The 461,373-nt window shown below is 49.9% G+C and carries 426 protein-coding genes, 1 tRNA gene, 5 pseudogenes, 4 riboswitches and 1 other annotated feature (1 of these 437 only partly in view); of the genes and pseudogenes, 314 read left to right on the top strand and 118 right to left on the bottom strand.

Translation table 11 applies throughout. The features are described from left to right. Positions 1-582 precede the first annotated feature (582 nt). From B1728_RS00005 to B1728_RS00030, 6 genes are all read left to right on the top strand, one after another. Entirely contained in the window at positions 583-5,025 is a 4,443-nt protein-coding gene (locus tag B1728_RS00005; RefSeq protein ID WP_079908131.1) for a hypothetical protein, read from the top strand. A 9-nt stretch (positions 5,026-5,034) separates the two neighbouring features. Further along, positions 5,035-5,580, top strand: coding sequence for a CvpA family protein (locus tag B1728_RS00010; protein ID WP_144027716.1), 546 nt, complete (start codon positions 5,035-5,037; stop codon positions 5,578-5,580). 236 nt (positions 5,581-5,816) lie between these two features. Then, a complete protein-coding gene (locus B1728_RS00015; protein ID WP_179135815.1) occupies positions 5,817-7,124 on the top strand; it encodes a spore germination protein in 1,308 nt (435 codons plus the stop codon). A gap of 73 nt (positions 7,125-7,197) precedes the next feature. Continuing rightward, the gene (locus B1728_RS00020; RefSeq protein ID WP_079908133.1) at positions 7,198-8,286 is read left to right on the top strand and encodes a hypothetical protein; all 1,089 of its coding nucleotides are present in this window, start codon (positions 7,198-7,200) and stop codon (positions 8,284-8,286) included. An 18-nt stretch (positions 8,287-8,304) separates the two neighbouring features. Further along, positions 8,305-9,384: a Ger(x)C family spore germination protein gene (locus B1728_RS00025; protein ID WP_079908134.1), complete on the top strand. Its 1,080-nt coding sequence runs from the start codon at positions 8,305-8,307 to the stop codon at positions 9,382-9,384. Between the two features lie 27 nt (positions 9,385-9,411). Beyond that, positions 9,412-9,999 carry a uracil-DNA glycosylase gene (locus B1728_RS00030; RefSeq protein ID WP_483310959.1) on the top strand — a complete coding sequence of 196 codons (588 nt, stop codon included), beginning with the start codon at positions 9,412-9,414 and terminating at the stop codon, positions 9,997-9,999. Between the two features lie 92 nt (positions 10,000-10,091). On the opposite strand, the gene B1728_RS00035 is transcribed toward B1728_RS00030, so the two are convergent. Together B1728_RS00035 and B1728_RS00040 are read right to left on the bottom strand one after the other, a co-directional pair. After that, positions 10,092-10,490, bottom strand: a complete 399-nt coding sequence (locus tag B1728_RS00035) for a cupredoxin domain-containing protein (RefSeq protein WP_079908135.1) — start codon at positions 10,488-10,490, stop codon at positions 10,092-10,094. Between the two features lie 196 nt (positions 10,491-10,686). Next, complete coding sequence (locus B1728_RS00040; RefSeq protein WP_079908136.1) at positions 10,687-11,046, bottom strand: phage holin family protein; 360 nt, start codon at positions 11,044-11,046, stop codon at positions 10,687-10,689. Positions 11,047-11,276: 230 nt separating this feature from the next. On the opposite strand from B1728_RS00040, the gene B1728_RS00045 reads away from it, so the two are divergent. The 37 genes from B1728_RS00045 to B1728_RS00225 all read left to right on the top strand — a co-directional run bounded on the left by B1728_RS00045 (position 11,277) and on the right by B1728_RS00225 (position 50,170). Further along, positions 11,277-13,640, top strand: a complete 2,364-nt coding sequence (locus B1728_RS00045; RefSeq protein ID WP_368665231.1) for an endonuclease MutS2 — start codon at positions 11,277-11,279, stop codon at positions 13,638-13,640. A 133-nt stretch (positions 13,641-13,773) separates the two neighbouring features. Beyond that, entirely contained in the window at positions 13,774-14,451 is a 678-nt protein-coding gene (locus tag B1728_RS00050; protein WP_079908138.1) for a PspA/IM30 family protein, read from the top strand. Positions 14,452-14,660: 209 nt separating this feature from the next. After that, complete coding sequence (locus tag B1728_RS00055; RefSeq protein WP_377739962.1) at positions 14,661-15,059, top strand: DUF350 domain-containing protein; 399 nt, start codon at positions 14,661-14,663, stop codon at positions 15,057-15,059. Between the two features lie 138 nt (positions 15,060-15,197). Continuing rightward, positions 15,198-15,713, top strand: coding sequence for a hypothetical protein (locus B1728_RS00060; protein WP_079908140.1), 516 nt, complete (start codon positions 15,198-15,200; stop codon positions 15,711-15,713). 125 nt (positions 15,714-15,838) lie between these two features. After that, positions 15,839-17,149: an MFS transporter gene (locus tag B1728_RS00065; protein ID WP_079908141.1), complete on the top strand. Its 1,311-nt coding sequence runs from the start codon at positions 15,839-15,841 to the stop codon at positions 17,147-17,149. A 124-nt stretch (positions 17,150-17,273) separates the two neighbouring features. Beyond that, positions 17,274-18,203 (top strand): cysteine synthase A, encoded by a 930-nt coding sequence (gene cysK, locus B1728_RS00070; protein ID WP_079908142.1) that lies wholly within the window; start codon positions 17,274-17,276, stop codon positions 18,201-18,203. Between the two features lie 415 nt (positions 18,204-18,618). Continuing rightward, entirely contained in the window at positions 18,619-18,897 is a 279-nt protein-coding gene (locus B1728_RS00075) for a hypothetical protein (RefSeq protein ID WP_079908143.1), read from the top strand. Positions 18,898-19,173: 276 nt separating this feature from the next. Next, positions 19,174-19,665 carry an Lrp/AsnC family transcriptional regulator gene (locus B1728_RS00080; RefSeq protein WP_079908144.1) on the top strand — a complete coding sequence of 164 codons (492 nt, stop codon included), beginning with the start codon at positions 19,174-19,176 and terminating at the stop codon, positions 19,663-19,665. A 13-nt stretch (positions 19,666-19,678) separates the two neighbouring features. Next, positions 19,679-20,869, top strand: coding sequence for an aminotransferase class I/II-fold pyridoxal phosphate-dependent enzyme (locus B1728_RS00085; protein ID WP_079908145.1), 1,191 nt, complete (start codon positions 19,679-19,681; stop codon positions 20,867-20,869). 123 nt (positions 20,870-20,992) lie between these two features. Beyond that, entirely contained in the window at positions 20,993-21,259 is a 267-nt protein-coding gene (locus B1728_RS00090) for an aspartyl-phosphate phosphatase Spo0E family protein (RefSeq protein ID WP_079908146.1), read from the top strand. 131 nt (positions 21,260-21,390) lie between these two features. Next, positions 21,391-21,933: a hypothetical protein gene (locus B1728_RS00095; RefSeq protein ID WP_079908147.1), complete on the top strand. Its 543-nt coding sequence runs from the start codon at positions 21,391-21,393 to the stop codon at positions 21,931-21,933. Positions 21,934-21,978: 45 nt separating this feature from the next. Next, a riboswitch (cobalamin riboswitch) is annotated at positions 21,979-22,177 on the top strand. A gap of 189 nt (positions 22,178-22,366) precedes the next feature. Beyond that, complete coding sequence (locus B1728_RS00100; protein ID WP_079908148.1) at positions 22,367-23,395, top strand: ABC transporter substrate-binding protein; 1,029 nt, start codon at positions 22,367-22,369, stop codon at positions 23,393-23,395. Position 23,396: 1 nt separating this feature from the next. Next, positions 23,397-24,434 carry a FecCD family ABC transporter permease gene (locus B1728_RS00105; RefSeq protein ID WP_079908149.1) on the top strand — a complete coding sequence of 346 codons (1,038 nt, stop codon included), beginning with the start codon at positions 23,397-23,399 and terminating at the stop codon, positions 24,432-24,434. Between the two features lie 41 nt (positions 24,435-24,475). Next, positions 24,476-25,297 carry an ABC transporter ATP-binding protein gene (locus tag B1728_RS00110; RefSeq protein ID WP_079908150.1) on the top strand — a complete coding sequence of 274 codons (822 nt, stop codon included), beginning with the start codon at positions 24,476-24,478 and terminating at the stop codon, positions 25,295-25,297. A gap of 42 nt (positions 25,298-25,339) precedes the next feature. After that, entirely contained in the window at positions 25,340-26,404 is a 1,065-nt protein-coding gene (cobT, locus tag B1728_RS00115; RefSeq protein ID WP_079908151.1) for a nicotinate-nucleotide--dimethylbenzimidazole phosphoribosyltransferase, read from the top strand. 19 nt (positions 26,405-26,423) lie between these two features. Then, complete coding sequence (locus tag B1728_RS00120) at positions 26,424-27,041, top strand: bifunctional adenosylcobinamide kinase/adenosylcobinamide-phosphate guanylyltransferase (RefSeq protein WP_144027717.1); 618 nt, start codon at positions 26,424-26,426, stop codon at positions 27,039-27,041. Between the two features lie 142 nt (positions 27,042-27,183). Next, a complete protein-coding gene (gene cbiB / locus B1728_RS00125) occupies positions 27,184-28,167 on the top strand; it encodes an adenosylcobinamide-phosphate synthase CbiB (RefSeq protein ID WP_079908153.1) in 984 nt (327 codons plus the stop codon). Beyond that, positions 28,140-28,964, top strand: coding sequence for an adenosylcobinamide-GDP ribazoletransferase (gene cobS / locus B1728_RS00130; protein WP_256865180.1), 825 nt, complete (start codon positions 28,140-28,142; stop codon positions 28,962-28,964). The genes cbiB and cobS overlap by 28 nt, the downstream gene beginning before the upstream one ends. 56 nt (positions 28,965-29,020) lie before the next feature. After that, entirely contained in the window at positions 29,021-31,870 is a 2,850-nt protein-coding gene (locus B1728_RS00135; RefSeq protein ID WP_079908154.1) for a cobyric acid synthase, read from the top strand. Beyond that, complete coding sequence (locus B1728_RS00140) at positions 31,867-32,433, top strand: cob(I)yrinic acid a,c-diamide adenosyltransferase (protein WP_079908155.1); 567 nt, start codon at positions 31,867-31,869, stop codon at positions 32,431-32,433. The genes B1728_RS00135 and B1728_RS00140 overlap by 4 nt, the downstream gene beginning before the upstream one ends. Then, on the top strand, positions 32,430-33,383 hold the full coding sequence (locus B1728_RS00145; RefSeq protein WP_079908156.1) for an RluA family pseudouridine synthase: 954 nt from the start codon (positions 32,430-32,432) through the stop codon (positions 33,381-33,383). The genes B1728_RS00140 and B1728_RS00145 overlap by 4 nt, the downstream gene beginning before the upstream one ends. A gap of 142 nt (positions 33,384-33,525) precedes the next feature. Then, positions 33,526-33,891, top strand: coding sequence for an arsenate reductase family protein (locus B1728_RS00150; RefSeq protein WP_079908157.1), 366 nt, complete (start codon positions 33,526-33,528; stop codon positions 33,889-33,891). 7 nt (positions 33,892-33,898) lie between these two features. Then, positions 33,899-34,993, top strand: coding sequence for a site-2 protease family protein (locus B1728_RS00155; RefSeq protein WP_144027718.1), 1,095 nt, complete (start codon positions 33,899-33,901; stop codon positions 34,991-34,993). A gap of 25 nt (positions 34,994-35,018) precedes the next feature. Further along, positions 35,019-36,209, top strand: coding sequence for an aminotransferase class I/II-fold pyridoxal phosphate-dependent enzyme (locus B1728_RS00160; RefSeq protein WP_079908159.1), 1,191 nt, complete (start codon positions 35,019-35,021; stop codon positions 36,207-36,209). A gap of 248 nt (positions 36,210-36,457) precedes the next feature. Beyond that, the gene (locus B1728_RS00165; RefSeq protein WP_079908160.1) at positions 36,458-36,991 is read left to right on the top strand and encodes an RNA polymerase sigma factor; all 534 of its coding nucleotides are present in this window, start codon (positions 36,458-36,460) and stop codon (positions 36,989-36,991) included. Next, the gene (locus tag B1728_RS00170; RefSeq protein ID WP_079908161.1) at positions 36,988-38,361 is read left to right on the top strand and encodes a DUF4179 domain-containing protein; all 1,374 of its coding nucleotides are present in this window, start codon (positions 36,988-36,990) and stop codon (positions 38,359-38,361) included. Before B1728_RS00165 ends, B1728_RS00170 begins: the two co-directional genes overlap by 4 nt. Positions 38,362-38,545: 184 nt before the next feature. After that, the gene (locus tag B1728_RS00175; protein ID WP_079908162.1) at positions 38,546-39,628 is read left to right on the top strand and encodes a Gfo/Idh/MocA family protein; all 1,083 of its coding nucleotides are present in this window, start codon (positions 38,546-38,548) and stop codon (positions 39,626-39,628) included. A gap of 89 nt (positions 39,629-39,717) precedes the next feature. Beyond that, complete coding sequence (locus tag B1728_RS00180; protein ID WP_079908163.1) at positions 39,718-40,734, top strand: Gfo/Idh/MocA family protein; 1,017 nt, start codon at positions 39,718-39,720, stop codon at positions 40,732-40,734. A gap of 216 nt (positions 40,735-40,950) precedes the next feature. Then, on the top strand, positions 40,951-41,886 hold the full coding sequence (locus tag B1728_RS00185) for an AraC family transcriptional regulator (protein ID WP_079908933.1): 936 nt from the start codon (positions 40,951-40,953) through the stop codon (positions 41,884-41,886). Between the two features lie 172 nt (positions 41,887-42,058). After that, positions 42,059-42,940: a 5'-3' exonuclease gene (locus B1728_RS00190; protein WP_377739795.1), complete on the top strand. Its 882-nt coding sequence runs from the start codon at positions 42,059-42,061 to the stop codon at positions 42,938-42,940. Between the two features lie 751 nt (positions 42,941-43,691). After that, entirely contained in the window at positions 43,692-44,453 is a 762-nt protein-coding gene (locus B1728_RS00195) for a DeoR/GlpR family DNA-binding transcription regulator (RefSeq protein ID WP_079908164.1), read from the top strand. An 83-nt stretch (positions 44,454-44,536) separates the two neighbouring features. Beyond that, a complete protein-coding gene (locus B1728_RS00200) occupies positions 44,537-45,628 on the top strand; it encodes an alcohol dehydrogenase catalytic domain-containing protein (RefSeq protein ID WP_079908165.1) in 1,092 nt (363 codons plus the stop codon). A gap of 209 nt (positions 45,629-45,837) precedes the next feature. Next, on the top strand, positions 45,838-46,716 hold the full coding sequence (locus B1728_RS00205) for a carbohydrate ABC transporter permease (RefSeq protein ID WP_079908166.1): 879 nt from the start codon (positions 45,838-45,840) through the stop codon (positions 46,714-46,716). A 151-nt stretch (positions 46,717-46,867) separates the two neighbouring features. Next, positions 46,868-47,641 carry a carbohydrate ABC transporter permease gene (locus B1728_RS00210; protein ID WP_079908935.1) on the top strand — a complete coding sequence of 258 codons (774 nt, stop codon included), beginning with the start codon at positions 46,868-46,870 and terminating at the stop codon, positions 47,639-47,641. Between the two features lie 26 nt (positions 47,642-47,667). Continuing rightward, a complete protein-coding gene (locus B1728_RS00215; RefSeq protein ID WP_079908167.1) occupies positions 47,668-48,960 on the top strand; it encodes an ABC transporter substrate-binding protein in 1,293 nt (430 codons plus the stop codon). 33 nt (positions 48,961-48,993) lie between these two features. After that, a complete protein-coding gene (locus B1728_RS00220; RefSeq protein ID WP_079908168.1) occupies positions 48,994-49,755 on the top strand; it encodes a glycerophosphodiester phosphodiesterase family protein in 762 nt (253 codons plus the stop codon). A 97-nt stretch (positions 49,756-49,852) separates the two neighbouring features. Beyond that, complete coding sequence (locus tag B1728_RS00225) at positions 49,853-50,170, top strand: cupin domain-containing protein (RefSeq protein WP_079908169.1); 318 nt, start codon at positions 49,853-49,855, stop codon at positions 50,168-50,170. A 93-nt stretch (positions 50,171-50,263) separates the two neighbouring features. Here the strand turns inward: B1728_RS00225 and B1728_RS00230 are convergent, their stop codons facing one another. Next, positions 50,264-50,557: a DUF3055 domain-containing protein gene (locus B1728_RS00230; protein ID WP_079908170.1), complete on the bottom strand. Its 294-nt coding sequence runs from the start codon at positions 50,555-50,557 to the stop codon at positions 50,264-50,266. 206 nt (positions 50,558-50,763) lie between these two features. On the opposite strand from B1728_RS00230, the gene ilvD reads away from it, so the two are divergent. Beyond that, positions 50,764-52,449, top strand: coding sequence for a dihydroxy-acid dehydratase (gene ilvD / locus B1728_RS00235; RefSeq protein WP_079908171.1), 1,686 nt, complete (start codon positions 50,764-50,766; stop codon positions 52,447-52,449). A 153-nt stretch (positions 52,450-52,602) separates the two neighbouring features. Here ilvD and B1728_RS00240 read toward each other — a convergent pair whose 3' ends face one another. Continuing rightward, a complete protein-coding gene (locus B1728_RS00240; protein ID WP_079908172.1) occupies positions 52,603-52,914 on the bottom strand; it encodes a hypothetical protein in 312 nt (103 codons plus the stop codon). Positions 52,915-53,115: 201 nt separating this feature from the next. Between B1728_RS00240 and B1728_RS00245 the strand changes: the two genes are divergently transcribed. Beyond that, on the top strand, positions 53,116-54,126 hold the full coding sequence (locus tag B1728_RS00245; protein WP_079908173.1) for an HRDC domain-containing protein: 1,011 nt from the start codon (positions 53,116-53,118) through the stop codon (positions 54,124-54,126). A 150-nt stretch (positions 54,127-54,276) separates the two neighbouring features. Here the strand turns inward: B1728_RS00245 and B1728_RS00250 are convergent, their stop codons facing one another. Beyond that, entirely contained in the window at positions 54,277-54,708 is a 432-nt protein-coding gene (locus tag B1728_RS00250; protein WP_179135816.1) for a universal stress protein, read from the bottom strand. A 189-nt stretch (positions 54,709-54,897) separates the two neighbouring features. Next, positions 54,898-55,833: a magnesium/cobalt transporter CorA gene (gene corA, locus B1728_RS00255; RefSeq protein WP_079908936.1), complete on the bottom strand. Its 936-nt coding sequence runs from the start codon at positions 55,831-55,833 to the stop codon at positions 54,898-54,900. A gap of 545 nt (positions 55,834-56,378) precedes the next feature. Next, positions 56,379-56,521, top strand: a riboswitch (SAM riboswitch). Positions 56,522-56,645: 124 nt separating this feature from the next. On the opposite strand from corA, the gene metA reads away from it, so the two are divergent. The 10 genes from metA to B1728_RS00300 all read left to right on the top strand — a co-directional run bounded on the left by metA (position 56,646) and on the right by B1728_RS00300 (position 67,638). Continuing rightward, positions 56,646-57,572: a homoserine O-acetyltransferase MetA gene (gene metA, locus B1728_RS00260; protein ID WP_079908175.1), complete on the top strand. Its 927-nt coding sequence runs from the start codon at positions 56,646-56,648 to the stop codon at positions 57,570-57,572. Beyond that, positions 57,569-58,750 carry an aminotransferase class I/II-fold pyridoxal phosphate-dependent enzyme gene (locus B1728_RS00265; RefSeq protein ID WP_079908176.1) on the top strand — a complete coding sequence of 394 codons (1,182 nt, stop codon included), beginning with the start codon at positions 57,569-57,571 and terminating at the stop codon, positions 58,748-58,750. The genes metA and B1728_RS00265 overlap by 4 nt, the downstream gene beginning before the upstream one ends. A gap of 233 nt (positions 58,751-58,983) precedes the next feature. After that, entirely contained in the window at positions 58,984-60,357 is a 1,374-nt protein-coding gene (locus B1728_RS00270) for an EAL domain-containing protein (protein WP_179135817.1), read from the top strand. A 161-nt stretch (positions 60,358-60,518) separates the two neighbouring features. After that, positions 60,519-61,655 (top strand): cyclic dehypoxanthinyl futalosine synthase, encoded by a 1,137-nt coding sequence (gene mqnC, locus B1728_RS00275; RefSeq protein ID WP_079908178.1) that lies wholly within the window; start codon positions 60,519-60,521, stop codon positions 61,653-61,655. Between the two features lie 226 nt (positions 61,656-61,881). Next, a complete protein-coding gene (gene ytxC / locus B1728_RS00280) occupies positions 61,882-62,811 on the top strand; it encodes a putative sporulation protein YtxC (RefSeq protein WP_079908179.1) in 930 nt (309 codons plus the stop codon). 307 nt (positions 62,812-63,118) lie between these two features. After that, a complete protein-coding gene (gene thrS / locus B1728_RS00285; RefSeq protein ID WP_079908180.1) occupies positions 63,119-65,059 on the top strand; it encodes a threonine--tRNA ligase in 1,941 nt (646 codons plus the stop codon). 377 nt (positions 65,060-65,436) lie between these two features. After that, positions 65,437-66,141 (top strand): 3D domain-containing protein, encoded by a 705-nt coding sequence (locus B1728_RS37150; protein ID WP_079908181.1) that lies wholly within the window; start codon positions 65,437-65,439, stop codon positions 66,139-66,141. Positions 66,142-66,206: 65 nt separating this feature from the next. Then, positions 66,207-66,335, top strand: coding sequence for a hypothetical protein (locus B1728_RS36615; protein ID WP_256865182.1), 129 nt, complete (start codon positions 66,207-66,209; stop codon positions 66,333-66,335). 221 nt (positions 66,336-66,556) lie between these two features. Then, a complete protein-coding gene (locus B1728_RS00295) occupies positions 66,557-66,907 on the top strand; it encodes a hypothetical protein (RefSeq protein WP_079908937.1) in 351 nt (116 codons plus the stop codon). Between the two features lie 242 nt (positions 66,908-67,149). After that, positions 67,150-67,638 (top strand): hypothetical protein, encoded by a 489-nt coding sequence (locus B1728_RS00300; RefSeq protein ID WP_079908182.1) that lies wholly within the window; start codon positions 67,150-67,152, stop codon positions 67,636-67,638. A 104-nt stretch (positions 67,639-67,742) separates the two neighbouring features. On the opposite strand, the gene B1728_RS00305 is transcribed toward B1728_RS00300, so the two are convergent. Beyond that, positions 67,743-69,035, bottom strand: coding sequence for an ammonium transporter (locus B1728_RS00305; RefSeq protein WP_079908183.1), 1,293 nt, complete (start codon positions 69,033-69,035; stop codon positions 67,743-67,745). 190 nt (positions 69,036-69,225) lie between these two features. Here B1728_RS00305 and B1728_RS00310 point away from each other — a divergent pair, with 190 nt between their 5' ends. The 8 genes from B1728_RS00310 to glnA all read left to right on the top strand — a co-directional run bounded on the left by B1728_RS00310 (position 69,226) and on the right by glnA (position 78,597). Then, complete coding sequence (locus B1728_RS00310) at positions 69,226-69,642, top strand: YugN family protein (protein WP_079908184.1); 417 nt, start codon at positions 69,226-69,228, stop codon at positions 69,640-69,642. A gap of 639 nt (positions 69,643-70,281) precedes the next feature. Next, the gene (locus B1728_RS00315; protein ID WP_079908185.1) at positions 70,282-71,841 is read left to right on the top strand and encodes a S1C family serine protease; all 1,560 of its coding nucleotides are present in this window, start codon (positions 70,282-70,284) and stop codon (positions 71,839-71,841) included. A 121-nt stretch (positions 71,842-71,962) separates the two neighbouring features. Continuing rightward, on the top strand, positions 71,963-72,655 hold the full coding sequence (locus tag B1728_RS00320; protein ID WP_079908186.1) for a response regulator transcription factor: 693 nt from the start codon (positions 71,963-71,965) through the stop codon (positions 72,653-72,655). A 1-nt stretch (position 72,656) separates the two neighbouring features. Continuing rightward, positions 72,657-74,180 (top strand): sensor histidine kinase, encoded by a 1,524-nt coding sequence (locus B1728_RS00325; RefSeq protein WP_079908187.1) that lies wholly within the window; start codon positions 72,657-72,659, stop codon positions 74,178-74,180. A 24-nt stretch (positions 74,181-74,204) separates the two neighbouring features. Next, positions 74,205-75,161, top strand: coding sequence for a 4-hydroxy-3-methylbut-2-enyl diphosphate reductase (locus tag B1728_RS00330; RefSeq protein WP_079908188.1), 957 nt, complete (start codon positions 74,205-74,207; stop codon positions 75,159-75,161). 22 nt (positions 75,162-75,183) lie between these two features. Next, positions 75,184-75,720, top strand: coding sequence for a DUF2062 domain-containing protein (locus B1728_RS00335; RefSeq protein ID WP_079908189.1), 537 nt, complete (start codon positions 75,184-75,186; stop codon positions 75,718-75,720). Positions 75,721-75,876: 156 nt separating this feature from the next. Continuing rightward, a complete protein-coding gene (gene aroF / locus B1728_RS00340) occupies positions 75,877-76,920 on the top strand; it encodes a 3-deoxy-7-phosphoheptulonate synthase (protein ID WP_079908190.1) in 1,044 nt (347 codons plus the stop codon). Positions 76,921-77,172: 252 nt separating this feature from the next. Further along, positions 77,173-78,597, top strand: coding sequence for a type I glutamate--ammonia ligase (glnA, locus tag B1728_RS00345; protein ID WP_079908191.1), 1,425 nt, complete (start codon positions 77,173-77,175; stop codon positions 78,595-78,597). Positions 78,598-78,683: 86 nt separating this feature from the next. Here glnA and B1728_RS00350 read toward each other — a convergent pair whose 3' ends face one another. Then, on the bottom strand, positions 78,684-79,169 hold the full coding sequence (locus tag B1728_RS00350; protein WP_179135818.1) for a GNAT family N-acetyltransferase: 486 nt from the start codon (positions 79,167-79,169) through the stop codon (positions 78,684-78,686). A gap of 294 nt (positions 79,170-79,463) precedes the next feature. Here B1728_RS00350 and B1728_RS00355 point away from each other — a divergent pair, with 294 nt between their 5' ends. Together B1728_RS00355 and B1728_RS00360 are read left to right on the top strand one after the other, a co-directional pair. After that, complete coding sequence (locus tag B1728_RS00355; protein WP_079908193.1) at positions 79,464-80,780, top strand: DUF1800 domain-containing protein; 1,317 nt, start codon at positions 79,464-79,466, stop codon at positions 80,778-80,780. A gap of 17 nt (positions 80,781-80,797) precedes the next feature. Then, positions 80,798-82,039, top strand: coding sequence for a DUF1501 domain-containing protein (locus B1728_RS00360; protein WP_079908194.1), 1,242 nt, complete (start codon positions 80,798-80,800; stop codon positions 82,037-82,039). A gap of 68 nt (positions 82,040-82,107) precedes the next feature. Here B1728_RS00360 and thpR read toward each other — a convergent pair whose 3' ends face one another. Then, a complete protein-coding gene (gene thpR, locus B1728_RS00365; protein WP_079908195.1) occupies positions 82,108-82,683 on the bottom strand; it encodes an RNA 2',3'-cyclic phosphodiesterase in 576 nt (191 codons plus the stop codon). Positions 82,684-82,860: 177 nt separating this feature from the next. Between thpR and serC the strand changes: the two genes are divergently transcribed. Continuing rightward, on the top strand, positions 82,861-83,949 hold the full coding sequence (serC, locus tag B1728_RS00370; RefSeq protein WP_079908196.1) for a 3-phosphoserine/phosphohydroxythreonine transaminase: 1,089 nt from the start codon (positions 82,861-82,863) through the stop codon (positions 83,947-83,949). A gap of 129 nt (positions 83,950-84,078) precedes the next feature. Here serC and B1728_RS00375 read toward each other — a convergent pair whose 3' ends face one another. Further along, entirely contained in the window at positions 84,079-84,792 is a 714-nt protein-coding gene (locus B1728_RS00375) for a response regulator transcription factor (RefSeq protein ID WP_079908197.1), read from the bottom strand. A 151-nt stretch (positions 84,793-84,943) separates the two neighbouring features. Here B1728_RS00375 and trmL point away from each other — a divergent pair, with 151 nt between their 5' ends. Continuing rightward, complete coding sequence (gene trmL / locus B1728_RS00380; protein WP_079908198.1) at positions 84,944-85,408, top strand: tRNA (uridine(34)/cytosine(34)/5-carboxymethylaminomethyluridine(34)-2'-O)-methyltransferase TrmL; 465 nt, start codon at positions 84,944-84,946, stop codon at positions 85,406-85,408. 131 nt (positions 85,409-85,539) lie between these two features. Continuing rightward, positions 85,540-85,785, top strand: a complete 246-nt coding sequence (locus B1728_RS00385; RefSeq protein WP_028551173.1) for an AbrB/MazE/SpoVT family DNA-binding domain-containing protein — start codon at positions 85,540-85,542, stop codon at positions 85,783-85,785. A gap of 301 nt (positions 85,786-86,086) precedes the next feature. Here the strand turns inward: B1728_RS00385 and B1728_RS00390 are convergent, their stop codons facing one another. The 4 genes from B1728_RS00390 to B1728_RS00405 are packed head-to-tail and all read right to left on the bottom strand — an operon-like array spanning position 86,087 to position 91,044. Beyond that, complete coding sequence (locus B1728_RS00390; protein WP_079908199.1) at positions 86,087-87,163, bottom strand: phosphodiester glycosidase family protein; 1,077 nt, start codon at positions 87,161-87,163, stop codon at positions 86,087-86,089. Between the two features lie 14 nt (positions 87,164-87,177). Continuing rightward, a complete protein-coding gene (locus B1728_RS00395) occupies positions 87,178-87,609 on the bottom strand; it encodes a hypothetical protein (RefSeq protein ID WP_079908200.1) in 432 nt (143 codons plus the stop codon). Next, entirely contained in the window at positions 87,606-89,222 is a 1,617-nt protein-coding gene (locus B1728_RS00400) for a response regulator (RefSeq protein WP_079908201.1), read from the bottom strand. The genes B1728_RS00395 and B1728_RS00400 overlap by 4 nt, the downstream gene beginning before the upstream one ends. A 40-nt stretch (positions 89,223-89,262) precedes the next feature. Further along, on the bottom strand, positions 89,263-91,044 hold the full coding sequence (locus B1728_RS00405; protein WP_079908202.1) for a cache domain-containing sensor histidine kinase: 1,782 nt from the start codon (positions 91,042-91,044) through the stop codon (positions 89,263-89,265). A gap of 151 nt (positions 91,045-91,195) precedes the next feature. On the opposite strand from B1728_RS00405, the gene B1728_RS00410 reads away from it, so the two are divergent. The 3 genes from B1728_RS00410 (at position 91,196) to B1728_RS00420 (ending at position 94,385) form a co-directional block, all read left to right on the top strand. Next, positions 91,196-92,080 carry a carbohydrate ABC transporter permease gene (locus B1728_RS00410; RefSeq protein WP_079908203.1) on the top strand — a complete coding sequence of 295 codons (885 nt, stop codon included), beginning with the start codon at positions 91,196-91,198 and terminating at the stop codon, positions 92,078-92,080. Further along, positions 92,080-92,916, top strand: a complete 837-nt coding sequence (locus B1728_RS00415) for a carbohydrate ABC transporter permease (RefSeq protein ID WP_079908204.1) — start codon at positions 92,080-92,082, stop codon at positions 92,914-92,916. The genes B1728_RS00410 and B1728_RS00415 overlap by 1 nt, the downstream gene beginning before the upstream one ends. A 167-nt stretch (positions 92,917-93,083) precedes the next feature. Beyond that, positions 93,084-94,385: an ABC transporter substrate-binding protein gene (locus tag B1728_RS00420; protein WP_079908205.1), complete on the top strand. Its 1,302-nt coding sequence runs from the start codon at positions 93,084-93,086 to the stop codon at positions 94,383-94,385. Between the two features lie 90 nt (positions 94,386-94,475). Here the strand turns inward: B1728_RS00420 and B1728_RS00425 are convergent, their stop codons facing one another. Continuing rightward, the gene (locus tag B1728_RS00425; RefSeq protein WP_079908206.1) at positions 94,476-94,850 is read right to left on the bottom strand and encodes a nuclear transport factor 2 family protein; all 375 of its coding nucleotides are present in this window, start codon (positions 94,848-94,850) and stop codon (positions 94,476-94,478) included. Positions 94,851-95,297: 447 nt separating this feature from the next. On the opposite strand from B1728_RS00425, the gene B1728_RS00430 reads away from it, so the two are divergent. After that, positions 95,298-96,584, top strand: coding sequence for an MFS transporter (locus B1728_RS00430; protein ID WP_079908207.1), 1,287 nt, complete (start codon positions 95,298-95,300; stop codon positions 96,582-96,584). A gap of 267 nt (positions 96,585-96,851) precedes the next feature. On the opposite strand, the gene B1728_RS00435 is transcribed toward B1728_RS00430, so the two are convergent. Continuing rightward, complete coding sequence (locus B1728_RS00435; RefSeq protein ID WP_079908208.1) at positions 96,852-98,006, bottom strand: hypothetical protein; 1,155 nt, start codon at positions 98,004-98,006, stop codon at positions 96,852-96,854. 165 nt (positions 98,007-98,171) lie between these two features. Here B1728_RS00435 and B1728_RS00440 point away from each other — a divergent pair, with 165 nt between their 5' ends. Next, complete coding sequence (locus tag B1728_RS00440) at positions 98,172-99,119, top strand: NAD(P)/FAD-dependent oxidoreductase (protein WP_079908209.1); 948 nt, start codon at positions 98,172-98,174, stop codon at positions 99,117-99,119. Here the strand turns inward: B1728_RS00440 and B1728_RS00445 are convergent. After that, the gene (locus B1728_RS00445) at positions 99,116-99,985 is read right to left on the bottom strand and encodes a polysaccharide deacetylase family protein (protein ID WP_225947895.1); all 870 of its coding nucleotides are present in this window, start codon (positions 99,983-99,985) and stop codon (positions 99,116-99,118) included. The two genes, B1728_RS00440 and B1728_RS00445, sit on opposite strands and share 4 nt — an antisense overlap. 164 nt (positions 99,986-100,149) lie before the next feature. Then, positions 100,150-100,989, bottom strand: a complete 840-nt coding sequence (locus tag B1728_RS00450) for a DUF2161 domain-containing phosphodiesterase (protein ID WP_079908210.1) — start codon at positions 100,987-100,989, stop codon at positions 100,150-100,152. 166 nt (positions 100,990-101,155) lie between these two features. On the opposite strand from B1728_RS00450, the pseudogene B1728_RS37455 reads away from it, so the two are divergent. From B1728_RS37455 to B1728_RS36020, 4 genes and pseudogenes are all read left to right on the top strand, one after another. Further along, positions 101,156-101,599 (top strand): annotated as a pseudogene (locus tag B1728_RS37455) (iron-containing alcohol dehydrogenase); the annotation flags it as partial. A gap of 174 nt (positions 101,600-101,773) precedes the next feature. Continuing rightward, on the top strand, positions 101,774-102,436 hold the full coding sequence (locus B1728_RS37460; RefSeq protein ID WP_483310965.1) for a dehydroquinate synthase/iron-containing alcohol dehydrogenase family protein: 663 nt from the start codon (positions 101,774-101,776) through the stop codon (positions 102,434-102,436). A gap of 195 nt (positions 102,437-102,631) precedes the next feature. Beyond that, on the top strand, positions 102,632-104,527 hold the full coding sequence (locus tag B1728_RS00460; protein ID WP_079908212.1) for a PrkA family serine protein kinase: 1,896 nt from the start codon (positions 102,632-102,634) through the stop codon (positions 104,525-104,527). Positions 104,528-104,802: 275 nt separating this feature from the next. Beyond that, positions 104,803-104,973: a hypothetical protein gene (locus B1728_RS36020; RefSeq protein ID WP_179135819.1), complete on the top strand. Its 171-nt coding sequence runs from the start codon at positions 104,803-104,805 to the stop codon at positions 104,971-104,973. 178 nt (positions 104,974-105,151) lie between these two features. Here the strand turns inward: B1728_RS36020 and B1728_RS00470 are convergent, their stop codons facing one another. From B1728_RS00470 to B1728_RS00480, 4 genes are all read right to left on the bottom strand, one after another. After that, positions 105,152-106,696 carry an ATP-binding protein gene (locus B1728_RS00470; protein ID WP_079908214.1) on the bottom strand — a complete coding sequence of 515 codons (1,545 nt, stop codon included), beginning with the start codon at positions 106,694-106,696 and terminating at the stop codon, positions 105,152-105,154. Between the two features lie 56 nt (positions 106,697-106,752). Next, positions 106,753-108,045: an arsenic transporter gene (locus B1728_RS00475; RefSeq protein WP_306293504.1), complete on the bottom strand. Its 1,293-nt coding sequence runs from the start codon at positions 108,043-108,045 to the stop codon at positions 106,753-106,755. 264 nt (positions 108,046-108,309) lie between these two features. After that, positions 108,310-108,480, bottom strand: a complete 171-nt coding sequence (locus B1728_RS36025; protein WP_179135820.1) for a hypothetical protein — start codon at positions 108,478-108,480, stop codon at positions 108,310-108,312. A 45-nt stretch (positions 108,481-108,525) separates the two neighbouring features. Continuing rightward, entirely contained in the window at positions 108,526-109,287 is a 762-nt protein-coding gene (locus B1728_RS00480) for a YwaF family protein (protein ID WP_079908216.1), read from the bottom strand. 202 nt (positions 109,288-109,489) lie between these two features. Between B1728_RS00480 and B1728_RS00485 the strand changes: the two genes are divergently transcribed. The 15 genes from B1728_RS00485 (at position 109,490) to B1728_RS00555 (ending at position 129,617) form a co-directional block, all read left to right on the top strand. Next, the gene (locus B1728_RS00485) at positions 109,490-110,257 is read left to right on the top strand and encodes a class I SAM-dependent methyltransferase (RefSeq protein ID WP_079908217.1); all 768 of its coding nucleotides are present in this window, start codon (positions 109,490-109,492) and stop codon (positions 110,255-110,257) included. A gap of 239 nt (positions 110,258-110,496) precedes the next feature. Continuing rightward, positions 110,497-112,434 carry a DUF2334 domain-containing protein gene (locus B1728_RS00490; RefSeq protein ID WP_079908218.1) on the top strand — a complete coding sequence of 646 codons (1,938 nt, stop codon included), beginning with the start codon at positions 110,497-110,499 and terminating at the stop codon, positions 112,432-112,434. A gap of 122 nt (positions 112,435-112,556) precedes the next feature. Then, positions 112,557-113,249, top strand: a complete 693-nt coding sequence (locus B1728_RS00495) for a response regulator transcription factor (RefSeq protein WP_306293505.1) — start codon at positions 112,557-112,559, stop codon at positions 113,247-113,249. A 186-nt stretch (positions 113,250-113,435) separates the two neighbouring features. Beyond that, positions 113,436-114,731 (top strand): Gfo/Idh/MocA family oxidoreductase, encoded by a 1,296-nt coding sequence (locus tag B1728_RS00500; protein ID WP_079908220.1) that lies wholly within the window; start codon positions 113,436-113,438, stop codon positions 114,729-114,731. Between the two features lie 192 nt (positions 114,732-114,923). Continuing rightward, positions 114,924-116,729, top strand: a complete 1,806-nt coding sequence (locus B1728_RS00505; RefSeq protein WP_179135821.1) for a sensor histidine kinase — start codon at positions 114,924-114,926, stop codon at positions 116,727-116,729. Then, positions 116,716-118,266, top strand: coding sequence for a response regulator transcription factor (locus B1728_RS00510; RefSeq protein WP_079908222.1), 1,551 nt, complete (start codon positions 116,716-116,718; stop codon positions 118,264-118,266). The genes B1728_RS00505 and B1728_RS00510 overlap by 14 nt, the downstream gene beginning before the upstream one ends. Before the next feature lie 150 nt (positions 118,267-118,416). Then, complete coding sequence (locus B1728_RS00515; protein ID WP_079908223.1) at positions 118,417-119,517, top strand: Gfo/Idh/MocA family protein; 1,101 nt, start codon at positions 118,417-118,419, stop codon at positions 119,515-119,517. After that, entirely contained in the window at positions 119,514-120,560 is a 1,047-nt protein-coding gene (locus B1728_RS00520) for a Gfo/Idh/MocA family protein (RefSeq protein ID WP_079908224.1), read from the top strand. Before B1728_RS00515 ends, B1728_RS00520 begins: the two co-directional genes overlap by 4 nt. Then, a complete protein-coding gene (locus B1728_RS00525; protein ID WP_079908225.1) occupies positions 120,550-121,509 on the top strand; it encodes a sugar phosphate isomerase/epimerase family protein in 960 nt (319 codons plus the stop codon). Before B1728_RS00520 ends, B1728_RS00525 begins: the two co-directional genes overlap by 11 nt. Positions 121,510-121,525: 16 nt before the next feature. Next, positions 121,526-123,280, top strand: coding sequence for a hypothetical protein (locus tag B1728_RS00530; RefSeq protein WP_306293497.1), 1,755 nt, complete (start codon positions 121,526-121,528; stop codon positions 123,278-123,280). Positions 123,281-123,587: 307 nt separating this feature from the next. Next, a complete protein-coding gene (locus B1728_RS00535; protein ID WP_079908226.1) occupies positions 123,588-124,553 on the top strand; it encodes an ABC transporter permease in 966 nt (321 codons plus the stop codon). A gap of 21 nt (positions 124,554-124,574) precedes the next feature. Further along, entirely contained in the window at positions 124,575-125,447 is an 873-nt protein-coding gene (locus B1728_RS00540; RefSeq protein WP_079908227.1) for a carbohydrate ABC transporter permease, read from the top strand. An 82-nt stretch (positions 125,448-125,529) separates the two neighbouring features. Further along, complete coding sequence (locus tag B1728_RS00545; RefSeq protein WP_079908228.1) at positions 125,530-127,200, top strand: extracellular solute-binding protein; 1,671 nt, start codon at positions 125,530-125,532, stop codon at positions 127,198-127,200. A 236-nt stretch (positions 127,201-127,436) separates the two neighbouring features. Next, positions 127,437-128,777, top strand: coding sequence for a jacalin-like lectin (locus tag B1728_RS00550; RefSeq protein WP_079908229.1), 1,341 nt, complete (start codon positions 127,437-127,439; stop codon positions 128,775-128,777). 261 nt (positions 128,778-129,038) lie between these two features. After that, positions 129,039-129,617: an LOG family protein gene (locus B1728_RS00555; protein ID WP_079908940.1), complete on the top strand. Its 579-nt coding sequence runs from the start codon at positions 129,039-129,041 to the stop codon at positions 129,615-129,617. A gap of 174 nt (positions 129,618-129,791) precedes the next feature. Here the strand turns inward: B1728_RS00555 and glsA are convergent, their stop codons facing one another. Beyond that, a complete protein-coding gene (glsA, locus tag B1728_RS00560; protein WP_079908230.1) occupies positions 129,792-130,730 on the bottom strand; it encodes a glutaminase A in 939 nt (312 codons plus the stop codon). A gap of 380 nt (positions 130,731-131,110) precedes the next feature. Here glsA and B1728_RS00565 point away from each other — a divergent pair, with 380 nt between their 5' ends. The 4 genes from B1728_RS00565 to B1728_RS00580 all read left to right on the top strand — a co-directional run bounded on the left by B1728_RS00565 (position 131,111) and on the right by B1728_RS00580 (position 136,084). Beyond that, entirely contained in the window at positions 131,111-132,532 is a 1,422-nt protein-coding gene (locus B1728_RS00565; protein ID WP_179135822.1) for a pectate lyase family protein, read from the top strand. A gap of 17 nt (positions 132,533-132,549) precedes the next feature. Continuing rightward, positions 132,550-134,097 (top strand): pectinesterase family protein, encoded by a 1,548-nt coding sequence (locus tag B1728_RS37155; RefSeq protein ID WP_306293498.1) that lies wholly within the window; start codon positions 132,550-132,552, stop codon positions 134,095-134,097. Positions 134,098-134,319: 222 nt separating this feature from the next. Further along, positions 134,320-135,252: a manganese-dependent inorganic pyrophosphatase gene (locus tag B1728_RS00575; RefSeq protein ID WP_079908232.1), complete on the top strand. Its 933-nt coding sequence runs from the start codon at positions 134,320-134,322 to the stop codon at positions 135,250-135,252. Between the two features lie 112 nt (positions 135,253-135,364). After that, on the top strand, positions 135,365-136,084 hold the full coding sequence (locus B1728_RS00580; protein WP_079908233.1) for an NAD-dependent deacylase: 720 nt from the start codon (positions 135,365-135,367) through the stop codon (positions 136,082-136,084). A 130-nt stretch (positions 136,085-136,214) separates the two neighbouring features. Here the strand turns inward: B1728_RS00580 and B1728_RS00585 are convergent, their stop codons facing one another. The 6 genes from B1728_RS00585 to B1728_RS00610 form a co-directional block, all read right to left on the bottom strand. Beyond that, positions 136,215-137,450 carry a SpoVR family protein gene (locus tag B1728_RS00585; RefSeq protein WP_483310960.1) on the bottom strand — a complete coding sequence of 412 codons (1,236 nt, stop codon included), beginning with the start codon at positions 137,448-137,450 and terminating at the stop codon, positions 136,215-136,217. 41 nt (positions 137,451-137,491) lie between these two features. Then, complete coding sequence (locus B1728_RS00590) at positions 137,492-138,937, bottom strand: recombinase family protein (protein WP_079908234.1); 1,446 nt, start codon at positions 138,935-138,937, stop codon at positions 137,492-137,494. A 105-nt stretch (positions 138,938-139,042) separates the two neighbouring features. Then, the gene (locus tag B1728_RS00595) at positions 139,043-139,933 is read right to left on the bottom strand and encodes a BRCT domain-containing protein (protein ID WP_079908235.1); all 891 of its coding nucleotides are present in this window, start codon (positions 139,931-139,933) and stop codon (positions 139,043-139,045) included. 97 nt (positions 139,934-140,030) lie between these two features. Next, positions 140,031-141,182 carry an ImmA/IrrE family metallo-endopeptidase gene (locus tag B1728_RS00600; protein ID WP_079908236.1) on the bottom strand — a complete coding sequence of 384 codons (1,152 nt, stop codon included), beginning with the start codon at positions 141,180-141,182 and terminating at the stop codon, positions 140,031-140,033. Continuing rightward, positions 141,145-141,516, bottom strand: coding sequence for a helix-turn-helix transcriptional regulator (locus tag B1728_RS00605; RefSeq protein ID WP_079908237.1), 372 nt, complete (start codon positions 141,514-141,516; stop codon positions 141,145-141,147). The genes B1728_RS00600 and B1728_RS00605 overlap by 38 nt, the downstream gene beginning before the upstream one ends. A gap of 10 nt (positions 141,517-141,526) precedes the next feature. Further along, a complete protein-coding gene (locus B1728_RS00610; RefSeq protein ID WP_079908238.1) occupies positions 141,527-141,919 on the bottom strand; it encodes a helix-turn-helix domain-containing protein in 393 nt (130 codons plus the stop codon). Between the two features lie 144 nt (positions 141,920-142,063). On the opposite strand from B1728_RS00610, the gene B1728_RS00615 reads away from it, so the two are divergent. The 22 genes from B1728_RS00615 (at position 142,064) to B1728_RS00715 (ending at position 152,138) form a co-directional block, all read left to right on the top strand. Beyond that, on the top strand, positions 142,064-142,288 hold the full coding sequence (locus B1728_RS00615; RefSeq protein ID WP_218672282.1) for a helix-turn-helix transcriptional regulator: 225 nt from the start codon (positions 142,064-142,066) through the stop codon (positions 142,286-142,288). Between the two features lie 12 nt (positions 142,289-142,300). Beyond that, positions 142,301-142,531 (top strand): hypothetical protein, encoded by a 231-nt coding sequence (locus B1728_RS00620; protein WP_079908239.1) that lies wholly within the window; start codon positions 142,301-142,303, stop codon positions 142,529-142,531. A 65-nt stretch (positions 142,532-142,596) separates the two neighbouring features. Further along, positions 142,597-142,782 (top strand): hypothetical protein, encoded by a 186-nt coding sequence (locus B1728_RS00625; RefSeq protein WP_079908240.1) that lies wholly within the window; start codon positions 142,597-142,599, stop codon positions 142,780-142,782. A 259-nt stretch (positions 142,783-143,041) separates the two neighbouring features. Continuing rightward, positions 143,042-143,293, top strand: coding sequence for a helix-turn-helix domain-containing protein (locus B1728_RS00630; protein WP_256865183.1), 252 nt, complete (start codon positions 143,042-143,044; stop codon positions 143,291-143,293). A 16-nt stretch (positions 143,294-143,309) separates the two neighbouring features. Then, a complete protein-coding gene (locus tag B1728_RS00635; protein WP_079908241.1) occupies positions 143,310-143,579 on the top strand; it encodes a hypothetical protein in 270 nt (89 codons plus the stop codon). Further along, the gene (locus tag B1728_RS00640) at positions 143,572-143,925 is read left to right on the top strand and encodes a hypothetical protein (protein WP_079908242.1); all 354 of its coding nucleotides are present in this window, start codon (positions 143,572-143,574) and stop codon (positions 143,923-143,925) included. Before B1728_RS00635 ends, B1728_RS00640 begins: the two co-directional genes overlap by 8 nt. A gap of 73 nt (positions 143,926-143,998) precedes the next feature. Next, positions 143,999-144,337 carry a hypothetical protein gene (locus B1728_RS00645; RefSeq protein ID WP_079908243.1) on the top strand — a complete coding sequence of 113 codons (339 nt, stop codon included), beginning with the start codon at positions 143,999-144,001 and terminating at the stop codon, positions 144,335-144,337. Positions 144,338-144,800: 463 nt separating this feature from the next. After that, a complete protein-coding gene (locus B1728_RS00650; RefSeq protein WP_179135823.1) occupies positions 144,801-145,682 on the top strand; it encodes a DnaD domain-containing protein in 882 nt (293 codons plus the stop codon). Between the two features lie 71 nt (positions 145,683-145,753). Continuing rightward, positions 145,754-146,170, top strand: coding sequence for a hypothetical protein (locus B1728_RS00655; RefSeq protein WP_079908245.1), 417 nt, complete (start codon positions 145,754-145,756; stop codon positions 146,168-146,170). Continuing rightward, the gene (locus tag B1728_RS00660) at positions 146,170-146,760 is read left to right on the top strand and encodes an HNH endonuclease (RefSeq protein WP_079908246.1); all 591 of its coding nucleotides are present in this window, start codon (positions 146,170-146,172) and stop codon (positions 146,758-146,760) included. Before B1728_RS00655 ends, B1728_RS00660 begins: the two co-directional genes overlap by 1 nt. Further along, positions 146,753-147,031: a hypothetical protein gene (locus B1728_RS35630; RefSeq protein WP_144027720.1), complete on the top strand. Its 279-nt coding sequence runs from the start codon at positions 146,753-146,755 to the stop codon at positions 147,029-147,031. Before B1728_RS00660 ends, B1728_RS35630 begins: the two co-directional genes overlap by 8 nt. Continuing rightward, positions 147,009-148,136: a DNA polymerase III subunit beta gene (gene dnaN / locus B1728_RS00665; RefSeq protein ID WP_179135824.1), complete on the top strand. Its 1,128-nt coding sequence runs from the start codon at positions 147,009-147,011 to the stop codon at positions 148,134-148,136. The genes B1728_RS35630 and dnaN overlap by 23 nt, the downstream gene beginning before the upstream one ends. Continuing rightward, entirely contained in the window at positions 148,136-148,291 is a 156-nt protein-coding gene (locus tag B1728_RS36030) for a hypothetical protein (protein ID WP_179135825.1), read from the top strand. Before dnaN ends, B1728_RS36030 begins: the two co-directional genes overlap by 1 nt. A gap of 23 nt (positions 148,292-148,314) precedes the next feature. Next, the gene (locus B1728_RS00670; protein ID WP_144027721.1) at positions 148,315-148,620 is read left to right on the top strand and encodes a hypothetical protein; all 306 of its coding nucleotides are present in this window, start codon (positions 148,315-148,317) and stop codon (positions 148,618-148,620) included. A gap of 205 nt (positions 148,621-148,825) precedes the next feature. Next, positions 148,826-149,110, top strand: coding sequence for a hypothetical protein (locus tag B1728_RS00675; protein ID WP_079908249.1), 285 nt, complete (start codon positions 148,826-148,828; stop codon positions 149,108-149,110). A 238-nt stretch (positions 149,111-149,348) separates the two neighbouring features. After that, positions 149,349-149,555 (top strand): hypothetical protein, encoded by a 207-nt coding sequence (locus tag B1728_RS00685; RefSeq protein ID WP_144027722.1) that lies wholly within the window; start codon positions 149,349-149,351, stop codon positions 149,553-149,555. 25 nt (positions 149,556-149,580) lie between these two features. After that, positions 149,581-149,793, top strand: a complete 213-nt coding sequence (locus B1728_RS00690; RefSeq protein WP_079908252.1) for a hypothetical protein — start codon at positions 149,581-149,583, stop codon at positions 149,791-149,793. Positions 149,794-149,832: 39 nt separating this feature from the next. Then, complete coding sequence (locus tag B1728_RS36035; protein ID WP_179135826.1) at positions 149,833-150,009, top strand: hypothetical protein; 177 nt, start codon at positions 149,833-149,835, stop codon at positions 150,007-150,009. Positions 150,010-150,050: 41 nt separating this feature from the next. Beyond that, a complete protein-coding gene (locus B1728_RS00695) occupies positions 150,051-150,482 on the top strand; it encodes a hypothetical protein (protein ID WP_079908253.1) in 432 nt (143 codons plus the stop codon). A gap of 16 nt (positions 150,483-150,498) precedes the next feature. Continuing rightward, complete coding sequence (locus B1728_RS00700; protein WP_079908254.1) at positions 150,499-150,996, top strand: hypothetical protein; 498 nt, start codon at positions 150,499-150,501, stop codon at positions 150,994-150,996. Positions 150,997-151,027: 31 nt separating this feature from the next. Further along, the gene (locus B1728_RS00705) at positions 151,028-151,495 is read left to right on the top strand and encodes a nucleoside triphosphate pyrophosphohydrolase family protein (RefSeq protein ID WP_079908255.1); all 468 of its coding nucleotides are present in this window, start codon (positions 151,028-151,030) and stop codon (positions 151,493-151,495) included. A 280-nt stretch (positions 151,496-151,775) separates the two neighbouring features. Next, the gene (locus B1728_RS00715) at positions 151,776-152,138 is read left to right on the top strand and encodes a hypothetical protein (RefSeq protein WP_256865184.1); all 363 of its coding nucleotides are present in this window, start codon (positions 151,776-151,778) and stop codon (positions 152,136-152,138) included. A gap of 4 nt (positions 152,139-152,142) precedes the next feature. Here the strand turns inward: B1728_RS00715 and B1728_RS00720 are convergent, their stop codons facing one another. Continuing rightward, positions 152,143-153,111 (bottom strand): putative phage abortive infection protein, encoded by a 969-nt coding sequence (locus B1728_RS00720; RefSeq protein WP_079908258.1) that lies wholly within the window; start codon positions 153,109-153,111, stop codon positions 152,143-152,145. Between the two features lie 597 nt (positions 153,112-153,708). On the opposite strand from B1728_RS00720, the gene B1728_RS00725 reads away from it, so the two are divergent. The 35 genes from B1728_RS00725 (at position 153,709) to B1728_RS00885 (ending at position 175,258) form a co-directional block, all read left to right on the top strand. Beyond that, a complete protein-coding gene (locus B1728_RS00725; RefSeq protein ID WP_079908259.1) occupies positions 153,709-154,095 on the top strand; it encodes an HNH endonuclease signature motif containing protein in 387 nt (128 codons plus the stop codon). 87 nt (positions 154,096-154,182) lie between these two features. Further along, entirely contained in the window at positions 154,183-154,554 is a 372-nt protein-coding gene (locus tag B1728_RS00730) for a hypothetical protein (RefSeq protein ID WP_079908260.1), read from the top strand. After that, positions 154,554-154,823, top strand: a complete 270-nt coding sequence (locus B1728_RS00735) for a hypothetical protein (RefSeq protein WP_179135827.1) — start codon at positions 154,554-154,556, stop codon at positions 154,821-154,823. The genes B1728_RS00730 and B1728_RS00735 overlap by 1 nt, the downstream gene beginning before the upstream one ends. Before the next feature lie 194 nt (positions 154,824-155,017). Next, on the top strand, positions 155,018-155,548 hold the full coding sequence (locus B1728_RS00740) for a phage terminase small subunit P27 family (RefSeq protein ID WP_079908261.1): 531 nt from the start codon (positions 155,018-155,020) through the stop codon (positions 155,546-155,548). After that, positions 155,548-157,263 carry a terminase large subunit gene (locus B1728_RS00745; protein WP_079908262.1) on the top strand — a complete coding sequence of 572 codons (1,716 nt, stop codon included), beginning with the start codon at positions 155,548-155,550 and terminating at the stop codon, positions 157,261-157,263. Before B1728_RS00740 ends, B1728_RS00745 begins: the two co-directional genes overlap by 1 nt. 25 nt (positions 157,264-157,288) lie before the next feature. Further along, positions 157,289-157,480: a hypothetical protein gene (locus B1728_RS00750; RefSeq protein ID WP_079908263.1), complete on the top strand. Its 192-nt coding sequence runs from the start codon at positions 157,289-157,291 to the stop codon at positions 157,478-157,480. Positions 157,481-157,483: 3 nt separating this feature from the next. Next, a complete protein-coding gene (locus B1728_RS00755; RefSeq protein ID WP_079908264.1) occupies positions 157,484-158,746 on the top strand; it encodes a phage portal protein in 1,263 nt (420 codons plus the stop codon). Then, positions 158,743-159,342 (top strand): HK97 family phage prohead protease, encoded by a 600-nt coding sequence (locus tag B1728_RS00760; protein WP_079908265.1) that lies wholly within the window; start codon positions 158,743-158,745, stop codon positions 159,340-159,342. Before B1728_RS00755 ends, B1728_RS00760 begins: the two co-directional genes overlap by 4 nt. A gap of 46 nt (positions 159,343-159,388) precedes the next feature. Next, complete coding sequence (locus tag B1728_RS00765) at positions 159,389-160,546, top strand: phage major capsid protein (RefSeq protein ID WP_079908266.1); 1,158 nt, start codon at positions 159,389-159,391, stop codon at positions 160,544-160,546. Between the two features lie 17 nt (positions 160,547-160,563). Further along, complete coding sequence (locus B1728_RS00770) at positions 160,564-161,109, top strand: phage gp6-like head-tail connector protein (RefSeq protein ID WP_256865185.1); 546 nt, start codon at positions 160,564-160,566, stop codon at positions 161,107-161,109. Further along, positions 161,109-161,594 carry a phage virion morphogenesis protein gene (locus B1728_RS00775; protein WP_079908268.1) on the top strand — a complete coding sequence of 162 codons (486 nt, stop codon included), beginning with the start codon at positions 161,109-161,111 and terminating at the stop codon, positions 161,592-161,594. The genes B1728_RS00770 and B1728_RS00775 overlap by 1 nt, the downstream gene beginning before the upstream one ends. After that, the gene (locus tag B1728_RS00780; protein ID WP_079908269.1) at positions 161,591-161,935 is read left to right on the top strand and encodes a hypothetical protein; all 345 of its coding nucleotides are present in this window, start codon (positions 161,591-161,593) and stop codon (positions 161,933-161,935) included. Before B1728_RS00775 ends, B1728_RS00780 begins: the two co-directional genes overlap by 4 nt. Then, on the top strand, positions 161,922-162,425 hold the full coding sequence (locus B1728_RS00785) for a phage neck terminator protein (RefSeq protein ID WP_079908270.1): 504 nt from the start codon (positions 161,922-161,924) through the stop codon (positions 162,423-162,425). The genes B1728_RS00780 and B1728_RS00785 overlap by 14 nt, the downstream gene beginning before the upstream one ends. Next, a complete protein-coding gene (locus B1728_RS00790) occupies positions 162,418-163,425 on the top strand; it encodes a DUF3383 family protein (protein WP_079908271.1) in 1,008 nt (335 codons plus the stop codon). The genes B1728_RS00785 and B1728_RS00790 overlap by 8 nt, the downstream gene beginning before the upstream one ends. A gap of 13 nt (positions 163,426-163,438) precedes the next feature. After that, positions 163,439-163,831, top strand: coding sequence for a phage structural protein (locus B1728_RS00795; protein WP_079908272.1), 393 nt, complete (start codon positions 163,439-163,441; stop codon positions 163,829-163,831). Between the two features lie 34 nt (positions 163,832-163,865). Next, positions 163,866-164,162 carry a hypothetical protein gene (locus B1728_RS00800; RefSeq protein WP_079908273.1) on the top strand — a complete coding sequence of 99 codons (297 nt, stop codon included), beginning with the start codon at positions 163,866-163,868 and terminating at the stop codon, positions 164,160-164,162. Then, positions 164,137-164,322, top strand: a complete 186-nt coding sequence (locus B1728_RS00805; RefSeq protein ID WP_079908274.1) for a hypothetical protein — start codon at positions 164,137-164,139, stop codon at positions 164,320-164,322. The genes B1728_RS00800 and B1728_RS00805 overlap by 26 nt, the downstream gene beginning before the upstream one ends. Before the next feature lie 21 nt (positions 164,323-164,343). Then, the gene (locus B1728_RS00810) at positions 164,344-165,087 is read left to right on the top strand and encodes a phage tail tape measure protein (protein WP_079908275.1); all 744 of its coding nucleotides are present in this window, start codon (positions 164,344-164,346) and stop codon (positions 165,085-165,087) included. Between the two features lie 270 nt (positions 165,088-165,357). Continuing rightward, positions 165,358-166,839, top strand: a complete 1,482-nt coding sequence (locus tag B1728_RS00815) for a hypothetical protein (RefSeq protein ID WP_079908276.1) — start codon at positions 165,358-165,360, stop codon at positions 166,837-166,839. Then, positions 166,839-167,330 carry a phage baseplate protein gene (locus B1728_RS00820; RefSeq protein ID WP_079908277.1) on the top strand — a complete coding sequence of 164 codons (492 nt, stop codon included), beginning with the start codon at positions 166,839-166,841 and terminating at the stop codon, positions 167,328-167,330. Before B1728_RS00815 ends, B1728_RS00820 begins: the two co-directional genes overlap by 1 nt. A 3-nt stretch (positions 167,331-167,333) precedes the next feature. After that, complete coding sequence (locus B1728_RS00825; protein WP_079908278.1) at positions 167,334-167,651, top strand: phage baseplate plug family protein; 318 nt, start codon at positions 167,334-167,336, stop codon at positions 167,649-167,651. Then, positions 167,644-168,441, top strand: coding sequence for a phage protein (locus tag B1728_RS00830; protein ID WP_079908279.1), 798 nt, complete (start codon positions 167,644-167,646; stop codon positions 168,439-168,441). The genes B1728_RS00825 and B1728_RS00830 overlap by 8 nt, the downstream gene beginning before the upstream one ends. Continuing rightward, positions 168,438-168,842 (top strand): Gp138 family membrane-puncturing spike protein, encoded by a 405-nt coding sequence (locus B1728_RS00835; RefSeq protein ID WP_079908280.1) that lies wholly within the window; start codon positions 168,438-168,440, stop codon positions 168,840-168,842. Before B1728_RS00830 ends, B1728_RS00835 begins: the two co-directional genes overlap by 4 nt. Then, complete coding sequence (locus B1728_RS00840) at positions 168,821-169,168, top strand: DUF2634 domain-containing protein (RefSeq protein WP_079908281.1); 348 nt, start codon at positions 168,821-168,823, stop codon at positions 169,166-169,168. The genes B1728_RS00835 and B1728_RS00840 overlap by 22 nt, the downstream gene beginning before the upstream one ends. Then, entirely contained in the window at positions 169,155-170,330 is a 1,176-nt protein-coding gene (locus B1728_RS00845) for a baseplate J/gp47 family protein (RefSeq protein ID WP_079908282.1), read from the top strand. The genes B1728_RS00840 and B1728_RS00845 overlap by 14 nt, the downstream gene beginning before the upstream one ends. After that, positions 170,327-170,971, top strand: a complete 645-nt coding sequence (locus tag B1728_RS00850; RefSeq protein WP_079908283.1) for a DUF2612 domain-containing protein — start codon at positions 170,327-170,329, stop codon at positions 170,969-170,971. The genes B1728_RS00845 and B1728_RS00850 overlap by 4 nt, the downstream gene beginning before the upstream one ends. A 12-nt stretch (positions 170,972-170,983) precedes the next feature. After that, positions 170,984-172,549, top strand: a complete 1,566-nt coding sequence (locus B1728_RS00855; protein WP_079908284.1) for a hypothetical protein — start codon at positions 170,984-170,986, stop codon at positions 172,547-172,549. 17 nt (positions 172,550-172,566) lie between these two features. After that, positions 172,567-172,809, top strand: a complete 243-nt coding sequence (locus tag B1728_RS00860) for a hypothetical protein (RefSeq protein ID WP_079908285.1) — start codon at positions 172,567-172,569, stop codon at positions 172,807-172,809. Positions 172,810-172,821: 12 nt separating this feature from the next. After that, positions 172,822-173,214, top strand: a complete 393-nt coding sequence (locus B1728_RS00865) for a hypothetical protein (protein WP_079908286.1) — start codon at positions 172,822-172,824, stop codon at positions 173,212-173,214. 1 nt (position 173,215) lies between these two features. Next, complete coding sequence (locus B1728_RS00870; protein WP_079908287.1) at positions 173,216-173,356, top strand: XkdX family protein; 141 nt, start codon at positions 173,216-173,218, stop codon at positions 173,354-173,356. Positions 173,357-173,370: 14 nt separating this feature from the next. Beyond that, a complete protein-coding gene (locus B1728_RS35635; protein ID WP_144027723.1) occupies positions 173,371-173,550 on the top strand; it encodes a hypothetical protein in 180 nt (59 codons plus the stop codon). Between the two features lie 63 nt (positions 173,551-173,613). Next, positions 173,614-173,772 carry a hypothetical protein gene (locus B1728_RS36040; protein ID WP_179135828.1) on the top strand — a complete coding sequence of 53 codons (159 nt, stop codon included), beginning with the start codon at positions 173,614-173,616 and terminating at the stop codon, positions 173,770-173,772. Positions 173,773-173,853: 81 nt separating this feature from the next. Continuing rightward, positions 173,854-174,168: a hypothetical protein gene (locus B1728_RS00875; RefSeq protein ID WP_079908288.1), complete on the top strand. Its 315-nt coding sequence runs from the start codon at positions 173,854-173,856 to the stop codon at positions 174,166-174,168. A gap of 2 nt (positions 174,169-174,170) precedes the next feature. After that, positions 174,171-174,491: a hypothetical protein gene (locus tag B1728_RS00880; protein ID WP_256865186.1), complete on the top strand. Its 321-nt coding sequence runs from the start codon at positions 174,171-174,173 to the stop codon at positions 174,489-174,491. Further along, on the top strand, positions 174,488-175,258 hold the full coding sequence (locus tag B1728_RS00885; RefSeq protein ID WP_079908289.1) for a peptidoglycan recognition protein family protein: 771 nt from the start codon (positions 174,488-174,490) through the stop codon (positions 175,256-175,258). Before B1728_RS00880 ends, B1728_RS00885 begins: the two co-directional genes overlap by 4 nt. Before the next feature lie 57 nt (positions 175,259-175,315). On the opposite strand, the gene B1728_RS00890 is transcribed toward B1728_RS00885, so the two are convergent. The 4 genes from B1728_RS00890 to B1728_RS00905 form a co-directional block, all read right to left on the bottom strand. Then, positions 175,316-175,504: a hypothetical protein gene (locus tag B1728_RS00890; RefSeq protein WP_079908290.1), complete on the bottom strand. Its 189-nt coding sequence runs from the start codon at positions 175,502-175,504 to the stop codon at positions 175,316-175,318. A 34-nt stretch (positions 175,505-175,538) separates the two neighbouring features. Then, positions 175,539-175,739 carry a hypothetical protein gene (locus B1728_RS00895; protein WP_144027724.1) on the bottom strand — a complete coding sequence of 67 codons (201 nt, stop codon included), beginning with the start codon at positions 175,737-175,739 and terminating at the stop codon, positions 175,539-175,541. A gap of 76 nt (positions 175,740-175,815) precedes the next feature. Further along, positions 175,816-176,202, bottom strand: a complete 387-nt coding sequence (locus B1728_RS00900; protein WP_179135829.1) for a type II toxin-antitoxin system HicB family antitoxin — start codon at positions 176,200-176,202, stop codon at positions 175,816-175,818. A gap of 50 nt (positions 176,203-176,252) precedes the next feature. After that, a complete protein-coding gene (locus B1728_RS00905) occupies positions 176,253-176,459 on the bottom strand; it encodes a type II toxin-antitoxin system HicA family toxin (protein WP_306293499.1) in 207 nt (68 codons plus the stop codon). Between the two features lie 123 nt (positions 176,460-176,582). Here B1728_RS00905 and B1728_RS00910 point away from each other — a divergent pair, with 123 nt between their 5' ends. Further along, entirely contained in the window at positions 176,583-176,939 is a 357-nt protein-coding gene (locus B1728_RS00910) for a YolD-like family protein (RefSeq protein ID WP_079908294.1), read from the top strand. A gap of 290 nt (positions 176,940-177,229) precedes the next feature. Here the strand turns inward: B1728_RS00910 and B1728_RS00920 are convergent. The 8 genes and pseudogenes from B1728_RS00920 to B1728_RS00955 all read right to left on the bottom strand — a co-directional run. Continuing rightward, positions 177,230-177,406 (bottom strand): annotated as a pseudogene (locus tag B1728_RS00920) (SpoVR family protein); the annotation flags it as partial. After that, on the bottom strand, positions 177,403-178,560 hold the full coding sequence (yhbH, locus tag B1728_RS00925; protein WP_079908296.1) for a sporulation protein YhbH: 1,158 nt from the start codon (positions 178,558-178,560) through the stop codon (positions 177,403-177,405). The gene yhbH and the pseudogene B1728_RS00920, both read right to left, overlap by 4 nt. Before the next feature lie 286 nt (positions 178,561-178,846). Then, on the bottom strand, positions 178,847-179,887 hold the full coding sequence (locus tag B1728_RS00930; RefSeq protein ID WP_079908297.1) for a copper amine oxidase N-terminal domain-containing protein: 1,041 nt from the start codon (positions 179,885-179,887) through the stop codon (positions 178,847-178,849). 160 nt (positions 179,888-180,047) lie between these two features. Beyond that, positions 180,048-180,374, bottom strand: a complete 327-nt coding sequence (gene cyoD, locus B1728_RS00935; RefSeq protein WP_079908298.1) for a cytochrome o ubiquinol oxidase subunit IV — start codon at positions 180,372-180,374, stop codon at positions 180,048-180,050. Position 180,375: 1 nt separating this feature from the next. Continuing rightward, complete coding sequence (gene cyoC, locus B1728_RS00940; RefSeq protein WP_079908299.1) at positions 180,376-180,990, bottom strand: cytochrome o ubiquinol oxidase subunit III; 615 nt, start codon at positions 180,988-180,990, stop codon at positions 180,376-180,378. Next, entirely contained in the window at positions 180,990-182,963 is a 1,974-nt protein-coding gene (locus B1728_RS00945; RefSeq protein WP_079908300.1) for a cbb3-type cytochrome c oxidase subunit I, read from the bottom strand. The genes cyoC and B1728_RS00945 overlap by 1 nt, the downstream gene beginning before the upstream one ends. Before the next feature lie 23 nt (positions 182,964-182,986). Next, positions 182,987-183,949, bottom strand: coding sequence for a ubiquinol oxidase subunit II (gene cyoA / locus B1728_RS00950; RefSeq protein WP_079908301.1), 963 nt, complete (start codon positions 183,947-183,949; stop codon positions 182,987-182,989). 257 nt (positions 183,950-184,206) lie between these two features. Continuing rightward, complete coding sequence (locus B1728_RS00955) at positions 184,207-184,482, bottom strand: hypothetical protein (RefSeq protein WP_079908302.1); 276 nt, start codon at positions 184,480-184,482, stop codon at positions 184,207-184,209. Between the two features lie 419 nt (positions 184,483-184,901). Between B1728_RS00955 and B1728_RS00960 the strand changes: the two genes are divergently transcribed. From B1728_RS00960 to B1728_RS01020, 13 genes are all read left to right on the top strand, one after another. Then, positions 184,902-185,705 carry a heparin lyase I family protein gene (locus tag B1728_RS00960; RefSeq protein ID WP_079908303.1) on the top strand — a complete coding sequence of 268 codons (804 nt, stop codon included), beginning with the start codon at positions 184,902-184,904 and terminating at the stop codon, positions 185,703-185,705. Between the two features lie 189 nt (positions 185,706-185,894). After that, positions 185,895-187,082: a glucuronate isomerase gene (locus B1728_RS00965; RefSeq protein WP_079908304.1), complete on the top strand. Its 1,188-nt coding sequence runs from the start codon at positions 185,895-185,897 to the stop codon at positions 187,080-187,082. Positions 187,083-187,125: 43 nt separating this feature from the next. After that, positions 187,126-188,085 carry a Gfo/Idh/MocA family protein gene (locus B1728_RS00970; RefSeq protein ID WP_079908305.1) on the top strand — a complete coding sequence of 320 codons (960 nt, stop codon included), beginning with the start codon at positions 187,126-187,128 and terminating at the stop codon, positions 188,083-188,085. A 180-nt stretch (positions 188,086-188,265) separates the two neighbouring features. Next, complete coding sequence (locus tag B1728_RS00975) at positions 188,266-189,825, top strand: extracellular solute-binding protein (RefSeq protein ID WP_079908306.1); 1,560 nt, start codon at positions 188,266-188,268, stop codon at positions 189,823-189,825. 70 nt (positions 189,826-189,895) lie between these two features. Beyond that, a complete protein-coding gene (locus B1728_RS00980) occupies positions 189,896-190,915 on the top strand; it encodes a response regulator transcription factor (RefSeq protein WP_079908307.1) in 1,020 nt (339 codons plus the stop codon). Then, complete coding sequence (locus B1728_RS00985; RefSeq protein ID WP_079908308.1) at positions 190,912-192,720, top strand: cache domain-containing sensor histidine kinase; 1,809 nt, start codon at positions 190,912-190,914, stop codon at positions 192,718-192,720. Before B1728_RS00980 ends, B1728_RS00985 begins: the two co-directional genes overlap by 4 nt. 243 nt (positions 192,721-192,963) lie before the next feature. After that, complete coding sequence (locus tag B1728_RS00990; protein ID WP_079908309.1) at positions 192,964-194,562, top strand: glycoside hydrolase family 28 protein; 1,599 nt, start codon at positions 192,964-192,966, stop codon at positions 194,560-194,562. A 19-nt stretch (positions 194,563-194,581) separates the two neighbouring features. Further along, complete coding sequence (locus B1728_RS00995) at positions 194,582-195,601, top strand: NAD-dependent epimerase/dehydratase family protein (protein ID WP_079908310.1); 1,020 nt, start codon at positions 194,582-194,584, stop codon at positions 195,599-195,601. Between the two features lie 176 nt (positions 195,602-195,777). Then, entirely contained in the window at positions 195,778-196,071 is a 294-nt protein-coding gene (locus B1728_RS01000; RefSeq protein WP_079908311.1) for a DUF3817 domain-containing protein, read from the top strand. 198 nt (positions 196,072-196,269) lie between these two features. After that, a complete protein-coding gene (locus tag B1728_RS01005) occupies positions 196,270-198,585 on the top strand; it encodes a glycoside hydrolase family 95 protein (protein ID WP_079908312.1) in 2,316 nt (771 codons plus the stop codon). 164 nt (positions 198,586-198,749) lie between these two features. Then, entirely contained in the window at positions 198,750-199,052 is a 303-nt protein-coding gene (locus tag B1728_RS01010; RefSeq protein ID WP_079908313.1) for a hypothetical protein, read from the top strand. A 116-nt stretch (positions 199,053-199,168) separates the two neighbouring features. Next, entirely contained in the window at positions 199,169-199,549 is a 381-nt protein-coding gene (locus B1728_RS01015) for a DUF423 domain-containing protein (RefSeq protein ID WP_079908314.1), read from the top strand. A gap of 269 nt (positions 199,550-199,818) precedes the next feature. Further along, complete coding sequence (locus B1728_RS01020) at positions 199,819-201,750, top strand: EAL domain-containing protein (protein WP_079908315.1); 1,932 nt, start codon at positions 199,819-199,821, stop codon at positions 201,748-201,750. A 126-nt stretch (positions 201,751-201,876) separates the two neighbouring features. On the opposite strand, the gene B1728_RS01025 is transcribed toward B1728_RS01020, so the two are convergent. Then, positions 201,877-202,380, bottom strand: coding sequence for a hypothetical protein (locus B1728_RS01025; RefSeq protein WP_079908316.1), 504 nt, complete (start codon positions 202,378-202,380; stop codon positions 201,877-201,879). 183 nt (positions 202,381-202,563) lie between these two features. On the opposite strand from B1728_RS01025, the gene B1728_RS01030 reads away from it, so the two are divergent. The 6 genes from B1728_RS01030 to B1728_RS01055 all read left to right on the top strand — a co-directional run bounded on the left by B1728_RS01030 (position 202,564) and on the right by B1728_RS01055 (position 208,582). Continuing rightward, on the top strand, positions 202,564-202,866 hold the full coding sequence (locus tag B1728_RS01030; RefSeq protein WP_079908317.1) for a YunC family protein: 303 nt from the start codon (positions 202,564-202,566) through the stop codon (positions 202,864-202,866). A 166-nt stretch (positions 202,867-203,032) separates the two neighbouring features. Further along, complete coding sequence (locus B1728_RS01035; RefSeq protein ID WP_079908318.1) at positions 203,033-203,557, top strand: hypothetical protein; 525 nt, start codon at positions 203,033-203,035, stop codon at positions 203,555-203,557. A 252-nt stretch (positions 203,558-203,809) separates the two neighbouring features. After that, positions 203,810-205,432 (top strand): LytS/YhcK type 5TM receptor domain-containing protein, encoded by a 1,623-nt coding sequence (locus B1728_RS01040; protein ID WP_079908319.1) that lies wholly within the window; start codon positions 203,810-203,812, stop codon positions 205,430-205,432. Then, positions 205,417-206,166, top strand: coding sequence for a LytR/AlgR family response regulator transcription factor (locus B1728_RS01045; protein WP_079908320.1), 750 nt, complete (start codon positions 205,417-205,419; stop codon positions 206,164-206,166). The genes B1728_RS01040 and B1728_RS01045 overlap by 16 nt, the downstream gene beginning before the upstream one ends. 132 nt (positions 206,167-206,298) lie before the next feature. Further along, positions 206,299-208,386 (top strand): carbon starvation CstA family protein, encoded by a 2,088-nt coding sequence (locus B1728_RS01050; protein WP_079908321.1) that lies wholly within the window; start codon positions 206,299-206,301, stop codon positions 208,384-208,386. Beyond that, positions 208,379-208,582, top strand: coding sequence for a YbdD/YjiX family protein (locus tag B1728_RS01055; protein ID WP_079908322.1), 204 nt, complete (start codon positions 208,379-208,381; stop codon positions 208,580-208,582). Before B1728_RS01050 ends, B1728_RS01055 begins: the two co-directional genes overlap by 8 nt. 74 nt (positions 208,583-208,656) lie before the next feature. Here B1728_RS01055 and B1728_RS01060 read toward each other — a convergent pair whose 3' ends face one another. Beyond that, the gene (locus B1728_RS01060) at positions 208,657-209,139 is read right to left on the bottom strand and encodes a dihydrofolate reductase (protein WP_256865187.1); all 483 of its coding nucleotides are present in this window, start codon (positions 209,137-209,139) and stop codon (positions 208,657-208,659) included. A 123-nt stretch (positions 209,140-209,262) separates the two neighbouring features. Between B1728_RS01060 and B1728_RS01065 the strand changes: the two genes are divergently transcribed. Further along, positions 209,263-211,032 carry a glycoside hydrolase family 36 protein gene (locus tag B1728_RS01065; RefSeq protein WP_079908323.1) on the top strand — a complete coding sequence of 590 codons (1,770 nt, stop codon included), beginning with the start codon at positions 209,263-209,265 and terminating at the stop codon, positions 211,030-211,032. 56 nt (positions 211,033-211,088) lie between these two features. Here B1728_RS01065 and B1728_RS01070 read toward each other — a convergent pair whose 3' ends face one another. Further along, positions 211,089-212,393 carry an ABC transporter substrate-binding protein gene (locus B1728_RS01070; protein ID WP_179135830.1) on the bottom strand — a complete coding sequence of 435 codons (1,305 nt, stop codon included), beginning with the start codon at positions 212,391-212,393 and terminating at the stop codon, positions 211,089-211,091. A 144-nt stretch (positions 212,394-212,537) separates the two neighbouring features. Between B1728_RS01070 and B1728_RS01075 the strand changes: the two genes are divergently transcribed. Both B1728_RS01075 and B1728_RS01080 read left to right on the top strand, forming a co-directional pair. Beyond that, the gene (locus B1728_RS01075) at positions 212,538-213,392 is read left to right on the top strand and encodes an AraC family transcriptional regulator (RefSeq protein WP_144027725.1); all 855 of its coding nucleotides are present in this window, start codon (positions 212,538-212,540) and stop codon (positions 213,390-213,392) included. 75 nt (positions 213,393-213,467) lie between these two features. Then, the gene (locus B1728_RS01080) at positions 213,468-215,006 is read left to right on the top strand and encodes an FAD-dependent oxidoreductase (RefSeq protein WP_079908326.1); all 1,539 of its coding nucleotides are present in this window, start codon (positions 213,468-213,470) and stop codon (positions 215,004-215,006) included. A 66-nt stretch (positions 215,007-215,072) separates the two neighbouring features. Here the strand turns inward: B1728_RS01080 and B1728_RS01085 are convergent, their stop codons facing one another. Next, positions 215,073-217,043 carry a beta-galactosidase trimerization domain-containing protein gene (locus tag B1728_RS01085; protein WP_079908327.1) on the bottom strand — a complete coding sequence of 657 codons (1,971 nt, stop codon included), beginning with the start codon at positions 217,041-217,043 and terminating at the stop codon, positions 215,073-215,075. A gap of 219 nt (positions 217,044-217,262) precedes the next feature. Between B1728_RS01085 and B1728_RS01090 the strand changes: the two genes are divergently transcribed. The 15 genes from B1728_RS01090 (at position 217,263) to B1728_RS01160 (ending at position 232,880) form a co-directional block, all read left to right on the top strand. Beyond that, on the top strand, positions 217,263-218,135 hold the full coding sequence (locus B1728_RS01090) for a helix-turn-helix transcriptional regulator (RefSeq protein WP_079908328.1): 873 nt from the start codon (positions 217,263-217,265) through the stop codon (positions 218,133-218,135). Positions 218,136-218,332: 197 nt separating this feature from the next. After that, on the top strand, positions 218,333-219,046 hold the full coding sequence (locus B1728_RS01095) for a FadR/GntR family transcriptional regulator (protein ID WP_079908329.1): 714 nt from the start codon (positions 218,333-218,335) through the stop codon (positions 219,044-219,046). 174 nt (positions 219,047-219,220) lie between these two features. Next, positions 219,221-220,321 carry a GerAB/ArcD/ProY family transporter gene (locus B1728_RS01100; protein ID WP_179135831.1) on the top strand — a complete coding sequence of 367 codons (1,101 nt, stop codon included), beginning with the start codon at positions 219,221-219,223 and terminating at the stop codon, positions 220,319-220,321. Continuing rightward, positions 220,318-221,754 (top strand): spore germination protein, encoded by a 1,437-nt coding sequence (locus B1728_RS01105; protein ID WP_179135832.1) that lies wholly within the window; start codon positions 220,318-220,320, stop codon positions 221,752-221,754. The genes B1728_RS01100 and B1728_RS01105 overlap by 4 nt, the downstream gene beginning before the upstream one ends. Then, positions 221,751-222,932, top strand: a complete 1,182-nt coding sequence (locus tag B1728_RS01110) for a Ger(x)C family spore germination protein (RefSeq protein WP_179135833.1) — start codon at positions 221,751-221,753, stop codon at positions 222,930-222,932. The genes B1728_RS01105 and B1728_RS01110 overlap by 4 nt, the downstream gene beginning before the upstream one ends. Positions 222,933-223,311: 379 nt before the next feature. Further along, complete coding sequence (locus tag B1728_RS01115; protein ID WP_079908333.1) at positions 223,312-224,055, top strand: (Fe-S)-binding protein; 744 nt, start codon at positions 223,312-223,314, stop codon at positions 224,053-224,055. Next, a complete protein-coding gene (locus B1728_RS01120; protein ID WP_079908334.1) occupies positions 224,039-225,541 on the top strand; it encodes a LutB/LldF family L-lactate oxidation iron-sulfur protein in 1,503 nt (500 codons plus the stop codon). Before B1728_RS01115 ends, B1728_RS01120 begins: the two co-directional genes overlap by 17 nt. After that, positions 225,531-226,307 carry a LutC/YkgG family protein gene (locus B1728_RS01125; protein ID WP_079908335.1) on the top strand — a complete coding sequence of 259 codons (777 nt, stop codon included), beginning with the start codon at positions 225,531-225,533 and terminating at the stop codon, positions 226,305-226,307. Before B1728_RS01120 ends, B1728_RS01125 begins: the two co-directional genes overlap by 11 nt. A gap of 376 nt (positions 226,308-226,683) precedes the next feature. Continuing rightward, entirely contained in the window at positions 226,684-227,442 is a 759-nt protein-coding gene (locus B1728_RS01130; protein ID WP_079908336.1) for an IclR family transcriptional regulator, read from the top strand. 27 nt (positions 227,443-227,469) lie between these two features. Continuing rightward, positions 227,470-228,243: an SDR family NAD(P)-dependent oxidoreductase gene (locus B1728_RS01135; RefSeq protein WP_079908337.1), complete on the top strand. Its 774-nt coding sequence runs from the start codon at positions 227,470-227,472 to the stop codon at positions 228,241-228,243. A gap of 53 nt (positions 228,244-228,296) precedes the next feature. After that, complete coding sequence (locus B1728_RS01140; protein WP_079908338.1) at positions 228,297-229,217, top strand: fumarylacetoacetate hydrolase family protein; 921 nt, start codon at positions 228,297-228,299, stop codon at positions 229,215-229,217. Between the two features lie 243 nt (positions 229,218-229,460). Beyond that, positions 229,461-229,781 carry a UxaA family hydrolase gene (locus tag B1728_RS01145; protein WP_079908339.1) on the top strand — a complete coding sequence of 107 codons (321 nt, stop codon included), beginning with the start codon at positions 229,461-229,463 and terminating at the stop codon, positions 229,779-229,781. Positions 229,782-229,846: 65 nt separating this feature from the next. Further along, a complete protein-coding gene (locus B1728_RS01150) occupies positions 229,847-231,007 on the top strand; it encodes a UxaA family hydrolase (protein WP_079908340.1) in 1,161 nt (386 codons plus the stop codon). Positions 231,008-231,043: 36 nt separating this feature from the next. Further along, a complete protein-coding gene (locus tag B1728_RS01155) occupies positions 231,044-231,838 on the top strand; it encodes an SDR family NAD(P)-dependent oxidoreductase (RefSeq protein WP_079908341.1) in 795 nt (264 codons plus the stop codon). A 448-nt stretch (positions 231,839-232,286) separates the two neighbouring features. Next, entirely contained in the window at positions 232,287-232,880 is a 594-nt protein-coding gene (locus B1728_RS01160) for a PilZ domain-containing protein (RefSeq protein WP_079908342.1), read from the top strand. A gap of 50 nt (positions 232,881-232,930) precedes the next feature. On the opposite strand, the gene B1728_RS01165 is transcribed toward B1728_RS01160, so the two are convergent. Further along, the gene (locus B1728_RS01165) at positions 232,931-233,731 is read right to left on the bottom strand and encodes a hypothetical protein (RefSeq protein WP_079908343.1); all 801 of its coding nucleotides are present in this window, start codon (positions 233,729-233,731) and stop codon (positions 232,931-232,933) included. 168 nt (positions 233,732-233,899) lie between these two features. On the opposite strand from B1728_RS01165, the gene B1728_RS01170 reads away from it, so the two are divergent. Both B1728_RS01170 and B1728_RS01175 read left to right on the top strand, forming a co-directional pair. After that, positions 233,900-234,934, top strand: a complete 1,035-nt coding sequence (locus B1728_RS01170; protein WP_079908344.1) for a LacI family DNA-binding transcriptional regulator — start codon at positions 233,900-233,902, stop codon at positions 234,932-234,934. A gap of 57 nt (positions 234,935-234,991) precedes the next feature. Next, positions 234,992-238,153 (top strand): alpha-mannosidase, encoded by a 3,162-nt coding sequence (locus B1728_RS01175; protein ID WP_079908345.1) that lies wholly within the window; start codon positions 234,992-234,994, stop codon positions 238,151-238,153. 138 nt (positions 238,154-238,291) lie between these two features. Here the strand turns inward: B1728_RS01175 and B1728_RS01180 are convergent, their stop codons facing one another. The 6 genes from B1728_RS01180 to mtnK form a co-directional block, all read right to left on the bottom strand. Continuing rightward, entirely contained in the window at positions 238,292-240,583 is a 2,292-nt protein-coding gene (locus B1728_RS01180) for a hypothetical protein (protein WP_079908346.1), read from the bottom strand. A 39-nt stretch (positions 240,584-240,622) separates the two neighbouring features. Next, positions 240,623-241,804 (bottom strand): ABC transporter permease, encoded by a 1,182-nt coding sequence (locus B1728_RS01185; protein WP_079908347.1) that lies wholly within the window; start codon positions 241,802-241,804, stop codon positions 240,623-240,625. Further along, the gene (locus tag B1728_RS01190; RefSeq protein ID WP_079908348.1) at positions 241,801-242,538 is read right to left on the bottom strand and encodes an ABC transporter ATP-binding protein; all 738 of its coding nucleotides are present in this window, start codon (positions 242,536-242,538) and stop codon (positions 241,801-241,803) included. Before B1728_RS01190 ends, B1728_RS01185 begins: the two co-directional genes overlap by 4 nt. Positions 242,539-242,566: 28 nt before the next feature. After that, positions 242,567-244,267 (bottom strand): efflux RND transporter periplasmic adaptor subunit, encoded by a 1,701-nt coding sequence (locus B1728_RS01195; RefSeq protein ID WP_079908349.1) that lies wholly within the window; start codon positions 244,265-244,267, stop codon positions 242,567-242,569. Positions 244,268-244,478: 211 nt separating this feature from the next. Then, the gene (gene mtnA / locus B1728_RS01200; protein ID WP_079908350.1) at positions 244,479-245,555 is read right to left on the bottom strand and encodes an S-methyl-5-thioribose-1-phosphate isomerase; all 1,077 of its coding nucleotides are present in this window, start codon (positions 245,553-245,555) and stop codon (positions 244,479-244,481) included. Between the two features lie 33 nt (positions 245,556-245,588). Next, a complete protein-coding gene (mtnK, locus tag B1728_RS01205) occupies positions 245,589-246,794 on the bottom strand; it encodes an S-methyl-5-thioribose kinase (protein ID WP_079908351.1) in 1,206 nt (401 codons plus the stop codon). Between the two features lie 357 nt (positions 246,795-247,151). Here mtnK and B1728_RS36045 point away from each other — a divergent pair, with 357 nt between their 5' ends. Both B1728_RS36045 and B1728_RS01210 read left to right on the top strand, forming a co-directional pair. Then, a complete protein-coding gene (locus B1728_RS36045; protein WP_179135834.1) occupies positions 247,152-247,325 on the top strand; it encodes a hypothetical protein in 174 nt (57 codons plus the stop codon). Between the two features lie 178 nt (positions 247,326-247,503). Continuing rightward, complete coding sequence (locus tag B1728_RS01210; RefSeq protein ID WP_179135835.1) at positions 247,504-249,141, top strand: S-layer homology domain-containing protein; 1,638 nt, start codon at positions 247,504-247,506, stop codon at positions 249,139-249,141. A 61-nt stretch (positions 249,142-249,202) separates the two neighbouring features. On the opposite strand, the gene B1728_RS01215 is transcribed toward B1728_RS01210, so the two are convergent. Further along, positions 249,203-249,373 (bottom strand): asparagine synthase, encoded by a 171-nt coding sequence (locus B1728_RS01215; protein ID WP_079908353.1) that lies wholly within the window; start codon positions 249,371-249,373, stop codon positions 249,203-249,205. A 194-nt stretch (positions 249,374-249,567) separates the two neighbouring features. Between B1728_RS01215 and B1728_RS01220 the strand changes: the two genes are divergently transcribed. The 6 genes from B1728_RS01220 to sufB all read left to right on the top strand — a co-directional run bounded on the left by B1728_RS01220 (position 249,568) and on the right by sufB (position 255,558). Continuing rightward, positions 249,568-250,140 (top strand): DUF1802 family protein, encoded by a 573-nt coding sequence (locus B1728_RS01220; RefSeq protein ID WP_079908354.1) that lies wholly within the window; start codon positions 249,568-249,570, stop codon positions 250,138-250,140. 182 nt (positions 250,141-250,322) lie between these two features. Then, positions 250,323-251,153: a Fe-S cluster assembly ATPase SufC gene (gene sufC, locus B1728_RS01225; protein WP_079908355.1), complete on the top strand. Its 831-nt coding sequence runs from the start codon at positions 250,323-250,325 to the stop codon at positions 251,151-251,153. 28 nt (positions 251,154-251,181) lie between these two features. After that, positions 251,182-252,486, top strand: a complete 1,305-nt coding sequence (sufD, locus tag B1728_RS01230) for a Fe-S cluster assembly protein SufD (RefSeq protein ID WP_079908356.1) — start codon at positions 251,182-251,184, stop codon at positions 252,484-252,486. After that, a complete protein-coding gene (locus B1728_RS01235; protein WP_079908357.1) occupies positions 252,483-253,709 on the top strand; it encodes a cysteine desulfurase in 1,227 nt (408 codons plus the stop codon). Before sufD ends, B1728_RS01235 begins: the two co-directional genes overlap by 4 nt. After that, positions 253,696-254,124 carry a Fe-S cluster assembly sulfur transfer protein SufU gene (gene sufU, locus B1728_RS01240; RefSeq protein WP_079908358.1) on the top strand — a complete coding sequence of 143 codons (429 nt, stop codon included), beginning with the start codon at positions 253,696-253,698 and terminating at the stop codon, positions 254,122-254,124. Before B1728_RS01235 ends, sufU begins: the two co-directional genes overlap by 14 nt. A gap of 36 nt (positions 254,125-254,160) precedes the next feature. Next, entirely contained in the window at positions 254,161-255,558 is a 1,398-nt protein-coding gene (sufB, locus tag B1728_RS01245; RefSeq protein WP_079908359.1) for a Fe-S cluster assembly protein SufB, read from the top strand. A 152-nt stretch (positions 255,559-255,710) separates the two neighbouring features. Here the strand turns inward: sufB and B1728_RS01250 are convergent, their stop codons facing one another. The 5 genes from B1728_RS01250 to B1728_RS37160 all read right to left on the bottom strand — a co-directional run bounded on the left by B1728_RS01250 (position 255,711) and on the right by B1728_RS37160 (position 259,935). Beyond that, the gene (locus B1728_RS01250; RefSeq protein WP_079908360.1) at positions 255,711-256,034 is read right to left on the bottom strand and encodes a DUF2642 domain-containing protein; all 324 of its coding nucleotides are present in this window, start codon (positions 256,032-256,034) and stop codon (positions 255,711-255,713) included. A 118-nt stretch (positions 256,035-256,152) separates the two neighbouring features. Then, a complete protein-coding gene (locus B1728_RS01255) occupies positions 256,153-256,611 on the bottom strand; it encodes an AraC family transcriptional regulator (RefSeq protein WP_079908361.1) in 459 nt (152 codons plus the stop codon). 355 nt (positions 256,612-256,966) lie between these two features. Beyond that, positions 256,967-258,025 (bottom strand): HD-GYP domain-containing protein, encoded by a 1,059-nt coding sequence (locus tag B1728_RS01260; RefSeq protein ID WP_079908362.1) that lies wholly within the window; start codon positions 258,023-258,025, stop codon positions 256,967-256,969. Positions 258,026-258,159: 134 nt separating this feature from the next. After that, the gene (locus tag B1728_RS01265; RefSeq protein ID WP_079908363.1) at positions 258,160-259,230 is read right to left on the bottom strand and encodes a ThiF family adenylyltransferase; all 1,071 of its coding nucleotides are present in this window, start codon (positions 259,228-259,230) and stop codon (positions 258,160-258,162) included. Between the two features lie 15 nt (positions 259,231-259,245). Then, positions 259,246-259,935: a molybdenum cofactor biosynthesis protein gene (locus tag B1728_RS37160; protein ID WP_079908364.1), complete on the bottom strand. Its 690-nt coding sequence runs from the start codon at positions 259,933-259,935 to the stop codon at positions 259,246-259,248. Between the two features lie 113 nt (positions 259,936-260,048). Here B1728_RS37160 and B1728_RS01275 point away from each other — a divergent pair, with 113 nt between their 5' ends. Beyond that, positions 260,049-260,501: a molybdopterin-binding protein gene (locus B1728_RS01275; protein WP_079908365.1), complete on the top strand. Its 453-nt coding sequence runs from the start codon at positions 260,049-260,051 to the stop codon at positions 260,499-260,501. Positions 260,502-260,542: 41 nt separating this feature from the next. Next, a complete protein-coding gene (locus tag B1728_RS01280) occupies positions 260,543-262,003 on the top strand; it encodes a bifunctional metallophosphatase/5'-nucleotidase (RefSeq protein WP_079908366.1) in 1,461 nt (486 codons plus the stop codon). A gap of 39 nt (positions 262,004-262,042) precedes the next feature. Here the strand turns inward: B1728_RS01280 and B1728_RS01285 are convergent, their stop codons facing one another. After that, positions 262,043-262,858 carry an undecaprenyl-diphosphate phosphatase gene (locus B1728_RS01285; protein ID WP_079908367.1) on the bottom strand — a complete coding sequence of 272 codons (816 nt, stop codon included), beginning with the start codon at positions 262,856-262,858 and terminating at the stop codon, positions 262,043-262,045. Between the two features lie 243 nt (positions 262,859-263,101). On the opposite strand from B1728_RS01285, the gene B1728_RS01290 reads away from it, so the two are divergent. From B1728_RS01290 to ytvI, 4 genes are all read left to right on the top strand, one after another. Further along, positions 263,102-264,196 carry an HD-GYP domain-containing protein gene (locus B1728_RS01290; protein ID WP_079908368.1) on the top strand — a complete coding sequence of 365 codons (1,095 nt, stop codon included), beginning with the start codon at positions 263,102-263,104 and terminating at the stop codon, positions 264,194-264,196. Between the two features lie 195 nt (positions 264,197-264,391). Continuing rightward, the gene (gene yfkAB / locus B1728_RS01295; RefSeq protein ID WP_079908369.1) at positions 264,392-265,519 is read left to right on the top strand and encodes a radical SAM/CxCxxxxC motif protein YfkAB; all 1,128 of its coding nucleotides are present in this window, start codon (positions 264,392-264,394) and stop codon (positions 265,517-265,519) included. A 74-nt stretch (positions 265,520-265,593) separates the two neighbouring features. Further along, positions 265,594-266,931 carry a hemolysin family protein gene (locus B1728_RS01300; protein ID WP_079908370.1) on the top strand — a complete coding sequence of 446 codons (1,338 nt, stop codon included), beginning with the start codon at positions 265,594-265,596 and terminating at the stop codon, positions 266,929-266,931. 30 nt (positions 266,932-266,961) lie between these two features. Beyond that, positions 266,962-268,008, top strand: a complete 1,047-nt coding sequence (ytvI, locus tag B1728_RS01305) for a sporulation integral membrane protein YtvI (protein WP_079908371.1) — start codon at positions 266,962-266,964, stop codon at positions 268,006-268,008. Positions 268,009-268,288: 280 nt separating this feature from the next. Here the strand turns inward: ytvI and B1728_RS01310 are convergent, their stop codons facing one another. Further along, on the bottom strand, positions 268,289-268,978 hold the full coding sequence (locus B1728_RS01310; RefSeq protein ID WP_256865188.1) for a C40 family peptidase: 690 nt from the start codon (positions 268,976-268,978) through the stop codon (positions 268,289-268,291). Between the two features lie 131 nt (positions 268,979-269,109). Here B1728_RS01310 and B1728_RS01315 point away from each other — a divergent pair, with 131 nt between their 5' ends. From B1728_RS01315 to B1728_RS01325, 3 genes are read left to right on the top strand one after another with little or no spacing between them, the layout of a single operon-like run. After that, the gene (locus B1728_RS01315; protein ID WP_079908372.1) at positions 269,110-269,319 is read left to right on the top strand and encodes a spore coat associated protein CotJA; all 210 of its coding nucleotides are present in this window, start codon (positions 269,110-269,112) and stop codon (positions 269,317-269,319) included. A gap of 23 nt (positions 269,320-269,342) precedes the next feature. Then, on the top strand, positions 269,343-269,609 hold the full coding sequence (locus B1728_RS01320; protein WP_079908373.1) for a spore coat protein CotJB: 267 nt from the start codon (positions 269,343-269,345) through the stop codon (positions 269,607-269,609). A 39-nt stretch (positions 269,610-269,648) separates the two neighbouring features. Then, entirely contained in the window at positions 269,649-270,218 is a 570-nt protein-coding gene (locus B1728_RS01325) for a manganese catalase family protein (RefSeq protein WP_079908374.1), read from the top strand. 113 nt (positions 270,219-270,331) lie between these two features. Here B1728_RS01325 and B1728_RS36050 read toward each other — a convergent pair whose 3' ends face one another. Further along, positions 270,332-270,730, bottom strand: coding sequence for a hypothetical protein (locus B1728_RS36050; RefSeq protein ID WP_179135814.1), 399 nt, complete (start codon positions 270,728-270,730; stop codon positions 270,332-270,334). A gap of 136 nt (positions 270,731-270,866) precedes the next feature. After that, positions 270,867-271,073 carry a zinc-ribbon domain-containing protein gene (locus tag B1728_RS37295; protein ID WP_079908375.1) on the bottom strand — a complete coding sequence of 69 codons (207 nt, stop codon included), beginning with the start codon at positions 271,071-271,073 and terminating at the stop codon, positions 270,867-270,869. Between the two features lie 289 nt (positions 271,074-271,362). On the opposite strand from B1728_RS37295, the gene B1728_RS01340 reads away from it, so the two are divergent. Together B1728_RS01340 and B1728_RS01345 are read left to right on the top strand one after the other, a co-directional pair. Continuing rightward, a complete protein-coding gene (locus B1728_RS01340) occupies positions 271,363-272,055 on the top strand; it encodes an HAD family hydrolase (RefSeq protein WP_079908376.1) in 693 nt (230 codons plus the stop codon). A gap of 285 nt (positions 272,056-272,340) precedes the next feature. Continuing rightward, positions 272,341-272,471, top strand: a riboswitch (cyclic di-AMP (ydaO/yuaA leader). 5 nt (positions 272,472-272,476) lie between these two features. Beyond that, positions 272,477-273,028 carry a C40 family peptidase gene (locus B1728_RS01345; protein WP_079908377.1) on the top strand — a complete coding sequence of 184 codons (552 nt, stop codon included), beginning with the start codon at positions 272,477-272,479 and terminating at the stop codon, positions 273,026-273,028. Positions 273,029-273,208: 180 nt separating this feature from the next. On the opposite strand, the gene B1728_RS01350 is transcribed toward B1728_RS01345, so the two are convergent. Next, positions 273,209-274,291, bottom strand: a complete 1,083-nt coding sequence (locus B1728_RS01350; RefSeq protein ID WP_079908378.1) for a CapA family protein — start codon at positions 274,289-274,291, stop codon at positions 273,209-273,211. Between the two features lie 253 nt (positions 274,292-274,544). On the opposite strand from B1728_RS01350, the gene B1728_RS01355 reads away from it, so the two are divergent. Both B1728_RS01355 and B1728_RS01360 read left to right on the top strand, forming a co-directional pair. Continuing rightward, entirely contained in the window at positions 274,545-275,330 is a 786-nt protein-coding gene (locus B1728_RS01355) for a YheC/YheD family protein (protein ID WP_179135837.1), read from the top strand. 155 nt (positions 275,331-275,485) lie between these two features. Further along, complete coding sequence (locus B1728_RS01360; RefSeq protein ID WP_079908380.1) at positions 275,486-276,184, top strand: M14 family metallopeptidase; 699 nt, start codon at positions 275,486-275,488, stop codon at positions 276,182-276,184. Between the two features lie 84 nt (positions 276,185-276,268). Here the strand turns inward: B1728_RS01360 and B1728_RS01365 are convergent, their stop codons facing one another. Further along, positions 276,269-277,312, bottom strand: a complete 1,044-nt coding sequence (locus B1728_RS01365) for a C40 family peptidase (RefSeq protein ID WP_079908381.1) — start codon at positions 277,310-277,312, stop codon at positions 276,269-276,271. 511 nt (positions 277,313-277,823) lie between these two features. Here B1728_RS01365 and B1728_RS01370 point away from each other — a divergent pair. Then, positions 277,824-279,191 (top strand): YheC/YheD family endospore coat-associated protein, encoded by a 1,368-nt coding sequence (locus tag B1728_RS01370; protein WP_079908382.1) that lies wholly within the window; start codon positions 277,824-277,826, stop codon positions 279,189-279,191. 347 nt (positions 279,192-279,538) lie between these two features. Here B1728_RS01370 and B1728_RS01375 read toward each other — a convergent pair whose 3' ends face one another. The 4 genes from B1728_RS01375 to B1728_RS01390 all read right to left on the bottom strand — a co-directional run bounded on the left by B1728_RS01375 (position 279,539) and on the right by B1728_RS01390 (position 284,998). Then, positions 279,539-280,723, bottom strand: a complete 1,185-nt coding sequence (locus B1728_RS01375) for a YheC/YheD family endospore coat-associated protein (protein ID WP_079908947.1) — start codon at positions 280,721-280,723, stop codon at positions 279,539-279,541. Positions 280,724-280,729: 6 nt separating this feature from the next. Beyond that, positions 280,730-282,094, bottom strand: coding sequence for a YheC/YheD family endospore coat-associated protein (locus B1728_RS01380; RefSeq protein ID WP_079908383.1), 1,365 nt, complete (start codon positions 282,092-282,094; stop codon positions 280,730-280,732). A gap of 248 nt (positions 282,095-282,342) precedes the next feature. Further along, positions 282,343-283,608 (bottom strand): YheC/YheD family endospore coat-associated protein, encoded by a 1,266-nt coding sequence (locus B1728_RS01385; protein ID WP_079908384.1) that lies wholly within the window; start codon positions 283,606-283,608, stop codon positions 282,343-282,345. A 19-nt stretch (positions 283,609-283,627) separates the two neighbouring features. Further along, complete coding sequence (locus tag B1728_RS01390) at positions 283,628-284,998, bottom strand: YheC/YheD family endospore coat-associated protein (protein ID WP_079908385.1); 1,371 nt, start codon at positions 284,996-284,998, stop codon at positions 283,628-283,630. 470 nt (positions 284,999-285,468) lie between these two features. On the opposite strand from B1728_RS01390, the gene B1728_RS01395 reads away from it, so the two are divergent. After that, on the top strand, positions 285,469-286,758 hold the full coding sequence (locus tag B1728_RS01395) for a WD40/YVTN/BNR-like repeat-containing protein (RefSeq protein ID WP_079908386.1): 1,290 nt from the start codon (positions 285,469-285,471) through the stop codon (positions 286,756-286,758). A 110-nt stretch (positions 286,759-286,868) separates the two neighbouring features. On the opposite strand, the gene def is transcribed toward B1728_RS01395, so the two are convergent. The 5 genes from def to B1728_RS01420 form a co-directional block, all read right to left on the bottom strand. Continuing rightward, positions 286,869-287,387, bottom strand: a complete 519-nt coding sequence (gene def, locus B1728_RS01400) for a peptide deformylase (RefSeq protein ID WP_079908387.1) — start codon at positions 287,385-287,387, stop codon at positions 286,869-286,871. A gap of 2 nt (positions 287,388-287,389) precedes the next feature. After that, complete coding sequence (locus tag B1728_RS01405; RefSeq protein WP_079908388.1) at positions 287,390-287,638, bottom strand: helix-turn-helix domain-containing protein; 249 nt, start codon at positions 287,636-287,638, stop codon at positions 287,390-287,392. 382 nt (positions 287,639-288,020) lie between these two features. Further along, entirely contained in the window at positions 288,021-289,223 is a 1,203-nt protein-coding gene (locus tag B1728_RS01410) for an MFS transporter (RefSeq protein ID WP_179135838.1), read from the bottom strand. Continuing rightward, a complete protein-coding gene (locus tag B1728_RS01415; RefSeq protein WP_079908390.1) occupies positions 289,220-290,038 on the bottom strand; it encodes an HAD family hydrolase in 819 nt (272 codons plus the stop codon). The genes B1728_RS01410 and B1728_RS01415 overlap by 4 nt, the downstream gene beginning before the upstream one ends. Continuing rightward, positions 290,031-290,813, bottom strand: coding sequence for a DeoR/GlpR family DNA-binding transcription regulator (locus B1728_RS01420; RefSeq protein ID WP_079908391.1), 783 nt, complete (start codon positions 290,811-290,813; stop codon positions 290,031-290,033). Before B1728_RS01420 ends, B1728_RS01415 begins: the two co-directional genes overlap by 8 nt. Before the next feature lie 228 nt (positions 290,814-291,041). Here B1728_RS01420 and B1728_RS01425 point away from each other — a divergent pair, with 228 nt between their 5' ends. Next, on the top strand, positions 291,042-292,136 hold the full coding sequence (locus tag B1728_RS01425; RefSeq protein ID WP_225947887.1) for an acyltransferase: 1,095 nt from the start codon (positions 291,042-291,044) through the stop codon (positions 292,134-292,136). A 148-nt stretch (positions 292,137-292,284) separates the two neighbouring features. Further along, positions 292,285-292,563 (top strand): hypothetical protein, encoded by a 279-nt coding sequence (locus B1728_RS01430; protein WP_079908948.1) that lies wholly within the window; start codon positions 292,285-292,287, stop codon positions 292,561-292,563. A 58-nt stretch (positions 292,564-292,621) separates the two neighbouring features. Here B1728_RS01430 and B1728_RS01435 read toward each other — a convergent pair whose 3' ends face one another. Together B1728_RS01435 and B1728_RS01440 are read right to left on the bottom strand one after the other, a co-directional pair. Beyond that, entirely contained in the window at positions 292,622-293,371 is a 750-nt protein-coding gene (locus B1728_RS01435; protein ID WP_079908393.1) for an SDR family NAD(P)-dependent oxidoreductase, read from the bottom strand. A gap of 346 nt (positions 293,372-293,717) precedes the next feature. Further along, entirely contained in the window at positions 293,718-294,029 is a 312-nt protein-coding gene (locus B1728_RS01440) for an acetyl-CoA acetyltransferase (protein ID WP_225947885.1), read from the bottom strand. 148 nt (positions 294,030-294,177) lie between these two features. Here B1728_RS01440 and B1728_RS01445 point away from each other — a divergent pair, with 148 nt between their 5' ends. Continuing rightward, complete coding sequence (locus B1728_RS01445; protein WP_079908395.1) at positions 294,178-295,515, top strand: DRTGG domain-containing protein; 1,338 nt, start codon at positions 294,178-294,180, stop codon at positions 295,513-295,515. A 23-nt stretch (positions 295,516-295,538) separates the two neighbouring features. Here the strand turns inward: B1728_RS01445 and B1728_RS01450 are convergent, their stop codons facing one another. From B1728_RS01450 to B1728_RS01460, 3 genes are all read right to left on the bottom strand, one after another. Beyond that, positions 295,539-295,829, bottom strand: coding sequence for a YtpI family protein (locus B1728_RS01450; RefSeq protein ID WP_079908396.1), 291 nt, complete (start codon positions 295,827-295,829; stop codon positions 295,539-295,541). A 121-nt stretch (positions 295,830-295,950) separates the two neighbouring features. Next, positions 295,951-296,445 carry a sporulation membrane protein YtrI gene (locus B1728_RS01455; RefSeq protein ID WP_465263662.1) on the bottom strand — a complete coding sequence of 165 codons (495 nt, stop codon included), beginning with the start codon at positions 296,443-296,445 and terminating at the stop codon, positions 295,951-295,953. A gap of 2 nt (positions 296,446-296,447) precedes the next feature. Next, complete coding sequence (locus tag B1728_RS01460) at positions 296,448-296,780, bottom strand: YtrH family sporulation protein (RefSeq protein WP_079908398.1); 333 nt, start codon at positions 296,778-296,780, stop codon at positions 296,448-296,450. A gap of 208 nt (positions 296,781-296,988) precedes the next feature. On the opposite strand from B1728_RS01460, the gene B1728_RS01465 reads away from it, so the two are divergent. The 8 genes and pseudogenes from B1728_RS01465 (at position 296,989) to B1728_RS01500 (ending at position 308,410) form a co-directional block, all read left to right on the top strand. Beyond that, complete coding sequence (locus tag B1728_RS01465) at positions 296,989-300,648, top strand: DNA polymerase III subunit alpha (protein WP_079908399.1); 3,660 nt, start codon at positions 296,989-296,991, stop codon at positions 300,646-300,648. A 217-nt stretch (positions 300,649-300,865) separates the two neighbouring features. Next, positions 300,866-301,330, top strand: a pseudogene (locus B1728_RS01470) (phosphatidylglycerophosphatase A family protein); the annotation flags it as partial. Between the two features lie 305 nt (positions 301,331-301,635). Continuing rightward, positions 301,636-301,827: a hypothetical protein gene (locus B1728_RS01475; RefSeq protein ID WP_028548091.1), complete on the top strand. Its 192-nt coding sequence runs from the start codon at positions 301,636-301,638 to the stop codon at positions 301,825-301,827. Between the two features lie 46 nt (positions 301,828-301,873). Next, positions 301,874-302,797 carry an acetyl-CoA carboxylase, carboxyltransferase subunit beta gene (gene accD / locus B1728_RS01480; protein ID WP_079908401.1) on the top strand — a complete coding sequence of 308 codons (924 nt, stop codon included), beginning with the start codon at positions 301,874-301,876 and terminating at the stop codon, positions 302,795-302,797. Further along, positions 302,787-303,767 carry an acetyl-CoA carboxylase carboxyl transferase subunit alpha gene (gene accA / locus B1728_RS01485; protein ID WP_079908402.1) on the top strand — a complete coding sequence of 327 codons (981 nt, stop codon included), beginning with the start codon at positions 302,787-302,789 and terminating at the stop codon, positions 303,765-303,767. Before accD ends, accA begins: the two co-directional genes overlap by 11 nt. Beyond that, complete coding sequence (pyk, locus tag B1728_RS01490) at positions 303,760-305,517, top strand: pyruvate kinase (protein ID WP_079908403.1); 1,758 nt, start codon at positions 303,760-303,762, stop codon at positions 305,515-305,517. The genes accA and pyk overlap by 8 nt, the downstream gene beginning before the upstream one ends. 210 nt (positions 305,518-305,727) lie before the next feature. Continuing rightward, positions 305,728-306,144: an acyl-CoA thioesterase gene (locus B1728_RS01495; RefSeq protein ID WP_079908404.1), complete on the top strand. Its 417-nt coding sequence runs from the start codon at positions 305,728-305,730 to the stop codon at positions 306,142-306,144. A gap of 166 nt (positions 306,145-306,310) precedes the next feature. Next, positions 306,311-308,410 (top strand): RNA degradosome polyphosphate kinase, encoded by a 2,100-nt coding sequence (locus B1728_RS01500; protein WP_079908405.1) that lies wholly within the window; start codon positions 306,311-306,313, stop codon positions 308,408-308,410. Here the strand turns inward: B1728_RS01500 and B1728_RS01505 are convergent. Next, on the bottom strand, positions 308,370-309,914 hold the full coding sequence (locus B1728_RS01505) for a Ppx/GppA phosphatase family protein (RefSeq protein ID WP_079908406.1): 1,545 nt from the start codon (positions 309,912-309,914) through the stop codon (positions 308,370-308,372). The genes B1728_RS01500 and B1728_RS01505 overlap by 41 nt on opposite strands. Positions 309,915-310,278: 364 nt before the next feature. Continuing rightward, positions 310,279-310,830: a hypothetical protein gene (locus B1728_RS36055; protein WP_179135839.1), complete on the bottom strand. Its 552-nt coding sequence runs from the start codon at positions 310,828-310,830 to the stop codon at positions 310,279-310,281. 943 nt (positions 310,831-311,773) lie between these two features. Between B1728_RS36055 and citZ the strand changes: the two genes are divergently transcribed. The 6 genes from citZ to B1728_RS01545 all read left to right on the top strand — a co-directional run bounded on the left by citZ (position 311,774) and on the right by B1728_RS01545 (position 320,290). Then, positions 311,774-312,889, top strand: a complete 1,116-nt coding sequence (gene citZ / locus B1728_RS01520) for a citrate synthase (RefSeq protein ID WP_079908408.1) — start codon at positions 311,774-311,776, stop codon at positions 312,887-312,889. A gap of 143 nt (positions 312,890-313,032) precedes the next feature. Continuing rightward, entirely contained in the window at positions 313,033-314,331 is a 1,299-nt protein-coding gene (icd, locus tag B1728_RS01525) for an NADP-dependent isocitrate dehydrogenase (RefSeq protein WP_079908409.1), read from the top strand. A 629-nt stretch (positions 314,332-314,960) separates the two neighbouring features. Next, positions 314,961-315,902 carry a malate dehydrogenase gene (gene mdh, locus B1728_RS01530; RefSeq protein ID WP_079908410.1) on the top strand — a complete coding sequence of 314 codons (942 nt, stop codon included), beginning with the start codon at positions 314,961-314,963 and terminating at the stop codon, positions 315,900-315,902. 184 nt (positions 315,903-316,086) lie between these two features. Next, positions 316,087-316,680 carry a TetR/AcrR family transcriptional regulator gene (locus tag B1728_RS01535; protein WP_079908411.1) on the top strand — a complete coding sequence of 198 codons (594 nt, stop codon included), beginning with the start codon at positions 316,087-316,089 and terminating at the stop codon, positions 316,678-316,680. Continuing rightward, on the top strand, positions 316,677-319,766 hold the full coding sequence (locus B1728_RS01540; protein WP_079908412.1) for an efflux RND transporter permease subunit: 3,090 nt from the start codon (positions 316,677-316,679) through the stop codon (positions 319,764-319,766). Before B1728_RS01535 ends, B1728_RS01540 begins: the two co-directional genes overlap by 4 nt. A 98-nt stretch (positions 319,767-319,864) precedes the next feature. Next, positions 319,865-320,290 carry a hypothetical protein gene (locus B1728_RS01545; RefSeq protein ID WP_079908413.1) on the top strand — a complete coding sequence of 142 codons (426 nt, stop codon included), beginning with the start codon at positions 319,865-319,867 and terminating at the stop codon, positions 320,288-320,290. Between the two features lie 153 nt (positions 320,291-320,443). Here the strand turns inward: B1728_RS01545 and B1728_RS36060 are convergent, their stop codons facing one another. The 3 genes from B1728_RS36060 to B1728_RS01555 form a co-directional block, all read right to left on the bottom strand. Then, positions 320,444-320,605, bottom strand: coding sequence for a hypothetical protein (locus B1728_RS36060; RefSeq protein ID WP_179135840.1), 162 nt, complete (start codon positions 320,603-320,605; stop codon positions 320,444-320,446). A gap of 148 nt (positions 320,606-320,753) precedes the next feature. Further along, positions 320,754-321,347, bottom strand: coding sequence for a 5'-deoxynucleotidase (gene yfbR, locus B1728_RS01550; RefSeq protein WP_079908414.1), 594 nt, complete (start codon positions 321,345-321,347; stop codon positions 320,754-320,756). Positions 321,348-321,369: 22 nt separating this feature from the next. Further along, positions 321,370-322,533: a polysaccharide deacetylase family protein gene (locus B1728_RS01555; RefSeq protein ID WP_079908415.1), complete on the bottom strand. Its 1,164-nt coding sequence runs from the start codon at positions 322,531-322,533 to the stop codon at positions 321,370-321,372. A 261-nt stretch (positions 322,534-322,794) separates the two neighbouring features. On the opposite strand from B1728_RS01555, the gene B1728_RS01560 reads away from it, so the two are divergent. The 5 genes from B1728_RS01560 (at position 322,795) to B1728_RS01580 (ending at position 329,652) form a co-directional block, all read left to right on the top strand. After that, on the top strand, positions 322,795-324,327 hold the full coding sequence (locus B1728_RS01560) for a fumarate hydratase (protein WP_079908949.1): 1,533 nt from the start codon (positions 322,795-322,797) through the stop codon (positions 324,325-324,327). Between the two features lie 130 nt (positions 324,328-324,457). Continuing rightward, a complete protein-coding gene (locus B1728_RS01565) occupies positions 324,458-325,324 on the top strand; it encodes a bile acid:sodium symporter family protein (protein ID WP_256865189.1) in 867 nt (288 codons plus the stop codon). A 119-nt stretch (positions 325,325-325,443) separates the two neighbouring features. Next, entirely contained in the window at positions 325,444-327,237 is a 1,794-nt protein-coding gene (pnpS, locus tag B1728_RS01570) for a two-component system histidine kinase PnpS (RefSeq protein WP_079908417.1), read from the top strand. Between the two features lie 255 nt (positions 327,238-327,492). After that, positions 327,493-328,212 carry a response regulator transcription factor gene (locus tag B1728_RS01575; protein ID WP_079908418.1) on the top strand — a complete coding sequence of 240 codons (720 nt, stop codon included), beginning with the start codon at positions 327,493-327,495 and terminating at the stop codon, positions 328,210-328,212. Between the two features lie 357 nt (positions 328,213-328,569). Then, a complete protein-coding gene (locus B1728_RS01580; protein WP_079908419.1) occupies positions 328,570-329,652 on the top strand; it encodes a Gfo/Idh/MocA family protein in 1,083 nt (360 codons plus the stop codon). A 141-nt stretch (positions 329,653-329,793) separates the two neighbouring features. Here B1728_RS01580 and B1728_RS01585 read toward each other — a convergent pair whose 3' ends face one another. Together B1728_RS01585 and B1728_RS01590 are read right to left on the bottom strand one after the other, a co-directional pair. Further along, a complete protein-coding gene (locus B1728_RS01585; protein WP_079908420.1) occupies positions 329,794-330,813 on the bottom strand; it encodes a cytochrome d ubiquinol oxidase subunit II in 1,020 nt (339 codons plus the stop codon). Beyond that, the gene (locus B1728_RS01590) at positions 330,810-332,165 is read right to left on the bottom strand and encodes a cytochrome ubiquinol oxidase subunit I (RefSeq protein ID WP_079908421.1); all 1,356 of its coding nucleotides are present in this window, start codon (positions 332,163-332,165) and stop codon (positions 330,810-330,812) included. The genes B1728_RS01585 and B1728_RS01590 overlap by 4 nt, the downstream gene beginning before the upstream one ends. 216 nt (positions 332,166-332,381) lie before the next feature. Between B1728_RS01590 and B1728_RS01595 the strand changes: the two genes are divergently transcribed. The 9 genes from B1728_RS01595 to B1728_RS01640 all read left to right on the top strand — a co-directional run bounded on the left by B1728_RS01595 (position 332,382) and on the right by B1728_RS01640 (position 344,530). Next, complete coding sequence (locus B1728_RS01595) at positions 332,382-333,953, top strand: response regulator transcription factor (RefSeq protein WP_079908422.1); 1,572 nt, start codon at positions 332,382-332,384, stop codon at positions 333,951-333,953. Positions 333,954-333,972: 19 nt separating this feature from the next. Beyond that, positions 333,973-335,715 carry a sensor histidine kinase gene (locus tag B1728_RS01600; RefSeq protein WP_079908423.1) on the top strand — a complete coding sequence of 581 codons (1,743 nt, stop codon included), beginning with the start codon at positions 333,973-333,975 and terminating at the stop codon, positions 335,713-335,715. Between the two features lie 212 nt (positions 335,716-335,927). Beyond that, positions 335,928-337,589, top strand: a complete 1,662-nt coding sequence (locus tag B1728_RS01605; protein ID WP_079908424.1) for an ABC transporter substrate-binding protein — start codon at positions 335,928-335,930, stop codon at positions 337,587-337,589. A gap of 183 nt (positions 337,590-337,772) precedes the next feature. Further along, a complete protein-coding gene (locus tag B1728_RS01610; RefSeq protein WP_079908950.1) occupies positions 337,773-338,657 on the top strand; it encodes an ABC transporter permease in 885 nt (294 codons plus the stop codon). A gap of 15 nt (positions 338,658-338,672) precedes the next feature. Then, positions 338,673-339,599: a carbohydrate ABC transporter permease gene (locus B1728_RS01615; RefSeq protein ID WP_079908425.1), complete on the top strand. Its 927-nt coding sequence runs from the start codon at positions 338,673-338,675 to the stop codon at positions 339,597-339,599. Between the two features lie 96 nt (positions 339,600-339,695). Then, a complete protein-coding gene (locus tag B1728_RS01620) occupies positions 339,696-341,768 on the top strand; it encodes an alpha-glucuronidase family glycosyl hydrolase (protein WP_483310963.1) in 2,073 nt (690 codons plus the stop codon). 12 nt (positions 341,769-341,780) lie between these two features. After that, positions 341,781-342,797 carry an endo-1,4-beta-xylanase gene (locus B1728_RS01625; protein WP_079908427.1) on the top strand — a complete coding sequence of 339 codons (1,017 nt, stop codon included), beginning with the start codon at positions 341,781-341,783 and terminating at the stop codon, positions 342,795-342,797. A gap of 14 nt (positions 342,798-342,811) precedes the next feature. Then, the gene (locus B1728_RS01630; protein ID WP_079908428.1) at positions 342,812-343,792 is read left to right on the top strand and encodes a glycoside hydrolase family 43 protein; all 981 of its coding nucleotides are present in this window, start codon (positions 342,812-342,814) and stop codon (positions 343,790-343,792) included. Positions 343,793-344,200: 408 nt separating this feature from the next. Next, complete coding sequence (locus B1728_RS01640) at positions 344,201-344,530, top strand: hypothetical protein (RefSeq protein ID WP_079908430.1); 330 nt, start codon at positions 344,201-344,203, stop codon at positions 344,528-344,530. 47 nt (positions 344,531-344,577) lie between these two features. On the opposite strand, the gene B1728_RS01645 is transcribed toward B1728_RS01640, so the two are convergent. Both B1728_RS01645 and B1728_RS01650 read right to left on the bottom strand, forming a co-directional pair. Beyond that, entirely contained in the window at positions 344,578-345,294 is a 717-nt protein-coding gene (locus B1728_RS01645; RefSeq protein WP_079908431.1) for a response regulator, read from the bottom strand. Continuing rightward, positions 345,291-346,901, bottom strand: coding sequence for an ATP-binding protein (locus B1728_RS01650; protein ID WP_079908432.1), 1,611 nt, complete (start codon positions 346,899-346,901; stop codon positions 345,291-345,293). Before B1728_RS01650 ends, B1728_RS01645 begins: the two co-directional genes overlap by 4 nt. 320 nt (positions 346,902-347,221) lie before the next feature. Here B1728_RS01650 and B1728_RS01655 point away from each other — a divergent pair, with 320 nt between their 5' ends. From B1728_RS01655 to B1728_RS01670, 4 genes are all read left to right on the top strand, one after another. Then, positions 347,222-348,283 (top strand): Bug family tripartite tricarboxylate transporter substrate binding protein, encoded by a 1,062-nt coding sequence (locus B1728_RS01655; protein WP_079908433.1) that lies wholly within the window; start codon positions 347,222-347,224, stop codon positions 348,281-348,283. Between the two features lie 13 nt (positions 348,284-348,296). Next, positions 348,297-348,758, top strand: coding sequence for a tripartite tricarboxylate transporter TctB family protein (locus tag B1728_RS01660; protein WP_079908434.1), 462 nt, complete (start codon positions 348,297-348,299; stop codon positions 348,756-348,758). Between the two features lie 60 nt (positions 348,759-348,818). After that, entirely contained in the window at positions 348,819-350,345 is a 1,527-nt protein-coding gene (locus B1728_RS01665) for a tripartite tricarboxylate transporter permease (protein WP_079908435.1), read from the top strand. A gap of 186 nt (positions 350,346-350,531) precedes the next feature. Next, positions 350,532-351,251, top strand: coding sequence for a TerC family protein (locus tag B1728_RS01670; protein WP_079908436.1), 720 nt, complete (start codon positions 350,532-350,534; stop codon positions 351,249-351,251). A gap of 88 nt (positions 351,252-351,339) precedes the next feature. Here the strand turns inward: B1728_RS01670 and B1728_RS01675 are convergent, their stop codons facing one another. Both B1728_RS01675 and B1728_RS01680 read right to left on the bottom strand, forming a co-directional pair. Then, positions 351,340-353,448: an LTA synthase family protein gene (locus tag B1728_RS01675; protein WP_079908437.1), complete on the bottom strand. Its 2,109-nt coding sequence runs from the start codon at positions 353,446-353,448 to the stop codon at positions 351,340-351,342. A 230-nt stretch (positions 353,449-353,678) separates the two neighbouring features. Continuing rightward, positions 353,679-354,479: a polysaccharide deacetylase family protein gene (locus tag B1728_RS01680; protein ID WP_256865190.1), complete on the bottom strand. Its 801-nt coding sequence runs from the start codon at positions 354,477-354,479 to the stop codon at positions 353,679-353,681. A gap of 215 nt (positions 354,480-354,694) precedes the next feature. Between B1728_RS01680 and B1728_RS01685 the strand changes: the two genes are divergently transcribed. Then, the gene (locus B1728_RS01685) at positions 354,695-355,717 is read left to right on the top strand and encodes a Gfo/Idh/MocA family protein (RefSeq protein ID WP_079908438.1); all 1,023 of its coding nucleotides are present in this window, start codon (positions 354,695-354,697) and stop codon (positions 355,715-355,717) included. Between the two features lie 96 nt (positions 355,718-355,813). On the opposite strand, the gene B1728_RS01690 is transcribed toward B1728_RS01685, so the two are convergent. After that, the gene (locus B1728_RS01690) at positions 355,814-356,335 is read right to left on the bottom strand and encodes a MerR family transcriptional regulator (protein WP_079908439.1); all 522 of its coding nucleotides are present in this window, start codon (positions 356,333-356,335) and stop codon (positions 355,814-355,816) included. Between the two features lie 256 nt (positions 356,336-356,591). Next, a complete protein-coding gene (locus tag B1728_RS01695) occupies positions 356,592-358,532 on the bottom strand; it encodes a methyl-accepting chemotaxis protein (RefSeq protein WP_079908440.1) in 1,941 nt (646 codons plus the stop codon). A 245-nt stretch (positions 358,533-358,777) separates the two neighbouring features. Between B1728_RS01695 and B1728_RS01700 the strand changes: the two genes are divergently transcribed. From B1728_RS01700 to phoU, 5 genes are all read left to right on the top strand, one after another. Then, the gene (locus tag B1728_RS01700; RefSeq protein ID WP_079908441.1) at positions 358,778-359,692 is read left to right on the top strand and encodes a phosphate ABC transporter substrate-binding protein; all 915 of its coding nucleotides are present in this window, start codon (positions 358,778-358,780) and stop codon (positions 359,690-359,692) included. A gap of 231 nt (positions 359,693-359,923) precedes the next feature. Then, complete coding sequence (pstC, locus tag B1728_RS01705; protein WP_079908442.1) at positions 359,924-360,853, top strand: phosphate ABC transporter permease subunit PstC; 930 nt, start codon at positions 359,924-359,926, stop codon at positions 360,851-360,853. Beyond that, complete coding sequence (gene pstA, locus B1728_RS01710) at positions 360,850-361,707, top strand: phosphate ABC transporter permease PstA (RefSeq protein WP_079908443.1); 858 nt, start codon at positions 360,850-360,852, stop codon at positions 361,705-361,707. Before pstC ends, pstA begins: the two co-directional genes overlap by 4 nt. Before the next feature lie 5 nt (positions 361,708-361,712). Then, a complete protein-coding gene (gene pstB / locus B1728_RS01715; RefSeq protein ID WP_079908952.1) occupies positions 361,713-362,471 on the top strand; it encodes a phosphate ABC transporter ATP-binding protein PstB in 759 nt (252 codons plus the stop codon). Between the two features lie 24 nt (positions 362,472-362,495). Then, on the top strand, positions 362,496-363,155 hold the full coding sequence (phoU, locus tag B1728_RS01720; protein ID WP_079908444.1) for a phosphate signaling complex protein PhoU: 660 nt from the start codon (positions 362,496-362,498) through the stop codon (positions 363,153-363,155). A 202-nt stretch (positions 363,156-363,357) separates the two neighbouring features. On the opposite strand, the gene B1728_RS01725 is transcribed toward phoU, so the two are convergent. Further along, positions 363,358-363,555 (bottom strand): hypothetical protein, encoded by a 198-nt coding sequence (locus B1728_RS01725; protein ID WP_079908445.1) that lies wholly within the window; start codon positions 363,553-363,555, stop codon positions 363,358-363,360. 225 nt (positions 363,556-363,780) lie between these two features. Here B1728_RS01725 and B1728_RS01730 point away from each other — a divergent pair, with 225 nt between their 5' ends. After that, on the top strand, positions 363,781-365,592 hold the full coding sequence (locus B1728_RS01730) for a bifunctional diguanylate cyclase/phosphodiesterase (RefSeq protein ID WP_179135841.1): 1,812 nt from the start codon (positions 363,781-363,783) through the stop codon (positions 365,590-365,592). Here the strand turns inward: B1728_RS01730 and B1728_RS01735 are convergent. Continuing rightward, complete coding sequence (locus B1728_RS01735; protein ID WP_079908447.1) at positions 365,571-366,320, bottom strand: HAD family hydrolase; 750 nt, start codon at positions 366,318-366,320, stop codon at positions 365,571-365,573. The genes B1728_RS01730 and B1728_RS01735 overlap by 22 nt on opposite strands. A gap of 165 nt (positions 366,321-366,485) precedes the next feature. Here B1728_RS01735 and polA point away from each other — a divergent pair, with 165 nt between their 5' ends. From polA to B1728_RS01760, 5 genes are all read left to right on the top strand, one after another. After that, the gene (gene polA / locus B1728_RS01740; protein ID WP_079908448.1) at positions 366,486-369,152 is read left to right on the top strand and encodes a DNA polymerase I; all 2,667 of its coding nucleotides are present in this window, start codon (positions 366,486-366,488) and stop codon (positions 369,150-369,152) included. A gap of 171 nt (positions 369,153-369,323) precedes the next feature. Further along, the gene (mutM, locus tag B1728_RS01745; protein WP_079908449.1) at positions 369,324-370,181 is read left to right on the top strand and encodes a DNA-formamidopyrimidine glycosylase; all 858 of its coding nucleotides are present in this window, start codon (positions 369,324-369,326) and stop codon (positions 370,179-370,181) included. A gap of 88 nt (positions 370,182-370,269) precedes the next feature. Then, positions 370,270-370,962, top strand: a complete 693-nt coding sequence (gene ytaF / locus B1728_RS01750; protein ID WP_079908450.1) for a sporulation membrane protein YtaF — start codon at positions 370,270-370,272, stop codon at positions 370,960-370,962. 54 nt (positions 370,963-371,016) lie between these two features. Next, entirely contained in the window at positions 371,017-371,613 is a 597-nt protein-coding gene (gene coaE / locus B1728_RS01755) for a dephospho-CoA kinase (RefSeq protein ID WP_079908451.1), read from the top strand. Positions 371,614-371,615: 2 nt separating this feature from the next. Continuing rightward, positions 371,616-372,200, top strand: a complete 585-nt coding sequence (locus B1728_RS01760) for a lytic transglycosylase domain-containing protein (RefSeq protein WP_144027753.1) — start codon at positions 371,616-371,618, stop codon at positions 372,198-372,200. Between the two features lie 59 nt (positions 372,201-372,259). On the opposite strand, the gene B1728_RS01765 is transcribed toward B1728_RS01760, so the two are convergent. Beyond that, positions 372,260-372,484, bottom strand: coding sequence for an alpha/beta-type small acid-soluble spore protein (locus tag B1728_RS01765; protein ID WP_079908453.1), 225 nt, complete (start codon positions 372,482-372,484; stop codon positions 372,260-372,262). Positions 372,485-372,604: 120 nt separating this feature from the next. Here B1728_RS01765 and nrdR point away from each other — a divergent pair, with 120 nt between their 5' ends. Together nrdR and B1728_RS01775 are read left to right on the top strand one after the other, a co-directional pair. Beyond that, positions 372,605-373,081: a transcriptional regulator NrdR gene (gene nrdR, locus B1728_RS01770; RefSeq protein ID WP_079908454.1), complete on the top strand. Its 477-nt coding sequence runs from the start codon at positions 372,605-372,607 to the stop codon at positions 373,079-373,081. 156 nt (positions 373,082-373,237) lie between these two features. Further along, positions 373,238-373,310, top strand: a tRNA-Ala gene (locus B1728_RS01775). A 650-nt stretch (positions 373,311-373,960) separates the two neighbouring features. Here the strand turns inward: B1728_RS01775 and B1728_RS01780 are convergent. Continuing rightward, positions 373,961-374,800, bottom strand: a complete 840-nt coding sequence (locus B1728_RS01780) for a MerR family transcriptional regulator (protein ID WP_179135842.1) — start codon at positions 374,798-374,800, stop codon at positions 373,961-373,963. A 128-nt stretch (positions 374,801-374,928) separates the two neighbouring features. Between B1728_RS01780 and B1728_RS01785 the strand changes: the two genes are divergently transcribed. From B1728_RS01785 to B1728_RS01815, 7 genes are all read left to right on the top strand, one after another. After that, entirely contained in the window at positions 374,929-376,665 is a 1,737-nt protein-coding gene (locus B1728_RS01785) for an ABC transporter ATP-binding protein (protein ID WP_079908456.1), read from the top strand. Continuing rightward, complete coding sequence (locus B1728_RS01790; protein WP_079908457.1) at positions 376,658-378,475, top strand: ABC transporter ATP-binding protein; 1,818 nt, start codon at positions 376,658-376,660, stop codon at positions 378,473-378,475. Before B1728_RS01785 ends, B1728_RS01790 begins: the two co-directional genes overlap by 8 nt. Before the next feature lie 565 nt (positions 378,476-379,040). Continuing rightward, the gene (locus B1728_RS01795; RefSeq protein WP_256865222.1) at positions 379,041-379,628 is read left to right on the top strand and encodes a TetR/AcrR family transcriptional regulator; all 588 of its coding nucleotides are present in this window, start codon (positions 379,041-379,043) and stop codon (positions 379,626-379,628) included. A gap of 69 nt (positions 379,629-379,697) precedes the next feature. Next, positions 379,698-381,539 carry an alpha/beta fold hydrolase gene (locus B1728_RS01800; protein WP_256865192.1) on the top strand — a complete coding sequence of 614 codons (1,842 nt, stop codon included), beginning with the start codon at positions 379,698-379,700 and terminating at the stop codon, positions 381,537-381,539. A gap of 349 nt (positions 381,540-381,888) precedes the next feature. Next, positions 381,889-382,902: a hypothetical protein gene (locus B1728_RS01805; RefSeq protein WP_079908459.1), complete on the top strand. Its 1,014-nt coding sequence runs from the start codon at positions 381,889-381,891 to the stop codon at positions 382,900-382,902. 281 nt (positions 382,903-383,183) lie between these two features. Next, the gene (locus B1728_RS01810; protein ID WP_079908460.1) at positions 383,184-388,802 is read left to right on the top strand and encodes an S-layer homology domain-containing protein; all 5,619 of its coding nucleotides are present in this window, start codon (positions 383,184-383,186) and stop codon (positions 388,800-388,802) included. A 415-nt stretch (positions 388,803-389,217) separates the two neighbouring features. Next, positions 389,218-390,105: a fructose bisphosphate aldolase gene (locus B1728_RS01815; RefSeq protein ID WP_079908461.1), complete on the top strand. Its 888-nt coding sequence runs from the start codon at positions 389,218-389,220 to the stop codon at positions 390,103-390,105. Between the two features lie 101 nt (positions 390,106-390,206). Here B1728_RS01815 and B1728_RS01820 read toward each other — a convergent pair whose 3' ends face one another. Beyond that, entirely contained in the window at positions 390,207-390,785 is a 579-nt protein-coding gene (locus B1728_RS01820) for a TetR/AcrR family transcriptional regulator (protein ID WP_079908462.1), read from the bottom strand. A gap of 296 nt (positions 390,786-391,081) precedes the next feature. Here B1728_RS01820 and B1728_RS01825 point away from each other — a divergent pair, with 296 nt between their 5' ends. Then, positions 391,082-392,347, top strand: coding sequence for an MFS transporter (locus B1728_RS01825; protein ID WP_256865193.1), 1,266 nt, complete (start codon positions 391,082-391,084; stop codon positions 392,345-392,347). Between the two features lie 48 nt (positions 392,348-392,395). Here the strand turns inward: B1728_RS01825 and B1728_RS01830 are convergent, their stop codons facing one another. The 4 genes from B1728_RS01830 to B1728_RS01845 all read right to left on the bottom strand — a co-directional run bounded on the left by B1728_RS01830 (position 392,396) and on the right by B1728_RS01845 (position 397,143). Next, a complete protein-coding gene (locus tag B1728_RS01830) occupies positions 392,396-393,547 on the bottom strand; it encodes a Ger(x)C family spore germination protein (protein WP_079908463.1) in 1,152 nt (383 codons plus the stop codon). Continuing rightward, on the bottom strand, positions 393,544-394,737 hold the full coding sequence (locus B1728_RS01835; protein WP_079908464.1) for a GerAB/ArcD/ProY family transporter: 1,194 nt from the start codon (positions 394,735-394,737) through the stop codon (positions 393,544-393,546). The genes B1728_RS01830 and B1728_RS01835 overlap by 4 nt, the downstream gene beginning before the upstream one ends. Beyond that, positions 394,734-396,338, bottom strand: coding sequence for a spore germination protein (locus B1728_RS01840; RefSeq protein ID WP_256865194.1), 1,605 nt, complete (start codon positions 396,336-396,338; stop codon positions 394,734-394,736). The genes B1728_RS01835 and B1728_RS01840 overlap by 4 nt, the downstream gene beginning before the upstream one ends. A gap of 310 nt (positions 396,339-396,648) precedes the next feature. Beyond that, positions 396,649-397,143, bottom strand: coding sequence for a MarR family transcriptional regulator (locus tag B1728_RS01845; RefSeq protein ID WP_079908465.1), 495 nt, complete (start codon positions 397,141-397,143; stop codon positions 396,649-396,651). Between the two features lie 231 nt (positions 397,144-397,374). Here B1728_RS01845 and B1728_RS01850 point away from each other — a divergent pair, with 231 nt between their 5' ends. The 15 genes and pseudogenes from B1728_RS01850 to B1728_RS01920 all read left to right on the top strand — a co-directional run bounded on the left by B1728_RS01850 (position 397,375) and on the right by B1728_RS01920 (position 413,120). After that, a complete protein-coding gene (locus B1728_RS01850) occupies positions 397,375-397,818 on the top strand; it encodes an SgcJ/EcaC family oxidoreductase (protein ID WP_079908466.1) in 444 nt (147 codons plus the stop codon). A 329-nt stretch (positions 397,819-398,147) separates the two neighbouring features. Beyond that, positions 398,148-398,573 carry a MarR family winged helix-turn-helix transcriptional regulator gene (locus B1728_RS01855; protein WP_079908467.1) on the top strand — a complete coding sequence of 142 codons (426 nt, stop codon included), beginning with the start codon at positions 398,148-398,150 and terminating at the stop codon, positions 398,571-398,573. Between the two features lie 148 nt (positions 398,574-398,721). After that, positions 398,722-398,940: pseudogene (locus B1728_RS01860) on the top strand (MFS transporter); the annotation flags it as partial. Between the two features lie 185 nt (positions 398,941-399,125). Next, positions 399,126-403,880, top strand: coding sequence for an S-layer homology domain-containing protein (locus B1728_RS01865; RefSeq protein WP_079908468.1), 4,755 nt, complete (start codon positions 399,126-399,128; stop codon positions 403,878-403,880). A gap of 234 nt (positions 403,881-404,114) precedes the next feature. Continuing rightward, a complete protein-coding gene (locus B1728_RS01870) occupies positions 404,115-404,672 on the top strand; it encodes a TetR/AcrR family transcriptional regulator (RefSeq protein WP_306293500.1) in 558 nt (185 codons plus the stop codon). Between the two features lie 84 nt (positions 404,673-404,756). Then, entirely contained in the window at positions 404,757-406,133 is a 1,377-nt protein-coding gene (locus B1728_RS01875) for an MFS transporter (RefSeq protein WP_079908470.1), read from the top strand. A gap of 163 nt (positions 406,134-406,296) precedes the next feature. Further along, the gene (locus B1728_RS01880) at positions 406,297-407,052 is read left to right on the top strand and encodes a DUF4184 family protein (RefSeq protein WP_079908471.1); all 756 of its coding nucleotides are present in this window, start codon (positions 406,297-406,299) and stop codon (positions 407,050-407,052) included. A 260-nt stretch (positions 407,053-407,312) separates the two neighbouring features. Next, the gene (locus B1728_RS01885; protein WP_079908956.1) at positions 407,313-407,804 is read left to right on the top strand and encodes an HXXEE domain-containing protein; all 492 of its coding nucleotides are present in this window, start codon (positions 407,313-407,315) and stop codon (positions 407,802-407,804) included. Positions 407,805-407,909: 105 nt separating this feature from the next. Next, positions 407,910-408,833 (top strand): DUF7638 domain-containing protein, encoded by a 924-nt coding sequence (locus B1728_RS01890; RefSeq protein ID WP_079908472.1) that lies wholly within the window; start codon positions 407,910-407,912, stop codon positions 408,831-408,833. A 77-nt stretch (positions 408,834-408,910) separates the two neighbouring features. After that, positions 408,911-409,441 carry a hypothetical protein gene (locus B1728_RS36520; RefSeq protein WP_218672283.1) on the top strand — a complete coding sequence of 177 codons (531 nt, stop codon included), beginning with the start codon at positions 408,911-408,913 and terminating at the stop codon, positions 409,439-409,441. Positions 409,442-409,595: 154 nt separating this feature from the next. Beyond that, positions 409,596-410,396, top strand: a complete 801-nt coding sequence (locus B1728_RS01900) for a DUF5984 family protein (RefSeq protein ID WP_144027728.1) — start codon at positions 409,596-409,598, stop codon at positions 410,394-410,396. Between the two features lie 29 nt (positions 410,397-410,425). Then, positions 410,426-411,004 (top strand): hypothetical protein, encoded by a 579-nt coding sequence (locus B1728_RS01905; protein WP_079908474.1) that lies wholly within the window; start codon positions 410,426-410,428, stop codon positions 411,002-411,004. A 41-nt stretch (positions 411,005-411,045) separates the two neighbouring features. Further along, positions 411,046-411,414, top strand: a complete 369-nt coding sequence (locus tag B1728_RS01910; RefSeq protein ID WP_079908475.1) for a hypothetical protein — start codon at positions 411,046-411,048, stop codon at positions 411,412-411,414. Positions 411,415-411,589: 175 nt separating this feature from the next. Then, positions 411,590-412,636: an alpha/beta fold hydrolase gene (locus B1728_RS01915; protein ID WP_079908958.1), complete on the top strand. Its 1,047-nt coding sequence runs from the start codon at positions 411,590-411,592 to the stop codon at positions 412,634-412,636. A 154-nt stretch (positions 412,637-412,790) separates the two neighbouring features. After that, positions 412,791-413,120, top strand: coding sequence for a winged helix-turn-helix transcriptional regulator (locus B1728_RS01920; protein WP_079908476.1), 330 nt, complete (start codon positions 412,791-412,793; stop codon positions 413,118-413,120). A 74-nt stretch (positions 413,121-413,194) separates the two neighbouring features. On the opposite strand, the gene B1728_RS01925 is transcribed toward B1728_RS01920, so the two are convergent. After that, the gene (locus B1728_RS01925) at positions 413,195-413,908 is read right to left on the bottom strand and encodes a TetR/AcrR family transcriptional regulator C-terminal domain-containing protein (protein WP_079908477.1); all 714 of its coding nucleotides are present in this window, start codon (positions 413,906-413,908) and stop codon (positions 413,195-413,197) included. Between the two features lie 107 nt (positions 413,909-414,015). Here B1728_RS01925 and B1728_RS01930 point away from each other — a divergent pair, with 107 nt between their 5' ends. Next, positions 414,016-414,693, top strand: coding sequence for a DUF6022 family protein (locus B1728_RS01930; RefSeq protein WP_079908478.1), 678 nt, complete (start codon positions 414,016-414,018; stop codon positions 414,691-414,693). A gap of 62 nt (positions 414,694-414,755) precedes the next feature. Here B1728_RS01930 and B1728_RS01935 read toward each other — a convergent pair whose 3' ends face one another. Both B1728_RS01935 and B1728_RS01940 read right to left on the bottom strand, forming a co-directional pair. Next, entirely contained in the window at positions 414,756-415,313 is a 558-nt protein-coding gene (locus tag B1728_RS01935; RefSeq protein WP_079908479.1) for a peroxiredoxin-like family protein, read from the bottom strand. An 82-nt stretch (positions 415,314-415,395) separates the two neighbouring features. Next, positions 415,396-416,067 carry a Crp/Fnr family transcriptional regulator gene (locus tag B1728_RS01940; protein WP_079908480.1) on the bottom strand — a complete coding sequence of 224 codons (672 nt, stop codon included), beginning with the start codon at positions 416,065-416,067 and terminating at the stop codon, positions 415,396-415,398. Between the two features lie 271 nt (positions 416,068-416,338). Here B1728_RS01940 and B1728_RS01945 point away from each other — a divergent pair, with 271 nt between their 5' ends. The 4 genes from B1728_RS01945 (at position 416,339) to B1728_RS01960 (ending at position 421,789) form a co-directional block, all read left to right on the top strand. Further along, positions 416,339-418,201, top strand: a complete 1,863-nt coding sequence (locus B1728_RS01945; protein ID WP_079908481.1) for an assimilatory sulfite reductase (NADPH) flavoprotein subunit — start codon at positions 416,339-416,341, stop codon at positions 418,199-418,201. 81 nt (positions 418,202-418,282) lie between these two features. Continuing rightward, complete coding sequence (gene cysI, locus B1728_RS01950) at positions 418,283-420,016, top strand: assimilatory sulfite reductase (NADPH) hemoprotein subunit (RefSeq protein ID WP_079908482.1); 1,734 nt, start codon at positions 418,283-418,285, stop codon at positions 420,014-420,016. Positions 420,017-420,353: 337 nt separating this feature from the next. Next, the gene (locus B1728_RS01955) at positions 420,354-420,647 is read left to right on the top strand and encodes an ArsR/SmtB family transcription factor (protein WP_079908483.1); all 294 of its coding nucleotides are present in this window, start codon (positions 420,354-420,356) and stop codon (positions 420,645-420,647) included. Positions 420,648-420,781: 134 nt separating this feature from the next. Then, a complete protein-coding gene (locus B1728_RS01960) occupies positions 420,782-421,789 on the top strand; it encodes an NADP-dependent oxidoreductase (RefSeq protein WP_144027754.1) in 1,008 nt (335 codons plus the stop codon). A gap of 149 nt (positions 421,790-421,938) precedes the next feature. On the opposite strand, the gene B1728_RS01965 is transcribed toward B1728_RS01960, so the two are convergent. Next, complete coding sequence (locus tag B1728_RS01965; protein ID WP_079908485.1) at positions 421,939-422,841, bottom strand: LysR family transcriptional regulator; 903 nt, start codon at positions 422,839-422,841, stop codon at positions 421,939-421,941. A 134-nt stretch (positions 422,842-422,975) separates the two neighbouring features. Here B1728_RS01965 and B1728_RS01970 point away from each other — a divergent pair, with 134 nt between their 5' ends. The 4 genes from B1728_RS01970 to B1728_RS01985 all read left to right on the top strand — a co-directional run bounded on the left by B1728_RS01970 (position 422,976) and on the right by B1728_RS01985 (position 426,573). After that, positions 422,976-423,644 (top strand): O-methyltransferase, encoded by a 669-nt coding sequence (locus B1728_RS01970; protein WP_079908486.1) that lies wholly within the window; start codon positions 422,976-422,978, stop codon positions 423,642-423,644. A 59-nt stretch (positions 423,645-423,703) separates the two neighbouring features. Beyond that, on the top strand, positions 423,704-424,459 hold the full coding sequence (locus B1728_RS01975) for a MerR family transcriptional regulator (RefSeq protein WP_079908487.1): 756 nt from the start codon (positions 423,704-423,706) through the stop codon (positions 424,457-424,459). 180 nt (positions 424,460-424,639) lie between these two features. After that, positions 424,640-425,251, top strand: a complete 612-nt coding sequence (locus B1728_RS01980) for a TetR/AcrR family transcriptional regulator (RefSeq protein WP_079908488.1) — start codon at positions 424,640-424,642, stop codon at positions 425,249-425,251. Between the two features lie 122 nt (positions 425,252-425,373). Beyond that, on the top strand, positions 425,374-426,573 hold the full coding sequence (locus B1728_RS01985) for an MFS transporter (RefSeq protein WP_079908489.1): 1,200 nt from the start codon (positions 425,374-425,376) through the stop codon (positions 426,571-426,573). Positions 426,574-426,666: 93 nt separating this feature from the next. On the opposite strand, the gene B1728_RS01990 is transcribed toward B1728_RS01985, so the two are convergent. Next, complete coding sequence (locus B1728_RS01990; protein WP_079908490.1) at positions 426,667-427,551, bottom strand: LysR family transcriptional regulator; 885 nt, start codon at positions 427,549-427,551, stop codon at positions 426,667-426,669. A gap of 108 nt (positions 427,552-427,659) precedes the next feature. Between B1728_RS01990 and B1728_RS01995 the strand changes: the two genes are divergently transcribed. Beyond that, positions 427,660-428,046, top strand: a complete 387-nt coding sequence (locus tag B1728_RS01995) for a tautomerase family protein (protein WP_079908491.1) — start codon at positions 427,660-427,662, stop codon at positions 428,044-428,046. A gap of 40 nt (positions 428,047-428,086) precedes the next feature. Beyond that, positions 428,087-428,409 (top strand): annotated as a pseudogene (locus tag B1728_RS02000) (carboxymuconolactone decarboxylase family protein). A gap of 95 nt (positions 428,410-428,504) precedes the next feature. On the opposite strand, the gene B1728_RS02005 reads toward B1728_RS02000, so the two are convergent. After that, on the bottom strand, positions 428,505-429,272 hold the full coding sequence (locus B1728_RS02005) for a cupin domain-containing protein (RefSeq protein WP_079908492.1): 768 nt from the start codon (positions 429,270-429,272) through the stop codon (positions 428,505-428,507). A 157-nt stretch (positions 429,273-429,429) separates the two neighbouring features. Continuing rightward, positions 429,430-429,660 (top strand) — a binding site (T-box leader). A 99-nt stretch (positions 429,661-429,759) separates the two neighbouring features. Here B1728_RS02005 and B1728_RS02010 point away from each other — a divergent pair. The 3 genes from B1728_RS02010 to B1728_RS02020 all read left to right on the top strand — a co-directional run bounded on the left by B1728_RS02010 (position 429,760) and on the right by B1728_RS02020 (position 432,803). Continuing rightward, complete coding sequence (locus tag B1728_RS02010) at positions 429,760-431,307, top strand: 2-isopropylmalate synthase (protein WP_079908493.1); 1,548 nt, start codon at positions 429,760-429,762, stop codon at positions 431,305-431,307. An 80-nt stretch (positions 431,308-431,387) separates the two neighbouring features. Continuing rightward, positions 431,388-431,864, top strand: coding sequence for a YbaK/EbsC family protein (locus B1728_RS02015; RefSeq protein WP_079908494.1), 477 nt, complete (start codon positions 431,388-431,390; stop codon positions 431,862-431,864). Between the two features lie 33 nt (positions 431,865-431,897). Beyond that, positions 431,898-432,803 carry a LysR family transcriptional regulator gene (locus B1728_RS02020; RefSeq protein ID WP_079908495.1) on the top strand — a complete coding sequence of 302 codons (906 nt, stop codon included), beginning with the start codon at positions 431,898-431,900 and terminating at the stop codon, positions 432,801-432,803. Positions 432,804-433,158: 355 nt separating this feature from the next. On the opposite strand, the gene B1728_RS02025 is transcribed toward B1728_RS02020, so the two are convergent. Next, positions 433,159-434,988 (bottom strand): adenine deaminase, encoded by a 1,830-nt coding sequence (locus tag B1728_RS02025; RefSeq protein ID WP_079908496.1) that lies wholly within the window; start codon positions 434,986-434,988, stop codon positions 433,159-433,161. A 115-nt stretch (positions 434,989-435,103) separates the two neighbouring features. Next, complete coding sequence (locus B1728_RS02030) at positions 435,104-435,538, bottom strand: DUF2935 domain-containing protein (RefSeq protein WP_079908497.1); 435 nt, start codon at positions 435,536-435,538, stop codon at positions 435,104-435,106. Positions 435,539-435,928: 390 nt separating this feature from the next. Between B1728_RS02030 and B1728_RS02035 the strand changes: the two genes are divergently transcribed. After that, a complete protein-coding gene (locus B1728_RS02035) occupies positions 435,929-436,510 on the top strand; it encodes a 50S ribosomal protein L25 (RefSeq protein WP_079908498.1) in 582 nt (193 codons plus the stop codon). 63 nt (positions 436,511-436,573) lie between these two features. Here the strand turns inward: B1728_RS02035 and B1728_RS36630 are convergent, their stop codons facing one another. Continuing rightward, positions 436,574-436,699 (bottom strand): hypothetical protein, encoded by a 126-nt coding sequence (locus B1728_RS36630; protein WP_256865195.1) that lies wholly within the window; start codon positions 436,697-436,699, stop codon positions 436,574-436,576. A gap of 208 nt (positions 436,700-436,907) precedes the next feature. Between B1728_RS36630 and B1728_RS02040 the strand changes: the two genes are divergently transcribed. Together B1728_RS02040 and B1728_RS02045 are read left to right on the top strand one after the other, a co-directional pair. Beyond that, positions 436,908-437,219, top strand: a complete 312-nt coding sequence (locus tag B1728_RS02040; RefSeq protein ID WP_079908499.1) for a hypothetical protein — start codon at positions 436,908-436,910, stop codon at positions 437,217-437,219. An 897-nt stretch (positions 437,220-438,116) separates the two neighbouring features. Then, entirely contained in the window at positions 438,117-445,130 is a 7,014-nt protein-coding gene (locus B1728_RS02045) for an S-layer homology domain-containing protein (protein ID WP_079908500.1), read from the top strand. A 389-nt stretch (positions 445,131-445,519) separates the two neighbouring features. Here the strand turns inward: B1728_RS02045 and B1728_RS02050 are convergent, their stop codons facing one another. Beyond that, positions 445,520-445,756, bottom strand: a complete 237-nt coding sequence (locus tag B1728_RS02050; RefSeq protein ID WP_079908501.1) for an alpha/beta-type small acid-soluble spore protein — start codon at positions 445,754-445,756, stop codon at positions 445,520-445,522. A gap of 94 nt (positions 445,757-445,850) precedes the next feature. On the opposite strand from B1728_RS02050, the gene B1728_RS02055 reads away from it, so the two are divergent. Further along, the gene (locus B1728_RS02055; protein ID WP_079908502.1) at positions 445,851-446,726 is read left to right on the top strand and encodes an ATP-dependent DNA ligase; all 876 of its coding nucleotides are present in this window, start codon (positions 445,851-445,853) and stop codon (positions 446,724-446,726) included. A gap of 41 nt (positions 446,727-446,767) precedes the next feature. On the opposite strand, the gene B1728_RS02060 is transcribed toward B1728_RS02055, so the two are convergent. From B1728_RS02060 to B1728_RS02070, 3 genes are read right to left on the bottom strand one after another with little or no spacing between them, the layout of a single operon-like run. After that, a complete protein-coding gene (locus B1728_RS02060) occupies positions 446,768-447,268 on the bottom strand; it encodes a YhjD family protein (RefSeq protein ID WP_079908503.1) in 501 nt (166 codons plus the stop codon). Continuing rightward, the gene (locus B1728_RS02065; RefSeq protein ID WP_079908504.1) at positions 447,265-448,533 is read right to left on the bottom strand and encodes a DNA polymerase IV; all 1,269 of its coding nucleotides are present in this window, start codon (positions 448,531-448,533) and stop codon (positions 447,265-447,267) included. Before B1728_RS02065 ends, B1728_RS02060 begins: the two co-directional genes overlap by 4 nt. Next, entirely contained in the window at positions 448,530-448,901 is a 372-nt protein-coding gene (locus B1728_RS02070) for a YhjD family protein (RefSeq protein ID WP_079908505.1), read from the bottom strand. Before B1728_RS02070 ends, B1728_RS02065 begins: the two co-directional genes overlap by 4 nt. A gap of 233 nt (positions 448,902-449,134) precedes the next feature. Between B1728_RS02070 and B1728_RS02075 the strand changes: the two genes are divergently transcribed. The 4 genes from B1728_RS02075 (at position 449,135) to B1728_RS02090 (ending at position 452,131) form a co-directional block, all read left to right on the top strand. After that, positions 449,135-450,184, top strand: a complete 1,050-nt coding sequence (locus tag B1728_RS02075; RefSeq protein ID WP_079908506.1) for a TIR domain-containing protein — start codon at positions 449,135-449,137, stop codon at positions 450,182-450,184. After that, positions 450,162-450,374, top strand: coding sequence for a hypothetical protein (locus tag B1728_RS02080; protein ID WP_079908507.1), 213 nt, complete (start codon positions 450,162-450,164; stop codon positions 450,372-450,374). Before B1728_RS02075 ends, B1728_RS02080 begins: the two co-directional genes overlap by 23 nt. Before the next feature lie 162 nt (positions 450,375-450,536). Next, complete coding sequence (locus B1728_RS02085; protein ID WP_079908959.1) at positions 450,537-451,406, top strand: YitT family protein; 870 nt, start codon at positions 450,537-450,539, stop codon at positions 451,404-451,406. Between the two features lie 116 nt (positions 451,407-451,522). After that, on the top strand, positions 451,523-452,131 hold the full coding sequence (locus B1728_RS02090; RefSeq protein ID WP_179135843.1) for an undecaprenyl-diphosphatase: 609 nt from the start codon (positions 451,523-451,525) through the stop codon (positions 452,129-452,131). A 365-nt stretch (positions 452,132-452,496) separates the two neighbouring features. On the opposite strand, the gene B1728_RS02095 is transcribed toward B1728_RS02090, so the two are convergent. From B1728_RS02095 to B1728_RS02110, 4 genes are all read right to left on the bottom strand, one after another. Beyond that, positions 452,497-453,870 (bottom strand): YcdB/YcdC domain-containing protein, encoded by a 1,374-nt coding sequence (locus tag B1728_RS02095; RefSeq protein WP_079908509.1) that lies wholly within the window; start codon positions 453,868-453,870, stop codon positions 452,497-452,499. A gap of 205 nt (positions 453,871-454,075) precedes the next feature. Next, positions 454,076-454,609 (bottom strand): DUF1572 family protein, encoded by a 534-nt coding sequence (locus tag B1728_RS02100; RefSeq protein WP_079908510.1) that lies wholly within the window; start codon positions 454,607-454,609, stop codon positions 454,076-454,078. A 104-nt stretch (positions 454,610-454,713) separates the two neighbouring features. Beyond that, positions 454,714-455,031, bottom strand: coding sequence for an SPW repeat domain-containing protein (locus B1728_RS02105; RefSeq protein WP_079908511.1), 318 nt, complete (start codon positions 455,029-455,031; stop codon positions 454,714-454,716). A 170-nt stretch (positions 455,032-455,201) separates the two neighbouring features. Continuing rightward, positions 455,202-456,089: a CAP domain-containing protein gene (locus B1728_RS02110; RefSeq protein WP_144027755.1), complete on the bottom strand. Its 888-nt coding sequence runs from the start codon at positions 456,087-456,089 to the stop codon at positions 455,202-455,204. A gap of 8 nt (positions 456,090-456,097) precedes the next feature. Beyond that, positions 456,098-456,232: riboswitch (cyclic di-AMP (ydaO/yuaA leader) on the bottom strand. A 377-nt stretch (positions 456,233-456,609) separates the two neighbouring features. On the opposite strand from B1728_RS02110, the gene B1728_RS02115 reads away from it, so the two are divergent. The 4 genes from B1728_RS02115 to B1728_RS02130 form a co-directional block, all read left to right on the top strand. After that, positions 456,610-458,202 carry a response regulator gene (locus tag B1728_RS02115; RefSeq protein ID WP_079908512.1) on the top strand — a complete coding sequence of 531 codons (1,593 nt, stop codon included), beginning with the start codon at positions 456,610-456,612 and terminating at the stop codon, positions 458,200-458,202. Then, entirely contained in the window at positions 458,199-459,977 is a 1,779-nt protein-coding gene (locus tag B1728_RS02120; protein ID WP_079908513.1) for a cache domain-containing sensor histidine kinase, read from the top strand. The genes B1728_RS02115 and B1728_RS02120 overlap by 4 nt, the downstream gene beginning before the upstream one ends. A gap of 222 nt (positions 459,978-460,199) precedes the next feature. Continuing rightward, positions 460,200-461,060: an ABC transporter permease gene (locus B1728_RS02125; protein ID WP_377741466.1), complete on the top strand. Its 861-nt coding sequence runs from the start codon at positions 460,200-460,202 to the stop codon at positions 461,058-461,060. Next, positions 461,054-461,373: the 5' end (the start) of a carbohydrate ABC transporter permease gene (locus B1728_RS02130; RefSeq protein WP_079908515.1), read on the top strand. 541 nt of this gene lie beyond the right edge of the window; 320 of the gene's 861 nt are visible here — the first part of the coding sequence; its start codon is at positions 461,054-461,056; its stop codon lies off the right edge, out of view. The genes B1728_RS02125 and B1728_RS02130 overlap by 7 nt, the downstream gene beginning before the upstream one ends.

Genomic DNA, 461,373 nt, shown 5'->3' on the forward strand with positions numbered 1-461,373 from the left:
TGAGTCTGTCGAGAAACCTAGTTTTGCGAGAACTTTGCTAAATATGGAGGTGGGGTATTCCTCGGAAGAGTTTACGTCCGCCTTTGAAACCCGTGAAAATACCACTAAATCTGATCCCTTTCACGGGTTTCAACAGCGGCTGGAGGGGCATACCCCACCGTAGTATATTAGCAATAGTTCAAGCCTTATAGGTTTCTCGACAATCTGGCCCCACTTTGTGGGGTTATTTTGCGGATTTCAACATTGGCTGTATAGGGATATCCCACCTTCGTATATTGGCAATAGTTCAAGCTCTATAGGTGTTTCAACAGACTCTCCTTACTTTGCAGGTCTATCCCCGTCAAAAGGCTCGCAATTTGTCATAAAGTATGCCTGCTACAGCAGGAAAACACGTTCCGCTTATCGAAATATATTGGGAAACGAGGAACTTGATTTAGATTTCCAAGTGTTTACAAATGTCTGCCGTTCCATGGAATGAATCGCGGCCTTTGAAGGCGCACGCCGGGTTCTTATTTTTCCGGCACATTCCGCGCGGAGACTTTATAAACCTCCTCTGTGAAGGTAAGAAAGGAGAGTTTACTTGTGAGCAATGAAGAGAAAATCCGAATGACGGTAGATATATTCGGCACCCCTTATAAGCTGGTTGCCAAAACAAGCGCGACGAACATGAAACGGGTTGTGGCGCAGGTGAACGATCAAATGCATAAAATCGCCGAGGGTTCGCCGCGTCTCGATACGCCTAAAATAGCCGTTTTGGCGGCAGTAAATATATCAGATGATTACTATAAAATGCAGGATGAGCTGGAAGAGCTGCTGGAGAAGCAAAAGCAGCTGGAGAAATCCAAGGAGGAGCTGGGCCACCTTAAAGAGCGCCATGCGGTGGTGCTTCAGGAATTAGAGGTAGAACGCGAGCGGCTGCAAGAGCTGGAGTCCGAGCGCAATAAGCTTGAAGAAGAACGGACCCGATTCGAAGCGGAGGCTTCCAGGCTGCAGAATGCATTAAACCTGTCGGGGCAAGAGCGTGAACGGTTGGAGGCTAAGCTCAAAAGCGAGTCGGAGCGGAGCCGGAGCCTGGAAAAGCAGCTGGAGGAGCAGCGTAAGGCCGTAGCGGATTTGGAAGAGCTGAGCGCTTTGCAGGAGTCGGAGCTGACCGCGCAAATCGAGCAGCTGGAATCCGAAGCGGCAAGACTTCGGTCGGAGCTGGAGCAGCTGGATCAGGAGCGCGAACAGCAGCTGGAGGAGCTGCGGGGCCTGCAGGCCAAGCTGGAGGAACAGCTGAAGAATGAGCAGGAACGCAGCACCGTTCTGGAGCGGCTCAAGCATGAACGGGAGCAGGAGCTGGAGCAGCAGCGCGCTGGGCTGTCAGAGCTGGAGGAGCAGCTAAAGCTCGCCAAGGAACGCAGCAGCGACCTTGAGCAGGAGCTGGCGAAGGAGCGCGAGACGGCGGCAGAGCTGGAAGAGCTGAGCCGGATGCAGGAGGCCGAGCTGACGGAGCAGCTGGAGCAGGCGAAGAGCGAAGCGTCCCAGCTGCAGACGGAGCTTGCGGCGCAATCGGAGCAAGCGCAAGTGGAGCTGGCGAAGCTGCAGCAGCGTCTGGAGCAGCTGAAGCGCGAGCGGGAGCAGGAAGCGGAGCAGCAGCGCGCCGTGCAGTCGGAGCTGGAAGCCCGTCTGAAGGCGGAGCAGGAGCGAGGCAGTGAGCTCGAACAGGAGCTGGCGAAGGAACGCGAGACGGCGGTGGAGCTGGAGGAGCTGAGCCGGATGCAGGAGGCCGAGCTGACGGAGCAGCTGGAGCAGGCGAAGAGCGAAGCTTCACGGCTGCAGACGGAGCTGTCTGCGCAGTCGGAGCAAGCGCAGGTGGAGATAGCGAAGCTGCAGCAGCGTCTGGAGCAGCTGAAGCGCGAGAGGGAGCAGGAGGCGGAGCAGCAGCGCAGCGCGCAGTCGGAGCTGGAAGCCCGTCTGAAGGCGGAACAAGAGCGCGGCAGCAGCCTTGAGCAGGAGCTGGCGAAGGAACGCGAGACGGCGGCGGAGCTGGAAGAGCTGAGCCGGATGCAGGAGGCCGAGCTGACAGAGCAGCTGGAGCAGGCGAAGAGCGAAGCGTCCCAGCTGCAGACGGAGCTTGCGGCGCAATCGGAGCAAGCACAGGTGGAGCTGGCGAAGCTGCAGCAGCGTCTGGAGCAGCTGAAGCGCGAGCGGGAGCAGGAAGCCGAGCAGCAGCGCAGCGCGCAGATGGACCTGGAAGCCCGTCTGAAGGCGGAGCAGGAGCGAGGCAGTGAGCTAGAGCAGGAGCTGGTGAAGGAGCGTGAATCGGCGGCGGAGCTGGAAGAGCTGAGCCGGATGCAGGAGGCCGAGCTGGCAGAGCAGCTGGAGCAGGCGCGCAGGGAAGCGGAGCAGCTGCAAACGGAACTGGCAGCACAATTGGCGCTCTGGGAGTCGGAATCGGCAGGGCTGCGCGAGAAGCTTGAGGTGCAGGCCAACCGGATGCAGGCGGAGCTGTCGCAGCTAAGGCTGGAGCACGAACAGAAGCTGGAGCAGCAGCGAAGCGTACAGACGGAGCTGGAGGCACGGCTGAGAAGTGAGCAGGAGCGCGGCAGCAGCCTGGAGCAGGAGCTGGCGAAGGAGCGCGAATCGGCGGCGGAGCTGGAAGAGCTGAGCCGGATGCAGGAAGCGGAGCTGACAGAGCAGCTGGAGCTAGCCCGCAGGGAAGCAGAGCGGCTGCAAGCGGAACTGGCGGCGCAAGCGGAGCGCTCACAGTCGGAATCGGCAAGGCTGCATGGGGAGCTTGAAGCGCAGGTCAGCCAAATGCAGGCGGAGCTGTCGCAGCTAAGGCTGGAGCATGAGCAGAAGCTGGAGCAGCTAAGGTTCGAGCAAGAGCGCAAGCTGGAACAGGAGCGCAGCGTGCAAGCGGAGCTGGAGGCGCGGCTGAGAAGCGAGCAGGAGCGCGGCGTCAGCCTGGAGCAGGAACTGGCAAAGGAACGCGAATCGGCGGCGGAGCTGGAGGAGCTGAGCCGGATGCAGGAAGCGGAGCTGACGGAGCATCTGGAGCAAGCGAAGAGCGAAGCGTCGAAGCTGCAAACGGAGCTGGCTGCCCAAGCGGAGCGTTCGCAGTCGGAATCGGCGAGGCTGCGTGAGGAGCTCTCGGAGCAGGTAAGCCGCCTGACTGCGGAGCTGTCGCAGCTAAGGCTTGAGCAAGAGCGCAAGCTGGAGCAGGAGCGGGGCTTGCAAGCGGAGCTGGAGGCGCGGCTGAGAAGCGAGCAGGAGCGAGGCAGCAGCCTGGAGCAGGAGCTGGCGAAGGAACGCGAATCGGCGGCAGAGCTGGAGGAGATGAGCCGGATGCAGGAAGCAGAGCTGAGCGAGCAGCTGGAGCAAGCGAGGAGCGAAGCGTCGAAGCTGCAGACGGAGCTTGCCGCTCAAGCGGAGCGTTTGCAGTCCGAGGCGGCCAAGCTGCGTGATGAGCACGAGGCGCAGACCGGCCGCTTGCAAGCGGAGCTGGATCGGATGCGCAGCGAAGCAGAGCAGCTGCAAACAGAGCTGACTGCCCAAGCGGAGCGTTCGCAGCTGGAAGCAGCAAGGCTGCGTGAGGAGCTCGTGCAGCAGGCTGCCCGTCTGACTGCGGAGCTGGAACAGCTGAAGCTGGATCACGAGCAGAAGCTTCGTGACCTGCAAGAGCAGCTGCAGCGTCAACAAGACGAAGCACTGGAGCTGCAGCGGCAAAGCGAGGAGCAGCTCCGGCGCTATGAAGAGCTAGGCTTGCTGAACGAGCAGCTGAATGAGCAAATTCAGCTTCAGCAGAAGGAATACGAACAGCTGCTGGAACGGAATCAGGAGCAGCAGAAGCAGGCGCGTACCGAGCAGTGGCAAATTCAGGCATTGGCTAACCAGCTTCAGGAGCAGCTGGTGGAAGCAATGGAGCAGCAGCAGCAGCTTCAGCTGCAGCTGAACGAGCAAGCGGAAGAGAGCAGAGCGGCCCTGGAGCGCCTGGAGAATCATCAGCAGCATAGCGAAGCTCTGCAATCCGAGCTTGAGGCACAGCGTGAGCTGGCTGCAGAGCTCCAGCGCAAGCTGGACCTTCAGCTCGAAGAGACGCAGCTCCAGGAGGAGATGTACGAGGAACTGCAGTCCTTGCATAGCGCAGCGGAGCGCCGCTTGCAGGAGCAGGCGGAGAGCAGCGCCGAGGCGCTTCGCGAAAGCGAGCAGCAGCTCGCCTCCTTGCGCGAGCAGCTTGGCCAGCGGGAAGCTCAGCTTGCGGATCAGCAGCAGCAGCTGGCCACGATGCAGGAGGAGCTCCGCGCATTGATGGCGCAATTCCGTGAGCAGCAGACGTACCAGCTGCAGCTGCAAGAGAGCGCGAGCCAGTGGCAGCGTCGCTGTGAGGAGCTAACCGCGCAGACGGATGAACTTCGCAAGCTCGGCGGAGAGCAGCGGGAGGAGCTGCAGCTGCAAGAAGAGCTGTATCAGGAGCTGGAGGGCCAGCTAGCTGAGCCGCAGGCCCGCATGAAGCAGCAGGAGACGGAAAGCCGAGCTGCCAATCAGCAGCTGGAATCGGAGCGAGCCGCCTTGCAGGAACAGCTGTATGGCCAGCGGGAAGCCGCTGCCGCTCTGGAAACTCAGCTGCTTCATGGAAATGAGCGTTTGGCGGAGCTGGAGCAGCTGTACCGGCAGCAGCAGGAACGTAATCAAAGCCTGCTGCAGGAGCAGGGGCAGCAGGCCGCGCGAATCGAGGAGCTCGAGCGTCAATATCGCGAGGGGCAGCAGCTCCAAAGCGAGCTGTCCGCTCAGATTGAGCAATCGCGGATTCAATTCTCCACCCAACAGGAAGAGCTTCAGCTTCAAATCGAGCTGTATAACGAGCTTCAGGAGCAGTTTAACGAGCAAGCCGCTCGCAACAAGGCTTTGCAGGAGGAATATAACGATCATCGCGAACGGGCTCAACAGGTATATACCGAATTGCAGGAGTTGAAGTCCGAATATGAGAAGCTGCAAATTGAATATAACGAATGGATTGAACTGGTTGTCGAAAATGAGTGACGACTCCCGATGAACGGATTGGATTGGGCGGCGGCAGTGATCGCGTTAACGGGTACGGTGTTAGGCTATTACCGGGGATTGGTTAGCCAAATCGTATCCGTGGCCGGCCTCTTTATTGCTTATCTGGTGGCGTTTGCTTTGTATCCGTATATGGCGCCATTGGTTGCGGGTGTGCTTGCCCTGCCGGATAATGAAACGTTCCGGCAATATGAGCAGATGATGAAGGGGCTCCATCTCGATACATATATTTACAATGCTATAGCGTTTGCTGTGTTGCTTTTCGGAGTGAAATTCGCATTAAGCCTCGCAGGGCGCATCCTGAACTGGATCGTGCTCACGCCAGGGCTCAAGACGATCAATCAATGGAGCGGCGCTCTGTTGGGCCTTGCTGAAGCGGCATTGATCATTGTTATCGCGGTGCAGGTCATGTCCGTTATTCCTAATGAAACGGTGCGGCATTTATTGGACGGCTCGAAGTCCGCGCCTTATATTTACAATGCATTACCTTCGGTTACCGATAAGCTGCATGAGCTATGGAACAAAAAAACAGTCTAATCGTACTGCCATAGCTGTTTCAAATAAAAGAACCACGGAATAAAGTCGCTGGTTTCCGCCTCATGCGGGATCAGCGGCTTTTTTGATATTTTCGAGACTTATTCAACAACTACGCTCCCTGCAGCGAGCTATTTTTGTCGTTGTACATGCTGTACAAACCGGCAGGAACCGGATGCTGCCGCGGCATAGTTTTCCTTCTTCCAGGGTAATCTATGCCAGATAAGGAGTGGATTGCTATGCTGGAGCAAATCAAAAAGCTGCTTGGTTCTCCCGCCGATTTGCTGGCACAGACATTAGATAATGGAGAGGCAAGAATGGAAATGTGCCTGTTCCCCAGCATGACCGATATCAATCATGTGAAGGACATGCTCATGGTTCCTTTCTCTTATCGATACCGTCCCGACGAATTCAGAAGGATGCTGCGGAGCAACCCGTGCTTCAAGCAAGTGGACGACCCCGCCGAATGGACGGCGCTATTGCTGAAAGGCTGTACGCTGTTTGAATACGAGGGACATGTTCATTCGCTGGAGTCGGTCCGGAAGATGCAGGACCAGCCCGAGAACACGGAGGTGGAGGCGTCCCTGCAGGGTCCCCAGTCCGCGTTCACCGAGGATCTGGACATGAATACAAATCTGGTGCGCTTGCGGTATAATTTGCCGACGTTATCGGTGGAGAAGATGGAGAAGGGAGATGACTCGAAGACCAGAATCATGATTTTGTACGATCGGGACAAGGTAGACCACAAACCGTTGAAGGAGCTGTCCCAAAGGCTGGAGGATATCCAGATAAAGCTATTACAGGCGGCCGGTCAGCTCGCGATGTATATGGGCAACTCCCGGTTCAGCATGTTCCCCGTCACGATGCAGACCGAACGGCCCGACCGCGTAGCGCAGTTTCTGTCGAGAGGGAAGATTGCTATTCTGGTAGACGGCAGCCGCTTCGCCATTACGCTTCCGGTACGTTTCTTCGACTTTATGCATGCGATGGACGATGATTACGAGCCGTTCTGGATGGGGAGAGTCATCATTTTGTTCCGTTATGTCGGTATGCTGCTCTCCATGACGCTGCCTGCTCTCTACATCGCCGTATCGGAGTATAATCCGGAATTTTTCCGGGTGCAGCTGGCTTTCTCCATTGACGGCAGCCGGGCGGCGGTACCGTATCCGGCTTTCATTGAGGTCTTCATTATGCTTTTTATGATTGAGGCGCTTATTGAGGCCAGTATCCGTCTTCCCCGATTTGTCGGCTCTACCGCCGCAACCGTAGGAGGTCTTATTCTGGGGCAAGCCGCCCAGCAGGCAGGACTGGTTAGCAGCATCATGATCATAGTGACATCCGTCGTTGCGATCTCTAATTTTGTTATCCCGAGCAGCTCGTTCAGTTACTCCATTCGGGCTTTGAAGTACGTCTTCGTCGTCGCGTCCATCTTTTACGGCATGGTCGGTGTTATTGTGACGATGTTTCTCGTTATTGTCTACTTGTGCCATTTGCGCAGCTTTGGCCAGCCGTATCTATCGATATTTACGACGAATAAAAATCGTTGAATCATAATCGGGGGGATCTATTCTGATCCGTTACTTTTACTATCATTTCATCTATGTCGGGTTCATGAACGTCATGCTGTTTGTGCCGCACATTTTGATTAAAGAGCGGTTTAACGGTGCGGTAATGAGCATCCTGATCGCCATTGTTTGCGGGACAGTGGTCTCCATCGTGACGACCAGCTGCTTTCTGCGGTTCCCAGGCATGGGACTGCCGGAAATTCTTCATCAATATCTTCCACCCGCTGTCGCTATTCCCTTGATCGTCCTCGCGGGCTTGACCTGGATAACGGGAGGCATTCTTGTCATATACAACTTTACCCGGACGATGGGGATGTTTTTTAATCCGGAGATGAATGAATTTTCATTTTTGCTTCTCATTGTTGCCGCCTGTATTTTTGCCGGCTCCAGATCCTCCAGATCCGTACAGTTTTCCCTCGAGATGCTGCTGCTGCTAGTAGCTCCAATATGCGTATTCATCCTGTACAAGTCGGTTACCGACGATCAGCTCAGCTGGGATGCGATGAGAGTAGTGGCCGGTTATGTGGATCGGGCGCCAACCTTTGAATCGATCGCCGCGGCGTCATTTTTGTTCAGCGGATATTTGAATATTCAACTATTCAATCGTTTAAACACAAAGCCGATTAAATTCAAGTATCGTTGGATCATCCCTGTTTTGGGAACCGGCTTTGCATTTTCCTCGTTCTTTATCCCTATCGGCTTTCACGGAACGATGGCGGCAGAACAGTATATCTTCGTATGGAGCGTGACAGCCGATTCCATGATCATGAAATACGGTTTCATCCAACGGGTGCTGTTCATCTTCTTGGTTATCTTTACGATTCTTTCCTTGATGTTCGTCATGAACACCTTTCATTGCGCCATGGAATTTTTCAAGGGCTGTTCTCCCCGCCATAAACCCAAAGCAGAAGAAATGCCGGTTCCTCTATCCAATTGGATATTATGCACTGTTTTCGGAGGGCTGTCGTTCGTTTATTCCTTGTGGGCCAATGAGCAGAGGAATCAATGGGCAACGGGGTGGTGGCTTATAGCCCGGTTTTGTGTCGAGGTGTTTGCTATGTTCGTCATGATTTTTATCGTATTCTTGGCGAGAAAAAATTCAACCGGGCGCGATACCGCGGAGAGCCGTCCCAAATCATCGTGAACAGAGGAGGCATTCAGCATGATCAGGGCATTCACGGTCTTCCTGCTTTGCCTGCTTCTCGCAGGCTGCGGGATGAAGGATATCGACAAACGCTTCTATGTGGTGGCCATGGGAATCGATTGGAGCGGAAACCCGGAGAAGCCCTTTCGGGTCTCGATCCGGTTGGCCATCACATCGGCAAAGGTCGAAAGCGGGTCGTCCAAGACCCAAATCCAAACCATCGACGCTCCATCGATCGCCGAAGGCGTGCGACATTTGAAGTCGTTTGTGGACAAGGAGCTTGATTTCGGCCACTGCCGTATATTTGTGATGGGCAAATCGCTGTTCGATCATAACGATCCCAGCAGCATGAGCTGGTTCGCCCGAAGGCGGGACATTCAAGCGGTCAGCTACGTAGGTGTGGGTGAACCGGATGCCTTGTCCGTGCTCAAAGTTGTGCCGAAATCGGAACGGTACCCTGGCAATGCGCTGACTCTGACCTTCGGCAATGAGGGCTCGGAATCTCCCTATACGGTGACGACGTACTTATTTGATCTGACCCGTCGCCATTTTGAAAGAGGCCTTGATCCGGCGCTTCCTATTATCCGAGGCAAAGAGAGCACCTACGAGATCGATCGTGTCCTGATTATGGGCAAAAGACGGCCTCATCTCATTCTGGACCCGGAAGAAACCATGCTGTTTAATATGACGGCCAAGCAATTTCCGAAGTCCGAGCTCAAGATGCCTTACGGAAAAAAAAGGATTGTCTTAACCGTCAATCAGATTCGATCCAAGATTAATGTCAGCAAAGATGATATTCCGAAAGTCACTTTGAACGTCATGATCACCGGCATTCTGGAGGAAAGCCCTCCCTTTGTTCTGGAGAAGGATTGGCAAGGCATTGAGCGCAAGCTCGGCGAACGCTTCTCCCGTCAAGTCGAGAGGCTGCTCTATAAAATTCGGGATTCCGGAACGGATCCCTATGGCTTCGGGCTTCACTACCTGGCCGCTTACTTCGGTGATGAACAGGATTACAAGCATTGGGAATCGGTGTATCCGCAAGTCAAGTTTAAGGTGAACACACGGGTGAAGATCTCGGGACCGGGAGTCGTACGCTAAGGATAGACAACAATACGAGAAAGGAATTTGCGAAAAAGAATGTCGGACTTTACTCCAGTGATGTTAGAGGAAGAAGCCCCTCCGGCGCATGCGGTTCATTGCCAGAATTGCGAGCTATGCAGCCATCGTCAGCGAGTAATTTGGGGAGAAGGAAACCCTGATGCACCCATTATTGTTTTGCTGGATAACCCGGGGCTGAGGGAGGACCGGGAAGGGAATCCTTTCGTTTGCGGCACCCGGGAGACGCTCCAACGCGGTATGAGAGATGCGGGGCTGGCGCTTGAGATGGTTTATGTCACTTTTCTTTTAAAATGCCGTCCCAAACGGGCCTATAATAAACCGCTCGCGAGGGCGGCTTGTTCTGCTTATTTACAGGAGCAGCTTGGGGACAAAGAACCTGCCATAATTCTTGGTTTGGGGAACACAGTCGTACAATCTTTATTTCCGGATGAAGAGGCTGACGTAAAAAGCTTCAGAGGAGCCTGGCACAGCTATCAGGGGATCCCGGTTACCTTCTCCTACCATCCCTTAGCCGTGAGGCGAAGACCGGTGCTGATGAAATATTTCGTTGAGGATATTAAGCTGGTCGTTTCTACAATCAAAGAAGAAAAATAAATGATCGGCCTGGCCTTGAAAAAAGCCTGTGTACCTGGCTATGGACAAAATAAAGAGGCACCCCTATCGGGCGTGCCTCCGGTTATGAGCCCTTAAGATTCAACGATCAGCTTCGATTTCATATTGATATGGCCTTGGCCGCATGGAACCGAGCAAATGATATCATAAGTGCCTTCTTTGTCTGCCTTGAAGGTTTTTGTTTTGGTGCTGCCGTCCAGCTTGACGTTCAAGCCCTTAATCTCTACACCGTGCATGCCTTCTTTATTTTCCAATGTGACGGTAATGTCTTGTCCTTTTTTCACTTTATATTCCGCCTGATCGAACTTGAAGTTCGAAGCGACAAGCTTCAGTTCGTTGGAAGCTCCGGCGGATGCGGAACCCGATGCAGCATTTGAAGTAGGCGCCGGCGCACTGGCCTCCTCTTTTTTACCGCAAGCGGACAATGCCAATACAAGACAGACGGCTACTGCCAACATAATAAGTTTTTTCATCCGTTACCCCTCCATTTTATGGTTGCTCACTGATCATGATACACGAGCGGCGTACCATTTGCAGTGACAAACCGGTGAATAATGGAAGGCAGATTTGTAACAATCAAAGAAAATCAGCCTTGCGGAAATCCGCAGACTGATTTTTGTCCCCTTTGACGGCAAACGTTCGAAGACCGCTTGCTTCGTGGGGAGAAGCTTACTTTCGATCCCGGGTTCCTTGCTCAAACGGTGTTTTGACCGGAATGAACAAGTCGATAATGCCGATGACCAATGCAGCAAGAATGGCGCCGATAAAGCTCGTTGTAACTCCACTTACAACAAATTGGGCCAGCCAAATGATTACGGCGCTGGTGATGAACCCTACGATCCCTCGACCGAACGGTGTGATCTTTTTGCCGAAGATGCCTTCAATGACCCATGCCGCAATCGCAATGACCAAAGCCAGGAAAAAAGCGCTCCAGAACCCGCCGACCTTAAATGCGGGAACGATGAAGCTGACGAACATCAAGACCAAAGCAGATACGATAAACCTGACGAGATGTCCAAGCAAATGCATCGGCTTTAAACCTCCCTCTCTAGTAGCATTTTGGATCTGACACGGTGAACGGCGTACCTTTGACGATTTTTCTCGCTGCACATAGTATTATGGCCTGTGCCATGGGGTTTATGTAAACCATATTTTAGAATGGCGGAGAGAACGGCTATAGCAGAAAATTAGCTTATCCCCAAGGCATCGGATATAATATAATGAATAGATGGGTAACGGAAAAGAAAGGTAGGATGGAATTGAACAGCAAAATTTTAAAGACATTGGATTACGCCTCCATATTAGATAAATGCACCAATCACGCGGAAACCAGTCTGGGAAAGGAACGTGTGGAGCAGCTGCTTCCGAGCGGAGATTTTGAAGAAGTCAAGCGGCGTTTAAAGGCTACGGACGAAGCGGTTAACGTGAACCGGCTCAAAGGAAGCGCTCCATTCGGTGGCATTCGTGATATCAAGACGGCGGTTCATCGTGCGAGGATCGGCGGTGTGCTGAGCCCTTCGGAGCTGTATGATACTGCCAATACGATCTATGGCGGCCGAAGGCTCAAGCGGTTTTTGAATGAGGTGCATGAGGATTATCCAATTCCTTCTTTGGTCATGCTTACGGAGCAAATAGAGGATCTGAAGCCGACGGAAGACAGAATCAAGCAGTGTATCGACGAGAATGCGCAGGTGGTGGATTCGGCCAGTCCGGAGCTGGCTCGTATCCGTCAGGAGCTGCGAACCAGCGAAACGCGTGCAAGGGATCGTCTGGAGCAGATGGTGCGTACCCCTTCCATCCAAAAGATGCTGCAGGATAACCTCGTTACCATCCGTAACGACCGTTATGTTATTCCTGTGAAGCAGGAGTACCGCGGCCATTTCGGCGGGATGATACACGACCAATCCGCTTCCGGCGCTACGTTGTTCATCGAGCCTGAAGCCGTCGTTCAATTGAATAACCGCGTCCGGGAGCTGAAGCTCAAGGAAGAGACGGAGATTGAGAAAATATTGCGTATGCTGACTGAGCTGGTAGCCGAGTCTGCCGACTTCCTGTTAGGCAATCTCGATGCGCTGGCCGAGCTGGATTTTACCTTCGCCAAAGCAGGGCTGTCCCACGAGATGAAAGCAACGCTGCCGATATTAAATGACCGCGGATTTATAAAGATCAAGCGCGGACGGCATCCTCTCATTCCTGCGGATAAGGTTGTGCCGCTCGATATCGAGCTTGGGAACCGGTATACAACAATCATTGTAACGGGACCCAATACCGGCGGTAAAACGGTATCGCTCAAGACGATCGGCCTGCTGTCCTTAATGGCGATGTCGGGGTTGTTCGTTCCTGCGGAGGAAGGCAGCCAGCTATGTGTCTTCGACGCAATCTATGCCGATATCGGAGATGAGCAATCCATCGAACAAAGCTTGAGTACGTTCTCAAGCCATATGACCAACATCATTCGGATTCTTCGCGATATGACGCCCAAAAGCCTGGTGCTTCTTGACGAGCTGGGTGCGGGTACCGACCCGGCGGAAGGCTCGGCTCTGGCCATATCGCTCCTGGAATATATTCATAAAATGGGCTGCCGTATCGTCGCCACGACCCACTACAGCGAGCTGAAGGCTTATGCCTTTGACCGCCAGGGGATCATCAACGCCAGCATGGAGTTCGATATTCAGACGCTCAGCCCGACGTATCGTCTGCTGGTCGGCGTTCCTGGCCGAAGCAACGCATTCGCCATCGCCCAGCGGCTGGGCCTTGCCAAGTCGATTATCGAGCATGCCCGCGGGCAGGTCGGCGAAGAGGATCAGCGCGTGGAATCGATGATTGCCACGCTGGAAGAAAACCGTTTGACAGCCGAAGCGGAGCGTCAAACGGCCGAACAGCTCCGCCGTGAGGTGGAGAGCCTGCGCGCAAAGCTGGAAGCCCAGCAGCAGCGCTTTGAAGAGCAGCGTGACCGGATGTTCGAGAAAGCGGAGCGCGAAGCTCAGGAGGCTGTCGCCAAAGCCCGGCGCGAGGCGGACGAGATCATCGCCGATCTGCGGCGCATGCAGCGGGAAGCCCATCTGGTGAAGGATCACCAGTTAAGCGACGCCAAGCGCAGATTGGATCAGGCCGTGCCGGAGCTTCGGCAGAAAAAGACGGCGCAGCCTTCCAAGAAGAAGCAGGATAAGCTGGAAGCCGGAGACGAGGTGCTTGTAACCAACCTGCGTCAGAAGGGCCATATCGTTGAAGTGGTCAGCGATACCGAAGCGATGGTACAGCTCGGCATCATGAAGATGAAGGTTCAGCTGGCCGATCTGGAGCTTGTTAAGGCTGCATCCGCCGCGGAGAAGAAACCGCAGCAAGCCGCAGCAAGCCTGAAGCGGACACGGGATGAGAACGCCAGAATGGAGCTGGACCTGCGGGGACTTAATCTGGAGGAATCGCTGATTGAGGTCGACCGTTTTCTGGATGAATCGTATTTGGCCAATTTCGGCCAGGTCTATATTATTCATGGTAAAGGCACCGGAATTTTGCGGACGGGGATTCAGGAGTTTTTGCGCAAGCATAAGCACGTCAAGAGCTATCGTATCGGCAATTATAATGAAGGCGGTACTGGGGTCACCGTAGCCGAGCTGAAGTGACAAATTTTTTTTGCAGCGCGATGAAACTCCGAGCAGGGTTGCCTCGTATGTATAGTGTAAACATCGATGTTACTGTAAGATAAGAACTAAAGCTTTTCCAATACAATAGAACATTCATGGGAGGAATTTGGGTATGGGAATCTTCAAAAGATTGCGTGACTTAACAATGGCTTCGATTAACGATTTGTTAGATAAAGCGGAAGATCCGGTGAAAATGCTGAACCAATTCTTGCGCGACATGGAAGAGGACATCAACGAAGCCGAAGTGGCTGTAGCGAAGCAAATTGCGGTTGAGAAGAAATTCAAGCAGCAATACGAAGAAGCGTTCGAAATGGTGCAAAAGCGTGAAGAGCAGGCTCTGAAGGCTCTGGAGCAAGGCAATGAAGATTTGGCCCGCCGTGCGCTGCAGGATAAGAAAGAGCATCAAACCCGTTATGAAGAAATGAAAAAGCAATACGATATCGCCAGAGGCAATGCAGATCGTCTGCGCGATCAGCTGCAAGAGATGAAAGACGAGTTTACCAAAATGAAAAACAAAAAGGATTTGCTCGTAGCTCGTGCGGAAGCGGCAAAAGCGCAAAAGCAAATCAACCAGGCGATGTCCGGCTTTGGAACGGATAATGCGGCTAAAGGCTTTGATCGTATGTCGGAAAAAGTATTGCAAATGGAAGCGGAGGCGGAAGCAAGCAACGAGCTTCGTTCCAAAAACCGCAGTCTGGATGATGAATTGGATCAATTGGGCAAGAGCGATGGCGTTGACGATGAGCTTGCCGCTTTGAGAGCCAAGCTGGCGGCAAAGAAGGAATCCTAATCCACCCCGAACAATAGTATCGACCAAGCAAGAGACTGCGGCTTCGGCCACAGTCTCTTCAAGCGTTAAAGCCGTTTCATATTCAATCCCGTACCCGAATATGTTTTTCTTATCCGGGGAATTCCCCGAAATGCAACGAAACAATCAGGATTCGCTACTTTTGAGGTTTTGTAGGGAGGTGTCGATACTTGAATGAAGAGGTGGATGTCATGCTAAATAATCCTTATATAGAGACGCTGGCTTTTTTCTCCGTTGCCGTCGTAGCTCTCATTGTGTTCCTCGCCATCTTTGAGCTAGTGACCCGATATAAGGACTGGGAAGAAATCAAGAATGGAAACCTGTCAGTAGCTATGGCTACCGGAGGCAAAATATTCGGGATTTGCAACCTGTTCCGCTTTGCTATTTTAAATAACGATTCCGTGCTCCATTCGCTGATTTGGGCCGGCTACGGCTTTATTTTGCTTCTGGTCGCCTATTTTATATTTGAATTTTTGACGCCATACTTTAAAATAGATGAGCAGATTCAAAAGGATAACAAGGCGGTTGGATTCCTGTCGATGGTGATTTCCATCTCCATGTCGTATGTTATCGGTGCGAGTGTAACTTAAGATGGCAGGGCTAGATCCGGAGGGCATGAAATGAAATATTTATGGGGCAGTTTACTGGCCCTGGCGCTTGTGTTTTTCGTCTGGGGCACGTATTATTTTATTAAACACGGCTAGTAAGTTGAATCGGAGGAATGTACGGTGCCGCAATCGCATGATCAAGTATGTCCATGGTGCCAAACCGAGATTGTATGGGACCCCGAAATCGGTCCGGAGGAAACCTGTCCGCACTGCTTTAATGAGCTCGGCGATTACCGCAGCATTAATTTGAAGGTAGGGCAGGACGAGCAAGAGGTGGATTTGGACGAAGAGGAAGCTGACGATCCTGAGGATGATGAGGACCTCGAGGAATATGAGGACTACGAGGAGTTTGAAGGGATCGAAGACTACGAGGAAGGCGTACAGCGTGTACTGGACACGCAGGAGGATACGCCGGAATGTCCTGTCTGCCACAGCTTTATGCTGCTAACAGGTACGCAGACCATGCAGCAAGGCTTCGTTCCTGTCATCCCGCCGCGACTGAACCAGCCTTTGGTTAAGGCGGCTCACAGCACGAAGGTCTTCGTCTGCCCTTCCTGCTTCAGAGTGGAGCAGGTATTGTCCGAGGAAGACCGTCTGGCGATGATCGAGCTGTTAAAGCAGCACGGCCATCAATAAGCTCGGCTCTCAAAAAGGAAATTCCCACTAGGATGGGGATTTCCTTTTTTTTCATTCCCTCATGTTTTTCATAGAGAGGGGAAGGTTAACAAGGACGTCATAATCCTACATAACAGGTGAGCACAATGCATTCTGGAACCAAACAATTTCCGCACAAATGGGTGCGGAGCAAAGAGCAGCGCACAGGGTGGCGCTACGACGGCGACGAGAGTGAGACTTCCTCCGGGAAGGGAGGCAGGCTGACAGCACAATCCAGGCTGCTTCTGACCGTTCAAGGCTTGGTGGCTGCGGCCAACGCTTTGTCAGGTACGTTTGTCAACGTCTATCTGTGGAAGGCGCGGCAGGACTTTGCTCTTATCGGCTGGTTTACGCTGATTAACCATGTGGCGATGGCTCTGACCTTTTGGCTTGCGGGAAAATGGGTCAAGGAGCATAACAAGATGAACTGTTTACGGGCCGGAGTGGCGGTATCCGCCTTGTTTTATACGCTGGTGCTGTGGTTCGGAACCAACGCGGTTCATTTCTACCTGCTCTTGGGGGTTATTCTCGGGATGGCTTCCGGTTTATTTTGGCTAGCCTTCAACGTAGTATATTTTGAGGTGACGAATCCAGGGAATCGGGATCGTTTTAACGGATGGGCCGGGTTGTTAGGGTCCGGGGCAGGGATGATCGCTCCGTGGATCTCCGGCTTTTTAATCATTCATTTGAAGCAGACGAACGGATATCGCGTGATCTTTACACTGTCTCTTGTCATTTTCGTGATTGGTGTCATATTCAGTTTTTTTCTGAAAAAAAGAAAGTCCCAAGGACATTACGAATGGTTCCTTACCCTGCGCTGTCTGAGTCAAAAGGAGACGCTGTGGCGTACGGTGTCACTCGGCTTAGTGGCTCAAGGCGCAAGGGAAGGCGTGTTTGGTTTCATGATCGGTCTGCTTGTTTATGTTCATACCGGCAATGAGATGAAGCTGGGGAACTTTGCCCTGATTACCTCGGCTGTTTCTTTGGTCAGCTTTATGATTACAGGAAGGCTGCTGAAGCCGAAATACAGGAAGAAAGCGATGCTGATCGGAGCGGTCATGATCGTCCTTGTCATTCTGCCCTTTTTCTGGAAGGTCAATTTTTTGACTTTGCTCATTTTTGGGGCCGGCGTCGGACTTTTTTTCCCGATGTACTCGATTCCTATGACCTCCTCCGTATTTGATTTGATCGGCAAGCATGAGGATAGCGTAAAGCATCGGGAGGAGTATATCGTGATGCGCGAGCTTGCTTTGAATGCGGGCCGTATTACGGGGACGGCCGTTTTTATTGCTGTGGTGGCTATGACTTCCTCTCCTGCCGCGATGAACTGGCTGCTCCTGGGCATCGGCTGCACTCCGATTGCATCCTGGTTTTTCATGCGAAAGGTTCCGATGGATAAACCGGTTAAGGCGTCGTAATCATCCTGCTATGGAGCCTTCCGGCAGTATCCAGGCTGTTGACAAAATAAGGAGCGCCGTTACAATTAGGACGAAGGTGTGGAGCATAGAGCGACGAGTCCTGTGCGGAAAGGAGTGGCTTTAGATGAGCAAAAACAATCGAATGGTCAACAGCGTTACGGAACTTATTGGGGATACGCCGGCGGTACGCTTGAACCGGTTAACGGGGGAGAACGACGCCGAGGTATACGTCAAGCTGGAATATTTCAATCCGAGCGGAAGCGTGAAGGATCGGGCGGCCATGAACCTGATAGCCCAGGCGGAAAAAGACGGGATCTTGAAGCCGGGCGCTACGATTATCGAGCCGACCAGCGGCAATACCGGAATCGGGCTTGCCATGAATGCGGCGGCCAAGGGCTATAAGGCGATCCTGGTCATGCCGGATAACATGACGAAAGAGCGTATTAACATATTGAAGGCGTACGGAGCTCATGTAGAGCTGACCCCTGCCGATCAAAGAATGCCGGGAGCGATCCGCCGCGCGCTGGAGCTTCGGGATGAAATACCGGACAGCTTCATTCCGCAGCAATTCGAAAATCCGGCGAATCCGGATATTCACAGAACGACTACGGCATTGGAAATTATCGAGCAGACGGAGGGCAGGCTGGATGCTTTCGTGGCTTCATCGGGAACGGGAGGCACGATTACCGGCACAGGCGAGGTGCTTCGCGAACGCATTCCGGGCATTCAAATTTATGTCGTCGAGCCTAAAGGCTCCCCGGTATTGTCCGGCGGCAAGCCGGGCCCGCACAAATTGGTAGGAACCAGTCCCGGCTTTGTTCCGGCTATCCTTAATACGGAGGTGTACGACGAGATCGTACAGGTGGCCGATGAGGACGCGCTTCGCACGACCCGGGAGCTGGGGAGCAAGGAAGGGATTCTGGTCGGTCCATCCGCCGGCGCTACGGTGTGGACTGCGCTGCAGGTAGCCAAGAAGCTCGGTAAAGGGAAGCGGGTATTGTGTATAGCTCCGGATACGGGAGAACGGTATTTGAGCATGGGCATCTTTGTTTAAGTAGGGACGAGCACCTCGCGAGAGGTGCTTAAGTTTGTTGAAGAACCTGAGAATCCGAAAAACGGCTATGGTACCCGGTAGGGTATCCCCTTCCGGTCGCTGTTGTTCTCGGAAAACTCGATCATATTGCTTCATAGCAGTGATTTTCCGAGAACAAAGGCGAACGCTATCGCTCCTGCAGGGGACACCCTACCTATCACCTTTTGCATTTTTCTCAAAGATAGGATTCTCAACAACCTGGAGCACCTCGTGAGAGGTGCTTTTTTGTTTTGGTTAGGAACTAGGGGAAGCTCGCTCGGAAGAAGCAGCAAGCATTCAAAATTAGGCAGGAATAATTGAAAAATAAGTTGAATAAAAATGCATATAGATGTATAATTATAAGTGTAGAACAATACAAGGTAGGATGGTGATTGACTTGATTATAGCATTAGAAAATGAGCCTCCTGCACAAGGACAGTTTGAGCAATTGCTGGCATCCGTCGAGGATCATGCAGCCGATGCGGAACTTCTGTACAAAACGTACTGCCAGAGCCCTTATGTGATCGCCGCTTATGACAAAGGCCGGCTGGTGGGCATCGGAAGAGTGACAGGAGAGTCGGACGGGCAAGGCGGGCTGCAAATTACCGTGCTTGAGGATTACCGCTGCCACGAGATTGAAGCGAACATACGCAGGCTGTTATCGATTCACCGTTAGTAGCATTTTTACAGCAGCCTATTATTTCTTATATAGATTTTATGCAAGCCCGAGGCTATTGTGCCCTGCGGGCTATTTTTGCGTTGAAGGGATGGCATGCAGACTTGGCTCAGCCCAAGCAAGAGCAATTTTATTTTGCAAAAAGCCGCCGGTTGGGTGTAATATGGAGTAATAATTTATCTATCCATGACATGTAAGCGGAAGACAGGTTTTGTCTAACGCAAAACCTGGAAGGAAGCTAATGTAAGGCACAACTCTTGGGAGGGTTAACCACCGATGGAACAGTTTAAAATGCGAATTATTGAGCTGCTTAAGGAAGACGCGAGAAGAACCCCGGCGTTAATAGCAACTATGCTGGGTGCGCCGGAGGCGGAAGTGGCGGAAGCGATCAAGCAATTGGAGGATGCGCACGTCATTATCAAATACGCGCCGATTGTGAACTGGGCGAAGGTGGACAACGAGAAGGTAACCGCATTGATTGAAGTTCAGATCACCCCGGAACGCGGCCGCGGCTTCGATGCGATCGCCGAGCGCATTTACTTGTATCCGGAAGTCAAATCCGTATATTTGATGTCCGGAGCCTATGATTTGCTGGTAGAGATCGAAGGGAAAACGCTGAAGGAAGTCGCTTCTTTCGTATCCAATAAGCTGTCGCCGATAGACCGCGTTTTATCGACCAAAACACATTTCATACTTAAAAAATATAAGCAGGACGGCATCACCTTTGAAGATCATGAGGATGACCGCCGTATGTTAATCTCCCCGTGAAGGATGATGAGTGATGATCAAACAACATGAGCCTTCTACAAAGTCGATGTCGGGTTATTTGGCTCCCTTGGTGAGAGAAATCCCCCCATCAGGGATCCGCAAATTTTTTGATCTGGTCAGCGCCAGCAAGGATATCATTTCTCTTGGTGTCGGCGAGCCGGATTTTTGCACGCCTTGGCACGTGCGTGAAGCCTGCGTGTATTCCCTTGAACGCGGCAATACGAAGTATACGCCGAATGCAGGAATGCCGGAGCTAAGGGAAGCGATCGCCGAGTATTTGTACGATTCGTTCCATGTGCCGTACGAGCCTTCTGACGAAATCCTGGTTACGGTGGGCGGCAGTGAAGCCATTGACTTGGCCTTGCGTGCCTTGATCGTCCCGGGGGATGAAGTGCTTGTTCCGGAGCCTTGCTATATCTCCTATTCTCCGATTACGAAGATCGGCGGGGGGATTCCTGTCGGGATCGAGACGTTCGCGAAGGATAATTTCAAGCTGACTCCCGAAGCCTTGAAGGCGAGCATTACACCTAAGTCTAAAGTACTGATTCTGTGCTATCCGAGCAACCCGACGGGCGGCATCATGACGTACGAGGATTGGCTCCCGATTGCAAAAATTGTTGAGGAAAACGACCTTATTGTCATTTCCGACGAAATCTATGCAGAATTGACTTACGAGCAGAAGCATGTCAGCTTCGCTTCCTTGCCAGGCATGAAGGACCGCACCATCCTGGTCAGCGGCTTCTCCAAAGCCTTCGCGATGACCGGCTGGAGGATGGGCTATGCTTGCGGACATAGGGATCTAATTTCAGCGATGCTCAAAATTCACCAATACACCGTCATGTGCGCACCTGCTATGGGGCAAGTCGCAGCTCTCGAGGCTTTGAAAAACGGTATGGATGAAAAGGATCGCATGGTAGAGTCCTATAACCAACGGCGCCGGCTTGTCGTTCAAGGCTTCCGGGACATCGGGCTCGAGTGCCATGAGCCGCAGGGAGCGTTCTATGCCTTCCCTTCGATTGCCTCTACGGGACTAAGCTCGGAGGAGTTTGCCCAGCGTTTGCTTCTTGAAGCGAAGGTCGCTGCGGTGCCGGGATATGTGTTCGGCTTGGGCGGAGAAGGCTTCGTGCGCTGCTCCTACGCGACTTCCGTCAATCAATTGCTGGAAGCGATCGAAAGGATCGGAAATTTTATACGTAAATTATAGTTTCGACAAAAGTAGTCATTTCCATCCCCGACAAAAACTGTTATCTTTAATAGTATAGAAGTTTCATATCCTTTGGGGTTATGGGACTTCCGAATCTAAAGATATGCCAGGGGGGGATGAAGAATGGCTTTTCCGGAATATCAGCTTAGGCATTACCCGCAAATCGGTTGGATTCGAGAGAATAATCAGCAAGCCAAGTGGTTTTTTGGGAAAAAGAAGCGGTCATCTTCTGACGTATCTTTGGAAGAAGAGATTTATAGGTTGCGTCAGGAGCTCGAACGACTGGTTCAGAGCGAGCAATGCTTGACCTCACCGGAAGTTGTGAAGATCAGCATGATCCTGGACAAAAAGATAAATGAGTATATGAATCGAAATAAGAGGAGCCGGTAACGGTTCCTTTTTTTACATTTCAGCCTGCGGCCATCTCCTTTTTTATCTCTAGTTTTGAAAGAAACGAGACATTTATGATATGATTGGGGGTAATAGCAATCCAAGAAAGCGCATCTATAAGGAGAGGGAACATGAAAGGGAAATTCATGCTCATCATCATGCTGCTGCTGGTGCTAGCCGGCTGCGGCGGGGGACCCAAGGCTGATGTATTGATTTTTATGACAGGCCCCAATGGAATTCCGAACGAAGTGGGAGATAAGCTGCAGGCTGCGCTGCAAACGAAGCTTGGCGAAGCTCCGACCGTAAAGATTCAGACCACGCCGATGTTTTCTATGGATAAATTGGTCGTTGAAATTGCGGCGGGAGATAACAGCATCATTATTGTGCCGACGGAGCAGTTTAAAACGATAGGCCAGCAGGGCGGCTATGTCAGTCTGGATGATGTGGCGAAGCAGGAGGATTTTCCCGGAGGCGTGCTGGAGCTCCCGGTAGATTCCAAGGATAAGAATGCAGCGCCGAAGAAAGAGAAGCATTTGTACGGTATTCCTTTGGAACAAACCAAATGGTTTACAGAGCTTAATCTGAATGGCAAAGATTTGGTAGCCTTCATTCCGGCCAATGCCAAAAATCTGGAAAAAGGCTTGCAGGTGATGAAGGTCATCGCGCAAAAATAGACCTAATGGACGTTCCTGCTGCATAGGCAGGTCTGACTTTAATTTCATAGAGTTATCCGACTAGGTGCCTGTCTGCTTAACAAGCCGGCAGGTTAAAAGGGAAGCCGGTGTGAATCCGGAGCGGTCCCGCCACTGTATTTTGGAGGGAGAGTCTCATAATGCCACTGTTCTGAACCGGAATGGGAAGGCGAGGCCTCCGTACAACTCCATAAGCCAGGAAACCTGCCTAATCGGGAATAGACCGGGCCTTTTCGAGGAAAAAGGAGCGTCGTTTGCACGCGCTGCGTTCTGAATAACGGACAGCGTCTGCAATCGCATGCCCTCTGCTTCCTAATTGCAGCGATCAGGATCAGAGGGTTTTTGACGTGCATGCAAACCGGGACATGGAACAGGAACGATACAATGGGATGGAAGGACAAAGGGAGGTACCACAATGTGGAGTGAAATGAAACGAAGCGGCAGAAAAAAATGGCTGGCGGCTGTACTGGGTCTGGCGCTTGTGTTCAGCGCAGCCGGCTGCGCGCCGAAGGAGACGAAGCCCTCGGGCACGGCAGATCTGAAGGAGCCGGCTAAAGCGAGCAGCGGAGAACAGACAAGCCCTCCAGCCGCGAACGCAAAGGCTACAGTATATCCGTTGAAAGTGAAGGATGCAACAGGCAAGGAGTTTACCTTTGAAAAGGCGCCGGCCAAGATTGTGTCGGTGTCTCCCAGCGAGACGGAGACTCTGTTCGCTCTGGGCTTGGGCGACAAAGTCGTCGGCGTATCCGACTTTTGCGATTATCCGGAGGAAGCGAAGAAAAAGCCTAAGATGGGCAGCATCGTGAAGCCGAATGAGGAAGCGCTGATTGCGGCTAACGCGGATGTCGTGCTATCGGGCGTATCGCTCAAAACAGCAGCCGTCGAGCAGCTCAGAGGCTTGAATGTGAACGTGTTTAAGGTAGAGCCCAAGACGATTGACGACGTCATGAACAATATTTTGAAATTCGGGCAAATTTTTGACAAGCAGGAGCAGGCGGAGAAGCTGGTAGCTTCTATGAAGGCGGATCGTCAGAAGGTTACGGATGCCGTCAAGGATCTGAAGCCGGAGCAAAAGAAAAGGGTGCTCATGGAATTTTCTCCGGGCTGGACGGTAGGGAAGGGAGAATTCATGGACGAGCTGATCACCTTGGCTGGCGGTATTAATGTTTCTTCCGACATTACCGGGTACGCGAAGCTGAATGAAGAAAAGGTGATCGCGGATAATCCTCAAGTGATTTTGTACCCGAAAAATCTGATCGATGAAAATTCCAAGAAGTCCATGGATCAAATCATTAGAGAGCGTACTAGCTGGGCTAATGTCGATGCGATCAAAAACAACAAGCTGGCGGGGTTGGATAAGGACTCGATCAGCCGTCCGGGACCGCGGATTACAGCAGCGCTGGTAGATGTAGCCAAAGGCATTTATCCGGAATTGGTGAAATAAAATGAAGCGGAAGCTAATGGCATGGGGAGGAGCGGGAGTGCTGCTCCTTCTTCTTTCCGTGACGATCAGTTTATCCATCGGTACGGTTCATGTGCCGCTCCTGCATGTATGGGGCATTCTGGCGCATCATCTGCCCGGAATCGGAGGCTCGGTTCCCGTGGACTGGCAGCCGGCCTCCGAGCAGATTATTTGGCGCGTCCGGCTGCCCCGCGTACTGCTGGGGGTGCTGGTAGGCGCCTCCTTAGGCATTGCGGGAGCGGCCTTCCAGGGAGTGCTGCGCAATCCGCTGGCGGACCCCTATACGTTGGGGGTTTCTTCCGGCGCCTCGGTCGGCGCTGCTTTCCTGATCTTGTTCGGCCTACAGTTTGCCCTGCTGGGCTCGGCAACCGTTCCGGTTGTCGCATTCATTACAGGAGCGCTATCCTTGATCACTGTGATTATGCTCGCAAGAACGGGCGGTAAGATACGAATGGAAGCCCTGATTTTATCCGGGGTCGTCATGCAGGCTTTTCTCGGGGCCTTCGTCTCGTTTATGGTCGCGATGTCCAAGCAGGTTATTAATGAAATTGTGTTTTGGCTGATGGGCAGCCTGGCGCTTCGGGGCTGGATGTATTCGCTTGTGCTGCTGCCCTACTTGGCGATCGGCGTCATGATCCTGTTCGGCTATGGAAGAGCGATGAATTTATTCGCTTTGGGCGAGCAGCAGGCGGCCTATCTGGGTATAAGGGTCGAGCGAACGAAGCTTATTGTGCTGGCGGCTGCAACGCTGATTACGGCGGCGGCCGTGTCGGTCTCCGGGGTCGTAGGCTTTGTCGGCCTGATCGTGCCGCATTTGCTGCGGCTGATCGTAGGGCCGGACTATCGGCTGCTGCTGCCTCTTTCCCTTATCGGGGGAGCAATCTACGTACTGTGGGCGGATACGCTTGCCCGTACGGTCCTGAGTCCGACGGAAATTCCGCTCGGAGTGGTAACCGCGTTCATGGGGGCTCCGTTTTTTGCCTATTTATTAAAAAGAAGCAAGCGATTGTCGAACGAATAATTTACGATGCCAAGATGTTGAAGGGAAGGGGGCTGCAGGAAATGAACAGTGAGGAAGCTCATGCAGATGAGAAAGTTATTGCCGTGGAGGGTGTGGGATTAGCGTATTCCTCGAGGCAGGTGCTCGATAAGGTGAGCTTTTCGGTATCCTCGGGCGAATGCTTCGGCATCATCGGTCCGAACGGCAGCGGCAAGTCGACGCTGCTGAAGCTGATCTCCGGCGTCGAGAAGCCTTCTGCAGGCCGGGTCCTTCTGAATGGCAAAGAGGCGTGCGAATACCCGCGCAAGCAGCTGGCCCGATGGGCGGCCGTGCTCCAGCAGGATGCCCTTCCCCCGCTTGGCTTTACCGTGCGCGAGGTCATTGCGATGGGCCGCTATCCGTTTCAAAACTGGCTCGGCGATGAAGCCGGGGCTGTGGACTCGGAGCGGCTAATCGATGACATCCTCGAGCGGCTGGAGCTGCGACCGCTGGAGCACCGCAGCATCGACGCATTGAGCGGCGGCGAACGGCAGCGCGTCGCGCTCGGTAAGGTGATGGCGCAGCAGCCGAAGCTTCTGCTGCTGGACGAGCCGACCACGTATCTGGATATTGGCTATCAGGTCCAGATGATGGATTGGATTCGCTCCTGGCAGCAGGAATCGGGTCTTACCGTCATCGCCGTGCTGCACGAATTGAATTTGGCCGCGCAATATTGCGGCAGGCTGTTATTGCTGCAAAACGGCCGTATAGCAGGGATCGGCGAACCGGAGGAGGTTCTCCGAAGCGAGCTGCTGGAACGGGTATACCGTACACAGCCGATCGTGCTTAAGCATCCGGTTAACGGCGTACCGCAAATTCTTTTGCAGAGCGGGGCCGATTCATAGCATTAAAGGATATAGGAACCAGATTTGGGAGGGACACGAACGATGTACAATAGAGATTGGCTGAACCGGGCGGTGTCAGAGATAACGCCTCTGGATCAGGAGGCGATGGAGGCGGCGGAACGCCATCTGGACCAGCTGACCAAGCCTCCGGGCAGCTTGGGCAAGCTGGAGGAAGTGGCACGTCAGATGGCCGGTATTAGCGGCCAAGTTGTGCCTGAGCTGGGGAAGAAAGCCGTCATTGTGATGGCGGCGGACCACGGCGTATGCGAGGAAGGCGTCAGTGCGTTCCCGGCTGAGGTGACTCCGCAAATGGTGATGAATTTCCTGAACGGCGGAGCGGCGGTTAATGTGCTGTCAAGGCATACGGGTGCGGACGTCGTCTGTGTCGATATCGGGGTGAATGCGGATTTGGAGCATCCCGGGCTAGTTTCGAGAAGTGTTCGCAAGGGCACACGCAATATGGCGAAGGAAGCGGCAATGACCGAAGAAGAGGCCATTCAGGCGATAGTTACCGGCATGGACCTGGTCAAGGAGCTGGCAGGTGAGGGTTACACCCTGTTTGCGACAGGAGAGATGGGGATTGGCAATACGACGGCCAGCTCAGCGCTATTAGCGGTATTAAGCGGAACCGATGTCGGCGTTACGGTTGGTCGTGGGACCGGAATCGACGATCAGAAGCTGCTGCACAAGCAGGCCGTCATTGAACGGGCGATTGCCGTCAATCAGCCCGATCCGGCAGATCCGATCGATGTGCTTGCCAAGGTAGGCGGCTTGGAAATCGCCGGGTTGACCGGCGTCATCCTCGGAGCGGCGATGCATCGCAGGCCGATTGTGATCGACGGCTTCATCTCCTCGGCGGCCGCCTTGGCAGCAAGCCGTATCGCTCCGCTTAGCGCGTCATACATGATCGCTTCGCACTTATCGCAGGAGCAAGGACATGCGCGCTTGCTCGAAGCGGTGGGCTTGTCCCCTATGCTGCGCATGGATATGAGGCTTGGCGAGGGCACGGGAGCCGTGCTGGCTTTTCCGCTTATTGAAGCGTCGGTGAAAATCATGAAGGAGATGGCTTCCTTCGCCTCGGCGGGCATCTCTACCTCCAATAATTGATGGAAAGGCTGGACGGCAAATGCTGGTATTGGTGACGGGCGGAGCCCGCAGCGGCAAAAGCTCCTTTGCCGAAGCTTACGCATCGCGGCTTGAGCAGCGCGGCATTTACATCGCGACAGCCCAAGCGTATGATGAGGAAATGAAAGCACGGATCGGCCTTCATCGGAAGCAGAGAGACGAAGCAGGCTTCCCATGGACGACTCTGGAGGAGCCGTTTGAGCTGGACCGATTGTTAAACGGCTGGTGCGATCAGATGGCTGAGCATTCCGGCAGCCAGCCTAACGTGCATCCGCAGCCTATTGCTGCTGAAGGAGCCGTTGTCCTGGTCGATTGCCTTACCCTCTGGCTGTCCAACTGGCTGCTTCGATACGAGCAGGATGCCAATGCCGAGCAGCTGCTTAGGCAGAAGGTAGACGAGCTGACTGCCGCCGGACGGCAATTCGCTGATGAGGGGCGTCATCTGGTGCTGGTAACCAACGAGGTTGGTTACGGTCTCGTGCCGGAATATAAGCTGGGGCGGCAGTTCCGGGATTTGTCGGGGATCATGAATCAACGGCTGGCACGGGAGGCTGAGCAGGTGTTCCTCGTAACGGCAGGAATTCCGATGGAAATCAAGAGCCGGCAATTCCAATGGTAGACACCGGATTTGGACCCATCCTCGTTCGCAGCCGCTTATCTGCATGATGGGCTTGGACAGAGGAATTATTACATATACAATGAATTGACTTTGAGCAAGCAAAAATGGCGATCAGGCAGTTCAAACGGGCGGGTGGATTTGGTTGTTGTTTTATTCTTGGCAGGAAACCGCTGTGATGCTGGTTTGCGCGATGATGATCGATTGGTGCATCGGGGACCCGCGCTGGCCGACCCATCCCGTTATCCGGATAGGACAATGGATACGCTGGGTCGAGTCCAAGCTTCACCCGGAGGGAGTCCGTCGCTCGGAGGCCGATGAACGATGGAGAGGCTTCCTGTTAACCGTATCGACGTTGGCGATTTCCTTTGGAGCCATGTGGCTTCTGCTTTGGGCTGCCCGGTGCATTCATCCGTGGCTGGGCTACGCGGTAAATACATGGTTCATCTCGACGACGATAGCGATTAAGGGCCTTAAGGATGCGGCCATGAAGGTGTACGTTCCTTTGATGCAAGGACGTATGGAGGAAGCGAGAACCTATACCGGCTATATTGTCGGCAGAAATACGTCGGAGCTCGACGAAGCCGAGCTTACGAGGGCAACGGTAGAAACTGTAGCCGAGAATACGGTGGATGCGGTCGTATCCCCGTTGGTGTATGCGTTTCTAGGGGCGGCGCCACTGGCTATGCTGTACCGCGCAGCCAACACGCTGGATTCCATGGTCGGCTATAAAAATGAGAAGTATTTGTTCTTCGGCTGGGCTTCCGCACGCTGGGACGATGTGATGAATTGGGTCCCCGCGCGGTTAACCGGTGCCTTTCTGGTGTTAGTATCGGCCGTAACCAGCGGCTGCTCCGCCTTGCGGGCTGCGCAAGCGATTCGCCGGTTTGCCCGGCTTCATCCAAGCCCCAACAGCGGCATTCCCGAATCGGCGGTCGCCGGAGCGCTCGGCATCGAGCTTGGCGGTGTGAACGTTTATCATGGGAGAATCAGCGAGCGGGCACGAATGGGCTGGCCGCTTCGTGAAAGACGGATGGATGATATATTGAATACCGTTCGTCTGCTCTATGGGGTTAGTATTTTGATTGCAGGAGGGCTGCTGTGCGCATATTGCTGGACTTTATGGTAAAAGGGTTGGCTGCGTGTGCCGCAGCCTTTCAATTTTTAACGCGGCTTCCCGTGCCGGTTACATTGGAGTATAACGATGCGCTGTTTCGGCGCAGCGTCGTCTTCTATCCGTTAGTAGGTGCGGTAATGGGGCTGCTGCTTGGAGCTGCAGGCTGGCTCCTGCAAGGCTGGCTGCCGCCGGGAGTGACTTCCGTCCTGCTGCTGGCCCTCTGGGTCGCCATGACAGGGGGGCTGCATCTTGACGGCTTAATGGATACAGCCGATGGCATTTTCAGCTACCGGTCCCGGGAGAAAATGCTGGAGATCATGAAGGATAGCCGGGTCGGCGCGATGGGGGTTATCGCCTGTGTGCTGGTTCTTTTGTGCAAATGGACCCTGTTGCAGCAATGGCTGCCGCTCTCATGGACGGGATCTTTATTCGTGCTGCCACTGGCCGCCCTCTGGAGCCGCTGGTATATGGTGGTCGCCATTGCCTTCTGGCCTTATGCGAGGCAGGAGGAGACGGGACATAACCGGATAGGGGCTTTCTTCCGCGGCCTGCAAGCGAAGCATGTGATCCTTCACACGGGTTTGGCGCTATTGTTGACCTGTTGCTTGGTATGGATGATGGGAGAGTCCTTGTTGTCTTCCGCACTCATTATAGGGGCAGCGGCTCTGGGTTGTTTGGCAGCCGGGGTGTCGATATCCGTATTTATCAGCCGCAAGCTCGGCGGGCTTACAGGGGATACCTACGGGGCTATCAACGAGCTTTTGGAAGTCTTTTTGCTGTTATTGTTATATATGGTCATACATTCGTAGATAAAACGGTTTATCCGGTTGCTATCAAAATGGTTTAAGAGAATGGGGGAGCCTGAATGCTGGAACGATACGGGCATGGGGGAGATTTATGGACGGCCGCCGAGGCGTTTGGCAGAGGCAAGGACGAATTTCTTGATTTCAGCTCGAATATGAATCCGATAGGACCGCCTGCAGCGGTGGAGACCATATTGAGAGAGCATTGGAGGGACGTCGCCGCTTATCCCGATCCCGCTGTGCGTGAACTGCGGAGGAAGCTCGCGGAGCACTATGAGATACCCATGGAATCGATTCTGGTCGGGAACGGCGCGGCGGAGCTGATTGACCTGGCGGTTCGGGTTATTAAGCCTCATGTGACGGCATTGGCAAGACCGTCCTTTTCGGAATATGAGGAAGCGGTGGATAAAACGGACGGGAGCATCCATGAGCTGATGCTGCGGGAAGAGAAGGGCTTTGTCATGCAGCTTGACGATGTGGAAAAAACCATCGAAGCCTCGGACATGCTCTTCTTCGGTACTCCGAATAATCCGACAGGCAGGCTGCTGCCGCGGGATGTCCTCAGGCTGCTTGTGCAAGCCGATAAGCCGGTGATCCTCGATGAAGCGTTTATCGATTTTTGTCCGAATGAGGATCAGCTGACGATGCTTCGTCAGGCGGCGGTCTCACCCCAGCTCATGGTCATTCGGTCGATGACGAAATTTTATTCGATTCCCGGCCTCAGGCTCGGGTTTATTGTCGCACATCCCGATACAATTTCGAAAATGCGGAGCCAGCAGGTACAATGGAGTGTCAATACGATGGCCCAATTGATCGGTACTGCGGTGCTGGAAGATAAAGATTACGCGCGTCGGACTCATGCTTGGCTGGCGGAGGAACGTCCGTGGCTGACAAGCAGGCTGCAATCCTTAGGCCTTACTGTCACTCCGAGCGATACAAATTATCTTTTGTTTTCACTTCGAGGGCTGGGACTTACGGTGAAGGCGCTGCAATCCGAAATGGGGCGGCGCGGTATTTTGATCAGGGACGCATCGCTGTTCCCAGGCTTGGACGAAACTTACGTTAGAGTTGCGATCAGGCTGCGCGAGCATAACGAACGGCTCCTTACCGGGCTTCAAGAATCCATTCAAGCCTTGCTTGAGCAATCCAATCCGCCGATCGTCTTAGCGGCTTCGGATATATCGAGTCGTTCACCGGAGCAGGCTATCCCTTACGCAACGTCAGGACAATCGGAGCTTCCCGGCAGTGCGTCCGCTTTAACGAACAGCGCTGCAGATCCATCGATGGCAGCTCCATTAGCCGCAGCGCTGATGGTTCAAGGAACATCCTCCGATGCAGGGAAGAGCCTTATAACGACGGCCCTCTGCCGAATTTTGCTCCAGGACGGCTTGCGCGTCGCACCGTTTAAATCGCAAAACATGTCGTTGAACTCCTATGTGACCCCTGACGGAAAGGAAATCGGAAGAGCCCAAGGGATGCAGGCGGATGCCTGCCGCATTCCGGCCACGACGGATATGAATCCGATCCTGCTGAAGCCGAAGAAGGACATGGTATCTCAGGTCGTCGTTCACGGGAAGCCTTACCGGGATTTGGATGCGCGGACGTACCGGGAGAACTATTTAAGCGAGGCGGAAACGATCGTCAAGGACGCGCTGAACAGGCTGAGAAGCTCGTTTGACGTGGTCATCCTTGAGGGGGCCGGCAGTCCTGCGGAAGTGAATTTGAAGGATCGGGATATCGTCAATATGCGCCTCGCCGGCTGGGCGGATGCGCCTGTTGTGCTTGTAGCCGACATCGATAGAGGAGGCGTGTTCGCGTCCATTGTAGGCACCATGGAGATTTTCACCCAGGAGGAGCGGGATCGTGTCGCCGGATTCATCATTAACAAGTTCCGCGGTGACGTGACGCTGCTCTATCCGGGACTGGAATGGCTTGAGAAACGGACAGGCAAGCCGATCCTCGGCGTCGTTCCTTACTTGCCCGATCTGGAGCTGGAGGACGAGGATTCCGCCTCGCTAGACCGGAAGCTGGCTACGGGCATTTTGGCCAAAGGCAGCTCGGCAGCGCCATATTTGGCGGGTGAGAGGGGAGCCAGGGAGGCCGATCAGGAACTGCTGGATATCGCCGTTATCCGGCTGCCCCGATTATCCAACTTCACGGATATAGACCCGCTGCTGTATGAGCAGGACGTGCGGCTTCGCTTCGTCAGCTCGCCGGAAGAGCTCGGGCGGCCGGACGCTGTCATTTTACCGGGCAGCAAAAATACGGTGGATGACTTGCTGTTTTTAAGGCAGAACGGCTTGGAGCAGGCTCTGCTGCGCCATGCGGAGCACGGTGGAGCCGTGGTAGGCATCTGTGCCGGCTACCAAATGATGGGCAGCAAGCTGCTGGACCCGGACCTGGTGGAATCGGATCATCCGGAGCTGGACGGACTCGGCCTGCTGCCTACGGAAACGGTGTTTACCCCAGATAAACGGACGGTCCGTGCGGAAGGAACGACCTTCCTGCAGGAAGGAATTCTTACAAGTCCGGCGCCGCTGCCGATTACAGGTTATGAGATTCACATGGGGAGAACACGGTTTTTGGAGCCCGTGAAGCATCCTTTTCTCATTAAGGAAACGGGCGGTAACGAGAGCTTGCATGAAGATGGGGTTGTCGCTGCGAACGGCAGGCTGTGGGGGACGTACATCCACGGCATTTTACATAATGACGACTTCCGCAGGCATTGGCTGAATACGCTCCGGGCAGAGAAAGGCTGGGGACCCAAGCTGGCTGAGCTCCGCTTTCAAGAGCGTAGAGAGGCGGCCTTCGACCGGCTGGCGGATCATGTAAGACGCCACTTGGATATGAAGCGGGTCTATGAGATGATAGGGAGAAAGGCCAAACATTTTGAAGGAGGCGATCCTCAATGAGAATTTATACGCGCACCGGCGATGCCGGACAAACGGGCGTTATTGGCGGACGTGTCGATAAGGACGATGTACGTGTAGAGGCTTATGGCACGGTTGACGAGCTGAATTGTTTTGTCGGGCAGGCAATGGGCTTTTTGGATGAAGAAAGGTTTGCCGACCTGCTAGCCGACTTGCTGGAGGTTCAGCATGAGCTGTTCGACTGCGGCTCCGATCTGGCTCTTTTGAAGCAGGAGCTTCGCCCCTATAAAGTCACCTCCGAGATGGTGGACCGGCTGGAAGCCTGGATCGATAAATACGATGCGGAGACACCGGACATCAAAAAATTTATTTTGCCGGGGGGAGTCCAGGCCTCTTCCGCACTTCATGTGTGCCGGACCGTCTGCCGCCGTGCTGAGCGCAGGGTGGTAACGCTGGCAAGAACACAGCCGATTAACGAGCAGGTTCGCCGCTATTTGAACCGGTTATCTGACTTGTTCTTCACCGTAGCCAGATTGGCCAATGCTCGAAGCGGGGTCGGCGACGTGGAATATGCTCGCAGTGCCGAGGTGTTCCGCCGTAAATGAATTCGTATTATGAACCTTTAGTATACCGTGTCTCGCCGGAGGAGGAAGGGTTTCTTCTGAAGACGATCCTGCAAAGCCGGATGCACTTGTCGCGCAAGCTGCTGTCTCGGTTAAAGCTGACCGAGCAAGGGATTACGGTGAACGGCCAGCGGCAATATATCAGCATTCGCGTTCATGAGGGCGATGTAATCGAGGTTCGGATGCAGCAGGAGGAGTCGGATGACATTTTGCCACAGGACCTTCCTATCTCGATCTTATATGAGGATGACCATCTGTTGGTCTTGAACAAGGCGGCCGGGATGATCGTACATCCGACGCACGGGCACTATGTAAATACGCTCGCGAACGGTGTTGTATATTATTGGCAGCAAAAGGGACAGAGCTTTCGTTTCCGGCCTATCCACAGGCTGGATCAAGAGACATCCGGCACGCTTGCCGTCGCTAAAAACCCGTTCGTCCATCAGCAGGTATCCGAGCAGATGCAGGCGCATCAGGTGAAGAAGGAATACATCGCTCTGGTCTATGGTGTTATGGCAGAGGATGAGGGTACGGTTGATGAGCCGATCGATCGCGATCCCGAGCAGCCCCATATCCGGATTGTTACAGAGACGGGGTATTCCGCGGTAACGCATTATAAAGTAGAGCGCAGGTTCAAGGATGCCACCATGGTGCGGCTGTGGCTTGAAACCGGCCGGACGCACCAGATCCGCGTTCACATGAAGCATCTCGGCCACCCGCTGTTGGGCGACAAGATGTATAAGCTGTCCAGCGCGAATGAAGCAGAGGAAGCGGAAGGCGAACGGCATCAAGTCTACGGGCTGGACAGGCATGCTCTGCATGCCTGTACGCTCGGCTTCGTGCATCCTTCGACGAAAGAGTGGATGGAGTTCCATGCTCCGCTTCCCGAGGATATGGAGCGGTGCATCCGCTTGCTGGAGGAACAGGGTTGAGGGAGCAGATTCTGCGGAAACCGCAGAATCTTTTTTTCGTAGTGATAAGGGAGCGGTTTCCCGGCTGCGACTTGACATTGCTTCAGCTTTCACCGAAAATTTAATGAAAACCAATGATTTTCCAAAAGGAGCTCTTACCATCATGAGTAAATCTGTCATCGTCTATCAATACCCGCAATGCGGCACTTGCCGAAATGCCTTGAAATCTTTGAAGCAGAAGGGCTTGGACGTACAAGCCGTGCATATATTCGATAATCCGCCGAATCGTGAGGAGCTTAAGAAAATGATCGCGGATAGCGGGCTGGATATTAAAAAATGGTTCAATACATCCGGTGAGGTTTACAAAGAAATGCAGCTGAAAGACAAGCTGCCGCAAATGACCGAGGAAGAAAAGATCGATTTGCTCGCATCGAACGGCAGGCTGATCAAAAGGCCTGTGGTGACCGACGGCTCTACCGTAACGGTAGGCTACAAGGAAGAGCAATACGAAGAGGTTTGGGGCCGCTAAATGCGGAATGCGAAGGAGCGTGACAGGATTGCAGCAAAACAATAAAAAGAAAAATCCGTTCTGGATGATCGGCACGGTAGTTGTTTTTCTGTTAGCCAAAGGAAAATGGCTGTTGTCGCTATTGAAGTTCGGCAAGTTCGGCGGCGTATTTATCTCCATGCTGCTCTCGATAGGCGGCTATGCGTTATTGTTTCCATGGTGGTTCGCTGTAGGGCTTGTTCTGCTCATTCTGGTCCACGAGCTGGGACACGTGATAGCTGCGAAGCAGAAGGGGCTTCCTGTCAGCGCTCCGGTGTTTATTCCGTTTCTCGGAGCATTGATTACAATGAAGCGCCATCCGAGAGACGCGGTTACCGAAGCGTACATGGCTTTCGGCGGTCCGATTCTGGGCACGGTAGGCGCGCTGGTAGTGTTTGGCCTGGGGTATTTGATTAACAGTCCCACCTACAGTCCCTTATTTTACAGCTTGGCGCTGGCCGGATTTATGATCAATTTATTTAATCTTCTCCCGATCCATCCTCTGGATGGGGGGAGAATCGCGACGGCAGTGTCCAGATGGCTGTGGCTAGTGGGATTAGTCGGGGGCCTTGTGTTAATCATTTACAACTTCAGCTTCATTCTGCTCATCATCTGGGCTATGTTTGCTTACGATCTGTATAAAAAATTCGTCAAGCACCGCAAGCACGGGGAGCAGAGGATGGTCAGCGCAAGCTTCCTGGTTCCGGCGGAGCCTCTCATAGAGCAGGGATACATCATCCCGGGAGAAGAGCATAAACGCGAGCTTCCTTTTGTTACTTATTCCGATCTGGAAGGACAGCAATTTGTCCATGTCATCTGGGAAGGCTTGAAGTTTCAGGGGACCATACCGCTGATGCAGCAGGGAATTATTCAAAAGGTGCATGTGACGCGGCTGGAACGGCTGCAAAAGGAAGAGGGCCTGCACTTGATGGTGCATTGCCAGGTCGATTACGAGTTATTTGAAAATGACCGTTACTATGAAGTACCGAACGCAACCCGCTGGACGTACGGGATTAGTTATTTGGCGCTTGCCGCATTTTTGTTCGGGATGATGGCGGCGGTTCATAAGGTAGGCAACATATAATCGGAGCAAAGAGGTCGTTGATCCAATGAAACAATTTCAATCCAAGCGGTTATCCCATCTGGGATCCGCTATTTTTTCTGAAATGGCGCAGTGGAAGCAAGAGGTGATGAGCCGCGGAACCGACGTCATAGATCTGGGCATCGGCAGTCCGGACCGCCCGCCTTCGGAGCGGGTCATCCAGGCAATGGAACAGGCGGTTCGCAAGCCTGAAGTATACGGTTATCCAACCTCGGAAGGAAGCCCGGCTTTCCGGCAGGCCGTAGCCCGCTGGTACCAGCATCGCTTCCAGGTCTCTCTTAATCCGGAGACGGAAATCGTGGCCTTAATGGGTTCGCAGGACGGCTTATCCCATCTGGCCATGGCGGTCGCCGACCCTGGAGATTTGGCCATGGTGCCTGATCCGGGATATCCTATCTACTCAGCCAGCCTGGTGCTTGCGGGGGTGGAGCCCTATTTTCTGCCGTTAAGAGAAGAGAACGGATTTCTGCCAAAGCTCGAAGAGATTCCAGAGGAAGTAGCCCGTAAAGCCAAGTTCATCTTGTTGAATTACCCCAGCAATCCACTATCTGCGGTTGCGACGCGTCCGTTCTTCGAGCAGCTTATCGCCTTCGGCAAACGGTACGACCTGCTTGTCGTGCATGATCTTGCTTATTCGGAAATGGCCTTCGACGGATTCCGTCCGATGAGTATTCTGGAAATAGATGGGGCGAAGGATATTGCCGTAGAGTTTCACTCCTTATCCAAGAGCTTTAATATGGCAGGCTGTAGAATCGCCTTTATGGTAGGACAGCCTGATGCGGTGCGAGCGCTTCGGATACTGAAGTCCAATATCGACTACGGTGTGTTCAAGGCGGTTCAGGAAGCGGGAATCGCTGCGCTGGAGGAAGATATGGAGCATGGCGATACGGTTGCCGGTTTATATGAACGCAGGCGCGACCTTGTTATCGACGGGCTTGCAGCGGCAGGCTGGGTTATCCCGAAGCCCCAAGCGACCATGTTCATTTGGGCGCGCATTCCGGAGGGATGGACCTCTCGACAAATTTCCCGGGAAATCCTGTACCAGGCTGGCGTTGTCGTCATTCCGGGGGATGCATTCGGCAAGGAAGGCGAAGGGTATGTACGAATCGCGCTTGTACAGGAGGAGGACCGCTTGCGCGAGGCCGTGAACAGAATAGGACGATTTTTACAGACGGCAAAGCCTCCACAAAAGGTTTAATTATAGCAGAACGCTGCAGATTACAATCCCTGCTTGGTTCATGACGCAAATCAACTTATCGGAAAAGATAAGAAGACAGGCGTTCTGGAACCGGCGGGGATTTTTTTTGAGATTTTCAGCTTTCAACGAAAAAAAGCGATGTATCCTTTTTCCAGATGCACCTCATCAACTTTTTTCACCCCCCATCGAACTATTTCCTTCTCCAAAGCGTATTTACAGTGAATACAGGAACGGAGGATCGTTCATTGATGGATTATTCGATCTCTGAAGAGCAATCGCGGGCTATCTTTGAAGAGCATGCCCCCTATGTTTATGGAATCGCCCTGATGATCACCAAGTCTGCCATGCTGGCCGATGATATCACTCAGGAGACCTTTTTGCGCGCGTTTAACAAGTACCATCTGTATAACCCCGATAAGCCCTTGCGCCCATGGCTGTACCGGATCACGATCAATTTGGTGCGAAGCACGCTGCGCAAGCAGCGGTGGCTAACCTTCTTCGGTCAAGTGCCGGTTGAAGCAAGCGGCGGCTCCGTAGAGTCTATTGTTTTGAAAAATGAAAGCGAGCGTGAGCTATGGCAGCTGGTCAACCGGTTATCTCCCAAACGGAGAGAAGTGCTCATTTTGGTCTACTATGCCGGCCTGCCGCTGCATGAGGCTGCCGCTCTTCTCGATATCCGGCTCGGGACATGCAAATCGCGGCTTCATGCGGCTCTTCAGCAGCTTAGACAAAGCGACGCAGAGGATTATCATCTTACTTCGATTAAGGAGGCGCTCAAATGACATTACATCACGCTGCAGGGAAGCAGGAGGATGCATCGCTTGAACCCTCCAAAGCCGTTCAAAGGCGGATTCGTCAGCTGTCGCCCTCCTTTACCTTTGAAGAGCTGTGGGAGAAGCATAGGAGGGACCTGGGAGAGAAGAGGAATAGAGCTTCGCAAACGACCAAGCTGCGGACAAGATGGCTTTGGGCGGGTCATGCGGTGCTTTTGTGCGGAATATTGCTGGGAGGGCTCGGCTGGTACTCTCCTTCGGTCGGTGCCGCGTTGAAGAAGATTTTCTTTATTGATCTCTTTTACCAAAAGACCGGTGGATTGCTCGATGACGGGCTGTATCAGATTGAAAAACAAAATTTGGGCACCCCGACAAACATCTCGGTAACGGATAAAAATATTCAACTGACTGTAGCCGAGGTGTTCTACGATGGCGTTCAGCTGGTGATCAATTATCAGGTCGACTACCTGAAGAAGAATAAGATAACGGAGGAGGACGCCTCCTTCTATTATGAATATGACTTTGAAGGTGTACATCCAACGATGATGGGGACTCATGAATTCAGTATTACAGGCGACCATACCTTCGTAGGGACGATGGTGTACAATATGGAGCCGGTGCCCGACCATACGATCCTGAACATCAAAATTCCGAAAATCGGCACTACGTTCGGCAAGTGGGATGTTGCGGTTCCGATTTCCGTCGGTAAAGCAGAGCAATTGACTAAGATCATTCATCCTCAGCTGAAGGGCACCTATAAAGGGCACTCCTTTGAGGTTGAGGAGCTGACGCTATCTCCGGTAAGCACTCAGGTGAAGGTCAAGAGAGATGAATCCGCGGAGCTGTATTATCTGCTCGAGGATGACCTGCAAACTCCGTTTCTTTCCGGAGGCGGAATGGGCGGACAGGGGGAAGACCGGGAGAACTTCGGTCCTTTAACGGAGATGAATCCTCATCCGGCGTATGTAACCCTATTAGTCGGCGAGAGGAATCAAGGCCCGTCGATTCCATTTACACAAAGAGAGGAGTATGCGGACCTTTCGGGAGGGCTTCCGGTGACTCTAAAAGGAGCGGACGGAGGAAGCGTCAAAATTACCGGCATCCAACAGCTGGAGGACGCCACGGTCATTTACTATGAGGCCAGCAATGCGGCGAATCAAATTCCTTTTTTGATGTTCGAAAGCCCATCGGGAGAAAGAATCTCGTCCAAGAAACGGCCTGTCCGGCTTTCCAGAGACTTGTTCTCCTATCAATGGGAATTTCCCGGCATCTCCTCTTTATCCGAAATGAAATTACTGCTGATCGTAGACGAATTTTCCGAAGAATTTGAGAAGCCGATGAAAATCCGTATACCGCTGGATTGGGGTACGCGGCCGTAACGCTTTAAGAATGTCCGGTTCCAGGACGCATAAGCATTAAGGGGAGCCAAGGCCCCACTTGCGCTTCCCTAATGATACGATGTCGCCTTTTTGTACTTCGACTTGTCATTTATTTGAAATTTAAACGATTTCACAAACATGCTAAGATAAAGCCAAGTCGTTATTTCAAAGGAGAGATTATCGTATGTCTAAGAAGCTAAAAGTAGCTGTTATCGGCTGCGGAGGCATTGCCAAAGGGAAGCATTTGCCGAGTCTTGCCAAGCTTGAGCAAGTGGAGCTTGTCGCTTTTTGTGACATTATCGTGGAGAGAGCCGAGCAGGCCGCAGAGAAATATGGTGTCGCCGGAGCAAAGGTATACGAGGACTATCGGGAGCTGCTTAATGACAAAAGCATTCAGGTGGTTCACGTATGTACACCTAACGATTCCCACGCCGACATCTCGATTGCCGCATTGGAATCAGGCAAGCATGTTATGTGCGAGAAGCCGATGGCCAAGACGGCAGCGGATGCGCGGAGAATGGCAGAAGCTGCAGAACGGACCGGGTATAAGCTGACCATCGGTTACAATAACCGTTTCCGCTCCGACAGCATGTATTTAAAGCAGCTATGCGAAGCCGGAGAGCTTGGAGATATTTATTATGCCAAGGCTCATGCCATTCGCAGACGTGCCGTACCGACATGGGGCGTATTCCTTGATGGCGAGAAGCAGGGCGGAGGCCCATTGATTGATATCGGTACGCATGCGCTCGATTTGACGCTGTGGCTGATGAACAACTATGAACCCAAGGCCGTACTAGGTTCCACCTTTCACAAGCTTTCCCAAAAAGAAAACGCTGCCAATGCCTGGGGGCCATGGGATCCCAAGAAATTCACTGTTGAAGATTCCGCTTTCGGCATGATCACGATGAAGAATGGAGCCACTATCGTATTGGAATCGAGCTGGGCGCTGAACACACTCGATGTGAAGGAAGCGAAGAGCACGCTGTGCGGTACGGAAGGCGGTGCGGATATGGAGGACGGCTTGCGTATTAACGGCGAGAAGCACAGCCGGCTGTTCAAAAACCAGATTCAGCTGGATACGGGCGGCGTCGATTTTTATGACGGGAAAAAAGAGAACATGCAGGATACCGAAATCCGGTTATGGATCGATGCTGTATTGAACGACAAACAGCCGATTGTAACTCCGAAGCAGGCGTGTGTCGTATCGGAAATTCTTGAGGCGATTTATAAATCCGCCGAGACGGGCGAAGCCGTATATTTTGATTAAGGATCAAGAAAAGGTTTATTTTGATAAAAGTGCTTGTCGTATTCAAAACGAAGATGCGATATGATTCTAAATGACGGAGGTACATAGAAATGATCCGAGTAGCAATGCTGAGCTTTTGGCATGTGCATGCCAACGATTATGCCCGCCAGGCGACCGAGCATCCTAATACGGAAATTGTGGCTGTATGGGATGAGATTCCGGAGAGAGGACGCAAGCAGGCGGAGGAACGGGGCGTGCGGTTTTACGGGGATTTGAAGGAGCTGCTCGCTCAAGATGATATTGACGGAGTTATTGTTGATACGCCGACCAATATGCATCACGAGGTTATGGTAGCGGCTGCACAGGCGGGCAAGCATATTTTCACTGAAAAGGTCGTAGCGACCACGCTGAAGGAATGCAATGAAATTTTGGCGGCAGTTCAAGAAGCAGGGGTCAAACTGACGGTGTCATTGCCTCGCTTGAATGCGGATTATACGCTGGAAGTTCAACATATTTTGCGTGAGAGGATGCTGGGGGAGATTACGCTGGTGCGTACCCGCTTATCCCATAATGGTGCCATTCCGTCCGAGCGCGATCCGAACGGCTGGCTGCCTGCTCATTTCTTTAACAAAGAACAATGCGGCGGCGGTGCAATGATCGACCTAGGCTGCCATCCGATGTACTTGGCGCGCCTGTTCTTAGGTCTTCCGGACAGCGTTTCCGCCAACTATGGCTATGTGACGGGTAAAGAGGTAGAGGATAATGCAGTGAGTGTGCTAAGCTATTCGAACGGTGCGTTGGCGGTCGTCGAGGCCGGCTTCGTTAACCGGTTCTCGCCGTTTGTTATCGAGGTCCATGGGACGGAAGGAAGCTTGCTGTATTCCACGCATGATAACAAGCTGCTGGTCCAAAGCTCGAAGCTCGGGGGGCAGAAGGAATGGCAAGTGCGGCAGCAGCTTCCGGCGAACCGTCCGTCCGCTTTCGATCAATGGGTGAGCCATATCGAGAATGGTACGACGGCGGATGAAAATATTCAGCTGGCTCTGGATTTAACAAGACTGATGGAGGCGTCCAATATCTCGGCGGGCACCGGAAAAGCGTGCAAGCTTAGCGATTTGGCGCAGTAATTATGACGGGAAGCATGGCGGAGGCCCTGCTTATCCGTGGATAACTGAGATAGAGGGAGTCAGGGAGGACTGGCACAGTCTGGAGTAACGATTCCCTGCCTATCCCGGGTTCTTATAATCCACCACAGGGCCAATGCCGCCCTAACAGCTGCGGAGGTGACCCATTCATTGGAATGCTCGAACAGGACAACGTCCAAGCCATATGCTTTCGAACTGATGCTCGGCCAGCCGTATGCGTTGGACCGGCTTGATCTTGAGTTTCGCTGGGGCCAATACGGGATCCGTATGCTGCGCTTTCATCATACCAGCTTCCCGGCGGGAAGATCCGTCAGCTTTCATAAGCATTCCGATTATGAATTTCACTATATTCCGCGCGGGAAGGGCAAGGTGATTCTGAGCGAGGTCCCGTATGCGCTGCAGGAAGGCATGCTGTACTTGACTGGGCCGAATGTGCTGCATTATCAGGAGGCCGATGCTGTGGAGGCCATGGATGAGCTGTGCCTGCATATCGATATCGTGAAGCTGGATGAGGAGACCGATGCTGCCGAGGGCAGTGCAAATTCGAGGGATTGGGGCCGGAAATGGGAGATTGCCGAGGCAGAAGCGTGTATTCAGCAGATTCAGTCGCTCCCCGCCAGACCGGCAGCAGACCAGTTTCGGGCGATGGACTGCTTCTTGACCGCGTACAGGGCATGGTATGAGAATCAGCCGGGGCTGTTCACGGTGCTGAAGCAGTCCATCATCCAAATTTTGCTGCGCACGGCGCGTACCTACGCTTCGGTTCCCCAGCCGGATTTGCCTTCCCGCGATATGAAGCATTACCGGTATCAGCTTGCCGTTCAATTCATCAACGACAATTATATGGAGCCTTTAACGCTGGACATTGTGGCTGAGAGGGTGCAGATCAGCTCGAGGCAGCTGCAGCGAATTTTTCGGGAGCATACGGGGTCGACGTTCAGCGAATATATCGAGCAGCTAAGGCTGACCCATATTTGCAGCGAGCTCAGCTTAAGCACGGAGACGATCGATCAGATCGCTTTTCGCAACGGCTTCTCCAGCTCCAACTATTTGCATTATGTGTTCAAAAAGAAATTCGGCATCACTCCCATGCAGTACCGGCAGCAGCATCAGGTTGCGGCCACGTTATCCTGAGATGGAGAGCAAACAATGGAGCCGAAGGTGGAGGCCGTGATCTGTGAAAACCAGGTTGCGGTCTTTTTCATGCTGCTTCTTTATTTGGGTATGAGGCAAATTAGACCATCTCCCCCCAGCTAGCCGTTGCCATGGTATAATAGAAGTCAAAATGGCTTTGGGAGAGATGATATTGAATCCATATGAAGAACAGCCGCAATCCGTCCTTCTGGTCGACGGCATGGCGCTATTGTTTCGCGCCTTCTACGCGACCTCCTACAGCGGCTACATAATGAAAACAAGCGGCGGAATGCCGACGAATGCGGTATTTGGCTTCGTCAAATACTTTTGGGATGCCGTACAGACCTTTAAACCGACTCATGTCATCTGCTGCTGGGATATGGGCGGCAAAACGTTCCGTACGGAGAAATTTTCGGACTACAAGGCGAACCGTGCCGACTGTCCGGAAGAACTGATCCCGCAGTTTGATCTCGTAAAAGACGTCGTTGAGAGCTTCGGCGTACCTAATGTCGGATTGAACGGCTATGAGGCGGACGATTGTATCGGGACATTAGCGCGTACATACAGCATGGAGAACGATGTGTATATTTTGACGGGCGACCATGATATGCTTCAGCTGCTGCAGGAGCGGGTGAAGGTGGTCATCATGAAGAAAGGGCAGGGCAATTATGCCGTCTACAGCCCGGAAACGCTGATGGAGGAGAAGCAGCTGACGCCTGAGCAGTTTATCGACCTGAAGGGCTTGATGGGCGATACCGCCGACAACTATCCCGGCGTGAAAGGGATTGGAGAGAAAACTGCACTCAAGCTGCTGCAGGAGCACGGCTCTGTGGAAGGCATTATCGAGAATTTGCCGCTTCTGCCCAAAGGGGTTCGCGCCAAAATTGAAGCAGAGCTTGAAATGCTGCATCTATCCCGCGATTTGGCGCGTATACGTACGGATGTGCCGGTCATGTGCGAGCTGGCCGCAGCCAGCTGGGAGGTAGACCGCGGCCGGGTTATTGCGAAGTTCGAAGAGCTGGAGTTTAAGGGATTATCCAAATTGCTCGATTGAAATCATCTTACATAATGAACTTATACATGTAGCTGTTTCTTTAAGGCCTCATCTTCCATGGGATATGGAGGATAGAGGCTTTTTTTACAATATAGAATTTATAAATTTCGGGGCTCCCCGCAAAGTACCTGAATCAGCTTCGAAGCCAAGGCCCCACTTTGTGGGGTGAGTCTGTCGAGAAACCTAGTTTTGCGAGAACTTTGCTAAATATGGAGGTGGGGTATGTCTCGGAAGAGTTTACGTCCGCCTTTGAAACCCGTGAAAATACCACTAAATCTGATCCCTTTCACGGGTTTCAACAGTGGCTGGAGGGGCATACCCCACCGTAGTATATTAGTAATAGTTCAAGCCTTATAGGTTTCTCGACAATCTGGCCCCACTTTGTGGGGTTATTTTATATTTCGCCGTTGGGCTTATGAACCATAAACGCGCATAGAGGAGTGCGTGTTGACGCTGGTTTGCGCCTTTTGTTCATATGAATACGACACTATGCCGTGAAACAAGCATAAATGAGCTTGATTTTACACAGGCTCCCGCAGGGAATTTCCAGGTCATTGGCCTTTGTAAATCCGATAATGGACCATTCATACAGCCTTAATAATAAAAACATAAGATATGAGGCTAAGGAACTAGGGAAAATGTATTGACAAAACGTATTTTGGCAATGTAATCTAAAGTTACAAAAACAAGCATAAATAAACACGTAAATGCGCATCGATGCTTGTTTTGTGGGTGTGAAGGGGGAGATCGATTGCTGGCTGCCGAGAGAAAGCGAAAAATCGTGGAATATGTGAGGCAGTATCAGGCGGCTTCGGTTGCGGCGCTGGCGCAGGAGTTCGGCGTACATGAAGCCACAATCCGAAGAGATCTGGCCGAGTTTGAGCAGGAGGGGCTATTGAAGCGAACTCGAGGCGGGGTCGTTGTTGAAGGATTGACCCATAACGAGCCTTCGTTTAATGAAAGATCGAATGCGCAGCTTGAGCAGAAAATGCGCATCGGCAGAATGGCGGCCAGTCTCGTGGAAGACGGTGATCATATCATCATCGATTCCGGCACGACGACACTCCATATTGCCAAAAACCTGGTTCATCACAACCATATCACCGTCGTTACCAACGATATGAATGTAGCTGCGGAGCTAAGGGATGCCCCAGGGGTAAGAGTGACGGTGACGGGCGGGGAATTGTACCCCTCAAGCTACATGCTTAACGGTATGTTCACCGATCGAGTGCTTCGTTCGCTTCATGTATCCAAAGCGTTTCTCGGAACACCTGCCATTCACCCCAAGCATGGCTTAATGCATCCCGAGGCTCAGCTTGTATTGGCAAAGCAAGGGATGATTGCAGCCGCCCAGGAGGTTATCGTCGTAGCCGACGGCACCAAGATAGGGAAAATTTCACTTCACACCGTCGCACCGAACAGCTCCATCCATACTTTGATCACCGGTAACGAAGTGCCGGATTATGACGTGAAACCGTTCCGGGATGCCGGAATCCATGTCATTACGGTATAGCTCCAGGTGAATCTTTCCTGATCGGTATTCCGGTCGGAAATTCATATTATACAGGATTCATGATTATGGAGGTGTTTCGGTAAGTGGCTACAGCAACAGCGAAAGTACATTCGCGAACTCTACGCTTGACTCAGCCCCATACCGTTCAAGAGCTGCTCATCGAACGGGAGGTTAGGGAGGGATTTGTCGTCGTGGAACCGACGATCGCAAGTATCTGCCATGCGGATCTCCGCTATTTCGGCGGATTAAGAAAGCCGGAGGTGTTGGAAAGAAAGTTGCCGATGGCCCTGCTTCACGAGGGAATAGGAACCGTTGTTAGAAGCCATTCGCAGAGGCTCAATGAGGGGCAGAGAGTCGTCATCGTACCCTATGTTCCCGGTTATCTTCTTAGAGGGCTCCTGCCCGAACAATGCTGTCCGGCGTGCAGAGGGGAGATCGAGGACAATTACTGCTCCAATGGCCAATTTCTAGGAAGCGGAACGGACGGCATAGCCCAGAGCAGATTGGTGCTGCCGGAGCCTTGTGTCATTCCTATTCCGGATAACGTCCCGGATGAAATTGCGGTGCTGGCGGAGCTGTGCAGCGTCTCGTACCGGGCGCTTCGAGGAGTCCGGCCTATGCTGGCACAGGCTAAGGTGGCCGTATTCGGCGACGGCCCCGTCGGTTATTTGACTGCAGCGATGCTGCATCATGCTTACGGGCTGCAGAGAGATCGTCTGACCGTTTTTGGAGCCATTCGGGAAAAGCTGGATGAGTTTAGCTTCGCGGACACGAGAATGGTCCAAGGCTATGATTTTGCCGCCGGTGACAAGGTGGATATTGTAGTGGAATGTACAGGAGGACGTTTTAGCGAGAGTGCGATTAATCAGGGGATCGACATCTTGAAGCCGGGAGGCCAGCTTATCGCGATGGGAGTTAGTGAAGATCTGGTTCCGGTTAATACTCGCGATGTGTTGGAGAAAGGCATAACGCTTCACGGGAGCAGCAGAAGCTCCGCCAAGGATTTTCGGGAAGTGCTCCAAGTGATGGAGCGGGAGGATTGCCAAGCAACGTTAAGGCGATTAGTACCGGATGGCTTCACCGCAGTGAGCAAAGCAGATGACCTAGCTGGCGCAATGGAATCTGCTCTGGCTCACCGGGACTGGAAAAAAACCTATCTCGACTTTCACTGGTGACACAGTGAAAGTCGTGTACAAATTGTACTATAGAAGCGAAGGGAAGTAAACGGCTCGAAAGGCAGAGCAGGAAAGCAAACCAAGATTTGAAAGCGCAATCATTAAGGTTTCGTAAAGGGAGTACATATTCATTAAGGGGGGATGAGGTTGGCTGCTTTGGGAGCAAGGATTCGCCATTATCGAGGTTGGAGAGGAGGGAAGCCGCCGGTATGAACAGGAAAAGGCTGTGGGAATCCGTACGTCCCTATGTCATGGTCGCACCGGCCATGCTCGGTATCATCCTGTTTGTCCTCTATCCGGTACTGTATTTGGTTAAATTAAGCTTCTACAAATACAACTTGCTGAATAAGGACAAAAGCAAATTCGTCGGACTCGATAACTTCATCGAGATATTCTCCCGCGAGGATTTTTACAGGGCTTTGCTGACTACCGTCATTTATACGGTTGGCGTCGTTGTGCTGACGATGTCCCTGTCCTTGCTTATCGCCGTATGCCTGAAACGGAAGTCGCGTATGAACGAAATCGTGCAGGCCGGCATTTTCACCCCCCATATTATTTCTATCGTCTCGGTCGCACTTGTGTGGATGTGGCTGATGGAGCCTAATCACGGCGTGCTCAACTTCCTTCTGAAATCGGCCGGACTGCCGTCCCTGCCCTGGCTGCAGAGCTCGAGCACCTCGCTCTTGTCCGTTATTATCGTTTCCGTATGGCAAAATATCGGCTACTACACGCTGATTATCGTCGCTGCGCTTCATGGGGTCAATCCCCAAATCTACGAGGCGGCCGAACTGGATAACGCCAGCAAAGTCCGCGTCTTTTTTAACATTACACTGCCTCTTATTTCACCGCAGCTGTTCTTTATATTGGTCATCATGACCATCGGCTCGTTCAAGGTGTTTGACACCGTAAAAATTATGACCGGAGGCGGACCTAACGGCTCCACGACGACGCTCGTGTATTACATATACGAGTTCAGGTCCAACAGCATCGGCTACGCGTCGGCGACCGGGGTTGTGCTGATGGCAATTATCGCCATTCTGACGTTCATTTACTTCCGGGTGCTGTCCAAAAGAGTTCATTATCAGTAATTCCCCCAGCTTCAACCGAATGCGGCAAGGAGGTGCTTAACAGGTGCTCGCACAGGAAAAAAGTGTAGAAACAGCACAAGCTTACAGTATCCGATCGGCAGCGGTTATCAAGCCGTTCCGAAAATCGCTTGGCTTTTTACTGAAGCTGCTTATGCTGCTGATGTTCATTTTCCCTTTCTTATGGATGATTTCGACTGCATTACAGACGCTGGAGGAGACGCTGACGTTTCCCCCGACCTGGATTCCGTCCGTTCCCCAGTGGATCAACTTTGTCCAGGCGATGAGCGCGGGTCCGTTCGCCACCTACGCGAAGAACTCCATCATCATTACGCTCTCTATTATCATCTTGCAATCGGCGGTGATGATTCCGGCGGCTTATGCGTTTGCCAAATACAAGTTCAAAGGAAATGCGCTGATGTTCGGAATGGTCTTGCTGGCGTTCATGATACCGGGGCAGGTGACCTTCATCCCGGTTTACTTGATGCTGGCGGACGCAGGACTTATCAAGTCGCTGCTGCCTCAGATCATCCCGTTCATGTCCAACGCCTTCGGGATCTTCCTGCTCCGTCAATATTTTATGCAGATTCCCCATGAGCTTATTGAAGCCGCACGGCTGGATAACGCCAGTGAGCTCGGCATTATGCGTTCGATCATGATCCCGATGTCGATGCCGGCCCTTGCGACGATTGCGCTGTTCAGCTTCGTCAGCCACTGGAACGATTATTTCTGGCCTCTGGTAATGACCGATTCGGCATCCGTCCGGCCGCTTACGATGGGGATAGCCATGCTGAGGGAAACGGAAGGGATCAGCAATTGGCATATCATTATGGCCGGCAACGTCGTCCTGGTCGTTCCTATTCTCATCGTGTATATGTTTGCATCCAAGCAGATTGTCAAAGCTTTCGTGCATTCCGGTATCAAATAATAATGTGCAGAGAAGGGGATATTCCAATGAACAAAAGATTTCCAGCCGTGCTACTGGCAGCGGCAATGACGACCGGTCTTCTTGCGGGATGCTCGGATAATAAGACGGAGCAGGCTTCCTCTAATCCTTCGGGAGCTCCGCAAGGCAAAGTAACCGTGCAGTTCTGGCACTCTCTGGGCGGGAAGAACGGCGATTACATCAACGAGATGATCAAACGCTTTAATGAAACCCATGACAAAATCGAAGTGGTAGGCACGTTCCAGGGCTCCTATGACGAGACGGTAACCAAGCTTCAGCAGGCGGTTGCGGCCAAAACAGGACCCGATATCACCATGCTTGAACGCGCTTATGTTCAAATGTTTGCGGATGCGGAAGTATTGGAGGACATGACGCCGTATATGAAGAAGTCGCAGCTGAACGTCGACGATTTCCCTCAAGGGCTTATGGGCCATTCCACTTTTAACAAAAAACTGGTGTCCCTGCCGTTCAACCGCTCCACTCCGATTCTTCATGTCAACAAGACGATGCTGGACGAGAAAGGGCTCGCGATTCCGAAAACCTGGGATGATTTGAAGAAGGTGGCTAATGCGCTGGTCATTAAGGAGAACGGGGAATTCAAGCGTTACGGGTTCAGCATGCCTTACGATACATGGTATCCGATAGCGATGATCTCCCAGGCCAAGGGGAAATTTTACAATGATGCCGGCACCTCTATAGGCTTCACTAACGGAGAAGGGGTCAAGACGTTCAAATTTCTGAAGGATTTGCAAAATACAGGCGCTCTCTATTTTCCTCCAGCCCAGGATTCGGGTAATATCGTCAATCAGATGTTTACAAGCGGAAAAATCGGCATGATGTACCAGTCCACGGGTGTGATCGGCAGCTTGAAGGATAATGTCAAATTTGACTATGTGACGGCATTCCTGCCGATGGATCAAGTGTACGCCACTCCGACCGGCGGAGCCAATCTGGCATTAATGTCCGCTTCCGCCAACAAGGATGCCGCCTGGGAATTCATCAACTGGGCGATGACCGATCCCAAGGGAGGCCTGCAGTTTATTCTGGATTCGGGGTACCTGCCGTTTACGAAAAAAATGGTCGAGTCGCCGCAAATGAAAGCATTGTGGGAAAAGGAGCCTAACCGCAAGGTCGCCTACGATCAGCTGCAGTACGCGGTCGATACGAATAAGCATGTAGCCTGGCCGCAGGATATGCAGGAGTTTTTCAAAGCGATTCAGGCCATTATGTACGACAACAAGGATATCGAGAGCACGCTCGACACGTTCAAGAAGGAAACGGAGCGTCTGCTCAAGAAATAAAAACATACCATGCGGAAAGGAATGGAGAGAACCATGATATCTCGCCTTCAAGATCAACGATCGGTCATTGTAGCAGGACATAGAGGATGGAAATCGGATTACCCGGAAAATACGCTGCTTTCCTTTCAAAGGGCTATTGAGCTGGGGGTCGATATGCTGGAATTCGACCTGCGCTTCTCCAAAGACAAAGCGGTGGTGGTCATTCATGACGCTACTGTGGACCGGACGACCAACGGCAAGGGCAAGGTAAGTGATTATACGTTGGAGGAGCTTAAGCAGCTCGATGCAGGAGGATGGTTCGGCAACCTATTTGAGGGGCTCAAGATTCCGACGTTTGAGGAATTATGCGAGCTGATGCAATCGCACCCGGACATTCTGTTGAACGTAGAGATCAAGCCAAGCCAGGATGCGAAGGAAGTGGCGGATGCAGCCATTGCGATTCTCAAGCGGTACGAGTACCTGCCCCGATGCGTATTCACTTGCTTCGACGCCGAGGTACTGGCCCATATTCATGACCATCACGGGCTCAAGACGCAGGGCTTCCCCGAGGAGCTCATGTCCAATTATGTGCCGGGTGCCGGCGGGACCTTATCCAAGATGTGGGCGGTCGGCATCAGCATGAAGCTGCTCACTCCGCAGCGCGTACAGGAATATGAACAGCAGGGGATTCTTCCCTGGTGCTATTGCCCGGATACGGAGCAGCAGGTGCTGTATGCGCTTGGCACAGGGTCCCTTCTGATGACTGTCAACAACCCGCAGCCCGCCTTGCGAATCCGCCAGCAGCTGGGGCGTTAGGATAGCCAAAGCTGGCGCTGATCAGGTATACTAGATGATGTTAGCAAACGTTACCAAGGACTGAATTAGCGTCTAATAGCAGAGGAGGCACTAACGGATGAGCAATATCGGAGTGTGGGAAAATGCGGAGCCGGGCGTGAAACGCAAAATTTTTGCGCCGGGCCAAACCATTATGATGATGGAAGTCCATTTTGAGGAGAACGCGGAAGGGTATCAGCACAGCCATCCACACGAGCAGCTGTCCTACTGCCTGAAAGGAAAACTGGAATTCACCATAGACGGCGTTGTGCACGTTATTTCGCAAGGAGAGACCATCTTCATTCCTAGCGGAGCCAAGCACGGCTGCCGTGCGCTGGAGCCAAGCGCGCTGCTTGATTCCTTCACCCCGGTGCGCGAGGATCTGGTCAAGCGGTAAAATGCCGGATGGCGCCTATGCAAAAAAAAAAGACCGTCAGACACTGCGTATCAGATAGCAGCTGTTCGACGGTCTTTCTATTCGAGCTGAAGTTTAAATATCGGTGAAGTTGATGGCTCCGACGACTTGGGACAGGAAATGGGTCAGCTCTACAGCTTCCTCTTCCGTAATTTTGTATACGTGCTCCAGGTAGCCTTCTTCCTCCAGATCATCCGGTCCAATAACCGCAGTCCGTCCGGATTGAAGGTCTGTTACAAGCTTTTTGCCGTAAAAACGGTTCGTATTGGTGATGGCCAAATCAAAGCGGCGCATGGACTCTCCGACAAAGCAGACGAAGCGGGTCGTCGTCTCCTCGGTAGAATCATATAAGTAATCCAGTTCTGACATGTAAGCGTCACTCCGTTCTCGCATTTCATCGAATTGTACCCTGTATTATACATGAAGAAACGCCTGGGGGCAAAAGGCAAGCATAATATTTCGCATAAGAACATTTTACGTTTTCAATTCTTCATAAACATGATAGAATTTATAGAATGATAGAACGACAAAAGTCTGTTTACCAGCCAAAACTTACCTAGGAGGTCTCACCAGATATGTCCAAACCGAAAATGAGAAGCGACATGATTAAAAAAGGCTTCGATCGTGCTCCGCACCGCAGCTTGCTGCGTGCAGCCGGTGTTAAGGAAGAAGATTTCGACAAGCCGTTCATCGCGGTTTGTAACTCTTATATCGATATCGTTCCGGGTCACGTTCACCTGCAGGAATTTGGTAAAATCGTTAAAGATGCAATCCGTGAAGCGGGCGGCGTTCCTTTCGAATTTAATACAATCGGCGTAGATGACGGTATTGCCATGGGACACATCGGTATGCGCTACTCGCTGCCAAGCCGTGAGATCATTGCGGATTCCCTTGAAACCGTAGTATCAGCTCACTGGTTTGACGGTATGGTCTGTATTCCTAACTGCGACAAAATTACACCAGGGATGATGATGGGCGCACTGCGCGTGAACATTCCTACAATGTTCGTCAGCGGTGGACCTATGAAAGCCGGCAGAACCAGCGATGGCCGTGCGATCTCCTTGACCTCTGTATTTGAAGGCGTTGGCGCTTACCAAGTCGGTAAAATCGATGAGAAGAGCTTGCTTGAGCTCGAGCAATACGGTTGTCCTACCTGCGGCTCATGTTCCGGTATGTTCACAGCCAACTCGATGAACTGCCTGGCAGAAGGTCTTGGACTTGCGCTTCCAGGTAACGGAACGATTCTTGCGATCTCTCCAGAGCGTAGAGAATTCGTTAAACGTTCTGCTACACAATTGATGGAACTGATCAAGAAAGATATTAAGCCTCGTGATATCGTTACTATGGAAGCTATCGACAATGCTTTTGCATTGGATATGGCTATGGGCGGTTCCACGAATACAGTTCTTCATACATTGGCTTTGGCTCATGAAGCTGGCTTTGAATATCCAATCGAGCGGATCAACGAAATCGCTAACCGTGTTCCACACTTGGCGAAGATTGCTCCGGCTTCTGATTATCATATCGAAGACGTTCACAACGCTGGCGGCGTGAGCGCGATCATTAACGAACTGCTCAAAAAACCAGGCGCGTTGAACGGCGACTGCATCACCGTAACCGGCAAAACGCTTCGCGAAAACGTAGAAGGCTGCGAGATTTTGGACAAGGATGTTATTCATCCGTTGGATAACCCTCATTCCGAGCGCGGCGGTCTGGCTGTATTATTCGGTAACCTGGCTCCAAAAGGCTCCATCATTAAAGTGGGTGCGGTTGATAAATCCGTAGGCGGCTATCATAAAGGTCCTGCTATTTGCTTCGATTCCCAAGAGGATGCGCTTTATGGTATTGCTAATGGCCATGTCAAAGAAGGTCACGTTGTCGTTATCCGTTATGAAGGCCCTAAGGGCGGCCCTGGTATGCCGGAAATGCTGGCTCCTACTTCCCAAATCGTAGGTATGGGCCTTGGTGCGAAGGTTGGTCTTATCACTGACGGACGCTTCTCGGGTGCATCCCGCGGTATCAGTATCGGTCACATCTCTCCGGAAGCGGCTGAAGGCGGACCTATCGCATTCGTAGAAGACGGAGATATCATCGAGCTGGATTTGGAAAATCGTACGATTCAGCTGCAAATTTCCGACGAAGAATTCGAGAAACGCAGAGCGAACTGGAAAGGCTTCGAGCCAAAAGTAACGACAGGCTATCTGGCTCGTTATTCCAAGCTCGTTACCAATGCAAGCACAGGCGGAGTTATGAAGGTTTAATTCATATTATTGGACTAAATCAGATGAAGGCAGAGAGGATATTCTCCTCCCTGCCTTTTTTGGTTGCTCAGAAAGCAAACCTGTCGACTTCTCAGGCTTTTAAGTACTTGCATTCCAAAGCATGGATTCTTACAGACTCGGGAACGTCGGCAATTATTCCTCCTGCAAGCCATGCTCCTCATCGCCGTCAACATAAGCATGGGTAGGATGAGAGCCCGGATAGTCTCTGGATATTCCGGCATGGAGCTCACGGTTCTCATACGTATACGTGTTAGGTGGATGCTGGTCAATGCGCCATGGCGAGCTTTTCTCTGATGTAGCTTCATGCAGGTCGGCTCCATAAGGACCTTCAGGGAACTCTTCGGCCGTTAGATCGTTTCTTTGCGATTCGACGGTCTCGAGATCCGTGTATTTATGCCGGTCCTCTTCGAGGAAGCCGCCTTTTTGTTCTTCGGCTTGACTCATACCCTTTCACTCCTTTAGTGGAAGTTTGCTAATTAGAATGCCCTGCACAACACTTGGGCTATGCGCCATTGATTTGTGCCGCGGTCTATGATATGATGGAAATAATTTCAAAGCGCTGAGGAAGCACCTCTTTTTCCATGTTATTTATGGAGGAAGTGGTGCTTTTTTGCGTTTGGAATAATAGATTTAAGGAGGAATTGTATGAAGCTTTTATTTCTGAACAGTATGGAAAAGCAAGTAGGGGAAGGGCGTGCCCGGAGCGCACAGGTTTCCGTCGGTGAAAGCAAAGGACAATGGTATTCCGGGTGGCAGGAGACGAAGGAGGATGGGAAGCTCATTCAGGAAACATGGTATGAAGGACCCAGCTGGGAGGAATTGCAATTAACCGTTCGCAGACAGCTGCTGGTGAAACAGCAGGAAGGATTCAAACCGATGCTTGGTACCGGATGGTTTGCTGAAGCCCCGACTTTGGGAAGTAAGTCCAGGTACGCGCAACTGCTGCATTACTATAGCGAAGAGCACTCTAACGAGAAGCTCTATGAAGAGCTCAGGCAGTGGAGGCTGAAGCAGGCAAGCAAGGAGGGCAAATCGCCGTTTCTCATCGCAACCAACCGTCTCCTTCGAATGATATGTGCCTTTTTGCCGCAAACGACGGAGGAGCTTGTTCAGCTTCCCGGCTTAGGGCCCAATAAAGCGGCGCTCTACGGGGAGGAGCTGCTTCAGTATACGATGGAATATCCGCGCAGCACGACGTTTCCGCTTCACTGGGTGGAGGAACAGGTTGATTTGCTGGAGTTTCAAAATTGGCAGCAGAGAGAGCAAGAGCGGAAAAGCCAGGCAGAGCAGCACAAACGGGAAATGAAAAGCAGGCTGCTGGAAGCCGTTTCACGCGGAGATAGCCTGGAGATGCTTCAGGATGCAACGAAGCTGCAGCGAAGAGAGCTTGTTATGTGGATCGAGGAGCTGGATCGGGATGGATACGAGCTGGATGCTTATATTGAGACGCTGCTTCAGCCGATTCCGGAGGAGGAGCTGCATTTGGCCTGGTCGGCCTTTGAGCTTCAAGGGGACCGGTACTTAAAGCCTGTGCTTCAAACGCTGTATAAACAGGAAGAGCTCGATAGCAAGCAGATGGATACCATTTATGAATGGCTTCGCCTGCTGCGGATTAAATTCAGAAGGGTTCAGAATGCCAAACCGGCGGCAGGTTAATCGGTATATACACGAATAGGTACCGGGGACTCATTTGCCGGCCATGGGGAAGCTTCAAGAGTATTGCGAATAACCTTTGCTAAAGCTTCCCCGCTGTGGCTGGGTCTCAAGAGGTGGTTTACCTGCTGTTGACATGTTCAGGACTGTAGTCTATTTCACTACAAGTACGGGTATGGTGGCATGCTGTACAATCTCATAGCTGACGCTTCCGAGAAGAAGCTCCTTAAAGGTGCCGAGACCGCGGCTTCCGACAATGATAAGATCGAACAGATGGTCGTTTGCATAGTCCAGAATCATTTGGGCGGGAGTCCCGCCTTCCAAGAGGGTCGTTGTGGCAAGACCCAGGTGAGAGATCCGTCTTCTTGCTTCATCCAATACAGCCTCCGCAGCATCATGCAGCTCATCTTGGATCACGGCGCTGCTGGTGATGAAGGCATCACCTACAATAACGTTTTGCAGCTGGGCCACATGGACAATTTCGAGGATGGAATCGGGGAGCATCAGCTTCAATTCCATGGCTTGCTCCAGTGCGTTTTTAGCTGTTTCCGAGCCGTCATAGGCCAGTAATATTTTGCCGAACATAACCTTCACCTCGACTTTATCAGGATGCTTACTATTACACGGGGTGCTGTCCGGTTGAAACAGGAATAAAATAAACCCTGTAAAACGGGATAAGGTTGTTGAGAAGCCTTGAATGATGGATATTAGAATGTAAAAAAAATCCTGCCCCGACCAACTCATCGGCCAAGGCAGGATAATCGCGAAATGAAGTTACAGCCAACCCTTTTTGCGAAACAGAACAAACATCGAAATGCCAATAATGAACATAAAGATCACAGCGGCTACACCGCCGTACTCCCAGTGAATACCCGGAATATGCTCGAAGTTCATCCCGTAAATCCCGGTAATGAACGTCAGCGGCATGAAAATTGTTGTCAACGCAGTAAAGATGCGCATAATTTCGTTGGCACGATTCGACAGACTCGACTGGTAAGCCTCTCGCAAGTTGCCCATCAAATCGCGGAACGTATCGAACGTTTCCGAAATTTTTACAGCATTTTCATAAATATCTCCGAAATATTTTTTCAGCGGATCGCTAATGAGCCGCAATTCTTTTTTATTCAGCGTATTGATAACTTCTTTTTGCGGCACAAGAACTTTTTTGAGCCACAAGATTTCGCTTCGAAGACCGATAATCTCGTTCAGATGCGATTTTTTCGTATTCATGAGGATATCTTCTTCAAGCTTCTCGATCTTCGCTTCAATCCGGTCGCCCACATACGTATAGTTATCGACAACAAGGTCGATGAGATGATACAGGAATCGGTCCGGAGCGTTGACTTCCTCTTCCCAGAGCACCGGCTTCAGGATGCGAAGCTCGTTGATTTTCTGCCGCGTCACCGTAATGATATAATGCTGGCCCAAAAAGATATTGAGGGATCTGAGGAAAATTTCTTCATCATCAAACCGGATGCTGTTAACCACAATGAAATAATGCTTGTCGTACAGCTCGATCTTCGGACGCTGCTCTTCTTCCGTCATGCAATCTTCCACCGCTAATTCATGAAGATGAAATAAGGGCTGTAAAATCGTCAAATCATCGACATCGGCGTCGATCCAATAAAACCCGTGCTCCGGCGGTTCTATCGTTTGGGTAATGTCTTCGATTAATGTAAAAATGCCGTCCTGAACCAAACGTGCTTTCATTTGCTCCACCCCTTCACGTAGCTCGCCGTCCGTTCCTTTAAGACAGGAACCGGAGGCCAAACCTTTCATACTGCTCGTGAGGAATACAAACGGAAGAAACGTCGTTGATTCACGTGACGGCACCCTAACCTGCGTACTTGGGCAGGATAAAGCTAAGCCTTATGGTTATAATGATCATCAGGCAAAGGATAAACCGGCGCATCGAAATCAACGGCGTAAGCCGTCAGCATTCCAAACGAAATATTCAGTTGTTGTTGAACGCAGATACTACTCCTCGGGTCTCCGTCCATTCGTTTGGTGCACCCCTTTGCTAGTGTTGTCGAATTACTTGTCTAGTATAACTGTTCATTCGTTATGCATCAAGGTGAAATTGAACGATTTTCATCGTTTTTCAGGTCTATGTTACATTATGCGATTCCACGGCAATGGTGTCGGCATAATAGAAACCGGCCGCTTTACGAAACGTTATTATTTTTCCCTTCTTGACGTTGCCGTCGTTTTCGTATACAGTAGGACTATAAACAACTTCATAAATCAAGTTGCAACTCTTATCAAGAGCAGGTGGAGGGACTAGCCCGATGATACCCGGCAACCGACAGACCTTTCGGCATTCACGCTTATTCGGCGCGAATGGAGGTATGCACGGTGCTAAATCTTGCGGAAGCGATAAGCTTCTGAGAGATGAGAGAGGACATTGTTGAATGAACAAGGCCTTTCTCGTGCGCGCGAAAAAGGCCTTTTTTTAGTGCCTTTTTGCTGGAGTTTCCAAGCTTAAACGAATGTAACACCTAACAAAAAGGAGTGATTGACCTATGCCTATTAAAATTCCCGATCATTTACCCGCAAAAGAAATTTTGTTGAACGAGAACATTTTCGTCATGGATGAAACGGTGGCTTTCCACCAAGATATTCGTCCGTTGCGAATTGCCATATTAAATTTGATGCCTACCAAAGAAACGACGGAGACTCAAATTTTGCGTCTGATCGGCAATACCCCGCTGCAGGTGGAGTTCGTGCTGCTGCATCCCAAGTCTCATACGTCCAAGAATACATCCGCCGAGCATCTGGAGCAGTTTTATAAAACCTTTGATGATGTGCGCAACGAAAGATTCGACGGGCTCATCATTACAGGAGCGCCGGTAGAGCAGCTGGATTTTGAGGATGTGAACTATTGGGAAGAGCTGAAGCAAATCATGGATTGGAGCCGTGATCATGTCACGTCTACCTTGCACATATGCTGGGCGGCTCAAGCTGGCCTGTACCACCACTTCAGCGTTCCTAAATATCCGTTGGAGCAAAAAATGTTCGGTGTGTTCACGCATATTGTAAGTGCCCAGAACGTGAAGCTGCTTCGCGGCTTTGATGAATTGTTCTTCGTGCCACAATCCCGCCATACCGAAGTGCGCAAGGAAGATATTGAGAAGCATCCGGAGCTTGAAATTTGGTCCGAATCTCCGGAGGCAGGCGTATACATTGTCGGAACGAAGGATGGCAGGCAAATCTTCGTAACCGGACATTCGGAATACGATGCGTGTACACTGAAATACGAGTACGACCGTGACGTGAACAAGGGCATGGAGGTCGCCGTTCCGAAAAATTATTACCCGAATGACGATCCGTCCAAACCGCCGCTCGTATCGTGGAGAGCGCATGCGAACCTGTTGTTTTCCAATTGGTTGAACTATTATGTATATCAAGAGACGCCGTTTGATCTGCACAAGGAGGAGTACAGTATATGAGCGAACAGAACAACCCGTTAAAAATAGAGAGCCGATTAGCACAAATCGGTTCTCAGGAGGAGCCGGTCACGGGAGCGGTCAGCTTCCCGATCTACCAATCGACTGCCTTCCGTCACCCGAAGCTGGGGCAAAGCACAGGCTTTGACTATGCGCGTACGAAAAGCCCGACACGCAAGGTGCTTGAGGATGCGATTGCCGAGCTCGAGTCCGGCGACGCTGGATTCGCCTCCAGCTCCGGTATGGCCGCGCTGCAAACGATTTTTGCCTTGTTCAGCCAAGGCGATCATTTGATCGTTTCCCTGGATCTGTATGGGGGGACCTACCGTTTGCTGGAGAAGATCATGTCCCGTTTTGGCGTCACCGCTACCTATGTGGATACGAATGATCTGGATGCACTGGAGTCGAATTATCGCTCCAACACGAAGGCCGTGCTGATCGAAACGCCTACGAATCCGCTCATGATGATTACCGATCTCGAGCTCGTATGCAGCTGGGCCAAGAAAAAGGGCATCCTGTCGATCGTGGACAATACGCTGCTGACGCCGTTCTTCCAGCGTCCGATCGAGCTTGGAGCCGATATTGTCATACACAGTGCGACCAAATATTTAGGTGGGCATAACGACGTGCTTGCCGGCCTGATCGTGACCAAAGGCGAGGAGCTGTCCGAGCAAATGGCGTTCCTGCATAACTCCATCGGTGCGGTGCTGAATCCGCAGGACAGCTGGCTGCTGATGCGCGGCATGAAGACATTGGCGATCCGCATGGAGCGTCATCAATATAACGCAACGAAGATCGCCGAGTTTTTGCTGAATCATCCTCAAGTGGAATCCGTCTATTATCCTGCTTTGGAGAGCCATCCGGGCCACGAGATTCAGAAGAAGCAATCCTCCGGCAACACCGGCATTTTCTCCTTCAAAATGAAGGATGCCCGTTATATCGAACCGATTCTGCGTCACATTAAGCTCATTGCTTTCGCTGAAAGCTTGGGCGGCGTCGAATCCTTGATGACCTATCCTGCAGTTCAGACGCATGCGGATATCCCGGAAGACATTCGCCGTCAGGTCGGCGTAGACGACCGTCTGCTTCGCTATTCGGTAGGCATTGAGCACGTAGATGATTTGATCGCGGACTTATCGAGAGCCATTGATTTGGCACAAGGGGAAATTGAGGGAGCTTAAGCTCTTATACTATTTGCCATAGTTATAGTAAAAGCCGGTACATGCTCCGCATGGATCGGCTTTTTGCATGCTGGCAGCACCTTTTCAAGGTTTGACAGCAGGTTTCGACAGCGGTAGTTCTTAAGTATTATTTTGGGTGAAATTCCCTTTTTATAGGACATTATGTCTATTCATGACCAGGGTCTCATGTTATGATGGTTCAAAAAGGTCCATGCAGGCAGAGGGGGAAGAAAATGCCGTCGCTTTTTATCGATAAGTGGAAACAACGTTTCAAAATGCTCTGCTATTTACCCTTCTCCAACCGATCTCTAAAATATTTTCCTCCAGATTTTACCTTGCGCGATCCGGTGGCTGCATTGGCAAAAGAGCAGCGTGCAAAAGGAAAAGGCTGCTATCTGATCCTGCTTCATTTGGAGGATTTTCCTCAGCTGTTTTCAACGTATCCGTATTCAAGCATTCAGGAGCTGCAACAGCAGATCAATCATATGATGCTGGACATGCTGCCGCGTTTTTTCAAGCATCAGGACATTATCGGCATCAAGCGGTTCGGTCAAGAGGATATCGGCCTGTTCGTTAAACAGCAGCCGGGTGTTTCTTATGATCAGCTGCAGCAAAAAGGGCAAGAGATGTGCTCGGAGCTTCAAGCACGTTTGCGCGCGGGCTTTGCCAAGCAGGAGGGGCTTCTCACCTGTTCAGCCGGCTGCTACATGATGGGTCCTGATATAGAAAATATAGAAGCGGCGATTCAATTCGCCTATCGTTACGCGTTATCTATAGCTATGAAGAAGCTGCCGGTTCATTTCTCCCAATCCAGACAGCAGCTGATCGATATCATTCAGACGGAGAATATTGCTGTACTGGCACAGCCTATTATGAATTTAACGAGCGGGGATATCTTCGGGTGGGAGATATTGACCCGGGGTCCGCAAAACACTCCTTTTCACAGCCCGGCCGAGCTGTTTGATTATGCTTATCAGGCGGATGTGCTGTCCAAAATGGAGTTTTTGGTTATGAAAAAAGCGTTCGAGGAGATGGCCAAACGGAGCATCAAGGAGCAGGTGTTCATTAATGTAACGCCTGTAACTCTATCGCATCCGTTATTGCTGCAGCATTTGATGAAGCTTCTTGATGCGTACCCAACGGTAGCGCCTTCCCAGATCGTTCTTGAGATTACGGAGCGTCATGCTATTAAGGACTTCCATTTTATGGGCGCCCTGATGAGCAAATACCGTTCGCTTGGCTTCCGGTTCGCGGTAGACGATGCCGGTGCCGGTTATTCCAGCCTGCAATCCATTATGGAGCTCATTCCCGATATTATTAAGATCGACAAATCGGTCATTCAAAATATCGATCAAATGACGGTGAAGCAATCGCTGCTTCGCTCGCTGGTTCACTTTGCAGAGAACATTAACTGTCAAGTCATTGCCGAGGGCGTGGAGCGCGCGGAAGAGGCCGAGATGCTGTATGATTTGAAGGTGCAGATGGGCCAGGGCTTCTATTTTGCAAAGCCGGAGCCGCTCGAGGCGGATCAGGATCGCATTCTGCGGTGTGATCTGCTCAAGGCCAAGGTTAAGCGCAGCCGACAGGCGAGCATGATACCCGCATAATTGCCAAAAGTGTGTCAGGAGATTGTCCGAACGGGGCTTGGCCTCGGGCCGGCAGTCTCTTTTTTAATGACTAGGCTCCCCGTTTGTGGTACGATAATGGTAACGTTTTTTCGTATGCAAAATAATTTTTGGAAATAGCTAGCAAAAAGGAGTGAACACGGATGAGTTCGATCGACCGCATCCTCGACAGTGCGCTGGCCGGAAACCGAATCAGTCTCGAAGACTGCATTCAATTATATGAATCGGATCAAATTGAAAAGATGGGCCACGTCGCTAATCAAATTATGCTGAGGCATCATCCGGACCCGATTACAACCTTTGTTATCGGCCGCAATATTAACTATACGAACATTTGTGATGTATACTGCCGTTTTTGCGCATTTTATCGTGCGCCGGGCTCGGCGGAGGGCTACGTGCTTCCGGATGAGACGATTTTCCAAAAGATTCAGGAAACCATTGATGTGAACGGAACCGAGATTCTTATGCAGGGGGGAACTAACCCGAACCTTCCGTTCTCTTATTATACGAACCTGCTGCGCGAGATTAAGAAGCGCTTTGACATTACGATGCATTCCTTCTCACCGGCCGAAATTATGAAGATGAAGGAAGTATCCGGGGGGCTCACGCTCGAAGAAGTGATGAGAGAGCTGAACATGGCCGGCCTGGACTCGCTACCTGGAGGCGGAGGCGAAATTCTGGATGACCGTACAAGACGCAAAATCAGCCGTTTGAAAGGCTCCTGGCGCGATTGGATGGACGTCATGCAAACCGCTCACAAGATCGGAATGTCCACTACGGCAACCATGGTTATCGGCTTCGGTGAATCGATGGAAGAGCGTGCGCTGCACCTGCTTCGTGTTCGTGACGCACAAGACGAATGTATCGCCAACAAATACAATTCTCCGGGATTTTTGGCGTTTATCTCCTGGACGTTCCAGCCTGACAACACCAATTTGAAGGCCGACAAGCTCGGGCCGGAGGACTATTTGAAGAACGTGGCGATCAGCCGCATCATGCTCGACAACATCCCGAACTTCCAATCCTCGTGGGTGACGATGGGTCCTGAGGTTGGCAAGCAGTCGCTTCATTTTGGCTGCAACGACTTCGGAAGCACGATGATCGAGGAGAACGTCGTCTCCGCCGCAGGAACGACGCATAAAGTCAATATCGGCTCGACCCTGCAAATCATCCGCGAAGCAGGCAAAATCCCGGCTCAGCGCAATACGCGCTACGAGATTCTGCGAGTATTCGATAATGAAGAAGAGAAAGTCGACAACGACTTTGTCATGCTGAATTAATAGTTTAAGCCCCTGTAAAGCGTTAGTCTTTATGGGGGCTTTTTGCAATATCCAAGGCTTTACTTTACAGGGATATTTCGCTTATGGGTACTGCTGATAGCCTTGGTTCAGGCGATTTATATGCTTCTTTTCACCTCTATCCCATGGGAAATTGTTGTTTGTATATATGCCCTCCCCCGACCATATACTTAAAAAAGAGAAGTAAGGGAAGGAAGGAGTGAATGGGATGAAGCTGTTTGCCTTAACCTTGACGAAAACATCGGAGCCCTCCGTTCGTAAGCTTCATGCGGCTGTGGAGGATGCTGTCAGAAGCGTATATAAGCAGCATGTGGCCGTCCGCCTGCATCAAGATCAAACATCCTTTTTTGTACAGGCTGAAGGGATATTTCCCCTTTTTCAATTGGATAGAAGAACCGATGCGCTGTATTCGAAGGTCGCGGAGGTATTGGCGGAGTGGATTGTTCAGGAAGAAGAGGGACGATTGATTCGAACCATGATTGTCCGTGATTTTGATTACAAGCGGGAAGAGGATATCGTATCCATCATGGGCTATTGCCGTCCTGCTCCTTTTCCTGAAGAGGGTGAGGAAGCATTCGAGCCTGCCTTAGAGCAATCCGTTTCGAGACGCAAGCAGATGATTGCACAGGCCATCAGCGCGTTTTTGCAGGAATATACCGATTTGAATGTTCAGGGCTTTCTTCAATTCCGGCTGCAGGACTATATGAATGAGCTTCGTGAAGCGGTTGAATATGCCATTGATGAGTTTTTGATGGATCAGCAGTACCAAGAGTTTATTTCCCTGTTAAAATATTTCGTTTACATTCAGGAAGCAAAAATTCCGACGGCCCACTTGATACATAAGGGCGGAAACGAGTTCGTTCTGCTGAACGACCGAATGGAGCTCATTGACACGAGCCAGACCGACGCCACCTTCACTGTGGAAATGATCGAGAAGGACATCAATTTCGAAGATGTCATAGTCAGTACCTTGATTTCCGTATCTCCGCGCCAAATCTGCATCCATACCAGAGACCCGGAGGTCCAGGTGATCAAGACGATTACCCAAATCTTTGAAAATCGCGTGCAGCTTTGTGAATACTGCAGACTATGCCACAATCTTGACCGATCGGCAGCGTCTGACTATAATAAAGGGTAAGGCAACAATCAAAGACAACAATGGTTGAAGTGCTGTACAGAGAGAGGAGACCTGGCTGTAAGCTCCTTCAGTTAACGACAATCATTTACCCCTTTGTAGCTGGGATATGGAACACAGTTTGCTTCAGGAAGCATGCTCGTTAAGTATATATCTCCGGGTCATTCCCGTTAATGAATGCTTATGAGGATTCGCGGAGCTTTGGGCGGATCGAACTAGGGTGGAACCACGAGACCAAGCGCTCTCGTCCCTTTTGGGATGAGGCGCTTTTTTTGTTGCAAGCTTTACTATTACAGGAGGTCGAACAAAAATGGCAGTAAAAGTTACTTTTCCGGATGGAGCGGTAAGAGAATATGAACAGGGCACTACGATTGAAGAAGTAGCGGGTTCTATCAGCTCCGGACTGAAGAAAAATGCGGTTGTCGGCAAATTGAACGGCAAAGCGGTTGATTTGAACACGCCTATCGAGCAGGATGCGGCATTGGAGATCGTAACGCTGGATAGCGAGGCCGGGCTGGAAGTATACCGTCACAGTACGGCGCACTTGATGGCTCAGGCGATTAAGCGCATTTACGGTGAAAAAGCGGTGAAGCTTGGGATAGGACCGGTTATCGAGGACGGCTTCTACTACGATATCGATCTGGAAACGCCGGTAACTCCGGAGGATCTTACTAAGATCGAGAAGGAAATGGAGAAAATCGTTCAGGAAAACCTGCCGATCCGCCGCAGAGTCGTCAGCAGAGAAGAAGCGATCCGCATCTTCACAGAGCTTGGCGATCCGTTGAAGCTGGAACTGATTCGTGATTTGCCCGAAGATTCTGTGCTGACGATTTATGATCAAGGCGAATTTTTCGATTTGTGCCGCGGACCGCATTTGCCGTCTACCGGACGTATTAAAGCGTTCAAATTGTTGAGTGTAGCAGGTGCTTATTGGCGTGGAGATTCCAAAAACAAAATGCTTCAGCGCATTTACGGTACTGCATTCCCTAAAAAAGCCGAATTGGACGAGCATCTTCACTTGCTGGAAGAAGCCAAAAAACGCGATCACCGCAAGCTGGGTAAAGAGCTTCAAATGTTCACCTTCTCCCGTGAAGTAGGACAAGGCTTGCCGCTGTGGCTTCCACATGGCGCCAAAGTACGCCGTACGATGGAGCGTTATATCGTTGATTTGGAGGAGCGTTTGGGCTATCAACATGTGTACACGCCGGTTCTCGCTAATGTGGAGCTGTACAAAACGTCCGGACACTGGGAGCACTATCAGGAAGACATGTTCCCTAAAATGATCATGGACAATGAAGAGCTGGTTCTTCGTCCGATGAACTGTCCGCATCATATGATGGTCTACAAGAGCGACATGCGCAGCTATCGCGATCTGCCGATCCGCGTTGCCGAGCTTGGAACGATGCACCGTTATGAAATGTCCGGAGCTTTGACAGGCTTGCACCGTGTACGGGCGATGACTTTGAATGATGCGCATATCTTCTGCCGTCCGGACCAAATCAAGGAAGAATTTGCCCGCGTGGTGAACCTGATTCGCCAAGTGTATGAGGATTTCGGCATCAAGGACTACCGCTTCCGCTTGTCCTACCGTGATCCTGCGGATACGGAGAAGTATTTCCCGGACGATAACATGTGGGAAATGTCTCAACGCATGCTTCGCGAGGTTGTAGAGGAGCTGGGCCTGCCGTTCTACGAAGCGGAAGGCGAAGCCGCATTCTACGGCCCTAAGCTGGATGTTCAGATCAAGACGGCTCTGAAGAAAGAAGAAACGCTGTCCACTGCACAGCTGGACTTCCTGCTGCCTGAGCGCTTCCAATTGGAATACGTCGGCGAAGACGGTCAAAAGCATCGTCCGGTCGTTATTCACCGCGGTATTATTTCCACTATGGAGCGGATGACAGCCTTCCTGCTTGAAAACTTTGCGGGCAATCTGCCAACCTGGTTGTCTCCGGTACAAGCGAAGGTCATTCCGGTTTCTACCGCATTCGAGGGCTACGCCAAAGAAGTGGAAGAAAAGCTCCAGCTGGCTGGTATTCGTGTTGAATCCGACCTTCGCAATGAGAAGCTGGGTTACAAAATTCGTGAAGCGCAGCTTGAGAAAATTCCTTACATGCTCGTTGTCGGCGAGAACGAGATGAACAATAACAGCGTCTCCGTACGTAAGCGCGGCGCAGGCGATTTGGGCGTTCAGAGCCTGGATAGCGCGACTGCATTAATCAGTGGAGCGATTCGTACGAAGCAAATCGATTAATGCGGCAGAACAATCCCTTTTCGAAGGGATTGTTTTGTTTTGAGAAACCTGTGGAAGTTGAAAATGTTGCCAAGGTTACCGGTGGAGTACCTCCCTCCGGTCGCTGTTGTTCTCGGGAAATTGATTAATATTTATAGCGGAGACTTCCCGAGAACAAAGGCGAACGCTATCGCTCCTACAGGAGATACCCCACCTATCACCTTTACATTTTATATGATTGAGGTTTCTCAATAACCAAGAACAATCCTTTCTCCAAGGGATTGTTCATTTTTTTGGAGAAGGAAGGTTCCGTGCCTGCTCAGCTAGTATGGAGTTTTTGTATAATCCTAGTAGTAATTGGTTAGCCTCTTATAGTAAGGGGAGGTTTTAAACCAAGTATGTTACCAAAAGCCGTAAGTCATGCGAAATGGATCTGTTTCATTGCCGTACTGCTCGGATTGTTTCTGGCGCTGGAGCAAGAGCAGCAGTCCTTGGCACAAAACGGTCCTGCCGACCATGGTCAAACCAGTCAAGTCTTGCCGTCGTTGTCCCAAAACGTTCCGGCGGCTGCAGAGCCGCAATCCTTGTCCCGTCCGCAGGAGGAGAACGCAGCAAAAGAGACGAAGGCTGTTACAACTGTAAAACAGAACACTACCGTTACCTCTAATAAGAAGAGCGACAAATATACCTTTTTACCAAATATGAAAAAGGACATATCCCACTATAAGGCCGTGGAAGTAACAGCTACCGGCTATTATGCAGGGAAGGAATCGACCGGGAAAACACCGGGGCACCCTGAATATGGGGTTACTTTCTCTGGGATGAAGGTACAGCGGGATAAAAATTCGTTCTCCACGATCGCTGCCGACCCGGCCGTGTTCCCGCTTGGAACCGTGCTATGGATCCCAGGTTACGGATATGGAATTGTCGCAGATACTGGCAGTGCCATCAAAGGGAACCGAATCGATCTGTATTTCGAAACCAAGGATCAGGTGTACCGGGAATGGGGCAAAAAAACGTTGAACGTGTTTATCGTTAAAAAAGGTGACGGCAAAATAACGAAAACGATTTGGAGCCAGCTGGAGAACGAGATCCTGTTTTAAACTTCCAACATAAATGCCTTTCATCGAACCCATACTAATGGATGTAAGGGGAGGTGAATGACAATATGGCTAAGAACAGAAATAAAAAGCAGCAAAATGATGCCGAGTTTGCACAAGAGGTAACAGCTAAAAATGTGAAGCAAGCTGGTCAAAACAATGCAAACGAAGGTGCGAACCAAAACGCTAAATATTAAGGTTATGTGAGATAAAATGCATAAAGAAGCGGGCGTAGCATAACGTTCGCTTCTTTTTCTTTAAATAATGAGGAAACCCCCATGAATTCCTAACATCGTTCTTGAATTGGAGGTTTTCAAAGCGGATGTTTTAGTGTAAAATAGGTTTTATACTGTAATATAAGTTAACATGAAAAGATAGGTGATGTCCCATGCGAGACGCTTTATTGATGGGGAATTCAATGCCGATAACTAGACGGAAAACAGCAGAAGTACTGCCTTTTTTAGAGGCATATATAGCCCGCAGGGAAGAGCAGATTGCTGAGATCGAGCAGGTTATCGAACGCTATGAGAAAAAACGGCTGATGGAGGAGCGGAGCTACAGGGCTATGTCGTCGTTTCGTCGGATCTTTGCCGGTAAAAAGCCGGACCATCATCTGGCCGTAGAATATATCCACTACGTCAAAAAGCCTATGGAACAGGTTCGGCAGCTGCGCATGGAAATTGAAAAGGCGAAATCAATCCTGAGCAGCAGCGAATCGTCCGACGATGTTGCTATCAGCGAAGAACTCATGAAAGAACTGGGCATATAATCCGAGCGTATTGCTATAAAATTCATCTGTTTAACAGTCTGTATGGCTCCGGTTGCATTGCTATTAAAAGCGATGCTGACGGGGTTGTTTTTGTTTGTGCAGACGATTGACATGATGCCGGGTGAAACTGGAATCGACACAGGACTTTGCTTTACGACAAAAAAATCGTTATAATGGGTTCAGTCGGGCGGCTGCAGGGTTCAATATCATCTCTGGAATACAATCTTGAATGGAGGGATTTGATGATGCGCCAAGTACTCATCATATGTTTTGCCTTAGCTTTATTAGCAACAGGATGTACAAGCAAACCAGCGGATCAGGCGGGCACGACTCAGCCTAATCAACAGCAGACACCATCACCGTCACCATCACCACAGGCTTCCACTGCTCCTAATGCAACGGATTCGGCAGCAAAAGGCGATGACGCCAACAAAAACAAGCCGGCAGATCAAGCAAGTAAACCAACACCACCGCCTGAAGCTCCAAAAGGAGCTAAGGAGCAGCCGATTGTTACTACGGATCAGTATGGTAAAGTCGAAATGGGCATGACCTACGACGAAGTTTCTAAAGCGATGGGCCAAATGGGTAAGTTGATCAATGAGTTCTCGGAAGGGGAAGGCAGCAGTCCTGTCCAGACCTATGAGTATAAACTAAAAGACGGCGGATCCGTAAAAATCACGTTCAACAACGGAAAAGTAACTTCCAAGTCGGAAAGTGGCGGAAGTAAATAAGAAAAAACAAGGCTGGCAAAAGCACATGTGCTTTTTTGCCAGCCCTTTTTAATATTCTGCAAACCGGAATCGGCTTCAATAGCGTTGAATCGGTTTGTAGTATTTCAGTTTTTCTTTAGCTGCTCGAGCTCAATAAAATCATGATCCTGGCTGTACGCAGGAACGCCGTGAATGCCGACATCCAAGCCGACAAGCTCCTCGTCCCGGCTGACCCGAACAGGGACTAAGCGGTTAATAAGCTTCAAGGAAATCCACGTTAAAATAAAGCCCCACACAGAAACGATAACCAAACCGAGAGCCTGCGCGCCAAGAAGGCTCCATCCTCCGCCATAAAACAACCCGCTGTAGCCTTGGCCGATGCCTTCGGTAAGTTCGGGTTTGGCGAATAACCCTACTGCCAGAGTCCCGATGCTTCCGCTGACTCCGTGGACAGCGAAAGCTCCTACAGGATCGTCGACTTTTTTGGAATCCAAATATTCGGTGGCGAATACCATGGCAATGCCGCTGACGGCTCCGATGAAAATGGCGGCTCCGTCACTGACGAAGGCGCATCCGGCCGTTATGCTGACCAGTCCGGCCAAGGAGCCGTTAATGACCATAGGCGGGTCGGCTTTACGGTATCGGAATAAAGTGAACAGAATGCAGGTTGCTCCTCCTGCTGCAGCGGCCAGCATCGTGGTCACTGCGATATGGCCGATCGAGCCGTTGGTTGCGCTGAGCGTGCTGCCGGAGTTAAATCCGAACCAGCCGAACCAAAGAATGAATGCGCCGACAGAGGCTAACGGCAGGTTCGACGGAGGGACGATGTTAGGTGTTCCGTTATCGGAAAATTTTCCGATGCGGGGTCCGATGAATATGGCCGCAGCCAAGGCTGAGAAGCCGCCCATGGCGTGAATGACGGCAGAGCCGGCAAAATCGATCATTCCAAGGCTTCCGAGCCAGCCGCCCGCACTCCAAACCCAATGCCCGGCGATAGGGTAGATGAGGCCGGTCATGGCTATCGTGTATAGAATGTAAGCGTGAAAATGAATACGTTCGGCAACGGCTCCCGATACGATGGAAATGACCGCGATGACGAAGGCGCATTGGAAGAGCCAGTACGTATCGTTAGAGATGGTAAGCTTGATGTGTGTCAGGTCTCCTCCCATCATGAAGCCGCTTGTTCCGATGAGACCGAAGGCATCTTTGCCGTACATAAGACCAAAGCCGATGAAATAAAAAATAAGCGCGCCGAACGTAATGTCCACGAACACCTTCATTATGATGCTGACTGCGTTCTTCTGCCGTACGAAGCCTGCTTCCAGCAGGGCGAAGCCTCCCTCCATCAGCAGAATCATGGCCGCTGTCAGGACTACCCAAATCGTATCCAATCCACTCGCCAAAGCGGACAAATCCATACGTTCAACTCCCTTGTAACCTGTATATTGGTCCATCTACGCCAATCATTATACGGTTTTCATGACAATTATGTCAACGAACTACGTAAGATAAAATGACATGGCAGGTCGATTGATCGTTTTTATTCGAAAGGGATAAATTCCAGCGGCTCCGTTCATTCTATTACTAAAAGGTACTGGAGGATGGACCATGATTTCATTAGATTCTACCCTGGTCAACCGGGAGGAAGCATATGATCAAGTTCGGAACGCTTTAGAGAATCATCAATTTACTTTGGGCGGGAATTGGGAGTACGATCACGGTTACTTTGACAGGGCGCTGGATACCGAAAATAAGGTGTGGCTTCGCATTCCTTTTGCCGTTATTAGGGGAGAATTGGATGGGAATTCGGATTCGGTCGATGCCGTGATCCGCATGGGCACACCTTTTGTGCTCAAGCATTTATATAATGAAGGCTTGGATAGAGAAGCTCAGGTTAACACCTACGGCGCGTTGATCGATCAGTTCCAGGAGCCCGTTGACAAAGATGCACCCGTCAGCGATGAGTGGGCGAAGAAGGCGGAAGCTATTCTGCGTGAGGTCGAAGTGAATTGGTCAGGACGTTAGGGAGTTTGCTCATAAAGCTGCAATAATGTCCTCTAGGAATCCTGCACACGAATCCGAAATGGCAGTAGTGCATGAGTTCAGGTTCAGCGATTGTCATTTATTGTTGGCTGACCCAGTACCAAGTAGTTAAATTGCTATGAGCATGCGCATTTCAATAAGAAGAGAAGCTGCCGCAGCAGCTTCTCTTCTTATTGAAACAGCCCAGCGAATAAAGGCCCTTGTTCTGCTCCCGACGTTAAGCGTGTCCAGGGCGAAGCTTTGCTTGCAAAGCCGCCCAGGACAGACGCGCTACTAACGCGCTAACGTCACTCCAAGCACCAGCCCGTTCCCGCACCGATGAAAGCGTGTCAAAGTCATGATTTGCTGAAGCAAATCATGACTTTGACTGACGCGCTCCCCCCTCCAACGTCACATCGAAGCCGCTGCAACCCTCTCCCTGCACCCAGCTTGCGGGGTCCAGGGGCGCCAGCGCCCGGGGTCCCCCTTGAGAGCAAGGGGGATATAGGGGGATTGACAAATCTTTTTACCTTCGATTCATATAATTTTAAGGTTTCTTTAAGGTTACAAAGGCATTATATAGTCAAAGATAGCAATTAGCATAGATAACCTTAAAGCCTGATATGAACGGAGGGTTTTTCAATGGACGATAACAAAAATAATAACGACTTCTTTCGTCGTCAAGACGGCGAAACTAACCATATCTCTTCTCACGATGCCGATAAATCGGATCGGAATGAAGCACAGCAGGAAAGACCTTCATACTATTACTCCTATGGGCCTTATAAATCTACTATGGGAAATGAAGAAACGACCGGCTCGACGACGGCAAGCTCCACGGAAGGAGATACTCGCGTAGAGATGACACCGCCCAAGCCGCTGCGTACGTTTTCTTACAATGGACAGGAGGGCGGAATGCCTCAGGACCCGATGAGAAACTGGCAGTTCGAGCCAAAGAAACGGAGCTCTTCGTTCAGAAGCGCCTTCATCTCTTTCCTGGCTGGGGCCGTGGTAGTGGGGAGCCTGATGTTCGCTTCCGACAAAATGAACCTGTTCACCGGCTCTCATGGGGTCATGGGCAATACTTCGACTTCAGGTGCATCCTCATCCCAATCCTCGAACGGAAGCGGAGCAGTGAAGCCAACCTCACTCAGTCTCGGCAGACCGGATAACATCGCCCAAATCGCAGAGCAATCCGGACCGGCCGTTGTAAAAATTGAAACGAAGGTGAAGGCAAAAGCGAGCAGCGGCAATTCCATCTTCGATGATCCGTTCTTCCGTCAATTTTTCGGGGATAACGGTCGTTCCCAGCAGAAGCCAAAGAGCAATTCAGATCAATTGCAGCCTGGCGGAATGGGTACCGGATTTATTTTTGAAAAATCCGGCTATATCTTGACCAATGAGCACGTAATTGACGGCGCGGATGAAATATGGGTAACGGTACAAGGCTATCAAGAGCCGTTCAAAGCTCAACTGCTCGGTAACAGCTATGACCTGGACTTGGCCGCTTTGAAAATTGAATCGACGGACGGCAAAGAGTTTGCTTCCCTGCCGCTCGGTAAAGCGGAGGATACGAATGTAGGTGACTGGGTTGTCGCTATCGGGAACCCATACGGCTTTGACCATACCGTTACGGTTGGGGTATTGAGCGCGAAGGAGCGCCCGATCTCCATTCCAGATACGCAAGGAACGCGCGAATACAAGCACTTGCTGCAAACAGACGCTTCCATTAACCCTGGTAACTCCGGCGGTCCCTTGTTGAACCTGAACGGTGAAGTCATCGGGATTAATACCGCGGTCAGCGCCCAAGCTCAAGGTATCGGCTTTGCGATACCGACCAGTACGATTTCCAGTGTTTTGGATAACCTGAAAAACAACGTGAAAATTCCGAAGGAACCATCTCCGTACATTGGTGTTGCCATGTCTCCTATCGATAAGGACTGGGTGGCCGAGCTGAAGCTCGAAAATACGGACGGCGCTATTATCTCGGATGTCGTTAGAAAAAGCCCTGCCTTTAAAGCAGGCCTGAGACCATACGATGTTATCGTAGAGGTGAACGGGGCCAAAGTAAAAACGACACAAGAGGTGCAGGACAAGATTAAAGCCTTGAAGGTTAATGATAAAGTGACGCTTGGCATTATGCGAGACGGTAAAAAGGAAAATGTGACGGTTATCGTCGGAGATAAGAACGCCACGGAATAAAGACCTACACAGAAAAAGGTTAGAACAGAAGAAGAAGTAGAGCGACCTTTCGTGAAGCTCTGCTTCTTTTTGTATCTGGAAGCAGGATTTTGTTACAATAGGATGAAGGTGGTGCTATAAGATGAGAGAAAAAATATTGGTAATAGATGATGATGAGAAAATTACATCCATGCTGAGAAGGTCGCTGGCCTTTGAAGGGTACACCGTATTTACGGCTAATCACGGTATGGATGGATTAAAGCAAATTTTGGAGCATGATCCGGATGCCGTTATCCTGGACGTCATGATGCCTCAACTGGACGGGTGGGAGGTGGTTCGCCGCATTCGAGAGGGTGGCGCTACCGTACCGGTGCTCATGCTGACCGCCAAAGACGAGATCGCAGACCGCGTTAAGGGACTCGACAGCGGCGCGGACGATTATTTGGTGAAGCCTTTTGCCCTGGAGGAGCTGCTTGCGAGAATTCGCGTGCTGCTCCGCAGAAAAGCCTCGGAGAAGCCGGAGCAGGCGACGAATCGGCTGCAGTACCAGGATGTCTTCATGGATCTGGATACCCGTGAGGTATTCCGCGGCGGACAATTGGTTGAGCTAACGACCAAAGAGTTTGAGCTGCTGCATCTGTTTATGCAAAATCCGAAGCGGGTTCTTTCCCGTGACCTGATTATGGAAAAAATATGGGGATACGATTACAGCGGTGAGTCGAACGTGCTTGAGGTGTATATTGCGCTGCTGCGACAAAAAACGGAGGAGCATGGGCACAAACGGATTATTCAGACCGTTCGCGGCGCCGGATATGTACTGAGAGGAGAGGGATGACGTGACCATACGTCTTCGTCTGACTTTATGGTATACGGGCATTTTGTCGGTCACAGTACTGCTGTTCGGCTTTGGCTTGTACGGATTGCTCTACTATAATAACTACACCACTTACAAAGACAATCTGATTAATCAGACGGAGGATGTTTACACGCGTATTCAGCCTCGAATGGTCATTACTTTGGGCGGGGGCGTCAGTTGGGACTTTTTCATGCCTCAAGGACGGGAGCTGCTCAAAAATTCAACGACATTTTACCAATTGAATAATTACCTGAATGGAAAATCGGACCAATCCGCGAACCTTAGGGACCTAAGCATGTCTTTGCCGGATTTGACGGAAAAACAAAAACAAGCCTTGGTGGAGCAGGGCAACCTGTTCCAAAGGGTAAAAATCGAGAATATGGATTTTATGGTGTACAGCCTGCCAATATCGGCGCTAAAAAACGGCCAGCAGCAATTGGCGGGTGTATTTCAAGCTGCAGTCTATACGGGAGATTTTGAAAAGCTGTTTTCCCTGCTGCGCTTGATTCTTATATTTGCCTCTGTTGTAACGATTTTGCTGGCTGCATCCGTCGGATGGTTCATGGCCAGGAAGGCGCTCAGACCCATCGATCAAGTTATTGCCGCGGCGAACCAGATTGAGAAAGGAACCGACTTGGGCAATAGAATCAATTATGACGGTCCTGAGGATGAGATCGGACGGCTGACGAACACGATCAACGGCATGCTGGGCAGACTGCAGACGACCTATTCCGATTTGGAAGAAGCGTATAGAAAGCAAAGGCGCTTCGTATCCGACGCCTCCCACGAGCTGCGGACCCCACTAACAACCATCCGCGGGAACGTGGATTTGCTGGAAAAAATGTGGAAGCGGACAGCGGTTAACGGAACACCTGAGGATAGACAGCAGCTCGAGCTGTCGCTCGAAGCCATGCATGACATTGCCGGAGAGTCCGAAAGAATGACCCGTCTCGTGAACGATCTGTTGGCGCTTGCCCGAGCGGACGCAGGCTTTGTGATGGAAAAGACGGAGGTTGACTTGAAGCCGATTGTCGAGCAGGTCATTCGGAAGGCGCAGCTGCTGCCGCATGCAGCAGAATGGTTGGCAGGCGATTTGTCGGCATTGGAAGGTATAAGGGTCAATGGTAACAAGGATTATTTGCAGCAGCTGATCTTTATTTTTGTCGAAAATGCCTTTAAATACACCGAAAGCGGAATGGTCAAGCTGGATGTCAAGAGGATGAATGACCAGATCGGCATACGGATAGAGGATACGGGAATCGGTATGGATAAAGAGGAGGTTCCGCTTATTTTCGAACGTTTTTACCGGGCGGATCCATCCCGGGGGCAAACCTCGGGTACAGGACTCGGATTATCTATTGCCAAATGGATAATTGACGAGCATCAAGGGTCCATTGAGGTAACGACCCGCAAGGGCGAGGGGAGCACTTTCATTATTTGGCTGCCCATACTATCGACAACATTCGAGCAGCAGCATTCCCTAGAAGCGGGGAATCAGGTATAATGGACTAGAGAGGACGGTGCAGTGATGGATGTGATCAAAATCTCTCCGAGGGGCTATTGCTACGGAGTTGTGGATGCCATGGCGCTGGCCATGCAAACGGCAAAAAATCTGGATCTGCCGAGACCGGTTTATATTTTAGGCATGATTGTGCATAATTCCCACGTGACGGATTATTTTGATAAAGAAGGCGTTATTACGCTGGATGGCCCGAATCGGCTGGACATCTTGAGGCAGGTCGACAAGGGAACGGTTATTTTTACGGCTCACGGAGTTTCCCCTGAGGTGCGTCAGCTAGCAAGAGAAAAGGGGCTGACCGTGGTGGATGCGACTTGTCCGGATGTAACCAAGACGCATGATCTGATCAAGGAGAAGACGGCGGAAGGCTACCACATAATTTATATTGGCAAGAAAGGCCATCCTGAGCCGGAAGGCGCTATTGGAGTCGCTCCGGATCAAGTTCATTTAATTGAGAGGCTGGACGAGATCGACCGTTTAGAGTTGAATAACTCCGCGAGAATCATCATTACGAACCAGACGACGATGAGCCAATGGGATATTAAACACATTATGAACGGGCTGTTGGAGAAATTTCCTAAGGCGGAAATTCATAACGAGATTTGTTTGGCGACGCAGGTGCGTCAGGAAGCGGTAGCCGAGCAGGCCAAGGATGCCGATCTTGTTCTGGTTGTCGGGGATCCGCGCAGTAATAATTCCAACAGGCTGGCACAGGTAGCTGAGGAAATCGCAGGTGTGAAAGCATACCGAATTGGGGATATTACAGAAATCAAGCGTGAATGGCTGGAGCCGGTAAGACGCGTTGCGGTGACCTCCGGAGCCTCTACGCCGACACCAATTACCAAAGAAGTCATAAACTATTTGGAACAGCTTGATCCACAAGCGGAGTCTTCCTGGGAGATTAAGCGAACGATTAATTTGAATAAATTAATTCCGTCAGTGAAGCAAAAGGCTGGAAACGAATAACAAAATGTAAGGATGAAGGGACATGCAGCTGAAGAAGGCAAAAAGTAAAAAACCTTTTCACTTCCGGAATATTAAACGCTGGTTTAAATTGAAGTATTTGCTGCTGACCCGGGCCAAGGGAGGACCCGGTATGGTAGCTGCCGGTTTCTCAATCGGTCTGGCAATCGAAATGTTCACGCTGCCTACCGTTGGATTGGCCTTTTTCCTTATCTTCCCTTTAGTCTATTTGTTTCGCGGCAGTATGGCCGCGGCTTTAATAGGATTCGTGTTCGGGAAGGTGATCTATCTCCCGATGACCTATTTTCATATGAAGATCGGCGGCCTGCTGCTGCCGCGCGGTACGCGCAAATTTTTGGCGGATCATTTGCCCGACTGGATGGACGCCTTTATCCGCTCCAACTTGAAATTGTTCATTGGAGGCGTCGTAGTAGGCATTATATTAGGATTAATTGTTTATTACCCTATTCGCTGGGGACTTGAAATGTACCATTCCAAGAGAAAAGAAAAACGAAAGCTGAGAAAAGCTCAATTGATGATAAGCTCTGAGTCAACGCATTGAGGAGAAAATCAAGCTCCTGCACTTGACGAGGAGCTTATTCTCGTTGTATAGTTACTTTAGTGATTAAAAGCTTAAAAGCGTATAAGCGTTGAAGTGTATCAGTGAATTTGGATCGTGAAGGTTAACTTATATTCTATTTACGGGAGTGTTGCTATTATGATCGTTATTATTTCTAATAAAGTATCTGAAGAACGTATCCAGGAGATTGTTCAGCACATTGAAAAGCACGACGTTCAAGCCCATGTGTCCAAAGGAGTGGACCGTACGGTCATCGGAATCATCGGGAAAGCCGATCCGATGCTTGCCGAGCAGCTGCGCCAGCTGTCCGGCGTAGAGCAGGTCGTCAAAATTTCGAAATCCTACAAGCTGGCGAGCCGTGATTTTCACCCTGAGAATACCGTAATTAAAATCAAGGATGTAGAGATCGGCGGAGATCAGCTCGTCATTATGGGCGGTCCGTGTGCCGTAGAATCCCCGGAGCAAATCGATGAGATTGCGCGATTGGTTAAAGCGGCGGGCGCTCAAGTGCTGCGCGGCGGGGCCTTCAAACCGAGAACCGGACCCTACAGCTTCCAAGGTGTCGGCGTAGAGGGCCTCGTGATGATGGCGGAAGCCGGCAAGAAGCACGGGCTGCTGACTATTACGGAGGTTATGACGCCGGAGTATGTAGATGTGTGCGCCGAGTATGCGGATATCCTGCAGGTTGGCACGCGGAATATGCAAAACTTCGATCTGCTCCGCAAGCTGGGAACTATTAAAACGCCGGTGCTGCTCAAGAGAGGATTCAGCTCCACGTACGATGAATTTTTGAATGCGGCGGAGTACATATTGGCGGGAGGCAATCCAAATGTGATGCTCTGTGAGCGCGGAATCCGAACATTCGAACCTTACACGAGAAATACGCTGGATCTGGCAGCCATCCCGGCGCTTCAAACTTTAAGCCATTTGCCGGTCATCTCAGACCCGAGCCATGGTACAGGGCGCAGAGAGCTCGTAGAGCCGATGAGTAAAGCTTCCGTGGCCGCAGGCGCGAACGGCTTGATTGTGGAAATGCACACGGATCCGGACAATTCGATGACAGGGGACGGCGTACAATCGTTATTCCCGGATCAATTTGCGAAGCTGATGCTGGATTTGGAGAAGCTTGCTCCATTGTGCGGCAAACGGTTTGATACAAAAAAAGAAGCAATTAACGTGTAATTAAATAGGAATGTTAACAAATCAGAAGGCTTGATTCCTTGCTTCTAGGGGGATCAAGTCTATTTTTGTCGAAATTATGAACGAAAACCTATGCATGTGTAAGGATACCTCACATAATCGTAAAAAATACCTCACATAAGTATTGACGATCATTCATGAAAAGCTATATAATAACACCATGATAAATAAAAAACTTGAACAATGTACGAACAAACCAAGAAGAATGTTCGGAAATTAGGAGGTTGGCGATTCATGTCAGTTCAAAACGTATTAAACATCCTTAAAGAAAAAGGCATTGAGTGGGTCGATTTTCGTTTTGTAGATCTTAACGGTAGAGCTCATCATATCTCCTTGCCGGCTAATGAAGTTGACGAAGCTACATTTGTGAACGGGGTAGCATTCGACGGATCTTCCATCCCAGGCTTTAAAGGTATTGAAGAATCTGACATGGTTATGCTTCCTGATACCGAGACAGTATATGTTGATCCTTTCACAGCACATCCTACATTGATCGTTATGTGTAACATCCACACTCCAGATGGCGAGCGCTATGATCGTGACCCGCGCAGCATCGCTCAAAAAGCGGAAGAGTACTTGCAAAAAGCTGGAGTAGGTACAACAGCAAACTTTGCTCCGGAATCCGAATTCTTCATCTTTGACGAAGTCCGTTTCGAGAGCGGCCAGAACAAAGCTTCTTATTTCGTTGATTCTGAAGAAGCTCACTGGAACTCCAACCGTAAAGAAGAAGGCGGAAACCTTGGTTTTAAAGTAGGCCACAAGGGCGGATACGTGCCAGTAGGTCCTACCGACACACAACAAGACATCCGCAGCGAAATGTGCCGTCTGTTGATGGAATCCGGTCTTCGCATCGAGCGCCATCACCACGAAGTGGCAACGGCGGGTCAAGGTGAAATCAACTTCCGTTTTGACACATTGACAACAACAGCGGACAACCTGATGAAATACAAATATATCGTACAAAACACAGCTAGACAATACGGCAAAGTAGCAACCTTCATGCCTAAACCATTGTTTGGCGACAACGGTAGCGGAATGCACGTTCACATGTCCATCTTCGACGGCGACACTCCTCTTTTCTATGAAAAAGGCGGCTACGCTAACCTGAGTGAAATGGCTTTGAACTACATTGGCGGTATCCTGTACCATGCACCGGCTTTGATCGCTTTGACGAACCCGTCCACGAACTCCTTCAAGCGTCTGGTTCCTGGTTATGAAGCGCCAGTTAACCTGGTATTCTCCAAAGGTAACCGTTCCGCGGCAGTTCGTATCCCGGTTGCAGCTGTAACTCCAAAAGGCTGTCGTATCGAGTTCCGTACTCCGGACTCCACAGCGAACCCTTACTTGGCATTCGCAGCTATGCTGATGGCTGGCTTGGACGGCATCAAGAAGAAAATCGATCCTCGCGCCCTTGGCTATGGCCCATTGGACAAGAACATCTACGACCTGTCCGATGCAGAAAAAGGCGAAATCCGCAGCGTACCTGGTACTTTGGATGAAGCTCTTAACGCTTTGGAAGCTGACTATGAGTTCTTGACTGAAGGCGGCGTATTCTCGAAAGACTTCATCGATAACTACATCGGCTTGAAACGCAGCGAAGCTAAAGCCGTATCCATCCGTATTCATCCGCATGAATACTCCTTGTACTTCGACCTGTAAGAACTTATTGATTCTTCATATAGAGAACAGCCTCCCGGACTTTTTGGGGGGCTGTTTCTTCTTCCCGCTGCAGGCTTAGTTCCCCATCATGCTTCGTCCGGTCGTCGCCAGCCATTCATAGGATACATGTACACTATCTTTTGTTCCATCCATAGAAAGCCAAGCTCCTCATATAAAGGTCGTGCTGCTTTGTTAGTAAGATCGGTTTCCAGCTGCATCCGATTGGCGCCAGCCTTCTCAGCTATTGTACGGGCATGGAGAAGCAGCTGTCTGGCTGCTCCCTTCCGCCGGTAAGGTGGGGCGGTATACACGTCTTGAATTCGTAGAATAGGCAGTCCCCTTGACGTGGAGAGGCCCCAATTATAGGTTAAAAATCCGGCGTACTGATCTTCGATGCGGGCCAATAAGCAGAAGGCGTGCGGATAGCGGAGAAGCCGCAGCAGCGTCTCTTGGCATTCTGAGAGCCGTTGCTCGTTAGAGACATCCAGATTCTTGAACTGAGCTATCAGCCGGCTTGCTTCCGGAATGATATCTTCACTTAACTCAACAACCTGTACGTTACCATGATCCATTACAAACAACCTCCCTTTTATGCGATACATTGAAATTGTTACATGAATTGGAAAAAAAGAATAGACTTATCCTTAACGGATAGTTATGATGTTGAATTAGGTACGTTTAAAAATTCGGACTCCCTTAGGACCCCTACCGGAGTATATTGGCAATAGTACAAGCTACATATGGTTTTACAACAACCTGTGACCGCTCATGAAGCGGTCTTTTTCTTTTTTACGCCGCGTCACTGATTTGTAATAAATCTTCCTTATAATAGAAGCATAAAACCTAGTGAAACGGGTGATGCGAAGATGGGGGCAGCATGGACGGAGAAGGAAGCTGTGCACCTGCTAAGCCGTACAGGCTTCTATGTGGATAAACGAGATGTTAGCGTTTGCATTGAATTGGGAAAGGAAGAAACGGTCCGGCGGATCATCGCCGGAGAAGCGTTAGCCGGGGGCGGGAGCGAGCTGCTGCCGCTTGCTCAGGTCAAGGCCGACGGCAAGGAGCTGAAGGCGGATTCTATTGGGGACCAGCAAACGTATTGGCTGTACCGTATGGTCACATCCGAAGCGCCGTTAATAGAGAAGATGACCTTGTTTTGGCATGGTCATTTCGCCACCTCCTACCAGAAGGTTAAGGAGGTTTCTCTGATGGTCAGGCAGAACGAGCTTTTCCGGAAATATGCTCTGGGCAGCTTTCATGATTTGGTGCTGGAGATCGGCAAGGATCCGGCAATGATGCTGTATCTGGATTCCAACAATAACAAGAAGGGGAAGCCCAACGAAAATTATGCCCGCGAGGTAATGGAACTGTTCACCCTGGGGATCGGCAATTATACGGAGCAGGACATCAGGGAAGCGGCACGTGCTTTTACCGGTTGGTCCTACAGCAAGCAGAAGGATGAGCTGAAATTCAACAAAGGCCAGCACGACGGCGGCACCAAGACCATTCTCGGTGAGAAAGGGAATTTCGATGAGAGCAGCACCATTGACGTGCTGTTTAAGCAAGAGGCGCTCTATCACTTTATGGCGACCAAGCTGCTGAAGTTTTTTGCTGTGGATGATCCGCCGGAGGAATGGGTCCAACAGGTGGCCGCCGATTTCGCCGAATCGAACAACGTGGGCGAGGTGCTGTCGAAGCTGTTCTTGTCCGACACGTTCTACGATCCCAAGTATCAGGGGAGCTTGGTCAAGACGCCTGTTGAATACGTCGTGGGGATTCTTCGAGCGTTCCGCATTCCCATGTCCAAAGGCTTCGCCCAGGCTTCCAGGAAGATGGGGCAGGAGCTGTACCTGCCGCCCGATGTGGCCGGCTGGAGAGGGGGAGCTACCTGGCTAATGACAACCAGCTTGCTGGCGCGTTACCTGTTCGCCGAATCGGTAGCCAAACGCATTAACAATGCGCTGCTTGGCGGGAACGACTATAAGCTGGATGCGGAAGCAACAGCCGAGGATTGGGTTCATCAATTTGCGCAAAATGCGGGTGTATGGTATCTCGGCGAACAAACCACAAAAGTACTTACGAAATACGCGGAGGATACCTTCGTACATTCGGCACAAAAAGCCGCAGGGATGAAAGGGCTGCTTCAGCTCATAATGATCAGTCCGGAAGCACAGATGAAATAAGGGGGAGTGAGGGCGGAATGAAGCTGACAAGAAGGGATTTTTTGTTAAAAGGAACGGCTTTGCTGGCCACGCTCGGGCTGGGAGGACCGATGATTTTCGCACAGGACGGCTCTCCGCTGAGCAGTGCTTCAGAGGATCAGCAGCAAAATATCGATGCGCCGGTCCTCGTCGTCATTCAGCTGTCCGGGGGCAATGACGGGATTAATACACTCATTCCTTATGGCATGGGGGGGTATTTTGACGCTCGCCCGACGCTCAACATTATGGAGAATGAAGTGCTCGCCATTAATAATGAGGTAGGCCTTCATCCGAGCCTGACCCGGTTGAACGAGCTGTATAAGAACGGCAAGCTGGCGATTATTCAAGGCGTGGGATACCCCAAGCCGGATCACTCGCATTTTCGTTCCATGGAAATATGGCAAACGGCGGAGCCGGAGAAATACATACGGTCGGGATGGCTGGCACGGTATGTGGAGTCTTCACTGGCCCAATCGAGAAACCCGCTTAAGGCGCTCCAGATCGGGAATAACGCGAACAAGGCGTTTCATTCCGATACGATTAACGTTCCTGTCATTCAATCGGTAGAAACCTATACGATGTTTGATCCCAAAACGCCGAAGGCTGAGCAAAACCGGTTAGCCAAAGCCTTTATTGATATGTACGATCCGAATCGCCAAGGAACGCAAATCAAGGTGACCTGCCAACGGGGCGCTGATGCCTATCAGAGCGTGGAAGCTATTCACAGCTTGACGAGCGGGTACCAGAACAAGGTGGAGTATCCCAAATCGGGCATTGCGCGCGATCTTCAGCTCGTTTCCAAGCTGCTGTCGGGTCAATCGGGAACCCGGGTGTTTTATGTAGAATTGGGCGGATTCGACGATCATGCCCAGGAGAAGGAGCAGCATGCGAAGCTGCTGAAGCAGCTGGATGAAGCGATTGGTACGTTCTATAAGGATCTGGAGGCGCAAGGGCTGCAGGATCGTGTCGTCACGATGGCCTTCTCCGAATTCGGCCGAAGAGTGAAGGAGAACGGCAATGGAGGAACGGATCATGGAACCGCGGCCCCGGTATTTGTTCTGGGCGGCAAGGTGAAGGGCGGTATGTACGGAGTCATGCCAAGCCTCACTAATCTGGATAACGGAGACTTGAAGTACGAGGTCGATTTCCGCTCTGTTTATTATACATTGGTAAATAACTGGCTCAAGGGTGATGCCGGGAGCGTCGTGAAGGGCTCCTTCGAAAATTTGGCCTTTATTTGATTTTATATTAAAAGGATAAAACCGATCCTGTCCTTTGGGGCTTGATCGGTTTTTGCATGAAGGTCGGGTTACAAAGAGCCTTCCAGCGGATAGATACCGATGGTTTCGTACATAGGCTGCCGGTACATATGGGTGCGGAACAAAACAATACGATCGACGGTCCACGATGCGGATTCCCCATTAGACCCTTCAATATCCGGGAGAGGGACTTCTGTATAGGGGGCTTCACCCGTATATTTTTTGGCAAGGGTAATATGCGGTCTATAAGGACGGTTTTCAGGCTGAAAGCCTAGAGGCTCCATGGCCTGCACGATGCGGGCTTGAAGCTGCCGTAACGGCTCCATTTGGCCGCTCAGTCCCTTCCACAGTATAGAAGGGGCATCCGGCTTGCCGAACGTACCCAGCCCCCCAAATTGCAAGCGGAACGGACGTATCGGCTTAGTTAGAGAGGTGAGGGAGCTCTTCACTTGTTCGGCCGTCTGCGGGTCGGTATCTCCCAGGAAGCACAGCGTAATATGCAGGTCTTCGGGATGAACCCATTTTCTAAATGAACGGCTCGCCCGAAGCTCGTCCATCTCTCTTTGCAGGAAGGAACGTTCAGCGGTATTGAACGGTATAGCTATAAACAATCTGTCTGTGCTCATGCCAATCCCCCTTTATTTCTTGTTCTTTGAAATTAAGATATCCGGCTCTTTGTGAAATATGTATCAATGATGTGAAGAATGAGCATAACTACTTGATGGATTAGGACAAACTTTGCTATCATACCTATATCAAATCAAAAGATGCTGATGCTAATAACAAGGTGAAGGTGTGAAACCATGACGAAACGAGCGTATAATTTTAACCCGGGTCCTGCGGCTCTTCCGTTGGAAGTATTACAGCAAGCTCAACAGGAATTTGTAGATTATAACGGAATTGGCATGTCCTTGATGGAAATTTCCCATCGCAGCAAAGAGTATGAAGCTATCAATGCGGAAACGCAAGCTTTATTGCTGGAGCTTCTGGGAATTGAATCCGGATATAAAGCATTGTTCATGGGCGGCGGCGCAAGCACCCAATTCGCCACTATTCCAATGAACTTCCTGAAGCCAGGTAAAGTGGGCAGCTACATCATCACCGGCAGCTTCTCCGAGAAAGCTTATGAAGAAGGCAAAGTGGTAGGAGAAGCCGTAATTGCGGCATCCAACAAGGAAGGCAAATGGAGAAGCCTGCCTAAGCAGGAGGATATCCATATTGATCCTAATTCGGCCTATGTCCACATGACGACGAACAACACGATCGAAGGCTCGCAGTTCTCCTACATTCCGGAAACGGGAGACATTCCTTTGATCGGCGATATGACGAGCGGAATTTTGAGCCGTCCGATCGATGCAAGCAAATTTGCGATGATCTATGCGGGCGCACAAAAAAACCTCGGCCCATCCGGCGTAACCGTAGCGGTAATCCGCGACGACCTGCTGGCTGAGGAGCCGAAGCACATTCCTTTCATGCTTCGTTATACGACGCATGCCAAGAACAGCTCCCTGTACAATACGCCTCCGGTTCATTCCATCTACATGGTGAACCTGGTATTGAAATGGGTTAAGAACAACGGCGGCGTTGCTGCGATGGAGAAGAACAACATCGAGAAAAGCAAGCTTGTGTACGATGTTATTGACGCCAGCGGCGGCTTCTACAGCGGCAACATTGATCCGGACAGCCGTTCGATCATGAACATCACCTTCCGCCTCCCAAGCGAAGAGCTGGAGAAGAAATTCGTGAAGGAATCCGAGCAGCATAACTTCGTTGGCTTGGCCGGACACCGCAGCGTAGGCGGCATTCGTGCTTCGGCTTATAACGCAGTTCCTTACGAGGCTTGCAAAGCATTGGCTGAGTATATGATCGATTTCCAAAAACGCAACGGATAAAAGAGGAAGCGGCAGTCCTTACTGCACAAGGGGGACTGTCTTTCTTTTTGCAATGGGGTATGGGCATAGAAAAAATGAGCACCGCTACATCATGTAAGGCGGCACTCATTTTTATCGAATAAAATCGGATTAGGCGAGAGACTCCTTCATGGCTGGTTCGGTCAGCTTGTAGCCGACATTCCGAATAGTGACAATGTATTCAGGATTTCGCGCGTTGTGCTCAATTTTATCCCGTAGATGGCTAATATGGACGTCCACAATCCGCGTATCGCCGAGAAAGTGATAATCCCATACGCCGTGAAGCAGTTGCTGGCGGCTCAGTACTTTGCCGCGGTGCTTGCATAAGAACAGAAGCAGGTCGAATTCCTTAGGCGTAAGCTCTATCGTTTGGCCGCGTAAGGTAACCTCCCGCTGGTCGGCTTGAATCTCGATTTGCCCGACCGTAAGGGGTGCATTCTCTACAGTGGACGGAAGGGTCTGCAGACGGCGCAAAATTGCCTGAATACGGGAAATCAATTCCTGGGGACTGAACGGCTTGGTCATATAATCGTCGGCGCCGTTATCAAGACCGGCAATTTTATCCGATAAGTCCTGCATCGCGGTCAGCATAATAATGGGAACCAGGTTGTTTTGTTCACGCAGCTTGCGGCAAACTTGAATACCATCCATTTTGGGCAGCATCAGGTCCAGTACGATCACATCGGGCCGAAAATGTTGAATGGCTTGGAATACAGCTTCGCCGTCATATACGCAGTGTACCTCGAAGCCTACCAGCTTCAGGTTAAATTCTATAAGCATCGAAATGGAAGGTTCGTCGTCAACAACAAGAATTTTCTTCTTCATCCTTCGAATCTCCTTTTGTAGGTTAGCGCTTGATAGTTCTATTATGGCAGGCTTCTATCAACCGCATATTAAGGATAGGTAAAGTGAATGTTAAATCTCACGGCTTATGTATAAAATAGTAAGGTAGAACAAACGAGGTGACGATTGAGCTATGGCATTTCATATTGTACTAGTGGAACCGGAAATTCCGGCCAATACGGGCAACATTTCAAGAACATGCGCAGCGACAGGAACGTGGCTGCATCTGGTAAGACCGCTTGGCTTCAACACGGATGATAGGACTCTAAAGCGTGCGGGGCTGGATTACTGGCATTCCGTAAAGCTCGAATATCATGATTCCTTTCAGGAAGTGAAGGATAAATATAAGGACGGGCGCTTCTTCTTTGCCACGACCAAGGCCAGCCGCGTTTACACCGATTTTACATTCCAGGACGGAGATTTCCTTGTCTTCGGTAAGGAAACGAAGGGGCTGGCGCCCGAGATTTTGGCGGAGCACCCGGAGCAGCTGATGCGCATGCCGATGTCGGATGCGGTCCGTTCTCTGAATTTATCCAATTCAGCGGCTATCATTTTATATGAAGCTTTACGTCAAAACGGGTTCCCAGGCCTTACTTAAATTACAAACAATTAAGGGGGATATGGCAGGAATTTTGACACAAGCCACGAATAGTATAAAGACAAGCTTTTGTACGTATCCGGGCTTGGTTATAAGGTTCTTTTTGTTGTGGAAAGTGAGGTGAATTAGTGATGAAACCGGCAGGTGTAGTTAGAAAAGTAGATCAGTTGGGCCGTATCGTACTTCCGAAGTCGCTGCGTAAACGCTATCAGATGAATGAAGGCGACCCTGTTGAAATATTAGTTAGCGGAGATCACATTATTTTGGAGAGATATCGTCCGCGCTGTGTGTTCTGCAGCTCGATGGAGCAGGTCAGCGAGTTTAAGGAGCGTCACATTTGCGCCGAATGTTTAGGCGAAATGAGCGTTCTGAAATAGAGGGCTGCAGGAGATAAAAAGCAGAAAGCATCACATTCCTTGAATTTCAGGAGCGTGATGCTTTTTTTCATTCGTTATCGATAGTTCGAAACGGTAGGTTATCTCATCATGATCTCAAGAAAGGCCTTTAGGATTAAAGACCTTTCGTCTTGTCGTCATTATAAGCTGCAGTGCACATAGCTACGAGAAACATCAAGAAGACTAAGTTGACAATCCAAAATGTTGCTGACATCAGTCTGCACCCCCTGCCCCTTATTATAACCAATCACTGCCTAAAAAAATATTACCAAAATGTGAACATTTATTTAAAAAACAAGAAATGCGTCGGTAACGGACGAAGTTTTCCATCAGAAGGACGGTTGATGATCTGCCCCTCATAAATAAGGCTTGAGGAGCCGCCGCCATCCAGATTATAGGCATCCTTCACGCCTAGCTGGAGCAGCTTGTCCTGCAGCTCTGCAAGCGTAGCTCCCGAATTGCCCCGCTCGTCGTACCCGTCCGTGACCAAAAACAGCAGCTGGTCATTCTTGAAGTTGCCGACCACGGTTCTCGGGGCCCGCGCAGGCGAGGTTTGCCATTGCGGCGGAATCGTTTGCTTCTTGCCGTTTTGCAGCAGCACAGGAACGAAGGTGGCGCCAAAAGCCGGCTTCAGCTTGTCCAAATCCTCCTGGCGCGAGAATTTGCCGCCGATCAGCTTGCGGTCCGTACTGAGCCCGATAAACGCAAGATCCTCAAACGTCGGCTCAAACCCATACACATATTTGCTGTTATAGACGGTCGTGCTGAGAGGATATCGTTTCCCCGATTTATTGTCATCGGCAAATCCGCCTGCATTGATACCGGCGACAGCACCATAGCGGCGGGCGGCGTCCAGGGTCGTTTCGCTTCCGCCCACGGCATCCTTGCCGAGCACCATCTTCATCGCTTTGTCGGATTTCATATTTACCTTCAAAGCATAGCCCTTATAGTTCTTGTCGCTGAAATTATAAAGCTTCAAATCAATATTGGTGCTACTGGTTTGTCTCGCGACCTGGCCTCCAAGCTTGGCGGCCACCCGGGAGTCGAAAATAGCATTCGGCTTGGCGGATGCGGCCTCGGCCGTCGCTACCATAGCGGTCACTTCCGAAGCGCTCTTGTCATAGAGCTGAAAGAAGCGCTCGATGGTCGATTTGGTCTGGGTTGCATCCTCCTTGGCCTTGTCCAGCTGCTTGCCCGATGCTTCCAATTGGGATTGTATCGAAAAATCGGTCTTGGCAAACCTCTGGAATTCGGGAAGCTGGACGGAAACCTGGGAACAAAGTAAAAAAATCATCATACCGAGAAAAGGCGCCAGTGCCAGCAGGAGGGTTCGATTTATAAGTTGAATGGGATTATGCATTTCATGAAGTCTCCTTATTGCAGTACATCCAGGTTTTTCTTCAACTCATCCAGCTTTTTCTTCACTTCATTAAGCTGCGTATACAGCTGGTTGCTGTTATCGGTCTTGTTATTGGCGCTATCCTTGGTGAAGGCGAGCAGCTCGTTCAAGGAATCGATCTTTCCCTGCATCTTCGTAAGGTCGCCGCTGACGCTTTCCTTCAGCTCCGCAATCTGCTTCTGGTAGTCTTCCTGAACCGCCTTCAGCTGCGCCTCGGTCTGTACCGCAATCTCCGCGGCGATCTGCTGCCGCAAATGATCGGTATACAGCTTGGCGCCGAGCGCTCCTAACGCAATCAATAGCGTCCATCCCATAAATAAAAAAACATAGGTTTTCTTCCTGCCTTTAGCCGGCTTGCTTTTTCGCACCACCAGCTGCTCGGAAGCAGGTTCCAGGGGCATATTCATGGTTGATTCACCTTCCTGTACTCGTTCGGTGAGAGGCCAACCGTCTTTTTAAACACCTTGCTGAAATATTTCTCATCGTCGTAGCCTACCATCTCGGCGACCTGGGCAATCCGTAAATGGGGATTTAACAGGAGAAGCTTCGCCTTCTCAACACGAATGTCACTAAGATAATCGGATAAATTGACTTTAAACTCTTGTTTGAATTTACGGGAAATATATTCACGGCTTAAATAGAAATGATTGGCAATCTCTTGTAGCGTAATATCCTGATGATAATGGTTTTGAATATACTTTGCAATCTCGTAAATGACGTTCTGATCCCGGTGCTGATGATCGAGCAAATGCTTGGACAGCTCGGTCAAGCTTTCAGTCAGATGCTTCCTCCACACCGGGATGGACAGGGAGCCCGCTTCGTCCGAAGGAATCGTAAACGGAGCGGAGTTCAGCCAGGTTTGCAGCTCGGGCGGCTTCTCTCCGAACCATTCGGCAAGCCACCGGCTGCGCATGACATTGTATTCGTTCCACCACAGCTCCAGCTGCTCCAAGGTGATGACTTCGAGCTTGTTTACGGCGGCTATCCAATCATCGACCGCCTTGCCGATTTGTTCGGCGCTGCCGCTTTGGACGGCCAGACGAAGCTGCTCGGCAAAGTCGCTGAAGGAAAGCATAGGCTGCAAGGCAGGGAGCGGGTCCGGCAGCAGATAGACCCGTTTGTCCTTGGTAAGCAGATTGCGTCGGCGCAATGCGGTTCTCGCATCCTTATAGGCGGCAGGCAGGCCTGCCGGGAACGGATGAACACGGCTTACGCCGATATCGAGGCTGCTTCGCAGCGCTGCCGTCATCCCCCGTTGAATGGCGGTGAGAAGGTCATTCCAGGAATCATCCGGGCCGAACAGGAGAATGATGATTTCACCTTCACTGTTCCAGTAGCGATAGGCGACGCCGCGGCGGCCCTCACGAAGGATCTCATTACCTATATTCGTAATGGAGAAGAATAATAGGTCCGAATTGGCGTCGAACTTCTTTTTCAACACCGCGTTCATCGTATCCAGCGTCATGATCGCTAACCGGCATTCCTTCACGCTGCGGCTCAAGCCGAATTCCCGGTCTAAAGCCGAGGCATAGGCTTCATGCGTAGAGGGCTCCGCTATCAGGTTGGAGAGCAGCTTCTCCCAATAGACAGGACGGATTTGGTTCATTTCGATGTTGCTTAACCTCTGCCGGTGACGCTCCTCTTCCTCGCGGACCCAGCATTCTAATGCTTTGCTGACGGCGGCATGAAGCTGCTCCGCGTCAATCGGCTTCAATATGTAATCAACCCCGCCATGCTTGACGGTATGACGCACCAACTGAAAATCATCGTGACCGCTGATGACGATCGTTTTGCCGGAGGCATAATGAGCAGCGAGCCATTCCAGCAGCTCCAGACCGCTCTTGACCGGCATCATCATGTCCGTAAAAATAAGCTGCGGCTGATGCTCCTGAATCAGCTTAATCGCTTCTCCGCCGTCCTGGGCCTCGAAGATCTCGTCGATGCCGAAATGCTTCCAGTCGACGAGCAGCTTGACGGCCTCGCGGACATGCTTTTCATCGTCTACTATGATGGCTTTCATGATGTGGTCCTCCTAAAAGTGCCAAGGCACATTAAACTGACTATCGTGTTACGGCAGCAAGCGGAATCGTAATGGTGACCTTTACCCCGGAAGGGTCGCAAGCCTCGATATTCATGGCAGCTCCGGGGAAATACAGCTGCAGCCGCGAGCTCACATTGAGGAGTCCGATGCTTTCCGACGGCTCGGCTGACGCCTTCAAATGCTTGCTTAACTGCTTTTGCAGCTTGGCTAGCTTCTCTGCCTCCATCCCACTTCCGTTATCCTCCACAATAAGCTGAAGCTGCTCCTTCTCCAGAAGCTTTCCTGCTATTCGCAGGCTGTTCGACTTCTCGCGAGGGTCGAAGCCATGCTTGAAATAGTTTTCGACCAGCGGCTGAAGGATCATTTTGGGCACCTCAATGCCCAGCGTATCGTCTTCTATCTCGAAGGAAACGGACAGATCATTTTCAAATCGCTGCATTTGCAGCTGCAAATACGATTTGACATGGTCCAGCTCTTGCTTGAGCGGAACGATCGTTTCATCCGTATTCATGCTGTAGCGCATCATTTTGGCCAGGGACGACAGCAGGGAGTAGATCTTCGGCGCCTGATGCTGCAGTGCCAGCGTCCCGATGGACTGCAGGCTGTTATATAAGAAATGCGGGTTGATTTGCGCCTGCAGCGCCTTCAGCTGGTTTGTTTTATTCGCCAGATCGAGCTTATATTCACTTAAGATCAGATTGTTGATCGTTTGCATCATGAGACGGAACCGCCGGGCAAGAATCCCGATCTCGTCGTTGCTGTTGACCTGAATATCGACCTGCATATTCCCGGTCTGGATTTTGTTGATATATCCGATCAAATTTTTGATCGGCGCCGTGAACCGGAACGAAATATACAGGGTTGCCGAAATGACGACGATCAGAAACAGGCTGAAAATCAGCGTATTGATTTTGGTCAGCTCGCGCGCATTTTTGTACAAGCTCTCGTATGGAATCCGCTTCACCAGCGTCCAGTTCATATAGGGAGTCGACATTCGCTCGTAAATATGGATGCCGGAGAACGACTTGCTCTTCCATTCGAAGCTTCCTTTGCTATCGGGCATGGCCAGCAGATGCTCCGCCCAATCCTCATGCAGCACATGGCCCACCGCAGCGGGATCGGTCCCATAGATAACCGTGCCGTCTTGATCCAGTATGTAGAGCTCATCCTGTCCCGGTGTCGTCAGCTGCTCGCTGATGGTTCTTATCACATCCAGGCTGAAATCGATTGACAAGATTCCCAGCTCCTGCTGGGTCAGCGCGTTTCGGATCGACCGGTGGAGTGTAATAACCGATGACGGAGGGACATAGAAGATGCTTCCCATCTTGTAGTCATGGATGAGATGGGTCGGCTCCAGCCGCAAATCGACGCCCTTCATGTCAGGAAGATATTTGGCTACCTGGCCTTCGTTGCGCAGCGGATTCCCGAGCAGAATCGAGAACGAACGGTCGCTCTTGGCTATATATAAATACGTCTGCCGAATCTCCTTGACGGAATTATACAGAGTTTGCAGCCCCCTGGATATTTCGCTGATGCTCAAGTAATCCGAGTCCCCGTTCTCGATAATTTTGTACAGCGTCGTATCGTTGTACACGGATAAGGAATTCTGCTCTAATACCTTGAGGTAATTCATGATATTCGTTTTCCCTTGGTAGATGAGGTTCGAGCTGCTGGCAATGGCCTCGGCTGAAATCGTCTGCTTCGTGAAAAAATACGTAATGACCATCGAAGTGGAGATCGGGATGATCGTAGCGGCGAGCAAAAAAATAATCAGCCTGTTGCGAATGCTGTTACGAATCATAGACGTCCCCCTTCATGATCTTTTCCAAATGCAAGTTTATTGTAACAAGCGACATCAATAAATTCCACCTGATGGGTCACCATATTCGGTGTTTTTCAACCGCTTCCGTTTTTATACTAGGGTTATACTTATCAAAAGGGGGAAAGATGCTATGAAAGCTAAGCATCGCTTGTCGGATTGGATGCTTCAGACAGTTTTCGTCGGTCCGGCGCTCGTCTTTTTCTCCATTATCGTGATCGTTCCGTTTCTGATGAGCATTTACTATTCTTTTACCGAATGGAACGGAGTCACCTCGACGATCAAATGGATAGGACTCGATAACTTCAAAAAAATTATCGTAGACGATAAAGATTTTCACTCGTCCTTCTGGTTTACAGCCAAATTCACCATCACGAATGTACTGCTTGCCAATGGTGTCGGCTTTATCCTGGCGCTACTGCTGACACAGGCTTTGAAAACCCGTAATATTTTGCGTACGGTGTTTTTCATGCCTAACGTCATCGGCGGCCTGCTGCTCGGCTTTATCTGGCAGTTCATCTTCGTCAAAGGGTTTACCACGATCGGGGAAGCAACGAACATCGGCTTCTTCCAGCTGCCCTGGCTCGGAGATGCACCGACCGCCTTTTGGGGTCTCGTAATTGTAAGCGTATGGCAAACCGCAGGATATTTGATGGTCATCTATATCGCCGCGCTGGCGAATGTGCCCAAAGATATCGTGGAAGCGGCATATATTGATGGGGCAAGCCGCTGGCAAACGCTTCGGCAAATTACGATTCCGCTGATTATGCCTGCCGTGACGGTCTGCTTGTTCCTGACCATCTCTTGGGCGTTCAAAATGTACGATCTTAACGTATCGCTGACCAAAGGCGGACCGTTCAACTCGACGCAATCCGTGGCGCTGAACATTTACGACGAGGCGTTCCGCAATAACCGGTATGGTCTTGGTACGGCCAAAGCGTTTATATTCTTTATCGTAGTAGCCCTTATTACAATGGTTCAGGTTTGGATGACGAAGAAGAAGGAGGTTGAAGTGTAATGGAAGCGAAACACACTTACAATCTTCGCTTGCTCGCATTGGAAATCGTCGGGATTATACTTGGACTCCTGTTTCTGGTCCCGTTTTATTTTGTTATCGTTAACTCCATGAAAAGCTTCGGCGAGCTGCTCATCAACTCGGCCAGTCTGCCGCAATCGCTGAACTTCAGCAATTACGTCAAAGTATGGGGCATCATGAAATTCCCGAAAGCGTTCTGGAATTCGCTGCTCATTACCGTATTCAGCAATCTGGGGCTGATCGTCATCAGCTCGATGGCCGCCTACCGCCTGGTCCGGGTGCCGTCCCGCTTCAATAATCTGGTGTTTCTTGCCTTCGTTGCGGCAATGGTCATTCCGTTCCAGTCGATCATGATTCCTCTGGTCCGCGTTGCCAGCGAAGTCGGTCTTATGGACAGCATTCCCGGGCTTGTCATTTGTTATTTCGGTTTCGGCGTATCGCTTAATGTGTTCTTGTACCATGGCTTCATGAAGTCAATCCCTCTGGAGATAGAGGAATCCGCTACGGTGGATGGCTGCTCTCCAATGGGCGTATTCTGGAAAATTGTATTCCCGCTGCTGAAGCCGATGACAGTAACCGTCGTTCTTCTGAACAGCTTATGGATCTGGAACGACTTCCTGCTTCCGATGCTGATCTTGAACAGCCCGGATCTGCGGACGATTCCGCTGACTACCTATTCTTTCTTCGGTCAATATACGAAGCAGTGGGATTTGGCTCTCGCGGCGCTGGTGCTCGGTGTCATTCCAATCGTACTCTTCTTCCTGGCCATGCAGCGTCATATTATCGAGGGCATTACAGCCGGTTCGGTAAAAGGGTAAACTAATCCTATTCCGGCATCACCGGTCAATACGTTACACCTTTTCGTTCAATATAGTCCGTGTTCGCAGAAGGTGATCTTTTTTACAATAAAAGCGTAAACAAAACAAACCCGATTCATAGAGACACATGCTTTATAAATGAACAAACATAAGGGGAGGCTTCTCTAATGAAAAAGAAGATCGCAATATTAGGCTTAACTACGGTAATGCTCGGTTCTCTGCTGGCCGGCTGTGCCAAGAGCGACCCGGCTCCGGGAGCGGGAGGAACTACAGGCGGAGATGCCGGAGGCAAGAAAGTTACGCTCAAGATGTTCCAATTCAAGGTCGAAATTGCCGAGCCTTTGGCTAAGCTGGCTGCTGAATACGAGAAAGCTAACCCAGGGGTAAAGATTCAAATCGATACCGTTGGCGGCGGCTCCGACTATGGCGCGGCACTGATGGCGAAGTTCAACTCGGGTGACAAGCCGGATATTTTCAATAATGGCGGCTTCACCGATCTGGACAAATGGATCGAGCATCTGGAGGACTTGTCCGATCAGCCTTGGGTGAAGGATATGGTTCCTGTAGCCAAGGAGCCAATGACCAAGAACGGCAAGCTGTATGGCCAGCCGCTGAACCTGGAGGGCTACGGCTTCTTGTATAACAAAGATTTGTTCGCTCAAGCGGGTATTACCGAGCTGCCTAAGACGCTGTCCCAGCTCGAGGATGCCGCCAAGAAGCTTCAAGACAAAGGCATTCAGCCATTCGTCAACGGTTATGGAGAATGGTGGGTGCTAGGCAACCACTTTGTCAATATTCCGTTCGCTCAACAGCCTGATCCTAACGCATTTATCGACGGCTTGAACAAAGGGACAGCGAAAATCCAAGGCAATGCTGGCTTCGAGAACTGGATGAAGCTGTTCGACCTGCAGCTGAAATACGGCAACAAAAACCCGCTGCAAACCGATTACAAGACCCAGGTTACCGAATTTGCAACAGGCAAAGCGGCAATGACGCAGCAAGGCAACTGGACACAGCTTCAAATTACGCAAACGAACCCTAACATTAAAGTCGGCTTCCTGCCGATGCCGATCAGCGACGATGCCGCAGCTAATGATAAGCTTCCGGTCGGCGTGCCTAACAACTGGGTTATTAACAAAAACTCTCCTAACAAAGAAGAAGCCAAGAAGTTCCTGAACTGGATGGTTACTTCCGATATCGGCAAAAAGTATATTACAGAAGAATTCAAGTTCATCCCGGCCTTCACGAACATTCCGGCAGATGAGAAAATCTTGGGTCCTTTGGCCGCCGACATTATCAAATACAGCAAAGAAAACAAAACGCTCAGCTGGAACTGGTTCAAGTTCCCAGGCGGAGAAGCCAGCAGCCAGAAATTCGCCGCTGCCATGCAAGCCTACGTTGCGAAGCAAAAGACGAAGGATCAAATGCTGGACGAATTCCAAAAAACATGGGATAGCCTGAAAAAATAAATAATGCTGCAACAAAGACCTCGGCGCAAGCCGGGGTCTTATTATTTTAGATACGATGAAGATAGTCCGATCAGCTGCTGGTCCGCAATATTAGAACATGCCATTCTCATTGGGAGATTCCTCCGGTATGGGCTGGCCCACATCCCAAAATTCGACGATGAGGCCGTCATGGAAGCGGAAGATATGAACCACAGCTCCTCCAAGGTCCTCTTGCTTTTGCTTTACATGGGAGTGAACCGCAACGATACCGTCCTCTTCGATGGCAAGCTTGACCTCAAGGATTTTGTAGGGGTTCTTGGCGGCGTTCTCTTCCATTGCGAGCATAAGAGAATCCGCATCTCCGCGGAAAAAAGGATTATGGTGGCGGAAACCCGGACCAATGTACCTCTGGTATGCTTCACGCACTTCACCTGACGCCACCAATTGTAAAAACAACACCGCTTTTTCCTTGAGAGAAGTTTTCATTACAAATCATCCTTTCTTCTAAGGGTTGTCTGTCTGGTACCTATTATATCCAATTAGTAGTTTTGCCACCGTTCTATGCTTTACCTCTGTTCCTAAGCAATTGCTTCAACATGTCCTGTGCATGTCCTGCGAGATCAATAAGCACTCCCCCCCATGTGTACACCATCTTCTATGAAATGGATGTTCCTTTTTTAAGCTTTTGTTCGAGTTGGGCGTTCTGGCGGGTTTTTCGACTGGATACCAGGGAACTATTTTACAGCAAAGCGAGCAATAGGAAGCAATGGGGACGAAATAGCTATCAAGGGATGATTAGCCAGCAAAACCAATGCTAAATCCGCTTACAGGTGCTTACGAGGGGATTTGGCGCGAATCTGTCCGTTTAACAGAAGCGGGGTTCGCTGTTACAATGAGTATGAATTAGCGGCCAGATGGTGACGGAGGATGGACATGATAACAAGGCTTATTTCGGGTGGCAGACAGTGGTATGTGGCAAAAAAACGGTATTTACCTGAGGATAAGCGGTTATCCAGGGATGCGAAGGTATCCTTATTTATTCACTTTTGCTTTCAATTCGGCGCGTCCATGTCAGGAATATTTTTGACGCTGTATTTGTGGAGGCTGACCGAGAGCCTGTGGATTAACGGGATGTACTACATCGTGAACTACGGCATAGCGCCGCTGGCATTTGCCATGGGGGGCTTCATCATCAAGCGGAAGGACCGTATGGTATCCTACCGCATCGGCATCGGATTGATAGCGCTTTTTTATTTGATTGTCGTATTTGCGCAGGAGAAGGTTGTAGATTATTATGTCTTGTTTGCGATTTTTGGAGGCGCGGCCGGCTCGTTCTACTGGGCAGGCTATTTGACCCTTATGTACGACGTATCGACAGAGCAAAACCGGATCCGGTATCTGGCTATCAATATGATCGTATTTACATTGGCGGGCTTGATTGGTCCTGCCCTGGCAGGATACATTATCCGGCAAAATGACGGGCTTCAGGGGTACACGATCGTGTTCTCCATCGCCTTCTTCATGTTCCTGATCGCTACGCTGGGAAGCTTGAAAATCAAGACGAAGGTTTCCCATCATAAAGCATATTATTTAAAATTCGTCGGTCTGCTGATGAACAAGAACAAGCGATGGCTCAAATCCCTCATCGGCTTCTGGGTGATGGGCTTGTTCCAGGGGATCATGCTGTTCTTGCCCAATATCCTGCTGTTTCAAATTGTCGGCAGGGAGGATCTGGTGGGCTATCTGGGTGTCGTCTATGCGACGCTGAGCATCGGCATGGGTTTGGTTCTTTCCCGTTACGGCCGGGAAGACCGAGCCCGCAAGTTTCTGGTCATCTCTACGGTGGGCTTTGTCCTGGGCACCTTGTTTATTTTATGGAAGCTGACGCTCACAACTGTCATTTTGTTTATGGTGCTGTACTCGATCTGTTCTCCGCTGCAGGGGAATACGATCACCTCGTTCTACTTCCGCCTGATCGGGGCGCTTCCTTTGAAGGGGCAGCTGAGAGTGGAGTCTGTCGTTATGCGGGAGACGTTCCTCAATTTTGGGCGTGTCGTCTCCATTCTTGGCCTGATCCTTATTACCCGCTACAGCGGGAATGAGCTGCTGCCTTGGGTGCTGTTTTTCGCCGCATTGACGCAAATAGGGATGGTCTGGCTGCTGGAGCGGGTGCCGGAGGATGAGCCGGTGAAAGATGTAAAAAAGAAGAGCTTGCCTTAAGGGGGAGCTGGTCATGTTGGGAATCCTGTAGAGATTAGAATTTTTGCCAATATACGCCGATGGGGTATGCCCCTCCAGCCGCTGTTGAAACCCGTGAATTTGATTATATTAAGCGGTATATTCTCGGATTTCAAAGGCGGACGTAAACTCCTCCGAGGCATACCCCACCTCCATATGTAGCAAAAGTTCACGTTAAAACAGGGCTTCGAAACAACCTGAGCTTCCCTTAAGGGCGAAGCTCTTCTTTTTTTGGGGTAAAAGTAATAGTTAAGATATTTGCACCCATTCTTCGCCGTCGGCGCCATCGAAGCGGTACCAGACTTCCCCTGTGCCGGATATCCATTTTCCGCTGGATGTAACCTTTTGCGGAGCATAGTAGCCTGCCGGATGCTTTACTTCATCCTTGATGGGGAAACGGTATGTAATCGTTTGATCCGTAAGCTCGATCAAGTCGGTGACGGTCTGTACGTCATGCGGCTTTTCCAGCGGCGCTCGAGCCGTCCTGAGCCACACACGGCCTGTACCGGTTTCGATGCAGGACCATTCACCCGAATTAGCGGTGATGTCATAGGTACCCGGAGGCAGCCATCCGATTTCCGCTGCTTTGTCATAGGGCTCGGTAAATAGTCTGGTTTCCGTAAGAAGGGTTGCTTTCAACGGAATATCTCGCTTCCACAGAAGCCAGCGGTCACCTTGAGGGAGAGAAATGTTCAACCATACCGACTGGTCCAAGGGGCGGTTTCCGGGTCCCCAGAGTCCCTTGACATGAACGGTGCCGGCTGGCAGCGTCTCCTGCTGTTCCTTCAGCTGTGTCGGATAGGGAAAGACTACGGCTGCTTCAGCAAGCACCACATCGAACGAGACGGAAGCGGCCTTGACGTTTTCCGGAATGAACGGCTCAGCAATCCATTTGCTTCCGTAGGTCGTCTCTATCCGGTACCACGTATGCTGGCTTAATCCTACGCTTGTGACGTTATGCGCTTTGTAGTTGAAGGTAGTAAACCTTCCAAGGACCCTCACCTTCTGCGGAGGAAGCATCCGTTCTGTCGGTTCAAAGCTCTGCTGCAAGTCGTAGAGTCTTGTGTCTTGTACCAAAGTAATATCCCTATCTAACGTTTCGAAGTTTCCAGTCGCTACTTTATCCGAAGCCGGAATCCATTTGTCCCCGAGCCAGGTTTCGACCAAAAACCATTCAATATCCCCCTCGTCCGTCTTGGGAAGGGTCTCCTTGACGTTGACCTGCTGGGGACCGGAAACGATACCGGACGGCTCCCCAGACAAGCTGCTGTTACTGTACATTGGGGAATCCTTCAGGATGACAAGTCTGGATACCGGCAGATTAGCATGGGCCTGCACGGCAAATGACAAGGATATCAGGAACATTCCTAACCCAATGATCCGTCCTTTTCGCTTTACGCTCATCTTAGCTCCCATCCTTTCATAACGATAATGACGCAAGGATGCCGGGTAGAGTTGCTGGTCTACTTTGAAAAAATTGTAAAAGACGCCATCCTTGATTTTCGCGTATGGCCCTTTTTGGGCTTGGACAACCTATTGGAAAAACGCGGGAAGGGATGATTGTGAAAGGTGAATAAGGAAGAAGCGTATGATTGCATCATCATCGGGGGAGGCATAGCCGGACTTCAAGGAGCGATTCAGCTCGGCCGATATAAGCACAAAACCCTGGTAGTCGATAAAGGCGTGGGTAGATCGACGCTGTGCCAATGCTACCATAATGTCCTGGGATGGCCGGATGGCGTATCGGGACCTGAGCTTCGGAGGCTTGGAAGGCTGCACGCGGAGCGGCTTGGCGTTCAATTCATGAAGGATGAGGTCATCGGACTTCAAAAGGAGGAGGACAGCTTCAAGGCTCAATTCAAGGAAGGACGACAGGAGCTGAAGGCGTCGACGCTGTTGCTTGCAACGGGGCTTATGGACCGATTTCCGCAGCTGCCCGGCCTGGAGGGCTGCCTTGGCTTGACGGTCTACGTCTGTCCGGATTGCGACGGATATGAGGTCAGCGGCAAAAAGACGATTGTGCTCGGAGCGGGCAATACGGGAGCTTCCATGGCCATAACGCTGTCTTACTGGACGCAAGAGCTAATCTATATCAATCATGAGCCGGGAAGCTCTGAGATTTCCTCCGAATGGCAGGAGCAATTAAAGGATAAACGCATTTCGCTGATCGAGACACCAATAGCAGAGGTGCTGGTAACGCAGACAGGAGACTTCGGCGGTGTTCGGTTGACAGATGGACGGAGTGTCGAGGGAGAACGCGGCTTTATTGCTTTCGGGGGCAATGAGGTGATGTCCGGGCTGGCGGAGCAGCTGGGAGTGGAGCGGCTTGAGAATCGGCATATCGCCGCCGACCCCCGGTCAAAAATGACGAATGTGCCGGGGGTATGGGCAGCAGGAGATGTCGGCGTGCATTCGGAGCAGGTGACGATTGCCATGGGAGAAGGCTCTCAGGCGGCCATCTGGATACATAAAGAGCTGCTAAAGCGTAAGCAGACCCGAACGCCGGTGCTGCATTAATTCGGTGACAACCGGGCGATCCATTTCTCTATAGGCTCTTCTCCGTTGACGAAAATCCGCTTGAGCTTCAGCGGGTCCTGCTTGGAAGTGGTCATTCCTTGCTCGATAGTAAAGGCGTACCGGAATTCATGGTCCTTTAAAATCTTAAGCGTGGTCTGATTCCATTCGCCGTACGGATAGCAGTACACATCGGCGATCGTTCCCAGCTGCTCCTCGATTTGACGTCGGGCTTCCGTAATTTCATATTCCTGCTTGTCTTTCTTCAGCAGCGGCAGATGAGGATGAGTCATGCCATGAGGCTGAATATCCCATCCGGCTTCATGCATCTCCTTGATTTGATCCCAATTGAGAAAATACCCGTCCTCGACCATGCCGGGAGACATGAACAAGGTGGCGTGAAAGCCGAGCTTCTTGAGCAGCGGAAGCGCATGCTCGTAATTATCGGCATAGCCGTCGTCGAAGGTGAGCAATACCGGTTTCTCAGGAGCGCTTTCCACGCCCTCCATAATGTCGGTAAACTGCCGGAGCGACAAAGGGGTAAAGCCGTTTTCGGATAAGTACATCATTTGGGCTTCGAATTTTTCCGGGGTTATGGTCGCTCTGTTGCCGGGGTCGACCGTGATGCTGTGGTAATTGAGCACGGGAATAGGCGGCGGGGGCTTGGGCGGCGAGGAGTCCCCCGCTTTGGCCGCGGCGGTCTTCTGCTGAAGGAAGGCAGCTTCATCGTCATAGGCAAAGACCGTCGGAGCAAGCGATCCCCACAGGACCAAGCTCATGGCGAGCAGCCACGATACCGCAAGAGTACTGCGGCGCATCGCTCTGCGGACAAGATGAAAACGCATACAATTCAGCTCTATTGAACTCATAGACAGGCTCCTTTGCTTAGAACTCTAGTACTCTATTTATATAAGGAGCTAGACAGGAATATGTCTATTTTGTATGGAATCGTCTTGATGACCCGGTGGAAAAAGGGGCGGCGTCTTGGAGAAGCGCCGCAGTTAGTGAGCTTAAAGCCGAGGGAGCGGGGAAATTAGGAAGAGCTGGAAGCAGGCGCGGGATGCGGAAGCTGCTCCACTACCTGTGCGTAGGTTTGCAGCGCTTCTTCACCGAGTGGCGTAAGCGAGTAGATGCCTCTCTCCACGCGCAGAAACCACCGGTAGAAGTTTTTTTGCAGCAGGCTCGCCGCATTGGCGATACCGGTTTGCTCGCGCAGCTTGCGCGGACTCATAGGTCCGTTCTGCCGGATCAGGTACGCCATATGGAGAGCTTTTTCCCGATAGGAGGTGACGAGCTTGCGCTTGCTGCTGCCTCCTACATTGTAATCGGCGCGGCGCTCCTTGAATTCCCGGACGATCCGCTCAGCCGCTCTTTTGTTATGCCGCGGCAGCACGGCAGGGGCTGCAGGAGCAGTTCCGGCCTCCAAAGAAGCCGCATAATCTGTCGGCTCCGCAAAGCTCTCCAGAAGGGGGGAGAAGGAGAACGAGCCCTCTTTGGATGAAGCTGCCGCCGGAGGATGGCATTCGATAATGACCTGCGGTTTTTTCGTCTTATAAAATTGTACCGTTATCATCCCGATGCCGAGCATCTGGCACAGCTTGCGCAGCTCAGGCCACGTCGCCCCGTGCGGGGCGCGCTTTTTGTTCGGCATTTCGAAGGCTACGTACACCTGCCGGGTTAGCCGAAGCCTGTTGATGCCCTGAAGGAGCAGCGGTACCGAAAAGTTTTTTTTCAGCTCGACGATGACGGGCGGCTCTTCGCCGCGAATCGCGACAAGGTCGCAGTGATGGACTTCGCCCCGGACGTGGTAGCCCTGCTGCTCGAAGAAGCTTTTGACGGGAGCGTACAGCTCCGTCTCGGTTTTGATCGCCACAGCGGCTCGTCTCCTTTGAAATCTTGGGTTCATGTTGCTATGTAAAATTATGTTCATTATAGCATAGTTTTGATAAGATAGATCCTAAAGACTTGCAACTATAGAAAGGGAAGAAACCATGATAGAACAAGTTGGTCAAATCGAACCGTGGCTTGGCAAACGGTTTATGTGCCAGTGCGGTCAAGAGCACGCGGCTCCGATCCGCAAAATTGTCATAGAGCGCGGCGCGCTGGCGGAGCTCGCGCCATATGCCCAGGAGCGAGGCTACACCGGGCTCCTGCTGGTCTGTGACCGGCACACGCTGGAAGCGGCCGGTCGGGAGCTGCTTCAGCTGTGCGAGGCGGCACAGCTGAAGGCGCAGTTGTGCGTGCTCGCGGAAGACGAGCACGGGGAGCTCGCCGCCGACGGGCGCGTCATCGTGCAGCTGATGCTGCACGTGACGCCGTCGGCGCAGGCGATCGTGGCCGTCGGCTCGGGCACGATCCACGACACGGTTCGTTTCGTCGCTCACCGGACGAACCGTGCGTTTCTCTCCGTGCCGACGGCCCCGTCGGTGGACGGCTTCGCCTCGGTCGGAGCGCCGCTCATTATCGGCGGCTTCAAACAAACGATTCCGGCTATGGCGCCGGAAGCTATCTTCGCCGACTTGGCGCTGCTCGTCAAGTCACCGCGAGCGATGATCGCCGCAGGTTTCGGCGACATGCTGGGCAAATACACCTCGCTCGCAGACTGGCAGCTCGGGCGGGTGCTGTTCGGCGAGCCGTACTGCGAGCTCGCCGCGGAGATGACCCGGCAGGGTCTCGCGCTGTGCGTCGACCATGCCGAGGAGATTGCCGCCGGGACGGAGCTCGGCGTCCGCAAGCTGATGGAGGGCCTGACGTTGTCAGGCATCTCCATGCTGCTTGTCGGACACTCGCGGCCGGCTTCCGGCGGAGAGCATCATCTCTCCCATTATTGGGAGATGCGGTTCATCCAAGAGCGGCGCCGAGCCCTTCTGCACGGCGCCAAGGTCGGTGTCGCGGCCGTCAAGATGGCCGCGCTGTATGAGTCGGCCGCTGCGCTTACGCAGGAAGCGGCCGCCGAAGCCATCGCCGCAAGGCAAGCGAGCGGCGACGTGCCGACTCCTGAGCGAATGGCCGCTCAGATCAGCCAGGGCTACGGCAGCATCGCCGACCAGGTGCTGGCCGAGAATGGACTCGGGGCCGGCGCGGACTCCTCATGGGATCATGAGCTGCCTGAGCGAATCATCGAACGCTGGGACGCTATCCGCGGCATTTGCCGGAGCGTGCCGTCAGCCGCAGCGTTGGCACAATGGCTTCAGCAAGCCGGCGGCCCGACGACGATAGAGGAGCTCGGAGTTGAGGAGAAGCTGCTGCAGGAAAGCTTGCACTATGCGATGTATGTACGCAATCGGTATACGATCATGCGGCTTGGACAATGGCTGTAAGACGGCATTGTACAGCGGCGGGACATTCCGGGGACGATCTTGAAGGAGACCGTCCACCCGGAGCGGTCCTGCCGCTGTTTTTTGTTTTTGTCTAAAATTTCGGGCAACTTATCCCCGCGCCCTGCATAATTATTTAATACACTTCGTTTCTTTGATGTAGTGACCGCAAATGCACCGTACGGAGGAGGTTAACTCATGGACATATTCAAGAAAATTTCAGATTACCGAACAGAAACCGAACGACTGGCTTGGACCGGAACCTTTGCCGATTATATCGCCCTGGTTCGCAAGAACCCTCATTTGGCGATGACGGCGCATTCCCGTGTTTACGAGATGATCAGAGCGCAAGGCATCGGGGAGGATAACGGCAAACGCAGGTATCATTTCTTTGAGAAAGAAATATTCGGTCTTGACGCGGCCATTGAAAAACTGGTCGAGGAATACTTCCATTCCGCCGCGAGACGTCTGGATGTGCGTAAGCGTATCCTCCTCCTGATGGGTCCGGTCAGCGGCGGCAAGTCGACGATCGTGACGCTGCTTAAGAAAGGACTCGAACAATTTTCGCGTACGGATAGGGGCGCGGTATACGCAATCAAAGGATGTCCGATGCACGAGGAGCCGATGCATCTGATACCGCAGGAGCTGCGGCACGAAGTGGAGGAAGAGTTTGGCATCAAGATCGAGGGCAACCTGTGCCCGTCGTGTCAAATGCGGTTGAAGACCGAGTACAACAGCCGCATAGAGGATGTGCTGGTGGAACGGGTCCTGATCTCCGAGGATAACCGGACAGGAATCGGTACCTTCAGTCCATCCGATCCGAAATCACAGGATATTGCAGATTTGACCGGCAGCATCGATTTTTCAACGATCACGGAGTACGGGTCGGAATCGGATCCGAGGGCATACCGGTTCGATGGGGAGCTGAATAAAGCGAACCGCGGGATTATGGAATTCCAGGAGATGCTGAAGTGTGACGAGAAATTCCTGTGGAATTTGCTGTCATTGACTCAGGAGGGGAATTTCAAGGCCGGACGCTTTGCGCTGATTTCCGCCGATGAGCTGATCATTGCCCATACGAACGAATCCGAGTACAAATCCTTCATTGCGAACAAGAAGAATGAAGCGCTCCAGTCGCGGATGATCGTCATGCCGATCCCTTATAACTTAAAGGTGTCGGAGGAAGAGAAGATTTATGCGAAGCTGATCCGGCAAAGCGACATGGCCCATATTCATATTGCGCCTCACGCTCTGCGGGCAGCAGCGATCTTCTCGATTCTTACCCGCTTGAAGGAATCGAAGAAGCAGGGAATGGACCTTGTCAAGAAAATGCGCATGTACGACGGGGAAGAGGTCGAGGGCTTTAAAGAAGCGGATTTGAAGGAAATGCAAAACGAGTACCTCGAAGAGGGCATGTCGGGAATCGATCCCCGGTATGTTATCAACCGGATTTCCAGCGCATTGATCCGTCAGGGACTGGAATTCATCAACGCCTTGGATGTGCTGCGCGCCCTGAAGGACGGCTTGGATCAGCATCCTTCCATTACCAAGGAAGAACGGGAGCGTTACTTGAACTTCATCTCGGTTGCCCGCAAGGAATATGACGAGCTGGCGAAGAAGGAAGTGCAGAAGGCGTTCGTGTACTCGTTTGAGGAATCGGCCAAAACGCTGTTCAACAACTACCTCGATAATATCGAGGCTTATTGTAACTGGGGCAAAATTAAAGATCCTTTGACCGGTGAGGAGATGGATCCGGACGAAAGGCTGATGCGTTCTATTGAAGAGCAGATCGGCATTTCGGAAAACGCCAAAAAAGCTTTCCGCGAAGAAATATTGATTCGCATGTCGTCCTATTCGCGCAAAGGGCATCGCTTCAATTACAGCAGTCACGAACGGCTGCGTGAAGCGATCGAGAAGAAGCTGTTTGCGGATTTGAAGGATATCGTGAAAATTACGACTTCAACGAAAACTCCGGACGAAACCCAGCTGAAGCGGATCAACGAAGTAATTAAACGTCTCGTGGAAGAGCATGGCTATACAACGGCATCAGCCAATGAGTTATTGAGATATGTGGGTAGTTTGCTGAACCGCTAAAAAGCCTTTCGCCGATTGCCCTAAATAAATAGGAGTGTATCTAGAGGGGCCATCCGATTGATGGCTCTTACTGTTTGTTTGGGGCTGCTCTGGTTACGTGACTTTGCTTGCCGGCAACGAGATATGAGTAGGTATTCGCCCATTTTCCTATAGGCATTCACCCTCCTAGGCGCATCGACATAAACTACACTATGACAAATGCCTATATTACTTAGAAAGCGGGAGATACCGAATGACGAATACTCAACTCGAACATACGGAGGAAACTCGCCCGGATGGTCACGGAGGCGGTCACGGGGGCCACGGAGGGTCTCATGGAGGATTTCACGGAGGCCATGGAGGATTTCATGGAGGTTACCACGGTGGCGGCTACCATGGCGGGTACCACGGACATGGAGGGTATTACGGAGGGGGCTTCTATAGCCCATACATTTTTCCAATTGTGATAACCGATGGAGGGTATAATCCATACCCTTATCCGTATCCTTATCCATACTATCCTTATTCCTATCCGTATCCTTATTATTGATTACGTGACGATGCTATAGAGCTATAGTGAAAGAAAGCTTTCGGAACCGCGTAAAACACGGAACCGAAGGCTTTTTTGAATTATTGGCGGAAGAATCACGAGGAAGTAATAACAGGCATCGTAATTTCAACGACGGTTCCCTCATTGACGACACTGTGAATTTCCATACGCCCGCCATGGTTCTCAATAATTTTATAGGTTACCATCAGACCGAGACCGGTTCCCTTTTCCTTGGTTGTGTAGAACGGCTCTCCAAGCCGTGGAATCCGTTCCTCGGGGATACCGCAGCCCTGATCGGTGAAGCGGATCAGCAGATGGTTGTCGTCGCGGGAGCAGATTTCCATCAGGACCTCGCCCCCGTCCGGCATCGATTCAATCGCATTATTCAAGATGTTAATGAACACCTGCTTGATCTGATTTTCGTCGCAATTGATGAGAGGCAGCGGCTCCTCGATGTTCATCATCAGCTTTACATTATGTATCATCGCTTGTGAGCTGATTAAAGCGACGGTGCTTTGCAGTATCTGACCGGCATCCCTCGGCTGTGAACGCAAGGACTGCGGCTTGGCAATCACCAGAAATTCGCTGACGATGAAATTGATCCGGTCCAGCTCGTCCATCATGATGTTAAAATACGATTCGAAGCCCGAGATTTTCGTTTGCATCAGCTGCACGAAGCCCTTGAGTGAAGTAAGCGGATTGCGGATTTCGTGAGCCACACCGGCGGCCAGCTGGCCAACAATCGATAGCTTTTCGGAACGGAGAAGCATTTCCTCGGCTCTTTTTCGTTCACTGATATCTTTACCGATCATATATACGCCATTCATCTGGCCGTTAACTACGATGGGGACATTCAGCACACTCAGCTCGACGGTGCTTCCGTTTTTATGGAGGAACGTAATTTCATATTGATGATTTTGCCCGCGCAGCGTTCCGGCAAACTGCTCCTGCCAGCGTGTCATATGCTCCGGGATGATAAGATGGTGTATGGACTTGTTCAACAGCTCTTCTTCCGTATAGCCGGTCATTTGAAACAGAGCGGGGTTGGCGCTGGTACAATACCCGTAGCTGTCGAATGAGCATATAGGGTCGGGATTGTGCATAAACAGCGATTTGTACCGCTGCTCGCTTTGCTCAAGCTTTTTCTCCGCCTTTTTCTTTTCATAAATCGCCTGGATCATCGCATAGGAACGCGCGAATCGGCTGTCTTCTTCCTGGGCCAGTATAGATTCGAAGATATCGCTTTGAAATTCATCCGGATCACTGCTCTTGTCCAGCTTCTTAACTTCCCCGATCAGCGTTTGTACATTGGTAATATGATCCTTATGAATCCATGCGGCGGATGCCGTTTTGTACTGGCTTCCTTGACCGGTGCTCAAATAAACGATGCCCTTCTTGACATCGTACCCGTCCACGTGGTTCATATTGACCACGTTCATCTGGTCGATCAACCGGAACCCTTCCTCGTACATCCATTCTTCAAAGGCTTCGAGAGAAGCCGTCCAATAAAATTTATCGTTGATCGTATGGATGACGTATTCCTTTTCCCTCAGGCATTCTATTTTGACGACGTCATCGGAATTGACGATCATAATGTCGGAGCCTTTTTTTCCGTCTCGGGTGACGGGAATTTTCTGCATGTCTTTGGTTCACCTGCCTGCCTGCATCTTATCATTGATATGAATCACAGCTTATGTCAAACCGAGAGGCTTAGATAAAGTCCAAGTAATGTTAGGAACAGGGTTGGTATCGTAAGAAGGATCCCTGTCTTAAAGTAGTACCCCCAGCTCACGTTAACGCCTTTTCGGGATAAAATATGGAGCCATATTAACGTAGCCAAAGAACCGATGGGCGTCATTTTGGGCCCCAAATCACAGCCTATGACGTTGGCGTAAATCAGCGCTTCCTTGATGGCTCCGCTGGCATGAGTCGTATCGATGGCCAGCGCGCCGATCATGACCGATGGTAGATTGTTCATGATCGAGGACAAGAAAGCCGAAAGAAAGCCCATTCCCATGGCGGCGGCAAACAAGCCGTGCGCGGCAAAGGAATCGACCCAATGGCCCAATAGGGAGGTGAGTCCCGCATTCTTTAGCCCATAGATAACCACATACATTCCAATAGAGAAAAGGACGATGGACCATGGCGCTTCCTTCATCATGCGGCTTGCGCTCATCACCTTGAACCGATGGCTTGTCCAAATAAGCAATCCGGCTATGAAGCAGGCGATAAGGCTCACCGGAATCCCCATAGCTTCACCGAATAAATAACCAAGAAAAAGCAGGCCTAACAAATACCAGGACAGCTTGAACATAGGCATGCTTTTAATGGCTTCCCGGGGCGGGTGTGCAAGGGAAGTATCGTAAACCGCCGGAATGTGTTTTCGGTAATAGAAATAAAGAACTGTGATGCTGGCTGATAAGGAAAAGAGATTGGGAAGCATCATCGTCAAGGCATACTCAGAGAAGGATATATGGAAGAAATCTGCAGATACGATATTAACGAGATTGCTGATGATAAGCGGAATCGAGGTGGAATCGGCAATAAAGCCGCTGGCCATGACAAAGGGCAGCACAGTAAGGCTGGGCAGCTTGAGGGCCCGCATTTGTGCCAGAACGATAGGCGTGAGAATTAAAGCGGCCCCATCGTTAGCGAAAAAGCAGGATACCAGCGCTCCAAGCAAAATGGTGAATAAGAACAGCCGAATACCGTTACCTCGGGATAATCGTACCATGTGCAGAGCGGACCATTCGAAGAAGCCCAGCTCGTCCAGAACTAATGATATGACAATTAATGCAACGAATGTAAGGGTAGCATTCCATACGATGTGTGTGACTGCTGCAACATCCGCCCATGAAACGACGCCAGCCAGCAAGGCAAGAACCGCTCCGCCGACGGCTGACCAGGCGATATTGAGCCCGCGCGGCTGCCAAATGATCAACGTGATAGTAAGAATAAATAAGAGAATGGCAACAACCGAACTCATAATTTCATTTAATCCTCCAGCCAAATAAACACAATGAATTCATTATAGCCTTTTAAGTTTTGAGAAGTAAATGCAATAATTAGCAAAAACGATTTTTAAATAAGAAGATTGACAGGATCGTACGTTTTTAGACGTTTTTATGAGGGGAGCTTAGAGCGTATTCAATCCACAGGGGCAACCTTTCCTGCCTATTTATCAGAGTTCCTCCATTGCCAGGTTTCTTAAACGGGCTCAGACCGCCATTGGCGGTCTGAGAGGGGACATGAATCAAGACTCGTCGACATATTCGTCCTGATCGCTTCCCCAAATAAAGTCTTTGGTATAGTCGATGCCGGGGGCATCATCCTGTCCGGCGTTTAGACTCTCGTTGAGACTTTCGGAAGCGGGGGCCGTCTCTTCTGCCTCTTGAGTCGATTCGGGATTTAAATGGTTATCCATCGTACTCCTCCTTTCACGAGGGTATTTTTACCAACGCCCAGGATATTATTCACCAGCTGAATCGCACGCTTGGTTCCCGTAATTCGCTCGCTTCCGCTGGCGGGGCCAAAGGAAGAAAACGGCATGCATCATAGCAAACATCCCAAGAGCAATCGCTTCCTCGGCCAGAAGATAATAGGGATGCGGCCCCAGCCAATCCAACAAGGATGCTGTCGGCGGCTTGTGCATAAGGAACATATAATTGGAATGAAGCAGCTCGTTTAAGGCCCATACAATAGCTGCCAGCCCGTTCAGAACTATCATGGTTCGGCCGACAGCTATCCAATCGGGCCTATAGCCGCGAATCCAGGTCATGTATAGAGCCGCCATAATAATGGCGCTGTGCACGATGAAAAAATGAAAAAAACGAAAATGAGGAAACGCATACCCTAGGCTAGGGGTAACAAGGGCCTGCAGGGCGCCTCCGATTCCGGCGAAAAACACGATCCCGTACAGCCGGCGGCTGCCGGTTAACAGGAGCATGATGGATAGAAAAACCATAATGCTGCACAGCTCCAACGGAAGTGTACTTCGTACGTCCCACTGCTCTTGCTGCACGTACCAGAGGTTCAGCATCATTTCCGGAACGGCCAATGCCAGCAGGATTCCCCAGCGAATCATGGATTGCAGTGCAGGGACGGCTTGGATACCTTGCCTGCCCATATAAAGCAATAAACATGCAATGCCCAACAAAATGATGGCTGCCAGATGGGACGGGGAAAAAAGCAGGAATGGCTGGCTTGCGAATACATCCCAATATGGATTCATTATGTCTGCCCCCTCATGTAAAAACTTGGATTGTAATGTAGTGTAACGCGCTTACAGGGAAGTGCATAAGTACTAACTTCGACTAGTACCATGAAGCATTAGTTATAGGTTTTATCTATAAAGATGATTTGTTTTATATATTTCAAGTGATAAACAAAATACCGCATAATAGGGGAAGAGACAAAGAGAGGAGCGGATATTCATGAACGGAAGCGGGCAGCAGTGGAATGCATCCTTTTACGACAGCAAGATCGGTTTTGTATCACATCTGGGCAGAGGGGTTATCGATTGGCTGGCGCCGGCACCCGGTGAACGAATTCTGGATCTGGGCTGCGGAACCGGCGATTTGGCGCATGAAATTGCGAGTCTGGGGGCGGAATGCAAAGGAATCGACAGCTCTCGGGACATGATTGAGCAAGCCCGGAGCAAGTATCCGAAGCTTACCTTCGATACGGCCGACGGACACACGTTCCGGCTTCAGGAGAAGTTTGATGCGGTGTTCTCCAATGCGGCGCTGCATTGGATGAAGCGTCCGGAGCAGGTCATCGAATCGGTAGGCCTTGCATTACGGCAAGGAGGGAGATTCGTGGCTGAGTTCGGGGGCAGCGGGAACGTGGGGCGGATCCGCCACGCCATTGCCGAAGTGCTGGGTACGCTGGGTATCGATGCGGAAGAGCGGAATCCATGGTACTTTCCCACCATTGGTGAGTACAGCTTCTTGCTGGAGCAGCAGGGGTTTGAGGTCCGCTCTACGGAGCTCTTTGACCGCCCGACCGAGCTGCCTGACCGGGAATTAGGGATGGAGCATTGGCTTCGTACGTTTGCCGGCATGTTTTTCTCCGGTTTGACAGAGGACGAGAAGCAGGAGGCTTACAGGCAATGCTGCACCCTCCTTCGTGCCGAGTTGTTTAACGGTCAGTATTGGACGGCGGATTACCGCAGACTTCGGTTTGCGGCAGTGTTGAAATAATAGGGAACGGAAGGCCGGGGAGCCGCCTGTAACAGGGCGAAGGCACCCTGGCTTTTTTTGTGCTGCGGACTTGCAAAACCTTAAGCGGGATACCGGCTGGAAGCGCTTTAAATTTTGAAAGAAAATCGTATTCGCCGAGACAGAAATCTGATACAATCATCCTAGGAAAAATGGAAAGCGTTTAAGTGAGGCGCAACTTTTTTACGTTTTATACAGCAAGAAGGGAGCACGATGATTGAATGTCCGCCATATTTCGTTCCAAATGGCTGCGTTATGCAATATCCGGACTCATTATTTTTATGATGTTTGCCTCTTATCATATCAGGGTGGAGGGGGAATCGACGAATCCCCGTTTCGTGCTGATGCGGCTCGAAGATATCGGCCCCGGCGGGCAGTACGGATCGATAGAGCAGCTCGGCAAGCTGAGAGCGGTTATGGAGTATTTACGGGACCAGCATGTGGCGTACCACCTGGCCGTCATTCCGCGCTGGCTGGATTATCCCGCCGACGGATCCCGTTATGACGTCTCGTTGGACCAGACGGATAATCCCTACGTGGCCGCCTATCAGAAGCTGTTGAAGCAGGCCGTTCAAGACGGTGCCGTGCTCGGAATGCACGGTTATACGCATCAGGTCGGCAATGTGCGTCGCGATGACGGGCACCATGAATCCGGGATCGGCAACGAATTCGACGAGCCGGGAGAGAGCTCTACGATATCGGCTGCGTTCGCGGAGCCCAGATTGAAAGCTGGCCTGGCAATACTCAACAAAGCGGGGCTTACGCCGGAATTCTGGGAATCGCCTCATTATCGCTCTACTCCCGAGCAGGATGAGCTGTTCCGCTCCTATTTCGGTTTGAATTACCAGGCGGATGTCCAGGTGAACCGCAATTCTCCCGCTGCCCAATATATGAATGTGCGTAATGATAAATATGGTGCGGCGAGCATGGGAGCGGCTTACGTTCCAACGCCGTTTGATTACATTGCTTATAACAAGGATGAAAAGGTGATTCTCGACCGGCTGGGCAAGACAAACAATATCAATTCGTTCTTCTACCATCCTTTTCTTGAATTCAAATATTTGACTCCGGTTACGGATGAGAATGGGCAGCCGGTGATGAGAGACGGTTTACCGGAATATAAATACCCGGATCAGGATAAAAGCGTGCTGCAAAAGCTGATCACCGGCATTCGTGCCAAACGCTACGTGTTTTACTCCATTCATGACTATGTGCCATTCACACCGGCGCAAAGTGTGAAATGGGCCGGAAACCAATCGGGAACCGGGCCCCAGGCTTCAGGAAAGCTTACCGAGCAGAAAAAACTCATGCTTGCCGACGTTACGGGGGACGGCCAGGCCGACCTCGTTGCATGGGATGTGAAGAACGGAGTGATCACCGTAGCTTCCGGCTCCTTCAAAGGGATGCGTAATGAGCCTCAAGGGCAGCCTGCCGAATGGGCTCGCGTCACTTATACGAACGGGGCGGCGGCAGCCGTAAGCAGCACTAATGCGGCCGAGAGCGCCTCCCTATGGGTTGTTCAACCGGGCGGCAAGCTCCAGCGTTACGTGTCCGACGGACGGCAGTTTGTTCTCAAGAACAGCTGGACAACGGAAGCCCGCAGCTGGGCGAATCTGCAAGTCATTCAGCAGAAGGACGGCGATGTAGTGCTTGCCGGGCTCTCCACGGACCGCAGGCAGGTTAACGGCCTATGCGTCAGCAAGGGCGAGGTGAAATCGTTAAAGCCTTACCCGCTGAAGAGCGAGTGGAAGAATGAGCTTCAGCAGCGGACGGAGATTAGCGGAGAAAAGGTATTGTTACTCTCTCGCCCAAGTACCATCGGAGGCTTGGAGCTTTCGGCGGATAAGACGGCAGGGGAATGGAAGCCTAACCGGGTTCAGCTGAATGTTCCCGATGAATTCGGAGAAATCCGAATCGGTGATTTTAACGGAGACGGCCAGGAGGATGTGCTGCGCTGGAACCCGGAGACCTCCCGGTTCACCGTTTATTTGCGTAAAGGGGAGAACGAATATCAGCTGCTGTCAACCTTTGGTCCGTGGGGAAAGCCGGGAGCGAAGCTGATCATTCACGATTTTGACGGAAACGGGAAAAGCGATCTGGGGCTGCTGGACCGTCAGGATGGCTTTTTGGATACGGCCCTTTCCTTTGAAAGCCAATAAAATAGGATAACCTGGCACACCGCCGGGTTTTCTTTTGGTTTTTTCATTGACCAATCGAATAACATTCTTTATTCTTGAATCAATTAATGACGATCATTTGTTTGGTGGTGTGACAATTCGTGATGGATCAAACGATTTTCATCGTAGAGGATGACCCCGAGGTTCGGGAGCTGATGAGCACGTATCTGGAAGCGCATCAATTCCGCGTTGCCTGGACGGATCGAGGCGACGAAGCGATAAGGCTTGTTCGGGAGCTGCGGCCCGATCTTATTATTTTGGATATTGTGCTGCCGGGGAAAAACGGCTTTGAGGTCTGCAAGGAGGTTCGGGAAATCTCGCCGGCTCCGATTATTTTCGTCAGCTGCCAGACAGAGGAGCATTATAAAATCACCGGTTTGGGAATCGGCGGGGACGATTATATAACGAAGCCCTTCAGTCCGAATGAGTTGATCGCCAGGGTCAAAGCCAATTTAAGACGGCCCCATCTGCAGAGCGAGAAGACAGATGCATCCTCTAAGCTGAGATTCGGCGCCACGGAAATCGATACCGTCAGCAGGACGGTGAAGGTCCATGATGAAGAGATTCTGTTGTCCAAAAAAGAATATGAGCTGCTGAGCTATTTGGCGGGAAACCCCGGACGAACGATCACTCGCGAGGAGCTGTTCCGGGAAGTGTGGGGACAGGAAATCTTCAACGACACGAGAACGATCATCGTCCACATCAGCAATCTTCGCAAAAAAATTGAACGCGACCCCGCGAACCCTAGACATATTATTAATGTTCATGGTGTCGGTTATAAATTTATCTATACGTAACCTGCCTGGTGCGGATGAGGCCATCCGGCCAGGCTATTTTTTGCATTTTTTCGGGTCATCCGTATCGATCCTCTTCCTCCTTGGAGAGGCGTTGCTGCTTTCGAAAAAAGGATTGATTATTTTGGCCTATATCCCTATGATGAACTTGTAGCTTTGTACAAAATTGTAGCTGTGGGAGGTTTTGATATGAAAGCGCTTTTAGTGGGAGTGGGAGGGTTCGGTTTCGGGTGGTACCGGAGACTTCGCAATCAGTACAGCGAGGTGGCATTGGCGGTCGCCGATAGCGATGAGAGCAAGCGAAGCCGATTTGAGGAGGACGGAGTGCCCTTTTACACTTCGATTGCGGAAGCTATTGACCAGGAAAAGCCTGATGTGCTGCTGAACGTTACGCCCAGGCATGTACATAAACATATCAATCAAATCGCCTTTGATCATAAGCTGCCGGTATTTAGTGAGAAGCCGATTGCGGATAATTACGCGGACGCCAAGGAAATGGTGGAGCGGGCCGAGAAGGAAGGCATCCCTTATATGATAGCGGAAAATTACCGGCGATTCCCGTTCGTAAGAAAGCTGAAGCAGCTGCTTGAGGAGGGAAGCATCGGGACGATCTTGACCGTCGATGGGGAATTTTACCGCAGCACGGACAGACCTCTGCCGGATAAGCTGGATATATTGGAGGAGCTGGTCGTTCACCACTTCGATTTGGTGCGCTACCTGACGGGGCGTGAGGTAGGCAAAGTGTTCGCGACGTACCGGCACCAGCTTCATATCGTTATGGATATGCAAGCAGGCATCACTGCCACTTTCACCTGCTCGACGCGCTCCAAGGGCAAGACAACGGATTGGTCCGGCAATTGGCGTATAGAAGGCTCGGAGGGCTGTCTGGAGCTGATCGACAACCAGATTTATTTGACCAAGGATGGGGAGACGGCTCATTACGACGATTTCAGCGATGTGGACGCGCCGGGTGCCTTCAGTGAATTTTTGCAATCGCTGGAGGAGCAGCGAGAGGCGGAGACGAGCGCCAAGGACTACCTGCGAAATCAAGCGCTGGCTCATTATGCAAGGGAGTCCATTCAGCAGGGGCAAATGGTCGATACGTCTGCCAGCTGGGGCTACGGTCCGATGATCGTACGCAATTATTTGGAGGCGGAGTTCGGGGAACCGGGTGTCAGCCACCACGGCAAAGGGTTGACCTACGGCAAACGTTTGTTCTCCAAGGAGGATTTCGACACGCCGATCATGTTCATGGGGTATTGCGAAATCCCGCCAGGCTCCTCCATCGGGTACCATGGTCATCGGGAGGATGAGGAAGTGTACATTATTCTGGAGGGTACCGGTATCATGACGGTGAATGGCGTGCAGCGGCAAGTCAAGGCAGGAGATATCGTGCTGAATAAGCCTTGGTGGAAGCATGGGCTGGAGAATAACAGCGATGAACCGCTTCGTGCGATCATTTTTGAAGTGATGAAAAAGGGCTGATCCTTAAAGCATCAGCAGAACAGGCTCGCCCTCGCATTGCGGGAGATGGCCGCACCTTTTATGCCCGGGTTCGAAGACTTTCGGATTCGGGCTTTCCTATCATCCGATATTTACATCTCGTTAATACGGGGAAAATACTATCGGCCTATCATAGAGCGACAGCAGCTCCAGCCTAACGACAGGGGACATGATATGGGAATTGGGTATCGATGGATCATCGGCATTAACAAGAGCTTTAAAGTGAAGCTCATTTTGAGCTTGTCATTTATTATTTTGCTATCGTTCGGCATTACCGGTTATTTGACCTACGAGAATAATCTGAGACTATTTGAAGAAGAGATCAGCAAGCAGTTTTCGCGAACGAACGATGAAGCGTTGAACAAGCTGGAGCTGAAGGTGCAGGAAATCAGCCGGATTTCGCAAACGATCGTGTTCAATCCGCAGATTGAGAAAATGATCATCCGCATCAACGAAAATGAATCAGTGGACCCTTACAATCTGTATTATGACAAAAAGCAGATCGAAGAGCAGATGTATCAGATCAAGTTCGATGCGCCCTATATTACAGGGATGTATTTATATGATCTGAACGGAAATCCTTCCTACTTCAGCTATACCAGCTCCTCCATTAATAAGTTCGACGCTTACGTGTTCCGGGTTATCCGTTCCAAAATCAACGATTCTTACGGAGATCTCGTATGGATGAGCATGCCGCTGCCGAGCACGGTCGAACCGAGCGGCTTCCGTCAGACGATCATCGTCGCCCGTTGGATGAAAAACAGCTTTTTGCATACCTACGGCATGCTCGTGATGGCTATTGACGAATCGTTCTTCTCCAGCTCCTTGAAGGAGCTGACCAAGGACGGCACAGGCGAAGTGTACTTATTCAATCAGACCCAGGATTTGCTGTACAGCAACGTAGAGCCCGAATCCGGCGATAAGCTGCGTATGCTCAAGCAGCTGGACGATACCCGGCTCATGGAGAACCATTTGTTCGTCGAGAGTGAATCCCAGACTGTATCGTTCAAGCTGGTGAGCGGAACCTCGTTGGCTGAAATTCGCAAAAAAAATCAGATTTTATCACAAAAAATCGTATTTTCCGGTTTAATCAGCATTATTCTCGCCAGCGTGCTGATCATTCTGTCTACGGGCCAGCTGCTGCGGCCGCTTAAGGATTTACTGCAAGGATTGCGCAAGGTGCGCTCCGGCGACTTCGATGTACGGATCGAAGTGCGGACGAAGGACGAGCTGGCTTATATCGGTGAAAGCTTCAATGCGATGGCAGAGCATGTGGGACATTTGATCAAGGAAGTCTACTTGACGCAGATCAGCGAGCGGGAGGCCGAGCTCAAGGCGCTGCAGGCCCAGTTAAACCCGCATTTCCTGCACAATATGTTTAACGAGATTTATTGGAAGCTGTATCTGCAAAATGAGAAGGAAACGGCGGGCCTTATCGCCGCCATATCGGAAATGCTGAAGTATTCGCTGATGCCTGTAAGGACGCCGACGACGGTCAAGGAAGAAATTCAGCAAATTCGCAACTATGTGAAGGTGCAGACGGAGCTGTTCGAAACCGATCTGGAAACGATGATTCAGGTGGAGGAAGAAGTGCTGAACTGCAGGATGATGCGTTCCTTGCTGCAGCCTTTGGTCGAGAACGTATTCCTGCATGCATTCCGCAAGAAAGTATCTCATAAAGTGCTGATGATCAAAGCAAGGAAGCAAGAAGGGGCCTTGGAAATCGAAGTGATCGATAACGGCTGCGGGATGGATGCTATGGCTTTATCACAGCTGCTCGGCAGCCCCGGCGCTTCGCTGCCTCAGCGCGACGGCCGGGAAAGCTTGGGGGTACGAAGTGTAATTAGACGAATAGAGCTCGTATACGGCAAGCCTTACCGGCTGGAAATCATGAGCGTGCCGGAGAGCGGCACGACGATGCGATTGATTCTGCCGTTGGATATCGCAGAGAAGGGGGATATAATGCATGCTGAACGGTAAAGTACTGATTGTGGAGGATCAGCCTCATTTTCGTAAAGGTCTAGCGCGGATGGTAGAGGACGGCAAGCTCGGCTGGAGCGTAGCCGGGGAGGCCGGTAACGGCCAGGATGCGCTGGAGCTGCTGGACCATGTACAGCCGGATCTGGTACTTACCGACATCCGGATGCCGATGATGGACGGGATTGAATTTGTAGGGAGGCTTCGGGAAAGATACCCGGATATGCTGGTCATCATTTTGACGGCTTACAAGCATTTCGAATACGCTCAAGCGGCCGTCCGCCATGGCGCGCTGGATTTCTTAATCAAGCCGTGCACAGAGGAGGATGTGAGGCAGGTGCTGGTCAAAGCGTCGGAGCGCTTCTACGAGCAGTATGCGCAGAAGCAGAGCCGGAAGCTTCAGCAAAGGCTGGAGCAGGACCAGACGCTTCGTGCGGCCCTGCTCGATTTGCCCTATACGCCGCAGGATGCCTCCCGCTTGCAGGAGCTGCTGGAAGGGACCGAGCTGTGGCAGCTGCAGCTGGATCAAGAGGATTTGGCGAAGAAGCAGTATGGCAAGAGCGATTTGAGTCTGATCCAATTCGCGCTTTCCAACATCGTCGAGGAGCTGCTTCGGGCAGAAGGACTTGAGGCCAGGCTTATCCTAATCGAACATGACCGGTTCGTTCTTGTTTCAAGGCGCCTAAGCCTCGGGAATTCGATTCGTCAATCGATAGAGGGCTCCGCTCTCCAATATTTGAATCTTCGTCTGCATTGGGTTTCGATGGGAGTAGCGCCCCAGGTCGGGCAATTGGCCGGCTTGTATGCAAAGATGAAAAGGGCCGATCACGGCAAGCCGGAGCTGTCGGCGGCTGCCGATGAAGCAGGAACCTCTGCATCGTTGTCCTTGAATCAAGCGCGCGTGAAGGAGATTGAGGTACAGCTTATAAGCACCATCATGACAGGCCAGGCGGAGCAGCTTCAGCAGCTGCTGGACCGGATGCTCGGGGAGCTGCAATCCATGTCGGCCGATGAGATGAAGCTGTATGCCTTGTCGTTATCCATAGCCATGCACAATACCGTTCACAATCAATTTGAAACGGAGGAGGGCGCCGTAACAACCGGGATCCCCTACCATATGCCGCATAGCGACTGGTCCTCAGGTGAGGTTATTCAGTGGGCTCGGGAGCAGGTACAAGGCTTCGTACTGCTCTTTAATAACTGGCAGGCCTCCAAAAGCGATAATTTGATTGAACGGGCGGTCAAATATATCGAAGAGCATTACAGCGAGGAATGCCGATTGACAGATGTGGCTTCCCATATTCATTTGAATCCAAGCTACTTTAGCGTCTTGTTCAAGAAATCGACGGGAGAGAGCTTCACCCGTTACGTTACCCGCGTTCGTATGGAAAAAGCAGCCCTGCTGCTTCGCAATACCGATATGAAAATATTTGAAATTGCCTGCGCGGTCGGCTTTGATGAGCCGAATTATTTTACCAACGTGTTCCGGCAGCAGTATCGGATGTCGCCGAAGGAGTACCGCAGGGTTCCCATTCCCTGAACCGCAGGGGAGCTCCACTCTTTTACAGAGCTTTTACACACACCCAATGAATTTATAGATTCCTCTATAAATTTTTAAGGGTTCTTTTTTTTGTCCGCCTATAATGATCCATATAGACTATTTGAACATTCATAGGAGGCCAAGAAGCTAATGGGAGAACAAGTAAACGTCGCTATAATCGGCTGCGGGGGAATCGCGACAGGCAAGCATTTGCCGAGCCTGAAGAAGCTGGAGCAGGTGGCGGTCACCGCTTTTTATGATATTTCCATGGAGCGGGCGCAGGAAGCGGCTGGGACATTCGGCGCCCCGGGAGCAAAAGTGTATGAGGATTACAGAGAGCTGTTGGCCGATGCTTCGATAGATGTTGTTCATGTGTGTACTCCTAACGACTCTCATGCGGAAATATCGATTGCGGCTCTCGAAGCGGGCAAGCACGTCATGTGCGAGAAGCCGATGGCGAAGACGGCCGCTGACGCCCGCCGTATGGTGGAGGTAGCAAAGCGCACCGGGAAAAAGCTCACGATCGGTTACAATAACCGGTTTCGTGCGGACAGCCTATATCTGAAGCAGCTGTGCGAGGATGGCGAGCTGGGTGACATTTATTTTGCCAAAGCCCATGCCATCCGCAGACGGGCGGTTCCGACATGGGGAGTGTTCCTGGACGAAGAGAAGCAGGGCGGAGGGCCGTTAATTGACATCGGTACGCATGCGCTCGATCTGACCTTATGGCTGATGAACAATTATGAACCGAGGGTGGTGTTGGGAACGGCTTATCATAAGCTGTCCCCCAGGGAGAATGCGGCCAACGCCTGGGGCCCATGGGATCCTGCCAAGTTCAAGGTCGAGGATTCCGCTTTCGGGATGATCGTTATGAAGAACGGAGCAACCATTATGCTCGAATCCAGCTGGGCGCTCAACGTATTGGATGTGAAGGAAGCGAAATGCACGCTTTGCGGTACGGAAGGCGGAGCGGACATGCAGGACGGACTGCGGATTAACGGGGAAAAGCACTCGCGTCTATATATCAATCAGCTGCAATTTGAAGCTAAGGGCGCGGACTTTTACGAGGGCAAGAAAGAGAGTATGCAGGATAAAGAAATCCGGCTATGGATCGACGCGGTCATTCATGATAAGCAGCCTTTGGTCACTCCGGAACAGGCGTGCGTCGTATCGGAAATACTCGAGGCGATCTATGAATCCAACCGGACAGGCCGGGCCGTCTATTTTGACGACAAGGAGAGTGGGATATGATCAAGATAGCCATGCTAAGCTTTTGGCACGTTCACGCCAAGGATTATGCGAAGCAAGCTTTAGAGCACCCGGATACGGACATTGTAGCCGTATGGGATGAAGATGCGGATCGGGGCAGGGAGCAGGCGGCCGAACGGGGCGTCATGTTCTACGACGATTTGGAGCAGCTTCTGGCACAGCCTCATATCGATGCGGTTATTGTCGACGCTCCGACGAGCATGCATCACGAGGTAATCACTGCCGCTGCCAGGGCAGGCAAGCATATTTTTACGGAGAAGGTCATCGCTCCAACGAAACAGGAATGTCTGGACGTGCTGGAGGCGGTGGAGGAAGCGGGAGTCAAGCTGACCGTATCTCTGCCCAGGCTGAATATGCCGTTTACTTTGGCGGTACAGAACATTTTGAATGAACGGCTGCTGGGGCAGATCACGCTGGTGCGGGTGCGTCTGTCCCATAACGGAGCTTTGTCCACGGAGAAGGCTCCGAACGGATGGCTTCCGCCGCATTTCTTCAGTCTCGAGCAGTGCTGCGGGGGCGCTTTGACCGATCTGGGCTGTCATCCGATGCTTCTAGCCAGGCTGTTCCTCGGCATGCCGGACAGCGTCAGCACAAGCTTCGGCCACATCACGGGCCGCGAGGTTGAGGACAATGCCGTCTCCGTACTTCGCTATGCAAGCGGGGCGATGGCAATTGTAGAAGCGGGCTTCGTCAATCCCTTCTCTCCGTTCGTCATTGAGGTGCACGGAACCGAAGGCAGTCTGCTGTTCTCCCGTCACGATGAACGGCTGCTGGTGAAGAGCGTGAAGCTGCAGCGGGAGGGGGCTCCGGATTGGCAGGAGCAGGAGCTTCCCGCCGCCCGTCCGTCTGCCTTCGAGCAATGGGTATCGCATATTCAAAATGACACGGTCGCGGAGGAAAATATCCGGCTGGCGCTTGATTTGACCCGACTGATCGAAGCATCCAATCTCTCGGCACGTTCTGGCACAGCTGTTCGATTAAGTGATATAGCCGAGCAGACAGGGGGAACAGAAAATGAACGATAAAGGAGCCTATTCGTTTTCCACGTGCTGGAACATCAAGCGGCATAAGACCGGGAAGGAAATGATCGAAGAGATCAAGGAGCTCGGGTTCCGGTACGTAGAGCTGAATTACAACGTGAACGATGATCTGCTGGCCACAATAGAGCCGATGATAGAGAACGGGGACATTCATGTATCCAGTGTACATAATGTATTTCCATTTATAGACGATAAGGATTACGATACCGATTCGGTCATGCTTGGCTTTGATGATGAATCCAAGCGCAAACGCTCCGTGGAGCTGTTAATCCGTTCCATGGAATATGCAGACCGGTACGGGGCGAAGGCGGTCGTGGTCCATCCAGGCGAAGTGCCGTTCGACACCAATATCGACTCAGAGCTTAAGCGGCTGTATCGGGAGCGCGGCAAGGAATCTCCGGAATATGCGCGGCTGTGGGCGGAAATGTCTGAACGCCGGGAGCGGCTGAGTCCGGTCTATGCCAAGCGGATTCAGGACAGCCTGGAGGAGGCCTGCAGCTATGCAGCCCGCAAAGGCTGGAACGTGGCAATAGGCATCGAGACGCGGTCGCGCTGCTATCAGATGCCGACGCTGATGGAGGCCAAGTCCATCTGCGACGGCTTGAAGGGCAGTCCGGTTTATCTATGGTATGACATCGGTCATGCGATGATGATGGACCGTATGGGCTTGTACGATAATTTGCGGCAGCTGGAGCTGGTGCTGCCTTACATCTATGGGGTACACATCCACGAGACGCTGGAGCTGTCCGATCATTGGTGTCCCTATGTCCACAGCAAGGATATGGATTACTTCGACCATTTCCTTGAAGCGATAGATGCCGCCAAGGTGAAGGTGTATGAATTGAAGGCGGCGTGCCAGCCGGAGGACATTCACCGAAGTCATGCCCTCATCACCGGGAAAATGGCGGCTCGCAAAGAACGGCTGACATCCTAGGAACGGAGTGACGATAGTGAAACCGATAATGGAACGGTTAACGGCTATGAACGATGAATGGTCACAGGAGGCGCTGCTCCGTCAGGTTCATGACCCGCATTCCAAATATGCGGGAGGGATCCTTGACGATACCGGCACCGCGCAGGCGAACCATCTCGGCACTCCAGCCTTCATGGCTGTATGGACGGCAGCGCTGGTGAATCCGGCATCGCGCTATTACCGCGATGAGGTCTTGCTTCAGGCGCTGGAGCAGGCAGCGCAGTTTATGCTGTCCCGTCAGCATGCAGACGGGACGATCTCCCTCGGCGCGACGAATTACCATTCGCCGCCGGATACCGGCTTCGTCATCGGCGGTGTTGTGCCGGTGGTTCAGCTGCTGCAGGCCCATGAAGAGGGATGGCCAGAGCTTGGCGGTGTAATCTCCAAGCTGAAGCTGTTCCTCGGGCGCACGATCCCGGCGATGCTGACCGGCGGCTGTCATACGCCGAATCACCGGTGGGTGATTACAGCGGCGCTTGGCCTGCTGTATGAGCTGTTCGGACGTCCGGAGCTGGCCGCAAGGGCCGACGAGTGGCTGAACGAAGGGATAGACATCACCGCAGACGGAGAGTGGACGGAGCGGAGCAACGGAATTTACAATGCGGTCAGCGATATCGCTTTGTACCATACCGCCCGTACATTGAACCGTCCCGAGTGGCTGGACGCCGTTCGCCGCAATCTTCGGATGATGGTATACCTGGTCCACCCGTCGGGCGAGGTCGTGACCGACTATTCAGGGCGCCAGGATTACGGGCAGCAAGCGGATCTAGCCAGCTATGCGCTCATTTACCGCTTGATGGCGGCGATGGACCGGGACCCGCTGTTCGCAGCGATGTCGGATTATGCTGCCTCGTTCATAAAGCAGCCCGGCGCTGTCAACAACAGCGCGCTGCTCGGTTATTTGCTGGTTCCTGAGCTGCAGCAGCTCCCAGGCATAGACCGGTCCGAGCTGCCGCAGGAGTATAAGAAATTCATCAACGCCGGTCATCCGATAGCAGCGCATTTGCGGCAGCTTGATAGCGTGGGACATCATCAGCGCATCCAGCACAGCAGCATGCATCTGGCTTTCGGAGCGCCGATAGTCCGGATTCGCGAAGGGCTAACGAGCGTGACCTTGATGAGTCAATCGCCTTCGTTCTTTTCTCTGCGGCATGGAGACGTGAGGCTGCTCGGGGTCAAGCTGAGCACTTCCTTTTCCCCGGGTATTGTCAAATTCGATGATCTGGCAGAGAAGCAGGAGATGAATTCCTTCAAGCTCACGGCAAGACGAACCAAAGGCTATAACGGGCCGATTCCGGATCGTCTTCTCCCGGGAAGCCCGGCGGACCGGCTTCGGCTGAGCCCGTGGTACTTGCTGCCGCATCAGCATCGTCCGCTTACGCACGAGCAGACGCTTAGGCTGTCTGCGGAGCTGACGCAGGGGGATACCGGGTGGAAGCTTCGCCTTCGCTCGGAGGAGCTGGAGGATGTCTATACGCAGCTAACGTTTATTTTCAGTGCGGAGGCCCATATCGCCGGGGAAGACCTGCACCAAGCGGGGCCGGGCAGCTTCTTTCTTAAGAGCGGGGCCGCCCGCATTGCGGAGGGGCAGGATGCATTGGAGATAGCAGGCGGGGCCTACGAGCATTGGCTGCCCGTACTGCGGGAGGACGAGCATCCCGCCGGATGCCAATATGTGCATTTGAATCTGATGACACCGTTTGACCGTACATTTACGATAACCTTCTCGTGAAAGGGAAGAAGGCAGTGGCTGGATTTCATTTACGGACGTTTTGGAAGCGCTGCCTGACGGGCATGCAGCCCGTGAGGAGCTGATTGATTTTTTTCAATGAGCTGTATGAGGGGATACGGCTTTGCAGTCTGGCAGCGGATCGAGATACGTCTTCCCGGCTTGACGGATACGGATCTTTACAGAAACATAACAACGATCCAATGAAATTATAGATTCGTCTAACATTTTTTAAGGGTTGCCTGCTGAAAGCCTTTTATAATGAATGTATAGAAATGATCTAACCAAAGAAACGAGGAGTGATGCGGTCATGAGAGCAAATACCGGAGGCGCGCCCGGCTCCGTCGCGACAAGCGAAGCGCGCAGATCTCCCCTCCTGCAGCGAAGAAGAAGGCTGAAGCAGAATATCCCGCTTTGGATCATGCTGATCCCGGTCATCGCCTTTTATATCATCTTCAAATACATCCCGATGGGCGGACTTATGATCGCCTTCAAAAACTATAACTTTGCCGACGGCATTCTGCACAGCCCCTGGGTCGGCCTTAAGCATTTCAAGCTGTTGTTTTCCTCCGCCAATACGGTTCAAATCATATGGAATACCTTTTGGCTCAGCTTTTTAAATCTGGTGTTCGGCTTTCCTATCCCCATTGCCCTCGCGATTTTGCTGAATGAAGTCAGACAAATGTGGTTTAAGAAATGGGTCCAGACCATCGTCTACTTGCCTCACTTTTTCTCCTGGGTTATCGTGTCGGGGATTGTCCTGACGTTGTTCGCTACCGACTATGGTTCGGTCAATAAAATCCTTAAGCTGTTCGATATGGAACCGAAAACCTTCCTGTATGACTCGTTCTCCTGGATCTCGATCTTTGTCGGTTCGGGCGTATGGAAGGAGATGGGCTTCAGCACCATCATTTATTTGGCGGCGCTTACCACTATCGACCCCTCGCTGTATGAATCAGCCTGCATGGATGGGGCCACTAAATGGAGACAGATCTGGCATATCACGCTTCCCGGCATTCGCCATACGATCGTTCTGCTGCTTATTCTGGCTATGGGGAGGGTGATGGAGGTCGGCTTCGATCAGGTCTACAACCTGCAAAATTCAGCCGTAGCCGGTGTATCCGAGGTCATCAGCACTTACATATATAAAATCGGGCTACAGCAGGCCCAGTTCAGCTTGACCACCGCCATGGGACTGTTCGAATCGGTCGTCAGCTTCACCTTGGTGCTTCTGGCCAACTGGATTGCCCGCAAATTCGATCAAGCGCTGTTCTAATTGAAATGAAGGAGGGATCGCATGAAAGCGACAACCGGTGAAAAATGCTTCTACGCCCTCAATTATATGGCTCTGGCGGCCATTGCCTTAACCTGCTTGCTGCCGTTCCTCCATATTATCGCGGTCTCGTTCAGTGAAAGGGGGGCTGTCGAATCCGGACATGTCTTTTTGTGGCCGGTCGGTTTTCAGCTCACCGCTTATAAATTTTTCTTCATTGCAACTCCGGCTGTCAAGGCGTTCCTGAATAGCTTATGGATTACGATCGGCGGCGTCACCCTGAGCATGCTCTGCACCGTTCTGGCTGCCTATCCGCTCTCCCGGCCTTATTTGTACGGGCGCAAATATATGGTCCTTGCGATGGTATTCACGATGCTGTTCTCAGGCGGGATGATTCCCACCTATCTGGTTGTCAAAAGCCTTTCGCTGATAGATTCTTATTGGTCCATCTGGCTTACCGGACTGATAAGTACCTATAATATGCTTCTGATGCGGAGCTACTTCGAGAACATTCCCCGCGAGGTGGAAGAGGCCGCCCAAATCGACGGCTGTAATGAAACGACGCTTCTCGTCCGCATCATTTTGCCTCTGTCGCTACCTATGCTGGCTACGCTGGCTCTGTTTTACGGTGTCAGCTACTGGAACGCGTTCATGAACGTGCTGATGTATATCAACAAAAGCGACATGCAAAATTTAACGGTCATTGTCCAGGCCATGCTGCAAAAAAACGATGTTTTGGCGGCCGCTTCTACGGATATCGTCGAACAGCAGCTGGTGATGAACGAAATGATCAAATCGGTAGGGGTCGTCGTCATGGTGGTTCCCATGCTGCTGGTGTATCCGTTCCTGCAAAAGTATTTTGTCAAAGGTGTTATGCTGGGGTCGGTCAAGGGTTAACCGCAAAAGAAAGGCTGTACTGCAAAGTTTCCGCATGCTTCTTACCAAGGCTCTCTAACAAATTCAAGGAGGAGAAAGGGTCATGAACCAAAAGAAACTATGGGTAGGGATGAGCTTGGCAGCTGTATTGGCTATGGGGGCCGCTCTCGCCGGATGTACCGACAAGAAGGAGACGCCTGCAGCGTCCGGCAAAACCGACGACAAGGCACCTGCCAAACGGGGGGATATCACCGTTACGATGTATGACCGGGGAGCCGTTCCGGCATCGGAGGGCTCGTACGAGGAAAACCGCTGGACCAAATGGATAAACCAGAACGGGCCTGTCAATGTCAAGTACGTACCGGTGCTGCGCAGCGAGTCCACGAAGAAGCTGAACGTGCTGTTCGCTTCCGGCTCGGCACCCGATGTTATTAACGAATATAATACGCCGTTCCGTCACGGAGTGTATGAACAAAAGCAGCTTCTTCCGCTGGATGATTACTTGAAATTTATGCCGGAATACCAGAAGCTCCTGACTCAGTTCCCTCAACTGAAAAAAGCCGGTACCAAGCCGGACGGCAAGCTATACGAAATCGGCAAGCTGAAGGAGGCCTCACCGCTGCATGTGTTCTTCATTCGTACCGACTGGTTGAAAAAGCTGAACCTGCCTATGCCGACGACAGCCGAAGAGATGATGACCGTGGCCAAGGCGTTCGCCGATCAGGACCCGGACGGCAATGGCAAGAAGGATACCTACGGCATGAACATCAGTACCTACTCGGAGACGGCTCTTAATGAAATGTTCGGCGATTCCATGTCCAAGAGCCAGATTTCTTGGGGGATCAAGGACGGGAAGGTCGTTCGTTTATGGGAGAATGAGCTGGCTTCACTTTCCTTCAAAAAGCGTCTCTACGATGACGGCATCATCGACAAGGACTACATCAACGATAAGGACGGAGCGAAGGCGAAGCAGGACTTCCTGAACGGCAAGATCGGTATTTATATTAATTCCAGCGTAAGCTGGTTTGACTTTGCGATCAATGATCTGGCTACGCTGAAGAAAAATGCCCCTGGAGCGGAAGTTGCGCCTCTGCCTTATCCGAAGTCGCAGTTCGGCCAATTTACCGGGGCGATCGATAATCCCGTCCAAATGACGACGGTTGTCAATGCCAAGGCAAAGGACCCTGAAGCGGTCATGCGCTATCTCGACTTTATGATGAAGCCGGAAACCGGCATCAAGATTACGTTCGGAGACGAGAATGTTCATTGGAAAAAAGGCGCGAACGGTTGTCCGCAAATTATCGACCCGGCCAAATCCAAAAATGAGGTCGGCTATGCCGGCGACTATGAAATGTTCCTGACCCGGGCGACGGACAAATGCAGCTTCGTGGTAAACCAGTTCAACCCGGATGTGCCGGAGCAGAAGGCGGGACTTGAGCTGTATAAGGAAGCTCAAAAAACGTATCTGGACCCGTCAAGACAATATCCGGGGATTACAATCGGCGAACATATGCCGCCGTTCCCGAATGATCTCAATGTGATTCATACGAGCCTGCTGAAGGACATGACGGATATTTATGTAAAGGCGATCATCAGCGGAAGCAAATATTCGCCGGAGCAGGCCATCAAGGATGCGCAATCGGCCTGGGATAAAGCGGGCGGCAAACAGCTCGAGGATTATATGAACAAATGGTATTCGGAGAACAAGGATAAAGCGTTCCTGGCCAAGGACGTCTGGGATATCGTCAAGCAGCAGAAGGACCAGTTTAAGTAAATCATGCCATAGTTAAGATGCATCAAGAGGAGCTTATTGCCATATGTCGTAAGCTCCTCTTTCCTGTTTGAGCACAATTCCATTCATACCCCATAGGGTATGAGACAGCCTCTGGAGGAGGTGATCCCGAACCTGCGAATATGCTGAAGGAAGCAAGCTTGTCCGGTAATTTGATCATGGTTGATTGAAGCAAAGCAAGCGATACATTCCAATCTCAGGAAAGGAAGTTGTGATGGATGAACAGGTTGAAGAAAGGCTGCTGCGCTCTCGTAATGATGCTGTCTATCGGATCTTTATTCGGGGGTGCTGCCTCGGCGGAAGCTGCTGCCCCCAAGTCGTTTTCGGTGCTGTCCTTAAATGTGGCCGGGCTGCCCGATGTGGTATCAAGCGGAAGTCCGGCCGCTAATACGCAAAAAATCAGCCCTTTGCTTAACGACTACGATATCGTCGTAGTCCAGGAGGATTTCAACTACCATAATGATCTCATCAAATACGTGACCCTTCCGTATCTTTCTACCACGAGCGGACCAGCCGGCATAGGAAGCGGGCTCAACCGAATGTCCAGGTATCCTTCTACCGATTTTATCCGTACCAAATGGAACAAGTCCTACGGCATCTTCGATAACGGAAGCGATCAATTGACGCCCAAGGGCTTCGATGTGGCAAGACATCAGCTGGAGCCGGGAGTCAATATAGACGTGTACACGCTTCATGCCGATGCAGGGACAGACAGCGGTTCGATGGATGCACGCCGGGATAACATCCGACAGCTCAAGGATTACATCAAAACGTACTCGGACGGGAACGCCGTCATTGTTATGGGGGATACGAACTGCCGGTATACCCGCAGCGGGGATGTGATGGAGGAGCTGCTGGATGAGAACCATCTGAAGGATGCCTGGATCGAGCTGGTGCGTAACGGCAGCATTCCTCCCGACGGGGATGCGCTTATGGATTCGAGCCAGCTTAACGGACCGAACTACGAAGTCGTCGATAAAATATTGTATCGCGGAAGCAGCATCGTTCAATTGCAGGCGACCTCCTATAAGCTGGAGGATACCAAATTTACGGACAGCAGCGGCAACCAGCTCTCGGATCATTATCCCGTCTCCGCTGTCTTCCAGTACACGATAGCTTCCAATGTGTCCGTGAGCAGCCCTTTCGGAGGATCAGGGGGTAATTTCTTCAATCAATTGGATCATCTTCCTGCCCAATCCAAAATAACCAAGGTAGAGCTCAGCTCGGGGAACCGTGTGGACGGCTTCCGGTTAACGTTCGGCAATGGTACGGTGTTGACGGCAGGCGGTGCGAGCACGAACGGATATCAGGCATTGCAGCTAGCTAATGACGAGTATATAAAGGAGATTACGGCGCATAAGGGACAGCGGAACGGCGATGATCGAATCTTCTACCTGGAATTCAAGACGAACAAGGGGAATGTTCTGTCCGGAGGCACCAAGACGTCTTCAGCTGCAACCTTTAAGGCTCCGGACGGTTCGTATATTGCCGGCTTCTTCGGCAAGGCAGAGGCGGAGCTGGATCGAATAGGAGTCATTTATAAGCAGCTTGCGCCATAATGAAGGGGCCAAGGTGCTAAATAAGCGGTGCATCCGTTAATAGAAGCCCGGTTGGAACAATCGTTGTAATCACTATTTCCAATCGCGTAATAAGGATAGGATAAACCTCCAAGCCATTTGGAGGTTTTATTTATGCGTTAAGCCAATAAAACGCGGATGCCCTGACCTCCATAATTTGCTATAATTATAGGAATTGAACGATTGTCAATTATCGAGCACGATTTTTGTATTGGAAATGAGCAGGGGGTTACTATGAACAATATTCAACGTATTTGCGTTTTCTCCGGTTCTAATCCCGGGAACCATACCGATTACGAGGCTTCTGCACTGCGCTTGGGAGAGGTGCTGGCTGTCCGCGGCATCGACCTGGTCTACGGCGGAGCGAGCGTCGGGCTGATGGGCCGTGTTGCGGATAAAGTGCTTTCCATGGGAAGAAAAGCGATTGGCGTTATGCCAACAGGCCTCTTTCGCGGGGAAATCGCCCACACCGGCTTGACCGAATTCCACGAAGTAGGTACCATGCACGAGCGGAAGAAGCTGATGGCTGACTTATCCGATGCGTTCATCAGTATGCCGGGAGGCCTCGGAACTTATGAGGAGCTGTTCGAAGCCGCATGCTGGTCGCAAATCGGAATTCATCAGAAGCCGATTGGGCTATTGAATGTAAGAGGCTTCTATGATCCTCTCATCGCCATGCTGGAGCATACCATAAGAGAGGGCTTTATGCGCGAGGAAAATCTCGGACTGCTCGTGGTTGAGTCCGATCCTGAGCTCTTGGTGGAGCGTCTTCTACATTATGTTCCTGTGAAGCAGGGACAGAAATGGGTGGAATTAAAGTAACACCCGAATGTTGTACCATGGATTGAGTGCTTAAACACCAAAGGACCCATAACCCGCCGGTTGGCGAGAGGGTCCTTTTAGTTATTACCGCTAACTTAAGATTATCTGGAGCGGCTTCCAGTTGGCGTAATAAGAGGGCCCATCTCCTCTTGCGGATAAGCCCTGACATTACGTTTAAAAAATACTCCAGTCAAAAGCAGCCGAAAGTGTCTCCAGCAAATGCACACCAGCGGTACTGTTCCCCTTTGCATTCAATGCAGGACCTACAACACCGATACCGTATCGGCCCGGAACGAGGGCAAGCACACCCCCGGAGACGCCGCTCTTGGCCGGAAGCCCGACACGAATGGCGAAGGCGCCGGATTCATTATACATCCCGCAGGTTATCATGAACGATTTGGCGATCTGCACATAACGGCGGGGGATAAGCTGACGGCCGGTTTGCGGATCGGTGCCGTCATAAGCCAGCACCAACGCCATTCTCGCCAGATGCAAGCAGTTCACTTCGATGGAGCAATGCTTGAAATAGACCTCCAGCACTTCCTCTACATCGGCATCCAGCACACCATTGGCTTTAAGAAAATAAGCCAGCGAGCGATTGCGGTGAGCGGTAGCCGTCTCCGAACGAAATACGGCGTCGTTATAGGTTAACGAGCTATCGCCGGCAAGCTCCCGGAAGAACGACAGGATGCGCTCGGTCTTCTGAGCCGGTGTATCTCCGTCAATAAGCGAGGAGACCGTGATGGCTCCGGCATTGATCAGGGGATTAAACGGAATGCCCGGATCGACAAGCTCCAGCTTCAGCATGGAGTTAAAGTTGTCCCCGGTAGGCTCCATACCCACCTTGGCGAATACGCCGTCCTCTCCTTTATCCATTAAGGCAAGCAGCAGTGTAAATACTTTGGAAATGCTCTGTAATGTGAAAAGCAGCTCATGGTTCCCGGCGTTGACCCTTCCGGAAGAACCGTCCAGGATGGTCACTCCGAGTGCATCCCAAGGAGCATGGGCCAGCTCCGGAATGTAAGAGGCCACTTTCCCCTGAGATGATTGCTTGCGGCTTGCTTCCACCCAGCCGGGAAGCTCTTTGCTAAGTCGGCTCCATTCGGAATCCATACATTTATTCCTCCACTCGATTCCTTTTTTTTATCTTTTTCGACAAGGGCGTCTTTCATCCCTTTGTGATGTAACAGGGAATTTTGAAAAACTTTATTGCCATACATTTCTGGAAAAAGTTAACTGAAGCACAGAGTCAGGTTAGCTCGGAGGTATTTTCATAAAAATGGGAGCCGGAAAGGAAGAGGTTATATACGGACTATAGATGTTTACGCTTACAAAGGTGATAATCGGTGTGATTCCGTTCTCCTCTATGCATTATGCTGGCCCGGAGACGGCAATTCCATCCGGAAGCCAATAGGAGGTGACTCCCGCAACGAATCCTTATGGTATGTAAAGGCTAGATCATTATGAAACCTGAAGGAGGTAAAGTAAAGGTTATGAGAATGAAAAAGGGATCATGGAGTTCATTTTTGAAGCTGTGGGTTGCGTTATGCACAGTGCTGCTTGTGTGGACACCCATTCCAAAAGCGCAGGCGGCGGTTACGCAGGCTGGGGTTGTTCAGAACATTAACATAAACGACAGCGCGAATGCCGCAGCCTGGTCACTTCAATACAGCCTACAGCCTGGGGATAAGCAATATGGAGACCGGGCGACGACCATCACTACGCTGCCGGATCCATATTACGGATGGCAGTGGTTTCAAGCTGCAGCGAGCTCCAAGAATTACACGGGTTCTACACTGCTGTCTTTTCAGGTGCTGGTAAAAGCCCAAATCTATGTGGCATGGGACTCAAGAAAAACGCTGCCAAGCTGGCTGTCCGGCTGGTATGATACCGGAGATGACATGGTCAACAGCGATTCCGTGAGGTTTCGTGTTTATAAGAAAGATGTAAGCGCTAACACAAATGTTGCTTTGGGCAATACCTCCGGCGGGGACAGCTATACGGTTATCGTAAAGGATTTAAGCCCTATCGGCTGGGCGGGCTACGACGCTCTCGGGCAAAACGGCACGACAGGCGGAGCGGGAGGATCGATCGTGACAGCCACGAATCAGCAGGAGCTGGAGGCTTATGCCAACTCGGCAGATCCGCTTACCATTCGCGTTCAAGGGACCATCTCCATGTCGCCTTGGGGCTATAAGGTGAAAGTAAAATCGAACAAGACGATCATCGGCTTGGGTACCAAAGCAGCGCTGGTCTACGGGGGCCTGGAAGTAACGAACAACGAAAAAAATGTCATCATCCGCAATCTCACCATTAAAGACTCCTTCCAATCCTGGGACGGGAAGCTGGGGGATTGGGACGCAATTACCGTTCAAAATGGCGCCCATCATGTTTGGATTGACCGCTGCACGCTGACGCATATGGAGGATGGCTTGATGGATGTTGTGAAGGGCGGCGATTACGTCACCTTGTCCAACACCGTGCTATCCAACCATAACAAAACGATTGGCATAGGAACGGACGGTTATGCGAACCGGCCTCGCGTTACGATTCACCATAATTTTTTCAACGGAACGAATCAGAGGAACCCAAGGGTCAATAGAGCCGATGTCCATGTGTTCAACAATTATTATCTGAACATTGGGGACTATGGTATTACAAGCCATAACGATGCGGATGTTTTGGTCGAAGGCAACTATTTCAAGGATTCGGAGGATGTCACGCAGATCGATCTGGCTACCCCGGGAGATATTGTATTTACTAGCGACAACATCAAGGATAACTGCACTGGGGCCAACGATACGAGGGGAAGCGTGTTTAATCCGGCAGACTACTATTCCTATATCAAAGATAGCGCGTCAACTGTGCCCGCCAATGTTCTCAAAACCGCCGGCGCAGGTAAAATCCGCAAATAGCAGAAAGGATGGTCCATATGCTGAAATGGTGGAAGATGGTTTGCGGCGCAGCGCTGCTGGCGGTTTCGCTGGCTTCAGCCCTGCCTGCAGGGCAAGCTTATGCTGCTGCCCCTTTGTGGGATGATGATTTTAACGCCGGCACGGCAGGAGCGGCACCCTCGGGATATACTTTATCCGAAGCGGGAGGTACCGTTAGGGTCGTTAACGTGCCCAGCGCATCGAATAAAAGCGTCTATCTGAACGATACCAGCACAACCGGGCTGGTCAATTTGAAGAAGACGTTTGCGGCACAGACGGGAACGACGGAGCTGGAGCTGAAATTTATGCAGCCGGCAATGGTGAATAATACGAAGATAATCCGCTTGTTAAGCGGTAATACGCCTGCCGTCTCCATTGAAACGATATCCGGCGGCATTGCTTACCGCAACGCGGACAACACCTATACAACGCTGATAAGCGGCTACCAGCCGAACATTTGGTACAGCATCCGGATTGTGGCCAACGCTGCCACCGATAAAGCAGACGTGTATTTGAATGGTGTCAAGAAGGTGAGCCAGGCGTCCTTTTATTCCGCTGTTTCGGTCATTGACGGATTGGAGTCGTATACCCCCAACTCCTCGGCAGGGTCTCATTATTTGGATGATGTCGTTGTGAAACCGGCAGCGTCCGGCGTGCCATCCGGAGCATTAATCGTTGATGCCGCAGGCGGCCCGGGCGTCTACACGACCGTTCAAGCGGCCATTGATGCGATTCCGGTGAATAATACGACCCCCAGGACGATTTATGTGAAGAACGGCACCTACAATCAGAAGCTTACGTTCCCGGCCAATAAGCCATATATCACTCTGCTCGGCGAAAGCGCGGCCGGTACGATTCTCACCTATAACGACAGCGCTTCCTCAGCGGGAGGAACGACCAACAGCTCGAGCGTATTCGTCTACGGTAATGATTTTACAGCGGAAAATATTACGTTCCAGAACACGGCGGGACCGGCCGCAGGGCAGGCGGTTGCGCTGTACGTAGGTGGGGACCGGGCCAGCTTCGGCAATGTGCGAATCCTCGGCAATCAGGACACGCTATATGCCAACGGCAGCGGAAGACAGTATTACCGGGACAGCTACATCGAGGGTACGGTCGATTTTGTCTTCGGGTCGGCTACGGCCGTCTTCGAGAACTGCGAGCTGAAGAGCAAGAACGGCGGCTATGTCACTGCCGCATCCACAGACCAAAGCAAGGCTTACGGCTATGTATTCATTACCAGCAGCCTGACAGCCGGCGGGGCGGGGAATGACACTGTCGCTTTGGGACGCCCTTGGCGGCCTTATTCCTCGGTCACCTATTTGTACACATGGATGGATACCCATATCAAGCCTGCCGGCTGGGATGATTGGGGGAATGCGGCGAACCAGAGCACAGCAAGGTACAAAGAATTCGGCTCTACGGGACCCGGAGCAGACGCAGCCTCCAGAGTCAGCTGGGCAGGGCAGCTAACCTTATCGCAGGCGGGTGCGATGAGCGCACAGAGCGTGCTGGCGGGCAGCGACGGCTGGGATCCGACGTATTAGGAAGAAAGCCTTCTAGCTTGCTTTTATAGCAAATCGAGGGCCTTAAGCCTCCCCGCAAAGTGCCTGAGCCGCTTTCGAAGCCATGGCCCACTACTTTGTCGGGTTATTTTAATATTCATGGTAAAGTCATGGGAATAAGGAGGGTCAGGGTTATAATCTAGATACGGAAATCATTCTATGATATACTTTTCTAAGCAAAAAATACGATTAAGGAGTAAAATAATGGAAAAAACATTGATTTTCGGTCACAAAAATCCGGATACGGACTCGATTTGCTCGGCTATTGCTTATGCTGATTTGAAGACGAAATTAGGCGCTAACGTAGAGCCTGTTCGTCTTGGCAATATCAGCAGCGAAACTCAATTTGTTTTGGATTATTTTAAAGTAAGCGCGCCGCGCTTGGTTGAAGCTGTGGCTAACGAAGTGAACGACGTTATTTTGGTCGACCACAACGAGCGTCAACAAAGCGTAAGCGACATTGAGAAAGTCCGTGTTACTGAGGTTATCGACCATCACCGTATCGCCAACTTCGAAACCAGCAATCCGTTGTACTATCGTGCCGAGCCTGTAGGCTGCACAACAACGATTTTGAATAAATTGTTCAAGGAAAACAATGTACCGGTTCAAAAAGAAATCGCAGGCTTGATGCTTTCCGCCATCATTTCCGATACCCTTCTTTTGAAATCCCCGACTTGCACAGCTCAAGACGTAGCGGCTGCTCGTGAATTGGCTGAAATTGCAGGCGTGGAGCTTGAAACATACGGCTTGGCTATGCTGAAGGCCGGCGCAGACCTGAGCGACAAAACCATCGCTCAACTGATCTCCCTGGACTCCAAAGAGTTCCAAATGGGCGGCAGCAAAGTAGAAATCGCTCAAGTGAACGCTGTGGACGTGAACGACGTTCTGTCCCGCCAAGCGGAGCTGGAAGCGGCTCTTTCCCAAATCATCGCCGACAAAGGGCTGGATCTGTTCCTGTTCGTCGTTACCGACATCTTGAACAACGACTCCATCGGCGTAGCATTGGGCAGCAAAGCCAGCGCGGTAGAGCAGGCTTACAACGTAACATTGTCCGGCAACAAAGCGGTGTTGAAAGGCGTTGTATCCCGCAAATCGCAAATCGTGCCGGTATTGACCGACATTTTCAACAAGCAATAATTGCGCTTCGGATAAATAGCTCCCCAACAGGAAATGGCTTCATCAGCCTTGCTCCTGTAAGGGGAGCTTTTTTTGAGGAATTATTAATATCTGAGATATAGAGGTGAGAGCTATGCTAGCCAAGCTGCTATTGGAATCGAACGCCACGGTCATTTTCTCGGGTGCCGGGATGTCCACCGAAAGCGGACTGCAGGATTTTCGCTCAGCGGATCGGGGGATGTGGAATAACCGGAATCCAATCGAGCTCGCAGACATTGAAGCTATCCATTCGAACCGGGCGGAGTTTGTCCGTTTTTACCAATGGCGTATTCAAGAGATGAACTCACATCAGCCCAATGAAGGACACTATATTCTAGCAAGCTGGGAGCAGCAAGGACATATCCGCGGCATCATTACTCAGAATGTGGAAAATTATCATGAACAAGCGGGCACAAAGCGGATAGCCAAGCTGCACGGAGATCTGGGGAGCATGCGCTGCATGAGCTGCGATAAGCAGTATGAATCCCGAATGTACGGTCCACCTGTCACGATGACGACATGCAGCTGTGGAGGGGTTATCAGACCTAATGTCGTGCTCTTTGGAGAAATGCTTCCAGATGCTTCGCTTCGGCTAGCAGAGAGCCTCATAGATGGAGTTGAGCTGTTTATTGTGTTGGGCTCCTCATTACAGGTAAGCCCAGCCAACCAGCTTCCTAGAAAGGCAAAAGCTCAAGGAGCGAAACTGGTCATTGTGAATTATGACCCGACTCCTTTGGATTCTTATGCAGATTTGGTCATTCATCGCTCTATAGGTGAGACTTTGCTAAAGGCGGATGAGGAGATAAGGGGATAGAAGGCGTATATGGAGCAGGATACGGTCTATTCCCATGTATTTAAAGACTTGCAGCTATCCTTAAACAAACTGTTTACTCTGGAATAAACACAACAAAACCGGCGAGACGTTTCTCGGCCGGTTTTCCTTCTTACAAAAATTTCCTGTTATGCTTCTTCCCGTCATAGGTGAACAGCACAGGCTTCGACTCCACGACCGTTTCCAGATGAACGGTCTTGCCCCACAGCTTCTGAATATAAGGGAGCGTACGCTCCACATATTTCAGATCCAGCTCAACGCCTTCGTAGGAGTGCTTCAGGTACAGCTCCCCGTTCTTCTCGTAATCGCCGTTTTCGACGACGATATAAGGGAAGCCGCCATTGACGCGGGAATAGACGAGCTGATCGCGGATATGGGCCCAGGTTTTGTCGGTAATCTTCCATTCAGGGCCTTTCTTCTCGAAAATGTACAGGTCCATATCGTCAACGAGCTGCTTGGTCAGGTAGTTGCGGATGAAGGACAGGTCGGAGTCGTATTCGCGGACGTCGAATATTTTGCGGCGTCCCTGGCCTTTCTGACGTCCGTACCGCTCCTGTTCTTCCTCTGTCGGATTATCCCAGCGCTTCTCGATATCCTCGAAAATTTTTAACCCCAGATAGTAAGGGTTCAAGCTGTGCCGGGACGGAACGACGACAGAGGAGTTCAGCTTGGCGAATTCGATCGTCTCATCCTCAGTCAGATCCAGCTCGCGGAGAATCCGTTGATGCCAGTACGAAGCCCAGCCTTCGTTCATGATCTTCGTCTCCAGCTGCGGCCAGAAATACAGCATTTCGTCGCGCAGCATTGTCATGATGTCTCGCTGCCAATCCGTAAGGTAAGGCGCATGCTCCTCGATAAACAGCATAATGTCCTTTTCGGGCTTGGCCGGGAATCTCGGCGTTTCTTCCTTAAGCGCAGGCTTTGAGGATACGTTGTCCAGGTCCCACAGGTCCTCGTAGCCGAGCTTGCGTTCGGCGGGCTCTTCTTTTTTCTTTGGCTTTCGCTCCAGATTTCTGCGGGTTGCATCGTACGGCTTGGAGATGGAAGGATCGACATGCTCCTGGATGGCCAGCACAGCGTCGATGAATTGTTCCACCTCGTCGGTGCCGTACAAGATTTCATACTGCCGGACGCGCTCCGCCGTAGCGGACATGCTCTCGACCATGTTGCGGTTCGTCTTGGAGAAACGGGCGTTATTTTTGAAAAAGTCGCAGTGTGCCAGCACGTGTGCGACAATGAGCTTGTTCTGGATCAGGGAGTTGCCGTCGAGCAGGAAGGCGTAGCAGGGGTCGGAGTTGATGACAAGCTCATATATTTTGCTTAAGCCGAAATCGTACTGCATTTTCATCTTATGAAACGTTTTAACGAACCATCAGTAGAATGAAGAAGCTAAATGTCCCATACTACCTGGTGATTTCCGTCTTTTTTCAATATAACTTTTCGGACCATCGTACGCAATACGATCTTTTGCTCTTCCTCATTCAGGTAATCCCATGCGGGACCTATCTCGCTCAGTAAGTTGGCAATGTTATCCGGCTTACTAACTCCCTCATAGGAATTTTTCAATACATCGTCCAATTGATTCTGAAGAGCCTCTCTTTCAAGCTCCAGTCTGTTTATGCGGTCACTTAATGTAGAAGCTTTGACGCCGCTTTGAATAGCATCCAATAAGTTTTCCAGGCTTTCATTCACGCTATTTAGCTTAATGGTAAGACTAGATATGATACTATCATCTTCTGTATTATTTTTATTATCCACATCTTCCAAAAACTTTTTCGGATCAACAGAGTAGCTCTTTATTTTACTTATGACGAAATTTTCTACCGATGCCCGGCTGAAATAACCCAACGAACAATGATTGTTTCGATCCTTCTTTCTCACATGCTGCTGTTTACATGCGTACAGATTATATGAGTATAGCTTTCCTCGCGGCTTCGTATTTCTAATTACATGGACTACATTGCCGTTACACACTCCACACTCCAAGAGACCTGTTAATAGATATTCTCCAAGAGGTGTAGAGCCTTCGGCTCGGGCCTCCTGCTCACGCTGCGCAGCCTTCCAAGTTTCTATATCAATTATTGCTTCATGATTCCCGTCCACGAGCTCACCTTCATTGATCAATTTTCCCATATAAATAGGCCTCGCCAACATGTCGCGAATAACGCTGTGATCTATTACCCGGGCCTTTGTTCGGCTAGCTGCCCATTCCGCTATCTGTAACCTTGACTGTCCCGTTATGTATCTCTTATATATTTCTCTGACAATTTGGGCTTCTTCGGGTATTATCTCTAATTGTTTATTTTCTTTGTCCCAGCTGTAACCAAAAGGGACGCGCCCGCCGGGCCAGAAGCCTTGATTAACCTTCTCTCTTCGGCCTGATACAGTACGTTCTACAATCATATCACGTTCCAGCTGGGCGAAGACGGCCAACACTCCGATCATGGCTTTGCCGAAAGGGGTTGACGTATCAAAGGGCTCGGTCGCTGACTTGAAAATGACGTTGTTCTTTTCGAAAACATCCTCCAGGAGATAAAGAACATCCTTTTGCTTACGGCTTAGCCGGTCAAGCTTATAGACGATGACACCGTGAATTTTCCCTTTCTCAATGTCTCTTATTAGCCGCTGCATAGCGGGCCGTTCAAGCTTTGTTCCGGTGTAACCATCGTCTATATAAAGCTTGTAGTTTGCCCAGCCCTGGGACTGACAATAAGCGATTAATCGCTCTTTCTGGACATCGATCGATGTCCCATGCTGAGCTTGCTCTTCTGTAGATACACGAAGGTATATAGCAATGGCTCTAGTTATTTCGTTAATTGTTGTGGTAGTAACCATTATTGACACTTCCTCTTTTGTGAATACCCCTAGCAATAAAAGAAAAAGCCATCTCAATTGAAGGCTTTTTCAAATTAGCGTAACCAGCAAGTCATTCTAATTCAATCAATTTCCAACAGCATCCCAAAAATCCACTTCGTGTACTATGATTATTTGCTTTCCTTCTTTACGCAAATTAATAGCTTTTTCAATCTTGCGGCCATAACAAGAGAATGCCCAGCAGGAATTGCCCTCATCCCCAACGATTAAATAATTCGTATCTTTGAGTACATTATCATGATACTTACCGCCATTATCTGTAATTATTTTAGCAATCTCAGAGCGTTTCATTTTACCAGATGTACCAGTAAAGCAGAATTTCTTATCTGTTATTTCAATATTAGGACCAAGGGCGCAAATTCCCTGGATATTCATTTGTTTTTTTAATTCTAGCAAATCCCCATGGTTAATATTATACGAAGTGGTTGTATCAATAAAATCAGCAAAGAATGCCTTTAATAACATCTCTTCTTCATTGTCAATTTTTCCATCCTTAAGTACATTATGTAGTAACGAGTATACCTCATCATAAGGGTAAACAGATTCAAGATGTGAGTTGTCATTCAACCAGTCTCGGAGCTGATTAAGTTCTTCCAAAGTAATTTGATTATCACTCAAAATCCCATGCAACATTCCATGAAGTACTTGAATATCTGAAGATACTACATCGAAATAAGGGTTTTCATTCAAGTAAGCATTACATAGCCAGTTAATATCTTCAACTTCCTCATCTGTCAAAAAACCATCTGAAACAGCCTCTTTAACCATTGGTATTAATTCATTGAAAGGAAATTTATTAATATGATCAGTTTGTAGAAGGCACCAATGCTGCAATTCTTCTATCTCTTGCTTATTCAAAGAAGAGTCTGCCTGCATACCTTGAATCAATCCCTTCAAAGTATTAAGAGATTTTTCAAACTCAGCTTTACCCATATATTTTTTATAATTGCGCTCCATTGTTACAAAACTCCTTCCTTGTCGGAAAATGTCGTTAAATCATTGAAATTTATGAAAAATATTCCTCACTTGGGTTTAAAAAAAAGGCGATTGCCTATTACTTGCGGTAGACCAAGTTAATACCGTCGAATCCATGAAGTTGTATGTACTCCTCATCACGTTCTATTCTGGTTTTTTCATTGAAATCATCAATCCAAGAGCTTAGATATCCTTTTGACATGAGATAGGTTTCACTCCCACATAACCTACAATATCTATCATTGCCGCTCGCTATTTTACCACAAGAACTTATTGTATTGAATCCATCGGGATCCACGTTCAAGCAGCGATTAAATAAATGTTCTCCACATTGTGTACAGTGGACTGCATCATCTTCAAAATCGTTAAAAGCACATCTGGGACAATAAAGAAAGCGATTGTTTTCATCGATTGGAATCTCTTTTCTTTTAACTGGTTCCATGGATTCGTCACCCTCAATTTGTTCTGAAAATAACTCATCAATTGTTGCGGCAATTTCATAATTGTAATTTTGTAATCCATAATCAGCAATAAATTCGGAATAATGAGCGAACATAGCTTCATCCAACTTGTAATTATTAAGTTGATTGAGAAAGTCTGATCTGAATTTCGCAGCTTGGAAGGACAGATCGCAGATATTCATTATGAAATCGGGATGAAAATCGTTAGTTTGATTTAATGCTTTCAGTACTGTGACAGGAGCCAGCAGCTCGGCCGCAAAAATATCGGCTTCCTTTTCTAAAATCTTATACTCCTCAGAAGTTAACCCGCCGCGGCTCAGCATGGTTTCTTCAAAATCTATAAGATGTCCAAGAACAATATGAGCTATTTCATGAGCTATTGTCCACCGAATGCGTCCGGCATTTCTAAGCGTGTCATCGTATACTACAATGTATTGCCCTTGTTCATCGTCTTCATGTGCAGCCAAATATTTAACCTTTGCATCTGCATTATCTTTCTTTAATGAAAAGGGATCATCATGTCCTGTGTTCCTGGCGTCGCTCCAGGACATGATTATCCATCCGTATTTTTCAAAGAATGAGAAGGGATCTGTAGGTAAAGTACATGAACCTGATTCTCGAAGAAACTCTCCCGCCTTTTTTATAGCGTAGAAGGACCTAGGCTTAAGGGGGATTTTTTTCTTTTTTCGCATAGGCACAATCCTCAGCTTTATCCATGATGTGAAAAACATTCTAATCATTTTTAGATATTTGCTTTTTCTTTTTTGCATAAGCAATTATATCCTCAACTTGCTTTGCAATGATGTCGAAATCTTCTTCATCTAGTTCTTTGGCTCTAGCCAGGCTTCTTATGATTGGTCTAGCTGCTTCTGGGGCACCTTCAAGTTCCTTTGCTTCTTCAGAGGTAACATTTGTTTTACCCAATAAATAGTCAACTGACACACCGCATACATCTGCTATTTTTTGGGCTGTTTCAATATCGGGCTCTCTTTTACCTGCTTCATAATTTGTATAAGTAGTCCTAGCAACACCTATTTTTTTAGCAATTTCTTCTTGAGTCCAGCCATTTGAAATTCTTAACTTCTCCAAATTTGATAGTAACAATGAATTCACCTCATGGTTTTGGAGGTTGTTTCTTTTTTATGGCGTAAGCAATGATATCCTCTACTTGTTTGGCTATAATGTCATAATCTTCATCATCGAGTTCAGGTGCTCTGGACAGACTGCGAATTATTTTTACTGCTTTGGGTGGAACTGTACTCTCAATATCTGATCGTGATGTCGGATCATCTGTCAGTCCAGTTAAATAATCAGTTTTTACATCAAAATACTCTGCAATTTTTCTTAAGGTAGAGACTTTAATCTCACGCTCCCCTAGCTCCCACATACCAATAGTACTCGAAGAAACATTCATCCTCTTAGCAAGCTCAGCTTGGGAAAGGTTCGCATTTTCGCGTAACTGTGCCAGTCTTTTTCCAGCAATTTTGACTACGTCCTCATCCTTCACAACGTATCACGCTCCATTAAGAAACTATTATAAATCACAAAACGTGATTAATAAATATTAATCACAAAACGTGGTTGACAATTCACGAAACGTGGCTATAATGAAATTATGATAACCACAAAACGTGATTAAAGGAGGCTAAACATGAAAAATATGATGCTAATTTCTTTGAGAAAAAATCTCGGGCTTACACAGAAAGAAGCAGCAATTAAGATCGGAATTTCAACAAGCTCATTAGCAATGCTTGAAATAGGGGAACGGTCCGGTCGCGATTTGGTTAAGAAAAAAATTGCTGATTTCTATAATAAGACAGTAGACGAAATTTTTTTTGCGAAGCATACCCACGAATCGTGTTCAAAAATATCTTAAGGGAGCATGTACATGGAATTTAAAACATTCTCGGACAACGACGACTCAACAAAAAATGCATTTGAAGAAATTGCCGCCGCTTCGGATTCAAGCATTTCACCAGCTCGCATGAGTGAACTTATGATTTTCGCTGGAAACCTAATTCAGACCGCAGTCGAGAAAAAAGCTATTACATTGGATGAACTTAGGTTTATTACATCGCTTTTAAAAGGAGCAGTTGAGCTTTATTACTCCAAAAGGTAGAAACAGTTTGCTTCTAATTATTCACTCAGTAGGTTCATACCATATACCAAAAAGGAGGGATGCATATGGATCAACCAGCGAATAACCAACCTGAAAAGATAGGCCCTGAAATGTTTTCGTATGAGAAGAACAAGCTAATCCATGAAATCATCTATCGTGCTGTATCAAGGGCCATCCAGAACGGTACTTTTGATCCGAACAAACACAAAGTAAAATCCGAATCGAGCTTGCCGGTAGAGTCAGCCATTTAATGCATTCGTCGGGAAAGCGTTAGCTTTCCTCGTCGCAAAGTGGACAAGCCTACTTGAGAAATTTTGCGATGTCTATTCCGAGCTGCTTGCAGATTTTTCGAATGTCTATTGTCGCTTTCATTGTCAATCACACTCCTAAAAAAAGCCCACTACCTATACATGGGCAGCGGGTGAAGGTTATGTTGGTTGACTTTATTTTACAGCTAAAAGGGCGACCCTGTCTGTTCCAATATGGACCAATGGGGGAGGTGAAACAGGGGTGGACCTGGGGCTTGTCATGCAAAAATGTCGTGAAAAGGCTGGACTGAGCCAAGAACGACTTGCTCTATTATTAAACAAATCACGCAGCTGCATCAGCAAGATTGAAAATGGTCGCAAGGTATTGGATGCACAAACCATGATGCAATGGACCGAAGCAACTGGAACGCGTGAGGTATTTGTAAGTTTTGTTTATGGTGTGGATGCACCAACAATAATTCAAAATGTGCTCTCATTAGTGGGTGCTGCTTAATAAGGAGGGGAAAGGGATGTTGTTTAATCAATCGGTTCAGGATGGCGAGAACCTAAACAAGCTCCATATGATCCGCAAGATGATGCTAACTAATCCAGAAGTGTTCGATCAAATTTCCTTGTGTAACAACCTGATATGGGTAAGTGGAGAAATTGAGGAAATATTGCGCGGACAAAACGAAAAAGCCGCCATGCCGGGCGACTTAGACGTTAATGATTTTAGAAAAATGTGCAACTCTATTATACCTGTTACTGGACAGGCTGGCAAGGAGGAATCCTATGCATAAACACAAGCTGCTGGGCCAAATAATGGGGCTGGCCTATCTACTGAACGAAAATTCTACATATCAAGTGTTTGTGAGTTTTTCCGGGCATGTGAATGCAGCCTATGTTTACTTGAGAGATCCAGAATCGGACGAGAATTTGGCAGAATCCTATTTTTACTTAGATAGTCCCGATGCTGAGAAACAACTGATCGAGGTCAGCTCCCAGCTATCCGATATTTTGACAACCGGGGAGATTGATTATAGTCGGCTGCATAAAGGCGTACGATTGGGTCGCGAGACAGCGTTCCTTTGCTATGATGCCTTTTATTGTAGTGGTCGTCACGGCGACGTTAAACAGGGCCATTAAGCCGTGAGCGTGGGCAGGAGCTATCCTGCTCGGTTGGCATCAGCCAAAATTTATAGAGAAGGGAGGAACTGGGTTGAATCAAGAGGAATTGCGGCAACTTTTCTGCGGCGCAGAAAATGCTGTTTCTGAAATGGAGAAGGTCTTTAAGAGGCACGAACAACTTGAAACGGTCATTGTTAATCCTAATAGTTGGGTTGGAAAAGAACTCATGCGGCAAGGAAAACGGCTAATCGATCTAAGACACGAAATCCACGATTTGTCCATATCGATTAACCGTTTGGAAAGAAAAATTGACAAATTATTTGATGAGAAACATGTCATAGTGACAGGAACATTGGAAGACCAAATTCTCAAAAATATTGTTAATCGTTTGTCTGGGACTTTTGGTAAATCATTTCATGATACTCCTTGATTGCTATCGTAGATGCTCTGGCTGCAATTGCACCAATGAGTTCTGCTAAACCAAGATCGGAATCATCGGGTATGAGTGTTGAATTAAACTTTTCAACAACCTTTTTTTCCAACTCGTTGAAATCAATTTTCAATTGGTTCACCTCCTACATTTCAAATTTGGTTGGTCTGGACAACTACCATAATTCGACAAAATAGGAGAAAAGTCCTTCAAAGGAAAAAGCCGCCCGTGGAAGGGGCGACTTAATCAAGTTCCATTTTAAAAATAACGATGCGTTTATTATAGCTTTTTCCGTGCAATTTTGGCAAGAGATTGGGGAAAGGAGTGGACCAATAACATCATGGCATGGATAGAAAGTCATCAAACATTAGAGGGACACCCAAAGTTGAAACGTCTCGCAAGAAAGCTAGGGACTAGTGCCCCGGCAGCAATTGGGCATCTTCACCTCATTTGGTGGTGGGCCATGGACTATGCGCAAGATGGTGATATCACTAAGTACGATCCAGAGGATATTGCCGACGCAGCGATGTGGAATGACGATGCGCATACCTTCATTGATGCGTTATGCTTCGCTGGTTTTATTGACCGTTTTGAGGGTCGAACCGTTATTCATGATTGGTACGACTATGCTGGGAAGCTTATTGAAAAAAGAGAATCCGATGCCAAAAGAAAGAGGGAATCTAGACGTCAGAAGGACAGCAAAGGTATGTCCGCAGGACGTCCACCGGACGGCGCAGGTACCGTACCTAACCTAACCGAACCTAACCAAACCGTACCATACCATACCGAAGATGAACCGTACACGCCCGAGCAGCATTTAGCTGAAATTGAGAGATTCGAAGCGCTCGGACAAATGCAAGAGCAAGAACTTGCATCGTCGTCTTCTGCGGAAACGGTTATGGATATTCATCGGAAATTCTTTGGGACCATGGTTATGAGCCCGGCCATGAGTAATTTTATTCAAAAACTACGCGAGAAAGGGAAGTCGGAGGAATTTATTAAAGAGCTGCTCCAAGAAGCCGGGGAAACCTCAACAGGTAAGCCGCCTTTGCGATTCATTGAAACAATTGCGAAATCGTGGATTGAACAGGGAATTGAATCCAGGGAGCAAGCGCAGCTTAAAAAGCCGAAAACGGGTTCAAGTGGCGGTTCTAACAATCGTAAAAAGGAAAAGCCTAAAATGCCGATTGTCACGGATCAGGGCAGCCGAGAAATGCTAAGCAAGGAAGCTTATCGAGAATCTGTAGCCCGTACATTTGCGCTTGATGGCAAGACTTTGACAGATGCAGAGTTCGAAAAACGGTGGGCTACTTACGAGGCGAAGTGGAGTGTTAAAACTGGATAGTTGGTACGCCTATCAGGTAAAAAACGTTTCTTGAACGATAAACGCGGTTTGTGAGGGGTGAATCAGAAAATATGATAGCTGGCCTGGAATGGGATTACAAATGGTCTGATGAGGCCATTGAGAAGTTTATAGAATGCTGGCAGAACGGCATGGATGACAAAGAAATTGCAAGAAAATTGAGGAGGCGGTTCCCGGAAGTGGTCATTCTTCGAATGGACTTAGAGGAGCAAAAACGCTTGCCTAAACGAAATGGGTTTCAAATGCTGAAAACTCAGCGGAAACCATACGGGAAAGCCAAAGACATTAATCTTAATCGATTGCGGTTGTTGTACCTTAATCCTGCCTTGACTCTATCGGAAATAGCAGATGTGATGGGTTGTCACTCAAGAACTATTTCAAAATTGATTCGACGCGAACATCTGAAGAACCCGGAGCTCTGGCCCCGGAGAATCAACCAACAGCAATCTACGGAATCCGAGGTGATTTGATGCTAACCCGGAAAAAGGTTAAGAAAGAACCGGCTCCCTGGCGGCGTAATATCCTTGCTCATCATCAGGACAGGCCATCGGCGGCAGATCGGAATGAATTTCCAACGAAGATCGTAAAAGAGCTGATTTTCGAGACTGGCGGGCTTTGTCAATGCGGATGCGGTCAGATTGCTGATACAACCCATCACGTTATGCCCAGGGGGCGTAGTGGTCGCGGTGTAAAAACAAACGGAATGCGCCTCAATGGTAAGTGCCATGACCGTATTCAAACCAACGAAGCAGAATTGCAATACTGGATTGCGGTATGGGAAAAACGATACGGCCCTTACTTTTGGTTCGATGAACTGGATTGGATCGAGCATCGTAAGCGGATGGAAGCAGAAAGAGCTATCGAAGAGCAGAAGCTTCAGCGTGCACAAGCCTTGAAACCGATTCATGAGCTATTCGCCGGTTGGGCTGGACGACCCCTTGAAATACATGAGACGAACCTGATAAATCGAGCATTCGGGGATACAAGATCTATTGAGCTTATCACCAAAGTCATTTGCTCCATCAATAAGTCCAATGAAAGAGGAAAATCGAGTGAATAGAATCGGATTCAGAAAGGGCGAGGCCAATTCAAAAGGTGAAGTGTGCTGGAGCTGCGGACACTGGTTGATCAGTGGCGGCTGCTGGATTAATGGACATCACATGAATGTCAATAAAGGTTGGATGGATACGAATGCAGATGATTCTTGTGAATCATGGGTGCCTGAAAAAACTCCAGGGACGATAACCGGCGACATTTGGGAACATGTCCGGGAGGAACTGGAAGGTCAGAACAGCGGAGGGCAAAAGAATGATGAAAATAACAATTCATAAATCTGTTCTACTAAAGCAACTCATTCAGGTTTCCGTTGGAGCTTCAGATAATAATGTGGTCGAGGTCCTTAGAGGTGTGCTTTTTAGCCTAAATGAAGACCGTCTCCAATTGGTTGCGGGAGATACGAACTTTTTCATAAAAACGGAGATACCTGCGACGGATTATAAGATCCACAAACCTGGTGCGATTATCCTTTATGCAAAAGAAGTGACCGAAGTAATTAAGCGGATGCCTGATAGCTTGATCGATATTGAGGTGAAAGACACTTCGGCAAAAATCTCGTCCGGGAAAACCAAGATCACACTAAGAGGTATTGAATCAGAAATGTTTCCCAAACTGCCATCCGATCCTCAAAAGCATGATTTGGAAATGCCCGGAAACGACTTGAAAGAGCTCATCCAGATGACCAGTTTTGCGGTTTATAAGAAAGAAGACTTTCCCATAATTACTGGAATTAGAATGTCATTTACGGATTCAGGCATTAAGTTTACAGCATGTGACCGAAAAAGGTTTGCAATAGTAACCGATCCTCTCAAGAGCGACTTGAACAGAGAACTAGTTATCGCCTCCGAACATATGGGCAAGGTAAACAGCGCAATCAAAGATAACGATACGGTTTCCATTTCAGTAAGTGATCCTATGGTGATTTTCAAAAGTGCGGGCATCACCATCTATGCAAGAATCTTAAACGGATCTTACCCGGATGTAGAAAGCATGTTTAGTAATTCAGAGTATGCATTTTCCATTTGTAAAAGATCCGATCTTGTCGAAGCGCTTGAGAGATCACGCATTACAGCTGAGAAAAACAAAAACGGAGGCTTTCTGATCAAACTCCAGCAGATAAATGGTGAAGTTGTTATAGAAAGCAAAAATGAATATGCAGAAGAAACCAGGGACCATGTAACTGCTGAATTATCGGGCGGGAAGCCCATACTGGTAGGCTGCGACGGCAAGTATTTACTAGATGCACTAAAAGCTATCAAGGATGACACGGTAAAGATTCGCTTTGCGGGTGAAGGGATGCCGGTGATCATTTCTAACGGTGATGAAGATTTAGCTATGTACTTAGTCTGCATTCAACGAATAAGGGAGGATCTTGCTTAATGAAAACCAACTCAACTACTCACGAAATTGGAACACATGAAACACCGGCTCAAGAGAACGGATCGGGGCAAGCGCAATTGGCTGTTGAAGCTGAAGGGCAGCTATCCATGGTTATCGTTGATAACACGTTCGTAGTATTGCAACAGCTTGGGTGAATAGAGAGGACGGTGTTATACAATTGAAGCTTCCACCACCTATGGACAATTGGGGTCTTTGGGATCTGGAGAATATCCGCGTTGATTATTTGTCAGATACTTGGGTGCAAGTGTCATGCAAGCATTTGGTCGTCAACGGCGACATCAAAATCAAGAACATTCGCCTAAATTTTTTCGATAAAGTTCGAGGAGTTAATTTTGAGGAAAAAGTAAAACGGGAATTCATTTCATTTGTTTTAAAAATAAATAAGCAGAACGAAAAGATTATTCGGCTTCGCAAGTTGTCACAAAAGGCTGAAGAGTCGGTTAAGATTCACGAAACATATTGAATAAATTGTCCGTGGGGTGATTGTGTGGAAATAAACGAACACGACGAAGTAGAGCATAAAGAATTTGGTCAAGGAAAAGTAATAGGCATCATATCGAACAGGGCAGTTGTCTTTTTTCACGAATTTGCAAGCGTGCCGTAATGTTTTTTTGAGTGAGTTGTCCAAAGTAATTCAATGAATACGGAAATACATGGGAGGGCTTAGCGTGGCAATAGAAGCACATAAATGCAATCAGCCTGGATGTAAAGGATTTGTCGTTTTTGAGAATGCCGACTTCGATCTAAAGGACATTCCAATGGATGACAAGTACGGCTGCTATGCATTCGATAGACCACATTGCAGCGAGTGTGGCAAGGAGTTTCTGGTCATCCCTTATTACATTGTCATTGACCCGAAGGATAAGGAACTAGGCGATTATGAGCAGCTTGATTCTGCTTGTATGACCCAGTTTGAACGGCGCCAGCGACAACGAAAGATGTACGCAGGCTGAATATGGAGGAACATGCGATGAAAAAATCGTCACGCGGACCCGTTGAAGACTTCCATGAACGAACTGAATATGGGATGTACGATGGTATGTTTTATGAAGAACTAGAAGACGATGGGACAAGCGATATATGCCCAACATGCAAAAAGGTTTACCGTAATTGCACATGTGGTCACGAAGGTGATGAACCTAATTGGTGACGGACAGGTCTGAATACGGAAATACATGGGAGGGTTTGAATGTGATCAAATGGATTGTATACGACAGGAACAGCAGGTCGATCGAAAGCCATGTGAATCACTTGATAACGGATGGCCGGAATGTTTGGGTAGCCCAGCACGCTAAGTATGTGAATAGTGAAGGATATGGCTGGCATGAAAACAAAGAGCCTTTGAACTTACCAGTTACGCATTGGGCAAAGATTAATTTGCCTACGAACACCGATTGAATACGGAAATACATGGGAGGTAGCTATGGATAAATACGAGTGGTTATGGAAGACATTGAAACAGCACAAAAAGGAATTGGTCGAGAAGTTCGAAAAGGCAGGAAAGTCTGTTCCAATCCAACATTCATCTACTCTCTACGTAATGGAAGCACTTGAGCTTAAAGAGCCGGAAAATAATAAAGAAAAACACGCAAATATCAGCATGGAGGAATTGCGTGGAATGGCCGAAGGGCTATGAACATTCGTGAATAATCAAGAACTTAGGAGGAATTTATCCATGAGAACATATCAAATATTCGTTAACGGCAAGCCTCAAGGGACAGTAAAAACGGAAGATGCATCGGCATTCGTTTCGGAAAATTATCCTGGCGTAAAATCCAAAATCGAAGAAGAAAGCGCCGAAATTTATCTGAATGTCGGAATCATGGACGCAATGCGCATCGGCAATCAGTAATGGTCAGTTTTGAATATTCAAATACATGGGAGGTTTTAAGTGTGATTCCAGGTAAAGGCCATGGCTCAATTCTTCTTCATGAAAACGAAGACGGATCGGTTCAGTTGAGGGATAACCTTTCTCGATTATGGTGTGCTTGCGGTCGGCCAGCGGTTCATTACTTTAATGGGGCATTGCCTCAGTACCAATTCAAATGCATTAAATGTGCCTTAGATGAGGACGGAGGGGCGGAAATGAGATCGTACTGTTATATCATTGGCGCTCATTCTCAACGTAAAGCTGAGAGCATTGCCGTAAGTAACGGTTTGCTGCGGCACCAATGGATAAGGGCGCATGGTGGTATGCCATCACATTTATTGGACGGCATTAGGGTCGAATCTCGCGAACAATTACTAGGTGAATTTACGAAAGAGGAGCTATGGCTTTTAACAGCGCATTTGGAATCAACAAACCAGTTGATCTATAAAAAATGATGGAGGAGGTTAAGCTATGCAATCGGTTGCTATGAAAGAAACCATGGATGCAACGGACACAATAGAAGAATTCGAGGAGATACCTTCAGGTAAAAAATTCAAATGGAAAGACCGGTTAGGATTAATTGAGGCATTGGCCCATGAATGTGCTGATAGCGGTAGAAAGTTTGAATCTGTATTCAATAGTGTTCGGTTAACTCCATTCGCTTATTATGCTTCCAAGATGCCAGCTAAGCAAAAAAGCAAGCTTAAGAAGGAGGTTCAGGAGAAGGTCAAAGACATCCTGCATATGAGGGAAGCGGCCGACATAGGGGATACTGTCCGAGTTCCGAAGTACAAGGAAAACCCTCTATTAGGTGGATATGTGCGCGATGGTAATAAGCTCGTAGAAGCAATAATTATAAGCAAAGATACGGTAGCATCCAGCTATCGATATACCGTTCGGAGGATTTCTGACGGCCAGATCCAGAAGGGCAACGGCCATATGATAAAGTCGATTGTCTCCAGGGGTTAATCGTCAAACCGGAAAATGAGGAGAGATAAGAGTGAATTTATTGGCACTTTTGGAAAAACAGCGGGAAGAAGATAGAGGGATGGAAGGCGACTTCCTTCCCAACAAAATCTTGCAGTTGCAAATTGAACTGGGCAAGTTAGCTGAGAATTGGCGTGGGCACATGTATTGGGATAAAGATCAGTTTCCGAGACATGTAGAAATTATAGTCAGTGATGGCGAGTGTGGAACGGAGATATATAATAGATATCCCTTACTTGAATCATACCTAAGCTGCTTACGCTGGATCTTGTCAATTGGCAACGAAGTGGAGATAGGGATTTACTACTCGGAGAAATACAGATTTGATTCTGAAATCGATGCTTTCCAATACATTTATCATGAAACATCGTTGTTCGCAAATGGCGATGATTGGAAAGAAATATTCAATGCTTTCCTTGCTCTTGGGGTAATGTTAGATATAGATTGGAATGAAGTTGAAAAAAACATGTTGGAGGACTAGCACATTGATTAAGGCATTAGTATCCTACGAGAGGCATCATTCCGGAAATTATGTATTAAGGTACAAGGGGCAACAAATCATTGTTCTGAGAGGTGCATTTCTGAAAATCTCGGGTGTTTCGGAACAAGCGGAAATCGGGAGTTTTGAAGTAGATAGAGAGGTTTTAAGGAAATTCGGTTTTTGATTAAAAAGATCCCCCGCTGCTCTTGGTCGGGTCCGCGGGGGAATGCATGTTCTCACCTAAATTATAACATAGAATAGGGTGAGGGTAATGTTGGTTATGTTGGAAGAATTGTTCCCGGAGGCAACAGCTTCAGAAATCAAGCTCACTAAAGCTTATCTTAAAAAATACAGAGAAAAAAAGAAGAAAGCCGAGCTCTTTGAAAGCAACCCCCCGCAGACGGACAAACAGAAGAAAGTATATGATGCATTAAGAAAATTCACTACCTCAATTGAACTAGCTGTTGATCAGATCCTAGATGAGAATGTAAAGGCCGTTGTCGAGTACAGATTTATCAAAGGAAACACTCGAGCGGCGACGATATTGAAATTTAGCGGCTGGAATTATTGCGATAAAACCATAGATCGTAAAATAGAAGATGGGATCGTAGCTATAGCAAATACTCTCCTATACTTGGAATAGAAAGCTATCTGGTTTTTTTTAGATCAAAATTTAATATGGGAGGCTCAATGGTTTTTGGGAGCAACCCTTTTCTAAGTTTATACTCGTACTCCACAACTTTTGGATCAAATGTTTTGCTGAGGAACAGTAATGGATGCATCCTATTGATGAAACGATCGGAATCTATATCATTAAAAAATACAAGTTCCCGGCACAGGTTATGAAACTCTCTATTATCTGTGAAAATCCAATGGTAAAATAGCCAAATTTTTTCGTCGTTAGAAAGCTGTGCTTTAAACATCTTTAAATAAAAATCTTGTTCGGACTCTTCATAGATTAGCCTGAGTATGTTGGTTACATTACCTACATATGGTCCAAGCACATGTTCATTTCCGTTGTATAAAGAATTCACTGGGAAAATTAGTAGATCATATTCAAAATCGATTGGTTTTAAATCCTTTATTGATTCTTTTTCTTTGCTTTCACTATAGGACTCTTCGATTCCTTTAAGCATGAAATCAAACAAGTTATCGTAATGTGGTCTAAAAGGACTGAGGTCTTTATCCAACGAATTTTTGGCGCTTTTAGCCAAACCGTGATGTAAGTCAATTAAATTAAACAGTGTGGTTTCAAACCGCTGTTGCTTTATTAGCTCCCTTTGCAGCTTCATTTCTTCCAAAGATGCCCTATACTCATGTCTAGCTTGGGCAATCTCTGCCCTTTGATAGTTAAGAGAAACTAGGAGAATTAAGAAAGCCGCGAAGTTTAATAGGGGTGCCGCACTACCACCTATCCAATCCCCAATAGTTCCAAGCTGAAGTACATTGCTGAATGTTTGCTGGATGAGTGGATTGATAAATCCATTTCGATTTAAATTCTCAATGATCAAAATGATCAAGGGCAAGGAAAATCCTAGAAAAACAATTGCGTAAGCCATTCTCAATAAATTACGATTTTTGTTTTCAATACCTCGTTCAATTAAATCGTTATCCATTTTTTTCACCTTCCACCAAATGTAATGAAAATAATATACCACAGTGAGAGTGAAAAATGTCCATTTCCGGTCAGGAGCACGTCAACAAGATGTCCGTGGAAGCAAGGTACAGTAGACACATAGAGCCGAAGGGCTCGGGTGATACCTACTGTACCTTTATCACATGTAGGGACTCGGCTGTGCTGTGGGCGATAATTCGCCTTAGACGTTGATCGTCAAGGGTGCGGAGAAGAGGCGGGGTTTGAAACCCCCTTGCAAGGTCGACTTGTCCCTTGCTCAGTGGTCCAGAACTAGCCTGGGCTACTGCGGAAGGAACAAATCGAGATTTAAAGGGAGCTGCTGAAAAGCGGCTCTTTTTCATTTTAAAGGGGGATGGTGATCATGTGAGGAAACCAAAAGTGCAGAGAGAACGGCCTGAGAAGTGCAAGGGCTGTGTATGGGGCCAATGGGACGGAGTTAAGCTGTTTTGTCCTAAACCAGTTTGCGTTAAAACGGAGGAAGTGACGTGTTCAAAAAAACGATAGTTTGGTTAGTCCGCACCACGGCATACCGGAACATTTGCCCAAGAAACCGCAGGGAACGCCGGGAGTTGATGAAATGCCGAATAAACCGTTAAAACCATGCAATCGGCCACGCTGCCCGAATCTTACTACTGAGCGGTTTTGCCTTCAGCACAAATCTCAAGCTTATCGAGTGGATAATGCCAATCGTGGAACCGCAGCACAGCGCGGATATGATGCGCAATGGAGAAAAGCGAGACTTCGGTTTCTCCAGCAGAATCCACTTTGTGTGGAATGCAAGAAATCAGGCATTTTTACAGCTGCGACAGTGGTTGACCATATCGAGCCGCATAAAGGCGATTATTTGCTTTTTTGGGATCGGAAGAACTGGCAGCCGCTTTGCAAAATGCACCACGACAGGAAGACGGTTGAAGAAGACGGCGGTTTTGGAAATACACGCGTTCCAATGCCGAAACAACCATAACATGGACAATATGACCATCTCAAATGTGGCATTTGCCGCGATTATAGCCTATTTCATGGATTATATTTGCAAAAGGAGTGTTTTTTGTTGTCGAAAGGCGAATTGAGCAAGATGAACGTTTCTGTGAGAGTGACGGAGCTTGATATATTTCAAGACCTTTTAGGGCTGCTTGCGAAGGTTTATGACGAGACCACTGACCCCAATACACAGCAACTCATCGAAGAAGGGCTGAACCGGATCAAAGGCCAAGCGGAGCCGCAGGCGACGGGATCAAAGCTCGGAGATATCGTTATCTTCCGAGACAGACAGGGCAGAGAACATGAGGCCATCGTGGTACATATATGGGCCCCTGATCTTGTGAACCTATATGTCAATCATGGCATCATACCAACCAGTGTCCCGCGATACAGTGAAGGCATGACCGGCTACTACTACAAACCAAAGGAGAATACCGCTTAATGACAGGAGTAAACGTGAGGCTCTATACCACATGGAATGAATTATCTGCCGTAAAGGATGGAACATCTTCTATGTTGGTCGCCTATACAGAACCAAACAAGCCGAAGGATGCAACATATGAAATCACGGTACCACTTGAAGGGTGTGAAGCAACAGCCAAAGAGGTTCGTGTAAATGTAACGACGATCCGTAGAGACGCTGCTAAGATGGCAGAAGCGATGGGAAAGGCAATGGCTGAAGAGCTAGATAAGGTGATGAAAGAGCTATAAGGATGCAGACATCACCAAACGCCTGAAAACTTGATATAAGCGATACATTATCTCTGACAACCAAACACACACAAACAGGTGCGAAAGGGGGAGGGGGGCTAAATCTCTAGCGTATGCGCCACGTAGACCGCGCGCCCAGCTTAGTGTGAAAAAATTTCCCTAAATGAAAATTCCAGGATGAAGGAGGGAGGAGTATGGCAAGGCCAAGAGAGCCTATCAGCTTGTTACTGTACAAAGGCAAGAAAAACCTGACGAAACAAGAGATTGAAGAACGTCAGAAGCAGGAGATAAAAGCACCAAGTGATAAAGTCCGAGCTCCAGTTTATTTGCCGAAAGAGCTCAAAAAAGAGTTCAAAAAGATTGCCGATGAGCTGCTTGAAATAGGGATCATGAGCAATTTGGATGTTGATGCTCTGGCCCGGTTTTTATTGGCTCGGAAAATGTATCTAAAAGTGACCGATGAACTATTAGCCAGAGATCCGGTGATGTTGGTCAATGAGCCAGTAAAGGATGACGACGGGAAAGTTCTGGCGGTGAATGAAGTAAGTGTGATCAGTGGAGCCTATAGCGACTTATTGATGATGCAGGACAAGCTTTTTAAACAATGCCGCCAAGCATCCGCTGATTTAGGGTTGACGATTACCTCCAGGTGCCGGTTAGTGATGCCGAGCAAAAAAGATGAAAAACAAAAGGACGATTTTAGTGAAAGGTTTGGCAATGTGTGATGCTGCGGCAATTACTCATTCAGTATTCGCACGATGTCATTAACGGCGAGGTCATCGCCTGTAAAAAGCATATTTGGGCTTGTATGCGATTCCTCCGTGACCTAGAACGAGAAGGTACCGATTCATTTCCTTACGTGTTCGACGAAGACGCGGCCTTACGATTTTTTGAATGGTTGAATTTGTTTCGCCATACGAAGGGCGTCCTGAAGCGGCAGCGAATTGAGCCGCATGAAATTCAGTTGTTCGTATTCGGCAATATTTACGGCTGGAAGAACATGCACACAGGGTACCGCCGATTTCGTAAGGCATATTGGCAGGTTGGCCGCAAAAACGCCAAATCGCAAAGCCTTGGTGGCGTCGGAAGCTATGAAACAATGGCAATGGACGAGGATATGTCAGAGGTTTATATAGGTGCGACCAAGCGGGAACAAGCTAAAATCGTTTGGAATGAAGCTGAGGCGATGCTTGATAATTGCCCAGAGCTCCAGGGGAAGTACGAAGTCAAGTACGGGGCGATCCATCATCCTAAAAGCAAGTCGTTCATGAAGACCCTTTCCAAAGAGGATCGGAAAAGCGGCGATGGCTACAACCCGCAATGCGGCATTGTTGATGAGTACCACGCGCATGATACCGACGAAATCGTAAACGTTCTCGATTCGGGGATGATTGCCCGTACGCAGCCGCTGCTCATGATTATTACCACGGCAGGAAAGAACCTGAATAGCCCGTGCTACAAAGTCGAATATAAGTATGTGGAGCGCCTTCTTAACCCGGATGATCCGGCCGTTGAAAATGAGGCGTATTTTGCTATGGTCAATGAATTGGACCGAGACGAAGATGGAAACTTGATCGATGATATCGCGAATGAAGATACATGGGTTAAGGCAAATCCTATTGCTTGTTCATATCCTGAAGGTATCGCTAATATTCGTGCTCGCTTCACAGAAGCCAAGGTAAAACCGGAAGTCATGGACGATTTTCTAACCAAGAACATGAATGTCTGGATCAATCAGAAAGAAAAAGCATACATGCGTATGGAGAAATGGACCGCTTGCGGCAAAAATCAGATGCCGGACCTCCGGGGCTGTGAATGCTATTTGGGTGTTGACTTGTCCAAGAAGATTGACTTGACGAGTATTTCATTTGAATTCCCATTGTTTGATGGACGTTATGCGGTTATTAGTCATTCTTTCATTCCGGAAGAGACCTTGAAAGCCAAGTCGCAAACCGACAATGTAAATTATGATCTCTGGGTGCGTCAAAAGTGGATCACTCCCACGCCTGGAGCCGTCGTCGATTACCGTTTTATTAAGCAGTATGTTCTTGATAAAATCAAACAAAATGAATGGACCATTAAAGAAGTTTGCTACGATCCGTACAATGCGACGCAGTTCGCGCAGGAGATGGAGACGGAAGGGTTTAAGGTGGTCGAGATCCGGCAAGGAATCAAAACTTTGTCCGAGCCTACCGCAGATTTTAGGGAAAAGACGTATTCCAATCTGATTATTCACGAAAACAATCCGGTTTTGGATTGGGCAATGGGAAATGCGGTAACGCGTCAAGATCACAACGAAAATATCATGTTGGACAAAGAAAAATCCGTCGAACGGATTGACCCGGCGACGGCAACCATTAACGCCCATGTGAGGGCTATGGTAAATGAAACAGCATTTGATTTAAACGAACACATTAAGGGAGATTCCTTTTCCCTTTAAATCGGAGGAAGGAGGAACAAGATACATGCTCAAATGGCTGCCGCTGCTGTTGATGTTTGCAGATGATTTCTTCTTCCTGGCAGGGATGAGCATCATCGTGTGGGCGACATTTCTATTGAACCCAATAGCCGGTTTCTACGTGATGGGACTTTTGTTTATTTTCATTGGTGTCATTCTCAGTACAAAGCCTCCATTTCTGAAAAAAAGGAGGCGATAACCTGTGTTTTTAAGAAATTTTTTCGAAAAAAGATCCGCATTCGATTCTGATTTGACCAATCCGCAACCGTGGCTTATCGATCTATTCGGTGGACCTACTACATCAAGTGGGGAGCGGGTGACGACAGACAGTGCGCTGATGAACAGCAATGTTTATACGGTAGCCAGTATTTTAGGCGGCGATGTTGGGAAATTACCCATTCAACTATTCAAACGAAAAGGCCGCAGCGTTCAAAAAGACACAGATCATCCGGTTTCCTCGCTCCTCGGAATTCGACCGAACCCGTACATGAGTGCCTACACCTTCAAAGAATTGATGATGGTTCATTTGCTAGTGTGGGGGAACTGTTACGCTAATATCGAATGGGGATGGGACGGGTACCCTGTTGGTTTATGGCCGCTAAACCCTTCCGTTACCGATGTGCATCTTGATCCAGACACAGGGAAGGTTTGGTATTCCACGATCTTGCCCAACGGAGAACCGCGCAAGCTGCTGTGGACGGATCTATTTCATTTAAAGCTGATTAGCAAAACAGGGTTGAAGGGAATTACCCCTATTAGCGTATTGCGTGAGGAAATCGGTGTTCAGCAATCTGTTCAAAAGTTTTTAGGGGCCTTTTATTCCAATGGCACCGCAACAAGGGGAATATTGAAAGTGCCTGCGCCCACAACGTTAGATAAGGAAGCTAAGGTAAAGGTCCGGGAGGAATGGCAGAATTTTAATTCAGGCATTACCAATGCGCATCGGATTGCCATTTTGGATGGGGGTTTAGATTACCAAAATCTTGGGATGCCGCTCAAGGATGCCGAATTTATTGAAAGCCGAAAATTCGGTATTTTGGAAGTGGCTAAATTATATAAGATGCCCCCGCACAAGCTCGGCCAGCTGGACAGAGCCACTTTCAGCAATATTGAACAGCAATCCATCGATTATGTCAAAAATACGCTGCTGCCCTATTTTGTAAATTGGGAACAGGAAATCAATTACAAGTTATTCACGGCATCCGAGCAAAAAAAATATTACACGAAATTCAATGTTACTGGCGAGCTGCGCGGCGACAGTCAGAGTCGGGCGCAATTTTATAAAGAAATGGTTCTTGCCGGTATCTATTCCATTAACGAGGTTCGAGAGCTGGAGGAGCGGGAAGGAATAGGGGCTGCTGGAGATAAGCACCTTGTTCCGTTGAACTACACCACGATAGAGAACATTGAAAAAGCTCAAGGTGAACCGACAGATCCGAACACGAAAGGGGGTGATGAACAGTGAAGGAGAAGCAGCTTCGGTATCTGAAGGTTGATAAAATTGAGGTTCGCACCACGCAGCCTAATGAAGGTGAGCAGGCCCGAACGATTAGTGGTTACGTCGTAAAGTGGAACATGCGCAGCCAGTTAATTTGGGGCGAATTCTATGAGAAAGTCGCAAAGGGAGCTTTTGCCCGTTCGCTTGAAGAAAACACGATCAAAATGTTGTGGGATCATAAAACCAATTTTGTCCTAGGATCGACTAAAAGCAGTACACTGCGGCTTCAGGAGGACGATACGGGCCTTTATTTTGAATGTGACCTTCCGAATAACTCCTGGGGAAACGATGCATTTGAATCTATTCAGCGTGGTGATGTGGATGGTGTAAGCTTTGGATTCTATGTACGCGATGATACATGGCAGTATTTGCGCGATGATGACGTATACGAGCGAACGTTACTCGATGTAGACTTGTTTGAAACATCGCCCACACCATTTCCGGCATATCAAGACTCTGAGGTGAACAGCCGGAGCATTGAGTCTCTCGGAATCATTCCGAAAGAACAGCGCCGCCTTTCAAAAGAAAAATTGTTATTCGAAATCGACCTTCTCGCAATTTAAGAAAGGTCGTTTTTTTATTCCCAAAAATCGAAAGTGAGGAACGAATATGGACCCGAAAGAAAGAGAACTGCGCCAGAAGCTTGCAAAATTATTGGGTGAAGCCAGGAGTTTAGCCGAGGAAGGAAAACTTGCCGAAGCGACGGCCATCAAGGACCAGGCCACAGAAATCCGCAAGCAAATTGATACGTTGGTAGAGATTCGAGGTTTGACTCCAGAAGCACAAACCATTCCGGTTGCGCCAGAGCAACGCGAAACGGATAACAGCTTGGAATATCGAACCGTTTTCTTTAAGGCGCTGAGAAATAAATCCTTAACCCAGGAAGAGCGGGACCTCTTGGAGGAAAAAGCGGCTGAGATCCGAGCCATGTCCGGCAAAACGGACGAAGACGGCGGGCTTGTCATCCCTGATGATGTTCAGACGACGATCAATGAGCTTTCCAGGGGATTTGACGCGTTGGAACAATATGTGACAGTTGAAAAGGTAAGGACACGTTCGGGTTCTCGTGTACTAGAGAAAAACGCGGATATGGTCCCATTTGCGGAAGTGGATGAGATGGGAGAAATTCCAGAAACGGATAGCCCGAAATTTTCAAAATTGGAGTATGCAGTGAAAGATCGTTCCGGCATACTGCCGCTATCGCGAACGTTACTCCAAGACAGTGATCAAGCCATTCTTGATTATGTTACCAGATGGCTAGGGAAAAAGTCTAAAATCACACGTAACAAACTGATTTTGGATCAACTGAAGAATTTGTCTAAAAAAGATATTTCTACCTTCGATGATATTAAGGACATTTTGAACGTTACCTTGGACCCGGCTATTGCAGCAACATCTATTATTTTGACTAACCAAGACGGATTCAATTTCCTTGATAAAATGAAGGATTCAGACGGTAAATATATTCTAACGCCGGATGTGACCCAACCAAAACGGAAAGTATTAGATGGTCGTATTCCAATTGTCGTTGTAGCCAACCGTTTCTTACCGACAACTGGAACGACAACAAAGAAAGCACCGGTGATTATTGGGGATTTGAAGGAAGCTATCGTTTTGTTCAAGCGTGAAGAAATGGAAGTGGCCTCTACCGAAATCGGCGGTGACGCGTTCAAACGCAATACGCTTGATGTTCGAGCCATCCAACGTGACGATGTAAAGACTTGGGACGCAGATGCCGCGATTTACGCGGAAATCACGCTTTCATAAGCGAGGGATGACCCTTGTTGACCACACTGGAACGAGCTAAGAGGTTACTTCAGATACCACCTGATGATACGAGTCAGGATGATATAGTTGTTTACCTGATGGCGTCTTCTCAAGCGATCGAGAAATTTTGTAAGAGGGCCTTTCGAAAAAGTATTTATACCGAGACGGTAAGCGGAAGCGGAAGTATGCACCTGGTTCTCCGTGAGTTTCCGATTCATGATGTGCTGAACGTAAAAATCGGGGAACAAGAGATTACGGATTATAGGATTATACCGGAAGGTATGCTCTTTCGTGCAGCTGGGTGGCCGAAAGGGTCGTATAACGTTCATGTCCAATACGAAGCGGGATACGTCCTTCCCGGAGACGAGACACCAGAAAACCCCCGTACATTGCCAGAGACATTAGAAATTGCTTGTGTCATGTATGCCCAAGCGTTGATGCGTGAACCGGGCGTCAGCGCGGAGCGGGTGGGTGATCTCTCAGTGACATATGCTAACGAAGGGGAGGGCTTGCCGTTTGCAGTAAAAGCCCTCATAACCCCTTATATAGGGCGGTGGGTTTGATGGCAAAGAAGACACGCGCCAGAAGGGCGAATGTAACGATCGACGGCTCAAGCAATTTACCGGATATCGTTAACAAGTTACGGAAGCTCGCAGAAAAAGAGGTGTACATCGGTTCTATGGGAGGCGACGAGGATCTTGCTATTACCTCGGCTGTCTTGGAATATGGATCAATTAAAGGGAATATCCCAGCGCGGTCTTATATCGGCTCAGGAAAACGAAGGGCGACGCCCATCATTTCGAAAGTAGCTAAAGCCGGTGTGCAAAAGGTGATTGACGGCAACATGCAGCCTGAAAAGCTGCTGCAAGAGATCGGGGAGAAAGGACAAGAGCGGGTTCTCAAGAACTTTGACAAAATTCGGACGCCGCCATTGTCCCCCATCTACGCCAAGCAAAAAGGAACCAATAAGCTGCTAGTCCTGGAAGAAGATCTAAGGGACTCCATTTCCTATGTCGTTATGCCGAAAGGAAGGGGGAATAACCAGTGAGGTTTCGATTTGCTAACACGCTTCGGCGTTACAGTAAGCCGTACACCCTATTGCGGGAAGTCAAAGGCCAGTACGATGCAGACGGTGTATATATTCCTTCGAAACCTGAACCGGTCATGTTATCGGGGAACATTCAGCCAATCAGTGATAAACTGCTTCAGGATGAGGGCGGCAGGTACAACATGGATGACCGCACCTTGTACACGACATTTCGGCACAATCGAGGGGAAATTATCGAGTACGAAGGTAAACAGTTTACCATTGATTCTGATGCCCCGAGGGACTATACCGATGTAAACCAGTACACAATGAAGCGGGTGAGCACGCATGATCCCGTTTGAATCCATTCGGTCCAGCATCGTAAGGAACCTTTCGAAATATCTCGGCATCAAGGTGATTGAACTCAATGTTGCAGCTCCCATGCCAGAATATCCTTTCTTGACTTACGATTTTACCGATTTTGGAAGCAGCCAAGGAATAGCGGCTGAATATAGGGTCGGAGATACGAAGCAGCAAAAAGAGATCGTTACATTTACGGTCTCTTTTTTGTCCTATGCCGAAACGAAAGCTGAAAGTATCCAATATGCCTTACGTTCCAAGGACTGGTTCCATACCCTCGGCCATCTTCTGTTGAAAGAAAGCATGGATGTGATTGTTGTAGATATTGGAGAAATCACAAATCGGGACGTACGAATAGGAGTGGAATGGGAACGACGGCAAGGGTTTGAAGTAGAGTTTCGGACGACCAACTTGATTGACTTTCCGACAGGATCAGAGGGAACCGAGACGATTGATAAAGCAAACATAAAGGAGATGGACAATATTGGCTAAAAGTGATGTGATCGTCACAATCGATTTACAGAAGCCGACACCTAAGATTGGCTTTGGAAAGCCGCTCATTCTCGGCTCCAGCACGGCGGGAGCTGCCTACAAAACCTATTTGGATTTGGATGCGGTCAAGGCAGACTATGCCGCATCTACTGAAGAATACAAAGCAGCGGCTGCGCTCTTTGGACAGGGCGACGATTCACCGCGAGAAATCGCTATTATGTGCCGTAAGACAGGGGCAACGGCCCAGACCATTCCGGAAATTATGGCAACCGCCTTCCTGAAGGATTGGTTTTTCCTCGTGACAACGAGCACTTTAATTGAAGACTTAACGGCTATTGCGGATGCTGTAGAGGCAGACGGTATGCGGATGTTCTTTGCTCGGGTGAGTGACAAAGCGGATTTGGCACTACTCAAAGCCAAAAAATATAAGCAAACCGTTGTACTCTATCATACCGATTTACCGAAATACCCGGAGTCTGCTTGGATTGGCCGGACTGGTTCGGCTGATGTCGGAAGTGTTACATGGAAATTCAAGACGTTGACCGGCATTGCTGCACTGGATCTAACTTCAACGGAGATAGACGAGATTCATAATCTTGGAGCAAATACCTATGTTACAAAGGCCGGTGACGATGTAACGACGGAAGGTAAAACCATTTCGGGTGAATACATTGATATCATCCATGCAAAAGCCTACATTCGGTCATCGATTGAGTATGCGGTGCAAAAGCTGCTCAATAGCAGCCCGAAAATATCCTATGACGATAATGGCATTGCGCAAATTGAAAGTGTGGTGCGTGCGGTATTACAACGAGCCGATAACCAGGGATTAATTGCCAAGGATAGCAACGGTCTGGGGATCTATAGCACAAGCTTCAAGGGGCGGGCAGACGTCGATCCTGCGGATCGTGCAGCGCGAATCTATAACGGGGGAGAGTTTAGCTTCGAGTTAGCGGGGGCTATCCATGAGACCAAAATTCGCGGCGTTATTAAACTGTAAGGAGTGAACAGCAATGGAAACCAAAACATATGACGCCAAGGACGTATCTGTAATCGTTGACGGCGTATACTTAACTGGCTTTGGTGAAGATATGGTCGAAGTGGCAAAGGCCGAAAACAATTATGAAGTAAAGGTTGGGGCGCAAGGTGATACGACTCGTTCCAAAATCAACAACAAAACAGGCACGATTAAAGTAACGCTCCTGCAATCCAGCCCGCAAGTTCCCTATCTGGACATTCTGGCGAATAGCGGCAAATTGGTGCCTATTACCGTCATTTACGCAGGTGAACCAAAGGAGATATCTTCAGCCACGGAAGCCTTTGTTCAAAAGCCTGCCGATCGGAAGTACAAATCTTCAGGCGAAGATCGGGAATACGAGTTCCAATGTCTTGACCTCAGCATGTAACCAAATAAAAACAATCTAAGGAGAGAATTTAATCATGGCTAACTTTAAACAAAAAAAATACACGTCCCAATCCAACAAGACTTATCTGTTTCAGCATCCAGGTGTGCGGATGGTGTCCAAAATCAATGATGCCGCTAAAAATAAATTCGGAGTCGTTCTGGAAGAGCGGCTTGCCGAAGAGGTGCTGAAGCATGTTGTCGTTGATCCAAAAATGAAAATTGATGACTTTGATACGTATGCTGAGTACAAAGAAATCATCAACAAGGCGTACAGTTTTATTTCCGGCGAAGATTCGGATGATGAAGATGACGATCAGCAAGCAGGAAGCTAAGCGTCGCGCTGAAGAACGTTGGGGACAATGGCGGCTTTTGTTGTCTGGAATGATTACTTATCGCGATCTGGATCATATGGACGATGATGACATCATGGAAGCAAACGCAGCGCTAGACATCCACATTGAAATGCAAAAGAAAGCAAATAGCGGGAAATAATCCGCTTGGGCGGTGAAACTCATGGGTGTGATTGGCAACCTCATGTTCGCTATCGGTTTTAAGGTGGCAAGCGACAAAATCAAGAAAGCGGAGCGGGATATAGACCGGCTTTCCGGCGGCATGGGCAAGCTGGATAACAGCATTGAAGGCACGAAAAACGCGGTGTTCGGTCTGGGCAAATCGTTTTCGCATATTGCCGACATCGGGGCCGGGATGCTCGCCGGTCTCTCTTTCGTTGAAATCGGCCAAGGTCTCTTTCATGCTGCCGATGATGCCAACAGCGCTTTTGGACGTATTCAAGCGGCCACCGGAGCGACAGCGGAACAAATGGAAGCAACCAAGAGTGTTGCAACCAATCTCTACAATCAAAACTTCGGAGAAAATTGGGATGATCTAGGAAAGTCCATTTCCATTGCGCAGCAGATTACCAAGCAGCAAGGGGATGAGCTAGAGAATACTACCAGAAACGCCTTACTTATGCGTGACGTGTTCGAATTCGATATACCCGAATCGGTTAAGACAGCGGATACGATGTATCGCAATTTCGGTATCACGACGGATGAGGCGTTTACTTTATTGGCCCAGGGAGCACAAAAAGGTCTTGATAAGTCGGGGGAATTACTTGATACCGCGAACGAATACAGCCCCTATTTTCGCGCCTTGGGCTTCTCTGCAAATGAAATGTTCGATACGTTTAGCGCTGGCCTTGACGCCGGCGCTTTTAATTTGGACAAAGTCGGTAAACCACTGCATTGCCGACTCTAAATTGCGGTATAAAGCAAGAAGGGTGTGAATCCTAACTTGAACCGAAGGCTATACCAAGTATAGTCAGGGGCAGAGCATAGAGGGTGAAAAGATATAATCCCTCCAAGAGACCGCGACATGGCGAATCCATGAAAACGTATGCCGATCTTACAGGAAAACGAACTGTAAGAACTGAGGGATAAAAAGCCTTCAGGGTAACAGTAGGATGCAGTAAAAGAATTTAACATCCGGGCTAAGGATGGATCGAAAACAACTACGGAAGCTTTTGAAATGCTGGGGCTCAATGCAGAGGAAATGATGAAAACATTCGCCTCGGGCGGGCCTCAAGCGAAAGAGGCGTTTGGTAAGATTCTGCAAATGATTGCGGCCGTCGAAGATCCGGTTGATAAAAATACCATTGGCGTGGCCTTAATGGGAACACAGTTTGAAGACTTGGAAGCCACGGTAGTAGAGGCTATGGGTGTCGCACAAAATCAGTTTGATATGACAAAAGACACGATGAGCGAGATTAACAACATCAAATTTGAAAATGCGGGCCAAGCATTGGCGATGATAGGCAGACAGATTGAGACGGGGGTTATTCAGCCTATAGGAAACCTCTTACTGCCGCTATTATCCTCTCTTTCTGTAGCCATTGGGTTTGTCATTGATCATTTTGACATTTTCGGACCGGCACTTGCGGCATTTGGAATCATCATTGCCGTAGCCGTGGCCCCTGCCCTCTTGGGGATGGCCGCTGCCGGTTGGGCTGCTATTGCACCGTGGCTTCCCTTTATAGGGATAGCCGTTGCGGTTGGGGCCGCAGTTGCCGGGCTTGTCTATGCGTGGAAAAACAATATGTTTGGACTCCAGGATTGGACAAACCAGGCTCTGGAGAAAGCCAAGGCGATATTCGATAGCTTGTTAATCAAAGTGAACACTGTGTTTTCCGGAATTAAGTCATATATCGATTCGATTATGCCTTATATTCAACAGATTTTTGAGACGGTAATGCCTATCATCAAAACGATCTTCTTAACCCATCTAACCATTATGGGGGAAGTCACCAATTTGGTGTTCAACACTGCATGGGACATTATTAGTTGGGCGTTCAATAACATATGGAATCTCGTTTCGATTGTTTGGACGGCCATATCGGGTATCTTTAAAGCGTTCCTCCAATTTATAACGGGCGATTTCAGTGGTGCATTTTCAACCCTACAAGAAACGATTGGAAAAGTGTTTGAAGGCATCAAAACCTATTTTGTCGAGTTTGTCGGTGGTGCCATCGACATTGGGAAAAACTTTGTTCAAGGGCTTATCCAGGGCGTATTAAACTCGGCAGGAGCTGTATGGGATGCCGTTACCTCCATTGGCAAAGGGATGAAGGATTCCATAACTAGCTTCCTGGACATCCATTCTCCTTCACGAGTCATGATGGAGGTCGGGTACTTCACTGGTGAAGGATTGGCACAAGGGATTGCAAGCACCGAACAACAAGTAAATAATGCTTCGTTAGGTTTGGCAGAAGAGATTGTTTCCCCGTATGACCAACAAGCTGCCTCTGCGCCTACGCCTGCTTCAGCTCCGGCAGCGGCTTCGTATGCTGCGGGGGGTTCGAACCAAAGCTTCCATTTTGTTATTGAGGTGAAGGGGGATACACCGGTAAGTCAGCAATCGGCTGTTGAGATTAAAAACGAGCTCGCTCCAGCGATTCAAGAGATCTTTGAAAGCACAGGACGGCGTTTAAGCCTTGCGGGAGGTGCAGGCTAGTGGCGACCATAGACGGGCGTTATGTGTTCGTAGAGCAAGAGGACCCAAGCTATGAAGTGGATGTAACAGAACAGCCGGTAGAAGATAACGTAAGTCTTACTGATCATGTCCAGCGTAAGGCCCGGACCATGAATATATCTGGGATGATTGTCGGAGACGATGCCGCAGAAATTAAAGAATATCTCATTCGTGTGCAGGACTCAGGCAGCATTGTGGAATATGATGGGCGAAATTACTTTGTTGGCTTGTTGACCGGCTTTACGACGTCGCATAACTACAAGGTAGGTAATGGGTTCACCTTCTCAGCGTCACTTAAAGAAGTTGTTATTGCAGAAAGTTCTTACATTGAGAAGCTGCCGACACCGATCCGGGCGTCAGCGGCTCCAGTGATCAGCTCGGGCCGAAAGCAGACCAAGACGAAAAAAGGTAAAAAGGATGAACCGGTTGAAAAGGTAAAATTCAAAGCAGGCAGCCCTTGGGCGGAGGAATAATGTATGGAATACATCGATATTGAAAAGAAGAATATACCTTATCGGTTCGACATTGCCTTGAAAGGGACTGTTTTCACCTTCGAAATCCACTATAATGCGGATTTTGATTTCTTTACGGTGGACCTGGAACGTAATGGGGAGATACTGGTGCAAGGAGAGAAAATGGTGTACGGAGTGCCATTGTTTGGTGATATGTCCGACAGCAGGCTTCCCAGTGTGTCTATTGTTCCTTATGACGAATCCGGCATGAATGAGGCTGTAACATGGTCCACTCTGAACGAGAGCGTTTTTTTATTTTTAGGGAGCGTTGAGGATGGCTAATAAAAATTTTGGAAGATTTGCTGAAGTGATCATAGACGATATGATTTTCTCTATGGATACCTACAACCTGGAGGCTACAGTGCCCTTTGACAATGACCCTCTGCCCAACGAGAGCGAAATCAAGCTATGGAATCTGTCACCAGAGACCATTGAACGAATCAAGCGCGGGAGTATTTCAGGGATTAATGCGGGTTATCGGGGAGACGTAGGGCTTATCCTTCATGGCTATGTCTCTAAGGTGGCGACCAAGTGGAGCGGCGTAGATAAAATTACAACCATTTACGTTTTAGACTCTGAAGATTTGTCAGAACGAAAAGTCGCAGACGTTGCTTATGCAGAAGGAACGCTTGCGAGCTACATCCTTCGGGACATGGCCGCTCAATTAGGATTGCCCATCGCTCAATTCCAGCTCAACCAGGATTACCGGTACGAGGACGGTTATACCGCGAACGGAGAAGTCACGAAAATTATTTCCGATGTAGCCGCTGATTGTGGTACCTCGGCCTACGTGAATAAGGGACAGCTATATATTCGGAACCTTCGTATAGGGGCCGACGATGTGTTCGCCCTCTCTTCAGAGACTGGATTAATAGGATCGCCTGAACCTTTTGAGGACGAAGACTTCCAAGGGTTTAATTTGAAATCACAACTTCAATATCGCATCACTACGGCATCGGTGATTGATGTAAAGTCTCGTCTATTCGAAGGAAGAGTACATGTTCGGTCCGGCAGCCACAAGATAAGCAGAACCGGAGATTTTACAACGGAAGTGGAGGCCATTTTACCATGAGCAAACTGGACCCAGCTGGCGTACTGGCTGAACTAATACAATCTGCGATCAAAAAGAATGCTTCAGATCTTAGAGTCGCTTTTCCTTGCCGGGTACTTTCCTTCGAAACTACTACGGGAATGGCCGTTGTCCAGCCTCTTCTTCAGATGATAGAAGGGGCGGCACCGTCCCCGATTCAAAACGTCCCGGCGCTTGGTCAAAAAATGCGAACGACAACCGGGGAAGAGCTCGCCTTATACCCTCTGATTCAGAAGGATGATATTGTCTATGTCGTTTGTGCTGACCGGCATATGAAAACCGCTCAGACCGGGGTTGTATCAAAACCGGACAGTGATCGTATGCACAGCCATAACGATGCTGTTATTGTGGGGGTGTTTCCATGCAGTCTCCCAAGCTCGTAAACGGGGATCTGGCTATTGAAAACGGGGAGCTCATCATGATCGATGGGCCGGATGAGATTGCTCAAAGCTGCAAAGTGGTATTAGGTACCAATAAGGGGGAGTGGTTTTTAAACCCAAGTCTCGGCATCGATTTTACAAAGTTGAACGGGAAAGGGATCAGCAAAGATGCAGTTCGTGAGCAGATCCGAATCGGCCTGCGGCAAGAACCACGGATTCAGTCTATAGAATCAATCGAGGTTTCACTAGATACCAGTCTTCGGGAAAGCAAAATTACATTTACAGCTACAAGTAATAGCGGGGAGGTGGTTCAGGATGACGTTGGATAGTACAGGTTTTAAGCGCAAACGCTTTGCTGATTTGTATGCAGAAATCGAAGCTAAGGCAAAAGAGGTGTTTGGGCAACAACTCAATACGTCCGAGCGGAGTCCGATGGGCATTATCCTCCGATTGTTTGCTTGGTTTCTATCGAAAGCGTGGCAAAACACGGAAGATGTGTATTACAGTGCATACCCGAATACAGCCGAAGGAGTCAGTTTATTTCGGCTCGGGCCCTATGCAGGTATCACACAGCTGCCAGCGACCAGGGCGACAACGGAACTTATTATTACGGGGACCCCGAATTACACGGTTAAAGCTGGCTTCCGCGCTTCTTACGGTTCAATCGTTTTCGAAACCACTCGCGATATCAACCTAGGGGATTCGGGATCTGAAAAAGCCCCCATCCAAGCACTTGAATACGGACGGACAGGGAACGTGCCAGCCGGAACGATTACAACCATCGTGAATCCGTCCGAGCACGTTTTTTCTGTTACCAACCCAACACCTGCCACAGGGGGGAGAGAGGTAGAGACACCGAAGGAGTTCCGGGAAAGGTTTTCTATCTCCACGGATGGTATGGGGAAAGGAACGCTGTCTTCTATTCGAGCTGCATTGTTAAAAACCAAGGGAGTTCGTGCGGCGACGGTCGTAGAAAACTATCAGACTGTTAAGGATGCGAATGGCCGTCCTCCGAAATCTTTTGAAGCTTATGTATTAGGCGGGGCCGCCCAGGATATAGGCGAGACCATATTCAATAATAAAGCCGCTGGAATTGAACCGTATGGCACCGAGAGCGTGACCGTGATCGATGATGCAGGCTTTGAACACACGATGAAATTTTCCTATGCAGCGGAGATCCCGATTTATCTGAAAATGACTGTGACTACGAATACGAGCTTTCCTTTTGACGGCGTGGATCAGATTAAAACGGCAGCCATTCGATATATCGGTGGTAAGGATGCAGACGATTCCCTATATACGGGGCTCAATATGGGGGCGAAAGTCGTTCATTCTGCATTAGTGGCGATACGATCGGAGATCGATGGGATCAGTGACCTAAAAGTGGAGATCAGTAAGGATGGGTCCACCTGGGTACAAGACAGCGTGTCTATTGCTCCCAGTGAGGTCGCCCAAACGGCCTACAATCTTATTACGGTGGTGAAGGTATGATTACCGCAAAAGATATTATAAGTCGGTTGACGGATGTGTTTACAAAGGACCCCAACAGTAACCTGGGCAAGCTGCTATCTATCATGGCTGACCAAATCCGGAAATTGGAAGAAACACAGAGCCGGATCAGGGAATGGCGGGATATCGATAAAGCTCAAGGCACAACGTTGGACCGGATCGGTACCATCGTGAATCAGCCGCGCGGTGTGGCGACGGACGAAGTTTATCGTATTCTAATTAAATCCAAGATTGCGAGGAACCTTTCTACCGGCGACATTAACACTATCATTCGTGTACTGTCTACGGCGCTGAATATCAGCTCGAGCGAGATCCAGATTAGCGAAATGTACAATGACCCTGTTGCGCCGGAACCTGCTGCCATTGCATTGATACGATTGCCTATTACGGCGATTAATGAGTCAGGCATTGATCCGACACAGTTTGCAAAAATTGTACAACGAACCGTAGCGGCGGGGGTTAGGGTGGGGATCATTGACTTATCTGGCACCTTCTCCTTTTCTTCCCAACCGGCAGAAATAGAACTGGACCCGGAAGCTGGATTTGCAGATGTAGAGCAAACGACCGGAGGTTACTTAGGCACCGTATATTCACCTGGGCAGGGTACAGATTTACCGATATAAGGAGTGATTTGGATGTTTAACGAGCAGCTGCCTAAATGGGAAGCGCAGGGGGTAGAGCCTCCAGAAAGTAAGAAAGTAACAGGGTATCAGCCTAAGGAGAAGCCTCCCTCCGATTGGTTTAACTGGTTTTTCAACCGGATTTATAAGGTTTTGCAGGAGATCAGAAACACGGTTTATCAAAAGTCGGAAGTGGATTCGAATATAAAGGCCCATGCCGATGTTACGACCGGCGCCCATGGAGCAACTTCGGCAGCAACAGCCAATGCAATCATTCAAAGAGATGCTAATGGACAAGCCAACGTTGGGACTCCTACAGCAGCATCACATATTGCCAGAAAACAGGATGTAGATTCAGTCTCTTCAGCTGTCGGGTCCGCTAATGATGCGGCCGCAGCGGCTCAGAGAACGGCGAATAATGCGCTTACTCGGGCAAATACGAGCTTGCCAATGGACGGAACTGGATCAATGACGGGAGTTTTAAAAACACAAACTATAGATTCGACCACACTAACAACTACGCGTAAACAACTGATGAACTCGAACAACTCCGAAATTTATGTTGGTAACGATAGCGCTAAATTGACGCTAGAAAGCTCACAAGACCCTTTTTTATTGAGAGCAGGACAAACATTTAAATTTTGGCATTCTGGAAACATGGGGACGGGTTCCGGCCTTAATGCCGATATGCTCAATAATCTACATGCCACGGATTTTGTAAGGATAAATAGCGACAACGCAATGAACGCTGGAATATCCCTAAAACCAACAACAAACCAAATAGGAGACAGCACAGGAAGCAAAGCTACTTTTGAGGTTAAAGGAGCAGGCGGGGCAAATGATGCTGCTTTCATTCAATTTCATCGTCCTAATTCGTTCGCTTGCTACTTTGGAATTGATAAAGACAACAAGCTTAAAATCGGTGGATGGTCCAATGGTACTAATGCCTACGATATATGGCACGCTGGCAACATGGGTGCTGGCAGCGGACTTGACTCAGATACTCTGGATAGCTTACAACCTTCATATGCAGCTGTTGGTAACACGGTTGTGACACGTGGAGGTAGTGGCGAAATTCACGCAACTAACTTCACCGCAAACGGCACATCGGCAGATGGAACAGGGCGATATTACATCGGTGATGATGCTTTCATTGAAGATTTTAACACAGCAAATGCTTTTCGAGTCGTAGGCCGTCAAAACGCTGCTACCGCGGATATCTATTGTGGGACAAACAACTACAAGGTTTGGCATACTAGGGATTTGAGAATCAATAATGGAGTTCCTGAATTTAACATCAACGGTACATGGGTTCCATCAGGAGGAATCAAGAAAGTACAACGCGGTTTATTAACCCATAGCTCTGCCGGGGTGGAAATTACACAAGATATAGGGCAGGTAAACCCTAATAATGCATATGTGATTATCTCTTATACTGGTGAGTATTCGACATATGCGATCAACTCGGATATTCGGGCGAGGATTATTGATTCAGGAGCCGATTCGGGCAAGAAAGTAGCATTTTACAAACGTTCTGCCAACCCAGTCGAAATAGCTTGGCAAGTTGTCGAGTTCAATTAAGGCGGTGGTGGTTCCAGATGATAAATAAAGTGCAGCGTAACATTTACAATATGACCGCTGGGGAAAAGGCAGTTAATATTGTCATACGTCCCGTTAACACAGACAATACAGAACTACATGTAACATGGTCTGGTGAGGCTGATGGTGGATTTATACGCGGCGACATAAGGATACGTTTGGTTGACTCATCAACGATTGAGATTTACAAAAAATCTAATTATGCCGTGGATGTTGCATGGCAGGTCATTGAATATCGATAAGGAGCTGACAACATGCCGGAAGATGAAATTTTAAACGAAACAACGCCTGAAGGTGAAGGGGTTGAACAAGAGCCTAGTCCGGTTGAGGTCATGCGGCACTACGCATACCTGGATGATAACGGCGTTTGTTACGCTATAAGCAGCATCACCGCTGAACTGCCCGAGACAGATCGACTAATCCACCTGGATGCCGGACATGAGGTTAATATGGGCGATAGGTATGAAGATGGTGTTTGGATTTCAGCTCCACCTCGGGAGCCGCTGCCAGAGCCCATTCCTTTCGAATTAATCGGTCAGCAGCTTGTAGAACGAGAACTTGAAAACTTGGAGCTGAAAGCAGACAATGAGCTGCTGGGGCGGCAACTTGTCGATCTTGAAATCAGGCTCATGGAAGGAGGTTTATAGGATGAGTGATTATGAGCGCTTGAAAAAGTACTATGAAAACAATTGGGCCACAAAGGAGCAATTGCAGAAGTATGTCCAATTTAACAAGATTACTCCAAAAGAGTATGAAACGATAACCGGCGACGCTTATATTAACAATTAAGGGAGCTGATAATTGTGAAGATAGGAATATGGGATAAAGATGAAAATCGCTTTGTTGATGAAAATGACGGATGGAGTTTATATATCTGGCATGATGGGAAGGTGTATGAGGTTGATGCCGCTTCGTCTTCTGGGGACTCTTGGCTTGATCGAAGAGACTTTTCACAAAGGTATGAAGCAAGATTAAAAGCATAGTTGTACATCAGTCGCTCAGTGTAGCGGCTTTTTTTTAGCCGAAAAAGTGGAAGGGGAAATGACATGAAGGCAAATGTGAATGGCATCCATGTGGAAGGTACACCTGAAGAAATAGCTAGATTTGTAGAGCTACAGTCTATGAAAGTAAAGGCTTGTTGCTCAAGTCAACCGTTAATTTGGAAAAAAGGAAACTATGGGCCGGGGGAAGGGATATACATCTAAAGATGGATATTTCCTTTAAATATAACAAGCCCACATTAGTTGGGTTATTTTTATGCCTAAAAAGGTAGAGAGGAGCAACGCATGCAGGATGTGGCAGCATTCACTACCGCCGTTTCGGTATTGGCGGCGATTAGCGGAATTATTATCGGTTGGTCCGGGAGATCCCGAGCCATTCGGCAAGATATTAAAAAAGAGGCTGGAGACGGGGCGGTCCTTCATGCTGATGTTGAGTACATCAAGCGTGGTGTCGATGACATTCGCCTTGAACAGCGCGCCCAAGGAAAGCGGATTGATGAGCTTGCCGAGAGGGTGACAAGGGTCGAAGAATCGGCTAAACAAGCTCATAAACGAATGGATCGGCTCGATTTGGCACCGCGACACGAAAGAGAGGACTGATAATGATGCAAGATGGACAATTTTTCACATGGGAGGCTCTTTCCGCTATGGGAGGAGCTTCTTTACTCACGTTTTTTATCGTACAGTACTCCAAAAATGCAATTGATCGATACCTTAAGCTGCCAACAGACATTTATAGCGTATTTATTGCTTACCTGGTCCTTTTGGCCGCGCAGCTCGCCACAGGCGCAAACGGTGCGGACTGGCGCTTGTATGTGCTGACTTTTGCTAACTCATTTTTGGTAGCCGCGGCGGCTGGGCAAATACAGCATAAGTCCCAGAATCCACCCGCAGTGAAGGCGAAAGGGGAAGGCTCACAATGACGCAATTCAAAATGAAATATGATATTATTCCTCGTTACTTAACTGGTCCTAGCTTGAGACGCCCATGCATTCCGACGCTGGGCGTTCGCTTTATGGTCGCTCATGATACAGGCAATCCCGGATCTACGGCAGCTGGCAATGTATCCTATTATGAGCGGAGCCGAGATGAGATGGAGGCAAGCGCCCATATCTTTGTAGATGATAAGGATATTATCGAGTGCGTCCCTTTTCTGACGGCAAAACCGGAAAAAGCTTGGCATGTAGTTTATAACGTTGCAACTGACAATAATTTGTTCGGGGCCGATTCGAACGATGCGGCTGGGGGCGTAGAGTTATGCTACGGTGGTAGCATTGATCTGCAGGAGGCATACAACCGATACATTTGGGTACTTGCTTATAGCTGTTATAAGTATGGCCTCGATCCAGGCAAAGACATCACAGGGCATTACATTTTAGATCCGGCCCGCAAAGTCGATCCTATGAGCGCCTTTAAGTTACTTGGAAAAACGTGGGATGAGTTTGTTCAGGACGTAACAGATGAATATATTGATTGCCTGCGGGCAGAGGAGGACGATGATAATATGCCAATGAAGTTGGAACAATGGCAATGGGACATGCTTTATGAGGTTATGGGGGAGGCTTACAATGCGGACCAACTCAATTGGAACTGGATGCAAAAGATCGTAGATAAGACTCTAACAGCTTCAGAGCTCGCTTTCCTCAACACGGTACTTGATGGCCGGATTGATCGTAAAATTGAAGTGTAGAGAAATGAGAACATGCAAAAGCCCTCTTTCCTTCATCCGGGATTGAGGGCTTTTTTATCATTCATTTTTATTTACCATTCGTAGAGCTTTGGCAGCTTCATCCATTTTCAACCCACATGCCCCTAACGCATTGGACGCATACATAATGCCGCTCAGCATTTCTTCATCACTCAGTTTGGAAATATCGCGACCCCACGAGTGAAACAATTCCCGAATCCGTCTAATTGTCTCCTTCTTCTGAACCATTTAGCACTATCACCTTTCAGGTAACTAAATTAATTCATTTTGATACTTGGTTCATATCTTCATAAGCTTCCATGAGATTTCTAGCACGTTTCAAAATTTGTGATGGTGTTTTTCCAACCCTTGGATCAAGAATACTACTCATAATACCAATGAATACAGCTCGACGATCAGAAAGATTATTCTCCTTCAGAAGGAGTTCTTTGAAATATTCAATACTTGCAAAATCCTCCATCATGTACGCTCCTTAATTCATTTTGATTCTTCAGCATATAATAAGAATCCCAGGATTCCACCAAAACCCATCCATTTGTTCAATTTTTGTTAGCTAACTCATCGCGCAGAGCTTTCTGCAATACCTGGGAGAAATTTATACCGGCTTCTTCGGCTGCGACGTTGAGATCGTGCGGGATGGTCAAAGTTTTTTTATCGTATTTGATTTTCTCGTTTAAGGAGCAGGTGGCAATAATAGTTCGTTGACCACTCTTTAACTCGATCTTATCTAGCGGTGTAGGCGTAGGGATTTCTTCGTTATCCTCAAGCCGGCTTTCGATGGTTAACTTGAGAACTTCGTTTGCTCTTCGAATCGCTTGGTTGACATCATCTGCTTGGGAAAGCGCCTCGTCCAAATCAGGGAATGTTATTGCAATGTGTTTCCCCGTAAAATCTAACACAGCTACATAAGAATATTCCTTTTTCACTAGTGAATCCTTCCTTTCAATGTTTTATATCTATATTTGAAGGGTGGGGGCTAAAACCTTAGCCCCGACTTTTTCTCGATGTCCTTAAGGATATGTATTGCGACGTCTTTTTCAGGATGTACAACTGTCACTTTTGCTTTGATCGTCGGGTGTTTATACTGCCAATGGTCTCCAACCGTTTTAACCCAGTACCAACCATTGTCCCTTAAGATTTTGATTACTTCCCTCGACGAGTAGCTCCTCAACCTTCCCCTCACCTCCCATAAATATTATAACACGTATTGATACGTATTACAAGTGAAAGTTATGAATTTATCCTCTTGAAAACAAGAACAATTGTTCGTATATTAGTAATATCCAATATCACAAGGAGGGCGCTCATGAAACCAAATAAACTAACAGCAGGCGCTAATGTAATGTGGGAATCGTCCAGAATGATGCTGCCAGAGCATCGTGAACGGAGCGTATTTCTTTATGGGCAGGAAGATAAATTGAAAAGGCCGGAGTTAACCGAAGAAGAACAGCAGGAGCTTTTTGGCCGGTTAAAAGCATCCTTATCTAACACGATAGAAGTAACAATAAAAGTTTACACAGAATATGGATATGAAAAATACAGCGGCGTTGTTGGCGGGCTAGATCCACGACATAAACTCGTTAAGTTGGAGTGGCGAGCGGACTGGAAGTTGATTGAATTCAGAGATATCGTCGGGGTTGATCTATGTGTTGAAGGATATTGAGCGTAAGATACTTCGGATCATTGGTAATTACTCCATTCTGCATAAGAGGACACCAAGCATCCGGGAACTCGAAATTAAGACCGGTCGCGATCGGGATGGTATATATAAAGTGTTGTCCATTTTGAATCAGGAAGAATATATTCAGTGGGATCAGCAACATCCAGATCGAATTGTTTTACTGGAGGCATGGGAACGAACCCCGAGTTATTATACTTACAATTTTGATTGAAAAATAAAAAAGAAGCTTATGAATCAGGCTTCTTTTTTTCTTCATATTATTTGTGTTTCGTTTTTCCAAAGCTCCAATGGCTGAAGCGGGTAGGCATCCCGTAAGCTCCGAAGGTATAGATGATGTCTGCAGGGCATATCTCATAGCGCATCGGGTAATAGTCCAGACCGAAGCCGGTCGCGATCTCGGAAATTTCGGCAATGGCGTATTCCAGCTGCTTGATATCGTCGGCGTTCATCGTGCAGCCCTCCCCTCGGATTTAGGAAAAAAGGTTCGCAGCGCTTTATAGACTTCACCTTTTTCCCTTATGACATAATGCACGAATTTCGGATCATGAATATTGCGGTAAGCGGACATCAGGGTGCTGCTGCGGTTGTATTGATTGACTTCGCCATATCCGAACAGGTTCGATCGTTTCACCAGCTCATGAATCAGCTTGACGCACCGCTCGTTGTCCGAGGTCAGATTATCTCCGTCGGAGAAATGGAACGGATAGATGTTATAACGGGCCGGGGAGTACCGCCGATCGATTAAGTCTACAGCCAGCTGATAAGCCGAGGAGCAGATCGTACCGCCGCTCTCGCCTTTGGTGAAAAATTCCTCCTCCGTAACCTCCCTCGCTTCGGTATGGTGCGCGATGAACACAATCTCGACATGCTCGTATTTGGTGCGCAAAAACCGGGTCATCCAGAAGAAGAAGCTTCGTGCGATATATTTTTCAAACGAGCCCATGGAGCCTGAAGTGTCCATCATCGCAATGATAAGCGCATTGGATTGGGGCACGGTGATTTCATCCCATGTTTTGAAGCGGAGGTCATCCGGACTGATGCCATGAATGCCGGGAATGCCTGCTCCTGCGTTGCGGCGGAGATTTTCGAGAATCGTCCGTTTCTTGTCGATGTTGGACATGATTCCTTTTTTGCGGATATCGTTGAAAATAATGTCCTTGGTCATTACGTTGTCTTTTTCCTTCTGCTGCAAGTTCGGCAGCTCCAGCTCCTCGAAGAGCATCGTTTGCAGCTCCTCGAGCTGTACCTCGGCGTCGTAATAATCGTCTCCCGGCTGGTCGCCGGCGCCTTCTCCTTTGCCCGGACCTTGAGAAGGGGTAGGGTCTACGCCGAGCACATCGCCGACCTGGCTTTCTCCGTCGCCCTGGCCGACGTGCTTGCTTTTGTTGTAGTTGTATCGAAACCGGTATTCGTCCAAGCTGCGAATCGGTACTTTGATAATGTGCTTGCCGTCAGACATAATAATGCTCTCATCCGTAACAAGGTCAGGCAGGTTCTGCTTAATCGCTTCGCGTACTTTTTGCTGATGCCGGGTTTGGTCCTGATACCCTTTGCGGTGCAGAGACCAATCCTCTCGGGAAACGGTAAATAATGGTTCTGTCATGTCGGACACCTCCTGAAATGGGTTGGTTTCATGCATAATGAAGCGGACGGTTGACAGGACAATAAGGGAAAAAAGTGCTTGTTACTAAATATATTCAAGTGGGAGGGGGATATGTGAGGGGGACAAGGGCCTATTTTTTGTACCGTAACCCGTTTATTAGAGGGCAAAAAGGTCCCGAAACGAACTAACGGGTAGACACCCCAGGAGACGAAAAAAGTCTTCCTGATGCTCCAGCTTATCGTTGGAGATCAAGAAGACTTCTATTGGTTGGGTACCTTTGGTTCAATTATTCAGCGGCAGGCTGAACGACGATTTTCCATGCTTTGCCGATAGGAGGCAGGCTCTTGGTCATCATCGCATCGTAGAAGGCGATAACTCGAGTGCCTTTTGCCAGAGTGCTCTTATCTACAGCTTCGCCTTTCAGATTGACGACAGTTGTTTGATCCGTCACTTGCAGCACAATCTCCTTCTGGGATTGCTCGTTCAAGCCGGTACCTTTAATCAGCAGGCTGGTTGCTCCGCTATCGCTCGTACGGACTTCTTCAATATTGCCGGCGGTGCCCAACATTCCTTTTTTGTCGGCTCCGTCCAGTACCGTAATTTTATAAGTCGGAGTTTGCGGCGGCAGGCTCAAGGTAGCCACCAGAGAATGCTCGGCCTCGACCTTTTGACCGAGTGTCAGATCGGCGAAGGTCAGCGGAGTGCCGTCCGCCTTCTGGTATGTAGTTTCATCCGATAAAGTCAGTACGGTGCCTTCCGTTCCGATTCCGTTAATTTGAACGGCTTTGTGGCCGTCTACGTCACGAATAGCGGTAATGACGCCCTGAGTCAGTACGGTTTTTTTCTGTTCTGCGGCAGATACGGCAACGGAATTACCGTCTTTAGTGACGGATGCGTGCAGAATCTCTTGGAAAAAGGAAGCTGGAACGTACATCGTGTTATCCTTCAATTCAGGTGCAGTCCCGAGCGTTTTAAGCATTTTATTGACGCTGTAGCGGTCGTCGCCTACTTTGACGTTAGTCCATTGCGGACCTTTGCTTAAGTCTACAGAAGAGTCCTCCTGCTTCCAGGTCAAGGTGAAGCCAAGGGATTCGGCAATGGCGCGCAGCGGCAGCATAGCTTCTTGGGCTCCGGATGCTTGATACCCGGTAAGGGAAGCGGCTTTGCCGTTAACGGTAACTTGAATCTGCTCTGCCGCAAGGGTTGCGGATAGGGCTTGCGGTTCCTCTGCCAGAGGCATCATATTCGGCGCTGCATAAGCGGCTCCTCCGCCAAGTGCCATGGAAAGGGCCATAAGAGCGATTCCTTTTTTCATTACATTGTTCATAGTCTGGTTCTCCTTTTGTCTGAGCTTCGAATGTAACAAAATCAATTACAATACCATAGACGGGGAAGGGCTCCCAATTGTTGCACGAAATGCAAAGAAAAAGGCTACCCCTCGATCATTCAAAGGATAGCCTCTTTCATTCAACTTCATTCAAACAGGATTAATGTGCTACTTGGTTGTAGGTCATAATCCAGATGGAGCCTGCTACAATCGTCAACAGGATGACAAGCCCGAGAGCCAGCGCCATCATGTTCCAGCGTGCGTTTTCTCCTTCTTTCAAATGCATGAAGAATACGAGCTGAACGGCGAACTGCAGGATCGCCATAATCAGGATGATGACGATTCTTGCGCCTTCACTGAACATGTGGTTCAGGATGACGACGAGCGGGATGATGGTCAGCACGATCGACAGGATGAAGCCAATGACATAAGATTTCAACGATCCGTGAGATTCGGAATGTGCGCCGTGTGAATTATGTTGACTCATCTTACATCACCCCCATCAAGTAAACGACCGTGAAGACGAAAATCCACACAACGTCAAGAAAGTGCCAGTACAAGCTGATAACATCGACTTTCCGTTTGGTAACCGGTGTAATGCCGTGTTTTTTCAACTGGAACATAAGACCGATCATCCAGCATAGACCGAGCGATACGTGAAGTCCGTGCGTACCGACCAGCGTAAAGAAAGCGGAGAGGAAGGCGCTTGTCGAGATCGTTGCACCTTCATGATATACCATAGTGATGAACTCATTAACCTCAAGCGCAACGAAGGAAGCGCCAAGAAGTGCCGTAACGGCCAGCCAGCCGATCAGCTGGTTTTTGTTGCCTTTGTGCATGGCCAGTACGGCCAGACCGCTCGTAAAGCTGCTTGTTAACAAAATGAATGTCTCTGCGATAATACCGGGCATTTCGAACAGCTCTTTGGGTGTCGGTCCGCCGTTGGTATTGCCGTGAAGAACGATATAGGTAGCGAATAAAGTACCGAATAAAATACAGTCCGTAATCAGGAAGATCCAGAACCCGAACGTTTTGAGCGACTCATGATCATGATGACCGTGGTCATGATGGTCATGTCCGCCGTGCGCTGCCGCATGTGCCATTAGACCTTCGCCCCCCTTAATGCAGCTTCCGTCTGTTTAATTTCATCTACCGGAATGTAGTAGTCCGTGTCATACGAGAACGAACGCGCCAGCATGCAGATGAGTACACCGATCATCGCCGGAATAGCAAGCCATAGCCAGCCCCATACAAAACCGAATCCGGCAAAGAACCAAAGAGTCGATTTGATGAACGGAATCGCCGAGTTTTTCGGCATGTGAATCGGTTCAAGCGGAGCAGTAGGCTCCGGTTTGATGCCTTGAGCGAGCTTTTGCTTTTTCTCCCACCAATCATCCACATCGTGAACATGAGGCTCAACAGCAAAGTTATACATAGGTGCAGGAGATGGAATGGACCATTCCAGCGTGCGGCCGTTCCATGGGTCACCAGTAACGTCGCGCTCATGATGCTTGATGCTGTAGGCAATTTGCCATACTTGGAAAATGAACGCGATCCCCATAAAGAAGGCACCGACAGTCGAAATCAAGTTCAGCGGGCCCCAGCCCATATCGAAATCGTAAACGGTCGTACGACGAGTCATTCCGTCGAGACCCAAGAAATATTGAGGCATAAAGCAGACATAGAAACCGATGTTCCAGAACCAGAAGGCCCATTTGCCCAAATGCTCATTCAGCTTGAAGCCGAACATTTTTGGCCACCAGTAGTACAGCCCTGCGAAGTAACCGAACACTACGCCGCCGATCAATACTTGGTGGAAGTGTGCGATCAGGAAGTAGCTGTTATGGAACTGGAAGTCTGCAGGCGCTACGGACAGCAGAACCCCGGTCATCCCGCCGATAACAAAACATGGGATGAAGGCTACGGTCCACAGCATCGGCGTCGGATAGGATACCCGGCCGCGGAACATCGTGAACAGCCAGTTGAATATTTTAACCCCCGTCGGGATCGCGATAGCCATCGTCGTTATGGCGAAGAAGACGTTAACGTCGGCACCCGAGCCCATGGTGAAGAAGTGATGCACCCAGGTAAAGAACGAGAGTACGCTAATAATAATCATGGCAAAAACCATGGAATTATATCCGAACAGCTTTTTCTTGGAGAAGGTAGCAACGACCTCGGAGAAAATACCGAATGCCGGCACGACCACGATATAAACCTCCGGATGTCCCCACATCCAAATCAGGTTGATATACATCATCGGGTTACCGCCGCCGTCAAGCGTGAAGAAGTGAGCGCCCAGGAAGCGGTCCATGAATAACAGTGCCAAGGTAATGGTTAAGATAGGGAAAGCGAAAATAATCATGATACAGCTGGAAAATACGGACCAGGAGAACATCGGCATTTGCATGAGCTTCATGCCTGGCGCGCGCATTTTCAGAATCGTTACGATAAAGTTAATACCGGTCGCCAAGCTTCCGATACCGGAAATCTGGATACCCCAGATATAGAAGTTTTGTCCGACACCCGGGCTGTGAGACAGCTCGGAAAGCGGCGGGTACGCAAGCCAGCCAGCATCCGGCGAACCGCCGATGACGAAGGAGACGTTGAACAGCATAGCGCCCCAGAAGAACATCCAGAAGCTCAGGGAGTTCAGGAACGGATAAGCAACGTCGCGCGCTCCCAATTGAAGCGGCACAACGATATTGAACAGACCGAACATAAGAGGCATCGCCATGAACAAAATCATGATAACCCCGTGTGTCGTAAAGATCTGGTTATAGTGCTCCGGCTCCAGGAATTTCATATCAGGCATGGCAAGCTGAAGACGCATGAGCAGGGCGTCGACGCCGCCGCGGAATAGCATTAGAATGGAACATAGAATGTACATGATCCCGATACGTTTATGGTCAACGGTCGTCAGCCATTCGCGCCAAAGCCAAGTCCATTTTTTGAAATAGGTTAGCACGAACACGATGGCAACCATAGCGAGCCCAATACTGACTTGTGCTCCTAAAATCATCGGATCGCCTGTTACAAAAAACCAGGATGCAAAATCTTTTATTTTATCCAGCATGTGTATGCCTCCTTTCGTTAGTGTTAATGTCCAGCATGCGGATTCGAGGTTGTTGCAGGCTGAACAGCTTTAGACGGCTCCTGCTTGGCGGAAGGTTCGCTGCCGGCAGAACCATGATGGGCATGAGTGCTTCCGTTTACGGCATATTTCGTCACGATCTTATTGAATAGTCCCTCAGGGAAGGAAGAGAAGTACTGCTTGGTTGACGTACCCGGTGCAGCCAGCTGGTTATATCCGTCCATTGTCAACGGGCCCGAGGATTGCTTCACTTCTTTAACCCAATTATTGAAATCTTCATCCGATGTAGCGTGTACCTGGAATTTCATATCGGTGAAATGCTTGCCGCTGAAATTCGCTCCGGTTCCGTAATAAACGCCTTGTTCATCGGCTTGCAGGAACAAGGTCATGGCCATGCCGGACATCGTATACATTTGACCGCCCAGCTGAGGAATCCAGAAGGAGTTCATCGGAGCATCGGAAGTAAGCTCGAATTTAATAGGTGTATCTTCAGGAATTTCAATGTAATTGACGGTTGCAATACCTTGCTCAGGATAGGTGAAAAGCCATTTCCAATCCAGAGAGGTTGCTTGAATCGTGATCGGCTTCTTATCGGAAACAATCGGCTTGGATGGCTCCAGGGCATACGTTTCGCGAGCCGTAACAGCGGCCAACAGGATGATAATAACAATAGGAATCCCCCACCATACTACCTCCATCATCGTACTGTGCGACCAGTTCGGTTTGTAAGCAGCTTTGTTGCCTGGTTTGTCTCTATACCGCCATACGATGTAAGCGGTCAGTATGAGCACAGGGACCAGTACGATTCCGCATAAGATAGAAGCGGTAATGATCAGATCCTTTTGACCAGCGGCGATAGGGCCCTTCGGGTCCATAACCATAATGGATTCGCAACCCGAGAGAAGCACCAGCATGGTCAGAAAGATCAGCGGAGTCACAATCCGAGCAGCTTTTTTCGTTAGTCGCATGTGTAATATCATCTCCTTAAGTTTCTCGAACGCTCGGATAAAGCAGGTTGTGAAATGTGGAACGTTCTTAGCTATTTCTTAAGATAGCAGATATTAACCGAGATTTCGCCGTTGTTAACAAATACGTCAAGGTTTCGTCTTTTTTCTGTAATATAAAGTTCACGAAAATGACGACTATTAATTTTTGGAAAAGAAAAACCCCTCTAAGATCGCTCTTAAAAGGGGTAAAATGTGAAAATATGTCAGGTTTTGTGGAACTATTGTTGAATTTTGTCATTTTCGTCATCCAGCATACGGGAATGAACGAGATGAATGGCGGTGCGAATCACATAAATGTGAACACTGCCTACCAAGAAGCCGACTCCCACCATGAGGGACGTGTTACGATCGCTAAAGTGATGTAAATTAAATAAACATAAGACAAGACCAATGCCAAGAATGCCCCAAGCTGCAGCCGTCATCCAGTTGACAAGACGTTGTACATCCTTCACATTTTGACGTACGCCGCTAACCGATGCTGTTTTCGTAGTCATAATGGTCACTTCCATTTCCTTTGTAAGTGTTTTCTTGATACCAGTATAGCATAAAATGGTTGGTTTGTTCAAGGAATGTTCAATTTTTGATCGAAATTCAGACAAATTTAGATAAAGGTCACTGGAAATACGCCTTGCGGGATGAAAGCCGCCAGTCCATACTGCGCTCTACCTTATAGAGTGCTCAGAGTACGGAAAACATAAAAAAGAACAGGTTACCATAAATTTTTCCATTTTATCCATCCCGTGTTTATTTTAAGATCGTTTTTGTAAGCGCAAACATAAAATCGGCTTCGGAAAGGAGGAGTCATCTAACCAGTCAAGGATAGGTTTAGAGCTTGTCGAGCTGCTGCAGGGAGGAAGGTCCGCTAGTCCGTATGGCTGCAAGCAATCATTTATTTATCAGGAGGGATTGGATAATGAAGAAAAAGGTCAAAACAATGGTAGCGGGAGCTTTGTTAGTATCAGCAATGGTTTTGCAAACTGCGGTAGCCTGGGCCGCAACCACGACGACTATTGATTCGGATGGGCCTAATACCGGACAGGACGCTTATCAAATCTTCAAGAGCAAGCTGGGCTCCGACCCCATTGACGGACCGGGGGATGCAAGCCATATTTGGGAGACCACCTCGTCACCGGTCGGCAACGTATTTCAGTTCAAGCTGAACAGCACAGGAGACTACGATGGCTCCAATACGGATCGGCAGCGCAACGAGCTGAAGGCTTATAACAGCTCTCCAAGCGCCGTCAAAGGAACCAACGGGACGACGATGACGTATAAATGGAAGTTTAAAGTGCTGAACGGCTTCCAGATGCCGCCGTCGGGGAACTTTTGCCACATTTTTCAGCTGAAAGCATCCGGCGGCGATGACGGCGCGCCAATTTTGACCTTCTCGGTTGAAAAAAACAAGCTGACGTTCCGCCACAGTCCGATAGGGGCCGATATGAGTCAGGTGACGACGCTTGCTTCAACGGATTGGTCCAATGTCCTGAATACTTGGGTAGAAGCTACGGTAACCGTGAAGAACTCGGATAACGGAACGGTATCGATGACGCTGAAGAAGCTGGACGGAACGACCTTGATGTCTTATAGCGGAAGCAAGGATATGTGGAGAGACGGAGCGGATTTCAATCGTCCCAAGTGGGGGATTTACCGCAAAATTTTCTCCGGCATGACGGAAGCGAATATACAGTTCGCCAATTTCAGCATTACGAAGCAATAATATTTCTTCATTGATAGTACAGACTTTGGGCACTCCTCTGACGGGAACTTCAGGGGAGTGCTTTGTTTTATGACAACTAAATCGTAAAAAATCACAACCTCTAGTTTAAGTAAAGCCATGGAAGCGGTTGAGTACAAGTAGTATGATGGGGGAAGAACCTCATTTCATGAAAGAAGGGAACAAAAGCTCATGTTAAACCAGAAAGCATTCATTGAAGAGATCATGGGATTTGACGTTCTGGATACACATACCCATTTGGTAGGACAGCAGCTGAGTGCCCGTGATTTTTGGGAAATTGCGCATTATTTTTGGCTAAACCGGGAGATGCAGGCCGCCGGGTACCCGGATCAGGCGATGGAGCTGCCAGAGGATGAGCGCATCGAGTCTTTCTTATCCGCTTACAAGGCGAGCCGCAATACGTTAATGAACTGGGTATTCACGCATATATTCAAAGATTTGTACGGCATCGAAATCCGCGACGCCCAATCCATCCGCGAAGCCGATGCCGCTGTTCGTGCTTCCAACGACCGCCCGGGCTGGGCGCAGGAGGTGGCGGACAAGCTGAACATTTGCGCTTTCGTAACGAATATGCCGGATCACGCGAAATGCAGCCATATGAACAGAGACGCCATTCTGATTCCGCGCGTTGACGGAAGACTGTTCGAATGGACCAAGCAAATTCATCAGGCCGATCAGCGGGAGCAAGCCCTGGAAGAAGTGACTCAATCGATCCGCGATTTAATAGCTTCCTATAAGGAAAGGGGCTGTCCGGGCATCATGACGACGCTTCCCGGCTACGATGCCAAGGCTAATGAGGAGGTTCCGCTGCAAACGGCAACGCGGGATCAGCTCATGATGCGGGTACTCCACACGATTTGCGGGATATTGGAGCAGAACGGAATGTTCCTGCAGCTCTTCCTCGGCGTGGAACGCTCCTGGTGCGACACGGCGATACCTGTCAATGACCCGCTGCGCATAGCGAAGCTGTCGGGTTTGTTTGCTCGCTACCGCATTTCCTTCGAGCTGGTCGTTGCTTCGGAGTTGAACAATCTGGATGTTGTGCAGGCGGCCTGGAACTATCCTAATGTTCATGTGGGCGGCATGTGGTGGTTTAATTTCCGCGCAAGCACTTACCGTGATATCATGCAGTATCGTATGGAAGCGTTACCTGGAATCAAAAGCTCGCTTATCGTGTCGGACGCAAGGAATATCGAATGGTGCTACGGAAAAATCCTTCTTATTAAGAAGCTGATGGGCGAATATTTATATCAGCAGATCGAAGCGGGCTGGCTTGATTATGACACGGCAATCCAGCTTGCAAAGGATTGGCTGTATAACAGCGCGGCGCAGCGTTACGGGTTCAGCTTGAATTCATAAAAATACAGAATTGGCGATATAGCCAATGAAGGGGAGAATGAAGATGAAGGCACTTTTGGTTGGCTTGGGAACCGCAGGCTTTTCGTGGTATAAAAGATTGAGAGACAAAGGATTATTGGCCGCCGTAGTGGAGACGGATGCTTCGATGAAGGAGAAGATGGGGGACGATCCGTTCCCGTTCTATACATCGCTTAGCGAGGCGCTGGAGAAGGAGCAGCTGGATTTCGTCGTCAATGTGACCTCGCCTATGGCGCATACGGTCGTTAACAACGCCGCTTTCGATAAGAAGCTGCCGGTTTTGTGCGAGAAGCCGATATCGTTTGATTACGAAGAATCCATCGAAGTGGTGGAGCGTGCCGCTAAGGAGAACATTCCCTTCATGATCGCCGAGAATTACCGCCGCCATGCCGCCGTGCGCAAATTGAAGCAGCTGCTGGATGAAGGCGCTATCGGACGGATTTCCGCTATAGACATCCTATTTTATCGATATCACCATGTGCAGCGCAAATATACGGTCAGCCTGCTGGACGATATCGGCGTCCATCATTTTGATATGATCCGTTATTTGACCGGTGAGGAAGGAAAAAGCGTCTACGCGGACATGTACAATCCTATCGGCGGATGGGATGAAGAAGGCGCCATCATTAACACCAGCGCTCTCCTGGAGATGGCAGACGGTGTGAAGGTCAGCTATACCGGTTCTATCGCCTCCAGGGGGGAACAGACGCCTTGGCACGGCAATTGGCGGATCGAAGGAACGGAGGGCACGATCCAATACGAGAATCAGGAGATCCATCTCATTAAGGATGGGGTCAAGGAAACGATTACCAACTACAGCGGGGTAGATACTTCCGATACGTTGGCGGAATTCCTGGCATCGCTTAAGGAGCAACGGGATTCGGAAACCAGCGGTGCGGATTATTTGAAATCGCAGACCCTGGTGCACTTCGCAAAATTATCGAGTGCCGAGGGACGGAAGGTAGAGATCAAGTACCCGAGCTAGCGTCTGCTCCCAGGGGACTCCGGTGAAGAAAGGGGCTGTACTTCAGGTGAACAGGCAACCTGCAGGCAGCCCTTTCGTATGTCTTGCTCACCACAATACAATGTAAAATTTAGGGGCTGCCCTAAATATACCCTTTTAGTGGGGTCAGCTTATTCAATTCTTGGGATGGAAGGGAATCGTATGAAAAGAACCGTCGGCACATGGATGATCATAGCGATTGCAGCTGCTGGTACTGCCGGTTGTTTCCACGACGATACAACAAAGCATCCGGCGGCTGAGCAGGACAAGCCTGCGAAATTTTCCATCTCTTACACTACGACCTCAAGCAGCGGATATTTTTCGCGGATTGGGGATCTGAGCCGGGAAAAGTGGGTCCTGAAGCTGGGGGAGCTGACCCATACTTCCCTCGATGTCAAGGTGATAGAGGAATCGAAGCTTCCGGTCATGTTTGCAGGCAGCAGCATTCCGGATGTCGTCGGAAGCAACGGTACGCCTACCAGTACGATCATGTCGGGTTCGGTAGAGGCCGGCGTCTTCATGCCGATCGACGATTTGTTAAAGCAGTATGCCCCCAATTTGCTCAAGAACGTGCCAAAGGATGCATGGGAGGCGGTATCCTACAACGGAAAAACGTACGGTATTCCAACCTATTTGACGAACCCTTCCCGAAGAGCGACCTTTATCCGGTCGGATCTGCTGGAGAAGGCAGGTCTCAAGCCGCCGCAGACGGTGGAGGAGTTTCTCGATGTGCTCAGAGCCTTTAAGAAGATGGGAGTTGAGCATCCTTATTTAATGAGGGAGAACCTGAAGTACGCCGACATCATCCTCGGAGCTTACGACGTGCTGCCATACCGCGATCAGTTTGAAGTGGCGGACGGGCAGGTTGTTCCCAAGTTTTTTGATGTCAAGCATATGCAAAAAGCGCTGGAGACCTACAAGACGATGCTGGATGAGGGGCTTATCGCCAAAGATTTCGCGACCATCTCGTCGGCGGATTTTATAAGCTATATTCGCTCGGGCAAGGCGGGAATCTGGTCGTCCAATGCGATCGGTCTGGTTGATTTCCGGACCTCGATCAAGCAGGCCGTTCCTTCGGCCCGAGTAGATATTATCCCTTCTCCGAAAGGTCCGGAAGGCACCGGCGGGTACTTCCACTATACTCCCGTCATTTCGGCTTTTTACATTAATAAGAACGTAAAGCCGGACACAGCGGCGCGCATCATACAGTTTTTTGACTGGATGCAGACGCCGGAGGCGGAGAGGTTCTTTACTTTTGGCATTGAAGGGGATACCTATACGATAGCAGACGGCAGGATCCAGTACAAATTTCCTCAAACGAAGGAAGCGATAGAAGAAGAAGGCTGGCGCAGCGGCACACTGTGGGGGGCTCATGACGCCGTAGCCAATAGAATGCGGCTGCAGCTGGATCAGAACGGGCGGGATACGCTGTTTGCGCTCGACCATATTGTCAAACATGAGGGATTGCCGGGCATCGGCTTTAATCCGGATTTGATTTCATTCGCCAAATACCAGGATCTGGCTCCTATTACGCAGGATGGTGCTCCGAGACTCATTATGGATCATATCATCAAGATGATTTACGGCAAAGAGCCTATCACCGATTGGCCCAAGGTCATCCAGGAGTACAGGCAAAAAGGCGGAGAAGAAATCATCAAAGAAGCTACCCAACGCTATAACCGCAGGGAAGGAATCGTCAACCTGTATGAAACCCGTTTTTAAATAGAACGATACGATTGCTTCGCAAAGAGAGGATTCTTGCTTATGACCGTTGCAAAAGGAGCTGACTTCCATGCATTTGCTCATCGTTGATGATGAACCGATTATTCGTTTGGGACTGGTCAAAATGGCAGAGGTCTATGCCCCTTCCTTTGAAGGGATCCGAACGGCAGAGAACGGCTTGGATGCATTGAAGAAAATTCAAGCATTGGAGCCGGACATTGTCCTGACCGATATTCGCATGCCCAAAATGGACGGATTAGCGCTTTGTCAGGCGATACATAGCGATTATCCTCATATTCAGACCGCTGTTATATCCGGCCATAACGATTTTGAGTACGCGCAAAAGGCGATGACCTATGGAGTTAAGCATTATTTATTGAAGCCGCTGATGAAAAATGACTTGCATAAGATGCTGGGGCAGCTGGTTCAGGAATCGGCGACAGGCTACTTCTCCGTCTCCCGGTATATTGAATGGATCGATGCGATGGAGCAGTGCATCTGGTCGCTTCAGATGGATGAATTGACCCGGCTCGCAGATTTGTGGAGACAGTACTGCCTATCGGCCAATTTCACATTGGCCAAGCTGAAGGAGCTGCTGGAGGACTGCACGGCGATGCTGATCAAACGGTTTCATGCAAGAGGCGTATTAAAGGAATACGTGAGCCCTGAGCTTCAAGGCTCCAGCACGAAGTTGCTGCTGGATTCTTTTGAAGAACGGCTTCGTCAGATGGCGTTCAGCCTGCTTGCAACCCGCAAAGGGAACTACAAAGATCCGATGGAGGAAGCCAAGGCTTACATCGACAGCCGGCTGTCCGAGGATATTACGCTCGATCAGGTTGCGGCGATGATCGGTCTGACTCCGACGTATTTCAGCGCTTTATTCAAACGAATGACCAACGAAACGTTCGTCCGTTACCGGATTAACCGGAGAATGGAGAAGGCCAAGGAGCTTCTGTCCGTTCCTCATATCCGGATCGTCGATGTGGCGGAGCTGGTAGGGTATGACGATTATCCGCATTTCACCAAAACATTCAAAAAAATGTACGGCATCTCGCCGTCCGAATTTCGCAGTCAAATGGGGATCAAATGAAGCGTGGAAGTGTGTACCGCAAGCTGTTTGTTTACTTTTTAGTCGTCATCGTCCTGTCCTTGTCGAGTGTCGGCATCTTCTCTTACACCACTTCTTCGCAGGAGCTGGATGTATTAGTGAAAAATCAAATGACGCAAATTGTGGCTAACGCCGTCCATCATACCGATCTATATCTGCAATCGTACGAGCGCTCGATGGTTTCTTTGTTGACGAACAGAGAGGTGAAGAGGTTCCTGGATTTGCCGCCCAAGCCGGAGTTTTACGAGTTTTTCGAATACCGCAAAACGATTAAGGAAGCAGGGGTCGATCCGGTATTTATCCGCAATCCGGAAATCGCCTCGATCTATATCATAAGCTTCAATGAGAATGCGGCCTATTATTTCTACGATGTGCCGGAACAATCGTTCAGCGCCCATGATATACGCGAGCAATTGAGCTATTACCGTGCCAATACCAATGAGGACGGCAGTCTCAGTATATTAAATCACAGTATATTGAACGACACACGGTCCCCCATGCTGACGCTCATCCGGCAAATTAAAGGCTTGTCGTCCCCGGCACCCAAAGGAATTCTTGCGATAGAAATGCGGGTATCGGATCTCGCCGCGATGTGGAAAGGAGTCGAGCTTGGGCCTAAAGGATACTTTTTTATCCTGGACGGGAAAGGGCAGATCGTCTACCATCCGCAGCGCGAAAAGGTAGGCTCCTTCGTCAACGACGACCTAAAGCGTAAGCTTAGCGCCAGCGAGCTGTCGCTCGTTGATAATACGGAGGATGGCATTCGGCGAATCTACATGTCGCAGAAATCCGACTATTCAGGCTGGAATCTCGTTGTTTCCATGCCCCTCGACGAGCTGCGCAAGCCCGTATCCAAAATACGTACGACAACGATCATCGTCGGCTTGTTTACGCTGTGCATTGCGCTGCTGTTGGCATACCGTTTCGGCAAATCCATTACGGAGCCGATCCAGGTGTTGAAGAACGGAATGAGGCAGACGGAGAAAGGCAACTGGGCTGTCATTCCACTGCCGGAGCGCTACGATGAAATGGTAGAGCTCATGATGCGCTACAATCTCATGGTCAACCGGCTGTCCGAAATGGTGGAAAAGGTGTATCAGGTCGAGCTGAAGCATCAGGAAATGCAGCTTGAACGGCAAAAGGCGGTGCTTCAATCGCTGCAGCTGCAGATCAATCCTCATTTTATGTACAACACGTTGGAAATGATCGTATGCTACGCTTTCATCAGGGATTCGGAGGAAATATCCGAAATCGTCAATTCCCTGGCCTATATGCTCCGCTATTCGGTTCAAACGAACCTGGAGGAAATCACGATAGCCAATGAGCTGAAGCATGTGATGTATTATCTCGTCATTATCCGTCATCGTATAGGACGCGAGTTTGAAGTCGATGTGGCCGTTCAGCCGGATTACCTGCTGCATAAAATGGTCCGGCTTACCCTGCAGCCGCTGGTCGAAAATGTATTCCAGCACGCATTCCCCGACGGAGTGGAGGATTATCATTTTATCCGGATTGACGCAGGGGAGAACGACGGCATGTTCTGGGTCAGCGTCGAGGATAACGGTATCGGCATTAGCGAGGAGGAGCTGTCACGGCTGCGGGCCAAATTAAATGCGAACCGGTTGGCGGACGAAGAGGCCGGCAAGAAGGGCGGCATCGGGATTCTGAACGTGCACCGGCGTATTCAAATGGTATTCGGGGAGTCTTACGGCTTGCGAATCGAGAGTGCACCCGAGCAGGGAACGAAGCTGATTATGATGATGCCGTCTGTGATTGATAACAAATAGGAAGCTAACCTCATGAAAAGCTTGTGTTCCATGGGATTCGAGGGATACAGGTTAAATAATGAATATGCCGAGGTTAAATTAAGACTATCCGTTGAGCCTTAATCTCCGGTTCCTGAGCGCTTTCGGTTAAATTCGGGAGATTGTCTGGCATTCCCTCTTAATAGATACTAGAATAGGAGTAATATATTAAAAGAGAATCATGGAAGGCGGCGAGAGGCCTTTCGCATGATCAGGAGGGACATCATGACTGTGTTTAATGTATTGGAATACGGAGCTGTCGGAGACGGCGTAACGATGAATACGGAGGCCATTCGAAGCACGCTGGAGGCTTGCGAGGCTGCCGGTGGCGGGACGGTCTATTTTCCGGCGGGGACCTATTTAACCGGCGCCGTTCATCTGAAAAGCAATATGACGATCCATATCGATTCGGGGGCCAAGCTGTTGTTCTCAACGAACCCCGACGATTATCCCTTTGTGAAAACCCGATGGTCCGGGTATGAATGCTACGGCTATTCTCCGCTCGTCTATGGGGCGGATCTGACGAATATATCGATCGTGGGAGGCGGCATCATCGACGGTCAAGGCGCCGCTTGGTGGCAGCAATACCGTGAATGCAAGGCGGGACGCCGTCCTTCTACCGAAAGAGAGCTACAGTTGTTTGACCTGAACCGTCATCTCATGGATATCAAAAGTAACATTGTGGAATGGGAGACGCAATTTTTACGTCCGGCCCTCTTCCAGCTGTTCCGCTGCACGAACGTGCGTCTGGAGGGCATCACGCTGCAAAACTCACCGTTTTGGAATACGCATCTCGTGTACTGCGATAACGTAACCATTCACGGCGTTTTGATTCAAAACCCTTCGGACACGCCGAACGGCGACGGCCTGGATATCGATTCCTGCCGTTATGTCCGCATTTCCGACTGCCAGTTTGACGTAGGGGATGACTGCTTGTGCTTGAAATCGGGCATTGACGAGGATGGAAGACGAATCGGCATCCCGACGGAGAATGTGACGGTAACGAACTGCACGATGCGGGCAGGCCACGGCGGAGTCGTACTGGGCAGCGAAACGGCGGGCGGCATTCGCCATGTGACGATTTCCAACTGCGTCTTCATTGGAACCGACCGGGGCATCCGCTTCAAATCAAACCGTGCGCGCGGAGGAACGATCGAGCATGTACAGGTGAATAACATCTTCATGAAGGGTGTGCTTTGCCCGATCGCGATCAATTCCTTTTACCGTTACGGCGTCGATCCTTCCAATCCTTCGATTTCCAGCCCTGAGCCTCAGCCGATTTCGGAATCGACACCGGTATTCCGTCACATCCGACTGAGCCATATTACGGCAACGGAAGTATTAGGCGCTGCAGGGTTCCTGTACGGTCTGCCGGAAATGCCGATTGAGGATGTCGTGATGGATCATATCCATATTGAAATGACAACGGATCCGAATGAACAGGGCGGCGAGCCGGATATGGTGCGTGAGGAGCTCGTCATGGCGGGCAAAGGAATGTACTGCAAATATGTGCGCTCGCTTCAGATGCATCATGTGCGTATCGAAACAAGGGAAGGCGCTGCGCTGACCATCGATAACAGCGATGATATCGAGTTGATCGGCTTCGGAATGAAGAAACCGCATCCTGCCACACCGGTTATGGAATTGAGGAATACGCAGGAGGTCTTCGTACAAGGCGGCTCGGCGGCACGGGGAACCGATGTTTACGCCAAAATCAGCGGAGCCGATACGCGGGATATCGTGTTTGCCGGTAACCGGCTGGACAAAGCGGTGCAGGACGTACTCGCGGATACTGCGGTGCAAGGGTCCATTGTGGTAAAATAAGGCTAAAAAAGCAGGTGACATGATGAAAGTATTGGTTCTTGGCGGAACAGGTGTAATCAGCCGTTCGGTGGTCGAACAAGCTCTGGCTCAGGGTCATGAGGTGACCGTCTTTAACCGGGGCAGCAAAAATCATTTGTTCGCAAATGACGTACGCGTCCTCATTGGCGATAAGTCCAACCGGGAGCAGTTCCGTGAACAGATGAAGGATCAGGAGTTCGATGCGGTCATCGATATGATTTCGTTCGACGCGGTGGATGCGGAATGTACGCTGGAAGCCTTCAAGGGAAGAGCGGGACAGTTTATCGTTTGCTCCAGCACAGCCGCTTATAAGAGACCGTTCCGCACCATTCCGACCGTGGAGGATGCGGAGGAGCTGTTCGATGATCCGGCCTTTCCTTACGCTTTCCATAAAGCCGAGATGGAGCGCTACTTGCGCAAGGTAATCGAACGTGGAGAAGCTGCGGTGACGATGATTCGTCCTTCCTTAACCTATGGGATAGGATGTGCCAATCTTGGCGTCCTAAGGCAAAATGTCAATATCGTGCACCGTATTCGTGCCGGCAAGCCGCTGGTGATGTTCGGTGACGGAACCGTTCCATGGAGCTTCAGCTTTGCTCCGGACGTGGCCAAAGCGTTCGTAGGAGCCGTAGGCAACAAGCAGATGATCGGCCAAACCTATCACGCAACGAGCGAGGAAGTGCATATCTGGCAGGATCTATATCTGGAAATGGGCAAGCTCCTGGGCGTAGAGCCGCATATCGTTCATCTAAGCTCCGATCTCCTTGTGGAGGCGAATCCGTCTTTATTCAGTCACTTGTATTATGAGAAAAGCTACTCCGGCTTGTTCGACAACAGCAAGCTGAAACGAGATCTGCCCGGCTTTCGGGCGGAAATCTCTCTATCCGCAGGCCTGTCCATGCTACTAGATTGGTATGAGCGGGAAGGGCATCAAGCCGATCAGGAGAAGGATCTTCTGGAAGACCGGCTAGCCGGGGCCCATGCGGATTTCTGCAGGCAGCTAAAGGATATGAAGCTCTAGCTTGAGATGACAAAGAAGCCGATGATGCGTTGGTGCAGCTATGGTGCGCACAGCCTGTCCTCGGCTTCTTCAAAAATGACTATATTATGACAAATGCCGATTTTCATAGGAAGCCGGCATTTTTTTATATATAATGTCATTGATACTGAATAATGCTAGGACAGGAAGGTGTCTCCATGCTGAAAACTCCCATTGGGCGGTTGCGCGCCGTCGGCCTTTATGAGGGAATTTCATTTCTGGTGCTTCTCATCATTGCCATGCCTTTGAAATATTATGCAAACTTTCCGCAAGCCGTCAAAGTTGTCGGGATGCTTCACGGGGTTTTATTCGTTCTGTATTTGTTAGCTCTTGCTCATGTGACGTTTGCACATCGTTGGAACATTTTGAAAGTGCTTGGAGCCATTATTGCATCGCTGCTTCCGTTCGGAACCTTCGTGATGGAGGCCCGATTGCGCAAAATCTACGGATAGGTGTAACGGAATAGAAGGACAGAAAAACTGGCGTGCGCCGGTTTTTTTTATTTACAGAACAAAAATCTTAGGTTTATGCAAATACATATGAGCATTCTACATGTTAATGCAACATTTCTTTTTTTATAATAGAAAGGATGCACTTACTAGGATCAGCTAAGATCTAATAGCTTTCAGTAAAGGAAGGAGTCTCACAATATGACCCGTTTAGTCCAAGACACGGATTCGCTCCGTTCAACGTTATGGTATCAGCAGCCGGCAAGCAAGTGGCAGGAGGCCCTCCCGATAGGCAACGGACGTTTGGGCGGAATGATATTCGGAACGGTAGCCCAGGAAAAAATTCAATTAAATGAAGATACCGTATGGTACGGCGGTCCTAAAAAGGCGAACAGCCAGGACGCGATTCACCATGTGGACGAGATTCGCCGTCTATTATTCGAAGGCAAGCAGCAGGAAGCGGAGCATTTAAGCCGGATGGCGCTTATGTCGGCTCCGAAGTATTTGCACCCGTACCATCCTTTAGGGGATCTGTTCTTCTATTTCCTGAATCACGACAAAAAGACGGAGGCGTACCATCGGGAGCTGGACCTGGAAACGGCGACCGCCAGCGTCCGTTATCAGATAGACGGCTATGAATATTCGAGGGAATATTTCAGCAGCGCAGCAGATCATGTTATGGCCATCAGGCTCAAGACGAATAAGCCGGGCGGGCTTACGTTCGGCGTTCACTTTATGCGCCGTCCATTCGATGGCGGCAGCAAATGCATCAGCTCCGATACGATCATGATGGTCGGCGAATGCGGCAGGGATGGCGTGCAATTCCGCGCCGGACTTAAGGCTATCGTAAGCGGCGGGTCCGTCTGCACCGTCGGAGATTTTCTCTCCGTGACCGAAGCGGACGAGGTGACGCTGCTGCTGGCGGCTAACACGACGTTCCGGTACGATGATCCGGAGAAGGCGTGTCTCGAGCAGCTGGAGCTTGCATCGGGTAAATCCTACGAGCAGCTGAAGCAGGCTCATATTGCCGACTATTCGGAGAAGTTCGGCCGTGTCCGTCTGGAGCTTGCGTCGTCCGACGCTGCTTCGAAGCTGAAGCTTCCTACCGATGTTCGTCTGAAGCAGGTGCAGGAGGGGCAGGACGATCTGGAGCTGGTCCGGCTATTCTTCGACTTCGGACGTTACTTGCTCTTATCATGCTCGCGCCCGGGCAGTATTGCCGCGAACCTGCAGGGGATTTGGAACGACAGCTACACCCCGCCGTGGGAATCGAAATTTACGATTAACATTAACACCGAGATGAACTATTGGCCTGCGGAGCTGTGCAACCTGGCGGAATGTCATGAGCCGCTGTTCGATCTGATCGAAACGATGCTGCCGAACGGCCGTGTGACGGCACGTGAGGTCTATGGCTGCAGCGGGTTCGTCGCTCACCATAATACGAATATTTGGGGCGACACGCATGTCGAAGGGATTCTGGTATCCTCCTCGATATGGCCGATGGGTGCCGCATGGCTCTCGCTTCATCTATGGGAGCATTACCGCTTCGGTCTCGATACAAGCTTCTTGGCCGACCGCGCGTATCCGATTATGAAGGAAGCCGCTCAATTTTTGCTGGACTATATGACGGAGGATTCGAAAGGACGCCTGGTAACAGGGCCATCCATGTCGCCAGAGAACAAGTTCATTTTGCCGGACGGAACGACAGGCAACTTGTGCATGGGGCCTGCCATGGACATGCAGATCGTGTATACGCTGTTTACGGCCTGTACGGAAGCGGCCGGCATTCTTGGCTGTGACGACGAATTTTGCCGGAAGCTGAATTCGGCGCTCGAACGCATTCCAATGCCGACAATCGGCAAATACGGTCAGGTGATGGAGTGGCTCGAGGATTACGAAGAATTCGACCCGGGCCACCGCCACATCTCCCAGCTGTTTGCGCTCCATCCGGGCGAGATGATTCACGCCCGCCGTACGCCTGAGCTTGCGCTTGCAGCCAAGCGTACGCTGGAGCGGAGGCTCTCCCACGGGGGAGGCCATACCGGCTGGAGCCGTGCATGGATTATTAATTTCTGGGCAAGGCTCGGCGAAGGCGATACGGCTTACGAGAACGTAAAGGCGCTGCTGGCCAAATCAACCTATCCGAACCTGTTCGACGCGCATCCGCCGTTTCAAATTGACGGGAATTTCGGCGGTACGGCCGGCATCGTAGAAATGCTGCTGCAATCCCACAGCGGGGAGCTCTCCTTGCTTCCGGCATTGCCGAAAGCTTGGCAGGAGGGCACGATTACGGGAATTCGCGCCAGAGGCGGCGTTGAAGTGGATCTGAAGTGGAAGCAGGGAGCTTTATCCAAAGCCGTGCTTCGTCCCAGCCGCAGCGGGATTATCGCCGTCTATTATGCCTCGCCGTTACAAGCTCATTGCGAAGGCAAGCCGGTCTCCGCATCCTACGAGGAAGAGCTTCTGAAGCTGCCGGTAGAAGCAGGTGCCTCCTACGTGCTTACACCTGGCGTATAATCTGTTACTTCCGACCTGCCGAGTCCTGATGGGGCTCGGCATTTTTTTGTCCCCGTAGACATAAAGTCATGAACATAATCTGAACATTGGAAAGGAAAGGCAGGAGTTTTGGCGGATTGCGTCGAAATGGAGTGCATGCAGGATAAACAAAGGGAGGCATATGTATGCAATATTCTATTTTCCAATCGGTCAAAATTGTGGATATGAATGACGAGATTATGTCGGAGGTCCTGTTCCACCATGGGGAGCACGAGCTGGTTGCCTTGTCTGTGGGCTCTTCGGTCATTACGCATCAATTGGGGCTCCGCCAGTTCGAGGTCGTGTATGACAAGCGGGAAGGGAAGCAGCAAAAGGTTAGTATCGTCAATATCGAGACGGATTTAATGGTAAGCCCTGCGGTTACCCGTGTCTATTTGGAGCCGGTAACGCTTATTATCGGTCAGCATGACGTTGGCCAGATTTTCTAATTTCAGCTCCTAGGGGCTGAGCAGCCACCGGTCTCATTGGCAACAGGATCGGAAATCGGATATGATGGTATGTGCAAGAGGATCGTGATGGAATTGCCATATCGGAGGTAGATAACATGAATACACGCTTTGTGGTGACCGGCGGCATTTGTGCGTTTTTGTCGGTGGCATTAGGAGCTTTCGGTGCCCATGCCCTCAAGACGAAAATCCCGGCGGACATGCTGGCGGTGTATGAAACCGGCGTACAGTATCAAATGATGCATTCGCTTGGGCTCATCGCCATAGGTCTCATCGCAGCCATGCTGCCAAATAACAAGCATCTGGCCAGAGCGGGATGGTCGATGCTGATCGGTATCGTGCTGTTCTCCGGCAGCCTGTATGTGCTCGCCGTTACGCAAATCAAGCCGCTGGGTGCGATCACCCCGTTCGGCGGTGTCGCCTTTCTGTTCGGCTGGCTGTCCTTGGTGCTGGCCGCGCTGCAATATAAGAAGCAATAGGGAAGCAGGAGAAGAACTCTGGCCGAATGAGGCCGGAGTTTTTTGCGCTCTCCCAAGGGAATTTCAGATACGGTTTGAAAATAGTTCCAAAGAACTAGATGAAAGAGAATGTATAAATGATTGAGATGTAAATAAGGCTTATTGACGATAAAATCGTCATAATATGGCGAAATACGCACTTATTATCATTTTGAGGCAGGAAAATCATACCTGTATGTAGAATTAAGCAGTGAATCTCATTGTCGAAAAATCCGCGCAAAGGAGGGGCAATGATGTGGAAAAGGACAGGCTTTTTAACGGTTATGAATAACAAAGGGCCGCTTCTGCTGGTTGGCTTGCAACTAGTGTTGTCGGCCAGTGCGGCATGGTGGGTCGATCGTCCTATGGAATGGGGATTGCTTGCTCTTGGTAACCTGTTAGTCGTCCTGGTGCTTTATCGCATTGCTCGGCTAAGGTTCGCACAGGCTTGCAGCGTGGAAACCGGCGCAACCATGAAGATTAATGAAAAAGTATTTGAATCGTTATTCGAGAATAATCCGAATGTAGTCTGCTTGATGGACAAGGAAGGAACCATCGTTAAAGTCAATGGGAACACGGAGCAGCTTCTCGGTTATACGAAGCAGACGATGGAAGGAGGCCCCTTGTGGCCGTTTCTTTCAGAGGAAAGCTTGAGTAAGACAAGGAGTGCGCTAGATCAAGTTCGCCGCGGGGTGCCGCAGACGTTCCGGACGGGCATGCTTCATAAGGACGGTTACCGCCTCGATTTGGAAACGACCGCAGCGCCGGTCAAGGAAGGCGATATGTTAAGCGGAATCATCGTGATCGGCCAAGACATTACGGTGACCAAGCGAACGGAAGAGCGTATTCGCCACATGGCTTATTATGATGATATGACAGGGCTGCCTAATCGAAGAATGTTCCATTCCCAGCTGAATGAGGCTATTGACTCGGCTATGCAGCACCGGCACTTGCTGGCTGTTTTATATGTTGATATAGACCGGTTCAAAATTGTTAATGACTGCTTCGGCCATGATTATGGTGACATGCTGCTGCTGCAATTGGCTGAGCGTTTTTCCCGATGCATTTCGGAGAATGATTACCTGGCAAGGACGGAAGGCGATGAATTTGCCTTTATGTTTACGGATCTGAGGCATCCGGATGAGGTCCATCCGATAGCCATGCGCATATTTGAGATGCTTGTGGAGCCGTTCCTGTTAGAGGAGCATCAGGTGCATGTGACGGCCAGTATCGGAGCCGCCGTGTTATCCGATGAGGAGAAGGACGCTGACTCTCTTTCCAAATGCGCGGATATTGCATTAACCCGGGCTAAGGACAAGGGGAAAAACAATATTCAAGTGTTCCATTCGGCTATGAAGGCCGTTTCCTTGCAAAGGCTGACTCTTGAAAGTGAATTAAGAAAAGCGCTAAACCAAAACGAATTCGAATTGAAATACCAGCCGCAGATGGATATCAAGACGGGAGCTATCGTAGGCTTCGAAGCGTTGATCCGGTGGAATCATCCGGAGAAGGGAGTTATCCCTCCTATGGACTTCATCCCTTTTACGGAGGAAAGCGGGATGATTATCCCGATAGGAGAGTGGGTGCTGCAGGAAGCGTGCAGGCAAAACAAGATGTGGCAAAAGCAGGGGCTCGCTCATATTCCCGTCTCCGTTAATCTTTCGACGCGCCAGTTTCTTCAGCATAACCTCCGCGATAAAGTGGCTGAGGTGCTCAGCAATACGGGGCTTGATCCTTCGTACCTTGAGCTGGAAATTACCGAAAGCAGCACGATGGACGTGGACTATGCAACGGGCTTGCTGCTGGAGCTCAAGTCTCTCGGCGTCAAGATCAGTATTGATGATTTCGGGACCGGCTACAGCTCGTTGTCCTATTTGAAACGGTTTCCGATCGATAAGCTGAAGATCGACCAGTCTTTCGTTCGGGACATTATGACAGATCCGAACGATGCCGCTATTGTGGCATCCATCATCTCGATGACGCGGCATATGAACCTCAAGGTTATTGCCGAAGGAGTCGAAACGGAGGAGCAGCTCGGCTTCCTTCATCATAACCATTGCAATGAAATTCAAGGGTACTGGTTCAGCCCTCCCTTGAGCGCGGATCAGGCAGAGGCTTTGCTGCTTGATCTGCATGAGCCTCAGTCTGCGGCTGCGTCGACCGCCAGCCGGATTAACGAATAAGCGAGCTTTTGGGTTTCCCCTAAAGCTCGCTTTTTGTTCACGTTAACATCACAATCAAAGATGGGGGAGGAGAATGGCTTAAAGCCGACTAAACCCCGGATTGAAACGCTTTCTCAATTGTCCATATTAGGTGATGGAGAAATCGTCAATTTCATTAATTTTAAACAAATAGACTTGTTTTTCATCGACATGATAGACCGAAACATTTTCAGTTGGCGGGTCGAAATTCAGGATACGACAGGGAATGTTGAGCTTGACTCCCTTTCCCTTAACGACACTAAGTCTAACCAGAGAATTGTTTTGCTTAAATTGCTGGAGTTGATCCCAGATCGCTTGATGCGGATCCGCCTTCGGAGGAACATTCGGTTCCTTGGGTTTGACAGGCGATGGCTTCGGCTCCTTGGCGGGCTCAACCGGCTTTTCCTTAGGTTGACTGTTCGCTTCCCGCAGGGCTTGTTCAATAATCTTACCTAATTCAACCCCTTCTTTAATTTGGTAATCCTCGATGTCATCTCCATTTAGCAAGTGAAGCAGCCTCTCCAGAGCACGCCCATTAGTCTCGTCTTCGATGAGAATGTCTACATTAAAAAGGAATCTGCGTTTGCCGATTCGGTTTTGATCGGACTTCATGGATGCCCCTCCTTTAGACCTATAACAAACTAACTATACCATTTTTTGAGCATCGAAAGTAGACAAAATTTCAGTGAAAGCATATTTTGTTGAAATTTTGGATAATCGCTCCATTTGACTCACAAGCGGGCGGGCAGTCACATACAATAACCTACAGTGCTGAATGAGAAGGAGTTGCTGACGATGATGCGCATGGAACCCGTTTCACTAGACGGCTTCACCGCTCTGGCCATTGAGGTTAAGCTTCCCAAGACAACCTTGCTGGCGGTTACTACGGATAAGGGCTACATTATGTGCGGAGCCTTGGACGTCGGGCTGCTGAACGAGCGGCTGAAAGACCGGCGTATTATAGCCGGAAGGGCGACTGGAGTACGGACCATCGAGGAGCTGCTGAACGCCCCTCTGGAATCGGTAACCTACGAAGCGGAGGAGCTGGGAATCGTTCCGGGTATGATTGGCCGGGATGCGGTTCTGAGAATGAGATAATGCATATTCGAGTGATAACGCAGCTATAGAGCAGCCTGCAGAATTCGTTCTGCAGGTTTTTTGGTACGGTTTTATTTCCCTGTTGCACTGTTCTGCCCGAAGGAAATCATTTTTCTATGTCGAATGATAGAGTAGGTTGCTATCCCTCAAAAAAAGAAGGTGTCGCATGAGCGAGTTTAGCGAAAGCTATCATTTGAAAACGGCTGATAGAGATGAAGTGGTCAGACTCCTCAACCAAACCGGGAAAAAAGGATATGTATTTGAAGAGACCAACGGCTGGGTTACGTTTGTGTTTGACGGAGAGCCCTTTCAGGCGGATGAAGCGATTGTTTCCCATAACCCTGGCCTTTTGGTCCATTATATTTATGCGGAAGATCATGGCTGGGAACTGAAAATATTCAAAAAAGCAGAGCTTGTGTTTGATTACCAATGCGATTGGACGGATGAAATCGAAGTGAAGAGAAATCTTTACGATATTCGCGTCATCAAAGAATTGGTTATGGATCAAGAAACGTCATTGGAGGATTTGGAATCCATATTTATTAACGAGCATCAAGATGCCATTTTCGACGAAATTCCTCCTGCGCATCAATTCGCTTCCTTGATTGGATTAGTTCATGTCGATTGGATCTCTTTTGACTCCATGGAGTGGCGTCATGCTAACGAGGAGGATATCGTAGTCGTAAAGTAAAGCGACTTTTAGAAGCACAGGACGGCAGCCGTACCCGATGGGGCGGATTTTTTTGTTGACCATAGAGATACATCAATTCGGGGCTGCCCACCAACACGGGAGTATACCGGCAATAGTTCTTGCTCTATAGCCTTCTCAATAGACTTGCCCTGCTTTGTGGGGGCCATATCGTTGTTGAAACAGCTAGTTTAAGCGGAGCGGGAACGATGTATAATAGGAGGGCAGTCTACATATCCAATAAGGAGCTAGCTTATGTTTCACTTACTGGTCGATATGCTCGAACGCGTCGGATTTCTTATTGCGACCGCTTTCGTCTTTTCGAGGAGCAAATGGATGAGAAGCTACATGAGCTATCAAGGCGATAAACGCAATCATTGGCGCTTTCTTGTTTTTTTCAGCTTATATTCCATTCTCGGCACCTATTCGGGAGTGGAGGTCTCCCAATATGCTTATCAGCCGGCGCCTTGGATAGAAAGTGTCGCCCCGTCGGCGGCTATAGCCAATTCTCGTACGGTTGGCGTTATGATCGCCGGGCTGCTTGGAGGCGTCAAAAGCGGCGTGATCGTCGGAGCCGTTGCCGGTCTGCACCGCTTTTCCTTGGGAGGCTTTGTGGCGGTAGCCTGCGGCTTGGCTCCTGTCCTGCAAGGCTTGCTAGGCGGCTTGTGCCGGAATGCCTTAAAAAGAAGATTCCGCAATATGTCTTCGGTGGCATTGGCGTTTATCGTCGGGCTGGTGGGAGAATTGCTTCAAATGGCGCTGATCCTGCTGCTTTCCAGGCCTTGGGACGAGGCTTTGGGGCTGGTTCTGCTGATCGGGATCCCGCAAACGATAGCCAACAGTACGGGAGTGGCGATGTTTTTCATGGTGCACAACACCATAGAAAGCGAAGAGGACCGGATCGGTAACGAGCATGCACGGAAGGCGCTGCATATCGCCGATATGACGATGCCGCTGAGGAAATTGGATATGGATAAGGCCATTCAGGCCATTACCGTTATTCTTCACGAAGAAACGCTGGCGGTGGGCGCTTTTTTCTACAAAAACGGAAAAGAGCAGGTGATGGAAGGCCGAAGAACGCCTTATTGGATCGACCTGCCTATCGAGTCGCAGAGGAACAAGCCTATCGGGTTCTTTCGCTTGTTTTATCCGAGACAGCAGGACGATAGCCCTTCCCGCCGCAGAATGCTGAAATCGTTGGCACAGCTGCTGTCTCAGCAATATACGTTCGTGGAGGCGGAACGCCATTCCCAGCTGCTGGCGGATGCTGAGATTCGATCCTTGCAGGCTCAAATGAGCCCTCATTTTCTGTTCAATGTATTGAACACGGTCAAGTCGTATATCCGCACCAGGCCGGACGATGCAAGGCAGCTGGTCATGCATCTGTCCAAATGGATGAGAAACAACATGAATAACAGCAGCAAAACGCTGGTTCCGATTCGTGATGAGCTGGAGATGGTAACCGCTTATTTGACGTTGACCAAAGCGAGGCTGGGCGACCGGCTGCTTTTTGTGACGGATATAGACGAGCAGGTGCAGGATGAGCTGATTCCCCCATTTTCTATACAGCCGCTGGTTGAGAACGCTCTTGTACACGGACTCAAGCATTCAAGCAGGCCCGGTATCGTTAAGCTGTCCATCAAGAACGTGACGGAAGGAGACGAGCCCGGGATTCTCGTTACGGTAGAGGATAATGGAATCGGCATGCAGTCCGGTCCACAGCAGGGAGAGGAGCATGCAGGAATAGCGCTCAGCAATATTGAACAGCGGCTTCGGTATCATTACGGGATGGAGCATGCGCTGGACATTGAAAGCAAGCCCAATGAAGGAACGAAAATCAGCTTCAAGGTGAGGAGACAACCATGGGATGGACAATAGTTATTGCCGATGATGAAGCGCCGGCCCGAGAGGAATTAGCCTACTTGATCGAACAAGTGGACGATGTGGATCGCGTGATTCAAGCGGCTGGTGGCATGGATGCGGTCAAGAAGGTGAAGGAATTCTCGCCGGATGTGCTGTTTCTGGATATGGAAATGCCGGATTTGAACGGGCTTCAAGCGGCCCAGGTCATAGCGGAGCTGAATCCGCAGGTCAAGATCGTGTTCTCGACCGCTTACGATCAATATGCCGTCGAAGCGTTCCGGCTGCGTGCGTTTCATTATATTTTGAAGCCCTATGACGATAGGGATGTCTTTAGTGTATTCAAGGAGCTGCGCCGGGCGGAGCAGGGACCAAGGGTCAAAGCACCGGCGGAAACGGCTCGGCACGTGCAGCCGGCAAGCGTCAAGCTTGCTCTTGAGGTAGAGGGAGGAATCAAGTATGTTTCGCCGAAGGACATCGTATATATAAGCAAGGAGGGCAAGCATGTCCAGGTGCATACGAGAGATCATGCTTATGATGCCGCTTATACGCTTCAGGATTTGGAGGAGAAGCTGCTCCCTTACGGCTTTTTCCGCTGTCACAAAAGCTATCTGATCCATATGGAAGCGATAGCGGAGTTGAAATCCTGGGTTAATGGAGCCTACAACGTCATGATGAATGACTCCCGCCAAAGCATGGTTCCCGTCAGCCGCAACTATGTAAAGGACCTGCGTTTGAAGCTGGAAATTTAACATCTTGAGCATGATTTTGAACATGATGCGTCATAACGGTATTCACAGAAAATAAATCGAGCTATACTACATGCAAGCGTTATCATACGCATCATGTTCAAATTTTTTGTTCGATTATGGAGGGGTATCCTTATGGCTAAAGGCATAAAATCCATCGTGGTATGGGGGCTTATTTCTATACTGGGGGCTTTCGGCTTTGCCACGCTGGCTTTGAACAGGGGAGAATCGATCAATGCCATTTGGCTCGTGGTGGCGGCGGTTGCTTTTTATGCGGTGGCCTATCGCTTCTACAGCAAATTTCTTGCTAATAAAGTGTTCGGATTGGACGATAACCGAAAAACGCCTGCCGAGATCAAAAATGACGGCAAGGACTATGTGCCGACGAATAAGTGGGTGCTGTTCGGCCATCATTTTGCGGCAATAGCCGGAGCGGGGCCGCTTGTCGGGCCGGTATTGGCAGCCCAGATGGGATATTTGCCCGGAACGCTGTGGATTATTATCGGGGTTATATTGGGCGGAGCCGTTCAGGATTTTGTCATCCTGTTCGCCTCCACACGGCGCAACGGGAAGTCGCTCGGCGAAATGATCAAGGACGAGCTCGGCTCTGTAACCGGTATCATCGCTATGATCGGGATTCTTGGCATCATGGTCATTCTGCTGGCCGTTCTTGCGCTCGTCGTTGTTAAAGCATTGATCGGAAGTCCGTGGGGCATGTTTACTATTGCAGCGACGATTCCGATTGCCATACTCATGGGATTGTACATGCGCTTTATTCGTCCGGGACGCGTATTGGAGGCTTCCATCATGGGAGTAATTCTCCTCCTGGCGTCGCTTATCGCAGGGAAATACGTAGCTGAGAGCCCGGCGTTATCCGCCATGTTCAGCTTCAGCGGCGAGACGATCGCCCTGATGATGATTGCTTACGGCTTTATCGCGTCCGCCATTCCTGTATGGCTGCTTCTAGCGCCGCGCGACTACTTGAGCACGTTCTTGAAGATCGGCACGATTGCGGGCCTTGCGCTTGGTATTCTTGTCGTTATGCCCGATCTTGCGATGCCGGCGACGACGAAATTTTTGGATGGAACCGGGCCTGTATTCGCCGGCAACCTGTTCCCGTTTCTGTTTATTACGATTGCTTGCGGCGCCGTCTCCGGTTTCCATGCGCTGGTTTCCTCCGGAACGACACCGAAGATGCTGGAGCGCGAATCCCATGCCCGTCCGATCGGTTATGGCGCTATGCTGATGGAATCCTTCGTAGCGATTATGGCGTTGATTGCCGCTTGCGTCATTACGCCAGGCACCTATTTTGCCATTAACAGCCCGGCTGCAGCTATCGGAACCGACGCGGTGAAGGCAGCGGCAACAATCAGCTCCTGGGGCTTCACGATTACACCTGACGATTTGACCACCATGGCCAAGGATGTCGGCGAAAGCACCATTATTTCCCGTACAGGCGGCGCTCCTACGTTCGCTATCGGGATGGCCCACATCCTATCCAATGTCATTGGCGGTAAAGCCTTGATGGCTTTTTGGTATCACTTTGCCATTCTGTTCGAAGCGTTGTTCATCCTGACGACGATCGATGCGGGAACCCGGGTCGGCCGGTTCATGATCCAGGAAATTCTCGGCAGCGTCGTTAAACCTCTCGGCAATACAGAGTCGATGGCCGGCAATGTCGTGGCGACCGCCATCTGTGTCGCAGGCTGGGGGTACTTCCTGTATCAAGGAGTTATCGATCCGCTCGGAGGCATCAACTCCTTATGGGCATTGTTCGGAATCGCCAACCAAATGCTCGCCGGTATGGCGCTTCTGCTCGGCACGACGATCTTGTTCAAAATGGGGAAAAAGAAATATGCATGGGTTACGATGCTGCCGACGGCCTGGCTGCTAATCGTTACTTTAAGTGCAGGCTGGCAGAAGCTGTTTCATAAGGCGACCAATATCGGCTTCCTGTCGCACGCCCGGCTTTACAAGGATGCATTGAACAGCGGCAAGCTGCTGGCGCCAGCCAAAAATCCGGCGCAAATGCAGCAGATCATTACAAGCGACTATTTGGACGCCATTCTGTGCGGCTTGTTCATGCTTATCGTTATCGCCGTCCTGATCTCCTCCATCCGGGTGTGGTTCCGGGTGCTGAACCATAAGCCGGCTCCGTTGGTGGAAGCGCCGTATGTGGAGCGGGGCGGTCAATCCGGCGGGGAGGTGCCTAAATATGTTTGAGGCCGTGAAGGAAGTGCTGAAATACCGGAATCAGTTTCTCGATCTGCTGGTAGGGATGCCTAATTATGAGCGATATGTTGAGCATATGCAGGAATGCCATCCGGACGAACCGGTACAAACGAGGGAGCAATTTTTCCGCGAAGCGCAGGAAGCGCGCTACAATGCCAAAGGCGGCAAAGTATCCCGCTGCTGCTAGGAATACTTTTTGAACTAATAACCTTACCCGCAGCCTTCTGAGAAGGCATGCGGGTATTGCTGCAGTGCAGGGGATTACACCGTTTTTTTCCTCACCAACGTATAATTGGTGTAAGGGATAGAGGCGTCCACATGCTGCTCATAGATGACAATGAAATCATCGGGATCAAACGGCGGGAAATATATATTACCGGGGACCTCTTCATCAAGAACGGTCAAATAGATGGTATCGGCCAGCGGCATCGCTTCGGCGTAGATTTGCCCGCCGCCGGCGACGAACACCTCTTCTTGATCACGCACGAGACCGAGGGCATCCTGCAGGGAAGAGACCGTAGTGCAGCGGTCCAGCTCGATATGTTTTGATTTGGAAATGACAATGGTATTTCGTCCCGGCAAAGGCTTGCCAATGGATTCGTACGTTAACCGTCCCATAATCATCGTTTTCCCCATAGTCAGCTCTTTAAACCGTTTTTGTTCGCCGGGAATATGCCAAGGGATATCCGCGTCACGACCGATCACGCGGTTTTTGGCCATGGCTGCAATTAATGAAACTATCATATGAACACCTCAGATTTTTACAGGAATATCATAAATAATAACATACAAATCCAATGGTGCATGCGGTAAAATGAGAGCGGTATTCGAGTATGGGGCATCGACTAAGAGGAGGGAGTTCATTTCATGCTGATTGAAAGCGTTATCAAAACAAGCGGTTCAAGCATCCGCTTATCGGATGGCACGGTGGCGGCAGAGACGGATGTGCGAATAGAACAGGAATGGCATGGAGACAGGCTGAAGGCCAGGGTGGTCAACACCTCGAATCAACCGCTTCGAATCCAGGAGGCGGTTCTGTTCGCCGGCGAGCTGGCGTTGAAACCGGAGACACCTTTTTATGGAGAGGGCTTTATGATGCTGTGCCAATACGAAGGGACGCTGGCATCTCCCCAATTATTAGGAGCCTACGGGACGGATTGGGACTTTTTCCGGCTGCCAAGAACGCGGTTTAACGAGCATTTGTGGACGGTGTACAATCTGATTCAGTTGTCGCCGGAGCATCAGGACCCTATCCTGCTGGCGTTTACTTCATGCAACCGTTTTGTAGGGGAGTTTCGCTTTAAGGACAATTATATGGAAATTGTGATGGATACCGAAGGGCTAGAATTGGAGCCGGGACAATCCTGGGAGCTGGAGTCGTTTATCGCTATCAGCGGCCCGGACCCTCATAAGCTGTATGAACGGCTCGCCGGAGACATTCAAAGCAATCATCCGCGGAAAACATATCCCGAAATCCCGAGCGGCTGGTGCTCTTATTACTGCCTGCGGCCGATGAATGCTCTGGGCTTGTACGAGAATGCCCGCGGCATTGCCGAGCGGATCCCCGAGCTGAAGCGGATTCAAATCGATGGGGGATACGAGGCGCATAACGGGGACTGGCTCATTCCGAGGGCTTCCTTAGGCGCGGATATGAAAACGATCTGCGAGGGGATAAGAGCGGAAGGGGTAGAAGCGGCAGGCTACATTTCTCCATTTATCGTGAGCACGGAATCGAACCTGTTCAAGGAGCATCCGGATTGGCTCGTACGTGACGAGGAAGGCAATCCGTTTAACGAAATCGGGCGCAAGCGCGAATGGTATATGCTCGACGGAACCCACCCTGAAGTGCAGAACTATTTGCGGCATATATCAAAGGTCATGCATGACGAGTGGGGAATACGTTACTTCAAGCTGGATTTCCTGGCTTACGGCTGCCTGCCGGGAGGAGTCCGTTACGATCCGAAGGCGACAAGGGTGGAAGCGTTCCGCCAGGGGATGAAGGCCATCGTTGACGAGGTGGGGCATGACAGCTTCATCTTGGGCTGCAATGCACCGTTCTGGCCGATTCTCGGACTGATTCACGGCAACCGGGTGACAAATGATATTTTCAGAGACTGGAAGCATGTTTCGAACAACGCCCGGGAGCTGTTTTACCGCAATTGGCAGCATGATACATTATGGTATAACGATCCTGACGTTATCGTTCTGGAGAGCCTGGATTTGACCGGACGAAAAAACGGGGAGGTCGTCATCAAGAAATCGACGCTGACCGAGCAGGAGTTTGAGTTTCATAAGGCATTTATCGCGGCTTCCGGCGGCATGATTCTAAGCGGTGATTTGCTGTACCAGCTCTCGGAGTCCAATATCCGGGTATTGAAGAAGCTTATCGCCGATACCGGCCAAGCGGCTCGCTTCGATGACACGAGCTTTACCGTGGGCAGAATTCAGCAGGAGGATCGTCTGACGCTGTGTCTTTTCAACTGGGAGGATGAAGGCAAGGAGATGCATGCTGCGCTTGAAGGCACCTACCGGGTAAGCGATTATTGGACGGATGAGGAGCTTGGCGAGTTCAGCGGGGAGCTTCGCATTCGTATGGAGCCTCATGGAGGCAGAGTGCTTGTGTGCCAGCCCGCTTAACGAAATAGAAAGGGCCTTCCGGCTATGCGGAGGGCCCCTTCTTCCGATTAACGGTTTTACTTTTTCATATCGGCGATGGTTTTGGCGACACTCTCCTCTATCTCGCGGAATGCGGTGTTGATATCCTTCTTGCCCTGGGCCAGCGGAATGAGCGGAGCGCGGAATCCTTTTTCGGCTTCGGCGTCATATAACGTTTTGGGAGATATCGGGGCGAATTGGTTGAAGAATACCGATTTCAGGTTCTTATCTTTAGCATATCCCGCTTGGCCGAACACGCTCTGGACGTTTTTATCGGTCAAGACGGTCATAATGCCCTTCTTGGACAGCTCGGTCTGGAATTCCACCGATATCAAATATTTGATGACCTCCATGGCCTGCTCCTTATACTTGCTTGTGTTCGTAATGCTGAAATACGTAGGATAAGATTGCGATCCTACACCGGGCAGCTCTTTAAAGGTCGGGTAGGAGACCATGTCCCAATTCAAATTGGATAAATCCTTCTGCACGAATAAGTAAGACTGGTAGCCGTACATGGCAACCGTTTGATCCTTCCAGAACATCGTATCCGCCTCAGGCAGCAGATTTCTGCTTTCGATGCTCGCCTGGAACCCTTCCAGCTGTGCAGGCCTTAATATGGCCGATTCGTAGATCGTTTTCCAGCGGGGATCGGTAATGGTGGCCTTTTCGGTCTTAGGGTCAACATAGGGAATGGAGAAGGAGTTCAGCCGGAAATAGTGAATGTTGGACATGCCGAAGCCAAGGTAGGCTTTGCCGTTATCGGTACGTGTAAGCTTCTTGTTCAGCTCGACCACGTCGTCCCATGTCATGCCGTCTTTAGGATACGGAACTCCAAAGCGATCGAAGATATCCTTGTTATAAAAGAGCGCCATATTATTATTGGATACGGGAAGGCCGTACATCCCGCCATTCGAAATCGCCTTCATAGCCTCTATGGTCGTCGGCTCAAAGCGGCTCAAGTCCACATTGTTTTTCTGGATAAGCGGGGTCATATCATACTCCAGCTTGTACTTTATCAATCCGCTGACGAACTGTCCGACCGATTCCCAGTAAATATCAATCGGCGCATTGGCGGCCATCAGCTCATCCAACGTTTGGCCTTTTGTCTTTTGCAGGTACGTAATTTTATATTGAGGAAATTTTTTGCGGATCGCATTGCCGAACCGGTCGTCGAAGCTTTCTACCGGATCCCCGCTATTGGAGTAAAATACAAGCTCCGCAGGCTGGCTCAAATCGACGGATGGTTCCGCAGGCTTGCCTGCCGGTTGATTATTGGAGCATCCCGCAAGCCAGCTGGTAAGGACCAGACAGCTTGCCATCATAATGTTAGCTTTTGCGCGCATAATCTCACCTCTACACGAGTATTTGAAAGGGTTTTCATTATTGTAAAGCAACCGGTAATAGTTTTCTTGCCAGTAAATTGCTCGAAACCGGCATTCTTCACTTATATTGCGAAAAACGGCCTTTGTGGAAAGGGGTATCCGGAAATGCAAGAGTACACATTGTTCCAGTACAACAATGCGCGCCGAACATTTCATTTCAGCCACCTGCTGCGCAAACATCCGTATGATCAGAAAAAAAGCCATGTTCATGAAAAGCACTATGAAATTTACTTTTTACTCTCCGGCGAGCGCAATTATTTCATTCAGGACCGTGTGCTGGCGGCGCAAAAAGGAGATTTGGTCATCATCAACAAAAATGAGCTGCATCATACCGCAGATCGCGGCAATCCCGGCCACGAAAGGCTTCTTATCAACTTTACGGAAGACTTTATCAATCATCCCATGGAAGATGAGCCTGCCGTCCTGCCTTTTCCGTGCGGTTCCGGGGTGATGAAGCTGAGCCGGGACGAGCAGGACGCCGTAAAAAGCCTGATGTTCAAAATGAAGCATGAATTAAAAAACGGCTCGACCGGCTATTCGATGTTCGTTAGGGCACTTCTCAGCGAGCTGCTGCTTATGATATGCCGTTGGGGAGACCACCATAAGCGCGAATCCGACCCGTCCAATCCGCTTCACGGCAAGATTACGCAAGCGGCCCGTTTTATGAGGAAGCATTATATGGAGGACATTACGATTGCCAAGCTCTCCGAGCAGTTTTACATAAGCCCTTATTATCTTTGCCGCATGTTCAAAAGACTGACCGGGGTCGGCGTCGTGGAATATATCCAGATGGCCCGGGTCAAGGAAGCGCAGCGGCTTCTGGCAGAGACGGACGAGAAAATTATTGCCATTGCGGAGACCGTAGGCTACAAGCAGGTAGGACATTTCAACCGGGTGTTTAAAAAATGTGCGCATATGACCCCGCTGCAATACCGCAAACAAATCCGTTCCCATCATTAGGCACATGAAAGGAATAGAATCTGCAGGTCCAGGACAACCTATGCAACAAAATTGGAAATAAGGAGCAAATGTACCATGACTTTGCATAAAGAGTCCTCCGCCGGCGGCCTGCCGCAATTCCCCGATTCTTACTGGCTTCGCTCCATGAATGTTCCCCGCTTCCCGGAGTTAACCGAAAATATGCAAGCGGATGTCGCAGTCATCGGAGGGGGAATAACCGGAATCACAACCGCTTATTTGCTGGCCAAGCGGGGCATGAAGGTCGTCGTCCTGAACGCGGGCCGTATTCTCCAAGGGACCACAGGCTCGACCACCGCCAAAGTGACGGCCCAGCATGATCTGATCTATGACGAGTTCATCTCTCACTTCGGGCTGGAGAAGGCTCGCCTGTATTATGAAGCGAACCAAGAGGCTATCACGTTTGTGAAGGATACCGTCGCCGAACTGAATATCGATTGCCAGTTCAGTGAAGAGGATGCTTACGTCTATACGAGCCAAGAGGATTACGTTCAGAAGATTGAGAATGAATACAAGGCTTATGAGAAGCTGGGGATTCCGGGAGAAATCGTCTCCTCCACCCCGCTTCCTTTTGCAACCAGGGCGGCCGTCATTATGAACCGTCAGGCCCGTTTCAATCCGGTTCCGTTTCTGGTCAAGCTGGCGGAGGAGATTATCCGGATGGGGGGACATCTATACGAGGAGACCACAGTGATCGAGTCGACCTTGGAGACGCCCGCGGTTGTGAAGACGAAGCAGGGACCCCAAGTCTCCTGTCATTATGTAGTCAGCGCCACTCATTTTCCGTACCAGGATATGAAGGGATTGTATTTTGCACGGCTCCACGCGGAGCGGTCTTACGTGCTTGCCGTACGCACCAAGAATCCGTACCCCGGAGGGATGTATCTAAGTGCGGAAAATCCGAAGCGTTCGCTAAGACCCCTGCTCATCGACGGCGAGCCTGCTGTTCTCATAGGCGGTGAAGGGCACAAGACCGGACAGGGACAGTGCACCTTCCAGTATTATGAGAATCTTCAGAGGTTCGGCCAGCAATCGTTCGGAATCCGGGAGATTTTGTACCGGTGGTCCGCCCAGGATATTTATACTTTGGATAAAATGCCCTACATCGGGCTGCAGTGGCCTGATGTTCCCAACCATCTGATAGCTACCGGCTTCCGAAAATGGGGGATGACGAACAGCATTGCGTCCGCGATACTGAACACGAAGCTCATTGCAGGCGAGAAGAGCCCTTATGAAGAAGTGTTCACTCCCCGTCGGTTTCATGCCGATCCGAGCCTGAAAACCTTCATATCTCAAAATGCTAACGTAGCGGTTAACCTGGCCGCGGGCAAGCTTGAGCTGGTACGAAGACATCCGGAGGAATTGGAGCCTGGGGAAGGGTCTGTCGTACAAGTGAACGGCAAAAGAGCCGGGGCTTACCGGGAAGCGAACGGGAAGCTGTATATCGTAGATACCACTTGCAAGCATATGGGGTGCGAGGTGGAATGGAATGATGCGGAGCGGACATGGGATTGTCCTTGCCACGGGTCGCGGTATTCCTTCCGGGGCGATGTGATTGAAGGACCGGCGAAGGAAGCCCTTCCCCGTCTGGATTAGCCACACAATACAAGCGTATAAAACAAGGTGCCTGCGCGGATAGCGGGCACCTTGTTGAATTTACGGCTAGCCTTCCAATACGACCATTTGGTGGCATTCCAGTCTCGGTACCGTATAGCTGACGGTATCGCCGTCTGTTTCGAAAGGCAGCTCTTCCATTTGCGGAGCGAGATAGACCCTGCGAATCGGTTTACCCAGCTTTAGCGAGACGGAGATATCATAGAGAGGGATCAGATCCTCGATCACCTCGACTCCCGAGCCGCGTTTTACCGGAGTCGCATAGAGCAGATGATTGACATAGCGCTGCTCGGCAGGCTGCTCCATCAGAGTGACGATTCCTTGCGCAGGAAGATCGGTACGCAGCGTTTTATCCGGCAGCAGCCGGTTTAAGGCGTACAGTACGCATTCCTTAAGGGCAAGGCTTCCTTTATCGGCGTAATCGGCGAATACGTTCCATGCGAAATAGATGCCGTTCGCGCTCTCGACCATCCCCGGACCGTTATCCTGAAGGGCGCTCGGCGTATGCTGATGGGAGCAGAAGGTGAACACATCCCGGTTAAAGTAAGGATTTTCCCGATGCCCCAGTACGGTTCCGGTCGTCAGACGGACCTGCTGCCCCTCGGAGTAGAAGACGAAGGCGGCGTTGTGCAGGCTGTTCAGCTCGAAGTGCGGCCGGAAGTAATCCGGCCGGTAAGGATTCACTTGCTCCCATTCAACCCCAAGATCGATGGCGAAGGAGTCACCGGTCTCATTCAAGCCTGAACGTCCTGTGGCGAGTACCTTGCCACCCTGCGCGAAGAATTCGTTCAATTTGGCTTGCAGAGCCGGGGGAATTGTAATTTGATCGGGCAGTATGACGACTTTGTATCGCGTAAAGTCATGCTCCAAATCGATGACGTCGAACAATAGCTTCCCTTCGAGAAGCATTCGCACCGCACCCGCATCCGAGGTTCCCGTACGGTCGCCGCGCTTTTCTTCCTTTTGCGAGGCGGCGGCCTCATAGGAGAGCAGAGCCACGTCGGCAACACTTGCCGTGCCGGTGCACCATGCTTCCTTGCTCTCCACCTCTCGGTAGGCGGCACCGATCAGCTCATAGGTGGCCGGGTCCATGAAGCCCTCCGGATGGAGCTGATCCCCGATCGAGCAGCGCGCTCCGTTCGCTATGCTCAGAGCAGTCTCATACCGAAGCGCATTCGGGTGCTTGTAGCCGCCGAATTCCCCCCAGGTCGTATGAAACTTGCCTGTCATGCCAAGGTAATCCATACCGAGTCCCTGCGCGTACCTGGCGGAGAGCGGGAAGTGATCGTAGCCCCAGCCTCCGGTCGGCAGAGACTCCAGCTCCAGATGCGAGTTCATCCCGGCCAGATCCCGTCTTCCCCGCCGAATATGCCCTCCATTGTGAAAGACGGGCAGACCGGGCTTGATGCTGTCTATCGCTTCGCGAATCCGGGCGGTATAGCTGGCGTAGATCCGTTCCCCAAGTGCGAGGACAGCGTCCTTGTCACGGGGATCCTGGCCCTCGCTGCGAAGCGTGCGGACGCAGGAGTGGCAGTAGCATTGGCGCACCCCTACAATGTCCAAAAAGATGCCGTCGGCGTCATAGGTGCGAACGACTTCCTCCACCTGACGCACCAGTATGTCCAGGTAGGGCGTATTAAAGCAAAGCTGATGGTAGCCCGGCTTCATAAAGCCGTCTACCCAATTCGTGTTATCGTTAATGTCGCGGATCAGCCATTCGGGATGGCGGCGCGCCAGCTTCTCGTCCAGTCCTGCAGAGAGGTAGACCGGCGTTTTGACGTTGATCTCATGAGCGGCTTCAATCATGGCGCCGAGCAGGTCAAAGTCAAGTCCGGGGTGGATTTCATTCGCCTCCGACGGATGATAGGCCCAGCCGTGATGGCATTTGGAGAACACCGTGATCGAATCGACCCGGCCCCTCTGGAGCATCTCCTGAAATTGCTGCTTGGAAAATTGCCTGCCGATATGGGGTATGGCTTCCGAAGTGTGAAAATCCAGATGAACCTGGCGAAAACGCATGGACACTGCACGCTCCTTTGAGATAAGTAGTAGGTTGTATGAGATAACCTGATAGCGATTACATGTCTTCACTATATAGGATAGCACTGCCGCGGATATAGGTAGGTGCACGACCATTTATAGTACGTTTTCGACCGAATCTGCGGATTGAATTTGGCGGCCCGGTGCACTACACTAAGAGCAAGAAGGACGTGAAGGCTTGCTGCCGGGAGGAAACCGATGGATATCTTACAGCTGCCCATACCTCCGCTGCCCCAGTTTTTAACGGCGGGATTTTCAATATGGAAGAAAGGCATGCAGCACTTCGAGCGGTCGTTTGAGGTGTATGACCTCATCATCGTTTGCAGCGGAACCTTGTATATGACCGAGGATGGGGTTCCCTACGACATTGAGGCCGGTCAAATGCTGCTGCTTGAGCCCGGAAGGACGCATTTCGGACATCGTCCCTGCACGGAGGAGACGGAGCTGTACTGGCTTCACTTCCGCCACCAACGGGCCGTGGCGCAGCTTCCGGAGAAGCATATCCCTTGGTCGACACTCGTCCGCAGGGGGACGGACAGCGATCTGACGCCGGCGGAGCAATACTTGTTCTTGCCTAAATACGGGCCGGTGGACCGAAAGCCGCTGATCCCCGTCCTGAATGAGATGCTCCGGCTGCGGGAAAGTCTGACGCAGGAGCATGCCGTAGACCTGCAGGTCGTATTAGGGAAGCTGCTCTCGGTAATCCAGGCGGGGGTTCGCGAGCAGCGCAGGTCGACCCGGTCCTATCTCATCTCGGAACAGGTCAAGGCTTATCTGGAGGAACGCGTCACGGAGCCTTTTCAGGCCGCCCGCATGGCGGAGGAGCTTCATTTTAACTTTGATTATGTGGCACGCTGCTTAAAAAGGCATACCGGGCTTAGCCCTCTGCAATACCACCACGCGCTTAGAATGGAGGCGGCCAAACGGCTCCTGACCCGAAGCGCGCTGCCGGTTCCCGAGGTCGCCGCTCAGGTCGGCTTCAGCGACTATAATTATTTCATCAGGCTGTTCCGCAAGTCGGTGGGCATGACGCCGGGGCTGTATCGTCAATCAGCCAAGGGCTTTATCTAATGGCTTGGCTTCATCCAATAGCACAATTACGGTCGGCAAGGGGGAGCGGGCCTGTTAGCGCAGGATTAGGATAGAAAACGGCTTAAAACTGGCCTCGATACAGTAAGATTTAGGGATCAATTGGCATTATGCATCGGGATGGGTATAATAAACGTGGGATATGGAACGGAAACTTTCGTTAATAGGGGGCGGCCGATTTGGAAATTCAAAAAATATCGTCGCGTAAAATATATGAAGTCATAGCGGATCAAATCAAGGAGCAGATTGTCAGCGGAGCCTTGACGCCGGGACAAAAGCTTCCGTCGGCCAAAGAGCTGTCCGAGCGCTTTCAGGTCGGAAGATCTACCGTGAGGGAAGCGCTCAGCGCGTTGAAGGCGATGGGGCTTGTCGAAATCCATCAGGGCGAGGGCAGCTATGTACGAAGCATTGAAGCGCAGGATGTCGATCTTCCGGTATTCGATTCGCTGCTCATGAGCCGTGAGACGGTGATCGAATTAATCGAGGCGAGGAAGGCGCTCGAAATTTCCAATGCAGCCTTAGCTGCGGAGAAGCGGACGGACGAGGATATCGCCAAATTTGAGGCAGTGCTGCGCAATATGGAAGATTTCCTGGGCAATGAAGAGGAAGGGGAACGTTCCGATATGCTGTTCCATCTGACTTTGGCGCAGGCGACACATAATTCCATTATGGAACGTATGATCGACTCCATCTCGACTCAAATGCAGACGGCTATCCGGGAAACCAGAAGACTGCAAATGTATTCCAGCAAAACCGTCTCCAAGCAGCTGCTGAAGGAGCATAAGGCGATCTATCAGGCTATTCTTAACCGGGATCCGGCTGGAGCTCAGGAAGCGATGCGGCATCATCTATTTCATGTCGAGCAGGTGCTGTTGAAATTTTTGAAGAAATAGGGTTGGACACGGGGTTTCTACCTTTAAGGGAAGGCTTTTCTTGCCGCTATACTGCGGGCAGGGGAAGCTTTTTTTCATTTCCAAATGACAGGAATAGAAAGTACCAACGGAGGAATAATACGGCTAACTTGTCCTTATTTTCAAAACAATATGGAAGCTGTTGGTGGTTCGAATATGGATGCTAACCAGAAAGTGCTGAATCTGCACCAGCTAGTTACCCTTTTTATGCTTTCCTCCGGACTTATGGATCACGTCATTGTGATACCGTTTCTGCTCGGAATCGGAGGACGAAGCGCATGGATCTCCGTTCTCATTGCAGGCCTGCTTATAACCTGCTTGCTTCCTCTGCTTGTCTATGTGATGAAAAGCACAAGCATGGCTCCGATCTTTTCATGGGTGAAGCAGAGATACGGAGCGTTTCTTTCCTTGCTTTTGCGCGTTCCCGTTCTGGTATACGTCTTCGTGCTCGGGACCGTAACTATCGTAGATACAGTTGGTTGGGTGAAAAGTATGTTTCTTCCCGACACCCCTGCCTGGTTTATTACCCTTCTCTTGATGGGCGCTTGCATCTGGGCGGCTTATTCCGGCATACAGACGATTGCGAGATGCGGTATTTTTCTGCTGCCCCTTGTAGTCTTATTTGGCTTTTTTGTAGCTACGGCGAATATTCCGCGCAAGCATTACGTTTATTTGCTTCCTCTATTGGAAAATGGATGGAATCCCGTGCTGAAATGCATTTTTGTCGTAGGTGGAGGGATGGTGGAAATCGCGCTGGTGCTTTTGCTGCAGCATCATATGAAGGAAAAAGTGAAATTTCGCCATCTGCTGTTCACTTTATGGGCACTTGTTGGATTAACGATAGGGCCTCTGATGGGGGCGATTGCGGAATTCGGACCGGATGAGGCGGCCAAGCTGAGGTTCCCGGCCTATGAGGAGTGGCGGCTGGTACGGATCGGTCATTATGTGGAGCATGTCGACTTTTTATCGATTTTCCAATGGCTCTCCGGCGCCTTTGTCCGGTTGTCGATGTCGATCCTTCTCGTTAAGGAGACGCTGATCGGCCATACGGCAAAAAAAACAGCCTCCCTCGTTACGGTTGTCATCATTGCGGCTCTTATGACCGTATTTGTGCTGCTGCCGCATTCAGATAAGGAGTTCGTAAGGCTGTTGAATCAATGGTACTTTATCGGAGCGATCACGATCATCTTGTTCGTCAGTATGGGTGTTGCGCTGCTTGCATGGATGAAAAGGACGGAAAGGAGCGGGTCTACGTGACGGAAGGGAATGTGCTGGGTAGACTGAGCCTCGCGTTTCGCGACTGCGAAGATATATGCACCGAGAGGCTGGGCTTATCGGAACAGAAGGCGGTTTTGCTTTATCAGCCGAATCTCGTGGATACGACCCGTTTACGTGAATATTTCATTCCGGAGCTGACTCGCTCTTTGTCTGGCGAAGGCAGGGAGCTAGACAAGCTGATGAACGAAAACGGCGCAGCGCTGCTTCAGGAAGCTCAAATGAAGCTTGCGGACTATGCTTCGCTTATTTTCAGCGGCCAGCTGTTCTTGTATTTGGAACGCAGGGGGGAGCTGTACAGCGTGAACCTGGCTAGTGTCCCCCGGAGGGATCCGGAGGAATCTGCTCTCGAGCCCTCCATACGCGGAGCGCGGGACGGGTTTGTCGAGGAGCTGGACACGAATATCGCTTTAATCCGGAAGCGGCTTGCCACCACCGATTTAAGCGTAAAATATTACTATTCCCACGGCACGACCCGCACGCGCGTGGCGTTGCTTTATTTTAAGGGCCGCGTGCCGGAGATTTCCCTTTCTATCATTCAACAGCGTCTGGAGAATCTGGCAAAAACGGTTCTTGTCGGGGGGAATGCCAGGTTAGAGGATACGATCACAGGCAATCGGTATACCGTCCTTCCGTTAACTAATTTCACAGGGAAGCCGGATTATGCGGCCGAACGGCTGATGCGGGGCAAATTTCTCGTATTTATGGAAGGCACGCCTACGGCTATGATAGCGCCGGTCTCCCTGACGGAGCTGTTTATCAGCCCGGAGGATTCTTACTTTAATTATCATGTGGCTATCGCCAATCGGATGCTGCGGATCATCGCCGCTTTTATCGCCGTCTTTTCCCCTGGGGTCTTTATCTCATTGCTGATGTACAACCAGGATCAAATTCCGTTCCAGCTGCTTGCTACCATAGGAATTTCGCGTCTGGGGCTGCCTATTTCCGCTTTTGTTGAAATGCTGCTCAGCCTGTTCCTGCTCGACTTGCTCAGGGAGGCGGGAGCCCGCCTGCCAAGAGCGACCGGCTCGACGATTACGGTCGTAGGCGGGATTATTATCGGGGATGCGGCTTTGAGGGCAGGCATATTGTCTCCGAGTATGACGTTTCTCGCTGCGGTGGCTATCGTGTCCGGGTCCACCCTCGTGAACTTGAATTTGCAGAGCACGACGAGGATCATGCGGCTGTTCGTCCTGATTTTGTCTGCGCTATGCGGTATTTACGGCACCATCATCGCCTTGTTCTATATGCTGGTATACGCCATTAATACGCAATCGTTCGGTGTGCCTTATTTCAGCTATGAAAAATACGGAAGAAAAGAAAGCCTGCTGAAATTCATCCGCTTACCGTTCCGGAAAAACAGCTTGGACATCGTCGGCGAAACCTCCGGCTCGAAAGGGGAGGAAGGCTCTTGAAGCGCACTGGCTTCAAACGGCTCCGTCAATGCTTGCTGATCTCCGTCACCTTTCTCCTGCTCACAGGATGCTGGGATGCGGAAGAGGTGCAGAGGTTGAATTATATCGTAGGGCTGGGCGTCGATTATGAGGACGATAAATTTGTCGTGTATGGACAAATGATCAACTTCTCTTCCATTGCGAAGCAGGAGCAGCAGAACGATTCGGTTCGAAACTGGGTTGGGAGGGGGAAGGGAGAAACCGTACTTGCCGCCATAAGCGATCTGATCGCGTCAGGCCAGGGAACGATGTTTCTCGGGCATGTCAATTACCTGATACTGACGGAAAACGTGCTGAAGGAGCAAATGCTGAAGAAGGTATTCGATTTCACCAACCGCAATAAGGAGACCAGGTATACCAAATGGTTTTACGGCACTAAGGAGAAATTGTACGATCTTCTCTCCGCAAAGTCGTTTTTTGACCGAAGCACGCTCGATAGCATCCTAGGTAATCCCGAACAAAACTATGCGCAGCTGTCGAACTTAAAGCCTTATTACGTTAATGAAATCGTAGCCGGCATGCTGGAGCCTTCCTCGACGGTCATCATACCTTCCGTGGAGTTAACCGAGAAAACGTGGATGGAACAAAATAAGCCGATGGGCATCCTGAAAAAGTCAGGAGGGTTTATTTTTAACGGAACCCGGTATGTGGGTTGGATGAAAATGAGCGACATTATGCTCGGCCGCTGGATGCAGTCAGCTTATGAAGCGTCCCCGCTGACGGTCCAGTCGGAACAGCATACGACTATTGCTACACTGGAGGTAAAGGATGCGACCCATAAGATCGAGATTCTCGATCGAGGCAAAGGCATCCCTCGTTTCAAGGCGAAGCTGAAGGTCAAAGGAACACTGATGGAGCTTGCGGAGGAGAAGCAGTTGGAGGAAATCCAGCATCTGGCCGAACAGACAATTCGCAGGGAGCTGATGGAATATTACAAAAAAGGGCTCGCCCTGCATGCGGATGTGATGCATCTTGGCCAACTGTATTATAAGCGTCACCCGGACAAGTGGCGGTCGATTCAGGTGGACGGCCAATTTCCTTTGAATGAGAATACGCTGGAGGAAGTGGAGGTTCATCTGATTATCAATCATGCGCAAAAATATAAGTCTCCTCAGGTTAGCGGTTCTTACAAAGACTAGAGAACCGTCGGCATTTGGCTGGTAAAATACGCTGATAAGTACGGTGCAGTATAAGCTGCCGATCCCGGATAAGAGAGGCCGAAGGAAAGCCTATTGGGGGGAGGCGGCTTTTTTTGACATGATTTATAGAAGGGCTTTGCGCAGCATAGCCTGCTTTGGAAGCCTGGTTGGAGGGGGATGCTCCACCGGAGGGGGTTGGTTGATCCTTCCAGCTTTGTAGTTTTCATCAGACCCGCCCCCTTGTTGGGTTATGTTGAGGACGGTATGAATGATGAACCGGCGGCTGTACTATAAATAAGGCTTTTCAAAATCGAACTTATCTGATAACCTGATAACATAAGAGTGAAACTACAAATTATAGCTAAAGGAAGGGTACCCCATGCGTGTCTCTTTATTCATTACTTGCCTGGCGGATCAGTTGTATCCGGAGGTTGGAGAAAGCGTTGTCCGTTTGCTGCACCGTTACGGCTGTGAGGTGGACTTCCCGCAAGCTCAAGTGTGCTGCGGACAGCCTGCCTTCAACAGCGGCTATCAGGATGAAGCGCGGGAAGTGGCTCGCGGCTTGATTCGGGCTTTTGAGCACAGCGATTATGTTGTGTCCCCGTCCGGCTCCTGTACCGGTATGGTTCATCACTACTACCCGCAGCTGTTCGAGAATGAGCCCGAGTGGAAGAAGAAAGCGGAAGATTTGATCGGAAAAATGTACGAGTTTTCGCAGTTCCTTGTGAACGTGCTCGGCGTGACCGATTTGGGAGCCGTATTCAACGAGAAGGTCACATACCATGCCTCCTGTCATGCGACGCGATTCCTGGGTGTGAAGGAAGAGCCGGGCAAGCTGATGGCGGAAGTGAAGGGCCTAGAGCTGATCGAGCTTCCGAGAAAAGAAGACTGCTGCGGCTTCGGCGGTACCTTTGCCGTGAAGATGGCGGATATGTCGGAGGCGATGGTCTGTGAAAAAGCGGGCCATGTGTGCTCTACAGGGGCCAGTGTGCTGGTCGGTTCGGATATGGGCTGTCTGATGAATATCGGAGGCCGTTTGAATAAAGACAACAAGCCGATTCGCGTAATGCATATTGCGCAGCTGCTGGAGGAAGGAGTGAAGAACGGTGAGTCAGGTCGATGAGAAGCAGTTGATCGGGACGGGTTTGAAAAAGAGAACAGAGGAAGCGCTTGCCGACGAATTCCTCCGCAAAGCGGTTGCATTCACTACCGATAAGCTGAAGACCGCCAAGCTGAAGGCGATGGACGACTTCGGGCATTGGGAGGAGTGGCGCGAACGCGGCAAGCAGATCCGGAAGCATGTCGTGGAGAACCTGGATTATTATTTAACCCAGTTCACGGACAATGTCACCAAAGCGGGCGGACATGTCTATTTCTGCCAGACGGCGGATGAAGCGGTCAAGGTGTTCATGAAGCTTGCCGAGGAGCGCAAGGCGAAGCTGGTTGCCAAAGGGAAATCGATGGTATCGGAAGAAATCCATCTGAATCATCATCTGGAGGAGCGCGGCATCGAGGCGATCGAGACCGACTTGGGCGAGTATATTCTGCAGCTGGCCAAGGAAACGCCTTCCCATTTGATCATCCCTGCGATTCATAAGAACAAGCAGCAGATCGCCGATCTGTTCAATGACGAGTCGGGCGAGCAGTTTCCGCCGGAGACGAAGGTGCTTGCGAACTATGCCAGGCAGCGGCTCCGCAACTACTTCCTTGAGGCGGATATCGGCTTGACGGGCTGTAACTTCGGCGTTGCCGAGTCCGGCTCGATCACGCTCGTCTCCAATGAAGGGAACGGGCGGATGGTCAGCACGATTCCTAAATCCCATGTCGTCATTATGGGGATGGAGCGTTTGGTTCCGACCTATGACGACCTGGAGGTCGTCCTGAACCTGCTCGCGCGCAGCGCAACGGGCCAGAAGCTGACGACGTATACGTCGATGATTACCGGCCCGCGCCGCGAAGGGGAGCTCGACGGACCGGAGGAGCTCCATCTCATCGTCCTGGACAACGGACGCTCGGCGCAGCTCGGCGATCCGGTGTTCCAGGAGGTGCTGCACTGCATCCGCTGTGCAGCCTGTTTGAACGCGTGCCCCGTGTACCGTCACGTGGGCGGACACACCTACGGCAGCGTATACAGCGGCCCTATCGGGGCCGTATTGACGCCGCTGCTGCAGCAGGACATGAAGGAAGCGGGCCAACTGGCCTACGCTTCCAGTCTGTGCGGGGCATGCTACGAGGCATGCCCGGTCAAGATCCCGCTGCACGATATGCTCGTGCAGCTGCGCGCCCGCAAGGTCAAGATGGGGCTGACCCCGCTTGCCGAGCGCGCCGCGTTCAAGTCGTTCCAGACGGCGTTCGGGAACGTGACCTTGTACAAAATGGCGACCAAGTCCGCCTATTATCTGCAGAAGCCGTTCATCAGCAAAGGCTTCATCAAGAAAGGCCCGGGACCGATGTCCGGCTGGACACAGTCGCGCTTCTTCCCGATGAAGCCGAAGCAGTCGTTCCGCGACCGGTGGGAGGCGCTGCAGCAGGAGCTGAAGAACGCTCCGGTCGTCGCGGAAGCTCCTAAAGCTCCGGTGAATAAGGGAGGTAAGCCTCATGAGCATTAAGCCAGGACAAATGCACGGGCGGGATGCCTTCATCGCGAATATTTCGTCGCGATTAGGACGCAAAGCGCCGCCAAGTACTCCTCCAGAGCGGCCGTTCCGCGGCGCTCCGGAGTTCTATAAAGAGATCGAACGTACGACCGATGAGAAGATTGAGCTCTTCATTCAGAACTGGACGGCCTTAACCGGCAAGGTGCTGGTTGTTGAGGAAGCGGAGGCCAAGACCGCCATAGGCGCATGGCTTAAGGAAATTGCGGCCGAGCTGAACGTTACGCATGTTTCCCGCTGGGAGCATGAGGGCCTGATCGCGCTCGGTCTGGATGAAGCTTTGGCGGAAGCCGGGGTAACCGTCGTTCCTTGGAAGGAGATCGAGTCCGCCGGGAACGAATCGGCCAGCGAGGCAGAAGGCAGCTCCAACTGGGCGAAGCGCAGTGAGCTGCTGAAGCGCACGGAGCGCTGTCAGCTCGGTATGATATGGCCTGATTATGCCATTGCCAATACCAGTACGCTGGCTCTGCAATGCTCGCCGCAGCGGGGCCGCTCCGTCAGCCTGCTGACGGATATCCTGTTCGCGGTATTCCGCGCGGATCAGCTGGTTACCCGTATGGGCGAAGCGTTCAGCGGCATTACGGCAGGCAAGGCTAATGGCAGCGACTATGCTTCCTCGCTGAATTTGATTACAGGGCCGAGCCGAAGCGCCGACATTGAGAACGACCTTACGATCGGGATTCACGGACCCGGCAAGGTATACGCGGTCATTATCAAGTAAAAATACTCGTCATCTCGTCAGGGGATGAGCTATCGAAGGATTGAGCAGAGCTAGGGGCTGCTCAATCCTTTTTTTCATTTTTCGGGATCTTCTCCAAAGTGGTTTCTCATCAACTTGAAGCCGCTCTTCTCCAGGCTGTTTCTAACACCAGTTTGCTCCAGTGAACCCGAAGCCTCAATACAAGCTCCTATAGGCTTGGAGCGGGTTTTCGCTTGTTATGGAGGGGGCAAAAATCCGTTGACATATCGTACTCCCCGTTGTACGATGAAATTGTCAATTATACAAAACCTTGGTTTTGTATACTAAACCAAATGAAACAAGCACTATTTTGAAAAAGCATTAGTCGCTTGTGAAGTGTAAGCTTGCAGGAGGACGCATGGAAAAGAAATATTGGGTACCTGCTCTAGAGAAAGCCGATGTTGTCCTTCAGGCGATATCCCTACAGCCTTCCAAGCTGAAGCTGATCGATTTGTCCAGACAGCTTGGCATTAATAAAAGCTCCATGTTCTCGCTGCTGAATACAATGGAGGCGCTGGAATGGGTTGTCCGCGAGCCGGAAGCGACCTATTCGCTGGGCTCTAAGCTAGGCTTTATCGGAAACATTTATTTTAAACAATTCAGCCTGATCGACCGGTTCCGCAAGGAGGCATCGGTTACCAAACATACGATTCAGGAAACGATCCAGCTCGCAAGGCTGGAGCAGAGCGACGTGCTGTATCTGGCCAAGGAGGAAATGCCGTCTCCCGTGAGACTGGCTTCCGAGCCGGGAATGAAGCTGCCTGCGCATGCTACGGCATTGGGCAAGGTTATGCTTGCCCATCTGGAGCCTGCCGCCGTCGAGACGCTGTATCCCGCAGAGGAGCTGCAGCAAGGGTTGACTCCGCATACGATCAAATCGCGGTCCGATCTGCTGAAGCAGCTGGAGCAAATCCGGGGAGAAGGCTACGCCAGCGATCTTCAGGAAGCCGTCATGGGCTTTTGCTGTGTCGCTGCGCCGGTGCGCGATGCTCAGGGGAGTGTCATTGCGGCTATAAGCTGCTCCATGTTCCAGCATGAATGGGAGCAGAAGCGGGAGCTGGCAAGGCGGGAAATTTGCGCTTTGGCTGACCGGCTGTCGCAGGGGACATGCAATTAACCAAACATTTGGAAGGATGTGCCGAAGATGAGATTGGAAAATAAAATTACGCTGATCACCGGTTCTGGATCGGGTATCGGTCAAAGCTCCGCGCTCTTGTTTGCAAAAGAAGGCGCTACCGTTATCGTGAACGATCTGGTGGAGGAAAAAGGCCTGGAGACCGTTGACATGATCACCAAAGCCGGCGGCAAGGCAGTGTTCATTCAGGCGGACGTAACGAATCCGGAGTCTGTGAAGGCCATGGTCGATCAAGCTATCGCTCAGTTTGGGCGCATCGACGTATTGTTTAACAACGCAGGCGTCAGCGGCGTAGGGGCGATCCACGAGGTGGAGCCGGAAGCGTGGGACCGCGTCATCAACATCAACATTCGCGGTGTATTCCTGCCATGTAAATATGTGCTCCCTCACATGATGGAGGCGCGCAGCGGGTCTATTATTAACATGTCTTCCTGCATTGCTGAAATCGGTTTGGCCCGCCGTGCTTCGTATTCGGCTACCAAGGGCGCGGTGCTTGCTTTGACGAAATCCATGCAAGTGGACTACGCTCCGTACCAAATCCGCTGCAACGCGCTGCTTCCAGGCACGATTCTGACTCCTTTCGTTGAGGATTACTTGAAAAAATCGTACGACAACGAAGAAGAAGCCTACGCGTCCCTCAAAACCCGTCAATTAAGCGGCGACCTGGGCAGACCGGAGGATGTAGCCAAGGCGGCCCTGTTCCTTGCTTCCGACGAATCCAAATTCATGATGGGCTCACCGCTCTATATTGACGGCGGCGTTGTTTTCGGCAAGAACGCTTAAATTTATTAAAATATCAGCACTCATAACCATATTATTTTTTGGAGGTATATCTGATGAAGCTTCTTACTTTTATCGAAAATGGCCAGCAAAAGCTTGGCGTCAAAACGGAACAAGGCGTCGTACATATTTCCGCTGCGCTGCAGGCGGTTCCGGCGGCCCCTGGTCAATCCGTACCGCAAAACGTGCATGGAGTCATTAACGGGGGAGCGCCTGCCGTTGCTTCTTTGCAGGCTTATGTCGATCAAGCGTTGTCCGCTGCTGCGAGCGGCACTGCCGGATATATTTTGAATGAATCTGATCTGAAGCTGGGTCCTTGCGTTACGCATCCTAACAAAATCATCTGCGTCGGGTTGAACTACCGCAAGCATGCGGAAGAGACGAACGCACCGATTCCGCAATATCCGATCCTGTTCAATAAATTCAACAACACCTTGACCGGCCATGGCGCCGATGTGCCTCTTCCGGTGAAAGTAACCGACCAAGTGGACTATGAGGCGGAGCTCGTTATCGTCATCGGTAAAGAAGCCAAGTACGTATCCAAGGAAAACGCGTTGGATCATGTATTCGGTTATTGCAACGTGAACGATTTGTCCGCACGCGACTTGCAAATGCGCACACAACAATGGCTGCTCGGCAAAAGCTGTGACGGCTTCAGCCCGTTGGGACCATACCTCGTAACGGCAGACGAAGTAGGCAATCCGAACGACTTGTCCATTCGCTGCATCGTGAACGGCGAAGTGCGTCAAAACTCGAACACTTCCGATATGATCTTCTACTGTGACGAGATCGTAAGCTACATCTCCCAACATATGACTCTGGTTCCAGGCGACATTATTTTGACAGGAACCCCGGAAGGCGTTGTGCTCGGATTGCCTGAGGACAAACGCGTTTACTTGAAGGCCGGCGACGTGGTTACGATCGAGATCGAAAAGCTGGGTTCGTTGACGAACAAAATGGTAGTCGAGAGAGTTTAATAAAGTTATAGGTGAAGCTTTCCTAGAAAGCTCAGCTAATGCTTACGAGAAAAGTTTTCCTTAGGAAAACTCAGCTAATGCTTACGAGAAAAGTTTTCCTTAGGAAAACTCAGTTAATGCTTACGAAGAAAGTTTTCCTTAGGAAAACTCAGTTAATGCTTACGAAGATAGCTTTCCTTACGGAAAGCTCAGTAACGCTTACGAAGAAAGTTTTCCTTCGGAAAACTCTAAGGAGGTTAAACAATGGCAGGACATCAAATAGAAGCAGGCGCTGACGCTCTAGTCATGGACGCCAAGGATCACGTAGCAACAGCGATCAAGGACCTGGAAAAAGGGCAAAAGATTAGTTACCGCGTGCAGGAACAAGTTCGCGAGGTCGTTTTGTTGGATGCGGTGCCTTTCGGTCATAAAATTGCTATCGAAGACATAGCCCAAGGTACTGATATTCTCAAATACGGCGAAGTAATCGGACGCACTACGGCGGATATCAAAGCAGGCCAGCATGTGCACGTTCACAATGTGGAAGGCATTCGCGGTCGCGGAGACCAAGCCGCAAAAGCTTAATTACGAAACTCAGCCTATGCTTACGAAGATAGTTTTGCTCCGCAAAACTCTAAGGAGGAAAAAACATGGATCACATGATGGGTTACAGAAGACCGAACGGCGACGTAGGGATCCGCAATCACCTGCTGATTATTCCTACGGTCATTTGCGCGAACCAAGTTTGCAGCCGTATCAACCAGATGGTACCCGACACGGTAGCGATTCCGCATCAGCATGGCTGCAGCCAAATCGGCGCCGACAAAGAGCGCACGTTCGAGGTGCTGGCAGGCACAGGCAAAAACCCGAACGTCGGCGGCGTTATCATTATCAGCTTGGGCTGTGAGGTTATCGACCCCAACGAATTGGCGGATGCAATCCGTCCTACCGGTAAGCTGGTAGAAGTGTTCGACATTCAGTCGGTCGGCGGTTCCGTTAAGGCCATTCAGCATGGCGCAGAGCTAGCCAAAAAAATGCGCGCCCAATTGGACGCTATGCAGCCTGAGCCGATTCCGTTCAGCGAGCTGATCATCGGCGTAAAATGCGGAGGCTCCGACGCCACATCCGGTTTGGCTTCCAACCCGGCGCTCGGTGCGGCGGCAGATACGCTGATCCAGCACGGCGGCGGCGTCGTTATCGGCGAAACGACCGAGATTATCGGAGCGGAGCATGTACTCGCTTCCCGCTGTGCGACTCCGGAAACCGAGAAGCAGCTGTACCACATCGTGGACCGCTTCGAGAAAGAGGTAGAGCGGATGGGGGCCGACATGCGCGGCGGTAATCCGAGCCCGGGCAATATTGCCGGAGGTTTAACGACGATTGAAGAGAAATCCTTGGGCTGCATCAGCAAATGCGGCACAGCTCCGATCAAAGGGGTTGTAGAATATGCAGAGCAGCTTCCTAAGCATGGTCTGTACTTCATGGACTCCCCTGGTAACGACATTGAGTGCGTGTCCGGTATGGCAGCGGGCGGAGCGCATCTGGTCTGCTTTACGACAGGACGCGGTACGCCGACAGGCTCAGCCGTAATCCCGGTCATCAAAATTACCGGCAACAAGCGGATGTTCCAGCGTATGAGCGATAATATGGACGTCGATGTCAGCGACATGCTGGAAGGCACATTGAGCTTGGAAGACGCCGGTAACATCATCTGGGATGAGATCAAAGCTGTAGCGAACGGCAAGCTCACGAAAGCGGAAGTGCTCGGCCATACGGAGTTCAGTATCAACCGAATCGGACCATCTCTCTAATAGATATACGTGGCATCACGAAGGAGGAAGCGGAAGTTGGCAAGGTTAAAAGGGAAGGTCGCTCTGGTCACCGGGGGCAGCCGCGGGATCGGCGAAGCGATCGCCATTCGTTTGGCAGAAGAAGGCGCTCATGTAGCGGTTAACTATACGTCCGACCGTTCGCGCGAACTGGCGGAGAAGGTAAAGGAACAAATCGAGGCTTTGGGCTGCAAATCGATCGTCGTCCAGGCGGATGTAGGCAGTAAGGCTCAAGTGGAAGCGATGTTTAAGCAAGTGGAGGAGCAGCTTGGAGACGTTGAAATCCTGGTTAACAACGCAGGGGTCGCCCCGTTCGAGCCGTTCATGAAAGTGACGGAGGAGACTTGGGACCGCACGTTCGCAACGAACGTAAAATCTATCTTTATGTGCTCCCAATTGGCTGCCGAGAAGATGATTCCGAAGCGTTACGGCAAAATTGTCAATGTTCTTTCGACAGCCAGCCTTGTCGTAACAAGTCCGGTCATTCCGCACTATCAATCGTCTAAAGCGGCGGCTCACATGCTGACCAAAGGGATGGCGATCGAGCTCGGCAAGTATAACATTAACATCAATGCCGTCGGGCCAAGCACCGTAGATACGGATATGTGTACCGACTTCCTGGCGGATCCGGCTATTCGCGCCAAAGAAATTGAAGCGAACCCGATGAAACGTCTGGGTACGGCTCGTCAGATCGGCGACGCTGTGGTATTCCTCGCTTCCGATGAAGCGATGCAGGTTAACGGACATTTGCTTATGGTGGACGGCGGCCTGACCGTCAAGGCTGCGCAGCCGGAAGATCACATGGAACATTAAACCCCATTCAAAACACAACAAGTCCTTCGTTGATGAAGGGCTTGTTTTTATTTTGTCACAGTGAATCGCGTACAGAAATTCCTATCCGAAGTTGCCCCTTCTTTTGGGGAATATGTGCATTTTCTGAAAAAATGATAGGTTTTGCATCAGCGTGGTTAATAGAGTTAAAATGGTTTCAACAAGATTTGGGTGTATAACCTATCATTCGACAAAATTAGACAAGAAATCTAATAGTCTCCTAATAATTGCCTTAAACTTTTTAAAAGTTTATCTCCTATAGTAGAACTATAACTACCACATCCAGATTTAGCGAGATGCGAAATGCAAGCTAAAAGTCGGATTGACGAAAACCGGATTTTCAGCATCTCTGAATTTCCATGGTTTGTCGACAGATTAGTTTTGCTTACGAAGTCCGTTTTGCTTGGCAAAACTCTAAGGAGATGATCCCATGAAGAACATTCAATTGCTGCATAAAGGAAAAGTTTATCAAGCGCATGTCGGGTATGAACAAGAGGAGTTTATGGAGGTTGGGATTGAAGCGGACACGAAGCTCGCCGATGGCGATGACGTGCTGTGCTTTGATTTCAAACGACGTCAAAATATGAGAATATTGCACAATAACAACTCCAAAATTTTGCTGGTACCGGCGGATTCGGAACTTTTTCATATTAAGGCAAAGCCCCAAAAAGTCGTCGATGAATGGCTGAATGAAGGGCAGGTAAAATATTCAAGGTACAAACTGAACACCTTTGCCACCATCAGCGAGGATTTCAAAACGACGGCGGTGCGGGTTGTCGATGTAAGCCGGTTTGGCATAGGCTTTGAAATTAACGATTTTTCCATAAAAATGCACGAGGTTTACGATAGCACGATGTTTTGCGATGAGGAGAGCATTCATTTAAAGCTTGTCGTGCGGTACGCGCATATTTTGGAAAAGACGATTCGCTATGGTGCGGAAATCGAGAGCATTTCCTCCGGTGACCTTAATAAGTTCAGATACTACATTGCGATGCAGCAGTTCAAGCAAATGATGCTGGCATGAGTGAAAACCAAGCGGCTTAAAGGAGCTGCTTGGTTTTTTGCGTACGCCGTTTAAGAGGCGCTTATGATTTTGGCATAGACCAGGGTCCATTGTCCGTAACGCCACTTCCATAAGGATTCCGCAATGGCAATCGTGTTGTCGTTAGATAGCATCGCGATGTGCTGGATTCCTTTCATCTCCCAGATACCGTCCGTGTCCCGGTCGACCGGCTCCAGCTTATGAAACCCGCTGCTTATGATGCTGGCTGGCTGAAGCAGCCGTCCGTTTTGATAATAGCCCATAGCTTCGTAGAGCGATTTTCGTTCTGAGAGCTCCAGCATGTACGTCTCATTCGTATTTTGAATCGTCACCGGCACCTTATAATGATCCTTGAGCACCCCTTTTAATGCAAGCGGAGAGGGCAAAGGCAATGCAACAGGCTGCTGATCCTGAATCGTGTATAGGACTATTGACGGAGACCCGCCTTGACTGTCGGGAGAGACATATACACAAATATCGTTGATCCTGTCTCCGTTGACATCGAGCAATTGCATATAGGGATTGTAACCGCCCGGTAAGGCAATATCCATAGGTCCCGTTTCGGAAGAAATCAGGACACGGATGTTCAACTTATCATAATAACCGGAGGAGGGACTCTGATTGGTGCCGCTAAGCATGATGGCATCCGGAATGGAATCTCCCGTGAGGTCGGCTTTGACAGCCTGGAGCAGATAGGTAGAGCTGACGTGCTCCGAATCCTTGTTCTGCTTAGGCGAAGGGAGATCGGCAGCCGCAGGTGAGGTACATACAGACGAGACGATAGTGATGATCAGTGCAGCGAGAAGCAGCATTTTGTTCCGAAGATGTGCCATGAGCCCAATGCCTCCGTATCACGGTAGTTGTTTCTATAGTATGGATGATACTTCCATCCTTTATGAGAATTTTCGGAGAAACATGCAAGCCTTCATGCAGGAAAAAACTGAAAGATACCTGTTGCTTTTTGGTATAACACGTGTTATTTTTGGTTTGAGGTGCCATACATGAACAAAAGAGTAACCAGCTTTGACGTAGCAAAACGGGCAGGCGTATCCCGAAGCGTCGTGTCCGCCGTATTGAACGGAACTCCGGGCATCGGTGTGAGCGAGGAGAAGCGCAAATTGGTGCTGGAAGTCATCCGGGAGCTGAATTACCAGGTGGATGCGCAAGCGCGCGGAATGAAAACCGGGAGAAGCCATTGCTTGGCCGCATACGGGAATGTTTCGAATCCGATGTTTTTGCAGGTGCTTGAGGGAATGCAGGAGGTTTGCGCAAGCCAGGGGTACCACGTGCTGCTATACCCGTCAGGCAGCTCACAGCAAAGACAGGAGAGCATGCTGGATTTATTTTTACAGCGCCGTATTGATGGAATCATGGCATTGGACCGGCCGCATCGGGTGAATGAGGAATGGGTGCAGACTGTCCATCAATATCAGCTGCCTTACGTTTCCGTAGAGGGGTATCACGATCACTCCGGTATTCCTTCCGTGTTGATGGATTACGAGGAGAGCGTTCACCGCGCATTGGATTTCATGTGGGAACGAACGAAGCTGATGCCTGCCTATCTGGAGCTCCGCCATCCTACTCCGCTTGGCTGGGGGGATCAGGAACGGCGTAAGGCCTATGAAGGATGGGCTGCCTCTCATGGCGTGGAGCCTCTCATTTTCACTGAAACGGATGGGCCCTGGATTGAGAGGGCGCAGTTCTGGACACAGTGGACCCGGGAATTTCAGCCCTTATCCAGAGTCTTGCTGACGAACTGGTCCCGCGGAGCGGTATACGTCAGCCGTGCCGCTCAGATGCTCGGGATGCAGCCGGGCAAAGACATCCATCTTATGGCATGCGATAATACAGAACGAATCAACCAGCATTTGTTCCCGGCTATTACCTCCATTGAAGTACCTTATCGGGAGATGGGGCGGCTGGCCGCGCAAAGACTCCTCGAATATGTCGAAGGGCGCCGCGGGATGGAGGATAAAAGCGGCATTTGGGTAAAAGCGATGCTGGAAGAGAGAGAAAGCGTCGGACGGCTGACATAATTTTTTTTGATAGGATATAACACGTGTTATTTCATCCGAAATCAAGGAGGCATCAACATGCTGTTTACATTGGAAAAGCTGCAAGAGCGTTTGCGCGAGCTGTCGGAATTTCGATATAGAGACCGCCGGAGAATCGAAGCCTTTGATAGCTTGGAGGATCGGGAAGGACGGACGGGAGAGCGGCCGCCATGGCCGTTATCGCAGAATAAGGAAGCAGGGACTATGCGGATCGGCGATCGCTGGGAAGGAAGCGACCGTTATCTCTGGCTTGCTGTGGAGACGGAAATACCTGAAGCATGGCAAGGACGCAGGGTGCTGGGGCGGTTTGATTTTGGCAGAACGGGCGGCGGGAACAACTCCGGATTTGAATCGCTGCTATATGTCAATGGCGAGCCCTATCAGGGGGTGGACGGCAATCATAAGGAAGTATTTTTTGAGGGTCACGATGCCGGGGCTGTGCTTCAGCTTTGTTTCCGGTTATGGTCCGGCATGGGGGGGTACCGGCCGAACACGGTGCAGGAGCATCAGCTGAAGCAGGCGGAGCTGTGCTGGCTGGATGAGGACGCTGATGATCTTTATTATACGGCCCTGGCCATGCTGCAGGTGGTGCGGGAGCTGGATGAGCATGCCCCGGAGAGTGTCATGCTGCTGTCTGCTGTGGATCAGGCCTTTTTGCTACTCGACTGGTCAAAGCCGGGCTCGGAGGATTTCTATGCATCTGTAACCGCCGCGGCGGCAAGCCTGCGGGAAGCAGTACAGAAGCTGCCTAAGCACCACCCCGTAACGGTTCGGTGCATCGGGCATACTCATATTGATGTGGCCTGGCTGTGGAGATTGAAGCATACGCGGGAAAAGGCGGCACGCTCCTTCTCTACCGTTCTTCGCCTGATGGAGCAGTTTCCGGATTACATATTCCTGCAAACAATGCCGCAGCTGTACGATTATATCAAAAATGATTATCCGGATATTTATGCCCAAATCAAAGAAAGGGTCGGCCAAGGCCAATGGGAAGCGGGCGGCGGCATGTGGCTGGAGGCGGATTGCAACTTGACCTCCGGAGAATCGATCGTGCGCCAGCTTTTGTACGGAACCCGGTTTTTGAAGGAAGAATTCGGTGTGGAGTGTACCTATCTATGGCTCCCCGACGTCTTCGGCTATAGCTGGGCGCTGCCGCAAATCCTGCGCAAATCAGGAATTTCCACGTTCATGACGACCAAAATCAGCTGGAACCAATATAACCGGATGCCGCATGATACGTTTCAATGGCGAGGCATGGACGGGACAGAAATATTGACTCATTTCATTACAACGCCGGACAATGCCGGAGGGTGGCTGTACACCTACAACGGGGAAGTGACTGCCCGTACAGTCAAAGGCATATGGGAAACGTACCGGGATAAGCCGATCAACCGGGAGCTGCTGCTTTCATACGGTTATGGAGACGGGGGAGGCGGAGTGAACCGGGAAATGCTCGAGCTGAGACGGAGGCTTCAAGAGCTGCCGGGTATTCCTCAGGTGACGACGGGACGGGTTGACGAGTATTTCGAAGCCCTGCAGCAAACGGTTGCTGATACGAAGGAGTATGTCCATACATGGGATGGAGAGCTGTATTTGGAGCTGCACAGGGGCACGTATACCAGCCAAGCCTACAATAAGCTGATGAATCGCAAGCTGGAGCTGTTCAGCAGGGAGGCGGAATGGATGGGGGTGATGGGCAGTCTGGCTCAAGGGGACTGGTCCGTCTATGCCCGGATTGAGCTGGCGGAGGCTTGGAAAATCGTGCTGCGCAACCAATTCCACGATATTATTCCCGGTTCCTCCATTCATGAGGTGTATGAGGATTCCAGAATCGAATACGAGGAGGCTGAGAACAGAATCCAAAAGGCTTACATGCAAGCCGCGGCAGGGCTTGTTGCAGAAGTGGAGCAGGCCGGTCAAACAACGGTCACTGTATGGAATAGTGCAGGCTGGGAACGCAGCGGTCTAGTCATTATCTCAGCGGATAATCTGCCGGATCAGGGCGCACAGGGAAGCTGGGTGGACAGCTCGGGCCGTATGCTGGAAGGCCAGCGGGATAAGGCAGGCTGGTGGGTACAGGTCGAGAATGTGCCTCCACTCGGGCACTCCGCCATTCGGTGGATTCCAGGCCGCGGCGCTTCCGCAGACAAGGTAAGCGAACCTTTTGTCATGGAAGAAAAGGGTATCGATACGCCGTTTTATAACCTGCAATGGAATGACAACGGGCAATTAATTTCCATCTGGGACAAAGCGGCAGAGCGCGAAGTGCTGGCTGAAGGAGCGAAGGGCAACGTGCTGCAGGTGTTTGAGGATAAACCGAAGGGGCGGCATGAGGCGTGGGACATCGATATTTTTTATACGCAAAAAATGGAGGAAATTAGCTCACTCCAATCTGTAGAGCTCGTTGAAAAGGGAGCTGTGCGTGCTGTCGTCCGGTTTGTCTGGAGCTATAGAGCCTCGACCATAGAGCAGGAGCTGATTGTGTATGCTCATTCCCGGCGGATGGATTTCAAAACAACGGTTGACTGGCACGAGCAGCGGAAGCTGCTGAAGGCGGCGTTCCCTGTGGAGGTGCGCTCGACCGAGGCGACCTATGATATTCAGTTCGGGAACGTCAAGCGGCCTACACACTGGAATACGAGCTGGGATTATGCAAGGTTCGAAGTGGTTGGGCATCAATGGGCCGATTTGTCGGAGCGAGGCTACGGCGTCAGCCTGATGAACGATTGCAAGTATGGTTATGACATCAAGGACCACGTCATTCGATTAACGCTGTTGAAATCGGCGCTGGTTCCCGATCCGCAGGCCGATCAGGGAGAGCACAGCTTTACTTACTCCCTTATGCCGCATACCGGGGACTGGATGACTGGCAAAACGGTAGAAGAAGCATGGGATTTGAACGCACCGATGCAGACTCAGGCGGGAGAAGCCAAGGTGCCGGGTTCGCTGTTCCGTATCACAGGAGGTCATGTTCATATCGATGCCGTGAAGCAAGCGGAGGATGGCGGCCGGGTCGTGCTGCGCTTCCATGAGTTTGCCGGGCAAAGAGGCACGATACAGCTATCGAGCGATTATGACGTTCAAAGCTGGCAGGAGTGCGATCTGATGGAGCGTCCGATAGGCGAGCCTATTCAAGCGGCGGTTCAAAAGCTGCCGTTGAAGCCGTATGAAATCAAAACCTTCCTGGTCGACATGCGATAATAGATAAAAGAAAACCACCCCGTCTCCTTATGCAAGTATCCTTCGCATAAGGGGAACGGGGTGGCATTTTACTGCTTACGAGGGTTTATCTTGGGTAGTGCTATGGTGTTACCAAGCTTGCCCATCGGGTATATGGCATTAATTGCCCCAATCCTGTGTCAGCTGCTTCACAAGCCGTTTGGCCGTGCCGGAAGGCGTTTCAATGGTTTCATACACATTGATGCTCAGCTTATTATCGAACTCCTCGGTCTTAATATTGGAGAAGCTGATTTTTTGCTTTCCACTAACGAGCTTCTCTGTGCCTGTAAAGCTGGCAGAGGTGGAGCCCAGAATACGTCCTTGCCCGTCTACGAGGTCAAACTCCATTTTGGAGAAGTTCTGATCTACAATGACAGGGTCTTTACGGGTGATGTTAAGGTCCAGACTCAGCTGATATACATATCCGCTGTTGTACAAGGTTGCGATGCTGTAGGCGTCGAAGGAGACCTCGAACGGATAGAAGCTGATGACCTTGTCGTTCGATTCGCTTTGGACGGCTACCTGGAACGAACCGATAGACAGCTTGTTAGGAGCGGCGGACTTCGGATCTATGACGTTCAAGGCAAGGCTTTGCCCGGTTACATCGGTCGGAATCATATAGGAGTAACTGACGACATAGCTGGTGTTAGGCATAATCGTGGCGGCCGAGGAGGATTGCTTCACCCCGGAGAACGACTCTCCCCATTCATTCACCAGCTCGGTGCCGATATCCGGAATAGGCAGCGTTCCATTGCCTTTGTTCGTAATTTTATATTTGGCGATCGCTGTTTTATAGCCGTAATCCGTGTTCTCGTGCATGTGCAGCTCCACAAGCGAAATTTCCAGGTTCTTGTCAATCAAGCCGTTCGGCGCCAGGCTGAGCGGAGTACCCATTTGATAAGGCTTCGCCTGCACCACTGCGCTGTTGGTCCGCTGAATCCCCTTCAGATCAATGATCATAACAGGGTAGCTGTTGACATTGACGGTGCTGACACTGCTTTTGCTGGAGCTGCTGTTACTGTTGCTGCTGCTGCTGGATGAATTCGCATTTGTTGATTCATTGGCTGCTCCTGACGTGCTTGAGCTGTTGGCTGTCGTGGAGCTTGTCGATGCTTTTGAACTGCTCGTACTGGAATTGCCCGTTCCGTTATTTGAGCTTGAATTTGAACTGGAACCGGAGGAGGTACTGCCCGGCGATTCCATCAAAGCCAGCTTAACGGAGGCAGGATCGATCCCGCCAGGCACCAGTACGGAAAAATTATAAGTAGCGGACTGGCCCGGAGCCAAAAATCCGGTGGTTACGGATTTATCCTGCACCGAAGCGGCCAAGGTCTCCGAATCAAGCAAATAGGTGGCTGACAATGCAGGCAGTGCAAGAACCTCGCTGCCGTCATTGCGCAGGGTCACGGTGCTTTGGACAAGGAAGCCGTCATTTTGTCTTGTAGACGTTGCTTGTTCGGCTTTGATTTTTAAGCCTTTGTCCGTACCATACAGCGAATAAGGCTGCTCAGTTCCAAGCGCTACGGTGGCAATTGTGCCGGTTAAAGGGACGCTGCCGGCCACTCGGTCCACGGAATCCTCCGTATAGAAGGCTTCCAGAGCATAGGAATTAGCATCGAAGGAAGCCGGCACCGGTGTACGGAGTCTCACCTTTGTCAGCTTATCCGGGATCAACGTGTCTTGTCCGCCGTTGACCAGGGAGGCGGTATAGGTTATAGAATCGCTGCCCTTCAGTCTGAATTGCAATCCGGATGGGAGCTGGAAGTTCGATGATCCTGCATTTCGGACATACAGGTCGGTGAACAAATATTGGACCCCGTTCTCCGTCACCGGATAGCTTTGGCCAAGCCGCATGGCGACCAAGGCATCCTGGCTGTAAGAGGAGTCAACATCCTTCAACGAAATGAGCATCAGCTTGGCAGGATCGAGCTCGCTGGATACCGCGGAGGATACAGGAAGCTCGCCTATGGTACGGGTAAAGGTCGGAGAGCCCGAATCCCATGCGAACAGCTGAACCTTCAGATTTTGAGCGGTGGCGTTTTTTCCGAGCTGGGAAACGAAGCTGTATTGCTGCTCCTGACCCGGGCTAACGCGGGCATTCTGCTTGCTTGTCAGCTTGGCAGGGTAGCTGCTGCCTTGTTCGTCTATAATTTGAACGCCATAACCGTTAAAATCTACCGCACCCTCGCTGCCGTTGTGCATTTTGATAGAAAATTGCAGCGCGGACGATTCAGATCCCGCAGTGAAGGTGGCGTTCTCCAATGTAAAGTAGGTATCGTTCGCAATAAACACTCCCGGTTTGCCGGCAGAAGCCAACGGGACGTTGGCCATTAACGCGGTGCAAACGGCGAGCGTGCAAAGTAACGTTGTTTTTCTCGCTCTGAACGGCGGCTTCTTGGATTTGTCTTTCAACAGAATTCTCCTCCCATGTTTCGTTATCTGTAGCACTAGTCAGTCGGTACGAAGGGCGTCGATCGGACGGAGCTTGGAAGCTTTGTTTGCCGGATATAGACCGAAGATCATGCCAACGGCTACCGAGAACAAGAATGAGTACAGCCCGACCTCGAACGACAGCTGGGTCTCCTGTTTCGGGTTGAAATAAGGCCAGGCGAGCGAAAGTCCGCAGCCGAGCAGCAGTCCGATAATGCCGCCAAGGCCGCTGATGACCGTCGCTTCGATCAGAAATTGCATCAGAATATTGCGGCGTTTGGCTCCGATAGATTTGCGGATGCCGATCTCCCGCGTCCGTTCGCTGACAGTGACGAGCATAATGTTCATAATCCCGATGCCGCCGACGAGCAGCGAAATGCAGGCTACGCTGATCAACTGATTGTTCAAGGAGCTCGACGCAGCGACACGGGCTTTCATCAGCTCATCCTGGTTCATCACCTGGAATCCGGAGTCCGATTTGAATTTATACGTCAAATACTGCGTAATCGTTGTTTGGGCCTGAGACAGCTGTTCTTTCGTAGGAGCCTCCAAATAGGTCGTACGGATGTTTCCAAGTTTGAAGGACCTTTGAGCGGTAACCAGCGGGACGAAGACAGAATCGTCCAGCGATACGCCCCCGCCAATATTGGAGCCCTTTTCCTTAAGAACACCGGCAACGGTGAAGACGATACCGTCAATGTTGATGTCTTCCCCGACCGGGTCCAGGTTCCCGAAATATTTTTGAGCTACCGTGGAGCCTAATACGGCTATTTGATTGCGGAAATCGAGATCTGCCGCAGCGATAAAACGTCCTGAGGCGACCTCGCCCTTCATAAGGCTTAAATAATTTTCATTCGTACCCACCACAGTGTATTTCTCCTGCGTGTGGTCGTATTTAATATTGGAGCTTCCCTTGACGATCGTCGGGGCAATAGTCTGAATTTCGGGAAGCTGCTCCAGCTGCATCAGATCGTTATAATCCAGCTGGGTTGCGCGTCCGACGCCCATGACGTTAACGACGATCAGGTTCGTTCCGAGTGCTTCGTATTGCTTTTCAATGGCTGCTGAAGTCCCTTGTCCGATAGAGACGAGAGTTACGACCGAGCTGACGCCGATAATAACCCCGAGCATGGTCAGCAGGGTACGCATCGGATTGTTCACGACGGTACGCATCGCCATATAAATAAGTTCGGGCAGCTTCATCTCATCACCTCTACTGCGTGCTTGACTTCAGCAGGCTGCGAGGGAAGAGGACGAAGCCGTTCGTCCCGGACAATCTCTCCGTCACGGATAGAGATTACCCGTCTTGCGTTCTCGGCTATATGATTATCATGGGTAATCAGTACGATGGTATTGCCTTGATCGTTCAGCCTGATCATCAGCTCCAGCACTTCGTTGCCGGTCTTTGAATCCAAGGCCCCGGTCGGTTCGTCCGCCAGCAGTAGCGAGGGGGAGATGGATAAGGCTCGTGCGATCGCAACACGCTGCTGCTGACCGCCCGAGAGCTCGCTCGGCTTGTGGTGGCCGCGGGTGCCCATGCCGAGCAGCTCCAGCATTGCCTGCGCCTTTTCCCGCCGGACTTTTTTGCTGACTCCTGCATAGATCATGGGCAGCTCAACATTCTCAATGGCGTTCAACTTGGGCAGCAGATTAAACTGCTGAAAGATAAAGCCGATCTTTTTATTGCGAAACTCGGCCAATTGATTGTCGCTCATCTTCTCCGTGGCTACGCCGTCCAGCTTGTAGGAGCCGGAGGTAGGAACGTCCAGCAGGCCGATCGTGTTCATGAGCGTGGATTTACCCGATCCGCTGGGACCGACAATGGCCACAAAATCACCCGTTGTGACCGTCATTGATACACCTTTGAGGATTTGCAGCTTCTCTGCACCTCGCTCGTATGATTTCGTGATGTCTTTCAATGCAATGATAGCTTCCATAGGGAGATCCTCCTTTCCATGCTATTGCTTAACGGCCGCCGCCACCGCCGCCGCTATTCCCGCCGGTTCCTCCTCTTTGGATAAACTGCACACCGCCTGCGCCGCCGGCACCACCTGCACCGCCTGCGCCTCCGCCTTGCTGGAACTGCTGACGAATTTTATCGATATCGGCTTGCGTCGCCGTATTGTTTTTCTTGGTAACCGGAATCACAACCTTGTCGCCTTCCTTCAACCCGTCGGTAACTTCGATATACAGCTTGTTGCGGATACCGATCTTGATCTCATGCTTCTCTTCCTTCGTTCCGTCCGCATTCATCAGCGTTACGTAACGTTTGCCCTGCTGTTGTTGAAGGGCCTCGATTGGAAGCAGCAAAATATCTTTCTTGTCCTGCGTAATGATCTCGGCAGTGGCCGTCATTCCGTTACGCAGCTGCCCGTCATTCTTGACGGAGATGCCGACATCGAAGAAGGTCACGCCGTTTGTGGTCGTACCGACCGTAGAGACCTGATTGACTTCGCCTTCATAGATTTTGTTTGAAATCGAGTCCACCTTCACCGTCGCTTTCATGCCGACCTTCACATTAGGCAGATCGAGCTCGTCGACTTGTACGGGAAGCTGCATATAATCGAGGTTGGCTACGGCGCCAAGCTGCGTATTCGCCTCAATGGTCGAGCCTGCAGGGTAGCTCGCAAGCACGTTGGTCTTTTTGTTGGCGAAGTCCGTGGAGAAGATGCCGTCAAACGGAGCGGTAACCGTTAATTGGTCCAGCTTGTCCTGATAGTTTTTGATGGTAATCTTCTGTCTCTCAATCGCCGCCTGCTTGTTCAAAATATCGTTTTGCAGCGTGTCGTTCGTAATGGAAACGATAAGGTCCCCTTTATTGACGTAATTGCCGGTTTTGATATTGACGTTGTTCACAATACCGCTGGCAGCGGAGAGGACGCTTTCCACCTTCACAAAATCCAGGGTGCCTTTATCGGTGGATTGAGCTGTTCTGCCGCCTAGTACAGCGCTTCCTTTGACCTTCATGCCTGCGCCGAGGGTGCCGTCATTTTTCACGGATATTTCCACATCGAGCAACTTGCTGCCGTTTGCATCGCCTTTCGGCTGTTGTCCTACGGATTCGACGACGGCGGTTTTGGTCAAGTTGAAGCCGTCAATGGTCAGGTCTATGGTGTCGCCCTTCTTGAGCTGAACCGCATCCTCCAGCAGGAACGGGAGCTTGGTCGTCATCGACGAAATATCCGATATCGTTCCGATACGGCCGTTCTTGCTCACATTGGAGCCGACATCCAGATTGGAGGTTAATGTCAGCGTGCCGCTGATCGGGGCGTAGATATTCAGGCTGTTCTGCTGAGTTCTCAAATCTTCGAGGTCCTTCTCCTGCTGCTGCAGATTGACTTGAGCTTCCTGCAGATTCGCTTCCAGACTCAAGTCGGAGATAACGAACAGGACATCTCCCTTTTTGACCTGCTGATTGCGGGTCAAATTCATCGTTTTGATCGTTCCTTCTACAGGAGCAATAATATTTTGGACATCACGCGCTTCAAATTGAGAAGTACCTGATACGGAGGACGTAATGGCGCCCTTCTTAATCTCCGCTACCTTTTCCTGTGCGCTGGCAGCCGGTTTTTTGGTGTTATTGGACAAATAGTAATATGTACCGCCACCGCAAAGAGCCAGCCCGATGACGACGGCTATCCATTTTTTACTGCGCAGTAATCCCATTCTTGCTTCTCCTTTCCGACATTTCAGCTTTTCTACCTTGCTGCTTTTTAACTTTATCAACGGTTTGTGAAAAAAATGTGAATTTAAACTTAAGGGGAGATTAATGCACGGAAAAAACCGGTCGATTGAAGGAAGCTTGCCGAAAAAGAGTGCGAAAAAAGCCGAAATCCTGTCGAAGGATTCCGGCTCTGGTTTAGGGTTAGCTGGAGGATTACTCCTCGAACAGCTTTTTCAAGTTTTCCTGGAACGGTGCGCGAACGATCCCTTTTTCCGTAATAATAGCGGTCACGTATTCGTTAGGGGTCACATCGAACGCAGGGTTGTATACCTTAATGCCCTTCGGTGCGGTCCGTTTTCCGAAGCCTTGCGTGATTTCGTCTTCATGCCGCTCTTCAATCGGGATATCCGCGCCGGTAGGCGTGTTCAAGTCGATGGTCGACATCGGGCAGGCGACATAGAACGGAATGCCGTGAGCCTTGGCTAGTACAGCAACGCTATAGGTGCCGATCTTGTTGGCCACGTCGCCGTTCGCCGACACGCGGTCCGTACCGACGATGACGGCCTGCACCCAGCCCTTGCTCATGACGGCGCCGGCCATATTGTCGCAAATGAGCGTGACATCGACACCGGCCTGCTGCAGCTCGAACGCCGTCAGCCGGGCGCCTTGCAGCACCGGGCGCGTCTCATCGGCGAACACCTTGAGGCCGATGCCGCGCTCCTGCGCCAAATACATCGGCGCAAGGGCGGTGCCGTAGCGGGCTGTGGCAAGGCCGCCCGCGTTGCAGTGCGTGAGGACGCCCATGCCGTCCTCGAACAAGGACAGCGCGTGCTCGCCGATGAGGCGGCACGTCTCCTCGTCTTCGCTCTGGATGAGCTTCGCTTCATCCAGCAGCGCTTGCTTCAACGCTTCCGGCTCTGTGCCGGCGGAAGCGAGCTCCTGGGCGCGCAGCTTCATGCGGTCGAGCGCCCAGAACAAATTCACCGCCGTCGGGCGCGACGTCGCGAGATATTCGCACTGCTTGACCGCAGCGTCAAGCAGCTCCTCACGGCCTCCGCTCACGCCGCGGACGCCGAGGTACACGCCATAGGCGGCCGAGATGCCGATCGCCGGCGCTCCGCGTACCGCAAGCTGCTTGATCGCCTCCCAAACCTGCTCCGATGTCGTCAGCTCCAGATAAACGATCTCATCCGGAAGCAGCCTTTGATCCAGCAGCTCGAGACGGTTTTCAGCCGAATTCCAACGAACCGATTGCAGCCAATCCGCCGTTTGCTTTTCTGTTGTACTCATGTAGTTATCTCCTTTGGTATAGCTAGACTCGTATTATTGTACGGCCTTCCACGCGATATCGATCAATTCGTCGATGGATTGGGCTTTGCGGTGATGCTTGATCAGCGCAGTCCCGATCAGCAGCGCGATGCGCTGAGCGCGTTCTTTGGCTGCCGCATCCTCCAGCTTGTTAATATCCGCCACTTGAGCCAATCCATGAACCCGGCGAACCGTCTTGCTTCCCGTATAGCCGATAGCATCCTGCAGAAGCTGCTGCATGTACCAGTCCTGGTAGCCCGGAGTTTTGAATATGCGATCGACGCCGTGCTCATTCCACAGCCTGCGGAATTCTTGCTCGAATACAGTCCAGCTTTCCTTGATGGTATCCGTCAAATAGGTGCGGTAATCCTTGCGCGACGCTTCGTCCTTGCTCCAGCCCTCTTGAGCGGCGAAGTTCAGCAGCAGGTTCGCGAACACGGCTCCGATATCGAAGCCCATCGGCCCGTAATAGGCAAATTCAGGATCGATAACCTTCGTGGAGTCCGGCTTGATAAAAATACTGCCGGTATGCAAGTCGCCGTGCAGCAGCGCCTGGGCTTTGGTCAAAAACCCATTGCGCAAAATCGCCACCTCCAGATGCAGCTCCTGGTCGTTCCAGATCGCTTCTACGGCGTCTTGAATGGCAGGGGGCACATCGTTCGTATCGGCATTCCGGTACGGGTCGTCGAAGATCAGATCCTCGGTAATTTTGCACAAATCCGGATTAATAAACTGCTGAACACGCAATTTCTTGTCCTGCTGGTTCATTCCGAGATCGGAAGTGTAAAACAACGTGTGGGCCAAAAAACGGCCGATATGACCGGCGAACAGCGGATAGCGGTTGCCTTCGATCAGCCCTCTGCGCATAATGACATGATCGCTCAGATCCTCCATCACCGTCAAAGCCAGGTCCTTATCGTATACAAACACATGAGGGACGAGATCCGGGCAGAGCGACTCCTGGATCATCAACGCTTCGCTCTCAATTCTTGCGCGGTCCAGAGAGAGAGGCCAGGATTCCCCAACGACTTTGGCATAAGGGAGGGCCTGCTTCAAAATGATACTTTTGCCGGTGGACGGCTCCGTAATGTGGAACACGAGATTAAGATTGCCGTCGCCGATCTCTTTGCTCGTTAGTTCGCTGCCTGCAGTGAACAGGTTGGGAATACCTCTTGCGTATTCCACCGCTTCGGCTTCCGTTAACGCGTGATATGAAGTCATGGGTGTATGATGCCTCCTTAAGGTTTTATTAAAGTTTTGCAAGAGCAAAACCGGCTTCAAATGCATGCATGAAATTGCGGTGCAAACTGGCTTTGTCAGCATCGCTTCCTTTGGGTAAAGCGGAAATGAGGCTTGCTGTAGTCCGTAAAACTATCATCCCATAGTATAGCAAATTGTGCGGGGTTGGAATAGACTCTCTCATGTTAATTCCTTATATATAAATCGGAATAATCTGTATTTTCCTCGAGACGGCTTTTTTACAAAAAATTCATGCTCCGATAATATCCCCATAATGCACGATTTTTACAATAGTATCAGATCAATAACGACGGCATGACTAGGAGGTATGGCTCCCTTATGAATATTCTGCTTCGAATTCTTTGCGGCGCTGCTGCGCTAAGTATCGTATTGGCCCTCGGAATGTACGCGGACGAAGACCAGCCTGTGGCCGCAAATCCCATGAAAGCGAATCAACAGCAATACGATAGAATTCATGAAGCCTCCAAATTTTATGTGAACTCCGGCCGCTAAACAAACAATTTAATAGGTTTATGGGTGAGCATTCTGCTAGAGCAGGGTGCTTTTTTTATTCCAATTCTCCTTACAGTACCTGAATCGGCATCGAAGCCAATGCAGTGTCCAAAGGTATAAAAAAATGATATGATAAAAAATGGAAAATAAACCATATAAAGAAACGAGGTGGAGAGGATTGAATCGAAAGCAAGTTGGTAGTTTTCTGCTAGGCATTGCACTGACTATGGCCTTTGCCGGAGCGGGCAATGCGGAAAGCGTGGAGTCCAAATTGCCGTTGCGAACTAAGGAAGAGATCATGGGAAGATGGAAAATGTATAGTCCGGACAATTATAAAGGTCCCCTGTTTAATGAAACGCCAAAAATAAGAGAGGTTTACGAGCCTGGTAAAGTCAACGAGCGATATTTAGAGGGCGGTGTGGCTAGAGCCAACTTTTACCGGTATATTAGCGGCCTTCCGGATAATTTGAAGCTTTCGCGGGATATATCCGATCGCATCCAATATGGTTCTGTCGTTACTTCAGCCGTTTACGGCAATCTGAATCATGTCGTGGCTAGGCCGGCGGATATGAACGATGAATTTTTCGAACGGGCCTCGATTGCGCTTGAGCAGAGCAGCATCGTCACGTTAAAAGAAGCTTCTCCTAATCTGCTGGCAGCCTCGGTAGATCTGTATATGGACAGCAGCAGGGATGGAACCAGCATCAATCGCTACGGAGACCATCTGGATTTGTTGAAGCCTTATCTGAAGGAGGTCGGCTTTGGTCTTACGCCAAGCACTCAGAACGAACATACCTATTACTCCACAATGAGCTTTGCGGAAGAGGTGAATCCGGTCCCTCTAGATTATTCTTTTATTGCTTATCCTGCCCAAGGGAATTTCCCTGCGGATGTTTTCAAGCCTAACAACAAATGGACTATCTTGCTGAATTCTTCTCAATTTATTCATGATTCCAAAGACATTACCGTGCAGCTTACGCGGCAGTCCGACCAGCGGACATGGAGCTCCAAGAACGAATGGAATCATCATCATTTGAGCACAGGCATTTTCAAAGACTTCAGTCAAATTGATTTTACTCCGGAGGATTTGGACAGCATCCGTGATAATGACGTGTTTACGGTCAAAGTAACCGGTCTAAAAAGCAGCGCAGGCTTTGAAACGGAAATTAGCTACAACGTAAACTTTTTTTACATAAACAAGCCGGCATCAGAACAAAAAAACGAAAATACAAGCACCCCTGCAATTTCTAATCCTACTAACAGTTCCACATCGGGAGAGAATAGCACAGCCATACCAAAAGGAAACGGGCAGGATGTCGCTGCAGCGGATATCCAATTCCCCGACATAGCAGGTCATTGGTCAGAGTCTACGGTAAAGTGGGGCATAGCGAAAGGGATTGTCGACGGTTACGCAGACGGGAAGTTCCAGCCAGATCGTCAGGTTAGCGAGGAAGAGTTCTTGAGTATGCTGCTTAAGGCCTTCGAACACAAAACGGATTCCAATTCAGGAGCGGGATGGTCGGACAGCCTGTACACCTTTGCTGTGGAGCACAAATATCCCGTGAAGGGGGCGGAGAACCGGGCGGCAAGGAGCCAAATGATCACAAGAGAATCTATGGCGGAAATTGTTGCGGCATCCGATGGGGAGCCGTTGCTTAAGGATGAAGCGATCGGTTACTTGCTCTCGAAATCCTACGCGGAAGGAAGAACCGATAACGGTGCTGCGGGATTCGCAGGACAGGAAGGGCTGACCCGTTCAGAAGCTTTGCAGATCATACGCAATGTGCAGGAGCATGGAATAAAGTCTTTACAATAATAAAATATAGAACAAAAAAACCTAACGTGACGCTAGGTTTTTTTGCCTGGTCTGAAGCCGGTTATCCTATTCTGCCGCGGCGGTGCTCCACCAAATCAATTGCACCCAACACGACATGTGCAAGTCCGAATCCGGCGACCGCCGCCGCAGCCATCGGATATTTTCCCCGCAGTGCTACACCTGAAGCCGTTACAGCCGTACCCAATACAGTAGGAATGAGTCCTTCTCTCATATGCTTCATCCTCCTTGAAGTGAGTTTGTGTACGCAGGTATAGGTTCGCGTTTTTTCACTTCTTTTATGCCTGGCAACAGTTGCTTGAACGGAAATGAAATCTTATAATTATACCTTTAGAAGTCTTTTTCATTATACGATTTCATCAAGACAGCAAGATTAAATGAGGCTATAACAGGAAAGGATGGAACATAGTGAGTACCCCACCTGCAGCTTTAAAAGAATGGGCGGTTGCAGTGGAAGCATTGCGAAGCGGAAGGCAAATTCTCATTATGCGCAAAGGCGGCATTCGGGAAGAAACAAGGCACTTTCAAGTGCAGAGCGATAGCTTCTATCTGTTTCCTACATATGAGCATCAAAAAAAACAGTGGATCAAGGCGGAAGACCAGCCGGTGCTGGACAAGACCCTGGAGAACTGGAGCGTTGAGGATACGGAGGTGACGATTCGTTGTTACGCCGAGCTTGCTGAAGACATATTAGTAGAGAGTCAGGAGCAGCTTGATAAGTTGGCGGCTTTTCATCTATGGACGGATTCGTTCGCCGAGGAAAGACTGAAGTGGAAACGAACACAGCCTTTGCATGTCATGCTGCTTCGAGTGTACGAGCTTGCCGAACCCGTCCGGCTGCCGTTACTGGCTGAATATAGCGGCTGCAAATCCTGGATTGAGCTGAACAGCTCCCGTCTTGACGGAGTAGGGCGCAGTGCGGTCCTGAATGACGAAGATTTCCAAGAAGCGGTGAGAAATATTAAATCTGCCTTAGGCTAGGATAGGCTCCCGCGGGCTTATGAAACATAACCGTATAAAAATGAGCTAAATGGGTCTTTATTGATTTGCCCCGGTAAGATATAATATAGTAACATTGAGAATCATTGATAATCAATTTAGAATGATTATTAACTAAGAATTACAATATCTAACGATTCATTTCAAAATGGAGGAAGAATACAATGGCAAATGCACCGGAATTTATTATAGACGGTTTGAAGGCAACTGTCGAAGGCAAAGAGATTTTGAAAGGGTTAAGCCTGAAAATCAAAGGCGGAGAAGTTCATGCGGTAATGGGTCCTAACGGTACCGGTAAAAGTACGCTGGCTTCCACCATCATGGGACATCCGAAATATGAAGTAACGGATGGCTCGATTTCCCTGAACGGCGACGATGTTTTGGAAATGGCCGTGGATGAGAGAGCAAGAGCAGGTCTGTTCCTTGCCATGCAATATCCAAGTGAAATTGCGGGCGTAACTAATGCGGACTTCCTCCGTAGTGCCATTAACGCGCGCCGCGGTGAAGGCAATGAAATTTCTCTGATCAAGTTCATCCGCTTGATGGAAGCGAAAATGAAAGAGCTTGAAATGAACCCTGAGTTCATGCACCGTTATTTGAACGAAGGCTTCTCCGGCGGTGAGAAAAAACGGAATGAAATTTTGCAAATGATGATGCTTGAGCCAAGCATTGTTATTCTTGACGAGATCGACTCCGGTCTGGATATCGACGCCCTTCGTATCGTAGCTAACGGCGTAAACGCTATGCGTTCCGAAGACCGCGGCTTCCTAATCATCACTCACTATCAGCGTTTGCTGAACTATATCAAGCCTGACTTCGTACACGTAATGATGCAAGGCCGTATCGTTAAATCCGGCGGTCCTGAGCTGGCTCAGCGTCTGGAGAACGAAGGCTACGACTGGATCAAGGAAGAGCTCGGTATCGTTGATGAGACGGTAGGTCAAGAAGAGGAAGAATTCAAAGTTCCAATGAACACGACAGCTCCAAAATTCTAAAATAAGTCCACGACGGAGGAATATATCTATGAGTACACAAACCATTCTTCCAATCGATCGCCAAGCCATCGTGGAGCTGTCCCAATCGAGACAAGAGCCTGAATGGATGACCAACCTTCGCGCTGAAGCGCTGGAGCTGGCCGGATCATTGGAATTACCGAAATTGGAAAAAACGAGAATCGACCGCTGGAACCTGCGTTCCTACGGAAGCTATAAAGCGGAAGCGGCATTGACTACATTAGAGCAGCTGCCGGAATCGGCCAAAGCATTGCTGCAAAATGAAAATCCCGAAAATCTGCTTGTGCAAAAAAACGCAAGCATCGTATATCACAAAGCTTCCGAAGAGCTCGCGAAGCAGGGTGTGATTTTTACAAGCCTTGAAGAGGCTCTGAAGCTGCATTCCGACCTGGTAAAAAGCCATTTTGGTAAGGCAGTAGCCAAGAACGAAAACCAGGTCACTGCTCTTCATACCGCTATTTGGAGCGGCGGCGTGTTCTTGTACGTTCCTAAAAATGTACAGGTGGAAGTGCCGGTTCAAGCGTTGTTCTTAACAGACGATGCGGATGCAACCTTCTCGCCGCATGTCCTGATCGTTGCCGAGGAGAACGCATCGGTAACTTATGTTGATAACTTCGTTTCCGAAGGCAATTTGAACAACCTGGTTCAAAACGGCGTAGTAGAAGTTATCGTGAAGCCGGGCGCTACCGTGAATTTTGCTTCGGTACACAACCTGAACGATTCGATCACGGATCTGACTTACCGCCGTGCTGTCGTGGAAAATGATGCTACCATCAACTGGGTTATCGGCGAAATGAACTATGGCAATGCTATGTCTGATACGACCTCCATTCTGAAAGGCAACGGCTCCAATTCGGATGCGAAAATCATCTGCGTCGGAACCAACGATCAGAAGCTGAACGTAACGACAAGAGCGGTTCACTTCGGCAAAAACTCGAGCAGTGATATGATCACTCGCGCCGTTATGCGCGACGAGTCCACTGCGATCATCAACGGCATTACCAAGATCGAAAAAGCGGCAACGGGAGCTAACGGGCAGCAAACGGAGAAAGTGCTTATGCTGAGTCCGAAAGCCCGCGGGGACGCGAACCCTATCCTGCTTATCGACGAAGACGATGTAAAAGCAGGTCACGCAGCGAGCGTAGGACAAGTAAATCCGGAGCAAATCCACTATTTGATGTCCCGCGGTATTACTCGTGAAGAAGCACAGCGCCTGGTCATTTATGGCTTCCTGGCTCCTGTTGTTTCCGAGATTCCAATGGAGAAGGTACAATCCCAGCTGCAAAGCCTTGTAGAAAGGAAGCTCGGACAATGAAGACGTCGGAGATTCGGAAACTATTTCCCATCCTGCAGCAGGAAGTGAACGGACATCCGCTGGTATATCTGGATTCCGCAGCCACTTCACAGAAACCAGTATCCGTAATCGAAGCCGTCAAGCATTATTACGAGTGGGATAACGCAAATGTGCACCGTGGAGTCCATACGCTGGGCTCCCGCGCTACTGACGCGTACGAAGGCGCTCGGGAGAAAGTGGCTAAATTCATTAATGCCAAATCGACGCAGGAGATTATTTTCACCCGCGGTACGACATCGGCCTTGAATTTGGCTGCATCCAGCTATGCCCGCGCCGTGTGCGGCGAGGGTGACGAGATCGTCCTTACTCCTATGGAGCATCACAGCAATCTCATACCATGGCAGCAAGTAGCGAAAGCTACCGGCGCTGTCTTGAAATATATTCCGCTTCAACCGGACGGCTCCATTCGTCTGGAGGATGTAGAGGCCACTATTACCGACCGGGCGAAAGTGGTTGCCGTTACTTATGTTTCCAACGTTCTGGGCGTTGTAAACCCTGTGAAGGAAATTGCGGCGATTGCGCATCGTCACGGAGCCGTGATGGTAGTGGACGGGGCCCAAAGCACTCCTCACTTGAAGGTGGATGTGCAGGACCTGGATTGTGATTTTTATGCATTGTCCGGTCACAAAATGTGCGCTCCTACAGGAATCGGCGTAATGTACGGCAAGAAATCGCTTCTTGAGACGATGGAGCCGATCGAGTTCGGCGGCGAAATGATCGATCATGTGGATTTATACGATTCCACCTGGAAGGAGCTTCCGTGGAAGTTCGAGGGCGGCACGCCTATTATTGCCGGTGCCGTTGGTTTGGGAGCGGCGATCGATTTTCTGGAAAGCATCGGGATGGATGAAATCTTCCGCCATGAGCAGCAGCTTACAGCTTATGCGATCGAACGTATGTCCGAAATTGAGGACCTAACGATATACGGACCGAGAAGCCATCGTGCCGGTACGGTTACTTTTAACCTTGGGGACGTTCATCCTCACGACGTTGCGACAGTATTGGATGCCGACGGCATTGCCGTTCGCGCAGGACATCATTGCTGCCAACCGCTAATGCGGTGGCTGAACGTTTCGGCTACGGCCCGCGCCAGCTTCTATCTTTATAACACAGAAGATGACATTGACCGGTTGGTGGCTTCACTAATCAAAACAAAGGAGTACTTCGGTCATGCAATTGGATGATTTATACCGCAGAGTCATTATGGATCATTATAAAAATCCGCGCAATCGCGGCACGCTGGATGATGAAGCCGTAACGATCGACTTGAACAATCCTACGTGCGGTGATAAAATTCAACTGCAAATGCAGGTGGAAGACGGTATCGTCAAAGCCGCCAAGTTCGTGGGAGAAGGCTGCTCGATCAGCCTTTCTTCCGCTTCTATGATGACGGATGCCGTTAAAGGCAAGACGCTCGAGGAAGCATTGGAGATGGCAGAGAAGTTTTCCGGACTAATGAAGGGTGAATCGGTGGAATTCGAGTACGAGGATATCGAAGCCCTGTCCGGTGTGAATAAGTTTCCGGCAAGAATCAAATGCGCTACACTTGCATGGAATGCGCTGCGCAAAGGAATCGAACAGGCTCACAATAAGCATTAGTTTGGGGTGACCTGAACTTAAGGAGGTTGGCGAACAATGGCAAAGAAAATGCCGGAGATGGAAGATTATAAATATGGTTTTCGCGATGAGCATAAAGCGGTTTTCCAAACAGGAAAAGGCCTGACTCGCGAGATCGTTGCCGAGATTTCCAGAATGAAGGGCGAGCCGGAGTGGATGCTCGATTTTCGTCTGAAATCATTGGAGCAATTTGAGAAAATGGCTATGCCTCGTTGGGGCGGCAACCTGGACGATCTGGATTTCAATGATATCCAGTACTATGTAAAACCATCCGAGAAGCAAGGCAAAACGTGGGAAGAGGTTCCTACGGAGATTAAAGAAACGTTCGACAAGCTCGGTATTCCTGAAGCGGAGCAAAAGTTTCTGGCCGGCGTATCCGCTCAGTACGAGTCTGAGGTTGTTTACCACAGCATGCAGAAGGACTTGGAGGATCAAGGCGTTATCTTCACCGATACCGATACGGCTTTGAGAGAATTCCCTGAATTGTTCAAAGAATATTTCGGTACCGTCGTTCCTCCTAGCGACAACAAATTCGCGGCTCTGAACAGCGCGGTTTGGTCCGGCGGAAGCTTCATCTATGTACCAAAAGGCGTGAAAGTGGAAATTCCGCTGCAAGCTTACTTCCGTATTAACTCCGAGAATATGGGACAATTCGAGCGCACGCTGATCATTACTGATGAAGACAGCTTCGTTCACTATGTAGAAGGATGTACGGCTCCTATTTACAGCACGAACTCCCTGCACAGTGCGGTTGTTGAGATCATTTGTAAGAAAAACTCCCGTGCCCGTTATACGACGATTCAAAACTGGGCGCCTAACATTTACAACCTCGTTACCAAACGTGCCGTGGCGGAAGAAAATGCGACCATGGAATGGGTTGACGGTAACATCGGTTCCAAGCTGACGATGAAATATCCTGCGGTTGTATTGAAAGGCCGTGGAGCCAAGGGTATGGTGCTCTCCATCGCTGTTGCAGGCCGTGGGCAGCATCAGGACGCAGGTGCAAAAATGACTCACCTGGCGCCTGAAACCACGTCGACAATCGTATCCAAATCGATCAGTAAGCATGGCGGTAAAGTAACTTACCGCGGCTTGGCTTCCTTCGGACGCAACTCCGCAGGCTCCAAGGCTAACATCAAATGCGATACTTTGATTATGGATAAGGAATCGACTTCGGATACCATCCCATACAACGAAATCATGAACGACAACATTACGCTGGAGCACGAAGCTACCGTATCCAAGGTGTCCGAGGATCAATTGTTCTATCTGATGAGCCGCGGCTTGACAGAAGCGGAAGCTACTCAAATGATCGTAATGGGCTTTATCGAGCCGTTCACGAAAGAACTTCCAATGGAATATGCCGTAGAGATGAACCGTCTCATCAAGTTCGAGATGGAAGGCTCTATCGGTTAACCCGGCATAAACAGGATCAGGCCATCCTCGATCTTACGAGTAATGTACAGATACGTGTCCGCAGCGACTTTGACATTCGCATGTCCAAGTCGTTCGGACACGTATTTTTTATTCTCTCTTCTTCAAGTTAACTTCACTGATTTCAGCATAGCTTATTTCTCCACTGCTTTTTCAAAATAAACGATTTCGCACAATCGAATGTGATGCTTTTTTCCATGAACTACAAGGGCTACGTGATCAATGAAAACATCGTCCAGAGTACCTACCAATTTGCCCACAGTTGTCGTAATGCTAACCATTAACCCTTTGTGTTGAATCAAATGCTCGATAAATTTAGGTTCCACAGTTGTTGTATACGTTATATTTTTCGGTAATACCAGAGTGTCCTTGCGCTGAACATCTTCATTTCGATAATAATGCGGAGCCGGGAATGAGGCATAGGCTTGCGGATAGCCATAGTACACAAATCTATTCATGTGCTGCTAACCCCTTTGTCACAAATTGGAAAACCAATTATAACATATGACAAATACCCAGGCGGTGTTCCAATCAAAGAATGAAGCAGGAATGAATGGGATACCGTGCATGATATCCTCAACGTGCTGCTATGATCGGCACGCAGATTTCGCAAAATTCATTATTAACCATAGCACCGGTATATCGTTCTAGAATCGGCTTATGGTCTATTTGGTAGCCGCTCTTTTGTAAAGTGGAAAAAATATCAGTCCATGCTTTCTGAATACCTTCAGCAGTATGTTCAATTTGAAAAACAACATAGGGTCCGCCAGAAAGTTCAGTTACGGCAACGGAATGATCCGCTTCATAATCATTTGAAATGACGATGCATGCATCATATCTGCATGCTTCAGGAAGGGTGGTTTCCGGGTTATCCTGTGGTATTCCGAGAATGATCGCGGATCCTGTAAGCAAATGGTTCTCCTTAGCCCACTGCTTTAATTTCTCCATAGTCAGAGCATTGGATGGACCATAGGGGCCGATTTGTCTCATGTATGCAATACGATAGCTGGGAAGAGTTTCAACCTTATACTTCATACTTTCATTCCTGCCTTTCTTAATCATTTTGGGTACAATTCGAATGCTATCATGATATAAAAATAAATGCATTTGATATTAAAAATAATATTGATAAATTATTTTTATTGATAATGGCTGTTCTGCTAAATAATGTACTCGGAAAGAACGTTTGTTATTTTCAGTGGTTGGAAAGCCCTATATAACAAAAAAATGAGCGCATTCCCAAACGGGAATGGCTCATTTTACTGTGCTGAACTGTGTACACCCATTAAAGCATTAAAGCGAAAGAAGCAGCGATGTCCTGCAGTCGGGGACCACCTATCCACAACGAAGCAATGTCTATCATTAGTTCTTGAAAAGAACTATAGGTCATTTACATATAGATTTCCTGAATCTCCAATTGAGGATGCTCCGACAGGTTAATAAATTGTTCGCCAACCTGAATCAATGGCCGGAAAAAGTCCGTAGGATGCGTCATAATAATGATACCGTTTTCACCATTGGTAAGCAGAATTCTTTTATTGATGAAGTTAGGAATCATGTTACGGATAAATACTTGGGTAATCTTAGGATCCAGCTTGCCGAAGCTGAGCCGGTGCAGTTCTTTAAGCACATGCAGCAAATCCTGCTTTTCCTGATAGACCCTATGCGAGATCATGGCGCTGTAAACATCAGCTACCGCTACGATTCTGGCAAGAGGATGAATGTCCTGGCCTCGTAGCCTGGCTGGATAGCCTGTCCCGTCCAAACGTTCATGATGCTGCAGAGCGGCCAAGGCAATTGGCTCAGGAAGCCCGGATGCAAGGATCATTTCGTGGCCGTACTCGGCGTGTTTCTTGACCTGCTCGAATTCATCTTTCGTCAGAAACCCCGGCTTTTGGAGGATGGCATTATCGATGCGGCTTTTGCCAAGGTCATGCAAATAACCGGCCTTGCCTGCATAGAGGGCCTCCTCCTCTGTCTGGCCTAGCCATTTGGCTATATAATAAGAGATCATGCCTACTTGGACACTATGCTGGTAGGTGTAATCATCTTTATTGTTCAATGTTAATAATAAAGAGACGACATCTTTTTGCTCGATAAAATGATTGGCAAGGGGTGCAAAGCATTGCTCCACTTGTTTTTCTTCAATTTTGCCCTGAGCGGTTATCTGATTGAACAAATCCTTGATTCCACTTACCGCTTCCTCATAAGCAGCTGTTTGAGCTAATGTCTGAGTTGGCTCGGAAAGGGCTGGCTGAAGCTGCTTCTCCGTGCTGTGCTCTGCTTGTCGCATCATGATGTCGACATAATCGATGTTGTGCAGTTGAAGTTTGTCAATATCATCGGCATTTAACACGGTGTGCGCGGATACGACAAGGAGCCCGTTCCAATTAAAAACGTCCGAGCCGGTTCGATCACCAACCTGTAAATCCATGACAGAAATTCTCATAGCCGTCTCTCCCAATCACAGTGTACGTATAAGCTAACTAGTATAAAGTTATGGTATCAAGAATGTATTATATTGGCAACCGAAATATGAGCATTTTGTCACAAAAAAGGGAGAAACGGTGAAAAATATCACAACTACATTCCTATATATCGACTATATAAGCTCTTGGCCATGACGGGATCATCCGTCCCTTGAACTATCAATCGGCCATCAGAGAAAAGGACCAAGGTCAATGAGTCGTTCGGGTAAAACTTTAAAAGGAACGGATTGAGCTCAATACGCCCGAGCGGGCGCCATTTTTCAGCCCAGTCGGATAAATGGAACGTGCCGGAACGGACCGGTTGAATTTGGACGGAATTGCGTCCGCATAAGGTTTGAATCGTGTCCTCATCGACCTCCTGCTGCAAATAGTCATAGTGACCATGCCCGCAGGCCGGACAGTCCGTTTTACGCGCTTTGCTCACGTCCACGGCAGCGTGCTGGTTGTACCATAAGTCCCAGTGGACCATCTTGCGGTTCAGCTGGGCGTGGGCGCCGACGAGCAGCTTGAAGGCCTCCGCAGCCTGGTGGGAGGCTACCGTATGAATAATAGGTCCGATCACTCCCGCCGTATCGCAGGTCTCTGTCGTTCCTTGGGCGGGTGCCTGCCCGAACATGCAGCGCAGGCAAGGAGTTTCGCCAGGCACGATCGTCATGGATACTCCGCGGGAGCTGACAGCGCCGCCGTAAATCCAAGGGATGCGATGCTTCAGGCTGACATCATTGATTAGAAAACGGACGGCAAAGTTGTCCGTACCATCCAGGATCAAATCGACGTCGGTAAGCAGCGATTCGGCGTTGGCAGGATGGAGGTCGGCGACCACGGGTTCAATCGTGACAAGCGAGTTAGTCTGCTGTAGCCTGCGCGCCGCAGCCATCGCCTTTGGCTCTGAGGAAGCAGCGTCGGCTTCATCATAGAGCATTTGACGCTGAAGGTTGCTCGCCTCAACGAAGTCCCTGTCAATGATCCGGACGAAGCCGACACCGGCACGCACCATGTGATTGGCCAGTACGGTTCCCAACGCACCCATCCCGACGATAGCCACCCGGGCTTGCATCAGCCGGGCCTGACCTTGCTCTCCAATGGGGCCAAACAATAGCTGCCGCGAATAGCGCTCCGCAGCTTGAGGGGGGATAGATTCACGGTTATGATCGGTATTGCTCATCGGTGGTTTCTCTCCTTATCCTAAGGGATTCCATGGCCCTAGCTGATGTCCTTTCCATTCGGAGCCATCCTCCCATATTTCTTTTTTCCAGATCGGAACGATTTGCTTGAGGCGCTCGATGGCATATCGGCTCGCTTCGTATACAGCCTCCCGATGCGGCGACGATACAGCGATCACGACGCTGATTTCACCGACATCCACTTTGCCGAGCCGGTGAGTAATGGCGCATAGGGTACCGTTCCAGCGCTCATGGATCTCCCGGGTGATTTGTTCCATAGTTTTCAGAGCCATAGGCTCGTAGGCGGAATATTCAAGCAGGCATGTTTTTTTGCCGTGAGTCCATTCTCTTGTCGTTCCTGTAAAAGTAATGGCTGCTCCGTGATTCGGATGCAGTACCTTTGCGGTAACCTTCTCAATAGAGATAGGCTCGTAAGTGATCTCGACGAGCTTCGGCTGACCTCCCGATACAGGAGGGATCAAAGCTATTTCATCCTGCGCGCTAATAGGCTGATCGTCCGGAGCATAGCTGTGATTAACGGCCACAAAGGCTTGTCCCAAGGCTTGAGCGGCTTCGGGATGCTTGTCTGCCAGCCGTTGTTTGATGAGGGCTGGAGTCACAACGGCTTCAGGCTCCCATTCCATGGTCAACACAGAGCCGCCCAGCTGCTCGGCCAGCCCTGCAAAAACGAATATTTGCAGCTTCATTCGCATCACTCCAACGTTTTATTCCAGCATACCATAATATCATAAGATAGTGATATAATAGAAGGGTTTCCTGTACATACAAGGGCCATTATGGAAGATGGAGAGGGATTGAGATGAAGATTACCGTATATGATGAAATCGGCGGAACGGAGCAATTCACGGTAGCGGAACTGTGTTCCTTGGCACCTGTCCATTTTCCGATTGGGGGACGTGTGCCCGGCGTTGAAGGGCTCGCTTTTGAACTGAAGTCCTGGTATGAGGCCTGGATGAAGCGGCGGGAGGCGGTAACGGATCGCGAGCCTGTTGCCATGAAGGTGGAAGCGGCCGATGAGTTTCAAGCCTCGATCCCTTGGGAGCAGCTGGGCCGTGCAGCGTTTCTCTATGAGCAGGACGGCAAGCCGCTGCAAAAAGGGTTTCCGATACGACTGTACGTGCCGGACGGGAGCAGTGAGTGCCTGAATGTGAAGAGCGTTGTCTCCATCCGATTCGAATACAGCTCAACGGTGGACGAAGCATCCTATGGGTTTAAGAACAAGATTAGCATAGAGGAATTAAAGCGCAAATAAAGAAGGCAAAGCTGTAGCAGGATACAAGGAGGGGTGCAGCAATGAATTCACCGCATTTGCGGCTAAGAATCATTCATTCCAACGATATTCACAGCCATTATGAGCAGATGCCCCAAATCGCCGCAGCCGTTCAGGAGCTTCGCGCTTCAGCCGGCGAGGAGCATACGCTGACGCTGGATATTGGAGATCATTTGGACCGCATGCGCCCCGAAACGGAGGCGAGTGCCGGCAGCTATAACCTGGAGGTCATGGCAGCCACGGGGTATGAAGCGGTCACGCTCGGCAACAATGAAGGCCTGACCTTTACCAAGGAGGCGCTGGCGCAATTATATCGTCAATATCCGGATATCAAGGTCGTTTGCGCCAATCTGTTGGATGCTGTGACCGGAGACATTCCCGACTGGGCCGCTCCCTTCCATATACTGGATAAGGGCGGCATCAAGATCGGGTTGATCGGGGCTACCGCCTATTATGAGCAGTTTTACAGGCTGCTCGGCTGGGATATCCAGGAGCCCGTCGGTGTTATCCGGCATTGGGTCCAGCAACTTCGCCCGCAGGTTGACGTTCTGATCCTCATGTCTCATCTCGGTCTGTCGACAGATCAAAGAATCGCCGGGGGCATTCCCGGGATTGACGTTATCTTGGGCGGACACAGTCATCACTTGCTTGAGCAGCCCCTTCGTATCGGAGGAACGCTCGTATGCGGTGCAGGCAAATTCGGGCAGTACATCGGCGTGGTGGATCTCCAGCTGGATCCTCGTACCCGCAAGCTGACACAAGCAGAAGGGGTTGTGCGCAAGATCGAGGCGGAGCCGTATGATTCTAAGCTTGCTGCAGCGATAAGGACGTTCGAGATTGAGGCCGGCAAGACGCTAAATCGGCAAGTCGCCTATTTGGAGCGGCCGCTCGCTGCCCATTGGTACGAAGAGGCTCCTCTTGGCAGCATGCTTGCCTCAGCGCTTCGACGGTGGGCGGGTGCCGAGATCGGTATCGTGAATGCAGGGCAATTCCTGGAAGGGCTGGAGCGGGGGACGGTAACCGCAGGCAGGCTGCTGGACATATGCCCCTCGCCGATCAATCCGTGCCGCATGACGCTAACCGGCGAACAAATCTTGCAGGCTCTGGAGGAGTCGCTGCTGCCCGAATTTATGGAGAAGCCTATCTACGGCTTCGGATTTCGATGTAAAGTGCTCGGCATGCTGAACCTTGATGGGATGACGGTGGAATACGATGCGGACGGCCCTCCACTCGCCAAGATTCGTCAGGTGCGTGTCGGGGAAGAACCGCTGGAGCTGAGCCGGGCGTATACGGTAGGGACAGTGGATATGTTCTCCTTCGGAATCGGATACTTGTCCTTATCCAAAGGAACGAACGTGCACTATTTCTTGCCGGAATTTTTGCGGGACATCATGCAGGAGGAGCTGAATAATCCTGACGCCATTGCTGCAGGATACGACAAGCACTGGTTCGCCTGCAGGCCGCTCGAACAAAAAGACTGTTGAGCCTAATTGGCTTCAACAGTCTTTTTATTGTGGGTAAGCTTACAGTAAGTAAAGATAAATGGCAAAAAGTGCGGCCAGTACAAAACGGTAGTAAGCAAAATAGGTGAGCTTCAATTTGGAAACGAGCTTGATAAACGTAACGACCGCAAGCAGCGCGACGATAAATGATACGACGAAGCCGACGACAAAAAATCCGATAAGATCCGGCGTAAACAGCTTGTATGCTTTTAGTAAGGACAGACCGGAGGCTGCGAACATCAGCGGTATCGCCAATATAAAGGTAAAGTCGGCGGAAGCCCCGCGGCTGACACCGGACAGCATGCCCCCTGCTATGGTTGCGCCTGAACGGGAGAAGCCTGGCCAAATGACGGCCAATATTTGGTATAAACCAATATAAAACGCCTGTTTGTAAGTAATATCGTCCAGCTCCTGCGCCGATTTGGGCGTGGATGACTTTTCCGCTATGATAAAGAGCACGCCGCCGACAACGAGGCTTAATATGACGGTTTTCGGAGAGAAAAGATGCTCGTCAACCCAATCGTTAAGCAGCAAGCCGGCAATGCCCGCCGGCAAAATACCGATCAGGATATGAAGCAGGTTCAGCTTCTTCCTGCCTGCCCGGCTCGGGTCCTTTTTCAATCCAAAAAGAAGCAGAATTCGGTTCCAGTAAATGACGACCACAGCCAATATGGCGCCGAGCTGAATGACAACCTCGAACGTTTTCAATATGGCATTGTCTTCAGGTATACCAAGGAGCGCTTGTGTCAAAATCAGATGTCCGGTGGAGGACACGGGCAAAAACTCGGTAAGCCCTTCAACAATTCCCATAATAATTGAAACCCAATAACTTAACATAATTGCCTCCTACTTTGTTTGTGAGAACCTATTCTATTTTAGCCTGTTCAGGGATGTCCTACAATACTAACTTAAAGGGTGTGGAGAATCTTAATAATTCCTTAACAAATAGTGAAAATCATGCGGAAGAAGATCGTAAATCCTCGAAAAAAAGTCGAAATATGTTGCTTCTTTTCGATGAATCCTTTACTCTAGGTCATAGAAACTATCTTTACTTTTATAGAAAGAAGACGTGGTTTAATCATGCGTTTGCTTCCGCTCAATATGGTTCGTCCGGGTATGAAGCTCGGGAGAAGGATTTACAATGAAGAGGGAATTACTCTTCTCGGAGAGCGTGTCGAATTATCACAAAAATTGATCCAGCGGTTAAGCGAACATGGTATTGATTTCGTATATATAGATGACCCGAGAACCAATGACATCACGATTCCGGAGATGATCTCCGAAGAAACGAGATTAAAAGCGACTTCCGAAATCAGGACTTCCTTTCGCGGTATGATGGAGTCCTCCGTGCGAAGCAAGACGGCTAACGACAGACGCTTGGGCAAAACGTTCAGCAACGTGATGAAGATGATCATAGATGATTTAAGCAGTCATGAAGGCGCAATGATCATGTTGACGAACATCAGTGTCATGGATGATTACTTATTTCAGCATTCATTGAACGTATGCATCTATACGACGCTGCTTGGAATGGCACACGGCTATGGCAGGGAGGAGCTGACCACACTTGGACTGGGCGCTCTTTTGCATGATATTGGCAAAACCCAGATTCCGCTTGAGCTGCTGCGCAAGAACGGTAAGCTGACCGACAGCGAGTTCACGCAGGTGAAGAAGCATACCGAGTACGGCTTTCAGCTGCTGAAGGAAGAGCCGAATATTCCTTTGATCACCGCTCACTGCGCATTTCAGCATCATGAACGGCTGGATGGAAGCGGGTACCCTAGAGGCATCACAGGCAGAGATATTCATGATTACGCCCGATGGATAGGTATGGTGGATTCCTATGACGCCATGACAACCCACAGGGTATACCGGAGAGCGATGCTGCCTCATCAAGCCATGGAAATATTGTATGCGGGAACGGACACGTTATATGAAAAGAAAAAAATCGAATTGTTTCGAGACAACATTGCGATTTATCCGATAGGCATTAGTGTTACGTTGAGTACGGGAGAGACGGGAACCGTCGTCGGGCTTAACAAAATGGTACCCCACCGGCCGATTGTACGGATATTGAAGGATGCGGAGGGACAAGAGCTGAAAGCGCCCTTCGATATGGATTTGTCCGAGAAATTATCGATCATGGTGACCGGAGTCAATGAGGATATGGGCTAGCCTTATACATACGACAGAAGAAACCCGGGGCTCCGGGTTTTTTGCATGTGTAAAAGTCCTTAACGCAGAATGGGAGTACAGAGCGGCTCCCAAGTCCAGAAAAAGCTGGAATTGCTTCGTTTAGTTTCATTTTCGTGCGTCATACGATACAATAGGTGGTAAAAATACTTTATACAGTCAGGTGTGAAATTCAACATGATGATAGATAAACTGAACTCCGTTTTACCGGACATAACACCCGAGAACGATCCGTGGGATCCCATTCGTTCCCTGCACAAGTATGGCAAGCACGTACTTACCAGCGTAGAACTGACGGTGACCAACCTGTGCAATATGAGGTGTGAGCATTGTGCGGTGGGCGAGATGCTGACCATGACGGAGGGGCCGCGCATTCCGGTTGACCAGGTGCTTCGCCGCCTGGAGCAGGTGGAGCATCTGGAGACCATCAGCATTACCGGGGGAGAGCCGAGCTATCATGAGGCGACAGTCAGGGATTATATCGTACCGATCCTCAAATACGCAAGGGAACGGGGCGTACGGTCGCAAATCAACTCCAACCTTACGTTGGATTTGTCCCGATATGAGATGCTGGCGCCTTATCTGGACGTGATGCATATCTCATTCAACTATTTGAATGCCGATGATTTCCATCAAGTCGGCTTTGTCCGCACAGATCGGACGGTGACCCGGAGCACAGCTGCCAAGATGTACGAACGGATGGTCGAAAATACGATGGAGCTGAGCCGCGGCGGTATGTTTGTGTCAGCCGAGTCGATGATCAATTACAGGACTCATGAGAAGCTTAGCGACATTCATAAGCTTATTGTAGAGATGGGCTGCCGGCGCCATGAGGTGCATCCGATGTATCCAAGCTCCTTTGCCTCCAACCTGCCGGTGTTGTCCCTGGAGCATTTTCGCAAGGCGATCCACAAGCTTCTCGATACCCGTGACCGCAATCTCTGGATGCTGTTCGGAACGCTGCCTTATTACGCCTGCAGCACTCGGGAAGAGGATCAGCGTATGATCAGAAGACTTAGGGAGGAACCTAATGTAACGGTACGCAACGATCCGGATGGACGTAACCGGCTGAACGTGAATCTGTTCACAGGTGATGTGTACGTTACCGATTTCTCCGATGTGCCTGCACTGGGCAATATTCATAGAGACACATTGGAACAAGTGTTCCAAAGATGGGAAGACCATCCGCTGAACCATTCTGTCAACTGCCATTGTCCGGCCGCTCAATGCTGCGGTCCCAACCTTTTGGTCGTTGATACGTATTATAAGGATATCGACTTCAAGCAGCGCAAAGCGGTGGTTTGACCAATGGCAGCCTTGAATCCAATGGCAACAGGATAGACGATTTACTCATCACACAAAAAGGAGATTGAGGTTCCTTGGGCTTTGATTGGGGTTTGATCGTGCTAAATTTGGTATTGGTGCTTTTGCTCGTATTATTAAACGGATTTTTTGTCGCCGCCGAATTCGCTTTGGTCAAGGTGCGGACGACCAGGCTTCAGCAACTGCAGAATGAAGGTGTGGGAAAAGCCAAATATGCCCTGGCTGTGACCAAAAAGCTGGATGCCTATTTATCGGCTACGCAGCTCGGCATCACGTTGGCGTCGCTCGGTTTGGGCTGGCTCGGCGAGCCAGCGATTTCCCATCTGATCGTCGATCCCTTGTTCGCACTGCTGAATTGGGATAAAGCCTGGTACAGCTCGGCATTGTCCGTATTTATCGGGTTTGCGACGATCACCTTCCTGCATATCGTTTTAGGAGAGCTCGCTCCCAAATCTTTGGCGATTCAAAAATCGGAAACGGCTTCTCTGTGGCTGTCCGGACCGCTGCTCGCGTTCTACAAAGTGTTTTTTCCGGCCATTTGGCTGTTGAACGGTGCCGCTAACCGTATGCTGCGCTTGATTGGCGTTCAGCCTGCGAATGAGCATGATGCCGTACATACAGAGGAAGAAATAAGAATTTTAATGAACCAGAGCGCGAAGAGCGGACATATTGACAAGGACGAGATGGCGCTGTTCGATAATATTTTCGAATTCTCCGACCGGGTAGCGAGGGAGATTATGCTGCCCCGTACCGACATGGAGTGCCTTTATGCCAATCTGCCATTTGCCGAGAATTTGAAGACGGTTTACCGGACCAAGCATACCCGCTATCCGGTAGCCAATTATGACAAGGATACGATCATCGGCTTCGTGCACATAACCGATATACTGACGGCTGACCCCGATGAAGAGCATGATTTGCAATCGTTCATCCGCCCCGTCCTGATGGTTCCGGAATCGATGGAGATCAGTCATGTGCTGAAGCTAATGCAGCGTAAGCACTCGCAGCTTGTCATCATTGTGGATGAGTATGGAGGAACGGCAGGTCTGCTGACGACGGAGGACATCTTGGAGGAGATCGTGGGTGAAATTCACGATGAATTCGATGAGAATGAACGTCCGAGTATCGAGAAGAAGGGCAACCAATACTCAGTCGATGGGCGTGTGCTGCTTGAAGACCTCGATGACTTGCTATCGCTAGGCATTGAAGACGAGGAGGTAGATTCCATAGGAGGATGGCTCTTTACCCAGCTGGAAGGGGCCGTTGCCAAGGGGAAAAAGCTGAAGCACGGATCATTTGAATTCGAAATCACGGAGGTGCGCCGACTGCGCATTATGAGGGTAACCATTACCCGTATGGAACAACCAAGCACGCCGACAGAAGCTCAAGAATAACAATAAAGGGTAAAGGGGAATTGCCCGTTTATGTCTCTGAGGACGATTCTGTTTTGCGCCATAGGGGTCCTGTTGCTCTATGGATTGTTTACCATTGGATTTCCATTTTTGCTGGCAATGCTGATAGCGATATTTTTAGAGCCCGTCGTACAATGGCTGATGAAGCTTGGAAGAATGAACAGGGTGTTCGCCGCCTCCATTGCCTGCACTTTGTTTACAGGCGCTCTGCTCGGATTTTTTTATCTGGTCGGGTTCAAAATGGTGTCGGAGCTGATCCAATTCTGGAAGTACGCCCCCGATTACTTAAACGATGCGAAGCTGTTCATTGAGGATACGACGGAGAAGACGCGGCTGTTCTATAACTCGCTGCCAACCGGGATAGCGGAGCAGCTTCAAGGCTGGATCGAGTCAGGCATTAATACGATTACGGATAACATTAAAGGTATCGTGTCGGCGGTATCGGCTTATTCTCTGAATGTCGCCAAGACGATTCCGAACTTATTCATCTTTGTTGTCGTGTTCGTGATCGGCTTGTACTTGATTTCGATCGGCTTGCCGGATGTATACCGGTCGTTTCTGAATTTGTTTGACAAGCAGTCGCAGCCGAAGGTCACCGCCGTTCTTAAGGACTTGCGCCGCGCGGTGCTTGGATTTTTGTTTGCGCAGGTGCTGATCAGCTTGCTTACCTACATAGTGACTCTTATCGGCTTGCTCTTTTTACGGGTGGATTATCCACTCGCCGTAGCGCTGCTGATAGTGGTCGTCGATATCCTCCCTATTCTCGGCACGAGCGCCGTTCTCGTCCCCTGGGCTCTGTACAGCTTTTTGGCCGGGAACATGCATTTGGGAGTCGGACTTTTGATACTTCTCGTGTTCATCATGATTTTCCGCAAGCTGATTGAGCCGAAGATTATCGGGGATGCCGTGGGGATTAATGCATTAGCCGCATTGATGAGCATGTACATAGGCTTTAAGCTGATCGGTGTCATAGGGCTTATCTTCGGCCCGGTTCTTATTATTGTCTATCAGGCGATGCGCAAAGTCGGGCTGCTCAAGATCAATATCAAGCTGGACTAGCGGACAGCCGAACTGCATGAAAAGGAAGGTCCTAGGCGACCTTCCTTTTTATTTAGAAACCCACGAGAAATATGCAAATATGGAGGTGGGGTATACCTTGTAGGAGTTTACATCCGCCTTTGAAATCCGTGAAAATACCGCAAGTCTAATCAAATTTCACGGGTTTCAATAGCGGCCGGAGGGGGATACCCCATCGGAGTATATTGGCAACATTTCAAGTTTTACAGGGTTTTGTAACAAACTCCGGAAGGTCTACAAGCGACCTTCCTTTTTATTTAGCTCAATAATACCGCCGAGCCCCCGTATACTTGGGCCCCCAATAGCTGCTATCCAGCTTCTGAATATAGATGCCCGCCGAACGCGTGGCCGATATAAATTCCCCGTTGCCGATATAAATCCCGGCATGAGATACGACACCGGGATCATTCAGCGCAAAGAACACCCAATCCCCCGGCTGCAAGCTCGATCGCGATACACGGGTCCCCATTGCAGCCATCTCCGCAGCGGTAGTGCGGTTTAACGAAACCCCGAATTTATTGAACATAAAGTAAATAAAGCCCGAGCAGTCGAAGCCGTCTGGCGTCGCGCCGCCCCAAACATAAGGCACCCGCATATAATGAGAGGCATCCTGTACGATTTGTTTTTTTACAAGGGCATGGGAGATGGCGGTTTGAGTGGCTGCATCGGCGGCGCCGGTTACAGGCAGACTGTAGGCCTGTTGAAAAGCGCGTACAGCTTGAGCCGTAATGGATCCGAAATAGGCGGTGTTATTCGGGTATGTAAAATAACCTAATGCTTTGAGATTGCTTTGCAAGGTACCGACGCCGGGATCGGACATTCCTTGAGAAAGCACGGTCGAAGCGGTGCCCGCGGCGGAGGCCGCATAGACGTGTTGGCCGCCGGAAAGCGGCAGAAGCGAGGATAACCCGACAAGACCTGCGGTCAAAGTGATTGCAAGCGTTTTCCTCAAAGAACATTCAACTCCCTCTCCCCGATTTGCCGGGGTCTGATGAATTTGTTCCCATTTTATACTCATAATGGACGAGGCGGCAATGTATAAATATTGGTAGTAGATTTTCTCAATAAAGGAGGCAATCATCCATGTTCACGCAGGAAAAAGTATGGTGCCCGTACGTTGGCCCTTTTGACCCTTGCCCGCCGATACGAGAAAGGGTATATTCGACCCCGCCCCAATTGTATATTCCGTTCCAGCCGCCTAATCTTCCACAATGGTCTCCCCGCGAGGCATTAAAAAAAGGGACGTTATGGCCCGCACTTTACAGTCCTTATGAACCGAGACCGAGACTATAGGCCGGAAAGGAGTGGATCAGTCGATGGAAGACAAACGAATGCCGGATCATTATTACGCCATGCTGGAAGAGCTTCAGGCCATTGATTTCGTACTCGTGGAGCTTACGCTGTATCTCGATACCCATCCGCTGGATAACGGCGCTCTTGAGCAGTATAACCAATACGCCCAGCAGCGCATGCATCTGGCCCATCAATTTGAACGGGAGTTCGGTCCTTTGAAAAGCTATGGACAGAGCTTCTCGGCATATCCATGGCAATGGATCGATACGCCGTGGCCTTGGCAGGTTTAATCGCAGCGGCACGATAACCGAAGGGAGAGGAGCAGTGAAATGTGGATTTATGAGAAAAAACTGCAATACCCGGTCAGGGTAAGCAAGTGTGATCCTCATATGGCGAGGCTGTTGCTGGAGCAATACGGGGGAGCGGACGGGGAGCTTGCAGCCGCGCTGCGTTACATGAATCAGCGTTACACGATTCCGGATAAAATCATCGGGCTGTTGACGGATATATCTACCGAGGAGTTTGCGCATCTGGAGATGATTGCTACGATGGTTTACAAGCTCACAAAGGACGCGACCGCAGAGCAAATTAAAGCGGCGGGTCTTGATCCCCATTATGTAAGCCATGACAAGGCGCTATTTTATGAGAATGCTTCAGGGGTTCCTTGGACTGCCGCTTACATACAGGCGAAGGGAGACCCTATCGCGGATTTGTATGAAGATATTGCCGCAGAGGAGAAGGCGCGGGCTACGTATCAGTGGCTTATCGATATGACGGATGACGTGGATCTACAGGACGGATTGAAGTATTTACGGGAAAGAGAGGTAGTCCATTCTTTACGGTTCCGGGAAGCGGTCGAAATATTGAAATCGGAGCGGGGAACGAAGAAAGTGTTCTAGCCATAGGAGAGGAGCGGCATGAGCAGATAGCAAAAGCATCCCGAAAGACGCCTGCCAGGCTCGGGATGCTTTTTTGACATGTAGCATGCGTGGTTTCTTGCCAAAATGAAGAATCAGGATTTTTTGGCTTTAGAACGGTTAGTGCGTTTAGAACGATTAGAAAGATTAGAACGATTAGAAAGATTAGAGGGATTGGTTGGATTAGATGGATTAGAGCGATTTTGCCTATGTCCGCCATGCCAGCCTCCGTGGCCTCCATGCCAGCCGCCATGACCACCATGCCAGCCTCCGTGGCCTCCATGCCAGCCGCCATGACCGCCATGCCAACCACCATGGTCTCCATGCCAGCCTCCGTGCCAACCGCCATGACCGCCATGACCGCCGTGCCAGCCGCCATGCCAACCTCCCGGCCAACCGCCGCCATACCAGCCCCCGTATGGGTAACTCCAAGTGCTGTAGGTACCGATAGGAACCGTCACAACGGTTGGATAAGTATAGGGAATATAAGCCATTGCCATAGTCTCCTTTGCTTGTTTTGATACCAACAATGTATGCTCGGGAGACAAATCGTGATACTTGACCTAGAGAAATAGGCATTTGTCATGCATAAAAAAAGAGAGCGGCACCGCCGCCCAAAATCCAAAGCTTCTATTTGGCAAAATAATATATGATAGCGGCGATGATTAGAACAATGATAATGATCCATGTGATAGTACCCGCTTTAGAGCTGCTTTTTTGGTCAGGTGGGGATGCGGCTTGATCCGTTGAGCTTAAGAAGGTTCCGCAATACTTACAGACAATGTCTCCGTCACTCATCTTTTCATTACATTTTGAACAAAATTTCACCATTTGCATCACCCGCAATCTGATGGATTTTGTTAACTAGGCGCTTCATTACATATGTATGGTTCAACCATCGTTCCATCCATATCCAGAATGGATTGATAAACAATAAATATGCTTGAAGTGAGATGAATTGCTCGGATTCACAAGGCTGCATTGACACGTGGAGATTATTGGAATTATGATGTCTAAAGGATACTTTACACGTCCGCTATGACTTCCCTATGAGCTTAATGCTTAGGAAAGCCTCGTTTGACAATGATCATGTATAAAAAGAAAACAGCATTCGGAGGAGTTAACCATGAAACCGACTTTATCCAAGCCGGAAGCGATGATATTTGATTTGGACGGAACGTTGTTCCAGACGGAAACGCTGCTTCTGCCGGCTTACCATGCCACATTTGACCAGCTGAGGGCTGAAGGAGCCTATTCGGGACCTACGCCGCCGGAGAGCGAAATATTGGGGAGCCTGGGGATGCTGCTCGAGCATATATGGCAGCGGGTGATGCCGGATACGGATGTTCAGGTGCACCGCAGAGCGGATGAATTGCTGCTGGACTATCAAATTCAGGGTCTGCTGCGCGGGGAAGGGCGGCTGTACGATGGAGTTGCGGATACGCTGAAGGCGCTGCATGAGCAAGGCGTTCGCCTGTTCGTAGCGAGCAATGGGCTGGAGTCTTATGTGAAAAATGTTATTCAGCATAAAGGGCTGGGACCTTTATTCGAAGGTTTATACAGTGCCGGAGAATTCAGAACCCGTTCCAAGGTGGATCTGGTCCGCATGCTGTTGGAAACCTATAACGTAAAGACGGCCTGGATGGTCGGGGATCGTTCCTCTGATGTGGAAGCGGGTCTTGAGAACGGGTTAACGGTTATCGGCTGCGATTATGCCGGTTTCCGTAAAGAAGGGGAGCTGGAGGGAGCCCATGAGCAAATCGGCAGCTTTAGTGAGCTGTTCTCTCTGCTTCAGACTTCGCTGCAGCAGTCCCGATAAAACATCAATTTCAAAAAGGTTGCACTTGGAGCTGTCAATTTCATAGGAAATTAATGGGGAGGCCGGAATTTCGGTCTCCCTTTCATTTACATCCAAAGCCTGTTTTTTCGCGGAATAACCCCTATGCAAGCTGAAATATTTTACAATCCTCTACTTTTTCTGGCTGCTCAGGTATGCCGATGGAATAATTTGCACCATGAAATAGCCAGGTGCCCATGCTACACTAGAGTGGCTCAAAAAACCAGAAACGCGGTTTCAACGCCGCTTGGGTTATATAGGGCAAAATCATAATAAAGGCCGAAGCTAATAGAAGCACGGGGGAACCAATCTTTGGGGTGAAGCCGCATCAGCGGCAGGGTGATTGACCTTTGACCCGAATCCGTCAGCTAACCTCGCAGGCCGAAAAAAGGAGAGGTTTATTTTGAATCGTTTGATGAAAATTGTTTTGACAAGTGCTTTGGCACTTAGCCCGATTATCGGTGTAACTGGAGTATCCGCAGCTCCCGCAACAACATCTACCGTATCGAGCACCAAGGCGTCGACATTATCTGTTGCCGCTAAACGGGACAAGGTTGTTAAAACGGCGCTTTCTCTGCAGGGTAAAGTTCAGTATGTTCCGTGGACACAACGCCAAGAGGCCCACGCTCCATATAAAACGGACTGCTCCGGTTTTACGGCTCTCGTTTATAAGCTCGCTAACATTGGAGTTACTCTAGTTGATAGAGACGATGACCATCAAGCCCAAGTAGGAACAAAAATCACTTCCTACAAGAACCTGCAAAAGGGCGACCTGCTGTTCTTCGGTAACATTGGAAGCTCGAAAAGCATGAAAGACGTAGGCCACGTCGGGATCTATATCGGTAACGGTAAAATGATTCACAACATCAACAGCAAATCCGACGTGAAAATTTCGGATATCAACTCGAGCTACTACAAAAACAAATTTATGTTCGCTAGAAGAGTAATTAAATAATAGGGCACGTACCTTAATCTAGCCTGAATATAAAAAAATAAAAGCCTTCCAAGCCTGGGACCCGGATAACGGCCCGCTTGGAAGGTTTTTTCCATATTTACAGCTGTATAATTTCGATGATCCCCGCAATGTACCGGAATCAGCTGCGGAGACAAGGCCTCATTTTTTGTGATTCTAGCGTTAAAGAATTTTAAAGTCCGACTGATGATGGTATCTGGGGATATGTTTTTTTAAGTGATGGACCATTTTTGACATGCGCTCCGCTTCGTTTCCATTCCGGTTCGGATGTTTTTCCAGCGTGTTTAATAATGGAACGACCCGAAAAGCGGTACGTCCTCCAATCTTGGTGCTGCGAGTCCATGTAGGGATAAAATCGGCCTGAACGATCTGTACCCTTCCATCGTCATGCTTTCGAATATGAAGACGGTTAATAAGACCGGTCAGCGTATGATCGTTTCCGTATAATCGGGTGGAAACGAAATTCCCCAAGGAATAAGCGGCGTACCTTTTTTTCTTGACCCCGGTAATATCCCTGGATTCCTGGAAAATAGCCGGTTGGATGACATGGGAATGCGCCCCGAGAATAATATCGGCACCGTGCTTGAACAGTAGTTGGAAGTAGCGCTTCTGCTCCTCATTCGGATACTTGCTGTATTCTCTTCCGAAGTGCATGCATACGATAATAAGATCCACCGATCTCGACTTTAGCCTTCGGATGTCGGATATGATTTTGCTTGGACTAATCCGATTGACGGCCCAGGATTGACCGCTTGGTACCGGGATTCGGTTGGTTGTTTTAGTATAGGACAAAATACCGATTTTGATTCCTTTGACATTTTTAATCAATAATTGTTGAGAATCTTTGTGCGTGCGGAAAGTTCCCGTATGCGACAACCCCTTGGAGTCAAGCACCTTAAGGGTTCGTTTCAGTCCGTTAATGCCGCAATCCATACAATGGTTGTTTGCCGTTGTCAGTACGTCGAATCCCAGCCTTTTTAAAGTGCTGGCAAAGGAATCGGGACAATTGAACAGCGGCCATCCGGTTTTGGCGCTTCTTCGCGATACGGTGTACCCGATCTCCGGGCCTGAAAAAGTGGTTTCTAGATTTCCAATGGTTAGATCTGCATCACGCAAATAGGGAGCAACCGGTTCAAATATATCGTCAAAGGAATAACGCTTCTCTCCGGTGACTCTGGCGCTGCCAATAAGTCGATATTTCATTAAAAAATCCCCGACCGCGGCGATCGTAATGTCCGTACTCATGACCCATCCCCGTTTCTGTTGAAATAATCGTCTGCCGGGCCCTCGAAGAGTGGAACCGCATAATATCATATGAGCCTGCCGTTGGATCTGTCTTTGCTTTATAAGCCCATTTTTGGAGGTAAAGCGTTTAGTCCTATATGAATACAGGCGAGGTACTCTTTCCTTTGGAGCCGAATAGTATAAGTAACGTCATATTGCTTGGTTGTATGTATTGGCGTTCAACCGCTGCTCATCACACGGAGGAGATCCTACAGTGAAAGGAAATTTGCTTAAGTATCCCGGCGGAAAATGGTTGAAGCACGAGGCGCTTTGGAGTGAAGATGCGCTTCGCGCCCTGTTGCCGGAGACGGAGATGTTTTCTGCGGACACGTTCATTCAAATGATCGAAAAGCATACGGTCCTTTTTCTCAAACCGGATCTTGGAATGAGGGGACAAGGCATTATTAAGGTATCACGGGAAGAAGGCGGAGCCTGCATCGTCAGGACAGCTGCAAAGACCTACAGATACCGTAACGTAAATGATGCCTCCCACAAGCTGAATAAGCTGACGGAGGGCAAAAGCTATATTGTTCAGCAAGGGATAGATTTGATCAGGATTAAAGGAAGCCCGGTAGATTTCCGGGTGCTGCTCCATATCGGACCTAATAACAGGTGGAGATTTTTTGGAATCATGGGGAAGGTAGCGGCCAAAAATCAATTCGTTACTAACCACAGCAGCGGCGGAAAGCCCATCCGGCTGCACCAGGCCCTGTCTCTTACGCTTGGCATCGGAAGAAAGGACGCCCCCCAGTGGGATGAACGGATCAAGAAGCTATCCTTTACCATTGCCAGAGCTATGAAGAAGCATTATCCGAACATTACGGAGCTGGGACTGGACATTGCCATTGATAAAAGTCACAAAATTTGGCTGCTCGAGGCCAATACCAAGCCGCAATATCAGTTATTCAGGTACCATGCCAATCCGTATCTGTATGGAAATATCGTCAAATCTGTCCGGCATCTTAGGGCCGCGGCACTTACGAAAGCGTCACGGCGTTAAACCGGAACAAAGACCGTTAGGGAAGAAAGCTCCTTTTGTCATAACGACAGAGGAGCTTTCTTTTTTAAATCTGTCTAATGCAGACAGGTTGGTTCATTTGTCCCTATCAACGGCTTCCGCCGCAACGTATTGTACAATATCCGGAGGTGACAAGTATGAGAATCAGTAAGCATGTGCTGGCGAAGAACAGTAAGTTCGAGACGCCTTATTACATTATCGACGGAGAGCTGCAGGGAAGCACGGTTATGATAACGGCAGGTGTTCACGGGACAGAACGGGCAGGCTTTCTCTCTGCGAAGAAGCTGCTAGAACAGCTTCGAAGCGATGTTATTCATATCCGCAGAGGCAGGTTGATTATTATTCCTGTCGTCAATCGGATCGCAGTTCGGCGGCGTATAAGGGGAGTTCCGGATCTGAACCGGACGTTCCCGAGACGCTATGGCAGAAGGCGTGCCCGTCATCCGCTCTCTAGAGCGGTGTTCCGGCTTGCACGAGAGCAGGGTCCGGATTGGTATGTGGATTTGCATGAAGCGAACGGGCTGTTCCGAATCCAACCGAAGGCATTGGGACAAACCTTAATCGTCAATCCGGGAAGCAAGGTCATTCCATTCTCCAAAAGAATCATTCGACGAATAAATCCATCCATCAAGAGGAGATCGAGACGGTTCTCTCTCCTTCAGCGCAAATTGCCCGGTTCGGGCCGTTCAGCCGCGTACCGTTTGCTGCATGCCAAAGCCATAACAGTAGAAACGGGAATCAGATTGCCCCTCGAAGAACGTATCCGATACCAAATGAAAATAGTGAGCAGCATATTAAAAGAAGCGGGTTTAATCAAAACAGGGGATGAATCCTGACAAAAGAAAGCGCCGCTTGGGTTTAAGCGGCGCTTCGCAGGGCTGTGTGAAATGATGGAATGAGGGCTGAAAGAAAGTTTGAACCTATTGTTTTACAACCTGTGTATATTTGGTGTTAGTCGTTATGTAAACTGTTTTGCCATTCCATTTTACTTGATACCAGTATTGGTTGGCTTTCTTGATCAGTTCCGCTTTTTGCCCCAGCTCCAAACGTCCTACCGTAGCTGAGCTCGATCTTGCAGAGGCTTTGAAGGAAACCCATCCGTTCTTGGTAACGACGTATTCCTTCTTCTGTGTATTTTCAGCCGGCGGAGTTGGCTGCGGCTGTTGTCCGGAGCCCGAATTGGAGCCGGAATTAGATCCTGAGTTAGATCCGGTATTAGGCCCAGTCCAAGCAGGAACCTTTTTTTGAGGCGGGAGTACATAAGAGCTTGGAATCACTGGAGGATTGATTTTATGTCCTGCCATGCCGGTAAAGCCTGCTTCAGGCACTACGCGCCTAGCGGAATGGAAGTTCTCTCCCCACCAGTAGGACCAGCTGTCGATGGTACCAAGGCCGGTAGGATTACCGTCGTCCCGGGTTCCGAGAACGACCGGCTGACCGTCGCGATTGGTCCCCATGTAGATGGCAACGTGGGAAATATGGTCTTTCTCCTGCCAGGTTAGAATATCGCCGATCCGCAGGTTCTCAATGCCGGTCAGCTGCCATTTTCCATTCACTTTTTTCTTGCCTACCCCTGCTACCTTGGTTCCAACGGAATCATAGTTAGCGGATGTGCCCGTAATGTTAAAGCCGAAATCACCGTATACGAGTCGAGTGAAGCCGGAGCAATCTTCATAGCCGTATTTTCCATAAGCATCGTTTCCGTGCCCATAAACGAAGTATCCGTTTTCCATATACCAGATGGCTCTGTCAACGATTTGATAAGCGAGAGAACCAGAGACATTCGCATACTTGCTGCGGAAATCCGCTACATTATACAATTCATCTTTTACATAACTGTCCGCATTAATGTACTTGTTGTATTTGGCAATGGCTTCGGAAGTGGTATAACTTGCATTAGCGGAAGCTATTCCTGTAATTCCCAGGGACATTGCTAATGTTAAACCAATAATTCTTTTCTTCAATATTACCATCTCCTTCTCTTAGTTCCATAACCTCTCCTAATATGGGTTACTTAACCATCATAACAAGGGTTGTCCAACCATTTCACTGGTAGATATAGCCAAGCGGCTGATGGATGTATTTATTTGGAAATACCGAATCGGTGAAAGCTGCTGGAAATGGGTCTTTATTTTCTCATTAAAGGGCTTCATTTCCTTATACGGCGCGGGTTTAGTGCTTCCAAGGGTATCCGGGAGGGAGAGATTATGGAAGGAAAGCGTTGTCATAAATTAACACATCTATATATTTCCATCCATCTTATTTCAAGCGGAAACATCTGGGATGTGTCATCTATATATGGGTTTAAATGTAAAATGGCAGCGTGGAAATTGACGAAGGGAATCTTTATCCGGAGAGAAGGCACGGAATCTTTCACCAAGGAGAAAAAGCCCACATATGATGAAGTAGTTCGTTTGTTATGTTCCAAGCATAATGCTGTCTTTATGGCAAGTCGATGCTGGGAAGGGGTTTCTCATGAAAAGAACAAAAGTAAAGGTACAAATTCAAAGCTCCGGCGTCTCTTCAGAAGGTTCGACTATCAAACTTAGTGAAGCCATAGCGAAAAAATGGAAGATTCCCTTTCATACTCCTCTGAAACTATGCTTCGGAATGGACCGGCAGGAGGTTACGGTAGTACCTTCCTCCAAAGTCGGCGTCCTGCAAGTCAGCGAGTCTCTTGCTTCCAGATGGAATTTACCCATCAACGAAAGCTTATGCCTTCGCTATAAAACGAAGGCGCGTACGCTTCATATCGGCCCGCTTATCGGCGTGATGGTCAGCCGTGTGTTTACGGATAATCCGGATAAACCGTTTGGCGTGAATACTGCGTTTTGCCGGGAACTGACGGAAACGTGCAAAAAATACGGAGCGGCAGTCTTCTTTTGTACTCCCAAGGATATGCTGGGTGAAAGTGATACCATCCGAGGGTGGCGGTTTACGAACAAATGGGTAAAATCAAGCTATCCGCTTCCCAATGTGATCTATAACCGTCTGACATCCCGGAAAACGGAAAATTTGGCGAACGTTCAGCAGTTCATCAAGCACGTAAAAGCCCAAAAGGATCTTGCATTTTTCAATGATAAATACTTGAACAAAATGGAAGTCTTTGATGCATTAAAGAAAGAGCAGGGATTGAGCGCTTTTTTGCCTGAATCGCACTTGCTTCGGAACGTCTCTATACTCAAAACCATGTGCGGCAAATATCCTGTCGTGTTTCTCAAGCCGGTCGGAGGTAGCCTCGGAAAAGGGATTATTCGGGTGAACCGCAGCTCAGGGGAAAGCTTCGCTTGTTATTACACAGGCAAAAGCGGAGTCCGCAAAAAAAACTTCTCCAGCCTGGAGGACTTGTACGCGTCCATTACGCAAAAAAAGAAGGCGACTCGATATCAAATCCAGCAGGGCATTTCTCTGCTTACCGTGAACGACCGGCCGGTGGATTTCAGGGCGCTCGTACAACGCGGTGAGACCGGGAATTGGGGCGTTACCTCAATTGTGGCGAGGATTGCCGGCGATCACCACTATGTCTCCAATCTGGCCCGCGGCGGCTCTCTGAGTACGGTCAAAGACGCATTGGCACGATCAGGTAACCCTAACGCCTCCAGCGGCAACTTGAAGCTGAGGAGGGCTGCTGTTAAGATTGCCAAAGGGATCGAGGCGCAAGTACCCGGACATTTTGCCGAGCTTGGGATTGACCTGGCTTTGGATTCCCAAGGCCGCGTCTGGCTGATAGAGGTGAACTCCAAGCCGTCCAAAGACGATAATGCGCCGCTCTCGGTGGAAGGGAAAATACGTCCGTCCGTAAGAAAATTTGTACAGTACGCCCGGTTTGCAGCAAAGTTTTAACCGATGGTGTACCGACGTAAAACCTTCAATAGGCCAAAAAGAAAGATCGCTGTCTCGATCCGGACAGATCCGGGCGAAAAGCGATCTTTTTTCACTTTTATAGCAAATAGACCTCTTCTTGGTTAAGAAGAGGTCTGTACCCGAAGCCAAAGCCTCACTTTTGTGGGGATGATTGGGGGCACCCCGCAAAGTACCTGAATTATCCTCGAAGCTAAGTCCTCACTTTGTGGGGATGATTGGGGGTCCCCCGCAAAGTACCTGAATTATCCTCAAAGCTAAGTCCTCACTTTGTGGGGATAACTTAGGGCCCCTCCAATTGCTTGGGGGAGCCCTTTTCCTTGCTAGTATTAGTTTTTGGTCTCATGGGCAGCCGTTAGTTTACGCTTTGCCGTTCCGGCACCAGGCCGTGAAGGTTTTATCGTTGAGTTGGCAAGGTACATGCTGAACAAGATAAGATTGTCTAGCGATTTTTGGCGAATATGAGGCTCGTCGAACTTCATGGGCTTGGAGTTGGCCTCGAAAAACCAGATCTGGCCATTGGTATCGACTCCCAGATCCATCGACATTTCGCCTAGCATCGTCTGGCTCGCTTTTTCAATCTGTTTAGCCAGGATCAAGGCCGACTTTTTGGCTTTACTTAAAATTTTCTTGCTGGTGGCAGATCCGAAGCCGGCATCGAGCAGCTTGGCGGGGTCGTCAATGGAGCCTCCCCTGGGCACGTGAGTCGTTATGCTCAGCTTTCCCGCCAGTCTGGCGCCGATACCTGCGACGCTCCATTGTCCCTTACCGTTTTTTTGGACGAGTACCCTGAGGTCGAATGGACGATGTTTGTAATTAGCCAAGGTGATCCCCTGCTGAATGATATAATCCTTGTTGCCTACGGCCTCGCGGATTTGAGTCCACAGCTGCGGAACGTTGGAGTAGCGGGAGATATGGCTCTTGGTCTTGTTTTGAATGCTCAGCTGATACCTTCGGGTTTTGGACGCTTTTTCGGGAATTTGGCTTACTTTCATAATGCCTTTGCCTGCTTTTCCGCGAATCGGCTTCAAATACAGGTTTTGATGCTTCTGCAGAAAGCTCTCCAGATCCTCGCTTGTCGTCAGCTTTTGGGTTGCCGGAATCAGAGACTGCGTGTTTTTCGATTTACTAAGCCATTCGAATAAGGTCCATTTGTTGAAAAAGTTCGGATTAAAAAAATGAATTTTTCCGTGCCTCATGCAAATTTGGAGCACCTGCTGCACTTCCGGCAAAAGCTCAAACTTGCGGTAAGGAATCCGGTTATAAATCACATGAGGAAGCGGAAGCAGCTGCTTTTTCCACTTCTTCGTTTGAAAATTATAGGAATAGCCGAGGGCTTTTTTCCCTAACAGCTTGAAATCTGTAGTCGTCATGACGTACACGAGCACGCCTTTTTCCTGACCGGTACGGATTAAATCGATAAAATTTTCCTGATTTCCGCGAAAAACCCGGTTCTCATCGGCATACGTGAGAATGGCCATCGTCGGCTTTTGCGGTTTTTCGTGTAATTCCATGTCCACTCAGGTATCCCTCCTTGCTCGAAATCGGCTAAGGTAGAGGCAATAATCGTAAATGTACTGCAGTGCCGCCTTGCCTTCTCCCTTGAGGGCGGGATGCTTGAAGATAGAGCGCCCTGGCTTAGAGTTGGCCTCGAACATCCAGATTCGTTCATTCTGGTCGATACCGATATCAAAGCCTAGCTCGCCCAAGGTATGCAGGCTTTTTTGCTCGATCGCTTCAGCCAGCTTGATCGCCGTTTCCTTAGCGCTGTTTAATACTTGACCGGAACGGCTGCCGAATATTTGCTTCAGCACCTGTTCGGGAGTGAACAGCTGGCCGCCGTTTCTCACATGCGTCGTCACGCTGCCTTTGCCGGCTTTTTTGGCTCCGATGCCTGCGACGACCCATTGGTTGTTGATGTTTTTGGTGAGATGGAAACGGAAATCGATCGGACAGTTGTCGATCTCAATAAGCCTTATCCCTTGCTGAGCGACATAATGATTAAGTCTTCCTCTGTTGCGGGTAAGCAGTGCCATTAAAGCTTCGAATTTGCTGAAGCGGAGAAGCACATTTTTGTCCCCCTGCCGGTAACGGGCATAGTATCCGCGTTTCGGGTTATACGTCAGACGGTAAATCCCGATGCCCAGGCTGCCTGCCGTCGGTTTCAGATAGATGAATTTGTGCTTATCGAGCATCTCCTTGATCTGTGCGGCAGAAGGGTTGAGCTGTGATTCGGGAACATACTTGAACTCATCGGTTCCTTCCAGCAAATTGTAGATATCCCATTTCTCGAAAAATGCCCAGTTAAACAGCGGTGTGCCCCGTTTGACAAAGCGCTGCTTGAACGCGTTCATCGATGGCTGCTTTTCGGATTTGCGGCTCGGCAGCCGGTTGTAGATGACATCGGGAAGAGGGACGATTTTCTTGAACCAGCTGCCATCCTTCCGCTGGAACGTGCCGTTTACGGTTTCCTGTGACCAGTTCACATCCCTGGGCGAGAAAGCGAAATAATAGGAACGATCCGAGCCGACTTTCATGAATTGACGGATGAATTCCGTGCGCTGCCCGAATGGGGCGCCTGTTGACGAGATTGTGGTCAGGATCCCTATCAAAGGACCAAGGCGAATATCCTTGCCATTGTTGCATAAAGCCAAGCTGGTTCCCAAACGAGGGAGACGAAGCTGGGATATGATGGACATAGGTACATATAAATGGTTGCCTGACTTTTTCAAAAGCTTGAAACCTGTGGAGGCGCTTTTAGATCCTAGATGCAGGGACACGGATTTCGTTTTCGCCAGCTTGAGGGTTCTCGCCAATTCACTTGTCATGTAGATGACTCTTTCTTGTCTCTGTGTCACATGAATCGTGCAAGTTGTCAAACTCATGGTTTTCCTCCTAAGAGCTTTGCGCCAGCAAAGCTATCTTCGTAAGCAGTGGCTTGAGCTTTGCGCCAGCAAAGCTATCTTCGTAAGCAGTGGCTTAAGCTTTGCGCCAGCAAAGCTATCTTCGTAAGCAGTGGCTGAGCTTTGCGCCAGCAAAGCATTCTACGCTACAGAATTTGTAAATTTCAGCACTCCCCGCAAATCACCTGAATCTGTCTCGAATCCAAGGCCTCGCTTTGTGAGGCCATACATCAGGTCGGATCGGCGTTCGTGGAATCAGGGTCGGGAGATTCGCCGGGGAGAGGGGCTGATTTTACGCTAAGTTTCGTTTCGCCGCCCGATTCTCTGTTCCGATGATGACGCATCAGATAGCGCGCATAACGGATCGGATTGGCCAATGCATTGAAGCGAGCTTTCTTGTCATGCAAATAGCTGAAAATCGCACGTCCCGGCTTGGAGTTAACCTCCAAAAGCCAAATGTGGCCGGAAGTATCCACTCCAAAATCGATACCCAGCTCGGCAAGCCGCCCGTGAGACTGTTCTAACGCTTCTGGAATCTGCTTGGATAGCTTCTTCATCTCGCTCAAGATTTGGTCTGACCGGGCGTTTCCGAATTGAGCGGTAAGATAGGCTTTGACGGGCTCTACGGTTCCTCCGCCGTGAAGATTCGAGGTCAGGCTGCCTATCTGACCCTTGCGAACGGCCATCCCGGTCACCTGCCATTGTCCGGTGCCGTCTTTTTGCACGAGCGAGCGAACGTCGTACGCTTCGCCTGCGCGGCCATGCAGCGGCAAGTACTGCTGCAGTAAATAGCTTCGCTGCGCCGTGAATCGGCGCAGCCAGCGTAACAGCGCCGCCGTGTCGCCAAAGCTGCGCGCGACCCGGCCGTTACGCGCGTCGCGCCCGATCACGGTAAACGCCGCACCGGCGTTTGCCGTGATCTCCGCCGCCGCAGCGTGCTTGCGCGCTTGTGCTCTACGGCCTGCGGCACGTCTCACGAGCACCACGCCGCAGCCCTGTGAACCGGCCTGCGGCTTCAAGAGCACCTCGGAGCGGGCCTTGAGCCACTCCGCGGCGGACTGGACGCTGCGCATCACTTCGGTTCGCGGCAAATGGCTGCCGAAGCGGCCGTCCTGCTCCAGCATCTGCTGGACTTCCCACTTGCCCTTCAGGCCGTAACCGAGAAGCAGGGGGGAGGGAAGCGTCCGTAAGGTGCGCATCGCCTCGCGGTATGCCTCATGTTGATTCCGGTTCACAAAGAAACAGCGGTCGTACACGACATCAGGCATCGCATAATCCTGGCTGACCCATCTACGGGCCGCCGCATCAAACGAATAGCCGCGGACCGTCCCTTCGGACCATCGGATCCCTTGCGGGGTAAACACGAACACGGTCATTCCGGCACGGCTGCCGATCAAACAAAGCTTCCGATAAAAATCCCTGCTCAGAAAAGGGGGGAATCCTTCGGATTGCGTTGTCATGATGCCGAACAAGCGTGAGGGTGACGGGGTCATCATGGAATCACCTCAACATCCGTCAAAATTTAGCTGCGTATCGGGAGTACTGTATGATCCTCTTTACGGATGTACGAACCGTACCTTGGGTCCGTAAAGGAGGATTGTCTTCCTTGGAAGGCTTGGAATTTACCTCAAGAAGCCAGACCTTGCCTTGTGTATCGATCGCCAGATCAATGCCGAGCTCTGCAAAATGCGCGTTGATATGCGTTTCGATTCCTTGGGCGATGGATAGGGCGGCGCGCCTGAGCAAAGAGGCACCTCCCGCTGCTGCAGCCGCTGAATGGGACTGTGCCAGCGCGTCCTTGACGGTTGACATACGGCCTCCGCGCGCCAAATTTGAAACGAAATGTTGATGCCCTGCAATTCTGGCGACAACGGAAGTGACCTCCCATTGTCCAAGCTCGTTACGCTGGACCAAAGCGCGAAAATCAACGGGACACCCTCCTATGGATATCAGCTCAAGCCCTTGCTGGATTTGATAGTGCTGCTGTTTGATTTTGCCGGACAGGGCGAAGAACAATTGGCTTAAGGACTTGAACGATTGCTTGCGGGCGCCGTTCAGATTTGTGAAATAACACGCGTAGGATAGATCCGTTTGCTTCGCGACGCGAATGATCCCTTTTCCCAAGCTGCCTGTAACGGGCTTCAGGAAAACAACAGGATGCTTGGCGCACATCGACTTTAATATTTCATAATGCTGCAGCAAATGAGATTCCGGCAAATAGTTGCGGAGATCGGCTGCTTTGTTAAGCGCATCGAACACCTCGGCCTTGTTTAAATACTTCTCATTGAACAAAGCGGCATGATGCTCGGTTTTGGCATGCTGAAGAAACTGCTGGACATGTTCACGGTTTTCCAGCTTGCGGGAGGTCAGACGGTTATAAATAACATGAGGCATCGGAAATTCCCTCTGCTCCCATCGGTCCGTATAACGCCAGCCTCTGACCGTTGAATGGGGAACATGCAGCTCATCCGGGGTAATAAAGCATACGGAGGCGCCAAGCAGCCTGCCGGTATCGTGCAGCTCCCGATAAAAGGAGGTGGAGGCACCGAACGGCTTTTCGACATTCCCGGAATAAACTCGGCTGATCAAAACGCCAAGCAACGGTCCGATGTGAAGGGTCTGATCTGCGGCCTTGTATTGCAGGCACAGCGAGTCCCGGCTTGACAGCCCCCACGTGACTGCCAGGGACTCCTGGATTTGAAGGACGCCGGCAAGTGCCGTTGGAACGACGCGAACTTCATGTGCGGCCGACCCGAAGCGCAGCGTGAGTAGGGTGTGCTTCGGGATTTTCCATTTTTTGATTACGGTGCTGCATAAACCAATCGTGGGATCGTTCAATGGAAAGCTGGCACTAAGAAACTGAATAGTGACCTTCGTTCTTTTCACTTTTGGCAGCTCCTTCCCTTAAGCCAGCTTGCAAAAATATCAAGTGAACTACTTCATCATATGAGGGCGTTTTACCCTTGGTGAAAAGAAACTGTACGGTTATAGCAAGGAACGCTCTGAACCAGGTTCGTTGGATGGAGCGGATTCGATAGAGTGGCAAAAGGGGAGAATACCTCTTTTGAAAAATTTGGCGTAACTTGAAGGAAGAATGGCAAACCATGTAGAATGATGGTAAATAGGTCTTAAGACATATGGAATATTGGGGATTTATTTTGTTGAGGAAAATGAAAAAATGGCTCCCAACTGTAACCATTATTTTTCTTTTTTCGTCCATACTAAGGAAAAGAGCCGGCGGACGGTTTATAGCGCAGCTTCGACTGCACTGTAAGCTCATGTCTTTTAAGCCCTTGATTACAAAAAGGCGGAGAATTTTGTTGCTCGATCAATTTCCAAGCAGAGGAGAGAACCGTATGAAGCATACAAACATTTCATGGTTGTTGATGATATTGGCTGTTGTTCTGTTTACCCTTGCGGCAGGCTGCGAGGACCGTGGCACATCCGTGAATACGTCCGGGCCGTCGGCTGCAGCATCGACTGCAGCTCCTTCCCCTGCGCCGGGCGAGCAGGAGTCCAAGCCAGCCTCCAATAGGGATGACAAAGCACCGGCTCCATCGGCAAGCCCGACGGCGGATCCAGCCCAAAATGCACAACTGTCAGAGACCAATGCTACGGAGACAGCCGTAGCCTCTATTAAGTTTATCAGCCCGACAGAGGGATGGGCCGGTGGAGACGGGGTTGTATTGCACACCAAAGATGGGGGAAAGCACTGGGAGAAGCAATTTCAAGGGCCTGGTCAGATTGAGGCATTTTCATTCTTGAACAGCACCAGAGGATGGGCTTATGTCCGCACGGGAGGCTCTCCCGGCGACACCGGCTCCGCTGCCAAAGGTAGACTGCTACAGACTACCAACGGCGGCGCCTTATGGACTGTGATTTCCCAATCCGCTCCGATTAGCAAGAGTATCCGTTTTGTATCGGAGCAGGAAGGCTTCAGCGGAAATCAATACACTTCGGACGGGGGGAAGACGTGGAGTGCGCTTCCGGTTCCTTCGAATATGAAGGGAGAACCGTTCTTTATCAACAAAAGCCAGGGCTGGGCTGTCACCATGAAGGATTCGGATTATGAGGTACAGCTGACCAAGGACGGGGGCAAGACATGGAAGCCCGTATGGACGCACTCGACTGTAAGTCAAGTGAACAATGCCGTTATCCGTTCGACGGAGGCGAGCGATGTATGGGTGCTTTTGGTTGGAGACAGCGGCATGAGCCAAACCTCTTATACGCTGCTTCACAGCAAGGATGAAGGGAAGAACTGGAAGACAGTGTTGGCCAATTCCACGGCAGGAGGCGGCCCTGCGCCAGGCTATAAGATTGGCGAACAGCCTGGTCCGAAAGGGCCGGGAACCAAGCCGGGCCAGCTGCAAGCCGTAAGCGCTCAAGTTGCCTTTCTGACAGGCGAATGTCCACCGTGCGGAGATAATGGCGCCGTAACGGTCGGATCGACGCAGGATGGCGGAACCACTTGGGTCAACGGAAGCCAGCAGCTTCCGGGGACGAATGCAGATGCCTCCTTCCTGGACGGCAAGCAGGGTTGGATCGTGGTTGGGGCCTATAATCAGCCGACGAAGCTGTATCAAACCACGGACGGCGGGAAAAAATGGACCGAGGTGCAGACCTTCGGCAAACCGGCCTCTTCATAAACGGGAAAAAGAAAATCACTGCACTTATGCGAAGCGAGGCTGCTTTCTGCATGAGTACAGTGATTTTTTGCTGCATTGGGGATGTGACGAATCCGGCCGTCACGAAGCTCCTACAGGCTTTGTCTTGATAGCCTGAGGACATCCAGCAGAGGGACTCTCTTGCGGGTCAGGTCGTGATACAGCTCATTTCCTTGAATATGATCGATATAAAGAACTCCGTTCAGATGATCGATTTCATGCTGAATGCATCTGGCCAGATAACCTTCGCCTTCCAGCGTGACCGTTTCCCCCGCCCGGTTCCAGGTTGTTATTTGGACATACTGGGCTCGTGTGACGATTCCGGTATGCTCCGGAAAGGACAGGCAAGCCTCTGGACCGGTTTGTTCACCCCTCATCCGAATGATTTCGGGATTGATAAGCTCGATCAAGCCGTCCCCGCAATCCATCACGATGACTCTTTTTAAGATACCTATTTGGGGGGCGGCTAAACCGGCCCTGCCCTCCTTCGCATATAAGGTGTCCTTCATGTCATCAAGCAGCTTGAATAATTTGGCATTGATTTCGGTAACCGGCTTCGCCGTTTTGCGCAAAATCGGATCGCCGAATGGAACGATGATTTTCTCGGCCATCGCTAGTTCCCTCCCTCTGCAATGTGGCTGTCAGGTGTGAACACCCACAAATCGTTCGGCGTACATTCGAGCGCCGTACACAGCGCATCCAAGGTTTCCGCCTTCATCTGACGCGGCTGGCCTGACAGAAGAGCGCTTATGGATGGAGCGGATAAGGAATAGCCTGCCTTCTCCTTCAAGAGCCGGGCCAGCGCCGCGCCGCTCCATATGCCTCCGCTGGCCATAACCTGTCTTAACATCCAAACGAGCATTTCTTAAGCCTCCTGCTCTGCAAGAATATCCAGACGCTGGATTATCCATTGCCTTCATATATTAGGTGTTACCTAATAATAGTAGAATAGTAGCTGTTAACTAAAATGTAAAGCTCAAAAAGGCTATGCCCTTAAGGCATAGCTTGGGTTTGTCGAGAAGCCTATCGTACAGAAAATGCGAAAGGTGATAGGTGGGGTATCTCCTGGAGGAGCGATAGCGTTCGCCTCCCAGGAAATCACCGCTATATAGCGATTATAATCAATATTCCCCGAGAACAAGAGCGGCCGGAAGGGGATACCTCACCGGGGTACCAAAGCCATTTTTCAGATTTTCGGGTTTCTCGAGCTCGCTATGCCTATAAGACATAGCTTTTGAGCTTTCTCAGCAGGAAGAGTAATCTGCGGAAGAGGCCGGCTTCATTTTGGATAGAACGGCCAGCATGGCGACCAGCAGCACTCCGAGGAGGACGAGAAACCATAAGGTGAACGATACCGAGGAATGCTCCATCAGACGGCCGGTCAGCCAGGAAAAGGCGGCTCCGCCGATGCCGCTGGCGGCAATGAGCTTGCTTGTAGTTTGTTCCGTTCTCCCCGGAAACAAGGAATTGCTGAAGATCAGCGATATGGAGAATAGCCCCGACATAAACAATCCGATCAACAGGATCATGATGAAAGCTCCAACGAGGTGCTTCATTAAGGCCAGACCTATCAGCACAACCACGGTCGCTGCCGAACACCAAAGCAGGTATCGGGTATAACCGTATTTCTCGGCGAGCAGACCGCAGACGAACCGGCCGAGCACCATCGTCCCCCAAAACAGGCTGACGCTGAGCGAGGCGACCGCCGCATTAACATTCATCGATTCAAGAAGGATGGAGGGCAGGAAATTGACGATGCTCATCTCCAGTCCCACATAAATGAAAAATACGATAATGCAGCAAATGAGCATGGTATACGTGAGCCTGCTGCTGCGATTCCCTTTTGCCGGAACGGCTGCAGGAGCTGCTTCAGCTTCTAGGCTTTCGCCGATGTTAATTATTTGACGGTTCCCGGTACTGTAAAGCCACCAGACGAAAGCGAGCAGCAGGGAAAGGAAGCAGGTGCCGAAGAAAGCCAGCTCCCATCGTCCATTGGCTATAAGCAGGCTGATAGCGACAGGCATCAGCAGAGCGCCCGAGCCAAAGAAAACCTCGAGCCGGCTCATTGCCACGGCTTTCTTGTCTTGTATGGCATCGATGATCAGGGCACCGACGGTGGATTCGATCATCCCCGATCCGAAGCCGACAAGTGGCAGGCACAGCAGCACGACAGGCCAGGGGGGAAGCAGACCGATAATAAAATAACCGAAGCAGATGAAATATAACGTAAAAGAAAGCATACGAATGCGTCCAAACCGCTTGGACCACCACGGCTGGGTGATGACGCCAAGCAAAAAGCCGAAAAATTGCGCAAAGATCAGATTGCCCCCATCTGCATAATCACGTCCGTAATGCATCATAAGCTCAGGCAGCAGGGCGGCGGCTATGACAGAAGTGAATCCGATCAGTAAATAGAAGCAGCAGCCGATCCAGAGCAGCTTATTCATCCGCGTCCTTCCCTCCCGATGGCGTTGCCGGTTGAGGCTTGTAACGCCCATTCCACCGCGTCAGCCACGCTCTCAGTGATGCGCGCCGCTTTGGCTCTCAAGTCGGGATGACTGCCGGCCATGGCGAAGCTGTGCGGTGTCGTGGCGAACATGGATACATCATTGAAGGAATCGCCGATGCAGACCGTTTCCTCGGGAAGGATGCCTAAATGCTGCTGAAGCGCCTTTAAGCCGGTTCCCTTGGAAATATGGCGCGGCATAACATCCAGGCAATCCACGTCGGCGATATAAGCGTCAATCTGATCGCCGTAAGAGGCTAACAGCTGCTTTTGCAATACAAGAAGCTGGTTCATATCACCGAGATACGTAATTTTTCCGCAGATCAGCTCGATACCCAATGCTTCAACCGCATGAGGCATTACTTTCACGGGAGCCAGCAAGTTGGCTTGGATGTGGGCGTTGCGTTCGTTCAGCTCCGTCAGCACGTAATGATCGGGCGCGCACATGACGGTAATGAGCGGCAAATCCAGGGCCGCGACGGCCAATTCCTTGATAAGGGACGTTTCGAACGTATCATGCCGAATCAGATGGCGGTCCGACGTATGAACGTAAGCTCCATTCTGGGAGACGGCATGTACTTCCAGCTCAAGCTCGCCCATGACATGCCGAATTTCCGGGTACATCCGTCCGGACGCGAAGCATACGGAGAGCCCGCTCTCGAGAGCCTTGTGTACGGCTTTGCGGTCTCTATCATGAATATGATGGCCTTTTTGCAGCAGCGTGCCATCCAAATCGCTGACAATCAATTTAATCATGCGGGTTCTCTCCTTTGGCTACAATGATGTCAATCTCGTGCCGGTGAAGCGCCTCTTTCATCTCCTCCGACGGTTCCTCATCTGTAATGATGATATCGATGGGCTCTAGACCGGATATCCGGTTAAATTGCCGCTTGCCGAACTTGGTATGATCTGCGAGCAGGATGACCTGATCGGCGCGGCGCATCATTTCTCTGACGAGAAAGCCTTCCTCCTCGTAGGGATTGGAAAGGCCGTCATGCGTTATGGCGCAGGTACCCAGCAGCAGCTTGTGAACGTGGTAGTCGCTCAGCATTTCCATAGCGCGTGCGCCATAAATCAGGCGATGCTCCGGGTGGAGCTTCCCGCCGAGAAGGTGGACGTCGATATGTTCCTTACGGTTCAAAATATCGGCGATATCGATGGAGTTCGTCACAACGACATGTCCTTGCGTATGCAGGCTTTCCGCGGCATATTGAACCGTAGTCGATGCGTCCAGCAGCAGGTAATCCCCATCATGGATGAGGGTGGCGGCCATGCGTCCGATGGCTTTTTTCGATTCCGTCGTTGCCTCGTCTCGCAGCCGCTCGCTGTAGTTGGCCACATGGCTCGAAAGCGTCGGAAGGATGGCGCCGCCGCGTGTGCGCAGGATGCGTCCTTGCTCTTCAAGCCGGATGATATCCCTGCGGGCCGTATCCCGGGACACATCGAACAGCTCGCATATGGTTTCTATATTGATTCTTTGATGGTGTTCCAAATGATTCAGGATCCCGATCAATCGCTCTTCCTGGTACATGGGAGCCGTCTCCTTTCTATGCAAAATCATTCATTGTAAGCATAGTATAAGGCAATGTGCATGAATAATGCAATGATATATAAGTGAATATAAGTTAATTTACGTAAAGTTAAGTTTTTGGAGCGAGATTTGTTAGCATCCCTCTAATTTATGGTACAATGGTAAGGTATAGCAATATCAATAAACTCATGGATATTTTTGAGGAGATACGGAAGGATTGGGTTTCGTTTGGCTGCAAAAAAACCAAAGTTATTGGAGCTGGATATTGTAAGAGCTTTTGCCATATTGGCGGTGTTATTTATCCATAATACCTCCGAGGCGACGGTGGAGCTTCCTGTCGGAAGCGTCTCACAGGCTGCCTACCTCTCCATTAACAAGTTCAGCAATTTTGCCGTGCCGGTGTTTATTTTCATCAGCGGGCTGGTGCTCTTTTACCGCTATATCGATGATTGGAGCGGGAAGCAGGCGGTGACCTTTTACTTGAAGCGGGTCAAGCAGGTGCTGTTCCCCTATTTGATCTGGTCGGTGGTTTATTACTTGTATAATCAGTGGATTTACGACCCGAGCCGGCTGCATTTTGACGGGAAGGAATTTCTGGATCTGCTGCCGTGGGCGGACGCTTCTTACCATCTTTATTTCATGATCATTATCGTGCAATTCTATCTCATCTTCCCTCTGCTTGTCTGGCTGTGCCGGGTGTCGCAGGTCTTCCGAAGCAATCTGTTCCTGATCGGGATCGCCGTTCAAGCCGCTTGCTACGTTTACGGACATTGGGTCGAACCGCTGCCGCACAGCGCTTCGTTATGTGTCACCTACTTCAGCTTGTTTTCGCTGGGGGGGTATCTGGGCATTCATTATGCATCATTCAGCGCGTGGATCAGTAGACATATCGGCTGGGTGCTGCCGTTAAGCGTGCTTTTGGGCTTAAGCTTTATGGGGCTGTTCCTGCTTGAGGAGCTGCTGCATATCACACTGGATAATACGTGGTATGAGGTTATTTTTAATACATATCCGATGTTTGCGGGGATGAGCTTTATCTGGATTGGCCGTAAGCTGGTTCAGTATTGGCCGCGGGTAACCAAATGGCTCCTCTCGTTAGGAGCCGTATCGTACGGCATCTACTTAATGCATCCCGCAGTGCTGACTTACTGGCGCACTCATGTCATTAACGACAGCGGTGCGATGCGTGACTATCATCTGTATATTTTGAGCGGATTTGTGTTAAGCCTGGCTATCCCATGGCTGCTGTCTTATGTGTACGGACAGGCCATGAGGAAGTTACGGCCGACCCCCAAGAAAAAGCTGTCCCAAGGAACAGCTTAAGCAAGCCGCGTTCGCAAGCCCTTTATCCGCTGCCGGATAAAGGGCTTTATTCATTAACCTGTGCCTGACTGTCCGTTTAGAGTGCTATTTTTGCAGGAGGGCTCATACAATGTATTGTACAAGTAGGGACGAAAGGGAGGAGCGGGACTTGAAGGGAACGAAAAATATTGTGTTGATGGGCTTGGCGCTGGGCATGCTGTTTTACGCGGTACCGAGACTGGATTTAAGCTCGGAGGCTATCCTGCCGACCGTATTCGGCATTGCATGGATCGCTTTTGCTCTGCTGATCATCGCTGCGCATTTGCATGAGCTGCTCGGGGTGGATGAGGAAGCCAGAGAGGAAATGGAGAAGGTCAAGCGGATGAAAAAATGGCAGCTGGAGCAGATGGTCCAAGGGAAGCGCAAAATGCTGCAGTTCAAAAAATAATCCCCCTAATATGGAAAAACCCGACCGCATAAGCGGCCGGGTTTCTTGCAGTGGACGGTTATTTGAAGGATGCGTAGCCTTGGTCCACCATCACGACACTGCCGTTGATCGCTTCGGCTTCATCCAGCGAGACCAGGTAAACCGAATTGGCGACCGTTTCCGGCTTCGTCAACTCGCCTCCCATAACTTTGGCTCGCATACTATCGAGCATTCCCCTATCCTTAAAGCCTTGAATAATCGGCGTATCCACGGCCCCCGGGGCGATGGCGACGACGCGAATACCGTAGGGCGCCAGCTCCAAGGCAGCGGATTTGCTCATCATAATCACTGCGCCTTTGGTAGCGTGATAGGCGAAGGTACCTGGGGAAGCAAGGAAACCGAAGACGGAAGCCGTATTAATAATAACTCCGCGGATTCCGAGCTCCTTCATTTTCTTGCCCGCTGCGATAATACCGTAGGCTACCCCATGCTGGTTAATGCTGATCGTACGGTGATATAAGTCCATGTTTTGTTCCAGAACAGGACCGGCCCCGCCGATTCCGGCATTGTTGAACATCACATCGACACGTCCGAAGTGCTGTACGGTCTTATCGAGCAGGGCTTCAACCTCCTCCTGCTTGGAGACGTCCACTTTGATAAAAATAGCCTCGCCCCCTGCTTGAGCAATGAGGTCGACCGTTTCCTGCCCGCCCTGTTCGTTAAAATCGGCAACGACGACCCGGTCCCCTTTGCTTGCAAATTTCAGGCAGGCTTGACGTCCGATCCCGCTGGCTCCTCCCGTAATTACCGCTACTCGTTGTGCGCTCATACGAATCCCTCCAGTTATGCGTTCAGGTCTCCCCGCACCGCAGTTATGTGTTAAGTTCTATAACGATTGTACTCCTGGCTCGAAAATTAGTATATTTAAACTTAGTTAGGTTTAACTTAAGTATTGCTTAACTATACTTCTACCCGATATCCACATAAGTCTGCGATTAGGGTTTACGTAGCGGTCCCCTGTTATTCAGAGAAGCCTTCTTGCGGAGAGATAACAGCCAAATAAAATAACCCCGTAAAACGGGGGCTAGGCTTCGAATCCGATTCAGATACATTGCAGGGAGCGCCGAAGTGATGTAAATAAAAATCCGTGCTTATCGCACGGATCAAGTTGGGCACTAAAGAAGAGAAATGACAAGCAGCTCATACAGCACCAGCGGCAATATCACGTTGTTAAACCCGCCGAAGGCTGGATTGAAAAATCCGCGTACATGGGTCGGCATCATCTGCAAGTATACATTAAAGCCATCCGTATCCACGATGACACCGTCATAGGTGTGACCGTGAATGGTTTGCACACGAACAGGTCTGTTTAAGTACTTGCTGCACAAGCCGTGAATATGTTCCTGAGTTCTTTGAAGCGTTTGGATGACCGAGGGGTCCATTTGGAATACGGTTTGCATTTGGGGGACTTCAGGCTGGTTATACATGGGCGGCACCTCCATTCAATATACGGTATCCTATGCATTTGCCCAGTTCGAGGTTCTTGAGAATATGGGCTTTTTTTTAGGCCGCGGAAATCCTATAATAGAAATAGTACAGATGAGTACAGAATAGATAGGATGAGGTGTAACAGTTATGGACCATATATTGCAGGAGACGTCAACAAAGCATGAACAGATCTTAAAATATATCGAAAGCTTGAAGATAGGCACCAAAATTTCAGTAAGAAAAATTGCGGAAAAGATGGAGGTCAGCGAAGGAACCGCTTACAGGGCGATCAAGGAAGCGGACAATCTGGGCCTGGTCAGCACCAAGGAAAGAGTCGGTACCGTGCGCGTCGAGAAGAAGCTGCGGGATAATATCGACAAGCTGACGTTCGGTGAAGTAGTGAATATGGTGGACGGAGAGGTGCTCGGAGGAAGCGGAGGATTGCATAAGACGCTGAACAAGTTCGTGATCGGCGCGATGCAGCAGGACGCCATGATGCGTTATATCGACGCGGGAAGCCTTCTTATCGTCGGGAACCGGAGCAAGGCCCATATGTGTGCGCTGGAGCAGGGGGCGGGCGTTCTGATCACGGGGGGATTTACCACAAGCGAGGATGTGAAAAAGCTTGCGGATCAGCTGGAGCTGCCGATCATTTCGAGCAGCTACGATACGTTTACGGTAGCATCCATGATCAACAGAGCGATTTACGACCGGCTGATTAAGAAGAAAATACTGCTCATAGAAGATATCGTGCCGGCCCAAATGCAGGTTTATGTCATGAAAGGCCATCAAACGCTGAAGGATTGGCAGCAGCTGCATGAGCAGACGGGGCATGGCCGCTTCCCGGTAGTCGATGAGTGGAACCGCGTCGTGGGCATGATTACTTCACGGGATTTGATCGGTGCGGAGCCGGAGCAGACGATCGACAAGCTGATGACGCGCAATCCGTTAACGGCAAGCCCGAATACCTCGGTCGCTTCCGCAGCTCACATGATGGTATGGGAAGGCATCGACCTGCTGCCTGTCGTTGATGCAAACCGCAAGCCGCTCGCAGTAATCAGCCGCAAAGACGTGCTCAAAGCGATGCAGCATATTCAGCGGCAGCCGCAGAACGGGCAGACCTTCGAGGACCTGATCTGGTCCGGCTTCAGCGAGGAGCGGACGAAGGACGGTCAGCTGACGTTCCGGGGCCTGATCACCCCGCAGATGATTAACCAGCTCGGCACCGTCTCGGAAGGGGTGCTCACGATTCTTGTTATCCAGGCGGCGTATCACGTTGTGCAGGATATCAAGAAGGGCGATCTTGTGATGGACAACATGTCCTCTTATTTCGTCAAGCCGGTGCAGATCGACAGCGAGATTCACATTATTCCCAAAATTATCGAGGTCAGCCGCAAGTTCGGCAAAATTGAGGTGGAAATTTACCATGCGCAGACGCTGGTTGCCAAAGCCATGCTGACCACCCAATTTATCGATCAGCTGTAGCCGGATTCACCGGAAGCATGGGCTTACTGCTGCCGGCTGAAATGGCTGTGATTGCGCAGTCCCGCGAACAGATTGAACATGCCGAGCAGGAAGCAGACGATGCCGAATACGCGGCGGGTATTCGAATCTGTAAAGAAGAACAGCTGCGAAATCGCAATGACGATAAGCATCAGGCCCATGGCGATGTTCATACGGGAAGCATAGATGCCGCGAAGCTTGGGCTCCTGGCTTCTTCTGGACCGGAAGCTGTAAAATACCGAGAAGGCCAGGGTAATGACGATTAGCGCGGGTAAAATGATCTGGGTCAGTTCCATTGCAAAGGCACATCCTTATATTCGTATCATTCAAACCTGTTCTAACTTTACCCATTTTTCGGCTGAAAATCAATGAACCGGCGGGTTGTCTTTCATTCTTGTTCGCTTCATTAAGAAGAGGCTACATGGTTGTCCGTTTGAATTCTTCAGCAAAGACCCATACCTTAAGCTCCGTCTGAATCAGAAGCATCGTTTTCATATTCACCATATAATCTTTGTCGAGAATGCCGCGGTACGTTTTTTTGGAGAGAAGGCTTTGATAGATATGGGGAGATTCCGCGATCACGGAAATTTTTTGCCCCTTGATCACTGCCAGGTCATTCCGTACGCGCTTTTCGATCTCCTGCTCCGTCACCTTGTCCAACGGATTTAGGGGACTCGACTCCACGACGACGTCGATTTGATTAACGACACTTTGCTGATTTCTTGTTTTTTTGTATGTGTTGTTGTCAAGCATCAGCTTTTCGTTTTCGGCAATCAGCTCGCGATTTTCAATCAGAATTGTATTGAGCTGTTGATGATAAATGCTCAGAAACAGGGCGCTGCCTATAATGATGCCCGCGATGAGAAGTCCGGTCGATTGCAGCAGTCCCTTATAGCTTTCAAACGGAGGCACTCTCAATTGGAGTCGCCTCCTTTGCATATCCAGTAGATGAGAGAGGTACCCGACTGAGCCCCGATAAAAGCGAATACAATCAGCAGAATTTGTTTGATCGCCGGTGAGATGTAGCCCTCTGCCAGGTTGCTTTCGATGAAGCGGATCGGATCGATCGTCCCCCCTACGGCGGCAACGAGCGCCCAGATTTTGATTTGCTCGGAAATGTGCAGCATTTTTAGTGTAGGGGGCTCCATCATGAGCACGGCGGCAATGCCTCCCAGCATGGAACCGCCCAGTACAACTCCGAAGGCAATAAAGAAATCCAGCACGCATTTCGTCAAAAAGTTAACCACTCCGTTCTCCTCCTCATCCCGTTTCAAGCGAGCGAATAAGCCTTACTTGTCTAATGTATGGTACAAGTGTTCGCATTATGATAAAATAAAGAGAAATTTTACTAAGCAATCTAAAAAGCAGCAACGGTCCCGCAAATAAGCAGGCATGTCAAGCGTATGACGGGGATTTTGAGGGCTGACTTACAGAGAATCAAGGGAGGCGGCGCAGGTGAGTGATTTTGTCCATCTGCATGTACACAGCGAATACAGCCTGTTGGACGGCGCGGCGCGTATCGACGATCTGGTAGGCCAGGCAGCCCGGCTCGGGATGAAAGCGTTGGCGTTAACCGATCACGGTGTGATGTACGGCGCCATACCATTTTATAAAGCGTGCAAGCAGCACGGGATCAAGCCGATTATTGGCTGTGAGGTGTATTATACGGCAGGCTCCATTAAGGAAAAGGGAAGCAGGCAGGAGCAGCCGATCTATCATTTGATTTTGCTGGCGAAGAACGAAACGGGTTACCGGAATTTGATGAAGCTCTGCTCCATCGGGCATCTGGAGGGCTATCATTACAAGCCGAGAATCGACGCCAAGCATTTGGCTCAATATTCGGAAGGGCTTATTTGTACCAGCTCGTGCCTTGGCAGCGAGGTTTCACAGCATTTGCTCCATGAGCGGTACGAGGAGGCGATGCAGGCGGCCAACCGGTACCGTGCCATCTTCGGCGACGACTTCTTCCTGGAGCTTCAGGATCACGGGCTGCTGGAGCAAAAGAAAGTGATGCAAAGCATGCTGAAATTAAGCAAGGACACCGGCATTCCCCTCATTGTGACCAATGATGTTCATTACGTGCGGGAAGAGGATGCGAAGGTTCAGGATATTTTGCTGTGCATCGGAACGGGCAAGACGGTAGATGATCCGGAACGGCTGAAATTTCCGTCTACGCAGCTCTATTTGAAAAGCGATGAAGAGATGAGGCGGATGTTCGCCCACGTGCCGCAGGCGATCGAAAATACTCGGATTGTGGCGGACCGGTGCAATCTGGAGCTCGAATTCGGCCGTTCGATCCTGCCGCGTTTCGAGCCGCTTCCCGAGCATGCGACGGCGGGGAGTTATCTTGCCGAATTATGCCGCAAGGGGCTTGAAGCCCGTTATGCGCATCTGCCGGAATGGAATGACGACAGCTACCGCAAGGACGTGGAGGAGCGGCTCGCTTATGAGCTGTCCATCATCGACCGGATGGGCTTCTCCGATTATTTCCTGATCGTATGGGATTTCATCCGGTTCGCGCATGAGCATGGCATCGTGACGGGGCCGGGCCGGGGGTCTTCGGCCGGAAGCCTGGTTGCTTACGTGCTGAAGATCACGGATGTCGACCCGATAAGGTACCATCTTCTCTTCGAGCGGTTTCTCAATCCTGAGCGGATTACGATGCCCGATATTGATATCGACTTCAACGACATCCGCCGCGACGAGGTTATCGATTATGTGGTAGGCAAGTATGGTACTGACCGTGTGGCGCAAATCATTACGTTCGGAACGATGGCGGCCAAGGCGGCGGTGCGCGATGTGGGCCGTGTACTGAATCTGCCCTACAACGAGGTGGACCGGGCGGCCAAAATGATTCCGCACCAGCTCGGCGTAACCTTGGCAGAAGCCATCGAGGCCAATCCGGAGCTGAAGGCGCTTGCCGCCAAGCAGCCGAAGACAGCGGAGCTGCTCCAGCTGGCCATGCGGGTCGAGGGCATGCCCCGCCACGCCTCGACACACGCGGCGGGCGTGGTTATCTCGCGGGAGCCGCTGACGCAGTATGTGCCGCTGCAGGAAGGCAACGAGCAGACGGCGCTGACCCAATATTCGATGGAGCATCTGGAATCCATCGGCCTGCTCAAGATGGACTTTCTCGGCCTTAGAACGTTATCGATTATAGAGCGAACTCTGCAATGGGTGAAGGAGCAGAAGGGTGTAGAAATCGATTTTCACAAGGTGCCGATGGATGATCCGGCAACCTATGAGCTGCTGAGCCGCGGCGATACGACGGGGGTATTCCAGCTGGAGTCTCCCGGCATACGGAGAGTGCTGAAGGAGATGCGGCCCAGCCAATTCGAGGACATCATCTCGGTGGTGGCGCTGTACAGGCCGGGTCCGATGGAATTTATCCCTCAGTATATTCAGTGCAAGCACGGGCTGCAGGAGGTGGAGTATCCTCATCCTACGCTGGAGCCCATTCTGGGAGATACGTACGGCATTATCGTATATCAGGAGCAGATTATGCAGATCGCTTCGAAGATGGCGGGCTTCAGTCTTGGCGAAGCGGATTTGCTGCGAAGGGCGGTCAGCAAGAAGAAGCGGGAGGTGCTTGATGAGGAGCGCACCCACTTCGTCAAAGGCAGCGTAGCACAAGGGTTCACCGAAGCGGAGGCGAACAAGGTGTACGACATGATCGTACGGTTCGCCGACTACGGCTTCCCCCGGGCTCATGCTACGGCTTACGGCGTGCTGGCGTTCCAGACGGCGTATTTGAAGGCCCACTATCCCGTCCATTTCATGGCGTCCATGCTGACTGCCGTGATGGGCAGCCACAACAAGGTGGCCGAATATGTCGACGAATGCCACCGCATGGGCATTCCCGTGCTGCCCCCGGACGTGAACGAGAGCAGCATCGCGTTTACGCCCGTCATGACACCGGCAGCAAGGCAGCCTGGAGATGCCCAGGCGGCAGACGATGCCGGGGAGCCCGTACCGGCCATACGCTTCGGACTGGCCGCTGTCAAGAACGTCGGCACGCAGGCGATCGATTCGATCATGAAGGAGCGGAGCAAGGACGGCGGCGCTTACGAGAGCCTGGTCGACCTGTGCCGCCGGGTAGATCTTCGCGTCTGCAACAAAAGGGTGCTGGAATCGCTTATCCAGAGCGGAGCGACGGATTCGCTTCCGGGGCATCGCGCGCAGCAGCTGGCGATGCTGGAGGAAGCGATCGAGGCTGCGGCCAAATGGCGCAAGGAACGTGACGATCTGCAGCTGCACCTGTTCGGATTTGTCGAAGAGGTGAACTGGGAAGTCGAATATCCGGAGATTCGCCCCTTCACGATGACCCAGCAGCTGGAAATGGAGAAGGAGCTGCTCGGCCTGTACATATCCGGCAGTCCTCTCGATGATTATGAAGAGCTGCTGCGCCAGCTGGAGCACGATCCGCTGCATTTCCTCCAGGAAATGCCCGACCATAGCGAAGTCATAGTGGCCGGCATGGTGCTGTCCAGCAAGACGATAGTGACCAAGAAGGGGCAGCCTATGGCCTTCATGGAGCTGGAAGACCGTGTAGCCAAGGTGGAGGTAGTTCTGTTCCCGGAAGCTTGGAAGCAGTATGCCCCATTGGTGCAGAAGGGCAAGCCGGTGCTGGTCCGGGCCAAGCTGCAGCAGGGGGATGAGGATGTCAAGCTGCTGGCGGACCAGCTGTTTGCGCTGAACGACCCGGACCTCCGGTTCAAGGCGGTGCGCAGGCCCGCTCAACAGCCGGCCGCAAGAAATACGCAGCAGCAGGCTCCGTCCTCGGCCAAGAGCCGCCCCGCGCCTGCCCCGGCCCCTGCTGCAACCGACAGGCCAGTGAGCCAAGGATCCGCTGGGCCGCAGCAGCGTGAGAGCAGCCGTCCGGTCCGGACGCAGCGCGTGTATGTCAAAATTTCTGCGGACCACGAGCAGCCGCAGGTGCTTACCCGTCTCAAGGAGCTGCTGCTGCAGCATGAAGGGCCGCTGTCCGTCATTTTGTATTACGAGAAGAGTCAAAAAACGATCAGCTTAAGCGATCAATTTAAGGTCAAGCCTTCTCCCAAGCTGTTTCAAGCTATGGAGGAGCTGCTTGGTAAAGATACGGTAAAAGTGAAATAATCGGCGCTTCCTCCGCATACATTTAGTAACCCGGGCTGTCTTACGGCTTGACCGAATAAGACACGTTAAGCGTGAACCGGCCGTATCGTCAATCGGTCCGCCGGAATCACGGTAAGGAATACGTTCGCTATCCTTATAGCTTGTCCCTATGCCAGCGTACTGGACAGCGGAACGATTCCCCTTGGTTATTAGCTGGCTATGGAGGAGGCGTTGTTTCATGTCACATCAGCACATTGTGGAATGGTTGGAAAATCGGGGCGTTACGATCGAGAGGATCGCCGATATCGTTTTGAAGCTGCAGCTGCCTTACAACGCTCAACTGAAAAAAGAAGATTGCATCGAAAGCGTTTTGGCGATTCTGAAAAAACGCGAGGTTCAATATACGCTGTTTACCGGTATTGCGCTTGATGAACTAGCGGAAAAAAAGCTTCTTCCTGAGCCGCTTCAGTCTATCATGGAGCGGGATGAGTCTCTTTATGGCGTTGACGAGACGCTTGCGCTCGGCATCGTTCATGTCTACGGCATGATCGGCTTGACGAGCTTCGGCTATCTGGACAAAGAGAAGCTGGGCATTATTCGCGAGCTGAACGATCACTCGACAGGCATTCATGTATTCCTGGACGATCTTGTGGCGGGACTAGCTGCAGCGGCTTCTGCCCGCATCGCCCACCGGCATCAGGACGAGCTGGACCATTCAACGGTTTCTCCAGCCTCTCCTTCTGCGTCGAATGCGGTACAGGACGGGTCTGACGCCCCTTCAACCGGCACCTCCCGTGCTGACGACGACGCAACCTCCGAACCATAAACTTCGAACAGTTCCTGGATCGAACAGGGGTTTCTGAACTATATGCAGAAGCGGGGGATGCCCGGCTTCTCTTCTTTTTTTCACCACAGGATAAAAACGTGTGCGGACGCCTTGAACCTTTCTTGCGGGGAAAAGAGAAGATATGATATCATTAGTGCATTATGTTCGGGAGGTCTTTTTTCATGTGGACCGTTATTTATATAGCTCCTACAGCAAAAATTGCAGACAGAATCAAGCAGAAATTGACGGAAGAGGGCTTTCTGGTTCAAGTACGGGCCATAAACATGACGAAAAATCAGTTTGAAATTTTAGTCCCGGAAGGTGAACTTGAAGAAGTTCAAGATGTGCTGAATTCCATATTGCATAGGTCTTAAGAACCGAATGGATCACATTTGAACTCTACGCAAGCGAGGTGTAATCGTGTCATTTATAGATTTGTTTCAGAAGAAAAGAAAGTACGCTACCATTCCAAGCGCGGACAGGTCTGTCACACGAGCAGGTGACGGCGGTGACTTATTGCCGGAGGATAAGCCGAAACGGGAAATTCCCGAGGGCTTGATGAACAAATGTCCGAAATGCGCTGCGATTCAATTTACTAAAGAATTGGACAAAAACTTGAAGGTATGTACCACATGCGGGTATCACTTCAAACTCAGCGCGGTCGAACGCATTCAGATGATTATGGATGAAGGCCGCTTTTTTGAATATGACGCCGAGATGAGCTCGGAGGATCCGCTTGAATTTCCGGATTATGTCGGCAAGTATCGTAAAGCCGTCGATGCGACTGGCATGAACGATGCGGTGATCACAGGCGAAGGAACGATTGGCGGTTTTCCTGTCGTTGTAGCTGTCATGAGCTTTGACTTCATGGGAGGCTCGCTTGGCTCGGTCGTCGGTGAGAAAATTACGAGCGCTATTGAGCATGCAATGCAAAAGCAATATCCGTTAATTATTTTCTCTACATCAGGCGGCGCCCGCATGCAGGAGAGCATTCTCAGTCTGATGCAGATGGCCAAGACAAGTGCGGCTTTGGCTCAATTCAATGAGCAGGGCGGCCTTTATATCTCAGTCATTACTGACCCTACGTTCGGCGGGGTTTCGGCCAGCTTTGCGATGCTTGGCGACTTTATTATTGCCGAGCCCGGGGCAGCATTCGGATTTACAGGCAAACGCGTCATCGAGCAGACGATTCGCCAGAAGCTCCCCGACAATTTCCAGACGGCGGAGTTCAACTTAAGTCATGGGCAGGTAGACATGGTAGTTGTACGCAAAGAAATGAAAAACACGCTGACCCGGATACTGGATCTGCATGTTGTGAAGGGGGATTTGGCAAATGGCCGGTGAATTGCCCTTTGAGCAGCCGCTATTGGAGCTGAAAGCCAAGATTGAAGAGCTGCGCAAGTTCGGCGCCGAGAAGCAAATCGATTTCTCGGACGAAATCGCCCGTTTGGAGCAGCGCTACGAGCAGGAAGCCGAGAAGGTCTACAGCAATTTGACGACGGCGGAGAAGATGCAGCTTGCCCGTCATGCACAAAGGCCGACGACGCTTGATTATATCCAGCATATTTTCACGGATTTTATGGAGCTGCACGGTGATCGTCATTACGGTGACGATCTGGCCATTGTAGGTGGACTGGCCCGCCTGGACGGAATTCCCGTTACCGTAGTCGGTCACCAGAAGGGCAAGGATACGAAGGATAACATTGCCCGCCATTTCGGGATGCCGCATCCGGAAGGCTTCCGTAAAGGCTTGCGTTTGATGCAGCAGGCTAACAAATTCAAACGCCCTATCATTACGTTCATCGACACTCCGGGGGCTTATCCTGGAGGCGCTGCGGAAGAGCGGGGACAGAGTGAAGCGATCGCCAGAAACTTGATGGAGATGGCTTCCTTCGGTGTGCCGATTCTCTGTGTCGTTGTCGGCGAAGGCGGCAGCGGCGGTGCGCTTGCGTTAGGAGTAGGGAACCGCGTATTTATGCTGGAAAATGCGATCTATTCGGTGAGTACGCCGGAAGCGGCCTCGTCGATTCTGTACAAGGACGCGTCCAAAGCAGGGGAAACAGCGGCGGCGATGAAAATCACCGCGAACCATATTCATGCTCTCGGCGTCGTAGACGGTGTCATTCCGGAACCGCGCGGCGGCGCGCATCGCGATGTAGCCCGCCAGTCTGAGCTCATTAAAGAAACCTTAACAAAGCATTTGAAGGAGTTAATGCAGCTCTCAGAGAAAGAATTGATCGAAGATCGCTATCAGAAATTTAGAAAAATCGGTAGGTTTACTTACATTCAGGAGGGTAATCACAATCATGCGTAAAACCAAAATTGTATGTACGATCGGTCCGGTGAGCGAATCGCTTGACATGTTCAAGAATCTCATCAATGCCGGAATGAACGTCTGCAGACTGAACTTCTCACACGGCGATTTCGAAGAGCACGGCAACCGGATCCGCAACGTGCGCCAGGCTTGTAAGGAGCTTGGAAAGAATGTAGCGATTCTGCTTGACACGAAAGGCCCGGAAATCCGTACAGGCAAACTAAAGGATGACCAAAAGGTCGAATTGATTCAGGATAACTTTATTACATTAACGACGGAAGACGTGCTGGGCGATGCCGATCGCATCTCTGTCACTTATAAAGATTTGCCGAAAGACGTGAAGGTCGGTTCCACGATTTTGATCGATGACGGTCTTATCGGCTTGGAAGTCGTAGACTTGACGAGCAAGGAAATCAAATGCCGTATCGTGAACGGCGGCTTGTTAGGCGGCAAGAAGGGCGTTAACGTCCCAGGCGTTAAAATCAATCTGCCGGGGATTACGGAGAAGGACGCCAACGATATTATTTTCGGTATCGAGCAGGGAGTTGACTTCATCGCTGCTTCGTTCGTGCGCAAAGCGAGCGACGTCATCGAAATCCGCGAAATTTTGGAGCGTCATAATGCGACGCACATCCAGATCATTTCCAAAATCGAGAATCAAGAAGGCGTTGAGAACCTGGATGAGATTCTCGAGGTGTCCGACGGCCTGATGGTTGCGCGTGGTGATCTTGGCGTTGAGATTCCTGCCGAAGATGTGCCGATCGTGCAAAAAGCGATGATCAAAAAATGTAACCAAGCCGGTAAGCCGGTTATTACCGCAACGATGATGCTGGATTCCATGCAGCGCAATCCGCGTCCGACTCGTGCGGAAGCAAGTGACGTGGCCAATGCGATCTTCGACGGTACCGATGCAGTGATGCTGTCCGGTGAAACGGCTGCAGGGAAATATCCGATCGAATCCGTTATGACGATGGCCAAAATTGCCGAGCGTGCAGAGACGGCCTTGGAGCACCGTGAAATCTTTATCCGTCAAAGCAATGCTCAACAAAGAACGGTTACGGAGTCGATCAGCCAGGCTGTGGCTAACTCCGCTATGGATCTTGATGCCCGTGCGATCTTGACGGCAACGGAGAGCGGCTATACGGCACGGATGGTATCCAAATACCGCCCTAAAGCGCCTATTATCGCCGTAACTCCTAATGAGCAGGTGCTTCGCCGCTTGTCGCTCGTATGGGGTGTCGTTCCGGTTAAGGGTGAGAAATGTGAAACGACGGACGAGCTGTTCGAGCTTGCCGTAGACAGCAGTGTCAAAGCGGGCTTGGTCAGCTTGGGCGATACGGTTGTTATCACAGCCGGCGTTCCCGTGGGCCGCTCCGGAACAACGAACCTGATCAAGGTACATCAAATTGGCGAAATGATTGCCAAAGGTCAAGGCATCGGAACGCAAATCGCAACAGGCAAGGTTATTACGGCCCGTACTCCGGAAGAAGCGAACGCCAAGGCTGTAGAAGGCTGTATTCTTGTGACCCTTACAACGGATAAAGAATATATGCCGGCTATTGAGAAGGCTGCAGCGATCATCACGGAAACCGGCGGTATTACCTCTCATGCGGCAGTGGTCGGTATCAGCTTGAGCAAGCCGGTTATCGTCGGCGTTGAGGGCGCTTTGGGATTAATCAGTGACGGCACAGAGGTATCCATTTATCCTGAGGTCGGTGTCATTTATTCCGGCCGTGCCCGCGTATTGTAAAAAGAAAAGAGGCTTGTTAGGCAGCAGGAGAAGGACAGGCCTGCTCCAAGCAAGCCTCAACCCCGGAGTGAAGTCGACGTCATAATCGGTTTCACTCTTTTTTTATCAGCAAAGCAGGTTATATCCGTTACACGCGGGTGAACAAGGAATAGTCCGCGACCAAGCCAAATTTTAAAAAAAAGGCCATAATAGCATAGTGGGAGGGAAAGCATGACTCCATCCGCATGGTTTGAACATACGATTAGAGTTCGGTACCAGGAAACGGACCAGATGGGTGTCGTCTATCATGCCAATTATTTGAATTGGTTTGAAATCGGAAGGACCGAGCTGATTCGGGCACTAGGCATGCCTTATCAAAGAATTGAAGAGCTGGGGCTGCTGCTGCCTGTTATTGAGGCCGAGCTGAAATTCCGATTGCCCGCGAAGTATGACGATCTGATCACGATTCGTACCCGAATAGAGGATTTCACTCATTTGCGGCTGCAGTTTGCCTCCGAAATACGCCGGGGCGAAGAGCTGCTGGTCAGCGGCGGAACACGGCACGTATGGGTGAATAAAGCCTGGAAGCCTACCAGAATCGATAAGGCTGCGCCGGAGCTGTATGCGCTGCTTCAAAAACAAGGCTGAATCGGAATACATAGCGCGTCTTTACATAAAATTTACAAACAACCTAATCTCCGATGACAATGTCGAACTACCATGAAGAAAGTAGAATGAAAACGGTAAGCCGTTGCTAGAGACGGATAGTTTCATTTTCGAAAACGGGCGAATCTGATGGAGGTTAAGTGATCCTATGAAAGAGATGACGCAAAGAGAAAGAGAAGCATCATCGAATTATTTGAATAGAGATTTAAGCTGGCTTGAATTTAACTGGCGGGTCTTGGAAGAAGCACAGGATGCGGAGACGCCGCTCCTGGAACGAATCAAATTTTTATCGATCGTATCGTCTAATTTAGATGAGTTTATGAGTGTCCGGGTCGCAGGAATCAAGGACCAGATTAAGGCAGGCTACGTAAAAAAGGATTTCACAGGCTACACCCCGGCAGGCTTGTTCAAGCGCGTCATGAAACGGTCTGCCAAAATGGTAGCGGAGCAGTACAAAACGTATCGTGATATTTCGCGGCAGCTGGCCAAGGAAGGCATCATGTTTACGGAGTACGAGGACCTGAATTTGACGCAGCGCAAAGCGATGGATGAATATTTCCATGAGATTATTTTTCCTGTGCTGACTCCTATGGCGGTTGACCAGAGCCGGCCTTTTCCGCTTGTTCATACCCAGGCGCTTTATCTGGCGGTCGTCCTTATGAAAGAGGGAGAGGATCCGGACAGCGAGCCTTATTTTGCCATTGTTCAAGTGCCATCCAATTTATCACGCTGCATAGAGGTTCCGGTTCGTACCAACAGCAAGAAGCATGAGTTCGTCCTGCTGGAGGAGCTGATCGAGCAGCATATTCAGACGCTGTTCTCCGGCTATATCCCTATTGCCGTGAACGGCTTCAGGCTGACACGGAACGCCGATCTGACGCTGAACGAAGAAGGCGCGGAGGATTTGCTCGAAGAGATCGAGAAGGAGCTGAGACGGCGCAGATGGGGCTCTCCTGTCCGTTTGGAGGTCCAGAAGGGCATTCATCCCTATGCCCTGGATCAGCTGCAGGAGGAGTTCGAAATTTCGGACAACATCTTTGAAATTGACGGGCCTTTGGATCTGACCTACTTTATGAAGCTGTCCGGCTCCTTGAAGGGCTACGATCATCTTCGCTTCAAGCCGGTAGAGCCTGTCTATCCAGCGGAGCTGATGGATACGGATGACGTATTCGAAACGTTAAGACAGCAGGATGTGCTCGTCTACCATCCATACGAATCGTTCGATGCCATGACGGACTTTATTTGCCAAGCGGCTTATGATCCCCAAGTGCTGGCGATCAAAATGACGCTCTACCGGGTCAGCGGCAACTCGCCGTTAATCCAGGCGTTGGCGAGCGCAGCGGAATCGGGTAAGCAGGTGACGGTTGTCGTTGAGCTGAAGGCCAGATTCGACGAGGAGCGCAATATTGCTTGGGCACGCATGCTTGAACAGGCGGGCTGCCATGTCGTCTACGGGCTGGTCGGCTTGAAGACCCATGCCAAGATCACCTTGGTCGTTCGCCAGGAGCAGGAGGGGTTACGCCGGTATGTGCACGTCGGCACAGGCAATTACAACGATAACACGGCAAAGCTGTATATGGATGTCGGCCTGTTTACTTCCCATCCGATCATCGGCGAAGACGCCTCTGCTCTGTTTAACGAAGTGACAGGCTATTCGGCGCCGCATAACTGGAAAGCGTTCGGCGTCGCTCCTACTGATTTAAAGGATAAGCTGTTTGAGAAAATACGCCGAGAAGCGGCTCATGCCTCGATGGGGAAGCCGGCTCGAATCATCGCCAAATTCAACTCTTTGTCCAATCAACAGATGGTCGATGAGCTGTATGAGGCTTCCAAAGCGGGGGTTAAGATCGATTTGATCGTGCGCGGGGTTTGCTGCCTGCGTCCCGGTGTGCCGGGACTCAGCGAGAACATTCGCATCTTAAGCATCGTGGATCGATTCTTGGAGCATTCGCGCATTATCTATTTTGAGAACGACGGAGACCGGGAGGTTTATATCTCCAGCGCGGACTGGATGACGAGAAATTTGACCCGCCGCATTGAGCTGATGTGCCCGGTATTTGATAAGGATATACAGGAGTCCCTCATACGTATTCTGGAGCTGAGCCTCAACGATAACGTCAAGGCCAGGCAGCTGCAGTCCAATGGAATGTATGAACGGGTAGTCAATGAGGATAAACCGCTGAGAAGCCAATTTGAGGCCATGAAAATCAGCTCATGGAAGAAAAAGCATCACTTCCATCTAACGTAAGCTTCAGGCCCCATATTTTTTTAAAGTCTTTTTGCAAAGCCGCGACCTCACCGTATTCCACGGAGGGGTCGTGTTTTTGTTTCACTTGAAGCTGCAGCTTGTTATCCGGTGTAACGGCCGCCTCCAAGGAAGTGAAGACTTGAGTTTCCGAGCTGTCCAGCGCAATGGCCAGCTGCAGCAGCGTGCCGAGCTTGATGATGAGGTCACAGTCGGATTCCTGCAAAACTTCCTTGTATTGAAGGCAGATTTGCTGGGTTCTGCCTTTCGTTTTGAATGCCGCAATGGCCGCGCAGAGCAAGGTTTCCCGATGACTCAGCCCATCCAGCCTCGAATTGGCGATCATATAAAAGGAGTGCTTGGAGAACTGGTAATACTGGAACGATACACCGATCCGATAAAGCAGCGCCGCGATACGAAGGCAGGTTCGGCTGCTATCGTCCAGCCCATGCAAGCCTTGAAGGGCGTCGAACAGCTCCGTGGCGAAGTCAGCTACCTGCTCCAGATGCTCCGGAGGAACGCAGGAATGAAGCCCTAGCAGATTGCGGGCGCTTCGTTCGGCCAAGCTGCACGGCGAATGCTGACTGGACAGGTATGATTCGTAAAACAATCCGTCCCTAAGCCCCGCGCCGCTGATGATATAATGGCTTGCTCCGCAGGCTTCATACAAAGTGTGCAGGATCGTCAGCCCCGGCACAATGATGTCGTACCGGTCCTTGGAAAGTCCGTCGACCTTTTTTCTTTTATCTGCAGGGAGCGAGGGCAGCCATTGCATGAGTTCGTTCATATCCTCCGCCGACATGGCGTAGTTATGCGTAAGGGGAAGCGGGTATTTCCGCTTCTTTTGATTGATTTTGCACAAGCTTCGTATCGTGCCTCCCAAGCCTATCATGGGAAGCCCCGGATGCTCCATGATCCAGGGCTCGCTTGCGACAGCTTGCTGGACCATATGACGGATGCCGTTAATTTGCTCTTGGGTGAACAGGTTTCCTGAAGCGAAACGGGCCGTAGTATTCACCGCGCCAAAAGGAAAGGATACGCTTCGTTCGAGCTTGCGGTTACGGAACAAAGAGACCTCTGTACTGCCACCGCCGATGTCCACCAGGAGACCATGCTCTACGTTCAACGCATGGATCATGCCCAAAAAGCCGATTCGCGCTTCATCCTCTCCGGACAGCAGCTCGACGGTCATTCCGCTTCGTTCCTGTATCATATCGATAATTTGCCTGGAATTCGCGGCATTCCGAATGGCCGCCGTTGCTGCCGCCCGTACTTCTGTAACATGATAGGAGCGGCAAATCGTTTGAAAATGAAGCAAAATCCGAACAATAAATTGTATGTTATCTTGAGAAAGTGTATTATCGGCGTCAATCCGTTGGCTCAGTCGGGCCGATTGCTTGAACTCTCCAATTACTCTATAAGCATGAGAAGCGTTGATTTCATATACGACAAGTCGAATGGAATTGGAACCGATATCGATGATGCCGATTCTGCGGGTAGCAGGCATAGGATTCCTCCGTAGGCTTCATAGTTTCAAATAACATTATTTTACCATCGTTTGTCTCCGGAGCAAAATGTTTCTGAAAACGGACTTCTCGCTTGAACGAGAACACTTTTTCATTGGAAGTGATAGGAGTTTTGCACTTTTTTCGCAAATAAACATAAAATAGCAGCAACCCATAATGTTCAATCATTTTCCTCTGCCAAGCGGAGGCTTTTTTGGCTGCTTTCCTTTTTATAAAAAATAAACCCTCACTCCTTTGGGAATGAGGGTTTACTCTGCCATAATCGAATGGATAAGATTCCGAGGTTATCGGATGCGGCAATTTTCGAAGTAAAAGGCTCCATTTTGTAGGGATACTTTTCAGATATTAAGGAGCTGTATGAGTAGATGCAGTCAGAGACGAATAGGTGATACTTGCTGTGGTTCCAACTGCAAGGACAACCCCGCTCACAGTCACCTCTATGGCATAGGTATGCGTTCCAGGTGCTAAGGATGCAGCGAAATACGTAATCGGAATAGAGCGACTGATAGTTAGAGCTCCAAGAAGAGTAATGGCAAGAAGCTCAGAACTAGCTGCTGTTGCAACAGCAACACTATCTTGAAGTAAGGTTACAGTGAATGTAGGGTTTAATGCAGCAGCGAGTACAGCTGTAAAGCTAAGGTTTACGGTTACCATACCGTCAACAATGACTTGGTTAGCAGCGGCTGTGACAGGGACAGCAATCGTAACAGCAGTGACTGGAGTACCCGCAGCAGTAATTGCGGTAGGTACTGTACCTTGAGCGCCTGTTGCTGCAGAACCTGGCCCGGCAGGTCCAGTGGCACCAGTAAGCCCTGTAGGTCCTGTGGGTCCGGTTGGCCCTGTAAGTCCAGTTAGTCCAGTAAGACCGGTTAATCCGGTGAGACCTGTTTCACCCAATTTTCTCATCTCCTTTCATTGTTTATACAGCATGATATGCTAAGAGATTCTAATTGATAGGGTGTCTGCATTACAGCATGTACCTATTTTTGCTAAAACGGAACAACTGACATAAAAAGAGCAGGTTATGCTTTGCTAAAAGCAATAACCCGCCGCTATAAGTTTAGTCATCTTCTTTAGATTGGGGCAATTTATTCGATGAAGTGTCTGATAGGAAGGCCAACTCGTTAATGGAATAGTTAAGTCGTTTACCAAAGTTTATTTGATTCCGGATTGTCTTGTTATTTACGTGACTGGAAGCACCCAATTTATCCTTCTTAATCGACCTTTTACCGTTTCTTTGTTTCTTATTTTTCATTGGTTTTATCCTTTTTTAAGAATTTACATTCGTTTTATTAATACGCTGACAACTTCGCTATGGTGACTAAAAACGAGTCTGTATACCATGCAGTGACGATTTTGTAATGTATGCGCGAAGCTCATGCACCGGGCAAGCTTTTTTATGATAAAGGCGACAAAGGGGAGGGATGCTTCTGTAGTGCTCTTATCTCCCGCAATTGGACAAGGTGTTGTTTCAGGAATCATTATGCTATTATTGGAAAGACTAAAATCCAGTGCCGTATCGGTTTTTGAAACTTCTTGACTCATGGGAAATTCCCTGTGAATACAGAGATAGCATATGTTTATTGTGCTGATAATGAACTTTTATGTCCAAATTTGTTTCCTTTGTTCGTTAAATCATTTATAGTAGAACTATAGAAGTTCTCTATAAGTGAACAACTTCACTTATATGCATGGACGTCTTTTCCATGTATAAGTTATTTGCTTGCACGCATAAAAGCAAGTACAGACCCTTGGTCGGGGATGCTTCGATACGTTTTTTTCAGAACCATGATCTATGGTATAGTAACTATATGAACTTGATCGCAAAGGAGAGATTGCTTTGACTGCTACTAAAGGATTAGAAGGAATTGTTGCTACTACGTCCTCCATCAGCTCCATTATTGACGGTGTTCTCACCTATCGTGGGATTGACATTGATGATTTGGCTGAAAACGCAAGCTTTGAAGAGGTTGCTTATTTGCTGTGGTACGGCAAACTGCCGAACCGCTCCGAATTGGCTCAACTGGTGAAAGACCTGAATACTTACGCTCCGGTTCCAAGCCAAGTGATCGAGCAAATCAAATTGTATCCAAAGGATACGAACTCTATGGCAGCTCTTCGTTCGGCAGTATCTTCTTTGGCGCTTTATGATAAAGAAGCCAATGATATGTCGCAGGAGGCTAACCTTCGCAAAGCGATTAAACTGCAAGCTCAGATCCCTACGATCATTGCAGCATTCGCCCGCATTCGTGAAGGCAAGGAGCCTATTGCTCCTAAGAGCGACGCTACTTCCGTAGCACAAAACTTCCTGTACATGCTGATCGGCAAAGAGCCGGATAAAGTGGCCGTTGAAGCGTTGGATAAAGCGCTGGTTCTTCACGCTGATCATGAGCTGAACGCTTCCACTTTTGCAGCGCGCGTAACGGTTGCTACCTTGTCCGATATTTATTCCGGTGTAACATCGGCTATCGGCGCTTTGAAAGGACCTCTTCACGGCGGTGCGAACGAAGCGGTTATGGCTATGCTGGAAGAAGTCGGTTCCTTCGAGAATGTAGAAAGCTACATCAACAACAAGCTCGAAAACAAAGAAAAAATCATGGGCTTTGGTCACCGCGTATACAAAAACGGCGATCCTCGTGCGAAGCACCTGCAAAAAATGTCCCAAGAGCTTGGCAAAATCACCGGCAACATGAACTGGTACAACATGTCCATCAAAATCGAAGAGATGGTAACCGGACAAAAAGGCCTGAAGCCAAACGTAGACTTCTACTCCGCGTCTGTATACACATCCTTGGAAATTCCGCGTGATTTGTTTACGCCGATCTTCGCCATCAGCCGTACATCCGGATGGACAGCTCACATTCTGGAGCAATATGAGAACAATCGCTTGATTCGTCCTCGCGCAGAATATACCGGTCTTTCCAACCAAAAATACATTCCGATTGAAAATCGTTAATCGATTATCAATAAAGAGCTAAGCAAGCAGCGGGTTGCTGCAGCGAGAGGGTTCCTCCTCCTCTAAGGAGCGGGGACAAGCGCTGCGGCTCCCGTTCAATTTTGTATTTATTTACCACCATTTTAAGGAGGCAAACAAAGAACATGGCTCAATTCGAAAACTACACACAGCCGACAGAAGGCGAAAAAATTACTATTGTTAACGGTAAGCTGAACGTTCCAAACAACCCTATTATTCCTTTCATCGAAGGTGACGGAACAGGCCCGGACATTTGGGCGGCTTCCAAACGCGTTCTTGACGCAGCAGTAGAAAAAGCATACAAAGGCGAAAAGAAAATTGCTTGGTACGAAGTTTTTGCCGGCGAGAAAGCATTCAATAAATTCAACAACTGGCTGCCAGCTGATACGTTGACAGCAATTCGTGAATATATCGTAGCAATCAAAGGCCCATTGACAACGCCAGTTGGCGGCGGTATCCGCTCCCTGAACGTTGCTCTTCGCCAAGAGCTTGACCTGTACGTCTGCTCCCGTCCGGTTCGTTACTTCAACGGCGTTCCGTCCCCGGTAAAACGTCCTGAATTGGTTGACATGGTTATTTTCCGTGAAAATACAGAAGATATCTATGCAGGTATCGAATGGGAATCCGGTTCCGCTGAAGTGAAAAAAGTGATCGAGTTCCTGCAAAAAGAAATGGGCGTTAAGAAAATCCGCTTCCCAGAAACTTCCGGTATCGGCGTAAAACCTGTATCGTCCGAAGGTTCCAAGCGTTTGATCCGTGCCGCTATCGAATACGCTATTCAACACAACCGTAAATCGGTTACCTTGGTACATAAAGGTAACATCATGAAATTTACTGAAGGTGCCTTCAAAAACTGGGGCTATGAGCTGGCTGAGCAAGAGTTCGGCGACAAAACCTTCACTTGGGCTCAATACGACAAAATCAAAGCGGAGCAAGGCACTGACGCTGCTAACAAAGCGCAAAAAGACGCTGAAGCTGCAGGTAAAATCATCGTAAAAGATGCTATCGCCGACATCGCTTTGCAGCAAGTATTGACTCGTCCTACTGACTTCGACGTTATCGCTACATTGAACCTGAACGGCGACTACTTGTCCGATGCTTTGGCAGCGCAAGTTGGCGGTATCGGTATCGCCCCAGGAGCTAACATTAACTATGTAACAGGACACGCTATCTTCGAAGCTACTCATGGTACGGCTCCGAAGTATGCTGGTCTGGACGTAGTAAACCCAGGTTCCGTTATCTTGTCCGGCGTTATGATGCTTGAGCACCTGGGCTGGCAAGAAGCTGCTGACCTGATCTACAAAGGTATGGAAACAGCTATCAACAACAAAACCGTTACTTACGACTTCGCTCGTTTGATGGAAGGCGCAACTGAAGTTAAATGCTCCGAGTTCGCTAACCAAGTTATCGCTCATATGGAGTAAGAGGGACCAACCCCCTAAATCCCCCTTTGTAAGGGGGACCCCAAGGAATACGCCCCCTGGACGACGTAAAGTTGTCTAAGGAGAGGTAGAGGCGGATGGAAGCATGGCAAGTGTATGGACCGCGTTTGTCCCGGAAGCTTGAGCTAACGCCAAGCATCCCGCGACACGCTACCAGGTAGAGCCTGAACCAACCCCCTAAATCCCCCTTTGTAAGGGGGACCCCAAGGGTTACGCCCCCTGGACGACGTAAAGGTTGTCTAAGGAGAGGCAGAAGTGGATGGAAGCATGGCGAGTGTGTGGACCGCGTCTGTCGCGGAAGCTTGAGCTGACGCCAAGCATCCCGCGACACGCTACCAGATAGATATGATTGTGTGTGCCTCAGATTCTTTGAGGCACATTCTTTCTACTCTGGACGAGGGAAAGGTTAATCTTGATTTGTGTATTTAAACGTGAACTAAGGACTTTGGGAATGTGCCGGAGAGTTTACGTGCCGCCTTTGAAAGTGTGTTCCCACCTTATTGGTCTAATCAAAGAACACACTTTCAACAGCGGCCGGAGGCACATCCCAAATCCGAATAACACACGGTTACATACACAAACACCAAATAAACTTTCAGGAGGCTATACTCATGGGAATCAAGCGTAAAAAAATTACGGTTGTCGGCGCTGGTTTCACTGGTGCGACTACGGCGTTGATGCTGGCTCAAAAAGAACTTGGTGACGTAGTATTGCTGGACATCGCACCTTTGGAAAACCCTACAAAAGGGAAAGCATTGGACATGATGGAAGCTTCCCCGGTCCAAGGGTTTGACAGCAACATCGTAGGCACAGCCAGCTACGAGGACGCAGCCGGATCCGATATCGTGATCATCACGGCAGGGATCGCCCGCAAGCCTGGCATGAGCCGCGATGACCTCGTGAACACGAACGCAGGTATCGTAAGATCCGTTTGCGAGAACGTTAAGCAATCCTGCCCGGATTCCATCGTGATCATCCTGAGTAACCCTGTGGATGCCATGACTTACGTAGCCTACCAAACGTTGGGCTTCCCTAAGAACCGTGTCATCGGTCAATCCGGTGTCTTGGATACGGCTCGCTACTGCACATTTATCGCTCAAGAGCTGAATGTATCCGTTGAGGACGTACGCGGCTTCGTATTAGGCGGCCATGGCGACGACATGGTTCCATTGGTTCGTTACTCCAACGTTGGAGGCATTCCTATCGAGAAGCTGATTCCAGCTGACCGCATTGAAGCTATTGTGCAGCGTACCCGTACAGGCGGCGGAGAGATCGTCAACCTGTTGGGCAACGGCAGTGCATACTATGCGCCTGCAGCTTCCTTGGTTCAAATGACGGAAGCCATCGTGAAAGACAAGAAACGCATCCTTCCTTCCATCGCACTGCTAGAAGGCGAGTATGGCTACGAAAACCTGTTTATGGGCGTACCAACTTTGCTCGGCGGCGACGGCATCGAGAAAATTTTTGAGCTGGAACTGCTTCCGGAAGAGAAAGCAGCTCTGGACAAATCCGCCGAATCCGTACGCAACGTCATCAAAATCGTTACGGGCTAACGGACTCGAATAGAGCCTATCATCCATCCAATAACCAGTCGGGGACTCGTCCCTGGCTGGTTATTTTTTTGCCGACACTCGTTAAGTGGACACCATTGCATAGGTTGGAAAATGATGCTATTATACATATGACTGACTCATCAGTCATAAATGGAGAGCTTGATTTGTAAGAGGGGGATGGAGTGTGGGAGAGGACAAGAAATCCAATATGATTGAAGCCGCACTGAAGCTTTTTGAAGAGCAGGGCTATCATCAGACGAAGGTTTCGGATATTGTTCGGGAGGCAGGCGTTGCTCAAGGAACATTTTATTTGTATTTTCAAAGCAAGGAGGATTTGTTCAGAGAGATCGCCGCATCGTGCCTGGAGGAGATTTCAGCGGCGCTCAAGCTCGGCCCGGACGAATCCTGCGAGGATGACGGAGTGTTTTATTGGATGATTCACCGGGCATTAACGGTCTATTATCAGAACCGGACGATTCTCCAGATCTTGTACCGTAATGGAGTAGCTTCCCAGGAGATTAAAGATATATCGGACGCCTTTTATTATGAAATGATGCTGATTATTAAAGGGCATATGATGGAAGCAGGAGATGCACCACAATTTACGGAGGAGCAGCTGGAGATAGCCGCCTTTTCCAAAATCGGGATGGTCGAGATGGTCGCCTATCAATGGTTCGTCGTTAAGCAATGCGGTCCGGAATATATTGATGCCATAACGGAAGCTATCGTGAAATCGGATTGTCCGCCAGGCATGAAAACGGAAGTGAGCGCGGAATGATCGACAAGCTGATACGATACCGCAAGGTGACGCTGCTGTTTTTTATCATGGCTGTTCTTATTGGTATTGTGAATATATTTACTTTGAAGCAGCGGGAGAATCCGGAGGTTGACCTGACGGTGGCTTTGGTGAAGACTGTGTATCCAGGAGCGTCACCGGAGAAAGTCGAGCAGTTCGTAACGCGCCCGCTCGAAGAAAAGATCAAGGAAATGAGCGATATTTCAGTTCTCAGCTCCACTTCTATGGCTAACGTGTCCATTATTAACGTAGAGGTGAAAGCCGACACGGATATTAAACGCGCCTGGGATACCTTGAAGCAGAAGGTACAGTCCGCCGAGAGCGAGCTGCCGTCCGAAGCGCATAAGCCGGAAGTGAATGATGATTTAAGCAAGATAGCGGAGCAAATCCTGCATTTTACCGTGGAAACTCCCGATCAGCTGGAGCCGCTCAGACCGACGATGGAAAACTGGAAGAAGCAGCTGGCTACGATTAGCGGAGTAAGCAACGTGGACATTGTGGGCTTACCCGATCAGGAAGTGGCGGTCGTTCTGGACACCGAGAAGATGGATACGTTCCATCTGCCTTGGAGCATTGTCGCGCAGGCGCTCCTGAACGGCCATGACCGAGTTCCCTTGGGGACGGTAAATAAAGACAGCAAATCCTACTACGTCAACTTGGGCGGGGAATGGAAGTCTGCCGAGGATATCGCCAATACGGAATTACTCGGACTCCCTAACGGCAAGTCCCTGAAAATAAAGGATGTAGCGGATGTCAAGCAGCGCCCTAAGAAGACGGAAGTCAGCGTGCTCCATAATGGCAAACCTACTCTGGATATTGTTATTAATGCGGAGAAAGGGACCGATATTCCGGCTCTGCAAAAGAGAATCGACAGCAAAGTGGCGGAGCTTAAGACGCAGCTTCCCGAGCAGGTGACCTTAAGCTCGCTGTTTTCGCAAAAAGAGAGCCTCGATCATTTATTCAAGGAATTGGGCCGAGAGCTGCTCATAGGGATTGCCGTAGTTATTGTAGTTTGTTCACTGGGCCTGACCTTCGGAACCTCGCTGATCGTAGCGCTTGCGATCCCTATATCGATTACGGTTGGCTTTATTCCCGTAGAGGCGCTGGGGATTGACCTGAACCAGATCACGATTGTAGCTATTGTCATTGTTCTTGGGATTCTGGTCGATGATGCTATCGTAGTCAATGATAATATCCAGCGGCGTCTTCAGCTGGGCGACGATCCGGCCAAAGCGTCTTTGGAGGGCAGCCGGGACGTAGCCATTTCGATTCTGACCGCGACGATTGCCACTGCCGCTGCATTCATGCCGCTGTTTTTCCTGAAAGGCAATATCGGAAGCTTCATCCGTCCTCTGCCCGTCGTTATTACGTTGACCCTCGCTGCCTCTATGGCGATGTCGCTGACCATCATTCCGATATTTCGTCAGTGGGTCGGGGAACGGGTATTGAAGAGAGGCAAGGCATTACATACAGGAAATACGGCGCCGGGCTTGTTAGGCAAACCGATTCAGAAGCTCAGCGCGCTGTATGGCAAGCAGATTTATAAGTTTTTAAAAAGGCCTTTACTAACAGGGCTTGTAGCGCTGTTAATCGGAACAAGCAGCTTCGGATTGCTGCCGCTGCTGGGGGTACAGTATTTTCCTCCGGCCGAAAAGGACGAAATGCTAATCGATTTCAAGCTGCCGACCGGCAGAGTATTCGCGGAGACGGAATATACGCTAAGTAAAGCGGCCGATTGGATGCAGAAGCAGAAGGGCGTCGTATTTGTATCGGCATACTCGGGCAGCTCGACCCCGCGGTTCTATTATTCGGAATCCGACATGTCAGGAATCGAGCTAGGGCAGCTATTCGTCAAAATCGATCCGAAGGTCATTCGCACGAAGGAAGTAATTACCGAATGGAGACAGCAGCTGAAAGCGATGTTTCCGGAGGATGTGGAAATTACGCCTCGTGAGCTGGAGCAGGGACCTCCGGTAGGAGCCCCTATTGCGGTAAGAATCAGCGGCGATGATCTCGACCAGCTGCGCCAGCTGTCGGAAGAGGTGAAGGGGATGCTGGCCCGTATTCCGGGTACGGTGAGCATTTCGGATGATGTAGGCGTCGATATGAACACGATTGAGATCAAGGCGGATCCTGACAAGCTGAGATTGTTCGGGGTAAGCGACAAAGATCTGTCCCAGACGCTGAGAATAGCAACAGAGGGTCTGAAAATTACGACGCTGCAGCAGGGCAAGGAGCTGTTGGACGTATCCCTTTACGCCAAGGAAAGAAATGCCAATCCTGTAGACACGATGGGTAAAATGTATGTTCCTGCGCAAAACGGCGGAACCGTGACGGTGCGCGAGCTGGGCGATATTCAGAGCAGCAAAATGATGAAGCAGATACATCACCGTAACCAGACACGAACGATCATTGTCCGCAGCTATGCACAGGACCGGCTACCTGACGAAATCGTTAAGGATTTGAAGGCCGACATGAACCAATATAAGCTTCCGGCGGGGTACACCGTAGAATTCGGAGGCGAGAACGAGGAGAGGAACGACGCCTTCGCTTCGATAGGCAAGCTGTCTATAGTCGTCGTTTTGCTCATTTACATTATTATGGTCATGCAGTTCTCCTCCTTATCGATCCCGATTCTCATACTGTCGACGGTGTATTTGGCCGCCGGGGGCGCCGTTATCGGATTATTTCTTTCGAACTCGCCGATCGGCTTCATGGCCCTGATGGGGCTGGTCAGCTTGGCTGGCATTGTGGTGCGAAACGGTATTATACTCATCGAATTTATCGAGCAGGCCAGAGAGCATGGCTTACCGCTGTATGAAGCGGTGGCGGAAGCGGGTAAGGCGAGACTCAGACCGATCCTGCTAACCATGGCAACTGCTATCGGCGGCTTGCTTCCTATGACCATCATGGGCGGTAACTTGTGGAGGCCGATGGGGATAACCATCATTTCGGGCTTGATTTACTCGACCCTGCTAACCTTGATTGTGGTGCCGTCCCTGTTCGTCATTCTGGCCAAATGGCGTGATAAACGAGCTGCCAAAAAAGGCGTTGCCGTTCACAATTAGGGATGAAATATGTGCCAAAACAGCTGCCAACATTTGCTTAGGATTGGACAATTCAGGTATAATTAAAAGGATTAAACTAAGCAGATGGGGGCATCCGAATGATACAAGTGTTCGTATATTTACACGTGCTGTCCGCTATTCTTATGGGGATTTATCTCATGTTTCCGTTCCTGTCCATGCGGGTTCAAGCCTTGTCCGGTTCGGCGCAGTTCGGCTTTTTAAGCGTGCTGTTCGCAGCGAATCGGGCCGGCCAGCTGGCATTGGTTATCGGATTGTTGTCAGGCGGATATTTGGTCAGCAAGCAGCATTACAGCGTTCTGTGGATGGTTCTGGCTGTCGTATTGTTCCTGGCATTGGGAGCATTAACCGGAGTGCTGGGCAGCGCTATGCGCAAAGCTTTGGCTGATCCATCCGGCAGCAAAATCAAGGACCATATCGGTAAAATCAAATCGGTTAGCGTGATCGCAGGGATTGTTTTCTTTGTCCTCGTCACCTTGATGAAATTCCCGTTCTACGCCAGCTAATGGCAGATAGGCAAAAAAGCTCGAAGGTCAAGTAAGGCCTTTGAGCTTTTTTTATATTATAGAACTTATCAATTCAGGTGCCTCCCCAAAGTACCAGAGTCAGCTTCGAAGCCTGGGCCACACTTTATGAGATGATTTTACTTGCGGGCCTATTCATTCATGTTCAAGTCGTTCTGAATTAGAGTTACGAAGCTTGTTCTTAGAATATACGGTCATAGCCTGCTTCAAGAAGGCAGCCTCTTCTTCCGGAATATGATAGGCTTGCGCTTTCCGCTCATCGGGCAGCGACTGGAATTCGGCCCAAGTCCTCCTCATTCCTTCCTTGATCACGCAAGCAAAATAACCCCACAAAGTGAGGCCTTGGCTTCGAATCTGATTCAGGTACCTTGCGGGGAGCCCCGAAATTTATAAATTCTGGCGTGTCAAAAAAGCTCAGGGATAGGTATCCCCAAGCTTTCGCGTATTATTCCTCGGACAATTCGTCCAGCGTCTTTTCCAGACTTGGTGCCATATGCTTCAGGAAATACTCCATTTCCGGCATGTTCATCTCCTGAATGGAGTGCTCGATTTGCTTCTTGGCGCTGCCGAACTCCTTGTTGCCCGCCGATAGCTCGGTCACGCATTTCAAATAAGCGTCTAACAGATCGGCCGCCTTGACATAACGCTTCAGCTCCGGATCCAATCCGGCGGATTTGGCGTCGATCAGAGGCTCGTACACGGGCTTCAGCTTTGGAGGTATCATGTCCAGCAGGCGCTCTGCCGCCATCTGTTCGATGTCGCGGAAATTGGATAATATTTTGGGATTATGATGCTTGACCGGCGTCGGGATATCCCCTGTGAACACTTCCGTAGCGTCATGGAACAAGGCCATGCTGACAATGCGGTCGGTCGGAACGTTGCGGTTGAATTCCTCATTGGCAATGGTGCAGAGCACGTGAGTCAGCAAAGCGACATGAAACGAATGCTCCGCCACATTCTCCTTAACGATGTTGCGCATGAGGCTCCAGCGTTCAATGTAACGCAATCGATACATATAAGCGAAAAAATGACTGTCCATCCAACTCATCCTATCCTGTTTACTACTTTATCACCGGCGTCTGCCGAGCGGAAAAGCTTTGTACAGTAGGATTATACACGATTTGCGCTCCGATGACAGTTTCCAAATCTTTTAGCGTGATAAATAGTTGATGATTCTTCGTCCATAACGCCTTCTGCAGCGTCACCGGCTTGGCGGTATTGCCCGGATTATTGCCGGCAGCGGCGATCTTCTGGCTGTTGACGGTTCCGGTCCACTGGCCGGTTTTATACTGAATGGTCACCGTATTCCCGTTTACGGTGGCTTTGCCTCCCAGCTGCGCCATCGTTTCCACAAGAGGCAGCTCATTGGTTGGCGGTGTGAGAGCTACAATGCTGCGAACAATGGAATTATGAAGACCCTCGGGTGTAATCAGACTGTTCCCGGCATTGATTCGCGGGATTTTCATCGCATCGACATCTCTTGTCGCCATTTCCGGTATGATCGTGAATGCGTATTTAATTCCGCCTTGGCGGATATATTCAATGGCTTTATCATCATAGAAGCCGTAAGGATAAGCTAAAGTGTCGGGCGGCTCGGGGTCCACCGCGCTTAATTTGGTTATGCAGGTCTGGGTATCCTTAATGACACGCTGCTTGTATTCTTCTTCCGTCTCCTTCTTGCCGTTGGTGACCAGCCTGCCGATTAATGCGGCGGAACCGTCGGGCAGCTTATGGTGAAAATCATCCGTATGACATTGGGCGTCAATGAAATTCGTATCGCTCGTCATCTCGGTAATCTCGTCCTGGGATAATGAAGGGATGTAGCTGGCTAACGGATTCTCCAAATCCTTCGTTATGACGAAATTAACGGCAGGGATCCGCATGCTTTTCAAAATAGGGTAAGCGTTCACATAGAAGCTCTCATAGCCATCGTCGAAAGTGACCAATACGGCGTTATTCGGCACGGAGGCCCCGTTCATGAACTCCTTGAACTGGCTCAGCGTAATGAATTGGTAGCCTTTGCTTTTCAAAAAGGTCAGCTGATCCTGAAACAGCTTGGTGGTGATAGTGCCGAAGCTTTTGGCATCGTCATCCACATGATGATACATAATGACTGCAACCTGGTCCTTATATAGGACATTAGTCTTGGCGGCTTGCAGGGACGGAAGAACAAGGCAAAGCCCGAGAATGCTTAATATAACGGCCCTGATGACGAGTTTTCTCATAGCTGTGAGACTCCTTATACGTATAGTCAAAAGTTCCTAATTACGTGTAGTTAAGTATTCTATGATCACTAGTAAATTCCTGCTGTAAGGTTAGAAATCTAAATAAAACTTTAAGGGAGGCGACTTTCTGGAGGATAAAGGGACGTGAAGCCTTACAGGCACTGCATTTCACGGTTTTTGAAGCTGGCGGAATGTGCTATTATATACTTATGCATCATTGTATATATTGAGCAGGGCCTAATTTGGAAAGGGGATTATATCATGCAGCATTTTCAAGACAGCGTCTATAAACTGATTGTCGAGACATCGACCAATCTTCCGGCGGACGTCCGATTGGCGATTCAATCGGCTCAGGAGCGCGAGGATGCGGGAACGCGTTCGGCCATTTCCTTATCTACCATCGGGAACAACATCGATATGGCGGAATGCAACGTATCTCCTATCTGTCAGGACACGGGGATGCCGACGTTCATCATTCATTGCCCTGTAGGCGCGAATCAGATTGTCATGAAAAAGCAAATTCTAGAAGCTGTCGCTCAAGCGACTAAAGATAGCAAGCTGCGTTCGAACTCCGTTGATTCGTTGACCGGTTCCAACACAGGCGACAATCTTGGACCAGGAACTCCAGTCGTTCATTTCGAGCAATGGGAACGTGATGAGATTGAAGTCAAGCTGATTCTCAAAGGCGGCGGCTGTGAGAATAAAAACATTCAATACAGTCTTCCGACTGAGCTGGAAGGGCTCGGCAAGGCAGGCCGCGATCTGGACGGTATCCGCAAATGTATCCTGCATGCGGTATATCAGGCACAAGGTCAAGGCTGCAGCGCGGGCTTTATTGGCGTGGGCATCGGCGGCGACCGGACAAGCGGTTATGAGCTGGCCAAGCAGCAGCTGTTCCGTCGCGTGGATGATGTGAATCCAATCGAAGATCTCCAGAAGCTGGAAGATTACATTATGGAAAAAGCAAATACGTTGGGAATCGGTACCATGGGCTTCGGCGGCCAAGTTTCCTTGCTCGGCTGTAAAGTGGGCGTGATGAACCGTTTGCCTGCAAGCTTCTTCGTCTCCGTTGCTTACAACTGCTGGGCTTTCCGCAGACAAGGCGTTCTGCTGGATGCGAATAGCGGCGATATCAAGGAATGGGTATACGAGAAGGGCGAGACCGTCTCGATGAAGAAGGAAGCGGCAGCGAGCGCAGAAGCGTCCGAACGCCGTGAAGTTGTCCTGCAAACTCCAGTAACGGAGGAGCAAATCCGTCAGCTGCGTGTAGGTGATGTCGTTATTATTAACGGACCAATGTACACTGGCCGCGATGCTCTGCACAAATATTTGATGGATCATGATGCTCCAATCGACTTGAACGGCGCTGCGATTTACCACTGTGGTCCGGTCATGGCGAAGGACGAAGCCGGCGAATGGCACGTGAAAGCGGCAGGTCCTACGACAAGCAGCCGGGAAGAGCCTTATCAAGGTACGATCATTAAAAAGTTCGGCATCCGCATGGTTATCGGCAAAGGCGGAATGGGCGCCAAAACGCTGGCCGCTCTGCAGGAGCATGGCGCAGTTTATTTGAACGCTATCGGCGGTGCCGCTCAATATTACGCTCAATGCTTCAAGAAGGTTAACGGGGTCGATTTCCTGGAATTCGGTACTCCGGAGGCAATGTGGCATCTTCAAACCGAAGGCTTCGCCGCTATCGTAACGATGGACTCCCATGGCAACAGTCTGCATGCTGAAGTAGACAAAAATTCCCTGGAGAAGCTTTCCCTGCTCAAAGAGACGGTTTTCGCCTAAGATGAGAGCATTCGGATTAAGGCTTAATGCCATCATAGAAAAATATTTATCTCTAATTGTCCCAGTATCCTTGATACTTGGGTTTCTTTTTTCTGCGCATCTTAACGGACTCACAGGATGGGCGCCTTATTTGTTCGCCTATTTGACCTTCGTAATGGCTACCGGCTGCAGCTGGAGCCAAATTAAGCAGGCCTTCCGCATGCCCATCCCGATGCTGCTTATTTTTACGGCTGCGCATATTATCGCGCCCATCGTATCTTACGCTCTGGGCAGCGCCTTTTTTGGCGCCCAATCGCCTTATGTGGTGGGATTCGTACTATTCACGGTTATTCCTCTCGGAGTATCGTCCGTGATCTGGATCGGGCTCTCGAAAGGCAGCGTTCCGCTAGCGTTATCCATGATCGTGATCGATTCGGCTTTGAGCCCGTTCGTCATTCCGTTCGAGGTGTCCGTGTTTTTTGGAGCGGAAGTGGATTTCGATCATCTCAAGGTCATGATGGATTTGATCAAAATTATCGTTGTCCCGACGGTTCTGGGGGTTATCGTGAACGAGCTGTCGCGGCAAAGATTCAAGGAATGGTCGGCGCCGTTCTGTGCTCCCAGCTCCAAAGTGGCCATGGTGACGGTCGTAGCGATCAACGCGGCGGCTATTCAGCCCTATGTCATCCAAATGAAGCATGACATGGTGGTCGTCATCCCGTTGGTTGTGCTGATGGTTATCTTTTGCTATTTGATCGGCTTTGCGTCCATGTTCGTGATGAAGCGGCATGATATCGTCGTCACCGTCGCCTATTCCTCCGGAATGCGCAATATTTCACTAGGCCTGGTGCTGGCGCTCGCTTATTTCGAGCCGTTAACGGCGGTGCCGGTCGTACTGTCGATTCTTATCCAGCAGCCTTTTGCAACCCTAAACTTCTGGTGCCTGAAAAAATACGAGAAGTCCCGTCTTTACAAAAAATTAACTGGTATTCCTCCTGCTGAACAGCTACGCTATTGACTATACTGTCTATTAAATGAATGAGTGATAGCGGGGAGGACAGCATGGCAGTAAGGCTATGAGGCTCCTGCACATAGAACGTCCTGCAAGTCGATAAGCAGCCTCAAACGGAGGGAATTATGCAAAAATTTCGAGTTCGTCTCACCTTGCTATTTATTGTGCTGATCGGAGCCTCGATGCTGGCAGCCGGACTGTTCATGTCACGGATGCTGAAGGAGTCTCATATTGAGGCCCTGAAGACGAATATGGATAGAGAGCTTAAGGTGATCTTGTTTACCCTGGATTGGAAGCAGGAAGGTACGGAGAGCGAGCAGATGCGATACTTCACCGATCTGGCGAAGCAGCTGAAGCAGTCTGCCGATGCCCGCGTGACGTATATACGAGCCGATGGCAAGGTGCTTGGGGATTCGGATTCGAATCCGCAGGAGATGGAAAATCACTTGTCGCGAAAAGAGGTAGCCGAGGCGGCCAAAAACGGGGAGTTCGGCTCCGACATGCGGTACAGCACAACGATTCAGCGCAATATGCTCTATGTTGTCGTTCCGGTCAAGGACGGCCCAACCATCAAAGGCTATGCCCGGCTGGCTATGAGTCTGGAGGATGTAGACGCATCGATCCGCAAGGTTTGGTATGGCATCCTGATAGGCTTGCTGACGGTTTTCGTTATTGCTGCTCTAATCAGCTACAGGGTTGCATACGGCCTGACCCGCCCCATTGAGATGATTACAAGAGTCGCTAATCAGATCACGAACATGAACTACAAAGCCAGAGTGCACCTTCGGAAAAAGGACGAGGTAGGTCAGCTGGGGCAGGCGATTAACCAGATGGCGGACAGTCTGCAGCTGCAGATGAACCGGATTCTCGAAGACGAGAGCCGGTTGAAAAGCGTCCTCGAGAATATGATCAGCGGGGTCGTTATGATCGACCGCGACGGGAAAATTGTGCTGCTGAACCCATCGGCGGAAGATATCCTCGGCTTCTCCGCGCAGGAGCTGCTGGGCAAAAAATTCGACGAAGCGAAGCAGCAATATGAGTTTACGCAATTGATTCAGGAATGCATCGACTCCCGGGAGCTGATCCGGGATGAAATGATATTTTATTACCCGTCGGAGCGCATATTAGAGATCAACCTTATCCCTATCTCCTTGAACGAAGAGGAGTGGGCGGGCGTGCTGATCGTGCTCCATGATATTACGGCTGTCCGGCGTCTGGAACGGATGCGCAGCGAGTTCGTCGCTAACGTATCCCATGAGCTCAAAACGCCGATTGCTGCGGTCAAAGGCTTTGCGGAGACGCTGCTTGCCGGAGCATTGAACGATAAGGAGACGGCGAGGTCGTTCCTGCAGATTATTTTTGACGAGAGTGAGCGGCTGAACCGGCTGATCGGTGACATCCTCGAGCTCTCGAAGATCGAGTCCAAACGGATCCCGCTGCAGTTCTCTCCGGTGCATATGCATACGTTTGTCGGCAACTGCCTCCATGTCATGAATACGGAAGCGATGAAGAAATCGATCTCCCTTGATATGCAGGTGGATGAGGACATGTACATCGAGGCGGATGAGGACAGGCTGCGGCAAATTTTGATCAACCTTTTATCCAACGGGATCAATTATACTCCTGAGGGCGGTAAGGTGAAGGTGAAGGTAGAGCCTATCGATCCTATCGGAGATGATTACGAGCGAATTCTTATGACGATCTCCGACACCGGGATAGGCATTCCCAAAAAAGATCTGCCCCGTATCTTCGAACGGTTCTATCGCGTGGATAAAGCTAGATCCCGCAGCTCCGGCGGAACCGGTCTGGGTCTATCCATCGTAAAGCATCTTGTAGAGCTGCATAAGGGAACCATTCGTGTGGAAAGCGAAGTGGGGATGGGGACCCGATTCATCATTGAGCTGCCTGTGATTCATTAATTGTATATAGAGGCCTTATGGATTTTTCAAGATTCCATAAGGCTTTCTTAACATTGGTGCTTGAAACGGTAGCTGGAGGGGCATCCCACCGGAGTATATTGGCAATAGTTCTAGCTCTATAGGTTTCTCAGCAAACTTACCCAATATTTGATGCCAGGGGGCAAAATTTTTACATGAAATTAACACTTTACATTTTGCCAACAAAACTAGGCTATGATAAGCTTGTCTTATTAGAAACTAAAACGGGGGATTCCCATGACGCAAAAAATTTTAGTTATTGAAGACGAGCCTACGTTAGCAAGACTGCTCTCTTATAATCTTTCTCAGGACGGGTATGAAACGAAAGTGGTCGATCACGGCAGTGAAGGGCTGCAGACCGCACTTCAGCATGCTTTTGATTTGATCATTCTAGATATTATGCTTCCGGGGTTGAACGGGTTTGAAATCTTGTCCAAGCTTCGCCAGAAGGGCAATAAAACGCCGGTCATCATTTTGACGGCACGGAATGCGGAGGAAGAAGTCGTACAAGGTCTGAAATACGGTGCGGATGATTATATTACGAAGCCCTTCGGAGTAGCCGAGCTGCTGGCGCGCGTCTCGGCGGTGCTGCGCAGGACGATGTCCGAGGAGCAGCTGCAGGATAAAAATACGACCGGGGAAAAGGTCATTACCGCCGGCGATTTGTATATTTACCCGGAAAAATATGAGGTTATGCTGAACGGGGAATCCATACCGCTTCGACCGAAGGAGTTTGAGGTTCTTCTCTATTTGGTTCAACGGCCCGGAGTCGTCGTCACACGGGATGATCTGATGAATATCGTCTGGGGCTTCGACTATATCGGCGGACAGCGGACGGTGGATGTGCATGTCAGCTCTTTGCGCAAGAAGCTGGAGATGAATCAGCAGAGCGTACAGATTGAATCGATTCGGGGAGTCGGCTATAAGCTCGTCACCTCCGTGGTGAAAAAAGCATAGTTGCTGAAAAATAGAAGCGGGCCTGCTAAGGTGGCGCTTCTTTTTTTTGACTTACTTTAGTTGGGTTCACCGAAAAGTACCCGAATCAGACTCGATGCCATGGCCCGCATTAAAGTTGAAGCTGTTGAGGAGCCCTGGTTTCGAATGACGATGCTTTTGCCATTTCCCGGGAAATTTCTGTCGATTGCTGACGACTGGATGCGGCAGGATGATTTGGAAGCGAATCATTATTTCATGACAAAATCGGATATAATATCAGCCAGATTAGAAATATCTTTTCGGGACATTCTTCACTATACTATGGCTAAGTAAGGAACAAGTTCATGTGAGAGACCGTACCCAAGGAGGACGAACAAAATGTCTGCTAAATTTAGAATAGGGATTATCGGCTGTGGCGGTATTGCCAATGGGAAGCATATGCCGGCATTGAAAAATCAGGCTAACGTTGAAATGGTCGCGTTTTGCGATGTTGAGCTGGAGAGAGCTCAGGAGGCGGCAGCCAAATTCGGAACTCCGGATGCCAAAGTATATGAGGATTATAGAGAGCTTCTGAAGGATAGCTCCATCGATATTGTGCATGTATGCACACCGAACGATTCCCATGCCGAAATCTCGATCGCTTCGCTTGAAGCGGACAAGCATGTCATGTGTGAGAAGCCTATGGCCAAGACAGCCGCTGACGCGCGCAGGATGGTGGAAGCTGCCAAGCGCACCGGCAAGAAGCTGACAATAGGGTATCAAAACCGCTTCCGTTCCGACAGCCAGTACCTGAAGAGAATATGCTCCGACGGCGAGCTGGGCGAGATCTATTTTGCAAAAGCACATGCCATTCGCCGCCGTGCCGTACCGACCTGGGGTGTGTTCCTGGATGAGGAGAAGCAAGGCGGAGGTCCGTTGATCGACATCGGGACGCATGCGCTGGATCTGACCCTTTGGATGATGGACAATTATAAGCCAAAAGCAGTATTGGGCACGGCCTTCCATAAGCTGTCCCAAAAGCATGATGCAGCTAATGCTTGGGGCTCGTGGGACCCGGAGAAATTTACGGTGGAAGATTCGGCGTTCGGAATGATCACCATGCAGAACGGTGCGACGATCATGCTGGAATCCAGCTGGGCCATCAACATGCTGCAAACGGGAGAAGCCAAAACCACCCTTTGCGGCACGGAGGGCGGGGCCGATATGCAGGACGGTTTGCGCATTAACGGTGAAAAGCACAGCCGCCTGTTCATGAATCAAATTCAGCTGGATGCCAAAGGCGTAGACTTCTACGACGGGAAAAAGGAAAGCCCGGCCGATCTGGAAATGCGCTTGTGGCTTGAAGCTGTCGAGCAGGATAAGGAGCCGGTTGTTACGCCGGAGCAGGCCTGCGTCGTTTCGGAAATACTAGAGGCGATCTATGAATCGTCGAAAACAGGGAAGGCCGTCTATTTCGACTGAGACCTGTTACAGCATAACGAGCGAAAGCCCGGGTTCCTTCCAAAATAGAAGGCGCTCGGGCTTTTTTACTTTTTTACGCAGAGAGGGGGGCGCTCACGGCTTTTTCACATGTGAAGAAGGGAGAGGTTTGATTGTGGTCGGCTACTTGCCTGCCTTGCCCTGGACGTACGAGGCATTGAACAGAAACAGCCTCATAAGCAAATACAGCGAAGGGATGAGCAGCAGCAGGCCTGCAATAAAGGCGATGATCAGCGCAATGCCCATTTCCGGGCTTGTGACGCTCTCATGGATCGAAACGATAGGATACAAGATGTACGGCAAATGCGCAGCTCCATAGCCAAAGAAGGCAAAGAAGAATTGCAGCATGACCAGAATAAAGGATAAGCCCAGCCTTTGCCGCTTCCAAATCAAATAGGTTGCGATTAAGAAACAGACGAGCGAGAGCACGAACATCCATGCATAATGAAGCATATTGTCAAAGTGCCACGGATTATGGCGGTATATGGCAAAGAAGACGAGCAGGCTTGCCAGAATCGTTGGGGCGCTCCAGCCGATAGCGAAGCCGCGCAGCACTTCCATTGCCTGGCTGTCCTTGGCTTTATTGGCGTAGTAGGTCAGAAACGCTGCAGAAATAAACAGAATACTGACCAGCGACAGCACCACGACGGACCAGGCGTAGGGACTGGTGAACAGCTTGCCGTACAGAAGGTTGACCTGTCCGTCCTGCTCCTGAATAAATCCTCCTTCCGAGAGGGTCAGCACGATGGACAATGCCGCCGGAATGAACAGGCCGCTAGCGCCATACAGCAGCAAATAGATGCTGTTGTCCTTGGCTCCGTAAGTGCTGAACGCGTAATAGGAGCCGCGAATGGCAAGCAGGATGATCGCAATGCTGCCGGGCAGCAGCAGGGCGGTACCCAGGTAGTAGGCCGTATCAGGGAAAAAGCCGACGATTCCGACCATGAAGAAGATGAGGAATACGTTCGTAACCTCCCACACGGGGGACAAATACCTCTCGATGATGCCATGCACGAGATGCTTCCTTCCCGTAATCGTACTGTAATAACTGAAAAATCCGGCGCCGAAGTCAATCGAGGCGACGATCAAATATCCATAAAGGAAGATCCAGAGTACCGTGATGCCGATAATTTCGATATTCATCTCATTTCGCCCCCCTCCAGGCCTCGTCCGGCCAATTCCTTCTCTGCCGAGTTGCTCCTGAACATTTTGCGAAGCACAGCCCATACCGTAACTCCCAATACCAGGTACAATAGGGCGAACAGCAGCAGCATCCAATCCACATTCGCGGATGTGGTGGCTCCGTGCACGGTTTTCATATAACCACGGAGAATCCAGGGCTGCCGTCCGACCTCGGCCAATATCCAGCCGCATTCGATTGCAAGCATAGCCAGAGGTCCGGAAGCCACAATACAGCGCAGCAGCCAGCGGGGCAGCTCGCCCCCCCCGGTACGGCGGGCTCCTCGGGCGAACAGAATGTACGCCAGGCACAGCACGATCAGGAGGCTGCCGATGGCCACCATCATATCAAACAAGTAATGAATATAGAGCGGAGGCCGCTCATCCGGAGGAATGTCGTTCAATCCGGTTACAACGGCATTCGGCTTGCCGAAGGCAAGAATACTCAAGGCGAATGGAAGCTTAAGCCCATAACGGACTTCATGGTTTTCATCGAGAATTCCGCCGAGGACCAGCGGAGCCCGAGCAGTTGTCTCGAAGTGCCATTCCGCGGCGGCAAGCTTCTCCGGCTGATATTCGGCAAGGAACTTGCCGGACATATCCCCGATGACGGCCGTCAGCACGGAGAACACTAGTCCGGCGAGCATCGTCAGCTTCAATGCTTTGGTGTAATATGCATGTCTTTTCCCTGCGAGCAGCGATACAGCGGCGATGGCCGCCAGCAAAAACGCGCTGGTCATATAGGCGGAGGACAGTACGTGAGCGGTCTTGCTAGGCGTGGCCGGGTTAAACATAGCGACCAGCGGGTCGATATCGATGATGGTTCGCCCCTCCAGCTTGAAGCCTTGAGGCGTATTCATAAAGGCGTTCACCACAGTAATAAAAAAAGCGGATAACGAGGATCCGATAATGACCGGGATGACGATGGAGAAGTGGGTCCACGGATTGCGGAAACGATCCCAAGTATATAAATAAATGCCCAGAAAAATAGCTTCAAAGAAAAAGGCGAAGGTCTCCATGAACAGCGGCAGAGCGATAGCTTGACCGGCTATCTGCATGAAGCTCGGCCACAGCAAATTCAGCTGCATCCCTATGCAAGTTCCGGTGACTACCCCTACGGCGACGGAGATGACGAAGCCGCGTGCCCAACGGCGGGCCAACAGTTGATAGTGAGGGTCCTTCAGCTTGATTCCAAGAAACTCCGCAATGGCAATCATCACGGGAACGCCCACCCCGATCGTGGCGAACAGGATGTGAAAGCCCAAGGTAAGCCCTGTCAATATGCGACTGTACACCGCAGGATCGTAGGACATCATTATCAGCTCCTTATGTCATTAGGCAGGATATGGATTATTGTTATCCATTTCCTCCAATGTTAGTATAAGTATATGAATGTGATTTAATTCACATGGAATGAGGGAATGGTGCTGACGTTGACAGACGCTTTGAACGCTGATATGTTGAACGAAAAGCAGGCCGGCAAGGAGATGTTCATCGATTATTCATTATGTCATGAGTAAGGAGAAGCGATTGTGTATAAAGTGCTGTTGGTAGATGACGAAATGTATGTAAGGAAGGGCTTGATGAGCTTAATCGATTGGGAGCAGCTGGGCTATGTTATCGCCGGGGAGGCGGAGAATGGCCAAGAGGCTCTTGAGCTTATAAAGGAGCTGGAGCCGGACCTGGTCATCATAGATATCCGTATGCCGGTTCTTGACGGTTTGGACGTGATAAGGACTGTGGCGGAGCAGGAGGGGAGTCAGCCCAGCTTCATTATTATAAGCGGCTACCACGATTTCAAGTATGCACAGCAAGCGCTTCGCTACGGCGTTGTCGATTACATATTGAAGCCGATTGACGAAGAGGAGCTCCAGAGCACTCTGCTTAAGCTATGCGATACGATCAACATGAAGAAGCTGACCCGGATAAGCAAGGGCAGGCGTGTCGGAGGATCGGTGCTGGAGCTGCTAATCCAGGGACAAGTGAAGCAGGAGGACGAACCGGAGCTGCTATCGGCCCTCCGTATGGAGGGGGCTGCCCGATTCTGCTGCGCTCTCATTGAGCTGCGCTTGAAAGGGGATACATTTCCGGCGCCCCGACAGGAGCACGTTATAGATTGCATTCTTCAAGTGTTCAATGTGCCCGGTATGTCCGTTGACCGAATTCCTCTGATACAGCATGCTGACGGTAAATACAGCCTCCTCATCCACTACGCGTGGCTGGAGAGCTTTGACCAGAGACTGGAGATCAGCCTTCGAGCCTTGCAGGGAAGCTTAACGAAGCTGGCCCAGGGGACGGTAACCATCTTCGCCGGAAAACCGGTGAGCAGGCTGACGGAGGTGAGGGAATCCTTTGTAACCGCTGGTGAGGCCGCACAGTATCAATTTGCCATGGACGGCGAGACGGTAATCATGTATGAGCAGGTACAGGGGATTCCGCTGTATGCGCTCGATATCGATGCGGAGCTGTATAAGCAGCTGATGGACCAGCTGGAGGAGCAGGATCAGGAAGCCTTGCTGCGCACGGTGGATCATATGTTCCACCAGTTTCAATATAAGCGCTTTGCGCCCCGTGCCATCGGGAATACTATCGCCCGCTGCGTTATCAGCGTAATTCAGCTGGTCAAGGAGCTTGAAGGCGATGAGAAGCCCCTCATAGCATTGCCGGAGATTATGCAGTGGCAGCAGATGAATATAACGCTCAAGGAGCTAAAGGAGCTGCTTGTCCGATTTTTGGTCCAGGCGTCGGAATATCTTGATCAGCTTCGTAAGGAGCAGTCCAAGGGAAGCATCCATAAGGTGAAAAAATATATTGAAACCCATTATGCCGAGAACGTCAGCCTCAAGAGCATTGCGGCAGCCTTCTATATGAATCCGGCTTACCTCGGTCAGCTGTTCCGCAAAACCTACGGCGTCTATTTCAACGATTTTTTACTGCAGCTTCGGATTGAGGAAGCCAAGAAGCTTTTGCGCCAAACCGATTTGCGCATTTATGAAATCGCCCAGACGGTCGGCTTTCAGAATGCAGACTATTTTGTGACCCAATTCGAGAAGCGCGAAAGTGTAACGCCTACTGAATACCGGAATAAAATCATCGGACACTAAAACCAAGGCGGCGGCAATCATGCTAAGATTATTTTTGAATAATGTCAAGCTTCGGAATAAGCTGCTTTTGATGTACTTCTTCTCTGTGTTTATTCCGATTGTATTAACCAACGTTATTTTTTACTACGTCACCACGAATAACGTTAAAAATCAGAAGACCCGGGACGCCGTGACGGCTATGGAGCAAACGAAGAGCGAGATTCGGAATTTCATCGACGAGGCGGTAGGAATCACCTACCTGTTTTATACGGATACCGTGTTTAATCAGATGCTGGATGAGGATTATTCCAGTAACAGCGAATATATCGAGGCTTATCAGTCCTATATTCGACCGTCCTTTTACCGGGTATGGCAAGCGAATAAGTCCGTTAAGGAAGTACAGCTGTTTGTCGATAATCCGACGATTTTGACCTCAAGCAATATCGATCATATTTCGCAAGAGCTTCAAAAAACAGATTGGTACATAACATTGTTTCGGACCAAGGTGCCTTATCCGCTAGTTTACAAATCCGGCAATACGTTAAGCCTGCTCCAGCGTCTCGACAATTATGCTTATTATTCCAATTATCTCAAGCTTTTAAAGGTGGAGCTGAATATGCAGACGATGCAGGAGCTCCTTCAGCATTCCGCCTTTGAGGGTAAGCTTTACCTTGTGGACCCGCAAGGGCGGATCGCGTACTCTAACGATGGTTCCGTTGATTGGGCGAACAGCAATATTTCCATGGCTTCGCTCAGCTTTCCTGATCAGCGTGTTCTAACCTTCCGGTCAGATTATCAAAATATCAATTATTTAAACGGCTGGAGTCTGCGCGGGGTTATGGATGAGGTCAGCATGCTGGAGGAGGTGCGTAAATCCGGTTCCTTCGTCATTATTTTGGCCTGTCTAAATTTCCTGGTGCCGTCAATCATCCTTGTGTTTATCGCCCGTTCCTTGCATGTGCGGCTGATTCGTATTTTGAAGCATATGAAAAAGGTGAAGAATCAAAATTTCGAAACGATTCCCGACGAGGAGTCCAGAGACGAAATCGGCCAGCTGATCGGCGAATTTAACAGGATGACCCTGCAAATCCAGAGCTTGATCGAGGATGTCTATATGGCAGATATTCAAAAAAAGAATTTGGAGCTTAAACAGAGGCAGGCTCAGCTGCATGCGCTTCACAGCCAAATTAATCCGCATTTTTTATTTAATGCGCTGGAGACGATCCGCATGCGGAGCTTGATGAAATCCGAGAAGGAAACGGCCCGAATTATTCAGAATATGGCCAAAATGCTCCGGAGGTCCATAGCCTGGGGACGGGACTGGGTTACGGTAAGAGAGGAAATGGAGCTTGCCTTATGCTTTTTGGAAATTCAGAAGTACCGCTTCGGTGATAGATTGGAATACCGTTTGAATGTGCAGGAGGAGGCGTACGGCAGCTCGATTCCCAAGATGTCCTTTCTCCCCTTTATTGAGAATGCCAGTATTCATGGTGTGGAGAAATCCCCGGAGAGCGGACTCATCTGTATTGATCTATACCTGGAAGAAGATGTTCTCGTATTCCGATTAAGCGATAACGGGATGGGCATTCCGAAGGACAAGTACGCGGAATTGATGGAATATCTTCACGAGAAGGACTCGTTCGGAGAGCATGTTGGAATCAAGAATGTATACACGCGGTTGCAAATGTGTTATGGCGATTCATTCGATTTTCGGATACAGAGCGAGGAAAACTTCGGAACGATCGTCGAAATCCGGCTTCCGTCAGGCGATGCGGTTACATGATGTGAAGGACAAGGGTGCGGCTGAAAGCTTTCCGTATCGGCCCCCCTTGTAAAATGTGTGAATAAGCATGCCCCACTTAGTGGGGTTATTATATTTTCATGCATTTTTCAAAGTATAATCTAAAGTTTGCCGGGTGAACAAGAAAACGATTACGAGCTATACTGAAAATGCTTACATAGAAACTAAATGGTGAAAGGGGAACAAATATAGAAATGGTCAAACGGAAAATAGCACTGGCCGGCTTAGCCGTGTCCCTCCTAGCTGCGACGGTTGCCTGCAGCAAACAGCCTGCGGCAGATAAACAACTAACTACATCCGACGATACAACACCGGTTACCTTCTCGTATTACAGCTTTTCGAGCGGTAAGGATATCATGGCTAACCAGACCGTGATAGGTAAAGAGCTGGAGAAGCAGACAGGTGTCAACTGGAAGATGGAATTTATAGTGGGAGACCAAAAAACGAAGTCCGGCGTCATGATAGCCTCCGGTGATTATCCCGACGTCATAGTACCCGAAGGCGAAATCGATAAGCTGATGGATGCAGGCGCATTCATTGCACTTGATGATCTGATCGAAAAGTACGGACCGAATATTAAACGGGTATATGGCCCGTACATGGATAAATTCCGCCAGAAGGACGGTAAGATCTATCACCTTCCGTTCTCCGCGAACCAAGGATATATCATGGACCCGAACATAGGTCAGGGTGCCTTCTGGATTCAGCGCTCCGTGTTGAAGGAGTTTAATTATCCGAAGATCAAGACGCTTGACGAGTACTTCGATCTCATTAAGAAGTACAAGGAGAAGCATCCGCAAATGGATGGCAAGGATACTATCGGCTTCGTTTCCTTTGCAGGCGTAGCGGACAACTTCTTTACGCTGACGAATCCTCCGATGCACCTCGCCGGATATCCGAACGATGGCGGCGTCATTGTCGATATGAAGACGCAGGAAGCCAAGATTTTTGCAGCTACGGATTTAGAGAAGCGCTGGGTCCAGAAGCTGAACGAGATTAACGCAGAGGGCTTGTTCGACCCTGAATCGTTTGTCGTGAACAAAGACCAATATTTGGCGAAGCTGACCTCCGGCCGCGTTCTTGGTTATTTCAACTACGGCTGGCAAGTAGGCGATGCTACGAACAACCTGAAGAAAGCAGGGATTGATGAGAAACGGTATGCTCCCCTGCCGATCGTATTCGATAAGGACATAAAGGATCAATACATCGATCCGCCGTCCTTCGTGAACAATCGCGGAATCGGAATCTCCGTAAAGGCGAAGGACCCGGTCCGCATTATCAAATATTTCGACAATTTGCTTAAGGAAGAGAACCAAATCCTCACACAATGGGGGATTAAAGACGAGACTTACTCGGTGAACGACAAGGGACGCTTCGTTATGAACGCGGATCAGATCGCCAAGCGTAACGACCCGGAATTTAAGCGCTCTTATGGCTTCCAATATTTTGAATACAGCTGGCCTCGGTATGGCAACAATTCCTTGCTGAAGGACGGCAACGCGTTCGCCGTAGGAAATCAGCCGGAAGTAGCTTCAATGAGCTATACCGAAGGGGATAAGAAGATTCTGGAGGCTTATGGCGCTAAAGTATTTACCGACTTGTTCGCTAAGCCCGATAACCGTCCTTGGTTCCCGGCATGGAGCATTAACCTGGGTCAAGGGACACCGGAACAGCTTTTCGGTCAAAAATCGGGCGACCTGCAGAAGAAATATTTGCCGAAGCTGATCATGGCAAAGCCGGAGCAATTCGATGCGATATGGAACGAGTATGTAGGTGAAATGAACAAATTGGATAAAAAGCAATATGAGGCGACCATAACCAAGGTGGTTAAGGACCGTGCGGCAGGCAAGTGGTAAGCAATATGCGATGAAAGGTTTTCGGAAGGCCGGCTTGCATGAACTCCGGCCTTCTCTTTATAGAAAAAGCTCGGAAAGGAGCAACATCAGGTGAGAAAGCATACAGATACGGCCATCCTGCAGGCAGGAGCAAACGCCTCAAAGCCGCAAGCGTCCCGGCTATCGCTTTTCTTTAAAAAGCTGATGCAGCAAAAAACGCTGGTTGTGATGTCGGTACCGTTCTTGATATGGGTGTTTGTGTTCAAATATGTTCCATTGTGGGGGTGGACCATCGCCTTCCAAAAATACCGGCCTGCGAGAAGCTTCGCTGATCAGGAATGGGTAGGCTTGGCAAACTTTCGGTTTCTGTTTAATGACGATGCGTTTTACAGGGTGCTGCGCAATACGCTTGTGATGAGCTCTATCAAGCTTGTGCTTGGCTTCGTCACGGCGATTGCCTTGGCGATTCTGCTTAACGAGCTGCGCCATTTGGTGTTCAAGCGGGTAGTTCAGACCGTCAGCTACTTACCGCATTTTATTTCTTGGGTCGTTGCGGCCAGCATCATTTCGACAGTGTTATCGCCGGAAGGCATCGTGAATATAATCTTGTTGAAGCTGGGATTTATTGAGGGCCCTGTGCTATGGCTTGGCAAGGGCGAATATTTCTGGGGTATTCTCGGAATGTCCGAGGTTTGGAAAGATGTAGGCTGGAATACGATTGTTTATTTGGCTGCGATCACGACGATCGATCCTTCACAGTATGAAGCGGCTGAAATCGACGGAGCCAACCGGCTGCAGCGCATTGCGTACATTACACTTCCCGGGTTGAAGCCGGTTATTGTCATTTTATTGATTATGAATCTTGGGCATATTCTGGAGTCGGGCTTCGAGCCGCAATACTTGCTCGGGAACGGGATGACCGTGGACTTCTCCGACAACCTTGATATATTCGTGCTGAAATACGGATTGAACATGAACAATTATTCCCTTGCAACGGCGGCAGGCATGTTCAAGACGGTAGTCAGCTTCATATTCCTGTTCGCTGCCAATTCGATCGCGAAGAAGCTGGGCGAAAGCAGACTTTTCTAAGGAGGCAGAGCAAGAATGAGCGACATTACCCCTTCGTCACGGAGATATTCCAATCTGCCGGACACCTTATTCGACATAGGCAACGTGATAGCGATGTGCTGTCTCATGGTTGTCACGCTGTATCCGTTTGTCAACATGGTAGCTGTATCGCTCAATGATGCGAACGATTCGATTCGCGGCGGTATCTACCTATGGCCTCGAATGTTTACTTGGAAGAACTACGAGTACATTTTTAATGAAGCAAGCATTTATCACGCAACCTTAATATCCGCGCTGCGAACGGTCCTCGGTACGGTCGTATCCGTGTTCTGCACGGCCATGCTGGCCTATACGGTCACCCGCCGGGAGTTTGTGCTGCGCAAATTTGTCACGCTGGCTTTCGTCTTCACCATGTACTTCAGCGGGGGCCTCATTCCGGGATACCTGCTGATTCGTGAACTGGGTCTGACGAACTCCTTCTGGGTCTATATCATTCCCGGTATTATCGGTGTATTCAACATGATCGTCATTCGCTCGTTCATCGAGGGCTTGCCGGACGGCTTGCTGGAATCGGCGCGAATTGACGGTGCAGGCGAATTTACGACCTTCATGCAGATTGTGCTCCCGCTAACGGTTCCGGCGCTCGCGACGGTTTCGCTGTTCGTGGCGGTTGGACAATGGAATTCCTGGTTTGATGTGTTCCTGTACAATTCCTCGAACACGAATCTCAGTACCCTTCAGTACGAGCTGATGAAAATATTGCAGACGTCGAACACATCCGCGAATTCCGGCGCTACTGCCGCCGACGCATTCGCTTCCGCTCAAAGTGGTGTTACAGCTGTAACACCGACATCCATACGTGCAACCATGACGATTATCGCCAGCTTGCCGATCATTATCGTGTATCCGTTCTTGCAAAAATATTTTGTCAAGGGCTTGACCGTAGGCGGAGTGAAAGGCTGATACATCAATCGCAATCGGATGAATTGCCTTTCTGCCTGCCCGTGGAGGTAGAATGGCATGCTCTTAAGCATTCCAATCTAGGAGGACATCAAAGTGATAGATAACGGCTATTCTGCCTGGCTTCGATATGAAGAGAGACAAAATAAGGAGATACGGAAGACAGACCTGCAGTGGTTGAAGCAGCTGATTATCCCTGCCAAGGCGGGAGAAGGCCCGCTGCAGACAGCTGTACAGGAGCTTGCCGAGGCCATCGGCAGCATTTCCGGTGAAGCCCTGCAAGTAACAGAGCGCATACCCGGCTCAGGACGTTTTCTGGCTATCGGCGTATACGGCAGCTCCGCATTGGTTAACGCAGCTGTCTCCCAAGATGAAACGGAGAACGTATCGGATGAGTGCTATTGGATTCGGACGGTCCGATCTGCCGATGCTTCATACGAATATGTGGTGCTTGCAGGTCTATCGGAGAAGGGCGCTTTGTATGCCGCCTTCCATTTCTTACGGCTGCTTCAGACAGGCGAGTGCCTCGACGATTTGGATATACGAGAGGCGCCGGTGAACCGGCTTCGGATGCTTAATCACTGGGATAACATCGACGGCAGTATCGAGCGCGGCTATGCAGGGAGGTCTATATTTTTCAACGACAATGCGGTGCTGTCGGACTCCGGGCGCATTCGGGATTATGCGAGATTGGCTGCCTCGGTCGGCATCAACGCCGTTGCTATCAATAACGTCAATGTACACCGTCAGGAAACCTTCCTCATCACGGAGACCTATTTGCCTGATGTAGCCCGAGTGGCTGAGGTATTTCGCAGGTACGGCATCAAGCTGTTCCTAAGCGTAAATTACGCCGGGCCGATGGAGCTTGGAGAGCTGGATACGGCGGACCCGCTTGATCCTGTCGTTGCCGACTGGTGGAAAGCCAAGGCCAAGGATGTATATCGCTATATTCCCGACTTCGGCGGCTTTCTGGTCAAGGCGGATTCCGAGAATCGTCCGGGTCCGTTCACTTATGGTCGTGATCATGCGGATGGCGCCAATATGCTTGGGGAAGCTCTAAGGCCTTATGGAGGTCTTGTGCTATGGAGATGCTTCGTCTATAACTGCCATCAGGACTGGAGAGACCGTTCCACGGATCGGGCGCGTGCGGCGTACGATCATTTCAAACCGCTGGACGGGCGGTTCGCAGACAATGTCATTCTCCAGATCAAGAATGGACCGATGGACTTCCAGGTGCGGGAGCCCGTTTCACCGCTGTTCGGGGCGATGGAGCAAACGAATCAGCTGATGGAGTTCCAGATTACCCAGGAGTATACAGGGCAGCAGAAGCATGTATGCTATTTGATTCCGCAGTGGAAAGAGATACTGGATTTTGATACCTGCATCCAAGGGGAGGGGTCGTCCGTTAAAGCGATCGCCGCAGGCTGCGTGCATCCATACCGCTATTCCGGCATCACGGCGGTAGCGAATATCGGAGACGATGAGAATTGGACCGGACATCATCTCGCGCAGGCTAACCTGTACGGCTTCGGGCGTCTGGCATGGAACCCGGACTTATCCGCCCAAGCCATAGCTGAAGAATGGACGAAGCTCACCTTCGGCCAGGACCCTGAGGTGTTAAAGACGGTTGTCGGCTTCTTGATGGCCTCTTGGCCGATCTATGAGAGCTACACGTCGCCCCTCGGCGTAGGCTGGATGGTTACACCTCACTATCATTACGGACCGGATGTGGACGGGTACGAATATTCCAAGTGGGGAACATACCACTTTGCCGACCGCGACGGCATCGGCGTAGACCGTACACAGGCAACGGGTACAGGTTACACGAAGCAGTATGCCAAACCCAATGAGGAACTTTACGACCGCTTGGATACTTGTCCGGATGAACTGCTGCTGTTTTTCCATCATGTGCCGTATACCTATAAGCTTCATTCAGGTAAAACGGTCATTCAGCATATTTATGACACGCACTTTGAAGGCGTAGAGCAGGTCGAACGATGGAAGGCCGAGTGGCTGAAGCTGGAGGGCAAAATCGATGAAAGCCGCTTTGACCATATCCGCCGGCGAATCGAGACGCAGCTGGAGAGCGCGAGGCAATGGCGCGATGTGATAAATACGTATTTTTACCGAAAATCGGGTATTCCGGACGAGCTGCACCGGAAGATCTACTAGGAGGATTGAGCTATGTCGTCGTCAATGCTGCACGTGCCCGCATTGCATTCCATCTATCGGAATTACTTTGATATAGGCGCAGCGGTCAACTTGAAAACCATCGAATCGGCTAAGGAGCTGATCGCCGCCCATTATAACAGCATCACGGCTGAGAATGATATGAAGTTCGAGCGTGTCCATCCGGAGGAGGAAGTCTATACATTCGACGCCGCCGACCGGATCGCTGATTTTGCCGGTCAACATGGCATGAAGCTGCGTGGTCATACTCTGGTATGGCATAACCAAACCTCCGATTGGGTGTTCACAGGAAAGGACGGATCGCCTGCCGATCGTGAGCTGCTGCTCTCACGCATGAAGTCCCATATCGATACGGTAGTCGGAAGATATAAGGGAAGGGTGTACTGCTGGGATGTCGTGAATGAAGCTATCGAGGACAAAAGCGGGGTATGGCTAAGAGATTCCAGGTGGCTTCAGCAGATTGGGGACGATTTCATTGCCAAGGCGTTCCAATTCGCCCACGAGGCTGACCCGAACGCACTGTTGTTCTATAACGACTATAATGAATGCCATCCTGATAAAAGGGACAAAATCCTTCGTTTGATCCGTTCACTGAAGGAGCAGGACGTGCCGATCCATGGTATTGGTCTTCAAGGGCACTGGAATCTGTACGATCCTTCCCTCGAGACCATTCGCGAAGCGCTGGAGAAATATGCCGAGCTTGGACTAAAGCTCCATATTACCGAGCTGGATGTATCGATGTTCGAGTTTAACGACCGGCGTACAGATTTGCTGGAGCCGACCGAAGAGATGCTGGAACGCCAGGCAGAGCTTTATGAGAAGGTATTCCGCCTGTTCCGCGAGTACAAGGACGTGATTACCTCCGTCACCTTCTGGGGCGCAGCGGACGATTATACCTGGCTTCACAATTTCCCTGTCCGCAGCAGGAAAAATTGGCCGCTCCTGTTCGATGAAAATCATCAGCCAAAGGCTTCCTTCTGGAAGATCGTTAAAGGAACAAGCATTGGGTAAAGGGGAAAATAATCATGAATAAAATGGCAAAGCCAAATGAGCCGTTAGTTACTCATATTTATACCGCGGATCCTTCCGCTCATGTATTTGAAGGCAAGCTTTACATCTATCCTTCCCACGATATTGATCATGATGGACCTACCAACGATAACGGCGATCAATATGCTATGGAGGATTACCATGTTCTATCCATGGATGACCTGTCTTCTCCTTGCATAGATCATGGGGAGGCGCTGCATCTTAAAGATATTCCATGGGCCAAGCAGCAGCTTTGGGCTCCCGATGCCGCGTTTAAAAACAACACGTATTATCTGTTTTTCCCGGCAAGGAACAAAGAGGATGTTTTCCGTATTGGCGTGGCTACAAGCGATTCTCCTTCGGGGCCGTTTAAGCCAGAACCGAATTATATTCCAGGCAGCTTCAGCATTGATCCGGCCGTATTTGTAGACGAAGACACCAAGGCATATATGTATTTCGGCGGTCTGTGGGGAGGGCAGCTGGAAAAATGGCAGCGGGGAATATTTGACCCTGAAGCTGACGGACCTGCTGCAACCGCACCGGCTTTGGGCCCAAGGGTGGCGGTGTTAAGTGAGGATATGCTTTCATTTGCTGAGCAGCCTCAAGAGATATCCATTATCGATGAGAACGGTAACCCGCTCCTGGCCGGGGATGAAGAAAGAAGATTTTTTGAAGGTCCGTGGGTTCATAAATATAACGGGTATTACTATCTATCGTATTCCACGGGGAATACTCATTATCTTGTTTATGCGATGAGCAAAAATCCAAAAGGCCCCTTTGTGTTTAAGGGGAAGATTCTTCCTCCCGTCATCGGATGGACTACTCATCATTCCATTGTCGAATTTCAGGGGAAATGGTATTTATTTTATCATGACTGCTCCTTATCCGGCGGAGTGGATCACAAGCGCTGCGTGAAGTATACAGAGCTTACCTATAATGAAGACGGAACGATCCGAATGATTGACCCTTATAAATAAGGTGATAAAATGCTTTTGGCATAACTCTAGGAAGAAGGATGTCATGGAATACATGGCGTCCTTTTTTAATTTGTAGCTGTTGTCAATATACCCAGGCTAATTTTACCGATAGGCATCTATGTATGAAGGGAAAGCGGGGAAGGGATAGTAATAGTAAATTTGCAAAGGTAAAGAAGGTGAAGCTTTGCTGTACAATCTTTTGATCGCAGCGGCCATCATATGCGTTGCAGGTTTATTTTTCTCCGTTATGGCTATCCGAAAGCAGAATCAACATGAATATGACAAAGGAATGAATAGCGTAAGCAGGAAACATAATATTGTAGCCAACCCGGCATTAATTGCCTATATTTTGTTTCCGGTCGCTGTTGTCATACTTGCTTTGTTATTTATATATTACGGAGGGTAACTATGGATAAACGTCCTTATTATATTTCCGTCCAAGCCAAAACCATTATGCTCAACCAGGGCGATGCCCCTTATGAGTTTGAAATCATGGCAACGGAAGAGGAGATCGATCAGCTGTATGAATGGTTTGAAGAGCTGGATGAATATGAGCAAGGAACGTTCTTCCGTGCTCATGTGCCGGCACTGCCTTATCATCACGATAGCTACAATGATGCCTGCGATTATACTTTAAAGCAAATATACCGGTTTATCGCCGATCATGGCTCCAAACAAACCGGCGACCATATCGCGGCTATGGACCTGGACAATATGGGGCACTGGAATAGCAAATAACAGGAACAGACTCGGGAACCTGGTTCTCTCGAGTCTGCTTATGGTTCTCATTTCTTTTGGCGGTATACCCTTTCGGGCCGTCCGACAACACCATAGGATAGATCGGCATACACGCTGCCGAGACTAACCAGATGCTCAAGATAACGCCGGCTGGTGGATCGGCTGACACCGATGAGTTTGGCAATTTGCTCGGCCGTCATGCCGTCCGGGGCTTGGGAGATGGTCTGGGTCACTTTGACCAGGGTCAGCTTGTCGATCCCTTTGGGCGGGAAGGAGACCTCAGGGCTGCTTTCCTTCTTCGCGGATCCTGCAAGCAAGCGGTCCACATCGCTTTGGCTGATGCTTCGGTTCTCGTTCAACCGGTTCAGCTCGCGGTGAAAATCGAGATAACGAAGCAGCGTCTCCTGCAGCCGGTCAAAGATCAGCGGCTTCATAATATAATCGAAGGCGCCGCTGCGCACGGCCTCCCGGATCGCCTCGGCTTCCTTAGCTGCCGTAATCATCACGGCATCCGTATCCCGATAATGCTGCCGGATATATTGCAAGATGTCCAGGCCGCTCGATCCCGGCAAATAGATGTCGAGAAGCGCGAGATGGGGCCGCAAAATATCCAATTGCTCCTTGGCCTGGGATTCGTCTGTTGCAATGCCGACGACGGCGAAGCCTTCTACCTTCTCGATAAAACGCCGATGAATTTCGGCAATTCTTAGATCATCCTCTACAATCAGCACTTCAACCGTGGGAAGTTGGCTTTGAACAGTCATTTCAGTTCCTCCTTTTCCCGAGTTTGACCTGCTTTGGGTAGGGCTACCGTAAAGATGGTGCCTCCGGCAGGGTTCTTGTGAAAGGTAATATAGCCGTTCAGCTTGCCAACTGCATGCTGCACCAGGGCAAGTCCGATTCCCCGATGGTCTCCTTCCTTGGTCGAAAAGCCTTTTTCATATACAGCGTGAGCCATTTCTTCTGAAATACCTACCCCGGTATCCTCGCATTCAATAATAAGATCTTCCCCCAAATCGGTCATAAACAATTGGACTCGCTTCTCGGGTCTGTCTTCGCACGCGAGCACCGCCTCCATGGCATTGTCGATCAAATTACCAATGATAGTGACAAGTAAATTGCGGTCGATCTGCTCCGGAATATCGCGGAAGGAGCTTTCGTGATCAATCTCAAAGGTCAGCTTCAGCTCCTGAGCATGATTATATTTACCGATCAGGAGCCCGCCGATCATAGGATCGGGAATTTCCCGCATGATGAATTGCACGAAATTTTGATGAACGTTCGTTTCCCTTGTAATGAGATCAACGGCTTCCTGATATGATTCTAGCTGGATTAAGCCGGAAATGACGTACAGCTTATTCGAAAATTCATGGGTTTGCGCCCGAAGCGCATCGGCGAAGCGCCGAACCTGAGACAGCTCCTCGGCGAGCCGGTACAATTCGGATTTGCTTCGAAAGCTCGAAACCGCCCCGGTAACCTGGGAGTTCATATCCAGGATGGGTACCCGATTGACGACAACTTCAAGGTCGCCAATCATCATTTCACGGTCAACCTCCGCGTTTCCAGTTCGAACGACCTCGTGAAGGCGCGTATTGGGAATCACTTCTTCGATATGCTTTCCTGCGATGCTCTCATTCTCAGGCAGCTGAAGGAGCTTCAGGGCATAACGGTTGGCAAGCGTAACGATTCCCTTGCGGTTCACGGCAATGATCCCCTCGTGAATTGATTCGAGAATCGCCTGCTTCTCGGTATAGAGGGCGCCGATTTCCTCCGGCTCTAGGCCATGGATGGAGCGCCGAACGCTTCTTGCAATTAAAATGGACCCGACTATACCAACGGCAAGAACGATCAAAGTAACCCATTCTACTCTAAGCTGATAGATGTCATCGATGTGATCGATATCCTCGGTAAGGAAGCCGACCGATACGATACCGATTACGTAACCGTTTTCATCAAAGACGGGAGCTTTTCCCCGAAGAGAAGGACCGAGAGAGCCGGTAGCTTTGGAAATGATCGATTTACCTTCCAGCACGGGTCCGTTATCACCGCCGACCATTTCTTTACCGATTCGGTCCGTGACCGGATGGGAATAGCGGATGCCGTCCCGATTGCCTACCACGATATATTCGGCATCGATTTTTTCACGGATCGTCTCCACAATGGGCTGGATGGTTTCCGACGGATTAGGCTCATAGAAGGCATGCCGAATTTCGGGCATAAGGGCGATGGTTTCGGCCACTTTAAGCGCCCGGTTGCCGATCTGATCTTCAAACACCGATGTCGTTATATAGTAAAAAATACATCCGAGGCTGACAATAACTAAAGAGAGAAGCGAGCAAATAATGAGAATAAGCTTGGTTTGCAGCCGCATGGTAAGAAACCCCCGTTTGTGGATGAATGATAGTGACTAAGTCGGCGACAGGTTATACGGCTCATTTATCATATCCTACTGCACGTTTGAACTCGGAATGAATATTCCTCAGATAATCATAAACGGTAGCCTCCGTTTGAGCAATTGGCTTGTGCTGGAATTTGCCGGCTTACGCCGTGAACAATATGAACAAAATGCCCACAAAGGAGTTTATGTAAATTAATTTCGTTAAACTTTTATAATTCCGTTCGTGATGGTATTCTGAAAACGCTTCAAAGAAAGCGCATACAATACGGTGGATAAATAACGGAGGGGTTAACATGTTAAAACCTGTTTGGACGTCGTCTTTAAAAATAACAGCCATCGGTCTCTTGGCTATCAGCTTGGCAGCTTGCGGCAATGCGGGATCGAAGCCTGCGGCAGCAGGAGGAGAGAAAGGCAAGGACGCTGCTCAGCCTTCCGCATCGAAATATCCGGAAAAGGCGATCAGCTTGATTGCTCCATCCGGCGCGGGGGGCGGCTGGGATATGACGGCCCGAACAATAGCCAAGGTGCTTTCGGAGACCAAGTCGCTGGATAAGCCGATTACCGTTGAGAACAAGCCGGGCGGGGGCGGCACCGTCTTCATGGCGGAATACGCGACCAAGGATGTGAAGGACAATTACAAGCTGTTCGTGAGCTCGCCGCCGATTTTGATCAACAATTTGAAAAAAGAAGGCAACACGCCGTTCGGCTATAAGGATACGACGCCGCTTGCTCAATTGACCAAGGATTACGGAGCGATCGCGGTAGCCGCAAACTCCAAGTATAACGATTTGAAATCGCTGTTGAACGACATGAAGGCCGATCCGAGCAAATTGACCGTAGCCGGCGGCTCTGCGCCAGGCTCGATGGATCACCTTGTCTCAATTTTGCCGGCGTTTAAATATGGAATCGATCCGAAGAAGATCAAATACGTTTCCTATGACGGAGGCGGCGAAGCCTTAACGGCGCTGCTCGGCGGCAACGCGGACGTGCTCGGCACCGATGCTTCTTCGCTGGATCAATATCTGAAGGCAGGCAAAATCAAGGTGCTTGCTGTATTGGCCCCTCAACGGCTCGGCGGCAGCATGAAGGATGTTCCTACGGTGAAGGAGCAGGGAATTGACGCGGAGTTCCTCATTTGGAGAGGCATTTTCGGTCCGAAAGAGATGAACGCGGACGCCAAGAAATTCTGGGACGATACGCTGAAGAAGATGGTAGAGTCCGAGCAATGGAAAAAAGAAATGCAGGCGAATAACTGGGAAACGGATTATAAAAAAGCGGATGATTTCAAAGCTTATTTAACCGCACAGGAGACGCAAGTCAAAGATGTTTTGACCGCATTGGGCATGCAGAAGTAGGGAGAGGATGGCTATGAATAAAACGTTTGACCGTTACGCCGGAATTGTTTTTCTGGCGATAGGCGCAGCCTTCGCCATCGGGAGCCGCAGCATATCGACAAGCGCGTACGGCAGCAATGTCGGGGCGAACATTTTTCCTATGGTGCTAGGCGCTTTTCTCGCTCTTTTGAGCCTTCGACTTATCTACGAGACGTTTCGCAGGCAGCAGGCAGAGAAACAGAAGCAGAACCTGGACTATAAAAGATTTGGTATTATTTTTGCGGCAGCTGTCCTGTACGCATATTTTCTGGAGGATATCGGGTTCGTCATCTCGACGTTTTTATTCCTGTTCATAGGCTTTCAGACGATGCAAAGGGGAAGAATCTGGATCTCGCTGCTCATTTCCGCATTTTTTTCGTACGGTGTGTATTTTCTGTATGTTAACGTGCTGGACGGTTCTCTTCCCGGATTCCCAACTTGGCTAGGCTTATCATAATTTTACGAGCTTAAGGAAGAAGCATAGGTTCCATGCATAAGCTTGCAGGAGGTAATGAAATTGAGCACGATAGATTATTTGCTTCATGGACTAGGAACAGCGATGCAATGGCATAACCTCGTATTCGTCTTCCTGGGAGTGTTAATCGGCACGGTCGTCGGTGTGCTTCCAGGCATCGGCCCCATGAGCGGCGTTGCGCTCTTGATCCCGATCACGGCGACGATGACAAGCGGGCTGGGGCCTGAAGAAGCCGCTACCAGCTCCATCATATTGCTTGCAGGGGTCTACTACGGCGCTATGTACGGCGGGTCGACGACCTCGATTCTGCTGAATACTCCAGGAGAGTCCTCCTCTGTCGTCACGACGCTTGACGGCTACCAGATGGCCAAACAGGGCAGGGCTGGGGCGGCTCTCGCAATCTCAGCCATCGGCTCCTTCGCGGCAGGCATCATTTCGCTGATCGGCTTGATTTTTCTGGCACGTCCGCTATCCGCGGTGGCGATCAAATTCGGTCCTGCGGAATATTTCTCGCTGATGGTGCTGGGCCTTCTGGCGATAAGCGGGCTCGCCGGCAAATCGATGGTCAAAGCACTTATGATGACCGCGTTCGGTTTGCTGCTCGCGACGATCGGTATTGACAGCGTGTCCGGAGTCGAACGGTTTACCTTCAACATTCCGGAGCTATACCAGGGGCTTGAATTTCTGACGGTTGCCGTAGGTACATTCGCCGTAGGCGAAGTGTTCAAGACGATCCTGGAGCGGGAAGGCAACGACGGCGAGCTTGCGAAGATCAACCGCATTTTGCCGACGAAGCAGGATTTGAAGGATAGCGCGGCCCCGATCGCACGGGGCTCCGTACTTGGCTTCTTCATCGGCCTGCTGCCGGGAGCAGGCGCTATTCTGGCTTCGTTCTTCGCCTACATCGTTGAGAAGAAGCTCAGCAAAAACCCGGATAAATTCGGCAAAGGGGCTATCGAGGGGGTTGCCTCCCCTGAATCGGCGAACAATGCCGCATCCGGCGGAGCCATGATCCCTCTGCTCAGCTTGGGAATCCCGTCCTCAGGGACGACGGCGATTCTGATGGGCGCCTTTATCATGTATAACGTGCAGCCGGGTCCGCTCTTGTTCCAGGACCACCCACAGCTCGCATGGGGTGTTATTGCCAGTATGTTTGTCGGCAACTTGATGCTGCTCGTTTTGAACATGCCTCTCGTGAAAGTGTTCGCCAAGGTCATCGAGACGCCGACCAAATATTTAATTCCTTTGATCATTGTGTTCTCGGTGTTCGGCGTGTATGCCGTGCAATACTCGACCTTCGACCTGCTGCTCATTATGGGCTGCGGCCTTGTCGGATATTTTCTGGCGAAAAATGATTACCCGCTGGCGCCTCTCGTGCTGGGACTTATTCTGGGCCCGATGATGGAGAATAACATGCGCAGAGCGCTGACGATATCCAATGGCGATTTCATGATTTTTCTGCAAAAGCCGGTATCATTAGTCTTTCTGATCATTGGATTATTGTGGATCACAATTCCGCTCTTCCTCAAGATGAGAGGGAAGAACGTACTGGTTAACGAAGAAGGATAAAGAGGACGGAGCGGCAGTGCCGGCGCTAAAAAAGCCGGTACTGCTGCTTATCCGTTATCAAGGTATTCTTTTTTGCAGGGAAATCCCATATGAATATAGTATTTGGTCCTCCATGCCCGTACTATTCCTTGCATTGGAATCGGGAACCCTATTGGCAGAACTCATTAAGAAAGGAAACAAACCGCTATGGATGTTCAATGGTTGCTGTTAGGACTTGTGCAGATTATGTTTATTAATATCGTCTTAAGCGGTGACAACGCGGTCGTTATCGCTCTTGCATGCCGCAGCTTGCCGCAGGAGCAGCAAAAGAAGGCGATCTTTCTGGGGAGCCTGGGAGCTATTGTACTCAGGGTGGTGCTGACCTTTGCCGCTGTATGGTTGCTGCAAATTCCTTATGTTCAGCTGGCGGGCGGCGTGCTGTTATTATGGATCGCGCTGAAATTAATGAAGCAGGAGGATCACGAGGAGAAGCTCGCATCCAGTCATCGGCTCGGAGCCGCCATCAAAACGATTATTGTCGCCGATCTGGTGATGAGTCTGGATAATGTGCTTGCTGTTGCCGGAGCCGCCGCAGGGAATTACCTGTTAATCGGATGTGGACTTGCCTTCAGCATCCCATTGATTATATGGGGAAGCAAGCTGCTGATGAGCTTGATGAAGCGCTACCCGGTTATTGTGCTGCTAGGGGTCGCCCTGCTCGGCTATACATCGGGAGAAATGATGCTTAACGACAAGATGGTCGGTCATGCGGTAGAGTCGCTCAGTCCTGCGCTTCATACGCTGGTTCCGGTTGCGCTCGGCGTTCTCGTCGTCGCTATAGGCAAACTGCTCGAGAAGCGGCAGCATAAGGAGAAGGAGCAGCAGATTCCGGCGGCACAAGAACAAGAGGTACAGAGTCACGTATAAAAAAGTCAGGGCTTAAGATGATAAAAGCTCGGCAGGATGCGTCTGCATGGAAGCAGAGATCCGGCCGAGCTTGTTGTTTGGAGAAAGGCTATTTGACCCCAACGGCGGTTCTCGAATAATCGTATTCGTTGGATTTAGCTATGATGGCATTTTTCGAATCCTTCACAATAATTTCAAGCTTTAGCGGGGATGAGCCTGGTTTGGCCTTATCCGGAAGCATGGAGGCCTTCAGCTCCTTGTCGCTGGTCCATTGGGTCGGAACCTGCTCACCGTTAATGCTTAGAATGCTGTTGAACGGAAGATTCGCTCCCGAGATTTTCAACACATCCCCATCCTGTGAAGACTCGGCTTGAACGCTGTTGATGACCATGGATCCCGTACCGAGCGTGTAATGTTCGTCATGGATCTTATTCTTCAGCCCATCGTAGCCAAATTGTTGACCAAATATAATGTCATACTGTAATCTTTCGTACGTTTTTAAGCTTTCCTTGCTTATTTTCATATCCGCATACCGGTTCTCCGGCGGGATGACCGGAATTCGCTGGTACAGCTGGTACAAGTAATCCGTGTAATAGCTGCCTGGCCTTTGCGCCAGCTTCAAGGTGTAAGGTCCTAGGAACGAAGGGCTCATATCCAAATGCTCCTTCGGCACATGCAGGTAGTTGTTCCACACCAGCACGGGAACCCGGTACATTTTATCGAGAAAATCAGGATCGTTTTCTTTCAGGTAGCCTGTATCTCTATACGCTTTATAGTCATCGCCCAAGCTAGGCAAATGATCCCCGAAGAACACGATGATCGTTGGTTCGTCGATGCTCTCGTAATGGGTCACCATGCGCTTCAGCATGTCGTCAGCGCCAAGCAGTCCTTGGGCATACGTTTCGAGCAAGCCTTTGGATTCCCCTGTGACACCGGTCACCTCAATCGTATTTTCCTTAAACTTACCCGGATAGTAATGGAAGTGGTTTTCCATCGTGTTGGCAAAAATAAAGTCAGGTCCCTCCGTCCGGGCGCTTGCTTCGAATATTTGCCTTGCCACCTCGCGATCCGCAAGATAAGGCCCCTCATAATCCTGCTTCATAAATTCCTGTGAAATGAATTTGGAAAACCCGAATTTCTCATAAACCTTCTTGCTGTTATAGAACCAGCTGTGAAACGGGTTAATGGCTGTCGTCTTGTAGCCCTGCCGCGATAAGATTCCGGCCAGCGAATCGATATCCTTGTTAATGTATTGATTGTAAGCTACCGAGCCTTGTGGCAGGAAACGCATCGAATTGCCTGTGAGCACCTCAAACTCCACATTCGCCGTTCCGCCGCCGTATTGCGGGGACAGCATGGTGCCGCTGGTGTACTTCGAAACCAGTTCATGATAGAACGGAAGCGGGTCGCGGCTGAACTTGATATTCTTGATCTGCGTCGCATCCCAGAACGATTCGCTCAGTACGACGATGATGTTAGGCTTAACGTCCCCCGGATAACTGACGGCGGGGGTTACGGATGAAACGACGTTTCGTATACTGTCGGCGTCATACCCTTCCGGCTGGCTCATAAAGAGGAATTTCATATTCATCATCGTAGAGAGCAGAAATCCGTTCGTACGCACGTTCTCCGACGGGTCCCAGGCCAAATTCTGAACCTTGGTCCAGGTTTTCAAGGATAGAGAGCCGTCGGTGTAGATCGAGCCCAATAGAAGAACGGATGCAATGCCCAGAACTAAACGGTGCTTCCAGCGGAAGAAGAAAGGAAACCGCGGAAGCTTGTAAAGCAGCAGCAGACTGATCGCTATAAACGCAATAATACCGGAAATGACCGTAAAGTTAAGAAGTCCGCTGAGGTATTGCACCATATCCTTCGTTTCGCTCGTTAGCAGCAAATCCCACGGAAGAAAGGGAACGCCAAGAATGCTCAGCTTGACTCCGCTGATTAACCCCATGATAAGACAAAGCGTCGCAACGAGCCAGAAGGACAGCTGAACTCTGCCTGTAATAGCGATAAAAAGAAAGAGAACTGCCAATACAACCAGCGTGTTAAGAAACAGCTCGGGCAGGGCATGGAACGTCCAGCTGAAGGTATCTCCCCAGCCGCCTCTGCTCATGAGCTCCACTAAAAAAACAATCCATATAGACCAGACAACCATGGGCAGCCGCCGTGCGACCTTGATCCCCTGATTGCGAACTGCGAGCTGCAGTTCCCCCATGTATATCACCACATTATCTATATTAAAATATTGTAAACACCATCCTAGTATAGCATACATGGGGGCCATGAACATAAGGGAAAATTCGGGGCTGCACCGCCGTTTGGAAACGCTTTTATCATACCGTTCTTTCAGCCGGAGGAAGCTTTGAAATGCGGCCTGCAAAAGGAAAAGACCGCGCAACCCTTCACAAGGTCATGCGGCCTTCTTCTGCCGGTGAAGACACCTCTCTATTTGATGGCTACGCGATCATCAGATAGCAGCTCGGGTACCGTAACAATGGTATAACCGTTCTCCTTCAGGTAGGAGATAATCAACGGTAGCGCCTCAATCGTATTGTTCAGATTTCCGCCTTTGCCGCCTGCGGAATGCTGCAAAATAATAGCTCCCGGACGCAATTCTTTTTTGACGGCGCTCATGATTTCTGCGGCGGATTTGCCCTTCCAGTCCAGCGTATCGACGGACCAGCCGATAATCTGATGCCCTGCGGCTCCAGCAGCATCCAGGACATCGGCAGATACCGCCCCATAAGGAGCGCGAAAGAGTGCCGGAGCTTGTCCGGTAATGCTCTTCAGCAGGTCATCGGTCTTGTTGATTTCGCTTTGGACCTGTTCGGCATCCTGCTTGGTCAGCAGCTGATGATCCCAAGAATGATTGCCGAGCACATGGCCCTCCTCCAGAATCCGATTGACCATCTGAGGGTGCTTGCGCGCGTTGTCCCCGATCAGGAAGAAGGTGGCGTGGATCTCGTGCTTTTTCAAAATATCCAGTATCCGCGGCGTATACTTGGTGTCGGGGCCATCATCAAATGTTAATGCGACGCGTTTTTCAGCCATTTTTACCTGGTTCACAACGGTGCTGCTGTGATGAACCGGTTCCTTAGTTATGGAGGTCTGGCTGATGGGGGTGGAGCTTAATGCCGGTTCAGGTGCCGGAGACGGTTCGACGGCTTCCTGTTTTACCGGTTTTTGTCCGCATCCCGCTAAGAAAATGATCATCAAAATAACTACAATTGCCGCGTACTTGCTCATCCATTCCACTCACCTTATTATGTCTATCAATCTATGAATCTATTATAGACCAAGCGAGGGAATTTGTCGTGAATTGTCGACCTATTATAAAGAAATATTTGGAGCTTTTTGTCTTTTCATGCGGTACGGATTTGATTATGATGAAAGAGGTTAAGAAAAAGGATATATGAAAGTGTGAACGCAGCCATTATCGAAGAAAAGAGGATGATCTGCATATGAATATTCGCATTGGGATGATCGGAGCCGGAGGGATCGCCAAATCGCGTCATCTGCCCAATTTGAAGGAAATAGAAGGCGTTGAGCTGGCGGCTGTTGCCAATCGGAGATACGAGAACGCACAGGAGGCGGCCGAGCAGTTCGGCTTCCGCAAGGTATATAAGACGTGGCAGGAGGTTGCGGATGATTCCGAGGTAGATGCCGTATTTATCTGCACGCCGCCGATTCTGCACCGGGAAATATCGGAATACTGCATCGCCAGAGGGAAGCATGTATTCTCGCAAGCCCGTATGGCTATGAATCTGGAGGATGCTTTGCAGATGTACAAGCTGGACCAATCGACGAGCCTGACGACGATGCTGTGCCCTCCGCCGAATTATATGAAGGTAGAGCCGTTCGTCATGCAGCTGCTGAAGGACGGGGAGCTTGGCGAGGTTCGTCATGTTCATTTGACACACCCTTCATCGCAATATGCGGATGCGTCCAAGCCGCTGTATTGGAGACAGAGAGCGGATTTGCAGGGCATCAATGTGCTGGATGTCGGGATAATGGGCGAAGTACTGAATAAATGGTTCGGTCCTATGCAGTCTTTATGTGCAGACGGGCGTATCTGGGTGGAAGAACGGCCTCAAGACGGGGATGGCAGGAGCAGGGTGGAGCTGCCGGATTCGGTTACGGTTCTGGGGCAGTTTGCCCGGGGGCCGCTGCTGACAGCCTTGTTCACAGGAGCGGTGCAGGGTGGACAATCCCAGCTGACCATTTATGGAAGCAAAGGGACGCTGACCTGTTATCCTGAACGGACTCAGCTGGTTTTACATACCGGAGGCGAGGAAAGGAAGTTGGAGGTGCCGGAAGCGCAGCGCAAGGAGTGGACCGTAGAGCGCGATTTCATTCAAGCGGTGCGCAGCGGCACCAAAGGCAGTCCGTCTTTCACCGACGGAGTCCGTTATATGGCGTTCACCCAGGCTGTTATGGACTCCATCCGTACGGGACAGCGAGTGGAAGTTGCTCACATAGAATAGCCGACAGAAGCTTGTGAAAACGATGGAAGTGCCCTGCATCCCCGATCGGTGGAGCGCAGGGCATTTTCCTGTACTCATGACAGTGTATAAGGGACATTAGAATAAGCTGAATAATGCGCTCATGAAGCTTTTTTTCTTGGCGGCTTTCGGCGTTTCGCGGAGGGAGGCGAGGGTACGTTCGGAATAGCGGGACATGGAGCGCTGAATGCTCTCAACATCCGCCGCCAACGCCTGAACGGTTTTGCGTATTTCCTCAAGCTCGGTCCGATGCTGCAAAATTTGCATGGAAACGATATCGTCCGCTTTTTTCGCCAGCTGAAGCTCCAGCTGATTGATACGCTGAAGAAGCTCCTCCGTAACAGGAGATGGCTGTGAGGGAATAAATGACGGGGACGTCTTCACAGTAGGAGAGTCCTCGTTCAAGATAGCCTGCATCGTCTTGCCTTGCTGAAGCTGCTCATGAATAGATCTCAGACGTTCTATGTCTTCGGGAGAATAAATGTAATGACCGAGCGCATCCTTTTGAAACCATCCTTGAAAAAAGGCAACCCAACGCTTCACCGTAGTGGAGCTTACCCCAAGCATCTGAGCGGCTTCTTTGGTAGATACAAATTCCATCTTCACATCCTCCGATCTGTTTCTTGAAATGAATTATTGCTTCCTGATACTAGCTATTCGCCTCATTTCCCCGAGTCCCTGCAAGGGTGACAAAGGTAGTGCTCATTCGCTAAAGAAAGTAGTTTTTCTATGCAATCGTCATGGATGCGACAATCTTTCCCGGCGGCGTGTCAATAAGGCGGGGAATTCGGGAAAAAGGTCAAATTGAAAAAGAGAAGGGCGACAAGCTTCGCCCTTCTCCTGAAGTCTATCCTTTTTATCCTATGCTAACGAGCTTTTTCTCCCCCTCTTGCTTGCGGGGACCTGCTCCCGGGTCTGTCCCGGCTCCCTGCTCTACAACAGGTTCTTCTAGCTGGCAACGGGCTGCATTCCCGTCCGAATCGGAGTCCGCTTCCGTGCGCGATTCATCTTTCATCGAACCGGCGGAAGACGGGGGAAGACAGGTCTCCTGATCCGCATAGTCATCAATCTGGAATTGATGAATTTCATGGAACAGCTTGCTCGACAGCTCCAGAATATCGTCGGCTTGGGAAGCAATAAGCTGGATAGCGGTGTCCTGCTGCACCGAGGTGGAATTGACCTCCTCCACACCTGCCGCGGTTTCCTGAGCGATAGCTGCGACGAACTGAACCGACTCCACCAGCTTGCCGTTCATTTCCTTCGCGGTGCCGATCTGCTCCTGCATATGGTCGATATGCTCGGACAAAATGTCCATCGACGTGCGGATCTGTTGGAACGCGTCGATGCTCTCAGTCATTTTGTTGTTCTGCTGATCGAACGATTGTCTGGCGACATTCAGGTTCGCTTCAAGCTCCTTGGTCTGCTCAAGCAGCGCACGGATAATGACCGCGATGGATTTGGACGATTCATTCGTCTGCTGAGACAGCTGCCGGACCTCTTCGGCGATAACGGAGAAGCCGCGTCCTTGTGCGCCCGCACGTGCCGCCTCGATAGCGGCGTTCAAAGCCAATACATTGGTCTGATGCGAGATATCGGTAATGGTATTGATGATTTGATGAATTTGCACCGTGCTGCCGGATAGGCTTTCCATGGCGGCGTACACTTTGTTCAGCACCTCTTCGGAGGATTGGGTAGCTGCTCTTAATGTTTCCATGGAGGTGGAGCCCAAATGGGTGTTAAATGCGGCCTCCCGGCTTTTTTGCTGAATCGTTCTGGAATTCTCTGCTATTTTCTCTATCTCGTGCTCCACCTCGGCAATCAGATACGTACTGTGCTCCGTTTGTCCGGCCTGCTGATCAGCGCCCGTAGATATTTCCTGTATGGCTCGGATAATATCAGCGTTGGCGGCCGCCGTAGAGCTGGAGAAGCCATGGAAGGAGCTGGAGTGCTCGGACAGCGACAAGGCGATGGATTGCATATGCGAGAGCATGTCGCGAATCTGATCGATCATGTGGTCAAAGCTGCGGCTCAGCTCACCGAGCTCGTCCTTGGAGCTGCTGTTGATTTTGGCTCTTAAGTCGCCTCTGGCCATGGCTTGTACCGCCTGCTGCAGCTTGCGGATGGGCTTGACGAACGAACCGATCAGCAGAGCGGCGATGGTGACACCCGATACGACGACAAGGACGGAGGCTACCCACATGGCGATGACCGTACGGTCCAGCAGCGTCTGGGTTTCCGCTATCGCTTGCGCCGCGTCCTGCGAGTAGGCGACATAGAATTGGTCCACATTGACGAATATGTCCGCCATCAATCTTTGCGATTCATTATATAAGTACTCCATATTTTTATCGAGGTCCGCCGCAGGAAGCTTGTTCTCCTGTACCAGCTTGGCCGCAACGTCGAACGTATTCGTATATTCAACCGTTAACGAAATCAGCTTGCTGCGCCATTTGGCTTGTTCCGCTGTAGTGGCCGTATCGCCTATTCTTTTGATCATTCCATCGAAAACTTGTCTTTTCTCATTATATTTTGGGATGTACTCGGCTTTCTTGGAAATTTCAAGACCCGATGCAATGATATTCAGCTCCTGCACCATTTCCTTTAATTCCAGGGCCATCAGCTTTAATTCCACCTTATCGTTCTGCTGGCTTAGATGCACCTTCATTTGATCCACCTGACGAAGATTGTACAAGGCTGCGATCAGAAACAAGACAAGCATCGCGGTCATGCCGAACACCAGCTTCATTTTTAAAGTCCAATTTGATAGAGTCGGCAGCTTCTTTGTCTTTGCGCTCATGAATAACCCCTCCACTTTTCCTTCATTAATAGAACCGGGACATTCGATCGAAGTCCTAGATCCTTTTTCCTATAGTATAGAAAGGGTTTATTAACACAGTGCCAAATATATGTAAAAAGTAATGAAATTCGACAAAAATAACTTTTACATTCCGTTTACGTTTTGAGGGTTTAAACTTTACATTGGCTTGTTAAGATGTCCAAGTAAACAAAATACGAGCCAAAATAAAGGGAGGACATGAAGAGATGTTTAAACATTTCTCGAAAAAAGGTTTCACCTTCGCATTGATCACCATTCTTCTTATGGGGGTTCTCGCAGCCTGCGGTACGAAAACACCGGCTCCTGATTCAAAAGCACAAACGAACGGCGCAGCTCCTGCTAACACGGACAAGAAGCCAGAACCGGCCACGGAATTGACAGGAACTGTAACGGCATCCGGATCCAGCGCATTGCTTCCTTTGGTCAAACAAGCTTCCACTGAATTCATGGAAAAAAATCCGAAGGTTACTGTTAACGTAACGGCCGGCGGTTCCGGTACAGGTCTGAAAAACGTCGCTGACGGTACTTCCGATATCGGTAACTCCGACATCGCAGCCGGTGACGAGTACAAAGATAAAGGCTTGGTTGACCACGTAGTGGCTATTGCTCCATTCGCACTGATCGTTAATAAAGATGTGAACGTAGATAACTTGACGAAAGCTCAAGCTGCCGATATTTTCATGGGTAAAATTACGAACTGGAAAGAAGTTGGCGGTAAAGACGCTAAAATCGTAGTGGTTCATCGTCCGGACAGCTCCGGTTCCCGTGCTCTTGTGAAACAAATCGTATTGGATAAGCAAGAATTTACAAAAGACGGCGTAACTCAAGAGTCCAGCGGTGCGGTTGCAACAACAGTAGGGTCTACTCCAGGCTCTATCGGTTATGTTGATACTCCTTACTTGAACGACACTATCAAAGCTTTGAAATTCGAAGGCGTAGCTTTCTCTAAAGAAACGATCAAGGAAGGCAAATATCCTTTGTACGGTATCGAGCATATGTACACTAAAGGCGAAGCTAAAGGCGCTGTGAAAGCATTCATCGACTATATCTCTAGCCCAGAGTTCCAAGGTAAGAAAGTGGAAGAGCTGAAGTTCCTGCCTGCTGATCTGCTGAAAAAATAACAATGCTTCATGAGAGATCCGGTTCTATAGAGCCGGGTCTCTTTTTTGACATAAAAGATGATTTTTTCAACGCGTTTCAATCATTTTTTACATTGTCTTAACAATTCAACGGCATGGCTTTAACAAATGTCCTCTATGATAAAAAAGAACCATACAAGGCGCACGGACGTTGGATGACGGTGCAGCAAGCCGTGGTCGTTCATTTAATAAAGAAGTAGGGGGCAAAAGGTCGTGAATTCTTTCGTTGACAAGCTGAATGAGAGAGCAACAGTAGAAAAGAAAGTTAGCCGCTGGACCAAGCAACAAAACCGCACGGATCAAGTGATGAAATGGATCTTTGTCGGCAGCGCCATCCTGGTATCAGCCATTATATTCTCCATTATTGCATTCGTAGGAATCCAAGGAGTCAAGACATTCTCCGGCGTATCCCCTTGGGAGTTCTTTTTCTCAACGGATTGGACGCCGAGCCAGAATAAATTCGGGATATTTTCCTTCTTGTACAGCACGCTGCTGCTGACGCTGTTATCTGTAGTATTTTCCGTACCGCTGGCTTTATCCGGTGCAGTGTTCATGGCAAAAATTGCGCCAAATTGGGTGCGTGAGATCATGCGTCCGGCAACGGACCTTTTCGTAGGGATTCCATCCGTAGTATACGGCTTGATAGGATTAACCGTCGTTGTTCCGATGCTCGCCAAAATGACGGGAACAATCGGGTACGGAATTTTGCCTGCAGCGATTATTCTGGCGATTATGATCCTTCCGACGATCCTGTCCATCTCTGAAGATGCGATTCGCGCTTTGCCCGGCAGATTGGAAGAAGCGTCGCTTGCACTGGGGGCTACCCGCTGGCAGACGATCTGGAGAGTGCTGATTCCGGCTGCTCGTCCAGGTATCATAACAGGGATTATTCTTGGAATGGGCAGAGCGATCGGCGAGACCATGGCCGTGTTTATGGTTATCGGGAACTCGCCGCAAATGCCGGGATCACTGCTGGAATCGACTACCGTACTCACAACCGCGATCGTTAAAGATATGGGGAACACGAATTACGGTACGACCTGGAATAACGCGCTTTATTTGATGGCGCTGGTGCTGCTCCTGATCTCCTTGTCCATGATCGTTATCATCCGGTTGGTTGCCAAGAGGAGTGAATTGAAATGACAAGTAAAACAACGGATCGTATCGCTACGGCATTCTTCTGGATAACCGGCATCATGATCATGCTGCTGCTGGCGTGGTTCCTGATTCGAATCTTGGGTGACGGATTGCCGCAGCTATCCTGGAAATTCATTACCGGCAAGCCTCAGGAGATTATGGCTGGCGGCGGCGTAGGGCCGATGCTGTTCAACTCCTTCTATATCTTGTTCTTGTCCCTGTTGTTCTCCCTTCCTATCGGGATCGGAGCGGGAGTGTACTTATCGATCTATGCCAAGCAAAATAAATTTACGGATTTCATAAGAGTTTCCGTGGAAGCATTGTCTTCCGTACCATCCATCGTTTTCGGATTGTTTGGCTTCCTGCTGTTTGTGAACTTGTTTGGATTGAAATTTTCCATTATTGGCGGCGCGGCTACGTTATCCCTGCTGAATCTGCCGGTCTTGGTTCGCGTAACCGAGGAATCGCTTCGTTCGGTTCCGGAATCATACTGGGAAGCATCTCTTGCACTCGGATCGACCCGTTGGCAGGCGATTCGTAAAGTGCTCTTGCCTGCCGCTATGCCGAGCTTGATTACCGGGATTACCCTTGTGGCCGGACGGGCCTTGGGGGAGTCGGCCATCCTGATCTATACCGCCGGTCTGTCCGTATCCCGTTTCTTCCCGGATTGGAATCCGCTCGCGATGGGAGAGACGCTGGCCACGCATCTATGGTACGTCCAATCGGAGGCTATCGTTCCTGACGCCAAGCAAATTGCCAAAGGAAGCGCAGCGCTGCTGCTTATCGTCGTGCTGGTATTCAACCTGCTGATCGGAATTCCTAGCCGCTTATTACAAAAAAGACTTTCCGGGGGGAAATAAGCATGATGGAGAAAAACAAAATCAAAGTAGAAAAGCTCAACCTGTTTTATGGAGAAAATCAGGCGCTGCACAGCATTGGATTAGAAATCAAAAACAACTCCATTGTGGCCCTGATCGGTCCTTCCGGCTGTGGTAAATCGACCTTTCTCCGCACATTGAACCGGATGAACGACCTTATCGACAGCGTTAGAATTACAGGCAGCATTTATGTGGATGGACAAAACATTTATGGCCAAGAGATGGACGTCGTGTCCTTGCGCAAAAAGGTCGGCATGGTATTCCAGCGCCCGAATCCTTTTCCAATGAGCATTTACGATAACATTGCCTATGGGCCTAGAATACATGGCACGAAGAAGAAAGCCGTCTTGGATGAAATTGTGGAAAAAAGCTTGGTGCAAGCCGCGTTGTGGGATGAGGTAAAGGATCGCCTGCATAAATCCGCTCTCGGCTTGTCCGGCGGTCAGCAGCAGCGTCTTTGCATCGCCCGGCTGCTGGCGGTAGAGCCAGACGTTCTGTTGATGGATGAGCCTACATCCGCTTTGGACCCGATCTCTACCTTGAAGGTGGAGGAGCTGACGCAAACCTTGAAGGAGAAATATACGATTATTATCGTGACGCACAACATGCAGCAGGCCGCACGTATTTCCGACTTCACTTCTTTCTTCCTGAACGGCGAGTTAATTGAATCTGATCAAACGGATAAAATTTTTACCGCACCAACGGATCAAAGAACGGAAGATTACATCACCGGGCGTTTCGGATAATGCAAACGATGCGAGGGGGCTATTATGGATACTAGAACAAGTTTTCACCAAAATGTCGATGAGCTGCAGCAATCGCTTCTGAAGATGGGCAATCTGGTCGAGGAATCCATCTCGAACGCGGTTGACGCCTTAGCCAAGCTGGATGACAAGCTGGCGAAGAAGATCGTGGTCGAAGATGATATCATCGACGGCATGATGCTGGAGATCGAGGAGCGCTGCTTGCGCCTTATCGCGCTCCAGCAGCCGATGGCAGGAGATCTGCGCATCATCGGCACCGCGTTGAAGATCGCAACGGATCTGGAGCGGATCAGCGATCACGCTGTTGATATCGCCAAGATCGCGATCCGCTTATCCGGCGAAGAGCTTATCAAGCCGCTGGAGGATATCCCGCATATGGCGGTGCTCGTGCGGGAAATGCTGCACGAAAGCCTGCTGTCCTACACCGAGCGCAATATTCACCGCGCGGCTGCGCTGGCCGAAAAGGATGACGAGGTCGATAAGCTGTACAGCAGCCTGATGAACGAAATTATCGGGATGATGAACAGCGAGTTTGCCCGCAACCGTCAGCTGTCGCATCTGATGTTCGTAGCTCACTATTTGGAGCGGGTTGCCGACCATTGCACGAATATCGGCGAAGGCGTCATTTATATTGTGACGGGGAAGCGGAAGGATTTGAACATATGATGGGAGGACCGCTTTGGCGGTCTTTTTGTTTGTTGAGGGGCTTGCAGAAATTGAAAATAGCAACGGTACCCCGGTGAGATATCCCCTTCCGGTCGCTGTTGTTCTCGGGAAATTTTGATTCATATTCGCTTTTATAGCGGGTATTTCCCGAGAACAAAGGCGAACGCTATCGCTCCTGCAGGGGATACCTCACCTCTTACCTTTAGCATTTTTCTAAATTTAAGAGCTCAACAATCCCCCCAGACCGCCAAAGCGATTGGGGGGAGTAGAAGGGAAGATAGGCCGCCGTTGAACCGGCGGCCTTGATTTCAATGCGGTTGCTTTCGGGATCGATAATGACCCCGATGGTAAACCGGCTTCTCTTGAGCACCGCCGAGGCAACGCCTTTATCCTCAATCATGAAAACAGCTTTCGTGTTACCCTGATGTCAACCGGCGATCGGTTTGTGAAAGCTTCTAATATGGCAAGGTATAACCCGCAATTCGGACAGAGCAAGAGGCTTTATTCTTATCTTAAGAGGATTTACATTAGATTTACAAAACTGACTTAGGACTTTTACACTGGGTTAAACATCCTATGCTAGAGTGGGATATATATCCATTAGCCCACAGAGGGGATGAGACGTATGACCGCTGTCCACAAGAATTCGGTCTTCCACGCGGATAAGACATATTTACAGAACGAAATTCAAATGATATTGCGGCATAAAATGCTCCATTCCGTTTATCAGCCTATCGTATCCTTGAAGGACGGCAGTATTTTAGGCTATGAAGCGTTGACGAGGGGACCTCATAATCACCCGTTCCATTCACCGCTGCCGTTATTTACTTATGCCGACGAGACAGGACAGCTGTACCCGCTGGATAGGCTGGCAAGGGAGAAAGCGATTCAAGGAGCCTTCTTCGCCTCCGGGCCAGAGCTCTTGTTCATCAATATATCCGCAGCAATTCTTTACGACCCCCAGTTCGAGCCGGGAAGGACGTTGGAGCTGCTGCAGGCACAAGGAATGAGTCCGGATCGGATCGTATTCGAAATAACGGAGAGAAGCTCCATTGAAGACTTTTCCATGGCTAAGAAGCTGCTTATGCATTATCGCAATCAAGGCTACCGCATTGCCATCGATGACGCCGGTGCGGGATATTCGTCCTTGCAGGCGATTGCCGAGCTGCATCCCGATTTTATAAAGATGGACCGTTCCCTGGTGCAGGGCGTAGAATCGCATAAAACGAAGGAAGCGATACTGGAAACCTTCGTTTCTTTTGCCCAAAAGCTGAATATAGAGATCATTGCGGAAGGCATCGAGCATCCGGACGAGCTGCATCATTTGACCCGAATGGGCATTCATTACGGGCAAGGATACTTATTGGGGAGACCTTCCTTGGAGAAAGCGGCGCTGGCTCCGGAGCTGGTCGAACGCATCGTCCAACAGCGCAAAATCCACGATTCGGCGGGCAGCACATGGGCTATCGGCGATTTGATTGCGCCTATCCGTACCTTTGACAACAAGGCGCTGATATCGGAGGTAGCGAACTATTTTAAATCGAATGTGAACGCGCCTGGCGTCGTCATTGTTTGCAAGGATGTGCCCGTCGGTTTGATGATGCGGGAAAGATTGTTTCAGCAGCTGGCCGGCCAATACGGGTTTTCTCTGTTCTGGAACCGGACGATCGATCAGGTGATGGATGCGGAGCCGTTGATCGTGGATCAGCATATGCCGGTGGAGACGGTATCCCAGCTGGCGACTTCGAGAGATATCAACAACTTGTACGACCTGGTTATCATTACGAACGAGGGGAAGATGGCGGGAGCCGCTTCCATTCGCGCCATATTGGAATGCATCACTAACGCCAGGATGGAGAGTGCGAAGGTAGCCAGTCCTTTGACCGGGTTGCCCGGGAACATTCAAATTCATCGGGAGCTCAATAAATGGCTGATGGAGAAGAAGCGATTTTCGGTTATTTATGCGGATTTGGATTATTTTAAATGGTTCAATGACCGGTACGGATTTCAAAAAGGGGATCAGCTTATCCAATATACGGCCGATGTGATTCAGCAGTCGATCGTGGTATGCGGGAAGCCGTTCGATTTTGTCGGCCATATCGGAGGTGACGACTTTATCGCCATCACCTCGTCCGTGGACTCGGAGAAGCTGTGCAGGGAGATTATTCGCCGGTTCGATCAGGGCGTAAGGCTCTTCTATGAAGGAGATGATTGGTGCTATGTGGAGGACCGCGGCGGCAATCGGATCGAGGCGAACGGGGTAACCATTTCTTTATCGCTGATCGTATGCGAGCTGGCAGAGGCAGTTACCTTGGAGCAAATATCTAAGGCCTCGGCAAGATTGAAGAAGCTGTCCAAAGGTTATCCCGGCAGCATCGTTCACTGCGAATGTCTTGGACTTGAGCAGCCTCGAGATCAGAATAGCTCCAGCAGCTGATCCATTTGCTGGATGCAGTACACATTGCGCTTTCCCAGCTTCTGTTGGGAGATCTTCCTGGCTGCGGTGCTGTGGGATTGAACCCAGACGGCATCCAGCCCCGCTTTAGTCGCCCCGCAAACATCATGCTTCCATGAGTTTCCTACCATGACCAGCTGCCTCGGAGATAACTCCATCGTACGGATGGCCGTTTTAAATAAAGGAATGTTGGGCTTTTTGTCTGCAGAGCTTCTGGCTGTAAATATCCGTTCTTCCGGAAAATACCCGTTCAGCTTGAACCGTTGGAGCAAGTGGGTTACTTCGCTTCTCGGACTATTGCTGATGATGGCCAATTTGAAGCGCGGTGCCAGCGCTTGCAGCGTCTCCTCTACCTTGGGGGCTAATGATTTGGCGGCGAGCCGGGCTTTGCGCACCAGCTGGAAAAAATCGTTGGTAAACTGCTGATGGACTGGGACTCGAAGCTCTCTGAGCGCACTTTGCAGGCACTGCTGCTGCAAATCGTCCAGCTGCAGCCGCGCGGTACGGTTTTTTTTGTGCTGCTGCCAGTAGTTCTGATACTTGCTCCACAGCTCCTCTGCTTGTGGAACATCGCTTTGGACCGAACGGGAGTAATAGTCGTTCCAAACGGAGCGGAAAGCCTGCTCGAAGTGAATCCCCTGATGGATCAAGGTTTGATTGACGTCAAAACAGATGGCTTTCTTGCCCTGGGGCCGGGTTGAGGTGCTCATAACATTCTACCTCCGTTTTGCGCGAAAAGCATCGCCTTATATTCTATGTTTATGCTCATGCGGCCGCCGTCACCCCTAAGAATGGGAATGTGCGCCTAAGCTTTTTTTCTCTTGTTGTCCTATGCTATCATGGAGTAGTGATGTTAAGGAAAATGGGGTGTAACGATGTCGAAATTAATTTTGATTGACGGCAACAGTATTGCTAATCGCGCATTTTATGCATTACCTTTACTCAGCAATTCGAGCGGTCTGCATACGAATGCCGTATTCGGATTCACGACGATGCTGTTGAAGCTGCTGGAGGAGCAAAAACCGACTCACTTTCTCGTTGCCTTTGATGCGGGGAAGGTCACGTTTCGACATAAGGATTACGCTGACTATAAAGGCGGAAGAGCCAAGACGCCTCCTGAGCTGTCTGAGCAGTTTCCGCTGCTTCGCGATTTGATTCGCGCCTTCGGCATGGCCCAATTCGAGCTGGAGGGCTATGAAGCGGACGATATTATCGGCACGCTCACCCGGATAGCCGACGAGAAGGGGGATATCGAAGTTCTGGTCGTGACAGGGGACAAGGATATGCTGCAGCTGGCCTCAGACCGGGTTACCATCGCTTTGACGCGAAAGGGCATCAGTGAGGTTGAGCTGTACGATACAAGCGAGATTAAAGAAAAATACGGCTTAACGCCGAAGCAAATTATAGATTTGAAGGGCTTGATGGGGGATGCCTCCGATAATATCCCGGGAATTCCGGGCGTAGGGGAGAAGACTGCGCTCAAGCTGCTTCACGAATATGAGACGGTGGAGGGCGTTCTGGCCCATACGGATCAATTGAAAGGCAAGATGAAGGAAAAGGTCGAGCAGCATGCGGACGACGCCCGAATGAGCAAGGAGCTGGCGACGATCTTCCGCGAGGTGCCGCTCACGACCAAATGGGAGGAGCTTGCCTTTACAGGTTATGACGGACAAGCTCTCGCTGATATGTTCCGTAAATTGGAATTTAAATCGCTTCTCGAGAAAATGGACTTCTCGACCGCGGATTCCGATAATGGAGCTCAAGCTTCCCAGGTCGACATTGACGTTGTTACTGTCCAGGATCGGCAAGGCTTGGCGGCCTTGGTGGAGGCGCTCCCCCAGGTTACCTGTCTGCACGTCGAGGCTGCCGGGGATAATCCGCATATCGCGGAGATGATAGGTATTGCCCTGTACACGGAGCACAAATGCTACTATGTGCCAGCCGAGCTGCTTGAATGGAAGGATGAGGAAGCGCTATCGTTCAAAGCCTGGCTCGAGTCTCCGGAGAAATCGATAGCCATCTATGATCAGCATCGGGCGGCTCTAGTTTTGGCATGGCGCGGCATTCATTTGCGCGGTACTTCCTTCGACATCCTTTTGGCCGCTTATTTGCTGGACCCGACGGAATCGGCGCTGACCTTGAGCGGGCTGTCGGTCAAATACGGCTTGCCTGTGCTGAAATCGGACGAGGAGGTATTCGGCAAAGGCGCCAAGTTCCATATTCCGGAGCTGGAGCTGCTGAGCGATCATTTGTCCCGCAAGGCGATGACGATTCATAGCTTGGTAGAGCCGATGAAGCGCGATTTGGAGCAAAGCGAAATGAACGAGCTGTTCTATGAGCTGGAGAAGCCGTTGGCCAGCGTCCTTGCGGACATGGAGGAAAAGGGCATCAAGGTCGATATCGAGGCTTTGAAGCAGTATGGCCAGGAGCTTGGGACACAGCTGGAAGCTATTATGAGATCGATCTATGACGCGACCGGGACGGAGTTCAATATCAACTCGCCGAAGCAGCTTGGTGAGATTTTATTCGAAAAGCTGCAGCTGCCTACGATCAAAAAGACGAAAACCGGCTATTCGACCGACGCCGAGGTGCTCGAGAAGCTCGAGCCGTATCATCCTGCGATCGGTCATATTCTTCACTACCGGACCTTGGCCAAGCTCCAGTCTACCTATGTGGAAGGGCTGCTCAAAGAGGTTCGTCCGGATACGGGGAAGGTGCATACCTACTACCGGCAGACCATTGCGGCAACCGGCCGCCTGAGCAGCCAGTATCCGAATCTGCAGAACATCCCGATCCGGCTGGAGGAAGGACGCAAAATCCGCAAGGTCTTCGTCCCTTCTAAGCCGGGATGGTCCATCCTGACGGCGGACTATTCGCAGATTGAGCTGCGGGTGCTGGCCCATATTTCGCAGGATGAGAAGCTGATTGAAGCTTTTATCAAGGACATGGACATTCATACGAAGACGGCGATGGACGTATTCGGAGTGTCTGAGGATGCGGTGGATTCCAACATGCGCCGTCAGGCGAAAGCCGTCAATTTCGGGATTGTGTACGGCATCAGCGATTACGGCTTGTCACAGAACCTGAACATTACCCGAAAAGACGCCTCGCAGTTTATTGAGCAGTATTTCGCCGTCTTCCAAGGCGTTCGCCAATATATGGACGACATTGTGAAGAAAGCCCGCCAGGACGGCTACGTGACGACGCTGCTGAATCGCCGCCGCTACTTGCCGGAGATTACGGCGTCTAACTTCAATCTCCGTTCCTTCGCGGAACGGACGGCGATGAATACGCCGATTCAGGGTACCGCCGCCGATATCATTAAGCTGGCCATGGTTCAAATGGATGAACGCTTGAAGCGGGACGGGCTCCAAAGCCAGATGCTTCTTCAGGTGCATGATGAACTGGTGTTCGAAGTGCCGGAGGATGAAATCGAGACGATGAAAACAACCGTAGCCGAAGTGATGGAGAATGCGTTGAAGCTCGTCGTTCCTCTAAAAGTGGAAGTCGACACAGGCTTGAACTGGTATGAAGCTAAGTAATATAATATAGGTTCTTTCCGAGATCCAAGCATCCGGGGAATGTGCGAAGGACGAGCTGTGATAGAGGCCGATGCACGTTCCTCATCCCTTTTTTAGCCGCTTGGGACATTCAGATTCACTATAGCTTGTCGGTAGACGTTGAAATAAATATACAGCTTCGAGGTGAACAGCATGCCGGAATTGCCGGAGGTAGAAACGGTTAAACGAACATTAAATCAGCTGATCGTCGGTAAAACCATAGAGCAGGTTGACGTCCGTTTGCGCCGCATTATTCAGCGCCCGGAGGAGCCTGACGAATTTGCCCTGCTGCTTCAGGGACAGACGTTTCATGGAGTGGACCGCAGAGGAAAGTTCCTCCTTCTTCGCACGGATGATTTTACTCTTGTCTCCCATCTGCGGATGGAAGGCCGTTACGGCGTCTACGACAAGAACGATCCCATGGAGCTTCATACGCATGTGGTGTTTCATTTTACCGATGGAAGCGAATTGAGATATAAGGACGTACGCCAGTTCGGCACGATGCATTTGTTCCCCAAAGGAACGGAGCTTAACGAGCAGCCGCTCAAAAAGCTCGGACTTGAGCCGCTGGACGAGACGTTTACATTGGATGCCTTCATAAGAAAGCTGGAAGGACGGACTACCAAAATCAAGCCCTTGCTCTTGAATCAGGAATATATCGTCGGGATAGGGAATATTTATGTGGATGAGTCCTTGTTTGCTGCAGGAATTCACCCTGAACGGGAAGCGGGATCGCTCTCGCGCAAGGAATTGGCTGCCTTGTATGAAGCCATCATCCAAACCTTGAACGATGCCGTAGCGGCCGGAGGGTCCTCTATCAAGTCCTACGTGAACGGTCAGGGGGAAATCGGAATGTTTCAGCATCAGCTGCAAATGTATGGCCGTAAAGGCGAGCCCTGCCAGCATTGCGGACATGAGATTGAAAAGACGGTTGTCGCAGGCCGCGGAACTCATTTTTGCCCGAAATGCCAGCCCTTGAAGCGAAAGAATGCTAGAAAAGCCGGTGCTTAAAGAAGCCTTCTGACGGGTTTCGCATGATGCACCCCCCGCCCATATCCGCCATATAGTAAAGGAGTACAAAGGTCGGGAGGGAACTACCATGCTGCCTTTTATCTCCTTGTTGATATTGGCTTTAGCCGTCAGTCTGGACGGATTTGGCGTTGGTGTCATGTACGGCTTGCGTAAAATACGTATGCCGCTCTTATCGGTTGCTATCATTTCTTGCTGCTCGGGTTTTATCATTTATCTTGCCATGCAAATCGGGGTGTTCATCAGCCAATTTGTCGATCCGGTGTTTGCCAGGGCGATTGGGGGCGTAATCCTGATCGGGATTGGCATCTGGGCGGTCTATCAAGTCATGATGGAGAAAAAGGATGCGGACAACGGGGATTCCCGCGATTCATCCGGAGTGCCTGTTCGTACTGCGGGAGGGAACAGCGTCCCGACGACACGGGAAGTGCTGAATATTGAGTTGAAGCGTTTTGGACTGGTTATTCAAATTTTGCGTACGCCATCCATTGCGGACATGGACCGTTCGGGTAATATTTCACCTTACGAAGCTTTGCTTCTGGGGATTGCGCTGTCACTGGACGCCTTCGGAGCGGGGATCGGGGCCGCTTTGATCGGCTTTGCACCGCTTCTTACCTCCGCCGTGATCGCGTTGGCCAGCGGGACTTTCCTGGCGACCGGCTTACGAATAGGTTATAAGTATTCGGATATGTCCTGGCTCCGCCGGTTATCGGTTTTTCCCGGATGTATATTGATTATTATGGGTATTATGAAATTGATATAATGTACTATTTATAGCGGGGCATAACTAACCTAGAACGTCGAAGGAGAATTCCCTATGAATATCGGTTTAACCGGAGGCATCGCCTGCGGCAAAAGCACCGTATCCCAGATGCTGGTGCAGCGCGGCGCGATGCTGGTTGATGCCGACCGTATTGCCAGAGAGGTAGTGGAGCCTGGCAGTCCCGTTCTGACGCAAATTGTGGAACGGTTCGGATCGGAAGTTTTGAATCCAGATGGTACGTTGTTTCGTAAAAAGCTGGGAGCATTGGTCTTTGGCAATCCGCAGGCATTAAAAGACCTGGAAAATATCATGCATCCTTCGATCCGTGCGCTAATTCGCGAAAGAATGCAGGAGTATGAGCAATCGCATCCGGACAAGCTGGTGGTCGTCGATATTCCCTTGTTATATGAATCGGGATTGCAGTCGATGTTCGAAGCCGTCATGGTAGTGTACATACCGCGCAGTCTTCAGCTTCAGCGTCTCATGGACCGGGACAAGCTCACGGAAGACCAAGCGGAAGCACGGCTCAAAGCCCAATTGGATATTGAACAGAAGAAAGCCAAGGCTGACATTGTCATAGATAATCAAGGGACGCTTGCGGATACGGAGAAACAGGTGGAGGCGTTCTTAAGGGGAAGGAGGCTGCTATGAGCATCGGCTTTTGGCGGAAAAAGCGAGTATTTGCTCTTCTTTTAATTACCTTCGTAGTTCTTATGTTCCTTAGCAGTGATATTGTGGGTAAATGGTTATATCCGATCCGCTATCAAGAGGAAATACGGCAGCATGCCGCGAGCTACGAGGTGGACCCGCTATTGGTTGCAGCCATTATTCGAGTTGAATCCAATTATAAGTTGAACATTTCATCCAAAAAAGGCGCCTACGGTTTAATGCAGCTTATGCCAGACACCTCAGAGTGGATCGTGGATGCCGGACGGTTTTCCCCATCCTATAAGAATGATTTGGATAATCCATCCGTCAGCATTGAGCTGGGGACATGGTACCTGGGGTATCTACATAAGGAGTTTAATGGGAACACCATCGCTGCCATTGCCGGTTATAACGCCGGTCAGGGGAAAGTAAACCGGTGGCTTCAGAATAAAGAATGGGATGGCACCTTACAAAATTCGGATTCCATTCCTTATGGTGAAACGAGGCATTACATTCAGCGCGTTTTGTATTATTATAATAAATATCATAAGCTTTATGCGAAGGAATGGGGAATCGCTCCTCAAAAATAAAGAAGCATTGGACAGGCCCCCTAAGGAGCAACTGTCCAATACTTCTACCCGGCTTCTACTTAGCGGTTGCCGCCAGCAAGTGTTTGCTCAGCGATTTGCACCAGGCGACGAGTAATATGACCCCCGATGGCACCAGTGTCACGAGTAGCCATGTTACCGTAGTAACCGTCTTGAGGGATAGCGATACCCAACTCTTGAGCAACTTCATATTTCAGTTGATCCAAAGCTGCGTTAGCTTGAGGTACCACCAAAGCGTTACTGCTGCGAGATTGTCCTGCACCCATGTCTGTTCACCTCCTTGTAAGTTGGTAAACCTATTATGTGCTTTTCCCTGAAGATCATTACAGGGATTCGCTGGCAATATCTGCACGCCTGATTTCGTAACCAAGAGGAGTGATAAAGAAATGAAATGCCCATACTGTGACTATAACGGAACCAAGGTGTTGGATTCGCGCTCGGCCAATGAGAACAAATCGATTCGTCGAAGAAGAGAATGCGAGAAATGTACCAAGCGATTCACCACCTTCGAAATGGTGGAGGAGACTCCTCTTATTGTTATTAAGAAGGATGGCAGCCGTGAGGAATTCAGCCGGGAAAAAATGCTCCGGGGCTTGATTCGCGCCTGTGAGAAGCGTCCGGTGTCTGTAGACCAGCTTGATATGATCGTATCCGAAGTCGAAAAGCAGATCCGCAATACGGCAAGCGCTGAGGTGGACAGCCGCGAAATCGGTGAGATCGTCATGGAACAGCTGTACCCGGTGGACGAGGTCGCTTATATCCGGTTCGCATCCGTCTATCGCCAATTCAAAGACATCAACATGTTCATGCGGGAGCTGACAGACATCTTGTCCAAGCATCAAGTAGGAGAAGATAAAAAGTAATAAGCAGGTGCGGGGAATCCATCGGTGATATCCTTTGAGCACCTGTTTTATTTGCTTGATGGGTCCGCGAAAAAAATATTGAATTATCGCTTGACGATAGGCCGAGCACCGTGTATAATACCTAATTGTCGGGTGAAAAATTTACCGAAATCATACGGGGCCTTAGCTCAGCTGGGAGAGCGCATCGCTGGCAGCGATGAGGTCAGGGGTTCGATCCCCCTAGGCTCCATAAAAAAAGCGTCACTACGGATAGCGTAGTGGCGTTTTTTTATTTTCGCTGGGGGAGCGAACCCCTGAGAGGGGTTCAGTCCGCGCGCAGGTAGCGGAGCGGACGAGCACGGCGTTGAATTCTACCGCTAGGCTTGTCGTCGGAGGGGGCTCCGTCAGCAAGTAAAATGAGGAATTCAACATCCCCCTAGGCTCCATAGTAATTTAAACGGCAGAGATGCCGTTTTTTTTGTTTAGTATGCTTAATTAAAAGCTAACAAATCTCGAGAAAAACCTTACAATTTGCAGTAAACAAGTTGAAGGGGACGAGTGGTTATTTCACAACTCAGGTTCTCTTGAAGAGCCCATTGCAACAAATGCAGTTTTATACTCAGGCTTCGATTAGGAGGCCCAAAACAAGTCATCGGTGCATATCGATGACTTGTTTTACGTTAAGTTGATTCATAGTGACCCCAGTTTAACTATGAACAAGAATGTTTGTCCACTGAAAGCGTAGTATTAAAGAAAAAGCAATCGCCCTGTTCTTCGTTGAAGGCAGGGCGATTCAATTTGCTCTGTTCCAAATGCACCGTTGAAAGGCGGCCAGAAGCCTAAGAGCGATTGCCTTGGTTTCCGGAGTTTATCCGAGGAAAGGTTGTTTTTATATAGAGCCTATTCTCCAAAATGATAACCATCTGCCGGTTCCTCAATGTGCACCATTACCCGAACCAGATAATCCTCTGCATGTTGCAACACGATCTCATCCTGCATGTAATCCTCGTAAGCATCCCCCTTAATGACGTACTGTTTCTCTTTGATATAATCAAAGATTTTTGTATAGATCTTATCGGTATCCCCATAATCTGCTCTGGCATAAGACACGAGATAGAATCCCTCCGGTCTATAGGCCTGTTTGTGATGCTTTGTCGTCATGAAGCTGTACATATGGGAGATCATGTTGCCATTCGTCTTCAGCAGATCATCTTTGGGAATGATGACCCCACTGGGGTATCCCAGTGGCGCATGCTCCTTGTTCAGCCGCACCCGAAAATCCTCCCAGAGCTCCTCAGGGAACTCCTTTTTGGATGAGTAGATGCGGCGGCTCAGCAGCAAGGGGGTTTTAGGTTGCCAGATGACCTGCATTGGGCTGGTGTCCAGATGCATGGATTGCTCTATATTTTCCGCACGCTGTATAATCATTTGTTTCGCTCGAGTCAGTTTGGTGATCTGCAGTTGCAGATTCCTCTCCTGTTTACGCAGCAGTTGGAGGATAGTTTCCGGAGAACGCTCACCGAGATACTGCTGGATTTCCTCCAGGGACATGCCCAGCTCTTTGAAAATATGAATAACGCCGATCGTTTCAAACTGGCTGTGGCTGTAATAGCGATAACCGTTATCTGCCACAAAGGCAGGTTTGAACAGACCGATGCGGTCGTAGTAAATAAGGGTTTTGCGCGAAACCTCGGACAGCTTGGAAAAAGCACTAATGGACAGCATTTCATTTGGATGCATAGGTACCCCCAGATCAAAAAGTAGATTGACTGTATAGTTGCTATACAGTTTATAATACATTTGTTCTGATTGCCAGTCTACTTTCAGATCGCAGATCAGTGTGCTTATTTCAGATGAGGAGAATGCTTATGGTAAGGAAATTACTGCAAAGTGTACGGGAATATAAAAAAGATACGTGGCTGACCCCTTTGTTTTTACTTGGTGAAGTGGCCATGGAAGCCATTATCCCGCTGTTTATGGCCGAATTAATTGATCAGGGGTTCACGGGGGGGCAGATGAATCAGGTGATGAAGTACGGCTTGATTCTAGTGTTGTTTGCCCTTGTGTCTCTGGTCTTTGGGGCGCTGGCGGGTAAGCATTCTGCGATTGCCATGTCGGGGTTCGGAAAAAATTTGCGTTATGACCTGTTCTGTCATGTGCAGGGGCTGTCGTATTCCAATATGGATAAATTCTCAACCTCAGGTATCGTCACCAGGCTGACTACGGATATTACGCATGTGCAAAATGCATTTCTGATGATTATCCGGATTGCCTTTCACAGTCCGGTGATGATGATTTTTGCAACGATTATGACGTATCGCATCAGCCCGTCCATTGCTGCTTGGTTCATGATTGTTATCCCTGTCCTGGCCATTGGCATGATCATCATCATGAAGTATTCTTTTCCGATTTTTGAGCGTGCCTTTGGCAGTTACGATGATCTGAATAAAGTTGTTCAGGAAAATGTACGCGGCATTCGAGTCGTGAAATCCTATGTACGAGAAGAGCGTGAGGTATCCAAGTTTCAAGCCGTATCTCAGCGGATATTTGCACAGATGGTTAAGGCAGAACGCATTATGTCGTACGAACTTCCATTGATGCAAATTGTGCTGTATGCCGTGATGCTGATCATCTCCTGGATTGGAGCCAAACTGGTTGTGGGTGGAAGCATGACTACCGGCGAGCTTACGAGTGTATTCACGTATTCCATGCAAATTCTAATGAGCTTGATGACCCTGGGCATCGTCGTTGTTATGATTGCCATTGCTCGCGCTTCGGCAGGCCGGATTCATGATCTGTTAAGTGAACAGCCGGACATTACCAGTCCGGAATCGCCAGTTACAGAGCTGCACAGTGGAGAGATTGAATTCCGTAAGGTGTCCTTCCGTTACTCCGACAAAGCCGAGAATGATGCTCTGTCTGGTATCAATCTGCGAATGGCTTCGGGACAGACGATCGGTATTATAGGAGCTGCGGGCAGTGCAAAGTCCACCTTGGTGCAACTGATTCCACGTCTATATGATGCCAGTGAGGGTGAAGTCCTTGTCAGTGGAGTCAATGTGAAGGAATACGATTTAAATGTTCTTCGCAGCCAGGTCGCGATGGTATTGCAAAAAAACGTCCTGTTTGAAGGTACGATTAAGGAGAACCTGCGTTGGGGCAATGAAAATGCGACCGATGATGAGTTGATTGAAGCGTGCAAAGCGGCGCAGGCACATGAGTTTATTTCCACGTTTCCGGATGGATATGACACTCATTTGGCACAAGGCGGTACTAACGTTTCGGGAGGTCAGAAGCAGAGACTGTGTATCGCCAGAGCTTTGCTCAAAAAACCGAAGATTCTGATTCTGGATGATTCCACCAGCGCTGTAGATACACGGACCGACGCGTTAATCCGCAGCGTTTTCAAGGAAAGCATACCGAATACAACCAAAATTATTATTGCCCAGCGTATTGCATCTGTTGAAGATGCTGATCAAATTGTCGTGCTGGATGAAGGCAAGATGGTGGATATCGGAACCCATCAGGAACTGCTGGGTAGAAATACCATTTATCAAGAAGCTTATTTTACACAGACGAAAGGCGGTGAAGCACTGGATGGATAACATCAATTACGGCCGGACAATAAAACGTCTGCTAGCCTACTTTAAATATTATAAATTCAGAACGGCATTGGCGCTGTTCCTAGTTCTGGTTAGTTCCGCCGTCTCTGTCGCTTCAGCGGCCTTTCTGCGAATGCTGATCGACGATTTTATTACGCCGTTGCTCGGAAATCAGAATCCAGTGTTTGACGCCTTGTTACAGGCTTTAATCATTCTGGCTGTAATCTACGCTGCTGGAGTCATTAGTACGTTTGTCTCGAAACGGCTGATGATTACTATCTCACAGCAGATTATGAAGAGGATTCGTGACCGCTTATTCGATCAGATGCAGAAGCTGCCGATTAAATATTTTGACCGTAAAGCCCACGGGGATATTATGAGTCATTACACGAACGATGTGGACACACTGAACATGATGCTGACGGATGGATTGTCCCAGCTGTTGTCCACTGCGGTGACAGTGTTGGTCGTTCTCGGTACGATGTTGTATCTGGATGTGCCGTTAACGATCGTGGTTGTGCTTGGTGCACTTGCCATGCTCTGGATTACCAAAACCGTGGGTACTAAGGCAACCCAGCACTTTTTCCGGCAGCAGGAATCGATCGGTGTGGTGGATGGATATATTGAGGAGATCATTCATGGGCAAAAAGTGGTGCAGGTGTTCGGTCGCGAGCAAAAAGTGATGGAACAATTCGCCCGCCTGAATGATAGACTGTTTGACGACTCGGCGACAGCTAACAAATATTCGAATATTCTCATGCCAATCAATGCGAATCTGGCCACACTAATCTATGTGCTTGTGGCCATTGCAGGCGGAGCTATGGCGTTATCGGGCTGGAATGCCGGTCTGAGTCTGGGAATTATCGCTGCTTTTCTGAGTTTATCCCGTAATTTCACAATGCCCATTGCCGAAATTTCCTCGCAAGTCAGCATGTTTGTCGTGGCACTTGCAGGGGCTCAGCGGATCTTTAACCTGATGGATGAACAGCCTGAAGCAGATGAGGGCTGTGTGACCTTGGAGAAAAACCAGAATCAGGACGGATGGGTCTGGAAACTGGAGGACGGAACAAGCGTTGTTCTAAAAGGCAAAGTGGAGTTTAAGGACGTCAGCTTTACGTATGACGGAAAGAAACAAGTACTTCAGAATATGACGTTATATGCTATGCCTGGACAGAAACTCGCGTTCGTAGGCGCAACGGGTGCGGGCAAGACTACCGTAGCCAATCTGCTCAATCGTTTTTACGATATTACAGAAGGCGAGATCATCTATGATGGCATTAATATTCAGCGTATTCGAAAAGCAGATTTGCGGCGTTCTCTGGGAATTGTACTGCAGGATACCCATCTGTTCTCGGGCACGGTCGCTGAGAACATTCGATACGGGAGGCTGGAGGCCAGTGACGATGAGGTGATCCAGGCAGCGAAGCTGTCGTATGCGGCGAGTTTTATTGAACGTTTGCCTGACGGGTATGAGACCCAGCTTGATGGCAACGGCAATGGACTGTCACAGGGACAGAGTCAGTTGTTGGCGATTGCCAGAGCAGCGATTGCCAATCCGCCCGTCATGATTCTGGATGAAGCAACCTCATCCATCGATACACGAACAGAAGCGCTGGTCCAGAAGGGGATGGATAACCTGATGGAGGGCCGAACCGTGTTTGTGATCGCCCACCGGTTATCTACCGTACGAAATTCCGATGCCATTATGGTTCTTGAAAAAGGCCAAATCAAGGAACGCGGGGATCACGAGCAGTTGCTGGCAGCTAAAGGGATTTATTATCAATTGTACACAGGGGCCTTTGAGTGGGATTAACGGACAGATTCAAACATCAACTAATGAAATGTATGCTTGATCATATTGAGCTCTGGGGAGCATTTAAAAGAAAAAGGGTTGCTCTAGCCTATCAAAGCGATATTTATAAGCCATTTTAAAGAAGCCGATGGGGGAGGCTTGACCGCTAAAACTTAGTGTGTAATTAGTCGTATAAAGTTATGTTGCGGTGAAGCACGCCCCCGTCTGGGCAGTGCAATTGACAATAGTGGGAGAGCGCATCGCTGGCAGCGATGGGGTCAGGGGTTCAGTCCGCGCGGACAGAGCGGTTGAAAAGGCTACAGAGGACAAACTTCAAGCGAAGGAGCACGGCGTTGAATTCTACCGCTAAGGTTGTCCTCGTCGAATAGGCTTCGTCAGCAAGTTCAATCAGTGATTGAAACATCCCCCTTGGCTCCACCATACATAAACTTCAAACACGCCAATCCGGCGTGTTTTTTGATTTGGCAATGTTGTTGGCGAAAGAGCGAACCCCATAATGTTCGAGCATCACTTCCAATCACATCGAGGGTTTGACTTGCATGTTGTAGTACTGTATAGTAGTAATATGACAAACAAAAGATCAAGCATTTCAAACAAAGATATCGTCCTGCAGACCGCATCGACCTTATTTCTAACAAAAGGGTTTCAAGTGACAAGCATGGACGAAATTGTTGCCCTCAGCAAAGTTTCAAAAACCAACATTTATTACCACTATAAAAGTAAGGAGGAGCTTTTGTTAGCAATTGTCGATCAATTGATCTCGCGGTACGAAGAACGAATATCCCGTACCTTGACGCAAGACATGTCCATTCCTGCAAAAATGGAGCGATTATTTCGAATCCTCACGGAGGATAATGAACAAATCGATTATGTTGGTGGATGTCCGTTCCTGACACTTTATACGCAGACTTCCCATTCCTCTTCGGAAGCGAGAGCTAAAATAAAAGCATTCTTCGATAAACAACTACAACTTGTTGAGAAGCTGCTGGAAGAAGGCATAGAAAAGAAAGAATTGAGCCGGAATCTGCCCGTCCATGAGACAGCGGCATTGATTGTCACCTCCATCGAAGGAGCTCTATTCCTAACCAAGGCCACCAACAATCCAATGCTAGCTCAGAATCTTATTCAAGCTTTTGCTTCGATGCTTAAGTAATTAGTTACTTAAGTCATTTTTTTGCACTGACTAGTACTGTTAAGTACTATTAAATGAATCGAAAGGCAGATGATTCAATTGAAAATATTCCTGACTGGCGGGACGGGTTATATCGGTAGCCATATTCTTGCCGAGTTAATATCCAAACATCACGACATTATTGTACTCGTGCGAAGTCTTGATCGCTTTCAACATACCCTCGGGCGGTTACATTTGCTTGAGGCGCAACACGTTACTGCAGTAATAGGAGATTTGTCGAAACCGAAATTAGGGCTATCCCCGAACGATTACAAACGAATACAAAATTCCGATATCATCGTTCATGCGGGCGGTCCCATGAATATTGAGTTAAGCCAGACTGAGGCAGAGCAAGCTTTTCTTAATCCTGCCATCGAATTGGCCGAACTTTCCGAAAAAATCCATATGAAGAAAGGATTGAAGCAATTCATTCATGTTGTTGGCTATATGAGTCCATATAACGAGCAAAATGCTATTCACAATCTGGATGTGGTTCTTGAGAAAGCTCCCCCGTATGAGAAGATGAAATTTCAAGCGGACTCCTATATACGAAAAGCACTAAAACCGTTAGGCATTCCGCTGTCCACGGTTAATCCCAGTACCGTCATCGGCCATTCTTACTCGGGAATTACGGAGCAGATTGGCGGTCTTAGTATACTGGTAGATTCTGTGAGAAGGAATCTTATGCCACTCGTTCCAGGAGGCAAGGACTACTGGCTGCCGATGGTACATATTGATCATGTGGCATCATTCATTGTTAACTTAGTTCAAACAAAGGAGCTTGCGAGTAATACGTATTTTTTATTGGATCCCAAGAAGGATAGTCCGTCGATCCGTTCATTGATCAGGCAAATTGCGATAGAGATGCGAGCGGCGCCGCCTTTCGGCACAATTCCGCTTGCTTTGTTGAAGTCTTTATTAAGACTTGGCATCGGCAAGCGATTGGGAATTCCCAAAGAATCGATGAATTTTCTCGTGAAATCGGAATTCCCGGTTACCTCGAAGTTTGAACTTGAGCGCAAGAACGGGGTACGGACATCCGTTGTTCCGACCACGCTTCCCTACGTAATCACCGATCTTGATTTCCGGTTAAGCCACCCCTCATCCGAGCACCGCGAAGGGTTCGTGCAACGCAGAAGATCCAAACTGATTTCGTTGGAAAAAGAGAATCACGGTACACCGGTTATTTTTCTGCACGGAACATTCAGCGGGGCCGATTGTTTCGTTCCAATAGCGAAACAATTGAATGATGTCAATACTTGGCTGGTGGACCTTCCCGGATTCGGTCATTCACCGCGTCATCATCATCCTTCTCTGATGGACGGCTATGTAGAGGCTGTGATCGAAATGATTCTCGAGCTGAATCGCCCTATTATTTTGATTGGTCATTCGTTCGGCGGACTTATCGCTGCTAAGGTCATGGAAAGAATCGAGCAGCAGATCAGACAACTCTTGCTATTGCAGCCCGTACTGCATCCCATTCATGCCAAATATAAATATGCAGGTGTTACCAGGTCGATTATGAAACTTATATCTCGCTCCGCGTTCAGAAAAACACTGCTGAAAGCCAATGACTTTATCGCGGACGGCGAACGACTGGATCACTACTCGAACTACGTCATTCATGATCTGCAGTCGGTCCGCATTCGTTCTACCAACGCAATGGTCATGTCAGCGTTAACACAAGTCCAGTCTTTCCAGCTAAAACCCGAATTATGGAACGCCCAAAAAGTACGAATCCATTGGGGTGACCGGGATGCAGCACATCATATTCCGGAACGATTCAAGCACATCGATACAACCTTCATCCCCTTTGGTCATCAATACCCTTTGGAAGCTCCGCATCAGGTGGCTGAGTGGCTTCGTCAAGTTTTGGATCTTGAGTTGTCATAGAAGCATATTCTTCGGATGGCCATTCAATATGTCAAGTATAAATTCCATTGAAATTTGGGGCAGTGAAACCGACCAATGCGGGAGAGCGCATCGCTGGCAGCGATGAGGTTAGGGGGTTCAGTCCACGCGCAGAGAGCGGAGCGGACGAGCACGGCGTTTGTTGGACTCCGCTGGCAGAGATAGGTTAAAGGTTGTCCAGAGGAGCAACGAAGTGTTCAATGTATTGGTACAATGTGCTTTGAATTGAAGTCTAAATATTCAAGATTATGTATAATAATGTCGAAAAAAGTCTTGTCCTGCCTTTATTTTCCTTGTATAATACCTTTATTCTATTTTAGGAGGTACATCTTTGAAAAAGAGGCTTAGCTTTTCCCTATTATTACTAGTTTTTGTTTTTACAACGCTGTTTTCTTCCATTTCGTATGCAGCTACAATCGGTCAGTCAGTACTAAATCCCGAGTCGGGATGGCAGCGTTTTGACGATACCCATAGCAGCATAAAATACACCGGTTCTTGGATAACGGCTACAACAGATCCTTCCACTTACAAAGTTACAATGGCTGTAGGCAATACTCCTGGAAACAGCTTTAAATTTCTTTTCAAAGGTACTAAAGTTAGACTGCTTGCTACCATGAAAGACAGCAGAAGCAGTCATATAAAAGTGTCTGTTGATGGAGCTGTCGATTATTTTAGCGAATATAGTCCGACTGTTGTTCATTTGGGACTTGTGTACGAAAAGACGCAATTACCTGACGGAGTACATACTGTTGAAGTGCAGTTAACAGATACAAATGGACTCTATCTAATGCTGGATGCAGTAGATATTGACGCATCAGGGTATCTTATTGGGGTCGACGGGAACAAATTGACGGCAGCATCCAGTGACTCTACCGTTAATCTTAATTGGACAAGTGTTGTAGGTGCCACCTACTATACCGTTAGTAGAGCATTAACTCCAAATGGTCCGTATAGTGTAATCGGATCGACAGATTCTCTTGAGTTTTCAGACAAAAATGTAACAAACGGAACAACATATTATTATATTGTTACTGCCAAAAGCAGCAGTGGTTTATATTATTCATCTAACGAAGCCTCTGCTACCCCTTCTCTATCTAACCAACAATCAGGAAGAGCCATATTAAAACTCATTATGACTAATGGGGTTGAAAAGGAATATGACCTCTCTATGTCTGAAGTTCAGGCATTTATGGATTGGTATGATGCGAAGGAGACTGGTACCGGTTCAGCTAGATACAAATTTTCTAATGCTGCGAGTATGGGTCCATTTAAAGCTCGCACAGAATACGTAATTTTCGATAAGATTTTAATGTTCAATGTAGATGAATATGACACTGTCCAGTAAATGTAGTTTTTCAGAATAATGATAAAGCTTGCATTGAAATGCCCTGGCCCTTACAAAGGCTTGGGCATATTTTGTTTTTTTCTAGGTTATTTTGGAGAAAGCTCTTTGCCTCTTCATCGTAACCAAACAACATTTTTTCATTTTCTAGCGATATTGAATCGATTCTTTTTATGTTAATGTTAGATTTAAAGATTCGGAGGTGAGGGACAGTTAGATTAAGTTAACTATTTGAGTTTAACGTGTTTATGGAAATGTAAGCGATTTAAAGGGAGTGAGCACTATTGAACAATACTATGAATAAGACACTATCCATCCTGTTAGTATTCACTTTAATGATCGGTTTCTTTGTTGTTCCGCCGCAAGCTGCTCGTGCAGCAACAAGCAAGATTGACGTTGCGCCGAGTGCATTAACTACAGGTGCGAATGTTAAGGTTAGCTCGGAAAATAGTACAAAAAAAGCACCGCTTGCCATTGCTCATAACGGCACCGAGTTCTGGCAATATGGCGGGTCCGCTGCGAATGTTTTTCCAACAGCCGGTAATACCAGTTCCCTTTGGTTAGCTGTAGATTTGGGGACGACTCAAACTTTTGACGAAATCAGCTTCGACATTCCGGCGAGCTTTTCTAGTGTGAAAGCCCGTATGTCTGTCTATGATGTAGTATACACTTCCGATGATAATGTTTGGGCTTCTCTTCCTGCGATAAATAATTCTACTCCAAGCGCGTATGATTGGAGCACAAAATCATGGAAATTAGCCAAACACGTTGACGTACCAGACAGTATAGCTGCGAATGATCCGAATTGGGGATCCTTAACGCCAAGCAATACGAGTTGGACGGCCACAACTACAGGAACCTTAGCGAAGCCTGTAAATGCTCGTTACGTGATGATCCATTTTACGCAGATTTCGGGAAATCCAGGTACACTAGGGATGTCGAACCTTAAAATACTAGGCACCCCAACTAGCCCTACGATTTCTCCGGAAACAAGCTCATATGTAAAAGGGACAGGCAGCGCACCTTCGACAACGATCACACTTAACGGCGCTTCCCTTACCGGAATTGCAAAATCAGGATCAGTAACGGATGTCGTTTATCTTAATCAAACTCAAGATTACAAGCTCGGTCCTATCTCCGGGGGTACTCAATCGGTCACATTTACAGATACTTACCTTGCTTCCCTTCCGGATGGCAGCACCTCGCTGACATTGTATTTTTCAGGCGGATCCAAGCTGCAATATACCATTAGCGTGACATCATCTACATACGCCGACACCTATCTAAACGATCCAGGCAGCGGCTATGCCCTCATCACGCCGAACTATCCGGGAATGAGCCTTACCATTGGCCGCCCGGCTGTTGTAGATGCCAATGCAGCTTCCAATAAGTTTCCTGTTTTCAATGTATCGAAAGCGTTTGCAGGAACATCCATAGCAGGTACGCTCATAGCACCTAATGGAGGGACTGTTTATACTTTCCCTGCGGCTAGTGTGGATGCAAGCGGCAATGCTGTCATCACCGTCCCTGATTCCGTTCCGTTGGTTAAGGGAACTTATAATGCTGCATTAACGTTAATAAAAGACGGGAATACGTTGTATGACAGCTACTACTTCACGGCGATTGATGATTTTGCGAATTACAAATCCATCCCTAATGTTCAGAATTCCAATAATGCAAACGTTGCCAACGTGAATCCTGATTCCTGGGAGAATCAAGTCTATCCGGCCATCCAGATGGATGCTTCCGGTAAAATAACCTATATTCCGGATTATAAAGGCAACCAAATCATGGATTATTCGGCAGTCGGATACAAAGGCGGCGGTGTAGCCATTCCTAATGTGCCCGTGCGTGTAAAGGTGTCACCTCTAGCCAATGACAGTGACGATGCATGGCAAATCATTCAGGATGCCATTGACTACGTCTCGAAGTATCCGATTCAAGAGGATGGGTTCCGCGGAGCCGTATATTTGGAGCCGGGTGTATTCCGCATCAGTAAGCCGCTTAACGTGACAACCTCCGGTGTTGTTATACGTGGGGCTGGTGCGGGAACGGTGACTCCTGTCGTTGGCGATGGTTCCGCTTCCAACCCATACGACGAGCAAATAGCTAGTGAAGAAGCTGAGCCTGGAGTTACCAAGTTGATTTCAACTTGGACGATAGTGAACAACAGTTCCTACACTCCTGCGAAAGATCATGCTTCGACAACAGGCAGTCCTTATACAAAAACGGCCAACAGTACATTAATCAACTTTAACGGACAAAGCGTCACGACATCTGCATCCACAACCATTACGGATCAATATGTAGGAGCCGGGCAATATTCCGTGCACGTTGCAAGTACAGACGGTCTGTCCGCAGGTGACCTCGTAACGGTGCAAAAAGCGGTCAATGCAAACTGGGTACAAGCCATGTACATGGATAAGGTAGACGGCGCAAGCAACTGGCTGCCTAATGGCAAACTGGAAGGCGGATTTGCCGGCACACCTTTCACCGCAGAACGTACGATCAAGAGCATCGATACGGCTTCCAAAACGATAACGTTTGCAGAACCGCTTTCGGATAATCTCGATATGCGCTGGGGCGTTGCCAAAGTCGTAAAAACCGCAGAGAGCGGTCGTATCCGTAATGTGGGCGTTGAAAATATTCAAGGCATCTCGCATTTCTACAATACCAACAAGCCATTGCTGTCCAATAAATATGGCAAATACTTTTTATCTTATAACGACGAGAACCACGCTGAAGTGTTTGTGGCGATGGTGAACGTTCGCGACGGATGGCTGCGTAACTTTACGACTTACCATATTGACAGCGCATTTGTGACAGACGGCAATTCGCGTAACATTACTGTACAGGACGGTAATATTCTGGATCCTGTCAGCTTGATGGATGCGGGAGAACGCCGCTATTCGGTGTACTATAAAAATTCGGAATACATGTTTACTCAGCGTGTATATTCGAGATATATGCGTCATGCGTTTATCGTAGATTCCTATACTTCGGGCCCTAACGTTTTTTATAATAGCGTGAGCGAATACACGTCCAATGCGTCCGAACCGCATTTCCGCTGGTCGTCGGGCGGGTTGTACGATAATGTCAGTGCACGGATCTATCTGCAAAATAGATGGAACATGGGAACCTCCCACGGCTGGGCGGGAGTTAACTATCTGCTGTATAACTTCACCGGTCCGTTTATAGCCACGCAGCCTCAGCTTTCGCCTAACTATGTTATCGGTCATTTCTTTGACAAGAATAATAATCTGTTAGGGTCTGCTACGGACTCGATAACTGGCCGTCAGAAACCGGATAAAGGCGACTCCGTTAACATGGCGAATGCCGGGCTAAACGGAGGCAAGGTACCGAATTTTGAGGCATATGAATACAGCGTGACACAGAAGGTGACACCGGCGGCAAACCAGATGCCGGACAGCCTGTATGTTCAGCAGCTGATTAATAGCCACGGTCCACAAGCCGCTGCTAATCTTGAAGAAAAAACAGTTCCACCTATCGATGATCAGGCAAGCGCGGAAAGGCCGAAATTGAAAAACCTTTTGGTTGACGGACAGGCGGTTTCCGGTTTTTCTCCGGATGTTTACAGCTACACCGTTACGCTGCCTCTAGATCATGATTACTCCAAAAAAACGGAGATAACCGCCCAAGCAGATGCAGGCGTTACCGTTGACATTGCCTATCCTCAAGAGGGTACGGCACAAATTACGCTGACAGATGCTAAAGGTGTGAAGAATTTTTATAGTGTATCATTTATCGCTATTCAAAAGTCACCGATTGTGATTGCAAGCGACCAGCAAGTGGATACGAGCAATTCCAATTATGCGGTAAACGTCCTGAACCCTGGCGATTATGCCGGTGCAGCCTCGCTTCGTTGGGCAGCTAATGGATCGGCATGGATTAGAATGTATTTGGGAGAGACTGCGAAAACGATAAATGGCGTACAAATAGGGTTCGTAGAAAATTCAAGCGGTACCCGTTTCTATAAGTTAAGAGTTGAGTACTCGACTGATGGGCAGAACTGGTCCTTTGTTCCGTCAGGAACTGTAGTCAGCAACACTACGACGACTCCAACATCATGGAACGTAGAATCCAATACGTATATGAACTCACTAACGATCACCGCGGATATAAATAAAAAATTACCGGTAACAAACACCTTACAGACGTTTACATTTGACAAGCCTGTACAAGCTCGCTTTATTAGGATTTCAGGCAATGGAAATTCGGGGAACCAATGGAATAACTATTGGAGGCTTCGTCCCGTATTCCCTCAAGCAGAGCCGGAGTACACGCCTCCTACAGGAGCTACCGTCACAGGACCGGCAGCACTGATTGCAAAGAGCTCTGCGCAGCTTCAGGCACAAGTGACACCTGATACGGCAACCGTAAAAGAAGTGATATGGACATCCAGCAACCCGGCTGTTGCTACCGTGGATTCGACCGGAAAAGTGACCGCCGTTGCAGCAGGAAATGTTACCATCACGGCAACAACGGTAGACGGTACGTTTGTTTCGTCGGGTGTGATCCAGCAAGCCGTAGCCACATATGATTTGACCATCATGAATAGCAGCAACGCCGACTTAAGCTCTCTGAGCCTGTCGAACGGTTCTCTAAGTCCTGCCTTTGCGTCCGGCACAACAGCCTATACGTCGAATGTGGCTGCCGCTGTATCAAGCCTGACAGTAACGGCCAGCGTGTACGATAAGAACGCAACGATGACCGTGAATGGAAATTCATTGGCAAGCGGCCAAACCAGCAGCCCTATCAACCTGCAGATTGGCAGCAATGTGATTACGATCGTAGTGACAGCGCAAGACGGAACTACGAAAACCTACAGCGTAACCGTAACGCGTGTACCCGGCAGCAGCGGCAATCGTGGCAGCAGTGGCGGAAGCGGGGGTGGAGCTGCGCCAGGAGACTCCAAAGTGACCTCGACGGACGGCAAGCTGACGTTACCGGCAGGTAAGTCCGGAGAAGTGAGCTTGAACAACGACATTGTGGTCTCGATCCCTGCCAATGCCAGCAGTAAGGAACTGAAGCTCACCATTGAAAAATTGGTGGACACTTCGTCTCTGATCAAGAAGGAGATTCTGCTCAGCTCGATCTTTGAGATTCTGAAGAACTTCCCGGAAAACTTCAGTCATCCGGTCACGCTGACCTTTACGTTCAATCCGGCAAGCTTGAAAAACAATCAAGCGGCAGGCATCTTCTATTATGACGAAGCGAAGAAAGCATGGATTGAAGTCAAAGGCAGCAAGATCAACGGAAACAAGATTTCCGTCGAAGTCGATCATTTTACGAAATTTGCCGTACTAGCAGTAGATTCTGCGGCGGAGAAGCCAGCTTCTGATGTAAGCCTGAGCGATCTCACGGGTCATTGGGCAGAGGCTATTGTCAAGCAAGCAGTAAACAAAGGAATCGTCAGCGGCTATCCGGATGGTACATTCAAGCCGAATAATTCGGTAACCAGAGCGGAATTCGCCGTCATGCTGATGAACACATTGAAGCCGCAAGGAGACGGAGCAGCACTAACCTTCACCGATAAAGCGGAGATTGGGGCCTGGGCGCAGAAAGCCGTGGCGCAGGCGTTCCAAGCGGGGATTGTGAAAGGCTATGAGGATGGAAGCTTCCGTCCGGATGCCCAAATTACTCGTGCTGAGATGGCTGTAATGCTGTCGAACGCTTTGGGTCTGACCACCGAAGCTAATGCGGTAACCGGCTTTGCGGACGATAAAGACGTTCCTGCATGGGCAAAAGGCGCCGTAGCGTCGATGAAGAAACAGCAGCTTGTAGAAGGCAAGGGAGACAACGAATTCGCTCCCGCAGCCCCTGCAACAAGAGCCGAGGCGGTAACGGTACTCTTGAACATGCTGAAACAAAAAACCAAGTAATTGTAATGCTCCATTCATGAGGAGAGGTTATTCTGCAGGAAATCTTATGGTTTCCTTGCAGGATAACCTTTTTTTGGCATCATAGATTTTTCAATTCCGGGGTTCCCTGGAACGCAGTCGATCCTTTTAAACAGCCTTGATCAGAGTCCTTTCATCCTTTTCCTGCGATTCTAGGGCAGTCTTCGGTTTGGTTGAGGGATGATTTTTGGTGTACAATAAAACTGCTACAGTGATCTCGATACATGGACATGCCTAACCGGCTTGCGATTTACGCAGGTGTGGCTTCGGCAGGCAGAGTGTTCACAAGCTTTTGATTGCGTTACTGGTTGTTTCCGTTGTAAGCCTTACGAAGATGGTTATTCCGAGGTACCGGGTTAGAGGTCGTCTATTCCAAGAAAAGGAAGGAGAATTATCATTGAACAAGGAGCAATTGGATCGAATTCATACCGGAAAAGGGTTTATCGCAGCGTTAGACCAGAGCGGAGGGAGCACTCCCAAGGCGCTGCTTCAGTACGGTATTAAGGAAAACAGCTATTCCAATGAGGAAGAAATGTTTGAGCAGGTTCATGAAATGAGAACACGCATTATCAAGAGTCCCGCTTTTGATTCGAAGTATATTTTAGGTGCGATCTTGTTTGAAAATACGATGGACCGCATGATAGATCAGCAATTTACGGCCGATTACCTGTGGGAGAAAAAAGGCATCGTGCCTTTTTTGAAGGTGGATAAGGGACTGGCTGAGCTGGAAGAGGGCGTACAACTTATGAAGCCGATGCCTGATCTGGACAGCCTGCTGAAGCGGGCGAATGAAAGACATATTTTCGGGACCAAAATGCGTTCCGTTATTAAGGAAGCTAACGCCGCGGGCATTCGAAACGTGGTGGAGCAGCAGTTTGAAATCGGCAAACGGATTGTGTCGGCGGGGCTTGTACCGATCATCGAGCCTGAGGTGGATATTCATAGTGCGGACAAGCTGAAATCGGAGCAGCTGTTAAAGGATGAGCTGCACAAACAATTGTCCGCCCTGGATCAGGATGCGCGTATCATGCTGAAGCTCTCCATCCCGACGGAGCCGGATTTTTACCGCGATTTGATGGACGATCCGCATGTCGTAAGGATTGTTGCCTTGTCCGGCGGCTATGATCAAACGGAGGCTAATGAAAAACTGGCCCGCAACCATGGGTTGATCGCCAGCTTTTCGCGCGCCTTATCGGAGGGGTTAACAGCCCAGCAGACCGATGAGGAATTCAATTCGAAGCTGTCCCATTCCATACAATCGATTTACGAAGCGTCCATAACTTGATTCCGGTGAAAGGCGCAAGTGTGCTCAACAGCCTAGCCCCACTTCGTGGGGCTATTTTTTACGGCAGCTTAGGAGGCGGAGCTGTCTATAACGCCAGCAGATTATCTTAGCAGGCTAAGGATGGAATGAATGCAATTGTCAACGAAAGACTTGTCGGGACGGGATTTGAGCAGGACGGTCAGTCCGATTAAGGAAACGACCAAGGTCTGCGCCAGCGCTTTGGCATTCAATTCACCGGAGAGCTCGCCCGATCTTATGCCCCGCTCAATCGTCTCCTGGAACAAAGCGGAGAGATACATTTGATGCTCCCTTGTCAGGATTTCGTATTTCTCATCGTGGGGGGCAAGCTCGACCATTGTGTTGATACAAAAGCAGCCGCGGCTTGGACCTTCCCGGTATTCCTCCATTACAACGCCTTCCAAAAATGCGCGGAACGCTTCTTTCACCGAAGGCCGCTGCAGCTTACCTCGAACGTGTGCGGCATGAGTTTTCGTATATTTGCGCAGGGCAGCTTCGAACAAACCCTTCTTATCTCCGAAGGCAGCATAAAGACTTGGTTTTTGAATCCCCATTCTGGAGGTCAGATCGCTTAACGAAGTAGCTTCGTACCCCTTTTCCCAAAATAGCTGCAGGGCTGCATCCAGCGCCTGCTCCTCATCAAATTCGCGAGGCCGAACCATCATACCCCTCATTTCCATCAAGCTTGTTTTCAAAATCGTCTTGCTGAAAAAAATATTTCATACCGATTGGTACGTTATTATTGTATCCCCGAGCCATCACAATGTCAATGAGACTCTGATAGTGAAGAAGAATATTATAGCAAGAAGGTAGCGAGGGAAAGTTAATACATAACAATAACGTCCGTTTAATGACTTGACAACAAGGATGACGCTAAGTTATGTTATTTTCAACTTAGTTATGTACCGTTCGGTATGTAATTATGCTGCACAATGACATAAGAGGGTGGGAGAAAGGAATGGAAAAGCTTGAACAAACGTCATCGGCCTGCATGAAGGAAGGAGCCCGGGATAGAAGGGCCGCAAACGAGGATACCGTCGGGATTAACCCCCATTTGTCCGCTAGCTCCGTATCTCGCCGTACGGCACTGACATTTGCGGTGGCTTGCGGGATGGCGGTGGCCGGAATTTACTACGCTCAGCCGCTTCTCGACGCTATGTCAAACGAATTTGGCATCGCCCCTTCAACCATCGGCGTCGTGATTACCGTTACGCAGGTTTGCTATGCGTTAGGATTGATCCTGCTGGTGCCGCTTGGAGATTTGTTGAATCAGCGGAGGTTAATTTTAGGGCAGATGCTGCTTTTAGTCCTGGCTTCGTCTGTGGTAGGCCTGGCTCCCACAGGTACGGTGCTTTTTGCGGGCATCGCTCTCGTCGGGCTTCTGGCCGTGGTCACTCAGACACTTGTGGCCTTCGCGGCTGCACTGGCTTCTCCGCACGAACGCGGACGGGTCATAGGCTTGGTAACGAGCGGGATCGTTATCGGCATTCTGCTTGCCAGAACCGTGGCCGGATTGCTGACGGACCTTGCCGGATGGCGTTCGGTCTATCTTGTCTCTGCATCCTTGATGCTCCTTATGGTCCTCTTGCTATTTCGTGCTTTGCCGAAGGGGGAACTCGAGGATTCGCCCCTTTCTTATTGGCAGCTGCTGCGATCGGTCCTCTTATTGTTTGTAGAGGAACGAACGCTGCGTATCCGCGGGCTGCTGGCTTTTTTCATATTTACCGCATTCAGTATTCTGTGGACCTCGCTTGTTCTGCCGCTCAGCGCGCCGCCGCTGTCTCTCTCGCATAGCGCGATTGGGGCATTCGGTCTTGCAGGAGCAGCGGGGGCGCTGGCGGCGGCCAAGGCGGGCAAATGGGCGGATCGCGGATTAGGGCAATGGACAACAGGGGTTGCGCTTATCCTGCTGCTTGCGTCATGGGGGCTGATTCGTCTGGTTGAATCCTCCTTGTGGATACTGATCGTTGGAGTCATTATCCTGGACTTTGCCGTGCAGGCAGTGCACGTCACGAATCAGAGCATGATCCTAAGCGTAAGGCCGGAATCGCGCAGCCGTCTGACTGCGGCTTATATGATCTTCTATTCGGTCGGCAGCGCGACAGGCTCGATTGCATCCACCCTCACTTATTCCCTTGCCGGGTGGAGCGGCGTATGTATACTGGGCAGCTCGGTCAGCGCTTGTGCCATTATCTTTTGGGCATGGACCCGGACGGGGAGATGATGGAAAGGGGGCAGGATAATGATAACAGGAAGAGCCTGCCGCCCACCCTTACCTCATTTCCATTCCTGTATTCCGGATTTTCATATCGTAGCTGATTTGAATTTCTGCTTTGGCAAAGTCCTTTTCCCAATCCAGCTTCCGCCATAGTTCCGGATGAAAGGAATGGATTCTGCTGCCGAGCCCCAGTATATCCGAATTAAATTGTTTCTGAAGCTTGGCAATGACCGTTTTCGCTTCTTTCTCCAGGTATTTCTCGGCACCCTTTTCTAATTTGGAAATTTCTTCTTCTTTGAAAAGGTTCGAGCCGAACGTTTTCTCAAGCATATCTCCTTCCAGGAAAATTCGTGTTTTGGAGACGACATGTCCGTCGACGTAAGAAATCTCATTCCGGGATTTGATGAACTCCGTATTGATGGTAACCAGCCGGCTCGGATTGTCTTCATACGGAAAGGTGACGTTACCTCCGCTTTTCTTTTCACGGATTCTAAGAATTTGCCACGTATCCTGGCCTGGAAGGACGCCTACCATCCGTACCCCATGGAAAACGGCTACTCCTTCCCAGCGGATATCGTCGTCCTTCACTTCAACGTAATTCAAAAATGGGGCGCGCGTTTTGGAGGTCAGATCGATATAAAATTTTCCCAGGTTCATGTCCGGGATGCGCTCGCTTTTGGCTCCGTTTTCTATAAGGCTCATGACGTATACGATCGGGATTTGCTCTAGATTGGGACCGGCCTTCAGCAGATCCCGGGCTTCTCCCTTTACGATTAAAGGCCAAAGCAGCCGCCGGATTTGAGGATCTCTGCGGAATGGATCAAATATGTGGTTGACACCCTCACGGGCAGCGGCTTCCCCGATGGCGATGACCCTCGTATGTCCGTAAAAGAGCTCTTGATTCAGCCGCTTCTGCAGGTTTTGAAACGCTTCGACGACTGTCTTTCCTTCCGAGCTCATCACCCGAACCGCTTGCTTGCCGCCGCCCGCTCTCCCGCCGCTGGCTCCGGCGATTTTGATCGGAATAGGAATTTGTACGGTTACGAGCAAATGGGAAGGGTGCTCCTTGGATTTGTCGATCGCAATACCTACAACGGAGGTGCGCTCCTCGATCTCGCGCCGATCCCAACAGCCGGTCATCAGGAGCTGGGAGCCAAGCAAGCAGGCAAGCAGAGCCCATTTGAATACAGGTTGCTTGAAGGTCATTCCTTACCGCCCCCCAAATTAATCTGCGGACTGGTTGGCGCTTCCATGTTTTTGCCTCCGGTGCCTTTCTTACGAACGATGGCCAGCAGCAAAAGTACGATCGGGATGGAAAAAGCGAACAAACTGCCGAAATATCCTAAGTAGTCGGCATATTGAAACAGTTTCGCCGTGCTTGGAGGGTACATGGCCAGCAAGTAAAAGATAGGCATATGGATAAGCGCGATCAGCCTGTGCCCTTTCAACCGAAGTATTTGTCTCACCATGAGTGAGCTCGCATAATACGTATTGCCGACCGTCGTGAATACGGCGGCTACCCACACGCCAAGAAACGCGGATTCTACACGCTCCAGGATCAGTCCCGGCACCTGTGTCGTTTTGACCAGCTCCAGGGTGGGCCAAGCGAGCAGCTCCAGTTCATCAACCCCAAAAACGGCCGTCCCCGCAATAACGATCAGGGTATATACGATCCCCGGTATGGCTATACCCCACATACTGGCTTTCATAATTTTTTGAGTGGTCACGGTGAACGCTAGAAACATAAGCATGATCTCAAATCCAAGAAAGGAGGTTGACGATGAAGCGACTCCTTTCAGGAAATTGAGCCAGCTCACATGAAACATCGGAAATAAATTTTCCAAATTCGCGCTTTGGTACGAGGAGAGGGCAATACCGAGCAGCGGGATAACAATGATGACGAACAAGATTTCATTGACGCGCGCAAGCACTTCCACATCGTGTAACGTAAGAACAAAGGATACCAGCAGCATGGAGACGATAATGACCTCCAAAGGCGTTTTGATCAGGACGGTCGTGACGACCACTTCGCCGAAGGTTCTTGCAACAATGGCCGTGCTAATTACCCAGTACACATAATACGGAAGAAGGAACAGGAGACTGAGTATCCTCCCTACGGCAGGATACTTGGAGCTTCCCAGTATCGATCGGGAGTACTCGACTACGCTTTGGTACGGGAACCGTTTGGCCAGCAACGCAATGATATACATGGCCAACATAGACAGCAATGCACCCAGAATGGTCGAGAGCCAGCCGCTTTCCCGGGCATAGTGTACGGAGCTGCGGGGAAGGGTGAGGACTCCGACGCCAATGATGGTGCTTGCTATGAGCCAAGAGGATTGACGTACGGTCATCGTATTGGACGAATCGTTTTCCTGTACTCCGTTATGCTTCAATTTGTTGTCCCTCCTTCCTTCGGTCCCATTCTATTTTCATCTTTGGGTTTAAAAATTTTCGGACGTTTCTTCATCCAGTACAGTGGGGCGCGGATGACCGTATCTTTCATATCCGATATTTTGCTGGGCGCCAGAGGGGACAGGTAAGGGACGCCGAACGACTTGAGCGAGCACAAATGGATGATGATCAAGATCAGAAACAGCATGATCCCGTACAATCCGAATAACGCGGCGGCGATCATGACTGGAAATCGCAGCATCCGGAGCGCGATGGCGGCGCTGTAGCTAGGGGCCGCAAAGGAACCGATCGTCGTCAGAGCGACGACAATGACCATGATCGGGCTGACGATGCCGGCCTGCACCGCCGCTTGTCCGACAACCAGGGCGCCGACGATGCCAATGGTCGGACCGATCGGTCCGGGCAGCCGAACGCTGGCCTCCCGCAATATTTCCATCGTTACCTCCATTAGAAACGCTTCAACAATAGAAGGAAAAGGAACGGTGGATCGTCCCGCCGCCATCGCGATGACCAGCCTCGAAGGGATCATCTCCGGATGAAACGAGCTGAAGGCGATGTACAGAGAAGGCAGCAGCAGTGCCATAATCATGCTCAGGAACCGGATAAGCCGGATAAGAGTGCCGATGAGAAACCGTTCGTAATAATCCTCTGGACTGTGATAAAACTGGGAAAACACGGCAGGAGCGATGAGGCAGAACGGCGTACCGTCGCATAAGATGATCACTTTTCCTTCCAGTATATTGGCGGTCGCTTTATCCGGCCGTTCCGTATTCTGAATTAAGGGAAAAGGAGTCCAATGGGCGTCCTCGATCAGCTGCTCGATATATCCGCTTTCCATGGCGGCGTCGATGTCGATTGCCTCAATTCTTTGAATCACCGTGTTCACGATCTTCATGTTCGCTACGCCATCCAGGTAAATGACGGCGATATCCGTATTGCTCCGTCTTCCGACGGTCATATTTTTAATAACGAGCGACGGATCCTTCAGACGAAGCCGGATTTGTGCCGTGTTAACTCTCAACGTTTCAGTAAAGCCGTTGCGCGGGCCCCGCACGACCGATTCAGTTCTCGGCTCCTCGATCCCCCGTTTGTCCCAGCCCTTGGTGTTTAACAGATACGTCGTATTGGTTCCGTCCATAAGAAAGACGGTATCCCCCGATAAAATGCTGCGGATGGCTTTGTTCAAGGTGTTGGTTTCCCCAACCTCATTAATGGGCAAACCGTATTGCTTGAGCGTATCGAACACACGGCTCGAATCGGCGGATGGATCAGGCTCAAGGCCTTCGCGGGTGTTGAACATTGCCGCTTTTAAAATAAATTCATCAATAATGATGGCATTGGTTAATCCGTCAATATACACCAGCGCCGCAGCGTATCGTGGATTTCCCCCGATATGAAAATGGCGGATGACTAGATCATCGCTTTTGCCCAAAGATTTGTGAAGCGTTTGAATGTTATGCTCCAGCTGATGGCTGATCGCAATTTGCTCCATCTGGTTGAGCTTCTCATCCAGTTTAGCTTCGTCCGACGCCCGTTTTTTTTGTCTCAAGAAAGACATCGGATTGCGGATATCTTTGAACATAAGCGCATCCCTCCTATGTTTAGACATTCCCTGAACAGCCAAATTTATGCAAGCTTACTCTGCTGTTAAGCGTTTGACATCATTAGATGGAGCTTATCCAGAGGCTCAGGATATCCAGCTTTTGGGAGCGGCTGTCATCGGTGGATAACAAGGAGTGTGGCGGGATGTTTTCGCGGCACAAGAGCAAGGCATATGCAACAAGATACAGAGGGAGGATAGACGGTCTGAATACAGCATCGATAGAACGAAACTAAGGCCTCTGCCTATAAATAAGGCAAAGGCCTGCCAATATTGCCGTAGTGGAGCCTGCTTACGGTGCGCTGTCATTGTCCTTCTTCAGCTTGGTCATCTCAGTCAGCGTCATCTCATTACATTGTTTGATAAAGGTAAGGATCAACTGCAGCTCTTGATCTGTATATTGCGAGAGGATCTGGAGAGTCGATTGCATGACCGATTGGAACAGGGGTGAAATTTGAGCCGATCCTTCCGGTACGGGTTTGACGATGACGCGTCTGCGATCCTTCGGATCCTTATCTCTAACAACATAGCCTGCTTGTTCCAGACGGTCGATTACGCTCGTAACGGCTCCCGTAGTAAGACCGGTAAGCTGTGCCAGCTGTCCGGCTGTCGCGGGCCCGATTCCGTTCAAGTAATCCAGACATTTGTGATCGGTGGCATTCAAACCTAGCTTGTCGGAAATCAATTGGTGGAACATAACGGCACGTGCGCTGTTCTGCCGCAATTCGTGGAGTAAATTCTGCTGTATTGATGAAAGCTCGGCAAAAGGTAAACTATCCCTTGACATTTTCATACCTCCGCATTAAGATAAAAATATATCTTGATTCGTTAAGATAATTAATTGATGAAGAAAATTTATGCATTAAGATTTTGTTCCTCCCAAGTATATCACAAGTGATCTGAATGAACAAAAATCTTATCGTGGTAAGACAAATGGGTTGATTCTCATTGAAGTTCAATGGCTTATTTAAGCCTATCCGACCGGTGACGGTGGAAATAAAAAAGAGGAGCGATTAGCATGGATAGGAATCATTCGCAGGATATTGCAGAGATTAATGAGCTTTTTCAAAAGCTGAAATGGGCATGGGATCGAGGGGATGGAACGGCTTACGGTTCTTGTTTTACCGAAAATGCCGATTATGTGACCTTTCAGGGGGAACATTTGCAAGGGAGAAAAGCAATTGCCGAAACCCATCAACAGCTGTGGAACGGTGTACTACGGGGGTCTACGCTGGAAGGAGAGATCAAGAAGATCCGGTTCTTATCGCCGGAGACAGCGATCTTCCATGGACTTGGCGTCGTCAAATTAAGATGGCAAAAAACGGCCCCGAGCAAAAGAGACTCTATAAATACCAACATGGTTGTTAAACAGAACGGCAAGTGGGTCATAGCGGCGTTTCAGAACAGCAGAATCTCAGGACCGAGCCTGATGCAAAAAATATTCATGAAGGTAAGCAAATGACAAGAAGCTGTTGAGACAAGGGGTATCAATTGACCAGAAACAACGAGAGAGACGAATGTATTGAAACGGGAGGCACGGTTGCGATTCCTGTTACTATCGTGCCTTCGGTAACGTTTGCTTAGGCTATGCTTGCAGAGCTAACAGAGTGTAAATGACTAACATTCCCTACAATAGAACTGCTGTGGTATCAAAGGAATGGTGGAATGATGGCGGTCTTATTCTAATCCCTATCGTGTGGAGTCAGATAACCGGCGGTTGACTTCCTCGGCATAGTCTCTATATAATAGTCATAGCAACTATAGTCATGTCTAGTATACAGGAGGCAGCCTGTGGAGTTAGAAAAGTATATAGGTGTCATCGTACACCGGGCGGATCTGAAGCTTAATAATTTTTATCAGAAAGTGGTTAATCCCTTTGACATTACCGTTGACCAGTGGGAAATCCTGGTGATTCTGTGGGAGAAGGAAGGCATCACTCAGAAGGATCTCGCGGAAAGGCTGTATAAAGATCAGACGAATATTGCCCGGATGCTGTTCAAGCTGGAGAAGAAGGGTTTTGTCCATCGCGTGACCCACGAGACGGACCGCAGATCGCTGCGTGTGTATTTAACCGCCAAAGGCAGGGAGATCAAAGAGGATATTCTTGCTCCTTCGATTGAGGCTTATAAAAAAACGATAGAAGGCTTAACCGAGGAAGAAGTGGAGACCTTCAGAAGAATTCTCTCTGTTATGTATAACAACGTTAAGGACTTGTAGAGGCCTATGAGCACCTCTAGAAGTTTTTTACGATTATATAGATGCTATGGCAACTATCGTCAAGACGATTTTTTTGAACGAAGTGCCACATTTGATATTCATATACTTGCTATAGCAACTAGTGCTTTGGCAAGTAGATGGGGAGAACATGGAACAAGGCGCAAGGAAGACAGGAATATTCGATGCTGGTTATCGATCGCTGACCATCGGCATCATGTTGGCTGTGACTACGGTAGCATTCGAGAGTTTGGCCGTTACGACCATCGGGCCTGACGTGGCACGGCAACTGAATGGCATGAACTTATACGGATGGATTTTTAGCGCTTTTTTGCTGTCCCAGCTATGGGGAACGATGGTCATCGGGCAGTCGGGATAATAATAAAAAAAACCACCCCTATCATAAAAAATGACATCCCCCGCCATACGCTTGTATCCTACAATGAATGAAGCAACAAGAAGAGGGGAGACGATCGCTGCCATACCATTTTGTAAACGGTTCCGCCGATCAGAGTCATTTCATCATGGATTTATGAGGAAAGGGGTCAAACTGCAGTGAATGGTTTTATGCGTTTTAAGAAAACAACGGCGATATTATTGACCGCATTCATGGTCACCAGTTCCGGTATATGGAATGCTCCTTCCGTATCCGCAAGCAGTTCATCCGGTGTTGACGTTCTTGATCCGGATTTTATAGCAAGTCATGGCGGTAATTTTGTCCATATCGATGCAGATCCTAACCGATCGCCCTTTGATGTTTTCGGAGAGGCATTTGGCACGGATAATCCTGTTGAGGGTGCTACCAAAACAGTAAGACAAATTCTGCCCGAAGCGGCCAGGCATGTAGAAAATATATATGACGCCGCATTGGGACAGGAAGTATTCAAAGTCGAGGTCAACGGCAATGATTGCTATACCTGTTATTTGCATGGAACGACGTATGATCCGGCAACCGGTCAATTTACCGGCGGTAATGACGATAGACAAAGAATTGAAATCAGACCGGCTGAAGAAAGCAGGAATCTGGTAGCGGTTGAAAATGAAATCACAGCTTTTCACTGGAAGCTTAAGATCGATAAGGATATTCAGAAGCCCGACGGCTTTTTTCATATTTTCCAGTACAAGGCTTACAATTCCTTCGGTCTAGTCGGCAACAAATTACCGCTTCACGATGTGGCAAATTACCCGAACTTCTCCAGTTCCGAGGATGGCAATCCAATATTAACGTTCACAATATCGTCGTCGGCGACTCAGAATCTGGAGTTCCGTTATGCGGATATCGGAACGGATGCCGGGCAAGAAACGCTTGCGAGCGTGCCGCTCAACTCCGTTAAGGACAAGTGGGTCGATATTACAGTCAAAGTGCTCAACTCAGAGTATGGCTGGGTAACCATGACGATGAAGGATGCAGCGACCGGCAAAGTAATCATGGAATATAACGATCCGAACCGGGTTCTGGATATGTGGAGACGTCCCGAGATCAAGTATAACAATCAGACCTTTGAAGGGCCTTATCCTGCTGTGTCCAATATGATTAACCGTCCGAAATGGGGGATTTACCGTAAAGCGGACAAATCGAACCCGAATGTCAAGGATGCCAAAATTTATCTTGCCGATATGACAGTAGCCAAGTCTGCCGTAGGCGTGTCGTCCGTAAACCTTGCCTATAATAAAAAGGCTTACAATGTGGGGACAAAAACAGGGAATGCCCTTCAGTTAGCCAACGCAAAAGCGGAGAGACTAACGGATGGCGTACAAGTGGATCCGGTGAAATATACGAACTTGACTGCCGTACCCCTGAGTAATACATCCGCCCTTGGCGACTTAAGCTGGATGGGTACCGAAAGCTCCAAAAAAGGGAATGTTATTGTTGATTTAGGGAAGAAAATGGACTTTAACCAAGTAAAGCTTTTTGCAAAAACCTTGAGATTGAAATATGTTAATGTCTCCATCACAGATGATACGGCTGATCATGACGCAGGGGCTTTGGAATCCGTTTCGTTCACACCAGTAGATCCGTTGTATACAGATGGGGGCAAAGATTGGACTTACTTTAACGCTGCTAATGGCGGTGGAGATGATACGGCGGATAAACAATACATCATCGATCTTGGAAAAGCCTATTCGTCCAGATATGTAAAGTTTTATTTCGAAAATGGTTCTGGCTCTAATACAGCCGGCACTACGACAGCGCAAATGACAGGTCCTCCGCGTTTAACGGAGCTGGAGATTTATAACGCACCGCAAACGCCAAACAATGTAAAAGTAGATTACACCGGGGGTTCAGAAGCAACGATTTCATGGGATCCGGTGCCTGCTGATTATTTCGTGATTTATGATAACGGAAAACCATTCGTAGAGAATGCGGCTTCGAACAGCTTCAAGCTGACGAATTTAGATCCTGGTGCTGAGTACCAGTTTACCGTGAGAACCGCTTATACGGATCCGTATTCGTTCAAACCGATGCTTTCCGCGGAAAGTGAGGCAAAGGTGCTGCATACGGACGGAAATCCGATCATCCCTAACCCTCCTGTATCGGTTACAGCGACAGCCGTGTCGGATAAATCGATTAACGTCAGCTGGGACGCCGTATCGGATGCGCAGAGCTACAAGGTCGTATTGGCTACGGACGGTTATGAAAGAACTATCGCTAATGATTATAAGGATACCAGTTATACGATTAAAGACCTTTCTCCAGGCATGCCGTACCAGGTGAAGGTGTATTCGATAAGACGGGGTACTCCGTCGACAGCAGCTGCGGAAGGACAGATTATAACTACAGGGATCAGAAACCCTTCCGATAACCTATTGTTTAACAAGGAAGTTCAGTATTCTAGAGTCTGGAACGATGATACGAGCAGCTACGGCGCAGGTAAAGCTTTGGATAACGACGTGGACAGTTCCCGCTGGGTTGCTCTCAAAGGCTCCGCATCGGCATGGATGATGGTTGATATCGGGGAAACCACTCCGGTCAATACGTTTGAATATTACAGCTATCAGAATAAGCTGAAAAAGGTGTCTTTCTACTATGCAACGGATGGAGAGGCGTTCACAGATCCTAACAGCAGCAAGTGGATCAAAATCGTGACCGACGATCGTGTCAGTCAAGGAAAGTACGGCAATCCGGCAATTTCTAAAATTGCGGAGAGGATTACGATCCTTGCTCCCGTCAATGCAAGATTTATAAAATTTACGGTTGATGAAGTGGACGGAGACATTAATGTAAATGAAGTGAAGGCTTTCGGACCTATTTCCTTTGTAGGGGCATCTGCGCTAAAGGCTGTGAATAAGACAGATACCAGCGTCGATCTTAACTGGGGCGGCGCAACCACGAACCTGCCGGCTTCGAGCTACGAGATCTATCAAGGAAACGGCAAGCTAGCAACGGTATCTGCTAATGTATATAGCTATAAGGCAACGAATCTATCGCCAAATACGGATTATGCATTCAGAGTGAGGGCTGTAAGCGAGTCTGTATATAATTCCGTATATTCCACACTGGGCGGATTGACGCTTAAAGTCACTACATTACCAGCTTCGGGTACGGACCCAGGAACGACCGATCCAGGTACCACCGATCCGGGTACGACAGACCCAGGTACGACGGATCCAGGCACAACGGACCCTGGCACGAGCGACCCAGGCACAACCGATCCCGGCACGACCGATCCGGGTACAACGGATCCAGGAACGACCGACCCAGGTACACCAGAGCCAGGTGTCATCGCGGCTCCAACTGGACTTACAGCGGTACCAAGGAACAGCCAAGTCTTTTTGTCATGGAATACGGTCAGCGGTGCGACTTACTATAACGTGAAACGCAGTATGACGGCGGGAGGAGACTATTCTACAGTAGCTGCGAATGTAACAAACAATGTATATACAGATACCGGCTTATTGAACGGGACGAAGTATTATTACGTTGTAACGGCCGCCAATGCTAAGGGAGAAAGCATCAACTCAAGCGAAGTGTTCGTCACACCTTATGCAGTAAGCAGCGGCAGAGGCAGCAGTGGAAGCTCAGGCGGTACTTCTGCAGGAACCGGTACTCCAAGCGTACAGCCTTCCAAGGACGGGACACAGACGGTGACACTCGATCCTGTTATGGAGAAGGCGGATGACGGCCGTTCGATTGCGAAGGTAGCTCTCGATACAACGACGCTGGCCAAAGCAATGGAGGCACTAACATCTAACGGCTCCACAGCAAGCAAATTGACCATCGAAGCAAAACATGGTGACGCAGCGACAGCGAAATTCCAGCTTCCAGCACAGCCATTGGCGGATGCGTTGTCCAAATTACCTGCATTGATCTTGTCCGTGAAGTATGGCGATGTTACGTATGATCTGCCGATTAGAGCGGTTGATTTTGCTGGAATGGCTAAGTCACTTGGTGTAGACATGAAGGATTTGAGTATTACAATTACGATGGAAAAGGTGAACGATACGATTCTGGGGGCCATCAAGGATAGAGCCAAGCAATCCGGCTTGACGCTCCTGTCGGGAGCAATTGATTTTCAAGTTACCATAGAGGGCAAAGGAAAATCGGCTGCAGTAAATGATTTTGGACTTCATTATGTAACCAGAACGATGAACATCGGCAAATCGGTGGACGCGAAGAAGGCAACAGCCGTGCTGTATAACCCGTCGAACGGAGAGTTCAGCTTTGTGCCTGCGATCTTTACCACTGCAGGCGGCTCCACTCAAGTGATGATCCAGCGTCCGGGCAACAGCATTTATGCAGTAGCAGAGTCCTCCAAAACCTTTGCCGATATGAGCAATCATTGGGCTAAAGCCGATGTAGAGCTGCTGGCCTCCAAGCTAGTAGTCAAAGGAATGACGGATACCGGCTTTATGCCGGATAACCGGATTACCCGCGCGGAATTTGCAGCGATCCTGGTTCGCGGGTTGGGACTTTCCGAGAACAATGCGGCCAAGTTCAACGATGTAAAGACAACCGACTGGTATGCGGGTGCGGTTGGTACAGCTGCCAAAGCAGGTCTGGTTGACGGCTTTGAGGACGGCACATTCAAACCGGACGCTAACGTGACCCGTGAGCAAATGGCGGTCATGGTTGCAAGAGCAATGAAGATCACTACTAAGGAGCCTGATGCCGACATCAAAGCTCTGGATAAATTCACGGATCAAACGTCTATTAGCGGATGGGCTAAGGAGGCGACGGCACAAGCTGTGAACGCGGGCATTATTAACGGGATGACGGACCGTACCTTCGTTCCGGCGGAACATGCAACAAGAGCAGAAGCCGCCGTTATGGTCAAACGCCTTCTGCAATATGCACAGTTAATGAATTAACAAAGAGTTAGGGAACACCTTTGCCCCTCCAAACGCAATGAAGAGAGAGGGCAGAGGTGTTTTTTTGCTTACATCCGTTATTGCTCAACCCGTGATAAGGAGGGGATGGTTATGGAAAAGACACTTGACTTTTGAACGGAAAAGATTTACCATGTTTTCACATGTAAGTGATCACTTGCATATAAAAGAAAGGAGGAGAGCCGCATTAGCAAGGAGATGAGCAGCAGTGACAGATTGCTTACGGCCGTGATCGAGCTTGTTGCCGAGAGAGGGTACAACGGCGTCTCAACCAAAGAAATTGCAGCCGCAGCCGGAGTGAACGAAGTGACGCTGTTTCGGCTTTTTGGCAGCAAGCAAAATCTTCTGGAGACAGCCTTTCATCAGCATCATTACAGTGAAGAAATGACGAGGCTGTTTCAAGAAAAGCTTGTATGGGATTTGCACGCCGATCTGCTCTTGATCAGCCGTACCTATCACGAGGCGATGAACCGCAACCGGAAAATTATCCAGATTGCCCTTAAAGAAGGGAGTGTCTTTTCGGAGTTTCGGGAAAAAGCAAATAAACACCCTCAGAAATTGAAAGAGCTGCTGGCGAACTATTTTCAGACCATGCATGAAAAAGGAAAGCTGATCGAAGCGAATTGGGAGCTGCAGGCCTTGTCGTTTATGTGGATGAACTACGGAGCCTTCGTCAGCAATCTCCACTCGGACAGTCCGAGCTTTCCCGCAGCCCCGATGAATGCATTTATTGAGGAAAGCGTACGCACCTTTGCTAGGGCATTAACCCCCTAGTATTATTTTTAACTGTGATGTAAGTAAGTACTTGCACACAAGAAATAATCATATAATAATAAACATCTGGAGGGGAAAAAGCTTATGAATACGGATGTAAAGCAGCAAGGGGACTCGCTGATACGTATCCTGATGTTTACCGTCATGCTGTCCTCGATGAGCGCTCTCATGTTTAACATTGTCCTGCCGGAAATGAGTGAGGAGTTTCAGCTTTCCATCGCTCAGGTTAGCTGGATTTCATCGGCCTATACGTTGATTTATGCCGTAGGAACGGTAACCTATGGGAAGCTGGCCGATCAATATAAGCTGAAAAGCGTCATCACCTTCGGGCTCGTCTTGTTCGGAGTCGGCTCATTGATCGGTCTGTGCTCCCAAACCTTCGTCATGGCGTTAATCGGAAGATGTATTCAGTCAGCTGGCGCGGCCGCTATTCCTGCAACGGCAATGCTGATTCCCGTACGCTATTTTGCCCCTGAACGGAGAGGGGTGGCTCTGGGGATGACGGCTACGGGGTTAGCGCTAGGCAGCGCTATTGGACCGGTCGTATCCTCCCTTATCGTGAGCGTAGCCCACTGGAGGTGGCTATTTGCCGTGCCGCTGCTCATTCTGATCACACTTCCTTTCTACCGCAAGCATCTGGGGGACGAACGGGGGACTCCAGCTCCCTTCGATTGGATAGGCGGCCTAGCCTTAGCGCTTACCGTAGTGCTGCTTTTAATCAGTGTTACCAACGGGGGATGGTGGTTTGCGTTAGGCGGCTTGATCTCAGCGGCAGGCTTTATATGGCGAATCCACACGGTAGCCGTACCGTTCGTTCAACCGGGGTTGTTCCGGCATCAGCCGTATGCTTCAGGGGTTGTACTGGCATTTATCATCAATGGCATCGGGATGTCCCTGTACTTTATTACCCCATTGCTGCTGTCACAAGTCCATCAGCTGTCTCCTCAGTGGATCGGCATGGCGATGGTCCCGGCGGCCGTTGCATCCGCTATCTTGGGCCGCAAAGGCGGAAAGCTGGCAGATGCCAGAGGCAACGCCTTTCTTTTTAACACGGCATCCTTGCTTCTTATAGCATGCTTCCTGCTGCTCTCAGCCTTCTCAGGGATCTCCCCGTTATGGGTGTCAGCCATTCTGATCCTCGGGAATGTAGGCCAGTCCTATATGATGATTACGATGTCCAACACCATCTCCAGAACTTTGGAGCCGAAGCAAACGGGAGTCGGCATGGGGATGTTCTCGATGCTGAACTTCATTTCACAAGCGATTGGAACAGGGGTGTACAGCACCATATTGGATATCCGGACCACACACTCCTGGAATCCGTTGAATCTCACTCCGGGAGGCGCCATATTCAGCAATATCTTTCTCGTCCTCGGCGGGTTGCATGTGCTTATTTTCATGGCTTACTATTTTCAATATAGCGCTTCCCGTACCAGAGCAGAGGTAAGAAAACAAGGGTGAGTGCGGTATCGCGGCTTATAGCAGATGGGGCTGGAAAAAGGGTTCGCTGAGTCTTAAGCAAAAGACTTTGCAGGCCTCTTTTTCATTTCCAATATTTACATCGAATGTTATGATGAAAGTGCGGGTTTTCATAAGCTGAGTCTTTTTATCAAGGAGTGATGGTTTGCCGTTTACATTTGCTCACCCATTGTATTCGTTGCCTATTAAATACATCAGGCCCCGATATTTTAGTTTAGTAGGACTTATTCTCGGAAGCATGTCTCCGGATTATGGGTATTTTATTGCGCTGGAGCCTTATCAAACGATAGGCCATACCCATAAGGGACTTTTATTGCAGGCGCTTCCCATAAGTGTAATCTTATTAATCCTGCTTCACCTGATAATGAAACCTTTAGCAGCCCATCTGCCTTCTGTGTTTCATCTAGATGTCAGAGCGAGCCATCTCATCCGACACTTTGATTTTCGAAATGTGAAGAATTGGATTGTATTTGTCGTTTCCGTTGCACTCGGCTTCTATAGTCACATTTTTGTGGACGCGTTCACACATCAATCTGGTTATTTTGTTATGAGGTATCCTGTTCTTCAAAAAACGTATGGATCCGTCCCGTTATATAAGCTGCTTCAATACGTTCTCTCTCTCATCGGTTTGGCGGCCCAGGGCTTTCTAATAGTAGTGCTGCTAATCAAAACCCCGAATACTGCAAAAAACTTTAGAAAAATAGACTCGAAGAGAAAGCTATATTATTGGCTAGTCGTATTGATTACAGGGATAGCTGTCGTCATCGCAAAGCTGCTGTTTACTTCAAGCACCAATGTTGCAGGAATTCTTGTCGTCTCATCGATATCAGGATTTTTCATAGGGCTGATTGCAGCGAGTGTTATTTTCGGGGGGAATAATGAAAAGAAATCACGTCGATGAAATATGGGATCAAGAAGAAAAGGAAATTTATTCATCACCTATGCCCCTGTGGACGTATCTTGGTCTCGGAAAAATCGTTTAGTTATTGAGCATGGCGGAGGACAAATATTTAAACAAGTAAGGAGACATAGAGGGATTGAAATTAGCTATTAATAATAGCGTCTCGAGAGGAAATGGCGTTTGGACGACTGTGGTTAAGGAAGTGATATTCATTGATAGAATCTATCGACTCATTAATAAGTCTAAACGGTTTAATCTGGATGTCCTTGGTTATGTTCGTCATACACGACTTGGAGGAAATTATTTGGGTGGAGCCGGTTATCAAGAAGCATAGGAAAACCATATTAAGTCGGTTACCTAACGGGTTAAAAACAAAAGCAGAACCAATGCTGGATATAACCAGCAGCCAGTTTGCCGTTGCTGTATGGATTGAATTTATTCCTTTAACATTCGTAATCTATTTGGCAGCAGAGCGCGGCGAGTATTTGGGGTACTTGGCTTTTATCACGATATTTTTTATTCATGTATTTACGCATCTGGGGCAATCCCTGCTGCTTAGGATTTACACTCCGGGGGTCGTTAGTGCAGTGCTGGTTGTTCTTCCATTTACAAGCTATGTGCTGTATCGAATGACAAATGAATCGTTAGTAAGCTGGAATGAAGTGTTTGTGAGCATACCGTTTGGCTTGATCCTTATTCCTATTGTTCTGGCGGGACACAAAATTGGCAAGAAGCTGGTTGCTAGTGGGTAGGGAGGAAGTTTTTTTAGGTTTTGATCAAGAAGTAACGTGCAGCCTGCTTTGCTTTAAACTGTCTTGCTAAAACTAAAAGTTATTTTGTATTGGAGTGTTTTACAATTGAAAAAAATTCAAAGAACAAAAACGATAGAGGGTACGTCAATCCCTGGGATTATTCATAATGGGGGTCATTATTTTTATATCAACGTGGATATCTATGAGGATGGGATGACGAATTGCTGGGAGCTTGTCGATTTAAAAGGATTGGAAAGCAAAATAGATTCGAATTGGTTAACTCCCGTTGTTCCAGCCGGTGATACGATTTCCATTCACGGCCTTGGGTCATACAGAATCGATGAAGCGAACTGGAAGTTTAACAAAAAGAGCTATTACAAACATATCAAAGAGACCATGAGAGTACTCAATCCGGAATTCGTTAATATCTACGAAATTTCAAATCGGGAGAAGACATTATCCGAGACGAGAAGAATCGTTCATTCTCCTAGAGCGACGGATTTTTATGTAGAGAATGAAATGTTTTATCAAACTGTTGAGGGAAATGGCTTTTTCATTTTTATGAAATATGAGGCGAAGCATTATTTAGTTAATTTGATTGCATATAGGAACGGGCTAGTTGTCATCTACAATTTGCCGAACGAAGTGCAATATCGAGTGGGAGAAATAGGGCCGTTATTTGAGAATGGAACTTTTTTCTCTACTTACGATAACCCTATACCGATTACTTTATCGGATCTAGGCGAAGTTATTTTATCCAAACCGTTATATGCCACAAATATTGAAGAAAAGTATAAGGAGCTTATGGATATTTACAAAAAGCTGAATGGAGAAAAATCATCGCTAGAAGCTTGTAGAGAAGCTTATTATTCCTATTTAGAAAATCCGAGCGAGTTCTACAGAGAAAATTTAAGAAAGAAATATGAACTTGTACCTGAACACGAAAGAAGATACTTGGGTGATATGGACAGCAAGGATTCGGATTATCGAAGAATATTATATAGGCCCAACGTGAAACGAGAGGTTTAAAGCAGGGGATAACCATGTATGCTGTCGGGTTCGATCCAGGGGAAGTATGGATAAAATATTGGGAGGTTTCTACAACCATGACAATGAATTTAAGAATAATTAACGAAAATACCGAGGAAGGATTTCAGGATCTTGAATTTAGTATTGTCGATTACAAAAGAGATGAACATTCGAATCATATTATTAAAGCATTAGGTATTTGTAATAACGAAGTGGTTGGATTTGAAGTGGTCTTTAAGCCGGATATGTTACCGGGAGTCGTTCATGGCGAACTGGATAGAAATGCATTTTGTCCCGGCGGGATTCAAATAAGATCGATAGGAATGGAATCCGATGTCTTTATTGAGAAGCTGTCAGGGTTATACGAGCTGGCAAACGATAAAAAGCAAATGAAAGATACCATTATATTGACCAGCTTCGCCTTGCAGGGAGATCCACGGGCTTTTGCTAACGAGTATTTAAAGTTTAAGGTCTTTTACGATGATCAGGATGAGTTAGGATTATACTCTGAACTTTACATCAATATCAATTTACAGGAAAAAATATTGGAGTTGAACGAAAAGGATACGGGATATAGAGGTAATCTATTGAAAGCATTTAGTAAGTGACCTGCAAGAGGAATCTGATTGGGGTAGGTAAAACCTGCGGTATATTACGAATCATAGGCTCTCAGGGATTTCGGGCGAGAGTGAGACGGATAATCTTTACTACATAACTGCTGGTGGCATAAAACACGAATTATTAGGCTATAGAATTCAGGAGGTGACTTTTCTGATCCGCTATAAATTAAAAGATATCCAACATATCTCTCCTTGGGAAGATAACGAGAATCTAATGCTACATTGGTTTGCATTAACTGACGCATACTATTGGTTTGATTTTGATGGATTAAACTTCCCTAAGTATAGTGATGAAATCATGGTGGAGTGGGGTCAGTCTGCAGATTGGCCTTATATCGATTATCAATTCGCTCGCATATTTTGGGATATTTATGATCTCCTTCCATACATCGAAAATCCAGTTCCTGATGACATATTTGAGACAATTAACTCCATTGATAAATTAGAAAAATACCAGGCAGCATTGAAAAATTGGCTAACTAATTCGTGGGACAAAAGTGAAGAACAATATGAGCATATTTATGACACCGCAAGAAGTTGGCTTTATGCTAGAAGATTAGACTTCGGATATTTGGTCGGAGGCCCGGATTTATTTTTTATCAGGAATAAAGATAAAATTCACATCTATTGGATAACTGATTATAGGCATGAAAATGGAATCCCTTTTTGGAAGGAAGTACGGGGAGAATATTGTTGTGACTTTAACCAATTTTTTATTGAGTTAGTTAAAGGTTTCAAAAGGTTTGGTCTAGATATGCAAAAACAAATATTAAATTTAGCTGAAAATAAACTCGATAATATAAAGGTAGATATGGAACGGATCAGAGAGAATCAAACTCAATACGAAGATTTAGTAACCTCAATAGAAAAAAAGCAATTACTAGCCCGGTGTGAATATGATTGGAATAATGTACGAGAAAAAATAAAGGAAGTAATTCGATAACCTAAACACTCGAAAGGACTCTATAAACTATGCATAGAAAATTCATTTTCTTTAATGACTCCAATTTCATTGAAGAATTTACAGATTACTGTGATAGATTTGTATACATTCAGCAAGATTATGAGAAGTTTTCTAGATTAGTTATCTGGCCCAATAACAACGCTATAGAAACCTTAACTGAGCTTATAAAGGGAAGTTCAGCGCCGTATGAAATGCTGTATATTTTAAGGACCTCCCGATGCAACAACGAGGAAGCCAGATATAAGCAGGAAGGGTTAACCTTAGACAAGCTGCAGGAGTTTCTCGAATCCTTTCATGCATTTTTGGAATATGACAGCCGGCATAGATTAGTTATTCGCTCTTCCGACGAGAAGTTAACTTATTTTGTTTTTGATGAAGATAACCTTATTTTAGCGTATGGCAATGTGGAACAGTTTAAATCTATATTGCACTCATTAGGTTTTGAGGAATATGATAAGCCGATAATTCACCCAGACCCGCATATGCATATGTATCACGAGAATCTAGATATCTTCGAAGAAAAGATATTGAACTATTTTCCTTGGAAGAAAGGTGAATTGCAGACGGTTGATCAATACTTCGCTTGAAACCACGGGTTATTCGAAGTGTAGTGATGAGGAGTCAAAGAATGAAAAATGATCAAAAAACTATTTATTCAATTTATGTCGTAAGCGGGCTCCTAGTAATAGCCACGGTACTAACCTTTGCTGTAATTAACTTCTACAATCATTATTCACAACCGTATACACTTAATGTGTATGGAGGCTCGTATGATGAGGAATCCAAAATGGTAGGGACCAATATAAGCTCCAAGAAAATAAAAGCTATTTCGTACAGGGGAGAATTTGATCCTGATTATAAAAAATACGGTAAAAAATATGTACTTACGGAATACAATAAGTGGCGAAATAAGTATGATTCCAGGAAAACGGATTATATTGTTAGATTTAAAACCGATAGTATTGAAGAACTAAACCAATATCTCTCAAGCCACTAACTTCTATGAAAGTCTTTAAACAGAAAAGGCAGGAATGTATGGGAAATGAACGTTTAGCATTTGTATGCAAGGCTTGCAACAGGCAGCTGAAAGATGCTTGCATGGTAAAGAGGGCTTTGACATGAGCTAATAAAATTAAGAGGGAAGCAAAATAGGGAGATATCGATTGAACCGAATAAAAGTAAAAGCAGGACTGACCGTTGCCGCGGTCATTGCTATTCTATTAGCGCTTGGGTTGATATTCCCCACCTGGACGCCTTCGATTCAAGGAGAACGGAGTATCAGCAGGTTGGAGCAAATCCAAATCAATGGAGCAGGGCATGAAGTCATGATTAGAGGCAAGGATGTTCGCAATCCGATCCTTATTTTTGTGCATGGCGGGCCGGGCTGCTCAGAGATTCCGTATGTGAGGAAGTACCAGCAGCTTTTGGAAGAGCATTTCACCATAGTGCATTACGATCAACGGGGGAGCGGGAAATCGTATCATTTTGGGGAAGATTACACGAAGGTTTCGACCGATGTACTCGTTGATGATTTATTGGCATTGACCGATTATGCTGCTGAGAAGCTTGGACAAAAGAAAGTGCTGCTGATAGGCCATTCGTTTGGAACCTATATCGGGATGAAGGCCGCGGCCAGATCCCCTGAGCGTTTTTCGGCTTATATTGGCATAGGCCAGGTAGCCGATCAGGTACAGAGCGAGCTGGACGGCTGGGAATTTGTCCTTGAGCAGGCAAAGCGGGCCGGCAACGCGAAGGATGTCAAGCGCTTGGAGCTTCTGCATGATTCTATAGCCGGAGGGTCACAGCTGACTCCACGGGGGATGGTTCGCAAATATGGCGGTGCCGCCAGGCTCATTGACGACATTATGGATTATTATAAAGGCTTCCTTCTACAGCCCGAGTATAATTTGCTGGACGTAATCCGTTTCTTAAGAGGAGTCTCCGTAACGCAGCAGCCGCTGTTGAAGGAGGAAGCGGCGCATCCTTTGGCAAGCCTGGTCAAAAGATTGGAAATCCCCTGCTATTTTGTCATGGGGCGATACGACTATATGACCTCTGCCCGAGCGGCCAAATCCTATATGGATACGCTGGAGGCTCCGGAGAAGCATTTTGTGCTGTTTGAGCAATCCGCCCACTATCCGCAGTTCGAGGAAAAAGAGCATTTCGCCGAATGGTTGAGCCAAACAGCGAGAGAGCTTGGATTACATAAGGAATCCTAGAATTGCAGCAATTAGAATAGAGCATGACTAGCTGAGCTGCAGGTTCTTTTCCTTTGATTTTCAGCAACCAGTCAACTATGCTTGTAACATAGGATTGCTATTAGGGATTGCCGTATTTTTGAATAAAAGCTTGTGAAAGGAGCAAGAAGGTATCTTGAGACCGACCGATTCTGATTACGCCGCCAACGTAACGTTAGGCATTCTTGAAGGAAAGTGGAAGCTGCTGCTTATTTGCCATCTGCGAAACGGCACGAAGCGATTCAGCGAGTTTACTCAATTGATTCCGGGCCTGACGCAAAAAGTACTGACGTACCAGCTCAGAGAGCTGGAATCTCATGGCTTGGTGAAGCGTGAAATCTATCCGGAAATTCCTCCGAAGGTGGAATATTCCTTGACCCCTTACGGTGAGAGCCTGATCCCGCTGCTGGATCTGATGAATCAATGGGGCAAGGAGCATTTGGCTCGTTCCAGGCAAATTTGTTAGGCAGCCCCCAAATCCATTACCTTTTTCGGTTATGGATTTTTTTCCTTTTTGGAACCAAGCCCCCGCTTATGGGGTTATTGATTTGACCTCTGGGCCTCAAACCCATCCAGCAGTACTTGTAATCCAAACGTAAATTCCTGGTCCCAATCGACAGCCGTCGTGTACGCGGCCAACCGGCCAAGATAGGGATAAAGCTCTGATGAGAGAGCTTGAAATCGTTCCTTTTGCGTGTCCCCCATTTGCTCCACATCCACAAGCTCTTGTTTGGCACGGGCAGCCAAGCGGTTCTCTTCCTCCGTAAATCCGTAAATGTAGTTTTTCAGCATAGACGCAAGCCAAGGGATTTGTGATTCTCTGAACCCTGACTGGGCCAATACCCGGAATAAATATTCGATGTGGGACAGCCGGTATGGGCTTGCCGCGATCGTGGCCCCCATGATTTGTACTGAATCCCGATACCGATGCAATACCCGGCGAAAATGAAGCGACCACTGCCGAAGCTGCTCCCGCCAATCCAGCTGCTCGTCAGGAAATTCAATCTCCGAGCTTATTTGCTCCGCCAATAAATGAAGCAGCTCCTCCTTATCCTTCACGTGATAGTAGAGGGAGGCGGCCTTCACTCCTAGGGCATCGGCAATTTTGCGCATGCTGATCTGTTCCAAGCCTTCGTCTTGCAGCATGGTCAAGACCGTACGGATGATCCGCGAGCGATCGAGCGGCGTATGAATCTGTTCCAAGCTTCCGCTTTGAATTTCAGTTTGCGTTGGATATGTTCTTCTTCGTGCCATGGCTACCCTCCAATGAGTTCTTGACAATTATACCATATAGTATTAATCTAACAGTGTTAAAATATAATCTAACGATGTTAGAATATTACTATTGGAGATGATTATCTATGGAAAAAGCACTCATTCACACGGTAATTCGAGGTATAGAAAAGACATTGGCTACTTCATGGAGGGCAGTCTATGAGGATAAGAAGGTGCAGTTAACACAGATGTTTGCGGAGCATGGCGACCGTGCCTACGGAGTCTGCATCCAAGAATTTATGGTACCGGTCTTAGAGCAGCTGAAATCGGAAGGATACACCACCAAGGCGGGATTCAATCGCAAGGATTCGATGGAAAACTGGGGGCCGCCTGAGGAGCGGGAACGCTGTATATGGTACGTTCTCTACGACGTCAATGGGACTTCGATCGGCACGATGGTGCTGCAGGTCTATCATTCGCATAGAGCCTTTCATTTTCCTCGGGCGCCGAGGCTGTTTGCACTGGAGGCTGTTGAAAGAGAATCCATCATCGCAGCACTCTCTCAAGCAACTGCACGAGTAAGATGGGATCGTATGGAGGAAAGGCTGCCGCTTCCTGCAGAGCTGCAAACTGCAGGGGACCGATGGGAATATGCGACGGAGGTGGCCCTCGGGGATTGCTTGCAGAACAATGAAATGGAGCATAGCGGCTGGACGCTGGATGAAGCCTTGTCTCACTGGGGACGGTACGGTTGGGAGCTTGTCAACGTTATGCCTTCGGGCGGCAAAGTGATTGCTTTTTTCAAGCGTCGTCAAGCGGTCTGATGCAAGGAGATGGTCCAACAGGCGAATCTGGATCGACCTGTTGGACGAATGCGATCATGCGGTTATCGGCTTGCCGCAGCAAAGAGATCAATGGTGTCGAAGGGTAAATGCTCCGTAACCAACTGGCTGTAGTGACAAATCCGGATAATTCCATCCTCATCCACCAGGAACTCGGCCGGCATGCGATAGAAATTGGAGCCTTCCTCGTTCGTCAGCTTATAGCCCGCCGCCTCCACTTCCGCGATGACGTCTTTAATGGAGGGGGCGGCCAAGGTGTTTTGCACTTTTTCCTCCGAGCTTTCCACCCCGTATTGATCATAGATGACAGCCGATGGATCGGCGATGAGCGGGAACGGCGGGTTTTGTTTGCCGACGTAGGCTTGAAGGTTGATTTCGGGCGATTCAAAGAAGGCGATGATGTCTAGCGATTGCCGCTGCCAGGCCGGATACCGCTCGATAAAATGCTGAATTCGCAGGTTACATAACGCACAGGCAGAGTAACGGAAAAAGGAAATCAATACTTTGCGCCCGCGATACTGCTCCAATGATACACGCTTTCCATGCTGATCGGTAACTTGAAACAAGGGGGCCTTGCTGCCCGGCTGAAGCTTTTGATTCATAGGGATTCCTCCTGAGGGTTTGAACTCAGACCTTTGGTCTACAGCCTTACCTTAGCAGGACCGCGGTTCTTCCTTCTGTGACCTAGTCACCAAGCTGTGCCTCCAGCCTTCCTCGATCGATAATTTGCACCCAACCCCGCCCTGTTTCCACCCAGCCTTCGCTCTGATACCGCTTGAGCACACGAGACACGACTTCGCGGGCTGATCCGATTTCATTAGCAAGCATTTGATGAGTGATATGAAGTATGGGATTGGCGCTGCTTGTCGCGCGAAGCAGAGCCTTGGCAAGTCGGGCTTCCAACGGTTCATTATATTTTGCCTGCAGCATCTGACTCGTACGGACTATCCCGTCCAGGAGCCCGCCGAAGATGGCGGTTCGAATCGTCGGCTGCATCTGAACCCAGCTCAGAAAGCTGGACTTGGAGACGAGCAACACCTCGACCTCTGTCTCGGCTGTAAGAGAACCGGGGTAGTCGCGGCCGCTCAGCCCGCAGAGCACCATGAGCGAGCAAACCTCGCCGGCGGACAGTAAGGTCAATAACGATTCACTCCCGTCCTCCCCGATCAAGGTAATTCGCATCGTACCGCGCAATAGGAGCACGGCGTAATTGGCGGCTTTGTTTTTTTGAAAAACACGGGCATGTGCCGGATAGGTCAACACTTTGGGCTGTGCGGCAGTCCATTCCGCATGCGGAACCGATTGTAAGAACGGAAATACGTCAAAAATATGGGAGTCATTGAGAGCTGAAGACATAATGATGCCCCTTTCTCTATGTAAACTGAATAAGCTGCAGTTGATTTATTTTACCATTAGACACTCTCGCGAAGCACTATTGGCGAAATCGATCCGTCAAAATGTTCATTTATAAGAAAAATTGAAACCAACTGACAAAAAGTTTTATAGACAAATATCGACGAATCGCATTGACCCTGTGGGTAGACTGCTGTAGCATAAGAGCAGGAATAAAAACAGAGTAAGCAACTTGGAATAATACTAATTATGAAACGATGCGAGGTGGATGTTGTTGCAACTCCAAGTAACGAACAGTCCTTTTACAGAAGAGCAGGCTGAGCTGATTAACCGGCTTCTGCCGACGTTGACCGAGGCGCAAATTCAATGGCTGGGCGGCTTTTTAGCCTTTTATCGCCCGGACCGTTCTGCCGTTCAAGGCGAAGCTCCGGCTAGTGTCAATAATACGATCGCGACGGCACCCCAAGTACTGACCTTGGTTCCGGAGGTGCAGGCGCCTTGCGAGGCGACCATTCTGTACGGCTCCCAAACCGGCAACGCCCAGCGGCTGGCGGGCCGCTTATCCGATAAGCTGAAGGAGCAGGGCTTCCAGGTCACTCTCTCGGCGATGAATCAATACAAGACGAACAATTTGAAAAAGGCCGGTTATTTGTTCCTGCTGACCAGTACTCATGGAGAGGGAGAACCGCCGGATAATGCGCTGACCTTCTATGAATTTTTGTTCAGCAAACGGGCACCGAAGCTGGATGACGTCAAATTCTCCGTGCTGGCCCTTGGCGACACGTCCTATGAGTTTTTCTGCAAGACAGGGCAGGATTTTGATAAAAGGCTGGAGGAGCTCGGCGCTCAGCGAATTGCCGACCGCGTTGATTGCGATGTGGATTTCGAGGCGGCGGCATCCTCCTGGATTGCGACTGTTACCGATGCGGTAAGCGCGACGGCACAAGCGGCGACGGCTTCAGCAGCTGCGGTTGTGGAAATCGAAAGATCCGCTTCGGGAGAGGAGTCGGAATTTGGCCGCTCCAATCCGTTCCAGGCGGAGGTTCTTGACAATATTAACTTGAACGGCCGCGGCTCGGATCGTGAAACCCGGCATTTGGAGCTGTCGCTGGAAGGCTCCGGGTTAACCTACGAGCCGGGTGACTGCGTCGGTGTGTACCCGCAAAACGACCCGTCCTTGGTCGACGAGCTGATTCGCTTCCTGCAATGGAATCCGGAGGAGCGTGTTGCAGCCGGCAAGCCGGGAGAAACCGCTTCGCTTAGGGACGCGCTGATTCATCATTATGAGATTACGGTTCTGACCAAACCGTTGTTGGAGAAGGCCGCGGCATTCTCGGGGAACAGCAGGCTGGCGGAGCTGGTGAAGCCGGAGAACAAGCAGGATTTGAAGGAATACATGAGCGGCAGAGATTTGCTGGATCTGCTGAATGACTTTGCTCCATGGACGCTCAGTCCCGCAGATATCCCGGTGCTGCTTCGCAAGCTGCCTCCACGTCTTTATTCGATCGCCAGCAGCAGTAAAGCGCATCCGGAAGAAGTGCATCTGACCATCCGAAAAGTGCAGTATGAAGCCCATGGCAGAGAGCGGGGAGGCGTATGCTCCGTTTATACGTCGGAGCGCTTGCAGCCGGGCGATACGCTTCCGATTTTTATTCAGAAAAATCCGAACTTCAAGCCGCCCGTTAATCCGGATACACCGGTGATTATGGTTGGACCTGGAACCGGAGTAGCGCCTTTCCGGGCTTTTCTGGAGGAGAGAGAAGAGCTTGGCGTAGGCGGCAAAACGTGGCTGTTCTATGGGGATCGGCATTTTGTAACCGACTTTCTGTACCAAACCGACTGGCAGCGCATGCTGAAATCCGGCGTACTGACACATTTGGATCTGGCATTCTCCCGCGATACGAAGGAGAAGGTATACGTTCAGCACAGAATGCTGGAGAAGGCCTCCGAGCTGTACCAATGGCTTCAGGAAGGCGCTCATGTCTATATTTGCGGTGACGAGAAGCATATGGCCCATGACGTGCATAAAGCGCTGCTTACGATCCTTGAACAGCAGGGAGGCAAGAGCGCGGAAGAGGCTGCGGCTTATTTGGCCGAGCTGCAGGAGCAAGGGCGCTACCAACGCGACGTCTATTAATCGAAACGTAAGGATAGAGGTAAGGAAAAAGAGAGTACGGACGCACCTAGTAACGGTGCCTAAGTAAAGGAGCTGACAGCAATGGCAGAAAAACAAAAAGTGCAGCCGATTGGCGGACCTCCAAGCGATGTGGAATTGCTGAAACGGGAAAGTAATTACTTGCGCGGATCTTTGGTCGAATCGCTGTCCAACCGGATCACCGGCGGATTGCCTGAACTGGACAACCGGCTGCTGAAATTTCACGGCAGCTACATGCAGGACGACCGCGATTTGCGTAACGAAAGGCAAAAGCAGAAGCTGGAGCCATCGTTTCAATTCATGCTTCGCGTCGTAACCCCCGGAGGCGTAGCTACTTCGGAGCAATGGCAGGTCATCGACGAGCTGGCGGAGAAATACGGCAGCGGCAGCATTCGCCTCACTACGCGGCAGGCATTCCAGCTGCACGGAGTGCTCAAATGGAACTTGAAGCAAACGATTCGGGACATCAACGATGCGCTGCTGACCACTTTGGCTGCATGCGGCGACGTCAGCCGTAACGTCATGTGCAACCCGAATCCCTATCAGTCCGAGGTGCACAGCGAGGTGTACCATTGGTCGCAGCAATTAACGAAGCATCTTGCTCCGCGTACGCCGGCGTATCATGAGATTTGGCTTGACGGCGAGAAGGTTGTGGACAGCCTTGAGCAGAACGGCAGCCAAGAGGAAGTGGAGCCGATCTATGGCCCGGTATATTTGCCGCGGAAGTTCAAGATCGGTATCGCGGTTCCTCCATCCAATGATGTGGATGTGTACTCCCAGGATCTCGGCTTTATCGCTATTATCGAAAAAGGCAAGCTGGTGGGCTTCAACGTTGCCGTCGGCGGCGGCATGGGCATGACGCATGGCGATACCCAAACGTATCCTCAGCTGGCCAGAGTCATCGGCTTCTGTACGCCGGATCGGATTCTCGATGTAGCGGAGAAGACGGTAACGATTCAGCGCGATTACGGAAACCGCTCCGTGCGGAAATATGCGCGCTTCAAGTACACTATCGACCGGCACGGTCTGGAATGGTTCGTTGACGAGCTGCACGAGCGTCTCGGCTGGAAGCTCAAGCCCGCTCGCGAGTTCCGGTTCGATCATACCGGCGACCGCTATGGCTGGATCAAAGGCAAAGACGGCAAATGGAGCTTGACGCTCTACATTCAAAGCGGCCGGATTGCCGATGAAGAAGGCTACAAGCTGAAAACCGCTTTGCGCGAGGTTGCCAAAATCCATACCGGCGACTTCCGTCTCACCGCGAATCAGAACTTGATGATAGCTAATATATCGAGCCAGAAAAAGCCAAAGATCCAAGCCTTGCTGAAGGAATACGGCATTCTGGAGAGCGATCAGTTGTCCGCTCTTCGCCGCAGCGCTTTGTCCTGCGTCGCGCTTCCGACCTGCGGATTGGCGATGGCGGAGGCGGAACGTTATCTGCCTACGCTGATCGAGAAGCTGGAGCCTATCTTGGAGGAAGCCGGCTTGCGGGAGCAGGAAATCAACATTCGCATGACCGGATGCCCGAATGGCTGCGCGCGCCCTGCTCTGGGCGAGATTGCCTTCATCGGTAAATCCCCGGGCAAATACAATATGTACATGGGAGCCGGCTTTTCCGGCGACCGCTTGAGCAAGCTGTACCGGGAAAACATCGGTGAAGAAGATATTATCGACATCCTGAGGCCTATGATTCAGCATTATGCTGCAGATCGTACGGAAGGTGAACATTTTGGCGATTTCGTCATTCGTACGGGGTATGTGAAGGCGGTAACGTCCGGACTCGATTTTCATCATTAATTCTTATACAAGAACAAGCGCTGATTATTTTCAGCGCTTGTTTTTTTGAGTTTTTCGAGAAACCTTAACATACAGAAAAAATGCGAAAGGTGATAGGTGGGGTATCCCCTGGAGGAGCGATAGCGTTCGCCTTTGTTCTCAGGAAATCCCCACTATAAAGCGAATATAATCAACATTTCCTGAGAACAACAGCGACCGGAGGGGGATACCCCACCGGGGTACCAAAGCAATTTTTTAGATTTTCAGGTTTCTCAACATCCCCAAGCACTGACTTCATCAGCGCTTGTTCTTGCCCCCTCCGGTTGACAAAAACCGCATTCCTTTTTATCATAGTTCTATGATGATCGAACAATTACAAGCCGACGATGAGAAGCGGGCACGGATTTTTAAAGCTTTATCGGAAAAAAAGCGTATAGAAATTGTCCGTTATCTCCATACGGAGCCGACGCGGAATAGCTGCGGGGAAATCGGCAAAGCGATGGGAATGGACAAATCGAATGTCACGTATCATTTGAAAATCATGAACGAAGCGGAGCTGATTCGCGTCGTCCGCGACGGGCAAAATAAAAAAATATATTTGGTCGACGATATATTTCAGATGTATTTACCCGGTTTCTTGGACAGCCTATAAGGGCCAAGAAACTTTCTTTTTGATCCAATAGTTTGAAAGTTTTAGAACTATTCAAATTTCATGCCCGATGCTAACCGATGAAGCGTCCCGTGTCTGATAAGTATGATTCCCAAGAAAGAGAGTGATCTATGATGATGAACAAAATGATTTTACTTAAAAACCGTCCGCAAGGCTGGCCCGATCAAGATACCTTTGAAATGAAGGAGGCGCCTGCGAGCAAGCCGGAAGAAGGCCAGGTCCTTGTCCGCTCGATCTATTTATCCGTCGATCCCTATATGAGAGGACGAATGAATGATACCAAGTCCTATGTACCGCCGTATCAGCTTGGCGAGGTCATCAGCGGCGGCGTCGTAGGGGAAGTCATCGAATCCCGTTCGGAGCTGTTTAGCGCAGGAGACAAGGTGCTCGGCATGCTGGGCTGGCAGCTGTATAACATCGCAGATGCCAAATCGCTCCGCAAAATTGACGGAAAGTCTGCACCGTTATCCGCCTATTTGAGCGTTATCGGGTTGACCGGCTTGACGGCCTACTTCGGCCTCATGGACATCGGACGACCGAAAGCGGGAGAGACAGTGGTCGTATCCGGGGCGGCAGGCGCAGTCGGCATGGTCGTCGGTCAGATCGCTAAAATTCATGGAGCCAGAGTCGTTGGGATTGCCGGCTCGGATGAGAAAACGAAGTTTCTGGTGGACGAGCTGGGCTTTGACGCCGCGGTGAATTACAAGACATCCGACCTGAAGCAAGCGCTGGAGCAAGCCTGCCCGCAGGGAGTTGATGTCTACTTCGATAACGTCGGGGGAGACGTCTCCGACGCCGTCATGAGTCTGCTGAACGATCATGCGAGAATCCCGCTGTGCGGAGCCATCTCGGCCTACAACAAGGAGGAGGGCAGCGATGTCGGTCCGCGGATTTTGACCAAGCTGATTAAGACGCGCTCCATGATCAAAGGCTTTGTGCTCGGAGATTACGCTGATCGTCTGCCGGAGGGAATGGAGCATCTGACCAAATGGCTGTCCGAAGGCAAGCTGAAATACGAAGAAACGATTATGGAAGGATTCGAGAAGGTTCCTGAGGCTTTCGTGCAGCTATTTAAAGGGACCAATATCGGTAAAATGCTCGTTAAGGTAGGTCCGGAACAATAATTGACCGATCTACCAGCATGATGAAAAAGTCCGAATGCTTTGGCACTCCAAAGGTTCGGGCTTTTTTGGCATTACTTGGAAAGCACCAGACTTAAGCCTTGATGGCAAGGGCTTATCTTGCAGCGTTATTGAGCCGTACCGGCACCGCTTCAGGACGGCCTTCTATAAGGGTTTTGCCGGATCATTTGGATGAAATGGGCCGCCGCTTGAGATAAAGGCTCTTGCCTGCGGGTACATACGGCAATCGTATTTTGCAAATGGATTCCTTCGACATATACCCGGCATAACTCGCCGCGTTCTACATACGGGCTCACGACCAGAGACGAGACGAAGCTTGCGCCGTACCCGGCAATCACCGCGGTAATAGCTTCATGCAATCCGTTAAACTGCAGGGTAATTCTCGGATTGGTGGAATTATAGGTGCGGCATAGAGCCAATAATCGCTCCCGTGTCGAGCTTCCTTCCTCCCGCATAACGAAAGCCTCCTTCATCATGTCGTGCAGAGAAACCTGCTGGTTCGCATATTTATGGCCGGGCGCTACGACAAACCACAGCTCGTCCTGAAACAGCTCCTCCGTTTGTACCGTATCCGGATATTCCTCCGGGAGTCCCCCATAGATCGCCAGATCCGCCTCCACATTCAGAAGCTGCTTCAAGGCATCGCTGGAATTGGTCGTTGTGATGGTCATTTCCACTTGCTCATACTGCTGCTTGAACTTTGCGATCCAGGCGGGCAGCAGCACATGGGCCGGCAAGTATGTCGCGGCAATTCGAATATGTCCAATCGAACCGTGGTGATAATCATGCGTAAATTGTTCGATCTGCTGCTCGACTGCGAACAGTCTTTTGGCGAGCTGCTCCATTTTCTCACCGGCATCCGTCAACGCGATTCCCCTGCCTTGAGGCTTGAACAACGGGATGGACAATTCCTTTTCGAATTTTTTGATTTGGGCGGTGATCGCAGGCTGACTAATATTCAATATTTCCGAGGCCCGTGTCACGCTTTGGGTGGAGGCAATAACATGAAATAACCGTAAGGCGTGAAGATTCATTGCGGTAAGCTCCTTTGTACAATTTATATATAAATTATATAAGTAAGATGGAAAGATATATTTTTATTATGATTATAGATCATCTACAATAAAAACAGAACCAGCCAAACGATAATAAAGGAGAAGTGATACCTATGAATCCATTAAACCTTTGGAACCAGGTAGATCAGTATGTAACGGAGAAGCTGATTCCGTACGACGCTATTCTTGAAGAAGCTTTGGCTAACAATCGGAAGGCAGGGTTACCCTCTTACGACGTAACGCCGTCACAAGGGAAATTGTTAAACCTGTTCGTTCAAATGCAGGGCGCACGGCGAATTTTGGAAATCGGTACGTTGGGCGGGTACAGTACGATCTGGATGGCGAGAGCACTGCCGCCGGAAGGGCGGTTGGTTACTATTGAAGTGGACCTGCTTCATGCGGAGGTCGCCAGAGTCAATCTGGCCCTTGCACAGCAGGATCATAAGGTCGAGCTTCGGGTAGGAGATGCGCGGGAGCAGCTAGCTCTATTGGAGGAGGAACGCACGGAGCCGTTTGATCTCATCTTTATCGATGCGGATAAGCCGAACAATCCCCATTATTTACAATGGGCGCTTCGCTTCTCCCGTCCGGGAACGGTTATTATTGGCGATAATGTCATCCGTGACGGAGAAGTGGTCAATGAGCATAGCGTAGACCCCAGGGTCCTTGGGGTAAGAACGTTTTTCGACATGCTGGCGGAAGAGCCGCGGGTGACAGCTGCAGCAATTCAAACCGTCGGCAGCAAAGGATATGACGGCTTCGTCATCGGAATTGTTCAATAAAAGTGTTGACTCTCCTCTTGGGGGAGGCTTTAGACTTGTTTTTGAAGGAGGTGAACCCCATGCTGTATACCGTAAAAGAAGTATCGGCCCTGTCCAACGTCACCGTCAAAACGCTGCACCATTACCACAGGATCGGTCTTCTGGTGCCTTGCGAAATCAGCAGCGCGGGCTACAGGTTGTACGGGAGGGAGGAGCTGGAGCGTCTTCAGCACATTTTGTTTTATAAGGAGCTGGACTTTCCGCTGGAGACCATTAAAGCGCTTCTGGACAAAGAAACGGAACGGACGGCAATGCTTGCTGAGCAAGAAAAGCTCCTCCTGGCCCGCAAGCAGCGGCTGGACACCATTCTTCACACCTTGCGAACAACTATACAGAGCAAGAAGAAAGGAGAACCAATGAACAGTCAGGATCTATTCAAAGGCTTTGAAAGCGAGGACGCATGGAAAGAGGCGCTAAGCGAGCAAAACCAGCATCTGAAGGAAACCTACAACGTGGACATTCTTGAAACTGCTTCAGTCGACGTTCAGGAGATGAACGAGCAGGCGGCGGAGGCAGCAGCCTTCATGAACGAGGTGGCGCAATCCTTAAGAGACGGCTTGAAGCACAGCGACGACAAAATGAAGCAGCTGCTGCACAGCCATTTAACGTTTATGAACGAGCATGGCCACGCGGTTTCACCGGCAGATTTTGCTGCGCAAACCCGGTTTTTCCTGCAGGATGACTTCCACCTGCGTATGCTGGAGGATCAGCAAACCGGTTTGGCTTATTATTTGGCGGCGGCAGCGGAGTCTCTGGCGGCAGAGGCTCAGCGGTAGCAAAAGTGAGACACTCCAATGGATTTTCATTGGGGTGTTTTTTTGACCATTTTGATGCCGACTTAAGCGTCGAAAGGAACGAGGGGTTGCAGAATTGGACCGCATTTGCTAGAATACTGAATAAACGTTCAGTATTATTGTCACGATTCCGCTGACTTCCACCAAATCGGAGTGAACCGTATGAATAAAAAGCAGTTGCAGAGTGAGTTGACCAAAAAGCGAATAGCTGACGCCGCTAGAGTATTATTTATACAAAAGGGGTACAAGGCGACCTCCATCGAAGATATTGTCGAGGTGACAGGCAGCAGTAAAGGGAATATTTATTATCATTTTAAAAGCAAGGAAGGCTTGTTCCTGTATTTGGTAGAGGAATGGGACCATGATTGGGAGCACAAATGGCTCGAGAAAGAATCCAAGTATGAAACGACAATAGATAAATTGTACGGAATCGCCGAGCAGATGGTGCTGGATGATTTGAATCATCCACTTACGAAAGCAGCGGATGAGTTTTTCAATAACGAGGAGAAAACCAGCGACGTAGAGGACCGGATGGCCGAGATGGTCACGAGGCACTTGAAATTCAACGGAAAGCTGATTCGGGAAGGTATGGAGAAGGGCGAATTCAAGCAAGCTAACGTTGAGAGTCTGGCTGTCATCCTGGAGGGCTTGTTCTTTGGCCTAAGTCAGATGTCGCGTAAATCGAGTATGAAGGAAGCACTGGAGCTGTACCAGATGGCGGTAAAAATATTTCTTTACGGCATTGCCGCGCGGCCGGAGGAGCCGGAGCGATAGCCGTATCGGTTTTATAGACAGACACCCGAGCCGAAAATATTCCTTTTCGGTGAAGCCTTTTGGAATAATACAAAACGAACGTTCAGTATAATTATGAAAGAAACAGCATGTGGAGGATTATCATGTCATTATTATTTAGAAACAGAGGCGCAATTTTACTTTTGATGGTCAATATTTTCCTGGTTTTTACAGGCATTGGGCTTGTCATACCCATCATGCCCACTTATATGGAGGAGCTTCATATTAACGGCAGCATCGTCGGCTTGCTGGTTGCCGCATTTTCTTTAACCCAGCTCTTATTTTCTCCTATGGCAGGCCGGTTATCCGATTCCCTCGGCAGAAAGAAGATTATTATTGGCGGAATGCTCGTGTTCGCCGTCTCGGAATGGATGTTCGGAGTGGTGAGCACACCGTTGTTTCTCTTCGTCTCGAGGATGCTCGGAGGTATAGGCGCGGCGCTGATCATGCCTGCGGTTATGGCTTACGCCGCCGACGTCACTACGACGGAAGAACGGGCCAAAGGAATGGGCTTCATTAATGCGGCCATTACGACCGGATTCATAATTGGCCCCGGGATCGGCGGATTTATTGCGGTATATGGAATTCGAGCTCCCTTCTATGCGGCAGCTGCTGCGGGAGTCGTAGCTGCTATCATCTCGCTAATTCTGCTTCCGGAATCGATGAAAGCAGCTAAAGGAACGTCTCCGGCTCCGAGCTCGTCTCAAGAGGCCAAGCCAAGTCTTATATCGCAGCTGAGGCAATCCTTCCGCGAGCCCTATTTTCTTGGCTTGATCATCGTCTTCGTCATGTCCTTCGGCTTGGCAAATTATGAGACGATATTCGGATTGTTCGTGGATCATAAATTCGGGTTTACTCCAAAGGATATTGCTTTTATCATCACCTTCGGTTCCATTGCGGGAGCTGTCGTACAGCTTACGATTTTCGGCTGGATTTTGAACCGTTTTGGCGAGAGACGGGTCATATCCGTCTGTCTAGTTGTCGCGGGGGTATTTGTTTTATTGACGCTCTTTGTGAGCCGTTACTGGCTGATTTTGCTGGTTACATTCATCGTTTTCCTGGCAACGGATATTTTGCGGCCGGCGGTCAGTACCCAAATGTCCAAAATGGCCCAAGACCAGCAGGGCTATGTAGCCGGCTTGAATTCCGCTTATACGAGCTTGGGAAATATTGTAGGTCCCGTTGTCGCAGGGTTCCTCTTCGATATTAACATCCAGTATCCGTATGTATCGGCCTCTCTTGTATTGCTGGTGTGCTTTGTCTTATCGCTGGCAGCCAAGGGAAAAAGGGTGGTTGCATCTTGACCGCGTGTCGTTATTGCAAAAGCGTCGCTGCGAAAAGCAGCGGCGTTTTTTTGCATGTGTAAGTGTAAGCTAGAGCTAGACTAAACCTTCTTCTCATGTACGCTGCCAAAGCTCAAGCTCTTTCTTCAAGCATTGAAGGAATAAGGTGCTTGCCGAGGAGCGGTACTGCAGCTTGCTAAGCTGCAAAATGCCGATCGGGATCAACGGTTCCTTCATGTTGACCTCCAAATGCACAATGTCAGGAGGCAGCTGGAGGGAGGAGAGGACGGCTCCGACTGACGGGATTTGCTGTACGAAGGACGGTATGGAGGAAATCTGACTCACCGTATACAAGAACGGCGTGCCGGAATATCCGGCAAATTCTTTTACCAGACGCATATGGTACAAGCAGGTTTTGCCGCCGACGAAGAGCGGGTAATCATACAGAGCTTCCATGGAAACGGTTGGAGCGTCAGCATAGGGATGGTTCTTGGAAACGATAAAGCTGATTTTTTCATCATACAGATGCTCGAAGCGCAGGGCGGAGATGTCGTGCGGCTCCCCGGTTATTGCGAAATCCAGCGAGTTTTGCAGAAGCGACTGGGCCAGCATATCCGCGTTGCCGACCGTGAAATGACACTCAATCTGCGGCTTCAGGGCGCGGAACCTGCGCAGAACAGCGGGCAGCAGGCTGGCCGTCATCGTCTCCGATACCCCGATGTGAAGAGTCCCTATTTCTTCCTTTTGCAGCGATTTGGCCTGGTCCAATACATAATTCCAGTGCTGAATCAGCTTGTCCACCTCTTGCGCGTATACCTTCCCGGAAGGAGTAAGCTCCGCATCCCAGCCTCGTTTGAACAGCTTGATCCCAAGCTCTTTTTCCAGCCTTTGTATTTGATTGGTCACCGTGGACTGCGCGTAATTTAATCTGGCGGCTGCCTTGGAGAAGGTACCCTCTTGAATAATCGTGCGGAAGGTCGTGAGCTCCTTCAAATCCATACCACTCATCTCCATCTAATAAAATGATAATATTTATGAATTAATTCAATTATACAGATGAAGCATTGAGGTGTACAATCAAATTATCTTGAAAGGGAGGGAACCAGCATGCCGTTCATTCGAGTCGGTTATTTGGAGCAGCAATACGGGGACAAGGAGTTGCCAATCATCAGTCAATGTATTATGCGTGCTTTAAGAGAGCATTTTCATGTCCCGGAGGATGATTACTTTCAGGTTTTTCATGCGCATAAGCGAAGCGAATTTTACTACAGTCCCCATTATCTAAATGTGGAGAGAACGGATAAGCTCCTCTATATTCAAATCACGTTAGGGTCAGGGAGAAGCAGGGATCAGAAGAAAGCATTTTACCGCAGGCTCGCTGAGCTATTGGCGGCAGAGTGCGAGATCAGAGAAGAGGACGTATTCGCTGTCTTGATGGAAACCGAGCTGGAGGATTGGACGTTCGGCAAAGGGATCGCGCAGATGATTTTATGAAAAGCGTCGTTATAACGAGTACGTGAAAGGAGAGCAGGCGATGAAGCACAGACGTATCGTATCGAATGCGAGAGAAACATTGGGGAATGTGGCACCGGCGTTGGCACACTATTCGGAGGAGGTGCTGTTCGGGGATGTATGGAGAAGAGAGGAGCTATCGCTTCGCGACCGAAGTCTCGTTACGGTTGCCGCCCTTGTGGCAGGCGAGCACACGAACCAACTACCTTTTTGAAGCTGGCTATGGATAATGGCCTTACCGAGGAAGAGCTGATTGAGGTCATCACGCATTTGGCCTTCTATGTAGGCTGGCCGCGGGCAGCGTCAGCCGTTTCCGTGGCGAAGCAGGTTTTGGGTAAGGATTAGCATCTAGTATCTATCCCAATGGGATAGAAGACGAAAAAAGACCATTCCAAGCTGCCTCAAGCAGTCCTGAATGGTCTTCCGTTGTTCGCTGCGTCTTACAGATTGCTGTTATAATTGTAACCCCATCCATTGCCTATATAAGGCTGCTGCAGGGGATACTCGTATCTTTGATGGTACTGCGGCATGCTGGAATTGGGCTGGTTCGGGAAGGCTTGGTTCGGATAGGACTGGTTAGGGAATGCTTGATTAGGGAAGGGCGGATTCGGGTACATCGGCTTCGAATAGTTTGGTTTGGCTTCCTTCTCACTGGTGCCCTGAACCTCAAACTTATCGCAATCCTTTGGAGGACCGATGAAAACTGTCCCGGTAATGGGGGAGAGCGTATCCTTCACTTTGTCTTCATCGAGGCAGTAGGAGCGTGCGAATATGTTGGCGGGCGTCAGACGCAATAGATCGGAGCCGCCGATAAATTCCGGAGTCGGGGCATCGAAGATGGCTAATAAATGCGTGTTGTCGACGGACGCAACCTCATAATGCCACCATCCTTGAGGCACGTTTGCTACTTGACCCGGCTGAATGGGGAAGTTAAGCAATTCCTTCGTAAAAGGATTGATCAACGAGACGACAGCAGCTCCCGAAATGCAATAGACCAATTCCGAAGCATTCTGATGTATATGGGGTTCTACGATGTTACCGGCGCTGAGAAAAATATCGAGCAGAGATACGTTTCCAAGCGTGTTAAGCTGTTTAATGGAAAGCGCGTTAATGTAGTTCTGCGGATCTTTTGTGAAAAATCGATTGTCGCTTAAATCATAAGAAAATGCTGCCGATGGCGAGGCATAATCCATATATGAAACGGCCACGTCATTCCCTACTTTCATTGGATATTAGGCGTTTGACCCTATGCGGTTACTGTATGCAGCTGTAAATCTAAACGTTCGCCTAATCCATACCCCTTATCCAATTTCAGCTGTTGACAATGAACCAGGGATGCCCTATAATAACCATTAATTTCATTAGCCAAATGTTACGATTAGAAATAGTAGAATTGATTGGACCTTTCAGAGAGCCGTTGGCAGGTGCGAAACGGCAGTGACCTTCATTTCGAACTCGTCTATGAACAGCTGCCTGATATGTAGGGTAAGCCGGATTTCCACCGTTACAGGGATAGATGGTGATGGCCATCGAAGGAGATCATTTCGTTAATGAAATGAATTAGAGTGGTACCGCGAGTTCAACCTCGTCTCTATACGTAGAGACGGGGTTTTTTTGTTGGTTAAATTCCGGGTTTAACCAACCTCGCTTTATATAGATATATATTATATCCATTTCGTTTAGGAGGAACTAACCATGAATCGTAAAATAATTGTATTGGATACTACATTGCGTGACGGAGAGCAGGTTCCTGGCGCTAAGTTAAATATGCATCAAAAAATTGAAATCGCCCAGCAATTGAAACGGCTGAATGTAGATATTATCGAAGCGGGCTTCCCGGCTTCTTCCCAAGGAGATTTTCAGGCGGTGCAGGAAATTGCCCGCACCTTTGGCGACAGCGTATCGATTACTGCGCTGGCCCGCGCCGTTCGAACCGATATTGACGCTGTCTATCAAAGCATTAAGGCGGCGCAAAATCCGCTCATCCATATCGTTCTCGGAACCTCCAACATCCATGTGGAGAAGAAGTTCAACCGATCCAAGGAAGCGGTCATGGAGATGGGCGTTGAAGCCGTCAAATATGCCAAGACGCTGCTGCCTTACGTTCAATATTCGACAGAGGATGCATCGAGATCAGATTTCGAATATTTGTGGAAAACGATCGAAGCCGTTGTCAAAGCAGGGGCGACGATGATTAACGTGCCGGATACGGTCGGCTTTGCCGTCCCTGATGAATTCGGGGACTTGATCCGCAGAATTAATGACCGTTTGAAGAACTTGAACGACAAGGTCATTCTCAGCGTGCACTGCCATAACGATTTGGGGCTTGCAACCGCGAATACGCTCAGCGCGGTCAAGAACGGAGCGGACAAAATCGAATGCACGATTAACGGCTTGGGTGAGCGCGCGGGTAACGCCTCGCTGGAAGAAGTCGTGATGGCCTTAAAGGTAAGGGAAAGCTCCTTCCAAGCCTATACCGAAATTCAGACCAAAGAGCTTCTGAGAACGTCCCGCTTGGTCACTCATTTGACCGGCCTGGATGTTCAGGTGAACAAAGCGATTACAGGCGAGAACGCCTTCGCTCACTCCTCGGGCATTCATCAGGACGGGCTGCTTAAGGATAAGCAGGTTTATGAAATCATGTCTCCGGAGGATGTGGGAGCGGAGAGCATGGAGCTGATTCTTACCGCCCGTTCCGGCCGTCACGCGTTCAAGAATGCCGTCGAGAAGATGGGCTTCGATACGAGCGATAACGAGGACTTTGAGCAGCTGTTCCAAAAATTCCTTACCCTGGCCGATGCCAAAAAAGAAGTGTATGATCATGACGTATTTTATTTGGTGACAAGTCACCGCACCGTCAGCGATACCGAGAAGCAGCTGTATGAGCTGGAATCCTTCCAGGTGGTGACCAACGATGTTTACCCTACGGCTACCGTGAAATTGAGAAAGGGCTCTGAGGTTTTGAAAGGCTCTGAAGTAGGCGACGGTCCGATTGATGCGTTGTACAGCGTCATCAAAGCCTTGGTAGGCATGGATGTTCAGCTGAAGGATTATAAAATCAACAGCCTGTCGAGAGGCAAGGAAGCGATCGGCCGTGTCAACATCCGCATCCAATACGAAGGCAAAACATATTCCGGCCGCGCTATGGACACCGATATTATTAAAGCCAGCGCGAATGCGTTCTTGAATGCTATTAACGGCGCTTTGCTGGATGATATGGCGAAGCAAGGGTCTGCTGTCTAGGTTTATCCCGAAGGGGTTCCTTTTCTGAGGACCCCTCCCCTCATCAGGGGCATAAATCAAGGATTGGAGGGAATTATGAGATGGGTTCGCTGAAAGAAAGCGCTCAGCGAGTGCAGGACTTGCTGGCGGAGTGGGGTTATGTAAATAAGGTTGTGGAGCTGCCCGATAGCGCACGCACAGCCCAGGAGGCCGCAGACGCTATTGGCTGCGAGGTTGCGCAAATTGCCAAATCGATTATATTTCGTCTTAAAAGCTCCGATAAGCCGCTTTTGGTTGTCGCCAGCGGTGTGAATCGGGTTAATGAAAGGCTTATCGCCGGAAAGCTGAATGACCGGCTCGGCAAAGCGGACGCGGACTACGTTCGTGAGAGAACCGGTTTTGTCATCGGCGGAGTGGCTCCGATCGGGCACGCAGAAGACGTGATGACTCTCATTGACGAGGACCTGTTCCAGTACAAGACGCTGTGGGCAGCAGCGGGACATCCCAAGGCGGTATTCGAGCTGACGCCGGAAGAACTGGTTGCCATGACCGGCGGACAAGTGGTCCAGGTCAAATAAGCAACAATTTAAGGGCGAAAGAGAGGAAGTACATTGACGCTGCAGCAATTGAAATATGTGATTGAGGTTGCCAACCGGGGATCCATGAATGAAGCGGCCAAACGGCTGTTTATCTCCCAGCCGAGTCTGTCCAATGCGATAAAAGATCTCGAGGAGGAAATCGGGATCACCATTTTCGAGCGCACGAACAAAGGCATTTCTCTCTCGAAGGAGGGGGCCGAGTTTCTCGGCTACGCCCGTCAGGTGATTGAGCAGGCCGAGCTGCTGGAGAGCAGATACTTGAACGCGAAGCCATCTCCCCAGCATTTCTCGGTATCGACGCAGCATTATGCATTTGCCGTGAATGCCTTCGTGCATTTGGTTCGTGAGTACGGCCACGAGGAATACGAGCTGGCGCTGCGCGAAACAAAGACACATGAAATCATTCAGGATGTCAAAAGCCAACGCAGCGAGATCGGCATCCTGTATCTCAATGAATTTAACGCCAAGGTCATCAACCGGCTGCTGAAGGATGCCAATCTGAAATTTACCGGCTTGTTTACGGCGAAGCCGCATATTTTTATAAGCGTACATAATCCGCTCGCCAAGCAATCCGTTGTGACGATCGACCAGCTTCAGGATTATCCTTACCTGTTCTTCGAGCAGGGGGAGTATAATTCATTTCATTTCTCCGAAGAAATATTGAGCACGCTGACGCATCCCAAAAGCATTCGTGTCAATGACCGGGCCACGCTGTTCAATTTGTTGATCGGGTTGAACGGCTATACGATCTCTACCGGGGTGCTGAGCGCCGATTTGAACGGGAATGAGATTATTCCCGTCCCTCTGGCATGCGAGGAGACGATTCATGTCGGCTGGATCTGTCACCAAAATGCGGCGCTGTCCAAGCTTGCGCTCGCTTATATCGAAGCGCTTCATCAGGCTATCGCTCAGCCGTAACTCCCGGCGCAATATAATCGTCCCCGTGAGCGCTACCGCCCCCAGCGCGAAACAACCTATTAAAGCACCGCGGACGAAATCAGAAAATACCCACGTCGGGGCGTAAGCCTCCGATGTGGTTGTAGTGAAACCTGGTTTACCAAAAATCGGCCTAGGAGAGGTGGGGTGTCCCCTGGAGGAGCGAAGCGACCGCCTTTGTTCTCGGGAAATTACCACTAAGGGGCGAATTGAATAATATTTCCTGAGAACAACAGCGGCCTGAGGGGGATACCCTACCGGGGGGACCAAGCGATTTTGGATTTTTTAGGTTTCAAACAAAAACAGCGGAGGCACAAAGCCACCGCTGTTTATTTTCTTATCTTTCGTCCGCGAACAGGGATACCTTCTCGAACCCTGCGTCGGATATCCGAATCAAGCCCGTATCGGAAATATGCAGCGTAGGGATCACGACCAAGGCCAGCAGGGATAGGGTCATGAACGCATAATTCATCGTGCATCCAGCCTTCACCAGCGCTTGGTTGATCTCAATGGATTGCTTGACCACCTTCTCGTAAGGCTCCGTCGACATAAGGCCGGCCAGACGAAGCGGCAGCTCGACGAGGGTCTGGCTTGTCGCAACGGCGATGCCGCCTTGCATGCCAATGACGGCGTTCGCGGCTTGGGCCATCACTGCGTCATCGTTGCCGATGACGAGCAGGTTATGGCTGTCATGAGCGACGGTCATGGCGATAGCCGCCGGTTGATCGAAGCCAACATTGCCGACAATACCTATAGCCGAACCGCCGGTTTTGCCATGGCGCTCGAACAAGGCCATCTTGCACAGCGTGCTCTCCGGAGTGATCTGAAGCTTGCCGTCCTTTACAGGAATATCGGCGAAGATTTCCTCCGTCTCCACGTGATTTTCTCTCACGACGGCCACGCGGGTCTTAATAGTGCCCGACGATACCGGCGCTTGTACTTCAAAATCGGAAGGAGCCAGCTTTTTGTTGATTTTAACCGAATTCACCGCATAATCGGGATAGTCGAACGGAGTCAGCTTCACGGTCATGGCGCCGTTCTCGGCGACTACATCCCCCCGGGCGATCGTCATAACGACGTTAACATCAGCCAGATTGCCGTCCAGCAAAATAATGTCGGCGATCGTGCCCGGCGTTACGGAGCCTACATCTCTTGCGACACCGAAGCGCTCTGCCGTATTTAAGGTTGCCATTTGGAAGGCGGTCACCGGCTTCACGCCCTGCTGGATAGCATGTCTTACGATGAAATTCATGTGGCCTTCTTCTTTTAAAGAGCTGCAAATCCGGTCGTCCGACACAAGAATCATCCGGCGGGAATCAATGCCAAGCTCGGTATGCGCCTTGATCGTAGCGGCCACATCATGCCATGCCGAGCCGCGGCGCATCTTGGCGTACATGCCAAGTCTCACACGCTCGACAACGTCTTCCTTCGTGACGCTCTCGTGGCATCCCGATACTCCTGCAGCTGCATAAGCGGCAAGCCGGGGGTCATTGGCAGGCCAGGTGTAATGGCCGTCCACGACCTTGCCCGCCCGGAGCGTCGCCTGAATTTCACCGATCATCTTCGGATCGCCGTAGACGACACCGGGGAAATTCATGACCTCTCCAAGAGCAATCATATCCGGGCCCCAGCTTAATGCCTCGGCTACCTCCTCCGGTCCGAACTCAGCTCCCGACGTTTCGAACTCGGGGTTCGTCGAAGGGACGCAGGAGGCTACCTGCATATAAGCGGCCATCGGCGTTTGTCTTGCTTCGTCCAGCATAATGCGCAGTCCTGGCAGACCAAGGACATTCGATATTTCGTGGGCATCGAAGAAGCCGCCTGTCGTTCCAAGCGGAAGGACGCCGTTCGCAAATTCCGTTACGGATAGCAGGCTGCTCTCAATATGGCAGTGCCCGTCCAACAAGCCGGGAGCAATATATTTGCCCTCCCCCTCGATAACCTTCGTATCGGAGCCGATCATTCCCTCGACGAAAGGGCCGACATAGGCAATGCGCGTTCCGACGACAGCTACGCAGGTATTCGGCAGAATTTCGCCGGACATTACATTAACCAGACTGCCGTTGCGGATGAACAGGGTCGCCTTCTTTTCTCCACGGGCAAACGCAACCAGATCCGGGATGCAATCCGCCAATGGAGGCCTTGCAAATGCTGCAGCTTGATTCATCTTCATATCCACCTCATCCCTTATTTAGGTTCTATTGTACACGTCCTCACAAATGGAACGCAAACGATAGAGGCAGGAATTATAAGAAGATGAGGCAGACTGCCGGATCATTAGACTAATAACTCTGTTCCCTGGAGAGCAGCGCTTGAGCGATGCCGATAAAGTATTCGGATTCTCGCCGGATATGGTTTAATACGGTAATAGCCGTCGGATTTTTCCTCATGGCTGCACTTCCGCTGCCAAGCTGGTTAAGCAATTGAATGAATTGCTCGCTTTGATGAAGCGCAAACTGAACCAGCTCCATAATTTGCTTATACACCTCTCCGCTGACCTGGTGGCCCGTCCTTCCGACCAGCTCTATGTAGCGCACGAACCTCGCTTGGGTTTGTGCCAGCGCCTGCTCCCATTCCTGCAAGGCTTCAACGAACGGCTGCTCCAGGTCGGGAACCAGTGCCCGAATAACATCGGTATGCTCCGTCTCCTGCAGCTTCCAGAATTCTCCCTCGTCCAAAATGCGCAGCGGCATTTTATCTCCATAATAATATTGCACGGACAACCCTCCGTTCCTAATAGTCAGGTACAAAGTAGTCTATTAATAGAGGCGGACAGATATGACTTGTCAACGGCAATTGGAGCTTATGCAGCTATGGAAAATACATCCTTTGTACTTATGCTCCCGGCAAAGCGTTCCAACTTTGAGGAAATGGACAAAAAGGGTGGAGCAGCCTTCAATGATTGGAGATTATCGTTCATTTTACGATAGGATCGCTGATTTTGCGGAACGAGCGTTCTGACTGCCGGAGCCAACAATGGTAAAATAATGAGGACAAGATCAAGCCAGGGAGAACACCTCCGGGATTTCCCCAATTCAATCATAAGGAAGTGACAGCTCAAATCTGGCTGAGGTGTTCGCCCTGACACCATAGGGGAGGACATATCGATGAAATTACAACTGCAAGCGGAATTGCGTCAAACAACAACCAGATCTGCCATACGCAAGCTGCGTGAGGAAAAGAAAGTTCCTGGAGTCATATACGGGAAAATGACGGAGCCTGTCTCCATTGCATTGGATGAGAAGGCTTTGCTAAAGGCGCTTCATTATCCTAATGCGCTTATTGAGCTGGAGGCGCCTGGCCTTAACAAGCTGGCCGTCATACACTCTGTCGATCGTGATCCGATTCATCACCGCATTCTGGCGGTCGACCTGCATCAAATTCAATTGAATGAACGGGTTAAGGTTCATGTTCGTATTGAAACGATTCCGGACCCGGACGGTAAAATGATTCCTTATCAAATGTTTCTTCATGAAATTCATGTCGATTGCTTGCCCGGCCAAATACCGGAGGCCATTGCCCTTGATTTGACGCCGATACGGGAAGGTAAGGCGATCTTCGTCAAGGATTTGGACATTCCGGAAGGGGTTCATGTGCTGACCCGTGCCGATGAAGTCATTGCCGCGCCGTTCCATACGATCTCCGAAGCGGAGCCTGCAGCAGAGACCGCAGCGGAAGCGGCGGAATAATCCAACCTTCCAGCCAAATAAAAACCCGCTGTCCCTGATAGGACGCGGGTTTGTTTTTAAATATTAGTACAAGCAGCCGCGAGTAACGATAACCAACAAAATGAACAGAACCAGAATAACGCCAACGCTTGTAAATACGCCGCCTACGCCGCCTACGCCACAGCCTGCTCCACCTACGAGTCCACCCATGTTTCAAATCTCCCTTCATGCTATTTTTGAAGTGAGCCTTAATTGATAGCCCCGAAATTAAGTTATGCTTGGAACCCCCTTGGCGTATGGACGTTTGACCCTGTAGGTTAAATATCGTTGAGGTTATTTTGTCATGCCGATTTTACATGCGAATAGATGGCGTATATTTGACAAATCCTTATAAGGAAACTTATAGGAGGTGAACGTCATGCCGGGACAAAATCAGCAGCAAAATGCCGGGCAAGGCTCGGGACAGCAGTCAGGCCAAGGTGACTCTCAGCAGCAGCTTCAACAAGCGGTTCAGCATGCGGCTGCTCAGGCGGATCAAATTGCCGAGCAAACGAAACAAATTACGCAAGAGGTTCAAATTCAGCAAATTCAGCAGCAGCTCCAGCAATCGTCTGAAGAGCTTAAGCAGGCTGAACAGGCTTTGCAGCAGCAATCCCAAGGCGGTCAAGGGCAAGGACAAGGTCAGGGTCAAGGTCAAGGTCAAGGTCAAGGTCAAGATCAACAGCAGTAAAGATCTTTTTCAAGTTCATGCATAATGGCCTCCAATTGGGGCATGCTATGGTTGACGGTGAAAAGAGAGGTGTGGTTCCGTTGAACGATCAACGAGAAATGCCGGGGAAGCTGTTAGAATCTAAATAGAAGCGAGGGGATGTGCCGCAGAGACGTTATTGTAGTACCCCATACTGCATTAGTGTTAAAGTGGTAGACCTAAGGTTCAAAAGAGGTTCAAGACATTAGTACCAAAAATCAATTCACCGTTAGAAGGGCCCGCGAGGGTCCTTTTCTTTTCATGTAAAAATGAAAGCGCTGTTATTTTCCCTTCATTTGTCCATATGAAGATGGGATTTATCCATAGTTTTGTTCACAGGCAGGAGTAAAATAGAAATTATGGATAGCATGTTTTACCTTTAAGGAGGGAGAGCCATGAGGCGCGAATGACGGACAAGCCTGATATAATTATTGATTTACAGTGCATACCACCAAAGAACCGCACGGCTTCATTGCCGCGAATCCGATCATTATTCTTTTAACGACATCCACAAGCCGGCCCGTCTGATGTCTTCTGACAGCCCCGAAATTTATGGCTGTTTTTCTGCTTGCATCCCCTTGAATTGTATAATCTGGAGTTCAATCACTAAGCGGTCAACCCTGTCTCTCTACTCCTTTTATCCACTGACAGAGCAGATGCTTTGTCCATAATCCCGTTCAAGATATTCTGTCGTTCCATTATGAAGTTAAGAAATTTACGCTAGGCTTTACCGATTTCGTAAAGGAGGCTTTTGAAGATGCTTAGGCAGCATGCCGCTAACAGAGTATTAACCTTAATATTGATTGTTGCTCTCGTCATTTCCCTTTTTCCGGCACCCTTTATCCCTGTATCCACAGTTCACGCGGCGGAGGGGACAGCTTGGGGTTATTGGATGTGCAGGTGAATAAACCTGTTGATGTTAACGTTAATCTGAACATGGCAACTATCGATATCTCATTGCCCTACGGCACCTTGTCCCAAATGCTGAATATAACGATCAACCCGGGAGCAAGCGCGGCGCTTTATAGAGCCGACGGAACAACGGCTATCGCTTTTACCTCCAACAAAAACGATGCCAAGCTGGACCAATTGTCCGCAAGCGGGCCAACGAATTTTTATTTGGTCCTTACGGATAAAAATGATAGCAGCAACAGCAAAACATACACCATCACGGTAACGGTGGATAGCAATATTCCAGCCATCGCCGGGCCTATGGGACCTAACGACAAGTATTTACCTCTTAACATCCATAGGGGAGAAAATGCCTGGGATGTGCTGGGTGCATCGAAAATCGGCAACGGCAGTACGACCGGTTCCATAGAGGGTCCAGGCGCCGCCTCCTCTTACAGCGGGAAAAACTGGAATGAGTCCTTCTACGATCGTTCCGGCGAGTATCCGGCGGCTTCGACAGTAGATGAATCCTGGATCGGAGATAATATGTATTTGCAGACCATTGGCAAAAATGATGCGAATGCGCTTGCAAAGTATGGCATTGCTAATATACCGGGGACCGAGAAGCTCAACTCCGATATTTTGCGTTATCACGAATTTTTACCTTTTAAAACCCCGGAGGGTGTGAGCCGGGATGATGGAGATCGCGGAGCCGTAGGCAGCGACCGCCAGAGGCTGGAGATTAAGAGCAATACTGCGGCATCCAATATCGATGCTAACAGCGTAGGCGGGGACATTATGACCCACCACTGGAGACTGATGCTTCCATCGGAAACGTTAAGGTTCCAGCAGGACGTCACGAATTATAAAGCCGGCGATTTTATTAATCCGCATCGCTTCTGGCATATCTTTCAATTGAAAGCGATCTCAGGCGATGAAGCCGGCCAGCCGATCACGACCCTTACGCTTGTTTCAAGCGGCGGCAAGGGACAGCTGGAATTCCGCAACAATCCGGACGGTACGGCTGCAGACAGAATCAAACCATTGTTCACCATTCCTTTTGACAAGGTGGTTGACCGCTGGCTTGATTTTGAGGTGACGATTTTATCTGCGGACAAAGGCTACGTTTATGGCAAACTGGTGGATCTGGAAACCAACGAAGTGCTGTTCGAAGGCGGGATGACAGCCGAAACGCTGCGCCGCCCTGAAGAGAAGAATCCGGCTACAGGCAGACTCGAAAGAGGGGACCAGCCCATGGTAGCGGGACAGCAAAACCGTTCCAAATGGGGGCTGTACCGCGGGATGTACAATGGTGCGGGAGATGCGGCGTACGCTGATGAATTCCAGGCGGCTACGATGTATTTGGCTGACGTGCATTTGATCAAACGGGACAGTAACAGCTATGTTTTCCCTGACGGATGGGACCCTAAGGCGCAGCCTAAGGAGATTGTAGCTTGGGCGAGACCTGCGGCTATTACAACCACCGTAGGAACGGCCTTCAATAGCTTAGGCTTGCCTTCCCAGCTTGATGTTACCTTAAGCACAGGGAAGGTTGAGAAGGTGAATGTCACCTGGAGCCCGGCCGGTTATGATCCTAATGCAATGGGCAGCTATAAAATTACGGGCCAATTTGACGGGACGGGGATCACGAACCCCAAAGACATTCAGCCTTATGCTGAGGTTAATGTTAATACGGGCTATAAGAACTGGGCGATGACGCCTGGTGCGGAACTCAAGGTCGTCAGCCAGAGCAGCGGCACCAAGAACAACTTTATTGACGACAAATCAGATACCTCCTGGCAAGCCCATAGCTCCTTGGGAGCTTCAGCGGCAGAAACCTATCAATATTGGGCGGCTGTCAAGCTGGAAAAGAAAATCGATATCAGCAAAATCCAAATCGAATGGGGCAGCAATAGCAGCCTGCTGAAAAATTACCAGGTCTATTATACCAATGATGCTGCTGCTTATACGGAGCTTGTGGAGGGCGGCACCCTCTCGGCATCCTCGAGCGCAACGAGAAAACCGCTTGAAACGGCACATGGGGGCTCCTGGATTCCCATCTCTGAATTAGGGCAAAGTACACCCCCTTCACCTGGTAATAATCAAAAAATAGATCAAACTTTGACGGCACCGGTTGGGGCTCAATATGTACTGCTTGTATCCGACGTCACTCTAAAAGCAGGAGCCGGAGGAATCAAAAGCAATGAATTCCGGGTATTCGGAGAACCTTCTGCAGCGTCCGACAGCTCCTTGGCCATTAGCAAGCAAAAGCTGAACCTTGCCATCGGCAAACAAGAGACACTTAGGACCGTAGTTCTGCCTGAAAGTACACCAGATAAGTCGATCACATGGCTGTCCAATAATACGGCGGCAGCATCGGTAGATGCAAACGGCGTCGTAACCGGGATAAGTGAAGGTACAGCGCTGATTACTGCAAGTAAGGGGAACCTGAGGCAAACCAGCACCGTGACGGTCATGAATGCCGCAGATATTCCGACAGCAACGGGCTCATTGAACCTGCTGGACAAGACACGCTTTACCCCGCAAGCAGGGGTGAATCTTAAAGTAAGCTCGGAAGCGCCGGAGCATCCGGGAGCGGACGCTTTGAAGGCGGATGGCAGCGGCTACTGGCGTAATTCAAGCTCTAAAGTGTATAAGAGCGATTACTCGCCTTCCTCCTTGGCTTTGACGCTGGACCTGGGCGCTCCCAAAACGATTGATAAATTGTACCTGGAAATACCGAACAGCATCCCCAACATCCAAAGCAATGCGACCAGGTTTGAGGTGTACTACTCCAATGATCCTGCATCCTGGGAAAGTGCGCCGACGGCTTCAGATACGGCCAACAATTACGACTGGCAGGCCAACGGCTGGACATTGGCCGGCGGTACGGAGACTGAAGGGCTGTGGTCTTACGTAACGTATGGCGGGCAGCAATGGGGCTATGATACGAAGACATTCCTGTATCCGTTCACAGCCCGGTATGTCATGGTCAACACGATTCTGGCCGGGTCCCGCAGCAAGTCTACGGATCAAGACTCGATGATGGGGCTGTCCGCCCTGGCTATTTACGGCAAAGACCCTATTGCCAATGCAACGGCTCTAGTGCCTGCCAAGGATACTTACAGCACCTGGGATCAAGCTGCTGCAGTCTCAACGACGATAAGTCTTGCCGGCGGACAGGCGCTGACGGGGATTACGAAGGGCGGAACGGCGCTTGTCAAAGGTACGGATTATACGCTATCCGGAAATACGGTTACGTTTACCGCTCCTTATCTTGCGAAGCTGCCTCTCGGCACAAATGAATTTACATTTGCTTTCAATACCGGCTCCCCATCCATTTTCGCACTTGATGTGACGGCCCGCGGGTATGGTGAAAATGCCAATACAATCAAGATGAATGCCATCGAAGGCGTGTCTCCATACAATGTATTGGGAGGGACAATGGGTACTGATGAACCGGTAGAAGGCGTGACCAAGAGAATCAGGGACGCTTACCATCATTATTACGGCGATCTGCCCCGGGCAACCGCAGCAGACGACCATATTACAAGCGTTTGGGACGATACGCTGAAGAAGAATGTATTCAAGCTTTTTGAATATGGCAGAGGGGCAAATAACGAATTCGCCGATAAGGTCCGGGATGGTGAATACGGCCATAAAGGTGTGTTTGACCCAAGCGTAGGCTACGTTGTTTACGGCGCGGCGATCAACGACAGGCAGCGAGTTGAAATTCGGCCAAGCGAAGATTCGACTCATGATTTTACGGCCTATGAGGGTGATATCGTTTCCTACAGCTGGCTCTGGAATATACCGGACGGCAATCAGTGGAATCAGTCCGGCTTCCGGCATATTTTCCAGCTGAAGGCTACGAATGCACAAGCGACCAATACATTGCCGGGAGGTAACACCAGCGATGAGAACGGTGCTTATATTCTGGCTATGTCGATCTCCGGCACCTCAAAGAGAAACCTTGTGGTGAATCATAACCGGTACGACGGCGATAAGAACCTTCTGACCATTCCGTTAAGTGAGCTTGACGGTCACTGGATTAAGGTGGAGCTAAATGCGCTGATATCGGATACCGGATGGCTCACCATTAAGATCACGGACACGGTAACCGGCAAAGTGTATACTTATGACAGTCCAGATGTGTATCAAGTGTTCTCCAATCAAGGTGCGAGCGACGGCGTGAAGGATTTGTGGAGAAGACCGCAAAGAGGCAGCAGCTTTGAGACCGAATATCCGGCTGTGTTTGATCAATATTTGCGTCCGAAGTGGGGGATTTACCGAAGCTCCAATGGAGGCAATAACTCAGCTTTTGACGTTCAGCTTCAAGTGGCTGATATTACTATAAGCAAGGTGGCGTCCGGGATTTCGTCCGTTAACCTTGCGCTGAATAAAAAAGCATACAATGTGGGCCCGGTCACCGGCAATACGATTCAGAAGCAATCTGCTGCGGCCAATGAGTACGGGAATGCCAATAAACTGACTAACGGCGTGCTGCAGGACCCAACGAAATGGAATGTAACCAACGTGACAAGCCTTGATCAGATCGGGAACTATTCGTGGCTCGGTACGGATGGGGACAAAAAAGGCAGCTTCGTTATAGATCTAGGCCTGGCTATGGATTTCAGCCAAATCCGTTTGTTTGCCAAGTCGACCCGGTTAAAAGGTGCAACGGTTTATGTATCCGATGATACATCGAATCATGCTTCAGCCGCCGAGTTTGACTCCATGACCTTTAAGCAAGTGGATAAAAAGACGGCTCAGGGGTATACGTATGCTAGTGGCAATACTAGCGGCGGTACGGATACGGACGATAGCTCGTACCCGATCGACCTGGGCAAGACTTATCATTCCAGGTATATCAAAGTGACGGTAGAGAACGCATCGGGCGGCAATGCAGGAGCCGATCTTACAGGACCTCCGCGCCTGACGCAGGTTCAAGTGTTTAATGCCCCAACGCCTCCGCAAAACCTAATGCTGGATCCTACAGCTAAAGTTTTGAAGTGGGATGCAAATCCGTTAAGTGAAGGTTATGCCGTCTATGATGGCACCAAGGTACTTGCTGATATGCCGAAAGACGCAGCAAGCTATACTTTACCGGCTGCCTTAACAGATATGTCCAAAATTGCAGTGAGATCCATGGGAACAGACCCGTATTCCCGTAAATTTATGATTTCAGCACCTGCTTTCCCGACAGATTCGCAAGTGCTTCCAGTGGTCATAGGGATTAATCCCGAAAACGTGACGACCAAAGCGGGAACAGCACCGGTAATGCCAACGGTGGTTACTGCGGTGTACAGCGATAACACGACCCGTCAGCTAGGAGTAACGTGGGATCCTATCGATCCAACGAAGTACGCGTCTGCTGGCAGCTTCACCGTAGAGGGTACGGTAACCAGTACAACGTATAAAGCGTTGGCGAATGTTACAGTAACTCAGCCGGTATGGCCGGCTAATTCCAGCCTCACTGTTTCCGTTGTGACACCAAGAACGGCAACATTAAAATGGACGGCAGCCGAAGCGGGCAGAGGAATAAGCGGGTATAAAGTATATAACGTTATAGGGTCGACCTACACCGAGGTTGCGTCGTTAGGCAATGTTCTGAGCTATGATTTGATAGGCTTGTTGCCAAACACCAGCTATACTTATGCAATCCAGGCAGTGGATTCGGATGGAACCCGAAGCGTTTACGGCCCTACGGTTACATTTAGAACCGTTCCACCCAGCTCGGGACCGCGTCCTGGCGGCGGTTCGTCAGGTGGTTCGTCATCCGGTTCCGGCGGTACTGCTGAGCCATCGGATTCTGGCAGCCATGCAGGCACTATCGACCTTTCCAAAGATGCGAAAGTGACCAAAGAAACAACGGCAGATGGCAAGCCGGTAACGAAAGTGACCGTTGACGCCGACAAGCTGGAAAAAGCCTTATCCAACGCGCTTGTTACGATCGATGTGAAGGACAGCGAGTCGACAGTGAAAGTGGAGCTGCCGGGCAATGCTATTCTGAACGCTATCGGTAAGCAAAGCAATGCGATTATTCGGATTCAAGCTAATGGAGTTACTTATGAGCTGCCTGTAAGTGTGCTCAAGCATATTCCTAAGGTTGCAGTTGTCACGGTCACCATCTCTAAAGTTTCCGGTAAAGCCGGGGATGATATTGCCGCGGTGGTGAAAAGCTTGAACGCGAAGCAACTGATTTCGAATCCGATCGAGTTTAGGATCGCCGTTAACGGGAACGAATTATCCGATTTTGGAGGTGTGTATGTCAATCGCACCTTCGGCCTGGGAACCGCTGTAGATCCAAGCAAGATAACGGCTGTCTGGTTCGATTCGAACAACCGGATGCATTTCGTACCCGCCGTCATCACGACGAACAACGGTTCATCGGACATCACGATTCGTTCGCCGCATAACAGCATTTACACGGTCATTCAATCGGATACATCGTTTACGGATTTGCAAGGGCATTGGGCCAAGGCGGATGTAGAGCTTCTGGCGAACAAGCGGATCGTGAACGGCACAACCGACCAGCTGTTTACGCCGGATGCGAACATTACCCGTGCTGAGTTTGCAGCTTTGCTGGTTCGCTCTCTTGGATTAGCCGAAGTACAAGCGGACGGGTTCCGCGATGTACAATCGAGCGACTGGTTCGCGGGAGATGTAGGTACAGCCTACAAGGCAGGGTTAATTACCGGTTTTGAGGACGGCACCTTCAAGCCTAACGATAACATCACTCGCGAGCAAATGGTCACCATGCTGGTTAGAGCGCTCAAAGTCGGCGGCAAAGAAGTGAAGCTGGACAAAGCAGTCCTGGATTCATTCGCTGACCGTGCAAGCATCGGCGACTGGTCGAAGGATGCTGCTGCTCAGGCTCTGAGTGCAGGCATTATCCAAGGAATGTCCAATAAGGAGTTTGCGCCGCAGGACAAAGCGACTCGCGCGCAAGCGGCAGCTGCGTTGAAGCGTATGCTGCAGTACCTCCAATTCATTAACTAACAATGTTTCACGAAGAAGCTGTTCCGCGGCTTTCAGACCGCGGGATGGCTTTTTTTCGTGTTTACGGCCAGCTCAACCAAAAGCGAACAGGGTCGATAGCTCCGCCACCGACCCTGTCATTATCCCAAAAAAATAACCCATCATTGGTGATGGGGCAGGTTGTTGAAAAACTTTTGCGTGAACTATGCAACATATGGAGGTGGGATGTGCCTCGGAGGAGTTTACGTCCGCCTTTGAAACCCGTGAAAATACTGCTAAACATAATGGACATTTCACGGGTTTCAACAGCGGCTGGAGGGGTATATCCCACCGGAATATATCGGCAGTAGTTTAAGCTCTACAGGTTTTCAATAGACTCAACCCATCATTGAAGATGGGTTATGCCGATCCTATTGAAAGCGTACGCCGGAGGCGGAGGAAAGCTGCTGCTCGGCAATCTGCACCAAGCGGCGAACCATATGACCACCGATCGCACCGGTATCGCGGGTAGCCATGTAGCCGTAATAGCCGTCCTGCGGAATTTGAATGCCTAATTCTTGCGCTACCTCATACTTTAATTGCTCTAGAGCACCTGCAGATTGCTGTACGATAATCTGGTTGCTGCTTCTGGATTGTCCACGTGCCATTAATCATCATTCCTTCCATGTTAGGGTAATTTTAGATTCCCCATCTTTTCCCTAATTATTCATCACTCCGCTCATGTTAAAATGATTGTGGGTGATGAGTATGTTTATCTCGCCGATGCTAGCGGATTGCCGGGAGACTCCCTTTTCGGATCAGGCTTATGTGTTCGAGCCTAAGATCGACGGGCAGCGTATAATATTGTCGAGGCGCGGGAAGGAGACTCGTCTCTTTACGGCGGACGGACTTGAATGCACCAAGCAGTACCCTGAGCTGCACCGCCTTCCCTTGGAGGGAGATGTCGTGCTGGACGGGGGGCTGTACTGTATAGATCCAGACAGTGGAATGGCCGATGCCGGATTGGCGATGGAAAGAATGCAGCTGAAGCAGAAGAAGCGGATTCAGGCTTTTTCTTTACAAAGACCGGCACAGTATATGATTTGGGATATCTTATTTCATAAGGGCCGTGATCTGAGGCCTATGCCTTTAGTCAAGCGGCGGGCGCTTCTGGAATCGCTGCTGCAGCAAAATGAACGGTTTCAGCTCGTTCCGCAGACGGAAGCGTACGGAGAAGAGCTGTTTCAATCTATCGTTGCTTCCTCCATGCAGGGCATGATGGCCAAGCATAAAAACAGCCCTTATGTATCGAGAGTATCGCACGATTGGGTCCGAATCCCCAATTACCAATATGTCGATGTGGTCATTTCGGGTTACCGGAAGGAGCCGTTCGGCTTGTTTGCCTGTATCGAGGAGGATGGTGCGAAGCAGTCCGTCGGACTGATAGAGTCGGGTGTGAATGAAAAGCAGATGCAGCTTTTCCATTCAATGGCAGGCAAGCTTGCCGTCAAGGAGGATGAGCATACTGTTCATCTTGCGCCTGAAATCAGGGCTCGCGTCCAATGCCGGGGACGGACCCGTCATGGGATGCTGCGAAGCCCCGAACTTATCGAATTTATTGAGAAAAGCCCGAAGTGAGCAGCCGAGTGCTCCGTCGGGCTTTTGGACGTTATATGGGGCTATTTTACTTTATGGCTGCTAGCGGCTTCCTGAAGCGTTGCGACCAGGCTTTTGGCATAGCGGCCGATTCTTACGCTGATCTCCGAACGGATAAAGTCCTTTGTCATAATGAAACGGTCTTCACGGCCGCGGCAGCTGTACCGATAACACAGCGAGTTGTCGTCCTTCGTATCTTCAAATACCTGAATGTGCCGCTCCAGCAAAGCTCTCTTATTCTTCATGACATCCTCGCGGATATGTCTCGCTAATATTTTGGCAGCGGCGGAATAGAGGAGCTTCAATGTCTGGGTGGACATCTCGACTTCGATGCTCTTCTTTTCAACAATTTGCAGCGCGACGGGCAGCAGGACGGAGTCCCGTATCATGTCCATTTCCTTGTTCGTCGGCGGCTCGGGGGGCGGGGCCGGCGCGTCTTTTCGAATAAGGGACTGCTCTTTATGCTGCGGAAGCATCATGCGGCTTGATTCCCATAATCCGTTCCCTTCGAGTTTCTTGCTCATTTATAGTGCCCTCCAATTTTTTGTGCCCTCTCGAACGCTTGCCCGGAGGCGGTTACTGAGGACGCTCTTACGATGGCCGCGCTGCCGTAACGTTCCTTGATCTGATCGGTGACCCGGTCCAGTGCCCGTAATTTCGGTTGATCCTCGAATAAAGTCAACTGGTATACTTCATCGTCCGTTAACCCGCTCAGCATAACGCCGAGGCGTCGTACGGGCATCTTATCCCAATGACGGTAGAACAAGGTTTTGACGGCCTCGAAGACCGCACTGGTATTATTCGTCGGATCGGGCATTTTCATTTGCCTCGAGAATCCGGTCGGAGCCTCGTAGGGGCTGCACATGCAGCTGACCGATACGACACCGCCCATGTATCCTTTGCGCCGGCAGTCGCGGCAGACCTCCTCCGTCAGCTCGAGCAGAATCGTCTCTACCTCGCTGTTCTCGATATAATCTCTCGGCAGAGTCATCATATGGCCCACCGATTTGGGCGGCGTATGGAACGTCCCGGGGGTGACGGGGGAGTCATCCAGGCCGTTAGCCGTTCTCCACATGACCTCCGCGTGAATATCGCTTTGCTTGCCGAAGCGAGCCCGGAATTTCTCCTTCAAGCGGGGGAGCGGGGTTCTCGCGATATCCCCGATCGTAAACATCCCGAGCCGCGCGAAATGCTTCATCATGCGGGACCCGACGCCGAACATTTTTTGTACCGGCTCAGGCCAAAGCTTATTTTCGATTTCCTCTTTGCGCAGGATGAACAAGCCGCTATCGCTCTTCTTTGCCCAGATATCCGTCGCGATTTTGGCCAGTATTTTATTCGAGCTGATGCCGATTCTTACTTTTACTCCCGTTTGCTGAAGCACCTTCTGCTGGATGGATCGGGCTATCGTCAGCGGATCTCCCCAGATCCCGAGACTTCCGGAGACGTCCAGAAACTGCTCGTCGATTGAAAAAATTTCAACCAGGTCGCTGTATTCCTTGTAAATCTCCGTGATCATGAGAGAGACGTCGATGTAATGCTGCATGCGCGGACGCATGACCACGAGCTGCGGGCATTTGTTCAACGCCTCGCCCAGCCGCTCGGCGGTAGTGACTCCATAGCTTTTGGCTATGGGGCAGGCCGCCAGGATGATGCCGGAACGGCGCGCCGGATCCCCGGCCACAGCGACGGGCTTATCCCTGCACCCGGGATGGTCCGCCTTTTCCACACTGGCATAGAAGCTCTGGCAGTCCGCCAGAAAAATCGTTCTCTCGCCCTTCGTGATCATTTTAACCGCCTCCGCAAATTCATAAGCGTAGTCATAAGCTCCGCTTTTACCAGGCTTCTTAGCATTTTAAAATGATGGATGTAACCGCGGACCTTATATTCCACATCGATGCCAAGTGTATTCATCTCCGTGTGCAGCACCTTGATGCTTCGCTCCCTCATCCTGTTCTTAAGGGCTTGCAGCTCGGGATAAATGGAGCGTTCGACTTCCCTGAGATAAAAAATCACATGGTTATAAACAATTTTGTCCTTGTACAGGTTCAGCTCCTCGATATCTCTCGCCAGCATATCCAACAGAATGGGCAGCAGGGTGTATTCCTTGATGATTTGAATATCTTCTTCGGTTTCTACTCTTGGATTGATACTCATAAATGACACCACCGTAATGCGAACATGTATTCGTATTTAATTCTTATTATATACCGAACACATGTTCTTTATGCAAGTGTATTTTATGGAAATTGATGTCGCTGCTGTTTGATAAAAAAACTTCGAAGGGACTATCAACAGAACAGGAAAATTTTGCTACACTAATAGAGATACAAGCATGGGATCGGTTTACCGGAGACTAGAGAATTGATCTTGAAAAGGGGAAGTGTCCGTTGTCGGTATCGAGGCAAGACCGAAAACCGGAGCTGTTCATCGGCTCCTCAAGGGAAGCGATACATTATGCGCGGGCCGTTCACGAAAGCCTAAGCCGCTCGGCCCAGGTGACTCCATGGTATACGGCATTCGGGGCCAATTCCTACACGATGGAAGCGTTGGAGCAGCAGCTGGATCTAAGCGACTTCGGAGTGTTCGTGTTTGCGGCGGACGACGTTGCTCTTTATCGCGGACAATACGTATTTATTACCCGGGACAATACGCTGTTCGAGATGGGGCTGTTCTGGGGAAAGCTGCGGCGCAGCCGCGTGTTCGCCCTGGTCCCGAGATCGGTGCAGGAGCGGGATGACCTCATCCGGGATACGACGATCAAGGACTTTCATATTTTATCCGATTTGCAGGGGTTAACTCTGCTCACTTATCATGAAGCGGTACGCGGCAATTATTTGGCGGCAGTCGATGTCGCTTGCGGCTACATTGCCAAGGCTATCGAGGACGAGCAGACCTTCACCGATCCTTACCAGCTTCTTGCGGAGAAGGAAGCCGAGCTCGAGAGGAAGCAAAGCATCCTTCACTTCTTCTGGGAATATAATCGGAATGTGACGGCTGCCGATCCGGAGGAGAAGTACCATTCCTTCAGCGAGGCCGTTCGCAATTCCTTGCTTACTCCCGAAGGGTTTCGGGTGACCGGGGCGGCCATTTGGAAGAAGGAAGGGAATGACGGCGTCCGCCAAGTGGGAGGGAATGTAGGGAGAGGCAAGTTTTACCGGTTCCAGACATACGCGGAGAAGAAGAACGACAAGAAAATATACGTGCTGGAAGCCTTTTTGAACAGCACCTGGGAATTTTTGCGGCGGAAAGAGGTTGCCGAGGTGTATGTCCTATGTTATCCTCTAGATAAAGAGCATGTGTTATCCGTGCATATTTCGGGACTGAAAGTATTATCCAAGGAGGATCTTACAGAGATCGTCCATCATAACGAAGAGCTGCTGGCAACCATTAGTCACTTAGTTGGAGGGGATTCAGATGAACAGAAGCGCAGGGTTTAAACGGACTTCGATTTACGGATCCGCAGCGGGACGGTGGGCTGCTCCAGGCTCTGCCGACTTGGGTACGGCTCGCGAAGAGCATGATGCCAAAGCGGGCGTCTTTATCGGACCTTCCGTTGAAGGCGGCGACAAGGAATACGTTCACGTCATCAGCGGAAAAGTGATGAACCGCAAGCCATCGTTTATATAATCATAGCCTCGCAATAAGTTAGGAGCCGTGCGTTGAACGTACGGTTCTTTTGGCGTTGTCGACAATGAGGTTTTGAAGAACCCGTCCCTCTTTCAAAAAAGTTGGTTTTTTTACGAAAAAAAAGCGAACGCTATGGTTAAAAAAGAGAACGAGGTAGGGAAAATGAACAACCGGGTACATAAAAAGAAAACTTGGCTTGAATTTTTGAAGGCCTTCATTTTTATATCCATCGGTGCGGTGATGATGGCCGTAGCCCTTGAGGTTTTCCTGGTGCCTAACGATGTTATCGACGGGGGGATTACCGGGATTTCCATCGTGCTATCCAAACTAACGGCGTTTCCGTTAGGGTTATTTATCTTCTTTATCAATCTCCCTTTCCTGGTCGTCGGCTACAAGCAGATCGGCAAGACGTTTGCGTTCTCTACACTGTACGCGATTGCCTTGATGTCCGTAGTCACAGCTTTATTGCATCATGTAGAGCCTTTTACCAACGAGAAAATATTGGCCGTTTTGTTCGGAGGGCTCATTCTCGGGTTGGGAGTCGGTCTGGTGCTGAGGTTCGGCGGGTCGCTGGACGGCACCGAGATTGTGGCTATCCTGCTGTCAGAAAAATTCAGATTGCCTGTCGGTCAGATCATCATGTTCATCAACGTGTTTATCTTTATATTGGCCGGCTTTGTGTTCGGCTGGGACTCGGCTATGTATTCCATTTTCACCTATTACATCGCTTCCAAGGTCATGGATATTGTCGTTCAAGGTCTGGAGGAATCCAAATCGGTTACGATCATCTCGAATGAATATGAGGAAATTTCCCATGCGATCATGAAGCGGCTGGGCCGCAATACGACGTATATTTACGCCAAGGGAGGATATTCCAAGGAGGATACCCAAATGATCTATTGCGTCGTTACGCGGCTGGAGCTGAGCAAATTGAAAGCACTCGTTCAGGAAATAGACGAAAGAGCCTTTATTTCCATTCAGCAGGTATCCGATGTGCTGGGAGGTAATTTTGACAAAAGCAGCATCCATTGATACGGTGGAAGATGATGGTTTGCCGCGATACACGTTTTTTAATGAATTATTAATAAATTATTAAGATTTATGCTTTATACTGATCCCGTCATCTTGATTTGGATGGGGGATTACTTTTGAACTACGCGATTTTTCAATTTATTAATCAATGGGCGGGACAGGGCGGCTGGCTGGACAGCGTGATGGTGTTCTGTGCCCGCGATCTGGTTTGGGTTATGCTGCTCATTCTGGCTGTGCTGTGGATCAGCGGCCGCAGCGTGAATCAAAAAGGAGTATTCTACGCCTGCCTGTCAGCGGCCTTGGCAATTCTCGTTGCCGGGTGGATCATTTCACCTATCGTTGATCATCCGAGACCGTTCGTAGAGCATCAGGTGCATCAATTGGTTCCCCATGACGCAGATCCGTCGTTCCCAAGCGACCATACGACCTTCACGTTCTCTATTGCCTTCACGGTATGCATGCTGTTGAAGCGCCGGATGGGAATATTGATGATAGTATTGGCCAGCCTCACGGGCATCGGACGCGTGTATACAGGGGTTCATTATCCTGCGGATATCGCCGGAGGGATCATCCTTGCCCTGCTGTCCAGCATGCTGGTCGTTAAATATCGCGGCTTTGCAGAGCCGCTGGCCAAGCTGTGCATAGGGATTTACAATAAGATCGCTGCAAAACTTCCGTTCCTGCCGCTAGGCGACAGAGCGCGAGCTCAGTCCAACAAAGCATAATACCGTGCAAGGAGAAAGCCTGTACCCCTTCAAGTAAGGAGGACAGGCTTTACGGTACGGTATAATGAAATAAAGAACAACCTGCCCTGATTCAACAAAGGCAGGTTGTTCTGTCTTAATACGGCCTTATAGATTAGTAAAGCACACCGCGGGTTACGATAACCAACAAGATAAAGAGAACCAGGATAACACCTACGCTAGTAAATCCGAAACCTACACCACTCATTTGAAATTCTCCTCTCATATGCTTAGTTTTGGAAGGGGGTATTGCTTATTCCCAAAATAAGTATATGTAAGGGGGAGCCCCAGTGCTTGGATCAATGCCCTTACCCGATAAATGGGGCGTCAGTACATTTGGCGGCGGCTCAATAAGTTAAATGGACCCGTTCCCCTGTGACGGCATCGCAAATCGAATCGAAATGCGTCAGTGTGTAGACAAGACACGCTTTAACGGTCTCTTCGGGCGAATGCCTGTCAGCCAGCCGGTAGGACAGCCTGGCCTCGATATGAGGAAATAGCAGCTCCCATGCGGTTTCGGCTACAATCTTAGGCTCACAGCACCCGAGATTGCTTCTTGCTTCTTTATCCGCGTCGCCGCGGCTGGCCTGGAACAGCTTCAAGGCATCCATGACATGAGAGATATTCCAGGTGTCCCGGTCTATAATCAGTCCGATCTTGCCGCCCATGATAGGAATCCCGTGAAGGAAGCGCTGCATCTCGATCTTGATTTGATTTCCCTGCATGCTCTCTACAATTCGGCCGTCCGATTTATGAATAAAAGCGAACTGCCAGGGCTCCTCCGAAACGGATTGCTTGAGATAAGATACGGCGATGTCCAGAGCGCGGGCGGCTTCTTCCTCCGATACAGGCGGGTAGAAGGGATGCGGCGCCGCCAGATCCACGTCCGTGACATGCTCCTCCAGCTTTAACTCATCATAATGTGCCTCGGAAAAGACGGGCTTACGCACGATATGAACCGTTTGATTGCGCTCCGGCAAAGACGTATCCAAATCGATAATTTCGATAAAATCGCTTTTATCCGTATAAACCAACTCCCCCGTTACAGCATCAAATACATCATGCCTGCATAGATAGAAGGGATGATCCGAGGGATGAAACAAATTCAAATAGCAGAGCGTCAGCTGGTCTGGCCCTAGCTGCTCCTTGAATATATCCATAGGGATGTATTCGCTGCTGCCCGCAAATTCGCAATCGTCCCATACGCACCAGTAATGAAGCAGCTCGAAGGAACGGTTCAATGTGATATGAAGAGCCTGCTGAGTGCTAACCGGAATCCCGTTATGCTGCCTGCCATAGACGAAATCATAGCGTTTTTGTCCAATTACCGTCTTATTGCGCAGAACCAGTTCCTCGGGGTTGATTCTTGCATCCAGCTTGCGGATCCATTGAAGCACATGGGGATAGACGGCTTCATATTGAGCATCGCTGAGCTCTTCTTTCGGTTCCTTATTGCTTTCTCTATCGTCATGGCGGTAAAAAGCAACCAGCTGGCCGGTCAGGGCATCCAGCTCGGCCCGAATCGTGTGCGGGTTCACGAGCATATTGTCGTCCAGCCTCGGTTCGCCTTGCTTGTTCCACTCGAGCTCTACCTTATAGTAGGGGGCTTGTTCAGGCGAAGAATTGCGAAAAATGCCGCTGGAAACCAATTCGTGCGTATCGGGGATAGAAATCTGCTCACGAAGCTTCGCAATAGCCTGCTGAACGGTAAGTAGTTTCATTTTGGGCAGCTCTCCTTTTTCTTATTATGTTACATACGGCCTTTTTATTGCATGGTTGCCGAATATAGAAAAAAGCCGCAAATCCCTTGGAATTTGCAGCTTTTACAGCAATTATTTTGATGGACCTGACCGGCTTTCAATTCCGATAATCCCGGCATGTACCGGAATCAGCCTAGAAGCCAAAGGCCAGGCTTATAGGAGCTTTTCACGGCTTGAAGGCTTTGGATTGTCCGCGGGCAGTGCTGAGCGTCTGCCAATGCTCACTGCTCAAGTGCTTGGCTAAAAATACGATTTGGCCGACATGATACCCGTAGTGGGATACTTGACGCTGGATCGCTTTGATGACTGTATGGGCTTCGCCGCGAATGGCAACCTGGCGCAGCAGATCGTCCGGCTTTAGCCCGGAAAGCGCATCGAATAATACGCTCCAGCCCTGCTCCCACAGCGCCATCAGCGCAGGACGATCCAAGCCTTTGGGCTCGAATTCGCCGTCCCGGTCTCTTGTAGGCTTTTCCCCGTCGGAAGTCAAGAAATCCGTCCAGCGGGACAGCATATTGCCGTGCATATGAAGAATCATCACTTCAAGAGAGTTCGATTCCTTATCAAGGAGGCAGTGAAATTGGGAATCATCCACTTGCTTCATCGCTTTGTCGGCCAATTGCTTCATGCTTTGAAACGCTTCAATGCTTTCTTGCAGAAAAACCTCGTTTACTGATGGACTTTGCTCCGATTGCGCCATACTCCTCATCTCCTACATTCGAATAGATGCCTATTCTTACGATATACGAAGCGGGGACGATTGTATATCAGAATGTTTTTATAAGGAGTATAACGGAAATTTATTTATTCTTCATTCATCGTATAATAATTCAGCATGACGCTTGTAATGCCAAGTACGACGTAGATGACATATTCCCCCAGGCCCGTTAAGTAAGCGAAGGGAAAAATAACAAACCAAATGCCGGCCAACAGCGAAATCCAATTCAGCCATGAATTCCAGCCCGATGCTTTGAAAATGAAAGCCAGAAGCGACGCGATGAATTGAAGGGAACCAAAGACAACACTGGTGATAACGGCGCTTTCGTGAGTCAAATCAATCCAATGAGGGCCAAAGACAAACAAGAGACCAATCAACGCAGCCAACAAATTTTTAACCGCCATGATTACACCTCCCGAAAATTGAGATAAGCCATCAACACCTCATAAGGGGTCTATTCTATGTATATGCAAGCGGTTTCAAAATGGTTCGGCGCTTGGCAAAAAAAAGATCTCTATGTACGGCAAAGCCCCCGGTGCATGAAGCGCCGAGGGCTGTGAAATCCTAAGAAATATTAGTTCGCGATAAATTCTTGTACCCATTCGCCGTTGTAGTAAGCAACACCGATTTTGGTGTAGTTAGGGCTCATGATGTTTTGACGGTGACCAGCGCTGTTCATCCAAGCGTTCATAACCTCTTCAGGGTTACGTTGGCCTTTGGCGATGTTTTCACCTGCATAGGTGTAGCTGATTCCGTATTGCTTCATCATGTCAAACGGAGAACCGTACGTTGGGGAAGTATGGTCAAAGTAGTTGTTGCTGTACATGTCCTTAGCTTTATCCATGGCCATATTCGCCAATTTGCTGTCGGAAGTCAATGCAGGAAGACCTGCTTTGGCACGCTCTTGGTTCACCAAAGTAACGACTTGGTCCGCGAAGGCGGATTGAGAATCCGTTACAGCTTCTTGGGAACCGCTGTTATTTTCTGTTCCGCTGCCATTGTTCGTAGTGCCGTTCTCGGTAGTTCCGCTGCCATTATCGGTAGTTCCGCTGTTATCTGCAGTACCGCTACCGTTATCGGAGCCGTTATCTACAGTGCCGGAACCGGAGCCGGAGTCCGTATTGCCGGTAGTACCTTGGTCCTGACCTTGACCAGGGTTGCAATTAAAGTTCATGTTAGGGAAGTTTTTCCAGATGATTCCTGCCAGCCCTTGGTTATTACCGGAGCCAATCGTTTGCCATTTTCCTTCTTGACCTTTCAACAAGGAATTCAAATCAATATTTCCTAGATTCTGACCTTGGCCTTGCAGCAAGGAATTCAGATCGATTCCGTACTGTTGAGTGATTTGAGACAAATCGCCAGCAGACACAGTATTCGCCGGTGCGGCGGAAACGGCGCTAACGCCGATGATTGGGCTAAGGGCCAGTACACCTGTCAATACAACTTTCTTGAAACGGTTCAACAACAAAATCCTCTCCTTTTCGCGGCCTGCGAGGTTAGCTGACGGATTCGGGTCAAAGAGCAAGCACCCTGCCGCAAGACGCGGCTTCACCCCATGGAATGGGTCCCCCGTGCTTTCATAGAAAGCTTCGGCCTGATAGTTTTGTTTGTTTGCTCATGCCCGGTTCGTTGTGCATCCTGCCGGGCTCTCTTGAGCCACTTCATTGTAGCACGTGCCTATACAGATTTCACGGCACAAAGTCTTCCAACATTGGGCGATAGAAACAACAGCAGCTTCCTTACGATTGAAGAAAGCCGCTTTGTTTTTATACTGAAGGCCAAAGCAGACAGGCCGCATCTATTAGAAAAAATAGAACTGATATCTTCGAATTTGTCCTGCTTTAATACGTGAAATGAAAGAGTTGCGAAGCTCAACAGCATTTTATACTTTTTTACAAGATTACTGTATAGGTGCTCCGAAATCGATATGCTATGATGAGATCACTATTGGATTGTAAGCGTCTTCTTGGGAGGGATAGCGGATGCATCCATCGCAATTGTTAACCGTGTTAGTGGTAGACGATGAACTGCCGTTAAGAGAGGAGCTTCGGCTCTTTCCATGGCACAACAGCCTCGCCGAGCTTGTAGGGGAAGCGGAAAACGGTGAAGAAGCAATGGAGCTGTGCCGTAAGCTCAGACCCGATGTGGTGATTACAGATATTACGATGCCCGTTATGGATGGTATGGACTTATTTCGGCGGATCAAGCAGGAGTTTCCGCTGACGCAGGTTGTGCTCTTGACCTGTCATAGTGATTTTGCCTATGCCAAGGAAGCATTGAAGCTGGGGGCTTTAGAATATTTGATCAAAGTATCCCTGCTGGATACGGAACTGGAGCATGTGCTGAATAAAGCCCGTGAAGCTATTCAGCGGGAGTACAATTATAGGCGCAATGAAATAGACAGGCAGCGCTGGGAGCTGACAAGACTGTTAAGCAGCACAGGCAAAGAACCAAAACGGGTGGAAGCGATAGATGCCATTTTAAAAAGCTGGGGCGTCTTATGGCCAATAAGGATTATCCGTCTGCATGTCAGTGTCCGGCCGCAGGAGGAAATGTTCGCCCATCATGAGCTCCAGTCTTTGTTAAGTGAGCGGGAGCTTACCGATGACCGTGACAATCCGTGCTGGCGTTGGATAACGCTTGGACCGACGGATTATATATGGATCCAGCGGGCTGCCCCAGAAACAGGGACGACCATACTGCTCTCAACCAGGCAGTGGCTGGAGCGGCTTCAATCCGCCATCGATGTGCGGGCCTCTTATTTAAGTGAAGCCGTAAGCCTCTATGCCGTCATTGGGCCTAGCATTTCATCCGCGGTAGACTTGCTGTCTGCCATTGAGCTTACCAAGCTGCCAGCCGCGGCTGTTTTCTATGATACAGGGGGGGCTGTTTATGAAATGTCAGCGGCTTCAGGAACGATCCGGCCATCAATCAGCCGATCGGCTGTAGATGGAACCCTATCCAATGCGTTAAATTTTGAAATGCTGACTGAGCTTATGAGACAGACAGCGGCCGATAAGGCGCTGTTAATCGAATTTTGCCAGGGACGGCTAACGGAATGGGTGAATCAAGTAAGGCCTGAGCCCGCTGGCTTAAAGTCGTGGCTGATCTCCAACCGGAAAGAATGGATGGGGGAGCGAGATAACGCTCAACAACAGGAGCTTATCCAGAAGCTGCAAGCATCAAGAACGGCTTCGGAGCTCCTGTCGATGGTCATTCGGGAGGTGGAAAACCGGGGGAAGCTGAAGTATCGCAAAGAAGTGGCACAAGCGATACAGCTCATCTCCAATCATATCGCAGAACCGATTACATTAACGTGGGCAGCGGAACGGGTAGGGCTCAGTTCCTTTTACTTAAGCAGATTATTCCGTGAAGAGGTAGGCGAGTCGTTCAATGAATATGTGACGATGAAGCGAATCGACAAAGCCATTCATCTGTTACAAACAACAAGCCTGAAAGTATACGAGGTTGCCGAGCAAGTGGGGATTCCGAGCTACCGCTATTTTTCTGTACTTTTCCGCAGCCGGACTGGCGTTTCTCCAACGGAATATAAGAAAGGCGGTGCCGGGGAATGAAACGATTGTTGAAATGGTTTCGAAGCAGAAGCATAGCGACGAAGCATTCGTTGTTTCTTTTTAGCGGCACCCTGGTGCTGTTCGGGCTGCTGGCTTGGAACAGTTTACACGATGCGGAGCAGCTGTTCCGGAAGCAGGTGCTGTCCGACGCGCAGGTGATAATTGACCGCACGAACCTTTATATGGACGCCTATCTGGACAATGTTCAAAACATTCTTCTCCTGCTTTCGGCACGGGAGGATCTATTCGAACCAGGGCAAGAGGAGGAGGCAGTCAATGTACTGCGCACCTATGCAGCTAATAACAGCACACTGTACAAAACCTTATATTTCGTACGTTCAGACGGTAAAGTGCTGTCCAACACCCAGGTTTATTACGATATTATCGGCAATCCGCATCTTGCTCAGCTCTACGAGCAAGCCCGTAAAAATTACGGCGTCATGATCAGCGAGCCGTATGAATCTCCGTTATCAGGCAAGACGGTCGCCTTCCTATTTCCTATTAGGTCCAAAGCAGGCGATCAATTGAAAGGGATGGCTGTCGTGGAAGTGGATTTAGTGAGGCTAACGACCATGCTATTACAGCTCATGAGCTCCAAGAATCAAACCTTTACGATTATTACGAATAAAAATCACGTGGTCAATACATACGATACGAGCTGGCCGATGTTTTATTATGATCTGCTGCCGTACAATACGAAGGTTTTTCCGCCGGATCTGAACAGCGATTTTATCGAGCAGGTAGGGGATTTGCCTGTAGGTGTGACAGAAATAGACGGAGCAAGAAGTAAGCTTGTCGCTGTCAAGTCAGGGATGAATAAGCTTGGCTGGTACTTTGTTTCTTTTATCGAAGACCGTTATTTTTATCAAAACATCATTAGTTTATACAACAACTATAGGACGGCTGCAGCGGTATGGATTCTGCTGTTGCTGATAAGCTCCTATATCATGAGCCGCTATATTACTTATCCGGTGCGTATGCTCGTAGCCAAAATGGACCGTGTCCGCGATATTGAGGTGCTGCCGAGCATATCCGTTCAACGGGAGGATGAGATCGGGCGGCTGGCCAAGAGTTATAACGCGATGATGGAGCGGATCCATGGGCTGCTGATAGAGACAAAGGAAATGGAGCAGCGCAAGAAACAGTACGAGCTTAAGATGCTGCAAAGCCAGATTGCGCCGCATTTCTTATATAATACACTGGCTTGCATAAGCAGCTTGGCCAAGCAGCAAAAAACCGATGCCGTGCGGGAGACGATTCGTTCTTTGGTCGGCTTATTGTCGTTCAGCTTCGACAAGAGCAGTGAATTCGTGTCGCTGGAAGAAGAGCTGGAAGGACTCCGGATGTATGCTCACATTCAAACGGTACGTTACGGGGATAAGTTTACCTTTCAAATGCAGATCGCTCCTGAGACGCTGTCTTGCAGCATCTTAAAGCTGACCCTGCAGCCTTTAATGGAAAATGCCATCTTCCATGGCTTAGCTCCGCGAAAGGTCCAGGGGATGATCCGAATCCGCACGGAACTGCGGCGCGGACGGCTTATTGTTTATCTTCGCGACAATGGGGTGGGGATGGACTCCGATCAGTTGGAGAATGTATTCTCCGAACGCAAAAAGGCGCCCAGCAAGCACCGCTTTACCGGCATCGGCATCATGAATGTGCAGGAGCGGATCCAGCTTCATTTCGGGGGACAATTTGGGCTGCGTATCGCCAGCTTGCCTGACGTAGGCACCTTGATTCGGATTGAAATTCCGGCTTATATACATACCAATTAAAGCGTTTGCAAGAATTGAGACAGTTTCGCAGGATCACTGTATAGAACCTCTGAGAACAGGTCGGTATACTTAATTTTGTAGAAGAAAACGCATACAAAATGAAGAGGAGGTGATCTTGTGGAGCGGCAGCTTTCGATAAAAGACGTACAGATGATAAAGCAAAAGGAACAGGGGCTGAAGCTGCTTCGCCGAAGGATATGGGGGTTTCGGGCTTTTTATATCATGCTGCTGCCGGGGGTCCTGTATTACATTGTATTCCGCTATTTTCCGATGTACGGCGTTATTATCGCCTTCAAGGATTTCAATATGCTGGAGGGGATTGTCGGCAGTTCATGGGCGGATCCGTGGTACAAACATTTTCAAACGTTTTTCAACTCGCCATACTTTTCTCAGCTTTTGCTGAACACGACACTCATCAGCCTGTATAAGCTGGTTTTCGGAACGGTACCCCCGATTCTCATGGCGCTGTTACTTAACGAATGCCGGGTGCGCTGGTTCAGGACTGTCGTTCAAACGTTGACGTACATGCCGCATTTTTTATCCTGGGTCATCATTTATGGGGTACTGATTGCTTTATTCTCGCAAAACTCGGGTCTCGTCAACCGCTGGCTAGTGGAATCGGGAGGCAGCTCGATCGGGTTCTTGACCTCTACGGATTATTTCCGGACGATACTGGTCGGCTCTGAAATATGGAAGGACCTTGGCTGGGGAGCCATCATTTATTTGGCGGCGATGACGGCGATCGATCCGACGCTGTATGAAGCTGCAAGAGTGGACGGTGCCGGCAGGCTGAGGATGATATGGCATATTACGATTCCAGGGATTCGCAACGTTATCGTGCTTCTGCTTATTTTAAAGCTCGGTACCATTCTGGATGCAGGCTTCGACCAAATTTATATTTTGTATAACATTCAAGTGTATCAGGTTGCGGATATTTTGGATACCTGGGTGTTCAGAACCGGGCTGCAGCAGCTGAACTTTAGCTTGGGTGCCGCCGTAGGGCTCTTCAAGTCCGTGATCGGCATGATCCTGGTTATCGGCTCCAATCAGCTGTCCAAGAAATGGGGGGAAGGGATATGGTAAAAAGCTTCGAGGATCGCTTCATCAATGTACTGGTGTACATGGTGCTTGGCTTGGCGGGCGCGGCAGCCATATTTCCCCTCATGTATGTTTTCTCGGTATCGATCACCCCTTTTTCAGAGGTGCTTAAGAACGGGGGATTCATTTTACTCCCCAAGTCGGCGACGTTTACCGCCTATGAGAAGCTGCTGACCGAGTCCGCTATTCCTCGCGCATTCTGGGTGACGGTGTACATTACCATAGTAGGAACGGTGATTAATCTTGCGCTGACCATTTTGATGGCTTATCCGCTTAGCCGCAAAATGCTGCCCGGCCG

It is taken from the genome of Paenibacillus sp. 32352 (assembly GCF_002042965.1).
Lineage (GTDB): Bacteria > Bacillota > Bacilli > Paenibacillales > NBRC-103111 > Paenibacillus_S > Paenibacillus_S vulneris.

Coding starts and splice junctions, on each gene's coding strand:
- B1728_RS00105 (WP_079908149.1), top strand. CDS start 23,397: ATGAAGCGGAAGCTAATGGCATGGGGAGGAGCGGGAGTGCTGCTCCTT.
- B1728_RS00860 (WP_079908285.1), top strand. CDS start 172,567: ATGATAAATAAAGTGCAGCGTAACATTTACAATATGACCGCTGGGGAA.
- B1728_RS02105 (WP_079908511.1), bottom strand. CDS start 455,031: ATGGCGGTTAAAAATTTGTTGGCTGCGTTGATTGGTCTCTTGTTTGTC.
- yhbH (WP_079908296.1), bottom strand. CDS start 178,560: ATGACAGAACCATTATTTACCGTTTCCCGAGAGGATTGGTCTCTGCAC.
- B1728_RS01435 (WP_079908393.1), bottom strand. CDS start 293,371: ATGAGCGCACAACGAGTAGCGGTAATTACGGGAGGAGCCAGCGGGATC.
- B1728_RS00025 (WP_079908134.1), top strand. CDS start 8,305: ATGATCAGGGCATTCACGGTCTTCCTGCTTTGCCTGCTTCTCGCAGGC.
- B1728_RS00090 (WP_079908146.1), top strand. CDS start 20,993: ATGGCTTTTCCGGAATATCAGCTTAGGCATTACCCGCAAATCGGTTGG.
- B1728_RS01910 (WP_079908475.1), top strand. CDS start 411,046: ATGAAAAATGATCAAAAAACTATTTATTCAATTTATGTCGTAAGCGGG.
- B1728_RS37155 (WP_306293498.1), top strand. CDS start 132,550: ATGCTGAAATGGTGGAAGATGGTTTGCGGCGCAGCGCTGCTGGCGGTT.
- B1728_RS00830 (WP_079908279.1), top strand. CDS start 167,644: ATGGCTAATAAAAATTTTGGAAGATTTGCTGAAGTGATCATAGACGAT.
- B1728_RS00320 (WP_079908186.1), top strand. CDS start 71,963: ATGAGAGAAAAAATATTGGTAATAGATGATGATGAGAAAATTACATCC.
- B1728_RS01540 (WP_079908412.1), top strand. CDS start 316,677: ATGATCGACAAGCTGATACGATACCGCAAGGTGACGCTGCTGTTTTTT.
- B1728_RS00250 (WP_179135816.1), bottom strand. CDS start 54,708: ATGTTCGGCAAAATATTACTGGCCTATGACGGCTCGGAAACAGCTAAA.
- B1728_RS01175 (WP_079908345.1), top strand. CDS start 234,992: ATGCTGTTTACATTGGAAAAGCTGCAAGAGCGTTTGCGCGAGCTGTCG.
- B1728_RS37150 (WP_079908181.1), top strand. CDS start 65,437: ATGTTACCAAAAGCCGTAAGTCATGCGAAATGGATCTGTTTCATTGCC.
- B1728_RS36050 (WP_179135814.1), bottom strand. CDS start 270,730: ATGGCTTATATTCCCTATACTTATCCAACCGTTGTGACGGTTCCTATC.
- B1728_RS01235 (WP_079908357.1), top strand. CDS start 252,483: ATGAAGACGTCGGAGATTCGGAAACTATTTCCCATCCTGCAGCAGGAA.
- B1728_RS01215 (WP_079908353.1), bottom strand. CDS start 249,373: ATGAGAGAAGGACTCATTCCTACTGTATTGGGTACGGCTGTAACGGCT.
- B1728_RS01275 (WP_079908365.1), top strand. CDS start 260,049: ATGAAGATTACCGTATATGATGAAATCGGCGGAACGGAGCAATTCACG.
- B1728_RS01790 (WP_079908457.1), top strand. CDS start 376,658: ATGGATAACATCAATTACGGCCGGACAATAAAACGTCTGCTAGCCTAC.
- B1728_RS00580 (WP_079908233.1), top strand. CDS start 135,365: ATGCTAGCCAAGCTGCTATTGGAATCGAACGCCACGGTCATTTTCTCG.
- B1728_RS01610 (WP_079908950.1), top strand. CDS start 337,773: ATGCAGCAAAAAACGCTGGTTGTGATGTCGGTACCGTTCTTGATATGG.
- B1728_RS00490 (WP_079908218.1), top strand. CDS start 110,497: ATGTCCGCCATATTTCGTTCCAAATGGCTGCGTTATGCAATATCCGGA.
- B1728_RS00080 (WP_079908144.1), top strand. CDS start 19,174: ATGGAACAGTTTAAAATGCGAATTATTGAGCTGCTTAAGGAAGACGCG.
- B1728_RS01150 (WP_079908340.1), top strand. CDS start 229,847: ATGGATCACATGATGGGTTACAGAAGACCGAACGGCGACGTAGGGATC.
- B1728_RS01600 (WP_079908423.1), top strand. CDS start 333,973: ATGCTAAGATTATTTTTGAATAATGTCAAGCTTCGGAATAAGCTGCTT.
- B1728_RS01170 (WP_079908344.1), top strand. CDS start 233,900: ATGAACAAAAGAGTAACCAGCTTTGACGTAGCAAAACGGGCAGGCGTA.
- B1728_RS01265 (WP_079908363.1), bottom strand. CDS start 259,230: ATGAGCAATACCGATCATAACCGTGAATCTATCCCCCCTCAAGCTGCG.
- B1728_RS00065 (WP_079908141.1), top strand. CDS start 15,839: ATGCATTCTGGAACCAAACAATTTCCGCACAAATGGGTGCGGAGCAAA.
- thrS (WP_079908180.1), top strand. CDS start 63,119: ATGGCAGTAAAAGTTACTTTTCCGGATGGAGCGGTAAGAGAATATGAA.
- B1728_RS01685 (WP_079908438.1), top strand. CDS start 354,695: ATGAATATTCGCATTGGGATGATCGGAGCCGGAGGGATCGCCAAATCG.
- B1728_RS02060 (WP_079908503.1), bottom strand. CDS start 447,268: ATGAGCAAGAAACTCGAAGGGAACGGATTATGGGAATCAAGCCGCATG.
- B1728_RS00535 (WP_079908226.1), top strand. CDS start 123,588: ATGAGAGCAAATACCGGAGGCGCGCCCGGCTCCGTCGCGACAAGCGAA.
- B1728_RS00150 (WP_079908157.1), top strand. CDS start 33,526: ATGAGTAAATCTGTCATCGTCTATCAATACCCGCAATGCGGCACTTGC.
- B1728_RS00725 (WP_079908259.1), top strand. CDS start 153,709: ATGCCGAATAAACCGTTAAAACCATGCAATCGGCCACGCTGCCCGAAT.
- pnpS (WP_079908417.1), top strand. CDS start 325,444: ATGCAAAAATTTCGAGTTCGTCTCACCTTGCTATTTATTGTGCTGATC.
- B1728_RS00230 (WP_079908170.1), bottom strand. CDS start 50,557: ATGTCAGAACTGGATTACTTATATGATTCTACCGAGGAGACGACGACC.
- B1728_RS01680 (WP_256865190.1), bottom strand. CDS start 354,479: ATGAGCAAGTACGCGGCAATTGTAGTTATTTTGATGATCATTTTCTTA.
- B1728_RS00270 (WP_179135817.1), top strand. CDS start 58,984: ATGCCGTCGCTTTTTATCGATAAGTGGAAACAACGTTTCAAAATGCTC.
- B1728_RS00625 (WP_079908240.1), top strand. CDS start 142,597: ATGGATCAACCAGCGAATAACCAACCTGAAAAGATAGGCCCTGAAATG.
- B1728_RS37160 (WP_079908364.1), bottom strand. CDS start 259,935: ATGAAGCTGCAAATATTCGTTTTTGCAGGGCTGGCCGAGCAGCTGGGC.
- B1728_RS00965 (WP_079908304.1), top strand. CDS start 185,895: ATGTTAAACCAGAAAGCATTCATTGAAGAGATCATGGGATTTGACGTT.
- B1728_RS00210 (WP_079908935.1), top strand. CDS start 46,868: ATGCTGCTGATGTTCATTTTCCCTTTCTTATGGATGATTTCGACTGCA.
- B1728_RS00095 (WP_079908147.1), top strand. CDS start 21,391: ATGAAAGGGAAATTCATGCTCATCATCATGCTGCTGCTGGTGCTAGCC.
- B1728_RS01285 (WP_079908367.1), bottom strand. CDS start 262,858: ATGTTAAGTTATTGGGTTTCAATTATTATGGGAATTGTTGAAGGGCTT.
- B1728_RS00960 (WP_079908303.1), top strand. CDS start 184,902: ATGAAGAAAAAGGTCAAAACAATGGTAGCGGGAGCTTTGTTAGTATCA.
- B1728_RS00505 (WP_179135821.1), top strand. CDS start 114,924: ATGGGAATTGGGTATCGATGGATCATCGGCATTAACAAGAGCTTTAAA.
- icd (WP_079908409.1), top strand. CDS start 313,033: ATGGCTCAATTCGAAAACTACACACAGCCGACAGAAGGCGAAAAAATT.
- aroF (WP_079908190.1), top strand. CDS start 75,877: ATGATCGTTATTATTTCTAATAAAGTATCTGAAGAACGTATCCAGGAG.
- B1728_RS00470 (WP_079908214.1), bottom strand. CDS start 106,696: ATGCAGAAAATTCCCGTCACCCGAGACGGAAAAAAAGGCTCCGACATT.
- B1728_RS00480 (WP_079908216.1), bottom strand. CDS start 109,287: ATGAATCCATATTGGGATGTATTCGCAAGCCAGCCATTCCTGCTTTTT.
- B1728_RS00890 (WP_079908290.1), bottom strand. CDS start 175,504: ATGGTTCAGAAGAAGGAGACAATTAGACGGATTCGGGAATTGTTTCAC.
- B1728_RS01065 (WP_079908323.1), top strand. CDS start 209,263: ATGCTGATTGAAAGCGTTATCAAAACAAGCGGTTCAAGCATCCGCTTA.
- B1728_RS00955 (WP_079908302.1), bottom strand. CDS start 184,482: ATGACTACGAAAACAGCATCGGTTAGCGGCGTACGTCAAAATGTGAAG.
- B1728_RS01935 (WP_079908479.1), bottom strand. CDS start 415,313: ATGAATCAAAAGCTTCAGCCGGGCAGCAAGGCCCCCTTGTTTCAAGTT.
- B1728_RS01980 (WP_079908488.1), top strand. CDS start 424,640: ATGAATAAAAAGCAGTTGCAGAGTGAGTTGACCAAAAAGCGAATAGCT.
- B1728_RS01905 (WP_079908474.1), top strand. CDS start 410,426: ATGCATAGAAAATTCATTTTCTTTAATGACTCCAATTTCATTGAAGAA.
- B1728_RS00100 (WP_079908148.1), top strand. CDS start 22,367: ATGTGGAGTGAAATGAAACGAAGCGGCAGAAAAAAATGGCTGGCGGCT.
- B1728_RS01695 (WP_079908440.1), bottom strand. CDS start 358,532: ATGAGCGCAAAGACAAAGAAGCTGCCGACTCTATCAAATTGGACTTTA.
- B1728_RS00815 (WP_079908276.1), top strand. CDS start 165,358: ATGCTGGGGCTCAATGCAGAGGAAATGATGAAAACATTCGCCTCGGGC.
- B1728_RS00460 (WP_079908212.1), top strand. CDS start 102,632: ATGGACATATTCAAGAAAATTTCAGATTACCGAACAGAAACCGAACGA.
- B1728_RS00400 (WP_079908201.1), bottom strand. CDS start 89,222: ATGAAAGCCATCATAGTAGACGATGAAAAGCATGTCCGCGAGGCCGTC.
- B1728_RS01025 (WP_079908316.1), bottom strand. CDS start 202,380: ATGAAGTCCGATCAAAACCGAATCGGCAAACGCAGATTCCTTTTTAAT.
- B1728_RS01185 (WP_079908347.1), bottom strand. CDS start 241,804: ATGAAGCTGCCCGAACTTATTTATATGGCGATGCGTACCGTCGTGAAC.
- B1728_RS00390 (WP_079908199.1), bottom strand. CDS start 87,163: ATGCATAATCCCATTCAACTTATAAATCGAACCCTCCTGCTGGCACTG.
- B1728_RS00445 (WP_225947895.1), bottom strand. CDS start 99,985: ATGAGTTCAATAGAGCTGAATTGTATGCGTTTTCATCTTGTCCGCAGA.
- B1728_RS01475 (WP_028548091.1), top strand. CDS start 301,636: ATGTGGACCGTTATTTATATAGCTCCTACAGCAAAAATTGCAGACAGA.
- B1728_RS00590 (WP_079908234.1), bottom strand. CDS start 138,937: ATGGTTACTACCACAACAATTAACGAAATAACTAGAGCCATTGCTATA.
- B1728_RS00550 (WP_079908229.1), top strand. CDS start 127,437: ATGAACAGGTTGAAGAAAGGCTGCTGCGCTCTCGTAATGATGCTGTCT.
- B1728_RS01700 (WP_079908441.1), top strand. CDS start 358,778: ATGTTTAAACATTTCTCGAAAAAAGGTTTCACCTTCGCATTGATCACC.
- B1728_RS00895 (WP_144027724.1), bottom strand. CDS start 175,739: ATGATGGAGGATTTTGCAAGTATTGAATATTTCAAAGAACTCCTTCTG.
- B1728_RS00880 (WP_256865186.1), top strand. CDS start 174,171: ATGATGCAAGATGGACAATTTTTCACATGGGAGGCTCTTTCCGCTATG.
- B1728_RS00170 (WP_079908161.1), top strand. CDS start 36,988: ATGACATTACATCACGCTGCAGGGAAGCAGGAGGATGCATCGCTTGAA.
- B1728_RS00865 (WP_079908286.1), top strand. CDS start 172,822: ATGCCGGAAGATGAAATTTTAAACGAAACAACGCCTGAAGGTGAAGGG.
- B1728_RS01830 (WP_079908463.1), bottom strand. CDS start 393,547: ATGACCTTCAAGCAACCTGTATTCAAATGGGCTCTGCTTGCCTGCTTG.
- B1728_RS00145 (WP_079908156.1), top strand. CDS start 32,430: ATGAATTCGTATTATGAACCTTTAGTATACCGTGTCTCGCCGGAGGAG.
- B1728_RS00245 (WP_079908173.1), top strand. CDS start 53,116: ATGAAGCTTTTATTTCTGAACAGTATGGAAAAGCAAGTAGGGGAAGGG.
- B1728_RS02015 (WP_079908494.1), top strand. CDS start 431,388: ATGGGTTCGCTGAAAGAAAGCGCTCAGCGAGTGCAGGACTTGCTGGCG.
- B1728_RS00800 (WP_079908273.1), top strand. CDS start 163,866: ATGGCTAACTTTAAACAAAAAAAATACACGTCCCAATCCAACAAGACT.
- B1728_RS00855 (WP_079908284.1), top strand. CDS start 170,984: ATGTTTAACGAGCAGCTGCCTAAATGGGAAGCGCAGGGGGTAGAGCCT.
- B1728_RS01250 (WP_079908360.1), bottom strand. CDS start 256,034: ATGAATAGATTTGTGTACTATGGCTATCCGCAAGCCTATGCCTCATTC.
- B1728_RS00180 (WP_079908163.1), top strand. CDS start 39,718: ATGATCCGAGTAGCAATGCTGAGCTTTTGGCATGTGCATGCCAACGAT.
- trmL (WP_079908198.1), top strand. CDS start 84,944: ATGGCATTTCATATTGTACTAGTGGAACCGGAAATTCCGGCCAATACG.
- B1728_RS01660 (WP_079908434.1), top strand. CDS start 348,297: ATGAATAAAACGTTTGACCGTTACGCCGGAATTGTTTTTCTGGCGATA.
- B1728_RS01385 (WP_079908384.1), bottom strand. CDS start 283,608: ATGATGACCCCGTCACCCTCACGCTTGTTCGGCATCATGACAACGCAA.
- ilvD (WP_079908171.1), top strand. CDS start 50,764: ATGTCCAAACCGAAAATGAGAAGCGACATGATTAAAAAAGGCTTCGAT.
- B1728_RS01410 (WP_179135838.1), bottom strand. CDS start 289,223: ATGAATAAGCTGCTCTGGATCGGCTGCTGCTTCTATTTACTGATCGGA.
- B1728_RS01735 (WP_079908447.1), bottom strand. CDS start 366,320: ATGAGCACCTCAACCCGGCCCCAGGGCAAGAAAGCCATCTGTTTTGAC.
- B1728_RS01290 (WP_079908368.1), top strand. CDS start 263,102: ATGCGTTTGCTTCCGCTCAATATGGTTCGTCCGGGTATGAAGCTCGGG.
- B1728_RS01625 (WP_079908427.1), top strand. CDS start 341,781: ATGTCGTCGTCAATGCTGCACGTGCCCGCATTGCATTCCATCTATCGG.
- B1728_RS01730 (WP_179135841.1), top strand. CDS start 363,781: ATGACCGCTGTCCACAAGAATTCGGTCTTCCACGCGGATAAGACATAT.
- B1728_RS01135 (WP_079908337.1), top strand. CDS start 227,470: ATGAGATTGGAAAATAAAATTACGCTGATCACCGGTTCTGGATCGGGT.
- B1728_RS00415 (WP_079908204.1), top strand. CDS start 92,080: ATGGAAGCGAAACACACTTACAATCTTCGCTTGCTCGCATTGGAAATC.
- B1728_RS36035 (WP_179135826.1), top strand. CDS start 149,833: ATGAGAACATATCAAATATTCGTTAACGGCAAGCCTCAAGGGACAGTA.
- B1728_RS01645 (WP_079908431.1), bottom strand. CDS start 345,294: ATGACTGTTCAAAGCCAACTTCCCACGGTTGAAGTGCTGATTGTAGAG.
- B1728_RS01505 (WP_079908406.1), bottom strand. CDS start 309,914: ATGCCTGCTACCCGCAGAATCGGCATCATCGATATCGGTTCCAATTCC.
- B1728_RS00600 (WP_079908236.1), bottom strand. CDS start 141,182: ATGCAAAAAAGAAAAAGCAAATATCTAAAAATGATTAGAATGTTTTTC.
- B1728_RS36060 (WP_179135840.1), bottom strand. CDS start 320,605: ATGAGGAGGACTTGGGCCGAATTCCAGTCGCTGCCCGATGAGCGGAAA.
- B1728_RS00385 (WP_028551173.1), top strand. CDS start 85,540: ATGAAACCGGCAGGTGTAGTTAGAAAAGTAGATCAGTTGGGCCGTATC.
- B1728_RS00910 (WP_079908294.1), top strand. CDS start 176,583: ATGAAACCAAATAAACTAACAGCAGGCGCTAATGTAATGTGGGAATCG.
- B1728_RS01015 (WP_079908314.1), top strand. CDS start 199,169: ATGAATACACGCTTTGTGGTGACCGGCGGCATTTGTGCGTTTTTGTCG.
- B1728_RS01395 (WP_079908386.1), top strand. CDS start 285,469: ATGAAGCATACAAACATTTCATGGTTGTTGATGATATTGGCTGTTGTT.
- B1728_RS00655 (WP_079908245.1), top strand. CDS start 145,754: ATGATAGCTGGCCTGGAATGGGATTACAAATGGTCTGATGAGGCCATT.
- B1728_RS00750 (WP_079908263.1), top strand. CDS start 157,289: ATGCTCAAATGGCTGCCGCTGCTGTTGATGTTTGCAGATGATTTCTTC.
- B1728_RS00165 (WP_079908160.1), top strand. CDS start 36,458: ATGGATTATTCGATCTCTGAAGAGCAATCGCGGGCTATCTTTGAAGAG.
- B1728_RS01990 (WP_079908490.1), bottom strand. CDS start 427,551: ATGGATTTGAAGGAGCTCACGACCTTCCGCACGATTATTCAAGAGGGT.
- B1728_RS00405 (WP_079908202.1), bottom strand. CDS start 91,044: ATGATTCGTAACAGCATTCGCAACAGGCTGATTATTTTTTTGCTCGCC.
- B1728_RS01450 (WP_079908396.1), bottom strand. CDS start 295,829: ATGGAACTGACCCAGATCATTTTACCCGCGCTAATCGTCATTACCCTG.
- B1728_RS01160 (WP_079908342.1), top strand. CDS start 232,287: ATGAAGAACATTCAATTGCTGCATAAAGGAAAAGTTTATCAAGCGCAT.
- B1728_RS01885 (WP_079908956.1), top strand. CDS start 407,313: ATGTCCTTGGTTATGTTCGTCATACACGACTTGGAGGAAATTATTTGG.
- B1728_RS00020 (WP_079908133.1), top strand. CDS start 7,198: ATGCTGTTTGTGCCGCACATTTTGATTAAAGAGCGGTTTAACGGTGCG.
- B1728_RS37295 (WP_079908375.1), bottom strand. CDS start 271,073: ATGCAAATGGTGAAATTTTGTTCAAAATGTAATGAAAAGATGAGTGAC.
- B1728_RS00525 (WP_079908225.1), top strand. CDS start 120,550: ATGAACGATAAAGGAGCCTATTCGTTTTCCACGTGCTGGAACATCAAG.
- B1728_RS01340 (WP_079908376.1), top strand. CDS start 271,363: ATGAAACCGACTTTATCCAAGCCGGAAGCGATGATATTTGATTTGGAC.
- B1728_RS00720 (WP_079908258.1), bottom strand. CDS start 153,111: ATGGATAACGATTTAATTGAACGAGGTATTGAAAACAAAAATCGTAAT.
- B1728_RS01795 (WP_256865222.1), top strand. CDS start 379,041: ATGACAAACAAAAGATCAAGCATTTCAAACAAAGATATCGTCCTGCAG.
- B1728_RS00485 (WP_079908217.1), top strand. CDS start 109,490: ATGAACGGAAGCGGGCAGCAGTGGAATGCATCCTTTTACGACAGCAAG.
- B1728_RS01995 (WP_079908491.1), top strand. CDS start 427,660: ATGCCGTTCATTCGAGTCGGTTATTTGGAGCAGCAATACGGGGACAAG.
- sufD (WP_079908356.1), top strand. CDS start 251,182: ATGAGTACACAAACCATTCTTCCAATCGATCGCCAAGCCATCGTGGAG.
- B1728_RS01080 (WP_079908326.1), top strand. CDS start 213,468: ATGACTTTGCATAAAGAGTCCTCCGCCGGCGGCCTGCCGCAATTCCCC.
- metA (WP_079908175.1), top strand. CDS start 56,646: ATGCCTATTAAAATTCCCGATCATTTACCCGCAAAAGAAATTTTGTTG.
- B1728_RS00040 (WP_079908136.1), bottom strand. CDS start 11,046: ATGCATTTGCTTGGACATCTCGTCAGGTTTATCGTATCTGCTTTGGTC.
- B1728_RS00015 (WP_179135815.1), top strand. CDS start 5,817: ATGCTGGAGCAAATCAAAAAGCTGCTTGGTTCTCCCGCCGATTTGCTG.
- nrdR (WP_079908454.1), top strand. CDS start 372,605: ATGAAATGCCCATACTGTGACTATAACGGAACCAAGGTGTTGGATTCG.
- mdh (WP_079908410.1), top strand. CDS start 314,961: ATGGGAATCAAGCGTAAAAAAATTACGGTTGTCGGCGCTGGTTTCACT.
- B1728_RS00360 (WP_079908194.1), top strand. CDS start 80,798: ATGAAGCTGACAAGAAGGGATTTTTTGTTAAAAGGAACGGCTTTGCTG.
- B1728_RS00055 (WP_377739962.1), top strand. CDS start 14,661: ATGCTAAATAATCCTTATATAGAGACGCTGGCTTTTTTCTCCGTTGCC.
- B1728_RS00985 (WP_079908308.1), top strand. CDS start 190,912: ATGAAGCGTGGAAGTGTGTACCGCAAGCTGTTTGTTTACTTTTTAGTC.
- cysI (WP_079908482.1), top strand. CDS start 418,283: ATGGCAGAAAAACAAAAAGTGCAGCCGATTGGCGGACCTCCAAGCGAT.
- B1728_RS01130 (WP_079908336.1), top strand. CDS start 226,684: ATGGAAAAGAAATATTGGGTACCTGCTCTAGAGAAAGCCGATGTTGTC.
- B1728_RS01580 (WP_079908419.1), top strand. CDS start 328,570: ATGTCTGCTAAATTTAGAATAGGGATTATCGGCTGTGGCGGTATTGCC.
- B1728_RS01030 (WP_079908317.1), top strand. CDS start 202,564: ATGATGCGCATGGAACCCGTTTCACTAGACGGCTTCACCGCTCTGGCC.
- B1728_RS01035 (WP_079908318.1), top strand. CDS start 203,033: ATGAGCGAGTTTAGCGAAAGCTATCATTTGAAAACGGCTGATAGAGAT.
- B1728_RS00640 (WP_079908242.1), top strand. CDS start 143,572: ATGCATAAACACAAGCTGCTGGGCCAAATAATGGGGCTGGCCTATCTA.
- B1728_RS02085 (WP_079908959.1), top strand. CDS start 450,537: ATGAACAACCGGGTACATAAAAAGAAAACTTGGCTTGAATTTTTGAAG.
- B1728_RS02010 (WP_079908493.1), top strand. CDS start 429,760: ATGAATCGTAAAATAATTGTATTGGATACTACATTGCGTGACGGAGAG.
- B1728_RS00300 (WP_079908182.1), top strand. CDS start 67,150: ATGATGCGCCAAGTACTCATCATATGTTTTGCCTTAGCTTTATTAGCA.
- B1728_RS00355 (WP_079908193.1), top strand. CDS start 79,464: ATGGGGGCAGCATGGACGGAGAAGGAAGCTGTGCACCTGCTAAGCCGT.
- polA (WP_079908448.1), top strand. CDS start 366,486: ATGTCGAAATTAATTTTGATTGACGGCAACAGTATTGCTAATCGCGCA.
- B1728_RS01415 (WP_079908390.1), bottom strand. CDS start 290,038: ATGATTAAATTGATTGTCAGCGATTTGGATGGCACGCTGCTGCAAAAA.
- mqnC (WP_079908178.1), top strand. CDS start 60,519: ATGAGTTCGATCGACCGCATCCTCGACAGTGCGCTGGCCGGAAACCGA.
- sufC (WP_079908355.1), top strand. CDS start 250,323: ATGGCAAATGCACCGGAATTTATTATAGACGGTTTGAAGGCAACTGTC.
- pstA (WP_079908443.1), top strand. CDS start 360,850: ATGACAAGTAAAACAACGGATCGTATCGCTACGGCATTCTTCTGGATA.
- B1728_RS36630 (WP_256865195.1), bottom strand. CDS start 436,699: ATGGGTGGACTCGTAGGTGGAGCAGGCTGTGGCGTAGGCGGCGTAGGC.
- B1728_RS01060 (WP_256865187.1), bottom strand. CDS start 209,139: ATGATAGTTTCATTAATTGCAGCCATGGCCAAAAACCGCGTGATCGGT.
- B1728_RS00305 (WP_079908183.1), bottom strand. CDS start 69,035: ATGGATTTGTCCGCTTTGGCGAGTGGATTGGATACGATTTGGGTAGTC.
- thpR (WP_079908195.1), bottom strand. CDS start 82,683: ATGAGCACAGACAGATTGTTTATAGCTATACCGTTCAATACCGCTGAA.
- B1728_RS01315 (WP_079908372.1), top strand. CDS start 269,110: ATGTTCACGCAGGAAAAAGTATGGTGCCCGTACGTTGGCCCTTTTGAC.
- B1728_RS36040 (WP_179135828.1), top strand. CDS start 173,614: ATGAAGGCAAATGTGAATGGCATCCATGTGGAAGGTACACCTGAAGAA.
- sufU (WP_079908358.1), top strand. CDS start 253,696: ATGCAATTGGATGATTTATACCGCAGAGTCATTATGGATCATTATAAA.
- B1728_RS01380 (WP_079908383.1), bottom strand. CDS start 282,094: ATGAGTTTGACAACTTGCACGATTCATGTGACACAGAGACAAGAAAGA.
- B1728_RS01960 (WP_144027754.1), top strand. CDS start 420,782: ATGAACAAAATGATTTTACTTAAAAACCGTCCGCAAGGCTGGCCCGAT.
- B1728_RS00850 (WP_079908283.1), top strand. CDS start 170,327: ATGATTACCGCAAAAGATATTATAAGTCGGTTGACGGATGTGTTTACA.
- B1728_RS00495 (WP_306293505.1), top strand. CDS start 112,557: ATGGATCAAACGATTTTCATCGTAGAGGATGACCCCGAGGTTCGGGAG.
- B1728_RS01545 (WP_079908413.1), top strand. CDS start 319,865: ATGATACAAGTGTTCGTATATTTACACGTGCTGTCCGCTATTCTTATG.
- B1728_RS01825 (WP_256865193.1), top strand. CDS start 391,082: ATGGAAAAGCTTGAACAAACGTCATCGGCCTGCATGAAGGAAGGAGCC.
- B1728_RS00510 (WP_079908222.1), top strand. CDS start 116,716: ATGCTGAACGGTAAAGTACTGATTGTGGAGGATCAGCCTCATTTTCGT.
- cyoC (WP_079908299.1), bottom strand. CDS start 180,990: ATGGCACATGCGGCAGCGCACGGCGGACATGACCATCATGACCACGGT.
- B1728_RS01820 (WP_079908462.1), bottom strand. CDS start 390,785: ATGGTTCGGCCTCGCGAATTTGATGAGGAGCAGGCGCTGGATGCAGCC.
- ytvI (WP_079908371.1), top strand. CDS start 266,962: ATGTCTCTGAGGACGATTCTGTTTTGCGCCATAGGGGTCCTGTTGCTC.
- B1728_RS02100 (WP_079908510.1), bottom strand. CDS start 454,609: ATGGCGCAATCGGAGCAAAGTCCATCAGTAAACGAGGTTTTTCTGCAA.
- B1728_RS00745 (WP_079908262.1), top strand. CDS start 155,548: ATGCTGCGGCAATTACTCATTCAGTATTCGCACGATGTCATTAACGGC.
- B1728_RS02080 (WP_079908507.1), top strand. CDS start 450,162: ATGAACAGAAGCGCAGGGTTTAAACGGACTTCGATTTACGGATCCGCA.
- glnA (WP_079908191.1), top strand. CDS start 77,173: ATGTCAGTTCAAAACGTATTAAACATCCTTAAAGAAAAAGGCATTGAG.
- B1728_RS00435 (WP_079908208.1), bottom strand. CDS start 98,006: ATGAGCGTAAAGCGAAAAGGACGGATCATTGGGTTAGGAATGTTCCTG.
- B1728_RS01055 (WP_079908322.1), top strand. CDS start 208,379: ATGTTTGAGGCCGTGAAGGAAGTGCTGAAATACCGGAATCAGTTTCTC.
- B1728_RS00565 (WP_179135822.1), top strand. CDS start 131,111: ATGAGAATGAAAAAGGGATCATGGAGTTCATTTTTGAAGCTGTGGGTT.
- B1728_RS00700 (WP_079908254.1), top strand. CDS start 150,499: ATGCAATCGGTTGCTATGAAAGAAACCATGGATGCAACGGACACAATA.
- B1728_RS00660 (WP_079908246.1), top strand. CDS start 146,170: ATGCTAACCCGGAAAAAGGTTAAGAAAGAACCGGCTCCCTGGCGGCGT.
- B1728_RS00220 (WP_079908168.1), top strand. CDS start 48,994: ATGATATCTCGCCTTCAAGATCAACGATCGGTCATTGTAGCAGGACAT.
- B1728_RS01260 (WP_079908362.1), bottom strand. CDS start 258,025: ATGAGAATTTCTGTCATGGATTTACAGGTTGGTGATCGAACCGGCTCG.
- B1728_RS01875 (WP_079908470.1), top strand. CDS start 404,757: ATGAATACGGATGTAAAGCAGCAAGGGGACTCGCTGATACGTATCCTG.
- B1728_RS01325 (WP_079908374.1), top strand. CDS start 269,649: ATGTGGATTTATGAGAAAAAACTGCAATACCCGGTCAGGGTAAGCAAG.
- B1728_RS01785 (WP_079908456.1), top strand. CDS start 374,929: ATGGTAAGGAAATTACTGCAAAGTGTACGGGAATATAAAAAAGATACG.
- B1728_RS00540 (WP_079908227.1), top strand. CDS start 124,575: ATGAAAGCGACAACCGGTGAAAAATGCTTCTACGCCCTCAATTATATG.
- B1728_RS00140 (WP_079908155.1), top strand. CDS start 31,867: ATGAGAATTTATACGCGCACCGGCGATGCCGGACAAACGGGCGTTATT.
- cobT (WP_079908151.1), top strand. CDS start 25,340: ATGTACAATAGAGATTGGCTGAACCGGGCGGTGTCAGAGATAACGCCT.
- B1728_RS01840 (WP_256865194.1), bottom strand. CDS start 396,338: ATGTTCAAAGATATCCGCAATCCGATGTCTTTCTTGAGACAAAAAAAA.
- glsA (WP_079908230.1), bottom strand. CDS start 130,730: ATGGATTCCGAATGGAGCCGACTTAGCAAAGAGCTTCCCGGCTGGGTG.
- B1728_RS01070 (WP_179135830.1), bottom strand. CDS start 212,393: ATGCGCGCAAAAGCTAACATTATGATGGCAAGCTGTCTGGTCCTTACC.
- B1728_RS01000 (WP_079908311.1), top strand. CDS start 195,778: ATGCTGAAAACTCCCATTGGGCGGTTGCGCGCCGTCGGCCTTTATGAG.
- B1728_RS01585 (WP_079908420.1), bottom strand. CDS start 330,813: ATGAATATCGAAATTATCGGCATCACGGTACTCTGGATCTTCCTTTAT.
- B1728_RS00520 (WP_079908224.1), top strand. CDS start 119,514: ATGATCAAGATAGCCATGCTAAGCTTTTGGCACGTTCACGCCAAGGAT.
- B1728_RS00775 (WP_079908268.1), top strand. CDS start 161,109: ATGGCAAAGAAGACACGCGCCAGAAGGGCGAATGTAACGATCGACGGC.
- B1728_RS01690 (WP_079908439.1), bottom strand. CDS start 356,335: ATGGAATTTGTATCTACCAAAGAAGCCGCTCAGATGCTTGGGGTAAGC.
- B1728_RS02115 (WP_079908512.1), top strand. CDS start 456,610: ATGCATCCATCGCAATTGTTAACCGTGTTAGTGGTAGACGATGAACTG.
- B1728_RS00515 (WP_079908223.1), top strand. CDS start 118,417: ATGGGAGAACAAGTAAACGTCGCTATAATCGGCTGCGGGGGAATCGCG.
- ytaF (WP_079908450.1), top strand. CDS start 370,270: ATGCTGCCTTTTATCTCCTTGTTGATATTGGCTTTAGCCGTCAGTCTG.
- B1728_RS01640 (WP_079908430.1), top strand. CDS start 344,201: ATGGATAAACGTCCTTATTATATTTCCGTCCAAGCCAAAACCATTATG.
- B1728_RS01765 (WP_079908453.1), bottom strand. CDS start 372,484: ATGGGTGCAGGACAATCTCGCAGCAGTAACGCTTTGGTGGTACCTCAA.
- B1728_RS02065 (WP_079908504.1), bottom strand. CDS start 448,533: ATGATCACGAAGGGCGAGAGAACGATTTTTCTGGCGGACTGCCAGAGC.
- B1728_RS00410 (WP_079908203.1), top strand. CDS start 91,196: ATGAAAGCTAAGCATCGCTTGTCGGATTGGATGCTTCAGACAGTTTTC.
- B1728_RS02040 (WP_079908499.1), top strand. CDS start 436,908: ATGCCGGGACAAAATCAGCAGCAAAATGCCGGGCAAGGCTCGGGACAG.
- B1728_RS01040 (WP_079908319.1), top strand. CDS start 203,810: ATGTTTCACTTACTGGTCGATATGCTCGAACGCGTCGGATTTCTTATT.
- B1728_RS00715 (WP_256865184.1), top strand. CDS start 151,776: ATGTTGGAAGAATTGTTCCCGGAGGCAACAGCTTCAGAAATCAAGCTC.
- B1728_RS00155 (WP_144027718.1), top strand. CDS start 33,899: ATGCGAAGGAGCGTGACAGGATTGCAGCAAAACAATAAAAAGAAAAAT.
- B1728_RS00825 (WP_079908278.1), top strand. CDS start 167,334: ATGGAATACATCGATATTGAAAAGAAGAATATACCTTATCGGTTCGAC.
- B1728_RS00350 (WP_179135818.1), bottom strand. CDS start 79,169: ATGGATCATGGTAACGTACAGGTTGTTGAGTTAAGTGAAGATATCATT.
- def (WP_079908387.1), bottom strand. CDS start 287,387: ATGGCCGAGAAAATCATCGTTCCATTCGGCGATCCGATTTTGCGCAAA.
- B1728_RS00500 (WP_079908220.1), top strand. CDS start 113,436: ATGAAAGCGCTTTTAGTGGGAGTGGGAGGGTTCGGTTTCGGGTGGTAC.
- B1728_RS01630 (WP_079908428.1), top strand. CDS start 342,812: ATGAATAAAATGGCAAAGCCAAATGAGCCGTTAGTTACTCATATTTAT.
- B1728_RS00175 (WP_079908162.1), top strand. CDS start 38,546: ATGTCTAAGAAGCTAAAAGTAGCTGTTATCGGCTGCGGAGGCATTGCC.
- yfbR (WP_079908414.1), bottom strand. CDS start 321,347: ATGGACAGTCATTTTTTCGCTTATATGTATCGATTGCGTTACATTGAA.
- B1728_RS00185 (WP_079908933.1), top strand. CDS start 40,951: ATGCTCGGCCAGCCGTATGCGTTGGACCGGCTTGATCTTGAGTTTCGC.
- B1728_RS02125 (WP_377741466.1), top strand. CDS start 460,200: ATGCTGCTGCCGGGGGTCCTGTATTACATTGTATTCCGCTATTTTCCG.
- B1728_RS01560 (WP_079908949.1), top strand. CDS start 322,795: ATGCAGCATTTTCAAGACAGCGTCTATAAACTGATTGTCGAGACATCG.
- B1728_RS01925 (WP_079908477.1), bottom strand. CDS start 413,908: ATGGCACGAAGAAGAACATATCCAACGCAAACTGAAATTCAAAGCGGA.
- B1728_RS00615 (WP_218672282.1), top strand. CDS start 142,064: ATGAAAAATATGATGCTAATTTCTTTGAGAAAAAATCTCGGGCTTACA.
- B1728_RS36520 (WP_218672283.1), top strand. CDS start 408,911: ATGACAATGAATTTAAGAATAATTAACGAAAATACCGAGGAAGGATTT.
- B1728_RS00265 (WP_079908176.1), top strand. CDS start 57,569: ATGAGCGAACAGAACAACCCGTTAAAAATAGAGAGCCGATTAGCACAA.
- B1728_RS36030 (WP_179135825.1), top strand. CDS start 148,136: ATGAAAACCAACTCAACTACTCACGAAATTGGAACACATGAAACACCG.
- cysK (WP_079908142.1), top strand. CDS start 17,274: ATGAGCAAAAACAATCGAATGGTCAACAGCGTTACGGAACTTATTGGG.
- B1728_RS01495 (WP_079908404.1), top strand. CDS start 305,728: ATGACTCCATCCGCATGGTTTGAACATACGATTAGAGTTCGGTACCAG.
- B1728_RS01050 (WP_079908321.1), top strand. CDS start 206,299: ATGGCTAAAGGCATAAAATCCATCGTGGTATGGGGGCTTATTTCTATA.
- B1728_RS01280 (WP_079908366.1), top strand. CDS start 260,543: ATGAATTCACCGCATTTGCGGCTAAGAATCATTCATTCCAACGATATT.
- B1728_RS01145 (WP_079908339.1), top strand. CDS start 229,461: ATGGCAGGACATCAAATAGAAGCAGGCGCTGACGCTCTAGTCATGGAC.
- B1728_RS00335 (WP_079908189.1), top strand. CDS start 75,184: ATGCAGCTGAAGAAGGCAAAAAGTAAAAAACCTTTTCACTTCCGGAAT.
- B1728_RS01670 (WP_079908436.1), top strand. CDS start 350,532: ATGGATGTTCAATGGTTGCTGTTAGGACTTGTGCAGATTATGTTTATT.
- B1728_RS00575 (WP_079908232.1), top strand. CDS start 134,320: ATGGAAAAAACATTGATTTTCGGTCACAAAAATCCGGATACGGACTCG.
- B1728_RS00735 (WP_179135827.1), top strand. CDS start 154,554: ATGACAGGAGTAAACGTGAGGCTCTATACCACATGGAATGAATTATCT.
- B1728_RS01650 (WP_079908432.1), bottom strand. CDS start 346,901: ATGCGGCTGCAAACCAAGCTTATTCTCATTATTTGCTCGCTTCTCTCT.
- serC (WP_079908196.1), top strand. CDS start 82,861: ATGACGAAACGAGCGTATAATTTTAACCCGGGTCCTGCGGCTCTTCCG.
- B1728_RS01010 (WP_079908313.1), top strand. CDS start 198,750: ATGCAATATTCTATTTTCCAATCGGTCAAAATTGTGGATATGAATGAC.
- B1728_RS00870 (WP_079908287.1), top strand. CDS start 173,216: ATGAGTGATTATGAGCGCTTGAAAAAGTACTATGAAAACAATTGGGCC.
- B1728_RS01850 (WP_079908466.1), top strand. CDS start 397,375: ATGGATAGGAATCATTCGCAGGATATTGCAGAGATTAATGAGCTTTTT.
- B1728_RS00310 (WP_079908184.1), top strand. CDS start 69,226: ATGATTTCATTAGATTCTACCCTGGTCAACCGGGAGGAAGCATATGAT.
- B1728_RS00295 (WP_079908937.1), top strand. CDS start 66,557: ATGCCGATAACTAGACGGAAAACAGCAGAAGTACTGCCTTTTTTAGAG.
- B1728_RS02025 (WP_079908496.1), bottom strand. CDS start 434,988: ATGAATCAAGCTGCAGCATTTGCAAGGCCTCCATTGGCGGATTGCATC.
- B1728_RS00595 (WP_079908235.1), bottom strand. CDS start 139,933: ATGGAGCGCAATTATAAAAAATATATGGGTAAAGCTGAGTTTGAAAAA.
- B1728_RS36025 (WP_179135820.1), bottom strand. CDS start 108,480: ATGGATAACCATTTAAATCCCGAATCGACTCAAGAGGCAGAAGAGACG.
- coaE (WP_079908451.1), top strand. CDS start 371,017: ATGAATATCGGTTTAACCGGAGGCATCGCCTGCGGCAAAAGCACCGTA.
- B1728_RS01930 (WP_079908478.1), top strand. CDS start 414,016: ATGGAAAAAGCACTCATTCACACGGTAATTCGAGGTATAGAAAAGACA.
- B1728_RS00975 (WP_079908306.1), top strand. CDS start 188,266: ATGAAAAGAACCGTCGGCACATGGATGATCATAGCGATTGCAGCTGCT.
- B1728_RS01190 (WP_079908348.1), bottom strand. CDS start 242,538: ATGGAAGCTATCATTGCATTGAAAGACATCACGAAATCATACGAGCGA.
- B1728_RS01615 (WP_079908425.1), top strand. CDS start 338,673: ATGAGCGACATTACCCCTTCGTCACGGAGATATTCCAATCTGCCGGAC.
- B1728_RS00225 (WP_079908169.1), top strand. CDS start 49,853: ATGAGCAATATCGGAGTGTGGGAAAATGCGGAGCCGGGCGTGAAACGC.
- sufB (WP_079908359.1), top strand. CDS start 254,161: ATGGCAAAGAAAATGCCGGAGATGGAAGATTATAAATATGGTTTTCGC.
- B1728_RS00545 (WP_079908228.1), top strand. CDS start 125,530: ATGAACCAAAAGAAACTATGGGTAGGGATGAGCTTGGCAGCTGTATTG.
- B1728_RS00160 (WP_079908159.1), top strand. CDS start 35,019: ATGAAACAATTTCAATCCAAGCGGTTATCCCATCTGGGATCCGCTATT.
- yfkAB (WP_079908369.1), top strand. CDS start 264,392: ATGATGATAGATAAACTGAACTCCGTTTTACCGGACATAACACCCGAG.
- B1728_RS01965 (WP_079908485.1), bottom strand. CDS start 422,841: ATGAATCTTCACGCCTTACGGTTATTTCATGTTATTGCCTCCACCCAA.
- B1728_RS00585 (WP_483310960.1), bottom strand. CDS start 137,450: ATGAAAATGCAGTACGATTTCGGCTTAAGCAAAATATATGAGCTTGTC.
- phoU (WP_079908444.1), top strand. CDS start 362,496: ATGGATACTAGAACAAGTTTTCACCAAAATGTCGATGAGCTGCAGCAA.
- B1728_RS00635 (WP_079908241.1), top strand. CDS start 143,310: ATGTTGTTTAATCAATCGGTTCAGGATGGCGAGAACCTAAACAAGCTC.
- B1728_RS02070 (WP_079908505.1), bottom strand. CDS start 448,901: ATGAGTATCAATCCAAGAGTAGAAACCGAAGAAGATATTCAAATCATC.
- B1728_RS01725 (WP_079908445.1), bottom strand. CDS start 363,555: ATGATTGAGGATAAAGGCGTTGCCTCGGCGGTGCTCAAGAGAAGCCGG.
- B1728_RS36020 (WP_179135819.1), top strand. CDS start 104,803: ATGGTCACGGAGGCGGTCACGGGGGCCACGGAGGGTCTCATGGAGGAT.
- B1728_RS00835 (WP_079908280.1), top strand. CDS start 168,438: ATGAGCAAACTGGACCCAGCTGGCGTACTGGCTGAACTAATACAATCT.
- B1728_RS00050 (WP_079908138.1), top strand. CDS start 13,774: ATGGGAATCTTCAAAAGATTGCGTGACTTAACAATGGCTTCGATTAAC.
- B1728_RS01955 (WP_079908483.1), top strand. CDS start 420,354: ATGATGATCGAACAATTACAAGCCGACGATGAGAAGCGGGCACGGATT.
- B1728_RS00930 (WP_079908297.1), bottom strand. CDS start 179,887: ATGAACAATGTAATGAAAAAAGGAATCGCTCTTATGGCCCTTTCCATG.
- B1728_RS01075 (WP_144027725.1), top strand. CDS start 212,538: ATGCAAGAGTACACATTGTTCCAGTACAACAATGCGCGCCGAACATTT.
- B1728_RS01195 (WP_079908349.1), bottom strand. CDS start 244,267: ATGGGATTACTGCGCAGTAAAAAATGGATAGCCGTCGTCATCGGGCTG.
- cyoD (WP_079908298.1), bottom strand. CDS start 180,374: ATGAGTCAACATAATTCACACGGCGCACATTCCGAATCTCACGGATCG.
- B1728_RS01350 (WP_079908378.1), bottom strand. CDS start 274,291: ATGAGTACGGACATTACGATCGCCGCGGTCGGGGATTTTTTAATGAAA.
- B1728_RS01780 (WP_179135842.1), bottom strand. CDS start 374,800: ATGCATCCAAATGAAATGCTGTCCATTAGTGCTTTTTCCAAGCTGTCC.
- B1728_RS01140 (WP_079908338.1), top strand. CDS start 228,297: ATGAAGCTTCTTACTTTTATCGAAAATGGCCAGCAAAAGCTTGGCGTC.
- B1728_RS00795 (WP_079908272.1), top strand. CDS start 163,439: ATGGAAACCAAAACATATGACGCCAAGGACGTATCTGTAATCGTTGAC.
- B1728_RS01115 (WP_079908333.1), top strand. CDS start 223,312: ATGCGTGTCTCTTTATTCATTACTTGCCTGGCGGATCAGTTGTATCCG.
- B1728_RS36045 (WP_179135834.1), top strand. CDS start 247,152: ATGAATATTCTGCTTCGAATTCTTTGCGGCGCTGCTGCGCTAAGTATC.
- B1728_RS02050 (WP_079908501.1), bottom strand. CDS start 445,756: ATGGCACGTGGACAATCCAGAAGCAGCAACCAGATTATCGTACAGCAA.
- B1728_RS01605 (WP_079908424.1), top strand. CDS start 335,928: ATGGTCAAACGGAAAATAGCACTGGCCGGCTTAGCCGTGTCCCTCCTA.
- B1728_RS01940 (WP_079908480.1), bottom strand. CDS start 416,067: ATGTCTTCAGCTCTCAATGACTCCCATATTTTTGACGTATTTCCGTTC.
- B1728_RS00120 (WP_144027717.1), top strand. CDS start 26,424: ATGCTGGTATTGGTGACGGGCGGAGCCCGCAGCGGCAAAAGCTCCTTT.
- B1728_RS01165 (WP_079908343.1), bottom strand. CDS start 233,731: ATGGCACATCTTCGGAACAAAATGCTGCTTCTCGCTGCACTGATCATC.
- B1728_RS00740 (WP_079908261.1), top strand. CDS start 155,018: ATGGCAAGGCCAAGAGAGCCTATCAGCTTGTTACTGTACAAAGGCAAG.
- B1728_RS00425 (WP_079908206.1), bottom strand. CDS start 94,850: ATGAAAACTTCTCTCAAGGAAAAAGCGGTGTTGTTTTTACAATTGGTG.
- B1728_RS00085 (WP_079908145.1), top strand. CDS start 19,679: ATGATCAAACAACATGAGCCTTCTACAAAGTCGATGTCGGGTTATTTG.
- B1728_RS01590 (WP_079908421.1), bottom strand. CDS start 332,165: ATGATGTCCTACGATCCTGCGGTGTACAGTCGCATATTGACAGGGCTT.
- B1728_RS00840 (WP_079908281.1), top strand. CDS start 168,821: ATGCAGTCTCCCAAGCTCGTAAACGGGGATCTGGCTATTGAAAACGGG.
- B1728_RS01255 (WP_079908361.1), bottom strand. CDS start 256,611: ATGAAGTATAAGGTTGAAACTCTTCCCAGCTATCGTATTGCATACATG.
- B1728_RS01845 (WP_079908465.1), bottom strand. CDS start 397,143: ATGTCAAGGGATAGTTTACCTTTTGCCGAGCTTTCATCAATACAGCAG.
- B1728_RS00785 (WP_079908270.1), top strand. CDS start 161,922: ATGATCCCGTTTGAATCCATTCGGTCCAGCATCGTAAGGAACCTTTCG.
- B1728_RS00110 (WP_079908150.1), top strand. CDS start 24,476: ATGAACAGTGAGGAAGCTCATGCAGATGAGAAAGTTATTGCCGTGGAG.
- B1728_RS00395 (WP_079908200.1), bottom strand. CDS start 87,609: ATGAATATGCCCCTGGAACCTGCTTCCGAGCAGCTGGTGGTGCGAAAA.
- B1728_RS00885 (WP_079908289.1), top strand. CDS start 174,488: ATGACGCAATTCAAAATGAAATATGATATTATTCCTCGTTACTTAACT.
- B1728_RS01440 (WP_225947885.1), bottom strand. CDS start 294,029: ATGTATAACCAGCCTGAAGTCCCCCAAATGCAAACCGTATTCCAAATG.
- B1728_RS01100 (WP_179135831.1), top strand. CDS start 219,221: ATGGATGCTAACCAGAAAGTGCTGAATCTGCACCAGCTAGTTACCCTT.
- B1728_RS00690 (WP_079908252.1), top strand. CDS start 149,581: ATGGATAAATACGAGTGGTTATGGAAGACATTGAAACAGCACAAAAAG.
- B1728_RS01125 (WP_079908335.1), top strand. CDS start 225,531: ATGAGCATTAAGCCAGGACAAATGCACGGGCGGGATGCCTTCATCGCG.
- B1728_RS00240 (WP_079908172.1), bottom strand. CDS start 52,914: ATGAGTCAAGCCGAAGAACAAAAAGGCGGCTTCCTCGAAGAGGACCGG.
- B1728_RS00990 (WP_079908309.1), top strand. CDS start 192,964: ATGACTGTGTTTAATGTATTGGAATACGGAGCTGTCGGAGACGGCGTA.
- B1728_RS00980 (WP_079908307.1), top strand. CDS start 189,896: ATGCATTTGCTCATCGTTGATGATGAACCGATTATTCGTTTGGGACTG.
- B1728_RS01085 (WP_079908327.1), bottom strand. CDS start 217,043: ATGCGTTTTCGCCAGGTTCATCTGGATTTTCACACTTCGGAAGCCATA.
- dnaN (WP_179135824.1), top strand. CDS start 147,009: ATGATGAAAATAACAATTCATAAATCTGTTCTACTAAAGCAACTCATT.
- B1728_RS01555 (WP_079908415.1), bottom strand. CDS start 322,533: ATGAGAAAACTCGTCATCAGGGCCGTTATATTAAGCATTCTCGGGCTT.
- B1728_RS00945 (WP_079908300.1), bottom strand. CDS start 182,963: ATGCTGGATAAAATAAAAGATTTTGCATCCTGGTTTTTTGTAACAGGC.
- B1728_RS01370 (WP_079908382.1), top strand. CDS start 277,824: ATGAAAAGAACAAAAGTAAAGGTACAAATTCAAAGCTCCGGCGTCTCT.
- B1728_RS00135 (WP_079908154.1), top strand. CDS start 29,021: ATGCTGGAACGATACGGGCATGGGGGAGATTTATGGACGGCCGCCGAG.
- B1728_RS00620 (WP_079908239.1), top strand. CDS start 142,301: ATGGAATTTAAAACATTCTCGGACAACGACGACTCAACAAAAAATGCA.
- B1728_RS01020 (WP_079908315.1), top strand. CDS start 199,819: ATGATGTGGAAAAGGACAGGCTTTTTAACGGTTATGAATAACAAAGGG.
- B1728_RS00010 (WP_144027716.1), top strand. CDS start 5,035: ATGAACGGATTGGATTGGGCGGCGGCAGTGATCGCGTTAACGGGTACG.
- pyk (WP_079908403.1), top strand. CDS start 303,760: ATGCGTAAAACCAAAATTGTATGTACGATCGGTCCGGTGAGCGAATCG.
- B1728_RS01360 (WP_079908380.1), top strand. CDS start 275,486: ATGAGAATCAGTAAGCATGTGCTGGCGAAGAACAGTAAGTTCGAGACG.
- B1728_RS00375 (WP_079908197.1), bottom strand. CDS start 84,792: ATGAAGAAGAAAATTCTTGTTGTTGACGACGAACCTTCCATTTCGATG.
- mtnK (WP_079908351.1), bottom strand. CDS start 246,794: ATGACTTCATATCACGCGTTAACGGAAGCCGAAGCGGTGGAATACGCA.
- B1728_RS00810 (WP_079908275.1), top strand. CDS start 164,344: ATGGGTGTGATTGGCAACCTCATGTTCGCTATCGGTTTTAAGGTGGCA.
- B1728_RS02035 (WP_079908498.1), top strand. CDS start 435,929: ATGAAATTACAACTGCAAGCGGAATTGCGTCAAACAACAACCAGATCT.
- B1728_RS01445 (WP_079908395.1), top strand. CDS start 294,178: ATGGACCATATATTGCAGGAGACGTCAACAAAGCATGAACAGATCTTA.
- B1728_RS01090 (WP_079908328.1), top strand. CDS start 217,263: ATGGATATCTTACAGCTGCCCATACCTCCGCTGCCCCAGTTTTTAACG.
- B1728_RS01405 (WP_079908388.1), bottom strand. CDS start 287,638: ATGCTCGTTTGGATGTTAAGACAGGTTATGGCCAGCGGAGGCATATGG.
- B1728_RS00035 (WP_079908135.1), bottom strand. CDS start 10,490: ATGAAAAAACTTATTATGTTGGCAGTAGCCGTCTGTCTTGTATTGGCA.
- B1728_RS00420 (WP_079908205.1), top strand. CDS start 93,084: ATGAAAAAGAAGATCGCAATATTAGGCTTAACTACGGTAATGCTCGGT.
- corA (WP_079908936.1), bottom strand. CDS start 55,833: ATGAAAGCACGTTTGGTTCAGGACGGCATTTTTACATTAATCGAAGAC.
- B1728_RS01005 (WP_079908312.1), top strand. CDS start 196,270: ATGACCCGTTTAGTCCAAGACACGGATTCGCTCCGTTCAACGTTATGG.
- accA (WP_079908402.1), top strand. CDS start 302,787: ATGGCCGGTGAATTGCCCTTTGAGCAGCCGCTATTGGAGCTGAAAGCC.
- B1728_RS00315 (WP_079908185.1), top strand. CDS start 70,282: ATGGACGATAACAAAAATAATAACGACTTCTTTCGTCGTCAAGACGGC.
- B1728_RS01045 (WP_079908320.1), top strand. CDS start 205,417: ATGGGATGGACAATAGTTATTGCCGATGATGAAGCGCCGGCCCGAGAG.
- B1728_RS01975 (WP_079908487.1), top strand. CDS start 423,704: ATGCTGTATACCGTAAAAGAAGTATCGGCCCTGTCCAACGTCACCGTC.
- B1728_RS00805 (WP_079908274.1), top strand. CDS start 164,137: ATGACGATCAGCAAGCAGGAAGCTAAGCGTCGCGCTGAAGAACGTTGG.
- B1728_RS00875 (WP_079908288.1), top strand. CDS start 173,854: ATGCAGGATGTGGCAGCATTCACTACCGCCGTTTCGGTATTGGCGGCG.
- B1728_RS00845 (WP_079908282.1), top strand. CDS start 169,155: ATGACGTTGGATAGTACAGGTTTTAAGCGCAAACGCTTTGCTGATTTG.
- B1728_RS01655 (WP_079908433.1), top strand. CDS start 347,222: ATGTTAAAACCTGTTTGGACGTCGTCTTTAAAAATAACAGCCATCGGT.
- cyoA (WP_079908301.1), bottom strand. CDS start 183,949: ATGCGACTAACGAAAAAAGCTGCTCGGATTGTGACTCCGCTGATCTTT.
- B1728_RS01375 (WP_079908947.1), bottom strand. CDS start 280,723: ATGGAATTACACGAAAAACCGCAAAAGCCGACGATGGCCATTCTCACG.
- mtnA (WP_079908350.1), bottom strand. CDS start 245,555: ATGAGTACAACAGAAAAGCAAACGGCGGATTGGCTGCAATCGGTTCGT.
- B1728_RS02055 (WP_079908502.1), top strand. CDS start 445,851: ATGAGTATGTTTATCTCGCCGATGCTAGCGGATTGCCGGGAGACTCCC.
- B1728_RS01675 (WP_079908437.1), bottom strand. CDS start 353,448: ATGGGGGAACTGCAGCTCGCAGTTCGCAATCAGGGGATCAAGGTCGCA.
- B1728_RS02095 (WP_079908509.1), bottom strand. CDS start 453,870: ATGAAACTACTTACCGTTCAGCAGGCTATTGCGAAGCTTCGTGAGCAG.
- B1728_RS37460 (WP_483310965.1), top strand. CDS start 101,774: ATGACCCGGCAGGGTCTCGCGCTGTGCGTCGACCATGCCGAGGAGATT.
- B1728_RS00430 (WP_079908207.1), top strand. CDS start 95,298: ATGATAACAAGGCTTATTTCGGGTGGCAGACAGTGGTATGTGGCAAAA.
- B1728_RS01575 (WP_079908418.1), top strand. CDS start 327,493: ATGACGCAAAAAATTTTAGTTATTGAAGACGAGCCTACGTTAGCAAGA.
- ytxC (WP_079908179.1), top strand. CDS start 61,882: ATGAAGCTGTTTGCCTTAACCTTGACGAAAACATCGGAGCCCTCCGTT.
- B1728_RS00970 (WP_079908305.1), top strand. CDS start 187,126: ATGAAGGCACTTTTGGTTGGCTTGGGAACCGCAGGCTTTTCGTGGTAT.
- B1728_RS00330 (WP_079908188.1), top strand. CDS start 74,205: ATGGATGTGATCAAAATCTCTCCGAGGGGCTATTGCTACGGAGTTGTG.
- B1728_RS00995 (WP_079908310.1), top strand. CDS start 194,582: ATGATGAAAGTATTGGTTCTTGGCGGAACAGGTGTAATCAGCCGTTCG.
- B1728_RS00215 (WP_079908167.1), top strand. CDS start 47,668: ATGAACAAAAGATTTCCAGCCGTGCTACTGGCAGCGGCAATGACGACC.
- B1728_RS01500 (WP_079908405.1), top strand. CDS start 306,311: ATGAAAGAGATGACGCAAAGAGAAAGAGAAGCATCATCGAATTATTTG.
- B1728_RS00650 (WP_179135823.1), top strand. CDS start 144,801: ATGGACTATGCGCAAGATGGTGATATCACTAAGTACGATCCAGAGGAT.
- B1728_RS01320 (WP_079908373.1), top strand. CDS start 269,343: ATGGAAGACAAACGAATGCCGGATCATTATTACGCCATGCTGGAAGAG.
- mutM (WP_079908449.1), top strand. CDS start 369,324: ATGCCGGAATTGCCGGAGGTAGAAACGGTTAAACGAACATTAAATCAG.
- B1728_RS01970 (WP_079908486.1), top strand. CDS start 422,976: ATGAATCCATTAAACCTTTGGAACCAGGTAGATCAGTATGTAACGGAG.
- B1728_RS36615 (WP_256865182.1), top strand. CDS start 66,207: ATGGCTAAGAACAGAAATAAAAAGCAGCAAAATGATGCCGAGTTTGCA.
- B1728_RS00765 (WP_079908266.1), top strand. CDS start 159,389: ATGGACCCGAAAGAAAGAGAACTGCGCCAGAAGCTTGCAAAATTATTG.
- B1728_RS01800 (WP_256865192.1), top strand. CDS start 379,698: ATGATTCAATTGAAAATATTCCTGACTGGCGGGACGGGTTATATCGGT.
- B1728_RS00205 (WP_079908166.1), top strand. CDS start 45,838: ATGAACAGGAAAAGGCTGTGGGAATCCGTACGTCCCTATGTCATGGTC.
- pstB (WP_079908952.1), top strand. CDS start 361,713: ATGGAGAAAAACAAAATCAAAGTAGAAAAGCTCAACCTGTTTTATGGA.
- B1728_RS01420 (WP_079908391.1), bottom strand. CDS start 290,813: ATGTACCAGGAAGAGCGATTGATCGGGATCCTGAATCATTTGGAACAC.
- B1728_RS01985 (WP_079908489.1), top strand. CDS start 425,374: ATGTCATTATTATTTAGAAACAGAGGCGCAATTTTACTTTTGATGGTC.
- B1728_RS02120 (WP_079908513.1), top strand. CDS start 458,199: ATGAAACGATTGTTGAAATGGTTTCGAAGCAGAAGCATAGCGACGAAG.